Here is a 461373-nt window from a genome sequence, read left to right as displayed (position 1 = left end):
TAATCCCGCTCGGCCACTTCATAGCCCCAGTTTTTAAACGCCCCTTCGGTAAACTTCATAATGTTTCCTTTATGTACCAAGGTCACGCTTTTGCGCTTGTGGCGAATCGCATACTCGATCGCCGCTTTCACCAGACGCTCTGTCCCTTCGCTCGACACAGGTTTGATACCGATGCCAGAGGTTTCAGGGAAGCGAATCTTCTTCACGCCCATTTCCTCCTGCAGGAAACGAACCACTTTCTTCACTTCCTCCGATCCGGCTTCCCACTCAATACCGGCATAAATGTCTTCGGAGTTTTCACGGAAGATAACCATGTCCACATCTTGCGGCCGTTTCACTGGAGAAGGAACCCCTTCGAAATAACGGACGGGGCGCAAGCACACATACAGATCCAACTCTTGGCGCAAAGCCACATTCAAAGAGCGGATACCTCCGCCAACTGGCGTCGTGAGCGGCCCTTTGATCGCTACCAAATATTCGCGCACAGCTTCAAGCGTATCTTCTGGCAACCATTCGCCGAATTGGTTGTACGCTTTCTCTCCGGCAAACACTTCAAACCAGGCAATCTCTTTCTTTCCATTATATGCTTTTTCGACTGCGGAATCGAGAACCCGTTTAGCAGCACGCCAAATATCCGGACCGGTGCCATCCCCTTCAATGAATGGAATGATCGGGCGATCTGGTACGTTCAATTTGCCGCCTTCTACCGTTATTTTTTCCCCGTGTGCAGGAGCTACAAGATTTTTAAATTGCGCCATGGAATCATAACACCCCTTTTTATTTATCACGAGCCTAGATGGACAAAGGGAGCGGGATCAATCGCCCCTCTCCCCATTGTATACGATTTCACTTTCTTTGGTCGATTGGAACATATGCTTGATTCGTTTTCCCTATATACTCCGCACGCGGACGGATGAGGCGGTTGTCGGCGTATTGCTCCAACACTTGCGCGGTCCAGCCCGTCACCCGGCTCATAGCGAAAATCGGGGTGAACAGATCCCGCGGAATGCCCAAATAAGTGTACACAGAAGCGGAATAGAAATCCACGTTGGGTTTGATGCCCTTTTTATCCACAACGATTTTTTCGATTTCCACTGACATTTCGTACCAGAGTTTATTGCCCGTCTGATTTGCCAGTTGGCGGGACATTTCGCGTAAATGTTTGGCGCGTGGGTCGCCGTCTTTATATACGCGGTGCCCAAAGCCCATGATTTTTTCTTTATTGTCTAATTTTTGTTGAATGGACGAAGCGATGTTCTCCAACGAACCGATCGACTCCAGCGTCACCATCACTTGCTCGTTGGCGCCGCCATGCAATGGCCCCTTCAGTGTGCCGATCGCAGTGGTGATCGCTGAATAAATATCGGACAAGGTACCCGTGGTCACGCGGGCGGCGAATGTGGAAGCGTTTAACTCATGGTCGGCGTGCAACACGAGCGCCTTGTCAAACGCCTTGGTTGCCACATCGGAAGGTTCTTGCCCGTTCAGCATGTAGAGGAAGTTGGCCGCGAATCCGAGCTCCGGCTTTGGCGCCACTGGTTCCAGCCCTTGTCTAATGCGCGCAAAAGCGGTTACAATTGTAGGAATTTTCGCAGTTAATTTGATTGCTTTGCGCTGATTCGCCTCAAGGCTGTTGTCTTCCGCTTCCTCATCATATAGGGCCAGCGCGGATACGGCCGTTCTAAGCACAGACATCGGATGAGCATTGTTGACATTGATTTTCAACAATTGATGCAATTCATCCGGGATGTTGGCATGGCGGGCCAGCTCGCTTTTCAGTGCTTCCAATTCAGCATGGTTCGGCAAATGACCGTACCACAGCAGATGGGCGACTTCTTCAAAAGAAGCGTGATCGGCCAAATCATCGATGTTATAGCCCCGGTAGGTAAGTACTCCGTCAATAATGGAACTGACTGCGGAAGTACAAGCAACAACACCCTCTAAACCTTTAGCAATCGTCATCACTATCGCTCCTCTTATTAGATTTCTATATGAAAGGGCACAACATTAATAACAGATATTCTTTTGTAAAGCAGAGGAATGAATGAATCGTCATTCTGTGACGGGCAACACAGATGACTGGCGGCTAAAAGAACACGCTTGTTCTCACTCACACAAATTTAATTCCCGCAAATTTCCAAACGCTGTAAATATATTCACGTTTTAGTGCAAGATTAAACATGATGATGATTAGCGTATGAAGCGGGATATGTGCCCATTCTTCTTGTCGTTTTTATTTTAACATAAATTGAACAAATTCGCACATAATGTGTTTTTATTTATTTCGAACGAAGCCATTGCTTTGTTAAAGTCTGTCTAGGGCGTGTCTGATGAATAGGCCAGCGGCTCCAAAACCCTTTTCTCATTCGCTTCACTTGTGCATCGGCGCTCCTCGAGAAAAGGTTTTTCCGCCGTTTCTTCCCCACCAACTTGATTTGCCAGACACATCTTAATCAATCAATTACGGCGCCACTAAACTGAATTCGCCGTTCTCACACAGCCTGATGTGCGGCCGTCTTTTGGTTTCGCTAAAAAATGGTATAATTATTGGGAACCTAAAACGGATTTTAGCTGATGGGAGGTTATTCCATGTTATTTCCCGCCTGGTTGGGGCCTATCGCACGTGCACTGATCGTCTTAGCCTCAATTGTGGCCGCTTTTTACATATTGTCCTTTTTGCTCCCGCTCCTTTATCCGTTTGTGTTGGGCTGGCTCATCGCCCTGATGATTGAACCCATGGTGAAATGGCTTGAGCGTCGAGTACGCCTTCCGCGCTGGGCCGGCGTTACACTCATCCTATTCTTATTGCTCACTTCACTTCTGTCGCTACTGATTTTTATCATCGCGGAGTTGGTTGTAGAACTAACCCATCTGGCCGATTTTCTCCCCGCGTTTCTGAATAAGGCGGGCAATCTGTTTGTAGACACCTTCACAAAAGAAACCACCGGTGTCAGCCGCTTGATTGAGAGCGTCCAAGCATATCTGGAGAAAAATCCGGAACACCAGCAACGCATCTCCCAGAGCATCCAAGAGAACATCGGCATCATCGCTAACAAAGGGACAGAGTCGATCACCGAGATCGTAGCAGCCATCGGCCGGTTCCTCGGGGACTTGCCTTATTACATCACCGTGTTGGTCTTTATCACGTTGGCCGCTTTCTTCATCTCGCTCGATTGGCCCCGGCTAAGCCGCAATCTGTTAGTCTGGGTTCCTGAGCATTTCCAAAAAACGGCCAGCCTGATCTCAACGGATTTGAAAAAAGCGCTGTTCGGCTTTGTCAGAGCTCAGCTCACCTTGATCTCCATCACCGCTGTCATCATGTTTGCCGGGCTGATGATCTTGCAAGTGCCGTACGCATTCACCATGGCGTTCATTATCGGGTTGGTGGATCTGTTGCCCTATCTGGGCGTCGGCGCCGTGTTGGTGCCTTGGGTCATTTATCTGTTCCTGATCGGAAACATCCAATTGGCCACTGGCTTGAGCATCGTCTATGCGGTCATCATCATTATTCGCCAGTTCTTAGAGCCCAAATTGGTCGCCAGCAACGTGGGCATCGACCCATTGCTCACCCTGATCTCCTTGTTTGTCGGTCTGAAACTTTTCGGGATCATCGGATTGATCATTGGGCCGGTGACCGTGGTGTTAGGCTTGGCTCTCCATCGTACCAACGTGTTACGGGACATCTGGAGATATATTATCGGAGCACCAAAAACCAATATCCCATAGCATTGATCAAGCCGGGAATATATCAGTTGCAGCTCTTGGCACCGCTTTGGAGCGGATTTGGCCAAGAGCTGCGTTCATATTATCACCAACGTCTGATGTGCCAGTCACCACGAGCTAATTTCTTTTGAATCCATTTTTTGAGAAAGATTTTCACAAATGTACGCGTGTATGGAAAAACCAGCACAAACCCGGCGATATCCGAAAAGAACCCCGGGGTGATCAATAATACCGCCCCCGCCAAAATGCATGCTCCATCCAAGAGCGCTTCGCCCGGCAGCTCACCTTTTTGCAATTGCAATTGAGCCAACCGGTATGTTTGCCACCCTTCCCTCCTCGCCAAATAGCTACCGAGTACGCCCGTGGCAATTACCAAAAATACCGTCGGCCAAGGTCCGATCCACTGACCAACCGTTATCATCCCCCACAGTTCAATAGCTGGAACTACGATGATCAATCCCAAAATCAACCAAAACACGTACCTCATCCTCTTTCTACCGAGAAAATCTGTTCAAGCGTCCTATACAACTCTGGATACGCCTGCTTCAAATTCACTCTTTTCATCTCTTTATTCACCCATAAATGCACGGAACTCCCCTTACATAGCACCGTCTCCGTCTCCGCGTGAACCACGTCGTACTTAAACGCGATTTTCCCACCGGACAAGTCGGCAATCGAAGTACGAACAATCACTTCGTCATCATATCTGGCTGGATGCATATACTTACAGTGGATGTCTACAACGGGAAGCAACAATCCTTTTTGTTCCATTTGTTGATAGGATATCCCATATGAACGAATCCACTCCGTTCGGCCGACCTCAAACCACGTCAAATAATTGGCATGATACACGACTCCCATCTGGTCTGTTTCTTGATAACGAACCCGGATCTTGGTCTCGCTCACATTTGCATAGTTGGCCATTTCTCCTACCTCCACGCTTTGGGTCTTTTTTGGGATGGAATGCGGTGGCGAGTCTCTTCCTCAATGAAACTGGGGACAAAACGAGCGCCAGGCCGCTTGGGTTCAATGTTTAAAATTACACTTTATTAACAATCCATGACTTTTGGCTCATTGTTAAAAAAACGAGTTGTTCTTTATAATAGCAATAGCTCAGCTCGCACATATTCCGCAGTCGTTTCTCACATAATGAGAATGACTCGTTGATGGATACCATATTTCACGTGTTGATTCGCCATCGGCTAATCCCGCCGCTCAACACCGTTGAATAAAAACGATGCAACGAAAGGAGAGACAAACACATGAACCTCAGAAAAAGAAAGAAAATACGCAGAAAACTGCGTTGGTGGATTTATCCCCGACTTCGGTTACTCTAACATTCAATATACCAATAAAGCCCTGCATCTAAAAGATCCAAAGAAAAAGCGCTGGACACTTCCAGCGCTTTTTTCTTTACAGGACATTGGCTTTGCCTGCATAGATATGGCCACGATCCACATTCACCGTAATTTCTTTTTCATTGGCAAGTAGCTTACATGCGTTTTCTACGCCTACGACGACCGGCACGCCCAAACTTACGCCGACCACCGCAGCATGAGAAGTAAGCCCTCCCTCTTCCGTGATGACCGCCGCTGCCCGTTTGAAGGATTCGATCATCTCTTTATCCGAAGCTTTCACCACGATGATGCCGCCATCCACCATATTTTCGTTGATCTCAGCTGCTGTGCGCCCTGTGACGACAGGTCCGGTAACTACCTGTTTCCCTATACCTTGCCCCCGTGCCAAAAATCCGCCGATCACATGCACTTTCATCAGGTTGGTGGTACCGGATTTGCCGACAGGCACACCTGCCGTGATCACAACCAAGTCTCCTTGGTTGACAAATCCATGCTCCAGTGCGGTAGCAATCGTGGAGTGGAACATTTCATCCGTGGTGTTAGCACGCGTACCCAACAGCGGATATACTCCCCAGACGAGCGCCAATTTGCGGGCCACATCTGGATTCCGCGTAATCGCGACAATCGGGACTTGCGGACGGTACTTGGAAACCATCCGTGCTGTAAACCCGGATTCGGTCGGCGTCAGCACCGCGGCACAATTTAGCATTTGTGCAGTGTGCACCACAGCTTGGCTGAGTGATTCGGTGATGGTGTAATCGATCTCTCTCATCTTCTGCTTGAAATTCTCTTCATAGCGCAATGTCGATTCTGTCCGCACGGCGATGCGGGCCATCGTACTGACAGCCTCAACTGGATATTTCCCTGCTGCGGTTTCGCCTGAGAGCATGATCGCGTCAGTGCCATCCAGAATCGCATTAGCCACGTCACTCGCTTCGGCGCGGGTAGGACGGGGATTGCGTTGCATGGAGTCCAACATCTGCGTAGCCGTGATTACCGGTTTGCCCAATTGGTTGCACTTACGGATCGCTTCTTTTTGAACCACGGGCACCTCTTCCACCGGGATTTCCACTCCCAAATCACCGCGAGCCACCATCAAGCCATCGCTCACTTCCAAAATCCCGTCCAAATTGTCTATACCCTCTTGGTTTTCGATCTTGGAGATGATTTGAATGTCAGCGCCGTGTTCTTCCAGAATTTCTCGGATTTCCAACACGTCTTGCGGTTTGCGCACAAACGAAGCCGCGATGAAATCCACCTTTTGCTCAATACCGAAGCGGATGTCGGCGGCGTCCTTTTCAGTAATCCCGGGCAAATTGATTTTCACACCGGGCACATTAACCCCTTTGCGGCTTTTCAACGTTCCCCCGTTCAAAATGGTGCAAGTAATCTCCGTGCCCTCTACGCTCTCCACTCGCAAACCGATCAAGCCGTCATCGATCAAAATAATCGAACCGGGGTGAACATCGGCGGCCAGGCCGGCATAAGAGATGGAAATCCTTTTCGCGTCTCCCTCAATCTGCTCAGTAGTTAAAATGATCTGTTCGCCCGCAATCAATTCGACTGACGGATCTTTTAATTCGCCTGTGCGGATCTCCGGCCCTTTGGTGTCCAAGAGAATCGCCACCGTTTGCCCGAGCTCAGCAGCCGCTTGGCGAATGTTTTCGATGCGTTTGCCATGTTCTTCATACGAACCGTGCGAGAAATTGAGGCGAGCCACATTCATACCATTGGAAATTAATTCTTTCAGTGTGGCCACATCTTCACTGGCCGGACCGATTGTACATACGATTTTTGTTTTGCGGAGCATTTCTTTGTCATCTCCTCTAGCTTCTCAATTATATGGACAAAATCTTCGCCAAATCATACAATTCCATGCGCGGTTGGTGTTTTTGGGAAAGGGCTTCGTCAAAATCGATTCCGATCACGTCATTATTGCGGATGGCCACCATCATGTCTCGTTGGCCGCTCAGCAACAGTTCCACAGCTTTGGCACCCATGCGGCTGGCCAACACCCGGTCGAACGCAGTCGGAGAACCGCCGCGTTGCACATGCCCAAGCACCGTCACCCGCGTCTCCCAGCCCAATCTATCCGTAATCTTATCGGCTACATCCATGCCGCTACCAACCCCTTCGGCAACGATGATGATGCTGTGCTTTTTCCCCCGTTCCGAACTTCGCTGCAAACGCTCCACGATTTCGTCAATCTGATAAGGTGCTTCTGGAATCAAGATGGACTCAGCCCCATCAGCCAAACCGGCCCAAAGGGCGATATCTCCGGCGTCGCGACCCATCACTTCCACAATATACGTGCGTTCATGCGAAGTCGCCGTATCCCGGATTTTATCGATACATTCAACCACTGTGTTTACTGCGGTGTCAAAGCCGATCGTGAAATCGGTCGCTGGGATGTCATTATCGATTGTACCCGGAACACCGATCGTTGGGAAGCCGAGCGCAGTCAATTTTTTGGCACCTTGGAAACTCCCATCCCCACCGATGACTACCAATCCGTCGATTTGATGTTTTTTCAGTTGCTCTACCGCTTTTTGGCGCCCTTCTTCAGTTTTAAACTCTTCGCAACGCGAACTATAAAGCACTGTGCCCCCGCGATGGATAATGTCTCCCACCGTACCCAATTCCATTTTTTCAATATCCCCTTGAATGAGGCCTGTATAACCACGATAGACTCCATACACCTCTAATCCATGGTAGTACCCGCTACGCACAACGGCGCGGATAGCCGCATTCATTCCTGGGGCGTCTCCACCGCTGGTTAAGACCGCGATCCGTTTCATCCTAATCACCTCAACATGTAAAATTCCCTATCCCATAGGGACAAAAAACGTCCAGCCGGGACAAAAAGAGAAACCGTGCAGAACGGTTTCAACTTGGACAAGCATCCTAATTAACCTCCTCTGAACCTTTCCCGGTTCAGACGGTAACAAGTGATGTGAAATCACCTATGCTCGCAAACTTTTGGTAGCGATCTTCGACAAGTTCTTCCGGACTCATCGGAGACAATTCATCCAAATGGTCAATCAATGCTTGTTTAATATATTTTGATTGTAACATGGGATCTCTATGAGCTCCACCTTTTGGCTCTGGAATAATTTCATCAATCACGCCGAGCGCTTTCAAATCGTCGGAAGTGATCTTCAACGCTTCCGCCGCCTCTTGCGCTTTCGTGGCATCGCGCCATAAAATAGCCGCTGCGCCTTCTGGGGAGATGACTGAGTAATAGGCGTGTTCCAACATCAACAAGCGGTTGCCCACACCGATTCCCAGGGCGCCACCGCTTCCGCCTTCCCCTGTCACTACGCAGACAATCGGCACCTTAAAACCGGCCATTTCACGCAAGTTGCGGGCAATCGCTTCACTTTGGCCGCGCTCTTCCGCTTCAATCCCGGGATGTGCCCCTTGGGTATCGATGAAACAAATAATAGGCCGCCCAAATTTATCCGCTTGTTGCATTAAACGCAACGCTTTGCGATATCCTTCGGGATGGGGCAAGCCAAAGTTGCGGGCGATTTTGTCTTTGGTGTCGGTACCGCGCTCATGACCGATCACTGTCACCGTCCGTCCGTTCAATTTGGCAATGCCCCCGATAATCGCTGGGTCGTCGCCATAAAGTCGGTCGCCATGGAGTTCCATGAAATCGTCAAACACCGTTTTCAAATAATGCAAGGTGGTTGGCCGGCTGGCATGGCGGGCGATTTGGATTTTGTTCCATGTGCTGAGGTTGCCGTAGATCTCATTTTCCAGACGTATGGCCTTGGCTTCCAACGTGGCGATCTCTTCGGACAGATCAATGTCCTTTTCTTTAGTAAATTGTTCCAGTTCTTCAATTTTGCTTCTCAATTCCATCAACGGTTTTTCAAATGGCAAATAACCCTGCTTCATTGAAAGCTTCCTCCTTTACGCGTGAAACTCCAAGATTTTGATAAGAGTGTCACGCAATTCCCCCCGGGGGACGACCATGTCCAACTGCCCATGCTTCAACAGGAATTCAGCCGTTTGAAAATCATCCGGCAGTTTTTGCCTAACCGTCTGCTCAATCACGCGGCGCCCCGCAAAGCCGATCAACGCTCCCGGCTCGGCGATGTTGATGTCGCCCAGCGATGCAAAACTCGCCGATACGCCACCTGTGGTCGGATTGGTCAACACTGACACAAACAACACTTTCTCACGATGCATTTTTTCCAACGCGGCGCTGGTCTTAGCCATTTGCATCAACGACAAAACGCCTTCTTGCATACGTGCCCCGCCCGATGCGCAGAACAAGATAAATGGAATTCTCTTGGCCGCTGCCCGTTCCGCCGCCCGGGCGATCTTCTCACCTACGACCGAACCCATGCTACCCATGCGGAATCGGGAATCCATCACCCCGACGATGGCAGGGTATCCGCCGATTTTGCCTTCTGCCGTCACGACCGCTTCATTCAGCTTAGTCTTGTTCATGTCGGCTTGTACCTTTTTGACGTAATCCGGAAATGCTAGTGGGTCTTTGGAGATGAGCTCTTGATCGTATTCGTGGTATTCACCATTATCAACCAACGATTGCAAACGCTCGGGTGCGCTCATGGGGAGATGGTGCCCGCACGCTTTGCACACCTTTAAATTTTTCTCCAGCTCTTTAGTGATCAAAATGGTTCCGCACTTGGGGCACTTCTGCATAATCCCTTCGGGGATGTCTTTCTTCACTTGCTCAGAAGGAATCGTTGCATACTTCTTCGGTTTTCTGAACAAATCACGTAACACGATAACACCTCATCTGAGTCCTTTAAATTTTTTGCTGTCCGATATGAATATCATACCATTGTTGACCGATCAGTTATATGCGATCATGTCCAATATTTCCACCAATAACAAAGAGGCTTGCGCTTGACGACGCTCTTTGAGGGCCTCAATCAATTGTTCGTATTTTGACAACAACCGGTGCAAACAGGCCTCGTCCAATTCCCAGTCCTCTGGCACGACGGCTTGGATAAATTTGGTGATCGGCACCCAGATGCGTTTTAACAAATAATTGTCTGCCATCTGGATGATCCGCTTGTGAAACTGTTCGATATGCGCGGAGGGATTGGCATTTTGCTCAACGGCCGCTTTCATCTCGGCCAACAGCTTTTCCAACGAAGCGACCTCTTGTTCATCCCGTTTGCTAAACGCCAATCGAATAGCGCCCAACTCGAGCACTTCCCTCATCTCCAACAAGCCCTGTTTGGACTTGTCATCTTGCAAAATAAAGCGTGCCAGAAGATCAACCATATGATGAGCGTAATAAGGTTCCAAATAAGTGCCTTCGCCTCTTCTGGTGCTGATCAAGCCCAACAGTTCCAAGGATCTGAGAACTTCACGGACGGATGAACGACCCGCTCCCAACCGCTCGGACAATTCCCGTTCCGAAGGTAGCCGGTCTCCGGGGCGCAATCCGTCTTCTTCAATGATGTCATGGATTCGTTCTAATATTACTTTGAATTTGCTGTAACTCGTTTCCGCGCTTGCCACGTCTTCTTATCACCCTTATCGTACCGTTGTTGCAGATAAGCTGAGTGTTTTTGCATATACTTCTTGCGGATCTATATGGATGCGCGCTTGTCCCGTCTCCATCGCCACCCGCGACACCTCTCTGGCGACAACGGCGGCAACCCGCTTGTCAAAAGGCGAAGGGATCACATAATCAGGACGCAATTCATGTTCCTGGATCAAGCCAGCGATCGCATACGCGGCCGCTATTTTCATCTCTTCAGTAATCGCTTTCGCCCGGACGTCCAACGCGCCTCGGAAAATGCCCGGAAAGGCGAGCACATTGTTCACTTGGTTTGGATAATCAGACCGGCCGGTTCCGATCACTTTTGCCCCGGCCCGCATGGCCTCTTCTGGCATGATTTCTGGAGTGGGATTAGCCATGGCAAAAATGATAGCATCTTTGTTCATGGAGCGAACCATGGCTGGTGTTACCGCGCCGGCGACCGACACGCCGATAAACACATCCGCGCCTGAGATCACTTCTTCCAATTCACCTTGGCGTTTCTCACGGTTCGTCGCTTTGGCGATCTGTTCCTTGATCGGATTCATCCCAAACGGCCTTCCTTCATAGATCGCCCCTTTACTATCACACATAATCACGTCTTTTACTCCAAGCGACAGCAACAACTTGATGATGGCGATGCCGGCGGCTCCCGCCCCATTGGCGACGACACGGATCTCATCCATCCGCTTGCCCACCACTTTTAAGGCGTTGATCATGCCCGCCAAGGTCACAATGGCCGTGCCGTGCTGATCATCATGAAAAACAGGAATGTCCAGCTCCTGCTTCAAGCGTTCTTCGATTAGGAAGCAGTTGGGAGCAGCGATATCTTCTAGATTGATCCCGCCAAACGTGGGCGCCATCAACTTCACCGTGTCTACGATTTTATCGACATCCACCGTATCCAAGCAGATGGGAAAAGCATCCACCCCTGCAAACTCTTTAAACAACACCGCTTTCCCTTCCATAACCGGCATGGCCGCATGGGGACCGATGTTGCCCAAACCCAGCACGGCGGTTCCGTCGGACACAACGGCCACCAAATTCCCCTTCATCGTATAGTCATAGATTTTCTCTTGGTCATCGTAAATATCGCGACAGGGTTCGGCCACGCCTGGTGAATATGCAAGGCTCAAATCATGTGCGTCGTGCACCGGTACTTTGGAATGCACTGCTAACTTTCCTTGCATCTCCTGATGCAATTTCAGTGCTTCATCCCGTATTGTAGACAAAACATCTCGCTCCTTTTTTACACGCTTGGTGGTCTGACCACCGGTAAATCACATTATATCAAAACTGTAACCAAGAGAAAACGGACGACCAGGTGCGCCTAATAGAAAAAGGCTACTGTTTTCCCCTCCAGTAGCCGTTTAACACACTTTTTCGCTTGTCTGGTACGTTTATTATTTTAAGGAAACGACTTCCTTAAAACCGTTCCATTGCAATTCTACTTGCACATTTTTCTTTTCGGGATTAGCATTTGGCTGCACGACGCTTTCAATGATAGCGGTTCCCTTTTCATCCAGCATGACATTTTGATGATTGGTGGTGTTGTTGCTACTGTCTTTAATCTTGACTAACACATTCCCCACCACTAACACGTCTTTGCCTAAGTATTTCACCGTAACCTTTTCTGAACCGTCGCTTTCATCCTGATACTGATAAGCCAATGCCACTTCCCAATGTTTGCTTTTCCCCGACAATTGCCCACTTACCGATTTATTGGCGCAAGCGCTCAACAGCACCCCCATCAAGCATAAGAGAAAAGCGGAAACTCGGTACTTTTTTCCCCATTGTAACTCCATCATCCCATTTCCCCTTACTCTTTTAAAACTATGCCGCCCATGCTATCGTGGCGCAGCCGCTTCGACAACAGGCTGGCACCATCTATAATTTAACATTTATATATATCAATTAACCAATAGCACAAACTTACCAATTCCTTAATAATCCTCGTTTTTTCATTAGTAATCTTCGTGTTTTCTCTATTAATCTTACATAAATTTATTTTCTTGTTCTTTTTTGTTGTCGATTTCCCTTTTTTCCCGCACCGATTTTGGCCATGACCACAGCAATAAAAAGAAATAAAAGGAATCCTATGAGCACCAAACATTGGTACAAAAACGCCAGCAAGCGACCTCCCCCTTTCTAACGCTTCACCACAGAAAAAAAGGGCTTGCGCCCTTCTATTGAAATATGCCCACAGCTTGCTTATGCATTTGTTGCAATTCGATTTCCCGTTCGGTGTTTAATTCCAAAACCAGCCCACGCAGATAAGCTAGCAATTCCTCCGGATCAGCGGACCGCAAGCTGAGGTCTTCTCCCATCCACACCTGCCATCCCCGGCCCGTTTCGTCCAGCCGAACAATGATGTCCATCGCAAAGGTAACATCAAAAAAGCGCCATTGGGCATCAGATTTCACAATTTTGTCCAGATAATAGGGCATGTCTGACCGAAACCGGTCATAGATCGGCTCCAAGTGGCGCATCGCCTCTTCACGATCTTCACAGAGCGCCGAAGTTGTTCCCATGTCGATGAGAATATTCCCGTCTTCCAATCCCGAAACGGCTATTTCCTGATTGGTAATGGGATCCACAATGTTTCGTTTGGCATGGTTGGAAATCAACCATTTCAATGCGCTTCTCATACCCAGCTCGCTCCTTGACAATATTTTCATGTTAAATGGAAATAATAGAAATATACCAAATTTTTATCACAATTTTATTATAATCTTAACTCATGAAAAAACGAACCATCATTCACTGTTTTCACATAAAAAAAGCCCACGCCGGAAATCGTACCTGGGCGTGGGTTACTTGCCCATTGGGGAGGCACCGCACTTTCAGCCATCTACTCTATTTAAGCATCTGGTGTTTCTAGCTTCCCCAGCGGGCCAATCTCGCTTGCGCGGTCAGCCACATAGCGGCGCACATCCGGGTTCTGGTGCGCGATGCGAGCGGACGCGGCCGCCGCGATACCTGCAACGAGATCATCTAGAAAAACATGGATCTGCTCGTCGTGATTGTTCAATTTTTTCATCAGACCAATTTTGTTTTTATCCAAGTAACCGAAACTGGTCAAACCAATCGTCCCATATACGTTGGTAATGCTCAGCGCGAGAATCTCATCGATCCCGTACAATGGTTCATCCACTTCCATGATGCGCTGGAACGGTTCCGGCAACAGCTTCTTCTCCGCCAGCACATCAAGAGACACCCCTGTGATGACAGCATGTTGCACCTCGCGCTTGCGCAAGACCGCATGCACGTTGTTCACGCATTCTTCCAAAGTCAGATTTTTATTGTAAGGCGCCTGCAACTGGTACACAATATGGGAAATCCCTTCAATGGTCACACCGCGCTCATTGAGCAACTTAACGACATGATCGTAGAATATGGTTCTCACCTTCTTTGGATATCGACTCGTTCAGGCCGGTGCCGAAAAGAGCGGAGTCTTAGAAGATATGCTACCCCGCCGGCAGGTATGTCACTTTTGCGTGACGCGAAAACTGTTTGCTCCCATGATGGCTTCCACTTGTTGGCGACATGCAGGAGTCGGTGTGATCGCGTACCGTTCTTCGGAAAGCGCTAGCACTTTCTTGGTCCGTTCATAATAAAGGCAAACGGGAGTCTCCCCCCTGTGCAGCTTCAGCACCTCTTGCAAGCGCCGGAGCCGCTCCTCGGTCTCCCGCTGGGGCGGAATGCGGATATACACCTTCTGCGCCGGACCGACCGAAGGCGGCGCGGGGCGGGATGCGAACGCGGCACGGGACAGGTCGGCCACTTCCTCGGCGATGAGTTTCACCCCTTCATCTTGTAGCTGCACTTTCGCGCGGATGAACACCGGTTGTTCTGGCTGCAACAAAGTGCGAGCAGCGCGGAACACTTTGGGGAACACCACTACTTCGCAAGTACCGCCACGATCCTCAATCTGGACAAAGGCCATAGGTTCACCTTTTTTGGTCTGAATCGGTTTGACATCCGTGATCCAAGCGCCCACTTTGACCTCTTCCCGGTCCCGGCATCCCATCAAGGCATGCAAACGGTGCGTGGCCCGCTCTTGGATCACCGGAGCGTACTGGTCGAGCGGATGACCGGATAAAAATAAGCCCAATAATTCCCGTTCACGATCCAACTGGTCGCGTTCCGTCAGCGAAGCGGATGGCGCCTCTTCCAACAAACGCGCAAAATCAAACGCTTCATCGGCCAAGCCCAAGCTCAATTGCTGTTTGCCTGAACGCGTTCGGTTCGCCGCAACCCATTCCAGCACTTCGTCCAGCAAATACAAGTTTTGCGAGCGGCTGCCCGGCATAGAATCGCAGGCTCCGCACTCAATCAACGACTCCAACACACGCCTGTTGCACACCCGCAAATCCACCCTAGCGCACAGATCGGCCAAGTTTTCAAATGGGCGTCCTTGCCGCCCTTTGATCAACTCCCGAATGGCCAAGGTACCAACATTTTTGATGGCCGCCAAGCCAAACCGAATCGCTTTCCCTTCCACCGAAAAGGCCTCTTCACTTCGCTGCACATCGGGCGGCAAAACAGCGATCCCCATCCGGCGGGCTTCCTCGATGTACTCCGCCAATTTGCCTTGGCTACCCATCACCGATGTCATCAATGCCGCCATGAACTCGACCGGGTGGTTGGCCTTCAAATAAGCCGTCTGATAAGCCAAAACCCCGTATGCGGCCGAATGGCTACGGTTAAAACCGTAATCGGCAAATCGCACGATCAAATCATAAATCTCATGCCCCGTCTGTTCGTCATATCCCTTGTCCACACAGCCTCCTACAAAAGCGTTTCGTTGTTCATGCAAAAGTTCCTTCTTCTTTTTCCCGACCGCGCGCCGCAATAAATCAGCCTGCCCAAGGGAAAAGCCAGCCATCTTGGCCGCTATTTGCATGATTTGCTCCTGATACACGATAATCCCGTATGTGTTTTCCAAAATCTCTTCCAGATCGGGGTGGGGATACGTCACTTTTTCCAACCCGTGTTTCGCCCGGATATAACGCGGAATCTGCTCCATCGGCCCCGGGCGGTACAAAGCCAAAACAGCGATGATATCTTCAAAATGCGTCGGCTTCAACTCTTTGAGCACCTTGCGCATGCCCGGCGATTCCATTTGGAACACCCCGGTGGTGTCCCCTTTGGACAACAGCGCGTACGTCGCCGGATCATCGAAGCGAGCGCCGTCAAATGAAACGATGGTCCCGGAATTTTCTCTCACCAACTCACGCGTCTTCTCGATCACCGTCAAGTTGCGCAAACCTAAAAAATCCACCTTCAGCAAGCCGATATCCTCCAGCACCTCCATCGGGTACTGAGTCAATGGAATTCCGTCGTTTCCCGCCTGGAGCGGCACATGATCCGTCAGGGGTGTGCTAGCGATAACCACTCCCGCGGCATGGGTGGAAGCATGCCGGGGCATCCCCTCGATCTTGGCTACCGTCCGCATCAGTTGCGCCGTTGCCGGGTTCTTCATCAATTCCTTCAAAGCTGGCTCCTGCTGAAAAGCTTTGGCCAGGGTCATGCCGGGATTACCTGGAATTAGCTTGGCCGCGCGGTCCACTTCCCTGTACGGCAATCCCATCACCCGACCCACATCCCGCACTGCGGCCCGCGGCGCCATCGTCCCAAAGGTAATGATCTGCGCTACCCGCTCTGCCCCATACTTGTCCACCACATACCGGATCACTTCATCGCGGCGTTCATAGTTGAAATCGATGTCGATATCCGGCATGCTGATCCGCTCGGGATTGAGAAACCGTTCAAAAAAGAGCCGATACTTCAGCGGGTCGATATCGGTGATGCGAAGGACATAGGACACCAAACTCCCTGCCGCCGAACCTCGCCCCGGCCCTACCGCGATCCCCCGCTCATGGGCAAACCGGACAAAATCCCACACCACCAGAAAATAATCATTAAAGCCCATCCGGTCGATGACCGACAATTCATAGTCCAACCGCTCAACCACCTCAGGGGTCAACTGACCAAACCGCTCAATCGCCCCCTGGTAGCAAAGCTCCCGCAAATAAGCGGCGGCCTCCACACCTTCCGGCAAGGGGAATTTGGGCAACAGACGGCCACCCAAAGGGATCTCGACCTGGCAACGTTCGGCGATATCCACCGTGTGATGCAAAGCCTCAGGTACATGACCGAAGCACCGACGCATCTCTTCCGCCGATTTCAGGTAATATTCTTTGGTCGGAAAACGCAACCGCTCTTCATCGGCTAACTTGCTGCCAGTCTGGATGCAAAGAAGGCAATCATGCACTTCATGATCACCTTGGTGTGTATAATGCACATCATTGGTCGCGATCAGCTTCACTCCCAGCTCTTTCGACCAAGAAATCAGCTGGCGGTTTACCCGTTCTTGTTCCGGGAGTTGATGATCTTGCAATTCAAAAAAGAAATGATCTGGCCCAAAGATGTCTAAATACTCCATTACCAACCGTTTCGCTTCCGCCAAATCGCCCGCCAAGATCGCCTGCGGAATCTCCCCTCCCAAGCACGAACTGGTAGCGATCAGCCCTTGCCGGTGTTGGCGCAACAGCGCTTTGTCAATGCGGGGCTTATAATGGAACCCCCGCAGATGAGCCTCGCTTGTCAAACGCAACAAATTTCGATACCCTACATCCGTTTCGGCAATCAGCAACAGGTGGTAATTCTTTTGCTCTCTGAGCGGCCGTTTATCACGGAGCGACCCTGCTGTCAGATACATTTCACAACCGATGATGGGCTTGATGCCCGCTTCCCGACACGCTTTATAGAAAGGCACCACGCCGTGCATCGCGCCGTGATCCGTGATAGCGAGCGCCTTCATTCCCAGTTGTTTGGCGGTTCGCACCAGCTCTTCGATCCGGCTCGCCCCGTCCAGCAAACTAAATTCCGTATGCACATGAAGATGAACAAAGTCTTTCAACCGATCCACGCCGACCCCTCCTCTTTCCCTCTTATTATAACGAAACCGGCTTGTCCGAACATCCTTTCCCCCTACCCATTGTCCACATAATTGCTCTCGTTCCTTCATATTCTTTAGGAAAATCAGTCAATATTTACCAAAATCACACTTTTGCTAGACAAAGGCGGTTATCGGCTATGGGACAACAATTTTGGACAACGGTCATCCTCGATTTCCTGATCGCGCTCGGCGTGGTATTGGGCGGCGTGATGCTAGGCGGTGTGGGAGCATTTCTCGCCGACGATTATCCGATGTTTAAAATGCTACGCCTCGCAGAACAATTGAAGATATGGGCAATGGTGGCGGCCATCGGCGGCACATTCGACATGATCAAGAACATTGAGATCACCATTTTAGGCGGTCAGATCAATCTCGCCCTGCAACAATTGTGCTTTATCATCAGCGCGTTTTTAGGCGCCCACACCGGCACCGTCCTGATTCGCTGGATGATCCAAGGGGAATATTGACATGGTGCGCGGCGTCATTGCCGGCTTGAAAAAAAACCGGCGCGCATGGGTGATGTTCCTGCTGGGCTTTCTTTTCGGCAATGGCTTGTTTCTTCTGCTGTATGGTCAAAAAATCGACGGCCTATTATCAGAGCGCAACGCTCTGTATTACGCCAACAATCAAAAATACAAAGAAATTCTGAAGTTGCAGGAAGAGGCATTGCGGTTGGCCCGCAAAGGCGAGCGACACCAGGAAAACAAAGACCGCATCCAAAAAATCATGGTGGAAGTAGACAGCGAGCAATCCGTGATTATCGATTTGGTAAAAGAACAGCTCGAGAAAAAACTGACTCCCTTTCTCGGCAAATCGATGCAATGGATCAGCAACAATCCTGACCTAATTGAATTAATCTTGGAGAAAGAACAAATAGTGATAGATGAAGCACAAAAATTAAAAGTAGAAGTGCACCTAAAATATGTGTCTTTTTATGACGAAACATTAAAAATCTGGGTTCAAACGAAAGACGTCTCTAGTGATGATGTGTCTAATATAGTAAAATAGTTGTATGCTATTACTACTCGACACTACTAAGGGAAGGGGGAACCACCATGATCATCAATCGCAAAGAAATGGCCCGCGCCAAATTGGAAAAGCTGAAAAACGGATATTCCGCCTTTGCGGAAACACAAGAAGTTGCAGAGTTCATTGAAAAAGAATTGGAGAAGTTGGACCTTCCCGTGCATATTGACCGCACTGAACACGGATGTTGGTTCATCCCGGAACAATCTAAATCGTAAATCACGTATTTTTGAGCGCCTCCATCACTTGATCGAGGCGCTTATTTCCAGGAGGTTTTTATAAACATGCAAGCCATTGGCATTATCTTGGTTTCCGTCATCTGCGTCACCGTCTTTGGCACTTTTTTCAACAGCATGCTGGCGCGCAGAACGGACGGCCTGCCCAAACGGATCTACCAAGCGCGAATGAACATGTTTATGGGGCTGATGTTCTTGGCGATCGGGTCATTGCAATTTCTGATGCCGAGCGATTCAGCATTGCGCCTGTTCTTCATCGGTTTGATCCTCGCTGTGGGCCTATTTAATCTTTATTACGGATTCAAGCACCATCGCTTTTACAGCAATCAAGTGAAACAGCATCAAGAACGCACTTCCCCGGTTTCATGAGAAAAGCCGGTGACGTTGATGTCACCGGCTTTTCTCATGTAGTCAGCGTTCCATGGTGTAAGCAGTAACCAACGCCTTGGCCACCACTTGATTGTCGATCATCATCTCCACATCCATCTTGGCCTGCTTTCTTCCCAAGTCAAGAATGCGCGGCGAAATGTCCACAACCGTATCAATCTGAATCGGCTTTAAAAAATACAGGGTAAAGTTCTGAATCGCCAAATCCCCGCGCCGCTGCCGACGCAACATCCGCATCGCCGTTTCGGTGATCAGCGTTGTGCACACCCCTGTGCTGAGCCGGCCCAAAGCATCCGTCATCTGCGGGGTAATCCGGCCACGGAACAACGTCTGTCCCGACTTTTCCACTTCATGAAAGCCGCGAAAACTCAACTCTTGAATCGTTTCCCCGATCTGCGGCTGTTTCTGCATGTATTGCAAGGATTTGATCACATCTTGCCGGCTGATCACCCCGATCAGTTTGCGATGGTCATTTACGACGGGCAACAGCTCAATGCCTTCCCACACCATCTCATGCGCAGCCGAAGCCAAGGATGTTTTGGTTGTCGCCATGATCGGATTTTTGGTCATCGCCCGCTCGATGGGATCTTGCGGCTCATACCCCATCACATCTTTGGCCGTCACCATCCCCACCACCCGGTCATGATCATCCACCACCGGATAGCGGCTGTGTGCCGTTTCCCGCACAAACTGGTGAAAGCGGGCAATTGTGTCATTGTGGTGCAAATAGTAGGGCTTGCGGTTCTTAGGCAACACGTCCTCCACCATCAAGATCTCTTTTTTGATCAGCCGATCATAAATTGCCCGGTTGATCATGGAAGCGACAGTAAAGCTGTCATAACTGCTGGAGATCACGGGCAGTTCCAACTCATTGGCTAACTTCTTCACATTTGGCGTCGTGTCAAACCCACCTGTGATCAAGACCGCTGCCTCATTCTCCAAAGCGATACGATGCACATTATCCCTGTTTCCGACGATCAACAGGTTTCCCGGTTCTATGTATCTCATCATGGCTTCCAGCTTCATGGCCCCGATGACAAAACGATTTAGCGTCTTATGCAACCCTGCCTTCCCGCCCAACACCGTCCCATCCACAATGTTGACCACTTCAGCAAAAGTGAGCCGTTCAATATCCGAGCGTTGCTTTTTCTCCACCCTGACCGTGCCCACGCGCTCAATTGTGTGAACAAGTCCTTGCGATTCGGCCTCTTTGATCGCCCGATACGCGGTGCCGTCGCTCACATTCAAATCCCGCGCGATTTGTCGAACAGATATTTTGTGGCCGATCTCCAACTTTTCGATATACTGCAAAATCTGCTCGTGCTTCGTTGACAATGGCTTTCCTCCCATCTTCTCTGATTGTCCACTTCATTTTCATATTACAATAATTTCCGTACAAAACCTATCTCTGGCCTTAATAGAAAAACAAGCCAAAGATCCCTACACTGGGTTCTTTGGCTTGCCTAAACAAAATGAGACTGCAAAGCCGGCGCATTAAAAGGTTTAAGCCCTTTGCACTCACCAGCCTTCTGTGCAACTATCGATAGTGGATCGTCAGCCGCTGCCGCCGTCTCCACCGTTGTTCCGCTTCCAACCACTGCCGTCTGCGCTCCGCCTCTTTTCTCCGCTGTCGGATGCGGACCTGCCGCATCAGGTCGTTCAAATTGGCGATCAAAAACAAACCCATCACTGTCAACCACACCACCACAAACAGCGAAGGGAGCCCGGCTTGGAGTTGGAGGGGGAGCTTGGCCAGCCCCAAGCAGAAGCAAGCCGCCCCGCACAACAAATAAATACCCCGTTGTCGCATCGTCGTCACCCCTTCTACTCACTATGTTTATGAAAGGGTTGGACGCTTCATGTGCGAAAAAAGCGCGCCAGCGGCCGCCGATGGGACTTTAGCCCAGCACAAATGCGAAGATGATGCCAAAAAACATCAACCATATCCCCCAACCGCCGATCCCCCGAAACGACGCCGTCTCCAAAAACAAGAACATCAATCGTTTCCAGACACGGTCAACGCCCTCTCTCGTATAGACGACGATCAGGTTGTATACAGCCATGGACAAACCCACGATCATCAAGATGACGCCAGATACCAGCCACATCATACGCACCCCTCACAACTTTTTCCCAAACCGGGCGTTGCAGAAACCGCGTAGACGAAAACCTTATGCTTTTTGGGAACGGTTGCGGCGGAAGAACCAAACGGCACCCACAATCAACAGTGCGCCAACGATGACAATGACAATATCTTGGTAGACGCTCATATACTCCAGCACCTTAGACCAAGAAGCGCCAAGGGCTGCACCCAGATTTACCAGAACCATGTTCCAAATCAACGATCCGACAGTAGTGAACAACAGGAACAACGGAAAATTCATTTTCGCCATCCCCGCCGGAATCGAAATCAAGCTGCGCACGATCGGAACCATCCGGCAGAAAAACACCGTCCAGATACCATAACGGTGAAACCAAGCGTTCGCTTTATGTATGTCCTCTTTGTCGGTTCTCAGGAGATGCCCCCAACGCTCAACGATGCGTTCTAACCGCTCCACATCTAGCAACCGGCCGATATAGAACAGGATAATCGCCCCGACCACAGCTCCCAGCGTCGAAGATATCACTACTCCCGTAACCGTCAAATCAGATTGAGTCGTCATGAATCCGCCAAACGACAACACGATTTCCGATGGAATCGGCGGAAAGATGTTCTCTAGCGCAATCATCAAGAAAATTCCTAAATAACCAAACTCTTCCATAAAATCGATAATCCAACTTTCCACATTGATCCCCTCCAGATGCTCAATTCTGCCTTTGTTGAATGCTCACGAGCATTCGAATTAGCTCATATATGTCGATATTGGTGCAAAAGACGCTTCCTGTTCCCGGCTTCTGGTACGTCGCTGGGCTTTAGCGGCCCTTTGGCGCGAAACGCGATATTTTTGACACAGGCTTACAATTGATTTTGCTCGTGATTCATCCCCCATTACCTCGATGTCATTTTCTCATTGTAACAAGAATCGGCTCATTTTTGTCATGGAATCCGCCATGCTCAAAACATATTCACAAATCCTTTTTCAGGTAAATGGCAAGCTGCTTCAACCGGTCGATTTCGCGAATGCGGGCAAGTCTAATTTTTCGCATTGCTAAGCGATCCCCTCCCTGAATTCCGTTTTTATTATTCTGTCAATTACCAACCGAAATCGCTTAATAAAAAACCAATATCATTCAGATATTGGTCATCAAGAATACCTTCTATTTCTCCCTTTTACCTCAACCGGAATCACATACGGCCGGATTCTTTCCATGATCCGTTTCCCTTTCAACGGTTCATGCTGGTCATATCCGTTTACCTGGGTGTAGCAAAGCCACTCCTCCAGCTCGTCCAATGTGAGATTAGATGTGTAGATCGTGGGAAGCTGATTGGATGCTCTGCTGTGAAGCACCACCGACAGCACTCCATCCCTCAACCAAGGGGTCAAATTTTCCACGCCGATATCATCCATGACCAAAATGGGCACACTGCTCAACGCTTCAAGCTTGCTGTTAACTGAAGCTTTATTATTGGCGACCGCGTCCCTCATCTCCGAAGCGAGCGCGGACATGTGCACCATCAGCGACGAAATGCCGTGTTCGGCAAGGGTGTTTAATATGGCACTAGCGATGTAACTTTTGCCCGTCCCAAACGGTCCCCACAAGTAAATCCCTTTGGTGGGTTGCCCATTGGCCACTTTCAAACAGAACTCCAACGCCACGTCAAGCGCCTTGGCTCGGCCATTGTCCAATTCGATCGCTTCAAATGTCGCTTTCTGCACATCCAAAGAGATGTCATGGCATTGGATCAAACTCTTGCGCCATTCTTCCTCTTTCTTGGCCTTCAATTTGCTACACTCATGCATGGCCAATTCCACATATCCTCCGTACTCCCGCAAGGAAGGATAGTGCCCTTTGATCAAGTTCGGGCATGCGTTCAGACTGAAGCAATGCTTGCAATTCTCATTTTCCTGTACAAATTGGCTAAGCTGGGAATAGGAGTTTTTTAAAGATGACTGGGGAACATCATTTTCAACCATATACTTAACCACCAGCGGATGTTTCAGTAGCGTGCTTAATTGCTTTTCTATTTTGCTTGGGTCGATCCGCTCTTTCATCTTTGAGGAAATCACGTTGCCTGCCTTTTTCAACGCTCAGCTTCCTCCCCTCGTTCCCGATTATCCTACATGAAATGTATAAACAGACTCACGATGTCATTGATTTATCCAGATGATAAGCAAGACTTATCTTATCACAAAAGCAACGAGGAAGCATCAGCGAACATTTGCCGCATTTTACCTCCTCCGATATCTATCCGTTGAGGTTTTCTTCTAAGTTGCATAAATCTATCATTCAACCTAAGTCTTTGCCCCATTCCAACTCACCATCTATCCTATCAGGTTAAGAGAATTCTAGCGTAACTCACTACAACGTAAACCACTTTTTTAGAGCTATTAGCTACCACATGCCAAAAAAATGAAGCACATCGTGCTTACTCATTCCTACATTTGTTCTTTTGTGATCAGGTCTAGTTTCCGTTGCTTCACTCGCTCCAGCTCATCGAAGTCATATGGCTTAACTTCATAAAACCTCACAATGTTATCCTCAATCATTCCGATTTTAAACGGTTCATCCTCGATGTAGTACCGTTCCCATATCCAAACGCTATTTTCAACTAAGTCATTGACATGTCCATTACATCGGATCCCGGAGTAAACGAAAGATACTTTGCGTTTAAACAGTTCCTCGTATTCGTTTATGCGCTTTTCCACTTCTTCTAATCGGCGACACTCAGCAAAATATTTTGCCGCTAGTGGTGGGTAACCTAGAGTAATACCTAATAACTCGTGGAATTCCGGTGAAAGATGGTTTACAGTAGCCAGCTTCATTAAAAATTCTTCTTTCATTTGTTCAGTTTGAAAGAAAAGGAAAAAATCAGCTTCTTCGTGTAAATGAATACCTTCCGTGACACATGGGTAGTGTTTGTACAGGTGAGATACTTTTTGAAATGTAACACAATTAGAACTATCAAATAGTGCCGGTTTTAATCCCATTAAGAACGCTTCGTAATCGCGTAACGGTTTTTTCATTACATGTACCCCTTTCATGCACTTAATTAAAGTATACATTAATAACGGCGACTACCTATAAGTGGCAAATCCAACAACCACCGTCACAAAAAGGGTGGCTTGGCTATACAGGTTTTTACAAAGTCAACTACCTTCTCCATTTTAACCGCTTATTTTTCTGTACCGGTAATTATTCAGACTGGAACTTGAACAAAAAACTTTATCCTCATACCACTATTCCCGTCTACCAACCTCCTATCTATTACACTCTCCGCACTGATATTTCTTCTGAACCATCTATCATTATTTCTTTGATGGAGACAAAGACACAAAACAATTGTTGCTTAAACTGAAGCCGATACCCGTAAACTCAGTAGACGCTTGGATCTTCCTTTCCTGTGCGCCATAGCCATCAAACAGCCATTGTGCACAAAAAAAGAGACGGTTTCTGAGGTCGTGCGGCGTCCTTATAAATTTTGTGTGAACTTTCCGACGGTCTACTGACAAAAAAATAACTGTCATTTAGACAGTTTACCGAATTGATTGATTTATACCGGCACCACGCTGCTTTGTTGCATTATGTATTCGTGAAACTCTGTCAATTCACGGTAACTACCGATGGGAACCGACAAGCGCGATTCTAAACCAATACGTACAAACATGCCATCTTTTTTCGCTTCTTCGTACGGATACTTTTCTAACAGCCAAAGCGCGTTTTCTACGAAATCGTTTACGTCTGAACCGAAACTGCAACCACAATAAATCATACCGATTTTCCTGTTTTTCATCCGTTGAAATGCGTCTATGTTGCCGTTTCTTTTTTCCGTCATCATCCGAACGTAGAAATCAATTGCTTTAGGCGGAAAGCCCAGAATATCACCTAAAAGCCTGTCTATTTCTCCCTTCGTAAACGCGATATGTTCTATTTCCGTTTGAAACCGTGCGTAAACCGATTGATTTTGAAAAAACAGATAAAATGCGTTCCCATTTAGCAGGTCATACGCTTTTTCATCTACGTAAGGGTATTTCACCAGTAGTAAATCTAATTTTTCTGTTGTGAATTTGGTGTGCGGGATTTCTAAAAACGCTGGCTTGTACCCTTTTAAGAAAGCGTCAACTGTTCGCAATTTGTTCGCTCCTTCATCGTATGGCATTGGTGTTAATACATATTCAATATTATATCGTTAATTCCTTGTGTCAAAAAATAAGACTCCCGCATTTGCGGGAGTCTATTAAAACTTAACCGTCGTACTCTTCGTAATCGCAATTATCGCAAACCAAGTAGCCGTCTCTCGTTTTGGTCAATTCGCCTTCATAGCATCTCGGGCATTTTTTAGCCATACCGGTGTACCTCCTTTTTTTGAAGTCGGCAAATTCGGTAGCGCGAATATTTTTTACTATTTTCTGTATATTATTATTATAGGTTATCCGAAATCGTATATCGATATATTTTTTCATAATCTTGTAAACAATTAGTTTAAGGGATAATTCAAAGTTGGAGGGTTAACAATGACTACAGACACACCAAGTCATGAAATGCACCTTAAATAATCCACTTAAAAAAATGGGTTGGATGCAAACAAAATGATCATTACAAACCGGTATTCCGCAATAAATACTATCCGTTTACGGTAAATCCGGCGTAACGAACTACAATATAAATTATCTTTTCGCGATTAAGCGAGCATTAGGTTTAAGTTTAAAAAGCATAGACGAACTATTTATAGAAGAATAAATAGCACTCCAAAAAAAATAAAGCCGCATTCGGGCTTTTATAAAGTGGTTTCCTTTTTTGTTATGAGATCTAGTTTCCGTTGCTTCACTCGCTCCAGCTCATCGAAGTCATACGGCTTAACTTCATAAAGCCTCACAATGTTATCCTCAATCATTCCGACTTTAAACGGTTCATCCTCGATGTAGTACCGTTCCCATAACCAAACGCTATTTTCTACTAAGTCATTGACATGTCCATTACATCGGATCCCGGAGTAGTAAAAGAATACCTTTTGTTTAAACAACCGCTCATACTCGTCTATGTGCTTTTCCTCTTCCAATCGGTGGCATTCCGCAAAGAATTGTGCAGCCAGGGGAGGATAACCAAGCGTAACACCTAATAATCGATGAAATTCGGGTGAACGTGGTTTAACATCGCGTAACTTAGATAAAAACGTCTCTTTCAACTCTTCATTCTGAAAAAACAAGTAGAAATCCTCACCGTCAAATATATCGATGTTTTCCGTAACACATGGGTAATGCTCAAACAAATGAAGATTTTTCATGAATGTCGGACTACCTGTGTTTCCATACAATGCCGGTTTACGTCCTATCAGAAACGTTTGATAATCGACTAGTGGCTTTTTCACCATATGCCCCCTCTTTCACGGTATAAAGTATACGCTAAATAACAAGGAACAGCCTGCTAATTAGCAGACTGTCCCATTGAATTATCTTCGGTATGAAATATGTTTTGTAAGAACTTTCCGACGTACATAGAGAAAAAAATTACTGCCTGATGGCAGTGTCAATGGACGCTTTTTATTTCTTGTCATATCTACGATTTCTTCCGCCCACTTCCACCGGAATCACATAAGGACGAATACGTTCCATTATCCTTCTAGCGCCTACTTTATCCTCATATGTTTGCCCTTTATGGCTAATCCACGATAATGCCTGCTCCAATTCATCTAGGGTTAGATTAGAAGTGTAAATAGTAGGTAGTTGTTTTGAAACGCGATTTTGCAAAATCACGCCAAACACATTATCTCGTATCCAACTAGAATACGTTTCAGTGCCGATGTCGTCTAATATTAGTACAGGTGTAGAGCTTAATAACTCTAGTTTTTTGCTAACTGTCGCACTTAGTTTGTTTCCTCGCATAGCTTCTGCAATTGCGTCCCGCATTTCGTTAACGAGAGACGGGGTATGCACCATGAGAACAGGTATGTCGCCATCAGCCAACGTATTAGCAATAGCTCCAGCAATGTGACTTTTCCCTACACCAAATGCCCCGTGCAGATATAGCCCACCTAGTTTGCTCCCCATAATCAGTTCATTACAGAATGTAATGGCAAGGTCAATTGCTTTCAGTCGATGGTTATCCATTTCTATTGTATTAAAAGTAGCTGTTTGTACATCTTTCGGTATAGCATGGCATTGAATGAGTGTTTTTCTATTTTGTTCAGCATAATCGTTTTTCAATTTCACACATTGATTCATAGTAATATCAATGTTTCCCATATATGCTTTAAGGGACGGGTAATGGCCACGCATCAAGTTAGGACACTGTTCAAGACCAGGGCACTCATTACAATTGTCTAGCTCACGAATGTACTGATTTAATTTGGACAAAAAGGGTCTGAGCTGTGATTGAGAAATTTCACCCTCGTTTTCTATTAAAAACTTAACCACATATGGATGTTTCGTTATAGCTTCAACCCGCTTATCAATTAATTTAGTGCTAAACTTGTTTTTAGTTAAAACGTTATTGATGCGCTTCATTGGCCTACGTCCCTCCTTTTTGTTTATCGAAATGTTAGCACAAAAAAGGTGGCTTGGCTATACAGGTTTTTACCAAAACGAACCTTCGTCATTATAGCCGCTTATTTCTCTGTACCGATAATTACTCAGACAGGAACTTGAACAAAAAACTTTATCCTCATACCAGTATTCCGGTCTACCAGCCTCCCATCTTTTACACTCGTCGCATTGATATTCTTCTGGGCCATCTTTACTTTCTGTCCAAAAAGGTGCCATCCATTTCACCCCCATTTTCTTATAAGGTAAGGACTCTTTCGCTATCACTCCCTTTCCAGAAGCCACCTTACTGCTCGTACTGCCAAACACCGTTAATACACGTCATTTCCAACGCTGTATTCGCAGGCGCTTGATTCTCCTTTATCGCTGTATAATCCGCTTGAAGTGGAATGTACAACACGCCAGTTGCACCAAACCCGACAACCACCGTAACCTTTCCATTAGTACCGTGCATACAAAACACCTCTATTTTCTCTTTATTCCGAATTAAATCCAGTTACTTTCACCACGAATTTCAGCTATACGCCACATACTGATCTGAAAGCAAACACTTTCTAAAAACAACTCCATCTGATCGTTAATAGATCTGAAGAAAAACCTTTTCCTGATAAGCACCAATACACAAGTGAAGCGAAAGAGAAAACGGCTTTGGAGCCGCTACTCCATTTATCAGAAACCGCTAATCTCTGTTGTCTTTGCTAAAATGCGCCGTTTCCTTCCTTTAGACAGCGTTGCCATTAGCATGGTATACTGTTTTTGTTATTTGTTTTCTTTTGAGCCGTGTGTTAACTACATGGCTCTTTTTTATTTGGTCAACCGAAAATATCAAAGCAACGCCCCGATAATACCCGCTTTCCATCTTCCAGCTCCTCTACCACTAAATGAATCATGTGAATTGTGATTTTCTGCCCGTTTTTCGTCAGCAAATGTACAGGTGTTACCCGATTGTCTACCGCAACGTTACCGACAGTAACAGCTCTCATATCAACCCTCCAAGTAACTGCATTGTGTTTTATGGTTAAATTGTAATATAATTCAATATAGTCACTCAATACAAATTTTATTTAAGTTATTTTCTTTAAACCATTGCAATCATATGCATATTATGCTTATTTATCATTATTTTTACTGCTAATCTAATCGCATTTAAATATCCATTCTTTAAATAAACCAACACCCTAATAAAACATCTTGATAAATCATGAAATTATACAAAATAAAAGGAGAGTTTAGAGATGTCAACTATGGAGTCTTTTGTATTGCGGTATGTAATACGTAAAACAAGAAAGGAATTAGGATTACGGCAAGAAGATGTTGCTGACAAAACCATGTCCTACGGCACTATCTCCAATATTGAAAGAGGAACTATAAAAGTGGACAATGCTTTAGTTGAAAGGTACTTAAAGAAACTTGGTTTAACTAAATTAAGACTTAAACACTTGATCAAACTTGAGGAAGAAAAGATAGAAATATTAAACTATAAACTTGAAGCGGTGGAGTCTCTTCTTAATAACAAAAGATATAAAGAAGCCGAAACACTCCTTAAAAAAGTAAAAATGGAGCGTTTCCATCCATTGGCACCTTACCACGCATACTTGGAAGGTCGAATTTGTCACGGAAAGGGAGATTATAGCCGTGCTGAGAAACATTATAAATTAGCAATTAGACTTCACAGACAGTATAATTTACCAGCGCGCGGAAACATTGTTGCCACCTGTTTCAACGAGCTAGGTATTTGCAATTACGTTCAGTACCAATTAGATAAAGCAATGGACTACACAGAAAAAGGATTACAAGCATATAACGAGAATGAGGACGGGAATGATGTTTATTATCCACTAAAAAGTAACAAAGTACTTTACTTATTGACCCTTCGCCAATTCGACGCCGCTAAGCAAGTTTTAAATGAATTATGGGAATCAATATCGCAAATTAACAATACACATGTTGTATTGAACCTTTACCGTTATCACGCGCTCATTCTACAAAAAATAAAACGTTATGACGAAGCTGTTAATATTTGCAAAGAAGGTATTAAATTAGCCCGTAGAAACAGGGTTACAAGACGATATCTAGATCTGCTTAATGTATTAGGAAGCGTATATTTATTACAAAAACAATACGAAAAAGCTATACTTCAATTTGAAACTGTACTAATGCATGATGACAGTAAAACCTTTGCGAAATGCCAAATAGACGCGTTAAGCCGTTCAGCTACTTTGTATTCTGAATTAGAAGAGCATGAAAAAGCTGAAGAATTCATTAATACTGCTCTTAACCTTTCGCGCGAAGTTTCACAAAAAAACCGTCTTCCAAAAGTTCTTTATGTCGCAGGTTGTATTTTTTTTAATCAAGGAAAATATAAAAATGCTATTTTGCACCTAAAAGAATCAGTTGAACTTGCAGAAATAACACAAGACAAAGAAACACAATCTAAGTCATTATTGCTACTATCTAAAATTTTTGATAACATGGGTCTAGAAAGCGATTGGATTAAGACGGTTAGGGAACTTCACAACCTTCAATATTCATTTAATAGAGAGGACTGGTTTTATGAAGTTGTTTAATTTATATCTTCTTAATGGTGAAGATGACGGGGACACTGACCGCTAATTAACACCACCAATAAATTAAATTTTCTAAAATCAATCAAAAACGGCTTCTTTGTGTAGCCGTTTTTCTTTATTACTTGCTTTAGGCTGTACGTTTTACAACCTTTTGTTGGTAAATACAACGATACAGAACAATAATTAAAGCGGCTACCCGTAAACGCGGTAGCCGCTTATTTATATGTCGCATCTTTCTTTCCTGTACGCCACAGCCTTTTACCAGCCATTTTTGCACAAAAAAAAGAGACGGTTTCCGGGGCCGTGTGACGTCCTTTCTATAGGTATCAACACGTCAAAGCCCGCTAAATTATTACAGTTTCTGTCTGTTCCATATTCGGTCGTTACACCCCGTATTTATTTCCCTTGCCTTAACCAGTAACGCATACGCTTCCTCGTCATTCATGCCTGTCAAACCATCGGTCGAATCCCGGTCTAGTTGCCGTTTTGCACAAATTTTATTTACTTGTTTTCCACGCCACATAATCGTCTAAAAACTTGGTTACTGGTGCTTCCCACGCTTCGCTATTCGTAAAATACTTGTTTGCCTTGTCTAACACTTTTTGTACATCATCGACTTTCTCTTTTTGCGGATAATCCAGCAAGCAACCCGTTATTACTGCCTGACGTTCTTCCCTGCTCTTTTGTATAAACTCTTCGCCTTTCATCTCGCAATTTTTATTCGTTTTAGGTGCTTCCGGTTTCTTTTCAGTGGGTTTCGTGGATTCCTCCGGCTTATGTACGGCTGGTTCCGCCTTTTCCTGAGGCGCCGGCTTCGTCACCGTTGTTTCGTTTTGGTTACCGTACCCTACCCCTAATAGCAGAAATACTGATGTAGTTAAAATTCGAAAATTAAATATGTTTTGTGTAAACTTTCCGACAGTTTACTAACAAAAAAATAAAGCCGCTTACGGGCTTTTATAGAGTGGCTTCCTCTTTTGCTCTTGATATGAGTTCCAATTTACGTTGCTTCACTCGTTCTAGCTCATCGAAGTCATACGGCTTGACTTCATAATACTTCATAACGTCTCCCTCAATCATTCCGATTTTAAACGGCTCATCCTTAATGTAGTACTGTTCCCATAACCAAACGCTATTTTCTACGATGTCATTCACGTGTCCGCCGCATCTAATACCAGAATAAATGAATGATACTTTATGTCTAAGCAGTTCTTTGTAGTCATTTATACGTTTTTCCACTTCTTCTAATCGGCGACACTCTACAAAATTTTTCACTGCGAGCGGTGGGTAACCAAGTGTTATGCCTAATAGCTCGTGGAATTCAGGGGAAAGGTGTTCTACTCTAGCAAGTTTCTCTAAAAAGTCCTTTTTCATTGATTCAGTTTGAAAGAACAGAAAAAAATCTGCGTCATTATGCTGGCTTATCCCTTTTGTAACACATGGGTAGCGTTCTAATAAATGGAAGTTAGCCATGTAATTTGGTGAAGCAGTAGTACCATACAATGCAGGTTTTACACCCATTAAAAACGCTTCAAAGTCAACTAATGGCTTTTTCAATGGCTCATCCCCTTTTAACTTTTATAACATACATTATACATAATCAAGCGGTCACCCTCATAGAAGATTATTCCATCATCGCTTCTGTACAGCCTTATTGCGGGTGGTTCGATGCTTTAATAAAATGGGCTTAAAAGAATAGTGTTAATATTGTGTAAAATAGTTGTTAGACTTGCAATACGAAATAAATTTGCAAAGTGAGGATGAACTTTATGGTATTCGTTAATTGCGTTTATACTTTCACCGACGAAAACGATGACGACACGACTAACTAATTTTTAAAAGCCATTTTCAAAGTGATGGGGATGTCTTTTTCTCTTTTTGACCAAAGGATCGGTTGAACTTGCAGAAATAACACAAGCAATCTAAGTAACCATTGATAACGTCGAAATATTTTGATAATCTATATTTGGAAAACAATTAGCTTAAAGCGGCAATAAAACAACAACCCGCAATATTCATTTAACGGAAGTGAGGGGGATTTATATGTTGTTTAACTATTTTGTAGCTGTTGGCGGCGACGACGATACAGAACAATAGTTGTTTAAAATTAAAGCGGCTACCCGTAAACGCGGTAACCGCTTATTTATATGTCGCATCTTTCTTTCCTGTACACCACAGCCTTTTACCAGCCATTTTGCACAAAAAAAAGAGACGGTTTCCGGGGCCGTCTCTACCAAAGGGGGTTTTCATCCTGTAATCATTTTAGATGAAAACCATTACAACCACGTTACAGAACAGTTACAAATAGATATGTCACAATTCAAACGATTGACCTGGTGCGAGAGCATGGCCTTCGATTCCCTTCTCGGCGAGCTGCTTGATAAAGTGCTCCCCATCTTGCTCGATCAGCGGGAAGGTGTTATAGTGCATCGGAATTACCCGTTTGGCGCCGAGCCATTCCGCCGCCAAGAGGGCATCGTCTGGTCCCATGGTGAAATTGTCGCCGATGGGTAGCATAGCCAGGTCGATCGGTTTGCGGCCAATCAGCTTCATGTCGGAGAAGAGCGCGGTGTCTCCGGCATGATAGATAGTGGTGCCATCCAGGGTAAGCACGAAGCCGGCCGCGGGTCCCATATAGACGATTTGATCGTCTGCTTCATATCCTGAACCATGCAGGGCAAGCACCATTTTCACATGGCCAAACGGAAAGGCGTGCCCCCCGCCCAAAGCCATACCATGCGCTTTGACGCCCTGTTTCCCCAGCCACACCGACAGTTCGTGCGCAGCGATAACGGTAGCGCCGGTGCGCTTGGCGATGGCCACCGTGTCCCCCACATGATCGCCGTGGCCATGGGTGACGAGAATATAATCGGGGTTGAGCTCCTCCGCCTTCACTTTGGCCTGTGGATTGCCAGTGATAAACGGATCGATCAACAAACGTGTGCCACGATGTTCGATTTCAAAGCATGAATGGCCGTGAAATGTTACTTTCATGCCATCGTCCCCTCCTCTAATCTTGTTACGCTTCTTCCACAATTCTTGCACCGGTGCGATGATGTTGCGTTTGATATCCGACAGGAAGATTTGGAAACGCCGGTCCGTTTCGAGGTATGCCCTCTAGGCCGGAACTCCCTGAATCGCCAAGCCCAGTGCCTGCATCTCCTCATGTTGCTTTGCAGTAGGTTCTTGTCCCTCCAGATCGCGGTCTTCATCTCCGCTCACATCTTATGTAAGATGCTTGGCATGTCCACGCCAGCCGATGGGCACCATCGTATGGATTGACCATGGGTTTCCATCTCCCTTGCCCATCGTAACACGATTTTCGCAATGGCGCCAAGTGACAAGCCGTGATTCGCCAAACGCACAAACACGAGTTGCCAAGCCTGTTTTATTCACTCCCGCATATTGGCCTACATACCATACATTAGTTAATTCAGGCGGAAGGGGATTACCATGGGGCTGGCAAAAGTTCAAATTCAGATACTACCCAATCAGCAGTTTCCCGAACACATCAATATCATGATGAGCGATCAATTGGCTAAAAAACTAAATATCCACACCGACATGCTATGGGTCTCTTTCGGCAGCTCCGTCACCACGGGTGTTATCGGTCGGCTGAGACGCGCCAACCACAAGGTTATCTTTATCAGCAGTTATTTGGCCAACAAATTGCTCCTGCCCGCGCAGCCACACACGGTTGTGCAATTTGACTCCCGTTCTCTCCGTTTGCGCCTCGCTCCGTTGTTCGGCATCTTAATCAGCAAAATCCCCCAAACGGATAACGACGAATTGTTCGGTCCGATCACCCGTTTCCTGGACGAATGCGATGCCGCCGCATTGAACCAGGGAATCAGAGTAGCCGTTGTGTTGGCAGACATGATCGATCCGGATCGTCGTGGAATCAAAGGGTGGATTAAAGCAAACAACCGTTGGCTGGCTGCCGCACTCCCGCTGCCTGATGTCATCTACAACCGCATCACTTCACGCAAGATCGAAGAAAAGGAATCCGTTCAAGCCAAATTGGCTCGCTTGAAACACCAGTTTCACATCCCCATCTTCAACGAACGGTTTCTCAACAAACTGGAAGTGTACCAGATCCTGTCCAAAGACGAGCGCATGCACCAGTACCTGCCAGAAACCTACACCTACCACACCGACAAATGCAGAGAGTTTCTTTCTCGCCATGCCGTCGTTTACCTAAAACCGACCAATGGCAGTCTGGGGCAGGGGATCATCCGCGTGGAGCAATCCGGCGGCGGACAATGGCTCTACCAATCGGCGACACCCAACGGCACGCTTTCCAAAACGGTGCCTTCCAAAAAAGAACTACTCCACCTCCTTGACAAAAAAATAAGAAAACAACCTTACATCATGCAACAAGGACTTAACTTGGTCAAACTCGGACGGCGGCAAGTCGACTTCCGCGTCCTCGCGCAGAAAAACATTCAGGGAAAATGGCGCATCACCTCTTCTGTCGGCCGCATCGCCAATGACCAACACATCGTTTCCAACTTGGCGCGAGGCGGCACCATTCGCAAGACTGGCGAATTGCTGAATGAATTGCCTTTGACCACCAAGCCCAGCATCAACGACATTCAGCACGCCGCCTTGTCGATCATCCACTCGTTTGAAGAGTGGGTCGGCGGGCATTACGCCGAATTGGGCATCGATCTCGGTATCGACACCAAAGGGAAAATATGGCTAATTGAGATCAACTCCAAACCCTCCAAAACGGACGACACGGTCATCAATCCCACCTCGCAAACAAGGCCTTCCGTCGCCAGGCTGATCGATTATGTGCAGTATCTTGTGTTGTACCGGCGCCATGCACATGCCCCTCCTTCACATGCGCCCCACTGGACATCACGAAGGAGGAAACATTAATGATGAAACAGACGTTAGGCATCATCGTGTGCCGGGAAACGGGCGTGAAGAAAACGCCTCCGTTTTACGAAACGCCTTATTTTATGCAACTCGCGCAAGAGGCCCGCAATTGGGGGATGGATATTTTCGTGTTCGTCCCGACGGACATCAGGTGGGATGAACGAACCGCGACTGGGTGGACCGTCCGGTTGGACGACACATGGGTCAAGACGGTCAGACCGCTCCCCAACTTGATATACGACCGTTGCTATTACCACAATTTACGAGAATACCATTTTTATAAACCTTATATCAAACGTCTGTGCTCTGACCCGAAGGTCCGCTTGCTCGGCACACCGCTAAAAGGGAAATTGCAAACATACGACATACTGAAACAAAACCCGGAGCTTCATCCTTTCCTGCCTCCCACCCGTTTGTACCAATCTCCGGCGGATGTGTTCGAATGTATCGCCAAATATCGTGGGGCTGTGACGAAGCCCAACGGTGGAAGCCATGGCCGGGGTGTCGCCGCGATCATCCCCGCTCAGGAAGGATATCTGGTGCGCGGCCGCGACCAACAGAACCTGATTGTGTCCCGCTATTTCAAGAACGATAGGGAACTGTCGAGTTGGCTGGACTCCTTCATCCGGCAGTCCCGTTACATCGTTCAGCCTTATCTTTCTTTATACACTTCCGATCGCCGTCCCTTTGACATTCGCATCTTGATTCAGAAAAACGAACATATGCAGTGGGAAGTCACCGGCATGGCCGTCCGCACCGGCAAACCGAAATCAATCACTTCCAACCTCCACGGTGGCGGAGAAGCGATAAACATCCAAAGTTTCTTGAAAACCCACTATGGACAGCAAGAGATGGATTTTATTCTTGCACAGTTGTACCAGATCAGCGAGACGGTACCACACACGATTGAAGCCCACCACGGAACATTGGTCGAATTGGGCTTAGACATCGGTATCGACCGGCTAGGCCGCATTTGGATTCTGGAAGTAAACTCCAAACCGGGCCGCACCATTTTTTTGAAAACAGGCGAGTTGCAACTTCGCCAGCGAGCTGTTCAACTTCCCATCCGCTATGCACGCGCTTTACTCGAGCAGTAGGAGGGTCACCATGAATTCAATCATGTGCAACGTCAAAATCTCAACCCAAGGGCTAAATCAAGCGATCGGCCTCAGCCAATCACTCATGGAGCGATGGGGTTGTACAAACGGGCAGTCCATCAAAGTGGAATTAGGAAATCGCACCATCATCACCCAAGCGCGCCGCATTCCCCATCGGGGCGAAAAAATTTTGATTTCCAGGGAAACCGCCAAATATTTGGCCCTCCCCTATTCAAATGAGTTTCGCGCGCGATATGAAAACCGCTCCCTCAAGCTGGGGCCTGTGATCGGCATTTTTACCACCAGTTTTTCAGGAAACGCGGATCAACCTTTTGGAAAGCGTTCACCCCTGTTTAAAGAGTTTATCAAGGCAGGGTTGGAAGAACATCCGATCATCTATGCATTCACCCCTGATCTGGTGGATTGGCAAAACCGCCTCATCTACGGTTGGCATATCGTCGGAAACAAGTGGAAACAAATCAAGGCTCCCTTCCCCGATGTCATCTATGAACGGATACCTAACCGAACCATCGAAGCGCGCGGTTATGTGCAAGCATGCCTGAACCGGTTCAAGAATGAATACAACTGCCCGATCTTCAACCAGGGCTTCTTTAACAAATGGAAAATTCACCAGTGGCTAAGCAGTCATCCACATACCGCAAACCTGGTGCCTGAAACGTATCTGTCCCCATCCATCTCCACCATCAAACAGATGTTGGATCGGCACCAAATGGTGTACCTCAAGCCGAGTGGCGGGAGCTTGGGTTTAGGGATCTTTCGCATCACCTACGATCCCGAATTCGGCTACTATTGCCGCTTCCGAGAGGGAGACCGCAATGTCCTGCACCGGTTCCGTTCCTTGCACAAATTGGTGCACCATTATTTTGCTAAAGAGCCGACCCGCTTTCAAAAATACATCGTACAACAAGGAATTCGCCTGATTAAGCACAAAGACCAACGACCCGTCGATTTTCGCGTCCATCTGCACAAAGACCGGTTTGGGGAATGGACCGTGGTTGCCATCGGCTCCAAAGCGGCCGGTCCAGGCAGCGTGACCACGCATGTGCGCACCGGCGGGAAAATCATCCCTACCGACCAGATTCTACGCGATGTGTTCCACGAGTATGCGCCAACCGTCGAAGCCGGGGTTAAGCAAGCGAGCATCACCATCGCAGAAACTTTGGAACAACACGTAAACGGTCCGCTCGGGGAGTTGGGCATGGACATGGGCGTCGACAAAAGCGGCCGAGTGTGGCTGTTTGAAGTGAATTCCAAACCGGGGCGCCACATTTTCCACCATCCCAGCTTAGTGCACGCCGGCCACCGCTCGGCGAAAATGGTCACCGAATACAGCCTGAACCTGACCAATTTCATCTAAAAAGGAGGAGGTATCGTGAACCCCCCACACAAACACAAACGCAAACGCACCACTGCAACATCGAAAAAAAAGAGGTCTTCGGTCTTTCCGGGCATGCTTGACGCCACGCTCAGCTATCAGCCTTCCCCCTCCTCCTCTGTTGACGAAAGCCGGGGAGGGGCGCAATTGGAGCGACTTTACCAAAGCAAGCAATCGTTGGGCCCATTTATCGCCATCTTGACCTCTGACGGGGGCAAACCATTCCAAGGAAACCACGCCAATTTTGCCGACCTGATCCGTACCGGGCGCAAAATGGGAATCACCGTCTATGTCTTGACCCCAAGCGGGTTGGCTTCCCGAACGGAAACCACCGTGACCGGCTATCTGCTAGATCCCACAGCCCCTGGGTTGAAGTGGATTCAGGCCAAACTGCCCATTCCCAACGTAGTTTACAATCGGGTGCCCAACCGGCGCGCTGAACAAAGCCCTGACGTGCAAAAGGCGATGGAAACCATTTCCGGTATGCCCGGCGTCCACTTGTTTAACCCCCACTTTTTTGACAAGTGGACCCTCCATCAGCAACTTGCAGCGTCAGACACATTAAAAAAGCTGGTTCCCTACACCTTGAAGTGGACACCCGACTTACAACTTGACGAACTGCTAAAAAAATATCCCCGCTTGTACTTAAAACAAGTGGACGGAAAAGCGGGGATCGGCATGATGCGCATATCCCGCATAAAAAAAGGGGTTGAACTCATTTACCAAGACAAAAAAGAGAAGATGCGAAAAACATTTACCAGTGTCGATGCATTGAACCAAACCGTTCAGCAGTTGACACAACAACTTCCCTATCTGATCCAACAAGGGATCCCCTTGGCAACTTTTGAAGGACGGCCGTTTGATGTGCGCATGTTGTTGCAAAAAAACAATCAGGGAGAGTGGGGGATGACCGGAGCCGGGGTTCGGGTCGCCGGACCGACGTCGATCTCCACTCATGTCCCGATGGGAGGACGCATTGAAAGTCTGCATCGGGTAATCGGGCATACCTTTAAGGAAAAAGCCCCTGAGATATTGAGCAAAATCAAAAAAACCGGTTTGGAGCTGGCCAAATACATCGAATCCAAACAATCCTCCGCCTTAGGGGAAATGTCAATCGATTTAGGTATCGAAGAAAACGGCACCCTCTGGTTTTTCGAAGCCAACGCCAAACCGATGAAATTCGACGAACCCGACATCCGCCGACTCTCGCTGTTGCGCATACTTGAATACGCACTTTACTTGAGTGGTTACCAATTGACAGGGGAGGCCATGAAAACATGCTCATCCGAAACTTGACCCCCCGGCAGTTGGCGGCCAATCTGCCAGCCGTGTTAAACTTTATGAAACGTTATGGCGACGGGCGCATCACTCATCGCGCGCTACGGTGGCTAAAACAGCTAAACACGACGGCTCAGCCAGAAGGCACTTTTCTCGCGGTAGCGCTACACCAACGGAAACTGTCCGGGGTTATCGCCATCGGGCACTACGGCCTGCAAGAAGCCATCATCGCCGTACATCCCGACTTCCGAAAACAAGGGGTAGGCGAGTCCTTAGTGCGGCACACATTGGATCGAATAGGCAAACTTTATACTCGTGTCGCCTGTGACAACACTGCCAGTTTAAAGCTTTGCTTCCGTTGCGGGTTGGTCGCCTTCGACCTCTTCAAAGGGCCGACCGGAAAACCCACGTTATGGCTGGGTGGTGGGAACTTTGATCCGCAAGAAATAAAAAACAGCCCTTTGCCGTAAAATGGCAAAGGGCTGTTTGGCTATCCGATTTATTTGATTACGCGTTTGGCGGTAACATACGATTTTGCCAACCAATCCGTAGACAGGCTGTCGTAGCGCACGCCGCCTTTACCGTAGGTGTGGAGAATCTTGCCATCCCCGACATAGATGGCTACATGACCCACATTGGGCGCAGTATCTTTACGGGTGAAGAAGACCAGATCCCCTTTTTGTAATTGGGATTTGGATACCGTTTGACCGACTGTCGCCTGTTGGCGGGAAGAACGTGGCAAGGAAATACCGTGCTGCTTGTACACATATTGAACAAAAGAAGAACAATCAAACGTGGCGGTTTGTCCCGCTTTGGCACCAAATTCGTATGGTGTGCCCAAATACTTATGCCCTGTTTGAATGATTTTGTCTGCGAGTGCGAGTCGTTGTGCATCTTCATTTGATTGTTCTAGATTTGTTCCGGGCTTGTCCGCAGCTTGGTTGCCCGCATTGGTATGATCCACGCCAGCTGGTACGACACGCTTCGCTGAAACCAAACCCCATTCCAACCATGGAGTGGACAATGAATCAAAGCGCACGCCACCCTTACCGTAGGTGTGCAACACTTTGTTGTTACCTGCGTAAATACCCACATGGGCGATTTTTCCGCCAGAAGAACGGAGTTTAAAGAAGAGGAGATCCCCTTTTTGCAGTTGGGACTTAGCTACACTCTTGCCGACCGTTGCCTGCTGACGGGATGAACGTGGCAAAGAGACGCCGTTTTGTTTGAACACATGTTGCACAAAAGAAGAGCAGTCAAAATACCGGGTGTCACCGGAACGCGCCCCGTACTTATATGGAGTGCCCAAATATTTTTGACCAGTCTGGATAATTTTGTCACCAAAAGTTTGAACATTCTGAGTTTCGTTGCTCGCGGCATTTGCTTTTTGAATGCCAATATTCACTAAAACATTTTGCCAAAAACCTTTTTCTCCCGTTTCTGTGACGACATTAGACGCACTAAACGGAACCACAACCGAAAGCATGGTCGTTACCGCAAGTGTGCCTGTGACTTTGGTAAGATGTTTTTTGGTTAACATCGAATCCCCCTTGTCATATTTAAATTGGACAGGCTGTTACCCTGCGAACGACCTCATGTTAACACAAAAGACAATTTTAGGATTATGCAATGATTTCCTTTTCAAAACCACAAGCAAAAGAAAAAGCCCTGGAGATTCCCTCCAGAGCTTGATCACGCTTGGTTTTTACACTGGTGCCCCACTTGTCACACAAACCTGCGCGTGCATTTTTTTCCATTGTAGCAAAAGACCACTTTTCGCCCTTCAACCACTGTTTCCAAATGAACGGAACGCCCCCAGCACGCATAAACATGCGGCAAGGTGTTCTCGAGATACTTCAAATCCAATTCAACCCCTTCATACCGGTGCACCAGATACAACTCCCCGTTTTGAAGGTAGTCCCCATCCTGAACCACGATCACCGGATGCCCCCCGTTGATCCGGCTCATTACCAACTCATCCCGCACATGCTCCCAGTTTTTATCCGTGATCGTCCATTCGTTTCCTTGCCGCTGATACACGTATAAATCCAATTCTTCAACCAGTTCCTTGGTCAAATAATTGCGCAAAAAGGAGATATCCGACTCCAATTCCCGCACTTCGAACAGCTTTTCCCGCCCTTGGCCGGGCACCCTGCCTAATTCCCGCTGTTCTTCCTCCGTCGGATGGTTGTAGCGCTTCTCGATGTCCTCAAACATTTTCAAACCAAGGTAATACGGGTTGATCGACGTTTTGGACGGCATCAGGACGGAAGCGTTCAACTTGGCGAATTCAATCGTTTCCGCCTCATCCAAATCCAATTCCCGCATGATGCGGATGTGCCAATATGAGGCCCAGCCCTCGTTCATGATCTTGGTCTCCAGCTGTGGCCAAAAATACAGCATCTCCTCCCGTAGCATCGTCATGATGTCCTGTTGCCAATCTTCCAAAATGCGACTGTGATGCATTAGGAACAACAGCAAATCCTTCTCCGGCTCCTCTGGAAAACGCTTTTTGCGGGGGAGAGGACGCGTTTCCTGTTGGACGTCGCGATCTAGCTTCCACAAGTCTTCATACAGGGAGGGCGGTTTACGTTTCGGCTCCGCCTCCGTTTTTCGCTCCGACCGCCGGTGGCCCCGTCTGGCATCGAGCAGGCTGGGATTGATGTGTTCTTGGATGGCTAAGACATGATCCAAGAAATCTTCCACCACGTCTTTGCCGTATTTCAATTCATAAAACCGAATCCGCTCCGCGCTCGCTGCCATGCTTTCCACCATGTCTCGCGAGGTATTTGAAAAGCGGCAATTGTTTTTAAAGAAGTCGCAGTGAGCCAGTACATGCGCCACAATCAGCTTGTTTTGAACTAAGCTGTTTCCTTTGAGCAAAAACGCGTAACACGGATTGGAGTTAATCACCAACTCATAGATTTTACTCAGGTTTAAATCGTATTGCAGTTTCATCTTGTGAAATGCTTTCCCGAAGCTCCAGTGGGAAAACCTGGTCGGCATGCCATACGCGCCAAATGTATAGATAATGTCTGCCGGACAGATTTCATATCGCATGGGATAAAAGTCCAAGCCAAACCCTTTGGCGATCTCCGTAATCTCAGCAATCGACCGCTCCAATGCTTTTCTATCCTGCATCAACGCTCATCCCCTTTCCAACAATCATCGTCTTAGCCGCCTTACGATCCAAGACGTCGGCAATGTCCGTTCATCCCATCAATTGCAAAATACGAATCTAAAGGCGGCGCACCCTCCCCTATATGTTTCTATCTTTGCTTTTATCTATTAAATGCAATGGTGTGAGGATTGGTATATGCACTTGCTAGGGCGTGTCTGCTGAATCAAGTTGGTAGGGAAGAAGCAGCGGAAAAACCTTTTCTCGAGGAGAGCCGATGCACAAGTGAAGCGAATGAGAAAATGGTTTTGGAGCCGCTGGCCTATTCATCAGACACGCTCTAGAGTAAACCGACGATGTGATGGAAAGAGGGAGGTGGGTGGAAAACCGGAAGTGCTACGATGAGGGGTGTACGGTCGTTCAATATAATTATACAGAATTTTCTATTAAAATTCAAGCGACCGCCCTTTCTCTCGCATATCCGCGACGGACACATTTGCCTTCGCCGTCATAAAATAAATTGACAATTTGATTTCGCGGAAGTTATACTGACTACGTTGAATAACTACATCCTTTTTTCTTATCTCTATTAGGTGAGGCTCCTGATCGGAGAGACGCTACTGCCCAAAAATGTCGAGAGACACCAATGGGTCAGCAGGAAAGATCGGAACGAAGGTCTTTTCTAACGTAGCTGGCTTAGCCTATGCCGTTCAGTGCCAAAGCTCAATGAGGGAGATAAGCAAAGTGAAGCTCATTTTTGCCATGGGCTTATTTGCCTTGCACCCCTCTTCCTAATGGAGTGGGTTTTTTTATTGTTTGAAAAAGGGGGGGGACTGCATGAACAATGCCCTGCTGAGAAGCGAAATTGAACTAACGCTCAAAAGCCCGCTAGACACGGAACGCTTGCTCGATCTATTGGATCAGCTCCAACCTTTCGACCTTGCGGAAGTGTTGCGGGAGTTGGATGAAGCGGCTCGCTTGGAATTGATTACCCACTTGCCCTTAACGGACGCCGCAGAAGCCATTGAATACTTGGAGCCGGAATTGCAATACAGCCTCTTGAACCGCTTGTCCGATGACATCGCCTCGCCGCTGTTGAAACAGATGTCCAGTGACACGGTAGTAGACATGTTGCTTGCGGTGCATCCGTTGCAAGCGGAAAAAATGCTCCGCCTGCTTCCCGCCGATTATCGGGAACAGATCAACAACTTGATGAGCTACCCCGAGTACACCGCCGGAAGCTTGATGACGGTCGACTACATTTCAGCCCGTGCTTATTGGACTGGAGAACACACGATCAACCATATCCGCAAAGTCGGACACGAAGCGGAGATCGTCTCTTACATCTATGTCACTGGCACACGCGGGGAATTGATGGGCATCGTCTCCTTAAAAGAAATCATCCTTGCCCCACCACAGACGCACCTCATCGACATCGCCACCACGGAGTTTATTTCCGTGCCGGCCGAGATGGAGCAAGAAGAAGTAGCCCAAATCTTGTCACGCTATAACTTCTATGCCCTACCTGTCGTTGACCACCAACGGAGATTGATCGGTATCATCACTTACGATGACGTGGTAGATGTCATTCATGAAGAAGCCACCGAAGACATCCACAAGCTGGGCGGTAGCCAACCTTTGGATGAACCCTATTTCAAAACGTCCATTTTCAGCTTGTACAAGAAACGAATCGTCTGGCTGATGATCCTGTTTGTCGGAGGTGCTTATACCGCGACTGTGTTGGAGAGTTACCAAAGCACATTGGATCAAGTCGTCGCCCTTTCGTTTTTCATTCCATTGCTGATCGGCACCGGCGGCAACACCGGTTCTCAGATCGTGAGCACTCTGGTTCGAGCTCTTGGCATCGGCGAAGTCAAATTTGGCGACCTTTTTCGGGTGATGCGTAAGGAGATGTTGACCGGCCTGTTTTTGGGGCTTTCCCTCGGCGTGATCGGCCTCATCCGTGCCGCGATGATGGGTGTGGAAACGTCGATTGGCTATGTGGTGGCATTGTCCGCACTGTTTATCGTCTTATGGTCTTCCATCGTTTCCGCGATTTTGCCCTTGGTTCTCCACCGGCTCAAAATTGACCCGGCTGTCGTCTCGGGACCGCTGATCACCACGTTGGTTGATGGCACTGGCTTGATTATTTATCTCAGCATTGCCAAAGTGATTCTCAACATATGAAACTTAAACGAATTGAGGTTGATGAACCTTTGAGTACTGAGCAGAAGAGTAAGGCAGGTACCGCTTGACCTTTCCGATTGGACGGATAGGACGCAAGCCGTACCTGCCTTATCTGCGTTTAGGAAGCAATTTGCAAACTGTTTTACCTCTTAATTAAAAGGATAATTTTTTACTCTAAAGAAGGATTATTTAGAAATAACATAGAAATTCATTTTATATTCAGAATAATATATCACAAATAAATTCCCCTTAACACGCAATTCATCCATTCCAGAAATGACAACCGTTCGACCAACTCCCCACCGGAAAGGAGTGAATTTTCAACTTTTTGTTCATCACTTTATTACTTCAGGAGGAATCAACATGAGAAAAAAATGGCTTTCGTTGTCATTGGTGCTTGTGTTGATCGTCGCATGCGTGCCCGCGCTCGGTTTCAGCCAGAATATCGAAAACCCTTCCATTTTCGATTTGGGCATCAAGCTCTATAAAATCGACGGCGTCAGCACCAAAGAACAGCGTTCAGCGATCACCTCAACCGGTGCGGCGATTGAAGAAGTGGGCAAAGATTACGTCAAAGTGCTGGCCACACCTGCCGAAGCCAAGCAGATCAAGCAAAAAGGCTTTACCGCTACTGTAGACACCTCAGTGACCACACAAGATTTTCCCTCTTACGACTCCGGATACCATAACTACAACGAAATGGTCAACAAGATCAACACCGTCGCTTCCAATTACCCAAACATCGTCAAAAAGTTTAGCATCGGCAAATCTTATGAAGGGCGCGAACTGTGGGCTGTGAAAATCAGCGACAATGTCGGCACAGACGAAAACGAGCCAGAAGTGCTGTACACTGCCCTCCATCATGCCCGTGAACACCTCACCGTCGAAATGGCACTTTACACCCTCGATTTGTTCACGCAAAACTACAACCATGATTCTCGCATCACCAATCTGGTGAACAACCGCGAGATATATATTGTGTTTAACATCAATCCCGACGGTGGAGAATACGACATCTCCAGTGGCAGTTACAAATCTTGGCGCAAGAACCGTCAACCCAACTCCGGGTCCAGCTATGTAGGCACCGACCTCAACCGCAACTATGGTTACAAATGGGGCTGCTGCGGCGGCTCTAGCGGTAGCCCTTCCAGTGAAACCTATCGCGGGCGCTCAGCCTTCTCCGCACCGGAAACCGCCGCCATGCGTGACTTCATCAACAGCCGCGTTGTCGGTGGCAAGCAGCAGATCAAAACACTGATTACATTCCACACCTACAGCGAATTGATTTTGTATCCCTACGGCTACACCTATACCGATGTCCCGAGCGACATGACGCAAGACGACTTCAATGTATTCAAAACCATGGCCAACACGATGGCTCAGACCAACGGATACACCCCACAACAAGCGAGTGATCTCTACATCACCGATGGGGATATGACCGACTGGGCCTATGGACAGCACAAAATCTTCGCCTTCACCTTTGAAATGTACCCAACTAGTTACAATCCTGGCTTCTACCCGCCAGATGAAGTGATCGGGCGGGAAACCAGCCGCAACAAAGAGGCGGTCTTGTATGTCGCTGAAAAGGCAGACTGCCCGTACAGTGTCATCGGTAAATCCTGTAGCACCAAATGACCTTCCGACGGTCAACGCCGGGCTCCTAATGGAGTTCGGCGCATTTTTTGTGGGGAAGAAGCGGCGGAAAAATGGTTTTGGAGTCGCTGGCCTATGCATCAGACACGCCGTAGAACCTATAAAACCATATTGCATGAAGCTGGAGGCGAAATGTGTGCTATATTGAAAAAAACGGAGGAGGGATCTTCTTTGCGCGCAATGGTCATCCAACGCTTTGGTGGGCCGGACGTTTTTGAAGAAATGACGCAGGCGCGGCCCACTGTCACGCCGAATTCCGTTCTGATTCGCGTCGCCGCCACCAGCGTTAACCCTATCGACACCAAAATCCGAGCGGGCGCAGTGCCCCATCTGGCTCCGCCGTTCCCCGCGATCCTGCATGGGGATGTCGCAGGAGTGGTGGAAGAAGTGGGGCAGGGCGTCACCCATCTGCAAGTAGGTGATGAAGTCTACGCCTGTACCCGAAACGGAGCGCTGGCGGACTATCTCCTCGTCCCAGCCGCTTCCGTCGCCAAAAAACCGCCTTCCCTCTCATTTGAAGAAGCGGCCGCCTTGCCCTTGGTGACGCTCACGGCATGGGAAGCTTTGTTTGACCGATTAAACTTGCAAGCGGGCCAACGCATCCTGGTTCATGGCGGAACGGGTGGAGTCGGCCACGTCGCCGTGCAATTGGCCAAAGCGGCGGGAGCCGTGGTGCACACCACTGTCTCCACTCCCGAGAAAGCCCAAATCGCCAAGGAACTGGGTGCTGACGCAGTCATCAACTATCGCGAGGAAACGGTAGACGAATATGTCAACAAATACACAGACGGCGCCGGCTTTGACTTGGTTTTCGACACGGTGGGCGGGGACAATCTCGATCGTTCCTTTGCCGCGGTGAAAACGGGCGGTTCCGTGGCAGCCATCGCCGCGCGATCGACGCATGACTTGACCCCGCTTCATAACAAGGGCCTTACGTTGCATGTCATTTTTCTGATGTTGCCCCTCCTCTCCGGAAAGGGATTGGAGCGGCACGGACAGGTGTTGCGCGAGCTCGTCCCCTTGGTGGAACAAGGGCGGGTGAAACCTCTGCTCGATGGCACTTCCTACACATTCCGCGATGTCGCTCAGGCGCACCAGCGCTTGGCTAGCGGACAAGCATTGGGCAAAATCACGCTGGCCAATGAACGGTTTCGCGCATAAGCCACCACACACATAGACATCCCCCTATAGGTCAGGGGGATGTCTGTTTGTTTATGAGCCATGATTCACTTCACCCTGAGCACGGCCCGCACTGGACTGGCGTCCCCGTCCACAATCGGCAAGGGCAAAGCGATGAGTTCGTAATCCCCTTCAGGGACGTGGCTGAGAACGATTCCTTCCAATATGTGAATGCCTTGCTGATTTAGCGCATGATGCGCCTCCAACTCCTTGCTATCAATCGGATCGACCGAAGGAACGTCCACCCCCAGCAACCGCACACCCCATTCTTTCAAGTAAAGCGCCGCGTCGGGGCTCACATGAGGAATCACATGGGGAAACGTCTCCTTCTCCTGCCAAGCGTCCGTGCGGATGAGCAGACGCTCCACTCCCCGCAAGTCATGGGCGGACAACTCCGCTTTGCCGATGCGGGCGCAATCCGGCAGATAGATGACGCGCGCTGGCCCCATATAGACGGACAAATCGAGTTGTTGCGTTTTATTCCCAGCTTCGTCAAAATGATAAGGTGCATCGATGTGCGTGCCGGTGTGGGTACTGAGTGTCAACCTTCCGACATTGACCGATCCGCATTCATCTTTGGTCCATTGCAAGCCAAACTGATAGGGGGTGTCCCCTGGCCACACCGGCATGCCATTGACAAGGGGCGCAGAAATATCATACCAATCCATTTATGCCACGACTCCTCGCTCGTTGAGAAATTGTTCGTATGTTTTGTCTGTCATGATTCGCTTCAGCCGATTGACCGCTTCCCATACTTCCACAAAAGAGGTGTACAGGGCTGTCGGCGCCAAGCGGATCATATCAGGCGCGCGAAAATCTGGGATAACCTCCTCCTCTTTCAACGCTTTACAAATTCGGACGGCATCAGGGTGAACCAATGCAACATGACCTCCCCGCCGCTCATCCTCTCGGGGGTTGGCAATCTCAAACCCCATCCCCGCAAGCCACCCATCTACCAACGCCATCAAGTAGCCGGTGAGCCTGAGCGACTTAGCCCGAATCCGATCGATGCCTGCCTCAGCAAACAATTCGAGCGATCCCGCTATGGGCGCCATGCTCAGGATATGGGGAGTGCCGATTTGAAACGCCCCCGCATCCCCCGCCGGGATAAAGGTGTGCTCCATGTCAAATTGGCGCTCTTTGTCTGAACCAAACCAACCCGCCAACCCTGGCAATGCTGGCAAATGTTTCTCATGGACAAACAACCCGCCCACGCTGCCGGGACCGCTGTTTAAGTATTTATACGAACACCAGACTGCGAAGTCGACACCCCAGCGGTGAAACTCATGCGGCATGGCTCCGATGGAATGGCAGGCATCCCACCCGATCATGATTCCTCGCTCATGCGCCGCTTTTGTTACCCGCTCGATGTCCAAGCGCTGGCCACTCCCATACAGAACCGTGGGCAATAAGACCAGCGCCACCTCATCTGTCAGCTGGCGAACAATCTCCTCTTCATCCAACAGGCGGCCATCCCTGCTTTGGACTTGGATCAGATGCGTCTCGGGGTCCAACCCGAACAGCCGCAGTTGGCTTTGTAGTGCATAAATGTCCGAAGGGAACGTGAGGACATCGGTCACAATTTTGGTACGTTTGCCTTGTGGGCGGTAGAATGTCGCAAGCAATTGGTGAATGTTCACCGTCGTCGATCCGGTTACAATCACTTCATGCTCTTTGGCGCCGACGAGGGGAGCCAAGCCGCCCCGCAACGATTCGGCCAGGAAAAACCACGGTCGTTTTCCCTGCGTCCAACCGCCGATGCCGTAGCGTTGCCATGACTCCAACTGGGCATGCAAGGAAGCTTCCGCCCGTTTGGACAACAGCCCCAACGAGTTGCCATTCAGATAAATGGTGCCTTCTTGGATATAAAATTCTTGGCGAAAGCTGGACAGCTCGTCTGTCTGATCCATTTTCTCCGCCCATTCGCGTGTCAGCGGATCTCTTGCCATGCGATCACCCCGCTCGTTAAAATTGTGTCCGAACATCCCACAGCTCCGGGAAAATCCGTTGTTCCAGTACCCCTTTGAGATAAGGAACCCCAGATGATCCACCGGTTCCCCGTTTAAAGCCGATGATGCGCTCCACTGTCTTCATGTGGCGGAAACGCCATTGCTGCAATCCGTCTTCCACATCCATCAATTTTTCCGCCAACTCATACAGCTCCCAATACCGCTGCACATCTTGATACACGGCCATCCAGGCGGCGGCGACGCTCTGGTTTGCTTGATACGGCTGGGTGACATCCCGCTCCAACACGGCGCGGTCAATGGAAAATCCTGCTCGCGCCAAAGCCCCGATCGCCGCGTCGTAGATGGATGGGGCGTGCAAAACCTGGGTCAACCGTTCCAGCAACGCCGGGTCTTTCTCATATATCCGCAATAGTTGGGCGTTTTTGTTGCCCAAGCGAAACTCGATTTCCCTGTACTGAAAAGACTGAAATCCCGACGCTTGACCCAATTTGTCGCGAAACGCCAGATATTCGGTCGGCGTTAAGGTGGACAGCACATCCCATGCGTAGATAATTTGTGACTGGATTTTGGATACGCGACTCAACATCTTGAAAGCGGTGGCCAAGTCATCCTCATTGATCCGGGTGATTGCCGATGTCAATTCGTGCAAAAACAACTTCATCCATAATTCGCTGGTCTGATGGATAATGATGAACAGCATTTCGTCATGATGCTCCGACAACGGAGTCTGGCTAGACAGCAAACGGTCCAATTGAAGATATTCCCCATAAGTCATGCGCTCTCTGAAGTCGGTGACAATCTGTTCGTCCAACGTATGTCGCTCACTGTGTTCCATATCTTCGTCTCCCCGGTTCATCACTCAGCTTCCACTGACTCTTCGTTCTCCATCAACTACGCTATGCTAAACTCCATCCTATTTTACAATATTGGCAACATTCTCTCCAATCACAGGCGATGACACGTTAAAGCGGCAACGCTCCCCATCGCGTCACTTGATCCCCGAATCAAGCAACGTGATTTTACATTGACCGACGGGAAAAAGCTGAATCTGGAGCGTATCGGGGTCCCGAAGCGCCAAAAAACTCCCGTCATTGGAAAAGTTGACGATAAACCCTTTCACCACCGTCCCAGCATATTCGACAGACACCATATCATAAGGTTTCACTAATTCCCCCAGCGCAAACGGCTGCTTCTCCAGCGGCGTCTCCAACGCAAACTGCAACTGGTAACGCTTGTCGTACATCTCCATGCACCGCGCCAACCCTCTGATCCGGTAAAATTCTTGTGTGACGCAGGCAACGGGCAACTTAAACTTCTCCTGGTGCTTGAGGACAGTTTGGGTCTGATCTGTCACTTCGTCCAACAACACTTCCACATGTCCCGACCGCTCTTTGTAGTCATAGATCAATTGTGCAAACAAAAAAGGGATCTCCACATCCGACACAAACAACCGCCGCAACAGATACGCTTCTTTTTTCCACACAGTATCACTTCTACTTCCTGTTCGTTCTGTCTTCTCTCTCCATTATAATGAAATGCTAACCCAAGATGTCCATACTGAAGTAGCTGCCCTGCTGGTTCGCTGTCATTTCCGTTTTCCCCAAAGCCGGCTAATGACCCAGCCTCCCCCAATCACCAAAACCAGCAACAAGATCAGAAACGCGCTGAGGCGCAACAGCTTCATCACCAGCATAAGCAAGATGAGCAGAGTCACCAACGACCAAGTAAACCATCTCCGTTCCATCGCTTCCCTCTTTTCTTTCGCGAATTCCCCTCCAGATGGCGACAGCTTCCCAGTCCGCCAAAATAAATTGAATAATTTGGATATTATCACTTAAAATAGGATTAGAGAGATATCCATCCAATGTTAGGGCGGGGAGACATGAACAAACTTCTTTTATTCACTACTTGGGATTACTGGAAAAGCTGGCACGCACATGGCTCGGCCATTCCGGCCTGGACTGAGGAGCATGCCGGCCCTTACGAGGTGTCGGTTGAATTTGATGCTTCCTGCATCGGCGAAATGACTGACAAAGGCCTGTTTATCATCAGCAAAAAAAAACCGGATGCGACCAGCCAAATTCACCTTTTCACCAAATGGGATGCGTTAGACCTTTGGCGACGCGGGGAAATCCAGCGCCTGAATTGCTGGACCAAAGACCATGCAGCCCAGTTTGAAGTATTAACAAGCTTCACCTTTGATGAGATCCATGAACATACATATGGTGGCATGTTTATCGCCAAAAGACAAGAAGAAATCTTTACTTATCCCAAATTGGAAGAGGTATGATATGTTCACACATCGGTTCGAACAAGAAATCTTGCTCATCCAGCGCGATATCCAAGACTGCGAGCGGCAGATCGCCTTTCATCAGGATGAAATGCAACGCGCCCACCGGCACGGAGAAACGGAAATCGAACGTTTTCACAGGCAGGAGCAATTGCGGTGGGAACGCAAACTCCGCGAATGCACCCGCGACCTGATTCAAGCCGAACAACGCCTTGAACTGGCCAAACAAGAAGAAGCTGCTTTTCTCGCCCGTAACTCCGACGCCAGACAAGCCGGACGGAGCCGCAATACGTGGAGTTGACAAAACCCCCTTCACCTGCATGTGAAGGGGGTTTTGTCAACTGGAAGCGATTTGACCCGCTTGAGACCAGCAAATAAAACATCATAGCATTGCTTCTATATGCCTAGCTCCGTTTCGCTCATCACCGTCTCGCAAATGTAGCACAACCATTTTTCTCCCACTTTTTCTACTTGTCCACCTGGCGCATGACAACATGGACACAAGTCGACTTTTTTCTTCTTCCCCACCCCGTCGCGATCCCAAAACGCAATAACTGCCTGTATTCTCACTAAGCCTGTCATTACGTTTCCCCCTTTTCTTTTCCTGGTATAATTATAACATTCTGACAATTATGGGAACAAGTGGAAACTGTCAATTTTTGTGAGTTAATAGATTCCCGCCATCGATGACAAAACCTTACACCCACCGTCAACAGATGGGATGAAAACAGCTCAATATGAAAATTGTTGAAAGTCAACGAAATGTAGTAAGATGACTGCGAGAATCATATAAACATGATTTTAGAAAATCCCTCAAAGCGGAGGAACGGATAATGGGTATCGCTTTAATCACTGGAGCTTCAGAAGGCATCGGCAAAGAACTGGCCACACTATTTGCCGCCGCCGGACATGACGTGGTCTTGGTTGCGCGCGATCAAGCTAAATTGCACGCTGTGGCCCAATCCTTAAAAAAGAACCATGGCATCCAAGCACATGTCATTGTCCAAGATCTCGGCCAACCGCACGCAGCGGAAACGGTGTATCGAACATGCCAAACAAACGGGTGGACCATTGATTATCTGGTTAACAATGCCGGCTTTGGCTTATTAGGTCCTTTCACAACCACGAATCTGTCTGTGGAAGCCGACATGATTACAGTCAATGTGACCGCCCTAACGCAACTAACCAAACTGTTTGTGCCACATATGGTTGCATCCCGATCCGGCCGCATCCTACAAGTGGCATCGCTGGCTTCTTTCATGCCGGGGCCGCTAATGTCCGTCTATTACGCAACGAAAGCGTATGTGCTCTCTTTTTCTGAGGCGCTACAACAAGAGCTCCGCGGCACGGGCGTCACTGTAACCGCGTTGTGTCCCGGCCCCACCAATACGAAATTTAAACACCGCGCTAAGATGAACAACCCACCGCATGTGGACAAAAGCGCCCTCGATGTCCGCCGGGTGGCACAGGCGGGCTTTAACGGCATGATGAAAGGGCAAACTGTGGTCATCCCTGGGCTAGCTTACCGCTTCTTTGTCTTTGCCTGCCGGTTTCTGCCACGCTCTTGGGTCGCCCGCATTGTCCATTTTAATCAAAAGCAACGCCTGTAGAATATGTCTGATGATCTTGCAAGCTGACGCATGTGAGGAGGCAGAAACATCTTTTCCAGATCAAATCCAGCAAACAAGGAACGGGAAAACGATATTGAAACTACCAGACATATTTATCAGACACGACTTAGACCAAAGGCAGATCAGCCCCTTCCAACAAAACTATATACTTTTATTCCAAAATATTAGATAATAATTCTAGTTTGATAATTAAAAACTTTCCAGTAAACTGCACAAGGAGGGTGCTCATTTGCGAAAAATGAAGTTCAATCTTGCTCTTCTCGTTGCTTTCACACTGGTATTAACAGCTTGTAGCCAACCGGCAGCCACTTCTGCTCCAGAATCACCTGAGCAGTCGAAAGCATTGGAATTGTACAGCTGGTGGACCGAACCGCACGAAGAAGCGAGCTTAAACGCCTTGTTACAGGTGTTCAAACAGCAACATCCCAATGTCAAAGTAGTCAAGTCGGGGGTACCGGGAAGTGCGGGTACCGGTTTCCAAACGAAGATCGCTTCCCGCATAAACAGCAATCATCCTCCTGATGCTTTTCAAGTCCATGGTGGGGCGGAGCTAACCGTCAGCTTGGCGGCTACTGGCAAAATGGAGCCCCTTAACGAGCTGTTCACTCAACAGGGCTGGATTGACACATTTCCTGCTTCCCTTGTTCAAATGGTCAGCAAAGAAGGCAATATCTACGCCATTCCCGTCAATGTCCACCGCAGCAACGTGCTTTGGTACAACGCATCCCTTTTCAACCGATATGGATTGAAACCGCCAACGACATTTGACGATTTCTTCGAGGTAGCTGAGCAACTCAAGCAAAAAGGCGTGACACCGTTGGCCTTGGGTAGCAAAGAGACTTGGCCTGCCACCCAGCTATTCGAATGCGTCCTGGTGGGCACCCTGGGTCCGATTGATTACAATAAATTGTGGAGCGGTCACATTCCCCTAGATGATCCCCGTATCGAACAAGCCTTCAACACTTACAAAAAGATGCTTTCTTACGTCAATCCCGACCACGCCACCCGTGATTGGCGCGCTTCCGTACAGATGGTAGGCAAAGGGGAAGCCGCGATGACCGTCATGGGCGATTGGGCCAAAGCGTATTTATCCCACGAGCTAAAATTAAAAGTAAATGAGGAGATCGGCTTTGCCACTGCCCCCAACACCAAAGGAATCTTCGTAGCTGTCGTGGACGCTTTCGGGTTGCCCAAAGGGGCCAAACACCCCGACGCCACCAAAAAATTCCTCGAAGTGGCTGGTTCGATTGCCGGGCAAGATGCGCTCAATTTGCGCAAAGGCTCGATTCCCGCCCGTTTGGATGCCGATATGAACAAGTACGACGCCTACAGCAAACAAGCCATGGAAGATTTCAAACAGAATCATTTCTCCCCCAGCCTCGCTCACGGATCAGCCGTTCCCCCTGCGTTTTTAACTCCATTGAACCAATTGCTTCAGCGCTTTGCAGCCGACGGGGATGTGGGCGCCGCCCTCTCCGCCTTCAAACAAGCGGCGCGCGCAAACCAGATCGGCACAACGAAATAAGCGAAAGCCAAAGCGGTTCGAACCGGATCGCTTTGGCTTCTTCCTCTGTCCACTTCGTTTCCGATTTTTATTATTTTTATACATAATAATATATATTTCATAATAAAACCATTCCATTACGCTTGCATACCACTCAAACTAGAAGTATACTGGATGTACCAAAAGGGGGATTCTAATGCAAAAAATCGCAGTTGTGACGGATAGTTCGGCAGACCTATCGATAGAATTTGCAAGAAAATTCAATATTCATGTTGTTCCGTTGCGCGTCATTTACCAGCATGGTGAATACCGCGATGGGATCGACATTACTCCTGAAGATGTGGTAGAACGGTTGGACCAAGAAATCCCTACCACCTCCATGCCCTCGCCTGAAGACATGGCCCGTTTGTTCCAACAGTTGGAGCAAGACGGATTCACCCATTGTATCGTCATTCCCGTGTCCCCCAGTTTAAGCGGCACGTACAATACCTTCCGATTGATGGCTGATGATTACTCCATGAAAATCGATGTAATCGATTCCAAAGGCGTTTCCTGGATCATCGGCTTCCTCGTATTGGAAGCGGCCAAGCTCGTCCAGGAAAATCGGCATTATCAGGATATTCTGAACCGTTTGGAAGAAGTGAAGGAACGCATCAAAGGCATCTTTATCGTCGATTCACTTGAGTATCTGCAAAAAGGCGGACGCATCGGCAAAGTGGCCGCGGCGCTCGGTTCCATGCTCAACATCAAGCCGATCATCACCTTCGACCAAGAAGGGAAGCTCACCCCGCTCACCATGGCGCGCGGCAAAAAGCAAGCGTTGAAGAAAATGTTGGAGCCGATCACTGAGCAGATCAAACAGGCCAAAGCAAGCATCGCCATCGTGCACAGCAAAGCCGAACAAGAAGCGGAGGCGTTAAAAAAACAATTGCAAGAATACGAGAACATACTCCATCTGCACATCAGCTCCATCGGCCCCGCCTTGTCCGTGCATGCCGGTCCGGGATTGCTCGGCATCGTCATCAAAGGCGAAGAATAGCTGAAGCCATCTGCCTTTTGCGAACAAAAGGGATGGTCAGGCCTACCTCCGCGCAAATCGGGAGGCAGTTCGTTCATCACTTCGCTCACAAATCACATCAGACCCTTTGACAGGGTTGTTTATCGCCTGAACCATCCATCTCCGTGAGAGAAAGGATGGTTTTTGTTCGTTCACCCACCCGCTTTTCACCCGAACGTCAGCCCCATTTTTTTAGATACCGGGTTAGTGTTTGCAACGGCCAGATCAAGGGGTAACTATGGTACGTCGCATAAAATTGTCCCGCAAGCCCCGCTCCCACCGGATACCGCCACTGCCATGAGTTGGGCTGTTCTAATAGCGACAGCAAACAGGCCATCCCGCGCTCAATCGCCGGAGTCGGCTGTTCATGATACGAGATCAAGGCGTCAAGGGCCCATGCCGTTTGCACCACGGTCGATTGCGGCAACCGGATGTAAGTCCGTTTCACATCGCTTTTGCAGGATTCCCCCCAGCCACCATCTTCGTTTTGTTTGGATAACAGCCATTTGAGCGCTTTTTCAATCATCGGCTGATGACGTGGCACACCCACCGCCGACAGTCCAGTCAAAGCCGCCCAAGTGCCATACAGATAAGCAATCCCCCAACGTCCAAACCACGAGCCGTCCAACCGCTGATGGTGATACAGCCAACTCCAAGCACGACGCACTTCGGGCCGGTCAATCGTCCAACCGACATGCTCGCCCAGAAAACGCAACACCCGCCCGGTTATATCTGCACTAGAGGGGTCTCCCCACACTTGTTTCCCTTCTTTCAGCGGGATCAGAGACAACCACCGTTTATCCTTATTCTTCTCAAAAGCCGACCAACCGCCATCATCATTTTGCATCGACAAAAGCCAAGCCAAGCCGCGCTCCCACGCTTCTCCCTCGGCTCCTGTCCCTCGCAACGGAGACAAAGCGCTTAGGCTCGCCAAAGTGTCGTCAATATCGGGATTAATGGTATTACTACGGGAAAACCCCCACCCGCCCGGGCGGACACCGGGATTGTCGCGCGCCCAGTCGCCGAGGCGATCCTGTTGCATGGACAACAAAAAGCGGGCACCGCGCTGCCACGTGTCGCTACCTTGCTCAAGCCCGGCCATTCTCAGGCTTTGCAACACCAATGCCGTGTCCCACACCGTCGATGTCGCTTCTTGAATATGTGTTCCAGTCGGCGTAGGACAAGCGAATGAAGCCAATCCTCCCATTGCGCGTCGCACGACAGGGTGGTGTTTGGGATAGCCCAAGGACAACAACGCAAAAATCATCAGATAGGTGGTGGATAGGTAACTGTACAGCGTGCCGTCCCCTTCGATTCGGCTCAGCATAAAATCCCGTCCCCATCGCACCGCCTTTTCATGCAACTCCCGCCGAAGCGCCGCTTGTCGACGAATCTCTCGCATCGCCACTTCCAAACTCCACCCATCCGGTAGCAGAGATTGATCGCTTGGCAAAGACGGCGCTTGCGGCAACCATTCATCAATCTCCTGTTTCCCCGGCAACTGGACGGAAAACCGTCGATCCGCTGTCAAGATGGCCGGAGCTACATGCACCCGAGCGTAACCCACCAAATCAAAAAATTGAATCGGACTCCAGCGGGGCATCAAAAAAAATTCCACCGGCACTCTCATCCTGAATCCCCACTGTTTGTGACCAAACAAACTGAGCGTCACCTGGGTCAGACTCCCCGCACGGCTCGGCCCACCTTGCTCCAACAAAAACTGGCGCGCCCGCTTCATCCGTGGATCGCTCGGATCTTTGGCTCCTGTATAGAAAAGAGCCAAACTCGCCTCCAATGTCGCCGACACGTTACCCTCCGACTCATCAGGATAGGTTTTCCATGTTCCCTCATCGGTCTGATTGGCCAACAAGCGTTCAATCAAAGCTGGTTGCAACCCGTCTGCCTCCATCCCAAGCACCTTTAGCAGCAACAGATAATACGCATCAGTCATCGGCCCGCTTTCAAAACAAAAGTTCCAACTCCCGTCCGCGGACTGGGTGCCAAGCAATTGCCTTTTTAATCTCTCCCTTTGTTCTCTGATCCGTTCTACCACGAACCTCCCCCCTCTTCCACCATCCCTCCTCTCTAACTTATTCACAGAAAGCGAAAAAACCACTCACTCCCGCTTATAAGGGGTTCTGGGGCAAGCTTTGTTAAGGCAACCGCTTGCCCATCTTGTCACCCCGGCTTAAGAAACAGTGAGTCGTTCCAGTCCGCCCAACCACTGTTCAACCTGCTTCATCCACCGCATTTCTTCCCATAAGGTCGCCATATTCCCCCTCTCTGTCCACAGCCGCATGACTTGATCCGGGTCGACCCATTGCCACTCCACCAAATGGGGATGCTCTTCCAACCATTGTTTGCCCGTCCACGCGCGCAGATGCGGCGGAACCCATCCACCGCGGCCAACCGTGGCCGGAGGGCCGGCGAACAGCGCGGGAAGATTAGCGGAAAGCCCCATCCACCCACTCAACAACTGTAGGGACAAAGCATGCTTCTTTGGAACGGAAATAGCCACTTCCAACCATTCCCGACTCAAAGCCGGATACAAAAAACGCAAACCTTCTACCCGCCAAAACGGGGTGTAAAACAAAGCGTCCTCTTCATTCAACCAGCTTTGCATCGGCCACAGGCGCGAATGGTGCGAACGCAACTCCAGCTCACGCGCAAGCAACTGTTCCTTGGCTTTTTTGGTGAACAACGTCGATGTGGGAAACAATGCTTGCGACCACGGCTGGTTGTTTCGCCACCGTTCCCAGTGAATAAAAAGCGCAGGCCTTCTCGCCTCCGCGCTACTTGCGGCAAAAACGGCATCATAACACAACCGTGTCACCTGATCATGCACGCATTGCTCTCGCCAATAATGAAGATGTGACGCCGCGAGACGAAAAGATGGCAGCCATGTGGCCAGCGCATTTGCCTTGGGAGCGGCCTCCCATTCCAAAATAACGCAGGGCACTTCCGCCAATTGCGAAATACGCTGAGCTTGCACACAGGCAACCTGTGTGTCCCGTTCATTGATCATATAGGCAACCAACGGGCCGGAAAATGGCTTCAACAAGGAAACGGTAGCTGGCCCCTGTTCGCCGTCGCTAAGCAGTACGCCCATTTTCTCTTCCCGGCGCCCCGGTTCACGCCAGAGCAACCGTTTCACCATCGCATCGTGCAAGTAAGACATAAGATCTTCGGTACGCCATTTCATCAGGTGCGGTTGCGGAGAAGGAACGTCAAACGCACGAACCCGGATGCGTTCATTTTCATACTCAGCCAATCCCCCGGCGGGAAGGCGGTGTATATCACGGTAGAAAGAAGCCGTTTCCGGCAAGCCCCCGTGTAAATAAGAATCGAGCACCCGGTCGGAATCCACCTGCGTCAACACCGAACGCCCCGCTTCAAGCAGATCAGGCACGGCCATGGACCACAGCCATTGCCGCCCCCGCTGCCGGTAATACAAAGGGGATTTGCACAAAAAACTGCGATAGAAAAAACCTTTTCTCTGATGGCGGTCAAAATAAACCAATATGAACGGGCCATCCATTTTCTTCAAAAAACCATATCCCCGTTCCACTAATTTCGTCAATTCACGCCAAGCTTCAGCCTTGCGCCCTTCGTTTAAATATTTTAAAAATAAATGAATTTCTGGCGACTGACAGTTCCAAACCTCACCAAAAAACTGCACCTCGCTCCGGAAAAAAAAGGGGTCGACGATTCCCTTCACCACTTGCCCGTCATCCATGGCGACTCAATCCTTTCGCACGCGCTATTGCCGCACCTCTTCGCCTTGATGATATGCAAACCGCAAAAAAGCACAGCCAACTTTTGCGACTGCACCTCCCTCCTCTTTATTATACCAAATAAAAAAAGACCTATGAAAAGGTCCTCATCAATTCGCTCTATTCTATTATCTTCTCTATGTAATCAATCGGTTTTTGTCGGACCTGCTGGAGAATACGTTGCCAAGATTTATATCAAAGGATTTTTCCGTTTTGCGCTGTCATAGAAGCAACAGTGGTAAAAAGGGGAAACGTTTCAGAGATGAATGGATGAATGGCTTGTGGAGTTCGTTCTTGCGTTCCTTGCAGTTTAGTAATCAAAATGATAAAACATCAATGCCTTATTAAAAAATCAACCAAAAATATCGAATGAACGCCCAGCAAAGATTTTTACGCCGTCTTGCACTTCTGCCTCGATCAAATCCATCAGCGGCAGACGGATCACTTGCCCGTTTTCTGTTTCAAGTTGCAGGGTTTTGACGGAACGCCGCGAATGATGATGAATATAGCAGGTGACCTTGACATCCGCGCATTGGCTTTTTCCCTTGTCCATCGGCTGATTCTCCAGTAATTCAACCTGTGAACGCTGTTTTAGATCCGACAGAAACGGTTGTACTTTTTCCATTTGACCCTCTACTTGTACCTTCAACATATGAAACACCCTCCCGGTATATTCTCTCTTTGTTTTCTCACACATATCAATAAACTGTTACTGATACCAGTTTATAAATCTCTAAGACAATTTGCAAATTAATAAAAAATCACAAATGAGGGCAGGGTTTATGAAGATATTTGCCTAATTAAATAAATATCCCTCACATTGGACAAACATATGCATTGGCAAGTTGCACATTTGCATAAAAAGGAAGGGATTTTCCTCCTAATCAACAAAATAATTTTTTTTAAAAACCAGGAGGTGAAGCTTTTGTTACCGCTTGATCACGAAAACGCCGCGCGGCTGATCAAGAAAAAACGCAAAGAACTCGGGTTGCGACAAAGTGATTTGGTGGATGACTGCTTAAAACTGCATGCCATCAGAAAAGTGGAGAAAGGAGAAATTGTGAGTGAGGATGTCATTATCCGCATTTGCAACAAACTATCCCTCGATCCTGAACATCTCTCCGAATCGTATGAAGATGTACGCGATGGCGAGGAACAACTGAAGTTTAAGTTATTTGCCATCGAACATGACATAGACATGGTGGGGCCAGAAGAAGGATTGGAAGAGCTTCGCAAGCTAGAAATCGACAATGACCACCCTTTGCAGGCTTGGCATTTGTTTTTGAAAGGCAAATACAATGACCGCAAAGGGCACTGGAAGAAAGCCCAAGCCCAATACCTTAAAGCGCTCAGCATCATCAACCAACACCCCGAATTGGAAACGTCCAACCTGAAAGCTTCCACTTATAACGAGCTGGGCCGTTGCTGTTACTATCAAAACGACTTGGAGCAAGCATTGGCATACATTGAAAAAGGATTGGAAGCCTATCATCCAGACACGGACAGCGACCGCGATTATATTATATACATCCTAAAGATGTCGAAGGCCATTTATTTAGAAAAGCTAAACCGCAATGAAGAAGCCATGCGCACATTAGAAGAGATGTGGGCGGACATCGGCAAGATCGACAGCATGGAAATTCGACTGATCATGTACGAAGTGCATGCCCAGCTTCTCATCAAGCAACAATTGTATGAAAAAGCCGTCGAATATGCCACCAAAGCGATCCGCATGGCTCGTTTGGATCAAAACGTGGATCGGTCATTTGAATTATGGACAGCTCTGGGAGAAAGCTTCAAAAACGCCAATGATCCCTCCAAAGCGGAAATATGTTTTCGCACCGCTTTAAAATTAGAGAAAAAAGTCAGAAAAAAAAATATCTTGGTATCTACCTATACCAAATTGGGTGTGCTATACTTAGAGACAAAAAAAATCACCCTCGCACAACATGCTTTGGAAAAGGCTGTTCAGCTCGGGCAACGGACCAACGACGCATTGAAATACTGCACTGCACTCACTGCGTTAGGAGATTGTTATATGTCGCAGAAGCGAACGAATAAAGCGCGGGAATGCTTTCAACAAGCCCTTCATCTTGTTGAACGCCACGCGCTGAGATCCCATGAACCCGAGGTTCTGGTAAAGCTGGCCCAATGTTGCGAAGGGGAAGATCATGAAAACTATGAGAAATACAAAAATAGGGTATTTCAGTATTATGTGGAACATTATGTGAAAGGAGGGGATTCGACATGAAGCTTCGCGGCCACGGCGAACCACCTCAAGCATAAAATAGCATTTCAGAAAGAAGCAGTCATGTCCCTATGACTGCTTTTTATACATTTATAGTATAACATTACCGACCATAGAAAATGAATACATCCTCACAATCTTTTTGAAAGCATCATGCGAAGCACCCACCTGGCAAAGCCCCAACAGGCTGGTGGGTACCGCTGAGGATTATTTCCGCTCAGCCAGCTCCGTCCATTTCGTCTGCAACGCTGGTGGCTGATATTGCTCCATCAGCGCCAACAACCGAGCGGGTTCACTCTCGCAAATCACGATTTGCCCATGGTCCTTCGGAAAAAATCCCTCACTGACCGCCTTTTGGATCATGTCCAACACCGGTTCATAATAGCCGTCAATATTTAGCAAACCAATCGGCTTCTTGTGAATACCAAGCTGTCCCCAGCTCAATACCTCAAACACTTCTTCCAGTGTGCCGTAACCACCTGGCAAAGCGATGAAACCATCAGACAGCTCCATCATCTTCGCTTTTCGTTCATGCATGTCCGCCACTTCGATCAATTGGGTGAGTGACTGGTGAACCATTTCACCCCGGAACAAGGCCGTCGGCATCACGCCGATCACTCGTCCACTCCCTGCCAATGCGGCTTCGGCCACTGCCCCCATCAAACCCAAGCGCGACCCCCCATAGACCAACTCGATTCCCCGCATCGCCAAGCATTTTCCCAATTCCCGGGCCGCTTCGCGGTAAAGCGGTTTGTTGCCGGGATTAGAACCTGCATACACACATATCCGTTCCATTTGCATCCTCCTCCGATTTCCCATCATACCTTGCTGCCTCTGTACTGATTTCTAAATTCTACCAAACCACTTTCAGGTTGACAACCATAAAATGGAAAATGACTCCCGATGCTTGCACAACTAAACAAGAGGCGGAAAATTCCGCCTCATCCATGCTTCCGCACCTTTTTCGCCGCTTCTCGATACTGAGTGATATCTTTTTTTCGCAACTGCTCCAAAAACAGGGCAAGGGATGGTTTGGGAAAAGCATCTAGCAACCACACCCAGCCTTGGAAATCCACCGCAAAATCAAACCCCAGCATGCGTTGTCGGGGAAACGACGGCGACAATCTTTCTGCCGCGCGAATGGCCAGCCGAGTCATCGTGTCCGTCAAACGCTGCGCATCGGGAGAACAGATGTTAGACTCTTCCAGCGCCGTTTGAAGGCTGAAGCGGTCTTCCTTAAACTTCTTGCGCTCTGTTGCTTCTTCCGCCATCACCACGATCATCCCCAGCACTTGCCACTCTGCCTGTTTTGGTTCTATGCGGTGCGTCAGCACCCGTACCTCAAAGGGTTGTCCGCGCACTTCCGCCCGGGGGATGGCCTGTTGCAACAAATAAGGAGCTCTAGATTTATGCATCAGCCGTTGCAACCGCGGAAGCAATTCTTCCGTCGGGATGCGAACGGATTTCATGTCCATGCGCCATTCAGCCCATTGGCAGTCGAGCCTCCGCAATCGGATCTCTCTTCCGCCTTCTTTTCTGCCTGTCGGTTTCAACACCAATTCCGGATACCGCCCCCACATCCAATGAAAACTCTCCGCATTCAACAACCAGGTCTCCGGCAAATGGTCTTCCATGATCTCGTCATGAAGGAGAAGCTGATAAGCCCCATCCCATTGAACCCCGACCTTTTTCAAATGCATCCTCCCTTTTCTATTAACCTATTAATAGGATATGCATCCGTTTGCTGACGGCGACGGACAGGCTCCCAGAAACAGAACCTGATTTCTATGCGGCAGGACCACCAACTTCCAACCAGGTGAAGACAATGTCCCCAGCCTCTTTCATTTCAACGGCTGACACCAACAAAAGCTAATCTCCCAACCGCTGAATGATCGGAAGGGCCATCATCTCCAGTGTCGATAAGGACACCCGCTTGCCCGCTTTGATTGGCAGGTACACCTCATTCCTGCACTTGGGGTCTTGTCCCTTTGACGGTCCATGTTGTTCCGAAAAAGTAAGCCTCCGACTCACTTGATCCGTGCATAGGCTTGTCTCACATCGGGTCGTCACCTGAACCATGATGAAGTTTGAAAAAGCCACATGTCAAATGAGGCCGAATGATCTGACCACTTATCCTTTGGTGTAAGCCACGTTGTCAGGGAGAATGCACGGGCGGTCGAATATGCCGGTGATCCCTTCTATATTTCAATGTAGAACCTCCCCCTAACTCTATTCCCCAAAACACATGGTCGTGACACATCTTTTCTGTGAATCTGCTGCCCTCAAGAAGCGGAAACACGACGCTACCTGGTAAGCTTGTCACAGGTGGTCGGTTCCGCGTTCCCCTCGGAAAGTCAGGCGCACCGGCACCTCTTGACCGGTGATGCGGCGATAGTACTTGGCAATGAGCGAATCCAACTCGCGCTCCCGGGCCATCTGCCATACGGCCGGATTGGCAAACACCACCTCGATCTGTTGCCGCTCCACTCGCCACTCAGCTTGTCCAAACCAAGTCGCCGCGGCAGGCGTGTGCGCTTGTTCGATCCATTTTTGAATCCAAAACCGGTATTTGGCCAAGACGACCTCATGGTTTAAACGGTCATATTGAAAAAAAAAGAGACCTTCACTTCCGGTTCAAAGTGCTGTCTCACGCGCTGTTGCAATGTTTGCCATATCTCCGGTTCAAGCGGTTCCCCCGCGTGGAGGTGCACGTGCCACGTCCGCTTAGCCTGATCCACCCGTACTTCTTTGATGCGGGCATGAGCCAATTCACGTTCCAACCATTCCGGCGGCAATCCCACTTCCGTAAACAATTGTCGCAACGCTTTGCGCCCTTGGTCCATCCTCATCCCTCCATAAACGCTTCTTATCTTCATTCTAACAGATGTTCGCATGTCGAAACCAGAACACGTCGACACCCTCTACCCGGTCATGAAAAAAAAACGCCCACAAAGGGCGGAACGCTACGATCTTTTTACCCACTCGATCTCATCCACATGGCACGGGTGAAATGCATGACACTCGCTCACCCGGTAGTGCTTGTCATAAATCACAACCATCCGACCCGTCTGGCGGGCCAATTCTCCATACACGGAAACCGTGTGCGCTCCGGTTTCCGATTTCTCCCACATACAATCCATCCCTAGCTGTTTTAATGACCATTCGACATCGCTTTTCTCCCGGCCCACCGGTGCAACTCGCATCAACTTCCGGCTTTGCACTTCTTCTCTCAATCTCTCCTGCCTCTCTTGCATGAAGCTTCCCATCCTGCGTCCCTCCTTGATCTGAATCAGATGATGATGCCTGGCCATCCCTCTCATAAAAGATCAACCATTGACAAATTCATAAGATTCAGCATTATTCCGTCGTGGCATAAAGCAAATACTTTGCCAAATCATCCCAGCGCTTGTGCAAGAGCACCCAACCGTTGCAATATCAAGCGCCCACGGCGCGTCATGCGTCCCTTCAATCAAGCAATCGGTTTTAACAGCGGAATAATCAGGTATATTTATTTAAAAAAAGGAGACAGCACCCATGGTATTCAAAAAATTTATGGCCAAACTCGGCAAAGGCGGAGCCAAAGTTGATCTTATTCTCGACAAAGAAGAATATGCTTCAGGTGAAACAATCCACGGAGAATTAATGATTCTTGGTGGGGCTGTTGCGCAGGAAATCAACAAAATCGATATTGATTTTGTGGTTCAACTCCATGGCAAAGAACAAATTTTCACCCATCTGATTGAACGTTTTCCCTTTCACGAGGCGTTCACCATCCAACCTGAGGAACGAAAAGTGTTGCCTTTCACTTATTCCTTGCCCACCAATCTTTTGCTGTCGGGCCACGCCATCTCTTACACCTTTATCACCCATTTGGACATCGCTGAAGCGATTGACCATAAAGACCATGATCCCGTCATCATTCAAGCTCCTCCGCGATTGAAGCGAGTGTTTGCCGCCCTGTCTGAACTCGGGTTCACCGAAAAGTACAGCTCGCGCTCCTTCGACGGGCATTTGCAGGAGTTCGAGTTCGCACCCACCTCCCTATTTTGCGGCGACATCAAAGAGCTTGAGTTCGTCGCCAAAATAGAGGATGAGGGCATCCATATGTTGATTGAAGTAGACATCCCTTCATTTATGGGCAAAAAAGAGGTAAAACGGGAGATCTACCTGGACAATAGTCTATTGGAACAAGGTTCAGAGCTGACTGATCAGCTGAAGCAAATCATCGCCGAAATGATTTCCTCCCCTTTATCATTTGCGCATGACAAAAAAACGTTTTACCACAACTACCACCAAAAGTGGTCCCGGTCTACGGGAGCGATTGGCGGTTTTGCGGCGGGTTGGCTTGCAACCGAACTGCTGGAGGATTTGTTTGAAGACGCCTTTGCGGACGGCTCGGAAGCAGATGAAGACGGCTTGTTCGCTTTTTCAGAAGAAGAGGAAATCGATTAGAGAGAAACGCCACGGAAGCCTTGTTGCCGGCCCGATCACGGCTTCCGTTTACGGCGATTCTCCGATTGATCCAACCTCAGGCAATTCATTGGTGCGAAAAACCGGAGTTGCTACAATGACACATCCATGATGTAAACGGGTGTGGCATGTTCGCCAAGGTATCTCTGACAACGATGTCCGGCGGTCACCCGCATGCATCCCCAAAAACAACATATCTTTTATAAATTGATTAACAATGCTATAAATTCCTTCTTGTTTTTCAGAAAAACCAAAGATTCCCCTGTCACAAAGCAAACGACCATCCCCCTGCTTGGAGAACAGTCGTTTTGTGTTACACAGCCACGTCCCGCTTGGTGAAAGACACCCAAGCTACTGCATGAAACAATAGAAAATGCAGCGCCAAGATGACGACGGAAAAACCGACGCTCATCCCCGGGAACGGGATCGGCTGTCCCGCCTCATACTGACCCAGGTCTAGATTGGCCGCCAACAGGTATTTACCCCATTCCATCTCAAATGACTGGAGGATTCCCACTAAGAACATGCCAATGAATTTAAGAAATATGCTCAAGCCGATTCCCAGCGAACTGCTTCGGGAGACGGTGGAAACAGCAAAAGCCAAAGTTACCATCATCACCGTTTCAATCAGGTAATATCCATACTCAGTCAGGATCTGACCGCCGATCTGATCGAGGGGACCCCATCCGAAAAAGACCAAGCCGAACAATAAGCTCGCGACAAAAAATAAGACAAGGCAAAACATGCTGAACAACACCGCGGCCGCATACTTGGCATACAAGATTTTGGTCCGGTTGGCGGGGCGAATGAGCAATAGCTTGACCGTTCCCCAATTAAACTCACTGGAAACGATATCCCCGGCGACAATCATCGACAGAACCAACGGCAAGATAAGCAGATGACTACATTGATACGCGAACCCCCACAGGTCGGAACCGAATTGGGATGCAGAGGCCACATATGCCAAAAACAGGGCTGTCCCAAAAACCAAGGCGATCAGGATTGCCAGCAAGACTGCGGTCCGGGGTCGTACAAACACTTTGAGCCACTCATTTTTGACCAGCCGTACAAACTTACCCAACCGTCTCACCTCCCGTAATCTCCAGGAAACGGTCTTCTAGCCGTTTTTCCAGGGCCTTGATGGCATACACTTTTACACCTTTGGCCACCAGTGCGGCATTGAGATCGGCGATCTGGGCTCGTTCCAATTCTATGACAAATCCGCGCGGCGCTTCCGTCCACGGTTGTGACCAATCCAATTGGCGAAGCACATCCGCCACACGGTTCAAACGGTCCACTTCAAATTCCACCGGCATGGCGCCTGTCTGCTCCGTTCCCCACTCATCCACTGTTTTCACATCAATCAACCGGCCATGCTGAATGATCGCTACTCGATCACACATTAACTCCATTTCAGACAATAGGTGGCTGGAGACCAAGACCGCAATCCCTTCTGACTGGGTCAACCACCTCAAATAGTCGCGCAACTCGCGAATGCCGGCGGGGTCCAGCCCGTTGGTCGGTTCATCCAAAATCAACAGCGATGGCCGATGCAAAATCGCTTGCGCCACACCCAGTCGTTGCCGCATCCCCAGCGAGTACGTTTTGACTGGTTCATCAATCCGTTCCTCCAGCCTCACCAATGCGATCACTTCTTCGATCCATTCTGGGGAGACGCCTTCCACCATATTGGCAAAATGCAGGAGGTTTTGATACCCGGTCATAAACTTGTACAGCTCCGGATTCTCAACAATCGCTCCTACATGTTGAATCGCTTCTTCAAACTGTTTTTGTAGACTGACTCCGTTGATGAACACTTCCCCTTCAGTCGCGGCCATCAACCCGACAATCATTCGGATGATCGTCGTTTTTCCCGCTCCGTTGGGACCCAACAGACCAAAAACCTCACCTGGATTCACATCAAACGAAACGCGGTCGATGATGGTTCGTTTACCGATGGTTTTGGTTAAATCTCGTATGCGGAGCACCGGAGTCGTCGGCATGTTGTCACCTTTCACTTTTGTTTCCACTCCTTTGTCCACGACCTCCATCATCAACCCTACAGGAAAATAACAAATTTTATCAAGACAAATCTTTCAAAATCGGCACAATCATGTCCTATCGTGTTCAATGAGAGTGATCTTGCCGCTATCAAGTAAGCGGCTCAATCCGGTCGAACAAGTCCGCGTGGGCCTTAATCTTCCCTTCACCGCCAATGACGCAAGCCGCTCCCTCTTTTAACACCGCTTCCACTACTGGCGCCAATTCCCGTACATCATTGACATTCGTCCGCAACACCTGCGCCCATTCTTCCCGCACCATCTCCTCCGTAATCCCGCTAAAATGGCGCATCAGTGCCACCTCGCCCTTTTGGCTGGCGGAACGGGCAGGGTCAAGCTTACGGAGAGTGCCGATCAACAGGCGGTGCCATTCTTCCTGGCTGGGGTTCAACCGCCGCAAATAAGCCGGAATCTCTTGATACACCTGCAAAGTCTCTGTCAGATTCGGATCTCGATAGGAGACGAACGCAAGCGCGCCCGTGCGGCTCAAACTGCACATCGCGCCATACGCCCCTCCCCGTACCCGAATCCGGTTCCACAAATACTCCGTCTCTAACAACGTTTTTAGCACCATCCAGCGACCTTCATAGCGTCCGCCGGCCGTGAACAACCCGCCTCCCTTGGCCACATACTGCACCCGGCCAGGGCCAAAAAATGCCTCGTATTGTTTGTGGTTCACCAACCGATGCGCTTGCTGGTGCACTTGTGGAGCGTCCGCCTCCATCCCAAGGGTCGGCACCCACTGTTCCAAAAAACGCGGCAGGTGCTCTCCGGCTTCCCCTTCCGCCGCCACCCGGTGCACCGTCAACGCGTCTCGCCGGAAAATCAAGCGCGCAGTCTGTTGCAATCGCTCGGCAATTTCGTCAGCCCGTTGCGCAAACTCCCGTTCCAACCGGCTCAAAAACCGATGCAAACCGATGCCGTGCAACCGCTCATCGCACCGCCCTTTGTCCGACAGCGAGGATGCGAGGCGCATCACTGCAAATTGGTGGCCGCTACGCAAAAGTAGAGTCTCCCGTTGCGCTTTAAACTCCCTGATCAATTGCAACAAGCGTCCTTGGTCCGTAAAGCGGGTCAAACTCAAAATTTCATGTAACAAATCCGGGAGTGCCGGCCATTGGTGGGACAAGAGCTTCACATTGACGTGGAACACCGTCGCAACCTTCGGCGCCGATTGCGTTTGCTGATACGTTTGCACCTTGCATTGCAAACCGCCAGTCAACAGGTGGACGGCATTGGACAATTGACCATAAGTGTATCGCTTGGTGCCCATTTTTCCCAGCACATAAGCCAAGAGCGCGATATAGGGGAAATGCTCTTCCGGCACTGCTTTCGTGTCAAACGAGAGTTGGAGATAATGGATGCCTTTGGTGTCATGCGGCGTGAACAAAACAGGAACCCCTTGCACAGCGGTTTGCTCCAGCGGGATGGGCTCCGGATGAGCCGGGAGTTCATTCAAACTCAATAAGGGCAAGCACGCCAAGGCTTCCGCCGGATCGGCCGCCTGCTGCCTCGCTTGCAACCGCTGGGTTTGCTCGATTAGCCGCTTGATATCCGCCGCCGACAAAGTATCTTTGATCCGTGCAAGCTTCTGCCTGTGTTGCCGCTCCCTCTCTTCTGCCAGTGTCACACTGGGCTCCAACGTCAAAAACGCAGCATGATGGTTATCCAACAAGTTCTTTTGAATCCATTGTTCGCCGCCACCTTTTTGCACATGAGCACGCAAGGCCGAAAGTGTCTTATCATGGCGCAAATGGGCCAACGGATCACCGCCGTGCAACCAACTGCTCATCACTTTGAATAAATAAGTGAGTCCAGCCGGGCCGCCTTGATCCGGCTCCCTTAACGTCACTTCCAGCCAGTTGATACCCGCATGTAGCAAGTCGGGATCGATGCCGCCCTCCGCCAACCGGCGCAGTGTGTCCGTCAACACGCGGCGGAAAAGATCCAACGCCCCTGACTCCGCATGTTTTACAAACACGCTGAACATCGGCTTGCGCATGGAGGGATCGATCTGTCCGGATACCACTTTGCCCACGCCAGCATCCAACAGTGCTTGCTTCAGTGGAGACGCCGGACTGTGAAAAAGTACATACGCCATCAGGGTCAGCATCAGCATCTGGAGGGGGTCTGTCGCTTCGCCGACCGCATAGGAAGCGCTGTACATGGTTCGCCCCGCGGTGCTCGCCGCCGGATAGGCGACCGTTTTTTCCACTGGAAACGAAAAGGGCGGTTGCACCAACGAACGGTGGGTTAATACTTGTTTCCCGAAGGATACGAGCGCTTCTTCTTGCAACAGCCGCAACACTTCCTCCAGCTCACCGTCGCCGTACAAGTAAAAATAACTATTGGACGGATGGTAATGCGTGCGGTGGTACGTCAAGAACTGCGCCAATGAGAGATCGGGAATGCGGTCGGGGTTCCCTCCTGAATCAAACCCGTAAGGAGTGTCCGGGTACAAGATGGTTTTAGCCGTCCGTCCCAGCAACGAATCAGGGGAGGAATAAACCCCTTTCATCTCATTGTATACAACGCCGCTGATCGTCAGCGGATCAGACGGAGCAGATAGCGCATAATGCCATCCCTCTTGTAGGAAGATTTCCGGCGTCTTATGAATGTTCGGAAAAAACACAGCATCCACGTACACCGAAACCAAATTGAGAAAATCTCGCCAATTGCGGCTGGCCACCGGATACACTGTTTTGTCTGAGAAAGTTAAGGCATTGAGATAAGTGGACAACGATCCTTTCAACATCTCTTTGAATGGTTGCTTCACTGGATATTTGCGAGAACCGCACAAGACGGAATGCTCCAAAATGTGCGTCAACCCTGTATCGTCTTGTGGCAATGTTTTAAAACTGACCGCAAACACCTTGTTGGGATCTCTATTCGCCAATTGCAACAGCTTCGCACCCGTCTTTTCATGCTCAAACAGCCTGGCAGTGGCATCGATTGCTTCCACCCTTTGTTCATCGCGCAGGACAAAACCGTGCAAACGTGCGCCCTTCTTCCAGCTTTTCGCCGTCATAAGCCCTTCTCTCCCTTACTCTTCGTCTAGCCGGCGGATGCAATCAAAGCCTGCCATCGGCACCAACCGGCAACCGGACCCTAGAATGCGTTCCGTATCGATGGCTTTCACACAGAATAACTGCTTACCCTCATTTTTACACAGAAAGGGGCGATCTGAGTATGGGCGGTTTCAAAAAATACAGTGCGTTGCTTTTCACACCAAACCAGCGTAACCGATGGTCACAAAATAAAAAGGGCGACGTAACCATCGTTGAAAGGGGTCTCTACTTAAAAATTTTAAGTGGCGGCGCACCTCCAACTAAAAACAACAAGCATCGGGTGATATAATATGGGTGAATAGTGATCTGTGCCAATCATCTTGGAGGGTTCTTCATTGAAAAAAATATTGCTCATCTATGGCCTCATCATGTTTGCCATGTTGGCGGTGAGTCTATCCTTCGTCACCGAAAGTGAACAAAACCAGCCGTCGAGTTTGATGGCGATTTTGCTCTTCATTCTCCATTGAACCTTTGCATTTCTTCCATCCCCCACCGCGCCAAACGCAACACAGCCCCTCTGTTTCGAGAGGGGCTGTTGTTGCGTTTGGTGCTCCGCTTCCATTGGAAGCTGCCACATCGGTTATGCCATATACGCATTCAACATCCAAAGATGTTTTTCCAAGCTGGTACGAATGTGCGTCAACATGTCGGCGGTAGATTCATCACCGGCTTGATCAGCGATATCGATACCTTGTTTCAATTCATCCACCAAGGTGTTGAAGTCGGCGATCAGGTTGCTCACCATTTGCTCAGCGGTTTCATTGCCCATCCCTTCCGTGATGGAAGCTAAGCTGAGATATTCTTTCATCGTGGCGACCGGTTTTCCGCCGATAGCCAGCAAGCGCTCGGCCAACTCGTCGATGTAACCGGCGGCCTCCGTATAATACTCCTCGAACTTCTCATGCAGTTCGAAGAACTGATCCCCTTTGACAAACCAATGGTAATTGTGCAGTTTAACATAAAGCACCGACCAATTGGCCACCTGTTTGTTTAGCACTTCATATACTGCTTGCGTCGTCATTTCCATCCCTCTTTCATTGTGGCTAATTCTGACTATAGTATGCCCCATTCCGCCACAAATCTTGAGAGAAACAACAGACACATCAGCTTAACACCCGTTTCAGTGATTTTAAATAACTGCTCCGCACGATCAGGAAATATACGAACTGCAACAAGAAGAACGAGCCGATGCCGACTGTGGCCGGCCCGATCACCGGCGTTTGCAGATCTTCCTGCAAAGCCATCAACGCAACGATCGAATGCACCACAGCCACAATAAAGGGAACGAAAAACAAAAGCGCCATCTGGACGGTGTTGGCTCTTGCCAACTCACGCTCCGTCAACCCCAGCTTGTTAATGGCCTGATACCGTTTGCTGTCTTGGTCCAGGTCGGCGTAGAGACGAAAATACAAGAAACTACCTGCTGCCATGAAGAAGATAAAAACAATAAACATCCCGATAAACATGGACACACTGGTAAATTGCTTAAACGTCAGATATACTGTCGCCCGTTCCAACAATTCCCCTTTCGCCTCTACGTTGAAGGGGAACATGCTTGCCAATTTTTCACTCACCCGATGTTCCACAGAACCTGCTTTGGGTTCCCGTCCCATCCATTCGTCGACAATGTAGATAGTAAATATTTCTTGTTTGGCCGGTTTCGTCAATTTGGTAAATGTCGTGTCGGCAACCACCAAATCGCCTGGGGAGTAAGGCAGGATAGTGCCAACCATCGACCGATCAATGTGAAAGACATTGCCATTCTCTTTGAAGGTGATGCGCTTCATTTCCCCCAAATCGTTTTTTTCATCTGTTGACCGCAAAAGCCAACCCGCCTGTCCGCGCACATGTATCGGGTCCCGATCAAGCAGACGAGCCAGGCGGTTGTAGTCAGATTGGCGGATAATAGCCACTCTTTTATCGCCTTGTGTTGGCATATAATAGCGAACCGGAAGGTTAATTTTCTCTGCCTGCACCTGCTCCCGGGCCAATTCGCGGTCAATCCGGGCCAAATCGGCGTTAGCCTTTGGATTGTCGGGGCTTGATACATAAATGAAGGGATACGGATTTACTTCCAACATCATCCGGGCCTGTTGTTTGAAGTACAGGAATGTGCCTGTTGCGGTAAACGCAACAGCAGACACGATCGTCACCAAAAACAACATCCGCGCATTGTCTTTCATACGGTAAGCCAAGTCAGACAACCACAATAGATTGGTGCCCCGCTGATAAAAGCTGCGGCGACGCTTCAGCCAGCGAATGACAAATACGCTCAACTGCGTGAATAAGAAATACGTGCCGACAATGGCCAATCCCAATATCAGTAGCATCGTGTCGCTTGAAAACTTAGTGAGCGCAATACCATACGCACCAGCAAGGCAGGCAAACGCCACCAACGCCAAGAAGATGGACGCTTTCGGTTCCGGCTTCGGTTTGTTCGCGCTCTGCAATAATGCAATCACCCGCTGATTACGCACCAAAAACAGCGTCATCAGTGAAATCACCACAAACATGCACAAGAACGACAGAATGGTCAGCTTAAGCGCATCTGCCGGCCAGTAAAATGGTAGCTCCGGCATTTCCAACGCGTACGCGGCAAAAATAAAGAAAGCTTTCACCACCAGCAAGCCCAAAATCACACCCATACCGACGGATAACAGGCCAATCAGCATGTTCTCAAGAAAGACGAGTTGGTTCAGCTGCACCCGAGTCATGCCGAGCATTGCCAACAAGCCAAACTCTTTTTTGCGGGCCTTCAAAAATCCGCCCACAGAATAAAGTAAAAACAAAAATGAAAAACCGAATATGACATATTCCGCCGCCTGCATGCCGATCTTAACCATCCGGCTGACTGAGCCATCTGCCAATTGCGGATGGTAAATGAACATGGCATAAACGAAGAAAATCATCACCGCAAACGTGCTACTCAACAGATAGGCACTATACGTGCGGATATTGCGTCGGACATTGTTATACGCGAACTGATGGAATTTCATGCGCATTCCCTCCCAACAATGCCAACACATCAATAATTTGCTGATAAAACACCTTTCGATTGTTACCGCGGTGGATCTCATTGTACAGTTGGCCGTCTTTGATGAAAATAACCCGGTCGCAGTAGCTAGCCGCCATTGGATCATGTGTTACCATCATCATGGTCGCTTCTTCGTCGCGATTAAGGCGCTCCAGCGTCTCCATCACATCGCGCGACGCTTTGGAATCAAGATTACCTGTGGGTTCGTCCGCCATCACCAAGGACGGGGAGTGGATGAGCGCACGTGCGATGGCCGCTCGTTGCCGTTGGCCGCCCGACACTTCATACGTGCGCTTGTCCAGAATCGCGTCGATTCCCAACTTGGCGGCGATCTCCGCCAGCTTACGATCCATCTCAGGGACAGGACACCGATCCAAAGTTAGCGGCAAGACAATGTTTTCACCCAAGGTCAAGGTATCCAGCAGATTGAAATCCTGAAACACAAAGCCTAATTCCCGGCGCCGAAACATGGCCAATTGGTTTTTCTTCAACTGATGCGGATTCTGCCCATTGATCCAGACTTCGCCGGAACTGGGATGGTCGATGGTCGAGATCAAATTGAGTAATGTGGTCTTCCCACTGCCCGAAGGCCCCATGATCCCGAGGAATTCACCTTTGTCAATCGATAAGTTGATATCTTTCAAGGCGCGGAATGGCATGCTCCCGCCATATGTTTTGCTCAGATTTGATACTTTCACGATTTCCATTCGTTGCACAACCCCTTTCAAAAGCCGTTTGCTCTTGAAACAGAATAATGGGTTTTGCGCGGCCTTGCTATGGATCTGTCTTAATCCTATCTTACATTTGTGTAAGGTTGCCGACCAAAGGTGATCGTCACTGTCGTCCCCACGCCCACTTGAGATTGGAGCGTGACAACATGCCCCAGCTTCCGGCAGATTTCCCGGACTAGATAAAGCCCCATCCCGGTGGATTCCTTGTATTTTCTGCCGTTTTCTCCTGTGTAATACGGCTCGAACACGCGCGGCAAGTCTGCTGGCGGAATGCCTACACCCTCATCCTTGATGGTGAGTTCCCAAGCACCCCCTGCGCGATGGATTGACACGTGCAACTGCTCGCTACGGCCGCTGGAATACCGCACCGCATTGGTCAACAACTGTTGCAAGACGAAGCCTAGCCATTTCGCGTCTGACATCACCTGGGCTTCCGGCGCCAACGTCAACCGAGGGAAGACGCGCTTGCTGATGAATAGCCGTTTGTTCTCCTTAATCACTTGTTGCACCAACTCGGACAGCGGCAGGGATTCGATGCGAAAGTCTTGTTCAAACGCTTCCAAACGCGAGGTATACAAAATCATCTGAAGACCGGCACGTAAGCGATCCAACTCTTCCCGCACACTGTCCACCGCTAGCGTCTCCTCCTCTTGCAACAGCAAATCGGCAACAGACAGCGGCGTTTTCATCTGGTGAACCCACTGGTTGATAAAGGTGAGATGACGTTGTTGCCGCTGTTCATAGGCATGTAAGCGGTCTTGGTACAACCGGTATTGGTCATGAAGAAGCTGCGCAAACGCTTCCGCCGCCGGTGTGGATGGTTGATCATCGACAAGGGCATCTTCCATTGACGCAAGCGATTGGGACAAGCGCCGATACATACTACGTCGCCGCAAATAAAAGAAAGTGAGGAAAGCGGCAAACGAAACCACGCCTAACAGCCAAACATACCCCAATATGCGAATCGACCGAAAACCGGCCAGCCAAATCAACCCCAACAGTGCCACCCACTGGAACATAGTAAAGGCGATCAGCGAGCCATGCTCCCTAATGAACAGCCTCATACCCCTTCCTCCCCGGGAGGTTTCAAGCGGTAGCCCGTTCCCCGCACGGTTTCGATCAGGCCCGTGATGCCGAGTTCTTTCAGTTTGCCGCGAACACGGTTGATATACACATTCAGCGTGTTATCATCCACAAACGCTTGCTCATTCCACAGGATTTCCAACAATACATCCCTAGTCGCCACACGCCCTGGCCGCTTCAATAACGCTTCAAGCAACAAAGCCTCTTTGCCTCCCAATTCCACCTTCTTGCCCTGCCACGCCAACTCCAGACGTTCCGGGAAGAGGATCAATCCATTCACTTCCACCCGCCGTTCCGCGCCGCCCCCCGCGTATTCGCCGTAGGCGCGGCGAAGATGGCTACGAATCTTGGCGATGACCACTTCATAATGAAATGGCTTGGTTATGTAATCATCGGCGCCGTTTTCCAAGGCCATCACCTGATCCATTTGCCCCTCTCTAGCAGAGATAAACAAGATTGGGCACGTCGAGTGGCGGCGGATTTGGCGACACCAGTAATATCCGTCATACATAGGCAAGTTGACATCAAGCAACACCAATTGCGGTTGGATATCCTGAAATACATCCAGCACCGCGGTAAAATCAGTGACGCGCTCGGCTTTATATCCGTATCGGGACAGATGTTCTTGCAACAGTGTGGCAATTTTCTCGTCATCTTCCACAATCATGATGGACGTCATGCGCTTTCCCCCTCTGTGTAACCATAAAAAGCCGACCATGGATTAGGATCGGCTTTGTTTCCATTCCCTATGAATCAGCTTACCAAACCGGCACCCATTTCTCTTCGTTTTTTATGGTGAACCAAACAGTTAAGGCTCCCACGGCGATCGTGCCGGCGGGAGCCCTTGTTTGCGACAGCTTGTCGTCTTTCATTCTCTTTTTCTTACATGCCTGAGTCAACTATTGCTTTCAATGCCTCCAGCTTGACGGGATCAATCGGCGCCAATGACTTGCCGCCCACTCGCACCCCCGAGCCGAAATGGACTTCCTTCACCCCTGTTTGCGCGCTGAATGCAGGCAACGACTCGACGGTCAATCCGCTACCCGCCAGAATGGTCAGGTGGGTTCCCTCAGCCAAGCGCACCAGCTTCGCCATCTGTGGAACCGCATCAAGCGCGCTACGCTTGCCACCGGAAGTCAACACCCTCGTCACTTGCGGATAGCGGAGCAGCACCTTTAGCGCCGCTTCCTGATCGGCCACCTCGTCAAACGCGCGGTGAAAAGTGATGTCTAGCCCTTCCGCCGCCTCAAGCAAAAGCGACAGCGCCGTTTCATCAATGGTCTTCTCCTTGGTCAGCGCCCCCAAGACCACTCCTGGCGCGCCTAGGCGCTTAACGGTTTGGATATCTTTGATCATCGTGTCCAGGTCATCCCGACTGTAACAAAAAGAACGGCTGTGGGGCCGGATCATCACATAAGCCGGAATCGTGACGCGACGCACCACTTCCTCAATCAACCCGTAACTGGGAGTTAATCCCCCTTCCGCCATGCCTGTGACCAGTTCAATTCGGTCAGCTCCATGCTGATCCGCCAATTTGGCGTCAGTCAAGTCTGTTGCTATGACTTCGATTCGCATGTCCTACCCTCACTCAATCTCTTCATTTTTCCAAACGCCTCTGCTGTCGCGGACGGGCTTTCCGCCACCGTTTACGCGAAAGAGGCGCTTTCCAATATCAGTGATTTTACCATACCACCCCAGCGAATACTCAAACGAAATGCAAAAAAGCGCCCAATCCAGTTATGTTCCGCCGGATTGGGCGCCGCGTGCGTCTTAATCACTTGCGCGCATTTATCTTCGCTTGTTTGCTTCTTTTCTTCCATATCTCTTTTTCCGCGTGGGCCAGCTGCCGGTTTTCTTTGCGCTCATAATACGCCAACTCCCGAAGCAACTTCCGGTAATTAGCAAGACGTTTCGGCGCCAAGCGTCCTTCGGCCAGCGCAAGCTCCACTGCGCAACCCGGTTCACCATGGTGCTGGCAGTCGGTGAAACGGCAAGAGCGTGCCAACTGCTCAATCTCCTCAAATGTCTCTTGCACACCATGTTCCTGGTCGACAAGTTTGATCCCACGCATACCCGGCGTGTCGATCAGGCATCCCCCTTGCGGCAAGAGGAACAATTCTCGATAGGTGGTTGTATGTTTCCCTTTGTCGTCCCCAGCGCGAACCGCTTGCACTTCTTGCTGTTCCGTCCCCAAAAAGCAATTGGTTAAGGTGGATTTGCCCACCCCGGAAGAACCAAGCAAGGCCACCGTTTTGCCCGGTTGCAAATACGCCATCAACTCATCCAATCCCTCGCCGGTCAAGCCGCTTACCACATGAATCGGCACACCCAAGGCCACCGCTTCGACTTGCGCCACCTTGTCAGTCACGTCTGGGTACAAATCCGCCTTGTTCAACACAATCACCGGCTGCGCACCGCTTTCCCAGGCCAGGGTAAGATAACGCTCGATCCGCCGCACATTAAAATCTTGGTTTAACGCGTTGACCAAAAATACCGTATCGACGTTGGCGGCGACAATCTGCTCCTCCCATGTCCTGCCAGCCACTTTGCGGGAAAACCTGCTAAAACGGGGCAAAACAGCCTCAATTGAGGCTCTGCCCTCCGCCACCCGTGGTCGAATGACCACCCAATCGCCCACGGCAGGATAATCTTCTACTCTCGTTGTCTCATAGCGGAATCTGCCAGTCAATTCCGCCAATAGCTCCCCGTATTCGGTCTGCAAACGATACAAGCGTTTATGCTGAAGGGTCACGCGCCCAACCGCGAGCCCGTCCTCTTCGATCTGATCAAATGCTTCCTCCAAGGCAGGGGTCCAGCCCCATGTCCATTTATCCAATTGTGAGTCCTCCCTGTGATTCTGATCTGCGGCAGATCATGGAGAACCCCCATCCGCACCTAACAGCAAAAAGGATTCTCCACGTCTTGTCCTTTCGTGTTCTTCTGGCTGTTTATCACAATCATCGTCATCACTCCTTTTTGCAACTTGCTTTTATTATATTGCAAATGATCCGACATAAGCAACGATGCCCGCAAGGACACATATCGGTCTTTGCGGGCATCCCATCTATTCATTGGCGCTTCTTCTGAATCGGAATCCATATCTCGCTGCGAAACTTGGGCGATGAAATATCTTTGTGCTCGTTCCACAACATTTCCGGCCCCTCAGCAAGTTCATAATCGGAAGATGGGAACCATTCGGAGAAGATGCGCCCCCATGTCTCTTGCAATGTATCGGGAAAAGGACCAACAACTTCAAATACCGCCCAGGTCAGAGCGGGCACTTCCAGCTGGTCCAGATCTTCTGGGCACGCTTGCGTCGTTGCCACGCCAATGTAATGATCCAGTTCCCCTCCCTCCTTTCTCCCTTCAGAAAAATTCGTAGATGCGCTGATCAAACCGACCGGCTCGACATTGCTGAGATTCTTCAGCCGAGTGATCTTCGCCTCATCCAAGCTGGCCCACATGGAGGCGATTTCCGGATTAACCCCTTGATAAATCAGTGGAACTCTTTTTTTGATGCCGACAATGCGAAACGCGCTTTTCTCCTCAATGCGATAATTCATTTCGTTTCCCCCTTTGACAGTCAATTGAAAAGTCAGCCGCGGAAAAGCTTTCAACGGCTTTCCATTGTTTCTGGCTTCGGACGGTGTCACACCATGCATGGCTTGAAACGCCCGCGCAAACGCATCTGCTGAGCTGTAGCCGTATTTGACCGCGATATCGATGATCCGCACATCGCGATCCTTCAATTCAAATGCGGCTAGGGTGAGCCGTCTGCGCCGAATGTATTCGGACAACGTCACACCGGCAAGAAAAGAAAACATCCGTTTAAAATGGTACTCTGAGCACATCGCCCGCCGGGCCACTTCTTTAAAGTCGATGTCGCCAGCGAGATGGTCTTCAATATAGCTGAGCGCTGCATTCATATGTTGCAGCAGGTTCACAAGCACCTCACCCCCTCATCAATAGATTAACAAGATGCGGCTAACACCATCCGACATTTTCAAGCACAAAAATGAAGGGTACCAACTCCGACCAACACGAAAAAAGCCATAACCGTGGTCATGGCTTTAATATACCGCAGAAGAAGTTCATGTTTTGCCTATCCTTTTGCCGCCTGATGCACTTTGCCGCGCAACAGATCCTCCAGCGTGGTCTTTTCCAATAGATTCGCGACAGTTTCCCGGATGGACATCCACAAGGGCCTGAGCAAGCACATCGATTCCAATTCACATGACTCATAAGCAGTTACACTCACGCAGCCCATTGGTGCCAATGGCCCTTCCAACTGGCGGATGATCTCTCCGATCACAATCTGATCCGGCGGCCGGTTGATCCGGTATCCGCCACGGCTTCCGCGCCGGCTGACCACATACCCCAGATGTTTAAGCTGCAATAAGATGTGCTCTAAATAACTTGTCGGTACCAGCGTTTTGTCCGCAAGGTCGCTAATCGTCATCACTCGCGCCGGTTCTTGCCCCAAGATAATTAGCGCGCGCAGGGCGTATTCGCCCCTTGTCGATATTTTCATGCCTATCAGCCTCCGTCTTCCCCGTCGTGGGGATCGGATATGGTTAAGCGATCGTCGGTGCAAAGAAACTTGGCCCGACAACGCACCTTTTTACGATAAAATCAAGCAGAATAGTCGGTTTTATAAGCGCAAAATCTCATTTCCCTCGCTCATGGCAACAATGAGGGCAACCCCTTCCATTCTGTTAATTTAAATTTATATAATTATCTGTAATTTGTCAATCTCCCATTCCTTTGACTCGACCGGAATGCGATGCCAGCAACGCGTTCCCACGCATAAACGAGGGGAAATGGTAGAAAAATCGCATTTTTCAAAATAAAATTAGGCTCAATCCCCTTCATCAACGGGTATATAATGGGTGGCACCCACTGACCCGCCGGTTCATATTTCATGATTGGAGGGATTTACTTGACAAGACATATTATTACTCTGAGCAAAGGGCTGGATATGCAGTCTGTTCCTTACCGCCTGTATCAAAAAGCCAAACGGCTGGGCACCTGGAATCCGGAAGATATCGACCTGACACAGGATGTCAATGATTGGGTTCATTTCACTGGTGAGCAAAAAAGAGAGATCCTGGGGATGATTGTCAATTTCTTGGCTGGGGAAGAAGCGGTGACGGTCGATTTGTTGCCGCTTCTGATCGCTGTGGCCCGTGAAGGAAGATTGGAAGAAGAGATGTATCTGACCACATTTTTGTTTGAAGAAGCCAAGCATACGGAGTTCTTCCGCCTTTTCATCAACACACTTGGTGTCACTGAAGATTTGACCCCCTATCTAAATCGACGTGGCATACCCATGCTTTACTTGGATGACACAGATGCGACCCAACAGGATAGCAACACCCTCACTCGCACCATGAACCGGCTTTTGACTGACGACTCCCCCGAAGCATTCGCTGATGCTGCCGTGTTATACAACATGTTGATTGAAGGCGTTGGCGCGGAAACCGGATATTGGTTTTTTGAGCAAGCACTTGAAAAGAGGGGGCTCATGCCAGGCTTGATGGAAGGCATCCGCCTGATCAAGAAAGACGAATCCCGGCACATCAGTTACGGCACTTATCTTCTGCACCGTCTCATTCAAGAACATCCCCATCTCTATGAATATATCATGCAACGCATGGACGAATGGAACCCTGCGGAGCAGCCTATCCCCAGCATGATCGCCAATTATCCTGACGCATTTGGTGTGGGATTAGAAAGGCGCTTCGCATTTGCTCAAAAACAATTTGCCATCCGCAAACAGATCATCGCCCGCGCCAAAGATAAATCCTTGGAAGAAATCTACCGCCAATTTAATCTGGAATCACTTTGACACCCTGTCGACACATGCGCTTCCCCCCGAGCACTGGTTCATCGCCAGGCAGACCGCCCCGTATCCCCTTCACACGTCCGTGCGTTGGGCACGGACGTTTTTTGAAACCAATCCGTAATAAAACGTCCACAAGATCGTCAAGTTCGGCTTAGCAAAGTAGATAAATTTTATCTTAGATTATTTTATTATTGATATAAATAGATTTATAGGGATTGGAGATTTACCATGCAAAAAAAAATATATGGTCTTCTTGCGGCAACGCTCATGAGCAGTGCCTTGCTCAGCGGTTGCTTTAACCAACAATCCGCAGAACCCGGATGGCAAGCAGACCATTCACACCTCACCAAGCTCTCACCTATGCCTAAGCGCATCAAATTGCCGCCAGAATTGACCGCACTACAAAAAACGGTGATCAAATCCGAATCAAAACATATGCATTATCACGGTCCGCGCGGGCTGAAATGGGTCGCGTTGACATTTGACGATGGGCCAAACGATCGTTATACCAAACAAATTTTAGACATCTTAAAGCAAAACGGGATCCGCGCCACATTCTTCGTGTTGGGACAGCAAGCCAAAGCCCATCCGAACATGCTTAAACGGATATATGACGAAGGACATGTGATTGGTAGCCATACGTGGCGGCATCCATATCTCCCCAGCTTGTCCGATCAGCAGTTAGTGCAAGAAATGAATCGCACCAATGCCACCGTCAAACAAATCATCGGCAAAGACCTGCGCTTGATGCGCCCGCCATACGGAGCGGTCAAAGGCAAGATCAAACGCTTGGAACAAATGGGTTATGAAATGATCCAGTGGGATGTTGACACGCTCGACTGGAAAAAAGGAAGAACGGCAGAAGATATCGTTCAGATGGTCAAGAATCATGCCTTACCGGGGAGCATCATCTTGCAACATGATGCCGGTGGGCCGCGTGACGCAACCGTCGCATCACTCCCCCGCATCATCAAACACTTGCGACAACAAGGCTACGAATTCGTCACCATTGACCAATTGTTGCAGGTTCCTGCATATAAATAAGCAAAAGAACCCACCGCCCTTGATTGGAGGCGATGGGTTCTTTTTGATTACACTTGCGTCTGTCTCACCATTTCATCAAACTCAGCCTCAATCTCGGCCGGCGGCTTCGGCGTAAGCAGGCTCACGACGATGATAGCCAGCGTACACGCGATAAAGCCAGGAATGATCTCATACACTTCGCTAAGCGCCTCGATTTGCTCCCATACGATAACGGTAGCCGCCCCGGCGAGCATGCCCGCAAGTGCTCCCCATTTGTTCATCCGTTTCCAGAACAGGCTGATCAACACTACCGGTCCGAATGCGGCTCCAAAGCCAGCCCACGCATAACCCACCAAGTTGAGAATGGTTTCGTTGGGGTTCAAGGACAAGTACAAAGCGATCAAAGACACACCCAAGAGAGACAACCGGCCGACCAACACCAACTCCTTATCTGTGGCCGAACGGCGGAAGAACGCTTTGTAGAAGTCCTCCGTCAACGCGCTCGAGGTCACCAACAGCTGGGAAGAAATCGTACTCATGATCGCCGCCAGGATTGCCGCCAGCAAGAAACCGGTGATCAACGGATGGAACAACACATCAGACAACTTGATGAACACCGTTTCAGGATTTTCCAGTTTCATGCCGGTGTTGTTAAAGTAAGCGATTCCAAATAACCCTGTTAACATCGCACCGATGATCGAAAAGATCATCCAGCTCATACCGATGCGGCGTGCACTTTTCGCCTCTTTTACCGAGCTGAGCGCCATAAAGCGCACAATAATGTGGGGTTGTCCGAAATATCCCAATCCCCAAGCCAGCAAGGAAATGATGCCAACGACGCTTGTCCCTTTGAACACATCGAGCAAGGCCGGATCGATTCTCTTGATCTCAGCTAGCGTCGAGCCGAGGCCGCCCGCCTCCATCACCGTGACCAACGGCACCAAGATCAAAGCTACCACCATGATGGTCCCTTGAACGAAGTCCGTCCAGCTAACGGCCAAAAATCCGCCAAACAGGGTATACAGAATCACGACACCCGCACAGAGGAGAACTCCCCACAAATAATCCATCCCAAACGCGCTTTTAAACAACTCCCCGCCAGACACCATGCCCGAAGAGGTGTAGAAGGTGAAGAAAACGAAAATAACCAGTGCAGATACTACGCGCAAAATACGGGATTGGTCTTTGAAACGGTTTTCAAAGTAGACGGGAATGGTGATCGCGTTCTGCGCCACTTCCGTATACGTTCGCAAGCGCGGTGCCACATACAGCCAGTTGAGATAAGCGCCCAAACACAAGCCCAATACGATCCAGCCGCTACTGATCCCTGTTGCATACATGGCGCCGGGCAACCCCATCAGCAGCCAGCCACTCATATCAGAAGCGCCTGCACTGAGGGCTGTCACCGCGGGACCCAGATTCCGCCCGCCCAACATGTAATCAGAGAGGTCCGAAGTTCGCTTATAGGCGAAATAACCGATGATCAGCATCGCTACCATATAAATGCCGATTGAGATAATCACGCCATATTCCATCCGCCAATCCCCTTTCAAAATATTTACAAAAATTAGTTATAAATACAAAGAAAAACCTAACTTGGTAACATAGTATGACACATGAAGCAATTTTCGTCAATTTCTTGACAATCCGGAAGATACCCCAAATCTCTCTCCACCAAGACAAAAGCCCCTGCTGTCCGACCGCAGACAGCGGGGCTTTTCGGTTGGTTAACGGCGATCTGCTTGCAATTCTTTAGCAATTTGGAATAAATTACCGAAGAAGAGCGCTACTTGCTCATCTGTGACAGGACCCTGATTTTCTTCCTGCATTTTGGCGATGATCTCCCTTTCTCGTTTTTCATCGACAATCGGCAGGTTTTGCCGTTTTTTGATTTCCCCGATCTCAACGGCCACCCGCGCCCGTTCATTCAGCAGGTGTAGCATTTGTGCGTTGATGCGGTTCATCTCCTCGCGCAACGCTGACATGCTCCGCAAATTCTCAACTATCCCTTTGTCTTGACTCGCCTGTTTATTCACTGGCTCTCTCCCCTCATCTCCACTGTCTTTAACAAACGCCATCACGCTTAACCCTGTTCAAGCAGGGAGCACTCTACGCCATCAACCATCGATTTTCACATGCGTCAATGTTTCTCTTACTAGAATATTTTATTTATTTAACCACCTTTCCAACTTTTATGTCAACGGGTGATTCCTTGCCACACAAAAACCCGTTTCCCAGTCACGGGAAACGAGTCATGTTCCATGCTCCTATTCAGCCGTCAGCGCTTAGAAGGCTCGGCTACTTTCACCAATTGCTTGCCCAGGTTCTCACCGGAGAAGAGTCCCAAAAATGCTTGGATGGTGTTTTCAAATCCGTCCACGATGGTTTCCTCATACCGGAGCTTGCCTTCTTTGACCCAAAGAGCCAGCTGGCGGGTACCCTCCTCAAAGCGCTCAGCGTAATCGCTAACGATAAACCCTTTGATCAACGCCTTATTGATCAAAAGCAACGGCTGGATACGCGGCCCTATCGCCACTTTCTCCATATTGTACAATGCGATTTGACCGCACAGCGGAATTCGCGCATGTGGATTTATTAAGGTCATCACCGCATCCGAAACTTCCCCACCCACATTGTCAAAGTAAATGTCCACTCCATTGGGGCAAGCTTCTTTCAACGCCGCTCTTAAATCAGTCGCCGTTTTATAATTGATGGCTGCATCAAAGCCCAGTTGCTTGACCAAATACTCTATTTTTGCATCTGATCCGGCAATGCCCACCACACGGCAACCTTTGATTTTGGCGATTTGCCCAACCACCATGCCCACAGCTCCTGCAGCTCCGGAAATCACGACTGTCTCCCCAGGTTGGGGCTTGCCTATATCAAGCAGGCCGAAGTAAGCGGTTAGGCCAGGCATACCAACCACTCCCAAAGCAGTCGTGATCGGCGCGACGGTTGGATCAATTTTTTTCACCCCATGAGCGGAAACAGTTTGGTATTTTTTCCAATCCAGCATACCAACCACGATGTCCCCCGCTTCAAGACCCGGCGCTTTGGATTCAACCACTTCACCGACCACACCGCCGGAAATCGGTTGGTTCAGCTCAAATGGAGCCACGTAAGATTTACTATCGTTCATACGACCTCGCATGTATGGATCGACTGACAGATAGAGCGTTTTGACCAACACTTCCCCCTCACTTGGTTGGGGGATCGGAATCTCTTCCCACTTGAAGTCCGCTTCAGTCGGCATCCCTTTAGGCCGGTTAATCAGCAAGATTTGTTGGTTGCGTTTGCTCATGATGCAATTTCTCCCTTCTCGATGGAAAAGAACTTATATACACCTCTACTATTTTACTCTATTTAATTGTACTCAATCAAATTAACTACACCTCTTCTGAGTATCTCCATCAATGCAACAAAGGCGCCTTCGCTCTGTTGTAAAGCGAGTGCGCCTCTATCGGTTTATCATTTGCTAACACTGTCATGAAATTCGCACATGGCAATAAAAAGCCGTTTTTCCATCCATTGACGAGAGAAAATCATACTGAGTCCAACCAATCCCACCAGTTGAGGAGAACACTGCGAAGTGCGCATAACTCATGTAGGCCATAAAAGACATAAACAAAGCATTGGCGGCCGCAAAACCATATTCGTACATTTTCACGTCAATCCAGATATGTTTGTGGTCATCCACTTTATGTTGATAACTTTCAATCTCTTCATTGCTGAAAAAATCCACGATTTCGCAGGATATACCCATATCTGCATCGATTTTCAGCTTGTTCGCCAATTCATCGATGAAAGATTTCATCTCGCACCTCCACAATGAATGAACACAAGTCTCCAATCATTCATTATAACAAGAACAGTGTTTAATATTTAATCCTGTATCATAATTTTAAATGAAATGATTGACTGAAAAGCGCAAACCCTCTATTATGAAATCATCTTCCTAACTAATTGAACGAAAAGGGGAGCGCATCATGCTCATTCAACAAGGACTCTCCGAATTGAAACTCATCAAAAAACGTATGGCCAAAATTCAAGAAGAATTAAGCACCTACTCAGCTTGGTCCTCCAAAAAGAAACACCCTTGGGGGATCAAAGGGGCTAACCAAGAATACAGTGTCAAGCAGGCGGAAAAAGAAGTGCAAGCCAAGATTCAAGCATACCATGATCTGGCACAGCGCTTTTTCATCATCAAATCGGCAATTGATCGCACCAACTTGGAAACAAAAATCACCGTCGCCGGGAAAACGTTCTCCCTGCACGAAGCATTGCTTTACAAAAACCATCTCATCGGCATGAACCAAGACTTGGTTGAAGCCTGCAACACGGCGATTCGCCGCGCCGAAGCCGAGGTGGAGCGGTATAACAGCAAGAAAGAGCGGGACTCTGTCGACAATGCCGACTTGCTCTACCTCTTCCCACGGCAAGAAGTGGAGAAAGTCAACCAATTCAACATTGAATTCATGGAACAGGTTGATGCTGCGTTGCAGATTGCCAACGCCACAACCCATTTGATCGGTATCAACGAATAAACGGCTTTTCACGTCTGATTGCTTTCATGGCGTAGTAAACCCCAAAAAATGCCTTGAGATTAGGGTCCTTTGATATGACTATCCTTTCAAGATAGTTCCATATCATGGACTCCTCTTAAAAGATTGAGTGCTCAGTGAGCTAAGCTGCCCAGTAGGCAGTCGTTTGGCGGCCAGTGTTCACGTGCTCAGTGCTCTTCTAACCTAGTGTTTAGGGCTTAGCCTTCAGTGATCGACAAAACCCAGCTCTGACTTTCCTGACCGAGGGCAGTTCGCAGCTGTTGGGGTTTGAGGTGCTGGCTGCCATGAAAGCAAAACCTCCCAACCAAATTGGCTGGGAGGTTTTTTATGTTTTTCTTGCGGCCTGAAACGAAAAAAGACGGCCGCCCATATGGACTCCGCCATTTGTCGAAAACAGCATGGATGGGGATCGAGGTGCTCAATCTTTGCCGATGGGTACTTTTAGTGCACCAGGCCCAGTAAATAGGAGCGACGCGGCGGTGAGCAGAATCAACAAGTCATATTCATACCCGCCTGCAAATCCTTTGCTCCCGTTCACAAACAAGATCGCCCCTGCCATGATCGCAACCGCGACCCCTGCAGCGATAGAAGTGAACAGCCCAAGGATGAAAGCTACCCCGATCAACACCTCCAAGCCCGCTACCGCGTAAGCCGTGAACGAAGCCATCGGGATGCCTTCCTGGCCGAAAAATCCAATCGTCTGTTCCATGCCCATCCATTTCTGCGCACCATGAATAAGAAAAATGAGACCCAGACCAATTCGTAGGAACACAGGGCCGTAACTCGCCTGTAATTTCATGTTGTTTCCCCTTTCAATCTCTTATCCATGCCATCATAACCCTCATCTCTAAACCCCTGATAAACAGAGATTAAATCTTTCTTAAGTACATGTGTCCAAATTGCGAACGCTACTGACAACAACTAAATTCGGCTGTCACCCGCACTTCCGCCGCAAACAATGGAGCGTCATGACACTGGTGCAAAGCGACAGCATCATACCGCCATGGGTCAACCACATCACGGTTTCTGCCTGAATCGAAAAAACGGCTTGCAATCCCCGGCCGGCCGTCGCTATGGCGACATGGAGGCACAATCCCGCCAAGATGCTTAAGCTAGCTTCCCGCTTGCCCATACGCTCTTCCTCCAGCCATTTGCCCAACAAGCACACATAATAAACGGAACCCATCCCTCCAAGCAAAGTAAGCACCGACGAAACCAACCACACCGTCCACACCTCTCCTACCGCTTCAACTGATGCACTTGCATCCGTTTGAACAAATGCAACCGGTCATCCCCATGGCAGGGAGCAACCGCCTCTTCCAACTCCCTGATTCCATAAGCCGACAAAAACCGGATCATCGGCTGCAACTTATGTATCACGCGCATCTCTCCCGTGGGGCAATGACGGATCACCAACCGCTCCCGCGACCGATCATACCAAAAACAGATCTCAGCCATCCTCATCCTCTCCTGTTGCGCGATGTTCCAAAAATGTCATATGACCATCCGCAGAATAAATGTTTTCCTTCTTCCCATTCCACCTGCATCACATCCATCAGTGGGATAGGCACCACTGCGCCTGATTCGGTATGAAGCCGAATCACCTGCACACGCTTGCGCGGCTGGTGATCGACCGTTAATGACAGCTGCACCATCTCCCCCTCTTTCTCCATCTCAGCATCAACGACTGTCACATGTGGCTTTTGTTGCAACTCCCCTACAAACGGCAAAACGCGGTCCTTTTCTCCCCGCAAGTGCATCACAAACACTTTTTATTCCTCCTTAAAATGACAAAGTTGATCATTACAATAACAAGGATACATCGCGAAAAATTGCGTTTCGCACTTGAATTATAATTCAGAAATCATCATTTTTCAAATATTTTCCATCAAACCCAATTGAAGGAACATCTGTAGCGCGCCTGCTCCGCTCCTTACAAAAAAGCCAACTTACACTTCTGCCAGATAACTTGTACACATATATTAGAACAAATCTCTCCGTAAGGTTGGTATGCCATGGGTAAAACAATGACGAGAAGCCTCTCATATATCTGCGGCTTAATTATCAAATCGCTCGGCATTTCCTTGATCTTGCGCTCTGAATTGGGTGCTGACGCGTGGAATGGGTTCTTTGTGGCGATGTCGGAATGGATCGGCTTCACCGTCGGGTCCTGGCTCATCACCTGCGGGGTGCTGATTACGTTGCTAAACGCGTTTCTGTCCAAAAAAACGCCCAATCCACTGTCCTTGCTAACTATTGTTGTTTTGGGCTTTTGCATTGACTTTTGGTTGGACACATTAGATTTTCATCCCGTCCAACTTTTCTACCAAGTGCTCATTTTTTGGGGAGGTTTTTTGCTCGCAACTATCGGCATATCCATCTATGTGCAAAGCAAATACGCCTTGACCCCCGCTGATCAGTTGATGTATATACTGACTGAACGATATGCGATGAGCCTCACCGCCTCCAAAACAGTGATCGACGGCAGTGCCTTGTTGTTCGCCTTGGTGTTGCATGGTCCACTCGGCTTGGGAACATTTATTTACACCTTCTTGTGCGGGCCCTTCATCCAATTTTTCATCCCCAAGATCGAACGGCTCCTCTTCACCGACTCTCCAACCACCCGTTCTTAAAGCGCATGGGAACCTTGCTCCTTCTCCATACTACGAATATCCACGCATGAAGAAGGAGACTGACAACAATGAACCATCACCTTAAGCCCCCACCAACCCCTCCCCAACCTTGGCTCATTGCCCAGACGTTAGCTGATGTCTGGTTCTTTCATTGGCCTATCCCCGCCGCCGCCCTGCAACTGCACATCCCTGCTCCACTTTCATTGGATTGCCGTGACGGCACCGCATGGATCAGCATCGTGGCCTTTCGGGTACAACATGAGCGGTTGCGGTTTCTACCGCCCATGCCAGGCCTCTCTTCGTATCTGCAACTCAATTTGCGTACATATGTGACGTATGACGGAGAACCCGGCGTCTTCTTTTTGAGTTGCGATGTCAGCAGCTGGTTGCACGCCCTGGCCGCCCGGATGATGTGGCGCCTGCCCTACCTTCCGTCTCGCTTACGTTTCACCGCGCATGGCCAACACACTTCCCTCATCTGTGAACGGCCAAACCTGTTCACACCGGCGGCCCGATTTGCGGCGCAAATGCACCAATCCCCCAGACCCGCGCCCATCCAACCGGGATCACTGGCCGATTGGCTGACTGCGCGTTACTCGCAATACCTAATCATCCGTGGCGCCCTCCACCGCGGGGATATTCGCCATGCCCCTTGGCCTTTGCAGCCAGCGGAAGGGGTTATTCACGCCAACACTTTGCCAACCTCCATCCAGCTTCCCGCCTTAGACGAAAAACCCCTATGCCATTATGCTTCCAGCGTAACCGCCCATGTGTGGCCATTTGTGCGGTTGGGCACCGGCAAACATCAATAAACCCCGCAACCGGTTGGGGAGAGAAAATTTCTCTCGCATCAAGCAACCGGGGCGGGGCACCTTCATTGCGCAAAAGCAAGATCTTTGACAGAGATAAAAGATTGATTATTCAAATAACAATTGAAAGAATATATAATCAGTATATAACCTGTGAAACGGAGCCGATCACTTTGAGCCTAATCGTGATTTGGGGAGATGAAAGCAGTCAGAATGCTCACAAATACATGGTGTTGGGCACTATTTGGCAACGCGCGGACACGTACAAAGCGTTAGAGGCGGATGTTGCTCGCATGCGGCGGCAACTTGGATTTAACCGCGAGTTTCACTGGAATGAAATGAAAAAATACCATCGAGATGCATATATCGCATTCATCAATCTGTTTATCAAGCACATGAGGCAAGGAAACTTAAAGTTTCGAGCCCTCATCGTAGACATGTCGGACAAAAAAAACGTAAAAGCTGGCGATAACAAAGAAACGCATTTTTACAAAATGTTTTTCTGGTTGATCTATAAATGGTTGGCTCCTGAGCATCATTATGACATCTTTTTGGATCGCAAAAGCAACTCCGTACCCGGAAGGTTGCAGGATTTGGAATATTATTTGAACCGGAAAATGGCCGCCGACTATATCCAGCTCATTCGGCAGCTCCCCTCAGGGGCCAAGCAACCCATTGCCTATCCCTTGATTGTGGTACGCCGCGTCGAATCGCGAGACGGCACCCAAACACCTTTACAAATGGCGGATGTCCTGGCCGGGGCGATTGCCTATGTCCGCAACGGACACTACGAAAAAGCCGTCACCAACCGTTCGCACAATCCCAAACGGGCCGTGGTAGACCATCTCGAGGCACAGCTCGGCTTTTCGCTCAAGGACTGTCATGCTCGCAATGAGCATCAAGGGTTTAACCTTTTTTGCTTCAAAAGATAAATAGCGGCGCCCCATTCCCTATCCTGTGCCAGGGTGTTGGACCCGCACATCGATTTCCGCACGACCGAAAAGTCATGGTTTCGGGAGATGGTGGCGCCGACGCTCCAGTATATGCACTCAGTAATTTTATTATACGTCAATTCCAAACCGTTTCAAAACGATTTTTCTAAACGGGTGCATTTACTTCGCCCCAAACTGTCCCGTTGCGCTCCACACTTCGTCTAATGCGGAGCGAAATAGCTCGTCCAATTGCGCCGTCGACACCCCTTCGGCCACCGGCATTTCCCCGGCCAGTTTTTCAAGATGCGCGATCTGTTCCTCCAGAAAAGCGTGAATGCTTTCCACCCGCGCCCCTACGTCCAACTCGTCACCCGCTTTTTTGCGGACCAACAAGGCGTCAATGTCGGCACGAAGCCGGCTCCCCTCCGGAATCAGTTCCTCCACCAACTGCTCAAATACAAGCGGCGGCATCGTCTGGTGCTTCTGAATCCATAAACAGCCCAATACCGGGCGCAGTACATAAAAATATTTTTTGATTTTCACGCGTTCCCCTGTCAGATACCCACGAAAATTGCCCTTGGCCATATGTAGGTAGTGATAAATGGCAGCACGTGGGGAAAACGCCTTTTGCGCAAGCTGCCGCAAGCGCTCTGCTACGGTGTACGCTTCGTGGTATTGGATCGGGGAGTAAAGCCACTCCAGCAACGGGGGATTGGACTTTTTAAACAGCTTCAGCGCTTTGCGCAACTCCCAACCGTTGATGTCGAGCATGTCGTGAATAGGGCATTCGATCACATCCCGTTTCTCCTCGATGGATAAATACCAAGCAACGGGATGGACATAGAGAAAACGCACATCATAGTCGCTATTCTGAGATGGGAAACCCCACGCCCGACTGCCCGATTCACAGGCATACAAAATCTTGACCCCGTGTTTTTCCTCTATGTGCCGCAACTCGTCCAATATCTGACGTTGATGTCCTGTCATTTGTGAATCCCCCCTTTCAACCAAAACCTGACAACCAACAAATCGTTGACATTTACATATAATCATTTTACTATGGCATAAGGAAATCGACACGCAGTTCGTATGCATGTAAAAACGGAATAAGTAAGATCGTCTTCTTATCAAGAGAGGCGGAGGGACTGGCCCTGGGAAACCTCGGCAACGGACTCTTCTCATGGAGAGTGCTGTGCCAAATCCAGCAAGCGATTAGCTTGGCAGATAAGAAGAGTGTGCTTATAACCATAAGACCTCTTCTTCCTGTTGTGTGTAGAAGGGGTCTTTTCAGTTTTCCGTTTCCAACCACAGAAAGGGGTTATAAGCATGAAACAAGCCAATCCATGGGCATTGTTGCCCTTTGCCATATTTCTGGCCTTGTTCGCCGGCGCCGGGCTAGTGACCGGGGACTTCACCAAATTCCCCGTGTTGGTCGCCGTCCTGATCGCGTCCGGTGTGGCATTTCTGATGAACCGTTCCTTATCCTTAAACGAAAAAACGGCGCTTTTCTGCCGTGGAGCTGGACACGACAACATCATCTTGATGGTGATTATTTTTCTGCTCTCCGGCGCTTTTTCTTCAGTAGCCAAAGGGATGGGAGCTGTCGACGCCACCGTCAACTTAGCTCTTTCCATTCTACCGCAAAACCTGCTGATCGTCGGTATGTTTGTGATTGCCTGCTTCATCTCCCTGTCGATGGGGACTTCCATGGGGACGATTGTAGCTCTGGCGCCCATCGGCGTCGGCATCAGCGGGCAGACAGACATTCCGGTGGCCTTGGCCATTGCGGCCGTGATCGGTGGTGCTATGTTCGGGGATAATTTGTCTGTCATTTCCGACACGACGATCGCCGCGGTCAACTCGCAAAACGTCAATATGAAAGATAAGTTCAAAGTGAACTTTTTCATCGTGTTGCCCGCCGCCCTGGTTACTGTAGCCATCCTCACCTTCTTAACGCTGGGTGGACAAAGCCATGTCGCCACCGACCAAGTGGCATGGGTTAAAACATTGCCTTACTTGGCTGTATTGATCGCGGCGTTGGCCGGCGTCAATGTGCTACTCGTATTGACGGGCGGAATTGCGTTTGCCGGAGCCATCGGCCTGTTGGACGGTTCATACACCCTGATGAGCTTCATCAAAGAGATCGGCACCGGCTTTGCCGGAATGCAAGAACTCTCCATATTGGTTCTCCTGATCGGGGGCATGGTGGAATTAATCCGTCACCATGGTGGTATTGACTTCTTGTTGCAGGCGATCACCCGCAACATCCGTTCGAAAAAAGGCGCTGAATTCGGCATTGCCGGCTTGGTTTCGGCCACCAATCTGGCCATCGCCAACAACACCATCTCCATCATCATTGCCGGGCCGCTGGCCAAAGAAATCGCCGAACGGTATGAGATCGACCGCCGCAAATCAGCCAGCTTGCTGGATATTTTCTCCTGTTGCATCCAGGGCTTGATCCCGTACGGCCCGCAACTGCTCGTGGCCGCGGGTGTGGCTTCGATCTCCCCGCTGTCCATCATGCAGTACAATGTTTATCCGCTGTTGATCGGCATCTGCGCAGCAATCTCCATTTTGGTCGGCTATCCACGGGCCAAGGGAGTCCAACCCGCTGTACAAAAAACAACATTGCCGGCCAACCAATAATATTTACCCCACCTCATGACAAAGGTGGGGTTTTCTTTTGGTTTGAGCCTTCCTCAATCACCAAAGAAACGCGGCAAATAAGCCCGATGCGCCTCCAACAACTCATCCAAGATCTGCTTGGCGACCGCATCCGAAGGCACCAACGGATTGATGACCATCGCCAACAACGCTGTGCGATAATCTCCTGACACAGCGGCGTCGACAGTGACGCGCTCAAACGATTTGATCTGTTGCACCAATCCGCGGACGGCAACCGGCAACTCACCCATCACGAGTGGGCGTGGACCTTCTCTGGTGATGACGCAACTCACTTCCACCGCTGACTCATCAGGGATGCCGGCAATCGCACCCTGATTGCGGGTGTTAACCACCTGAATGTCCCGCTTATCGGTGTAGATGGAACGCATCAACTGCACCGCCGCTTCACTATAATAGGCACCGCCACGCCCCTCCAATTGCTTCGGTTTGACGTTCAGATTAGAATCTTGGTACAACGCAAACAGTTCGTCCTCCAGCCGTTTGACCACCTCCGCCCGGGTGCCGGTTTGTGCCGCTTCTCGCTTCATCGCGGCCAGCATGGTGCGCGGTTGATAATAATATCGATGATAACCGCAAGGAATCACCCCTAGCGCTTCCACAAACTCCGGCACCCACTCGACACCAGTCAATTGCCGGATCGTCTGTCCATCTTCGCCGCGCCCGGCCAGCATAGCAATCACCCGTCTAGAAATGTCCTCTCCATCAAGGGTGGTCTTCAAACCGTAGGACATGTGATTCAAACCGGCGAAGTCGATGCGCACCCGTGCTGGCTCCACATTGAGCGCCATGGCGATCCCCCTGCTGATGCTGATCGGGCCGTTGCACAAGCCGATCACTTTGTTGATCCGGCTATGCCGCAACACCGCTTCTGTCACAATCCCCGCCGGATTGGTAAAGTTGATCAGCCAAGCCTCCGGGCACAATACCTCCATCTCTTCGCAAATGTCCAGGATCACCGGAATGGTGCGCAAGGCTTTAAACAGACCGCCGGGCCCATTGGTCTCTTGTCCGATTACATCATATTTTAAAGGAATCGTTTCATCTTTGATCCGTGCCGCCAACCCGCCCACCCGAAACTGGGTGATGACGAAAGCAGCGTCTTTGAGCGCCGCTTGGCGATCCAATGTCCAATGAATCGTTATCGGCGCTCCCGCCTTGTACACCATGCGCTGGGCAAGACGCCCAATGATCGCAAGCTTTTCTTTCCCTTCTTCCACATCCACCAGCCAGACCTCTTTCACCGGCAATTCATGCTGCCCCTTGATGAGCCCATCGATCAGCTCCGGCGTGTAGCTTGAGCCCCCGCCGATCACCGCAATCTTCAACCCATTACGCATACAGCATCCCCTTTCACCCGCTTCATTTCTCTTCCCGGAGTCATCCCCCTTGCCCTTGGCCAATAACTGCGACTTCTAGGCCTTTTCCTTACCGAACCACAGCCCACTGCCGGTGTGCAACCAACTAAATTAATCAATCTTATGATCCGTTCAAATAATAGATGAATTAAATTATTTGATATAAAATTAAATATATTACGTCATTAGCATATATTTTCGGGGGTGAAAAGCCGAGGTTTCAACGCACCCAACAACACCGCTATGCCCGCAGGCTACAGGCATTTGTGATTAGAGTGTGTCTGATGAATAGGCCAGCGGCTCCAAAACCATTTTCTTTCACGCGTGGCAAGGCGCTCCTCGAGAAAAGGTTTTTCCGCCGCTTCTTCCCTACCAACTTGATTTGCCAGACACCCCTAGTGTTTCATCACCCGTGAATCCACATCAGAGAGAGGGAACATCATGAGAAAAAATAGGTTCAAATGGCTGTCGCTGTCGACCGCCGTCTTGCTGTGCACGTCCGTCCTCACCATCATGGGTGGCGGCCAATCTTCTGTTGCGGCGAATGAATCACAACCACACCAAAAACGGGTTGTTGTCAAACTCAAAGATCACCTCGTCCCATCCTACCAAGATGGCGTGGAAAAAACGATCCGTGCGAAAGACAAAACCGCTTCCCTGCCCAACTTAAAGATGGAGCGCTTGTTCCGTTCCATCGAGCCGAACCGCTTGCACAACATGATCCATGCCAAACAGGCAAGTCCCGATCTGATGCAATATTATGCGGTAACGGTTCCCAAAGGAATGGATGCCGAGCAATTAGCCAAGCAGTATGAACGTTCTTCCTTGGTGGAATTGGCTTATGTCGAAGGCACTCCAGTGCAACCACCAGCAGTCACTCCCCAAGATGACCCTCGCTCGGGAAACCAAGGATATCTGAAGCCGGCCCCAGAAGGGATAGACGCCCATTTTGCTTGGACCAAAGCCGGCGGGGACGGCAGTGGCATCACTTTTGTCGATTTGGAGCAAGGGTGGGAATTGAACCACGAAGATCTGGCAGCCAAAAGAATCCAGCTGATCTCCGGGGTGAACAAAGCGTACCACAGCCATGGCACTGCCGTGCTGGGTGAAGTGGTGGCGGTGGATAATACCCTCGGCGATATCGGCATCACCCCCAACGCCACGGCCAAAGTCGTGTCACAGTGGCGCACCCAATCCACATACAGCACTGCGGACGCTATTTTGAGCGCGGTCAATACCATGAAGCCAGGCGATGTGCTGCTGTTGGAAGCTCAAACAACCGCGCCGGGCTACAATACGTATTTGCCCGTGGAAGTGGAGCCGGCTGTCTTTGACGCCATTCGCACGGGAACGGATCGAGGCATCACGATCGTAGAAGCGGCCGGCAACGGCGCCAACGACTTGGATGCATATAAGGATAGTCAGGGCAAATACGTGTTAAACCGCAACAGTCCCGATTTCCGTGATTCGGGAGCGATCATGGTGGGCGCCGCCAGTTCCGGCACCGTGCATAAACGCTTGTCATTCTCCAACTACGGCAGCCGCATTGATTGCTACGGTTGGGGAGAAAACATTGACACCACTTATGGCAACTTGGGTGAGACCAATCGTTATACCACCAGTTTCAATGGAACTTCCGGTGCTTCACCCATTGTGGCCGGTGCAGCTGTCGCCGTACAAGGGGCCGCTTACGCCAAATATCAGAGCCATTACTCTCCGGCCACCTTGCGGAGCATCCTGAGCAATCCTCAGTTTGGAACCCCATCAGCCAATCCGTCTACTGATAAGATCGGCGTAATGCCTGACTTGAAAAAAATCTTATACTCTTTCTAACACAATGAATAAGACCCCTTAACAAGGGGTGAGCTTGATGACAAACCCCTGGATCTTTTCGTGAGAAAAGGGCCAGGGGTTGTATTGATCTTTATTTCAATTCAATACGACAAAAAAGCTGTTGACCGGTTGACGGATTTGCCTGATGGTTGTAATCCGTTGATAGGCAATTATTCCTTTTTGGCCACCCAAATCGTCCAATAATCTTGTTCGACAATTTCCTGTGTGCTGCGATTGCACAAGCGTTCGCTTATATACTGAACGAGATATTCCAATTCCGGATCTGACAGTTCGTGCAAAATGGACCGACCTGTTCTCGCTAATAGATCCTTCTTGAGTTCTTCAAGACCGGTGTAAGTTTTTCTTGTCTCACATAATGGATGTTCGTCAACGGATCGAAAACCCACCTTTAGTAAGGCTTCCTTAACTGTTTTGCCATCATGCCTTCGTTCGACTTCTATGTCGATAAGTCTTGGGTATACTTCGAAGAAATACCCTCGAATATGATTCTCACTCGGTGGTTGCAAAGTATCCTCGATGGTGCGGTTCTGCACGATGAAAATGCCGCCGGGTTTCAATAACCTGTAAGTCTCACGGAAACACGATTCCAAGTCCGACAGATGGTGAATGAGTGCCCTTGCTAGGATCACATCATACGTTGAACTTGGCAGGTTCGTATCAAGTACATCCCCTACGACAAAGGTGATTTGGGGATAGTCCTTACAGTTTTCTGCGGCGCCTTTGATCATCTCCCTAGAAAAATCGATTCCGGTAACATGTTTTGCTCCCATCTGGGCAAACGCCTTGCAGTAAATCCCACCACCGCACCCCATATCCAAAACGCGTTTGCCTTTCACATCCACGATATTTCGGATGGTGGATATCCAAGATAAGTAAGCCTGACGTGCAGCATATGTGAAACGGTTGTTCTTAGAATGAAAGTCAATCGGCATGAAACACTCCTCCTCGTGCGGCACAGTATGAAAACACTGACGTAACAGAGATTATAAGGCTCGCGTTCTCCATTTTTTGCGAAAAAAAACAGTTTTCTGACCTTTAAAATACGTTCGTGGTCAAACATGCTCATTCCTTCGGGGTAATGGGAAGCTTTGTATTGCAATTATTTTTGGAGTAATCTATGGAGTGATCTATTTCATTGTCAGGTTTTTGCCTCTTCCCAGCTGATGTGAATTTATGGTTTCTATTTCTATCCATTTAATGTTTCGCCCCTTCGTCCTTTGCCCTTGATGTTATCTTCTTATTTCGACAAAAAAACCGCTGACTTTTCTACCTTTGTCAGCAGTCTCACCCCTTAACAAGGGGTCATTTTTTCTTTCCAAGCGGCGCAATCTCACTTCTAACAAACTTCCCGTCTACCAACACATGACTAATATGCTCCTCAAACCCTTCCCCCGTCCGCACCCGCTCGAGCAACGCTGGCGCATGCTCTGGACTCACATCACGAAACCACGTCCCTTGGGGATAAGCGATGACGACACAAGCGTCTTGGCAACGCCCATTGCATCTCGTCCGTGACGTGTGTATTTGTCGATCTAGGCCCAAGAGGGAGATTTCCGCACGGATTGCCTGCGTCACCTCTTCCCCTTGCCGTTTCATACAACTTCCACCATTGCAGATCAGGAGATGATGTTGCAACTCCGAAAAATCCCATGTGCTCACTTAATCACCTTTTTGCACCGGCTTAATAAGAATGATTATGATTTAACCAATAACCTCTATCTTTCTTTATATTGCAATTACATTATAACTTTGTAGTTCATTCTATTTCAACAAAACAGGATCAATTATTATTTACATAGATATCAGAACAAGTTATGATAGACCTAATTTGACGCGAGTGAAGGCGTGTCAGGCAAATCACGTAGACACATGCGAAGCGGCCGACATTGAAGCCGCCCAGCATATTGAAGAACACACCCTAATCACGTGTCTCGTCTTGGTTGAGGTGAAATAGAACATGACCACAAAGCCAGTAGAAATCTATATTTTAAGCGGGTTTCTGGGGAGCGGCAAAACCACGCTCCTAACCCAGCTGTTGGCCTGGGAAAAAGAGCGTGGCCGCCAAGTGGCCGTATTGATGAACGAGATTGGCAATATCTCCGTCGATTCGCGCCTCCTGCCACCGGACACCCCATTGAAGGAGTTGTTAAACGGCTGCATCTGTTGCACGATCCAAGCACAGCTGTCGCATCAACTGCTGAGTTTGTGCCAACAGCATACGCCTGACGCCATCTATATCGAAGCGACCGGAGCAGCCCATCCTATCGAAGTGCTGGACGCTTGCATCACGCCGCTGATGGCTAAACAGATCAAAACGTGCAAAATCGTCACCACCTTGGACTTGCCCCGCTGGCGTGACCGGGATCGGCTCAGCGTGCGGGTGAGACGCCTGATGGAGGAGCAGGTGCGGTTTACTGATTTTTTGATCATCAACAAAGCCAGTGATGTCGCCGAGAGTGAACGCGAGCGCCTGATCGCTGACCTCGTCCATATCAACAGCACCGCGCCTCAAATCGTAACCGATTTTGCGCGATTTGACTTACCTCTCCTTTATGATGCAGTCGGCACACACACCTCGTTTTACCGCACAGAAACACACCAACCGGCACATGCCGCGGAACACTTGCGCGTGCGCGCCTTTTCCTACACATGGGACAAGCCGATCGACCGCAACATGTTTGAAGCGTGGCTCCGCACAACGCCAGATACGCTATACCGGGCAAAAGGGTATCTGCGCTTTCACGATCAGCCCCAGCAAACCATGCTGTTTCAATACGCTTACGGCATGCCGATGTTCACGGAAGAGCCTTTTCCCTATCCCAGCACCGTGGTTTTCATCGGCGAAGACTTGCCTGAAGCTGAATTAAAAGCGCAATTGGCCAAACTTTGAAGGATGGCGCCCATATCCGCACAACGCACAAAGGCAGGGCGGGAGTTCTTTCCCGTCCTGCCTTTGTTTTCTTACACGCTTGCACTAGGTAAACAGTGACTCCAACCGCGCAACCTTCTGGCGAGCCCGGTCCACCCACTGCGGTGCGATATCAGCGGTTTCTGTGGGAAGCGGCTTGCTAAACTGATTGACAAGCGCACTAACCACGCCGCTATCACCGACCGGATCATTGCCGGTGCGAAATTCATGCTTGATGACAAATGGCTTGCCCAAGTCCACCACGGTGTCCTCGCGCCCCATCTCAATGACGCCCGACACGGCGTACACTGGCACGCGCAAGTAATAACGGTGGCCATGTTCCGCTTCCTCATCTAAGGCATAGTCAAAATAGCCATGGTCATATTGATGCCCGCCACCGAGCACAAACCCTTCCGGAGCTAAAATCTGCTCCACCTTCCCCAGCGTCAGCCGGATGCCCTCAATGGTTGAATCAATCGGTATCATGGATGAGTCTCCTATCTGCGCATATTTCTCATCCTAGTATGCGCGGAAACCGCACGCCTCATCCTCCCGTCAAAGGAGACGTACCGTTTCAGCTGAAATGTTCTTCTTTGTCAAAGAAACGGTCCAACGCCCATCGGCCGCCCCCAGTGAGAAGCAGGGACACCGAGATCGCCAACAGCGCCAGATCAAACTCATATCCGGCCACTTCCTCATTTCCCATGAACCCAACAGACCATTTAACCGTCACAATCGCACCCACCATCACGCAGGCAAACAAAAACGCGACCACCCGCGTACCCAGGCCGAGAATCATCGCCGCGCCGCCCACCAACTCAATCACGGACACCGCGTACCCCAGGAACCCGGGAAGACCCATCCCTGCAAACATCCCTGCCACGGCATCCAACCCCATGGTGAACTTCATGATCCCGTGCACCAGAAACGTCACACCGAGCACAAGCCTCAAGATCAACACACTTACTGCCGTATTCAAACGCATGTGATACACCCTTTCTCGTATGGATATAGGAAATGAAATAATTTCAATTAAATTACTTAATGTAAGTTAGTATAAAATAGTAATAAGGGATTGTCAAGCAAATGGGTTAAACCATCCGCCTGTGGAGGGATGATCGATTAATGTCTGAATGCATGCTGGCAAAAAACGTCACCTACAGAAACTTCCTCTCCTTATTGTGAGATAATTCTGATAGTTGTGGTTGGATTTATTTTGCAAAGATCGCCGCGGGATGATATTTTACTTCTCTTGGTTTGATATAAGTAAACATCAAATTGATTCGTAAGTGGTTAGGGAACAGGAATGTTTTGATGCAATTATGGTTTCAACTAAACTCAAAATTCGCCGATATGTTGGCCTTCCACCAATGTTTCAATGCCACAATGGTTTCAACTAAACGCTACATCATCAACAACGGAAGACGGTTACATGGTGTTTCAATACTACTATGGTTTCAACTAAATTGGGACAAAGAATTGAAAATGTTCCTGGAACATGTGTTTCAATACCACTATGGTTTCAACTAAACGCAAATTGAGCAACCTCAATATAAGTGTCAACAGGTTTCAATACCACTATGGTTTCAACTAAACTCCGCCCGTTTGATGTGCGAGTTGCCGTATGGCAAAGTTTCAATACCACTATGGTTTCAACTAAACACGAGTGTCTCTTCGCCGCTCGTCCTTAAACACACGTTTCAATACCACTATGGTTTCAACTAAACAGAGACAGAAAAAAATGCCATAACTTTCATCAGCTAGTTTCAATACCACTATGGTTTCAACTAAACCAATGAGCTTTCAGAGAACTTGGGCGGTTTCCGGGGTTTCAATACCACTATGGTTTCAACTAAACCCGTATGTGAACGCCAGTCATCTCAAGCATTTTCATTATAGCAAAAGCCGAAATAGTCTGTGAACCTCTGATAATGCAAAAACTCCGGGAGGTTCACAGACTTTTTAGAGAGTGAAAGCGTCTCGAAGCAACAGCTCAAAACCATATTATTCTCATTCGCTTCACTTACACATCAGCGCTCCTTGAGAAAAGGTTTTCCGCCGCTTTACTTCTTTCACAAAATCACCATTACAAATCAATGGAAGCAAAAGCATTGTATTTAATGGCTGAATGTTATGATAAGATGAAAGAAGAAAAAGAATTTACTGATTCGACCAATCTTTTGTTCTTCCTGTTGAAAGAACTAAACTTTAAGGAGGACGAGGATGACATCTTTGACGTTTGCTGAATTTTTTAACAGCAGGTATGGTGATGATGATACAGATACAGATTAAGCGAACCTGCACCAAGCAAGGGCTTGGTGCTTTTTATGTATAAAACTTGATCCAACCCCACCTATTCACAATGCACACCCAAAAAGAGACCATTTTACGCTCAATATATAATTTCTTGCACCAAACCAACGAAATATAGGTTACAAAACGCACATTTTGTTACGTTGATAAATATAATCTTACATAACACCCATTCAATCACCTCATTAATGACATCCAAACCCCGCGAATCGATGGTCATCCAACTGACTATCAAAAAAAGATTACAGAACATGAGAAAGGTTTTTATAAACCTAAAGAAGAATAGTCCATATGTGCAGACGGCCATCGGCGGAAACTCCTTTTCCCTACAAGTGAAGAGAATGGATAACAGCTTTGGTGCGCAGGCCCTTCAGAAGGCGGGTTGGCTTCTTCTCTTGCAACCACCTGCACGATGAGATGTCATCCGCCAGAGGAATGGTTTGACATCAAAATTTAAAAACGGCACAAAGGAGCCAGGTCTTTTATGAATGAATACACACGACAGCTCTACGATTATCATACCTGGGCTAATGCAAAGATGTTCGAACGTTTGAAAGAGTTGCCCGCTGATCTCTATCGCCGGGAGTTTGAGACTGGATTCTCTTCACTGTCAAAGGTGTTGGCACACATGTATGCGGCTGATCAGTTTTGGTTTGACATCATGTCTGGCGGCGACATAATGTCAGCACTGGCGATGGGGGAAACTTTTCAAGAGCAGGCTGAAGCGGCCAGCATGGCAGAACTGGAAACGATGTTTGTGGCGTTGAGCCAACAGTATCGTGCGTTTTTTGAACGCCAAGGCGATCTAACTCAATCCATCTTGCTTGAACACGCTCATATCGGGAGGATGGAAACCCCACTCTATGAATTAGTGCAACATGTCGTCAATCACGGCACCTATCACCGCGGCAACATCATGACCATGTTGCAACAATTGGGCCATACATTCACTTCGACGGACTATATTTATTATCTGCATGCCAAAGCAACAAACGGATAGCGGCTTCTCGCCACTATCCGTTTGTTTCACATCCAGGTGAATTTGTTTGGGCCCACTTGGGCCAAAAACGGGGAAACTTCTCCCTGCACATAGAGGAATAGCCGGTGCATGGCCCGTGTGCAAGCCGTGTACAAACGTTTCCGGTCGCTTACTCTGCTGTAATTCTCCTGCGAAAAGTTGTAAATCACCACCGCGTCGAATTCAATGCCTTTGGCTAGGTACACCGGAAGGATCACCACACCGGATGCCAACTCCTGGTCTTCTTTATCAACCAAAGTGATCGGCACGTGCCCTTGCAATTGCGCATACGTTTGCAGGCATTCTTGATGGCTTTTGCAAATGACGGCCAGCGATTCATATCCCTCAGCACGGATGGCCGCGATATCTTCATGCAGTTTGCGCGCCAAGTCCTCCGGTGCCGCCAACTTCCGCACCACCGGCAACGGCCCTTCCCGATTAAACGGCGTCACGGATTTAGCATCAGTCAACAATTCACGGGTGAACGCGACAATTTGCGAAGTGGACCGATAGCTGCGGTTCATCTCGTATTGCTGGACTTCCCCTTCTGCAAATAAGCCTGTCATCTGCTCCAATCCTGATTGACGCGTTTGGTGCGGCAGGATGGCTTGGTTCCAATCCCCCAAGACCGTCAGCTTGGCCATCGGGAACAGGGTTCGCATCACTTGCAATTGAAACGGCGAATAGTCTTGCGCCTCATCGATTAGCACATACCGGATATCCATATACCGGCGGACGCCGTAAATCAATTCCTGCAAATACAGGAGTGGTGTGATATCCTCATACGGAATGGTGCCTTCTTGAAAGCGGCGTCGCGTATATGCGCAAATGTTCGGCCAATCCGTGGGGATATCCTCCCTTTTCGCAAAGCGCTCCACCATGCCTTCTACAAAGAGCTGTTGGTACACTCCATATACATCGACAAACGCGAGTTGCTTTACCTGTTTGCGAACTGGCGCAAACCGCTGACGAACCACTTTCTTGCGCAAGGTCGATTCTGCCTTGTGGTGCTCTCCCGGATCAGGGTCGCCCCAGATGCTGGACTTGTACGCTTGATAATAATCTTCCTTTTCGAGGAATTCGACTTCCTCTCCTACCCAATCGTCCCAGATGAATTGTTCCGCCAGCCGCTCCAATTCATCTAACAACCAGGCGCGCATCATCTGCACCCGGCTGGCTAATTTGGCATCGGGGGCATGCGTGTAAAATCGCTCTTCCATCTGTTCACGGGATACCAGCACCCGACCATTCAGCACGATATCCCGAAATTGCATACCGCCTTGCTCCAACCATTGTTTGTACCCTTGCAACAAGTGGAAAAAGCGAATAGAAGACTTATACCAAATCCCACTCATGCGGGTGGGTAGTGATGGATCGGATTCATGGGTGAGCACATGTTCCAGCTGGTCAAATGCGTCTTCGATGCGAAACGCATTCCCCAACCGGTGTTCTGCATACTTTTGAAACGTCGTCTGCTTGATATTTTCTTCTCCCAACTCCGGCAAAACATTGGAGACATAGCTCATAAAGACCGGATTGGGTGAAAACAGAAGCACTTGCGAGTGGGATAGCCAAGAGCGGTGCTTATAAAGCAAATAAGCGATCCGTTGTAGGGCAACTGATGTTTTGCCGCTTCCCGCAGCCCCTTGCACAAACACCGCCTTACTGCGGTCGTCGCGGATGATGCGGTTCTGCTCCGCTTGGATCGTCGCGACGATATTTTTCATCTGTGTGTCGGATCGTTGACCTAACACTTCTTTGAGAATGGTATCGCCGATAACCGCATCCATGTCAAATGCCGACAACAGCTTGCCGTCTTTGATCAGGTATTGCCGTTTTAAGTGCATCGTTCCCTGAACTGTCCCCATCGGCGTCTCATATTCGACCGGCCCCGGCATCCCGTCATAATACATGTTGGCAATCGGGGCCCGCCAATCGTAAACTAAATGGGCATCCGTCTTTTCATCAAAATACGAAGCGATGCCGATATAAATCTCTTCCTTGTCGGTCTCTCCCGCTTCGGTGAAATCCACCCGTCCAAAATATGGAGATTTCACCATGCGCTTCAGCACATGGAAGCGGCGGCGATCCCGCTCTTGTCTTCGTTCTTGTTCGGACATCACCTGCGCTTGCTGAGTGATACTCGCCACCGTTTCCAAGGCGTCCTCCGCAGTGGCCATGTTCACGGTTACATCTTCCCAAAATTCCCCACGCCAGATGCGCAAATCTTCGCCTTGGGTAGAAAGCTGCTTGCTCAGCTCGGAAATCGCCTCATTCATTTCTGTGAGCACATGCTGCAAACGCCGCTCTTCCAGTTGCCATTCCTCTTTGCCAATGGACATCCTTTCCACCGCCTGTGTTCGCCGGGGCGCATCTCTTCTCAACTCGCTTTGCCAGACGCACCCCGGTCTCAATCTACAAAGGTTTTCACAACAAGTTCGCTAAAAACCATACGCTTCCTTCTAGGTTACCCGTTTCTCCGCATTCACAGCACAAAATGGATATGCCGAATGGGGTAGTTTCATTCCCCACATCCGTTACAGGGCCGGCCCTTGTGGCAACGAGATGCACTTGTCCGGTCAAAATCAGCGATTCTTGATATGAGTCTGATAAAGCGACTCCCATTTTGGGTAAGATGACATGAGAGCAACGCATTTGACATCCATTCTGGCAAACACGGAGGCGTTCGCATGAATAACCGCTATGATGTGATTATTGTGGGTGCTGGGCCCGCCGGAATCTTCACTTGCTATGAGTTGACGTTGCGGTGCCCGGAAGCCAAGGTCTTGCTAATCGACAAAGGGCACGACATCCGCCGTCGCAATTGCCCTATTTTGCAGAAAAAAATTCAGAAGTGCCCGCCCGCCGCCGGAAAAAAAGATTTCGCCGGTTGCGTGCCGGCTTGCTCCATCACCAACGGTTTTGGCGGTGCAGGGGCCTACTCCGACGGAAAGTTCAACATCACCAGCGAATTCGGCGGCTGGATGACGGACTATCTGGATGCTGAAACGGTGGTTGATTTGATCAAATATGTGGATCAAATCAATCTGAAACACGGGGCCAGCGATGTGCTGACTGATCCTCTGACTGAACGGGTGCGCGAGATCGAAAAGCGCGCATATTCCGCTGGGCTCAAATTGCTCCGCGCCCAAGTACGGCATTTGGGCACGGAACAAAACCTCAAGATTTTGACCAGCATCTATGAATACCTACAGGATAAAATTGAGATGCGATATCAAACAGAAGTGTCCGATCTGGTCACGGAGAAAATCGAGGGCGTGCATCATGCGTGCGGGGTCGAGCTTAAGGACGGCACCACCCTACTCGCTGATAAGGTGGTTATCGTCCCCGGGCGAGACGGCTCGCATTGGCTAGGCAACCTGCTTAAGAAACGGCGCATCAAAATGAGTGCCAACCAAGTTGATATCGGGGTTCGGGTGGAAACCTCCAACCTGGTGATGGAAGAGATCAACGAACATCTGTATGAGGGCAAATTTATCTTCAACACTTCTGTCGGCACCAGAGTGCGCACTTTTTGCTCCAATCCGTCCGGCCACGTAGTGGTTGAGAACCATTCAGGGATCATGCTGGCCAACGGACATGCTTACAAAAACCCCGAACTCGGCAGTAACAACACCAACTTCGCGCTGTTAGTCTCGCATCAGTTTGCCGATCCATTCGACCAACCGACCGAGTACGCCCACGCCATTTCCCGTTTGGCTAACCAATTGTCCAACGGCGGGGTGATCGTACAAAAATATGGCGACATCAAAAAAGGGCGCCGCTCTACCCCCAAACGGATCAAAGAAGGGTTTATCTCCCCGACATTGAAGGAAGCGGTGCCCGGTGACTTGGGACTGGTCCTACCCTACAACACCATGATAAGTTTGATCGAAATGCTGGAAGCCTTGGATAAAGTCACTCCTGGCATCGCCGCTGAACACACCCTCTTCTACGGAGTCGAAGCGAAATTTTACTCCGCCCGCCCCAAACTAAACCGCCATTTCGAGTCGGAGATTGCCGGCTTGTATTTGGGCGGTGACGGAGCGGGCGTCACGCGAGGATTGGCCCAGGCTGGAGCGTGCGGGGTTTGGATCGCACGCGACATCGCCAGTAAACTAGGGTGAGACAACGTTTTTTAGACCAATATACAAAAGGCCCCGATGAAGGGGCTTTTGTTTTTAAACTCAGCCCCCCGATTGCCCTGCTGGCTGGGGAGCACCCCACCACTGCCGGATCACCCGCTCCCATGCGGGGGTGTACACTACATCAATGGTGCGGCAAAATTGTACATCTCGCACGGGTTTGGTCACCAACGCAGGCATATGCAAGTGCTCGGCCATCATTCGCGGCACAAACGAAATGCCGATGCCCCGCGCCACATACATGGGGATGGACTCATTCGCATCCAGCTCTAGCACCGTCTTTGGCGGAATTCCCCACCGCTCGCAACATCTGAGCCATGATTCCCGCATGTCGCACGGTTCTTTGTACACCACCAACGGCTCCGTCAAAAAATCTTGCGGCGCAAGCGACGGCAACTGAGCCAAGGGATGCGCAACAGGCAATACGGCGACATAAGGCTCTTCCAACAGGCGCCGGGACAACATCCCCGAACCGCCGGCAAAGTCCTGCACAAACACTACATCACACATTCCATCCCGCCACTTGGCAATCAACTGGTCGGTGGTATCCGCCACGGTCATCTCCACTGCTTGGCCGCGGGTATGGAGCTCATGGATAAACGAAGGGAGAAAATAGCTGACCAGGCTGGGCAGTCCTCCCATCCGTAGCGGCGCCTCCTCGGCAAACTGCCTCATTTCCCGCTCGATTTGTTCAATTTCCGCCAAAATGGCACGCGCCCGGCTATAAAAGTGCCGGCCCGCCTCTGTCAAGACCACTCCCGTCGTTTTCCGGATTAACAATCGGCATTGCAACTGTTCTTCCAATTGGCTCATCTGCTTGGTGAGAGCCGGTTGGGAAACGAATAACGCGTCGGCCGCTTTGTTCAAACTCCCTTTTTCCACCACGGTGGCAAAGGCATGCAATTGTCGCAACGTAAACACGATTCGCTCTCTCCTGCCTTGCATGAGTGAAGACAACAAAATCCTGATTGGACACGGTTGTCTTATGCACGGGATATAACTTGAGGTTATAACGGTATCTCTTTTTGATCATACCATGGGTTCCCGCTTCCTGATATCCTATTCCTCATCAACACACGAAAGCGGGGATCATCATGACTTGGATCACTTGGCTCGGCTACGCACTTATGTGCATCATTTACGGTACTTCCTTTCTAGCTATTAAACTGGGGCTTGGTGACGGCATGCCCCCCTTCTTGGCGGCCGGCCTGCGCTTTGCCATCGCTGGCGGCTTGCTCTGCCTATTCCTCGGTCTATCCAAACGCTGGCAATCCCTTAACTGGCGAACTTATTTGGAGTTAGCGTGGATCGGTTTCTGCATGACAACGGTTCCCTTCGCCGCGCTGTACTGGGCGGAGCAACACATTGATTCAGGGGAAGCCGCTCTATTGGTGGCGACGTCTCCCCTCTTCAGCGCCATCCTCGCCCTGCTCTTCAGGCAACTCACTTTCACTTGGACGCTGGTGGTAGGCTTGCTTTTGAGCGGAGGCGGGATGGTGTTCGTCATCGGCGAGACCCCCTCGGCTTTCCAACTCGGTTCTCTCCCGTTTTATGGAAAATTGGCCATCGTCCTGTCCGAATTCATTCACGGACTCGGCGCCATTCACGCCAAACGGCTCATGAATAAGGTGTCACCCGCCACACTTAACGGATGGCAAATGGTCTTCGCCAGTTTCGGACTGTTCGCGCTTTCATTGCTGATAGAAAAAAACGCGCAAGTCGATTTCACGCCGGTCACTCTCTTGTCCCTGCTCCACTTGAGCATCGTGGTCTCCATTGTCGCCTCTGGCCTGTTTTATTGGTTGATGCGAGAAACCAATCCGCTGTTCCCTGTCACGTGGACCTATGTGTCTCCGGTGATCGCTGTGGCTGTGGGGGCTTTGTTCCTGAATGAACGCGTCACGCTCGCCCACATTATCGGCGGCGCGTGCGTCCTGATCGGTATCATCGTGATGAATCTCAAAACCAAACAATCCGCATCTGACTCCTCAACCACATCTCTGTCAAACGCAAACAAGCCGACCAGCGTCTAGGTCGGCTTGTTTTTGCAATGCAGGGCGAAACACGATTTTAATGCCGCCGGGCATTGGCGCTTACATGCTGACAACAGCAGTGCCACGCTTTGCTTACAACTCCGGCTTGGCCGATGGGCGGGGTGCATGTTTTCGGTGGGACAGATAACTATGGAAAATCATGCCAACCACTACCAGACCCATGCCCGCCCAAGACCACAGTGACGGCAGTTCCGCTTGCAACCAAACCACTTCCATCAACACGGCAAACAGCACCTCAGCTGATTGCGTCGCCTCGACAGCGGCCAATTGTTGCATATCTCCCTTCACCATATCCGTTGCCTGGAAAAACAGCACCGTGGCCACCACTCCCGAGCACAGCGCTACCAATAGCGACTGGAAAAGTTGGCTTTCGCTCGGCGCTCCAACCGTCAGCCCACCATAAATGGACAGCACCAACCAAAACGGGAGACTCGCCAGCGTCATGCCCAACACCCGCTGATATGCGTCCAATTTCCCTTCGCAGACCTCCATCATTTTCCGATTGCCAAGTGGATAAGCGAATGAGGCCACCAGCACTGGGAGGATTCCCCCGACGATCTCTGTGAGGGAGAGTTGGCGGGCATGCTCCAACTGCATCAGCGCGATCCCCACGACGATCAACATGGAGACACCCAGAGCTAGCCATGGAATCGATTGGCGGACTTTTCGCACGCCCGTCGGCGTCTGCACTTTCTCCCAAAAGAAGGGCGCCAACAAGGTACCAGATATAATCGTCACCTGCCATGTACCGGCGATCAACCAGCCGGGGCCGTATGCCGCCGCAAAGCACATCGGGGCGTAAAACAGACCGAACCCAACCACGCTCCATCCCAGCCAAGGGAGGGGATGAGCCCGCATATGGACGAAGAGCGGCTTCACATTTCGGCGCAAACCCACGATCAGGAACAAAAAGGGCACCATAAACCAATATCGCAACGACGCACTCCAAATCCAGCTACCTCCGGACAATTCCATCGCCCGATTCAACACAAAAGTAAACGCAAAAAAGAATGCCGCGATCACACCTAACAGTATCGGCCGCATCTTGCCATCCTCTCCCATCCAAACAAGGTCGCGATCTATTAAAACTAAATGATATAACTCTTTTTACACAAAAACATTCTACCACACACCTGTGGTAGAATGCCCTATTAAAAAACATTTATAGAAGAAACTGATATAAGAGGACTTAGCTTGATGTCGACGTCGTCGGCAACGGTTGCCGTTTCAAGGCGCCATGTAACAAAAACACCAGCCCGAAGCTAGGAATCGTCAACGCCGCCATCAGCAAGAAAGGCAATTGCGGCGACACAGCGTAGGCATATCCGCACAAGATCGTCAATAGCCCCGTGCCAAGCCCCATCGCCAAGGAAGCGTATGCTCCCTGCGCGGAAGGGATGTATGCATTGGGTACCCATTGGTTGACGAATCTCATATAAGCAAAATGAGTCAAGCCGAACGTAATTGCATGCAACACTTGCGTGATGATGAACACCGTTGCATCGGGAAACAGGTAAATCGCTCCCCAACGAACGACGGACGATACCGCAGCAATGAAAAACATCACCGCAATCGGCACGTTCGCCATAAACCGGTCAGCCACATAGAAGAACCCGATCTCAGCGACAACCGCCACAATCATGATCAAGCCGATCTGGGAGTTATCAATCCCCATCTTTTGCAGATAAACGACGCCATAGCTGTTATATGCGGCATGTGCCCCTTGCAACAAAATGCACACGAACAGGCACCAAATGAAAGCGCGTGACTTGAACAGCTTGCGCATGGACACGTTGGCAGCGGTTGACGCTTTCGTGGCGAACTGGTTGGACACTCCGACAAAAGAGTGTAGATATACAACGATCAGTCCGATAAACAAGACATATAGGGTGCTAGCATCCCCCAGCCGCGACGTAATCCAGCCCGTCACATACAGGCCGACGATGTATCCCACCGAGCCCCACAAACGGCTACGGCCATAATCAATCTGTTTCTCTTTGGCCAACATGTTGGCGATCGTTTCATTCATCGGTAGCAACACCGGATACGTCCAAGCGAACAACACCGTCAAAACCAAGATGGGCACAAAGCCTTGAAATGGAATAAATCCGAGCAAGATGACCGCCGACAAGAAAGGAAGCCATCGCGCTAGCTGAGACAAAGGGGCCACGCGGCATAAGGCCGGATAACCATACAACGTGGACGCGGACCGCACAATGAGACTGAGAGAGACAAACCAACCGGCTTCTTCAATCGAAAAACCTTTCGTCTTAAGCCAGGCTGTCCAATATGGAATAAAGACGCCCCAGGTGAAAAAAAACAAATAAAATTGCACTGACATGCCTGCTTGTTTATTCATTCCTCCAACTCCCCAAACAGATCAAGCCGACCCAACACATTGGGTCGGTTGTTTTGTATGATGATCTGTCATCAGACCACACATGTTATTTTGGTAATACCGAATAATACTCTTCCAAGACAATGCCCCTGCTCTTGATCTCTTGGGCTATTTCCTTGCCGACATAGCGAATGTGCCAAGGTTCGTATCCATAGCCGGTCACATCTTCTTTCCCTTTAGCATAGCGAATGATAAAACCAAATTCGTGCGCATGGTCCGCCAACCAACGTCCTTCCGCTGTTGCGGCGAACGACTCGACCAAGCGGAGTCCCACACTTCGGGCCGACACGTCCATCGCCAAGCCAGTTTGGTGCTCGCTATGACCAGGCACAGCGTTATATTTGGCTGTGCTCTCTTTCCCTTTTCTCCTTAACGCCGACTCATAAGTCGCTTGTTGCCTTTCATAAGAACGGTACCCTGATACGGCAACCAACTCAATCCCTTGTTTTTTTGCCGCGGCGAACAATTGCTCCAGCGCTTGGGCCGCCTCTTTGCGCATCAACTTCTTCTCATCCTTGCCCCATGAGGAAAACGGCACATCGGGCTGCATCAAGTCGGCGGGCTTATACTCCGACGGCAAAGCGCGTTGTTTGTTAACCAACACCGCCAGCGAAGCCGGGTCAGACGGAATCGCAATCACCTGTTTGGCTGGCGGTTTGGACACAGGTTGATCATCCGGTTTGGCTTGTTTGGTTGCCGTCTCTTTGGAAGGGGTTGGCGTCGAATCGTTGGCAGCCAGAGACCCCCCGCAACCGCCCAAGAGAAGAGCCGCTCCTAACATCAAAGTAGCCAGGTGAATCGATTTTTTAGTCTTGCGCACTCTCTCCCCTCCTACGTAACGCATGATTATCTCAATCAATGTAAACCTCTCTTACCTCTCTCTGGAGAACATGGCTAAGGTAGAGCAGTTTGAAAAAACAATATGGTTCGAAGCTATTTCAAAACCATCTTATGGACGAAAATAACGAATGGATCGTGCCCCAACACGTTTCCCCATTCGCTTCCTTGTCCATCGACGATCGAGACGACTTTTGAAAAAACTTGACGCAAAACAAGCCTTTGATTCTCCAATATTAAATAATAACTTAAAATGAGCAGAGATATAAGGGGCAATCCCCAACGTTAGCAAAATAACCATATCTTCGGAAAAGTGAGGGCTACTTTGTTTGCCCATTGAGATTCTAAAAAGATCTCGAAGCAATCAGGAATATTTGCCAACGGTTGGAGAAGACCTATCCCGATCATCAGGACATGTTCTTATTCATCATTTATTTGGTTCATTTCGACATATAAACCCAATCAAACCTTTTTATAACAAATTCATGCTTAAGGGACCAAATGCCCATACTTATGAAGAAAGAAAAAATATTTTGTCCACCCGGCATAAACACAATGAAAAAAATATGTTAAAGTAATGATGTAAACCGCGTCATGACAGCGCTTGCATGCGATTCATTTGTCCACTTGTAAAGGACAAATGTTTACGAACAAAAGAATACCCGGGACTTTGGAGGGATTTTATCGTGTCAAGCAAGGTATTATCACAATTCTTACAGGAAAATTTACAAGAACTGAAAGAAAAAGGGCTTTATAATGTGATCGATCCTCTTGAAAGCGCCAACGGACCCGTGATCAAGATTGATGGACGGGAATTGATCAATCTCTCTTCCAACAACTATCTGGGTCTGGCCACCGATCCGCGGCTCAAAGAAGCGGCCATCAACGCGATCGAAACATACGGGGTCGGTGCTGGTGCCGTTCGAACCATCAATGGTACCCTCCAACTCCACGTCGAGCTGGAAGAAACCCTTGCTGCATTCAAAAAGACGGAAGCGGCCATTGCCTACCAATCTGGTTTCAACTGCAACATGGCAGCAATTTCAGCCGTAATGGATAAAAACGACGCCATTCTGTCTGACGAGTTGAACCACGCTTCGATCATTGATGGTTGTCGCCTCTCCAAAGCGAAAATCATCCGTTTCAACCACTCCGACATGGATGACCTGCGCCAAAAAGCGAAAGAAGCGAAAGAATCCGGCCTTTACAACAAAATCATGGTCATTACCGACGGTGTCTTTTCGATGGATGGGGATATCGCCAAACTGCCGGAAATCGTGGAGATTGCCGAAGAATACGATCTCATCACCTATGTGGATGACGCGCACGGCTCAGGCGTGTTGGGTGGTGGCGCTGGCACAGTCAAACACTTCGGCCTGTCTGACAAAGTGGATTTCCAAATCGGCACCTTGTCCAAAGCGATCGGCGTAGTCGGGGGATATGTGGCTGGGAAACGAGAACTGATCGATTGGCTCAAGGTACGCAGCCGTCCGTTCCTGTTCTCCACTGCCTTGACGCCGGGTGATGTAGCTGCGGCGAAAAAAGCGATTGAAATCCTGATGGACAGCACCGAACTGCAACAAAAACTTTGGGATAACGCCAATTACCTGAAGCAAGGCCTGAAGGAGTTGGGCTTTAACATCGGCGACAGCGAAACGCCGATCACGCCTTGCATCATCGGGGGCGAAGTGGAAACGCAGGCATTTAGCAAACGCCTGAACGAAGAAGGCGTTTACGCTAAAGCAATCGTGTTCCCAACCGTGCCACGCGGAACCGGACGGGTGCGCAACATGCCCACCGCCGCCCACACCAAAGAGATGCTGGACCGCGTCTTGGAGATCTACGCCAAAGTGGGTAAAGAAATGGGAATCATTTAATGGTTCCACAACGCGGCAATCCTTAACACTTCATTGGGCGCAAGTCGCCTGAAGACAAATCGTTCCATTTGATGTTGGAGGAAGACTTATGAAGAGAATCCTTGTTACTGGAGCCTTGGGGCAAATCGGATCAGAACTCGTCATGCGCTTGCGGGAAATCTATGGCGCAAGCCATGTCATCGCCACTGACATCCGGCGGACGGATAGTCCCGTTGTGGAGTCAGGCCCCTTTGAGATATTGGATGTCACTGATGCCGAAGCGATGTACGCCGTCGCCAAAAAACGGCAGGTGGACACCATCATCCATCTGGCAGCATTGCTGTCAGCAACCGCCGAAGCCAAACCCCTCTTGGCTTGGAATCTAAACATGGGCGGATTGGTCAACGCCCTCGAAGTAGCTCGTGAGCTGGATTGCCAATTTTTTACCCCCAGCTCGATCGGCGCCTTTGGCCCTTCCACGCCCAAAGACAACACTCCGCAGGACACCATTCAGCGTCCTACCACCATGTATGGGGTCAACAAAGTATCTGGCGAATTGTTGTGTGACTATTACTACCATAAATTCGGGGTGGATACCCGTGGCCTCCGCTTTCCGGGACTGATATCTTATGTGGCTCCCCCCGGCGGCGGCACCACCGATTATGCGGTGGAAATCTATTATGAAGCGATCAAGCAGGGCCGGTACACGTCTTACATCGCACAAGGCACATACATGGACATGATGTATATGCCTGACGCCTTGAACGCGATCATCACCTTGATGGAAGCCGACGCTGCCAAGCTGAAACACCGCAACGCCTTCAATGTGACGGCGATGTCCTTTGAACCGGAAGAGATTGCCGCGGCCATCCGCAAGCATATCCCCTCCTTCACCTTGGACTATGACGTCGATCCAGTGCGCCAAGGAATCGCCGAAAGCTGGCCCAATTCCATCGACGCCACGGCGGCCAAGGAGGAATGGGGCTTCAAAGCAGCTTATGATTTGGACAAAATGACAGCGGACATGTTGCAAAAGCTGAGTGAAAAACTCACTCCCGCCAACTTGCACCCGTCACGGTGACATCAGAAACAGCAAAAAACGTCTCCCCAGATAGATGGGGAGACGTTTTTGTTATGATTGCATTCCCAGCGGAATGATATAAGCGACCATCATGGCAAAGTGGACACCGGAACCGGCAGAGATAAACAGATGGAAAATCTCATGAAACCCAAATTTTTGGGGAAAGAAGTCAAATATCTTGGTGGCATAAATGATAGAGCCGATGGTGTACAACACACCGCCCACGATCATCAAGATGATTGCCCCTAGCGGTAGCACTTCCACCAGTTTAACAAAAGGGATCACCGCGATCCACCCAAGTGTGACATAAAACGCAGTCGACACGTAACGCGGAAGGTGGATGAAGGTAATTTTCAAGACAATGCCTATGACGCACATCACCCAGATCACCGTTAACATGACCGTTCGCCACAGCCCGTCCAACCCATGGTAAAACACCGGAGTGTAGGAACCGGCAATCAGCAGGTAAATGGCGCAGTGGTCGATCTTCTTCAGGATCAGTTCCTTTTTCGGCGTCGTTTTCACCCAATGATAAATCGAACTGGCAGCATACAGCAAAATGAGGCTAACTCCGTAGATGGTCATGGTGATCAAGGTGGAGATGTTTTCCCGGCTCAACAAGATCAGGTAAACCAAGCCGACAACCGCCGCCAGACAAGTAACAAAGTGGGTCCAGGTATTGACGGGTTCTTTCATTTTCAACGCATTCCACATATTCGAATCTCTCCTTGTAAAGGACGTGCCTGGCAACTCAGGTTGACTGGTAGAGGTAGCAGAAAAACCACGTCCTGATACGCGGCCGCCACTACCAGTCCCTTTTCTTTTGGCGCGCCGACAAGAAACGATAGCCGGAGACGGCCGTTTCCAACGCGAGGCGCCGGGCAGGTGCTTCCCAATCATCCCCCAGCATGGCAGCGATTTGTTCCAGGCGGTAGTACAAGGTTTGCCTGTGGATGAACAAAGATTTGGCCGTCTGCTGTTTTTGCAGGCCAGTTTGAAAGTACACTTCCAAGGTGCGCACTAAGTTCGTCTTATTTCTAGCGTCGTATTGCAACAACGGGCCCAAGTGAAGGTCGACAAAAGATTGCACCGCCGCCGTGTCCATATGCAAAAACAGTTGCCACGCCCGCAACTTCTCATAATGGATCAGCGTATGCGTACCCATGACGGCGCTCCCTTCCTCATCACCCTGGAGATCATCTTGAGGCACTTCGTCCATGGACAAAGCCAAACAGGCCTCTTCCCACGCCTTAGCCATCCGGTCAAGATGGTCAAGCCGATGGCTGACCCCCACTTTCCATCGGGTCGTCAAACGCGGATGAAGTCGACGGAATTGTGCGAACAGCATGTCAAACCCTTTGTCAACACGAGCGATAAAGGGATCAGCAGCAAATGTTTGCTGTTCGGCGAGAATGATCGCCAAGCGGTTCTCCACTGGAGCCACCCAGACTTTGATCCCTTTCTGCTCAAACACATGCTGCATCATGCGGATCAGCTGCACCAAAAACACTCGCCCTAGTCCGCTCTCATCCGCAAACGTCCACTCGTCTTGGCTCAGCGCGCACAGTACGCAATTTTTCCGTTTCTCAAACACCCCGAGCAGGCTCGACGGCACCTCGCCCCGCTTGCCGCCTACCAAATCGACCATCCACCGCTTGCCTTCTTCCAGCTCCCACTCTTCAGACAAAAATTGGCGCAAATACTCTTGGGCGATGGCGATCATCACGCGATCTATGATCAGATTCAAATACTCCGTCAGCTTGCGGGTGGTTTTGATGTAAAGCTCGCCGATGTTCACTTCTAACACCGTGATCGGGCGGCGAAGCGTGTTCTTCTTTAGCGGCGTTTCCGTCTCGGGGTAGATGAACGTCTTGCCCAGATAATCTTCAATCCAGACCACAAAGCCGGTTTCCTTGTGTAAGAGTTGCAGGATTTTTCTCAACCCCTGCGGTTGCAAAGTTAATTGCAAAAATTGGGTCGAGATGCGCTCCAGCGACAACAGCTGGTCTTGATGCCGCGCGATCAGCCAAGTGTGGATGTCCTGCGTGATCTCCACAAATGAGACCGGCTCCTCAAAAATGATGATGGGAAACTGGCGCTCATCGGCAAAGCGCTTGACCGCCTCCGGAATGACGACGAATTGGTGTACCATCTCAATCGACAATGCGGCCACTTTGCTTTCAACGAGCTCACGGACATAATCTAGCTTCAGCTCTTTCTCCTCGCCTAGCCCCACCCCGGTCATCAGCACCAACTCCCCGCCTTTGACATAGGAAGAGCCGTCAAGGATCTCCAGCACATGAACCCAGCGAACGGCGCGGTTCAGCCCACCTTGCCCGGCAATGACCTTTGCCTTTTGAAACAAGGGGCGTTTTAACATTTCTGCTACGGTAAAAGTATCAAGGATATTCATCTTATCTCACCCCCTTGCCACTTGATTATTTCCGTCATAAACCCAATAACCCTATTGTAAAGAACTTTGCTGTGAAATGATAGTGATGACCGGCAACTCCATCACCTTTTCCCATCGCTTCTCGCATGGCAGAGGCGCACACCGGCAAATCACAAAAAAACAAGAGAGGCGGCATGTTCGCCACCTCTCTTGTTTATCTGCATGTGGTGTTTTAGGAGTGAATCGATTTTCATTAATGCAATACGGATTCTTTGCGCAGGACTTCTGCCAACTCTTGGAAAGACAGTCCATGGGCTTCCGCTACCGCACGACAAGTCAACACGCCGTCCAGTGTGTTTACCCCTTTGGCGAGGGCTTTGTTTTCGGAAACCGCCTGTACTACCCCTTTATTAGCGAGCTGCAATCCGTATGGTACCGTTACGTTGGACAGGGCCAGCGTAGAAGTGCGGGCGACCGATCCCGGAATATTGGCCACCGCATAATGCAAGACGCCGTGTTTCACATAAGTTGGGTTGCTGTGTGTGGTGATGCGGTCAACCGTTTCAATAGAACCACCTTGGTCAATGGCCACGTCCACGATTACCGATCCTTCTTCCATGCTTTTCACCATGTCTTCCGTCACCAACCGCGGTGCGCGCGCACCAGGGATCAGCACGGCGCCGATCAGCAGATCCGCTTTTTTGACTGCATTGGCCAAGTTGTAAGGATTGGACATCAACGTTTTGACACGTCCTTGGAACAGATCGTCCAATTGGCGCAGACGCTCAGCGCTGATATCGAGGATGGTTACGCTTGCGCCGAGGCCCACTGCCATTTTCGCAGCGTTGGTACCTACAATACCGCCACCAACAATCACTACTTCCGCAGGCAACACGCCGGGCACGCCGCCGAGCAGAACTCCTTTGCCGCCTTTCGCTTTCTCCAAGAATTGGGCACCGATTTGGATCGACATCCGTCCTGCCACTTCACTCATCGGAGTCAACAGCGGCAATGAACCGTTGTCCAGCTGGATCGTTTCATAAGCGATCGCCGCCACTTTGTTGTCGATCAGCGCTTTCGTCAACTCCGGTTCCGCCGCCAGGTGCAGGTAGGTGTAAAGAATGAGGCCTTCACGGAAATAACCGTACTCTTCCTTCAACGGCTCTTTCACTTTCATCACCATTTCAGCCGACCATGCCTCTTTGGCGCTGGAAACGATTTTCGCACCCGCTTCCTTGTACGCTTCATCGCTGAATCCGCTTCCCAGACCAGCGCCTGTTTCCACCCACACTTCATGACCTTGGCCGATAAAGGCTGCTACGCCGCCCGGGGTCAAACCAACCCGGTTTTCGTTGTTTTTTATTTCTTTAGGTACACCAATGATCATCGCCATCACCTTTACATTCAGTATGATAAAATAAAGTATAAAACCAAAGGAAAACGATTACATTAGACAACATGTATAAACTCAAGCCATTTTCCTTCAACATCCTGCCAACGTCACCCATTTGACGCGCAAACCTGCTATGATAGAGTTGATTTATTCATACGAACCAATGTCCATTCCATTTCTATCAATGCACCCGCGCTGTCCGAACGGTGACTAGGGCGTGTCTGATGAATTGGGCAACGGCTCCAAAAACCATTTTCTTATTCGCTTCACTTGTTCTCGAGAAAAGGTTTTTCCGCCACTTCTTTCCCACCAACTTGATTTGCCAGACACATCCTAGCCAGTGGCCGCGCTTGGAATGGGCATCGACTCTTGTAACACGCACCATAGGTCATTATCATCGTTGTTACGCATCTTAGGAGGAGACCTACATGAAGGTACTAGGTGTTGTCTTTAAAGATCGGATCGATCTGAAACTCTTTTTCGTCGTCATGGAAAACCAAGTTCATCTGGAAGTGTGGGACATTCTACACAACTATCACTTTGAGGCGTTGGATGTCTGCCATACCCTGCATGAACCCCTGACGTTTGATCAAATGCACGAGATGTTGCAGGACATGTCGCACAAATTTGATGAACTTTATCCCGACTATCTTGAAAAATTGGCGGCGTTGTAGTAGCGAGAATAAGAGAGGCTAGCTTTTGGGGTGAAGAGCGGGGGTCGGGCATCAAAAACCTTTTCCCAGCCGCTCACGGAGAGGTTATCCATCAAAAAACCGGCTCGCAAGACAAACGTCCAAAAGCCGGTCAGTTACAAACGGATTCTTATTTTTTGAACATCGATTTCAACACAAACGCGACATTGGCCGGACGCTCGGCCAAGCGGCGCATGAAGTAGCCGTACCAGTCGTTGCCATAAGGCACATACACCCGCATCGTGTATCCTTCTTTAGCGAGTTCCAGCTGTCTTTGCACCCGGATGCCATACAGCATTTGGAATTCAAACTGCGAGAAGGGTATATTGTGCTCTTTCACAAACTTTTTGACGTGTTCAATCACGTTATCATCATGAGTGGCGATAGCTGCGTAATTCCCGTAAAGAAGGTGTTTCTCGATGATCTTGATGAAATTGCGATCCACATCTTCTTTGGCCGGGAAAGCCACTTCTGGAGATTCTTTGTACGCACCTTTCACCAAGCGCAGGTTTGGCTTAAACTTGTTCAACTCATCGATGTCCTGCTCTACTTTGTACAAATATGCTTGCACGACCAAGCCCACGGTTTCACCGTATTCTTCCCGCAACTCACTAAAAATGTCCATGGTGATTTGATTGTGTTCGTAATCTTCCATGTCGATCCGCACAAAGTTGTTGAGGCGTTTGGCGCAATCAAGAATGCGGCGCATGTTTTTCATGCACAGTTCTTTGGAAATGTCCAAACCCAACTGTGTCATTTTTAATGACAGATTGGACTTTACACCCGCTTCTGCAATCGCTTCCAAAGTACGGATACAATAATCAGCCGATTCGATTGCTTCTTCTTCACTAAATACAAATTCGCCCAAATGGTCCAATGTCGCAACAATGCCTTTTTCATTTAGCTCTTTGACCGTGGAGATCGCCGCTTTGATGGTTTCACCGGCCACGAATCGGTTCGCCCCAAACCGAAGCCCCCATTTTTTTGCCGCTTTATTGGCTACTTTGTTTTTTGACAAGAATAAAAACATATCCCGCATCAATTGTTCCATCGTAATCTCCCCTTGTGCCTTTTCTGTTTTAGTAATAAACAATCTAGCAAGAATCATACCAACTCATTTTCACAGAATTTGTTGGCCATTTATTCACTAAATGTACACAAAGGTGTTCAATCACTTGCACATTTATGTTCAATCGATTACACTTTTGTTCACGATTATCAACCCGGCACTGGGTAGGAGGAAACGCCATTGTTACACGCGGAAACGATTTTAAACACCTTGTTGGACATGGTCAGCGAAGCGATCACCATTGTCGACCCCGACGGGACGGTACTTCACTGGAACAAAGCCGCAGAACAGCTGTATAACATTCCCGCGGCGAAGATCGTCGGCAAAAACATATCGGACTTCAGCTGGAATTCCCTCATGATCTCACGCATGCTGGAAGATGGGCAACCGATTCAGGAGGCCTACCATGAACCACGCCCCGGCGTGTACGTCTTGGTGAATACATCCCCTATTTTCCGAAACGGCACCATGATCGGAGCCATTTCTTGCGAACAGGACGTGACCAAATTGGTCCGCTTGGGGAATGAATTGTTTTCCACCACTTCCCAGCTCCATACTCTGGAAGAAAAAATCAGTCAACTGGCCTCTGCCCCGGACCCTTTCCACCGCATCAAAGGAAGCGGCCCGGCCATTTTGCAAGCGGTGCAAGTGGCCCGCCGCGTCGCGCCAACTGACGCGACCGTGCTCATCACCGGCGAATCGGGGGTCGGTAAAGAATTGTTTGCACATGCCATCCATCATGGTAGCCAACGGGCCAAACACCCCTTTGTCGCCATCAATTGCGGGGCGATCCCGGCTTCCCTTTTTGAAAGCGAGCTGTTCGGCTACCAGGGGGGCGCCTTCACAGGCGCGGATCGGACAGGAAAAGCGGGCAAGCTGGAGTTGGCGCATAAAGGAACCCTTTTTTTGGATGAAATCGGCGAACTTCCCTTGGACATGCAAGTAAAATTGTTGCGCGTGCTACAAGAGAAACAATTTTACCGCGTGGGAGGAACCGAACCGGTCAAAGTGGACATCCGCATCATCGCCGCCACCAACCGGAACTTAGAAGAGCGCGTCACCGCGGGCGCTTTTCGCGAGGATCTCTTCTACCGCCTCAATGTGGTGTCAATCGAAGTGCCTCCCCTCCGCGATCGGATCGAGGACATTCCCGAATTAATCCAATTGTTCGCCAGGGAAATCGCTGTGCAATACGGCAAGCCCAATCCTGAATTCAGTCCGGAAGTACTGGTCACCTTGATGAACTACAATTGGCCCGGAAATATCCGTGAGCTCCGTAATATCATCGAACGGCTGGTAATCCTGACCGAGGATGGACCGATCAGCCGTGAGCATTTGCCAACCGCCGTGCAAGTGCCCCGGCTGCACGCTGAAGCACCGCTCCCCCCCACTCTCCCCAGCGGCACGGGGGAAGCAACCTCCGAATATCACGCGATACAAAATGCACTGCGCACCACGTACGGAAACAAAGCGGCTGCCGCCAAGTTGTTAGGCATTTCCCGGGGAACACTCTACAACAAAATGAAAAAATACGGATTACGATGATGCTTGCCCATCACCGCACAAAAACCAGCCTCCCGCTTCATTCCGGACGGCTGGTTGTCTTTTGTCAAAATGAAAGAGACATATCCATAGAAATATCGAATATATAGAAAGAAATATCGGTGCTTAGAGGTGAGTTCACTTACATGATCCAATCGACCAACCAAAGGCGTCAGTCAGGGCAAGCCAGTTGGACAGCCGAATTTGCCGCTTGGTTCCGCGCATTGGAAAAAAGCTACCCTAAAGAGCGCCGGCTGTTTGAAGACCCTTTTGCTGTCCGGTTCATTTGCACCCCTTTGCAAGCGGCCACCCAGTTCGCTCGCCTACCCTTTATTGGCAGAATCGTGCCGATGTTGTTGGATCGCTTTGGCCCCGGCGCCCGAACATCAGGGGTAGCTCGCACCCGCTTGATCGATGATCACCTGACCCATGCCTTGGAACAGGGCATAAGCCAAGTGGTGATCTTAGGTTCTGGCTTCGACAGCCGTGCTTACCGCATCCCGCGCATGCGAAACGTGCGGGTGTTTGAAGTGGATCAACCGCACACGCTCTCCGCCAAGCGAAAAAAGCTAGCCGGCTTGCTCGGCGAATTGCCCACAAGCGTGACGTTTGTCGAAACCGACCTCAATGTGCAGCAATTGGAACGAACCTTGAGCGCCGCCGGCTTTGATCCTTCCCAACCCGCTTTTTTCATCTGGGAAGGCGTGACCCAATACCTGACTGAACAAGCGGTTGACAGCACCCTGCGCTTTATCAGCACCACCGCGCCCGGCAGTTTTCTGCTGTTCACCTATGTGCACCAACATGCTATCAAGCAGTTGGCGGCAGACAAAAAAACACGGCGCATCCACCGGTTGTTGGAACGCATCCGGGAACCGTGGACATTTGGGATGCTCCCCGAACAGTTGCCTGCTTATCTGGAGGCGCGCGGATTGGTTTTGGTAGAGGATGTCAACGCCGTCACCTACCGGCGGAGATACCTAAACCCCGAAGGCCCCCATCTGGCGGGCTACCCATTTTACCGCGCTGCCTTGGTACAAGTGAAGCAACGGGAAGCAGAACCGCAGATCCGTTTTTTCCGCACCTATTTCTCTTAGCTCCTCACACCCGGCATCACCCTTATTACTTCCACTTCCGCCTGCGCCAATCTCTCCTGCCACTCCTCGGGCACATCGTCAGCAATCAGGACATCGATTTGTTCCAATGCGCACACTTTGAAAAATAGTTTTTTGTTAAACTTGGTGCGATCCACCAACACAATCACTTGTTCTGCCTGGGCGATCATTTGCCGCACCACTTGCCCATCATCTTCACTCGGAAAATAAATGCCGTCCTCGGCCACTCCGCCCCCTCCCATAAAACACTTGTCAACATGGTATTCCTGCAACTTTTTCACCGTGCCCACCCCGTACAAATACCGGCTGTGCGCATGGAACACGCCCCCGAGCAAATGAACGGTCACCCGCTCTTTCGTCGATAGAATATCGGCGATGTCAATGGAATTGGTCACCACGGTCACCTCTTCCGCCTGCAATGCTTGAGCGGCGTGTTGGACGGTGGTGGAAGTATCCATCAGCACCAAATCTCCCTGTTTGATGTGGCGGGCCGCTTCCGCGCCGATCCGGCTCTTCACTTCACTCTTTAAATCGAGCCGTTCCTTATAGCTTTCGATCTCCTTTTGTACCACGGGTAACACTGCTCCACCCCGTGTCCTAATGATGGCGTTTTGCTCGCTTAATTTCACCAAATCGCGGCGGGCCGTATCGCGCGACACACCAAACCGTTCACAAATCTCCTGCACACTCATGCGCTGATGTTCTTTGAGATACCGCATGATGGCGACCAATCTTTCTTCTTGGTACATGAAACCCTCCCGCTCAATCAGTATTCTTACGTAAATATAAGCATATTTAAGTTATATGGTCAAATACATTATAATTTCACTTACAATTACTTATAAAGCGTTTTGCTTGACCGCTTCCGCTCGGGGTATAGTGGTACAAAGAGAGAGACCGAAATTGATGAACGGGGCGATAGCGTTACTCCAGCATGCGGGAGGCGTGATATCGCCGCCGTTCATCCCTTGTCATCTGCTGTGGCGCCTGACTTATTGCGCGTTCAGCGGATTTTTTATTGGGAGAGCTTGATGAGCCGTGCCAATTCGGCATAAATGGCCACGATCTCATCCAACTTCATGCGGACCAACCCGCTGGAAGAAGGGGCCACAAACTCCTGCACCCCTGGAATGACGGATGATTCCTGCAATCCCCATGCGGCGCTTTTCTTGCCGCTATATTGGAGGTACACGCCTTTGCCCACGAAGCAGACCACCCGGGGGCGCAAATCCGCAATCTTCTGCATCAGCCGAAGTCGCCCGACGCGGTATTCCTCTTTCGTAATCTGGTCCGCACGCTGGGTCGGACGCTCAACGATGTTGGTAAAGCCATAACCCAGCTTCAACAACTCCCTGTCTTCTTCCGCACGGTACAACCGCGGGGTTAATCCCGACAAGTGCAAGATTTTCCAAAATCGGTTGTGCGGATTCGCATAATGATGCCCGGTTTCCCCCGATTTAAGACTGGGGTTGAACCCGACGAACAAAATATCCAAATCGGGAGCCAAGTGGTCAGGAATAGCGGTTGGCAATCCCGCTCACCTCCGTTAGCGTGGTTCTTCGCGCTTGGCTCAGCTGTTTTTAGCGAACTGGCTCCCGCGCGCACTCATATTATGGCACAACCGTCAGTCACCGACAAAAACCCCGCCGCGGCGCAATGGAAAGGTGATACACCGAAACGAACCACCCGATTTCGTAATTTCCGTGATGTCGATTTCATACACTTCCAACCCCGCTTTCCCCAACTCTTCATTGACACGTCTGTTTTGCGGCAAGCTGATGATACGTCCCTCACCTAGCGACAGCACATTGGTCGCCAGCCGAAACTGCTCTTCTTCAGTCACCTCGATCAATCGATAAAACCGGCGCAACGTTGCCAAGGATTCGATATCAAAGGCATCCACATACGCCAATGCCACCCCTGGCGCAACCACATTCAAAATGCAGTCCAAATGCAGATACCGTGGTCGCACGGCAATGGCCGAAACCTGATGGCTGGGAAACAATGCCCGCAACTCGTCTACCACCTCAGGGGACGTGCGATTGCCAACGCCAACCCAGATCTGGTGGCCGTCTATTATCATGTCTCCCCCTTCCAAGCTTCCACTCTGTACTTTGGTGAATGGGATGACCTGTTTGCGAAGCCAAGCTTCTAACGCTTTCTCCTCCCCCCGCCGAATGGAGTGCTCCATGCTTGACAAGATGAGGCGATTCGCAATCACCACGCCGATGTCCCGAGTAAACACTTGTTCAGGAAGGGTGGGCGCAGGCGGCAACAGTTCCACCCGGATGGACATATTAACCAAAAATTCAATAAATTCGTTAAATTGTTTAGTTGCGCGCGCCACATCAATGTTTTCCCGGAAATAATGTTGTTGCGTATGGTTGATCACTTCTTTAATGGTCATATAAGCAGGCGGGCACATCAACACTTCCTGCAATCGGTCATACTCGCTTTCACAATATACAGACCGCTCGATAAAATCACCATCACGTTGTCTGCTTCCTATGGTCGCCATCGGCAGCGTTCACTCCTTTCCGCTTCTTTGAACATCCAACAATCCATCCCACCTGCCGCTTGCTTAACAGACGCACAACCGCATCGGCTGAACCTCTGTACTAGGTTCAGTTCCCACTTCATTTGCCTTTCAAACAGCTAGTCCCGTGTGATAGGTGCAAGGAGCGGTACCCTGCGCCAAACAACCCTTGCACCGGCATCCATGCCAAACGCAAGGGTTGTTTTGGTCAGACGTTCAAACGGTAACCGGCTCCCCACACGGTTTCAATCAACTGCGGGCGGGAAGGGTTGGCTTCAATTTTTTCACGCAATCGGCGGACGTGCACCGTCACGGTGGACAGATCAGCGGTCGCATCCACGCCCCACAGCCGGTCGAACAAATTCTCTTTGCTAAACACATGGTTGGGATGGTTGGCAAAGAAGCACAATAGCTCAAATTCTTTGCTCGTCAGAAACACTTCCCGCCCCCTGACATGGACGCGGTGTGACGATTGGTTGATGACCACATCGCGCAGGTGAATTTCCTGCTGCTGTTCTTCCCGTTTGGCCAAAAGGCGTTCATAACGCGCCAGATGCGCTTTCACCCTGGCGACGAACTCACCGGGGCTAAACGGCTTAGTAATATAATCGTCGGCACCGAGGCTAAAGCCTTTAATCTTGTCGATATCCTCATTGCGAGCGGTCACCAACAAGATGCAAACGTCTTTTTCCGCCCGAATCCGACGGCACACTTCGAACCCGTCGATGTTGGGCAACATCAGATCCAGCACAATCAAGTCATAATCGGCGCCCAGTGCGGCCTGCAACCCCTTGTGACCCGAATGCTCCACCTCCACCAGAAAGCCATTCACCTCTAAATAATCTTTTTGCAATTGCGCAATGCTGGTGTCATCTTCAATGATTAACACTCGTTTCACCATGTTCACCTGCCATCGGTAGGGTGAAGAAAATGCTTGTTCCCTTGGATTTTTCACTCACAGCCCAAATCCGGCCGCCATGTCCCTCCACGATCTGTTTGGCGATAGCCAATCCCAATCCGCTTCCCCCGGTCTGAGAGCTACGGGAAGGCTCAGCGCGATAAAAGCGCTCAAACACCCGAGACAGACTAGGCAGCTCGATGCCCGCGCCATTGTCCTTCATTTCGATGGTTGCCATGTCGTCACCACAAGTGATGTTGACGGCCAACCACTTCTCTTCTTTGTCCCCATACTTCACGCTGTTGTCCAGCACATTGCCCAACACCCGGGCTAGCTTTTCCGGATCGGCCCACACGTAGATTGGTTCCGACGGCCAGTCATGGCGCACGACAAACCCCGCTTTGGCCAAATCAACCGCCCGTTCTTCTAGCACATCCCGTAAATACGCTTGCAGATGAATCGATTGAAACGAAAACGGGGCTTGCTTCAAATCCAATTTGGAAAACAACGCCAATTCATCAATCATGCGATCCATATAGCGCGCCTTGGAGGCGATCGTCGCCAAATATTGTTCCACTTTGTCGGGCGTGTTGGCCACTCCGTCTCGAATGCCTTCTACATAACCGATGATGGAAGTGATGGGGGTTTTCAGATCGTGGGAAATGGAAGAAACCATTTCCTTACGGCTTTGTTCAGTCTGCACTTGTTGTTCGACTGAATCTTTGAGTTTGGATCTCATCTCTTCAAAAGCGCTGGCCACCCTGCCAATCTCGTCCCGGGCCATGGGCGCGATACGAAAGTCCAATTCTCCTTCTTTGATCCGGTTGGCAACCCGCTCCAAGTGATTGAGCGGACGGATGACACTGCGGGAGACCAGGTAATACACATACCCATTGCTACCGACAAATAAAATCAGCAACATCACCAAAAAGAAAGGCAGGCATTTGCGAACCAACTCGGTGAAGGGATTAACCTTTTTCAGTAGATACAAACTGCCGTCGCCTTGATCGGGACAATCATAATCAAATTTGACAAATGAATAATATTGCCCGTTCACTTCCAAGGTGTCGCGCACCTTGAGATTGGCCGGTTCGTATGGCGGCAAGACCTGGGCGACCTGTTTGTCTTTCAGTGTGGGCGACTGGTACAAAACAGTTTGCCCTTTGCGTACAACCAAGGCCATCTTCACCGTAGCCAGCCGTTTTTTCTCCAAATTGTGCCATACCTGCTTTTTTTCGAGCAGATCTGGCTGTTTCTTGGCCATGTATTTTAAGTCGAGATACAGATTTTCCTCTTGAGCGCTGAGCGGTTTTTGCGCGATGTAGTGGGTGTAAAAATGGCTCACACCGGTGATGTCCCCGGCCAGCGCCACCATGCTCACCAAGACACCGGACACGAGTAGCACCAGGGAAAGGATGAATATGGATGTGAAAGTGAGCAAAAACCGGAGGCGCAGTGAGGTGTTCTTCAACTTCCCCTTCCCCCTTTTGCGACGGACAAGCGTCTTTATCCGCGACTTTGTTATTTCCCTGCCATCATACCCGCGCACGTATAAAAAACAACAGAAAAAATTGTACAAATGCCCATATCATTGTGGCGAATTGATGAACAAATGAGGTTGCCAGATGGTACGGCCCAGTCACGTAACCATCGGCTTCATTGACTATCCCAAAGCGAATCTCTAAAATAGCCAGTGAGAGTATTCGTGTTAGCCGGAAGCTGAGCCTAGCGCACACATCAGCCAATATGACGCATGACCAAGCGAAACCCTACCACAGCCATGCTGCCAGGGAGTCGCTTTCGTCTACAAATTTATCATTATATCGCACGCACAGATTGGTGGGAAGTGAAATGAAAGTGAAAACAGACAAATACACCCCCTGGATTGTCGGCATTACCATCCTGCTCAATTCCGTCATTGCCCTGCTTTTTTTTATGCCTAAGTATGAAGGGCTCTCCCATTTGGATTTGACGTTTTTGCCCGCGCTCAACGCCGTCTTTAACAGCTTCACCACGTTGTTTCTGTTGGGGGCGCTGATCTTCATCAAACGGAAAAACATCACCATGCATCGTCGCTTCATCTTCGCGGCCTTCACCAGCACTTTCTTGTTTTTGATCACCTATGTGTTTTATCATCTCAACGCCGAATCGACCCCCTTTGGTGGCGAAGGCGTAATCAAGGTGATCTACTACATCGTGCTGATCAGCCATATCGTGCTGGCCGCGCCGACGGTATTCTTGGCGCTATACACGGCGGTGTTCGGATATAAGATGGATGTAGAAAGACACCGCAAAATCGCCCGCTACACTATGCCGATTTGGTTATATGTGAGCATCACCGGCGTGCTCGTCTATCTGTTGATCTCTCCATATTATTGATGCAAATAAGCCCGCCTTCCCATCTCGTCGGAAGGCGGGCTTTACTTATTCCATCCCCGTCGGTACAAGCCACTGTTCCATGTCATCCCAAACGCGCTCCGGCGACGGCCCCACAGCCAAAGCGATGTGCCCATCGGGGCGGATCAACAGCGCACCCCCTTGCTCTAGTCCGGCCATGGCGTGGATCACGCCTCCGCCATCATGTACGGTGCATGAGCTTGAGCCATCCCAGCCAATCACCTGCACACGAACCTTGTCCCCATAGCAGTCCACTATGTTTCTCTCCAATTCCACCCACTGCTTCTCCAGCACGTCCCCCGATTGATTCCCCGCAAACAAGAGAAGGGTGTAACCGGTATCATGCAAGAGATCCCAGAGGCGCACCTGCACGCCATTCGCGTTCAGCCACCCGGCAGGCAAGCGATCTCCAGCCCTCAGGCTGCCATCGCTTCGGTCTGGCCGTCGGTCGCGCACGATCGGGCTGTTTCGGTAAGAGTGGGAAAGTTGCGCCAGCCCGTTTGCCATCTTCTCTTGCCGCTTTTGACTGGCAGCTGCAAGCGGTACCAACCGGTCGCGTATCCCCCTGGCCACGGGGTTTTGAACAAGCATCGCGCGCGTCGCTAGCGCCGTCAACTGCACAATCCGTTTGCCGATCGGCTCCCGCTCCGCCTCATAACTGTCCAATAATGACACTGGTGCCTCTTTCTTCACCACCATCGCCAGTTTCCAAGCCAAATTGAAGGCGTCTTGGATGCCCGTATTCATTCCTTGCCCACCGATGGGCGAGTGGATGTGGGCCGCATCCCCGGCCAAAAACACCCGTCCTTGGCGATAATGTTTGGTTTTCCGTTGATTGATGCTAAACCGCGACAGCCATGTGGGTTCAAACACTCGCGCCCGCCCGAGGCCACATCGCGCTAAAGCATGTTCCACTTCCGATAAGGTCACCTCTTCCTCCGCTGACGGCAGGTCGAACACCAAGCGGTACCGACTCTCCTCTCTCATCGGGAAAATGCCGACAAATCCCCCTTGCACCCAAAAAGCGTTTAATTCATCCCGGGGCAGATCAACGTCCAGACCGACATCGGCCAAGGCGAACCTCCTCGCAAAAGCACTCCCATCAAACGACATACCTAACTGGTGGCGCACCGTACTATGCGCACCATCACAACCGATCACCCAATTGGCGATCACTCGCTCCTCCTTACCGTTTCCCGATCGCAACGTGGCCTCCACGTGCTCTCCTTTCGCGGCCAACGCCACCAACTCGACTCCGCGCTCTACCTTGACTCCCCACCGGGCCAACCGCTCCAACAGTGCGATTTCTGTCACCGACTGCGGCACAATCAACAGAAACGGGTATTCACTGTGAAAAAGCGGCGCCAACTCCAGATGAACAAGACGTTTTTCCCGACTATATAGATTTACCCCTCTTACTTTGTTCCCTTGGTCCACAAGCGATTGGCTTATGCCAAACTTCTCAAGTATCTCCAACGTCCTGGGCACCACACCCAGCGCTTTGGAATGAATGGAAGGCGCCAGGGCGCGATCAATGATCCGGCAATGCACCCCTTGCCGAGCCAGTTCATTGGCTAACGTCAAACCAGTAGGGCCAGCACCGACAACCAGTACCTCAGTGACATGTGCGGATACCGCTTCTGCCATTCCCCTCATCCTCTCTTTGGGTGAAAATGGATCAGACGGCAGCGTTTTTTCCCTTCAGACACATTCTACCGCCATCGCTTTCATCGCCAAATCGACAACCGCTTCGATCTGCTGCGGTGACGGGGCCTGCGGCTGGGTAGCAGGCGAGAACAGCCCATCAAGCAACACATACGTAAGTATAGGACCAACAAACATCCGCGCCGCACTCTCTGCATCAGGGAAGTGAGCCAAGCCCCGCTCCTGCGCTTGCCGCATCAAGCTAGAAATCCGTTTCAACATCTGCTCAGGTACCGTGGTTCGAAACAGTTGGCCCAAACGCGGAAACCGTGGGGATTCGGAAATGATCACCCGCACCAGCGCCAAATACTCAACCTGCATCAGACTGGTCACCACTGCTTCGGCGATCTGTTTCAATGCTTCCCGAAGTTGCGTACGATCAGCCAATGGCACTGGCGGCGCAAAGAATCGCTCCTGTGCCAGATTTTGAATGAGTTGCTCTAGCACATCGACGAGCAATGCCTCTTTGCCGTCATAATAACCGTAAAGCGTCTGCTTAGAGACACCCGCTTCTCTGCTGACGGCATCCATGCTTGTAGCGGCGAAGCCTAACTCCAAAAACAGTTTTTTGGCCGCTTCACAAATCTGATTTTTCTTTGCTTGGGCGCGCGGACTGAGTGGACGTTCCATGAGGCACCCCTCCAATCAAACTAGACTGTACAGTTTTATTATACGATAATTCTCAACATTACGCACCTCTGTAGCATCATCCGCGACCGCATCATTGACAACGACCGATTTACGTAATAAAATATTTTTACGTAATACAATTGTTTTGAGATGGTGATCATTTGAAACAACAAATTCGCGAAACCTATGTAGTTGAATCTCCTGAGCAAGCCTCCGCCCTGATGAACCCGCTGCGAGCCGAAATCCTGTCTCACCTGAAGGAACCAGCATCCGCGACAGAGGTGGCAAAGCTTCTCCGCGAAACCCCGCAACGCATCAACTACCACTTGAAAGCACTAGAAAAAGTCGGTTTGGTTCAACGCATGGGCACCCGGCAGGTGCGCAATTTGGTGGAAGTGCTTTATCAAAGCGTGGCCCGCACCTTTTTGCTTTCCGAAGCATTGTCCTATGGAAAAAACACCCTAAAAAAAATGAAAGACCAAGGTTCCCTGCTTCATTTGATCCACACATCGGAGCGCATCAAAAAAGATGCTTTGGCCTTGATGGAACAAGTTGACCAAGATGAAACCGTCCCCAGCGCCTCGATGCACATGCAAGTCTATTTGCAAGACGAAGCGGAACGCCAACAGTTTGTGCAAGATTATGTGGAGCTGGTCAAGCAATTGATCAGCAAATACCAGACCAAAGCGTCGGGTTCCCACCCTTACCAAGTGTTGCTAGCGGTGTACCCCGACCTTGACCCCGGGAGTGATGAAAGTGAATAAAGCACAGGAGCAAAAATCTCCGCTCCAAGCGGAAGAAAAGAGCGACGCAACCATCGTTTGGGAACATCGCGCAACCGGCTCCAACGAGCAACAAGTCGTCCCCTTTCCCATCCAAAGAGAAGTGCTCCACGAAGAGCAAACCATTCGGCAAGCAGATGCTGTCGCTACTATCCGCATCGTCTCTTCTGGGTTTGGGGGCGTGCGTGCTTCCGCCTCCCCCCGCGCGATGCTGTCCGCAGCTTGAAGCGCCACTGTGCCGACAAGCTCCGCATGGGAATCATTCCATGCCATCCCCATGTTTAGAAAGGCGGAAAAATCATGCACATTCCATATGTGGTTGAACAGACGAATGTAGGAGAGCGGTCTTATGACATTTATTCGCGGATGTTAAAAGACCGGATTGTATTCATCGGGTCAGTCATTGATGATTCATTGGCCAATGCCGTCATTGCCCAATTGCTGTTTCTAGCCGCCGAAGACCCCGACAAAGACATCCACATGTATATCAACTCCCCCGGCGGTTCCGTCTCGGCCGGCCTCGCTATCTTTGACACGATGCAATACATCAAACCGGATGTATCCACCATCGCCATCGGATTCGCCGCCTCGATGGGCACAACCATTTTGGTCGGCGGGGCGCCGGGGAAACGGATGGCTTTGCCTCACACCGAAATCATGATCCATCAGCCTTGGGTGCAACAGATTCAAGGGCCAGCATCAGACATTGAGATTCGGGCCAAACACATCTTGCACAGTCGGGCTGTGCTCAACGGAATTTACGCCGAGCGTTGCGGCAAGTCACTTGAAGAAATCGAACGGGACACCGATCGCGACAACTACATGACCGCAGATGAAGCCTTGCAGTATGGAATCATTGACAAAGTGATTCAACCAGGGAGCATGAAGTCGATTTGATCCTGCGCAACCAAAAAACCCCGCGGCCACCTATGCCGCAGGGTTTTTCTCATCGTTGCCCCAAAAAGCAACATCATCTCGCTCCGCCCTCAATTTGCGGACAGGATGGGAGCGGCATCGCTAACCACATTTGGCGCCCGCCCAGCTCTCTCTCCCATCAGCAATGTGCCAGAAGAAGCTTCACAGAGATACACCTTCTCCGTATAACAGCGCAAATGCGAACGCCAATGGGCCAAGGATTGCTCCCAAGCGCGCTGCGCAGACGGATCATCGGCCATGAGCGTAAGCGGAATGCATAAGTTCAGCAGGCGCCCTTCGACCAAGAAGCGGGTAACCCCGGCCGGATACACTTCTCCATGCATCACCGTTTTCATCACTTCTTCCAGATCACAGACGACATGCCGTATACAAACCATCTTTTCATCTGGATGCATCCCCGTCCCGTAAGGCAAACGGATCACTTTAAATCGACGGCTGTAATTTTCTACCAAACTCCGCCACAGGGACAAGCGCTTCCCCGCCGAATCCTCACCCTCAGGTAACAGCAGGGCATAAGGCTTGCGCTGGCGAATCAGCGTGACCACCACTTCCTCGGTGGCCGCCTCCGCTTCCGGCACGCATCGCACCTTGGCCTTCTTCATCCAGTGATCGAGCCATTCCCCGTCAGGTACCACATGATCCCATGCAGAAAGGGAGAGATGTTCTTGCTCGATGATTTGCACCGGTGCATAAACACATCCGAGCCGGCGCAAGGAAGCCAAGCGGTGCGCCCCGTCCAAGACCAGGTACCCCCCGTCCATCGGAGTGGCCAGAATAGGATGGCGCAGCATCCCTTCTTGGCGGATGCTGTCGCATGTCTTTTGTAACCGACCCGGTTCATGTGCTTCATGAAGGTGCAAATCCTGGATAGGAATGCGCTCTAACGCAGCTATGATGTCCATGCTTCCCCCACCTTTCCCGTCACGCTCCACTCGTTCACTGACGGACGAACCCAGACATGAGCGGGATGGGGATGGCTGAGGAAATCGTGGTGGGAAATCGACCAACTATAAGCGCCCGTATATTGAAACGCGATCCAATCCCCAATCCGGATGCGGCTCACTGGCACTTTTCTGGCCATCACATCTTTAGGCGTGCACAATTGGCCTACAACCGTCACATCCACCGCTTCCCACTCCTTTCTGGCAAATGGGTATGCCCACTGCTCCACAGGCACGATCTCAAAGGGATGGTTATGCTGCCATGACGAAGGCAAACGGAAGTGATGCGTCCCCCCGCGGACGACAGCGTAACGTTCGCCATGGTTTTCTTTCAGATCCAGCACTTCCGTCACATAATAACCACAGGAAGCCGTCAAAAATCGCCCGCACTCAAACATCAACTTCCAATTTTCCGGCACTTCGCGCTCCACGAACTCTGCCAATAGCGACACGAACAAAGACCAATCGAATTGCTCTTCCAGCGTTTGGTAGTTGACCCCGATACCGCCACCCACATTCAGCCTCGTGATCTCCAGTCCGTATTCGTCTGCCCACTGTTTGGCCTTTTGCACATAGATGCGCAACAGGGAGATATGATTCGATTCATGCAAATGATTGGAGATGGAATGGAAGTGGAACCCTTCCAGCCGCACATGCTTACACCGGGCCAACAGCTTCATGATCTCCGGCACTTCACGCTCATTGATCCCAAATTGGGTAGGGCGGCCAGCCATATGCAATGTGGCCGCGTCTGGAAACGGGCCCGCCAAGTTGATCCGTAATAAGATGGACACCATCGCATTCAACTGTCCCGCCAGATGTTCCAAACGCATCAGCTCATGCATGCTCTCCACATGGATCAACTTCACGCCAGCTCGTATCGCCTCCACCAACTCTGTGTCCGTCTTGCCCGGCCCGCCGAAGATGATCGGAATCTGGCCGTCCACTTGTCGTGCCTTTTTCACTTCACCTGCGGATGCTACTTCAAACCCCCGTACCAATGGCGCCAACTCCTCCAAAATAGGGCGTTCAGAATTGGCTTTCATCGCATAATACATCTCACACCGTTCAGGGAGTTGCGACACCACCCCGCTTACATGCGCCCGCAAATGATCCAAGTCATACAAATACGCGCACACCGGTTGCCCACTGGTCTCTTTTAGCTGCGTGAGAATCGCTTCCATCTGATTATTCATTGCTTTTCCACCTGCACTTGATCAACATATTCACTGAGCTGCGATTTCAAGGCCCGGTAAAAGATCCCCCGGTCGTCGCCCACTACGAACACGCGAACCCCTTTGTCCCACCATACCTGCCGGTCGGCCTTGTTCCTTGGTATGGTGCCATATGGAACCCCGTGGTGAACAGCCCGTTCATGCAATGTCCGCAATGCTTCTTTAACCTCTGGATGCTGGGTTTGCCACGGCACTCCCAAAGAACCCGACAAATCGGCGGCTCCTTCCAGCACGAAGTCGATGCCTTCCACCGATAAGATCTCATCCAAGTGCTCCAAAGCTTCCTTGTCTTCAATCATTGGGACGAACATCACTTCCCGGTTGGCTCGCTCCATCACCTCACGCAAATCGTCCGCGCCAAAGCGCGCATTTCTGCCTCCGTTTAAACTGCGCTTGCCTTTGGGCGTGTAGTAACAGGCTTCCATCGCCTCCATCAAGTCCGCCCGGTTTCTGACATGGGGAACGACCACGCCTTGGGCGCCAGCGTCAAGCACTTGCAGGATGGCACCTGGCGAACGCTCAGGAACGCGCACCAACGGCGTAATCTCAAACACCTCCGCAGCGCGGATCATATGTTGAATCGTCTCCGGATTAGTCAAGGTATGCTCCATGTCAATGATCACAAAATCATATCCTGCCGCCGCGATCATCTCCACAGTCAGCGGGGAAGGATTGGAACAAAACAAGCCGTACACGGGCTCGCCACGAGCGATTTTCTGTTTGGTGCGGTTAATGAATCGCATGGTTTTCCTCCTGTCGGCGAATGTCCGCCAGTGGATTGGGCACAGCGTGGACACGCAATTCTGTGTCAGGATAAAGCCGTCTTTTGGTCAACTGCTCCACTTCAATCGTCTCTGTGTAAAGATCAAACAAGCGGTATCGCTCTGCTTGGTCGGGAAACGCCTGCATATACGCTTGAATGGTCTGGTGAACCAAGCTCCAGAACGCTTCCTCCGCCAACCCGTAATATTTGTCTAGGAACAGGGCCAGCTCACCTAAGTTGATGAAGAAAAAGGCATCCAGCATAAAATCTCGTACCTGCAACACATCATCGGTTTCGATGAAAGAATTGCGGTTGACGCGAGCATGGTATTCAGGCGTTCCTTGCAATGCGGGACAACGCTCGGGCTCGGTCAAATGCTGGCGCGAAAAGCGAAGGCCATCATGGAAATCCTTTAAGGCCAACCGCTCCGGCATACCATCTTTTAAGACCAGCACCATGTTTTGCGCGTGGGATTCCATCGCAATTCCATGGGCATACAACAGGTGGATCAGCGGCAACACACTGGTGTGGAGTAGTTTTGTCACCCACGCTTCCAGTCCGGACAGCTGAATATAGGTATCGATAAACGGTTTGCCGTCCACATCCAACGCCGTCAACGCGTTGAACGGAATGGCCCGTTCACCCGGGAGGAGTTTGGACTCCAAGCTCTCTCGCCAAATGCAACCGATCACGCCGTAGGTGTCAGCCTGCAACAATTCCGGCGCAGGTGGATGATAAGAGAGCCCCGCTACTTCCTTTAGCAAGATCAAGCGGTGTTCATCACGCAAATAAGGATCTTGGGTGACAATCCCTTCCAGCCACAAGGAGATCGGCGCAGCGTTTTGCACCGTGTGTGGGGCCAAAATTCGCCCGGTGGAGGTGTTTACGATGCTGAGCGCCAACTTGACATATGGTTTCTCCGGATGCGTCCGATTGGCCAGGGTGCGGATGGACTGTTGCGCCCCGTATTCTTCCGCCGATTCGCCCAAATACAGAATGGACCCGGCCGTGAGATAATCTTGAAGATGGTGCACGATGTGCTTCTCCCATTGCCACGGATGCACAGGCACCATGATGTAATCCTCGGGTCGCCGTACTTTGGCCCGGATCTGTGCCTGCATCTCCGCAAAACGCTCTTCTCCCACCTGTTCCATCATAAATTGGTCTGGATCTGCCTCTCCAAATGACAGAAGCGCCTCCTCCCGCTTCACGGCCAGCCACACCAGGCGGATGCCTTCTGCGAACTCCGGCCCGTACCGCATGTTCTCTTCAAAGTCAAACCCGATGCGCGACTTGTAGGACGGGTGATACGGGTGGCCATCCATGATCCGGTGTTCCAAGAGATTGTAATCCGACCCTGCCAAAACCAGCCCATCCCGGTGCCGGACGAATTGGGCCACACTGTCCTTCAGCCACGTCTGTTCTAATTCACGGATGAATTGCACCAGTTTGCTTTCGTCTACTTCTTTCAAGATCGGGCGCAAATCAAGCAAAAACTGGCGCAAGGAAACCGCTTCCCCTTCCTCTTCACCTAGACGGCGACGCACAGAGCCAGATGTCATACGGATGCGCCCAAATGTTTTTGTCCGCACACCCCGGAACCGATAGCTCACCTCTTGCCCGTCTTTCTGCTTTGTCTCAATCACATATAACCGTTCTTCTCCTTGGAGCCGTTCGCTACGGCAGGGAATCACCTTTTCATAGACCAGCGACTCCACCAGCTGCCGGAAGATGCGGCGGCGTACCTCAGTGGCTAGCGGCGATTGCAACGCTTCGTCCAACCAGGCATAGGATACATTTTTCATTTCGCCTTCACCTCGCTGTGCATGGGGTTGATCAAATCCAGATAAACGGCCGAGTCGGACCGGTTTTGGAACCGGCTGAGCAGATTCGCTTTGGCCCGAATAACAGGCGCTCCCAACAATCTCTCCAGCACTTGGCGCATTTGCGAAGAAGCAACCGCTTTCTCCCGTTCCAGGCGATCGCGCACCACCGCCCATGCTTCTCGTTCACACCAGCGTCCATAGTACGCGATGACATGCAAAAGATGGCCCAAGTGATTGGTGATCAGATAATATTGCAGTCGCTCCCATGCCTGCTCCCCGGAGTAGAGAACGGGGCTGTCTGGGGTGATCGCGCCATCGTAATACCCTTTGGCCTCAGCCAAGTCCCGGTTGATGCTGATCCCTTCCATATCCCGCACATAAAAATGCTCCGGCCATCCCTGTTCCAAATGAAGCAATGAATTCTGCACGTGGGCTTCCAGGCTAACCCCTTCATTGGCAAACAGATCTAGCGCCGGAAGGAACACCACTTCCACATACTTGCACAGCCAGGTTGCCAGGTGCTCCGACGGGATCGGCCCTTCCGGCACCCCAACCGCCTGCCGAATCGCCTGCAAGAGCGGGGGTTCACTTTGGTTGGGCCAACATTCCAGCAGGGAAGCCACCACCAACGGCGTGCGCCCTTTGGCCAAATCAGGATTTTCCCGCAATAGCACATTGAAGCTGGCTGGCGAATACTCTCCACCCAAGTCTGCCGGAGGGTTGAACCGAAGCGCACCCGCCTCAGCCAACACGGACATGGACGCATGCGGCCACGCCTGACGCAACACGGCCATCACGCGACTAGCATCAAGGGACCGCTTCACTTGTTCTGCCGTGTTTTCCCTCACAAAATGGGTGATGCGCACATGAAGCGGCAATTTGAACGAATAGGGATAGCGGGCGTTCCACACCGTTCGAACTGACGAGGTAGGATACACCTCCGGCCCTAGCTGGCCTAAATCGATAATAAAACCTTGCTCCAATCCCGTGCGCCAAGCTAAAAACCGCCGCACATATGCCGCCTGCCATGGATGCATCGGCAACAGACGGTAGCCCTCCGGAATGGCACGAGCGGTGCGCTCAGCCACGTCCGGCGGCAAGATGGACGCCTTGGCCGGAGCTGTTCCCTCCGTCCACTCTTCATCGATCCAGTCCGGGTGGAGCGCGAAAAAGTGCAACGGAAAGGACGCTTGCAATTCAGGGGCGAATCGCCGCAAATCTTCCGTACTGAACCCCTCTGAACTTTTGGGCGTGGGGTGGAACGGATGTCCGCTCAACAGGCGCTGTTCCATCCATTTCAGCCTTTCTTCCGGGTGCAAATCCCACCCATCCCGCACCCCATGCGCCAACGCGTGTTCAAGATAGAGAGCCGTTTTTTCGATGCTGTTTTGAATCTGAGCCAACAGTTCGGCGACAGGCTCCGCCTCATCCTCCCCGGCCAGCTCCTCCACCATCCAAGTGATCAATTGGGTGGCGGATGGCACGGGGGTCACGCGCTGATCTGCGTCCGCAATCCAAAACTGCTTCCCATACCGGTGGTGGCCAAACACCGATGAATATGTAACGATTCCCAACAGTTTCGCCCGCCGTTTCGGCAGAGGCAAACTCAGCCACGTCGCTCCCGGCTCCTGTGAGTTCATCCAACGAACAAGTGCGTCATCGCTCTCAGCGAAAAGGGCCGCATCGCCCCGTTCTCGGATGAAGGCGTTCAAAATGCGTTCCACTGTTTGATGTTCTGCGATCTGATACAGATTTGGTTCCATCTCCGTCTACCTTTCTATTGATGATGCGATCAGCTCACCTGATCATTGCGCGATACAAAGGGCAGATGGAAAGTCCGATCCGAGTTAGTTGGTCTGCCGCCTGCAACCACGCACGCGCCCAACACGAACAGGCTTCCCATACAAAAAAGCACCGTCGGCAAAGACAGAAATCCAGTTAGCCCGGCTCCGGCCAAAGAGCCCATGACTTGCCCTCCGACCAAGCAGCTGTTCGTCAATCCGATGTTCATCCCTTGGTCTTGGCGTCGGGATGAACGGCTCACTTGAAAATATACGGAAGGAAGCAGTGCCGCAAAGCAGAGCCCCTGCACCATCCTGAGTGGGATCAACCACGCCGCAGAAGTGGGTAGCAGTTGGAGCCAAATGCTGATCCCGCAACCCAACGCAGCGACAAAGAAGTTGAGCCGCACTGGTTTGTGATCGTTTTGTTTCCCCCACCACGGTGAGGCTACCATCGTCGCCAACCACATAACCGCCTGCAACACGCCCACCCATGTCGCGGCTCGCTCTCCTCCATCGGTCATGCTTTGCACATAAGGCGCAAAGATCACCGTCAAACCGTAGATGCCGGATTGCACGCAAATCCCGGCCACAATAAAGGCTCGCGTTTCTTTCTTCTGCACAAGCGACCGCAATGCGGCGAAGAGAGGGAGACGGGGCTCCGCTTGACTGGCGGTAGACGCGCCCTTGCTCTCGTGCAAGAGCCAAGCCGCTACCAGAGCGCTGACACCGGTCAAAGCAGCCATCGCTACAAACAGGGTCCGATAACCGAACGTATCGGCTAAAATCCCTCCCAACAGCGGGCCCAGAAAGGAGCCGGCCGCGGTCGCCCCCTGCAAGCTTCCCAACGTCTTCCCGTTATTTCCTTGCGGCGCCTCTGCACTGGCAAAAGCTGCCGAAGCGTCCACTACGCCGCCAAACGCTCCTTGCAACAGCCGACATAAAAAGAGTTGCAAAGGCGTCTGCGCAAACCCCATGAGCAGAAGACTGAAAGCCAGTCCCATCAAAGCCCGGACCACCATCATTTTGCGGCCGATCCGATCGCCGATCCGCCCCCAAAGCGGGGAGAAGATAAACATGGTAAGCGCCGGCGCCGCCAAGCACAGCCCCATCCAACCATGCTGGGCGCCGGTTTGCCCTCCTAGTTCCCCCAGATAAAAGGGGAGCAGGGGCACCATCACCGTCAAGCCAGCGGTGGAGACGAACTGTCCGGTCCACAGCGTGACAAAGTTGCGCTTCCAGGCAAGTCCGTTCATTCCATCAACCCTCCCACCGCAATGGGTTGGCAATGCTCCCTTGGCCTGACGGCATGCTTCCGCCGCCGGAGCCCTCCCGGCGCAACAGGGGAGCGATAATCTCCTTGACCGGCCAATGTTCGGCTTCCAACAACACCTCAGCCATCTCCGCCATCACCCCGGCCGGCGCTTCCTGTTTGATGGCCCGCTCCAATTCCTGCCGGATCACAAGCCACCCTTCATCCTCGGACAGCCATCCGCACGCGGCAAATGCCTGCAAGATCGACGCCAGATTTACTTGGATGCCCAACGTCTGCAAATAGGATACAAAGTCGGCCGCTGTACCTAGGATCAGCGTGTTTCGCGTATTGGGCTTCACCGTGTATGGAACGGGCGGCAGACCGGCGCGCTCCATCCATTCGGGATAGACGCGTACCGTGTCATGATCCCGCAACAACAGTTGCTTAAGCTGTCCCCGTTCAAACAGGAGAACGACATTTTGCCCGTGCATCTCCGGCAGGACGCCCACCTTGGCAAACCACACTGCGCGCCCGATGAACGCTTGACAGATGTCACGGAACAAGGCTCGCCCGTCCGTCTCTTGCCGTTGATGCAATAAATGCTCGATCAGTGGAGCCTCTCCCCGCTTCGTGAACACCGCGAGTGCAGACATCGGACAAACCACATCCGCTTCCAACATCGTTTGCGGATACCGCCGCACCAAACAGCCGAGATGACCCGGCTTGTCAGCGAACGGATCTTCACCGGGGGCGGTGTATGCCACCCAGCTTTCCTCATCGCAGACAGCCACGGAAGGGGCTGCTTGCGCATCGCCCGCGCAAAGCCGCTCCACCATTTTCTGCCCTTTCACCCCGTTTTCCAAATAGCGTGGCGGCATGATCCGAATGGCACCCAACGCATACACACCTAACGGTACTTTGACGTGCACAGTCGGATTGTGTAGCGGGATCAAGCTACGCACCGAAGAACTCGGCGTAAACTGCCCTAGCCCAGACGCCACTGGAATAATGACCTGCTCCGCCAGCTCCTGTTCAAACACGCTAGGAAGCACATGCTTCATCTGCCAAGGGTGGACGGGCATCAAACAATAGTCCGCGGGGGACAGCCCTTTCGCTTGGAGGGAACGAAGCAAACGCTCTTGTTCGTCCGCAGTCAACAGCTCGGTGTAAAGCGGGGCTTTCCCTCCATCCCCCCGGCGCACCCGGTCGTTGCGAACAGCGACCCAGTCCAACCCGAACACCTGCCCAAACTCCGACCCATACAGGGAATAATCATCTTTGTCCCACCCGTTTTTCACTCGGGAAGTAGGGTGGAAAGGGCGATCCCGCAAAGAAGCGTAACGTTCAGACTCCCGCAAGCTCACGATTCCCCTAGTAGTCTCCAGTGCCGTTGAAGCTTGTGAAGAAAGGATAGTCTGCTCAACTGCCAATTTCAATTCGTCACAAAATCCAGCCAGATTGGGGAAGGGGCCATCCTCCGCTTCCTCGGCCAAAAGCCGCACGTATTCATCCATTTCTAGCAAGCGAACGCCGGTTTCCCCTTCTTCCGGCCCCGCCAACAGAATGGGGGGACGGCTGAAACGGTAAGATTGAAAACGGCTGTCTGAAATTACGCGAAAATGCAAGGTTCGGCCATCTCGAAGCGGAAACGCAAGCAAGCCCTCCGCTTCAGCTAAAGTCATACCAGCCTGATCCAGCACTTCCTGTGGATCGCGAAGTAGCACGCTTCGACTCCTCATCCCCATGAAATCCTCATAGATCAGGGCATTCACCAAGTCGGTTAACACTTGTTTCTCGGCGTCGGCTTTTCGTGCAGCATGGGGGGTATCTGAAAGCTTCATTGCCTCTACGTCCTTTCCCGTCCAATCATGTTGTCATTTCGTTTGCTATCCTAAAAACGTCCCCGGTCGCGTTCAAATCCACTCGTCAACCGGGGAAACGGCGAGAAATCTCTCTTTGATGAGCGTCTAGTAAAGGCTCAATTTGGTACCGATCTGCTTTTTGACTGCCTCATGATAAATGTGTTCCGCGCAGGCGATATCCTCAATGGCCATCCCCATCGGATTGAGCAGGATGATCTCATCGTCGCGCTCCCGTCCGGGTTTTCTCCCCACCACGATTTCACCCAATTCTGCATGCAACTGTTCACGAGAGAAGCGCCCTTCCAACACGAGCTGATTGATCACTTTTTTCTCTCGGTTGCTTTGCTCCCAATCGTCCACAACCACTTTGTCCGCTTGCAAATAAACTTCTTTATGCACATCCATGATGGAGACGTTGCTGATAAACGCCCCTTTTTGAATCCAAGCAAACGGAATGTAAGGCTTGTCCGCCACGGTGCAAGTGATCACCACTTCCCCTTGCTTGACCGCCGCTTCCACCGTGTCGCAACATTCGACTTCCACTTGCGGTGCTTTCTGCCGAATCGCCTCGGACAACTTAACCGCGGCCTCTGGGAATACATCATAAAGATGGATGGTTTTGATTTGGGGGAACTGTTCGATCATCGAGAACAATTGCATTTTTGCGATGACGCCGCATCCAATGCTCGTCACATGGGTAAAGCCTGGCTTGGCCAAATGTTTAGAAGCAACAACTGTCACGGCCGCCGTTCTCATCCCGCTAATCAGGCTTCCCTCCATCACGGCGATGGGGTAGTTGGTTTCGGGATCATTGAGGATCACCAACGCACTGGCCCGTTCCAAGCCGCGTTTTTTGGGGTTGTCGTGCTTGCTTCCAACCCACTTCAACCCGGAGATACCCGGATTTCCGATGTGCGCCGGCATGGCGATGATACGGTCAGCGATATGCCCGTCAGCACCCTGTGAGCGAAGATATGGCTTTAGCGGTTGCACGAAGTTCTTTTCCGCATGCAGGGTGAGAGCCCGTTCAATCGCCTCTACATACAGATTGGAATGGTCTCCGCCCAGCTCTACAATGTCTCTCTTGGACAGATACAGCAATTCAGGATGTTGCGCATGTGTCATGTTGAAACACCTCTTATGTTTTATTGGTTAAGTGGTTGGCAAACGATCAACCCAGTCCTCGTCGTACACCATGTCCAGATACCGGTCTCCCCGGTCGGGCAAAATCGTGCAGATGCGGTACGGTTTGGGCACAGTGGGAATCAGCTTCTTAATCGCGGCGATCACCGAGCCAGAAGATCCCCCTGCAAAAATGCCTTCATGGTACAACAAGTCCCGGCACCCCTCGACCGACTCCCGGTCATTGACATGGATCACGTCGTCAATTTCTTCCCTGACCAGTATCTCAGGAACGCGGCTGGAGCCGATGCCCGGTAGCTCGCGGCGCTTGGGCGGCGTACCGAAGATGACTGAACCAACTGCGTCCACAGCGATCACTTTGACATGGGGATACGTTTCTCTCAGCCGTCTAGCGCACCCCAAGATGCTACCGCTCGTGCTCACCGCCGCAATCAGGCAGTCCGGCGCTTGGGGCAGCTGTTCCGCCATCTCGCTTCCCGTTCCATAATAATGGGCCTGCCAATTCCGTTCATTGGCATACTGATTCATCCATACCGCATTCGGAATACTATGTAACAACTCTTGCACGCGACGGATTCGCGTCTTGAGATAACCGCCCTGATCATCAGCCTCTGTCACCATCTCGATCTTGGCGCCCAACTGACTTAAGATTTTGAGATTGCTTGGCGCCGTTTTGGGATCGACGACACAAGTGAATGGCAAACCGTATACGCGAGCCACCATCGCAATCGCCACGCCCAGATTGCCTGAACTGCTTTCGATGATGTGCGAATCGGCGGTGATGGTGCCGTCGCGCAACCCTTGTTCAATCATGAAGCGGGCGGGACGGTCTTTCATACTTCCTCCCGGATTCATGTATTCCAGTTTGGCAAATACCTCCACACCGGTTCCCGCAAACAGCCGCCGCAAACTAACCAACGGCGTATTCCCCACGCACTCGATGATTGACGAAGGGAGAGCCTTGTTCTCATCCTGTTTATGGATGGAGACGGGCATGTGTCTCACCCTTTCTGAGATGATAATGATTTTCAATAACAATACTAAATGATAATCATTATCAGGTCAATCCATTTTGTAAGAATTAATCGCATTATTTTATATTCCTGGCAACAACCCAGTTGGCGCCGCTTTCCTCCGCTTCCATACATACGACCGGCGCCCGTATATGCATCGGACGCCGGTTGTTATACCGCGCTTACTCCTCTATCAGTTCGGCCACCCCATTCACATTGAGGTAGACCTCTTGCGCAAAATCTTTCCGTACCTGCCGCATCAAGTCCAGCAAGCCCGGAATTTGAGTGAGCGAGCGGAGCGCCACGGTGAATTTTTCATTTTCATCTTGGTAAAGACGGTTCTCTCCACCGCCATATTGGTTAAAACCGATGACCTTCTGAACAAAAGTCTGCGCAATCTGCGGCATAAGCCGCTCTTTTTTGTTGTTAAGCGTGAAGTAGGAGAACAAGCGACCATATCGAAGTTGTAATATAGCATGTATGCGATAAATTGTATGACTAATTATGGCGCAAGTGAGGTATACTATGAATAAGGAGTATCAGATCAAGTTTCATTACGTCGAACATCCAGACGGTTCGGTGCCGACCGTTCAACTGATTCGGGACATCGTCCATTTAGGGAAAGAAGACCCCTTGTTTGCTCGGTTAGCCAGACATTTCCGGTATGCGCTATCCACGATCGAACTACGCGGGGTGCCCGATTGGAACATCCAAAACTTTTCCTATGAGTGGACGATCCCAACAAAGAATGGTTGGACGGTTCGAGTGGATCCCTTAGTCAAACGCTTGAACCATGCGTACCCACTCTATGAACTCAGAATCAATGAGTGGCGGCACCGAGGACAGGAAATCCAAATGGGATATGGTCTTCGCTTAATATTCTTCACCCATTATCAAGGCCTTATCCAACACATTTATTTCGTGAATGGCATGATTAAACGAGAAAAGTCACCGGCGCGATTCGAGGAGCTGATCGCAGAAGCGTTACAAATATATGAGTCATTTAAAACCAATTGGATTAAGGGGGAATAAGCATGAAAGTCAGTGACATGAAACATGAAGACCTGATGCGGGAACTGGATGAAGTACCTGGCGTGAAAGAGTTCATGGAGAGTTTCCCTGTATTAATAGCCCACCAAATCATAGCCCGCCGCATCGACTTAGGCTGGACACAAGAAGAATTGGCCAAACAGGTGAAGATAGTAACAGGTGATTCCATGCCGCAATCTACCATCTCCAGAGTAGAAGGAGCATCTCCTGGTATCAAAGCGGAAACGTATGAAAAAATCTTACGTACCTTGGGGATGAAAAAACTAATGATCGAGTTTGAAGATTGCCCGGATGCAGCCCAAAATGAAATTCATATCCGGTCTGGCTCATTTGCATAGCGCGCATACGACTTTTTTTGTATGTAAAAAACGGCCTTTATGTGGGCCGTTTTGTCTTCTACTATTCAATCCTTTAACCCCAACTTTTTTAACAACAATTCATGTTCATTAGGGTATTTTGCTTTGATAAATTCGGTTAACAATTCATCCCACCGATGACGGGCACAATCCTCAGAGCAGGTACGCCCCATCATCGTCGCTTCTATATCCGGAAAAGAAGTGAACCTATAATATCCGGCTTCTTCTTTACTGGACACCTTTTTATTGCACCAGTCACATTTTTAAATGACCATTCTTCTTTTCGATCTAAGCCAAATTCCGTGTAGTGGTAAACAAGCGAACCGTGCCGATTATAACGGTTACTAAAATCGAATCCGTCATATGAGAAATCTAGAACTAAATTATGCTGACTAATGATCTCGTCTACATCGTCCAGCTCATAGAACTCAAGTAATTTCTGAATGATCTCTAGTGCCTGCTCTTTTCTGATAATGTAGCGTCGATCAGTCATGAAAACGTCTGAACCCTTTATCTCAATAAAAATGGGCCTCTCTGGTTGCTTCCACTTCTGCGACAAATAATCACCCCCATTTGATTTAATTAGAAACATACGACAAAATCACGTGACAATTAGGAAAATAGAATGAAGGTATGTGCTACATGCAACTTTGCACTAGTTCGTTTTTTGTGCGTCCTTATGCTTGTGTTTTCTCAGTCCAATATTCCATTAGCCCTTTCATAACAAGATTGACATACACCCTTGAAAGTGGAGCATCGACAAAAGAAACGTCATCCGATCTTAAAGGGAGCAACATTTCATATGAGCTAACAAAAGTAAAAGAACCGTCGCAAAGACCGTTCTTTTACTTTTGTTTTCTTCGATTGTTCCTGGTTGCACCACTGTCCCAAATAGCTGGCTCGCTCAGCTGATCGGCACCAAGTGCCACGTCAACGGCTCTGTTGACAGATGAACCCATTTCCTGTGCGAATGGGGTGGTTGGAGCCAATTCCAATATCCCAAACAGCCTGAAATGACGTACAGATTGTCCCCTTTCTGCTCAAAATGCCAAACCGTTGACTCCCGTTCCCTGTCAAGAACCAACCAACGCTTCAATCCCCTGACCCAAGTCACCGACTCTTCCTTATCCAACATTAGCGCTTGGATGCGATATCTGGTATCATCAAACCGATGAAGCCTGATGGGCGTCCCCCCCAACGGATCAGACGCGTAATTCAGCAACACCGCTTGCTCCCAGCCAGACATTCTTTCAAAAGTCAACGGCCTTTGGCCATTGTTTCCAGGGACCAATTTATACATTTTGCTTGTGTCAATCCCATTCGACGACCCATTCATTTGTTTGTTCTCCACTAATTGCAATGACATTGGTCAACTCACCTCAAATTCCATTAATACAGATAAGTTCTTCATCATCCCAATATATCATCCATCTTTTTCCATTAATTTGTTACCAATTTATTTCATTTCTGGTTTGTGACACGATCTGGATCGGGGCTTAGATCCGAAAGTAAGGGACACCCATGACAAACGCTTTCATATCAGCCAGGCGCATGCCGACACTAATAATGGAAGTCTGTGCAGCAAACAAATTTACATTTCAAATAAAAATGCACGTTTTAACTCCAGCAAACATGCGATTCGCAACGTCATGTAAGTCAATGGCAATGAAATCAGCCTTTCCCCTTTTATTCATCTCAACGTTAGGCGTATAATATTTACAAATAGTATGATAAAATTTGAAAGGAGGAAGGGAAGTGACGATTCGAGCCAAACATCGGAAACGGTATAGACTCGTCCCGTGTGCGCTGGCCCCCGATGGGCAAATCATCTCGCCCGAAGAAGCGGTGCGCGGCAACCTGCACTGGTGCCCCGAATGCAAAAACGCATTGAGCCTGCGCTTAAGCAAATTGCAGAACCCCTATTTCGCGCACACGAACAAAATCAAGTGCAAACTGGAGCATTCGTCAGTCGTCCTGGCCAAACATGTTCTCCATTTGGTGTTGACCCGTTGGATGAAGGGAAGCGGTGATCCGGTAGAAGTGCAACCCTTCTGCGAAAAACGCTACGAACTCCCACGGGAAGAGATCCATCAAATCAAACTGAATCACGGCATTCGCATCCACCCCAAACGGACGCTCCACTCCCATCTCTCCCTGCTTGATCAGCACGGTTATCCCATCTTGCACATCGAAATCCGGGATAAGCCCAGAACCCGGCACATCAAACATCCCTCTTGGCTGGAAGTCTCCGCCGAAGAAGTCTTATCTAATCCCTACCTACTTTCATCACTCAACCCACATATGAACTTTTCAACATCCATTCCAACCCAATTGAACCTATTTGATTTTGCTCCACCCTATCCTTCATTGTCTAGCCACCACTAAACACGACTTTGCCTTTCAGTTAGAGGAGTGCCGTGTCATCAGCTCATTATTTTGATCAATTCTGGTGAAGGAGGTGATGTAGCAAAAACAGGTGAACCCAACGAGCGATTTCACAAGTCATCAGCAAATAAAACATCCTTTCCCAATGGGCAATCGTTGTCGTGCGCATAACACGGTTGGGAGGGCTTGCATGGAAGAAATCAGCAAACGAACCAATGCATCGTTAAAAAAACATGGCTTCATGCCATAACGAATGGGGAGATTTTCATGAATAGAAAAATGAAATCATTTGCAATCACAACAGCGGCAGCCATCATTTTCTCTGTTGGCATGTGTCACACTGATACTGTCTTGGCATCCGCAAGCAAAACAAGCAACGAACGGCAAACGCAAGCCCTTAATCAAGTAGAAGTAAGTGCTTATTACGAATCGGTCTGGATTGCTGGTGGCAAGCTTCTCCGTTTTACTGGCAATCCAGACAGCCGGATTGACGGCACACTTTATTTGATTGACAACCCTGACCTTCCACAACAGCCAGGCGGCAAATATATCGCTGTTCAGTTTTATGACAAAACCGGTAAGCTGGCGTACGAATTCAGACATGATGTGACTGACATTCCCAACACCGGGAAGGAGCGGTATGTCCACTATTACGAAAAAGTGAAAGGCAACTACAAAGTGAAGGTTGTCGCGCACAACTTGGGCTTTGACGGTGTGCTCGCCCATTAAGTTCCGCTACACTGAAACAGCAGAAACAAAAACCCTTAAAAGCATTCACTCCCTTGCTTTTAAGGGTTTTATTATGCCCGCGGCTACATTGGGCGCTTGCTTTGCCGCGGATTAACTTCTTTTCTGCTGATGCTTTTCAACGATCTGCACCGATTTCGCATAAAAAGCCTGACATGGGCAAAGCCTGCTATTATGCGCTCTGGTCGCACTACGTTAAAGGATGGGGGATGGCATGCAAATCCGTGTTTATAAGTTGGATGGAAGACTCTGCACTAATCGAAGAACTCAGCCAAATCGGCGTTCTGATTGTAGTGCCCTGGTCGGCCTAAAAACCAGCATCGGCAAAGGGAACCGGGAGTCGCGATGAACTCATTTTGACCGCCGCAACCCCCTAGCAGTCGGCACAGGGATGATGAAATCGGCACTCCAGCGCGGATCATTTATCTCCAGCGGCAAGACGGGTGCCAAGGATTTTCACGGCAGAAGCGGCGGCGGTCGCGGCGGCAAGACGGATGCCAGGGGTTTTCACGACAGAAGCGACGACTGTCACGACGATCGCGGCGGCAGGACGGATGCCAAGGGTTTTCACGACAGAAGCGACGACGGTCACGGCGGCAAGACGGATGCCAGGGATTTTGGCGGCAGAACCAGTTTTGGTATTGATCAATGTTTGCTTCCTCTTCCAACATCGCTTCTAACTCTTCCCATTCGCCCATCTCTTCGTCATGAAGCATATCTGGATAGAAATCCAACAAATCCATGTTTTATCCCTCACTTTTGTTTTTGTGTTCTTGTCATGAAAAATATATGTGGCACTTTCCTATTCCGCTCTGGGTGAATCAACCATTTACTCTATATTCAGGCCGATGCCCTACCGAACCCACATGTTCCGGAAACATTCACAGTCCTCGTCCGATTCACCCGCATCCATTGCATATGATGAGATTGGAACACGTTCATGATCAAAGGAAGTGGCAACCCAACATGGAATATGAAACGCTTTATGAAACTTACAAACCCTTGCTGATCTCAGTCGCTTACCGGATGGTCGGCACGCTCGCGGACGCCGAAGATTTGGTTCATGATGTGTTTGTGAACATCCAGCGCAACGATGTCGGACTGATCCGCCATCGCAGGCTTATCTCATCAAGTTGATCACCAACCGCTGTTTGAACTTCTTAACATCCGCGCGCCAAAAAAGGGAGACCTATGTAGGGCCATGGTTACCTGAACCCCTGCAAAGCACAGGCGACCACGCAGACCCAGCGACGGAAGTGATCCAGCAGGAAACCATGGCCTACGGCTTGCTGGTGATGATGGAGCGACTCTCGCCCGTAGAACGAGCCGTGTTCGTGTTACGGGAAGCGCTTGGTTATACTCATGCCGAAATCGCCCGTGTCTTGGGCAAATCAGAAGACAATTGCCGCAAAATATACAGCCGCGCTAAAACCAAATTGCAAACGTCCTCCGGCCTCCCCTCTTGCAAATCGGCTCAGGCCGAGGCACTGGCGCAAGCATTTCAGCAAGCGGTTCATACCGGAAAGTTTGACCGTTTTATCGACTTGTTGACCGAACATGCCGTCTTGTTGTCTGATGGTGGCGGAAAAGTCCGCGCCGCCATTCAACCGATCATCGGCCGCGAACGCATCCGTGCCTTCTTGGAAGGCATCACCAGAAAAGGGGCTTTCCATGGCGTTCTATACCAAGTGACCCTGAATGGGCAACCCGGGCTGTTGTTGATTAAAAATGGACAACAGGCTGTCAGCATGGCTATCACCTTCGCCCCGCATGAGAACAGGACGCAAGCGACGCACATCTTTCTCGTCAACAATCCCGATAAATTGCAGCACCTCAGCCATCCCGCGAAACCGCCCCGGGAATGAACAAAAATAATTGCCGCCGCAATGTCACATTTCCCCGTTGTCCATTGTCTATTACTATGCATTACCCAATCCAAGGACAAACGGAGGAGATACGATGAAAACGCGAATGAATTACCGCCAAGCCAACCCCGGTGCGTTGGCGACGATGTTTCAGTTAGAGAAGTTCATCAATAGCTCAGGACTCGATAAAACATTAATTGAACTCATCAAGCTCCGCGTTTCGCAATTGAACGGCTGCGCGTATTGTGTGGCCATGCATGCCAAGGACTTGCGCAAATTGGGGGTGGAGGAAGAGCGCATTGATCTGCTCCCGGTATGGCGCGAGGCCCCCGTGTACACAGAAGCAGAACAGGCGGCACTGGCCTTGGCAGAAGCGGTCACGCACATCTCCGAGGCTGGAGTACCTGATGATCTGTATGATCAAGTTCGAGTCCACTACGACGAGACGCAGTTCGTAACACTCATCATGGTGATTAACACCATCAACAGCTGGAATCGCATCGCCATCTCTACCGGCATGTTTCCCGGATGTGATCGAGATTGGTAAAAAAAGAGCGGGATGGGGTACCACACCCCATCTCGCTTTCTTCTGCACACCGCCTCGATCCCATGCCACGGCAGACCTGCTTAGTAGTTTGATAATTAGACGTATGATGTATGACCTCACTATCCCCTCTTGTCCCGAAACAAAAGATACGCTGGACACGGCCGAGCTGCTCCTTGCACACCTCCAAGGCTTGTATTGCGAACCAAATGTATCACGATCTTCAAGCGTTTCTAAATCCCATTCTTACGCTAAGGGTTATTCGTCGCCGCCCTCCACCCGGTACCAACTCTTAATCTCTTTCGTCACATCCATGTCCGCCAACGCCAGCAAAACCTGCCGCAAATCATGTTTGGTAATCTCATGCGTCACCAACACAATCTCCGCTTCTTCGCTTTCTGGAAGCGGCTGTTGGATCACTTGGCCGAGAGAGATGTTATTGTCAGCAAATAACTGGGTGATACGAGCCAGCACCCCGCGCTGATCCGTCACCACCATGCGCAAAAAGTACTTGGACAGCTTTTCCGTTTCTTCTTTCATCCGTTTTTCTTTGTATGGAGCAACCATCCCCTGCCCATTGACATGTAGCTTCATATTTTTAACCACCATCACTAAATCTGATACGACCGAAGTAGCCGTGGGCAATTCGCCCGCACCTGGTCCGTAAAACATCGTTTCGCCTACTGCTTCGCCATACACATACACGGCATTAAACACCCCGTTGACAGAAGCCAGGGGATGGGAGTGATGAACCATCGTCGGCTCGACACTCACCTCGATCTTGTCATCGTCGCGCTGGGCGAGTCCCATCAGCTTAATTTCATAGCCTAGCTTTTTCCCAAACGCGATATCATCTTGAGTTACTCCGCGGATTCCTTTCACAACCACTTCTTCCAGCGCCACCGGTACCCGGAACCCCAGTGTGGACAAAATGGTCATTTTGCGCGCAGCATCGATCCCGTCAACATCGGAAGAGGGGTCAGCCTCCGCAAATCCCAGAGCCTGCGCCTCCTTCAGCACTTCCTCATAGGAGGCCCCATCTTGGCTCATCTTGCTCAAAATGTAGTTGGTAGTGCCATTGACAATCCCCATGATTTTGGTGATGCGGTCAGAGGAGAAACTTTCTTCCAGCGCCCGCAGAATCGGCACGCCTCCAGCCACACTGGCTTCATAAAAAACGTCACTCCCCCGCTCTTTGGCCAAAGTTAAAATCTCCGCTCCATAAAGCGCCATCAGATCTTTATTTGCCGTGACGACATGTTTGCCCCGCTCTAACGCGGCACAGATGTATTCTTTGGCCGGATGGATGCCCCCCATCACCTCAATCACCACATCAATGGCGGGATCTTGCAAAATCTCTTCCGCCCGATCGGTAACAAGATGCTCCATGCCGGGAACGCTCCGCGGCTTGTCCCGATCGCGAACGAGGATCTTATGGATGTTCACACCCATTCCCGTTTGTTTGACCAAATCTTCCTGATGGGCTGAAATAATCCGCACCACGCCTGTCCCTACTGTTCCAAAACCCAACAAGCCGACATTGACTGATGTCCGTTGCATCTTGAACCTCCTCTGTCAAAGTGGAAGAATGATAAACTACCCAAACCGAATGTCTCTATACAATGGACAAATGTTTACTGGATGCGAATAGTATAACGGAGTCGGGTGTCTATGACAATACCTAAAAATCAAATTGTTTTGTAAATGTTTCATAAAGCTCACTCCTCGCCCAATCCAGCTCGCCGATCAAGCGGTTGGCCCCTTGCATGCGGGGTACCTTAGCCCATCGCAAAAACCCACCCTTCCGCTCAGGAAAAGGTGGTTTTTTGTATTCGGCGTCCCTGATAAGTAGTCCTTTGCCTTTAATCCTCATCAAAAGGCGATAATCGAAAGAACTTACATGCTTGCTCTCCTAGCCGACATGGGCTGTTTGTCCCACTGCTTGTTCGGCTATGGCCTCGGCATGGATAGTTGTCGTGTCAAACAACGGCAACGCGCAATCGCTCTGTTGAACCAGCATGGTCAATCCGTCCCGCTGATTTTCGTCATCCCTTCGCACCAATTTCCCATGGGTGGCACGTTGTCCATTCAACGGCGGGTGAAGCTAATTGAATACGCCCGCCTTCATGACTCCTATATTGTCGAAGATGATTATGACAGCGAGTTTTGTTTTGAAGGAACTCCGGTTCCTTCTTTGCAGGGCATGGCCCCGGAACGAGTGATCTATGTTGGCACATTTAGCAAAATCCTATCCCCTGCGATCCGGATCGGCTATCTGATCCTGCCGCCACCGCTCGTATCCCAGTTCCGCAAGCACAAATGGTATTTGGATCGCCACTCTCCTTTGATGGATCAAATGATTTTGTCCCGTTTTATCCAAGAAGGGCATTTGGACCGCCACATACGCAACATGAAAAAGGTGTATCACAAAAAGCGCAATCATTTGATCAAAGCGCTCACCCACCACTTCCCCCAAGTCAACATCTTGGGGCGCAAAGCGGGGATGCATTTGGTGGCGGAGTTCCCCGGCTTGCCGAATCCGTGGAACATTACGCCTTACAAAAAGGCCGGCACCGCCATCAAATCGTGTTGGGATTCGGCGGGCTGTCCGAGGAGGAGATCGACAAGGGGATCGCTGTGATCAAAAAAGCGGTGGATCACAAGAGATAGAAATATGCCCAACGGCTCTGGGGCTTGTGCGGACAAGCGCAAAAGGGGTAGGCCAATGACCTACCCCTCTTTCTATGGGTATGCGTGTGCAACTTCTAGCGAGGCACTGAAAAGGTGCGTTTGGATGGCCCGCCCAAATCCGGGAAACTGAGCCGTGTTCACGCCCTATTTAGTCACGAAGCTTAGCAGAGAGGACATTCATCTCCGGTGACGACAGATTGGTGATTTGCACCTCATGGATGCCTGTTTTCGCGCCTTCCAAATAACACTCTCCCGTGGTTTGGAAGTTGTAGTTGTCCCCCAGACAGGAATCAACTACTTGGCCTCGGCGGTTCAGCAGCTTAATCTCATAGGAACCTTGCCAAGGATCTTCCCCATCCCGCCCGGAAGCGATTTGCGTGATCTCGAGTACTTTGGTTCCTTTTGGCAAAAACACTTTTCCGGAATGGATCGACTCGCCCGGATACAATACGCCGGCACCGGACCAGTATACATGGCCGGTTACGGCCGCTCCGGCTACGGACGGAAATGCAAACCCGGACAAGAGCATCGCCGTAACCAATGCGTAAGTGCAGCCTTTCCCTTTTTTCACCATGAAAACCATTCCTTTCAATGAAAATAGTCCTTCTTGTTAATTGTATATTAAAACAAAAGTGTTTCGCCACAATTATTAATTATTTCATATTTGTAAATAAACGGAACAAAAGATATATATTCCCCATCAAGTCATTTGCAGACCTCCCCATACGGCTAACGCCAGCAGCGCCTGCGCCAAAAAATACAGCGCCATCAGCACCAGTTCCGCCCATGGGAACGGACGCACAAACCGGTTCCACGCCAATACTGCATCCGACCAATAGAATGCGCCGGCACCGGCGATGAGGAGAGGGGAACGGGTCTGCACCGCCATCACCAACATCCAAGTGATCACGGCGATGTAGCAACCGACCGCCACCATCAGGCGGTTTCCTCCCTCCCGGACGACGCCCGCGCGCAACACCAACATATACCCTACGCCTACGCACACCAATGCAGCCAACAACCCTCTCGGCATTGGCGTATCACCTCCCACCGTGGAAAACGCGGCCACATAACAAAGATGCGCCAAGAAAAATGCACCCAATCCCTCCAAAAAACGCTCCTTCGGCAACATCAGGCAGATATCCCCGATCAAGGAGCAACATAAGCCGATCAGGATTAGCCAATCAGCCCGATCACCCCCATCCAAACCGGCCACCGCCATGGCGATGATTAGCCCCATTGTACCGGGCTTGAGCACATATTTCCCCGTCTGGTACCGCTTGGCCAACACCGCTAGATACGCCAAGCTGGACAGCATGATAACCCCCAACCAACTGTACGGCATCGCCTTTTTCCTCCTCTTCTTTTTCAACGCAAGCCAAATAAAGTACGCAAATAATCATTCAAGAATACCCCGTGCGGGTCCAGCTCCGCCCGAACCCTTAAGAAATCGGCCCACTTGGGATAGCTTGCGGCCTCAGCTACCGCAACATCGGCGATGAGCCGAATATGCGCGATGGAGTCCACCATCAATGTGATCGGTACCCCTTTCTTTAACCATGAAACCGCTTGGGCGATTTCCTTCCGATCACAGGTGGGGTATGCGACTAACAGATCAATAAACCCCTGCTCCGCCAAGAACCGCGCTTCGGCCAAGGTATAACACATCACCCCTTGAAAGCGATTACTTTTCTCCGTAATATAGCGCAAGATCTCAACCGAGCGAACCGCCTTGCTAGCGATGCGGATCTGTTTATGGCCGCTATGTCTAAGCACGGCTTCAATATTGGCATCAAGCCGATCCATGTCAAGAAACGCAAAAGGCTTAGGTACATCGGCAAACAGCGTATGGTACGATTCATACGCAGATGCTGATTGCACCTACTCTTGCCGCGCATGTTGTTCCAGATCACGAACGGTATCGCTTCGCCCCACTTCCTTTTCGCTTTTAAACGTTCCCAACAGCAAGTCAAACGCCGGGCTGGTGACCCCATACCAGTAATGCTCATTTTTGAAGTGATGGCGCAAGTGGAGTTTTTTCATCCAACGCCCCCAGGGAGTGAGCGGGATGATGGGGCGGTGAGCGACATAATGGCACCATTCATAATAAAGCAGAAAACCGATCACGCCTGTCACATAAGACACCGTCCACGACAGACTGGATGTGATCAAATAGACCGTCCCCGCGGCCACCGCGATCAACGGCAAGCTGTACCAAGCGGGCAAAAACAACAAATCCAGCTTATGAGGGTCCGCATGATGGTCATAATGAAGCCGTTTGAGCCATTTCAACAATACTGGATGTTTGGGGGGCGGCAGATGGAAAAGAAAGCGGTGAATAAAATATTCGCTCGCCGCATAAGTGAGCATCCCAATCCCCAATGGTACCCACCCTTTAACCGAAGTCAACTGCGGCGCTGTCACGACCAAGCCGCTCACAAAGAGCACACCCATCAGCAAAATATCGGGAAACAGCCAAAACTCTTTCACTGTCTTCGCATTCATCGTCTCTCCCCCGCTATGGCGTTTTGCCATTCCTCTAAGCTTTGAGTCATCATTGCGCGTGCCAGCTGTTCCGCAGACGTCGCCTCTTGCGCCAAAGCCGCCTCCAACAAATCATGATAATAACGCCGCGATGCCTCCCGGCGCGCTGACTCGGCAAAATAAAGGCGAGCCATCTTCAGGTATACCTGCTCGAAGCTGTTCAAAATCAGCACATAAATGGGATTGGGCGACAGATTGGCCATGCTCTTCTGCAAATGCCAATCAAACGCCGCAAATGCATCCGCACGATCTTCCAACTGCTCCAGTGTGGACAAGAGCGCAACCACTTTGGGGCGCTGATTCGCCACTGCATCCCTAACATATGCCGGAGTCAGGGAGATCCGCAATTCCAGCAAGTGGGTGATGACTTCACCCGTTATTTTCTCACTATTGCGTACAATGTTGACAAGCGTATTGAGTGTCCCGTGTTGCCAGAAATCCTTTACGATAGCGGGTTGCCCTTTGCGCACTGCCAACCATCCATCCCGCTCCAAGCGCTGAATCACTTCCCTGACGATGGGTCGTCCCACACCAAGGCGACTCGCCAGTTCCCGTTCCGACGGCAATGGGCTACCAGCTGGATACTCCGCCTCCAAAATCGCTTTGATCAGTTGCCTCTCCACCCGGTCCGACGAACGTTGGGGCTGATCAATCTGTTTTACCAGTTCCTGCACGCTCCTGCCTCCCATCATGGTCTTACCAGTATGCACTTGCGGTATTACTACTATTTTATTTAATATTCTAATTATTATCTATATAAATCACATAATATTTGTATCTCCTTCTTTCATCAACCCTTATGGTAAACTATCCCTGTGCAACTGAAAAATGGAGAACCAGAACTCCTTTTATATATATGTAGAAAATTGTTCACAAACGGGTAAATAGATGATGAAGAAACAAAAAGCGAACACGGGAGCGGCTTCACCCTTTCATCGGGCTGGCAAGCAAGCGACAAGGCCCGGACGCGCCGCTTCTCCGCACATGCGAAAGGCGTTGCTTTAAGCCTTCTACGATATGAAACAGAGAATGGGGGAGTAACTATGGTCTTATATCGTCCGCTTGCCAGTTTGGGAATCGGTGCCGCAACGGTTGATACGCAATTGGCGGATAGCCAAGCCAGCGCCGGAGGAGAAGTAAAGGGGAAAATCGTGATCAAAGGGGGCAATGTTCCCCAACAAATCGATCATATCTATCTCTATCTCGTCATTCAGTATCTAAAAAACGGCAAAAAAACATCCCATACCTTGGAAAAGTACCAACTCGCTCAGCCGTTTGTCATCGAACCAAACGAGAAAAGAGAAATTCCATTCCAAATCAGACTGCCACTGTCGACCCCGCTGTCGACGGGAAGCTATCCCATCTACTTGAAAACGGGACTGGATATCAAACACGCCATCGATCCTAGCGACACAGATAAAATTGAAGTGTTTCCCCACCCGCTAGTTCAGAAATTGCTAAAACAGATCGAAGATGCCCAATTTATTCTGTATCGCATCTATAATGAATACGACCCAACCCTTAAAGCGCAACCCTTCGCTCAAATATACGAATTCCGACCAACCGGCAAATACCATGGTTATTTGGATGCGCTGAAGGTGAACTTTCATATGAATGAAACACACCTGGTCATGAACATTGAACTCATTCGTTCGACGCAGTCGTACATGACCACTATGGAATGGCAGTATCAAGGCACCCACCAGGCCGTTTACGTAGACAATCATCAAACGTTGACAGACCCGATGGACAAGGTGCAACAGATACTGACCCAACGCCTTGACAATCAACCAATGAGAGGACTGCTGCCATGAACTTGTTACTATTGGGCGCCACCGGGCGGGTAGGTGGGCATGTGCTCCGCCTCGCCTTGCAAGACGGACATCATGTCACCGTACTTGTACGCAATCCGGATCGCATCCCTTGCTCACACCCAAACCTGACCCTCCTGCATGGGGATGCACGGCGTCCGGAAGACATCAGCCGAGCCGTCACTGGGGTAGAGGTGGTCATCAGCGCCCTTGGCACAGACGGGACAACCACCCTGACCGATAGTGTACGCGCGCTCGTGCCGGCAATGGAACAGGAACGCATCAAACGGATTATCACAGTGGGAACGGCCGGCATTCTGCAAAGCCGAGTCGCCCCCGCCCTGTTGCGTTACCAATCATCCGAATCCAGGCGCCGCATCACCACCGCCGCCGAGGAACATCACCGCGCCTATCAACTCCTTTGCCAAACAGCGTTGTCATGGACGATCGTGTGCCCAACCGCTTTGAAAGAAGGGCCCTCGCCAGCACCTGTTCGGGCGCAACGCGATTATTTGCCTGAAAACGGCACTTGGATTTCCTTTGCTGACACCGGCGCCTTCGTCTATAGTCAAATCAACGATCTCACCTACGTCCAAGCCCGAGTAGGCATCGCTTACTAGCAGACAGCTCCAAAACCATCGACAACTTGCCAGATACGCCTCAACCCGCCTCAGGTACCTGCATGCCCAGTGGCGGGTTTCATTGTGCCTGCGCCATCCACCCGCCATCAAAAAAGGATCATCCCCTGCGCTACGTGCACAGAAGGGATGATCCCCGTCCAGTGTTAAGCTTCGCCTGTGATCCTGGCATCAATGGGCGGTAGGCGCGGATAACCCGACGCGGTTCACCCGCGCCCGACTTCACATTGATCATCGATTGTCCGATCATCGCGCAACCGGCCATGCCCCCAAAGAATCCGCTGACGACATTGGTCAGGCCCTGCCCCCGGATTTCCTTGTTTTTATCACTATCCGTGTCGGTCAACTCATCCAGCAATTTGGCGGTGAGCAAGGATTCCAAAATGCCGACCAACGCCAAGGCGAAAGAGGTTGGGAAATAATCCGGAACGTGTCAAAAGTGAACGGAATGTCCGGCCATGCGAACTCCGGCAACGCTCGCTTACTCTCCCCCATATCTCCGACCGTTTTTAAATCTAAGCCCAAGCTGATGCTGATCACAGTCATCAGAATAATCGCTACCAACGGAGCGGGCACTACGGTCGTTCAGACTCTTGGAAGCGCTATTAAGCTGGCAGCTGAACACGAAAAAGGGAAGCTGTCAGGGTCATGACAACTTCCGCTTTTTCACGTTCTTTCCCTATGCCTTATACCGATCCACATCGCTATCTTCGTTTCCCCGGTGCGGTTTCCACGGTTTGATTTGCGCCAAATAGCTTCGTGTATTGCTTTTGTGCTCTAAATACTGAGCCAAGGTGATAAAATGCGTATTATTTGTGCGCAAAAATTCATTCAGCAAGGCTTGATGGACTAAACGCATCGCCTCTTCATCAAAATAAATTTTATTCGCTTGTAGCCCATGCTTGAGAAAGTATTCGTTCACGTACATTTGCTGCAAACCCATCTCTCTCACCAAAGAATCCATAAAAGTGGTTCGCCGGTTATAATCTAACGCGTTCATATTCTTTCCTCCCTATCTATTACATTTGTTCCAGTTCTTTCTTTTGCTTGTCGGTTCCTTTCTCTGGTTTTGACAAGTTTTGACGAAACATCGTCAGCCGGCGAACCGTTCCAAAAAGAGTTTTACACTGCGGCTGTTTTCTCCACCACTGGCATCATCGACATGAGCAAAGTGAAAACCAAATCGTTTGAGTTTAAAATCTGGATCGACGAAAAAAGCTTCAATTATGTCAAAAGCACTCTGAAAATCAAATATGACGCCGACTTGAGCACCAATGGCAAAACAAATCAGCATCTGGTCGACGACCAATACGAGTTCATCTACAGCGGCCCGTTTACGCAAACCATCCAAGTGCCCGACGAAGTGAAAGAAAAAGCAATTGACATGTAAGGAGTCGCTTGGCCTCTCGTGCGTCACAAAGCAAAAACGGCACCTGTCCACAGAGACAGGACCGTTTTTTTATCTCCTCATATTAAGATGGCTGGTTGATTTGTGTTCGTCTCACTGCGCGGCTTTCCACCATCACTGCCAAGGCCAGCCCGATGGCGGCGCCAACCAATGCCGGAACTGTCCACCCCAATCCTTCCTCATAAAGAGGCAATAGGCTGAGCCATCCCACCAGGTGGCCGTTGAAAAGATCCGCCTGCACACAAGCGTCAACAACACTGACAACTCCGGCACATACCATCGCTCCTACGTACACCATCCGCCGGCCATGAATCCAACGGTCGGTTAAAGCCAGCGCGATGAGCGTGATCGCCATCGGATAAACAGCGGACAGAATCGGTACAGACACCGCCAAAATCCCATCCAAGCCCAAGTTGGCAAACAGCATGCTGACGCTGGAGAGAATCGCCACCCATCCCTTGTATGAGATGTGGGGCGTCAACGAGCTAAAATACTGACTGCAAGAGGTGATCAAGCCGACTGACGTAGACAAGCAAGCTAGCGTAAACACGAGACCCAACAGTACAATCCCTGGAGTGCCAAATAGATGCAAGACCACATGCGTCAACGTATCAGCCCCATTGGACGCTCCAGCTGCCAAGCTGGCACCCGAGGCCCCCAAATACCCCAACAACACATAGATGCCCGCCAGCAAAACTCCCGCAAACACTCCAGCATATATCGCATAGGTGATCAGCGCTTTTTCACCCTTAACTCCCTTCTGCTTCAAAGCCATCACGATGACAATGCCAAAGTTCAGGGCCGCAATCGTATCCATCGTCATATACCCTTCTAAAAACCCTTTGAAAAACGGGCCCGTTACATATCCGCCTACCGGTGAGCCAAACGAACCCAGTGGATTGACCAGACTGCACGCGAAGATCACACCCAATAGCAACAATAAGAGCGGAGTGAGCAACTTCCCAAGCCTGTCGCTCAATTTGGCCGGGGATAAACACAGCCAAAACGCAACGGCAAAATACACCAATGAATAAATAAACAAGGCCATCCCGCTTTCTAGCCACGCCGAGGGCAGGTAGGGAGAAATCCCCATTTCAAATGCTAACCCTCCGTTACGCGGAATCCCCAACAACGGCCCGATCGACAGATAGACCAGCAAAGTGAAGACCACAGCGAAGACAGGATGAACGCGTTTGGCCAAGGACTGCAATCCACCCGACTTGGCTACTGCCACGACACCCAAGATCGGCAAACCCACAGCCGACACAATGAACCCCCCCAAAGCTGGCCATAATTGCGTTCCCGCCGTTTGTCCCAGAAACGGAGGAAAGATCAGATTGCCGGCTCCAAAAAACAAAGAGAAAACCATCAAGCTTACCCATAAGCATTCTTTTTTCGTCAATCGCTCCATCGTGTAACCTCCCCAATCCATTTTGTACTTTTTCCTATTAAACTCATTGGTTTACACAGTTTTAACATTGAGACAGAGCTCCCAACGCTATCATTCACCGCATAAACCAACCGGGCCATAAAAAATTCTCCCGCCCCAACGATCGATCATGCCGATCGCTGGGGCGGGAGAATCGCGGTACCACCCAGCTTTCCCATCCCCCTCACGGGAAACGGGCTCTGTGAGTCCATGGTCGGACTCCGGTTTGATAACGGGACCCTCCGTCACCCGCTACTGCATATTCAGCCTGTTCGCGGGTGAAGCTCCAAGGTGATCTTCAACGATCGGTCGCCACCGCCCTTCCAGCCTTGGGGCGGCTCTCTGTCGACTCCCTTGATCGCCTACTCTCCTTGTCATCGCTAACCTATCAAATGAACTTTTTACCATCATAAAAAATTCTCACGCCCCAACGATCGAACTCTTGTCAATCGCTGGGGCGTGAGAACGCGCGGTACCACCCAGTTTCCCCGTCTTCCTCACGGAAAGCGGGCTTTGTGAGTCCATGGTCGGACTCCGGTCTGATAACGGGACCCTCCGTCACCCGCTACTGCACATCAGCCTGTTCACGGGTGAAGCTCCAAGGTGATCTTCAACGATCGGTCATCACCGCCCTTCCAGCCTTGGGGCAGCTCTCTGTCGACTCCCTTGATCGCCTACTCTCCTTGTCATCGCCAGCATTAGATGAATCATCCGGGAATTTGTTATACGAATTATAATCCCATTCTTTTTTATCGTCAATATATTTTTCAAAATAAAAATGTGACAAGAAAAACCATCTCCGGAGAGATGGTCCCTTTGTTGATCCAGTGACCGAAAAACCATTGTTGTCGGGAGATAAGCCCACTTCCAAACGGCCGCACTCCATACCGTTATCCCTCATTGGTCTCCTAGGGTGTGTCTGGCAAATCAAGTTGGTGGGGAAGAAGCGGCGGAAAAACCTTTTCGCGAGGAGCGCCGATGCACAAGTAAAGCGAATGAGAAAATGGTTTTGGGCCGCTGGCCTATTCATCAGACATGCCTTAGTCATGGTTGGCTTTCCTCATCGTCAACGGGATGAAGATTGTACGCTTCCTGAATACCGGCCGTGATATGCGTGTCAGGATCATGATCGGCGGGATAATCGGCCAATTCCCCATCCGTCCATTCCGCTTGAGCCTGCAAGTCTTTTTCCTTATCCATCCAATCCCTCTTTTCCGCTGGAATGATGTTGACCATCGCTTTCAAACCCATTCTTAGCTTTTGATCCAGCGAACAAAATATGCAAGGCCTTCGAGATAGGCGGTGAAAGCCCGATCTCATCGTCCCCATTTAGCCTGATCAGGTGTGGAACACAGCCATCTTTCGTGAGATGATAGAGAGAGGCAGGCAGATCTACCGCCGATAGCAGGAGGGAGAAAAACCATTGAAGCAACCATACTTAATTGCGATCGACTTAGATGGAACCACATTGAAAAATGACAAAACCGTTTCCGCCAGAACGAAACAAACACTGCGCCGCGCCGCCAAAGAGGGACACAAAGTTTGCATCGCTACCGGCCGGCCGCATCATCTTAGCAAAGCGTATTATGAAGAGTTGGAGCTCGACACTCCCTTGGTCAATTTCAACGGGGCATATGTGCACCATCCGCACGATCCCAACTTCGGCCCTTATCATACAACGTTGCCTTTGACCACTGTCAAAGAAGTGATTGCCATCTGTGAACGTTTCAACGTACGCCATATCATGGTTGAATTGTTAGACAACGTGTACATCCGCGAGAAAGACATCATCATGGACCACTCGTTTTTCATTGCGGATCGTCCCTTCCATCAAGGCGATTTAAGTCAATTGTTGACGGAAGATTGCACTTCCATCCTAATTCAACCGCAAGAATCCAACATGAACGACTTGTTCCGCCAATTGCAAAACGCACACGCCGAAGTGATTGAACAGCGCAGTTGGGGGGCGCCGTGGCATATGATCGAAATCATCCGGCACGGCGTCAACAAATGGGTTGGCGTGGAACGGATCGCCGCCTATTACGGCATTCCTCGCGACCGCATCATTGCATTCGGCGACGAGGACAATGATCTGGAAATGATTCAGCATGCAGGCCAAGGCGTCGCCATGGGAAATGCCATTGACGCTTTGAAAGAAGTGGCCTACGCCGTCACATCGAGTAACGAAGAAGACGGGATCGCCCAGTATTTAGAAAAAGTGTTGTGGTAGTGGCGCTTCCCTTTTGTAGAAAATGATCGATGGCTGACCAATCCATCGGTATGAGATCGATACCAAGAAACACCTCGCTTTACAGATTAAAAGCTCGGCTCTTCAGACTGGCTTTTTATTGCTTGCGCCAGAAACCACCCAAAGCACGAATCCCTCTGCCAACTTGTGACATAGAGTGTGAATGTAAACAACATTCTCATGCAATGACAGTTTGCTCATCAAAAACGGAGGTGATCTAGTGTTCAGTTACGCCACCCACTTGTCATGCTCCAAGTGCGGAGGCACAAGCGAAATTAACCGGATCATGCAACAATGTAGTTGTGGAGCTCCGCTGCTCGTCCAATATGATTTGGCGAAATTGCGCAACAGATTGAAGCCGGAAGACTTGCGCAATCGGGTTAACAGTATGTGGAGATACCATGAATTGTTGCCTGTACAGGATCACGCGCACATCGTTTCGGCCGGCGAAGGGATGACACCTTTGCTCCCCTTGCCCCGACTCGCCGATGACATGGGCATCTTCCGTTTGCTTATGAAAGATGAAGGCATAAGCCCTGGCGGCACCTTTAAAGTTCGGGGCGCAACGGTCGGCGTGTCCCGAGCCAAAGAACTGGGTGTCAAAGAGCTGTCCATGCCGACAAACGGCAATGCTGGAGCGGCTTGGGCACTTTATGCGGCCAAAGCCGGCATTCAGTGCCATATCGTAATGCCGCTGGACGCGCCCCTGACGGCAAAGGTCGAGTGTGTGATCGCCGGTGCCCATCTGGCCTTGGTCAACGGACTCATCAGCGATGCGGGCAACACGATCGCCCAAAGCATTAAGGAACATGGGTGGTATGACGCGTCCACTCTCAAAGAACCTTATCGTATCGAAGGCAAAAAAACGATGGGCTTCGAAATCGTGGAACAACTGGAATGGCAACTTCCGGACGTGATCTTGTATCCGACCGGTGGCGGCGTGGGATTGATCGGCATCTACAAAGCCTTGCAGGAATTGCGTGAACTGGGATGGATAGGAGATCGGCTCCCGCGCTTGGTCGCGGTGCAAGCAGAAGGATGTGCACCCATTGTCAAAGCATGGTCTGAACAGAAGCAGACCTCCACTTTTTGGAGCGGTGCATCCACTGTCGCGTTTGGGATCAACGTCCCCAAAGCGCTCGGCGATTTCTTGGTGCTGGAAGCGATTCACCAAACAGCGGGATGCGCATTGGCTGTGGAAGATGATACCATCCTGCAAGAACAAAAGCGGATAGCCCGACTAGAAGGTGCCTATGTGTGCCCTGAAGGAGCGGCCGCATTTGCGGCAGCGCGACGATTGCGGGACAGCGGATGGATTAGCGTCGATGAGACAGTCGTTGTGCTCAACACAGGAGCTGGCATCAAATATCCAGACAGCGTCCAACTCAACGTGCCAATATTGCAACCCGGCCAACCCCTCCCTTCCTCGCACCTCACCGACCATAAGGATTAACTGAACCATCGAATACAGGGGCGGAAGAAACAACGACTCTTTTACTGCCATGGCCTAGCATTAGAAAAATGACTTGAGAACCGTATGGGAACTCAAGTCATTTTGTGTTTATACAGGAAGCTCAAGAATAACCTCTCGAATGCGTTCTGATCATCAGTAATATGAATAAACTCTTCTGGTTCATACAATTGAATTGGATTTCCCCAACTCACCCATTCTAGGCAAATAATCTTTATACCACTTAAGCAGCTTATCACCTGGATGCAATAACATTTGAATCTCATTAATGACATGTTCAACTGATGGTCCAACTGAAAAACCACATTCTGTCATGACCTTATTCCACTTGTGTAAAACTTTTTCCATTGACTTTTTATACCATCCTTAAAATAATGTTAATGGTCTTTTGTTGCAAATTAGTAACAGACTTAGGTAAATAGCAACTAAAAACAACACACAGCGAATCATTTTTTAACCTGCCTAAAGTTTTGCACCAAGCAACCCTTTCAAGAAATAAACACCATCTGTTTACAATGATGTTTGCAGTTTGGTTTCAAAAAAAGTCTGTGGCGCCCAGTATACAGAAGGGGTCACAGACTTTTTTACTATTATAGAAATTAGATAGTCCAATCTATTTAAGGAAACCTCCAACTACGTCCATCGTTGCGCTTACAACCTGACCTAACGCAGCGCTTCCGGCGACAATTCCACCTAATTCAACAAGTGTATTGTTTAACCGATTCAACACCCTAGGAGTGCAATTACCCTTTTCCACTAAAGACTTTGGCCCATATAAAATGGACAAGAACTCCTGTTTTGTATCTTGATCAATCTCAGTTGTTGTCTCCAAAGCCTGTATCAACTCAGCCAACTTTTGCTTCAATTCACCATATTCATCATGCTTTCCGATGTAATTAACATTTTGCACAACGGAATTGTTTCTACCTTGGTTCATAATTACCTGACCTGGGTTGTTGTTAATGTAAATCCCATCGTTTGCCATTCCTAACCCTCCCTACTAATATTAGTTACATTTTGAGTCACTGTTAGATTACCTGAATCTCTGTTCAAAATGATCTGTCCTTTATTTTCGTATACATGAACTATTTGTTGTATAATTTGATGCTCCCCTTTATCCCAATCTTCGGACTTCATCGTTCTCTTTATCGCCATCTTACCAAAAAGCTCCCCTGTCCATTCCTCCTTCTTCTGTTCCCACACTTTCGTATCATTTTCATTGCTTTCTTCAATATACTTCCTCAAAAAGTGAGAAGGCGTTCCCTTTACTTTTCCAAACTGATTCCAATTCGCAAAGATAATAAAACTATCTTTTGCTCTGGATACCGCCACATTCAGCATATTAACACCCTTGTCATAGAAGGCTTCGCTTCTAGTCGGAGTATCGGTGGCGGAAAACAGAATAATATCACGTTCTGCTCCTTGCAAGGCATGAAGCGTGCCCACTGTAATATCATCCATATCAAATTCTTTTAAATACGCTCGAATCAGTGTCTCCTGAAATTTAAATGGAGTCACAATCCCTATGACATCCTTAAGTTCTCTCTTATGTTTTTTTCCTCGATTTGCCCTGTCCAAGATTATTTTCTTATTCTTATCTAACCAGACCACTATGGCTTCTGCTTCAATGACATTAAATTTACTTTTCCCTTTTTTTTCTAATTCACCTTCAATATTTGCATATCCCATATGTGGCAACATCTCATAATTCTTCTCATATGGACGTCGTGAAGGAATAAGTTTTCCGTTATACGCCAGTAAATTGCAATACTCAATAATCTCATCAACACATCGCCGATGCTCAGCTAGGAATAGACCACCCGCCAATTCATTTTTTTGATATTTGCATCTCCTTTGAGCAATTTTCATTACATTTCCTTTTGCAACTGTCGCTCCTGTTTCTTCTATATCCTTTTGTTGATCAAACCGTTGGATTACTTTGAATGCCTTAAGATTCCCCAAATCAACCGAAGGTGTCAAATTCGTGATGGGCTCTAATTGCAATGTATCGCCAATCACCAAAGCTTTTTTTGCAAAAGCAAATGCGGGGGCAGCTATGTGGGGAGCAATCTGTCCGGCTTCATCTAAAATCAAAAGGTCAATACATTCATATAACCAAGCTGTTTCATTTTCTTGTTTTCTTTGATTTGACTGTAAATACCCTTGATTTACCTGCAAGATCTGGGGCAACATATGCAACGTAAACACAAAGCACGGAGTTAGTTTCGCATAACGCCGATAGCTTACCATTTTCTGTTCCACTGCAGATAAGGGCTTTTCCGTTCTTACTTTGTATTTCCTTTTATCTTCCATTTCTTCTAGCCATTTAGCTTCCCAATAGTGAGTTGCCAATAGAAACGCCTGATAACGCAAAGTGGTATCTAAGTCTTGAAGTACTCTACGAAAATCCGGCTGATCATCATTGTATTCGATTCCAAATCGCTCACACCACCTTTTATATTCTTTCTTTCCCTCATACAAATCTTGGATCAAAGCTTCTGCCTGAACTAATTGATCATTGATGCGCTTATATTCATCTGTCAATTGCCCATAGTGAGATTCAATTTTATTCATGATCTCTGCCATACTTAGAGAAGTGATCCTAAATGGCAATTGTTTTTTAATTACTCGAAGAAACGTTTGATTCCTTTCTTCTCTTTTCCGTTCTACATAAGACGTTGAAAATAAGCCATACAGCTTCCAAATCCGTGGTTCATTGACCCTATGGTTCTTACAGATTTGCATCAATTTCTCCGCTTCTTCCACTGAGTCACGTCTAATTTCCAACTCTTCTTCCCATTCTCTTCGACTACTACTCAACACCTCATCGGAGCCGGCAAATCGTTTTCTCAACAAATCAGCAGAGCGCTCCAGCTTTTTCGCCAAGGATAATGCATCCAGTATGTCTTGATATGTAGAACATAGCTCCCCATAAATACGTTCCTTGACTTCCCAAACAGAATTGACCGACTCGCCCGCATACCGATTATAATGTTCTACAAACTTCTTTTTCAGAGTAGTGAACTTATTTGATTGACATATGTTTTCAAGATCATCCATGAAATGCTCAGCATTCCAACGTACGACTTGGTAGTTATGACCATTCTGCGATAACTTATTCATTTCCTCACTTGAAGGGAAAAATAGCCCATAACTTTTTAGACCTTCTATCCATCTTCCTTGTAGCTTTTTAATCTTCTTTGTCCAATTCGTTTCCTTCGTTTTATTTTCCCAAACTTCCTTCTCAAAAGAATCCAGAACATTTTTCACAGCTTGGTTATTAGTTGAAGCCGTAACGATAATGGGAGGTTCTTGTTGTTGGACTGCAGCCTCCACCCACAAGGAAGCAACGATGTTTTGTATCAATGTTGTCTTTCCAGTTCCTGGCGGACCATTTACAGCAAGTATCTCTCCATGTTCAATGGATAGTAAATGTTGCAACGACTCTCGTTGTCCTTCCGAGAGAGGAAAACTACCATTCATTTGTCCCAAGTGCCTGTCCATGTACATAGCTCTTGACAATAGTGGAACTTTAACTTGTTCATCTAAAGATAAATAATTCTGTAATAAAAGAGGAAAACGTTTTTTCGATAATAAATCTTGATACAGAGCCAACATAGACTTACTGATATTTTTTTCTTTAATCGGAAATATCCAAGAACGCTCATTACGCTTGTAATGCTTCTCTTGAAATGTACCTATTGTTTTTCCTGTTATCTCTTTAAACAATGATTCTGCATAATTCCAAGTTGTATTCCAGTCACACTCCCCAGAATATGGATGCATCTGCGTATATTTATCGACTTGATCCACTGTCCCGATAGTTGGTTTATTTTTTGAGTTTGGCTCCAAATGATCACGTGCAATGTATGGAGGGCGATGTGGGATTGGCATTAATTTTCCATCGTTTATTTTTGCGGGGATAAACAGAGGAAGTATACGATTATAGGAATCTTGTTCGTGTTGCAACACAATAGGGCAAACATGATATTCCTTTTCACCTTCTAATAATTGGGCTAGCTGATTTACCTTTTCCATTGCTTTAATAGAAAGCTGACCCTTTTTCAGCTCCTCAAATCCCACACCAACACCTTCACCCAATTTAAAACTCTGTAAGTTTTCATCACGAAAACTTCGCCAATAATACCGCAATAAATTTGCTTTTTTCAACATATCCTACCTCACTATTAAAATGTTGTTAAAGAAAGCACCCCACAAAATAAATTGACATGTTTAAATTCAACGAATAAAAACAATAAAGCACACCCAAAAAATATACAGATGCTTCATAATTAAGAGATTATTACAACTCGTATTAAAAGTAAAGAAATTTTAAAATGGCGATAAGCTGAAGAAATTTCTCTATACCCCTGAGCGCATCTGCGGCAACATAGCCTTCCCACCAGTCTTCATGCACCCATTGTTTCATCTCTGAAACAACTCGAAGCCAGTTTTTTCCTTGTTCAGAAATGACAAGGGAACCAATGGAGCGGTCACGCCAGCCAAACACGGGATCTCCCTGTAAGGTAACATGGAAATATGAAGCTGCTTTCCTTAATGATTTAACCATGAACGCTTGATGGTCTTCCCACTCATCCATAGTTAGTCCTCCTCCAAAATGTGACGCAAATAAAAGGATGGATCATTTAGATAACGCCGCCAATGATCAACTAAATCAAGTTCCTTCCATGATACCATGCGAATGCCATGAGACCCAAATTCAAAGATCTCCGCACCAGGAAGTGCTGTCAACAAAGGAGAGTGTGTGGCGCAAATCACTTGGCCACCTGTGGTAGCTATCCGATTCATGAGAGCTACCAAACGCAAGCATGATGAAAAGGACAAGGGTGCCTCAGGTTCATCCATGAAATATAAACCAGGATCATCAAACATGGTATTAAGGACGGTTAAGAAGCCCTCACCATGACTCATTTCCGTTATGTTTTCCTCCCAATACCTATACATCCCTGAGACAAACGACATAAACCCAAAAGCAGTCTCAGCCCGCAAAAAATACCCTTTTCTGCGCCGGAATGAGGCGGAATATTTAGAACACTTCGGTGTATAGTCTAGCTGCATCACTTCTCCAAGCGGCGTTTTCGGTCGATCATTCACGTATTTGCGTCCCGCTCGACCTCCTCTTGCATCTAATCCGTATGCCTCAGCCAACGCTTCAATAACAGTTGACTTTCCTGATCCATTCTCACCCACTAGGAAAGTAATTGGTACAGTGAACGTAAGCCCCTCTTCTAATAATTGGGCAACAGCTGGTACATTAAACGGCCATTGGTTTGGATTTGTTGAAGCGACTTGACATACAGCCCTTTCAATAATCAATTTCTTCACCTGTTTCTTAAGTGTTAATAGCTTGGCCAACAACGTCTGCTCGGAGCGCAAGGATTACAAGCAGGTGAGCATCGCGGTGGGCACTGCGGCTCACATCTCCCATAAGTTGGACCGCATGACTCTTTATCATCATCTTTATCATCTTCATCAGAACCCATACTGATGAAATATTCTTTAAGTTGTTTGCGCGCACTTGCAAGCACTTGCATTTCTATCAACTCGGGGAACGATCGATCCAATAGATTACCCAACGGCTTCCATCTGGAAAAAACACAAGGCCAAACTTCGCCTGACGGTGACACCGCCAACCCCCCATCGCCCACAAACCGGTTGAGCATCTCGGACACCTCTACCAACCTGCCGTAGGTTATCATATCCTATTTTATTTTCGTTCACATCCAAGTCAATAAACATCTGTTTCGCTTGCTCAACCCGTTGATCCTCTACCATACTGATAATTCCAACTCGAATTGGAATTCGCCGCCGCACGGCTTCTGTAATCCCATCCTTCGTTAATTGGAAACTCTGCCGATTTGTAACAGCCGCATGTTTACTTTCATTATCAGAATAAAACAAACATTTTCTTCCACTCTCTTTTCTTTTTCTGTGACTCCTCTTACCCGTTTTCTATAACACTATGGTCTCAACTAAACCTACAAAACCTTTCAACCTAATCAATAACCAAAATATTATCAGACAAGTATATCAATTCGATAACCTGTCGATGATAAGGGTTAAAAGGAGGTGAGTATAATGAACACGAAATGGTCTAAGAGAATAAAGAAAAGAGATGGTTATCGATGCGTCGTTTGCGGTAGTAAACAACATCCGTCCGCTCATCATTTGTTTTCTAAAAGCGCTTATCCAGCTTTGAAGAACCACAAGGACAATGGAATCACGCTATGTCGCTTCGGTTGTCACCAGCAATTTCATGATGAATATGGTTCAATCAATACACCTGTGCAATTTATGAATTGGTATGTTGATCAATTGCTTGCTGATAAGGTGATCAATGAGACTCAACTAATTACAGTAATCGAACGCTGTCATCTTGCATGCAAAGCATACGAATCACTCTGTCTACAGGAGGAGTCCATGAAAGAAGCGGCTTTTGCGAAGGAGATGGCCCTTATTGGCAATTGATCAACATATCAACGAAAGGTTAAAAGAAACGCATGACGAGGCGCTCATCGGAAAAGGTTTTTCCGCCGCTTCCACTCACCAACTTGTTGTGCCAGTCGTACTTAAGCTGGTAGTCCTCTACCCTCACCGAGTTGTCCCCCTGCGACAAAGCCGTTAGTTGTTCAATAAAAGTAGAGAAGCTTTCTTCCAAACATTACTCTTTCATTCAGAAGAAAAATAATATATTATATCAAATTAAAACCATACCATTGTTACCAAGTCATTTTAAGACAAAGGAGCACGCATGATGAAGAAGGCATTTACTCATTGCAATATCTTCACACTGGATGAACAAGGCACCCAATATGAAAACGGCTGCATCATCGTCAACGACGGCACTATCGAATATGTCGGTGAATACCACGATGCCTTCGTTCAAGCATGCGATGAACAAATCGATTGGACAGGCAAGTGGGTGATGCCCGGCTTGGTGAACAGCCACGTGCACATCGTCATGAACGTTCTCCGCGGCGCGGCGGAGGATTTGAGCTTGCATCGTTGGCTCAACGAAAAGATCTGGCCGCTGGAATCCAAATTCACCGACGAGATCGCTGAAGTGAGTGCCCAAGCGGCCCTGATTGAAATGATCAAGTCCGGCACCACCACCTTTAATGATATGTACAATCCGATCGGCCTGGATTGCACGCGCCTGTATGAAACCGTCAAACAAGCGGGATTGCGAGGATATTTTTCTTACACACTGTTCACGCCCCCCGACGGGAGCAGTGAAGCCGACACCTTGGCCAGAGCCAGAGACGTCGCCAACTACATTCGGCGGGACAACTCGCTGGTCTCCACAATGATCGCACCACATAGTCCTTACGCTTGTTCGACCGGGCTCTTACAAAAATCGGCCGAGCTGGCGGCGGAGTTGGGTTTGCGCCTGCATATTCACGTATCGGAAACGGAACATGAAGTGGATCTCATCCGTTCACAACATGGACTAACCCCGGTGCAATATCTGCGGGAAATCGGTTTCTTCCAAGCCCCGGCCGTCTTCGCGCACGGTGTGGTGCTAGATGAGCAGGATAAAGAAATCCTGCGCGAGACAAACACCACCATCGCCCACAATCCCGTCTCCAACTTGAAGTTGGGATCAGGAATCGCCGATGTTGCCGCATTGCTCGAGGAGGGAATCCATGTTGGCATCGCCACGGATAGCGTCGCATCCAACAACAATCTGGACATGTTTGAAGAGCTACGGATTGCGGCCTTATTACAGAAAGGAACGCATCGCAATCCAGAATTGATCCCAGTTGACACCATTTTGCGTATGGCTACGCACCAGGGGGCCAAAGGGTTGGGCCTAGCGAAAACAGGCATGCTCAAACCAGGATTTGCTGCCGATTTCATCACCATCCATCCCGCCGGCAAAATCCACCTCACCCCCTCCAACCACGCGTTGTCGCATCTGGTATACGCCACCAACGGCAGAGATGTGGAAGACAATGTGGTAAATGGGCAGTTTCTCATGAAAGACAAGCAATTGCTAACATTGGATGAAGAACGCGTCAGCCAGACACTCAACCGACTCTATGCGGAGCATCTGCAATAAAAACAAGGCCACCCCCGCCTTTTGGTAGGGGTGGCCTTTCACGCATAGAGAGAGCAATGCCTAGGTGCAGGGGCGACCATCATATCAAATCAAGGTGTAACCCCGCTTCCGACATCTACAGTTCGATTCCGGCAGGTTCCGAAACGGTGCTCTTTTTCACCTTGGGCTGAGCCAGCCGCTCGGCGAGCGCAATAACCGCCGGAATGAAGAGTGGCAAAATCCATGCGGATAACAAAATCAGCGCCAGGATGACCACGGTAGCGATTTGCAACAGAGTGACCACCCCAGACGGAAGCATGGCCGCAAAGGTGCCACACAGGATAACGGCGGCGGAGATGACCACACTGCCGGTGTGTTTCATCGCTTCCTTGATCGCGATAGTGGGTCGATGCAGCCCATACTCCTTATACCGCATCAATACAAAGATGCTATAATCAACACCCAAAGCGATGATCATGATGAAAGAGAAAAACGGCACCGTCCACGACAGGCCCGGGTATTGGAACAAGTGACTAAACCCGAATTCGGTCACTGCCAGCGAACTAAAGTAAGCCAAGACCAAGGCCGCGATCACGCTAAGGGACAACCAGAAGGAGCGGAACAGCACGATCAGCATCAGGCCGATTCCGACCAACATCAAGATCACGGTGCGGCTGAAATCCTCGGCGGACATCCCTTGCAAGTCGCGGTTGATGGAGGAAACCCCGCCGACACCAAATTCCGCTTGTTCATATGGCGAATGTTTCAATGTCGCGCGTACGGTCTCTTCAATTGATTTCGCCACTTGCATCGCCTCTTCGCCATAAGGGTCCTCGGCCAGCGCCACCGTCCATTTGGCCGATTGGCGATCTTTGGACATGTACATATCGAGCGCTTTCTGGAAGTCTTTGTTTTTGCGGGCCTCTTCTGGCACAAAGAAGGTACGCGTCGCGCCGGAACCGGTCACTTGGCCCAGATATTTGTTTGCTTCAGACAGCCCAGCAGAGATTTTTTCTACCCCTTTGGCGCTGGAAGACAAGCCCGACTGCAATTGCTTGATGCTGGCGGCAAATTGCCCCAACCCTTGATCCAAGCGTTTCTGGCCTTGATTGATTGCGTTGAGGCCATCTTCGATTTGATCCACTGCGTCAACGGCTTGAGCCTGCCCGCTGGCCAATCGTTTCGCCCCTTGCGTCATTTGGTTTGCCGCATAACTCATCTGTTTTTGGGCGACGGCAATCTCTGCCAAACCGCCATTGGCCGCTTTCAAGCCTTGCGCTGCGCGGGACAGGGAACCTTGCAATTGGTTCATACCGGCTTCTACGCCGCCCGCCTGCGCTAACAAGAGATTGGCTTTCTCTTTGATCTCTTGCACATTGGGATCATTGGAATCCAATTTATCCGCGGCTTGGTTGATCTGGGCGGCCAATGCTTTGATCCCGGCCACCTGCTGCCGCAACCCGTCCGCCCCAGCGGCCAACTGATCCAACCCGCCGGAGATTTTCATGTATTCACCCACCAACTTTTCATTGCTGGATGAGATTTGCTTCAGTCCACTCTCCAGTTGCGCCAATCCTTTAGCCAATCCTGGTTGCTTAGCGCTCCCTTGGCCCAATCCGGATTGAATCTGCTTCATCGCTTGTTGCACTTGATTAAGCCCATCCCGCGCCGCTTTTGTGCCGTCCACCAATTTGCCAACTTGATTCAAGTCACCTGTGGTGGCAGCACCCATTTTTTCTGAAGCTTGGGACAGACCGGCCGAAATGGCATCCAGCCCATCGGTCGATTTGCCAATCCCGTTTTCCACCCCTTTGGCTTGATCGTTGAGGTAGAACTGGTCGATCGGCTCCCCACCAGGCTGCGTCGGGCCATACACCGTCTTCACTCCGGGCAGGCGGCTCAGCTTCTGATGGAGCTGGTCAAGAAAAGCGAGTGCTTCCGGCGAGTCCAGCCGTTCATCGTTCTTTATAACCACCGTTGTCGGCAAGGTCTGACCCGGGCCAAACTGATCGGCCACGATGCGGAAGCCGCGCACCGAATCATAATTCGGGTTTACTTCCTGCAGGCTGTCAAATGACAGGCGCCCTTCATGGAAAAACCATGAGCCGGCCAAGATCCCGACCAACACAATGGAAATGACGGGGCGTTTGACAGAGAAATGGCCCAGCTTGCGCCACAGCCCATTCTCCCCGTGACTGTCCAGCTTCCGTGAGGGCCAAAAAATGGCGCGGCCCATGACAGCCATGAAGAAAGGAACCACCGTGTATAGAGCCAGCAACAGGAAGGCGATTCCGATGGCCACCGCCACCCCTGACTGGTAAACGCTAAACTGGGAAAAACCGAGCATGCTAAACCCGATCAGCACAGCCAGCCCGCTGAAAAACACCGTTTTGCCCGCGGTTTGATAAGTGGCGATGATCGCTTCCGCCACATCGTTCCGCTTGGCTAGTTCTTCCTTGAACCGCATAAACAACAAAATGTTATAATCCGTGCCGATGCCGAACAGCACCAAGATCAAAAAGGTTTGCGTCGTATTGGCAAACGGGAAGTCGACTGCCTCCACCAAGTGGGAAACCGTTGCCATCGACACGAGGTACGTCAACCCCACGGTAAGCAGTGAAATGAGGGGCGTCACCGGAGAGCGGAAAATGATGACCAATACTGTGATGATGAACAGCACGGTCAACAATTCCGTTTTCTTCACTCCGTCCAAAGACGTTTGGGCAAAATCCTCGTTAATAAACTCATTGCCCGTCAAATAGGTGCGAACGCCTTCGACTTGCACCGCCTTGGCGAGTTGCTCCCGCAATTCGGCCACTGTGCGCCCGCCCTGTTCAATCTCCGCGATGGCCATTACCGTCGTCTTGTCTTTGGAAATCAACTGCTCCTCCGACTCTTTGTTACCAAAGGGCTGCAACATGGAAGTGACCCGCAGTTGTTTGCTCTTTTCCAGCGCAACGAGCTTCCGCTCAATCTCCTTCATTTGCGGCGAAGCCAGTTTTTTGTCCGCATGGAATACAATCAACGCTTGCACGTTTTGAGCGTCATTGTCCTCGCCATCCATCTCTGCGAGCAATTTGGCGGCCTTGCTTGACATGAATTCATCCGCAATTTGCGGTTGCCCTTTTTCGCGAACCAATTTTTCAGTGGAGGGCATCGTCACAAACAGAACGGCGGCGGCCACCACCCATAACGCAAAGAACAGCCACTTGCGTTTGAGAACCCACTTCAATCCTTTCCTCTCTCCTTCCTGAATTGACTCACTGGTCACACTTTAGCAAGGAAAAATAAATCAAATCTAAATCAAATATGAAAAAAGATAAAAAAAGTAGGTCAATCCGATGACTGGGCGATCGGGATAGCAAATCTGACCGCCAACCCACCCAAACGGGCAGGAAAAGCCTCCATCTCTCCGCCATGCCGCTCCACGATCGTGCGGCAAATCGCCAACCCCAAACCGGTGCCGCCGTTTTCGGCCTGCCTTGCCCGATCGACGGTGTGAAATTTGTTGAACAGATGCGGCAACTCCGCTTGCGGCACACCCACGCCGTTGTCTTCGATCAGAAACTGGGCCATCTCCGCATCAATATAGCCCGTAAAATGGATCATCAAATCTTCCGTTTGCGCATAACGGACAGCATTGCTGATCAAATTGGCCACCACCCGGCGTAGCCATTCTGGGTTGGCGTCGAGGCGCGTTTCCTCCGTAAACAAGTGATGAGCGCGAAATCCGATACCCAACCCGGCGCACTCGGCTTCATATTCAGTAGCGATCGAGTTAAAAAAAGCATCGGCACGGATCAACGAAGTCTGCATCTCGATCAGGTCTACTTCATGTTTGCCATAGGCTGAAAACTCTGCCACCAAGTTTTGCATGCTGGCGGCTTTGGTCTGCAACAGCCGGATGGTCTCCTCCTGTTTATTCGGATCTTTGATCACCCCCGACGCCAACAATTCCAAAAACCCCTGAATGGTGGTCAGGGGTGTTTTCAAATCATGCGCAATAGAGGTGATCATGTGCAACTGTTCTCCATAAGCGCGATCCAACCGTTGTTCCATGGCGTAGACATGGCGGTACAAGTCACCGATTTCATTGTTTTGCCGATAATGGATAGGTTGGGGGCGCCGCCGCAACCGGATTTGGGACAGGCGCTTGTTCAGATTCTGAATCGGTTTGGTGATAAAATGATGGAAATGGATAGTCATACCGATGAGAAAAATGACCAATATGAAAACAAACGCAAACACCGTCCAATTGATTAACCGCCCCACCCCAAACTCAACCAATCGCGGTTGGCGGATGATCTTCAACTCCCCCACTTTTCGCTGGCCGTCATTCACGGGCAATGATAAAGCCACGGTAAACCGGTTGGGCGCAAGGGTTCCTTCTGCGAAACGACCCACTTCGCCACGGTATTCCAACCGTATGCCCTCCTCGGCGGCCATCTGCCGCAACGCTTGCTTCAAAGCCTCCGGTTGGCGGTGAAGCTCTTCCACTTGCCTCACCATTGCGATATTTTCCTGAACATCCTCTTCCGTCCGGTCAGCCACTTGTTGGATAAACACATGATGCACATAAAAAACTAAAAAGCCCAGTACCCATAAAAAAACCACCACGGCCAACACCAAAAAGAGACAAGGAATCTTATACTTCAGTTTCATTTGTCCTCACCATGCAACAGCAGCTTGTAGCCCACGCCCCAGATGGTTTTGATTATCGCATTGCCTGCGCCCAACTTCTTGCGGATGTTTTTGATGTGCACTGTGACCGTATTCATGTCACCCTCGTCGTCTCCCCAGACGCGCTGGTAGATTTGTTCGCGCGACAAAACCTGATTTTGATGCTGAAAAAGAAAATAGAGAATCTGAAACTCCTTGGTAGACAAATCCAATTTCTGCCCATCCAAGTATGCCTCATAGGTGTTTTCATTCATGGATAGTCCGCTTAGAGACGGCACCTTCGTGGCACTCACATCGCCTTGAAGTTGGCTAAGCCGCTCCGAGCGGCGGAAGTGGGCTTTGATCCGTGCCACCAACTCCTGCACCCCAAACGGTTTGGCGACATAGTCATCGGCACCGATCTCCAGACCGATCACTTTGTCGATCTCCCGATCGCGCGCGCTCAACAGAATGATCGGCATGTGATATTTCCGTCGCAACTGGCGGATCGCTTCTAAGCCATCCATCTCCGGCATCATGATGTCCATCACGATCAAGTCGATGGGTTGCTGTTCTACCAATTCCAGCGCCTGTCTGCCGTTACTGGCAGCGAACACGAGGAATTGTTCATAGGTGAGGGCTTCGGTCAATAGTTGAACAATGCCCTGGTCATCATCCACGATCAGGATACTTTTTGCCGACATCGATTGCCTCCTGTCTTTTGTGTTTGTGATAAGGGTCTCGTGTGTACCAAGAACCGGCAACCCCTTTCTAAGAGTAACACATCCCGCTTCCCTTCCTACTGCCAAACAGCCGGGGGTCACGAAGCGCATTCCTCTTCCGCATCGGCCAACGGAAATCGCATGACAAACGTGGTTCCCCGCCCCAACTGGCTCTCCACCTCAATCGATCCCCCGTGCAACTCCACCAGGTGTTTGACTATCGGCAATCCCAAGCCCGTACCACCATGCTTGCGCGAACGTGACTTTTCTACACGGTAAAACCGTTCCCAGATCCGGTTCACTTCCACTTCGGAAATACCGATACCTTCATCAATCACTTTAATCACCGCTTCCCCCCTCTGTCTGAACAGTTCGACCAACACCTTGCCTTGTGGCTTGGAGTAACGTAGCGCATTGTCCACCAAATTCATGATGATTTGCCGAAAGCGGTTCACATCAGCCTGAATGCGGACGGATGGCACAAGGTTTCGTTCCAAGCGAATTCCCCACTCAGCGGTGAAGGGCTCCATCTCCTCCAGCGTTTTATGGATCACCGGCGCAATGTCAACCCTTTGCTTGCTTAGCGCGAACTTTCCTTCATCCAATCGGCTCAATACGATCAAATCCTCAACAAGACATTCCAACCAATCCGATTGGTCATAGATAATCCCCATCAAACGGCGGGCATCCTCCGCGGGAAGGTCCGCGCGCCGCAACAGAGCGGCATACCCTTTGACATAAGTGAGCGGCGTGCGCAACTCATGGGCAACATGGGTCAAAAATTCCTTGCGGGAGGACTGGTAATACAACAAACTCTCCGCCAGCAAATTCATTTGTCTGCCCAATGCGGCCACTTCATCCTGCCCTTTGATCGGGACGCGCACGTGGTAATTGCCTTTAGCTAATTGCTCCGCGATTCTACCCATCTCGATGATCGGACGGCTGATCCGCCACGACAGGACCATGCCCACTCCCATGACGATGACCAAGACGCCAGCGACAGCCAGCACAATCATGAATTTGAAAGAGTGAAGCGTGCTCTCCAGCAAGGTCAACTCAGCGCCCATGGCCACCATCCCCGACAGGGTTTGACCCTTGATGATGGGGCTTGATGCCATCATGTACACCCGCCCGTCCACCTCCAACAAACGAACGAGCGATCGTTCTTCCGAACGCGCTCTTTTTCGCTCGGCCTTCGCGAAGGCGAGCAACCGCTCCCGCATCGCAACGGGGGCGCTGACCCAACTTCTCCCGTCAGTGGTTAAGACACACAGGCCGGTGGTCGGGCCATTTTCCATCCCCAGCACATGCCAGAGCGCGTCTCGGCTAAAGTCATGTGCCAGAAAAACGGCATAAGAGCGGGAACGATCCCGCAAAAAAGATTTCATGTATAACTTGTACTCTTCCTTGATGATCAAAAAACACAAAAACCCCAACAACCCGAGGCCAGTGATCATAATGACCAGAATCATCGCCATCCATTTGGTCGTGACATGCTTCATCTTCACATCGCACCCCACTTATAACCAAATCCCCAGACTGTCTGTATCACTTCCTCCTGGAGCCCCGCTTGGCGCAATTTGGTGCGCAAGTTCTTGATATGGGTGTCTACTGTGCGGGCGTCGCCGTAATAGTCGAACCCCCACACTTTCTCCAACAATTGCTCCCGGGAAAAGGCCTGTTTGGGATGCTGAGCCAGTGTGCGCAACAAATGAAACTCGATCGGGGTCAATTTGATCTCTTCCCCGTCATACCAAACTTCCCTTCTCGCCCAGTCGATCTGCAATCCCTTTGCCAGCCCTTCTTGTTTCTGGCTGCGCTTTCGCGTCCGCCTCAACACCGTGTGGATGCGGGCCACCAACTCCATGGGTTCAAAGGGCTTCGTGATATAATCATCCGCCCCCAACTCCAATCCCTCCACCCGGTCCTCCAAATCGGAACGGGCGGAAAGAAAGATGACGGGCAAATCCGTTTGCTCTTTCCGCAATTGGCGCAACAACTCTCTTCCCTCCATGCCCGGCATCATGATATCCAGCAGGCACAAGTCAAAGGAGTTACTCCGAGACAAGCGCAAAGCCTCCCGGCCGCAACTGGTCACGGTCACGCTGAATTCCGGCTTCAAAATCATGGACAGCAATTCCAGCATGCGCGTCTCATCATCAACAATCAGCACAGACGCTTTCATTCACCACACCCACCCAACCACTTGACGGACTATCTACCAATTCCACTCAACTCCTTCATCGTTTCTTCAAGATTTTCCATTACCCTATGTTAATGACGGGAGCGAAAAGCCAAAGCCCTTTCGCCTGTAAGCCCGCAAATCGCCACGATAATCGACCGAATAATCAAAATGGTTTGATGTGATGGTATCACAGACCTCTTTTTTTGTCGAAACAGCGACAATCCCACCAATCACTATGTTTGCACTATAAAATACTACTGTGCACCGAATGATTATTTCATGAAGGAGGAATAACAATGTTCAAAGATGGAAGATTTCATGCTTACACGATCCAATCTTTTCACAAAGATGTCATGGCCGGCATTGTTGTCGGCGTTGTCGCACTCCCATTGGCATTGGCATTTGCCATCGCCTCGGGCGTCCGTCCCGAATACGGCTTGTACACTACCATCATCGCCGGTTTCATCATTTCGCTGTTAGGCGGTTCCAAATATCAAATCGGAGGACCGACCGGCGCGTTTGTGCCACTACTGTTGGGCATCGTGGTCACGCATGGATACGAGAGCCTGTTGATCGCCGGATTTATGGCTGGGGTGATACTCACATGCATGGGGATTTTCAAACTGGGCAATCTCATCCATTACATGCCCCGCCCAGTAACCATCGGCTTCACCACGGGCATTGCCGTCATCATCTTTTCCGGGCAGATCGCCGCATTCTTAGGCCTGCATCAATTGAAAAAGGAATCAACCTTTCTGTTGCAAATGAAAGAGCTCATCAATAACCTCATCCATGTCAACCCATACAGCATCATCACCGCCATCATCTGTTTGATCACGATACTGATCACCACCAAGTGGTTTCCCAAGCTACCCGGTGCGTTAGTAGGGTTAATCCTATCCACCTTGGTTGCCACCCTGTTTTTCCCGGGAAAAGTGGCCACCATTGGCACCGTGTATGGCGGCATTCCCAATGAGTGGCCTACTTTCTCCTTTCCCGCATTCACTTTGGAAAAAGGGATTGAACTCTTCATTCCGGCGGTGGCCATCGCGATGTTAGGTGGAATTGAATCATTGCTGTCCGCGCTGGTCGCCGACAACATGGGAAACACCAAGCACCACAGCAATCGGGAATTGATCGGTCAGGGGATCGCCAACATGGTCACTCCTTTGTTCGGGGGCATTCCAGCCACCGGAGCCATCGCGCGCACCGCAACTAACATTAAAAATGGCGCCCAATCCCCCGTCTCAGGCATCGTACATAGCCTGTTTGTCTTGCTCGTCTTGCTTGCGTTCGCGCCGCTCGCCTCTCAAATCCCACTGTCCAGCATGGCACCTGTCTTGATGTTCGTCGCTTGGAATATGTCCGAACGAAACGAATTCGTCCATATCCTTAAAAGCAAATCTGGGGATGCCGCCGTTCTTCTGCTCACCTTCACGCTAACCGTGTTGACGGATTTGACCCTCGGTGTGTTAGGCGGCATCGGCTTGTCCGTCATCCTGTTTGTCATCAAAATGAGCAAAGCCTTAATCATCCAACCGCAGGTCGCCTCCGATACCGCAACGTTGAAAGTGAAATCGTCCCCTCACTCGCACGTGCGTGTGGTACATGTCGAAGGACCTCTTTTCTTCGGCTCGGCAAAACGGTTCATGTCATCCATCCAAGACCTCCCCGACCGTCAAACATTGGTCTTGTGCATGAACCATGTTCCCTATCTGGACGCGACTGGAGAAGCGATATTCGCCAAACTAGTCGAGAAATGCCATAAGCAAGGCAACACACTGCTTATCAGCGGCCTCAATGACCAACCCCGACAAGTGCTACAACGCGCCGGTTGGATGCGCAAAATCGGTTCGGAGCACTTTTTCAGCCAATTGGATGACGCACTTCGGTTTGCTGAGCAACAAGCCGACATCCCTCAGCGAGCGGCTAGATGAGTACCAAGCCCCGCAATCTCTCGATCCGAACAAGGTGGCCATCGCGTACATGGTGGGTAAAAAAAATCACAATCATTTAAGGTAGGAGCTATGACATCCTCCTTAAATGATTGTGATCTTAAATAAAAAAGGGACTGTCTCCTTGCAACGGTAACCCGAAGTTTAAGCCCCATGCACACTCCGGGTTCCTTAGCAACAACAACTCCCTGCAAATCCTCTCTCACATGCATGGGGTAATGGTTCAAGAAAAGAACTTCTTATGTTTGACTTTCCATTTCCTTTTCTCATTCGCTTTGTTCACCGACAGGCCGTCGCCTGGCAACGGTTCGGCCCCAAAGAACTCAATCACTTGCTCCATCATCACTTTCCGGGTCAAAATGCCCAAGAAACGCCCTTTGACATCGATGATGGGCGTGTAAGAATGATTGAGCAACACTTCAAACGCAAACGAGAAGATGGAGTTGGCCAAGATCCCCAGACAAGTTTTGTTCATCGCTTCTTTCACCGCATGTTCTTTTAATCCGGAGAAATCGCCTTCGCGCTGGTTTAATTGTTGGACAAAATCCAAGATGTTGGTTTTGCTGATGACTCCCTCCACCTCGCCCGCATCATTGATGACCGGAACGGAGCTCAGCTTTTCCTTTGTCAACACCCGCAGCGCTTGATCCAGTGACAACTCAGGATGAACGGTGGTCACACATTCTTTGGGAATGATCAACGATTCAATTCCTTGTGAAAATAGGTAAGCGTTTTTGGCAAACATATCGGTAACCCCTTTTGCGAGATAGTGTAAAAAGGCGTTCTCTTTTGAATATGAAAAAACCGCAGGATCATGGTCTGCGGGCTTTTGTCGCTCTCCCGTCCCTTCTTCTGCCAAGCTGGTGGGATGGGTTGCTCGCACATACTTCCCAGACAGCCTAGGCGCAAGCTGTCCACCTCTGCTCGCGACGGGGGAAGATTTAGCAAATAGCGACATATATATTTAACGCAAATCATACCTTTATGAATGTATCTTTGCAAGACTTTTTTTGCGTCGATGCGTTTCCGTCTGTAGAGTTAAGCGCAACCATCCCAAAGGGACGGCCCGCGCCGGAGTGCCGGAGCGGGCCGTCCCTTTACTCTTGATAACGAAGCCTTTACCCTTTTGGTTTCACAAACAACGCGGCAAAAAATGCAAAAAAAATCGCCGCCGTGATCCCCGCGCTGGTGATCTTGAAAATACCAGTGATTGCGCCTGTCCATCCATCCAACTTCATCTGCTGAATGGCCCCGTGCACCAATGAATTGCCAAAACTGGTGATCGGCACGGTTGCCCCTGCACCAGCAAATTTGATCAACGGTTCATACAAGCCGAGACCGTCGACAATCGCGCCCGCAACCACCAATGTCGCCATGGTATGGGCTGGCGTCAACTTAGCCACGTCAAACAAAAGCTGCCCCACTACACAGATGGCTCCACCAACTAGAAAAGCCCACAGATATTGCATCATCCGCTTATGTTCCCCCTTTCTATTGAAACAGCATGCGCAATGCAGGGAATGGTCTCCCCTTGCTGATAAGACAGCGGAGACAGCAGTGCCCCAGTCGCCACAACCAAGATGCGGTTAAATTCTCCCTTTTTCATGCGGTTCAGCAAATGGCCGTATGTGACCACCGCGCAACAAGCGCACCCGCTCCCTCCCGCTTGCACCATTTGCTTGTCATAGTCGTATATCATCATGCCACAATCCCAGTATTTCGCCAGATCGACTGGAATCCGGTGTTTCTCAAGCAAATCGCAGACAATGCCATGCCCCACCTTTGATAAGTCGCCGGTCACAATCAAGTCATAATGGTCTGGCGTAATCTGCAAATCGCGAAAATGCGCTTGGATGGTATCGACGGCTGCCGGCGCCATGGCCGCACCCATATTGAACGGATCGGTCACCCCCATATCAACCACGCGGCCAATCGTGGCCGAGGTGACGATCGGGCCTTCCCCCTGCTCGGAGATGACTGCCGCCCCCGCGCCCGTCACTGTGTATTGGGCGGTCGGCGGCTTTTGAGAACCATATTCTGTGGGGTAACGGAATTGCTTTTCCACTGCCGAGTTGTGGCTACATGTCCCTACCAGCACGTCGGTGGCCGCCCCCGCATTCACCAGTAGCGAACCCAGTGCCAAGCTCTCCATCGAGGTAGAACATGCCCCAAAAACCCCCAAGTAAGGCATCCCCAAAGTTCTCGCCGCAAAGCTGGTGCTGACAATCTGGTTCATCAAATCTCCGGCGATGAAAAACTGAATCTGCTCTTTTGTGAGCCCTGATTTGTCAATAGCCAGTTGTGCCGCTTCCTCAATCAGCATTTTCTCCGCTTTTTCCCAACTGTCTTGGTTTAGCGTGGACTCACCATGGATCACGTCAAAATCTTCGCCCAATGGCCCCCTCCCTTCAAAGGGGCCAACAACTGTGGCCGTCGACTGGATGACCGGCTTTCTTTCAAACACCCAACTCTGATGACCTTTTCGCATGTTATGAACCCCCACCTGCAATATTGGGATTGAATAACAAATGCAACAACGCAATAATCACGGCGGCAACCGTTCCAAACACGATGACTGATCCCGCCAATTTGAACATTTTTCCTCCAACCCCCAAAACCATCCCTTCACTGCGATGTTCAATCGCAGCCGAAGCCATGGAATTGGCAAAGCCCGTCACGGGTACCGCTGAGCCCGCTCCAGCCCATTGGCCGAATTTATCATATACTCCCAAGCTGGTGAAAATCACGGACAACAAGATCAGCGACGCCACCGTCGCGGTGGACGCTTGGTCTTCGGGAAGGCCAACCCATTTCATGTACATATCTTGCAACAATTGCCCTACGATGCACACACCTCCCCCGGCGATAAAGGCACGCAGGCAATTTTTGCCGACAGGGCGCGGGGGTTCATGTTTTTTAGCCAGCTTTTGATATTCTTGTTGCACAGGTGTCAGTTTCTTTTTTTGATCGTTTGCCATTGTTTCTCTCCCTAACTGATTAACTGTGGTTTGATTTCCTTGATCACTTTTTGCAATTGATGCGAGCTTTGCTCATACAGCTTTTTGGCTTGCTCATCGTCCGTCGACAGGCTAAACATCTCCAGGTCGGCCTCACATTTTTTCAGTGTGGCCAGCAACTTCGCTTTTTCTTGCGGCGGCTGGATCTGGATTTGATCATCATACAGATCGGTGTACAGCTGGCCGTCTGAGTCGACTTGGCCGATGAACACATTTTCCAATGCCACCCCTTGCTTCTCCAGCTCCGTTTGCAACCATCCGCGATTTAAACCCCGGGTGGCCAATTCTTCATCCAAGATCGCGCCGTCCTCGATTACCACATGGGGTTCGTCCTCATGACCGACCTGAAGCCCCAACATCTTGGCCGTGACTGGCCGCCTGTCCTTATACGGCAATACGTTGATATTTCCATTGGCTTCCATCACGGCAAATTCAACATCACTCACATTGAAAATGTTTTTGTTCCGCAATTGTGCCATCATCTCTTCAATAGTGATCCGTTCTTTTTTCAGGTTATCTTCCAGCACTTTTCCGTTTTTGATTAAGATGGTGGCTTTGCCATCAAGCCATTCCCTCGCTTTTTTGCTTTTCAATTGAAGGAGTTCAATTCCGAACGCTACCGTTGCCCAAATGGCTAATGAAACAATACCCAAGTGCCATTTTTCGCCCATTTCCAGAGGAATATAGGCCGCCAAGCTGCCAATGGTGATGCCGGTTATGTATTCAAAGAGTGACAGTTGGTTCACTTGCCTTTTTCCTAGCAACTTGGTTAGCACGAAAAGAATGATGATCGCCACCAACGTCCTTAGCGCCACTGCAATCCAATCCGGCATGAAGCCCGCCTCCCCTTGATTGGTGAAATCATTATTGCTTAGTATGATCTCTTTCCAGACGGATATGCATTTTTTTGGCATCATAATCAGATGTTAAATTGCGCAGATTAAGCCTATGACAATAATGAAAAGGAGGTTTTCCTATGACGATTGCATCCGATGTCAAAACCTGTGTCGCCTCGCTTAAAAGCGCCCAAGCCAGCTTAGAGCAATTCGCACTTAGCACCGAAAACAAACAAGCCAAACAGCTTTACACGCAAGCCGCGCAACAGACCCAACAAATCATCGATCAAATCACACCTCGCGTACAACAATTGGAAAACGAAGAACCCCAATACAAAGGGTTTTAAGCGCGGTAAAAAACCCGCTCCCAGAACTAAAAAGCTGGGAGCGGGTTTTTTTATTGCTTCAGTTGATAAGGAACAATAGTGACAATGACGCTTTTCATTTTGAGGAGATAGGCTAAAATGAGAAAACCGGACTGGTTGTGGAGAAAGCTGTGCCACCATTTTCTAGTGATAAATTGCGGCATGACCACGGTCACTCTGGTGTTCGTTTGCGCGGCCTTCTTTTTCATTAAGTCGATGAATTCACTCAGCGGCCCCAATACACTACGGTAGAGAGAATGCAAGGTCACCAGCCTCACTCCCGTCTGCCATTCGTTCCATTCCTTTTCCATGCGGTCGATAGCTTCCGGACTGGACCCCACATACACGGCCACCACATTGTCGGACAAGGATTTGGCATAATGGAGTGTTTGTTTGACCACAGTGGTGACACCAGCGACAGGCACAATCACCATGTTGTCCATGTTATCCAGATCTGTGATTTTTTGCGCCAGATTTACCCGTAGCTGTTCTCCCACCGCTTGATAGTGCTGATAGATTTTGTGGAAGACATACACACAGGCCGGAATAAAGACCAGCGTCATCCACACTTGGCCGAACTTGGTGATATAGAATATGGCTAAGATCAGATAACAAATCAGCGCACCCGACAAATTCACCAACAGCTTGCCGATCCATCCCGGTGGCTTTTCCCGCACCCATTTGACGATCATCCCGGTTTGGGACAAGGAAAATGGGATGAACACCCCGACCGCATAAAGGGGGATCAGGCTTTCCGTATGCCCGTTAAACACGATGATCAGGAGGATCGAAGCCAACCCCAAGGTAATGATCCCATTGGAGTAGCCCAGTCGGTCTCCCCGCACCATAAACGCCCGCGGCATATATTTGTCTTTAGCCAAGCTGTACGCCAACAACGGAAAGGCAGAAAATCCGGTATTAGCCGCCAGCACCAAAATCAACGCCGTCGTCCCTTGTAGAAAATAATAAAGGAGATTACGGCCGAAAATAGATGTGCCCAACTGCGACAAAACGGTTTCTGTTTTTGAAGGAACAATTCCGTACCAATAAGCTAAAAAAACGATGCCGGCAAAGAGCGTTGCCAGAATCCCCCCCATGAGCGCCAACGTGAAAGCGGCATTTTTCGGAGCCGGGTCCCTAAAATTGGGGATGGCATTGGAAATCGCTTCAACTCCGGTTAACGCGGAACACCCAGAGGAGAAAGCTTTCAGGATGAGGAACATGCTGACACCCATCACCGGCGTCCCCAACGGTGGTCGTGCATCGGCTGGAGCTTGACCGGTCAACACCTGATACAAACCCATGCCGATCATAATCATCAGAGACAGCACAAACAAATAGACAGGATAAGCTAGAACCGAAGCCGATTCAGTCAATCCCCTCAGATTCAACAACGTGAGCAACGCCACCAAGCCAACGGCAATCACCACATTATGGGGGTGTAGCGCCGGAAAAGCGGATGTGATAGCATCAGTGCCCGCTGACACGCTAACGGACACAGTCAAAATATAATCGATCAGCAAAGAGCCTCCAGCCACCAAACCATAGTGTTTCCCCAGATTCTCTTTAGCCACCATGTAGGCGCCTCCACCTTGGGGATAAGCGTAAATGATTTGCCGATAGGACAAGATCAAGGCACCCAACAGAACTAACACCCCGACTGCGATTGGCAAGGAATACCAGTAAGCCAGCATGCCGACCGCCGCCAAAACGATCAAAATTTGCTCCGGACCATAGGCGACCGATGACAAGGCATCAGACGAAAGAATGGCCAATGCCTTCACATTGCTTAATTTTTGACTATGCAACTCATTGGACCTGAGTGGTTTTCCAATTAATATGCGTTTAAACTGACTTACCATGCGGCTATTTCCTCCATTCACATGAAAACAAATCCTCTAACTCGACTCAGCATTAACCTGCCCCTGGCAAAAAGAAAAAACCACGAAAAAGAGAAACTCTTTTTCGTGGCTTGAATGCACGAAGTTTCCCTCCTCTCATTTGCGCTTACGAGGTTAGCTGACGGATTCGGGTCATGAGAGTAACCCTACCCAAGCATTGCCTGGGATTCACCCCTGTAGATTGGTTCCCCCGCTCACTAGGATTCAGCGACGATGAGTCTATTATGGAATTAATCGTATATTACTCCCATCAACTAGCGTTGTAAAGAGGCAAGTTAGTTAGTGCCATAGCGATCTCTGCCCTTTCATCCCCTAGGACATCTAGTCTTGGCGATCGGTGCCAAAAAGAAAAGGCCCGCTTGGGCCTGAGAGGCTGGTTACCTATGATTTTTTGGCGACTCTCAACACCAGTGAGACAGGCGGTAAGCCATTCAAGTGGCCATTCCAATCACATATAGCCGACCGTTCAAGGCAAACGAAGCGCGTCCGGTTTCTTCGGACACCACAATCACAATCGCATCGCTCAATTCGCTCAATCCCAAGGCGGCCCGATGCCGGGTGCCCAATTTTTGGTCATCCTCTACCTCTTTGTTTGACAAAGGTAGCACGTGAGCAGCGGAAACGATCTTGTCATCTTGAAACAACACCGCGCCATCATGCAAGGGGCTGCCCGGATAAAAAATCGACTCCAAAAGCGAGCTGGAAAACTTCGCCTGGATCATCGTCCCATGGGCAAGCAATGAAGATAACGGGTCTTGGCGTTGCACCACGATCAACGCTCCGTGCTTCCGCTCCGACAGATGGGCGATACTTTGTAGCAAGCCTACATATTGGTTGGTGAAAGGCGATAGATAGCATTGCAAGTAAAAAGATGAAGCCAACGCTTCACTCATCACGATTTGATTTCTTATGCTTCTAAACTCGCCCAGCAAGCATTTGTCCTCATCATCTACCACTTCCAAAAAGCGGTTGATCTGATCGGCAACAGCCAACAAATTTTGGACAAGCTGCTTTTTCAAAACCGACGTATCGCAATCGTTCACACTCATGTCTACACCTCAAACATCACAGATGGGAGGGGATGCACCTGATCCACTCATCAACCAGCGTTCCCCCGCTCCTCCCACCTTATCCACGAGTGGCAGATCTTCACCGCGACTAAGCTTCTGACAGGGTCTTAACCATCAGCACATGGGGAATACCGTCTTCCATGAACACGGCTGACGCAGTAGTGTAGCCCAACTTTTTGTAAAAGCCTTCCGCATGCGTTTGCGCATGCAATTTGGCTGAGGTGGCGCCTTGTTCCCGCGCCACTTCCTCCAACGCGCGGATGATCACTTTGCCCAATCCGTGTTTGCGGTACGCGGGCAAAATGCAGATACGTTCCAGCTTGGCAACGCCTTCCACCATTCGCACCCTACCCGTTCCAACCGGTTGCCCCTCGGCATGCACGAGGATGTGCACGGCTTGTTCCTCATGCTCATCAAATTCGTCTTCCAACAGCACGCCTTGCTCTTCAACAAACACGGTCCGCCTAATCCGAAATGCCGCCTCCAATTCCTCTTTTCCGACTACCCGTTTCGCTTCCATCATTGCACCATCCCTTTCTGCCATAGGCATGCCCGCAACTTACCACTTCAGTATAATCCATACCCATATTTTTGAGAACGTGACTGCCAGCTGCTCGCCAACCTTTGACACGTATAAAACGCGCCTGCATCGAGCGGGCGCGTTTCACCTAACCATTCCTTTATACTTTAGTGGGGCTCTCATTGTTCGCATGGGCGCGCAACACATACTTCAACACCTTGCCCATGCTGTTTTTTGGCAACTCATTGATAAATTCCACATCGATCAACTTATAATCGGCCAGATGGCGCCGCGCATGGGCCATAACATCATCCTCTGTCAACGTAGCACCGTCGGCTTTAACCACATATGCCCGGGGAAGCTCACCCCACACAGGGTCTTTTACCCCTACCACAGCCACTTCCGCAACGCCGTCCAGTTGCTGGATCACGTCTTCCACTTGGGCGGGGAACACTTTCTCTCCCCCGCAGATCACCATGTCCCGCAGGCGGTCGATCACATACAGGTAGCCGTCTTCATCCAATTTCCCCACATCTTTGGTATAATACCAGCCGTTTTTCAGCACCTTGTCCGTTTCCTCTTGATTATTCCAATAACCTGCGAACACCGAGTCGCCGCGCACCACAATCTCCCCGATCTCCCCTGTCGGGCATTCTTGCCCTGTCAGCGGATCAAGGATTTTGATTTGAGTTAGATACAGCCCCTTGCCGGCCGAATGGCATCGATTCAAGTCCATCTCCGGCAAGAAGTACGTAATCGCGCCCGTGTATTCTGTCGCACCGTACACTTGGATGATAGAGAAGCCGAGATCGTCAAACTCCCTGATGAATCGTTCGGGAACCCGGGACCCGCCACAGACGATTCCCCGCAGGCTGAACAAGTCCTTGTCGATCGTCTTCAACATTTCCAACATAAACGGCAACATCGCCGGCACCGACATCATGTTGTTGATCTTCTCTTCGTCAATCAGCTCCCACAATTGGGAAGGGGTGAAGTTGGGCGCCATTACCAACGTAATACCGCGAATTAAAGCGTTGACGATAAACACCATCCCACTGACGTGAAACAGTGGCGTCACAAACAAAAAGCGATCAGCAAAACGCAAATCAAGCGTGTTGACATTGGCTACTCCCGCCGCGTACACATTGGCATGGGTACACATCACGCCTTTGGGCTGGCCGGTGGTACCAGATGTATAAATGATCATGGCAGTATCCCATTCAGTGACCGTCGCGGCCGGCTCCTTAGTGGAGGCGATTTCAAAGATGCTCTTGAAATGCTCGTCCATCTCTTCTCCCACCGCTGCGCGGATCACTTTTTCGACACATGGAGGAAGCGAGGTCAGTGCCTCCCTGAACTCTTCATCGTAAAACAGGATTTTCGCTTGGCAGTCCTCAACGATGTATCGAACCTCGGCCGGTTTCAACCGTGTGTTGATCGGCACGGCAATGGCACCGATCTTGGCTGCAGCCAAATATATGATAGGAAAAGCGTATGTATTCTTGCAAATAAATGCAACGCGGTCGCCAGGTTCCACGTGCAAATCCAATAGATAGTTAGCCAATTGATTAACCTTTTCTTTATATTCTTGGAACGTTATCCGTTCACCATGACTCACCAAGGCTTCTAGTCCTGGTGATAATGCGGCACGCGCATCCAACAGTTTGCCAATCGTTGTCATGTTGTTAACCTCCCCCAAGATGCATGTCCGATATAAATGATAATAATACCTATCCAAATAATATACAAACCAGAATCTTTCCGTTCGATGGACTGAAATCTATCACGATCATCTATACATACAAAAAAGTCCTTTTTCCGAAACTTCTCGAAAAAAGGGCTTTTCGTTTAGGACATATTTGATAAAAACGTTTTTCCATTTATTTCACGTCTGATGAAGCACGCGCCCACTTGTTTTGCCAGACAGTCCTAGGGGCTTCCTTGGTAATGAGGTGATGCTCCCTAGAATTGCAAACACAAATAGCTCAATGTTCCCAAGTCATAACTACGGTGTAGCACTTTAGCTTCCGCCTGCGGACTTCCGCTACCCATGGTGATGAAAAGCGGGACAAAGTGTTCTGGTGTGGGGACAGCCATGTCGGCATAAGGGGCCAACTCTGCGTAACGAAACAAGTTGTCCCAATCCTTGGTTCGCACCTTTTCCACTAGCCAATCGTCAAAGGCGACAGCCCAAGGCTCAGGGGTGGTCTGTTCCCACTTGAGCGCCCGCAAATTATGGACTGTCACACCGCTTCCGATAACCAAGATCCCTTCGGCTCCGATTCCGCGCAAGCATGCCCCTATATTAAACTGAGTCTCAGGAGGCAAAAAAGAATTGACAGAAAGCTGGATCACTGGTATATCGGCTTGGGGGTACATGCGATGCAACAGCGTCCATGAACCATGATCCAATCCCCGTGAGCGATCTTTACGAACCTCGATCCCACCATCCGTAAACATCTCAGCCAATCGCTCAGCTAACTGCACCGACCCTTTGGCCGGGTAGCGAAGGGCGTATAGCTCTTCTGGAAAACCATAAAAATCGTGAATCGTTTCATACACGCCATCAGTGAAGGAAATGCTTTGCACTTCACTCTCCCAATGCGCTGAAAAAATGACAATCGCTTTCGGTTTGAGCGTTTGGCCGAGTCGCTCAAGAAACTGCGTGTAATCTGTCTGTTCGATAGCCAACATCGGCGATCCATGCGCCAAAAATAAGGCGGGAAGCATGAAAACCCCTCCGAACGTACGATGAGTTTTAAATTACTTTATGTTAGTTACTTTATATAAATAAATCGTCTACGTCAAGAAAGAGCGCTTCTCAGCTTCCCTCTATTATGCCCAAAACGAAACAGAGATGAGCAAAAGGATTCTCCCGATCGACCCAATCATGACTGGATAGCGCCACAGGCAACCCGTTTTCCGGAATCCCCCGCAGGGTCTGTTTTCAAATCATCTTGTCCTTCATGGATAACCAAGGACGTACCCCCGCTTTTAAACAACGAATGCGGTTGGCCTTTGGCCAGGGTGACTCCCTTCGCCACTTGCTCGCTGTGCGCATTGCCATTTGCATCAGCGACGATATTATCCAAATCGCCGGCATGGGCACCGTTGGAGTTCAACTTTCCATGCGCTTTGTGATGAGGATTAAAATGTCCGCCCGCCGATTTGAAATCAGGCGCCGTGCATTGACCCGTTTCATGGATGTGGAAACCATGTGGCCCTGGTGAAAGCTTGCTCGCCTTGAGCTGGATTTTCACCCCTTCTCCGGCCTTCTCTTCTGTTAACACCGCGGTGCCGATCTTAACCCCTTGCGAATTCAACAGGTTGACAGTGACAGACGTCTGGTTATCGCTAACGGGTGCATTGCTGGCACAACCCGTCACGGCTAAACAAGCCCAAACGAGACATCCCCATTTGAAATACAAACTTCCCAACTCCCCTCAACTTTTCCATTTATTCATTATTTTAACAACATTGATCACGTGTCAAGCGGGCGATGGGAAATCGACCCACTGCAAAGCAGCTGTCCAGGCATTTTACCAAGATTATTTTCTATAAAATAATATTTCTAAAATTGACAAGCCACGTCATTTCTCATTTTCGTATAATAAAAAGAGAAGCTACAAAGGAGGCGCCGCATGGATCTGCACATCATTTTTTGGGGGTGCCTAGCCGGCGGATTCCTGTTCGCCATTGTCATGCTTTTGATTGGAGACGGCCTCATGGATGTCGACATCGGCATCCCAGCTATTCATCCGGTCACCCTGATTGGGGCGATCACCGTGTTCGGCGGAGCTGGATTAATTCTAAGCCAAGCCACCTCACTCTCCAGCATTGCCAGTCTAGCCGGGGCGCTTATCTTAGCCGTGATTTCCTCCATTCTCTTGTACATCGGTATTGTGCGGCCAAGTAAATTTGCGGAAAATTCCACTGGGTTTCGCTTGGCCGATTTGCGGGGTAAAAAAGGAGAAGTGACAGTCACAATTCCCAGCCATGGTTTTGGAGAAGTCATGATTCTTACCGCCGCTGGCCAAACCAATCAAATTGCCGCAAGCTACGAGCAAACAGAAATTCCCATGGGTTCCACCGTAATCGTCATCGACGTGAAAGACCAAGTTTTATATGTATCTTCACGCTAGCTATCGAAATTGAAAGGAGATTGATGCATTTGGCAACATTCGAAATTATTTTGGTCGTATTCGCTGCATTGGTTTTTCTTGGGATAGCCTTTTGGGCCCGTTACAAAACCGTAGGCGCAGATGAAGCCATGATTGTCACCGGAAGCATGTTGGGAAGCAAAAATGTATTGACCGATGACGCTAACAAGAAAATCAAAATCATTCGCGGCGGTGGCGCTTTTATCGTTCCCATCTTCCAACGGGCCGAAAAATTGAGCCTACTGTCCCATAAGTTGACTGTTTCCACCCCTGAAGTCTACACCGAACAAGGCGTGCCGATCATGGTGGACGGCGTCGCCATCATCAAGATCGGCGGGGCTTTGGAAGATGTGGCGACAGCAGCTGAGCAGTTCATGGGCAAAAGTGATGACGTATTGAACGACGAAGCCCGTGAAGTGCTGGAAGGGCATCTGCGCGCCATTCTTGGCACGATGACAGTAGAAGAAGTGTACAAAAACCGGGAGAAATTCGCCCAAGAAGTGCAAACCGTCGCCGCACGCGACCTGAAGAAAATGGGCTTGCAGATCGTGTCGTTCACCATCAAAGACGTGCGCGACAAAAACGGCTACCTCGAAGCACTCGGCCGGCCCCGCATCGCCATGGTGCGCCGCGACGCCGACATCGCCGAAGCCAACGCCATCCGCGACACAGAAATCCAAACCGCCAAAGCGCGTGAAGAAGGAACCAAAGCTTCCCTCATTTCTGAAACCAACATCGCTGAAGCGCAAAAGAACAAAGAACTGCGCATCTCCGAATTTAAAATCGAACAGGATATGAAACGGGCGGAAGCAGACCAAGCTTACCATTTGCAAGAGAACCGTTTTAAACAACAAGTGGTTCGCGAACAGATGGAAATCGAACTGGTCAAAAAGCAAAAAATGATCGAATTGGAAGAAAAAGAAATTACACGCCGTGAAAAACAATACGATGCCGAAGTACGCAAAAAAGCAGACGCCGACCGCTACGCCAAAGAACAGGAAGCCAAGGCTCTCCGCTTTGAACAGGAAGCCCGCGCCCTAGCAGAAGCCTCTACGATCAAGGCCAAAGGGAATGCCGAAGCGGAAGCAGTCAAAGCCAAAGGATTGGCTAAAGCGGAAGTAGAGAAATTGGAAGGGATTGCCCAAGCAGAAGTCATCCGTGCCAAAGGGTTGGCAGAAGCAGAAGCCAAACAAAAGCTGGCGGAAGCGTTTGAAAGTTACGGGCAAGCCGCTGTGCTTGATCTCATCGCCAAAATGCTGCCTGAACTAGCTAAACAAGTCGCTCAACCGCTGAGCAACATCGATAAGTTGACCGTGGTTGACGCTTCTGGCGAAAACGGCCAAGGTGCCGCCAAAGTGAGCAATTATGTCACCAATTTGATGGCGCAAACTCCGGAAATGCTAAAAAGCGTCTCCGGCATCGACTTGAATCAAATCATCCAAGGGTTGACCCAAACCAACCATATTCCGGTCAAATCGGCGGAACCGACTGCGAAATTAACAGAGAAAGAATAACAAAAAACTCCAGGCACGCTACAGTGCCTGGAGTTTTTTCATCTATTGTTCGGCTTAAGCGGCTTGTTTGTCTTCCCGTTGCTCACTTAAGCGGATTCGTTTTAAAAACAGTGTGAACACAGCTCCTACCACAACAAAGATCAATCCATACAAAAACACTTGATGAAGAGAAGAGACAAGGGCGTCCTTAAGAATGGGGACGATCATGTCTGCCACCTGCGCCGGCATTTGCCGCAACATGTCAGGGTTTAACAAGCCAGAGTACAACCCTTGCGGGTCCGTCTCCACCATCTTTTTGAAGTGAGCCGTCAACTGGTTTGCCTCCGCCGGCAACTTCTCCAAATGGGGCAACAACTGGTCACTCAGAGTTTTAGTAGAGTGATGGTTCATAATCGCCCCCAACACCGTCATGCCAAAGGTGCCGCCAATCTGACGGAAAAACTGGCTAGACGAGGTGACTACCCCCAACTGGTTTTTGGGAAAGCTCTCTTGCAACGCCAGGGTAATGGTTGGCATGACTAGACCCATCCCCAATCCCACCACCATCATGTACAAAGTGGCCACCAGCTGAGTGGTAGTTTCGGTCATGGTCGTCATGAAACCAAAGCCTATGGCGATGATAATCATGCCCGCGACGATCTGCGCCTTGACGCCGATTTTATAAACAATGCGGCCGCCAATAATGCTGGACACAATCATCGTAATCATCATGGGTGTCATGATCGTTCCTGATTCGGTCGCGCTCACACCCACCACGCCTTGCATGAATAACGGAACAAACATGATGGCCCCAAACATGCCCACGCTCATGAAAAAGCCGATGCCGTTGAGCAAGGTGAAAAGCTTGTTTTTAAACAAGTGCATCGGCAAGATTGGCTCTTCTACTTTTGTTTCGATCATCACAAATGCACTGAGGGAAACAAACGCCACAGCGAACATCCCTAGAATTTGCCAAGAATCCCAATCGTAATCGACTCCACCCAGCGTCAGAGCCAACAACAAGCTGACTACCCCGATCACCATGGTGAAGATACCGCCCACATCGATCTTGACTGGGCCAGTTGCCTTATGCGATTTCAAACCCTTGGCGATCAAGATTGTCGCCACAATGCCGACAGGCAAATTAATATAAAACACCCAATGCCAATCCCAATAATCCACAATCCAACCGCCCACTTGCGGCCCGATCACGGAAGAAATCCCATACAGCGCGCCAAAAACACCCTGCCATTTGGCGCGTTCTTTACCGACAAATAGATCCCCGATGATAATCATGGCCATGGGCATCATGATACCGCCGCCAAGGCCTTGGAACGCACGAAAAACAATCAGCTGCGTCATATCCTGCGCCAGTCCGCACAAAGCGGAGCCGATCATAAATACCACCAAACCGGTGACATAAATCGCTTTTCTCCCCATCAAATCCGCCAATTTACCGGTGATGGGCACAACCGTGGTCGATGTCAGCATATAAGCGGTGGTCAGCCAGGTCATCAAGCTCAGTCCGCCCAGATCTCCGACGATCCGCGGCATCGCCGTTCCCACAATCGTGCCTTCCAATGCTGCAAACAGCATGGCGATGATCAGTCCCGCAATCAACCAACCGCGGTTAGTCTCTTTCGATTGCGGCGACTCAATCGTGGCTTGTTGCTGAGAAATTTCTGCCATATGAGTACCTCATTTCAAATATATAATTTTAACAAGCGATGATTTCTAATCGTTCGCGGATGAGAAAAAACATCTTGTTCTGTTCTTCCTCTTGCGAACTCCTTTCTATTCAGGCGTAATGCCCGCGATTTTTTCACACAAGTCCGTAAGCATCCGAATCTCGGCCTCGGACAGATGCGTCAACTGCTCTTTGAGAATGTTTAAACGCTTGCTCTTGATCCCTTCCAATCGTTCCTTTCCACCCTCGGTCAAACGAAGGCGGACAATTCTGCGATCCGCCTCGTCATGTTCCCGTGAGACAAACCCATGGTGTACTAGCCGGTCGATAATCGTCGTCACCGCACTGGGTTTCACCTCCATCCACTTGGCCAAGTCGGACACTTTGCTTCCCCCATTCTTCAGCAGATAGAGCAAAATGTAAAATTGGGTTGAAGTTACTCCTTCCTCTTCCAAGCTCTTTTTCAACCCAGGCTTCATCTGCTCCATCGCCAGCATGATTGCACGGAACAATCGGTTGATGTAGGAGTCCATATTTTGAATGATCATCACCCCAAATATTAAACCGCACAATTAATTATATGACATGAATATAACACAAACCTAAATATTAATGTCAGTTAACCTTTTTGTCAAGAAAATAACTTCTCTCCACACAGAAAAACCCCGCGCGGCAAAAGCCAGCACGGGGAGTGCTCATCGATTAGGGGGATTTTTGCAATAGATGCCAGATGATCCCAGAGAAAACGGCGAATGGAATCAATTTGAGAACCACTTTGACAACAAACACTAATTTGAGATCCAATAACACCCGATAGACGATGTCCACCACCGCCACCTGCCGCCTGAAAGTATATTTCCGATAACCCATGGCGTAAAACCACAAGATCAGGATGGAAATGACCGCGGTGATGTTCCACATGGTCAAGCCATCGAACCGTTTCAAGAGCCACCCGCCAAGAATCGGGCCCACGCACAAACCAAGCTGTGCGAAATTGGCCGCCCCATAATAAGCGCCGCGGTATTTCTCATCTGCCAATTGATCCGTCAGTTGGTTGGTGACGGGAAAGATAAACATCTCGCCAAAGGTGAGAAGCGACATGCCTACTATAAACATGAGTGGATTTTCATTCACTGAAAAACAGTAAAAGCCCAACGTATACAAACAAGAGCCCAACACGATGCTACTGAGCGGATGTTTCTTCTCTGCCCATTTGGAAATCAGCCGTTGCACTAAAATCACCAGGCCCGCGTTAATCACAAGCAAGATGGGATAAATCTTGCTACCGTCCGGAATTTCATTGGACAAGTAGATGGGCAAATTGGATTCCATCTGGGCGTAAACCATAAAAAACAACATGCCCCCCAAGATATAATAACCCAATGCCCGATCTCGGGTGATAACCCGCAGGCAGTTGACCAAATGCGCCCGCCGTTTGGTCGGAGGCTTGTTCAACCGGTGACGGTAGCGGGAAAGCCGAGAACGAAGCATCACGCTATATAAGGCAAAAATGGCTCCCGCAACGGCAAAGGTCTGAATGCCGAGCCAGTGAAACAAATACGCCCCCAGCATGGGACCCGTCACCATTCCCACATTCAGAGCCACATAACGGTAACTAAATACCTGCAACCGCTTTTCTTCTGACGTCAAATCTGACATACATGCTTGAGAAATCGGGTCAAAAAATGACCGAAACAATCCATGCAAAAAACTCAACACAATAAAATGCACATACTCCGACGCAAACAAATACATGAAAAAAATGCTTGTCCAACCGATCATGGTCAAGTTTAATATACGCCTACGCCCGAACAGATCGGACAATCCTCCGCCGATGATCCCCCCGATCGCCCCTCCAAGGCCGGACATACCGATGACAACCCCTGTTTGAAAGGAGTTAAAATGGAATGTCGACGTCAAGTAAAAGGCTAAAAACGGCAAACTCATAAAAGCGGCAACGCGGATGAGCGCCGTTCCAAAAAGGAGAAAGATAACAAGCGGATGCAAGTGTTTTTGTAAATATCTGTCTGCGCGCGATGGGTATGATTTCGTTTCAATCATTACAAATATCACCCCGCAGCCCCTATTTCAATTTTAAAGTTTCAATAAAAAATTTCGCCGATGATTTTTTCATTATTTGTGAACAGTAAAATAAAATTCGATGACAGAGAAACTTTTTCCCCCTTTTCTCACAGCGAAAAATCCGCACTTCGTCCAAAACTCTTCTATTGTCCTGTATTCCAATCCATTCCTTTGGTGTCAATAAACTGAAAAGAACACCCAACCGCCAGGGGATTGGATGTTCTTTTCGGTTCATTTTGAATCCAGCATGCGGTCGATGTAGCGGATGACCGCATCGGGGTTTCCCAATACAGAACGTGCACGCTCTTCATCTTTTGCCAATTTGTCTAACGCTTTTTGCAATACCTCCTCTTCTAACGCGCGCGGAATCACGATCACCCCATCCGCGTCACCCACGATCATGTCCCCCGGATGGATCGGAGCCCCTCCGCAGGAAATGGGCACACCCGTTTGTCCCGCCCCCGCTTTGCCGCTGGCGGCCACAGTCGTCCCCCGACAAAAGACGGGGAACCCCAACGCCTTGATGTCGACCGAATCCCGAATGACACCATCCACAACCAGCCCGCCCAATCCCATCGTTTGGGCCATGCCCACCACAAAATCACCGGCTATGGCATTATTCACGTAGCCTTTGGCATCAATGACCACAATATCCCCAGGCTTTGCCTCTTTGATCGCCTTCAGAACGGCCAAGTTGTCGTTCGCCGGCAGATTGACCGTATACGCCCGGCCTGCGATCTTATACTTCTCTTGCAGCGGCTTGATGGCAGGATCAAGGCTGTTCATCCCTTTCATCGCATCGGAGATGCAAGTGGTGGGAATTTCTTTGAATTGGTTGACGATCGGCTCCATCTCGCTTCCTCCTAGTCTAGCTCATAATGAGAAGTCGGTTGATCACAACCGAAACCGTTTCCCTATTATAACATTTTTTTCAGAAAATATATTTTATTTCGCCTGGTATGACTTTATTGATGTCAAAAGAAAATTCACCGATCAAGGTGTCAATTTGCGGTAGACTACGATACGTACCCTATTTGCAAACTGGTCTATGTATATATGAAATATTTTTCAGCAAAGGAATGAAACCATGCGAGTGTTGATAGCGGATGACGAAAAGCCGATGCAATTGATTTTAAAGGCTTATTTTGAAAAAGAAGGATTTGAGGTGATGACAGCGGGAGACGGCGAGACCGCCATGAACCTGTTTTATGGCAAGCCGATCGACCTGGCCATTCTGGATTGGATGATGCCCAACGGCACTGGAATTCAGGTGTGCCAGGAAATGAAAAAAATCAGGGAAACCAAAGTGCTGCTGTTGACCGCCAAGAGTGAAGTGGAAGATGAACTGTTAGCCTTGGAAGCGGGGGCGGATGATTACCTTCGCAAACCCTTTGATCCACGCATCTTGTTGGCTAGGGCCAAACGGCTTCTCGGCGCCGATCAGCGATTATGCTATGGAGCGCTCATGATCGATTTGGGGGCAAATAAAATTTACCGCGACGGGGTTGACGTGATGGCGACCAAAACCGAATTTGAACTGGTAAAATGCTTGGCCACCCATCCGGGACAAATCTTCGGGCGCAAGCAACTGCTGGACACGGTGTGGGGACTTGATTACATCGGGGAAGAGCGAACCGTAGACACGCACATCCGCCGTATCCGCGAAAAGATCGGAGCAGGCTGGATCAAAACACATCGCGGCTTGGGATATAGTTGGGAAACGGCAAATGAATAAGCTGGGTGCAAAGATCGCCATCAGCGTGTCAGCGGTCATCTTAAGTTTGCTGGTGTGCTTGTTGCTGGTCTCCCATTTCTTCCTTCGTCCCTATTACCTACATCAGACCAAACAACGATTATTGCAAATCTCGCAAGAACTAGCAGATACGTCCACAGAAAATCTGCCCCGCAAAATCGAATCGCTCAACCAACAAAGTGACGTGGCCATCGTCGTCGTTCCCCGATCACAGTCACTTGACGCATTAAATGAATATGCGTCCCACTTGCTCGCACGGCAGGGAGTTTCCCTCAATCGGTTTTGGATCACGGCCGAAGTGATCAGGCAACTTGATTCAAGACACTCCGTCAACAAAATTTATGACCAAATGAAGCAAAAATCCAGCTTTTATGTGCGATATATAACAAAAGGAAATGACATCATCTTGATCGGCATTTCCTTGGCCCACATGAATGAAATCATTCAGATGGTAAATCAATTCAACGGGTTGTTGTTCACCTTGGCGCTTGTCATCGCGTTGATTTGGGTGTGGGCCTTCTCTCGGCGCATCACCAAGCCGTTGGATCAGCTTAAACGGGCAGCGCAGGAGATCGCGGACCTGAAATTCCAACAAGTGGCCATTCAAACCAACGATGAAGTCGAAGAGTTAGCCCGCTCCATCAATCAGATGAGCCAGAAGCTACAACAGGCGCATCAGGAGTTGACCCAGAAAAACCAAGACTTGAAGCGCCTGACAGCGGATGTGACGCATGAATTGAAGACCCCCTTGGCTTTGATCCAAGCCTACTCCATGGGCATCAAAGATGATCTGGATGACGGCACCTATCTTGACACGATCATTTCCCAGGCCGAACGGATGTCCAGCTTAATCGATCAGTTATTAAGCTATGCGAAGTTGGAGCAAGACCCGCTTCACTTGACCCTTTGTCACCCGGTGGCGCTATGGGAATCCTGCCTGGCTCAGCATCGGGTCATCTTCGAAACAGAGAAAATCACCTGCCGTTATGCTGAGCCGCCTCAGCCGGACCAATGGCAAATTCGGGCCGACCCGGAAAAATTGAAAATGGTTTTTCACAACTTGCTTCGCAACGCAACAAAATACACGGATAACGGACAGATTAAGATTCACTGGTCTGCCGGAGAACAGCACCTTTTCCTGCATATTACCAATGGTCTGGCACGGGAAACGAAACACTTGAACCACATTTGGAAACCGTTTTTCGTCTTAGACGAAGCAAGGGACAAAGGACGCTCCGGATCCGGTCTCGGCCTAGCAGTAGTGAAAACCATCTTGGAACGCCATGGCTATAGCTACAACGTCAAGCAACACGGTGGTTGGATCACGTTTACAATCGGCATGACCCTGGTGCCTCTCACTGACCAAAATTGATCCGGCGAATGTCAAACTGATGTAACATTCACCGCTTAAAGTGGTCTGGCAGGAGGTGCTGAAATGAAAAAGTTGATTTCCGCATGTCTGAGTGGTGCGCTGGTTACAGCCCTGCTCAGCGGATGCCAGAGCGTTGACACGATCAATCCAAAAACAGAGGTACATGATTACGATTTTACATTTCAGGTTCAGCCTGAAACCTTTGACATCACACTCACCCGGAACGGCGTGAAAGAAAAAGTGTCCAAGCCACTCACCCCGATGCGCGTTACCCGGTTTGAACAGAACCAGACGCAGGCATCTTGGGAATACCCTGATCAAAAAATCCGCGTAAATCTGACCAAGCAAAAGACTTATTTAGATGTACGCATTCAATCAACCGGCGCGTCAAAATTTGAATGGCCCGTGTTGAGCGGGAAAAGCTACACCCTCCCTTTGTGGGAAGGGAAACAAATTCCCAGCCGAGACCCCCATTGGCAGGCGTACCTCGGTGGCGAAACCTATCACTTCAGCGAAGATTTCTCCATGCGGTTTTTGGCGGCCAATCTAAACCGACATGCCGTTGTGTTCATCGCTGATGACATTTTCAACGATCAAGTGACGTTCCAAAACAACCCGAACCTAGAACTTCATTTTTCACATGAGTTTCCGACCATCAACAAGAAAAAGACGTATGGTTTCCGCCTATATCTGACAGATCAAGACCCGACTCAAATCGCCAAAATCTATCGCCGGCACATTCAGGAACTTGGCGAGTTCAAAAGCCTTGCCCAAAAAGCAAAAGAAAACCGCAACGTGGCGAAGCTATTTGGCGCTCCCCACATCTATCTGTGGAACGATGGGATACTGACCGACTCCGATTTGCGCTGGCAGAAACTCGATCCGCTCTTGAAAGGCCCCACCTTCGGCCGGATGGTGGAAGTGTTGAATGCTAACGCTTCTGACAGCGGACAAGAACTGGCCCAAGTTATAAAAAGTCATACCCCAGGGGCTTGGGATCGTTACCAAAAGCAAGTCATCGTGAGAGCGTTAAACACCGCCCTGAAACTGAAGACATTATACGAACCCAAACACTTCCCACATCCCGATAAAGAGGCCCGCGCCCTTTTGTCCAAAGGGATCGACAAGTTAAGCGAGCAAGAGCTGTATACGTTAAACAAGCACTTGCTAAAAAGCGCTTTGGGGGAAAGTGTGACAGATGTCCAGACATGGGGGGAAGGCATTTCTAATCTCATTCGTGAGATGTCCCGCTCGGGGCTGAACCGGGCATGGATCGGGCTGCCCAACTGGGCTGACGGGCTCATGAATCCGGTTGCCGTGAACACCGCCAATAAAACAGGTTATCTAATTGGCCCTTACGATTCTTACCATTCGATTCATAAAGAGCAGAACATGGATTGGAACACAGCCAGTTTCAAAGACCCCACTCTGTATGAGCGAGCTACCATCACGGATGTAAACGGTCAAAAAGTGAAAGGGTTCCTTGGCCGGGGTCGCAAGTTGAACCCCACCCTCTCCCTGCCCGCCGTAAACCAACGCGTCCGTGACATCCTCAAAAACGGCATCACCTTCAACTCTTGGTTTGTGGATTGTGACGCCACTGGTGAGATATATGATGATTACACACCCGAACATCTCACCACACAAGCGCAAGATCTACAGGCAAGATTGAAGCGGATGAATGTCATCGCCACACGCTATCACATGGTGGTTGGTTCGGAAGGTGGAAACGACTTCGCCAGCCGGGTCATCGCCTTCGCGCATGGAATCGAAACACCCGTGATCGCCTGGAGTGACAAAGATATGCGCCAACACAAACAAAGCCCGTATTATATCGGCGCATATTGGTCTCAGCAAGGCGGAACCCCCGATCGGTTCGGCAAATCCGTTCCCATCAAGGAACGTTATCAACACATCTACCTTGATCCCGTCTACTCCATTCCACTGTATAAGTTGGTATACAACGACTCCGTGATCACGACGCACCATTGGGAATGGGGAAGCCTGAAGATTAAAGGAGAAGTCTCTGACCGCATGTTAAAGGAACTACTCTACAATGTCCCGCCCCTTTATCATGTGGATGAACGATCTTGGCAGAAAGACAAAGAGCTGATTAGCGCCTTCATCAAAGTGTGGTCTCCCTTTCACCGAGAAGCCGTGCAACGCGAGTTGACCTCTTTCAACACATTGAGCCCGGACCGTCTCGTACAAGAAACTCGCTTCGGCAAGGACATGCGAGTCATCGCCAATTTTTCCACCCATGCCTACTCTTATCAGGGTGAAACCATCCCTGCCAAATCGGCAGTGATTTACACCGGAACACAAAAACAAATCTTCAACGCCGCCCAATTTGACAACTGATAATCTTCACCCCCATGGTCCATGTCGATCATGGGGGTTTTCACATGGCAATGCAACCGTTTTTTCTCTTGATCTTGTTTATACCGACCATTACAATCATATATGAACATATGCTCATATATTAAAATATAGGAGATGAAGGAGTGTGCATCATGAAAAAAGAGGAGCATAAGACGCTGGCAGCACGATCGGTGGAAGACGCTGTCATGATCTTTAAAGCGCTTGCAGATCCCACTCGCATCCGGATCTTGCATCTACTGTCCGAAGAGGAGTGCTCCGTCAGCCACATCGCCGAAGTGTTAGGTCTTTCCCACTCAGCCATCTCCCATCAACTCAGCTTCTTGCGTTCCTTGCGCTTGGTCAAAACACGCCGCGAAGGACGCATCATTTTCTACAGTTGTGACGATGAGCATGTGGTTGACCTGTTGCGGCAAACGATTAGCCATGTTGAACATTTATAAAGGAGAGATGGCCGATGCACCACCATCACCACCATCACCACCATCATCACCATGCCCACGGGCACGATCACGGTCATACCCACACCCGCAATGCCAATCGAAAAGGGCTGACCATCGCCTTGGCCATTACAGCCGGCATCATGCTGTTGGAGTTTGTTGGCGGACTGTGGACCAACAGCTTGGCTCTCTTGTCCGATTCAGGGCACATGTTGAGCGACGCCGGCTCACTCGCCCTCAGTCTTGCCGCCATGTGGTTCGCCGTTCGCCCTCCTTCCGCCCGCAAAACATACGGCTATTACCGCTTTGAAATTTTGGCCGCCCTCTTCAACGGCCTATCACTGTTTGCCATTGCCGGAGTGATCATGTGGGAAGCATTCCACCGCCTGCTGGAGCCTCCGCGCGTGGCCAGTGGCTCCATGATGGCTATCGCCGCCGTCGGTTTGATCGCTAACTTGCTGAGCGCCTGGGCCTTAATGAAGGGAGACACGGAGGGCAATGTCAACGTGCGCAGCGCTTACCTCCACGTACTCGGCGATGCCTTGGGCTCGGTCGGAGCCATCCTCGCCGGCTTGTTGATGCACTACTTTTCTTGGTATATGGCCGATCCGCTGATTAGCGCGGTGGTGGCCGTCTTAATTTTGAAAGGAGCCTGGGGTGTGATCGCCCACTCTGTGCACATCCTGATGGAAGGCACGCCCATCACCGTAGATCGCAAAAAAGTAGAAGAGATCTTGATGCGCATTCCCGGAGTGGTCAATGTCCATGATTTGCACATCTGGACTATCACTTCCGGCTTTGATTCCCTGTCTTGCCATCTGCTCATCCAAGACACCGCCGACAGTCAAGCCGTTTTGCGGCAAGCCATCCAACAAATCGAAACGCATTTCCTCATCCGACACACCACCATCCAAGTAGAAACTTCCGACTTCCACCAAGCGTGCCAACATGACGTTTGCGGACAACGCGCGAGCACCTGACTGCTTCGCGCCAACAAGCCCACTTTCCTTTAAGGCGAAAGTGGGCTTGTTGCGTTGTAGCCATTTTAGCTTACATGCTCGTCCACAAATAAAAAAACGCCAACCGGGCAACGATAAAGGATGATCATGCGTCGCGAGGGGGTGACCGGCATCCGAAGACCGAGAAAAAACAAACAGGAAACGGCTGAACCGCCATCCACATGGGCTGAACCTTTTTGGGAACGCGGTGATTTCACCCATACCCATCATGCGAATACAACCCATCCGTACTGGATTACACACATCACCTCGTTGGTGGACACGGAAGTGTTGCATCGGGACATCTTGCCTTACTTAAACAAACTATCTTTTCCGACCTTGCAAGAAGTCGAATCCGTGCTTCCCATCGAGGAGAAAGAGATCACCGATGATCCTGAAAAGATCAAAGACTTGTTGTTGCGCGGGTACGTATGGATTCGACTTAGTGACCGGGTTCTGGAAGGAGTGTTGGCGCGCGCTGCATTGGACAAATCGCGGGCCGTCTCCATACCTCAAGAAGAATTTTCCGTTGTCGGACCGAAGGAGTCGTTTGTCGAGTCATTGACAACCAATTTGAATATGGTTCGCAAACGCTTGCCCATCAAAGAGTTGCAGTTACAAGAGTTCACCGTCGGCACTTATTCCAAAACCAAAGTGGCGGTTTTATATATCGACGGAGTGGCCAATGAAGAAAATGTCAACACGGTATTGCAACGGATCAAAGCGATCGAGTTCTACCAAATCCTTGACAGCTCCTACATTTCCCAACTTATCACGGACAACAGCAACTCTATTTTTCCACAGATGTTGGACACTGAACGGCCTGAACGCGTGGCCGCCGTTTTGGCCGAAGGGAGCATCGTCATCATGGTGGAAGGTTCCCCCCATGCCCTGATCGCTCCTACCACGCTGGTCGAATTTTTCTCAGCATTTGAAGATTACTTCATTAATTGGCAAATGGCGTCCTTCTTCCGGATTGTCCGTTTGTTTTCCGTCTTGTTTTCCATCCTGATCACCCCCATTTATGTAGCGGTGGTCACTTACCATTACGCACTGATTCCAACTGACTTAATGGTCACCTTAGTGACGTCGCGAAGCATCGTTCCGTTTCCCCCGATATTGGAAGCGGTGATATTGGAATTGACGATCGAATTGCTGCGTGAAGCAGGGGCCCGCTTGCCGACGAAAGTAGGCCAAACCATTGGTATCGTCGGCGGGATCGTCATCGGAACCGCCTCCGTCCAAGCGGGCCTCACCAGCAACGTGCTGTTAATCTTCGTCGCGCTGGCAGCGTTGGCATCCTTCACCACACCGGTTTATCGCATGGGCAACGCCATTCGCCTGCTCCGATTTCCGTTTCTTTTGTTTGCCCAGTTATGGGGATTGATAGGGGTGGCGATTGCGTTCATCTTTGTGATGGGTCATCTGCTGAGGCTGACTTCTTTGGGGCGCCCCTATCTGGAGCCCATCTATCCTCTACGCTTGAAAGACTTGCGCGATTCTTTCATCCGGTTACCTTTCAGTACGCAATCTCATCGTCTCCAGACACAGGACAAACAGCGCTTTACACCCCCATGGAGGCAGAAACCGCGGGACATAGATGAATGATTCCGCAAAAAAGGAAGGCTGATCCTATGCAAGCGCATGTGAATCGACAATATCGCGTTTCACCCTACCTAGCGTTTTTTTTGATATACAAAACGCAATTCGGCGTGGGGGTGTTGGGATTCCAACGCTATATCGCAAAAACCTCCGGTCATGACGCATGGATCGCCGTCATCCTGTCGGGGCTCATCATCCATTTGCTTTTATGGATGATGTACCAAATGCTAAACAAAGAACAAAACGACTTGATCTCCATTCATCAAACCGTCTTTGGCAAATGGACCGGCAACCTGCTTAGCTTTCTGTTTATCCTCCAAGTGTTTATCTCCGGGACGACGGTGTTACGGACTTTCATTGAAGTAATTCAGGTGTGGGTGTTCCCCCTGTTCAAAACATGGCCGTTCTCCCTGGTGTTTTTGACCTCTGTGTACTATATCGTGAGCAACGGATTTCGCACCGTTACGGGAGTTTGCTATTTTGGGGCCATCATTCCGCTCATTCTAATACCCACTTTTTTGGCCCCTTTGGAATTCGCCAATTTCCGGAATTTGCTACCGATTATGGATCACTCCGTCACAGACTTGATTAAGTCCGTGGAAGAAATGACTTTCACCATTTTGGGCTTCGAGTTGTTGCTACTCTATTACCCTTATTTCATCGAACCAGAGAAATCGCAAAAATGGACGCATTACGGCAATCTGTTCACTACGTTGATCTATGCGGGAATCGCCATCGTCACCTTCGCCTATTACGCCGAAGATCATTTGCAAGTTGAAATATGGCCCACCCTGACCATGTGGAAAGTGATTAAGTTGCCGGTGATCGAGCGGATTGAGTATGTCGTCATTTCCGCGTGGACCATCATCATCCTACCCAATATTTGTACCTCGTTTTGGGCTGCCAGCCGCGGGGTGAAACGGATTTTCCAAATCACTCAACGCAGGGCCCTGCTCATTTTGCTTGCAGGGAGCTTCATCATCACCTGCCTGTTGAACAACCGGATGCAGATTGACCATCTCAATTCCTTCGTCTCCATGATCGGCATCTATCTTTTGTACGCTTACATTCCCATTCTGTTTATCATCTACCACATCCGACACAAAATGAGGAAGAGATCATGAAGCAGTGGATCAAATGGATGAAACCCATCACATTGGTTGTCATCTCGATCTGTATTATCATTTTTGGAAATGTGACAAAAAACGTATTGGATGAGATTCAATTGGTCACCGCCGTCGGCTACGATTATATCGATGAACAAACGTCAACAGTCACCGAAGTAACACCCATCTTTAGATCCGACGCCTCGATCGAAAACAAAACGCTTTCCATCACCGCCAACTTAGGCAAAGAAGCCTTGATCGCATTGAACAGACAAAGCAGCGCCAACCTGGCCAACGCAAAATTGGAAGTCGCCCTGTTCAACAAGGAAATGGCCAAGCGCGGGATCCTCCACATGATCGACATCTTGCATCGCGATCCCAACATCGGAACTAGCCTCAGCTTGGCCGTGACGGATGGAGCCACCAAAAAAATACTGAACCAATCGTTCGGCACGCGCGACACGGGCCATTACATCGCGTCCTTGCTTGAACACAACACCCAAAACGGCTCGATCCCCAACAACAGTCTGCATTATTTCTTGTCTGCGTATTACACCAAGGGCAAGGACCCCTTCTTGCCGTTATTGAAATTAACTGATGGGGAAATCACGCTGACAGGGTTGGCCTTATTTAAAAAAGACCGCATGGTCTTCCAACTGGACCGTAGTCACCTGTTCACCTTCAACACCCTTTACGGTAAAAATCGCTTTCCCGGAATGAAAGTGCAAATCGGGGATAAATTCGTCGCGATGCGGGTGATTACCTCAAACCGAAGGATCTCCATCCGCAACACGCAAACCACTCCCGAAATCACCATCTACTTAAACATCAGAGCTTCAATCAGCGAGTTTTCCGGGAAACACTTGAAACCCCAACATGTGAGCCAGACGGAACATGCATTGAAAAAGCAGGTTTCACAACAAGGACACCAGCTGATCCGCAAGTTTCAACAATTGGGGATCGATCCCCTGGGACTCGGGGATCACGTGCGTAGCCACACCCGAAATTGGGACTTCAAAACATGGCAAAAACAGTATCCGCGAGTCAAAGTGCGAATTGTTCCCCGGGTGAACATCGTTGAGATCGGGGTGGTCGACGGATTGGATTAACCCAAAAATACGACAAATCGCCTGTTCAAGTCTTCACTTGAACAGGCGATGCTTATGAACCTGTTCCCAGATGGGAAGGGAAAAGAGCTCGTTGTGTTAGTGAATATCTTTCTTTTTAAATCTTCCGCCTTGCACATCATGAATATGGCCGATCGCCAGAAAGGCTTGGGGATCCACATCTTCTACAATCAACTTCAGTTTGGCTTCTTCCAAACGGGTCACGACGCAAAAAATCACTTTTTTGGAGTCACCGGTGTAAGCACCTTCACCATTTAAGTAAGTAACGCCCCGACCCAGACGTTGCAATATGCAATTCCCCAGCTCTTCCGGTTTGTCACTGATGATCCATACGGATTTCGTTTCATCAAAGCCCTCGATCACTACATCGATCATTTTAAAAGCGATAAAATAAGCCATCAAGGAATACATGGCCCGATCCCAACCAAACACAAACCCTGCACTACCAAGGATGAACAGGTTGAAAATCATCACTGTTTGACCCACGGAAAGCGGCAATTTTTTGTTAAACAGAATGGCCAAAATCTCCGTTCCATCCAAGGAACCACCGTTGCGGATAACCAAGCCGACGCCAATCCCCAAAATGATTCCTCCGAATACCGCCGCCAACAAAGGATCATCTGTTAAACCCGGTACCGAGTGGAGCAAGTTGGTACCAACAGACATGACAATAACGCCCAGCAGAGTGGACAGGGCGAAGGTTTTCCCGATTTGTTTATATCCGATAAAGAAGAAGGGAAGGTTGAGTACAAATAATAAGACCCCTAAGTTTAAACCGGAAAGGTGGGAAACAATGATGGAAACGCCCACAATCCCTCCGTCAATTACATCATTGGGGACCAAAAAAATCTCCAGTGCCACGGCTACAAGAATCGCACCCAGCAAAATGAAGGTGATCCGCTTCAAGCTTTTGAGCCATGCCAACTTCTTGCGATCTTCTTCTTTGATTCCTTCATTTCTTTTTTCAGCAACAGCAATCAAATGCCATTCCTCCTTTGACTAGTGGTTTGGTTAGGTTTGGGGCGGACGGCACCACCCATATTTTGCCATCACATGTCGACAGTACATCCATCGGATGCAGGCCGCATGGGAATCCCCGAAGGGGTACCGTCAGCACACCTTTCGTATCCAAAAACACTTAACATATTACTTTCTTTTGTTTTAGTTTAACACAAATTTGCACTTGACGCTGGCTACACCCTGTCCAACATGGTTCGCGATCCCTTGTCCGACCGTGCCACAGACCTACAAAAAAGTCTTTGATTACACGGATTTTCGCTCTGGAGAAGGTACCTTATTAATAAAGAAATTTTTTAACCTCCACTATCCACAGTTGTCCCAGCATTGTCACCAATTCACCCTCCTTCACTGCTATGATTCTCTTAATTACGGATGATATAATGTTTTATATAAATAAAAATGCCTATAGTCCGATGTATTGCTTTATTCCGCAAGCAGGAGAGTGAAATATGAAAACATTCACACGCATCTTACGGGTGAACTCCCTTGGTTGTAGCCGCGCGGTGCAACGACTCTTTGCCCGTGCCTCGCTCACATTGTCTTCTACTGCCTTCTTGCTGTCATTGTTCGCCTTGCGGCAAATTCTTAAAAAATTCAGCTAGCGCCATTATGCCTGATTAAGCCACAAAGTTATCTAGGAAACACTCGGTTTCGATGGATAGACAATGCAATCAGACATGAAACCGCCCGCCTTCTATCATCTGATGTGGAGGCGGGCGGTTTTTAACTGGTTAACGGCATCTCTTGCGCCAAGCGGCGTCAATCTTGGTTAAACAACTTGGACAACGCTTCTTTCAAAGCAGGATGCCCTTCTTCTTGTTGCTTATTTTGCTGTTTGATATAGTTGGCAATCTCCCGTCGCGACACCTTGCCTTTTTTCTCTTTCTCCTTGCGTTGTTGGAATGCTGCGTACTTCTCGCGGTGGCCGCAGGTGCAGACGAAGATCCGGCCCTCCCCTTCTCCGCGCAGTTCCAGCTTCTTCTTGCATTCAGGGCACCGAGCATTGGTGACGATAGAGACGCTCTTGCGGTACCCGCATTCCCGATCCTGGCAAACCAGCATCTGCCCTTTTTTGCCCTTCACTTCCAACAACCGTTTGCCGCAGTCTGGGCATTTTTTGGTCGACAGATTATCATGCCGAAACGTTTTCTCGCTTTCTTTGATCTCGTTGACCACGGCCTTGGCATAACCCCTCATCTCCGAGACAAAAGCGGCTTTGTTCAGCTTCCCTTTGGCAATTGCACTCAGCTTTTGCTCCCATTTGGCCGTCAATGCCGGCGACTTCAGTTCTTCCGGCACCAAATCGAGGAGCTGCTTTCCTTTGGAAGTGATACGGATATGCTTGCCGTTTTTTTCGATCAGGAAGCTGTCAAACAATTTTTCAATGATGTCGGCACGGGTAGCCACTGTGCCCAACCCACCGGTTTCTCCCAATGTTTTAATCAAATCTTTCCGCTCATTGCCCATGAACTTGGCTGGATTCTCCATTGCCGCGAGCAGACTGCCCTCCGTAAACAGTTCCGGCGGCTTGGTTTCCCCTTGGGTCGGGTTGATCGCGCGGATGGCGAGTCGTTGTCCTTCAGTCAGCTTCGGCAATATTTGCTCTTTGATGCCTTCCTTTTCTTCTTCCTCTTCCACCAAATCGCCATAAACCTGTTTCCAACCCTGCGCCAAGATCACTTTCCCTTTGGCGACAAACGTCTCGCCGCCAATGTCCGCCCGCACCGTGGTTTGCTCATATTCAAACGGTGGGTACATCACCGCCAAAAACCGTTTGACGACAAGGTCATAGATCTTCCGCTCCTTAACGCTCAACTTGTCCAGAAACACCGGTTCTTCCGTGGGAATGATCGCGTGGTGATCCGATACTTTGCTATCATCCACAACATGTTTACCCGGTTTCAGATGGAGGCGGGCCTGCTGGGCCAGCTGGACATACGGCCCGACCCGGCAAGCCTCGATACGATCCTTCAAGGTGCTCACGATGTCGGAAGAGAGATACCTAGAATCAGTACGGGGATACGTGACCACTTTATGATATTCGTACAGCGATTGCAGTGTGGACAGCGTTTCCTTTGCGGAATAGCCAAACCGCTGGTTGGCTTCCCTTTGCAATTCGGTCAGATCATAAAGCGATGGGGCAAAACGCTTCTTTTTGGTCTTCCGCACTTCGGTAACAACCGCTTCCCGGTTGCCCAACATGGAAAGCAACCGATCGCGCTTTTCTTGCGAGAAGATGCGCCAATCCTTCGATTTGCCATCCTGCCAGACCAACTTGAGACCATTTTCGGCCTCCGCTTCCATCCCGTAGAAAGCTTTTGGCTTAAAGTTCTTGATCTCCGCTTCGCGTTGGGCGATCATCGCCAACGTAGGCGTCTGCACCCGTCCGCAAGACAGCTGGGCGTTATGCTTGCAGGTCAGGGCCCGCGTTGCGTTAATTCCCACCAACCAATCGGCCTCCGCCCGCGCCGCAGCTGAATGATATAGGTTCTCGTACTCTTTGCCGTCCCTAAGGCGCTGAAATCCTTCCTTGATCGCCTTATCCGTCACGGATGAGATCCACAGGCGCTTAATCGGCTTTTTAACATGCGCTTTCTCAATCACCCAGCGCGCCACCAATTCCCCTTCGCGCCCTGCGTCGGTGGCGATGACGATCTCTTTCACATCTGGTCTGGACATCAATTGCTTCACCTGTTGGAATTGCCTACCTGTCTTCTTGATCACCACCAATTTCAAGCGGTCAGGAAGCAAGGGCAAGTCCTCCAAGCGCCATTTCTTATATTGCTCACCGTACGCTTCCGGGTCAGCGTGGGTAACCAAATGGCCAAAGGCCCAGGTCACCACATACCGGTCCCCCTCGAAATACCCATTACCTTGTTTATGGCAGCGCAACACCTTCGCTATGTCTTTACCAACGGAAGGCTTTTCAGCCAACACCACTGTTTTGCTCATCTTTAACATCCTTTCATGCATCCGCGCCTGCTGTTTCTACCATCTTGTGAAGTCATCAACAATCAACATTGTATAACAAAGAAAAGACGGAAACCAAACCCCATCTCCCCTTTTCCCAAAGCAAACACCAAACAGGTAAAAGGAACATTAGTCAAACATTAGGAGCACATGCGGCAAAGACGGCTCCCTCTGTCCTTTGCGGATGGCGGTTGATTTTCACGCATTTATAAAAATTCAATCCCTTTCTGTTACTCCCTTTATGATCCCTTCACCTGTGCTTTCCGTCGATTTAGCGTGGGGTATTAAATAATAACATACTTCTGATTAAACTTATTTTTATAGAAAATATAAACGCATCCCTTTGCCATTGATTCCGTTTGGAGGCGCACATCACCTCGGGAATGGAAATCGACGAGCAAACAGACAAACACCACCTGTCGAAACAAGTGGTGTTTGTCTGGCGCAATGTAATCCATTGCTTCGGTGGCTGGAAGCGCGTGGGCTCCCTACTTCTAACACAATGCCCGTAGCACACGGCTATAAAAAAAGCCCTTCCCTGATTGGCGACAATCAGGGAAGGAAATCATTTTTGTATGGAATTATCTGTTTTTCCAAGTGTTCAGATTATTAAACACCTCTTGAGTAATACGGGTTCCCCGATTGTAAGGGTTGCCGCCATATACGCCATTGGTGTGGATAGCGATGCTGCAAGTGCCGCAACTGCTGGAGTTGTAAACCGGCGAGCCACTTTGTCCGCCGTAGGTATCATTGGCATAGTGCACTTTATATGTGTAAGTTTCACGAACTTGGTCGGCATCCTCCCACTGGGTGCCGTAGGTTTTGTCACCGGGATAACCGCTGATGTTTTGCGCCATCCCATTCAACGAACCGGATACCACGCGCAAACCAAACCATCCCGTGCTGTCGCCGATGGGCTTATCCAATTTGATCGCACCATAATCATAGTTGGTGTCGCCATTTTGCGTCCAGCCCGTGACAGAGAAGAAATTGACCGCATTGGCATAGCCATACGGAGCAGTGCTTCCATTGCGCCCGGGGTATACTCTAGCCCAAGAAGCCCATTTGCCGGAACCAGGATCATAAATGCAGTGACCTGCCGTCGCCACAGTGTCAGCGTCAATCATCCAACCGGTACAACCACCGATATCGCTTTCAATATGAGCGATAGCTCGGTAGGGATATGTAGTCGTATTGGTCACCCGGGTGCGCTCATCCGTGCCGATCACGGATTCGGTGCTCACGTCGCCCTCGTTATCCTCTGCGGAACGGACAGGCGCCACTTTGCCACCTTTGATCTTTACTGGGGACTTTTTGCCTGTTCCTTCATACCCTTTCACATAGGAACCATTGGCCTCGGTCACAACGCCGCTAAAGGTCTTCGCCGCTTCAAAAATGGTGCCGTCACTGGACACAGGGGTATGTGGTGAAAGCTTGCCCGATGTCGCACTTGCGGTTGGTGTGCCCACTGCAAGCGGCAAAGCGAGAACAGCCGAAAGGGACAGAGAAACAATCGACAGCCCTATGCGCTTCTTTTTGGTCAATATATTCACACCTTTCTAAAATGTTAGACTCAACATCCAAAAATATTATTAATCATATAACTATTATTGTCAAGATATATTCTATAAATTCTAAATGAATTAACTGTTATAATAATAAATTAAGCTAAAAAACAAACATCTCCTTTGTACTTTTGGTATTTTATAATGAAATATATGGATAAAAACATTGAATATTTAGCTTGATCCACCTTTTTTTGTTGACTGGTTTATGCTCCCCCAACTACAACCAGCGGCCCAATCCCTTGCTTTGGAATTGGGCCGCTGGTTGAGCACCGATATTTATCTGTGTCCCCAGATCGATCCGTGAACCCAAGGCTCTACCCCGGATGCGGAACGAACGGAGGGCGCGGATTTGAGAGATTTGGTTTGGTTGTCAATATATGAAGGCATGTGCGTCTCATCAATAAATAAAATTCCGTCATACTGTTCGCGTGGTACCAACTTCTCATCCCACATCCCCCAGTCTAGGGCTTGGCGTTCCGTGTACATCCATTTGGTACCTGGTTTGTTGCCTTGACGCAACAAATCCACAAACAAATTGGTGTGTCCGGCTTTCTCCAGAATGGACTCCAAATTGCCTTCCGGATGAGGATAGCGCACCGGCGCAGGCTCCCTGTTGTTAAGCGCGGAAACCCCACGATTCATGTACAGACCCACCACATACGATTTGTTTTTCAGGCGGTGTGGCAACAGCTGACCCATGGTGGGTACGGAAGCTCTGTATGGGTTAACGGTCTTGGTGTTAGCTTTTCGAATATGAATATTATGCGCCCACACAATGATCTTTTTATTAGGATACAGTTTTTCGGCCAACCAAGTGAGGTGCTTCGCCATCGCTTGATCCCGCAACACGGAGGCTTCATCCAACGCTTTTTGAGCTTCTTCGTATTTCTCCTCTTGCATATACTTGCTGAACAGGATATATTTCTCCAAAATGTGATCGATGGTGTGAATGCGGTCTTGCAGAGCATATTCAGTAATTGCGATCAACTTGGGATGTTTCGGGTAACGGCTGGACAATGCTCGCTTGTTGTCCCGAACAAACTTCAGCAGCTCCTTATAATCATTGATCAATGACCCTTTTTCAGCGCGGAACCGCTCCACATCGGTTTCAGTGGCATAGGTTAGCAGAAAACGACTTTCCGTTTGATACGCTTTTTCCGCCATGGCCGGATCGACAGACTCGAACCATTTCTTCAAAAATTCTTGATAGTTGCCTTGAGGTTGCATGTCAAACCCAGCAAGCGTGAGCGGATCTTTGCTGTATTTCTCCTTTTTCAAATATTCGAAGAGCGGGAGCGTTTCTTTTGTGTGCCATATGCCATAAATGGCGTTCTGCATTGTATATAGCGGAGTCGCTTGTCCTGCATGCAAATCGGCGGCTGCCGTTTCAACCAGACCCGATTCAAAAGCGATGACATCATAATCCAGCTCTTCATGCAAATACTGGATCAATCTCGCTTTAGCGGAGTTGAACTCAGCGGCACCATGTGAGCTTTCCCCCAACATGACGACTCGTTTGCCTTTCAGGACCTTTTTCAAAAAGCGTAAATCGCGAAAGGTGTCCCCTTGGCTGGGAGCCAGCTTTTCCACAGCATGAGAACGCTTTTGCAACCAAGTTGTCCATGCAGGATCTTCTGTCGAAGCAGTCGTTGCGGCAAAACTGACGTTACTTGACAAGATCGTTGTTACAGACAAGCAAGCTGCCATGGCAAGAGCAAATCTTTTTCTCTTGTTGTTCATGAAAGCACCCCTTTCCGTATCCTTTATTACCCGAATTTCCTTAACATTAAATAAACAATAGTTGAACAAATAGTGAACTTGCGCAGAATTGCTACAAGGCGATACAAAACGAGCAGGCCGTGGGCATTTCTATTCGTGAATACCCACGGCCTGACTATTTCATTTTACAGATGTCAAGCGGTTAAATCACATCATACCCTTGCTCTTCAATTGCCGCTTTGATTTGTTCGATATTGGCCCGACTCTCATCGTATGCCACAGTAACCGTGCCGGCTTTTAAATCAACCGTCGCTTCCGCTGCCAAGTCCTTAAGCGCCCCGGTGACAGCATTGGCGCAATGGTTACAAGACATGCCTTCCACCCGCAAGGTTTCTTTGATCATGCGCATGCGGAATCCGCCTCTTTTCTTCATTATTTTCAATAGGAGCTCAACCTCTCATCGCTCACTCTGCCGCATATATAGTAGATCGCATCCGAGTGACACATCAGCTCCTTTTCACCCATGGTACTATACCCCACCATAGTATGTAAAGAATGTTTTTAGGCAATTGCCGACGAAAGGCGACGTTGGAACGGTTTTATGTTATAACAAATCAAAAGGCACGTAAGATAGAAGTCATGTATTGGAGGGTTTTATGGAAAACTCATTGGCGTACCTATTCTCCGAGCTTGGATATTGGGCGATTCCCGCCAGCTTATTGCTCAATGGCATCATTCATGTCCTCGGTTTTATCCCTTCGGTGTTTCTCACCACCGTCAATGTGCTGATTTGGGGGCCTTGGCTTGGCGGGTTAATATCCTGGCTGGGGGAAGTGATCGGCTCGGTCGCCGCTTTTCTCCTTTACCGCAAAGGAATTCAACTAGCAAAGGTGGAGCAGCATACGCATTGGCGATGGATGCAGACCTTAAATAATCTATCACCCCTAAGACAATGGCTCGCGCTAATCCTGGCCCGGCTCACCCCGTTCATTCCCGCTGGGGCCGTCAACCTCGTCGGCGCGTTGACCACTGTTCCCTTGTCGGTGTTTTTCTTGTCCACCGCCATCGGCAAGCTCCCCTCAATGGCTTTAGAAGTGTGGTTTAGTCACGGTCTCATCCACATCGAGCAAAATGTGGTGCAAGTCACACTCACACTGATTGCCGTCGCAGTGGGATACTTGGTGTTAAAAAAGCGCGCCAAAGCCAACGACGGACAGTGAAAGAAATGCGGGCTCCGCTCCATCTACTCGCAACATCAGCGAGACGATGGACAGGCCGATGCCCGCCCCTTGATCCACAGTCTCTCCTGATACCCATGCCCCGGTCACTTCGTATTATGAAACAACACAAAATCCATTTAAAGGCTTTGTTAACTAATTTCATTATTAAGAAAACATAATTGATATTATGTTTCGTATTACATTAAAGGTAATAGCTGGGCGAGCGATTTTCTATTAACAACTGGAAAGAACTAACTACATAAATTAAAATGGACTTTGTCTTAGGACTGAGCCCATTTTTAATGAGGTGAATAAAAGTGAAAAAGAATATTCAATTGCAACCTAAGCCCTCACAAGAGTTAAGCAATTGGAAATGGATTGTTCCCGTAAGTTTTATCTTAACATGGAGCAGTGGAGCAATCTTTGTCAAACTGGGTTTAGAGTATGCCAATCCTTTTACGTTCGTATTTCTTCGTTTTCTATTGTCAACAGTATTACTCTGGGGGATTTGTCTGACAATCCGAAACACTTACCCGAAAACAGTGAAAGAGTGGGGGTACATTGTACTTACGGGTCTTCTATTGCAAGCTGGATACCAAATTTTTTATTTCTCCGCACTAGATCAACACATGTCGCCTGGAATCTTAGCCATCATCTTAGGTGCACAACCGATTATTACGACTTTTTTTGGAGAAACCAAAACTAGATACTATCAGTGGTTTGGGCTTTTCTTAGGGTTAAGTGGACTAATCCTAGTCGTTGCCGATAATATCACAAAACCAAACTTTACACTATACAGCTTAATAAGTGCAATATTATGTTTGGTCTGTATAACGATTGGTACGTTTATGCAAAAGAAAATCCAGATTAGTCAGCCAATCAACATGGCCATTCAATATTCTGGAGGCCTCTTGGTGATCCTCATGCTTCTTCCGTTTTTTGGAGGATGGCACGTTCAATGGAATTCCACTTTCCTCCTTAGTTTGTTTTGGATGGCTTTTGTTATTTCGGTAGGAGCTTCAATGATATTGTATTTTATGATCCGAAAAGGGAATCTGACAAACGTCACTAGTTTGTTGTATGGCGTCCCACCTGTCACTGCACTAATGGATTACATAATTTTTAAAAATCAACTGTCGTTAGTGGCTTGCTTAGGAATGGCGTTTATTATTGTCGGTCTATTCCTAATTAATAGACAAGGAAAGGTCCTATAATTTGTTTGCGAATTTATGTTTTTTTTACATTTTATGTCATCTACTTTACCCCTGGTTGATTACTGATGTCACGGAGGTAAAAGAGACTGTTAGACTGGAAGATGTCATCAGACTTCAACAAATTTAATTCTCAGGAGCTTGTTAAAAAAGCTATTCAGCAACATAGCCTTAAACCAGGAGTAGGTTGGGGAGAAGGTTATCACTACACTTCTTAAAGATAAGGATAAGATTTTTGTTGCTATTTCCGGGTTAAACACCAGGACTACGATATTAAGTGAGTAAATTCTTAACACCCTTAGCAAACTGCTAAGGGGATACTTTTTTACACGTTTTTATGTTGGAACTTTTCTACATATATGCCAAAAGAATTTACCCTTAGCGTAATTGTCTCCAAACCATAGGGTGGATTGTGCGATCCCACAAAGGTTCGAACCTGTACAACCACGATACGTCCTTGATTCGTTTCTCGAATAGAGAGTATTTTAGCATCATCTGTTCTAAACTGATGAAATAAATCCCCGTAATATCCGGCAATCGCATTACTAATTGAAGGATAAAAGGTAACTAACAAAGTCTCTTTCAACGCTTCTATTGAAGGGTTCCTAGGAGAAGCAAAGCTAGGTGTACCTAAAGATAAAAAACAAAGGCAGACAATTGTACCTAAAATCAATCTTTTTTGTTTCATTTAATAACCTCTTCACAATTTTGTCAGGAATATTGTTTCCAGCCATAAAGAGGTTCATTCCAATGAACTAGGGGTATTTTGAGTTCCTTAGCGTACGCTTTTTATAAAATGCTGGCGGTACCCCAGATAGGCAACTGAAAAGCATGCGTTGCAACTACAATTTAAGGATATACACTTTTATTAATATTGAACAATTATATTTATTATCGCTTTAATCAACTGTATATCGCTGATATTCACCGATAAACACATGATTATATCCAACATCAATATAAAAAGGGACTTCGGTAACTATCCGAATTCCCTTTGATATGAATATCACTTAATCTTCATCCGGTGGCTCACTTATAAAAAGTTGCGTTTTGTTTTGTTTCACTCTCTTTCTACCTCCCTCTTCGATCTCGTAATGATAGCGCAGACTGCCTGATAAAAATTGTTCATTTCCGTTAATTTAGTATTTTCTAATAAAATTAAGCCTCAACGTGTCCATTCATGGATTTGTATCAACCGACAATCTGCCAGGGCTATTAAGACTTTGACTAGAGCGTATCTAATGAATAGGCCAGCGGCTCCAAAACCATTTTCTCATTCGCTTCACTTGTGCATTGACGCTCCTTGAGAAAAGGTTTTTCCGGCTTCTTCCCCACCTACTTGATTTGCCAGACACACCCTAATCAATAGCTATCTTTATGTTTTTTTCTTGTCTGACCGCCTCTTCTAAAGCAATGTGAGCGAGTTCATTTGCCCTTAATCTAAGTATAGCAAACCTGATTGGGTATAGGTGGTGATTGCGATTTGTATGTGCTGTTTGAAAGCAAAAAAGAATGGCCAAAAGGCCAACTTTTTAGTCTATAAGTTTAGCTAGATTTAGTTACGTTTAGCTGATCAGACAGCTTATTTCGTACTTCTCCGACTACTTCTTTCAACTTTTCATAGTCACGAAAACCGGTGTAAAGCAATTCAGAACCGACGCCGATCCGTGCTTCTTCCTTCACTTCATATTTATCCCACATGTGGACAATAATGTGGTGAAGGTCATTCACATGAGCTACAAAGCGGTAGCCGGCATAGCCAACATTCACACAATATTGATACAGTGCCTCGTTGTCTCGTCTGGCTAAATAAAATGTTACCGCTTCTGGTGGATAACCTAACGTTAGTCCCAATATCCGATGGTGTTTCGCTGAACCCCATTCCACATTGGCCATTGATGCCAAATAGTTGTCCATCAGCTCTTGATTTTGAAAAAAAAGGTAAGAGCCATCGGCGTCGATCATATGGGGATACTTCCCCAATTGCGGCATCAGCTTTTCCAACTGTGGAATCATCCGTCTACAAAGTGCAGGCTTGATTCCAATCAAAAATGCTTCATGATCTACCATGATTCGTATTTCTTCCATGTCATCACCTTTTGTACGGCTCGCCGTTCGCCTTAAAGTATTTACCACATACTTGACACCCATCATGTCCACCAGCAGGTACGACTACAGTCCAATTATAGAAGCTATTTACCAAATATTCAAACAAAAATAATTATACCCTAGCGAAATTCGGTTTAAGCTGTATTATTAATATAAAAAGGGAATTCGGCAATTATCCGAATTCCCTTTTATATGAATATCACTTAATCTTCATCCGGCGGCTCATTTATAAAAAGTTGCGTTTTGATTTGTTTCATTCTCTTTCTACCTCCCCTTCTATCTCGTAATGATAGCGCAGACTGTCTAAATTCGTCTATATATTTTTGATAGGTGGGAAGATTATTTCTTTCAGCTATTTCTGTAATTTCTAATAAAACATCGAATCGCAACGTGTTAAATGAGTGTTTTTCAGTTAATTTGAGCGCTTCTTGATAATGTTCTAGTGCTTTCATATCATGCCTTTGCATCAATCGACAATCTGCCAGGGCTATTAAAGCTTTGACTAATCGATAGCTATCTTTATGTTTCTTTCCCTGTCTGACTGCCTCTTCTAAAGCAGTGTGAGCGAGTTCCATCTGCCCTTGATCTAAGTATAACAAACCTAATTGGGTATAGGTGGTGATTGCAATTTGTTTATCCTTGATTTTTGGCTCTAATTTTAGTGCTGTTTGATAGCACAATTCTGCATTCGCCAGTTGACCAATACTCGCATAACTTTCTCCCAAAGAAGTCCAAAGTTCAAAACAACGGTCATATAAGCGATTTAAACGGGCATCATGCAGATCCGCGAGTGCATATTCTATCGCTTCATCATACCGCTTCAGTTTGTTAAGCAATTCTATCCGGATCTGAGTGATATTTAGACGAGCAGAACCGCTTTTTAACTGATCTTTCTCATTCCATATTTCTTCGATAATTTTAAGTGCTTCTCCATCGCGATCCTGCTTTTCCAAGACACTTGCTTTGGTAATTTGTAAATGAGCGCGAATATGGGATCGAGCACCACCATCAACAAACGAGTCCAATCCTTTCTGGATATAATAAAGAGCCTGATCCAAGTGGTTCATTCTGTTGCATACACGCCCCAGCGCATTATAACTGGCAGCCTTGATGTTGGTTGGCAATAGTTCGGGATGTAGATCCACATATTTCACTGCGAGCTCATAATGTTCAAGTGCGTCATTCCATTCCTTTTTCCGTTCATAATATTTCCCTTTCAAATGATACGTGACAGCACGCGTTGCATCAAAACTTGTATCTTTGCCTTCATTTTTGATTTTTTGCTCTTCTTCAAATTCACGTAGTTGCGTAAGTCCACCTTCTTTATCCACCAGCAGGACGTGTTCAATTGCAACCAATTGCAATCCCGAATCAAGTTGATCTCTATATTTACGCACACGATAGTTTTCTAAATCGCTCACTTGCAGGCCGTAAAATCGACATAGCTTTTCTAACCGACTCGGTTCTGCTTGGTAAGCGCCACGCTCAATATTAGAGATAATCCCTTGGTGCACACCAATTTCAGCCGACAGTTCGAGCTGGCTTAATCCTCTCTCTTTTCTTGCGCTACGAAAAAACTCCCCCAGCTCCGTCGAAACAAAAATCCGATTTTTCCCCATTTCGTCTCTCCCTCTTCAAATCTTTTTCCAAAAAAATTTTGTGCATTATATTTGGAATTTAACGGTGTTATATGAAAATCCTGCAACAAAAGGTTAGTCTATCTCCAATAAAATGAGCTTACTCTCAATTTATCGATGATAATAAAACGCAATTGAAATAATCATTCATCCCTTCAAGGTTTTTGATCAACTTTTCTGAATATGCGAAGATGAGGACAAGAACAAGAGGCACGATTGGAGGGGGCATGATGGGTTCGATCACTAGGCAGATCACCTTGGAACTCACAAACGAATCAAAAAGGGCACTTGTGAAATCGCTTGAACAACAAATTCAACATGGCAATGATATCACCACCAATCATCATCACACCCTGTTATACACCCAATTGATCAATCAGATTAAATCACAGTGGAATGCGTGGTTGCCTACAGCAACAGAAGAATCCCTAAGGGCTGAGTAGCATGAACCGCATTGTTTCATATGAATATACCTTTTGGAGAAAAGATGGTCACAATCCCCAGGGGAAAACATTCAAATTTTATACGGCACGCGGTTTGCAGTGGTCTTATATTTTGTTTTGCGAATGCTTGCGAAATTATCGTATCCCAATAAACCGCACTGAATTCCGCGTTGTAATGGTAAACGATGTCTTTTGGATCTTAAGAGAAGGTTATTTTAACAAGAATAAAAAGCTCATTTATCTATCATTTGAAGAAACACGCCAACGCCTGTTAGATATCGGCATCCAACCAGATATTCCTCCGTGGATCATCAAGGATGACATAGAAACTCAGTGAAAGGAGGTGAAAGAGTATGGTGAAACGTTACAAAGGGGAGCCACCCCAAGCGTAAGATCCTTATGTTTTAAAATCAATCAGGCATGTGACACGACTGCTAATTAGACCAGGTTCGATCAATCACACCAATACAACCAACGCCCTGTCCGTTGCTTCGCGCTTCGGGTGGGGCGTTTTAACCTGTGTGATCTCTTATCAAAAGGTATTGTGCTTATTCTTGATTCATTTTAAGTAGTCATCTCAATGCGCAAATAAAAAACCCGCTTTTCAACGAAGCGGGTTAAACCATGGTTGGCAATGCTCTTGCTTGATGAAAGGGTCTTTCTCTCCATGGCGGTGTGAGCATCAAGGCTTATTTTTGCAAAATGACATTGCCCGAATCTGTTTTCACATGCAACTTGGCGCTATTGTCGGATTGCTCCCCGATATATCCCTTCAACCCTGCATGTACTTCAACCAATTCTTTTTTGCCACTCGTCACAGCAGTCACGGGAAAGTCGGTGTCAATGCTGCCCAAGTTGGTTGCCAAATCGACGTACAGCGATTTTGGAAGCGATTGGAGTTGCACAGTCACATCACCGAGATTGCTTTGAATGCGGTTATCCTTTTTGGCGTTGAGAAGCGGGCGGACTTCGATATCGCCACTGTCTGCTCTCACATCGACCGTCGCATCGATCTGGCGCAACTCGATGTCGCCGAGATGGGAGCGGACGTTCAGTTGGTCGCCACGGTAGCCAGAAAGCGAAATATTGCCTGATGCGGTATTTACGGTCAGTGTTTTGGCCAACAATGCTTGATTCGCATGGATATCGCCAAGGCGAGTCTTTACATGCAGGGACTCATACATTTTTTCGGGAATGTAGACATTGAGCACAGGTGGCTCACTGATTTTTCCAAATGAGAAGTCAAGCAAACGCTTCTCTCTCTGCTCCATGGTAACCGTGATTTTATGATTACTTTCAAATACCTCAAACTTCACTTCAGTACCTTGCGGCACCTTGCCCGTCATTTCTGCCAACACTTCATCCCGCTCGCTAAGATGCAGGTTGATGTCTCCAACATTGGAGTTGATCTCTATCTGCGTAGCATTCTTCGCTTCAACCGTTTTATGCAAATTCACGTTTTTAACGTCTTCCAAAAAGAAGTTATATCCCAAGAAGAACACCATGCTAACTACACCGATGATGCCGACAGCCATGGTGATGGCCCCGATACGAACGATTTTGTTCATACTCATTTTTCCCCTTTGATTATTTTCAGGTTGGCTTGCAGATAACGGGTAAACCATCGAATCACTGCTTTGGAAGCGCGATTCATGCCTGCATATAGCATCATCCCCGCGCCTGCTAGAATCAGTGTCACAAACAGATTAAAAATTGCTTTGGCAACCGAGCTTTCCCAGGCGAAAGCGGCGACCGCCACCAGCGGTGTCAATACAAAGGCTCCCGACAAGACATACAACGAAAAAATGAAACCGACAACGGCAACAAAAGGCGCAAGCACCAAAATGAGATTAAACAGCCCCAATCCCAGCGAAGCGAATACTGCGCGCGTCAGGCTGGGCAGTGAATGGTTGGCCTTCGCTTCTCCCAGATGGTAGTCGGCGGTAAACTCCTTAGCAATCGTTTTGGGATTGCCGAGCCTTTTGATCACTTCTTCATCCGTTCGGCCTTTTTCCTTAGCATGGCGGAAGTGCTCTTCATAATCTGAGATGATTTCTTCCCGTTCAGCCGCTGGAAGATCCTTTAGTTGGGCGCGGAGTTGGTTGATGAACTCATTCTTTTTCAAGTTGGAGCCCCTCCTCTATGATTTGGTCGACAGCACGGGAAAACATCTTCCACTCCTCAACCAATTCCATCAAATATTTATTGCCGGCCTCCGTCAGCTGATAATATTTGCGCGGAGGACCTTCTTGAGACTCGACCAAATAAGTAGTGAAATACCCTTCTTTGGTCAACCGTCTCAGTAGCGGATAGATGGTTCCTTCCGCAATCATGAATTTCTCGGAAATCCGGTCTACCAATTCATATCCATACCGGTCTTTACTGGAAGTAAGCACCATCACGCATAACGTGAGGACTCCCTTTTTAAATTGCACATTCACATGATCACCCAACTTCCCCGAGGTATTAAACAATAACAGGTACTGATCTTGCCTAGATTGTATCATCAGCTATTAAACAATGCAAGGTACTATAGAAAAATTTTTACCCCTAACCCATTCACCTTGCAACAACAGCCGACAGGCCCGCTTATCAGCTGGACCCATCGGCTGTTGCAGTCTGCGCTTTTGGCGCGGCACCTTTTTGATTACGATGAAAATGTTCCTCAATACCTATACATAACGATATCAACAGATGGATAGCATCAGCGCAACATCCTTTGGGCTTCAGATGTCCCTAGCCGCGAACGAGCGAATCGCCAAACCTAAAGCAATGAGGCCGTATAAGCAAGCGTAAGTGATCATCAAATCATTGGGCACAGACATGCTGCCCAACAATCCTTGGGAGGCAAAGGATATCGGATTATCCGCGGAGTCAAACAGGCAGGTCATCATTTTGCGAAACACAGAGTCCAAGGGAAAGATCAAACTGGTCACAATGCCGGTATCAATCAACACCTGTTTTTTCAGTACCGCACCAAATTGCTCAATAAACCCGCCGATCATGCTGATAATGTACAACATGATCATGATGATGCCACTGTTCAACGTCGATATCCGCGCACTAAACGCCAGCGAAACGGCCGCTAAGATCAGAACTCGCAGAAGAAACAAGCCGGATGCCTGCATGAGTTGGCCAAATTCCAATTCAACGCGCAATTGGCCTCCAAACCATTGATTGATGATTAGGACGCCGGCAAACAAAAACGCGGCGAACAACAGAAGAATGCCACCCAATCCAATCAGTTTCCCCAACACAAACGAGTGGCGAGGAAGGGCACGGCACAAGACCGATTCAATTTGGCGGCTCTCTATTTCCCTGGATAGGCTGCCTACACTACTGAAAATCGCAAGCAAGGATGTGATAAACGCGGCAAAATACAACCCAATGCCCAAAAATTGCGTCGCGAAAAAATTGTTGGCTAACACATTCTGGACGGCCCCCATTCCGGGAGACACCATTTCTTTCCCCGCATAATGCGTTCCAATGCCATAAAAACAAAGAAATGCAAAAGACATCAAAAAGATCACGATAAAAATACGTTTATACAAGATTTCCTTCACCGATATTTTAGCGATTGTCCACATGTTCCGCGCCTTCTTTCTTGTTGATCCAATACATGAAAAGCTCTTCGAGGTTTTGTTGTTTCGGGGTGACTTGGTACACATCCATTTGCCGGGATGTCAAGGCCGCAACAAGTGCCGGGATCTGGGAGGCCTCAGACAGGGTCAACAACCACGCACTTTTGCCATCCCAACGGCCTAACCGCTTCCACCCGGTAACCAAGTCGGACAAGGAGGCCCACCACTCGTCCTCTACATCGGAGATCGTCACTTCCACCTGCGCTTGCACGGTACGAAGCTCCCGCCAATCCCCTTGGACGACTAACCGCCCTTTGTTGATGATGGCAACATGGTCGCACACATTCTCCACTTCGCTCAACAAGTGGCTATTTAGAAAGACTGTCTTCCCCTCTGCCCTGAGATCGCTGATCAACTCACGCACCTCTTTGCGGCCGATAGGATCGAGCGCCGAAGTCGGTTCGTCTAGAAACACAAGCGCCGGGTCCGAGATCAGGGCGCAGGCTAAGCCGATCCGCTGTTGCATGCCTTTGGAATAGCCACGAATCTTCTCCTCCCCACGTTGATGAAGACCCACCCGCTCCAACAAGTGATAGATTCTTGCTTTTTGTTCGGTGCGCGGCACCTTGCACAAGTCGGCGTGGAACTTCAGCAGCTGCATTCCCGTCATCCAATCCGGATAACGAAACAGCTCCGGCAAATATCCGACTTGCTGCCGGGATGCGACAGATGAAATGGGATGTCCCAATACCGAAGCCGTTCCGCTGGTCGGCCGGATCAACCCCAATAAGGTGCGCACAAATGTACTTTTCCCCGCTCCGTTCGGCCCCAGAAACCCATACACCACCCCGCGAGGCACGTGAAGAGTGATCTCGCGGCAACCTTTGTCGCCAGCATATAACTTGGTCAAATCTTGGGTTTTAATCACATAATCGCTCATGAGCATTCTTCCTCCTGAAACAGCAAGCAGAGCCACCCCGTTTTCGGAGTCACTCTGCTAGCATGCGTTCATAAATTGTGCGTATCTGATGGGCTTCCATCCATAATCCAGGTACACCCTAGTTCATTTGTTGCGCAAGACGCACCAATTGTTCGGCGTCAACATCAGCTTGATAACTGGTTAAGACGCGGAGTTTCCCGTCTTTTTCCCAGAACACGGAGCTCCCCATTTGATCCGATTGTACCATACCCTTGGCACCATTGATTTTCACTTCTTTGATTTTTCCTCCTCTATCAAAGACGGGAACAGGTAGCGTGCTATCAAAATCATTAATATCAATCAACTGTTTTTTGATGTTTTCAGGAAGGAAGGGGAGCGAAAGCAACGCTTGGCGCAACTCCGCAAGATCGACGCCTTTGTCCGCTCTCAGATTCACCGGGTTGATCTCCGTAAATTCGATATGTGCACCACGCTCATCTTTGATCAGCATCTGCACTTGCTTCGGCACATCCAGTGCAAATACTTTTCCGTTCAGCTTCGCGTCGATGCTGACACCTGTTTGCAATTGGCGCAACATCTTATTCACTTCATCGGTGTTCAGTTTGAAATTCACCGTGACAGGCTGTTGCACGTTTACCTCAATTACTGTGTGGTCTTGAGGCAGGCTTGGCAAGGCATGGCCCGCTTTCATCGCTTGCTCGGCCGTTTGATAAGTTTGGTTTCGATCTTGTTTTGCATCACCCGCATCCGTCCACACTTTCCCTAACCCTTTCAAGTCCAGCGTGCCGGCCTTCCGTTCATCAAGCCAGCTTGCCATTTGGCTTAAATCGCTTTCCGTCAACTTGACGAACTCCACTTGTTTCACGCGAAAAATAGATAAGAATTCACTGGCGGCCGCTTGCACTTGTGGAATGCTGAAGCTCCCCACGATGATACCTGCTGCGGCAATACCGGAAATCCACCGTTTTGTCCCTTGTTTCATGTTTTTCCATCCCCATTTCATTTTTTTGTGTGTATGTGTTGTGTGCGGCGACGGCTTCTTCGTCCCTGATTCTTGCAGATGGCGGTTGAACCGTTCCCAAGCTTGATCAGTTTGAATGGTCAGCGGTTGGGATGGAAGCGCAAAGCTTCCATCCAGGCGAAGCCGCACCCAATCATCCAACGTTTTCATTTCCTTCAGCAATGTTTGACACTGCCGACAATGCTCCAGGTGGACGGCGATCTCTTTCCGCTCTTTGCGTGAGACCTCTCCATCCAGATAAGCTTGCAATCGCCCTTGATCCAAGCATTTCATCCCCCATCCCCCCTCACTTGTTGAAACAACTTGCGAAATCTGCTCTTCGCCCGAGACAAAAGGGTTCCCACATACCCTTTTTTTATTTGCATCACCTGTGCCAACTCTTCATAACTAAAGCCGGCGTACTTCATCAGCAAAAGGGTTCGCTCCCGATCATCCATCTGAAGCAGCGCGCGGCGTACCATCACCACATCTTCCCGACTCAGCCATTCGCTTTCTGTTGAAGGCAACGAATCCAGCAAATAAAGTGATTCCTTTTTCACCCGAGCCAGATGCCTTTTTTCTGAGCGCAAATGATTATACGTGGCGTGGATCGTCGCTTTGGCCAACCAAGCAGGGATATTCTCAATCACGGTACGGTCGGTATGATAAAATTGGACAAACACCTCTTGGGCGATATCCTCAGCGATCGATGGCGACGGCAGGATTCGCATCACTTGCCGCACCACAAAGGGATAATAAGTCCGAAACAATTCTTCAAATTCGTCATGCTCATCCATGACTTGATCCGTTTCTGAAGGAGATGGCTTTCCCATAGTTGGAACCTCCTTTCTACCGTCTTCATTTTATAGAAACCACCAAGCGATTTTTTATGACACACTCAGCCAAATCATTTTTCCCAACCCCTCTTCAACCTATTGCACGCGTTCAATACAGCGTAACAAATAGCCTTCTTTAAAAACAGCAAAAAGACTTGAGCGCACTCACTCAAGCCACGGGGATCAATCCGTCTCCATTTGTCTCCACCCATATCTTAACCTAGGATCGCCCTTTGCTACGGACAGCATAAAAAATCCTCCTTGTCGCCAAGGAGGATAGTGAGGATATGGGTCATTATTTCAGGCCTTGCTCAATTTCCCGTACCATCTCAGCGACAGAGGCGAGCCCCCTCCGGAGAGATACCAATAGTTCGGATCGAGGTAGACGATGTGACCTTCTTTAAATGCGGTCGTCTTTTTCACCAATTCATACTCAATCACTTGCTTCGCGCCGGATTGTCCACCCACGACCGCGCTCCGGTCAATGACGAATAGATAGTCCGGATTTTTGTCCACGATATATTCAAAAGAAATGCTTTGTCCATGTGTTGAGGCCTTAATGTTGCTGTCCACCGGTTTCACTCCGAACACATCATGGATGAGCCCGAAACGGGAACCTGGGCCGTATGCACTAACTTTGCCTTCATTGGCCAACACGATCAAGGCCTGCTTGTCGCTGGCGGTAGCCTTTTTATTGAGATTCTTAATCGCGCTATCAATCTTAGCGAGCTCTTGTTTCACAATAGCTTCTTTGCCAAAAATCTTACCAAGGGTAATCATGTTCTCTTTGAATGAATCCATGTAGCGAGTGGAGTCCACTCCCAGATAAATCGTTGGCGCAATCTCGGAGAACTCCTTGTACGACTCCGCTTGCCTTGCGGAAATCACAATCAAATCAGGAGCAATTGCATTGATTTTTTCAAAATCGGGTTCCTTCAAGCCGCCCACATTTTCAACTTTGGCGTCTTTTGAGAGAAAAAAATCCCCTCTGAATATTATAAATCAATTTACTATATGCATTTTATCATTTATAATACAAGTGTCCAAACACTAGCTTTCAAATCTGCAGACGCGTCAATCCGTTCAAGTCAAAACACCGCAACCCAATCAACCAAATCATCTCAGCTTCTCACGCAGCCACAATCAACATAAGTCATCAACCTACTACTCCTAAAGGAACCAACATTTCTGCTGACGTTGAGAGAATCGTTGATACTCTCCAACGCCTTGTCCAAGACACTGCCAAAGCCGAAAAGGATATGCAAAAAGCCGATCACGATATGAAGTACACCAAATGGAATTGGATGATCGCCGTCTTTACCGTATTGATCGCGTTTATCTCGGCCATCAACCTCAACATCTACTACCATGGCACCTAGCCCAAGGTCTTTGGACAGAGAAACAACTGAATCACCAACAGCATCAAGCTGTGATTCTGTTGAAATGCGCACGTTCCTTCAGTGAGTATGAAGATGTAGCAAATCGTTTCGGCAATCGTTTCTTGTTTTTTTTCAGCAAACAAACATAACAAAAAACAAAAAAAGTGCCTGCGGTGGAACATTCGATAAAAAGAATGGACTGCTTGCAGGCCAAACTTATGCCTTCTTCCCGAAACCCAGCTCAATTTCGCGCCATTCCTTAGGAACCGCGCTCCTTACTCATTAATTTAAACATTTTTCCTTTCAATCAGGCATTCCATTAACCCTAATGGTTGCCGGTCTTCAGAAATACCCAAGCAAAGCTTATCACTAGAGCGTGTCCGATGAATAGGCCAACGGCTCCAAAACCATTTTCTCATTCGTTTCACTTGTGCATCGGCTCTCCTCGAGAAAAGGTTTTTCCGCCGCTCCTACCCTACCAACTTGATTCACCAGACACGCCCTAGTACTACATATGGAAAAAGTGGTAAAACCGTATGGCATTCTCCAAAAATCCTTTGGCCGATCCAGTGTTGGTCACCACCCCTTACAAAAAGGGACAAACCCTCAGCAGAGGCGAGGTTCGCGCTTTGTTCGCCCATTAAGGTACACGCCAAAAAACGATTGACCCATCCCCGCTTTTTAAAGATTTATCGCGATCTGCTTTCCAGCTACGGGGATCTCATCTTCAAAACGGATCATATCGGCTTTTATGGCTTCTCCTTGGAAGCGTTCGCCGAGTCAGGCTGGGAAGTGTTAGAACAGACGGATGATCTTCTTCACAGCGAGTGGCACGATCCCGATGTGACGTCAGAGTGGGAAGAGATCTCCATTGACACGGGTTGTAACATCTTTTACGCCCGGGTTGTTCCTCCGCGATAAAAATCCATCCCACCCCGCTATCGTCCCCAAGAAAAAACCACCCTTCTCCCAATGGGAAAAGGATGGTTTCAGTTGAACAATCCTGCTCAACTTACCACGCAACCCGGATGATCAACCCTTTTGGATCGCCAACTTCCAGATACGCAGCTTGATTGTTCACATCGTCATAGGGGAATCCGTAAGCCAATCGATCGATGCTGTGATTATGCCAAAAAGCCGCGTAATGGTTAGCGGGAGCGGGATTTGTGGGGTTCTGCGGCCCGTTCCACTGGTCATCGTATCCATTGCGGTTCAGATTGGCGCAAGTCCGAGGATCGGCGGCTGCACCTATGCAGCGGAAAATGTCCTGTGTCGGTATAGAAGTGACACTGGCAAAGTAATTGCTATGTTCGCGGCCAGGAGCAAAAGGTCCGTAAATGGGGGCAACAATGCGGTAAGGAGCTTGCAACGTGGCTAACGATTTAAATTCAGAAGGCACTTCATTCACATATTTGCTAAATAAGCCCGCACGGGTCTCCGACTCAAGTTCACCGACTATTCTGTCATAATTTCCTGCTTTATTCACCAATCTGTGTTGAATGGGGAATCCAAATCCGTCCACACGAGTGGTATTGCCATGATAACCAGCATTATCCACTGTAAACTCTACAAAATCCAAGAACACATCTAAGTTGGGATCAGTGGGGTTGTTGAAGTCCGGTCCAGCAAAGCCGTTGTCATAAGTTTTGATGTAACACGGCGATCCTACGCAAAGAAACATTCTACCAGAAGTGATTTTCGGCAGGCTGACCCACTCTGCATCACTCACTCTGTGATAAATGTTGGCATAGTTCACGCCATTTTTCGTCAAATGTCCAGGGGCATCGTTCAACGCAGTGGAGATCGGATGCAGGTTGCCATACAAGTCCAAATAGCTCCAGCGGCCTGTGGTTGGATCAATGCCAATGACACCCCAATAAATTTGATCGTCCCTATAAGCACCATTGGTTCCATTCATCACTTTCACCGTCATGACGCCATTGCCAGTCGGAGCAGGAATGGAAGACGCCGGAATCGATCCGACTGAAGGGGATGCAGCTGACGCAGTGGAAGTGATGGACAAACTCATTCCTAGCACAGCGAGACCCAAACAGAGCGAGCGGAATCTCTTTTTGAACATCCACTTAACCTCCTTGTGATTCTCCTTGAAGAAATGCTTCATGACCATGAACAAACGCATGTAATGCAAATGGTCACGGATCAGTAAAAAAATAATATGATATTTCGAATAGTTAGTCAATAATTTCTTTTTAAATATAAATAAAAAAGTAATCGTTTTACAATTTTTGCCGACCATCGTCTGCATTTTTTTGTCATTCTCGCCAATTATGCCAAAGCGCCATTTTAATTTTTAATGATGCACAAAACGGAAGCATCATCCTCATGCATGATGCCGGAGGCGACCGTACAAGCACTGTACAATCCTTGCGTCCCCTCATTTCCCAGCTCAAAAGCCAAGGATATGAACTTGTCACCGTAAACCAATTACTGGGCAAACCGGCTTACAAATAAAAAAGAGTTTTCTCATAACGCACTAAGGGGTGCACTAGGGCACCTTCATTGAAAACAAAACCCACCTCTTTCGCATAAGCGACAACGAGGTGGGTTTTGGCGTTTATCCGGTCAAGGTTGTAACTTTTGGATCAATTCAATCAGATCGTTCAATCCGCTGATCATGGCAGAAATGGTGACCGCGACAGCAGCGATGTGTCCATAGTTGATCTGGAATTCACCTAATTTTTTATTAAGCTTGACCAATTGGTCCTTATCGATTTTTCCATGCTTCAACTGCTGTTCGACCTGTTCGGACAAATGGTGAAGTTCTTTGATCGCTCCCCTTGCCTTGGGCCGAAGGGCTACGGACGATGGATGCTCAACCATGCGAGCCCGTTTAAACATCATAACCGGACGATTTTGGAAAAACACGCGTGCCTGAACCGGTTCATCGGCTTGGCTATCCTCATTCAGAGTGTGAAAAACTAATTGATCTACCACATCTACCGACTCGTTTTGTTCATGCATTCTTTTATCTTTTTTTAACGCGCATTCAATTGATCTATTATCTTCCTCTTTTATGTATGCTGAGATTTGCTCCAGTTCCACACGAAACTGCGCCAGCCGCTCACTCCAAGCCAATCCCTGATCAAGATCAATGGTAATGCTACTCATGTTGCACACCCCGTTCATCTATCTATATATAGTAAACAGCCCGTTTACATTATATCAGAAGAATATTCTTATTCGGATAGTTTTACAGCCTGCCCCATTCCTAAACAGATGAATCGGTGGCAATATCGGGTCAATTTCTACACCTTGCAACTTTTACTTTAATTTGCCCAATTCCTCCAACCAATCCTCTACCAGTTCGGCAACGAACACTTCCTGAAACAATTTATGTCCCTTTTGCTCCATCACGTTAGTTAATGAAGCATCCCAAGGTATCTCCATTCTTTGCAAACGATCTATTTCCTCTCGCGAAAAAGCCGGGCCTTTCCCAGACCAGACATTATATGTTTTAGCATCCATCCGCCAAGGAGCAAAAGCCGTCGCAAATCGTTTAGCCATTGCTTGTGCCATCTGAAGACCCGCCACATCAAAATCCCCTGAATAATGGAGCCGAACCTCAGAGTTTGCCTTTTCCAACAAAAGCTCAATCAATTGTAGTGTGGCCACACTGGGTTGTCCATTGGTGCAAAGCAAGATGGGACATGCCTTCTCCTGCCAACCATGAGCTACCTTCTTCAGCTTGCGAAATTGTTGCGTAACATCCAGTAGTGTAGAGAACACGGACGGATTTTCAACAACATATAAACTAGCAAATATGTTCAGCTCAGGTTGTTGATTGACTTGACGCAGAGTCCATACTGTTGGTTGAATATCAAACCGGAGGTCGGGGATACAAAACAACACTTGTGATGACAGATCATCATCCCCGATCCCAGCTTTCCGGTATCCTTCTCTAATCATGAATGGATCAAGCGCTAAATCTTGATCATCTCCCCATACCACCCTTTCGTCATGTGAATCACGCCACATCTCTCTTATTCCATACCACAAAAGTCGCCCAGCTGGCTCCTTCCAGTCAAATGCATGTGAATCTCCTGTAATTTTAGCTGCTAACACAGGCAAACGTACCGTGTCCAATTGAACTTCACCATCATATGAGCTGTAAAAAGCATCACCCGAACGCAAGTGGATTAAAGCATTCACCACTTGAAGAACTATTCTCTTGGCTTCTTTTGGATGAGACCGATATACTCTCCGAATGGTGTGATAACCAGGCGTTTCCCCAGTGTATAAACGATTAAGCCATTGCTTAAGTTCGTCTACATTCTCCACTTCACTACTAATGCTACGGAACATGTCTTTCCACTTATCTTCTTGTTGCAACAAAGACTCTGACCGTGTGAGGAGCGGTTTCCCCATCAGGGTCAGATACAACTCAGGGATTGTAGAAGGAAAAGGAGAATTTTGCAACTCTTCTTCAAAACGTGTCAACAAAACCTCTACTTTTTCTCCACTTTGCTTGAACAAACCAAAAAATCCGTTAATCGCCTCGCATTCTTCATCAGATAGCCTATCCAACACAACTTTGCCGCCGACACGTCCCAAAGAGGTATATTTTTTCCAAATCTCTTGTAGTAAGCGTGTAAAGCCCGGTTGCATAAAATATTGTTTGGTTCTTTCTTTCTTTTCAAAAGAGCTCATCGACCATTCTCCTGTTGCTAATCATTAATCAAACGGGATCGGACTCTTCCACATACGTCCGCTGATGACCATTCCAGTGATATCGTATTAGGGTAATAACATTCGCATCTTTAGGGCGATAAATTTCATAGATTGCCAGATTAGGTACAACATCATAGCATCCCCACAACACCTGTGACGTCATCATATAGTCAAATCCCATCTCTGTTAATAATTGAAACATATCACGCATATTCTCTTCGTCTACCCCCGCAAAGGCTTCATCAAGTGAAATGATTTTGGGTGCCTCTTCCTTCGCATCCATGTAACGCGAAGAAATCGCCGCAAACAAAGGAATATACATAGCCATCGCTTTTTCGCCGCCGCTTAGTACATTAAACTTGGAGTCAGTCAACTCGCGATACCCCACTTGATCTCCTTTACGATGGTACAATACAAATTGGAACCAGTTTCGATAGTCTAACACCTCATAAATATATTTACGCAGTGACTCACGTTCTGTTTGCGCTTCTTGTTTGGCATATCCGATATAGGAGCGAAAATGTGAGACGATCTGTTCAGTTTCCTCCTCAAGCAAGCGGTGGGCATCGCGCTTTAACAGGTGTACCAACCGTTCAGTATTTAGTTGACTCTCATTCTGTGGCAGTTTAGGAACCCACTCTAACTTTAGTTGCAATCCACTTGATGTATTTCGCTCTGCCATTAGCCGGTTCATCTTAGCTACCCACCTTTCCGCACGCTGAATGCGTTGACGGATGGCTTTACCCACACTTCGCAAAATAATTTCTTCATATAACTCGCGATCTTTTTCACTCAATAAACTCCGTTGCTCTGCTTCCCAAAGATTCAATTCTTCCAACAACACACCAGGGGGTTGTGGGTTTGAACGATCTCTCATCGAAAAAATAAGTAAGCGGTCTGAGTCCTTTTCCTCAATCAAGGTTAAAGCATAGTCCGCCAAATCATGACGTACCGCATTAAATCCTTCCAACAATGAGTTGGCCACTGACTCCCGTGTCCGATTGCCGAGTGTACTCCCATACGACCGTTCCACCTCTTTGCACAGTCGTACAATCTCTTCGATTTTTGCGTTTTGTTTGTACACTTTCTGCCAATCTTGTACCAAGTTTCTTTGCATCTCATGATTCCATTGACACAACGTTTGTTCTAATTCTCCACTTCGCCGTTCCAATTCAATCTGTTGCAGCCGAAGCCGCTCAGATAACTTCGTTGCTTGCTCATACGCTCTTCTTTCTTCCTCCTGAAACCCTTTACTCTCTTTTCTCAAACGCTCCTTTTCCTCTTTTAATTGCTCTATTTGGGTAATGACATCACTAATCCCCAGTTCCTCCATCAAACTACGCAAGCGTTTGGTTTGCGCTTTAAGGCTCCGAACACGCTCTTCCTGCTCTTCCAACACTTCTTCATCTTGCTCCAGATCTTCTTGTGCTACCTGCACTGCTTCCTTCCAACGAATTTGGTCTTGCTCCGCATCTTGATAGCGGCGCCAAGCAGCGTGTAGCAAAGAGAGCAAACCCTCATAGTCGCGGCAGCGCTGAACAGCTTGGTGCAATTCCTCTTCCTGTTTAAGCCGTGACCAACCAGATGTTTGTTCTACTAATTCCTGCTGCAAACGCCGCCAATCTCCTCGCACTTTTTTGAAACGAGCTTGTGCTTCTTCCTCCTGTGACAAAGCAGCTCGCAGATGATAAATCGTTTGATTCAATTCTTCCCATGCTTTCTGTATTAACCGATCAGCCGGAAAGCGATTCAACTCCTCACTCAGTTCAGCTTCTTCCCTACGACAAACTGCCAATTGATCATCCAACATAACAAGCTCTTTATCGTAGTTAGCAATTTTGGTCGCCAGCTGCTGAATCTGCAACTCTCTTGTTCGGCGTCTAGTTTCTTTGCCAATGTACTCAGCCCGTTCTTTTGGTGCTCCCTTCCCAAGCAAAGGTCCGATTCGAAACGAACCTGACGACCCAAAGACAGACTCCTTTATAGCAGTATCCTTTGGGAGCTGATCGGTTTCCTCCCACAAGAACGTGCGAAGAACTACGTCGATCGTCTCTGCATCTAGGCCACTCATGGCTGATGGTGTGGGCTTAAGTATATCTGCCAAAGTATAACCCAATTCTACTGGTGCCGGCACGATCCATACTTCTTCTTCATCCTCAGTCACTTGACCAACCTGACCATCTGGCGCAATCCAAGCATCCAATAACCCAGCTTTCTCCAATGCATCTTCTACACGCGCTTTCATCTCATCATCAAGTCCCGGTACAAACTCGCACACTTCATATAACGGGGCCCCCGATCCGCTTGGCCGGGAAGAGCGAGCCTTTTTTCGGGCTTCTGACCGCGCAGGCTCCGGCTCACGACTTGACTCCCAAGTTGCTTTCTCTTGGATTAACTTCTCACGCTCTGTTTCCATTTGTTTTCGTTTTTGCACAAGATCCAAGCGACGTTCGACCAGTTCTTGTTGCTGAAGAGTAAAGATGTTAACAACATGCTGTTTCACCGTAGAAAACTCTCTCTGCTCCCTATCTAACTCGTCCAATGCTTCAAGCATTTGGTGTAATGTCTCATCTGGCACACGTAACAACCGGACACTTTGCTTCCATTGAACCAATTGTTCGCGTAGGGCTTCTCTTTCTGTTTCGACGCGCTGTTCACATTGGAGGCGGTGATGCTCAATCTGGTCTCGCTTTTTGCGGGCCTCGCTTAACTGCTGTTCCGCGTCCAGAACCCGCTGGCTCCATTCGCGCTCTTTTTGGGCAATTTTCCACACTCTCTCAAGCCTGTTTCGATGATTCACCACATCCCGGAGCCATGTCTTCAGCCAACGATCATCTTCCGGAATAGCCCTGTGCCACATTCGATGATATAAATCATGCTCAATCAATTCTGTTTCCCTGGCTATCTCTTCAAGTCTTTCCAATTGCTCATGCTGTTCATTTTGGCTGTGCTCCATCTGCTGTATGGCTCGATCAAGGCTTTGTTGCGCTTTCAGAATACGCTTTTGCAGATGTGAAATGCGGTTGGCTGTTCGCTTCCTATTCTCATCCGCTTCCTTTAAACTAGATTGGATGGTAGCTAACTCTTGTTGTTTTCCAATCGCTTCACTTTTATAGATAACTTCCAGCTCTGCATCAATTTCTTGCAATCGATGCCCCATTTCCTTTCGTTGTTGCTCTTTAGATGCTTGCTCTTCTACTGCTTGTTCGAGTTTTTCGTTTAATTCAGAGACATTCTTCTGCATCTCTTGAACAGCGTGGTAACAGCGAAGCAAGCGGCGGGAATGCTCCATAAGCAAAAACCGATTATACTTGTCATACACCGTTTGAAGCTTCTGCATCTCTTGACGATGGCGGGAAATTTCGTCCAAATGATCTGCAATTTGATCCATATCTTCCAGTACCTCTGACAAGGGACGCAGTTCATCTTCCATTAAAGGAGGCAACGCTTGAGTAAGTATTTCGTAGATGGAAGAAGGCTTAAAATCCTTGGAAAGCTTCGGACTGCGAAGCTGAATCATCAGTTGAAGCAGGTCTTGATAGGCTTCAGCGTCACGAAAGCCGAATAAAGATTTATTCACCAAATCTCGATAAGCTGCTTGTTCCTGCACCACTTTCCCACCAGAACCAATATTCTCTTCCAATTTGCGTCGATCAAGTACTTGTTTAACTTGTTGCGCCAACCACAAAGACCTATCATACAGCCAAAAATCCTTATTTACCCGTCGCCCATCATCGAGCAAAAATCCCCAAAAATGGATGCGCGATGTACCGCGGCGAGCTTTTATACCAATGCCAATTGTCTTATAAAGCCTCTTCTCAGGATGCACAAACTCCATCCAAATATATCCTGTTCGTTCTACTGTATCGCTATCAGCATCCCCCAACAGATAATACTCAATCTTGCGATCCCTAGACCCAAACGGATCCAATCGATTCGGACGCTTATCCCCATCCAGCACAAGCGGCAAAAAACTTTGCATCGTCACAGATTTCCCAGAGCCATTGGCTCCCCGCAGAATTAAACGTCCCTCTTCTAATTGAAATTCTTGATCTTCGTAATGCCAAAAATTAAACAAACCAGCCCGATTCATCTGCCAACGGCGTACTGTCAATTTCTAATCACGTCCCTTTCACTCGACAAATTGACTTATCTGGTATGAGGCCTCCCACCGGCCCAAAACAGGATAGATCAGAAAAAGTTGTTCATCTTCCCATTCGCCTAAGCTCCAATCACACAAATGGGAAATTACCTTATCCGCCAACACTTGCGAAGAAGCTTCTCTAAGCTCCTTACTCCAATAATCTTTATGTTTCTCCCTTATTTGAAGCAAAAGTGATTCCAGTTCATTGCGAGTGACACAAATGGTTCCATCAGCCTCGACAGAGAACGCCCCTTCTCCGGCATGGAGTTGCTGCCTAATCTCTCCCGCTACCAGCAAAACCAAATCAGATATAGCTTGTGGAGTGGGAAACAATTGCGCTTCTCCTGTCAAATCAGGGTGAAAAAATAACAACCCTTCGCGGTAACGATGGCCTTCAAATCCTAACATGTTATTCATCTGTTCAATCAGTGAACTTCGCTGGGTTGTGACATAGTACTTATCTTCCTCGCTCCATTGCCGATCAAGGACAACTGGTTCCATTAAAAAGCGTCGATATACTCGATGACGGCGGCGCAAGGATGCTCCATCCGGCGTGTCCGGATAATGAATGGGGTCACTCAATTCTTCCATGCATTGATAAGAAGACAAATCTTGCGGAAAGCGGCGCAAAACATACCGAGCGTGCGGCGAACACTCATAAAGCACATTGCCCGCTTCGGCATCCCTGACCCAGCTGTCTTCATCTCCGTCTACGACATGCAACACTCCCAAGGAATTCAACTTTTTCAAAGCACGAACCATCGATTGGCGATGACTGTATACTGTCCAGTTAACAGTCATCTCCTGGCTCATCATATGCTCTTTGATTTGCTCAACCATTTCTTGCAAAGTGAATTGATCCATTTCAGTTCTTCCTTCAAGAAACCACAGCCCATAAGTGAAAAAAACATAATCCATCGGATCTCGGAATTCAGCGAACCCCATCCATGGGTGGGCAATTACAGGCACTTTGTCCAATTTGACAAGTGTTCTGGTGCTAATCAATGAAAGGCCCGCTTGTTCCATGAACCAATCTTTGAGCTGCTCAAATCGCTCTTTTACCTGATAATACATTTCTGGATCTTGCTCTTTGGCGATCCACGGTCGATTAAGTAATGCATGGACACATTCCCTCAATCGCTCTTCTAGCACGGCAGCGTTTGTCATCTTTGCCGAACGACGCTTTCTCCATGCGTTTCCCATCCTGTTTCTCCTCTTTTCTCACTCATTTTCCGCAGTTACGGCCGCTTCCTTGAAAGCAAAGAGGCTGGACTCCATCACAAACCTAAGTTCGTAATTCGGCAAAGTCAAAACTCCATCTTCACAGCGAAGCACCGCCTCTTGTTTGGGTGAAGGGAATTTCAAACTAACAATCATCCCTTCCGGGGTGCGAAAAGACTTAGAGGAAGTAGCCATGCATCTTCCAATCCACTGTAACAAACGCAAACGGTTTTTGGCTGTCATCATCCCCAGCCCGTCTATGCGCACTCGCCCTAGTCTCAACATCTCTTCTAACAAAGCTCGCTCTTCCTGTTGCTGTGCGAGAATCTCCTGTTTCAGCATTTGGCGCCGCTCGCGCTGATCCCGAACATACTCTCTTTTGTGGCCACTAATACGTTTGCGGCTTCGGGAGCGGATCGATCGGGTGGTCGGTATTTCTTCCCACATTGACATGTCAGATCGATCAGATTCGCGCCGATCCTCTCCTTGCAAGTGCCGTGTCGCAAACAACCCATATGTATAGGCAGCCAAGCGATGTGCTTCATCCATATCATCGATGCTGTAAAACCACTTTGCCAAGTAATCTAATTCTTGACGACGACTTAACCCCTGCCGCTTTCGCTCTTGGATTCTGCGCGCACAATGCACAATTCGCGCAATAGCCTCCTTGGTAGCTTGATCCAACAACATTGATTCGCTTGGTTCATCCCCTGCTCCGACAAACCAGCGGTGAAGATTCTCCCACCCTCGTTCATATTCCTCTATCAATTCCTCTTTGGAAGGCATCTCTTCTATGCGCGGTTTATTAATTGCGTCTTCGGCTACACATGCTAAAAACCGCTTTCTCATCTGTCTGGAAATATGCAATAGCGAATCTTCGATTTTGTAAGACCGGTGTTGCAACGCCTGCATGAAATTCTGCAAGTAATCCCTCAGTCGCTCTTTGAAAACAAGGAACTCCTCCGTCATCATCATTGTTTCAGCATGGACGGTTTGCAAACTAGCAATATAGTCAGCCGAATTTTCGTGCAACCTCACAAAAGACTGATAAAGCCTCTCCCACAGCTCTAACGCTTCACCTGGCTCAAACATATCTACTTTGTTTCTTACTTCAAAAAGATCTTCTGCAATAGTGTCAAACAATGTCGGCTCCAGCGATCCACCGTATCCAGTAACACTTTCCAACGTCTCCAGCAATCGTTCAATTTCAATGGAGTATGGAGTTAGGGAATATTGATACTTTTTACGCATGTACTCTTCAATTGTAGTTGCACGTCCCCCGTCATGTCTAACTGTGAGGTTTTTCCACTCTACCAATTTATCCAAATCAGCATGGCACTGTTCCAAGGTATACCCTTGCAAAACACCCAATAAGCGGACGCCTTCATACACTTCTGCTGGTTTCATCCAATAGCGCAATCGCTGGTATTCTTGATAGAAAAAACGCATAATCGCACGATATCGAGCAACATTTTCGGCATTGACATAACTTAGTTCAGGGACCTTCCGCAACGATTGCATTATGAGCCGATGATTCATGGAACCCCCCTTCAAATCTTTAAACCAAAAAGGAGATTAACACATTCATTCAAGCTTTTTATTAATATACGATTCTATATAAAACTTCCTTAACCTCCATAATTTAAATTATATAAATAATCATAATATCATTCTCGAAAGCTGACAACTAACTGCACTTGTTCATCGTCGTTCAGAGGGAAAGGTTTTTTTACCGATTCTCCACTTCAACTCATACGCCAGAATCTCTGGTCACAGATCATTTATCCAGGCCGGAGATTCAACACACTTGAACAAATGATTTTATAACACGCGACGAATTGTCATCTCCAAATTGGGTCACAATTTATTATATACGATGTTTCGAACGCAAATGGGGAGCGACAATGAGATCCATATTTAGAGGAAGAAAAAAACGAAAAAGCGAGCCAACTACCAAAGTGGGGGACACTACCACGCGCGTGTCTTCTTCTTTGCAGGAAAATATCGATAACATAAATGAAAAACTTTGCCGTTCGCAGGATTTGGTTTTCCGTTCCATCGAGTTCAATGGCAAAAAAGGCGTACTTGTGTTCATTGAACCCTTAACGGATCAAAATCAGGTGCTAAAAGCGATCATTCAGCCCCTGTTAAAAGTCCGGGAAGGCAAGCTGGAAGAAGTGATCATCGCGAACTATCTGCGGCAGACTGAGAGCTTTGATGAAATCATTGAACATTTGGTGCGCGGAGACAGCATCTTATTGTTTAGCCGATCCGAACAAGCCTTCATCGTCGGAACGGAAGCCACTGAAAAAAGAAACCTGACTGAACCCGACAACGAAGCCGTGGTTCGCGGACCGCACGACGGATTGGTGGAAAACATCAAGGTGAATTTGTACAATATCCGCCACCGAATCCAAAACCCAAATCTCACGGTGAAATTTTTCCACGTAGGAGCGGAGACCAGATCAAAACTGGCCATGCTCTATATACGCAATCTGGCCCACCCTGATTTGGTTAAAGAGGTCGAAAAGAGGATCAACGCGATTCGGACTGACACCATCATGTCACCCGGTTTTGTGACGGAATTTATGGAGGACTGCCCGGCGTCCCCCTTCCCTCAGGCATTGTATACGGAAAGGCCCGACCGAGTCGTCTCCAATCTGATGGAAGGGCGCATTGTCATGTTGGGAGAAGGAGATCCCACAGCGGTCGTAGTTCCCGTAACATTATTCGCCTTTTACCAAACACCGGACGATTATCACAGCCGGTGGATGATCGGATCATTTGTCCGATTTGTAAGGCTGATGAGTTTTTTGATCGCTTTTTTGCTTCCTTCCTTGTATATCGCCATTGTGGAGTTTCATCCCGAAGTTCTCCCTATCTCATTGATTTATAGCCTAAAAAGCTCGATTGATACAATTCCGTTTCCCGCCATCATCGAAGCTTTATTGATGGAGTTGACCATTGAATTGATTCGGGAAGCGGGAATCCGGCTCCCCAGCCGCGTCGGGCAAACGATTGGTATTGTCGGCGGTCTAGTAATTGGGGACGCGGTTGTCCGAGCGGGCTTAGTTTCCAATACCATGTTAATTGTTGTCGCAATCACGGCGATCTCTTCGTTCGTGGTGCCATCCCACGAATTGAGCACGGCCATCCGGGTGATGCGGTTTCCGCTAATGGTTGCTGCATTCTCCTTCGGCTTTTTCGGCATTGTGGTGGGGCTGATCATTATTTTCATGCACCTGGTTAAGCTTGAGTCTTTTGGCACGCCGTACTTAGCACCCTTTGCACCGCTTCGCGTCAAAGACCTGAAGGATACCTTTATCCGGCTACCTATTTGGAAACTGAACCAACGCCCGCATGATCCCCATCCCCAACGCATGAAGCAAGAGGAGCCATCGAGAGGATGGAAAAAAGATGAAGATAGCTGATAACACCATTACACAAGGCCAATTTATGTTTTTGATTTTGCAAACCCAGATTGGGGTAGGTGTGTTATCCCTGCCCCATCAAGTTCAATCTTCAGCAAAAGGTGCTGGCTGGATTTCTGTTTTAATCGCCGGGTTGGCCAGCCAACTGATCATTTTGTTCCTCTGGGCATTAAATAAGCGCTTTCCTTCCTCAACAATCTACGAATTCCTAACGCAACTGTTTGGAAAGTTCACAGGCACCATTCTGGGATTGGCATATGTATCGTACGCCATCTTCACCTCTGCTGATATCCTCGTCTTGTTCAGCGACATTGTCAGCCGTTGGATATTGCCTGCAACCCCGAGATGGGTAGTCATATTGATCGTAATCGTCACGTGCATGTACATGGCTGTGGAAAACCTGCGCAACATCGCCCGCTTTTTGGTGGCAACCAGTATTTTGATCCCCGTGTTCTTGGCATTGGCCATTTATTCAATGATGGTAAACATGAATGTGGATTACATCTTCCCGCTGACAGAAGCAGGGTGGCTCGATATTATCAAAGGCTCGCAAAAAGCGCTTTTTTCCATGGTGGGATTTGAGCTAATCCTATTGGCTTATCCATTAGTCGAGGGGAATAGTGGCGGGAAACTGAAAGCCATTTCCTTGGCTAACTTGTTGGTCACTCTCTTGTACAGCTTCTTGACGTTCACCTGCTTAGTCATCTTCAGTCCCAGGGAGATTGAAGTGATTCCTGAACCTCTTTTGTACATGTTAAAGAGCTTCACTTTCAATGTCATTGAGCGCATTGATTTGATCTTTTTGTCCATCTGGAGCGTGAGCGTATTCACCACGTTCATCTCTTACATTTTTATGGGCATGATGGGCCTGGGACAATATTTTCACAAAGGGAATCATAAAAAAGCGGCGTGGTGGGCGGGGATTATTTGTTTCGTACTTGCCGTGTGGGCCGGGCAACCTGAGAAGATTCGGTTGTACGACAAAATCTTCTCGATTGGAAGTTTCATCATGATTATGGTGGTGCCACTTTTGCTACTGGGATGGTCTTATCTGTTCAAAGTGAAAGGGGAGACAAGTACATGAAGCAAATCATGTTGTTTCTGGCCGGCGTCAGTCTCCTGCTTTTGCCCGGATGTTGGGATCAATCCTCTTTGCGGGACGCCCGTTTAATCTATGGGATGGCGTTTGACCAGGCGCCGCAAGGAAAAGTGAAAACAACCATCGTAATCCGTAACATGCCCGCTGGAGATCGCAAAAATCCTTCCAATGAAGTTCACAGCGTGATTGGAAACACGGCACGCCAGACGCGAGATCTGCTGGACAGCAATATCTCTGAAAAACTTGAAACTTATAAGGTGAGGGCGTTATTGTTTGGAAAAGAGGTCGCCAAAAAAGGGATTTATCCCCACTTGGATGTGTTTTACCGTGATCCCCGCGCCTCCCTCAACTCCCGGATAGCCGTTGTTGACGGAGAAGCTAGCCAAGTATTCTACTTGCGTCGCGTGGGTGATACCTTGATTGCCGAGCATGTGGACGAAGTGTTGGAAAGCGAAGAAGACGCCGGCGTCCTACCCGAAACCAATGTGCAAAGCATTTGTTCCCTGCTTCTGGAACCGGGGCAAGACTTCTTGATCCCGCTGTTGAGAAAAACAGAGAGTGAGGAAGTGGCCGCAGTGGGAACGGCGCTATTCCACGGGCAGAAATGGACAGGCGAGTTTAACCGGAAAGAATCGGTTTTGTATTTGATGCTGACCAATGAAATAGAAAAGAAGGCGCAACTGACGATAAAAATCCACCCCCAACACGGGGAAAACCCCACCAGTTACATCACGATCGACATGCTCAAGCCCCGACTGAAGAGAGAAGTGAAAATCTCCTCTAGCGGAGGGGTCGATGTCATTTTTTCTGGCACAGTCTATGCGAAAGTGGTCGAATTTCCGGAAAACAATTTAACTGATTCGGACCGTCTGGAACAGATTAACCATGAATTGTCCCGCGCATTGACCCTTGAAGTCAAGAACATGTTGGACAAAATGCAGCAGGCAAATTGTGATGCCTTGAGCATCGGGCGTCATCTCGCTGCATTTCATCCCGAATTCTGGAAGAAACAAGATTGGGAAAAAGATTATGCCAAGGTTCGTTTCCATCCTCAAATAAAAGTCAAAATCCTGGAAACAGGGATCATTTTTTAGCTGCTTAAATCAGGCGGCTGTTTTTTTTGCTAAAGACTTGCTCTCCCCGTTTGATTCCGCTAGGAGATTTCTGATCGACGATGAAACGACAATCATCGCTAGGATGGCCGGTTATGCTGGCATCAACCTTCCATCTCGGGCGTTTCCCCTTTTTGACTTAATGCCTCAATCCAGGCCAATTCCTGTTCAACCTGGGACTTTTGAAAACGAACCACTTCAATCACAAAAGGCTTTTTAGGATGAATAGCTTCGATATGGTGGTAGAAGTTAAGCTTTTTCTGTAGCACTTCTTGTCTCCTCATAAGAATCTCCTGTTGCACATCTTGTTCCAATCGGTCAAACAATGCCACCCGCACCAGAAATTCAGATTGGCTGGCGGCCAATTTGCTTGGGAAATCCCGGATCATTTCATTAAATATCTCTTCCCCGACATCGGTTAAAAAGTAGACATGCCGATTCGGTTTGCCTTCAACCTTGACAACTTCTTTGGAGATGGCGCCCATCTCCAGAAAACGGCGCAAAGTGGGGTACAACAGATTATTATTGATTTCAAATTCCTCACCGAGCGCCTCTTGAATGTTTTTCTTTATCTCATAACCGTGTTTGGGGCCTGTCAGGAGTTGTCCCAAGATTAAAATCTCCGCATACACTGTCATCACCCATTCTGAATTCTTTGTGAAAATGGTGTCAAGCACTTATTTACTATGTTAAATTAACATAGGTAAGCATATGTATAGTTAACATAGGTTATTTTAACACAAGGAGGGATTGTGATGCGTTCAACGAGTAAAACCATCCTTTTGCATGAAATATCCAAACTCAAATCAAAGCAAGACCAATGGAACCCTTTTGCCTGGTATAAACAAATGAGAGAAAATAACCCAGTGTTTTATGATGCCGAACAAGACGTCTGGAATGTGTTTTTGTATGATCATGCCAAACGCGTACTTTTTGATCACCAACTATTCTCCAACAAGAAAGAGCGCAGTTTAATTCCCGTTCCCAGAGTTAATAACCGAAGCAATGTTAATTTTTCCGATCCACCGGAACACCGGCATCGCCGAGCCCTCCTCGCCCAAGCGTTTACCCCTCGAAGCCTGAAAGAATGGGAACCGCGGATCCAAGCCATTGCTGACGAGTTGGTCGCAGATATGGAAGGTCAGACGACGGTGGACATTGTGCAACAGCTGGCTATTCCCCTGCCGGTGATTGTCATCGCTAAATTGTTGGGTGTCCCTTCCCAAGACAGAGAGAAGATCAAAGCCTGGTCAGACATTCTCTTTTACCCCTATGAGAGAGAAACGTTTGGTGACATCGCCGACCAGAAAGCGCGAGCCATGAAAGAATTTCAAGAGTACTTATACCCTATCGTGCAAGAAAAACGGAAACATCCCGCCGATGACATCCTCTCTGACTTAACCAAAGCCAATTTGGAAGGCGAACAACTGACTGATATGGAAGTGGTGATGTCCGGCATAGGACTCTTAGGCGCGGGAAATGAAACCACAACCATGCTGATATCTAATATGTTTTACTCCATGCTGTTTGACCAACCAGGTATCTATCAGGAGATGCGAGCCGATTCAACAGCGATGCCCAAGCTGGTTGAAGAAGTGTTGCGCTTCCGGTTTCCGGTTGCCATAGATCGCCAAGTGGCTCAAGATACCACCGTCTTTGGGCACAAGATGAAAAAAGGACAGATCATCATCGCGTGGATGGGTTCCGCAAACCGAGATGAATCGCAATTTGCTAATGCAGAAACATTCGATATTCACCGCCATAACAATCAAACTCATCTAACCTTTGGCGCCGGCCCGCATTTCTGCTTAGGAGCTCCGCTGGCTCGTATGGAAGCAAACATCGCTTTGTCCACCTTTGTAAAACGGTTTGCCGACATTCGCCCTGTGGAAGGGTTTGAGGTGACCGAACACCTGATTCAGTCGGCAACAGGCCAATCCCTGAAGAGTTTGCCTATCCGCGTAGAAACGGCTTAACGCACGGGGCAAATGACAAAACGCTTGTTTGCCCGTGTAACAACCGCTAGTCAACTACTCCAAGCCACTTTGTGAACAAGTTTAACCAACAAGCTAGACGCTTGTTGGTTGCTTTATAACTTCATTCTTTGCAACCGCAATGCATTTAACACAACCGAGACAGAACTAAGCGCCATGGCGGCACCGGCAACCCAAGGTGCGAGGAACCCGAACGCGGCCACAGGGATGCCGATCACATTGTAAGCAAAGGCCCAGAATAGGTTTTGTTTAATGTTTCTCATCGTTTTCCTGCTCATTAACATGGCGTCAGCAACACTGTTTAAATCTCCGCGAATCAGCGTGATGTCAGCTGCTTCCATGGCCACATCTGTGCCTGTACCCATCGCCATGCCGATATCTGCCACAGCAAGAGCCGGTGCATCATTAATCCCATCTCCCACCATGGCCACTTTCCTTCCGCTTTGTTGCAACTTTTTCACTTCTTCCGCTTTCCCCTCAGGCAACACCTCAGCCAAGACCCGGTCAACCCCTACTTCCTCACCAATGGCTTGCGCCGTCCGCTGGTTGTCCCCAGTGATCATGATCACTTCGGCTCCCAAGTCTTTTAAGCGGCGAATAGCTTCTTTGGAGGTCGCTTTCACCGTGTCAGCGACAGCCAACAAACCGGCATACTGCTTGTCAACTGCGACCAACATAGCTGTTTTTCCGGCGGTTTCAAGCTGAGACATCCGGGGTGAAATCTCTTCTATATCTACTTGATGTTTTGCCATCAACTTCCTTGTCCCAATCAAAACTTCCTTGCCTTGAACTGTTGCGCGCACCCCAAAGCCGGGGAGCGCTTCAAATGCTTCCGCATGTGTAATAGCGATTCCCTTCTCTTGAATCCCTTCTACAATCGCCTCCGCCAGTGGATGCTCTGAATGTTTCTCTGTGGCCCCAACCAAGGTTAGAAATTCCGTTTCGTCCATTCCTTCAGCCAGAATCACATCCGTCAGTTGCGGCTTGCCCATCGTGATCGTCCCTGTTTTATCAAGAACAACTGTATCGATTTGCTGGGTCATTTCGAGATGTTCCCCGCCTTTGAACAAAACACCTAGCTCCGCTGCCCGTCCGGAACCTGACATGATCGAGGTAGGCGTGGCCAAGCCCAAGGCGCAGGGGCAAGCGATCACCAGCACTGCAATCGCTTTTTCAAGAGCAGTTGCGAATTGCCCCGGATCGACAAGCAAAAACCACACCAGAAACGCAACGGTAGCTATCGCAACCACAATCGGCACAAACACCCCCGAAATCCGGTCCGCCACCCGTTGGATCGGCGCTTTTGATCCTTGTGCTTCTTCTACCACTCTGATGATTTGCGCTAATGACGTGTCCTTCCCCACCCGGGTCGCCTTCACGACCAAGCGCCCATGCTTGTTGATCGTGGCACCGATCACGGAATCTCCGGTTCGTTTTTCAACCGGTATGCTTTCCCCTGTCAACATGGATTCGTCAACGGCTGATAAACCATCAACTACTTCCCCATCAACCGGAATTTTCTCTCCCGGCCTGACAATCAGCAGCTCACCGACTCTCACTTGTTCTATCGGAACGCTTTCCTCTTTGCCATCACGGATCACTAGCGCCGTTTTCGCTTGCAATCCCATGAGCTTCTTGATCGCTTCGGAAGACCGTCCTTTGGCCCGCGCTTCAAACAGTTTGCCAAGGATGATCAGCGTGATGAGGATCGCACTGGTTTCATAGTACAATTCCATCTGATGAATGCTGTGCCCTATCGATTGAACCGTTAGATAAATACTGTAAAAATAAGCAGCCGATGTGCCGAGCACCACCAACACGTCCATGTTGGCGCTTTTGTTTCGCAACGCTTTATACGCACCGACATAGAAATGTCCACCGATAATAAATTGTACCGGTGTGGCTAAAGCAAGCTGAAACCATGGATTCATGAACAGATCGGGCAACCAAATCCAAGAAGTAAACGTAAAGTGGCTCACCATCGCCCACAATAACGGAAAAGAAAGAATGACTGAGAATAAAAACTTTCGTTGCTGTTTTTGGATTTCTTTCTGCCGCTGATCCTCTTGATTGCCTTCATCTTTGACCTTTGCTCGGTAACCCAATTGTTCTACTTTATTGATGAAGTCTTGCACATTCGCTTCATCGGGTTGATACTCGATTCTAGCCGTTTCCAAAGCGAAATTCACCGTTGCTTTGGTTACGCCAGGCACTTTGTTTAATCCCTTTTCTATCCGATTCGCACAAGCGGCGCACGTCATGCCGCTTAACTCGAGTTCAGCCGTTTCTTTCACTGTCTCAAAACCCAGGGACGCGATCTTCTCTTCCAGTGCCAAGAGGCTGACCAGCTCCGGATCATAAGATACAGAAGCCTTCTCCAACGTAAAATTCACATTGGCTTCAGTCACCCCATCCATTCGTTTCAGAACTTTTTCGATCCGATTAGCACAAGCAGCGCACGTCATGCCAGATATCCGTATGTTCGCTTGTCTAGTGGACATGCTCCAATCCCCTTTCGCGGCTCCAACATACCGCTATGGGGTATATCGGAGCCTAAAAAAATGAACCATTCAAAAAGAGGCGTTACATCACATCGTATCCTTGCTCCTCAATCGCCTCTTTAATCCGCTCCACGCTTAGGTCATTCTCATCAAATTCCACAGTTACGATCTTGCTGGCCAGATCAACCACGGCATGCGCATGCAGTTTCTTCAATGCGCCTTCAATCGCATTGACGCAATGGCCGCAAGACATGCCTTCTACCTGTAATTCAACTTTTTTCATTTTGCGTCTCTCCTTTTATCTCATCGATAACATTAGTGTCTCCATCCTACCGGTCGACTACGCAACTTTATACATGAATTGAAGTAGCATGCTCCCTACACTAGGCCAAATCAGGTACGATTCATTGTGTGTCCTCTGCTCACCTTCAATATACTATACCCCCATAAGGTATGTAAAGGCGTGTTGTTCAATTTGTATTTTGTCCATTCCCTTCCTGATTGCAACCAGCAGGCTTCTCCTTGCTTAACATAATTACCACACGCGTTCCTTCATTTAGGTTACTTTGGATTTCTACCGTTCCTTCATGCGCTTCGACCAGCTTTTTCACAATCGTAAGCCCAAGCCCGCTACCACCCGACTTTCGGCTACGCGACTTGTCCACGCGATAAAATCGCTCAAACACTTTTGCCGTCTCTGAAGAGGGCATTCCCACACCTGTGTCTTTCACAATGATGCATGCTTTGTCATCCTCTTCTTTCACCTCGATGGATACCGTTCCGCCCGGTGGTGTAAATTTCAAAGCATTGGACAACAGGTTGATCAATATTTGCATGATCCGGTTCCGGTCGACGCATACAGGTATCTTAGTCGAAACCAACTTCTTCAATTGGATGTTCTTTGTCCGAAATGCGGTTTCCATCGCTTTCACACTTTGCTCGACAATCTCTCCCAAGCACTCTCTTTTTTTGCGCAATGTGAATCCGGGTGATTCCACATTGGTTAATTGCTCCAAATCCCCAACCAGATGAATCAATCGCTCCAATTCTTCGTGGCAAGACCGGATTCGTTCCGGCGTCGGTTCCCAGATGCCGTCTTCAAATGCTTCCATGTGGCTCTTTAGGGTCGCAAGTGGCGTTCGCAGCTCATGCGCGATGTCCGAGGTCAGCATGCGCCTTAATGCTTCTTGTTTTTTCAGTTCCGCCGTCAAATGATTCAATGCTTGTCCCAGCTCAGACAATTCGTCTTTGCCTTCCAAATGGACCCGCATCTCCAAGTTCCCTTGGGTAATTTTCTCCGCCACCTTTCTCATTTCAATCAAGGGGGAAGCAATCTTTTGGGCGACATAAAAACTGATCACTACGGCCAAGATGATCGTGCCCACCGACGTCCACACAATTGATTGAATCAAGGCCTGTTCGAAGTGATGGCTTAAATTGATCACTTGCGGATTGGGCAACGGAATCTCTTTTAAAAACATGGACAAATGATAATGCATGCCCATGATGAATATAGCAGCGGACAAACAGATCATTCCTGACGCCACCCAAACAAAGGCCCACGCCAAACGCTTTTTCACACTTATTCACTCCTTCGACGTAAACCGGTAACCAAAGCCATACACCGTCATGATATACTGTGGCTTTTTAGGGTTGGGTTCAATTTTTTGCCTCAGATTTTTGATATGCTGATCAATGATGCGATCATCGCCCATATAACTCATGCCAAACGCTTTTTCAATCAACTCCTCACGGGAAAAGGAGCGATCGGGATGACGGGCAAGGATCAATAACAGCTTAAACTCGGCAGGTGTTAGGGAAACCGCCTCTCCTCTTATTAACACTTCTTTCCTGTCCGTGTCTATCATCAACTCTCCGTCCCGGTAAGAGATGCGGGACGCCAACAAGTCCTGATTCGAACGGCGCAAGATGGCTTTTAGGCGGGCCACCACTTCCCGGGGACTAAACGGCTTAATCACGTAATCATCAGCACCTAAAGCAAATCCCTCAATCCTGCTCCCTTCCGAGATTTTCGCCGTCAACATCAAGATCGGAACAGGCGATTGTCCGCGGATGCGCTGGCAGACCGTTTCCCCTGAAACATCCGGCAACATCAGGTCCAGAATCACAAAATCTGGCGCTTCTTCATTAAACAACTTTAGCGCCTCTGTCCCGTTTGCCGCCTCCAGCGTCGCGTAACCTTCCTTCTCTAGGTAGGAAACCAACACTTTGCGTATTTTTTCCTCATCATCCACAATCAAAATTTTTCTCATTTCTGATTCCCCATCTCTTTTTTGCATTCGGTAGCTGAACGGCTTCTCGCAAAAACGGCCCTGGAGCGAAAGGGATTCTACCATCAGCTCCGGGCCACTGTCTTAAATAAACGCTTCTTCATTTCATCCACTGACTTCAGTGATGGCCGCCATGGCCACCTCCGTCCTCAGATGTAATTTCAAGCATTTGATCAATCATTCCTTGTGTGACAAAAGGAATCGTTTTGCCCGTACCAATCACGTAGCCATGGTTGTACGGACCCACGGTGGGATCATCCTTAAATTTGGGTTGCAGCCGCATGAGATATTCGTGTAGTTTATTTGAAAGACCTTCTCCATCCAATATCAGCATCGGAGCATGTTTCCCCAGATGGGCAAAAGCAGCTGTGGGAATGGCCGCATCCACACGGTTAGCTCGATTAAAGGTGAATCCATGACCAGGCTCCGTCACACCCCAACCAAAGCCCGTGTCCTGGTCTTTATATTGGGCAAACGCAATCGCATTCTCTTCCGGGTTAGCCCCGCTGATACGAATCACTTTTCCGTATTCTTTTAATTGCTCTTCCACCGCTTTGGATATGACTTGTTCTGGCCCCAATATGTAAATGTTAGCTTTCCCCGCTCTTTTCTTCAATGCATCGACCGTCGGATTGGGAATGCTGTCTTTCTTTACATAAAGGAGGGGTTCCGGCATGTGTGCGATCCAGTTGGCCGCGGGCAAGGTGTATTGCGGTGCGTCCAATGATCCGACAATCACTCCTTCAGGGAGCTTGCCGCCACTTGCTTTGGCGTAATATGCATCCAATTTGTTCGCCATTTGCGCTGGCTCCTTGCCGGGAATGCTGTCCACCTTAAACCCTTTTTCCTCCAACTGCCGCTTTACATTGGTAGCGAAATCACCAATCAATATCACCTGAACGCCGCCATTTGCTAGGCTTCCCAACGGCTTTAGTCTTTGAATCTCTTTCATCGTATCGGCCGGAATGCGGTCTTTCTCAGCATAGAGCAAAGGGCCGTTGTTAGGATGATGGATCAAGGTGACAGAAGGCAAATTCACTTTCCAGTCCCCTTTCAATCCCAAAATCACAGTGTTCGGCCGATTCTGATCCATGGTCGCCGGCCAAACGGTTTGCGAGGTTGTTATAGCCACTTTGACAGGATCGTCATGGTTGACCCGTGTTACATTTTTCGTGTTTAGCGTAAGGAGGTTTTGCGTTACTTGCTCCGTCGCTCCGCTACTTCCATGACCCATCTTGCTGTGATCCATTCCTTGCATGTTGTTAGTATGGTTTCCATTATTGCAAGCCGTCAAAACGACAGCCATGCCCATCAGCAATTGAACGGACATGAGAGTGAGTCGTTTCATCTGACAGTTCCTCCTTTGGCATCATTACCACCACTGTGTATATTCATGAAAACATCTTAAAACAAAAATATGAGATTCTTATGAAGATGAAACGCAAAGAAACCGACTAACCTGTAAGACAGGAGTCGGTTTCTTTGCATCTGTACATATTAATAAATCAATTTTCTCCTGATTGTCCATTCAGCAATGAGCAAATTGACCATCCAACTCAGCCAAACGGCAATAGAATAAGCCAACCCATATTCAAGCTTAAAACCATGATGCGTGACGGCCACAATCATATAAATGGTCATATTGGCGAAGGAAAGAAATAAGCTGCGAATGATCCACTTGGTGTGTTGAACCATGTTCTTCTTTTTGATTGATGTGTATCCAAACACAGTGCTTACTATCCAGAGAGTGTTTAGCAATAGAAAGCCGATCGTGCTGGGCATGCCACCAGAAGCAAAGAAAGACACATATAAGCTTGGAAAGAAATTCAACAGAATGGATAAGACATAGATTCTCCCGCTCCATTTGTGAACGGGCGCAAATCTGACACGAATCCGTTTGCTCAACCCGATCGGCCCCGCAATCAAGGCTACCAGAGCGAGCAGGATATGAGCCCGGATCATCAAGATCCAGATTTCTTGATTGGTCAATGCGACATCTTTTTTAGTTAAGAAAGAATCAAACGATGGGTCAACCATGAAATTTTTGGACAGAGTATGAAGTACCCACATCATTGCAATGAAACACAAGATGGCTATAAACAGTTTGCGCTTCATAAACACGACTCCTTATGCAAATGGGATTCATCATGATCAAGGCAACGCCATATCAGGACATCATACTCAATGATAAAGAAAATTAAATGGTTGAGAAAGTGTTATGTGACATCAAAGCATATACCGCTTATACAGCATGCCTATTAATTTCTCCACCAAAAATGGGTAAAAAATGCTGTTTTGGATGTATGCAATCATCCAAATAGGTGAATAACCTCAAAAAAGCGCCTTCTTATGTTTAAGAAGGCGCTTGCGTTGGTGGACAAAATGGTCGAAGCCGATTTTTAAATCTGTGTTTTTGGAAAGGGCGAACCCTTCGTTTATTTTCATCTAGAGGCGAGGCTTTGACATCGTTACTCCTATTGCACAATACTTCATTATCGGTTTGGTGTTGTCTGGTGTGTACGCTTTTTCATCTGTTTTTCTTTTTGAATGAGACGATCCTGCCACCCGCTCAAAAATACTAAAACAAATGTAGAGCCCAACATGGCAGAGATGATGTCCCAATGCGAATCCCACTGGTCCCCTTGCGTTCCCAAAAAGTCTTCCATATTTTCGCCCATCAACCGTCCATAGAGAAATTCGAATATCTCATATCCTGCACTAAAAAACGTACTGATGCTGATTACAAAAAACCAGACCCAACTCCTGTGAACCAGGTTTCTTCTAATCAGGATTTCCCTGAAGAAAAGGGAGGGCAATACCCCTTGCAAGAAATGCCCCACCCGATCAAAATGATTCCTCGAAAAACCACAGGCATTTTTCAACATGTCAAACAAAGGCATGCCACCATATGTATAATGCGCCCCGATCAGCATCACGATCATGCCGACCCAAGCGAAAAAATAAGTTAATGGAGTAAAGGGGAATGATCGATAAGTCAAAATGAGTGCCAACAGCAACAACACAGCTGGAATCATTTCATAAAACCATAGCTTGCGATCAGCCGGTTGAATCGCAGACCAAATCCACACCCCCACTACGGAGATCATCATCAAAATATAAAAAACACGCTCTCTCATCCAGCCATCCTCTTTTATCCTCAGATTCATTATTATCTTGGGCAAAAAAGCAATGAATCATACAATTTTCCCTTCACGGCATTCAGGTCATTTGCGTTTTTCGAAAGATGCCAACAAACCGAAGCATGACAGCCCGACAACCGGGGAAAACCATCGTCATTTGATGCTGTTAATCTCAATAATCCAGCAGACACAAAAATAGAAAGCCTACAAAGCAGTAGACTTTCCTAATCAAATCGCTATGCTATGTCTTAGTAACAATAAATGTTATCTTCTAATTTGCCTCGCGTGACGCACTCTGATCTACACTGGTTATGTTGGTTTCCCTTCTCTTTGGTTTGAGCGTATATCGATAAATCCTTTCCGCTTCTGCCAGGGGGATGTGACGCAATCCCATGCTCACCTTCATTTTCCCAGAGGCCACCGCGACCCGCACAGATGCCAAGTGTTTTTTTGCTTGTAGCGATGTTTGGCGCAGGGATGCCCATTGTACGCGCCCCCGTTTAATCAACGCCGTTTTGCGGGTCACCTTTCCATATTGCAAGGTTAAAAAGTTCTCACTTTGATTCCAACCGATCTTCCGGTATTCCATCCACCCTAGGAAGAACAATCCCAGGGGGATTAGCGGAGCCGCATAATGATACAGGCCTGGTACATACAACCAGACTGGGATGGAAAGAAGGCATCCCAGGATAAATGGAATCCCCATGTAAGCAAACTTCGCTTTCTTTGTGAGACGGTGCAAGTGACTATCCATCTGATATCCCGTTAAGGGTTCTAGCATAGACAGAGCCGTCTCCTTTTGAACAAAGGGAAGGAGAGTAATGTTTTTATGCGTTTCTTTATCATGTCCATTGCGAATAACAACGGCTTCGATTGACACATACCCCAAGAGGCGAGGCAATGGCCGCTCAATGATCCACAGGGCCTGAATACGGTCTTGGGCAATCGTCCGCTTTTTCTTTTCAAACAGCCCTTGCGTGATTTCAAGCTCGCCTTTGTCATTCTTATGCAACATGAATTCATAATCACTTGTAAAAGTCGTCAGCAAAGAAATGGCGATTGATAAAAACAACAGAATGACAAGTGTCAGGATGATCCAGTTTTCACCAAACCAACTAGATAAATAATGAATCAAAAGGTTGCGATCCGCTTCTTCCGTCACATCCAAATACTTGAAAAACCCGACGGATAGGAGTGTAAACACAGCCCCGAATCGAGGGGAGAGAAGGCTGTGCAAAATCAGGTCATTCTTAGACAGCCGAATCACGGACTCCCCAAACGGATCAGCGGGCTTGTCACCGGCTTGCGCCCCCAAAACCCCACGGATGCGCTTTTCTTCTTCGCTGGAGATGCAACTGAGAGTGATGCTGGACTCCTCTCCTCCGGCGAGTTCAATGGTTAAGGTTCGCGTGGAAAAGAAATGGTCATACACGCGAACGGTAGAATCGATCGATTGAATACGATCTGGCGTCACCCATCTTTTCTTCGTTACAAACAACCCCGATTCAATATATATCGCCTGTTCATGAATTTCGTAAGTAAATGATCGCCATCTTAAAACAACAACAATTAAAAACAACATCAGCAGGACCACAACGGAAACGATCCCGATGGTGAATGGGGAAATTTGCTCACTGATGTGTTGGTGCACATAAAGAACGATTAGCGGAAACAGCCAAATAAATGAGAATGACTCCTTCACAACAGTAACCATAAAATAGAGCATAGAAACAGGATGGAGACGGTGCTTCACTAACTTTTCAGACTTGTTCATCGTCTAACCTCGCATGCTTTTCGATCTCTTTACGGATAGAATCGGCGGTTTCTTCCGCTAGTCCCGGAATTTCATGACTGCCTGCGGCTGTCGATAAGATCACGGTGGACAAGCCATACTTTTTTAAAATAGGCCCTTGTTTTGCATCGACATGTTGAATTTTCCCCATGGGAATTAATATTTTCCGTTTAAAAAAGATTCCTTTTTCGATTTGGATACTTGTTTCGCTGATGCAGTACCTCCAACGCTGATATGTCCACCTCGGCACAAAATAAATATCAAACGGTGCAGAAACGATGGACAAACATGTTGCAACAACGAAAATCCACATCGGCCAATTCCACTGGAACGTGCAATAAAGCAATGCAAGGCAAATCAATCCATATACAAACAAAGAGACGACTCCTTCTTGCTTTTTAGCCGCCACCATTTTGGGGTCCAATCGCTTAAATTGATCGTTACTCACTTAACCCTCTCCTCGTTAGGCATTCTTGTTGCATGATTGAAGGTTTTCGGCATTTACAACATGCTTTTCCCTGTTGTTTGCAATCCTGGTTTACCACCTCGATGATTCCACTTTGTTTGCCATATTCCCGATAAAAGCAGTTGCATAACCACTTTCAAAAAGAATATCAATTTATAAATACATAAATATTATAAAAATCTATTTTTCCGCCGTCTCCAAAAACAAATGAAACTTCCCTCTCATCACTTGAGATAACCATATTACCCCGCACAACATCGACACCGCTCCGCTGATAGCTCCAACAATGGGAACGCCATAATGTTCATAAGCGTATCCACTTCCTATATATGAAACTTGCATCACACCCGTATAGGAAGAGTCATAGACGGCGAAAACCCGGCCGCGGATCTCATCGGTGGTAGCCAGCTGAACCAAATAAGTACTTATGGGAATAATGACTCCACCACAAACTCTCATTAAAATAAACATAGAGCTCCATAATAAAAATCGGTGGTTTGTGTTAACAACACAAAAAAATGGATTGGAATGCATAGGCTACACCAAAACTGGTTAAGGCCCGATTGATATATATTTTTTTACAAAATAGGTCCCCAACAAAATCCCCAGCCCGTCAATCGCATATAGCGCCCCAATTCCCAGTCCGCCCATATGCTCAATGCCGTTTGCGTGATCGCCACTTGATTAAACCAATCCCCCAAAAAACTGCCTGACTGTGCAAACCATAAATAACGAAAATACAGATTTCGTCGTAGCAACCCACTCTTCACCCCATGCACCTCTTTCCAATGATTCGCTTAATTTTAGAAAGGCTATCTTTTGGTATGGTCTGAAATTCTATTTTCTAAATATATCCCCCAAATCCTTTCAACAAGCTTTTAGGGTGCAACATAACCTGAGAGAGATCTCTTAATTCCTTGGAGCCCAGAGTATAACGCTCACACCGATTAAACAAATGGTTGCTCCTATCCAATCATAGAGATCAGGTGTTTTCTTATCGATCCCCCAACCCCATAAAACTGAGAGCAGAATAAAAACGCCACCATAAGCTGCATATACTCGACCAAAAGACGGAAAGGATTGGAGAGTGGCAATTACGCCATATAACGCAAGAGCTACTCCTCCAAAAACACCCCAATACAATGGTTTGCCTTCTCTTAACCATAGCCATATAAGATATCCTCCACCAATTTCCGCCAAACCCGCAAAAAGAAACAATATCAAGGCTTTTAACATGCTTATCTTTCCCTTCCCCTATATTGGTTCGAAATAGACTAAAACCTCCTCAAAAATTCAGAGGAGGTCTCCTTGTCAGACTAACGTTTTGGATCTAAGCGATGCAAGCCTGAGCGGGTACTCAACTTTTCATTTAGGTTTCTTGCAAACGCCCATTGATATTTTGGTGATATTGAAGAAGTGAGCTATGTGTCGGTATCATATAAAATATAAAAAATTCCTAAAGGAACGTGGTTCAATGATCAAACATATACTAAGTAAGTTTATTCTCAGCTCTGTTTCTCTTGTTGCCCTCTCTGTCCTTGTAGGCATAGTGATTGGACAAATCCATCTAGGTCCTACAGAAAATCCATCTCAAACGCTACCCGTCTATTTGGAGAATTATTTAGTTAATTACCTTGTCGCTTTGATTATTTTTTTACTCCCACTTATTATCGTTAAATATATATTCAAATTAAGTGATTGGGTAATTATCATAACTTTCCATATGAGTTTCATCCTATTCTTTTGGGTTGTAGGTATCCCTTGTTTAGCTACCACTGCGTGCCACTATGTTATGGAAGAGCAAAACATTGTGAGTAGCGTTGTTATTCTTTTGAGTGATTTGTTCGGCAACATCCTCTAAACAAATTGGGTAATTTTCACTAATTCCAAAATCCCCGCCTAAAAAAGGCGGGGTCTCATTTCTTGTTACACTTCTCTCTTCTCAAAGAAACGCTTCATCGCCTTATACACTTGCGATTTTTCCTTGATCACAAAGAGAGTAAACTGGTCTTCGTTTATATACCAGAAGGTGTATTGTAATGGTCTAATTTTACGGGATTTATACCCATCATTGAACTAATTTATTGTAAGGATTCTATGTTACAAAAGTCCATTTTCTTCCATTCGCCTTTTCTTCTTAATGAACACTGTATACATATAATCACCACGTCTACGATCTGAGCTAGCTACGATTTCCGAAAAAGGAGAAACATCCATATCATCAGGAGTTGTTACAATTGGCATGCTGTAATAAACATATTGGGGATCATTTAAAACAACGTTCCATTTTCCTTTTAATTGTTTAACATAGACTTGCCCTACATATCGTAAAATACTATCAAGAATTTCTGCTTTTTCGTCTTTTATAAGAGACTGTGGGGAAGGATGCTTTTCTAAAATCCATTGTTCTAATCTGATCAACGATTCAGGTGAAAAATCCAAGTTTAAGTAGTCGAACTCATTAACAAAATTTTCAACAACGTCTGATTGAAAAAACAACCACTCTTCGAATTGTTCTCTTGAAGAAAAAAACTTGTTTCTTGACATAAACTAATCACCATCATTCACAAATTTAATTTTTATTCCATTCTCCGTTAGCGCTTTCTTAAGCGGCTTGCTTGCATTAGCATTTTCAAATACCCAAGTAATATCCCAATCTTCTTCCTTTACTAGATATGCGTCTTTAGCAACTTCTTCTCGTATCCTATCATTAAGTGAAAAATAACCAACAGTACCTTCTTTGGTCGTGGTTTTATGTTCAATTGCTTTTTTCATTTCCTCATTCGCAATATCCAATAAACGCCTACCATAAGGAGTTTTCACTGAAACTTGCATAGATCCTTTCCAAGGAAGTGTGTTCCTATACTCATCTACTATTTGATGGGATTTCGTTGGCTTTACCATATTTCCATCATACAACTTGCTCCAATGGCTGTAACTCATTTCCCCACCGTTCTCTTGATACTCTTTCCACCTCTGATCTTTGTGTTCAGGACTTCCCGGGACTAAATCATCTCTCTTAACCTTTTTACTACCGCCGGCCTTATCCCCTATTACAGCAGAAAACTTCTGCAACCATAAGCCAAAAGCAGTATCTCCTATCGTTTTGGGCGCAGAAACGGTTCCATCTTTGAAAACCGAAACAGTAGTTATTGGAATGCTGTTGATCTTGGATACAATTGTTTGACTATGATGAGCAAGAACAACTCCGCCAAATCCAAAGGTGAGTCCAACCAGTGCTGCAATACCAGCTTTCTTGATACTCGGTCACTTTCCTTTAAGCCAATCAAAGATCATGCTATCGGCAAAGGCTGCGACTCCGCCGGCAATACCTGTATTCATTAATCTTTGTGCAAACGGTGAAAAAGCTCTTCCTATCCATCCAGCGATCCAACCCCTGGCCAGCTATGTACTTATGCCACGAAAAACAGCCCACCCGGCGATTCCACTGAGTCCTCCAGCAAACATGCTCCCAGATGCCGCCCCACCAATCAGGCCAGCCAACCCGATTTCTGGTTGCAATAGAGACAAAAGAATAAATCCCGCAGTTGCCAAAGAATCGATAGGATGTTCTGTGATATATTTTGTTACGCTTCCAAGCAGATCAAATCCACTCGCCTGCTTCATCAACTCATTCGCCATGATCAACGGATGAAGCCAAGTCAACAGATCCTTTAACTTTTGGAATGGACTTTTCTCTTCATCCATCAACCATGCAAGTGATTCGCCCTTCATCTTTTCCCAAGCTTCACTTAAACCATCGTTCACTCTCTTCTCAAGGAACCGGTAACCGGATAGAAGGTCTTCCATCCACTTGGGCCTGTCAAACAAATCATCTTTTCGTTCCTCAAAGGTTTGTTCCCTCGATTCGAGGTAGGGCTTGATGCAAAATAAAAATGCCTATTGAAGAGCATTAATCAAGGTAGGTTAGATGAGAATTTGTTCTTACTACGATTCGCCAGGCAGAACATTAAAAATGGATTTAAAAGCAAATCTACCCCAACATTATTTTAGGTTCATTTTAGGTTTTCTTTTGATCCGCTTAGGAGTGCTCTCATATCCTTTCAATATCGAAAGGAGTGAAGCACATGAGTGATTGGGTTATTCACACAAATCTATTAACGAAAAAATACAGAAAACAATACTCCGTAAAAAATTTGAATCTTCAAGTGGCTAGAGGGGGAGTATACGGATTTTTGGGACATAACGGCGCGGGGAAAACAACTACCATTAAAATGCTTCTCGGTATGGTAAAACAGACAAGCGGAAATATCTGCATTTTTGATCGAAACATTAAACGGGACAGGAAAACGATTTTGCAGAAAATAGGTTCCTTGGTAGAATCTCCAACATATTATGGACACTTGACTGGCCACGAAAATTTGCGGGTCATCACCCGAGTGCTTGGATTATCCGAAAAACATATCCAAGACGCGCTCAGCCTGGTCCGCTTGACAAAAGACGCCCATCGTCTGGTGAAAAATTACTCACTCGGGATGAAGCAACGGTTGGGGATTGCAGCTGCACTCATAGGCAATCCAGAGCTTCTTATTTTGGACGAACCTACAAACGGTCTAGATCCAGCGGGCATTTTGGAAATCCGTGATCTAATCACACGGTTGCCAAAGGAAAGAGGCGTTACTATTCTCATCTCCAGCCATTTGCTGTCTGAAATCGAACAAACAGCCAATTACATCGGCATTATCAATAAAGGAGAATTGGTATATCAAGACACCCTTGATGCACTAAAAAAACAAGTCAAAGGAAGAATCGAGCTGGAAGTCAATCAGCCGATGGAAGCCGCGCACTATCTAAATAGGTTCGGTTGGCATGCCTATATAGACGAAAATAAACTTTGTCTGGATGTTACCGACAAGGAGAAAGTGGCCCAAACAATCAGATCGTTGGTACAGGGTTCATTCGATATTTTTGATTTTAGAAGAATGGAACCCTCATTGGAAAACATTTTCATAGAATTAACAGGAAAGGAACAGAGTTTATGATTGGATTCCTTTTATCTGATTTCCAAAAAATCAGAAGAACTTGGATTCCGTGGCTCATTTTCTTGGCTCCTGTGGCCTTTACATGTTTGCTTGTGGTCGTTTATATCACACGGATAGAAATGCTTCAATCTTATGGTTGGATGGGACTGATGGCTTGGGCGAACTACTTTTGGCCGATTACACTAATTCTAGGGATCACCATTTTGTCATCTATGTTTTCTGGCATGGAACATGACGCAAAAGCGTGGAAGCTCATTTTTTCCCTGCCTGTCGCACGTCATTATTCCTACATCAGCAAGTTCATTATCATACTCGCTTGCTTGTTGATTACCCTTTCACTTACTTTCGTGGGTTTGATCCTGATCGGAAACCTATTTGCACTCGGAGAAACCCAATGGTCGCTGGTCGCACAGCAAATTTTTTACCCATTCTTCTCTGCTTTCCCCGTTATTTCCTTGCAATTGTGGTTGGCCATGACCATTCGAAACCAAGCGATTCCACTGACTAGCGGAATCATAGGTGCCATGCTGAGTTTATTTTTAGCATATTCTCCTAGTCAAATACTCCATTATCTTCCATGGGCCTATGTGGCTCTCGCCTCACCTGTGAACAAGGTTGGGTTCGAACAATGGACTTGGATTGGGATTTTTTTGGGGAGCATCATTTTCTTTGTGGGGGGACTTCATTTTTCCAAACGCGAACTAAAGTAGGAGTGTAAAGGATGAAAAAAAACTTATATTACCGTTATTTTGCCTCTGAATTATTGAAAATGCGATGGTCGATCCTTACCTTTGTCGTTCTGATTGGCCCTGCCATATCCCTTTGGATTGGATTTGGTGTACCTACCAAAATAGAAGAAGATTTTAATCCTTGGTTATGGTTTTTCAGCCTTTCAGCGCACAAGTACACCCTGTTTTTCTATCCTCTGATGATCGGGGTATTCGCAGCCTTTGTGTGCCGATATGAACACATCGGAAATGGCTGGAACCGATTGTTTTCCTTACCAATCTCACGTTTGCAGATCTATTTGACCAAGCTAGCAGTGGTAGCCTTACTTGCCCTTGCGACACAAGTGTGCTTTCTCATCGGCTTTTTAAGTGTCGGATCCTTGCAGGAATTGACCGGACCCATTCCTTGGGGAATCTTGGCTACTAAAACAATTGGGGGTTGGATTGCCTCATTTCCATTAATGGCACTTACATTGGGATGTTCATTGTTTTGGAAAAATTTTGCCGCCACGTTTGCCTTTAATGTTATTTTTACCATTCCGTCCATTGTTGTCACAGGCGCCTCTTTGATTGGCGTATGGTATCCTTGGTCCCAACCTTTTTTGGCAATCATGCCCGAACACAAATGGAGCGCCGAAGTAGACCCGTTATTCCTGACTGTTGGTGTCTTGACCACCTTTCTTATCTTCATCGCCTCGACAAGTTGGGCATTTGTGAAGCGCGATTGGTGAGGAAAAACGGATGATGCCAAAGCCACAATGCGGTTTTAGATCATAAAAACAAAAAACTAAGGCGTGTCTAACATATGTTTTCAATCATGATAGACACGCCTTAGTTTTGGAGCTCAGGACGATTGGTAACAGATAAGATTATTGCGGAGGTTCCTCTCTAAAAATAAGATTAAATTAAACCGGATTGTGTGAAAAAACTCCCATTTATTTTAGTGTTGAAAGAAATCCTGTCGATCAAAAAGGGGCGGGTTATAGAATATCAAGCAAACTGACATACAATTGATTGCATTTATGCCCACCAACCTTAAAGGGAGAATTCGATCAATGGAAAACACAAAAATCTTGCTGGTAGATGATGAGCCAGATATTTTAGCATTACTGTCAAAAACGTTGAAAAGTGAAGAATTCTGTCATATACTCACTGCTTCCACCGGAGCAGAAGCGATTCAAATTTGCATGGAAAAACAGCCAGATCTGATTGTCTTGGATGTGATGCTTCCCGATTTGGAAGGGTATGAAGTTTGCAGAAAGTTACGATCCATCACGGAATCACCCATTTTTTTCCTTACCGCTCGTACCACAGACCTCGACAAACTGACAGGATATAGCATGGGAGGTGATGATTACATCGAAAAACCGTTTAATCCGCTGATTATCGTTGCCAAAATAAAAGCGCTATTAAAAAGAAAACACTCCCATCATAAGTCATTTCCTGAGCATTCAGCCATTTATGAGGATGACCGAATCAATCAAACTGATTGAAAAAAGTGGTCAATTGTTTGTTGAAGGAAGAGAAGTAGCTTGTACCGCCAAGGAATTTAAGCTTCTTGCTTTTCTATGCAAAAACCCTTACCAAATTTTCAGCATGGGACAACTGTATCATCATGTGTGGGGGGAAGAAAGTTTTGGCTATGAAAACACCGTGATGGTGCACATCGGCCAATTACGCAAAAAAATCGAGCCCTGTCCCAGAAAACCCACATATATTATCACGATTCGCGGCCTGGGTTATAAATTCATGGGAAATAACAAGGTGGGTTCCCAATGAAATTGGAAAAGAGATTAATGGTCAAATTTTTGGCTGGTGTGTTTTTTCTAGCTTTTTTCTTAGCCACTTCATTTGTCACTTTTTACTACTTTGCCTCTTTGCTGAAAGAAGAGCAACGAAGTGACCTTTTCCCTGAAGAAATTCTGCAAAGAATGGTGGCAGCCACAGATATTGAACAGGGGAAACCCGTATTACCACCATCTTGGGAGAAGAAACTGAAGAAACGAAACGAATGGGTGCAAATTTTAAATAAAGATGGAGTGGAAGTCTTCCATTACAACACCCCCGACTCTATTCCAAAACACTATACTCCAAATCAATTAGCCCATTACATTAGAAATTCAGAATCGATTGGATATGATATCCATACCTGGTACCAATCGATCGACAATCATACTTATACATGGATTTTAGGCCGAAAAAACAAGAACGAGTTGCTATTAAAAATAAAAAAACACACCATCCGCCACAATCAGACCATCACCATTCCCCATCCTTTGCTGGAGGAAGTGAAGAAGCGTAAAGGTTGGGTTCAAATTATTGACAAGAATGGAGCCGAGATTTATCAATATCGCAGACCCAAAAATATTCCAACCAAATATACACCTGGCGAATATGTTCACGCAAAGCGCAGTGGTTCTGATCTTCATTTCACGTCAGGCCGATTAAGCGGACAAGAAGTTACTTGGATTATGAAAGAAGATATCCTTCCTGTTCATGAGATGGAACAAAACAAAATCATTGCATTGCTTTTTTTTGCGTCACTTGTGTTGATCCCACTGGCTTTTTGGCTGTTTTCTTACCGCTTTGGACAAAAATTGGGTTCTCCTTTATTGTTTTTGATGGATTGGCTTGAAAATTTGTCCCATGGAATTTACAAGGAACCGACTCGGAAGTCAGGTCCGATTAAAGACCCTCAGACAGGACATTTAAAAAAGCCCTATGTTCTTTATCAAGAGGTTTTCAAAGTAGTTGAGCAACTAAGCTTTCGCTTGCAAGAAGTACAAACCGAACGTGAACGGCTTGATCATACCAGAGAAGAATGGATCGCAGGCGTCTCTCATGATTTAAAAACACCTTTGTCTACAATCAAGGGATATGCCGAGCTTTACAAAAGCCCCTCATATCAATGGTCAGAACAAGAAATGGAAGAGTATCTCGATTTGGTAATCCGCAAAGCAGAGGACATCCAGCATTTAATTGACGACTTGAACTTAACATTTCGAATCAAGAACAACGCGTTACCCCTTGAGCTCACTTACTTAGACATGAAAGAATTTCTCCGTTTGCTGGTTGCTGATGTATTGAACACGATCGCCACGGAAGAAGTGAATATCCATTTAGAGCTCCCACATGATACAACAGTGATGTATCCGATCGATCCCCAATGGTTTAAAAGAGCTCTAATGAACCTGATTACAAATGCAATCTTCCACAATGATCCAAATACTCCCATCACCGTCAGGCTTCAAGAAACGACCTCACCCACACCAAACACTACATCTGCCTTAAAAATCGAGTTGATCGACCAAGGGTGCGGCATGGACGAACAAACTGTTTCACGATTATTTCAGCGCTATTATCAAGGAACACGCACGAAGCGCTCCAACCGGGGAACCGGACTGGGCATGGCCATTGCCAAACAATTAATTGAATTACATGGGGGGAAAATTGAGATTAGTAGCCAAGTGAATCGCGGAACCCATGTAACGATCACCTTGCCGCCAAAAAGAAAGGAGACGCCAGAGATTGTTACATAACAAAAACCCGCCTCCTAAGCTTCTCTGCTTAGAGAGGCGGGTTCAGGTTCTCATTCCTGTTATATTTCCTTCTTCCCATAGAAATACTTCAACGCCTCATATCTTGCACTTTTTCCTTAATCAAAAAGTAAGAGAACCGATCTCCTTTCATAAGCCAGTAGACACTCATCATAAGCATCTTTCACCTTAGTCTAACCTCTGAACTTGCAAAACTATATAGTCTCTATACTTAACATAAATAATGCCGTTTGCAACGTATCCCAGGATTTCGATCTTGATATTTATAGGTAGACTTATAATACTTTTATCAATCCTGTTGTAAAGATAAATTACCGCAGATTATTCCCTTTCAAGACCCAATCTAAATACCAAATTTCTTGCTTATAAAGCTCTACCCAACTTTCACCCTGATCATGATGACATCCACATGGTACAAATTTCATATAACCCGGATAGGTTTCATCTACATAATCTGGATCTTGTTCATCCTTTTCAGGAGGGCCTGTGATTTTCCCATCCACCAAACGGAGCGGGAATGCCCAACAAGCTAATGGTTTGAATTTCCACGGATGATAGTCCAAGTCTGTGGCTACTTTTTGCAACGAGCACAAACCATTCTCATCTGTAAACACACATCGTGTTGGCTCGAAATGAATAGGATAAGAATCGGTTTGGTATTGGTGTGGACGAACTGCCGTTTTCCGCCCTACCATGAGATCACGCCAATTACCGTCTACTACAAATTCTTCTGGGAGATGTGTAAAGTATGCGGGATAGTTCTTGACCGTTTCTTTTAATTTTTCTTCTTCCCCATCCAATAAATAAACTCCATCGTAGCAGCAGAGAGCTTCACACTTCATTAAGCATCGTTTAATTTTGGGTTCTGTGCCAAATCTTGCTTTTAGGGTTTGAACGAGTTCAGCTTTATACTCTTCAATCGGCTTAACGTATTTTTTCTCCCAAGTCTTAAAGCACTCTAATAACTCTGGACAAATATCCATTCTTGCACCCAATCTGAATACAGCCTCTGATATGATTTGCGGACACCCTCGCACGCCTTCACATTCCAAAGCAGATCGAATCATTTCTTCAATCAATGAGGAATTTTTAGACGCTTCTTCTTCCTGTGTTAACAAATACGCAGCAACCGCTTGGGCATACAGTCCTGGTGTGGACTTCCTGTGCACCGATCTCAACATTTCTTCCGTTTTATGAGTGACAAATCTCAATCTATAAGAAGCGATCAAAAAAAAGGTAGCAGACAATGAAGACAAATAAGAGTACCCTTTTTTATCGCTCTCTGTTTTAAGATGAATTAACTTGTCTATCGAGGACGGATCCCCAAACGAAGATAAACAAAAACTTCGCCAAATTAGACCATACAAAGCATCCCAATTGTGGTTAATCTGCTTGGAAATGCTAATGCCTTCTTCATAGTAGATAAACGCTTCCGACAATCGATCCTGCATAAACAAAACATTTCCCAAGCAAATCGCCGCGATGTTATGGGCATGCTTCCAATTACTTGATTTTGATTCCTCATACACCCTTCTCATTTCTTGTTCCGCTTCTGTCAAACGACCCATAGCCATATAAGCATCCGCTAGATTGACACAAGAAATCATGTAATGATAGCGGTCGGCAAACGTTAGATAACCCTCTTTACAGGATAAATTCCTAGAAATCGCCTCTTTATTGGCGTCAATATTATGACAAAGCAACGCGATGTTATGATCAAAATTTACCTTCAGCCGTTCATGCTCATTTAAGAAATCAACAAATTTTCGTTCCAATTGCCTTACAGTATCTAATCCCTTTTGATTCAATCCCGCATAAAAGTATGACAGTACCAATTGCTCGTAACACTTATAACTCATGATGTCTATCTGATCGTCGGGAACAAGAGAAACCGCTTTTTCTGCAAATCGCATAGCTTCATCCATATGGTTACATCGAAGAGCGTACTTAGATTTGTATAGATAACTTTGAATGTCCACTTTATTTTCAGGACCAGTAGTATCAAGCTGAGAGTATCTTTCAATATACTTTCCTTCCAAATCCGTATCCCCTATGCCAAATGAAGCCTCAATTAAGACACCTAGCAATCGCTTTTGTTCTTCTACACTCCATTGCTTTATGTTGGAATAAAATAAGCTTTCTCCCGTTTCTAAACACCGCTTGAATAGACCTTCTTGAAGATACAGTTCTAGTAATTTTAGTTCTGACAATAAACTCAACTCCAACAACCCTGAATTGGACTTTCCATACATCTCAACTAAATATCTGAACTCCTCGTATATTGAAATTTGCTCACTATAATCTAAGCGATTGATTTGATCTAATATAATCACGTTTCTGTAAAATTCAATAAGCAGTAACGCTATTTCCTCTTTTTGCGGCATATCCTCCAAAATCTCTCTTGCCACTTCATAATACAACCTTCTCCTAAACTCAGCCGTTTCCGTGAAAATGTGATGCGGTTCAACTTTTGTGATATTATATGGATCATCCAACTTATAAAAATCGTTAATATCCACTTCAAACTGATCTTTAAATGTGTCTACACACTGTTCTATAAACACCTTGGAAAATCTAATCCCTTGTACACTTCCCCAAGACAATAAACAAGCGAAACTAAAACCTAACTCCAAAATCTTATCCCGAGCCAATTCTTTTTTTCTATTGGATCGAAAATTCAACTTCTTGAGGGGAATTACCAACCTTCCATCTTTACTCAAGTAGCCCGGAGTGTTCTTAAGCCGTTTTATATAGTCCCACAACAGTTCTAAATCTCCGCCACAGTTAGATACAATGAATTCTTTTGCCTCTTCTTGCAACCCTTTGAGTTCCATGCTGACTATCTTCTTGATATCGTTATGATCTAATTTTTTCAAGTCTATAACCTCAGTATCAACCAGATCCTGACTATACAAATAAAGTTGGCCAAACGAACCCAATCCTTCTTCCCACTCTTTATTAACTGTTTGCTCCTTCAAACTGGATTCCCAACAGGTAGCAAGGATAAGTAATGGCCAACTATAAACCTTGCCAGCATCGATTATCCTCTTCAAAAATTCAATGGTCAAAAAATCCGCCCATTGAGCATCATCAATGACCAAAATCAATGGAACGCTCTCTTGCCCACTTTTTTTGTTTAAAATGGCAGAAAAAATATCGATCGTTTGGTCCACTAAAGATGTATATTCTTGCTTGTTCACAATAACATTCTGATCTCTTTCACTTACTCTGCTAGATCGCCAATGACTCCATAACTGTTTAACTGAATCTACCGTGCTAATACCTTGATCAAGCCCTTGCAAAAGAGTGGAGACAATACTAATAATAGAACCACTTCCCGGGAATGCATAGTTAGCCAACAATGCAATGAGCCCTTTAATGGAATTGATATTCTGTACATTTCTTCTTTTTTTTTCAATAATTCCACCCAAATGGAGTCGGACTTGCTTTCTAATTTGGCTAAGCGCAGTCCCATGTCGATAGCTATTCCTCTCATCTTGATTTTGACATCGCAAGGCAATCCATAACCACGGCATTTTTAACTGTTTTTCAGTTTCTAACGAATCAAACTCTGGAACTATCGTCATTGTATGTTTGGTATCCTCTAAATTATCAGGCCAATAATTATTTTCATCATCTGCAATAGTAAGGTAATGATATAACTCTTGAATGAGACGTGTTTTGCCGATACCTGTATCTGCTTTTAATATCACAAATTTAGTTTCGTTTTGTCTAACTTTCTCATAAATCTCAATTAATTGGGCCAGTTCTTTTTCTCTACTTATAAAATCATTTGATTTAAATTCTATTTTCACAACGATACCCCCAACATCCCCGCTAATAAAAACAATATTCAGTTACTTATGATTCTGTAAATTTGTTCGCATGCTAATTTTTAAAAGCTAATTTTTAAAAAAGGACACTAGTACTACAGTTGATATTTAAATAGATGTATTGGTATTCATTTATTAATTTTATTTATAGCTGAGCATGTAATTTAACAGTTAAAAATGAGCCATTTTCCATATCTTTCTTGTGTTCTAATTCAACTGTAATTCTAGTTAGTAATCACCCAAACACTCCTACTAACTCAACCTTTTCTATTATTTTATTATATCGTATTGTAAGGTGAGAATGGAGTCACTTTGAAGAACACCTTTCTTATTATAAGCGTAACAAAATGTATCACCATATAATTCTATTCATAAACGCAAACCTTACAGCCTATATACCTAAAAGTAATGTAACGGTAAAAACAAAAATGCCATAGGAAAACACATATGTTTGGCAAAGTTAATACTGCAATTAATTAACCCCTATATGAAGATCCCATGATAAATATATACTTCTGGCTATTTTTATTGGATACTGGGGGTTTATCCTCAGTTTGAATAACGACTACTCCATCTTTAAAAGCGAATTTATGAAGGTGTTACACAATAAACTCAGTCAAAACAAAGGGAATCAGGTCAGTATAAGCGAATTAGGGGATCATAAAGAGATTGTTGCTACCAAATTGCCTTCAGTAGCCAATGACAGGCTAAAAGCGTTGACTTGCAAGTTTGCCTTGGTTCATAACAATGGTGAAACTTACATATGTGTCCATAAAAGCGATAGAAACAATCCTTCTCTCAAACAGTTACTTCAAAAAGAGAAACCACGCGAATTCAAGGAAAAGATCCGAGATGATGAATTCCAAATCTGATCAATCTATTTAAGTGAATGCTACCTGAATGAGAAAGTGGTTGTGCGCGGTTAAGTCGTCGTATTGAAAAATGCAACGCTATAAAATGTGAAGGGGGGACATTTATAATGAACTACATGGTATGTGAATGGGAACACGATAATCCTCAGCATCCCGTTCTTATTTATTCGGAGTTAGATGAAGAACGATATGAAACTCGCAAAATTGAGATTTTTCGGGACGGCAGAATTGGTTATGCCACAACAGAACTGATGGATAATGGAGCAACTGGCTTGAGTGAAGGGCCGATTCCGAGTGTTGAAGAGATCAATGCAAATCCGGTATTACATGCCCGGGAAATCTCCAAAGAAGAGTTTGAACAAGTATGGGCGGAAAAGGTTGAAAAGAATCAGGAATAAACTCAATTCATCATTAAACCGACGAATCAACTTGATAAAAGGATGATGTTATACATGCAACGGATAATGCTGGTGGGAATCATTTTGCTCGTAACGATTGGCGCAGGTTTGTATCTTTATAGCTATTCATCTCCCGATGCAGGCCGGCAAACGATGGTGGAAGAACCTAAGCCAACGATGAAACCAAAACCACAAATGTCTGAATCGATTATAGGAATACCTTCACCTTCAATTGTCTGGAAAATCTCAGCACATTGCAACTGAGGATATAGCTTGATCAATCTCTTCCCACATCCAATAAATTATGTTCTGGCCGTCGTATTCATTGGAGGCTGATCCGCTTCTTCCAAGCCTGGATCATCCATGAAGCCATACTCCACAAGCACTGCCAGCATCTTCGTTACTCGACACTAAAAAAACCACCTCTCTAATATTTTGCCAGAGAGGTGGAGTCCTTCCAGTTTACGCTTCCTTCTTCCCAAAGAAATGCTTCAATGCCTCATACACTTGCGCTTTTTCTCTGATCACAAAATAAGAGAACCGATCTTCTTTTACATGCCGGTAAGCGCTCATCAAGGTGCTGTTGCGGTTGTACTGGTTTACTTCTCCGTAGCCGAAGAGATTGGATCGTTTAAGGATTTCCTTGACTAGTCCGACACACCGTTCGTTGTCGGAGCTGAGGTTATCCCCGTCGGAGAAGTGAAAGGGATAGATGTTGTAGCGGTCTGGGGGATAGTGGCTGTCGATAACTTCGAGGGCTTTGCGGTAAGCGGAGGAACAGATGGTTCCCCCGCTTTCCCCTTTGGTAAAAAAGGATTCTTCGCTCACGATTTTGGCTTCGGTGTGGTGTGCGATGAAGACGATCTCGACGTTTTCGTATTTGGTGCGGAGGAAACGAACCATCCAGAAAAAGAAGCTGCGGGCAATGTATTTTTCAAAGACGCCCATGGAGCCGGATGTGTCCATCATGGCGATGACGACAGCATTGGAGTGGGGTACGACGACGTCATCCCACGTTTTGAACCGCAGGTCGTCGTCATGGATGCGGATTTTTTTGCGACCCGTTATAGCATTTCGCTTGATGGCGGAGAGTAAGGTGCGGCGCTTGTCGATGTTGCCCATCAGGCCTTTTTTGCGGACGTCGTTGAACCGGATATCGTCGGTGGTGATTTCTAGCTGTTCTTTGCGCTCGAGGTGGGGCAGCTCCATTTCGGCGAAGAGCATCCCTTCCAGCTCAGCAATGGAGATTTCTGCTTCATAATAATCCATGCCCGCTTGGTCACCAGCGCCTTGACCTTTGCCTGGCCCGGCTTGGCCCGACGACGAATCTTTGCCCAATACATCACCAACTTTGCTGTCGCCATTGCCTTGGCCGACGTGTTTACCTTTGTTGTAGTTGTAGCGAAAGCGATATTCTTCCATGGAGCGGATGGGGATTTTGATAATTTGTTGCCCGTCGGACATGATGATGCTTTCTTCACTGACCAGGTCAGGCAGATTTTTACGGATGGCTTCTTTCACCTTCTCTTGGTGGCGGCGTTGGTCTTCATAACCCTTGCGGTGAAGCGACCAGTCTTCCTCTGACACGCTGAAATGGGGGTGTGACATATCTTTCACCTCCCGGATGGAGTCTGGGTGACTAACAAGGGAGCCACTTGCAACACCAGCTTAGCGATTCAACAGGCTGCCTACATAGCGAAGCAGTTCATTGGCGCTGGCCGGGGTGTACCCGTAATCTTCGACGAGGCGCTTGATCACCTCATTGATTTTTTTCAATTGGTTTTCGTCTGGCGTCTTGGTGGTGGTGGTAATTTTTACTACGTCTTTCAAGTCGGCAAACAGCTTTTTCTGGATCGCTTCCCGCAGGCGAGGGTGGGTGTTGTAGTCAAAACGCTTGCCTTTGCGGGCATAAGCGGAAATGCGGATGAGAATCTCTTCGCGGAATGCTTTTTTGGCGTTTTCAGAAATGCCGATTTGCTCTTCGATCGAGCGCATCAGCTTTTCATCTGGCTCCAGCTCCTCTCCAGTGATCGGATCGCGGATCTTTTGCCAGTTGCAATACGCTTCAACATTGTCGAGATAATTGTCCATCAAGGTTTTGGCCGATTCTTCATAGGAGTAGACAAAGGCTTTTTGCACTTCTTTTTTGGCGATTTCATCATATTCTTTGCGGGCGATGGAAATGAAGTTGAGGAATTTTTCGCGTTGTTCGGGGGTGATGGACGGGTGTTGATCTAGCCCTTCCTTGAGGGAGCGCAAGATATCTAATGCTCCGACAAAGTTGGCTTCTGTCTTGATCAATGCGCTGGAGATGCGGTTGATCACATAGCGAGGGTCGATTCCGTCCATGCCTTCGTCGAGATGCTCATTGCGCAGTTCCTCGATATCGATATCGGCCATACCTTCGACCGATTCGCCATCATAGAGGCGCATCTTTTTGAGCAGGTCAACGCCTTGCTTCTTGGATTCTTTCAGGCGGGTCAGGACGGAGAAGATAGCGGCAGCTCTAAGCGAATGTGGGGCGATGTGAATGTGGGCCAGATCGCTTTGCTGGATCAGTTTTTTGTAGATGTTCTCTTCTTGAGTGACACTTAAGTTATACGGCACCGGCATCACGATGATCCGTGATTGGAGCGCTTCGTTCTTTTTGTTGGCGATGAAGGCTTTGTACTCCGTCTCATTGGTATGGGCCACAATCACTTCATCGGCGGAGATCAAGGCGAAGCGGCCTGCTTTGAAGTTCCCTTCTTGGGTCAGTGAAAGCAAATTCCACAAAAACTTCTCATCGCACTTCAACATCTCCTGGAACTCCATCAGTCCGCGGTTGGCTTTGTTCAACTCTCCATCAAACCGGTAGGCGCGCGGGTCGGATTCGGAACCATACTCGGTGATGGTGGAGAAATCGATGCTACCGGTCAAGTCGGCGATGTCTTGCGATTTTGGGTCGGAGGGACTAAATGTGCCGATGCCGACGCGCTCATCTTCGGACAAGAGTACCCGCTCAATGATCACATCTTCGATGCGGCCTCCATATTCCTCTTGCAACCGGAAGCGGCAAGAAGGGCACAGATTGCCTTCAATGCGGACGCCAAACTCTTGTTCAAATTCCGGACGAAGTTCACGCGGTATCAGGTTGAGCGGTTCTTCATGCATCGGGCATCCCTTAATGCCGTAAAGGGCGCCCTCATCGGTGCGCGAGTATTCTTCCAACCCCTTTTTGAGCAAAGTGACAATGGTAGACTTTCCGCCGCTGACAGGCCCCATCAACAGCAGAATCCGTTTGCGCACGTCTAAGCGGCGCGCGGCCGAGTGGAAATATTCTTCGACGAGGCGCTCAATGGCACGCTCCAGTCCGAATAATTCCTTGCTGAAGAAAAGGTATTTTTTATTCCCTTGCGAGTCGGTTTCAATACCGGCTTTGGCGATCATGTTATAAACGCGGGAATGCGCGGTTTGAGCTACTCGGGGATTTTTCTTTATGATATCCAGGTACTCGGCGAAGGTTCCTTCCCATTGAAGTTCTTTCTCACGGTTTCGATACTCGGCAATGCGCTTGAGAATGTCCATGGAAAGCCTCCTCTCCTTCGGTCAAGCGACCAAACAAGGTGTTTGATTTTTCTGATAAAAATGCTCAAAAGTTTTTATTTCGATATAGAATGAATGATAGAGAGTGAACGAGTAGATTTATAGCATATATATGCTACAGATAGAAAGTTGTTACTTCTATTTTATCAAAAAATAAAGGAAAAAGATAGAAAAACCTTGGTGCAAAAACCAAGGTTTTTCCACACTCACTCAGGGTTATCTCACCTTCATTGCCTCCGCGGCAAACAACCCTTTGCCCTCGCGAATCGCCGACAACAGCTCGGCAGCGGTTCCTTCCATATCAAAAGGGTAAACGGGCTGGCCACGGTCGATGCGGTGTTGCCGTAGATAAAAGGTTTTCATCCCCACCATGGAAGCGACCATGTCCTCTTGCATGTCATTGCCGATCATGACGCATTCTTCCGGTTTTACACCCAAGCCATTAGCCACTTCCAGATAATAGTAGGGTTGTGGTTTGCAAAAGTGCATCTCTTCGTACACCGTCACAAGCGAAAACGGCAAATCATCTACCCCAGCCCAGCGCATTCGTTCCCAAATTGCTTCTTTGGGAAAGACCGGGTTAGTAGCCACAGCCACTTTGCATCCCCGTTCCAATGCAGCCTGCACCACTTCGCGCATGAGCGGTTCCCGGCCGACATGGGTTTGTAGTTTTGGGAATTCCTCACGGTAAAACCGGTCAAACACAGGCCAAATCTCTTCTTTGCTCACCCCGGACACTTCCAGAAAAGCTCGCTCGAATACTTGCTCATTGGTCAGTTGTTCATCGGTGTTTTTAATCATTTCTTCTGTGGCGTGCCAAATCATTTTCACCAACTTGTCCGGTGGAATGACATGGGCTACTTGCGGGGCCAAGGCACCCAAATACACTTTCACAAACGCTTCCGTATCCATGGGAAGCAGTGTTCCATCCAGATCGAATAAGCACGCTTTAATCATGCCTGTTCCCCTTCTCTCTACATTTATACTGATCGGTCAATTATAGCCGCACCCCTCCCCAGAAGGGGCGGCGACGCTCTTATTCAAGACCCGGGAAGCCGATTTGGCGCATTGCTTCATATACGACAATGGCGGCGGAGTTCGACAAGTTCAATGAACGGGTCTGCGGCTTCATCGGTATCCGAATCAACGTCTCCGCATGGGCGGACAAGATGTCCGGGGCTAGTCCTTTCGTCTCTTTGCCAAACACAAAGAAGTCCCCCGGTTGGTACTGATGTTCGGTATACGTTTTTTTCGCCTTGGTCGTTGCGCAAAAAAAACGCCCGTCCGGGTATTTTTCTTTCAGTTGGGCAAATGAATCGTGATGTTGGATATTCAAGTCATGCCAATAATCCAACCCGGCCCGCTTCAGTTTGGCATCATCAATCTTAAACCCCAATGGGTGCACCAAATGCAGTTGCACCCCCGTCACGGAACAGGTCCGGGCGATATTTCCTGTGTTTTGTGGAATTTCCGGTTCTACCAGCACAATATGAAACGGCACAGCGACATCCCTTCCATCTATCTATGACTCGATCACGTTCTTATTTTACCGCAACCTATTCAATATGTAAAAAAGCGTAGCGCGTCTGCGGAGTCCACGCATAAGACGCCTTGTAATCCCATGGGAAATGCTGCCTGCTAATGGTGCGGGCATTTACCAACGGACTACCGTCTTCGGCAAACGCGGTGATGATGGTGTTGTGATTCCACCGGCCATCTCCTTCCCAGTCGTAACAGATTACGTCCCCCAATTGCAACTGGCCGACATCCCCTACCTCCCGCGTCCTCCCCGTCGGTCCGCCACGCTTCAAGAAGAGGCACAACGAATGGGCCACCGCCCACGAGTGACTCCAACTCGCCTGTCCGTTCCGCCCCCGCCGATACCACCAACCGCGGGCCATGGGTAACCCTCCAGCTCGCAGGCATTGTGACACGAAATTGGTGCAATCGTCCGCAAACGCCTTGTAGTAAGGGTTGGGCCGACTCCAAAACGTTTCTGCATACTTCACCGCGCGTGCCCGATCATAAGCCATGTTCCCACTCCTCCCATACATTACTAAACTCTTATGAGAAGGAGTGCACATCTATTACAAAAAGAAAAAGCAGCCTACGCTGCTCCACTTCAGTCCCTTTCGTTCGGCTTAAGCCAGCCTTCTAAAGTAAGCAAATATTCCTTGATATGGAGTCCACCACCATACCCTACCAGTGACCCGTTAGAACCGATCACCCGATGGCAAGGTATCACGATGGAAACGGGATTTTTATTGTTAGCCCCACCCACCGCGCGCACCGCCTTGGGAGCGCCAATGCCCTGGGCCACCTCTTTGTAACTGCGAACTTCCCCGTAAGGAATGGTGCGCAAATAACGCCAGACCAACTTTTGAAATGGCGTTCCGTATAAATCAATCGGCAGGTCGAACTCGCGCCGTTCCCGTCTGAAATATTCCTCCAACTGGATGATGTACGGTTGCAACTCGTGATCGTTCCGTTCCAATCTCGGATTAGGAAACCAATTGTTCAACCACATCTGCAAGCCTCTTGTTGGCGAGTTCTTGCGGCTGAACATGATATGACACAAGCCGTGGTGACTGGCTACCAAGGTTAGCGGCCCGATCGGACTGTCAATTTGACTCCAGACTATGCTCTGTGACCCAGGGGTCATCAAAGGAACCCTCCCTATTTGCAAGTCTTTGTTATTTTACAATGAAATTATGGCTTTCGCGAGACAAAATCCCACTGCAATCTACTGATTCCAATTAAATTAGACGTTACCAATGCATAGGAAGTTTCATTTTTTTCAAAACATGAACAGTCAAGCTCCTTCTCTCTCCTCCCATCTATCTTACCTCTTTTCACCCCGAATTGGCACATGAATTCCCTAACGGAAGAAATTCTCATCCATACTGCTGGTACGTAAGCACTAATGAGGCAACTTGTCATTCCAGATGCTGACGCATCAAATGTTCACTCCGTCGCAAGGAGCCCATTTTCTACTGTTATCTGAATTTTTTTCCGTTTATCAACTCCTTGCTCTTTTAATCAGCCTTGTTGTGCTGTGCGTGTTCCCCCATAAATCCACTATAATGAAAGAAAATGTTTCCCTTACATCAAGAGAACCGCATCCCGCCGTACAGGAAACCTTCTCTCACACGGTTGATGAGACCATTACTGGAAAAAAGGTGATCGCATGGCAAATAAGGCCTTTTTCACATTTGACCGGCAAAGCTTTCAACAGTGGTTGCCCGCATATACGGCATCCTCCCATTTGCCATCCGCTCCGCTCTCTCTGCTGGTTTCTGATGAAGAAATGGCCGAGGTGTATCTTCCTCTCTCCCAATTGTTGTATCTCCAACTCTCTCAAACGAGATCATCGCAACATATGTGGGAGAACTTCTTCCAGCGCCCTTGGCCCAACATCCCTTTTCTGATCGGCATCACGGGCAGCAGTGCTTCGGGCAAAAGCTCCTTTGCCCAAGTGTTGAAAGAGTTGTTCCACCGTTTTCCCGAACAACCCCGTGTGGAGATTGTTTCGACGGACAGCTTTTTATTGCCCAACCGCATATTACATGAGCGGGGCATCTTGGAGAAGAAAGGATTTCCTGAAAGTTACGACTGGAAGCGGTTCCTCCAATTCATGTTGGATATGAAGACCGGCGCAGATGAAGTGGAAATTCCCGTCTATTCGCACCTTTTGTATGATCTTGTTCCCGATCAGGCGCAATCCATTGCTGCACCAGACATTTTGCTGATTGAAGGCGTCAACTTGCTTCATCCGCAAACAACTTTATCCGCTACGCCGATCCAAGGTTTGTTTGATTTGCTCATCTATCTCGACGCTGAGACGGAGCACTTGTTTCACTGGTTTATGAAACGGTTTCAAGAGTTTCGGAATCTGGCGCGCAATGCGCCGCAATCATATTATTACGATTTGGCCCAGTTGCCTGATGAAGAAGCCATGTCTATCGCCAAGCAAGCTTGGCAGGAGATTAATCTGCCCAACTTACAAACCTACATCTATCCCCAGCGTCATCGGGCCAAACTCATCATAAAAAAAGGTGCCAACCATCAAGTGGAAAAAATCTATTGGCGGACGTGGTGAAGAAGCATCCGTCTGCCACATGAAACGGCGACAGATGCTATCTACACAACACCCCCCCGCGGTCACATTGACATCCCGCGGGGGGGTGAGTTCCTTTATGCGTTTTGCGCCATGTCCAATGCCTTGCCGATCTCATGCAGAACCTCCTGGTTCACTTCTTTTTCTTGGGCTTTTTGCAATGCTTCCAGCACTTCTTTTCCCCCGATTTTCCCCAAAGCCCATGCGGCAGTACCCCGAATCACCGGGCGCGGGTCTTCTGCCAATAGCCGCACCAGATCGGGAATCGCCGTTTGATCCTTGAAATGGGCCAACGCGATGATAGCGTTTCGTTGAATCGGCTTTTTGCCACGCCATGCCCCTGACATCCGTCCAAATCTCTCTTTAAACTCCCGATTGCTCATCTGTAGCAACGGCTTTAACAGCGGCTTCACCATTTCGGGGTCCGGCTGAAACGCAGTGTGATGGTCAAAGTGGCGCTTACGATTCTTCGGACATACCGTTTGGCAGGTGTCACACCCGTACAAACGATTGCCCAGCTTACTCCGATATTCTTCCCCCAGAAAATCCTTTGTTTGGGTCAAATAGGCAATGCAGGCTTGCGCGTTCAACTGCCCCGCCTGCACAATTGCCCCAGTGGGGCAGGCATCGATGCAGATTGTGCAATCCCCACATTCATCCGTGGCCGGCGTGTCAGGTGGAAAGTACACATCCGTAATCATTTCCCCCAGATACACCCAAGATCCGAACTCCTTCGTGATGATGGATGTATTCTTTCCGCTCCATCCAATGCCAGCCCGCTCAGCGACCGCGCGATCTGACAAGGCTCCCGTATCCACCATCACTTGAGTTCGCGCATCAGGCACCAACTCTTGGAGATAAGTGGACAACAAGGTCAGCTTCTCCCGCAGAACATGATGGTAATCCTCCCCCCACGAGGCGCGGCAGAAGATGCCTCGATACGCACCCGCTTCCGAGCGGGGTGGATTCTTCAGCTTGGAGGGGTAGGCCAGTGCGATGGCGATGATCGATTTAGCCTCGGGCAACGACAGCTCAGGTCTAACCCGTTTCTCGATGTCCGGCTCTTCAAATCCTGATGCGTATCCCTTCTCCTGACTCTCTTTCAGCCGCTCCCGCAACGCGATAAATGGGTCAGCGGTGGTGAATCCGATTTTGTCGATGCCGATTTCTTTTGCTTTGCTGATGAGTTTCTGTTTCAAATCTGCACTGTTCACACGGTTCCCCTCCTTTTCCTTAGATGTTGTTCCGCTTGGCGGCACCTGCCCCTTCCGTCGACAATTCGAGATGTTATTATACCATGGCGATCTCCCTACGCTCCTGCCAGTTTCTCCCCTATCTCGGCACGGCCGCGCGGGCCAATTCATCACAGCGGTTGTTCAATTCGACGTCGCTATGCCCTTTCACTTTGATAAACTCCACTTCATGCTCCTCGCACAAGGCCAGCAACTCCTGCCACAGATCCTTATTTTCAACTGGCTTTTTGCCTGCGGTCATCCAACCGTTCTTAATCCATTTGACATACCATTTTTGCTGAAAACAATTCACGATATAAGCACTGTCTGAATGCAATTTGACCCGGCATGGTTCCTTTAGCAGCTTGAGGGATTCAATGACGGCCATCAACTCCATCCGGTTGTTCGTCGTCTCCCGTTCCCCTCCGGAAATCTCCCGGCGGTGCTGCCCATACAAGAGCACCGCCGCCCATCCGCCCGGCCCCGGATTGTGTGAGCAGGCGCCGTCGGTATAGATGATCACTTCCTTCATCCTTTGTCCCCTCCTTTCACGCGCAGAGAGCGCAAGCGATTGATTGCCTGGGCGATCTCATACTTACGCGGCAGGGCCAGATCACCCGGATGCTTCCCTCGGAATGGCGAAAGCACATCCAATCCGTGTGCTTCCACCTCTTTCAAGCCAGCTTCAATCAGTTGCCGCAAACTAGCTCGTCCATCTGCACGTTCGCCGATCCAACACATCATCAGCGCAATCGCTCTGGTCTGGCTGGTGTCAACCAATTGCTCACTGGCAGACAAGTCAACCGCTTGCGTACCGTAAAGAATGGCATGAAGGCCTTTCGCTTCCGCTTTTTCCCGTCCTTTGCGGTTCGCTTCCAGCCCTTTGGCCAGCGGTGAACGGGCGGTGATCTCCCCGAAAGTCGCACCGCCTTCCCGCACACGTCCGCTCTGTTGGTTGCCGGCGATCTCTTTCGCCTTAGCGGTCACATCATGAGGAAGGTATTGATCCATCATGATAACAAGATCAGCCACATCAAAGTAATCTCCTGATCCACCGATGACTAGCACGCTGGACACGCCTTTTTCTTCATACAGCTGACGCACTTTGTCGATGAATGGAGTAATTGGTTCCTTGCCTTTGGCTACCAAGGCCTGCATCCGGGCGTCGCGGATCATAAAGTTGGTGGCGCTGGTGTCCTCGTCTATCAGCAGGCAACGACACCCCATTTCCAAACTCTCCATGATGTTGGCAGCCTGCGAAGTGCTTCCACTCGCATCCTCTGTGGAAAAACGTGCAGTGTCACGCATCAGAGGCAATTGATTGATGAAGGGTGAGATATTTACCCGCTCTACTCGGCGCCCATCCTCTGCCCGAACCTTGACCGTGTCGGGATCGGTCAGCACATATTCCCGCCCATCTCCTTCAATATGGTTGTAAACACCCCGTTCCATCGCTTGCAACAAGGTGCTTTTGCCGTGATACCCCCCGCCGACGATCAATGTGATTCCGCGGGGAATCGCCATCCCGCTGATGGATTCCCCATGTGGAACCGGCACCGTTTGTCGCAGGGACGGGGGAGCGGCAAACGGAATGACCTGCTCTCCGCGCAAGGGCCGGTCACTGATGCCGCTTTCGCGTGGCAAGATTGCCCCATCTGCCACAAACGCCACCCATCCCCGTTCGCGCATCGCTTGGCGAATCGCTTGCTGATTGTCCACCAAGCACATCCGCTGCTCGATGGCCCGCAGATCCGCTTCACTCAGGGTCGCCACTTGCTGGACACACTGAGGCAACACGGTACACAACATCTCAGTAGCGGCTTTGCCCATCACCGTCCGTCCCCGCGCCGGTAACCCGATGTGGAGACGCGCTTCCAACCACTCCGGTGTAACGACGACTGCCGTACGCTGTAAAATCGCTTGCCCGGGACGGTCGATGGCGATCAGGCCGCTTTTGCCTGTGCCTGAAACGCGGGGTGCCGATCGGTCAAGCTGTCGTACCCATTTGCGGACAAACCAGTCTTCTAGGGCCGTCCTGCGGAAAGTGCTAGCCATCCATTCCGGTTTCCAAGAGATGCGCGCACTGGGAATGCGTACGCGTATGCGGGACGGCGAGGCAAAAGGGTCTCCTTGCACATAGTCGACAAACAATTGGAAGTGGGGAAACCGATATTCTCCTGTCAAATCTTTATACGCTTTGTATCCTTTCCCATCGATGCGGGTCAGGATGCTCCGCAATCGTTCCATCGTCTGATCACCTGCTTCCTTTATTCTGCATCTAGGGCATTTCTCATTGAGCGCCTCCGTCACGTGTGATCCTGTTCACCTATGCACCAGACACGTCTTAATCAACTGTTCATACCGGCCAACACTTCTTTGTATGCGTCACGAATCTGCTGAAAATCCGCCCAGGCCTCCCGTTTGGCTTCCGGATTGCGCAACAGGTAGGCCGGATGAAACGTCGGCATAAACCGCACACCTTTCTTCTCCACCCATTGACCGCGGACACGGGTGATTCTCGCCTGCGGATCGATCAATGCCCGGGTGGGGGCCGAGCCCAATGTCACAATGATTTTGGGACGGATCACGAGAAACTGCCGCCGCAAAATGGCGATGCATGTGTTCATTTCATCCTCGGTCGGTGTCCGGTTGCCTGGCGGACGGCATTTCACAATATTGGTTATGTAAATCTGTTCCCGCGGTATTTCCGCCGCCGCTAACATTTTGTTCAACAACTGCCCGGCTTTCCCTACGAAGGGGCGCCCTTGGATATCCTCGTCCGCTCCCGGCCCTTCACCTACAAACATCAACGGGGAATGGGGATTGCCTTCTCCTAGGACCACTTGTGTGCGCCGCTCATGCAATCTGCACATCGTGCAATGCTGCACCCGATGAAATAATTCATCCAATCCCATCTGCATCCTCTCTATCTCCTCTCTATTTGTCCCATGTTTATTCACTGGCGGCGGAAGATGTTGTCAAGACCTTTTCATTGTACGATGTGCGGCCGCCGATGGAAAGGGCGGCGATGAGAGCGTTCGGCATGGTATACTTGGTTGGCGAGCTTCATCAAAAATGAATCATTTCTCAATCTCCGCTTGACCTTGCACCCGTACACTAAAAGAGATAAAGGAGTGGATTGTGATGAGTTTGTTGCCTTATCCCTTGTTGGTATCTGATGTCGACGGCACTTTGCTCGGCGCCGGCAACCGGATTTCATCGGAAAACAAACGTAGCATCGCACGGTTTCGGGAGCACGGAGGCATCTTCACCCTGGCCACCGGTCGCACTTATATGGAAGCAAAACGCTTCATTGACGAATTACGCCTAGATGTTCCGGTCATTCTCTGCAACGGAGCGCTACTATTTGATCCTGCAAGCGGACACTTGTCGCCTGTGGCCACATTGCCAGCCGACATGATCAGACAGTTGGCGGCCAACGCCTTAGAACGCTTATCCTGTCCGAAGGACTTGATCATCTATGGCATCGACGTTATCTACATCACCCAGCTGCGCCCCTCTACAGAAGCCGCCCTGACCGCTGAAAAAACGGAAGACCTGAAAGTGGTGTCTCTGCCTTCGTTTAATGATCTGCCTGATGTCCCGTATCTCAAACTGGTGGTCATCGCTGATCCGCAGGAAATGCACCAAGTGATCGCATGGTCGGACACACTGACCGCCTTCCCAATTGACGCCACTCTGTCTTACGATAATTATTTTGAAATATTGCCGCGCGGCATGTCCAAGGGAGCGGCCGCCGCTAAGCTCATGGAGCGACTAGGGATGGAGCCGAAACAACTGGCAGCAATCGGCGATCACTGCAACGACTTGGACATGTTGAAGTTGGCCGGTCTGGGGGCCGCAGTCGGCAATGCACATCCCGAGGTCTTAAAGCAGGCAGATGTGATCGTGGCGCGCCATGATGAACATGCCGTCTCCCATCTCATCGAACACCACTTATTGTCAACCGCATCTGAAAAAACGGCAAAATAAAAAGGAGGCCCCTAGATGGCCTCCTTTTTGTGTGGTCGGGATGACAGGATTCGAACCTGCGACCCCCTGGTCCCAAACCAGGTGCTCTACCAAGCTGAGCCACATCCCGATAAATATATGTTTCATCGCGCTACGGCGTTAAACAAAGAGAAAATGGTCGGGATGACAGGATTCGAACCTGCGACCCCCTGGTCCCAAACCAGGTGCTCTACCAAGCTGAGCCACATCCCGATGGATATATGTTTCATCGCATCACGGCGTTAAACAAAGAAAATGGTCGGGATGACAGGATTCGAACCTGCGACCCCCTGGTCCCAAACCAGGTGCTCTACCAAGCTGAGCCACATCCCGACAAACTTATTCACAGTCATGGTTTAAGCGACAAGATATAATTTAACACGCATCATAGATAAAGTCAACAACTTTACATGCATTTTTTCACATGGCGCGCGATCAAGCATACCTCGCAAAAAGTAAAAAAACCAGAGAATCTTCTCTAGTTTAAAATGTGGTGCCGAAGGTGGGACTCGAACCCACACTCCTTGAGGGAACACGATTTTGAGTCGTGCGCGTCTGCCAATTCCGCCACTTCGGCTCGTTTATGAAATTTCATTATGTCGTAGCGACATTTATAAATTTATCATGTGTCTAAGATAATGTCAACAGGTACTTTCAATTTTTTTGCCCACATTATTTTTCCCATAAAATCAGCAACCGCCGCAACGTGATGCGGCGGTTAGCTCTTATTTCATCCGATTGATATTGGCCTTGATTTTGGCTAGTGGCAGAATAACCTGCACAAATTCCCCTTCTCCCACCACGGCCCGGTCGTGTTCGGCTTTGACTTGGCACACCACTTTGTTGTCGGTCCGCTCAATGACCGTCGCGGTGAAATCCACCCGCTTGCCGATGGGGGCGGGGGCGATGTGACGGATGTGAATGGTAGCCCCGACCCCTTCCTCTCCTTCTTCCAAAAACGGCAGAATCACTTTGCGGCCAGCCCACTCCATGTAGTACACCATATGCACCGTGGACAAGACCGGATGCACCATTTGACCTGCGAAAGAGGCGGCCATCTCCTCGGTTACGACAATGGAGATGGTTTCTTGATGTCCTAGTTCCAGTCCCTGCTTCATGCTCTTCCTCCTATAGGCCAAAGGGGTTGAGCGGTTTTGGCCCGACATAAGAGAGCACGCTTTTGGTTTCCATGTACAAGTCCAGCGATTCCAGCGCTAGTTCCCGGCCAAACCCGGATTGCTTATATCCGCCAAACGGCAAGCCTGGGAAAGTGGAGAATGGATTGTTCACCATGATGACACCCGCCTTCAATTGTCCGGTCACCCGGTGGGCCAACGCGTGGTCGCGCGTCCAAACGGCCGCCGCCAATCCGTACACGGTGTCGTTGGCCAAACGAATCGCTTCTTGCTCATCCTTGAATTTGATTGCCACGACCACCGGCCCGAAAATTTCTTCTTGCGCAACCCGCATGTCATTGGTCACATCGCCAATCAAAGTAGGCAGATACCAATGCCCCCGCTCAAACTCTTTCCCTTCGGGCCGCTTACCGCCGCAAAGAACCCGCGCTCCTTCCGCTTCCGCCGCTTGCACATAGCTATGGATCGTATCCCATTGCGCTTGCGAAATCACCGCTCCCACATGGGTCTCTTCGCTGAACGGATCACCTAGTCGCAATTGTTTTGTTTTCTCAATGAACCGTTCGATAAACGCGTCATAAATATCCTCGTGGATCAACAGGCGGGATCGCGCCTCACAGGATTGCCCGGTGTTGTAATAGATCCCGAAGACAGCGCCGTTGACCGCCGCTTCCAAATCAGCGTCAGCAAAGATGATGTTCGGTGATTTTCCTCCCAACTCCAGCGTGACCCGCTTCAATGTTTCAGATGCTTTAGCCATGATGTCTTTACCAGTCGTCGTCTCCCCGGTAAACGCCACTTTGTCCACCCCGGGATGTTCCACCAGGTACGATCCCACGTCCGAGCCGCTGCCCGTGATGACGTTGATCACCCCATTGGGCACCCCTGCCTCATTGCAAATGTCGGCCAAAGCGAGCGCGGTCAAAGGCGTCAAACTCGCCGGTTTTAAGACGATCGTGCATCCTGCGGCCAGAGCGGGAGCCACTTTCCATGCTGCCATCATCAATGGATAGTTCCAAGGGATAATTTGCGCGCACACACCGACCGGCTCTTTGACCGAATAATGGAAAAACCCATTTGGCACCGGCTTGGTGTGACCTTGGATGGTGGAGACTGCCCCCGCATAAAGCTCAAAATCTTCAATCGCCTGCATCACTTGCCCTTTAGCCGCGGAAAGCGCTTTCCCCGTATTCAACACTTCTAACTCCACCAATTCTTTAAAACGGCTCCGCATGATGGAAGCAATCTTGTTCAAGATTTGCCCTCTGCGCGAAGCGGGCCAGCGCGCCCATTTCCCTTGCGTCAAAGCTGCACGAGCCGCTTCCACGGCACGGTCCACATCCGCACGGGTCGCTTTCGCCACTTCCGTAATCGCTTCTCCAGTGGCCGGATTGTAGACGGTGAACGTCTCGCCGGAGCTACCTGGCACAGCTTCCCCATTGATCAGCAAATCGTATTTTTCTTTTAAAAAAGCCACTTTCTCCATATGCATGTCACACGCTCCTTTGGTTGATAAGATGCTTCAAATGCGTTCAATCACCGTAGCGATCCCCTGGCCCACACCAATACACATGGTCGCTAAACCGTATCGCCCTTCTCGGCGTACCAACTCGTGCACCAATGTCGTCATGATTCGTGCTCCGCTGGCCCCAAGTGGATGTCCGAGCGCAATCGCGCCGCCATTGACATTCACTTTGTCCGGGTCCAACGCCAATGCTTGCATGCAAGCGAGGGCTTGAGCGGCAAATGCTTCATTCAGTTCGATCAAATCCAGATCGTCCACCGTAAGCCCCTCCCGCGCTAACACTTTGCGCACGGCGGGCACCGGTCCCAGACCCATGGTCAGCGGGTTGGTTCCAGCCACGGCAAATGCCACCACGCGGGCCAACGGACGGCAACCCAAGCGAATGGCCGTTTCACGTTCCATCAACAATAGTGCCGACGCTCCGTCATTGATACCCGCCGAATTGCCAGCTGTCACCGTGCCGTTTGGCCGAAACACTGGTGGAAGCTGGCTGAGCTTGGCGAGAGTCGTCTGAGGCCGGGGATGTTCATCCGCAGACACCCAGACGGTTTCCCCCTTTTCCTCAGCCACCGGCACAGGCACCAGCTCCGCCTGAAACGCGCCTCGCACGCGAGCTTGTTCGGCCCGTTGTTGGCTTTGATAGGCAAATGCATCTTGCTCCTCGCGGGTGATGCCGCATTTTTCGGCTACATTTTCCGCGGTTTCTCCCATGCTGATCGGTTCATAGCGCACAGCCAACCGGGGATTAATGAACCGCCAACCCAAGGTGGTATCCACCAACGCCTGATCACCACGGGCCCATCCTTGCTCCGGCTTCAACATGACCAGCGGCGCCCTGGTCATACTCTCCACTCCCCCAGCAATCATCACATCGCCGCTACCGATCTGGATTGCCGCCGCAGCTTGATTGATCGCTTCTAATCCCGAACCGCACAAGCGGTTTACCGTGACTCCACCGATTTCTTCTGACAATCCGGCCAACAATAGCGCCATCCGAGCCACATTGCGGTTGTCTTCCCCCGCTTGGTTGGCGCATCCAAACACGACATCTTCGATCTCTACTTCATCCAGTTGCGAATTGCGCTCAACCAAAGCCCGGATGACATGAGCCGCCAGATCATCGGGGCGCACCCGACTCAAGCCCCCCCGATATCGGCCGATCGGGGTGCGCACGGCATCCACTATCACCACTTCGCGACGCCTCATCCCTCTGCTCCCTTCCGCACCGACTGCTCATCATAACAGTAGAAGCCGCGGCCGCTTGCCCGGCCCAGATACCCGGCGTAAACCATCTTGCGCAACAGCGGCGCCGGGCGGTAACGCTCTTCTCCCAGCTCCCTCTCCAATCCGGTCAATATGGCGACAATCTGGTCGATGCCGATGCGGTCTGCCCATTCCAGCGGACCGTACGGCCAATTGGTTCCTTTACGCATCGCCAAGTCGATATCTACTTTGTCAGCAATTTTTTCCGCCAGTGCAAAAGCCGCCTCATTTACCAATAGCGCCAAGGTACGCGGAAACACCAACCCCGGCTCATCTCCCACTTCTTCTACCTCTTTCCCCAAGCCAGCAAGCACTTGCAGATGTTCTGTCCAGCTGGCATCCTCTTCCGCTTGTAGGGGGCGACACACTTCCACCACCGGCATGTCCGCAAACTGCACGGGTGAAAACCCCACCACGCGCTCGGGATGGGCCAACCAAGAGGCGATCTCGGTCGCCGTCCGGTGCAAGACAGAGGTGAAAATGGGCGTCCGCTCGGAAACTACACGCTCCGCAGAGACCAGCCAATCGCGTTTGCCCCCATCACACCCGGTTTGCACATCAATCACTGCCAACACGTCACGGCCGTCCGCCTGCTCCGGCGACATGCAAGCTACTCGCTGTGACGCGAGAAATGTTGCCAACGGCTCCCGGAAAGGGCCATCCCCCAAAATCACCACCTTATCCGCCATACTCGTAATGCCCCTTTCCCGTCTTGCGTCCTAGCGCCTTTTGCTCCACCATCCGCTGTTGGTGATAATGCGGGCGGAACCGCGCTTCATGAAAAGTCGCTTCATATACGGAAACAGAAGCTGCCAAATTGACATCAATCCCGATCAGATCTTGCAGGGCAAAAGGCCCCATCGGAAAGCCAGCCCCCTCCAAAATGCGATCCACCTGCTCTTTGCGAGCTGACTGCTGGGCAACTAGCTTGACCGCCTCGGTATGGTACGAGCGAGCCACCCGGTTCACTAGAAAGCCGGGAGCGTCTGCTACCCGTACCGGCACTTTGCCCAAGCCGGATAACCACCCATAGACTTGTTTAAGCACGCGGGGCGCCGTCTGCGCACCTTGCACGACCTCGACCAAGGGCATGCGAGGCGCTGGATTGAAAAAATGCATGCCCAACACCCGCTCAGGTCGCTTGGTGACGCCGGCGATCGCAGTGATCGACAGCGAAGAGGTGTTGGAAGCAAGGACTGCTGTGGGGGACACAAGCTCATCCAACTGCGCGAACAGGGATTGCTTTGCTTCCAGTCGCTCCACGATCGCTTCAATCACCAGCTCGCATTTCGCCAACTCATCAAGACTCGCCACCGGTTGGATGCGTTCAAACATTCCCTCCGCTTTTTCGGCGGACAGACGTCCTTTGGCTACCCGCGCCGCCAAACGCTCCTTCAATTGTTTGCGGGCACGATCCATCACCGCGGGCGACATGTCCCATACCAACACCGGATAACCGGCCGCCGCCAGCACCTCCGCAATGCCCATCCCCATCGTACCGGCACCAACCACTGCTGGCGTTGTCAGCCACGACCCGCTCACTCAGCTTCCGCCTCTTCCCCGATGATCATGGTGATCAGCTTTCCAGCGAAGGACATCACATCTTTGGCAGCCGCCTTACCCTCAGGGGATTTCATTGCCGCCTGGAGAGCCTCCTCCGACTCAAAGTACATGTCGGCCTGCAAATAAAACGGCGACTCGGTTCCCATCGGGGTGCTTGAAAACTTGGTTACTTTCGTTTTGATCAATCCGGGCATTTTTTCGGTCAATGGCAGGTGAACCTCAAAATAATGCTTATCAAACGCCTGCTTGTCTTCCGGTTGTTTGTACAGAGCGACCAATTTTACCATGCTGATCATCCTCCCAAACTGGATAGTTTAATAAACTCGCCGTACGAACCTTTACCTCCGATCCAGAATGCGGACGGCCTTTCCTTCACTACGTGGCAATGATCCTGGCATCGTCACGCGCACACGGACAGAGACACCTAAATTTTCTTTCAGCGCCCCCTCCAACCGTTTGGTCAACGCTGAAAAATCGACGAGATTAAAAGAAGATTCCAACACTTCCACTTCAACCGTCAACCGATCCATCGATCCTTCTTTTTCTACAACAAGCTGATAATGAGGGCTTAATTCGGGCTGGGCCATCACGATGGGTTCAATCTCCATCGGAAACACATTTACTCCACGGATGATCAACATGTCGTCGATCCGCCCTTTGACGCGGGACATCCGGCGGTGTGTCCGCCCGCAACGGCAGGGTTCGCTCGTGACACTAGCCAAATCCCCCGTCCGGTAACGGAGGACAGGAAGCGCTTCTTTGGTCAATGTGGTGAACACCAGCTCACCCACCTCGCCCTCCGGCAGAACTTCTTCGGTGTGCGGATCAATCACTTCCACCAAGAAATGGTCTTCGGCGATGTGCAAGCCCTCTTTTGCCTGCCAGCACTCAATGGCCACTCCCGGTCCGACCACTTCTGACAAGCCATAAATGTCCACCGCATGAATGCCCCACAACGCCTCCAATTCCTGCCGCATCTCTTCCGACCACGGTTCGGCACCGAAAATCCCCACTTTGACTGAGCTGTTGCGGGGATGTTTGCCCGCTTGTATCATCGCTTCGCCCAGGCTCAAAATAAATGAGGGCGTTCCCGCGATCACGCGGGGGCTAAAATCTTCAATCAACGTCCACTGTCGCATGCGCCCGCCGCCAGAAACCGGCACCGTGACCATGCCTAACCGTTCGGCGCCGGCATGCATCCCTAATCCTCCCGTAAACAAGCCATACCCATAAGCATTGTGAAATACATCTCCTGGCTGGCCTCCAGCCGTCACCAGCGCCCGCGCACACACTTCACTCCACAAGCGCAAATCGCGTTCAGTGTAACCGACTACCGTCGGCTTCCCTTTCGTTCCCGATGAAGCGTGAAGGCGGCGCACGTCGGCGAGCGGCGTGGCGAACAATCCAAACGGATATTGGTCACGCAAATCCGATTTGCGGGTAAACGGCAACCGCGTGAGCTCGGCCAAACCGCGAAATGACTCGGGGTCAATGCCGGCTTGTTGCAGCTTCGACCGATAAAATGGCACATGTGCATACACGCGACGCACCGTTTCCAACAAGCGCCGTTCCTGCAACTGAGCCAACTCTCGCCTCTCCATCGCCTCCACTGCGGGTTGGTACATGGCGCCAACTCCTTTGATCACACTTTTTTCATGCCTTCAAACGGTTGCCGACAACGCGTGCAATAATAGATTGCGCGGCAGGCCGTCGGACCGAACAAATTCTCCACCTGCCCCTTTTCCTCCCCACAATATGGGCAAGATGGCAGCTCATCCACCTGCGAACCAGGTGGTGCGATCCCAAACTCCTTCAGCTTCCGCGCGCCCTCCGCAGTGATGCGTTCACTCGTCCATGGGGGGTCGAAGACAAAGTCAACTTCTACTTCAACGGAAGCGTCCGGCTCAGACAATTGGCGAACCACTTGCTTGCGGATCAAGTCCAGCGCTGGGCATCCCACAAAGGTTGGCATCATCTCGACATGCACCCGCCCCGGCATCACCTCCACCCGCTTGACCATCCCCATCTCTACCACACTCACTGTGGGAATCTCCGGGTCTTTCACTTCTTGCAACCGTTTCCAACATTCCGCTTCCGTCACCATTTCCTTCACCACCTCGCTACGGGGTCAAGGCGGTATACTTCTGTCATCGTCTCCAGCAACTGGGCCAATGCGGGGTCATGCTGCCCCAGCCGGCCATCGCGCCCACTAAGTGGAATCTCCCCCGGCCAGAGAAGGCCCGCTTGTCCGAAAATGACTTTCACCTGTTCTTCCCAGCGCTTCTGGCATTCGGCGGAGCCAAATGCGATGATCCCAAACCGCAACAGCGTTTCCTCATCCGCATCCCCAAAGGAAAAGAGGTCATCCAATTGCGGCCATAGGCGCACTGCCGCTTCCTCTAGGTATTGTCTCGCTTCACCGCCCGCTTTGCCCATGCGGACCACCCATGTCTTCATATGCAACAAATGGTACGCCTCTTCCCGCTGGATCTTCGCCACCCCGTGCCTGAGCGGCAGGTAACTGGATTGGCGCATCGCTTCCAGTCGGATCCCATCAAAAATGTCGTAGAGGGTGTGGCGGAGAATGGAGTATGCCCAATCGCCATTTTCCTGTTCCACCAGCTTGGCGTTGCGCCGTTCGTGGGTCTTTCGGGCAAAGGCCAGCCTATCAGGATCAGGTTCACCCAATTCATGCAAGAGCTCAAAGTAGAAGGCGGCATGTCCCACTTCATCTTGCGCAATCGAACTAAATGCGACATCTCCTTCAATGTCAGGGCACAGTCCCAGCCACTCCGAGTCCCGATGGCCCAATGTCAATTCATCGTCGGCCAACTGAGTTATCCACCGGACCAATGCCTGGTGATAAGTTGGATGCTCACGAGCCTGATGGGCGTCTTTGATGTCCATTCCTTCTCCCTCCTTCGCTCCGCCGCTCCACATAAGCCACGATCTCCTCCAATGTTAGCGCTTTCTCTTTAAACATACGCCACAGCCGTCCGTTTTCGGTGTACCCGGACACTTCACGATAACTCCGATCCAATTCGCGTCCCAACCACTCTCCATGTTCAGAAACAGCGGTGATCTGGTCCCGGGGAACCACCCACAGGCTGACCACTTTCTCCCGCCGCAAGAAGTTTTCCCGCGCCATCTGCGCTGCCACATCGGCGGAAGGGGCCAGCAAGTTGCCCACATGGACATGATGATCTAGATGCGTCCGCTGCACAAATACCTCGAAGACGCCATATTCCATTTTTTCAGTCATTTGATCCCACCTCACACCGCATGCATCAAAGCCCGGGAGCGAATCATCGCTTCACGCACCCAGAGTTGACCTTCGTGGGCGCGACGGCGCAACGCCATCCGCTCCTGCGATTTGGGACCCATACAGTCGCGCACAATCCGGCCAAATTTCTCCCAATCGGGCTCCGAATAGCGCCAGCACTTCTCTGTCTCGTCATAACGCAACTGCGGATCGGGCACCGTCAAGCCCAGCGACCAGATGCGCGGGACATACTTGTCCAAAAACTTTTGCCGCAACTCCTCATTCGTCTTAATGCGTATGCGGTAATGAAGCATACGCTCAGCCGCCGGGGTGACCTCTTTGGGGCCGAAAAAGAACAGCAACGATTCCCACCAGTAATTAACGGCCTCTTGCAACATCTCCCGTTGCGCTTCTGTTCCCATGGCCAGCGCCAAAATGATGTTCTCTCCATGTTGCATGTGAAAGCTCTCTTCGGCACAGATCCGCTTCAACACCCGGGCGTAAGGAGCGTAGGAGGTTTCTAGGAGCGCTGCTTGGTTAATGATGGCTGCCCCGTCGACCAACCAACCGATCACACCCGCATCTGCCCAAGTACGAGCTTCCATGTGAAAGACATTGTGAAATTTCACCCGTTGCCTGTAAATGTCGGAAATAAGCTCTTCACGCGTTTTGCCCCACGGGGCGCACAAATCCTCGGCGACGCGCAACAGCAACTGCCCATGGCCCATCTCATCTTGCACCTTGGCCATGATCGCCAGTTTGCGCCGCAAGCTGGGAGCCTTGGGAACCCACTCTTTCTCCGGATATGCACCCATGATCTCACTTACTGCATGCATGTGGATCAATTTGACTAGAAGTTTGCGGTATTCATCCGGCATCCATTCAGTCGCCTCGATCTTCTCTCCGCGTTCGATTCGCTCCATGAACGAACAGTAATCTTGTTCTTGCAAGCCTCTCCCTCCCATCCCTATCTCACAAATCCGTGCAGCATCAACGCTACAAACCGATCTGCGATTTCTTCGGCACTCAACCCGCCATCTGGGCGGTACCATTGGTAAATCCAGTTGCCCACCGATAAAATCAACAGACGGGCGAATTTCTCATCTTGCAATTGGAAGATCCCTTCTTGCACACCCTCCGCCAAAATGGCCGACCACATGCCTTCATATTGGTCCCGCTTTTCCTGAATCTGCTCAAACCGCTCACCCGTCAATGCCTTCCATTCATGGAAAAACACCGTGGCCGCTTCAAGATTGGCTTCCACCACTTGGATGTGCGCGCGAACGGCTTGCTTCAGCTTCTGCTTGGCCGTGACCCGGCTCTCCACGATCGGGGCCAACGATTGCAAGAAAGCATCCGCCCCCCGATTGGTGATCTCAAACAACAAATCTTCCTTGGTATTGATATGAGCATACAAGCTGCCCGCCAAAATTCCACAAGCTTCGGAAATATCACGAATCGTGGTGCCATGGTATCCTTTTTGGCTGAACAAGCGACAAGCGATGGCTAGGATTTCTTCTCTTCTCCCTTTTTTTGGCATAGCTAAATCCTTTCTTTAAAACAAGCGCTTGTTTGTTTTTATCGTAATAGAATATTCAGAGTTTTGTCAAGGTTTTATGAGAATTTGATCATAACTTCCCTACAAAACGGGTATTAATCTATTACAGCATTAACATACGCCAGCCGATCCCTTCCATCCACCGCAGGCTTAACCGATACCATCGGCCTAGACAAGTTGTGACTTACATGCGTTTTAATGAATGATTTTCCCATCTATTCAAACCAGCTCTCTTGGCCGAATTTCAATCAAAAAGAGTGCACCCCACAACGGAATGACGTGAAAAACTACTCTTATTAATGTATAAAAATATTCGCATAAATTGGGTTATTTATGGTAATATGAATATACAACCCCATTTTTTTCAACGATTTAACCCATCTTTTGGATGGAGAGATATGGATGGTGGGGTGCACCGAGTAACCCCTTTGCACCTGGGCTCACCGCCCTCCCAAGATCGGTTTTTCACCTATCGACACGGATGCAAACAAGATTGGCAGGCTTCCAACTTGACCAAATACAGAAAGGAGTGGCTTTCATGCATAGCCACAGGCCATTTGACACACCACTCCCTTCCAAAAATTGGCTTAATGAGTTAAAGCGAAATCCTTTAAGTTATCAGGTCTTAAATAGTAAGACGTTTATTAATAAAAAAATTAAACTTGCCGATTGGACATGCTTTCTTCATCACGACCATTATCTCAGCAAACATGAACTGATGCGCGTGGTGAAACGGCAACGCCGCCACACGCCGCGCACACGCATTTCCACCGCATCCATGGAATTGACCGTTCACATTGACAGCCACGCGTATGAACGTTGGACAGAACGGATCAGTCCTTGCCCAAGCCTCTCCCTGCTGCGAATCAGATTACAACAGCTCTTGCATTTGGGCCGCATTACCTTGTCACCAAAAGGATGGGGCTTCATCGACCAAGACATTTTGTTTGGTTATAAAATCATCGATCAAAAATTGATCATCCAAACATTCCTCGGCCGCGTTTCCCTTGTTCCCGCCCTCAACAACTACAAAGCGGTTCGCCGCTTCATCTCAACCCAACACGACCGGCTCGATTTGACGATCGCGCCCCATGTCCTACAACAACAACATCCGCCATTGATCCCCAAAGAACGCGTACAATTCAGCGGCAACCGCAATCGCTATGTGCTGGAAGAATATGCGTTCACCTTGCCCAATGGGCGCTTGAGCACCCTCTTTTTACTGGAAACGATCAAAGAGTACAATTCCAGCTTCCAACTCATCGACCCCACCAACCCCCACGGCCCCAAACTATTTCGCAGCGTATTATATTTCCTCCTTGAACAAGGCTATCAGGAATTCGTTTTAGAACATGTGCTCTTTCATAAGCAGGAAGCATTTTTGACGGCGTTCAACAAACGATTAGCAGAAGGGGAATTGAAACACATTGTATAAATAAAAGCGATGTCCCGCTGACGACATCGCTTTTTCCCGTGTCAATAGCAACTATCTTCTTTCCGGGTGTGGTGCCAAGGTCGGCGTGTTTGGTCATCAATACACCAAGTCGATAAATTCCTCTTTGGTGATGTCACCAAAATAATGCTTCACATCCACATCTGCCAACGCTTTCTCGATGGCATCCCGGTCATACCGAACCCCTGCCAAGCGCTGTTCAATATCGGCCACATCCCCCACACCAAAGAAGTCCCCATAGATTTTGCACTGGCGGATAACGCCTTTTTCCCCGACATCGAGGCGGATGTCAATCGATCCGATCGGGAACCGCTTGCTGTGTTGGACATTAAATTCCGGCGACTCGCCGAAATTCCAATCCCAATTCCGGTAACGCTGGTCGGCGATTTTTTCAATCTCGGCCCAATCTGCGGCGGTCAGTTCAACCTGCGGGATCGGTTGCTTTCCAGCGAAGATGTGCGTCAATAGCACCTGCCGAAAGTCCTGGATGGACATTGGTTCCACCAAGTAATCCACCAGGTTAGCAACCCGGCTCCGCACTGATTTGATCCCTTTGGATTCGATTTTTTCTTTCTTCACTTGCAGTGCTTTAACCACTTCTTCGATATTGACGTTAAACATCAGCGTGCCATGGCTGAACATGCGTCCCCTCGTTGAAAATTGGGCGTTGCCGGACACTTTCTTCCCATCGACCAAAATATCATTCCGCCCGCTCAATTCGGCTTTGATGTTCAAACTCTCCAGTGCGGAGATGACCGGTTCTGTAAACTTGCGGAAATTAGCAAAGCTCTTGCCATCGTCTTTGGTGATAAAGCTGAAGTTGAGATTGCCCAGATCATGGTACACCGCTCCACCACCGGACAGCCGGCGCACCACGTGAATGCCTTTTTCCCGCACATAATCGACATTGATTTCTTCCACTGTGTTTTGATGTTTGCCGATAATGATGGAAGGTTCATTGATATAAAACAGGAGATACGTCTCCTCAATATCCAAATGCTTGAGTGCATACTCTTCTATCGCCAAGTTGATCCGCGGATCAGTGATGTTCCGATTGTCGATGAATAACATGTTTCGTTCCTCCACTCTTGTTGCGTTCATTGTATAGGATAACCTTGGACGCCCTCCGCTTACAAGGGAACCGGAATGATAGCGCGCTTCCTGGGGAATTCCTTCATGTCAACATCAGAAAAATCATGTAAAATGATTGCATATCATGTCGAGCTATGCTTTGTAAGTGGGTGAATCGAGTGTCAATCGAACAAGCGGAACTACTCCTGCAAAAATTTTACGGTTACGCTACATTCCGTCCGGGGCAACGCAAAATCATCCAGAGCATCTTGGCCGGGCATAACACGATGGGCATTATGCCGACTGGCGGGGGCAAATCCATCTGCTACCAAATTCCGGCGTTGATGTTTCCAGGGATTACCATCGTGATTTCCCCCTTGATCTCCTTGATGAAGGATCAAGTGGACGGCTTAAAGCAACTAGGCATTTCCGCCACATACATCAACAGCACGCTACAACCCCATGAGATCGACCAGCGCATTGAAGCGCTCCGATCCGGCGAAGTCAAATTGCTCTACATCGCACCTGAGCGCTTGGAATCTGAGCGCTTCCAAACCATTTTCGAGACATTGCCCATCTATTTGGTTACCATTGACGAAGCGCACTGTATCTCGACGTGGGGACATGACTTTCGCCCTAGCTACCGCTCCATGGCCGAACGCTTGCTGACATTGCCGCGCAGGCCATTGATCGCCGCCTTGACCGCGACAGCCACGGTGGATGTGCGCGACGATATCGCCAATTTGTTGCAAATCTCGCCAAAGCATATTTTCTCGACTAAGCTGGAACGGGACAATCTTTCCTTTTATGTCCACCGCGACGGGCAAAAGCGTGAATTCATCACGCAATATCTGCGCGATCACCCAGGGCAGACCGGCATCCTATATTGCTCCACCCGCAAAGAAGTGGATCAGTTGCATCGCTATTTGCAAGAAGAAGGCTTTCCTGTCGCCAAATATCATGCAGGCATGAGCGATCTGGAGCGCAATCGGGCCCAAGAAGCGTTTTCCTATGACCGGATTCAAACCATCATCGCTACTAACGCGTTTGGCATGGGGATCGACAAATCCAATGTCCGATTTGTAATCCATTATAATCTGCCCCGCAACCTGGAATGTTACTATCAGGAAGCGGGACGAGCTGGCAGGGATGGCGACCGAAGCGAGTGTATCCTGCTGTTCTCGCCGACGGATATCCAAACGCAAAAATACCTGATCGACCATTCCGAGATGACTCCGGAGCGCAAAACGTTGGAACTTAGCAAATTACGGTGCATGGTGGATTATTGCTTTACTGATGAGTGTTACCAGCAAGCATTTATCCGGTATTTTGGCAATGATCATCCCTACACTTGCGGCACCTGTGGCAATTGCCGCAAAAAGCTGGGCGAAGCAGAAGACCGCACCATTGATGCGCAAAAAATCTTCTCCTGCATCAAACGCATGAATGAACGCTTCGGCTTCACCGTGGTGTCCAAGGTGTTGCGCGGGTCCAAAAACAAGCGCATTCTCAGCTGGGGGTTGGATCGCCTCTCCACCTATGGCATCATGAAAGACCACACCGAAAAAGAAATCATCCAGCTTTGCCACCAGTTGGTGAGCAACCATTACCTCACCCTGGACTTGTCACACCCCAGCGTGCCCGTTGCCAAGCTGACGCCACTGGCGATTGAGGTCTTAAAAGGTTCCCGGCGCGTACTGCTCCACCGCGAAGAAATACGCACGCCGATGGTTGAGCCTAGCCGAGGTTCTCTGCTGTTCGAAGAACTGAAAGCACTCAGGAAATCGATTTCCGAGCGAGAACAATTGCCGCCATACATCATTTTCCAAGACAGCACGCTCAAAGAGATGTGCCGACGCTTGCCGATCACCGAACAGGAGATGCGAGCCATCCCCGGTGTGGGTGAGCTGAAATACGCCAAACACGGTCATGCTTTTCTAGCCTTGATTCAAAAATACGTGGACAAGCATGGGCGCAGGCGAACAGCTTCCGCTCCCGAACAGTCGGAAAAAGAACAGAGTCACCTGCACACCTACCGTTTATTCCAAGAAGGGAAAACGATCGATGAGATCGCCAAACTGCGGCAATTGACGCGGGGAACGATTGAAGACCATCTCATCCGCGCCGGCCTAGACGGCCATCCGCTGGATTGGGACGCCTTCATCCCTGCCCGCTGGGAAGCACTGATCATGCGCAAAATCGACGAATTAGGCGCGCACAAACTCCGTCCGCTCAAAGACGCGTTGCCAGACGAGGTAGACTACATGGCTATCAAAGCAGCCATCTTAAAAAAAGAGCTGGCCGAACTGCAAACGCAGTGATCCGTCCCATTGCACCCAACACGAAGGCGTGTTTCTGGGAAACGGTATTTCCAACGCTTCCCCGGAACACGCCTTAGATACACCAAAGCAGGCGTTATGACAGGCTGACTTTATCCTTGACCAGCACATAAACCTCCCCATGTTTCGTGATAACGATCCGATCCCGTTGTTCCCCACTGGCAGCAAGCAACCGCTCCAATGGCTCATGCAAAGGCTCCTGCGACAACTTGATCGTATCCCAATGAATCGGCACCAACACATTGGCTCCTGTATCGAGAAACATCTGCCACGCCTGTTCGGGGGTGCAATGTGCCCATTGGTATTTGTCCGGACTGTATGCACCGATGGGCATGAAACACAGATCGATCTCCCCCCGTTCGCGTAGACGGTAAAAATCCGGGGTGTAGGCGGTGTCACCCGGAAAGAAGATCCGCGTGTCCCGCTTTTCAATTAAATACCCGGTATACCCATAATCCACATTCCATGGATACCGATTTCCCCAATGCTTCACCGGCACCGCTTTAATGGTTAGGCCGCATTCGCTGAGCTGAACTTCCTCTTCTCCACTCAATTCCACAATTCGCCGGCATGGCATACCCTTTAACAGCTTGGACGTGTTTTTGGGCACGACCATCAACACATCAGGGTGCGCCAGCCGCTTTAACGTGGGGATATCAAAATGGTCAAAATGGGCGTGGGACAACAGGATCACATCTACTCGTCCCAAGTCATCGTAAGTGACCGCTGGTTCAACATGACGGCGAGGACCGATCTGCCAATCGCCGATCCCCAGCTGCTGCCCAACACGTCTTCCTAGCACCGGATCTGTGATCACTTTTACCCCGTATATATTCATCAGTACGGTCGAGTGACCGATCCAGCCAACCGTCACTTCTTCCGCAGACCACTCGGCCGGCTTGAGCGACCGGTCTGGCTTCACCAACCGCGTCCGCCGCTTGACCCGGCGAACCGACAGCACCGCAACCAATGTCGCTATGAGCATAAACCACAGAAAAAGGCTCATGTTCCCATCCCCTGCTTTTTATATTTTTTTAACCATAACCCATTTCGATTAACCCATTATGCATATAAAATGAAACATTCATATAAATAAGGCAAGTCTCTTGGATGATGTGTTTATCCACTTATTTATGTTAACCTAAACAGAGATGCATCTATTATCTCAACAGAAAGAGTGTCATCCATTATGATCCGTTTATTTGTGAGTGACTTAGACAACACCTTATTCAATGACGAAAAAACTGTGAATCCGGAGGACAAAGAAGCCTTAATGGCACTTGTCGACGCTGGGGTGCAAGTCTGCCTCGCCTCCGGGCGCATGGATAAAGAATTGGTTAGCGTGATGAACGAACTGCAAGGAGAGTTCCACCGCATCAGCCAAAATGGCGCGTTCATCTATGATACGAATAATCAACGCCTGTATTCCGCCCACTTCGACGGGGATACGGCCCGCGAGTTGTTCCAGATCGCCGAACCATATCAGCTTGTTGGCTTCATTAGCCAGGAAGATGGCATGTTTGTGCCGCGCAAAAGTGAGTTGGTTCAACAGATCGAAACACAGATGCGCATGCCGATCGAAGAACGGGCCGATGTGCTCGACTGCCTAGGCACCTCCATTTTCGCCAGCAAGCTATGCTACATCGGCGACATGGACGAAATCAAAAAGTTGGAAGCCACAGTGAAAGAACATTTCGCCGACAGGGTTGACTCCTTCATTTCCGACCGGCATTGCATCGATTTCATGCCGCCTGGCGTCTCCAAAGGGGTTGGTCTTAAACGGCTGATCGATCACTTAGGCATGAAGGAAGAGGAAGTGGCCTGCATCGGCGATTCCTACAATGACATCTCCATGCTCCGACTGACGAAGCACAGCTTTGCGATGGCGGTCGCCGATGCCGCAGTGAAACAGGAAGCAACCCACACCGTAGCCTCTGTAGCGGAAGCGGCCCGCTGGGTATTGGCGTACAATAGCCAAATCTCAGCGAAATGACCCCCTTGCCTCATCGGTCTAAACATTCCTGTTGAAAGGAGGGATTGTGCGATGGAACTTCTGTTTTTGGGCACTGGCGCTGGCATCCCGTCCAAACAGCGAAATGTTTCATCCCTCGCTCTCATCATGCCGGAGTACAAAGGAGACACCTGGCTGTTTGATTGCGGTGAAGCCACCCAGCATCAAATACTTGAACATCCTGTCCGCTTAGGAAAAGTAAGCCGGATATTCATCACCCACCTCCATGGGGATCATATCTATGGGCTTCCGGGCGTATTGGGAAGCCGGAGTTTTCAAGGAGCCGAAACGCCATTAACCGTTTACGGCCCCAAAGGTTTGCGTTCCTTTATTGAAGTGGCGATGCAAACGAGTTGCACCTACTTGCGTTATCCCCTCACCATTCATGAAGTGGAAGAAGGGGACACATTGAAGGAAGGCCCCTTTACAGTGACGGTGGGAAAATTGGACCACGGTATTCCCTGCTTCGGCTACCGATTGCAAGAAGATGAGCAACCCGGTGCCTTGGATATCGAGAAACTGAAAGCCGAAGGCATCCCGCCTGGCCCCCACTATCAAGAGATTAAACAGGGGAAAACGGTGACTCTCCCCGATGGGCGCGTCATCAATGGACAAGATTACATCCACCCCCCCAAACCGGGGCGCATCTTGGCCATCCTCGGAGACACCCGGCCAACTCCTTCCGCAGAAGCCTTGGCGCAACACGCTGATGTGTTGGTTCATGAGTCCACCTACGGGGCGGGTCAGGAAGGGTTGGCCACCGCCCACCATCACTCCACATGTGTCCAAGCGGCCACTGTGGCCAAAAATGCCAACGCCAAAGCGCTGATTCTAACCCACATCAGTTCACGATTCATGGAAGAGGATCATGCGCAATTGTTGAAAGAAGCGCAAACTGTCTTCACTGCCGTCCAGATCGCGCATGACGGGTTCCGGTATCAATTATGAGTGTTTCGTTGCCAGGCCATTCATCAACTACCCGGCGAAGACAGGCGCCTATCGATGAGGCGCCTGTTTTTTTACAGGAGCGGCTTTTGTCTTAACCACAAATGTTTTGGTAAAATATATCAATAAGGCATCCATCACACAAAGGAGGAGAATGCCCCATGCGCCGCCATCCCTTCGGGGTATCCTTGTTTAGCCTGCTTCTGGCCTGCTTGATGCCGGTTCCCGTTCTCGCCGCTTACGCTCCTTTATCAGAGAAAGAAAGCAAGCCACTCCCGTCCGCCAAGCGCGTGAATGACGCCCTCCCGGCGAGCTGGGATTTCCCCCTCCCCACTAGCCCGATCTTACGTGCGGGCCCGCCATCAGCAGCAGGAATGCGAAACGAACCGCTACGAGCGTTAGACACCGCCCTGAACCGGGCCATCGAACAAAACCATATGCCCGGTGCGGTGATGTTGGTCGCCCGCCGCGGTGTCATCGTCAAGCACCAAGCGTACGGCTATGCCGCCAAGTACCGCGATGCCTCACGAACCCCTCTCGCCCAACCCGTTCCCATGACCAAACATACCCTGTTTGACGTGGCTTCCATCAGTAAAATCTTTACCGCCATCGCCGTGATGAAACTCTATGAACAAGGCAAGTTCTCACTCGATGATCCCGTAAGCCGCTACATTCCCGAATTCGCGGCAAACGGCAAAGCGACCGTCACTATCAAGCAATTACTGACGCACACATCTGGATTCCGCCCCGGCCTTCCCTTATATCAGATGGGCGGCAACCGGGATGACCGCCTGCAAGAAGTGTTCCGTTGCCCGCTCGACCATGCCCCCGGAAGCACCTATGTATACAGCGACCTCAACATGATCACGTTGGGTGCTCTGGTGGAACGCCTCACCGGCAAGCGACTGGATCAATATGTGAAAGAAACGATCACAGGGCCCTTGGGAATGGTTGATACAATGTACAATCCACCCGCATCTCTCAAGCACCGCATCGCCGCTACCGAATACCAGTCCAATCCCGACCGCGGGCTGGTTTGGGGTCAAGTGCATGACGAAAACGCCGCTTCCTTGGATGGCGTGGCGGGCCATGCCGGTGTATTCTCTACAGCCACCGACTTGGCCAAGTTGGCCCATCTCTTCCTATTACGCGGCCGATACGGCACCACCCGCATCTTGGATGAACAGACCGTGGCCTTAATGGAACACAACTTCAACACCGACTTTCCCGGTGATGACCACGGCCTTGGTTGGGAGCTGAATCAAGGATGGTACATGGACGCCCTCGCTAGTCCCCATACCGTTGGCCATACTGGTTTTACTGGTACTTCCCTCGTCGTCAACCGGGAGCAAGCCACCATCGCCATTCTGTTGACCAATCGGGTACATCCCACCCGACAAACGCCTTCACTCAACCCGGTTCGGAGGGAAGCGGCGCGGTTGGCCGCTGACGCCATTCCAGTCGCCATGCGGAGGCCGGCTTGGTTCGCAGGCTACGGCGATGGGTTGAACCGCACGCTGACAGCCCATCTGCCAGCCTCGGCCGCCAAAAAAACATTATCCTTCGCCACTTGGCATCATCTCGAAACCAATGCCGATTTTGGCATTGTCGAAACATCTGCGGACGGTAAGACTTGGCAACCCTTGCATTCGGTCACTGGAAGGAGTGCAGGCTGGAAGCGGGTCAGCTTGCCCCTGCCTACCAACGCCCGCTACCTCCGCTTCCGCTATCAGACGGATGTCTCGATCAACGGGCGGGGGTGGTATGTCGACCAACCCACTGTCAAGCTAGAAAACGGCGAGATACGCCCTTTGCAAATGACAGGAATGGAATGGCAACGAAGAGAACATTAAACAAAGCCCCTTCTGCGACCGCAAGAAGGGGCCACTCCAGTTAGCCAATCTGCTTTTCCTGTACAGGTAGGGAGGAGGATTCGGAGGCCTCCGCGTGCCGGTATACGAGTGCCAGTAGCACAAAGGCGGCCAGAGAAGCGGAAATCAGGTAAAACAGGGCATGTCCTCCCCACCCTTTGATGAGCAGTCCACCCGTATAGGGCCCTAGCATGCTCCCTAAGCTGAAATGAACGGAGGCGATCATATTCGCTGTAGGGAGGTAACGGGAAGGCAACAGATCTGTCACATAAGCCAGCCCCAAGGAAAAAATGGAACCGATCAATCCACCGATGAGGGAGAAAGCAACAAACAAAGCCCAGGCGTTGGGCATCAGATGAGGGATGAGGAACATGCCTACGGCCCCCAAGGCACACACGGCCATGAGCAACCGTTTGCGGCCGATTTTATCGCCCAAGATGCCAAGCGGAATCTGGAAGACCAAACTTCCCCACACAAAGGCGGAAATCAACACGGAAATCCATCCTTTGGAAATGCCCTCGCGCAGTCCGATCACTGGGAAGTTGCCCGCCAGCGACGCTTCCAAAAAACCGTACAACATTGCTGGACACAAAGCGACCAAGCCGATCCGGTACACCACGGCGACATGATGTTTGGCCGCCTTCTCTTCCCTTTTTTCGCTGGTGACCTTCTCTTGGTCTTCTTTCAATTGCATCGCCAAGCCAATCGTAACGACCAAAAGCGCAAACATCGTCCACACAGGGACATTTTCGCCTAGCGACAGCAAATTCAGACCCAACGGGCCGATCCCAAACCCCAACCCGTAGAAGAACCCGTATTGGGAAATACGCTTTCCTCGTTCATTCGGCAGTGCGGTTGAGGTAATCCACAATTGGGTAGCATAATGTAGAAAACTGTCTCCAATCCCCACCGTGAACCGCAAAGCGCTCCACACCCAGATATTGGTGAATAAGGGGATCAATCCAACCGCCACGGTGGTGATGCTAAGGCCCAACAAGATCATCTTTTTGTAGCCGTAACGCCCAACCATCCACGCGCACAGCGGTGAGGCAATCATGATGCCCACGTACAGCGCGGCTGCGCTCAGTCCGTTAACATCCGCGCTGACGCCCCGCTCCTCCAAGAACGTCGTCAGCAAAGGAATCAGCAAGCCTTGTGTCGACCCGGTAATACATACGACAAAAACCAATATGTAAAACCGTTTCATTGACCATGTTTGACTCATATCAACATCAGCCACCTTTTCATCATCTCCGCAAAGGATTATAGTGCTTGACAGGAAAATTAGCAATACGAAATAAAATAAGACAGGAGGAACCCCATTGTTTACAACTTTTTCAGCCAATGGCCTATTCAGCGGCGTCTTTGGTTCAATCATCAAAGCGATGATCATCCTGGTCTTGGCCGGCATCGCCTACGCCGTCCTTAAACAAGTGATCATTCGCGCAACCGTGTCTAGCAAACACTTGAACAAAGGCACCCAGCAACGCATTCAAACCATTCAAAGCCTCTTGGTAAACATCGCTTCCTATGTGATTTTCTTCATCGCTTTGGTTTCCATCTTGCCTGAATTCGGCATCAATATATCCGCTCTGCTCGCCAGTGCTGGCGTTTTGGGACTGGCCATCGGGTTCGGAGCCAAAGACTTGGTCAGCGACATCGTCACCGGTTTCTTCATGTTGATGGAAGACCAAGTGCATGTGGGGGAAGAGATTACGGTAAACGGTTTTAGCGGCACCGTGGAGCATGTGGGCCTGCGGACGCTCAAACTTCGTTCAGCCAACGGTGACCTCCATTTCCTGCTCAACCGCGACATCAAATCGCTCACCAACCACTCCCGTGGCGTGATGCAAGCCACCGTCGATCTCCCCTTGCCCGCTGACATCGATGTGGAAAAAATGATCGCATACTTAGAAGAGACGTGCCGCAAAATGAAACACCACATCCCGGCAATTGTTGAGGGGCCCACCGTGTTGGGAGTGGAAAATATCAACACAACCGAAACCGTGATTCGCGTCTACGCCCGCACGGAAAACGGAGAACAGGCGCGCGTGGAGCGGGAAATGCGCAAAGAACTGAAGATGGCGCTGGACCAAAGTGAATTCGCTAAAGTCAGCGCAACCTAGGCCGCACGCAAAAGGCATGTATCGGCAAACGTCTCCTCTTTTCTGCGGATATTGGCTATAATAAGACTATTACCAATTGTGTTGCGGAAAGGAGAGGGGTTTATGTATCATATGACCGTGTATAGTGAGAATGGGGAAGTATTGATTGACCAAGCCGTGGAAGCCGCGACAGATGCCGCTGCCAAACAGGAAGCACACCGACTCTTGCAAGAAAAAGGTTACGAGACAAAACCACATCGCGTCTTCCATCGCACAGGTCGCCTAGTCATGTTTAAGCCGCACCAATTCGACACCAAAACAAGCAAAGCCACAATCTGATCCAATCCGTCCAAAATCCCCGCTCTTGCCGGGGATTTTGACTTTGGTTGGAGCTAAACTAGGGCGTGTCTGATGAATAGGCCAGCGGCTCCAAAACCATTTTCTCATTCGCTTCACTTGCGCATCGGCGCTCCTCGAAAAAAGGTTTTTCCGCCGCTTCTTCCCCACCCACTTGATTTGCCAGACACACCCTAGATTGCCGCTTTGACAAACCCGTTTCCATTCTCACTCCATAGGTCACAAAAACGTAAACAATTAGCAGAACATTCGGATTGTATATATTTACCATATTCCCTATAATATTCATATCGTTAATTCATTCCCTACTCACCGTCTCCGCCCCCATGACCCAATTCCCTTAAAGGAGTGATTCATTCATGTTGCACAAGAAACAGCTGTTTGCGTTAGCTGCCTCCTTGTCATTCGTTTGCGCCATCGTCTTTTCATCCAGCGGCTCTGCCGTTTATGCGACGGTTACAGAAGCCCCATCCCCCCACACCCCCGTTTCCAACAAAGGCGCCACCATTCAGCCCGTCCCATACGGCAAAGACACAGTCAAACAACGCTTCGGGGCTTACACCAAAGGGCACAAGGGCACCCAAGAACGGCGCGATCTCACAGCCTCCCCATCTGAAACCAAACCAGACGGCGGCGCTGGTACAGAATCGATCATCGGCGCAGACAACCGCACCCGAGTCACCAACACAGCCGTCTACCCCTATAGCGCCATTGTACATATCGTCAGCGACATCGGTGGATGTACTGGTTGGATGATCGGTCCGGACACCGTGGCCACCGCCGGCCATTGCTTGTATGATCCCAACGAAGACAAATGGGCCTCCTTTGCTACCGTTTATCCGGGAAGAGACGGCGACCACCTTCCCTATGGCTCCGCCGATGGCGTGGAATTCTTCTCCGTGATCGGCTGGGTACATGACGGCAACACCAACTATGATTATGGTGCGATCAAGCTGGACAAACGCATCGGCGACTCCACCGGTTGGTTCGGATACCGATACCAATCCGGCTCCATGAACGGGACGGCTGAAAACATCAGCGGCTATCCCGGCGACAAGCCATACGGAACCCAATGGCAACACGCCGATCGTATTCGCGAAACACACAAACACAAGCTGTTATACGCCAACGACACCTATGGCGGCCAAAGCGGCTCTCCTGTTTACCAAAACAGCTATGCCTATTGCGGCGTCTGCTCCATCGCGATCCATACCAACGGTGTGTACGGCGGCTCCAGCTATAACCGCGGCACGAGAATCACAAAAGAGGTTTTCGAAAATTTGAACACCTGGAAAGCGCAATGACGTCTATAAGATAGGGTGGGAGTTTCCCCTCTATCTTTTTTTGTTAAAGGAGGATCATGATCATGAACCTTACACGCTTCTCCAGCTTCTTCCTCTCCCTGCTTTCAATCAGCATGCTGGTCAGCGCTGGATGCAACAATCTCAGCGGAGACGCGCCCAATCCCCAGCCGGGACAACGCATCACTGTCACGGGCACTGTCGTGGACACAGACGGACATCCGATCGCCCAAGTCCTTGTCATGCCTGAACCCGCCGACGACAAAAGCGGACCCATTCCCGAAATCGCCGTCTACACTGACGCGGAAGGCCGTTTCTCCTGGACGGTTCCTCCTGGCACGTATGACTTTGTCTTTCGCAAGCCAGGATACGCCCTTCACAAGGAGCGGGTACAAGCCATACCTGGCAAACAAGCGCCCCACCTGCGGGTGCAACTCAAACCGAATTGATCCGCAAAAATTCCCCGTTTTCTAGAGCCAGAAAACGGGGAACTGCTTTTATCGTGAGCAAAAGTAGGATGTATCGTGTTTACATCTTAAGGAAACTCAGATAACGTTGAACATATTGCTCCTCTCCGTTAGGCCTTTTCCATCCATGATTCCAAACCACTTCATCTTGAAAGGAGATAGAACAATGATGCGCACACCTACACCGCTCATCCTGCTCCTCTGCTGCCTGCTCAGCGCTTGCGGGGGAACGGCGGAAACGGCAAACCCGCACCCATCTGCCATGCCAGAGCAAGCCTCGCCCCCGAAAGCACTAACCGATGTATCTGGGCAAGTCTTGGACCAGCTGGGCAACCCTCTCCCCGGTGTCATCGTCACCCCCATTCCCACCGGATCGCACCCTGTCGCCTTGCCGCGCATCGTGCGTTATACCGACGCCAATGGCAAATTTACTTGGCCGGTGCCACCCGGTACCTACGATTTCACCTTCCAGTGCAACGGATACTTAGGGCAACGCATCTCCGTCGACACCACCAAGACAAAGGCGCCAATCACCGTACGCTTGATGCCGGCCAAATAACTAACAGCCCCCTCCACATGGGGGGCTTTGTTGCGCCTATGGTGTGGTTGGGTAATCAAAAGTTTTCAAGCCAAACGAAATATAATAGCCACGATTGTTTATTTTCGTTCCTTTTTATCTGTAATGATATTCATCTTCGGACGTTCTCCTATATGAAAGAAAAGAGGTGTCCCATCAGGATACTTACTTAACTCTTTTTGTAACCATTTCTCAGCCTGTTCATTCTTTTCACCCTCAATATACTCAACATAAGCACCAGCCCCGCCTTCTTTGCAAATGGCAAGAGGCCACTGCACACGATCAAATCCATCCTTTGGTGGATGATTCTTTAACGCTTCTTTGTTTCTAGCTCCTTCATTTTTACGATCCAACGTACAAGTAGTGATTTTCGTTACTCTGAAAGCTTTTCGAAAGAACGAAACTCTTTCAGGAAACTACTGATCCGAAATGAAAAAGGCTCGATCATCGACTTTTACTATATTGATTTTCTTTGATTCTTCATGCATCGTACACCCTGCCAAAACGAAAATAGAACAGAAAATGATGATCAAATTACGCATTAACTACCTTCCACCTCCATTGAATACGACGAAAATAACAAAAAAATTTGCGGAATCAAAAAATAACGAGCTATATGCACAGCCCGCTTGATCCAGATGTGGCCCAAGCTTGCTTATCTGTTTGATACGAGGCCTTGTTGACAACAATCCTATGTAAACCATGTTAACCACTCATTCATTTTGGTCTTTCTTCACTTGTGATCCGTTCAGCCCACCAACCTTTGGGTAGTGGGCTTAATTTTGCTTTTATGTTCACCACGTAAAACGAATGGCGTTTCGAGCCTGATTAAGTATGGTCTGGGCCAATGGAATATTATTGCCGTCGCAACTAACCATGATTATTTCCCACCATCTATTAGGTGTTGGATGGGAAAGATGAGCAATGGAAACGTAACATCCGTCTTTATGACCTGAAATTTCCCAATTGGTCACACGTACATTATTAAATCCTCGTCTCGTCAATTCTCTTGAAATTTCTTGTTTTTGTTGTTGCAACCGGTTAAAGTCTCCATATAGAACACCTTCATTACCCAAATTGGTGCCCCAAAATAATGTTGCCAAGAGGGCTCCTCCTTTCATATGGTGATTCTGCTGATTGATCTTATGTCTAAACGGAACACATCGTTCCTGTTAGGAAGATAAATAGGCTCATAAAGGAATCGATGGTTTAAAGGAAAAGCATCTGATGAGTTAAGGCTTGTCTGAAGAATAGGCCAGCGCCTTCAATTTCATTTTTCTATTCGCTTCACTTGTTCATCGGCACTCATCAGGAAAAAAGGGTGTCCGCTACTACTACTATCCCGATTCCTTAATGCTTTTTCAGATAGCTTTACTTTCCCTTAAGACCCTAACAATGATCTATCCCCAATAAACAAACTAAACCGGCCCTCTAATGAGATGCCGGTTAATTTAACACGATAGAAGATGTAAATATGTTAAATCCCTTTTAGGATGGTTTTATCCTTTTAACAGATCCGCTTGCTAATTTCATCCTTCTCTTAATGTCTAAAACCCATACCTTTGTATTATCAACAAGCTGTTTACTTACAGTAGCGTTTTCATAAGCTCAGCCAATTTTCTAACTTTATTTTTGGCTTGCAAATCGATCTTTAGCAATTTCATCTTTAATCCTTTCACTGAGTGAAACCTAACATTCTACACTTTCTTCGTCTGAAATCATTGATGCAATCAATTTGAACCATTCATAAATTTCACCATCAGGATCCCTTTCCCTTAAACGCTCGAGTGTCATTTTTGATGCAACCACATTGTTCAACTTGTTCTTTATCTTATCTTTATTGTGTTCTTTAGCTCCTTCTAATATCAAAGCATTATGAACTATATTCACGACATCATCCTCGTCAGTAAAATTGACTCGCACACCAAACACTTCATAAATAGCATCGGGGTGAAGATAGTTTTCCATCTCTCTTTTTCTTGTAAGAAAAGCCTTAGATCCATCTTCTCTTTTATTTTCTTTTTCTGCGGCTTTAAGATATTTAGGATTATTTCCATTATCGCTGTCATATATATGTACTTCTGGTATTCCAAATGCACTTAAATAACGCTTATTAACCCATTTACTTAAAATACTTCCTCCTAGAGGAAACACAACAACTCTCGGATCACCCTTCAACTCATTTCCAGCAATATCCCCTAAAACAGGAATTCCATTATCTTGAGTGTGTAACAAACGACTAATATGTTCAAGAAAACTTACATCATGAGGTCCTTCTACACAGACAAATAACTTAACTCGTCTATCTGGCAATACACCCAACTGATCAGCAATTTCAGCATAAACCTCACTGTCACCTTCACGAACCCTTCGTTCCCCATCTTTATCCACATCAATATATCTTAATGTCTCAATAGGTAACAAACCTGCCAAACTCGGGACATGCGTTGTAATGATAACCTGACAGTTGCTCTGTTGTGCCAAAGATTTCAGTGCATCGACAAGCACTTTTTGGTACTCGGGATGCTGCGCTGTCTCTGGCTCCTCAATAGCATAAATAATACCAGATCCCCCTTCCTCTTGTTGCCTTCGCTCAGCTTCTGCACGGAAAAAACTTAGTAATATGATACGCCTTGCTCCACTGCCACGTTTATTGATGGGAATGTCGTTATCACCAACCAAACAAAGCTTAAAAACACTTTCCCATTTTGGTTCTTTAAAATTAGGAACTAATTCTTTTGCAAGATCAGGATTCATTTCCTGTAACATTTTCAACGTCCTATTAGCAACATCTTCTGCTTGTTTCTTTACAATCTCTTTAACTTCAGATAACTTATCTTGTACAGACTTAATTGCCTCACTAATTGCCACTTTCATTGGGTCTTGTACTTCGGAGTCACCATCTTTACTGGTACGGTCTGCCTGAAACAAAGCAAAGTGGGGTAAAACTTTAGCAATGCTGTCCCAAATATGTTTATTTAGTTGAACCTTTGTTTTTTGTATATTCAATTCACCTATATTATTTCTAATTGCAAAACGGAGCGCCGAATTAGACCTCTGATCAATCTCGCTTAAGTCAATACCCATATCTTTGGCACGGGTTTTCAATTCTGAATTGGACAATTCCAATAGATCTTTGACTTCATCACGTGTTGGATGATTGGCAACAACAAATACGTTTTCTCTAGGTGTTTTCAAAGTGCAATCAAACACCTTATGAATTTCCAAATCTCCATCTTCATTTAAGAGATATTCTTCTTCCAATGTTGTTTGTGATAATGTATCAAGCACGATCTTTTTCGGAAGATCAGTAAACACACACCCAATTACCACTTTCTTTTCTTCACTATTCACATTGGCATCTAATCTGTCAAATTTCACAATACCATTTGTTCCATTAAAAAAAATATCCAATGCCTCTAAGATCGTTGACTTTCCCACATCATTTTTTCCTATAAATGCAGTAAAATCACTGATGTTAACCCGAATCTCTTTCTTGTATGCTCTAAAATTCTTAAGTACAACCGTTTTAAGTTTCAAATTCCATCCCCCCATCAGAAATTTCATTTTGGAGTCTATAGCATAATTCAGAGAACACATTACAAACTTTAAAAACTAAATTTAGTTTATTTCACTATTTTACAATAATCAATATAGAAATATTTATAATAATTTTTTTATAAACGTATATGATATAAATTTCAATCAATTAAAAGATATAAACTACTCATTAGGTTAACATCCAATCTAGCACCGGCAGACTAATTTATATCAAAACAACTTAATCACTATCACCCTATTGACGTCGTTATATTAAACCCTCGATTAATCTACAATTCATATAAAGAGTCCGCTAATAGTTCCCGCACATCAAACAACCCGATGACAGACTCGCATCGGGTTGGTCGCTTGCTTATTTGTACAAAATGTCATCTCTTAAAGTAGCCACTTTATTCAATGCGGTGTCGATATCCGACTCAGGCACACCGAAGTGCGCGAGGGCATCATGCAAGTGCTTCACAATCGCGTCAAAATGCTCTGGTTGCAGGTTCATGCCTTCATGCGCTTTCGCCATGGACAGACCGCTGTATTGGTTTGGGCCGCCCAATGCGAAACTGATAAATTTGGTCTGATGGCGGCGCTGTTTCTCCATGTCGGTGTTCTCAAAAAAATGGTTTACTGTATCATCAGCTAATACCAATTCATAAAAGTAGTCAACTACTTTGGCGATGGTTTCTTCTCCGCCAAGCTTTTCGTAGAGTGTGCTTGTTTGAGGCATAACCCTGTTCCCTCCACTTTTTTCTGTTGCAATTCCCCTTGTATTATTAACACACGAATTGGTTTTATGCAAAGAAAAAAGCGGAAGGGCGTTTACTTCATTGGGTCATAACCTGCAAAAAGTCCCGCATGAATGCCTTCTTCTGCATGCTGATGGCGATCCGGTGTATGATTTTTCCTGGTACGCTAGGGGTGGGGATTTCTCTGAAATCGGCCACACTTACTCCTCTGGTCACCGATGTAGCAGATTGCACGACTGCCACGGAACGATCAACAAAAGTTTTCTGGGAGTGTTTCCGAAGCTGGCGACAACCCCCAATACGCGGATGCGGGGATGCAAAAGGGCATAGATCAATACGACTGCATCATCTATGCCGACATCGGCAAACAACAGCACTTTTTTTCTTATCCATATTCACCCTTCCTTCGATCAGCTGTGTTTACTCTCTTGTCCGAACAAGCTCGTTAAGTTATGCGCCAAACATGCCAATGCCATCATGGCGGTACAGGGCGATGGATGTATTTTGAAATGAATAACATATGACCGCCTATGTCTGTTTCACCCGTCAAAATTTCGGTTGATGCGTCCGTTTCAGCGTTGCTCCCGTACACGGCACCCGTCCATTTATCGACAATTCAGTGAACTACGTGCCAGGAAAAGGTAAAAGATGCAACCAAACGATCTTCTAGGGCGTGTCTGATGAATAGGCCAGTGACTCTCTCATTCGCTTCACTTGTGCATCGGCGCTCCTCGAGAAAAGGTTTTTCCGCCGCTTCTTCCCCACCAACTCGATTTGCCAGACACATCCTAGCAACTGCTCACTCAGCCATGAAAATCGCGGTCATGACTTAGCCCAAGAAAATTACCAATTCAGCCCTAATTAAAGGAAAAGTCTGTTTTCCATCGGTTAAGCGCTTTAATTCATCTTGAAATATCAGAAATCACTCTTCTTTTATTAGAAAAAACAGTGTAATCTATAGATTGATGGGATAAAAAATATGATCCAACCTATCATTTTCTTCACAAAGGAGGGATTTGCCATGAAGATGAAGTTCTCTTTTCTGTTTCGGAACCATGAAGAAACAAGAGATACTGACCGATACACCTTATTCTTACAAAACAACATCATTCCCAACATCTTAGAAGTTGATGGAGTCTCTCACGTCGAGCTTTGCCATTTGGCCCCGTTTACCTTTGCGATGACACAGGATGGCGCCCAAACGGAGCCACAACATGTGCTGCAAATGGACATTTATTATGATAGTGTCATCGACTTCCAGCAAGCGATGAATTCCTTCAATAACGCTTATCTTGTGGATGAAATCGTGAAAGCGTCCGAATACACCGATTTGTATATTTCCTGCATTGTTGACTATACGCCGGAAAACGTTTAATACCTATGACTGAAAGCCATACCTTGGTTCCGCACTTATTTCTTACAAATAGAACAATGGTCTGATCTATATCATATTGAGCAACCTTCGCATACGGCGGCGAAGGTTGCTTCTTTTTGCGCTTTTCTCCCCATTTCCAATCTCACCCATTCATAGAATTTATTAATTAATTACAATAAACAAATCCAAAAAATATTAATTTGAATTTATAATTATATGTATTTCTGATTAAAAAATTGGCTTACTTACGTTCTAAAATAGTATAATTAAAATATTCAATACCTATACATAGAGGTGAGCATTCATCGTGAAGCCGAGTTCTATTGCTATTGTCGGAATTGGAAGTCATTATCCAGGAGCATCCGATTTAAAAGAACTTTGGGAAAACATCCTATCCCGACGCAGGCAATTTCGTGAAATGCCTAAACAACGGTTGCCGCTCGATGAGTATTATGATCAACGAGCTGACGCCCCTGACAAAACATACGGCCGTTTTGCCGCAGTGATTGACGGCTTTTCATTTGATTGGGCTCAGCGACGCATTCCTAAGACCACTTACGAAGGTTCCGATATTGTCCATTGGCTGGCATTAGAGGTAGCCTCACAGGCATTGGCCGACGCAGGGTACACCCGAGACAAGATCCCCAAAGACAAGACGGGGGTCATCGTGGGCAACACCTTGACCGGCGAGTTCACCCGCGCCAACACCTTGCGGCTCCGCTGGCCGTATGTCCGCAAGACCCTTCGGGCTGCCGGCAAGTCCCAAGGTTTATCCGACGCGATGATTAAACAATTGGAACAACAGATGGAGAGCATCTATAAGTCGGCTTTCCCGCCGGTCACGGAAGATACACTGGCTGGCGGATTGTCCAACACCATCGCCGGAAGAATATGCAACTATTACGATCTGCACGGCGGCGGTTATGTCGTTGACGGCGCATGCTCCTCTTCCTTGCTGGCTGTGGCCACGGCTGCCGGAAAATTGGCGAACGGCGAGCTGGATCTGGCATTGGCCGGCGGCGTGGACATCAGCCTTGACCCATTGGAAGTGGTAGGTTTCGCCAAAGCCGGCGCATTGACCAAAAACGATATGAATGTGTATGACCGCCGATCCAGCGGTTTCGTTCCGGGTGAAGGCTGTGGCTTCATCATGATGAAACGGTTGGAAGACGCCAAGCGGGATGGCGATTATATTTACGCGGTCATCCAAGGGTGGGGCATCTCTTCCGACGGCAAAGGCGGCATCACTGCCCCCAAAGTGGAAGGACAAGCTCTAGCTCTGATTCGCGCATACGAGATGGCCGGTTATTCTCCGCATGAACTGGATTTCGTGGAAGGACACGGCACCGGTACCGTACTTGGCGACCGCATTGAATTGCAAGCAATCAACCAGGCACGAGAAGCATATGGAGAACCACAGGCGCGCTCTTGTGGTGTCACCTCCTTCAAATCTTTGATCGGCCACACCAAAGCGGCTGCCGGCATCGGCGGACTGATTAAGGCCGTTTTGTGCGTGAACCAACGCGTACTCGCACCGACGGCCGCTTGCCATGAACCAAATGACATTTTCCAAACCTCTGCGCAGAGTATCTATCCGATCCTGCAGGGGGAAATCCGCGCGCCAGAAGAACGCCTTCGCGCCGGGGTTTCAGCGATGGGCTTTGGCGGCATCAATTGCCATGTCACATTGGAGTCGGCCGATTTGCCCAAGCCAGAGCTCAAACCGGAGCTTGACGAGAGAGCATTGCTCGTTTCCAATCAGGACACGGAGCTGTTTGTATTTGCCGCTGACGACAAAGAGGACTTGCTGGCTCAAATCAAAGAGGCCCAACAGCTTGCGGCTGGCATCAGTATCGCAGAGTTGGCCGATTTGGCCCATCTGCTCGCCGAGCGGGTCAAGCCGAATGCGAAGGTTCGTGCTGCATTGATCGCCGACCATCCCGACCGTTTAGCAGAACAACTGGCCTTTGTGTCGGATAAGCTGGAACACGCTTTCCCGGCAAAAGGGGAAGTGTTCACTGACATGGATAAACAGGTCTGGATCAGCAATCAAGTAAGTCGGCACCGCGTCGGATTCTTGTTCCCTGGCCAGGGTTCGCAAAAATTGAACATGGCCCGACTGCTGGTAGAACGCTTCCCTTGGGCGCGAGAAATCGCCGAGCGGGCGTGGGAAGCCGCTCCAAAGGCGCAGAAAAAGATGTTCCGTCCCCTCGACCGGGCGCGGGATCGCGAGGAACTGAACACATGGTTCAAAGAACTAAGCCAGACAGAAGTGGCTCAACCAGCCATTTGCTTGGCATCTACACTGTGGCGTGCATTTTTGGAGAAGTTGGGCATCCAGCCCCAATTCACTGCCGGACACAGCTTAGGCGAACTGACAGCCTTAAACACTGCAGGAGCTTATGATGAAGCGACGCTGTTCCGCCTAGCGGCAACCCGGGGCAAAGCGATGTCCGCTCCAGCGGAAGAGGCAGGAACGATGGCCAGCCTGCGTTGTGATCGGCAAGAAGCGGAGGCGCTGTTGGCCGATGTGCCGGGTTACGTGGTGATCGCCAACCTCAACAGCCCATCGCAAACCGTGATATCCGGTGAAAAAGAAGCTGTCGCCGAAGTGGTGGCTCGGGCGCAAGCACGCCAGATTCAAGCGATCCCACTGTCCGTATCCAATGCTTTCCATTCCAAATTGGTCGGACAAGCGTCTCTCTCGTTGCGTAAACAAGCTCCGTTGCCTGCCGATCCGGTGGCATTGTCTGTTCCATTCATTTCTGGCATTGACGGCGAGCGGATGGACACGCTTGCGGACGGAAACGATTATTTCGCCAAGCAGATCGTGGAAAAAGTGAATTTTGTCTCCCTGCTTTCTGCAGTTAAAAACCAATGCGATTTGTTGGTGGAAGTGGGTCCCGGACGGGTACTGACGGGATTGGTGGCTGAGAGTTCCATCAACCTGCCCTGCTTCCCTGTCGAATCAGCGCCGGGCAAACTGCAAGATCTGCATCGCTTTTTGGCGGCGTATTTTACACACGGCGGAGACGTGCAATGGGCATGGTTATATGCAAATCGCCTGATCCGTCCGTTTGTACCAGCTGCTGAAAAAGCATTTATTGTGAACCCTTGTGAAAATCCATTAACCATTCCCGAGTCCCCATTCAGCGGAACGGCTACCGTATCTCTGCCGGAGCCATCCGACCTGCCGCCAGGGGTGTGGGAAAGATATCTGGAAGAGCGAGGGGCCTTTTTGTACGATGTGATTCAAGCCGATCTCAAACATATGCGCATGATGCCCTCTTCTGGGCAACAAACCGGGCATGCGCCGACGCCGTCCATCGTTCGGCCGAATCCATCATCCGCACAGCCCGCGGCTCCATCGACAAACACCCCATCTGTCACTCAAGCGGCAATCCAATTGGCCGCAAAACAAACGGGGTATCCGGCCGCATCGATCACGCTCAATCATCGGCTGTTGGATGATTTGAACCTAGATTCGATCAAATCAGCGGAATTCGTCTCTTCCCTGGCGCAACAGTTTGCGGTCGCTGACAAAATCGATCCCGGCGATTTCGCCAATGCCACCTTGGCGGAAGTGTGCCAAGCGCTGGAAACGCACATCGCCCCAGCCGCGAACCGAACCGGGCTACCGGACGTATCCCAAACCTTGTTGCAGTTGGCCGCCCAACTGACCGGTTATCCGGCTGATTCGATTCGCATGGACATGCGTTTGTTGGATGATTTGAACCTGGATTCGATCAAGTCGGCGGAGCTCGTCTCTTCCTTAGCACAACAATTTGCGGTCGCTGACAAAATCGATCCTAGCGATTTCGCCAATGCCACCTTGGCAGAAGTGTGCCAAGCGCTGGAGACGCACATCGCCCCAGCCACAAACCGAACCGGGCAGCCGGACGTCTCGCAAACCGTGTTGCAATTGGCCGCCCAACTGACTGGATATCCGGCTGATTCGATTCACATGGACATGCGCTTGCTGGATGATTTGAACTTGGATTCGATCAAGTCGGCGGAGCTCGTCTCCTCCCTAGCACAACAATTTGCGGTCGCCGACAAACTGGATCCCAGCGATTTTGCCAATGCCACCTTGGTGGAAGTGTGCCAAGCACTGGAACCACATGTCGCGCCGAGTGGCCAAGATACCGGGAAGCTTGACGCCGCCCATTCTTTATTGCACTGGGCTGCCCAACTAACCGGATACCCGGCTGATTCGATTCACATGGATATGCGCTTGTTGGATGATTTGAATTTAGACTCCATCAAATCGGCCGAATTAGTGAGCCATGTGGCTAAAGAAATGGGCGTAGAGGAAAAAGTGGACCCGAGCGATTTCGCTAACGCTACCTTGAGAGAGATTGAACAAGCTCTCACTCCGGCGCCAGTTCAGCAACCTGTTGCTTCCCCTGTCCCGGCACCGGTTCAATCAGAGCATGGGGAGCGCGCTTGGGTGCGCAACTTTGTTATCAATTATGTCGAAGCACCGCGCCACAACTCAGCTCCTCTCTCCTTCTCGGAGACGACACGCTTCTTGATTGTCGCAGAAGCATCGGAGCAAGCTTGGGCACAAGCACTGGCCGCGGAATTGTCCAGCCACCAGGTGCCAGTAGAGCTGTCCACCTTGGCAGAATTGTCCGCGCAAAAGCAAGCGCGGCAGGAAGAAATCAGCCATGCCGTGGTCATTTTGCCGCAAGCGGATGACACAGAAGAATTGACGGAGATGGTCAAACGGTTGCAATGCGTGATCACCCCTGGCAACGGACTAAGTTACCGGACGTCGATCAGCTATATCCAATACGGCGGTGGCCTGTTTGGAAGCGGCACGGAACCGATTCAGCTGGCTACCTGCACCGCTAACTCTTTTGCCGCCAGCCTTCACATGGAACGCCCACACGCCGCCATTCGAGTGATTGACTTGAGCCCTGCGTTATCTCCTGTGACCATGGCGAAACCGATTTTGGAAGAAATCATGGCAGCTGAAACGTTTGTTTCCGTCGGTTATGATCAAAACGGAATCAGACGCGTTCCGCAATCTGTCGTTCAACAGCCTCAAACCTACCCTGCCCGCGCTATCACCTGGACTGGTGAGGATGTGGTGCTGGTAACCGGTGGGGCCAAAGGAATTACGGCGGAGTGTGCATTGGCGGTAGCCCGGGCAACCGGCGTGAAGATGGCATTGGTGGGCCGTTCGGGCGCAGACCATCCGGATGTGCGGCGGACCCTGGCGCGATTCCAGGAAGCAGGGTTGATTTGCCGGTATTATGCGTGCGACATGGCCGATCAAGCCGCAGTCGAGCTACTGATCAACCGCGTGCGCGAAGAGCTGGGGCAAGTGACGGGCGTCATCCATGGGGCTGCCTTAATGAAACCGCGACGGGCTGAACAAATCACTCTGGCTGGATTCATGGAAGAGATCGGCCCCAAAGTGTTGGGCGCGTTGCACCTGGTGAAAGCACTCCAAGATCAACCGCCCAAGCTATTTGTAGGCATCTCCTCCTTAGCGGGTGTCACCGGTATGGCCGGAAACACTTCCTATGGATTCTCCAACGAAGCGTTGCAATTGATCTTGCGCCGATTTGGCATGGAGCATCCAGAAACCGAAGTGTTATCCGTGGCTTTCAGCGTGTGGGATGAAGTCGGTATGGGTGTGCGGGCCGGTAGCATCGACTTCTTGGAGAAGAAGGGAACCTACGCCATTCCTGTCGCGGAAGGGGTGGGTCGGTTTGTCCATTTGTTCTTGCACGATCCATCCGCCAAACAAGTGATCATCACAGCCAAGCTGGGCGGGTTGGACACTTGGCATCCTCGTCCCGTGCCAAGAGAGCGCTCCTACCGATACATCGGGGACATTCTTTACGATCATCCCGAAGTGGAGCTCATCACCCGGGTTCGCTTAACGTTGGAGCAAGACCCGTATGTGAAAGATCACGTGTACAACGGCACCTATCTGTTCCCTGCCGTATTCGGCCTGGAAGCGATGGCTCAAGCCGTCTCTTATGTCACTGGCATCGTTGATTTCAGCCATGCCCAAATTGAGGACATTCGCTTCTCCTTGCCGATCACGCTCGATCCGCACACTGGGGCGCTGATAGAAATCCGCGCGGAAGTATTGGAAGACGGGCGGGTTAAAACGGAAATTCGTACGGAAAAGAATGGGTTTGCTAAACCTTACTTCACGGCGACATTTGCGTTCCCTGCTGAGCGCGAGGCGATCACGGAACCCATCACCTTCCCAGCACAGGCATTGCCCATCGATCCAAAAACCGATCTATACGGGCCGCTCCTGTTCCAAGGTCCATCCTTCCATCGGTTGGCGGATGTATACGAAGCGGCGCACGATCCGGAGCAAAAAACCGGTCATTGCTTGTTCACCGCTCAAACTAGCGACGGGGAATATGTGCTCGGTGATCCTTACTTCCACGATGCCTTGTTGCAATCTGCGCGAATCATCACGCCGCAAGACTTGTGCTTGCCTGTGAAAATCGATTCCTTCCAACACCTGGGACAGAGTCTGGCCGGGTCAGGAATACGACGCGCGGTAACAAAGCTACAACAGCAAACAGACACTTCCTACACCTACATGGTAGATGTATTGGATGAACACAACCGAGTCATCCAGCGCCTGAACGGCTACCAAGTGCACTTGATGGAGCGCTTCCCAGAACTGCCGACGGCAAATGAGCTTTGCTCACCGGCTTACATCGATGAACAGCGGTTAGCGAAGGCGATTCAGTCTCATGCGGACACGCTGGAGGTGGATGTTCCGGTCATCACGCTCACCCATTGTCCCGGCATTCATCAACAACCGCGCGAAATGCGCCATGAGAAGCTCCTGCCGTTGTATAAACGAGCAATCGCCTTGGCCGGTGGAGACGAAGCATATCCGCTTACTTGGGATGAAAACGGCAAACCTCATGTGACAGGGCAAAACGGGTCAGCTGTCCGTTTCCATGTTTCGTTCTCCCATGACGACGAAATCTCCATCTGCACCGTCGGTCAAGGGGAGCAAGGTTGTGACATTCTGCCGATCGACGACAAACGGGGCGAAGAAGAATGGCACCGCCTGCTGACAAGCAATCACCATCCGCTATTACAAGCGCTGGTAGCGCACGGTGATTCAGTCTCACTGGCTGGCAGCCGCATCTGGAGCGCCCGGGAGGCGGCCGAAAAGGCCAGCGGGGAAAAAGTGCGGCATGTTGAAATCGGACAGCGAGCCGACGAAGCGGTATTGCTGCGCGCGATCACAGACACCGCCGAGCTGACTGTCCTCACTTTGCCGGTCCAATTGTCACTACCGGCGAAGCGAATGGTGGCCGTCGTCATCGTCTGTCAGCGTGAGGAAAAAGACACCGCACCATCCTTCGGTGAGTTTCATCCCGAACATGGCTTTGTCTATCGATTCCCGCTCACATTCAAAGATGCGGCCACGTTGAGCCGGAAAGTGAGCCTCACCCGCTTCGCCGAATGGATGGGTAAAGTCAGGGAGTTATCCCTCTCTTCCGTCCAGAGTCGGATCACGGAGCAGTTTGCTTCCGGTAAATGGGGCATGGTGACCAATTTCGCCCAAACAGAAATTATGGGCGAGGCCTCATCCGATGATGTGCTGGAAGTTCACTTGCAAATCGATCATATCCAGGACAACCAGTACATGGAGTTGGTGTACTACTGGTACAAAGTGTCTCCGAATGGAGCATTAGAACTGATCGCGACCAGCCGACAAGGGTTGACGTGGGTGGAAATCATCGGCCACGGCGTGGTTCGCCCCGCTCCGTTCCCTGACTACTACGCGCAATTCTTGCGGGAGAAATTGACGGTCATGGGGCATAACGGCCCAGCCACCCGTACAGAAACGCTTTTGTCCAAGGAATTGTTGGGACCAGTAGTGTTCACCGCTCAGTCAGGGCCGGCTAATCGCTGGGTGTTGCAAACGGGCACCTTTGAAACTTGCTTAGAAGAGTCCAATCTTGTCGGCAATGTGTACTTCTCCAACTATACCGTGTGGCAAAACCGGGTGCGCGACCGCTTCTTCCACTCCCTAGCACCGGAATTATTCCAAGGGACGGGAGAACATGGAGAGTGGGTGCCGCTGAACAACAAAGTGCACCACTTGCGGGAAGCGATGCCGTTTGACACGATTGAAGTGCACATGTCCTTGGTCAAACGATATCAATCGGGATTGAGCCTGTTTTTTGAATACTACAGGCTAGACGAAAACGGCCAAAGACATAAGCTGGCATACGGAGAGCAAGAAATTGCTTGGATGATGCGGGATGAACAGGGCAAACCGCAACCGGCCCCCATTCCCGAAGCATTTGATGAAGCCCTGTCGCAAAAACCTGTAGGGATCCTGTCCTAACGGGCATCCATCATTAACAAGGGGTTGGCATCTGGCCAACCCCTTTTGTTGTTGCCCCTAGCAAGCTCGGCAGTTATGATGCATCTATTCTTTTGACATCCGCCGAACGATGCTAGATAATTAGAAGAAACATAAAAGCCGATGAGGAGGTGAATGCGGATGTGGTTTGAGTTCCACGAGATGATCCCGATGCTGGTATCCATCAGCGTCATCTTGACCCTTTTATGCGCATTCAAACTGATCCGGGCTGGCCGGGACCAAATGGTGAAGCGAATCCTCTTCACCGCGCCGGCGCCCCCACGCGAAACAAAGCGAAAACGGCAATGGCTGACGCGTAGCATAAAAAGGCGAGAAGGGCCTGAAGATGATGAGGATCATGTTCCCCCCGTTTTCAGCATGACCATGCTATATGAAAACCGAGGGGGAACACCTTATGAAAAAAACATCTGCATTCACGTTCATCAGGCGCTTTGGCGCCATGCTACTCCTAGCCGCGGCGCTGCTGTTGTTGGGCGGATGCCAAGCGCCTGACGCCCACGAGCCGGGTTGGTTCGCGGGCCTCTTGGCCGGGCCTTTTTCCGACTTGATCAAGATGGTTGCCGGGTTGTTTGGTGACAATTACGGCTTGTCCATCATCGTGCTCACTCTCTTGATCAGACTGGCGCTGTTGCCAATCATGCTGAAACAGCGCCGCGACCAGCTAGCGATGAACGAAAAGATGCGTCTCATACAACCTGAACTGCAAAAGCTTCAGGAAAAGTACGGTGACAAGCCACACGATGCCAAAGCGCAACAACAGATGCAACAGGAAATGATGCAACTGTACAAAAAGCACGATTTCAATCCCGTGGCGGCGTTTGGCTGTTTGCCCATCCTTGTCCAATTGCCTATTCTGATGGGTTTTTACTATGCGATCATCGGCTCACCTGACATCGCTACACATTCCTTTCTTTGGTTCAACTTGGGACAAAGCGATACCGTCATGCCGATCATTGCCATACTGGTCTCCTTATTGAACGTCAAGGTATCTGAGATCGGCTCATTGCCTCGTCAGCAAAAGACGTTGACCATGCTGAGTTATCTCTCTCCTGTATTCATCGGGCTAATCTCCTTTAACGCCCCGGCGGTATTGCCTTTGTACTGGTCCGTGAGCGGGTTGTTTCTGATCTTTCAACACCTTCTTGCGCAGCGAATGTACAAAGCAAACAGCGCTACGACGGTCGTAAGCGAATGATCATATCTAGCACGCCCCCTCAATGTAGGGGGCTTCTTTGTTGCCCTCCTTTCATCCACATCAGCTAAACACAAATAACATTTGACAGAATGTAGAATGATTTATATAAACGAAATAGCTATCCTATCATCGACCATGACGAGGTGGAAAGGGTATTGAATTTGGATAATCATCTGTGTTTCACCATTTATGCCTGTTTTCGCGAGATCAGCCGATTGTACCGCCACATTCTCGATCCCTTGGGCATCACATACACTCAGTATTTGGCGTTGCTGGTTTTATGGGAACAAGACGGATTAACGCTGAAAGAGCTGGGGCAGCGGTTGTACCTCGATTCCGGCACCTTAACCCCGCTCATGAAAAAGTTGGAGACCATGGGATTGGTCACACGAAAACGTTCAACTGAAGATGAGCGGAAAGTGTTGATCCACCTGACCGATGCGGGGAGGAAACTCAAAGAAGACGCCTGCCGGATTCCAGAACAGCTTGTCCAACAAAACGAAATCTCTCCTGAAGAACTGTCCCAATTGATGCAGGAAGCACGACATTTATTCGACCGCTTGCAGAAAGTCACCCGGGGGTTACATCACGACTCCTGAGGCAGGTTCATTCGTATACCTTGGCGCACGATAGCATGAAGCTCCCGACCGCAACCCGATTTCCCCTCAACATACACAAGCGCGTCCCAGCATGCATCTGGGACGCGCTTGTGTGTTCATTTATTCACTTAGCGATTGGCCGCCCCTTTGGTTGGGGTTGCGTCTTGGGTTGCGGCCCAATCCCCACCATCCGGCGAGCGGTACCATGAGCGATCATAACCGGTGGAACCATAGTGGTACCGATCGATGATTGCCCCATTGGGTGCTCTCAACGTAACATCATCTCCACCGCTATTGTTGAAGTAGTTATTTGTTTCCCATACAAAATAACCTTTGGCGGGAATGGACGTGCCACTCGGGATCACATACGGAGCTCCACCGCCGTCAACCACATCGTCAATCACATAACCGGACAGGTCGATTGTAGAAGAAGTGGGATTGTATATCTCCACAAACTCGTTGGTAAATGTGCTGGAAGGAGCAGGCAACACTTCGTTGATAACTAAGTTGCCCGCAGGTGTCCCTCCGTTGTTCGACTTGGTGTAACCCGCTGCTTTCGCATCCGCTTCACTGAAGAAAAACACCCGCTTCTCAATGGGCACTTGCTTATAGTCGGCCGGCGCTACATACTTCTTCGTGCTGTAATCACCCACAAACTTGTCTTGAGGTTGCCCTGAGATCCGATCGCGGAATTCAAACGGCAGTTCCTTAATCGGGTTGGCGGTGCTCCACATCCCGCGCCCATTCTGCTTCGCTTCGAGATACGCATTTTGGTATTCGCTGAAGTGCAACAGGTTGGGCCAAATATAATAAGTAACGGCATGTCCTTGACGCACCATCTCTTTGTTCACGTCTAAGCTACCTTTGTGGAGATGGGCCAACAAGCGCCCATAAGCATCTGTTTCTTCCACGTCCGTCTCCACTGTCACTTTGGTTCCGCTGGGAAGGAGTTGGGCCAAGTAATTCTTGGCGTTGGTGCCCCAGGGTTCTTGGGAAGCGCCTTGATAGTTGGTTTCCGGGGTATCGATGGACAACATGCGCACCTTATTCGTGCCCTTGATGGTCTCTTTCAAATAAACCGTATCCCCATCCACCACACGGTCCACTGTCGCAGTGTACGTGGCCGCCTTCGATGAGGGGGCAAAGACTGAAATACTCGCTCCAATAGCAATCGCAATGATACCGAAAAGCACGGGCAAGCGCTTTTTCATGATGTGAACCTCCTCTTAGAAGTTAAGCACTTACTTTTTCATTTATACCACAAATATATTTCGTTTTTTATAAATATTCTTTGCTGTTATTATACGTTTCTACTAATTTGACAAAAGCACGCCCTTGGCATCACTTGTTGCCCTTCAAGCTGGTTTAGGCTAAGCCCGAGCACCCCCAATTTCATATAAAGTGCCGACAACTTCCTCACTCCAAAAAGTAAGGCTGTCGACCCGGTTCAGAGTCAACAGCCTTTTTTCGATTTCTTCTTCCTAAGGCAAATCTAATCAGTCAATCAAGCTTTTCAGATACGATTCCACCGTGGCATTCACCGTTGTGGTGTTGCCGATCAAGTAGAACACATCACGCTTGGTGATGCTTGGCACCGTCTTCTCCAGGTACGATTTCACCATGGGGTCCAATTTGTCCCGGTAGGTGAGCAACATCGGGGAATAGATGCTAGCCGCCATCGGGCTTCCAGAGATGGCATCTGGGAAATCCAGTCCGGTGGCAAAGACGATGTTGCTGGGGTCCATCAAGCCATATTGTTCATCATAGAAGTAGTTGGCGATGTTCACACCCACTTCAAAACGGTTGGCTCCGCTGATGCGATCAACCACGCCGCCGAAGGACTTGAGCTTGTTCTTCACTGTGTCGGACACAGTACTCGGTCCGCCTACAATGATGAAGTTTTTAATGCCGTTGGCTTTGATGTAAGTCTCGATGGAAGCCGGAATGGAGTTGGTCGACACTTCCAAGATCGGCAGAGGAATTTGGCCTGCTGGGCTGGATGCGGACAAGGCGTCAGGATAGTTCAACCCGCTGGCAATGATTGCGGTGTCGGTTTCAAAGCCATCTGCTTTGATCCGGGACGCGATGTTGGCGGAAACCACGAAGCGGTCTGCACCAGCGATCCGTTCTACAGTCATACCCATGTTTCTCAATGTGTTTTCCACTGCAGTGGACACCGACCCGGTTCCGCCCAAGATGATGGCGCGGGACGGTTGCAACCGTTTGATCTCCGCAGTAATTGGCGCAGGCAAAGCATCTGTGGTGGTAAGGAGCATCGGCGCAAAGTTCAACGCCGCCAGCGGCCCACCTGCCAAGGCATCCGTGTACAAGTCCCCACGCGCGAGCACAATCGTATCCGCACCATAAGGGAATGCCTCCTTGCTCACGTTAGCCGACACCGCATAGCGATCAGCACCGGCAATGCGTTTCAACCCTGGAGCAGTCACCGTATGGCTTTGCACCACCATGTTGCCTGTCGCCGTGGTTGCCCCCAAATCCACCCCGTGGTAACCGGTGGAAACCGTAATTTGCTTGTTGAAGCTGGTGCTGTTGAACGAGATGTCATCCGAACCATCTAGCGCATAGAACGTGTTGCTGGCACCCGTAGCGCTTCCGCTCAGTGTCAAAGCCGTGGTATTCTTCGGCAAACGATGATCGATGGTTTTTGGGCTGGTCACATTCAGCGTTGGCAACTGGGTGTCCATCTCCATGGTCACACCGCTGACGCTCAAGCTGTAGCTGACCGGCGCATCGGACATGCTGAAGACTACAAAGTGGTAGGTGCCCGCCGTCAATGTATCTCCAGAGAAGTATTCATTGCCGGTCTCTTCGTTCACGACAACATATCCGTAATCATCCGATGCCGGCTCGGTGACGTTTAAGGTACCTCCTTTCGTCACCTGCATTTTGTAAGAGTGAAAATTGCTCGGCTTCAGGGTGTTAGCCACCGTGACTTGCGTTACGGCCGTCATGGCGCGCACGGTTTTCTGAGAGAAAGAACTCGTTTTTTCCTGTTTATAAGTTTCTAGTTTATGAATGGTTTTGAGACGCAACGAATTTACCATTTCATCAGCCAAGTTCACCTTTTTGCTTGGCGCGGCATCAGTCAACGCCGGTTGCACAAGCAAGGAACCGATTACAGCTGTGGCTAGGACGCCTGTGAAAAACTTTTTCTTCAAGCGAAAATCCCCTTTCCAGTCAATCATAAACTGCATCCACTATATTCATTCGCATGTTCTTTTCAATTTGGGACGCCTTTCACCAAAAATTTGTGACAAATTATAGCGGGATCGAAACTGATAAAACACGCCGTTTTTCGCACCTTTCAGCTCTCTGACCACTGAACAATAATAGTTATTTAACGATAATAATTATAATTTGATATTGACAATAATTATCATTGTTTGTTATCTTGATGTTACACCGGTAAACAAGGAGGCATCGCCATGATTCAACGGCAAGTGGGACTCCCCGCACCATCATTCACACTAGGGTGTGTCTGGCAAATCAAGTTGGTAGGGAAGAAGCGGCGGAAAAACCTTTTCTCGAGGAGCGCCGATGCACAGGGTAAAGCGAAGGAGAAAATGGTTTTTGGAGCCGCTGGCCTATTCATCAGACACGCTCTAGAAAGCAACGCGGTTTGTTCATTATCGACCCAGATGGGCTTATTCGTTTTCAGATGACCACTGACGGGGATGTCGGTCGCAATGCGGAAGAAGTGTTGCGTGTCCTACAAGCGTTGCAATCAGGCGGGCAATGTGCGGCTAATTGGAAACCAAACAAAAAATGAGGAGGATGACAAACATGCAAAGAAAAACAAATGTGACTGACCAAGTGAAAATCAAATTGGACAATGGAAAATTGGTATTTTCCCTCGGGAGCCAAGTGATCGGCGAAATGCGTGTTTCAGGTGAAAGGCTTGCGCTCTCGCCAACGTACCAACTGGAAAACGGACAGCTGTATCAATTATCAACCAAGCCAGCTACTTCCACCGCTGATTCATATGTCGAGCATTGCGATCTAGGCTGGTGCTAATCGTCAGTACCCCATTTCCTACAGGTCCGCCCTTGTGGCGGGCTTTTTTGCTTTCATATGTAAAAAACATTTGACATCGAGTCGACGAGGCGGTACACTCGAAATGTAAAATATATTTTACATAATTGAAACAGAGGAAGCCTATGGAAAATCAAATCAAAGCTTTGCGAAAAATACATGGCCTGTCGCAAGATGAGTTGGCCAAAGCATGCAATGTCTCACGCCAAACCATTAATGCGATTGAAAACAACAAGTATGACCCCAGCTTGGCCTTGGCGTTCCAATTGGCGGCCGTGCTAGGTGTGACTGTGGACCAATTATTCCAGTTCAAAAAAAGTTGACATCTTGGAGGGATAAGATGAAAAAGCGATTATCACGTTCGCCCATTCTCATCACATTGGTAGGGTTGTTATGTCTGTTGGTCATCGGATTGAACACGGTTGAATATTTGCGTGGCGAACCGTTTGATCAAGGGGATGTCATGACACTCGTCATGCTATTTGTGCTGGCGCTGCACCTGTTCACTTGGGGAACCGATTTCAAAATGGCAAAAGATGAGATGGGGAAACAAATCACCCATCACAGCGCCACCATCAGTTACCATATTTCCGCTCTCGGTTTGTTTGTCTTTTGGATTGTCGATCGGATTGTGTTTCTACGAAAAGGGGATTTCGGCAACATCACTTTGTTTGCAGCCTTATGTTTCGTACTGGTTCTACACCCTTTGGTCCAATTTTTTGTGGCGCGTAGATACAGATAATCCCCACCTTCTAAACAACCAATCCCGCTTTCAACCGAAGGCGGGGTTCGTCGCGTTGGCCGTCTAAAGCACAAAACAGCGATGATGCTCAGGCACCATATACGCAAAAAAGCCCCCTCTTCAAGAGAAGGGGGCTTTATCTTTTCATTTAAAACAACGCCAATTGATTGCTTTGCGGCAAACCTTCCAGACACCCCAAGCGATCAAGCACTTCTATCACGGTACTGGACAGGCGCGCCCGCTTTTGCAAGTCATCTTTTGAGAGGAACTCGCCCTCTTTGCGCGCTTCCACGATATTTTGTGCGGCGCTCTCGCCCACGCCGGAAATTGAAGCGAAGGGCGGCACAAGCTCTCCATCGATCACCGTAAATTTCTCCGCTGGCGAACGATAGAGATCCACCGATTTGATCTTGACGCCACGCGCATACATTTCCTGCACCAATTCCAACACCGTCAAGAAAGCCTTCTCCTTGGCTGACGCTTGGAATCCTTTCTCATTGATCTCTTTGATCAAGCGAGACACATGATTATATCCTTTGAGCACCTCTTCGATGTCAAAGTCTTTCGTTTTGGTGGAGAACAAAGCCGCATAAAACTCTGCTGGATAATACACCTTGTACCAACCAATCCGCACCGCCGCAGTCACATAAGCGGCAGCGTGAGCCCGCGGAAACATGTACTTGATCTTCTGGCAGGAACCGATGTACCACTCCGGTACATTGTGTTGCCGCATCAAGTCCGCTTCTTCCTCTGTCACGCCTTTCCCTTTACGCACCTTCTCCATGATTTTGAAGGCCGCTTTGGCTGGCAGTCCCATGCGGATCAGATACAACATGATATCGTCGCGGCAACAGATCGCTTCTGACAGGGTACAGACACCCTCATTGATCAAATCCTGCACGTTTCCTTGCCATACGTCCGTTCCGTGTGACAGCCCGGAAATGCGCACCAGTTCACTAAAGCGTTTGGGTTTGGCATCTTTGAGAATCCCGCGGGCAAAGTAAGTGCCAAACTCGGGAATGCCAAGGGTACCGTGTTCAATGCCATTAATGTCTTCAGGACTGATCCCCAAACTTTTGGTGCTACGGAACAGTTCGATCACCTTGGGATCACCGAGCGGCACTTTGGTCGGGTCGATTCCCGTCATTTCGTGCAGATAACGCTGGATCGTCGGACCGGTATGCCCCAACAGGTCCAACTTTAAGATTTTCCCGCTGATCGCGTTGTAATCAAAGTGCGTCGTGATCGTGCCCGACTTCATATCATCGGCTGGATGCTGAATCGGGGTAAAGTCGAAGACTTCTTTGTTTTGGGGCACAACCATCAGTCCCCCTGGATGTTGACCCGACGAACGTTTGACCCCAACGCATCCTTGCGCCAGCCGATCCAGCTCCGCTTGCCGCAATGTGATCTCTTTTTGCTCCGCGTATTTTTTGGCGTACCCATATCCGGTCTTTTCTTGGACGGTGCCCACCGTCCCCGCGCGGTAAATATAGGCTTTGCCGAACAATTCCTCGGTGTATTGGTGAGCTCGGAGTTGATACTCGCCGTCAAAGTTGAGATCGATATCGGGCGCCTTGTCCCCTTCAAAGCCCAGGAAGGTTTCAAAGGGAATGTCGTGTCCGTCTTTCCACAGGTCAGTCCCGCATTTCGGACATTTCTTGTCAGGCAAGTCAAATCCGCTCTCATAAGAGCCATCGGTGATAAACTCACTGTACTGGCAACTCTCGCAACGATAGTGCGGAGGCAACGGATTCACTTCTGAAATGAAGCTCAAGGCCGCGACCAATGAAGAGCCAACCGATCCCCGCGAGCCGACCAAAAACCCGTCTTGGAGCGATTTGTACACGATTTTTTGCGAAATCATGTACAACACGCTAAACCCGTGTTTAATGATCGAACCCAGCTCCCGCTCCAACCGGCTTTTGACGATTTCTGGCAACGGGTCCCCATACCATTCTTTGGCGGTGCGGTAACAAATCTCCGTTAATTCTTCTTCTGCCCCTTCCAACTCAGGGGTAAATGTTTCATCTGGGAACGGCTTGATACCATCGTCGATCTGATCAGCGATTAGCTGGGTGTTGGTGACCACCACTTCCTTCGCTTTCTCCGCCCCCAGATAGGAAAACTCCTCCAACATCTCATCGGTCGTCCGCAAATGCGCCTTTGGCAACGGTAATTGCGGCTTAGCACCGGTCTGGTTCATCGCGATGATCTCACGGAAGATGGCTTCATGCTCGTCCAAGTAATGGCTGTTGGAAGTGGCGACAACGGGCTTGCCCAACCGCTCCCCAATTTCGACCAACAGCCGGTTGGCTTCACGGAGGCGCTCCGGGCTTTCCACCAACCCTTTCTCAACCAGATGCATGTTGTATTCGACTGGTTGGATTTCAAGGTAATCATAAAAGCGGGCGATCTCTTCGACCTCGCTTGGCGCCTTGTTAAGCGCCGCTTCATACAATTCTCCTCGCTCACAGCCGGAACCGATGATCAGCCCTTCCCGGTGTTTCACCAATTCGCTACGCGGAATGCGTGGCACCCGGTAGAAATACTTCAAATGCGACATCGAGATCAGTTTGTACAAATTTTTCATGCCTTCCTGGTTTTTCACCAACAAGATGGCATGAAATGGCCTCATCCGCGTATAATCGGTATCGTTTCGTTGCTCATTCAATTCAGCCAGATTGGTAATGCCTTTTTCTTTGGCCATGAGAAGCATCTTCCACAAGATGTGCCCCGTCGCCTCCGCATCGTAGATGGCCCGGTGGTGTTGCTCCAACTTGACTCCCAGCTTATCAGCCAATGTGTTTAAGCGATGGTTACGCAAGGTCGGAAACAGAAAACGAGCCAACTCAAGCGTGTCCAAAACCGGGTTGGTTACCGGCTTTTCACCGATGCGTTTCACTGCTTCTTGCAAAAAGCCCATGTCAAAGCGAGCATTGTGAGCGACTAAGACACTATCTTCGATAAAGGACAGAAAACGGGCAATCACATCATCGATCTCTGGGGCGTCTGTCAGCATATCATCCGTGATGTGGGTCAGCTCGATAATCTGTTGCGATAGTTTTCTGTGGGGATTGGCGAATTCGGAGAACGTGTCGATAATCTCCCCATTCTTTAACTTGACAGCAGCCAATTCGATAATGACGTCATGCACCGCCGACAACCCGGTGGTCTCCACGTCAAACACCACATAGGTGTCGTCAGCGAGCACCCGGTCGGCCGCATTCATCACCATCGGCACCCCGTCGTCGACCACATTGGCTTCCAATCCGTACAACACTTTAACCCCGTGTTTTTTGCTGGCGTCATAGGCGTCAGGAAACGCTTGTGCCCCACCATGGTCGGTGACTGCCACCGCGCGGTGTCCCCACTTCGCCACACGCTCAATCACCTTGCCTACGTCGGTGATGCCGTCCATGGTGGACATGGAGGTGTGCAAGTGCAACTCCACCCGCTTTTCTTCAGCCGTATCCATCCGCTCAGGGACATGAACCTCCATCAGATCGCTAACCATCATGACCAACTCACGGGAAAACGTGTCAAACTGAACCGAACCGCGCACCTTCAGCCAGTCCCCGTCCTTGATCATGGCAATGATCTGTTCTTGCTCTTTTTCACGGGGAGAAGCGAAGAATTTACAAGCGATGGAATTGGTGTAGTCGGTGATGTTAAACGTCAACAGCTTCCTTCCGCTCTTCAATTCCTTGACTTCCGCTTTGAACACTTTCCCTTTGATCGTCACTTTCCGCTCTTCTTCAGTAATGGAAGCGATCGAAACCGGTTCATCCTGGATCGCATAACCGATCTTCTTCTCCAGCACTGGGCCAGGTACGTCAGGCTTTTCTCCCGATTTGGCCTTCTCCGCCCTTTCTTTCTGTTCAGCCAGCGCTTGCGCCACTAGCTGCCGCTCTTCTTGTTGCTTCTTCTCCTGAAAATAGGCGGCTGGCGAAACCTCTAACTCGGGCTTTTCACATACGAAACGCACCCGCAACTCCGCTCCAGTGATCCGCTGGTAACAACGGGCGATGTGCCGTTCCAACCCACGTTGCTCCGCCATTTGCAGTGTGGCCGGGTTGGGGAAATCGATGCGGATCACCCCATCTTGAATCCGCCACTCTGTCTGCCCAAACCAAGTGGAAGCGGCCGGGGCAACTCTCTCCTGAATCCACCGCTGGATAAAACCCTTGTACATGTTCAATACGGTGTCATGATCTATGTGATCATAGTCAAACAACACGTTGACTTGGATGTGTGGTTGAAAATGTTTTTTAATCCGAACTTGGAACTCCTGCCAGATCCCCGCATCTATCGGTTCTGGCAAGCGGATTCGGATTTTCCAGGCTTGTGCAGCCCGGTCGACCAGGACTTCAGTAATCGTTCCTTCTTTGAATTGTTGGTCTAACCATTCTGTCGGCAATTGGACTTCCTTAAACAAATTCACTAACGCCTCTTGCCCCGTCATCCCCTCACCCCTGATCTTTTCGTTACAAAGACGAGTTTACCAAAAAGTTGAAGTCCCGACTATATCAAAAAACGCTAGAGGCAAATGAAAAAACAGGATATGAGGCAAAGATTTTCCGCCGCCGTGAGTGAACCTGAAGGATGGGCTTACCACCAACCCATCCACTCTCTCCATCTATTAGCAAGCATCAATTCGACGATTGACTGCCCGAAGGTCATTTCCAAATGCGGGTAATCCTTAAATCCCTTCCAATCCCCGCCCCATGCAAAGCCCAGCGCTTTGGCTTCTTGCACGACTTCTTCCCAATCGGGCACCCCGTTCCCATTGCCGTCTTTCTCTACATCCCAACTTAGACGCTTCCGCTTGGGATCATATAACGCAAAATCCACTGCCAGTCCGTAATTGTGGTAGGACTCGCCCCCTTGAGCGTAGGTCACTACCCGCCCCGGCTCCGTCCGGCCTTTGGCATAAAGTTGATCTTGTTTCGCAAATGAGCGGAACCCTTCTGTGATCTGGATGTGAATCCCTCGCTTCCTGCAATTCTCGATCAATTGCTCCTTGGCCTGGGCCACTTGGGGATGCAAACCAGCCACCGAGTACTGTGCCGTCAGCACCCGCCAACAAACGACAATCAAAACCACTCCGACTACAACAGCCGCTGTGCCCAGCCAGATGCGCAAACTTCTCTTTTTCATTTGCGCCGCTCCCTCTCATTTCTATAAAAAATTGAACACATCTCGCATCCTTTTCCCAATTTTAACTGAGCCCAATCCTCTCAACAATCGCTTCCCATCAAGGCTCGCTATCGAAAAAACCGACACAAACGAAAACCCGCTGATGATTGCCACTCGCCACCTGCTAGTTTAATATATATTGTGTGAAATCTGAATTTTTATCAGACTGGGGTGATTGCATGTATCCAGTGGGGGAATTTCTTAGAAGAAGGGCAGACTTTTCACCCAATCTTGAGGCATTGGTTTCCAATGAAACCCGCATCACCTACCGTGAATATAACCACCGTGTCAATCAAGTGGCCCACTACCTGTTGTCGGAAGGAGTGGAAAAAGGAGAGCGCATCGCCGTGTTATGCGCGACTGACCACCCTTTTTGCACCCTGTTTTACGCGATAGCCAAAGTGGGGGCCATCCTCGTTCCAATCAACTATCGGTTAACGTCGACTGAAATCGATTGGATGGTGGAATCTAGCAAGCCCCGTTTCCTGTTCTATGACGAGGCGTTCTCCAACATCGTTGATTCACTGTCCACCGATATAGAAAAGAAAATCAAAGTCAGCATCGGCGATGAACTCGATCCTTCGTTTGGGCAAATCTTCACCTTTTATCCTGACACAGAGCCTTACATAGAGATAGATATGGAAGAAACTTGTGTGATCACGTTTACTTCCGGCACAACTGGCAAACCGAAAGGGGTATGTACCACCCACGCCAATCTGTACCACGCCACGATAGCCTCCATGTTGGCTACGCAACCCGCTTATGGCAACCGTCAATTGGCCTCGGCCCCTTTGTTTCACATCAGCGGGGTGTGCACAATTTCAGCGGCACCGCTATTCGCCTCCACGCTGGTCTTCATCCCCCACATCCATCCGGCCTATATCTTGGATATGGTGGAAAAAGAAAACATCAACACGCTGTTCGCAGCACCTTCCCTGCTTCACCTGATGTTGCCTCGCTTGCTGAAGTCCGGCCAGGATTTCCCCTCATTGAAAGAAATATACAGCGGCGGCTCTCCCGTTCCCGAATCGCTGATCAAACAATTTGACGCCTTGGGTTATCCGCTCAATGTGGGATATGGAGCAACCGAATGCACCGGGGGTGTGACTTTCTGGCAATCACGCGACATGGATCACATCGGTTCGGTCGGCAAACTTCTCGTGGGCGAAATCAAAATCATCGATCCCGAAACAAACCAAGAGCTGCCACCAGGGCTAATCGGTGAGATCGTGGTGAAAGGACCTTTTGTGTTCAAAGGATATTGGAACGACTTTGAAGCAACCCGCAACGTGCTAAAAAAAGGATGGTTTCACACCGGAGACGCCGGCAAGATCGATGAGGAAGGATATTTGTACATTGTTGATCGGTATAAGGACATGATCGCGACGAGCGGCGAAAAGGTGTTTCCCGCGGAAGTGGAAGCTGTGATCAATCAGCTCGACGGCGTGGTAGAAGCGGCAGTGATCGGGGTGCCAGACCCGGTTTGGAGCGAGCTCGCTCGGGCTTATGTGGTAAAAGCGCCCGAGTCGGATCTCACCGAAACGGATGTCCTCGAGCATTGCCACTCCCGTTTGGCCAAGTATAAACTCACCCAAGTGCAATTTATTGATCAATTACCCAAAAACGGCATGGGTAAAGTATTGAAATATGCGTTGCGCAAACAAGCACGGCAAGAATAAAGCATAGCCGAAAAAGGAGACCTTTTCTCCTCTTTCGGCTATTTCATCTTCCGGTCTTATCATTCGGGTAAACATGGCTGCAAAACATTCTTCACTTACCATCATGACAAAAAAAGCGCCTTTATCGGCGCGCACTACAAACCTCTTGAAAATTGCACCATAGACATTTCCGCTCGTCAGAAGTGGCAGGGAATGCCTCCTCCGGCAAAGGGGCGTTCCGCTCTGGATCGGCTAGCAACTCTCTCATCTCTCGCACACTGGCATGCATCCGCCCTAAGGCCTCATCCATATCCTGTTCAGTGACGCCAAACTGTTCGCACTCCCCCGTCAACAAGTATTCAGCGCGTAATTCTATCTGTGACAAAGGAACATGGTAGCATTGGTGTAGATACAACCCATACCACTTGAGTTGCGTAGCATGGGCCTCCTCTTTTTCGCCCGTCTTCCAATCGACGACCACCCATTTCTCCCCAACCCGATAAATCCAATCCACTTTGACGTACACCTTCGTCTCTTCCAAAAACCACTTGCTCAAATGTTCTGCCTCTACCGTTTCCGCGGTAGCAGAACCGCAGCGCTCACGCAGGCTGGTGCTTTGCAAAAGATGGCGGATGCACAACGGCAACCTCTCTTTCAATTCGGCAACCAATTCCGCCGGGAGCGTCCCTCCATAATAAAGTTCATGCAACATGGTCCGCCGCGTTGGCGTTTCCCACCATTCCACTGGGTCCCGCGAATCCCGCACGGCTTGGTTTAACAACATGCGCGCGATATGTTGCAATTCCTCTTCCCCCGGCAAAGCGCGTTCCCGCTCCCAACGCTGCAAGGCCACATGAGCAAGGCGGTGCATCACTTCACCAAACACAAGGTTCAACGTACGCAACTGTTTCAGCCGATACAAACGTTTCGCTTCATCGGAGGCCTCCGCCAGCCAACCCGGATAGGAACCGTAGTAGTGGTAATAATACTTACGCTTGCATTCCGTCAACAGATGGTGCCGTGATTGCGACCAAGACCATTCTGGATATGCCGGAATCTGTCCCATCGTCATCCGTCCGCTCCCCGTTTCTTTGTTTATATCACACTGCTAATGCTACATCTTGACGTTTGACCGGGTCAATGGCAAACGGACGGGAATGAAAAAACCGCCACCCGTTTGGGGCGGCGGTTTCTTCACACATCAACACGATGGTTTTTACCCTTTTTTTTGTTGGCTACAAACGTCTTACCTTTACCGGCAGAGCGGTCATGGCGGCGGGGTTTGTCTTTGCTCCAGTCACCGCCACGCGAGCCGCCTTTGCCTCTGATCCCTTTCTTATTAGGGAAGAAGCCGCCACCATCCTCCGAGATTTGCACAGGCGTGGTGTTGGGCTCTTTGGTTAGCAGTTTCAATGCCGCGGCAACGACAGTCACGGGGTCGTGCTTATCAAGCAAGTGGTTGGCCCATGTAGCATAATCGCTGTCGGTTTGCCCATCGACCACTTTTGCTAACTGCTCGACAGCGATGCGCTGCTGTTCCCGCAACGCGTCTTTGATGGTCGGAATTTCCGCCCGTGTCATTTTGCGGCGGATCACCTGTTCGATCATCCGCAGATGATCCATTTCACGGCGGGTGACAAAGGTGGTCGCCACACCCGATTTCCCTGCTCTGCCGGTGCGGCCGATCCGGTGTACATAGTTTTCCGCTTCCTGTGGGATGTCAAAGTTGTAAACATGGGTCACACCGCTGATATCCAATCCGCGAGCCGCCACATCCGTAGCCACAAGAATGGAGATCATCCCTTGTTTAAACCGTTGCATGACGGCCGTCCGACGCGCTTGCGAAAGGTCACCGTGCAATCCTTCAGCATGGTATCCCCGCTTGTTTAGCCCTTCCGCAACCTCATCCACCCGTTTTTTGGTGCGCGCGAAGATCATCGCCAATTCCGGTGCTTGCGTTTCGATCAACCGGCAAAGGGCGTCAAACTTCTGTTTCGGGTGCAATTCAATGTAATATTGTTCAATGCTAGGAATCGTCTCTTCTTTGGCTTTTACTTTAACATGAACTGGTTGGGTCATAAATTTCTCAGCCAACGTTTTGATCGCTGGTGGCATTGTCGCCGAGAACAACAGCGTTTGCCTGATGTCAGGCGCTTGTGCCAAAATCGCTTCAATCTCCTCGATAAAGCCCATCTGCAACATTTCGTCGGCTTCATCAATCGCCACCATCCGAAGATCGTTCAAGCGGATGGTTCGCCGGCGCAAATGATCCTGCAATCGTCCTGGCGTGCCCACGACAATATGCGGGCGTTTCTTCAATGAGCGGATTTGCTTGTCAATCTCCTGGCCTCCGTACACCGCCAATGTCCGCACCCGCTTGACCTTGCCCAACCGGTGCAACGCCGCAGCCACTTGCATCGCCAACTCTCGGGTCGGCGTGATGACCAGACCTTGAATCCCGTCCGAATCGAGGGAAACCTTTTCCACGAGCGGGATGCCGAATGCCGCTGTCTTCCCCGTCCCGGTCTGCGCCTGGCCCAATACATCTTGGCCATCCAATGCGAGAGGAATCGTTTTTTCTTGGATCGGAGTCGGCTGGTCAAAGCCCATCCCCTCGACCGCTTTTAACACATCCGGGCTAAGCCCGAAGTCATGAAATGTTTTCAATATCAATAAAGCCCCTTTCAGCTTCCATCACCGAAATCATCCACCCCATTCGATTGATGGAGCTGATGTCTCATTAGCGTGATTTCCAAATAAAATCTTGATAACCCATCCCTGACTTCCTCATTCAGCGGATGAGCCGTTTGAAGAAATGTAAGATTGAATACTCATCATATCATACTGCAAGGAAAATGTATTCCATTTTTCCCATAGAAAAAACCAACCCATTTATTGTCAAGGGTTGGCGTGATATTAGCGGATTATTCACCAATCGGTTTTTTTGTATCTGTGCCGCGCACATCTTTGTGGAACGCGTTCCAAGAATCATTAAATTTCTTCAGATCGCTTTCCAATTGGGTCTGCAATTTCTTGCTTTCGCCTTCCAATTGCTCATAGTTGTCTTCGGCAGGTTCTTTGCCTTGGCCGATCGCCTCATAGTACTTCAGGTTCAGCTCAAACATTTCGATCTCGATGTCTTTCATTTTGAGCTCGTTCTCTGTCAAGGTTTGCAAATCAGCCAATGTTTGGTCAGCCATTTTTTTGCGGTTCTCAGACAAGTTGGCTGTTTTGGCTTGAACTGCCGGAATTTGCGCCTTGATCTCCTGCAAACCTTTGCGCTCCTTTTCGGAGCTTTCCTTTTGTTTTTTCAGCAACTCCAATACCTTATTCAGCGCCTCTTTATCCACATTTCCCTTTTGCAAACTGATATTCAACGTGTTGACCGCCGTGTCCATCGCTACATTGTCAACAGAGGCGGACAAGCGATTGCTGAGAGCATTACCTTTATCAACGAGCTTGCTGATTTCCAGCACCACTTTTTCAGCGTCAGCTTGGTCCATGATTGAACAACCTACCAGTGACAATATACTAATAACAAGAACAATGGCTATTCTTTTCATGTTATGAACCCCTTCGCTATATGTGTACAACAAGAAATATCATATCTCTCATCATTAAAATATTCAATATATCTTTTATATATTGGATTAGTTTTATCTTCTAGATTGTTGATCTCGTCCACTTCCCAGCTTGATGGCTGTAGCCACCCGCCACACTGCCTTTTCTAATAACGGTTCAGCTTGGTCGAGCGCCTCTGCCAACGACATGGTCTTATCCACTATGGGTACCAACAATGAGATACCCACATCCGGCAGAGTCACCTGCTCCCCTTCGATTCGGCCAGCAAAGGCGATAACAGGCACGTCCAGCCGTTTAGCCATTCGCCCAATGCTGACGGGCACTTTGCCATAGAAGGATTGGCTGTCAAAACACCCTTCCCCGGTGAAAACCAGATCCACCTCGGCCATTTTCTCCATAAGCCCGCCCTGCGAAGCAATCAAATCAAACCCGCTTTCCCTCCGGCATCCCAAACAAGACAACAAACCGAATCCAATCCCACCAGCCGCTCCACTCCCCGGTGCGCGCCGCTCATCCCTGCCCGTCACCCGCCGCATCACTTCGGCGTAGCGGTTCATCCCCGCTTCATAAGCAGGGATGTCCCTGCTTTGTATTCCCTTTTGGGGCCCAAAGACTGACACCGCTCCCTCGGGGCCAAGCAACGGATTTTCCACATCGGTCGCCAAAATCACATCGACTCGTCTGAGCCGGGGATCAAGTCCTGTCAAATCCGCCTGTGCCACCCGCAACAGCGAAGCACCGTCACCCCTGAGCTCTTCTCCCTTCGAGTCGGTGAAACGCGCCCCCAACGCCCTCATTAACCCCATTCCCCCGTCCACGGTAGCACTGCCGCCCAAGCCTAGGATCAGCGTATCTGCGCCCTGATCCAACGCATGTCGAATCAACAATCCCGTCCCGTAACTCGACGCTCGCGCCGGATCACGCTCCTGTTCGGCAAGAAGCGGCAAGCCAGAGGCAGACGCGGTCTCGATGACAGCCAACCGCTGTTGGGCCACCCACAGATACGAAGCCCGCCGCTTTCGGCCCAGGGGATCGGTGACAGAGACATTGATATCCTGTCCGCCAATGATCTCCCGCAGCGCTCGAGCCGTCCCTTCTCCTCCGTCCGCCATGGGAAAAGGCACCGTTTCCACATCGGGAAAAACATGCCGCAACCCCCTGTCCATCACCCGTACCGCTTCCACACTTGCCAAGGAACCTTTGAACGAATCAGGGGCAAGTAAAACTCTCATCACGAAATCTCTCCTATCTGAATAATTGATCTGCCGACTCATACATATGAAACAAGAAATGTTTGCGGCGAAAGGAGTTTTTATCATGCAAATCCATGTCGTGGCCAGGGGGCAAACACTGCCTGACATCGCCGAAGCTTATTCCCTTTCGGCGGATGTGATCGAACAGGCCAATCGCTTGCCCAATCCGCAAGATCTGGTGCCCGGGCAAGCGATGGTTATTCCCATTTCAGGGCAATATTATTGGGTACAGCGCGGGGACACCCTTTACAAGATCGGCAGGCGCTTCGGTGTGCCCCCATTCAGGCTAGCCCAAATCAACCGTTTGTCCCCGCAAACCCCCTTGCGTATCGGTATGCGGCTTTACATCCCTCCAGCAGCAAAGCGGCCAGCCGAAATAAACGCTTATATTGAGCCAGACACCCAATTGAGCGAAGCACTCCGCCGGGAGACGGAACAAGCCTCTCCATACCTGACCTACCTTTCTGTCGCCAGTTACCGCGTTCGGCGGGATGGCTCGCTACAAGCCCCAGGAACAAACCAACTGCCTGCCATCGCCCGCCGCAACCGAGTCGCATTGGCGATGGTGATCAGCAACCAAGAAGAAGATCAATTCAGTGAGGAGATCGGGCATATCATCATGAACAACACCGAGGTGCAGGATCAGTTATTGGCCAACATCATCGAAACAGCTAACCGCGTGGGATACAGTGACATCCACTTCGACTTTGAATTTCTTCCTCCCCCAGATCGCGAGCCATACAACCGCTTTCTCGAAAAAGCAGTCAACCGCCTGCGCCCGCTGGGCTTTACGGTTTCGACGGCTCTCGCTCCCAAGACCAGCAGAGGTCAACGCGGGCAATGGTATGAAGCCCATGATTATCGCTTTCATGGCCGCGTTGCCGACTTTGTGGTGCTGATGACCTACGAATGGGGATACAGTGGTGGCCCTCCCATGGCGGTTTCCCCCATCAATGAAGTGCGCAGGGTGGTTGATTACGCTTTAAGCGAAATGCCTGCTAACAAAATCTCTTTGGGTCAAAATCTATACGGCTATGATTGGACCTTGCCATATCGCCCAGGCAATCCGCCTGCCAGGGGCTTGAGCCCACAACAAGCCATCGCCATCGCCGCCAGGGAAAACGTAGAGATTCAGTATGACCCTGTCGCACAAGCACCCCACTTCAATTATGTCGACGATGCTGGCAACCGGCATACCGTCTGGTTTGAAGACGCCCGCTCCATCCAGGCCAAAATCAATTTGGTCAAAGAGCTCGGGCTACGAGGAATAAGCTATTGGCGGCTCGGTCTCGCCTTTCCCCAAAACTGGCTCTTGATCGGCGATCAGTTCCAAGTGGTCAAAAAGCGATAAGCATGCCGCCTTCGCGCCCTAAACGCCATAAAGCCCTGACCTGCACTTATCCGAATATTATCTCTTGATTCAATAGTATTTCTTCGTTATCTATAGCAGGAATGTCCTCCTTAGTGCCGTATAGGATAATAGGTCGCTAAAGTAATCGGGAATAAGGAGGAAGCCATGAGACATAGAAGAGAATTCACTGTTAAAGGCTGGCTGTTTGACCATATCACCCTGACATGGCGCGAAGGCGAGCTGTTCGCGGATCGGCCGGACATTTTGGAAGTAATCAAAAACCGGGTAAAGCAATTGGAAGACTTGCGTGCGTTCATCTTATGCCCGGAGACCCGCCGTTTCTATATGGAAAATTACCTCGCAGAGCCCTTGTCCGCTTACCTTGTGCTAAAACATATTCTTGACTCGATTTACGAAGGCCCAGACAAAAACGAGTTGTTGCGCATGACTGGTTCTTCCTATTATGTCGCCTCACTCACTTGACATCATCAAAAACGCCTCGACAGTTTCGGGGCGTTTTTGCCTTTTGATCCACCAAAAATGAAAAAAGCCTTGACCTGCAACAGGTCAAGGCTTGGTTGGTGCTGAGGGTCGGACTCGAACCGACACGGTGGTCACCCACCGCAGGATTTTAAGTCCTGTGCGTCTGCCTATTCCGCCACCCCAGCATGATATCAGCAGGTTGATGAAATTCAATCTAACACGCGTTTGCGGCTAAGTCAAGAACGAATGGGATAACGGTTTTGAGGCGCTGTAAAAAATAAAAACCACATATCCCAATGAATATGTGGTGAGTTTTCGGTATGTAAGATGGTGCCGAAGGTGGGACTCGAACCCACACTCCTTGCGGGAACACGATTTTGAGTCGTGCGCGTCTGCCAATTCCGCCACTTCGGCAACTCGTAACAACGAAATTAAATATATCACAGCTTTACCCGATTGACAACCCTTTTTATAAAAAATTTTTTTACATGTCGGGCTGGGCATCCTTTGTTGCTTGCCACACCGCTTTCGCCATCTTCTGCCGCGAAAGGGCCAATTCAAACAAAAGACTGTCTGTCGTTAAAAAAAGGTGTTTTGAGCCCCTTTCGCCGCAGGTGGGACATTGGACGATGTCCGACTGACTTCCTTGCAACACACCAAAACCCTTGCCGCATTTGGGACACTCACATCGGTCAAGCAGTCGGGCGAACCCCGGCAAATAATTATTCATTAGCTTGCCTCCTGAACAAATCATTCAAATCCGCCTCCGCAAAACATGGCGAATGTCGCTTTCTCCCCCTTCCATCCATGTTTAAAAAGGCATAAGAAAGATTCGCCCATCCGCTTCTAATCTCCTCTTCAAAAAAGAGGATCCGTCGTTTTAAAAAAAGGGTAGGATATAATATAATGAAATAGTTTATCTCTGACAAAATAGCAAAAGATGGCGGAAACCCGCCACTCACACACAACCACCATCCTCGGTGGCCCGGGGAATCGAGCCCCCGTCAAAAACGAATACACACATTAACTAAAATGAGCCTATTAAGCGTAGAATCCGTTTACCGCACTTCTCAGAAAGGGTGACCCCGATCGATGCTGGAACAACTGGCACACAATTTTCCTCTCTGGACATCACTTATCGCCATCACACTGGCCCAACTGCTGAAGGTTCCTTGGAATTACACCATCACCCGCCAGTGGGACTGGAATTGGTCATATAGTTCGGGCGGCATGCCCAGCGGCCATACCTCCGCCGTCACTTCCTTGGCCACTTCCATCGGGTTGACCTCAGGCTGGAACTCACCTGCATTCGCCATTGCCACGATCTTCGGCATCATTGTCATGTATGATGCGACTGGAGTGAGAAGACAAGCCGGCATGCACGCTCAAGTATTGAACCAACTGGCAGAAGACTTCTCGCTTTTGCTCCGCGAGATTCGCCATCTAAATGAAAAACCGTCCTCGGAAACCCGAATCAAATTGAAAGAGATTCTGGGCCACAAACCAATTGAAGTATTCACTGGCGCCTGGTTTGGCACGCTGGTTGCCATTTTGATGTATTTCATTTGGTATTAACAGCCCAACTCAAGAGGAGGCATAGGGAATGAAACGCATCATATCGATCTGTCCGAGTAACACCGAAATGCTTCACTTCTTGGGCTTGCGTGAAGAAGTATGCGGCCTAGACGACTTTTCCGACTGGCCGCATACATGGCAGCATCTGCCCCGGGTGGGACCAGATCTGGACATAGACATTGACAAAGTCAAGGCGTTGCGTCCAGATTTGGTCATCGCCTCCCTCAGCGTACCGGGAATGGAGAAAAACATCGCGCAACTTAAACAAGCAGAAATTCCCACCTTGGTTCTCAATCCCAAGACCCTAAAAGATATTGCAGAAGATTTCGTCTATCTTGGCGACGCCCTCGGCATCCCCTCGCAAGGGCGAGCTGCCAAACAACGCTTTTTGCAGGAGATATCCCTCATACAAGCCGCCATTCCACGTCAAACAACCACACCGCGGCTCTATTTTGAGTGGTGGCCCAAACCCGTGTTCACTCCCGGCAGGAAAAGTTGGCTCACGGAACTTTGCCAACTCGTTGGCGCAACCAACATTTATGCCGATCACGACGCCGAAAGCGTGCAAACGGACTGGGGCGACGTGGCCGCACGGCAACCTGACTATGTGTTAGTCACATGGACGGGCGTTCCGCGAGAGCGAATCAAGACCACCTTCTTCACCTCCCGTCCCGCTTGGCAGGGAACCCCCCTGATCGAAAAGGGCAACATACATATCCTGGAAGAAGGATGGTTTTGCCGGCCATCTCCGCGCCTATTGCTCGGCGGCAAACAAGTGGCGCACCTGCTTTATCCTGATCGCTTTCGCGCGCCTGAAGAAGGGGACCCGTATCAAGACACGCGGCTTCGCCCATGAGCGACTGAAGCGCAAAAAAAATCCGAAACCTTGGGTTCCGGATCACTTCGTGCACCAGATCAAAACATGCGATACCCTTTTTGGCGCAACGTCTTGATCGTCCATATGCCACCGATCGCGCCCGCCAAACCCGAGAAAAAGAGAACCGCGTTGACCACTGTAAATATTTGGTTGACATCTTTACCCACATAAAAGGCGACTCCGAAAAAGATGATCAGTGGAAGCCATGTGGTCTTTAAGATCATGTTTAAAATAAATCCGATTCCAAAAAACAGCACAAAGAGCAGCGGAATGGAAATAATTAACTGGGCGAGATACAAGTTAACCGCCTCCGTCATCATTAAAAATCCTCACTCATTGTACTGAAAATAACCCATTTGGTCAATGCGACCGGAAAATGATGGCGATTTGTTGAAGCCGTTTGCTTCTTTCTCTCTTCTTTCGCTACAATAGGGGTTGGATAAAGCAAAAGGAGGACTTTCATTATGCGTCCACAAGGCAGACCTTCCTTCTCAGGAAGACCAGGGGCACAAACCGGTGAAGAAGCGCCGAAACGCCCAAATCTCCCAACCCAATTTGTCAACTTTACATTCTTCAAAGTAGATCCAGCATGGCGCCGCCTCAGCGACGCAGAACAACAAAAAGGCAAAGAAGAGTTTGCCGCGGTTGTGAAAGAGTTCCAAAACAAACCAGGCATGTTTGTTCTGTCCTATTCGTTGGTGGGAATTCGAGCTGATGCCGAATTCATGCTCTGGCGGATCGCCAACGAATTGGAAACGTTCCAAGAAATGACCAGCCAACTTATGCGAACCGGCTTGGGCAAATACCTAACCATCACATATTCTTATCTCTCCATGACGAAGCGTAGCGTCTACGTAGACAAAATGGACCCTGAACATCAAAATCCCCGCACCCACATCATTCCGGGTCGAAGCAAATATCTGTTCATCTATCCTTTTGTCAAAACGCGCGACTGGTACCAGCTCTCCTTCCCTGCACGTCAAGGGATGATGGACGAGCACATCCAAGTGGGAAGCAAATATCCATCCGTCAAGTTGAACACCACTTACAGCTTCGGTATTGACGACCAAGAGTTTGTGGTCGCGTTTGAAGCGGATGACGCCAAAGACTTCTTAAACCTCGTGCAAGAATTGCGCGAAACCGAAGCAAGCCGTTACACATTGCGTGACGTGCCCATGTTCACCTGTATTAACCACGCAGACATCATCGATGCGCTAAACACACTATAAAGCAAAAAGTCCCGGGCTACGGGACTGGACATAATTTATATAAAATTGAGAAATTTCTGTATATTATATGTTAACGCGATTTTTTATTACCGCTCCCTTTGCAGGCATAACACGTCTCCGAACCACCTAGGAGCAAGGTGACATAACCGTTTCCCTCACAGTATTTGCAAGTGTCTTTCCTGCCTTTATTCGATCTCAGCATGATCCATCCCCCTTTTTTACTCTATTTTCCGAATATTATATATGATAATAATAAATAAATAAACACGCAAATGAATTGGTAACCTCTTAAAAACATGGATGTAAGCGATAACAACAAGTAGTTTCTCATTTTTTCAAATAAATACATCAACAAACAAAAAAGAAACCGACCCTTTCAGTTGAAGGGCCGGTGACTGATTACAGCTTTCCTTTGCGCAATACCAATGACAAACCACCCAAAAGATAAAACCAACGCAAATCGATCAGCTTTTTCATGAATGCTGCTGATCCACCCATCAATTTCTTGTTGCCAACCACACCGATCGCTTCTTTGCGGCCAAGAGAGGCAACGGTACCTTTTGGCATATATTTGAACGGCTTCATTTCTCCGCCGCGCAACTTCACAGCCAAGTTTTTGCCCAAGTATTGTCCTTGTTGGGTAGAGATTTGCGCCGTCGGTGGGTATGGGCGCTCATCTTCATTGAACACCAAAGAGCTGTCCCCAATAATGAAGACATTGTCATAACCAGGCGCGCGCAGGTTTTCGTCTACCTTGACGCGGCCGCGCATGGTCTCGATACCCGATTCCTCAACCAATTTGTTACCGCGCACACCTCCGGTCCATACCACGGTGGCCGCTTTGATCTCTTGTCCCCCCTTCAAAATGACACCCTCTTCGGTGCATTCTTCGATAGGGGTGCTGATCAAGAATTCGACGCCTTTGCTTTCTAAGTATTTCACTGCATATTCAACCAGTTCTTTGTCGAATCCAGGCAACACGGTCGGCGCAGCTTCCACGTTGACAATACGAACTTTCTCCAACGGAATATCGTATTCACGGCACAGTTCAGGCATCCGGTCAACCAATTCTCCTACATACTCGATCCCTGTGAAGCCAGCGCCACCCACCACGATGGTGATCAGCTCTTCCTTCTTCTCGAGCGCATACCGCGCAAACATGTATTCCATATGCTCGCGGATCGCGCGCACGCTGGCAATGTTGCGGATGAAGAATGCGTTCTCCATCAGACCTTTGATACCGAAAGTCTCTGGTGCGCTACCCAAGCCCACGACCAAATAATCGTATTTGAGCGGCTCGTTGCTTTCCAATTGGACTTCCTTCTCTTCCAACTTGATCGCCGTCACGCGGTCTTGAATGAAGTTAATCCGTTTCGTATTGATCACGGATGGAATCGAAAGACGCGCATGGTCATGATGGGAAGTACCGGCTGCCGGCTTATGAAGCTCCGTCGTCACATAATGGTAAGAGTTTTGGTTCACCAACGTGATCTCTGCTTCGTTGCTTTTCAATTCTTTCGCCAAGCCTTTTGCTGTCATGAGACCGCCATAGCCTGCACCCAGAATAACAATTTTAGGTACACTCATCATTGATCACATCCATCTACTTGTTATGATTAATTCCTCACAAACTGGGGAAGTCTTACCTTATCGTCCTTATTGAATCATGCCATTGTTTATGATATGATTTTCACGTTCTTTTGGCAAGAGCTTTTTGTTTTCATTCTGTCACACAACCCTCACCATTATCCTCTGTGTATCTGGCTTGGTAATTTTTTATCAATTCGTATAGTCCCCTTCTTTTGGTTTAAGGTATTATATATAGAAACGCATAGAGATTTAATTGCCATATTAAGAATATTGCGGAGGTGTTCACATGACACAACCACACATGGATGCGCAGGTGACTGATATCGCTATTATCGGAGCCGGTCCCGCGGGTTTGTTTGCGGCATTTTACGCCGGAATGCGCCACGCTTCGGTCAAAGTGATTGAGAGCATGCCCCAAGTGGGCGGCCAGCTCTCCGCACTGTATCCCGAAAAATACATTTATGACGTAGCAGGCTTTCCCCGCGTGATGGCCCAAGAATTGGTCAACAATCTGGTTGAGCAGGCCAAACACTTCAATCCTATTTATTGCTTAGATGAGAAAGTGTTGGAAGTAAATAAAAAAGAGGAACGCTTGTTTGAGATTGTCACGCACAAACAAATTCACCGCGCCAAGTCTGTGATCATCACCGCGGGTTGCGGCGCTTTTGAGCCCCGCAAACTAGGGTTAGCCGGGTCCGAACGATTTGAAAACGCTAACCTCTTCTATTTTGTCAAAGACAAGCAGCAATTCGCCGGTAAAAACGTCTTGATTGCAGGGGGCGGTGATTCCGCAGTAGACTGGGCCCTCATGCTGGAACCAATCGCCAACAGCGTCACCGTGGTGCATCGTCGCGACAAATTCCGTGCCCACGAGCACAGTGTGGAACAGATGAGAAACTCCAGCATCCGCGTCATCACCCCGCGTGAAATCGAAGCCCTGCACGGGGATGACCGCATTGAGCGTGTCACTCTGGTCGACAAAAAGAACGGGGTGACCGAAACATTGGAGACGGATGCGTTAATCGTAAGCTACGGATTTGTCTCTTCCCTGGGGCCGATTGCGCAGTGGGGCTTGGAAATCGAAAACGGTGCTATCAAAGTCAACTCCCGCATGGAGACCAACATCCCGGGCATCTATGCCGCCGGTGACATCGCCACCTATCCTGGCAAAGTGAAATTGATTGCCGTGGGCTTTGGTGAAGCGCCCACCGCCGTAAACAACGCCAAACAATACTTAGACCCCGAAGCAAGACTACAACCCGGCCATAGCTCCAACTTGAAATTATAACAAAACTCCCGCGCGCCAGCGGGAGTTTTGCGCTTTATCACTGTCAAGAACAGACTTTTGTGCGTAATGTTCCGTGGTCGCTGATGCGGGATACGGGGAAGTGCATCCGCATCCATATTCTTTCCGAAAACACTTATTTGAGCCCGTCTCGCCCGTTTGGCCACAAGTTGCATGTTTTTCCCACCTAGAGGCAAATTAAATGGCAAAGGAGGATGACCATGCATCCCAAGTCGACATTGTCTTGTCCCGTTTGCAACGGATTCAGCCCTTTTGCCGCCTCATGCCCCACCTGTGGGCAACCACTAGTGGACAACGGCCGATACATGGATCTATTTGGGGATTACAGCCCATATCGTCCCATCGACGACGCCAAACTGACTGATGGGCTCATCGATGCCCGCACCCATCAGTGCCCACACTATACCACTTGCCGACATTGCGGTTATGAAGGAGTCCAACTCATTCAAGAACAGAAGTACTAGCCATGTCTGGCATCAAGTAAGTGTGAAGTAGCGGCGGAAAAAACCTCTTCTCTATTGACGCGTGAAACGCATGGAAAATGGTTTTTCTGCCGTTTGCTTTTTCATCAGACACACACTAAAGAGTGAAGCAAATAAAAAAACGGCGGAACATTGCCATGATCACCGCCGTGGGCTTTATTCCACCTTTAGGCAATTAACGACGCATACAATGACCATACCGATAGGGCGAAGCAGACCAGTATGGCGATCATCACCAAACGCCCTCTTCGCTTCAACCTGTTTTCCCAGTCCTCTTCTTTTTGCGCTAACTTCGTAGCCAAATCGTCCAGCGCTTGTTCCTTTTTCTGTTGCTCGCGAAGTTGATCTTGCAACGATTGCATCGTCGACTCGAGTTGGTTCTGTTTTTCTTCCAGGCGGCTCATGCGTTCTTGCCATTCCGCTTCCACCCCCGCCCTCCACTCAGCTTGCGTCTCATCGATCCACTTCTGCAACTCCGCTTTCAATGCGGCCACTTCGGTTGCAAGAGCTTCCTTTGATTCGACAATCGTCTGATTGGCCAACGATTCCATTTGGTGAACTTGTTGCACGACAAACCGTCTCGTTTCCCTGTCATCTGTCCGGATCGCTTCACTGATCAGTTGCACATCCCGGTAGACTTCATTCAGTTTGTCCGAAACTGCTTTGGCCGAATGCCTTACAAACTCAGCTTCCCGCAACTGCTCATCCACATCCCGTAGCCGAGCCCATTCGCGTTCACAAGCTTCCAGCCGGTTATGTAACTGTACCATTTCCTCATAGACCTCTTGCAGCTCATCCACCGCATCCCTGCCCTGTTTGCCAAACCGCTCAAACAGTCGCATCCTTCTCTCCCCTTTTTGCAAAGTGATATCCATCATGATACCAGCGAAAGGCGGTCGTTTTACCCGCAAAAAGTGACCGCGCCATGACACCTGCCCTGGGAAAACAACCCTGCATGCAGTAAAGCTGGCTTTACACATGAATGAAGCCCGCCCCCACCGCGTCGCAGCTTTGCGAAGCAGATGGGGGCGAGCCCATGGTTACAGCGTTATTCTTATGCGATCCTCACAACTGCCGTCAGCAATCACTCGGTTTACCTGCATCGGTCGCAGTACGGAATGAAGAGCCGCAGCCACAGGTGGCGGTAGCATTGGGATTGTCAATGCTAAACCCGCCTCCGATCATGGATTCTTTGTAATCAATCACGGTGCCCTTCAGCAAGGGTTGGCTGTCTTTGTCGACCAGTATACGCACCCCATGCTGTTCCAGCAACGCATCACCGTCTTGTTTATCTTCATCAAACCCCAGCCCGTAAGAAAATCCGCTACATCCGCCATGTTGCACACTTACGCGCAGAAACAGGGATTCAGGGTTCTCTTGATCTTGCATCATCTCTTTTACCTTGAAAGCGGCTTGCTCAGTCAACGTAATCATCGGGTGTCCCCTCCTTCTGATACCAGTATACTAAGGAATCACCCCGACGCACAACCAAGCGACTCGCTACATGACCTTATATCTTATATGCTCGTTCGCTTCTTTGGATTGCACCATACTTGACCGAATATGGTACACATTCTCCCTTTTTCGACCGGAACACGACTTTTCCCACATATTGTGCAGGTGATCCAATTCTTGACTGAGTTGATACACCTGCGGATGTCCCAATCCCAAGTCTAGCGCAGCCTTTTCCATCCGCTTACGGACACATTCCATGCGCTCAGCGAGCGAACCACAAAACTCCACGCTAAGCCCTCCTCCCCTTAATCTGACCCAACCCTCTCTAACCTCGAAAAAACAATTTCTCTTTTATAGCGACTGACAAAAAGCAGAACATTAGATGTTCATTTTACAAATTGTTTGATTAAACTTACCATTTAGACAACATGTTGTCAAGGAGACCGACAGGGCAAAACGGTATTTTTACCAATTTGTAAAAAAATGTCAACATTTAATCGCTCTTTGTCGCGGTCAGGGGCTTGCGCACCCCATCCCTTGCTTCTACTCTCATCCACAAACTGGCATGCTCGACAATCAAATGAGTGGAATTTCGACATGATGACCGATTTCTTCCGCTTATTTTCAGCACAAAGTCTTTGTGTTAGAATGAATGGGGAAATTGCAATCAATTATTTAGGCAATCGAAATAAAGGGGACGGGAGTTGCCAAGCGCATGTGAAGCTTTACGCATTCATGTGCAATTTTTCACAGCTGAGGGTTGCCCATTTCGGTTGCATTTCGGCTCATGACATGCGCTAGACAGACGCCCGTGCAAAAAAGTCGCATAGAACGCGATAGCAGCATGCCTTCCATATGTCGATATGATAAGGTGGAATCATCCTGATTGAATGGAACAATAAAAACTTAAATCAAAAAGATGCGGTTTCGGAAGGAGGACATTGCATGTCACTCATGATCACCCCTACGGACAAAAACTTGATTCCCATCGTGGAAAAGGTACAGCATGGAGAGCGCCTGACCCTCGAAGACGGGTTGACACTGTACCAATCCCCCGATTTGCTCACCATCGGCCAATTGGCTAATGAAGTGAATTTAAAACGGAATGGCGACAAAGTGTACTTTATTCAAAATATGTACATCAACCCAACCAATGTCTGCGAAGCCAAATGTGCATTTTGCGGCTTTCGGCGCGATCCCGGCGCTGAGGGCGCCTACACCATGTCTGCTGATGAAATCTTGGAATACGTAGGCACCCGCTACTCACAAGGGATTCGCGAATTCCATATTGTCGGCGGTCACAATCACACCGTTCCGTTTGACTATTACTTGGAAACCATCTCCATTTTGAAAAAACACTATCCTCATGTCACGATCAAAGCATACACCTCTGCCGAAATCGAGTTTTTCTCACGTCTGACTGGCCGCTCTTACGAAGATGTGCTCAAAGAGTTGATCGATGCCGGATTGGACACCATGCCGGGAGGCGGCGCCGAAATCTTGACTGAGCGCTATCGGCTCAAAATGAGCCCGGACAAAGCCAGCACCGACCAATGGCTGGAAATCCACGGTATCGCCCACCGCTTGGGGTTGAAAACCCACGCCACGATGCTGTACGGCTCGATTGAAACCTTGGAGGAGCGCCTGATTCACATGCTGCGCGTCCGGGAACTGCAAGATCAGACCGGCGGATTTATGGTCTTTATTCCGTTGGCCATGCAACCTCGCAGTGTAAACGCATCGATCAAGCGGCGCACTTCCGCCATGGACGACATGCGCACTATCGCCATCAGCCGTTTGATGCTGGACAACTTCCCGCATATCAAAGCGTACTTCATCAACATCGGCACCCAATTGGCTCAGTTGGCAATGCATTTCGGCTCTTCCGATTTGCACGGCACGCTGGTAGAAGAACGCATCAGCCATGCGGCGGGGGCACTGACACAACAAGCGCTTACCCGCGATGAACTCGTCTGGCTCATCCAAGGAGCAAATCGCACCGCCGTGGAACGCGATACGTTCTACAATGAAATCAAAGTCTATGAATGACGCAAAAAGGGCACGGAGCGTTTAAACTCCGTGCCCTTTTGCGCTTTTGCGTTTAATAACGTACTTCCATTTCATCGATGGCTTCTTTGATCTTACGGTACAGGTCATCTCCCGTCCCAGCCGCAACCACTTCCCCATTCACCAAGGCATAAGGCCCTTGCGCGCAAATGCCGCAATTCCCCAAACAACCGTATTCTAGCACATCGATGCCTGGGTCTTGCTCCAATTTATTCTTCACTTCCAGCACTTCCGGCGTGAGGTTGTTTACACAAAACTCCACTAAAGGAATCATCTATCTTCACTCCAATAATATGCTTCACTACATATAAAACATTATACACGTCTTCCTTCGCTTTCCCAACAATCTCGCGTGAAAGGGCAGATAACAAGAAGCTCCCGAGTACTTAGTACCCGAGAGCTTCTTGTTACGGCTGGTTCGATTGTGTGCCAGCCGGCGCCTTGGCAGGCTGCTGGCCAGGAGGGGTCACTCCGGACTTCGCGTCTTCCTTAATCAGTTTCACACCAAGATCCTTCATCACCTGAATTGTCTTTGCATTGCTCCATTGTCGCTCTTCAGTAATCTCGTTCGTGAATACCAACGTCGCCAAGTCATCCAAGATGTCATGCCCCAACCGCTTGCCGATGTGCTTGCGCGACTCCGTCAGATCAGCCTGCAATGATTGTAAAAATGCTTGGTGCGCGGTGTCCCCTTTATACATCGGCTTGTTGAGAATCGCTTGGATCTTGTTGAATTCACGAGCGGGGTTGGCCAATCTTTCCCCCCATTCCGGACCGAAGACATGATAATGGGAGTGTTCATGCAACAATTCCAGCGATGTAGCGATTTGGTCAAAATCTTGCTTTAAAAAAACCCCGTCATTTTGATTCTTGTTAAGTAGCGTTCCTTTAACCAACTCTTGTCGATAGCGATCAATCGCCTGTTTCTCTTCTGCACTTAGCACCTCGACCCGCCGAAAATCAATCAAAATGTACATGATGAACCCAATCACAAGAAATGGGGTGAGAATGCTGATTAACCGTTTCATCTTCCGTCATGCCTCCACAAAAATCCATTAGTCTGAGAAGCGGAACGCTCCATCACGCCGGCTATCAAATCCTCCTTCGATCGTGTTTTGACTCCGGTTCACCCGAATCCCCTGCACGCCGCCGTAGAACAGGCTAGCCGGTTTCAACACGATCGTGTACCCTTTTCGTTTCAATTCCGTCTCTACTTCCGGCGGCAAGGCTCTCTCCACATAGATGACGTTTCCTTCAACGATGAAACGCGGTTGGTTGATTGCCGTTTGCATCGGCATATCATACTCTAACAGCCGCAAAATCACTTCCGTCAATACCGGTGTGATTCTTCTCCCCCCGGCGCTACCGATCCCCAGCACTGGCCGATCGTTCTTGGTGAAGATGGTCGGCGCCGTATAACTGATCGGCTTTTTGCCCAATTGAGCCCGGTTGGGCGAACCTGACAGGATACTGAAGTTTTTCAGCTGATTGTTAAGGAAAAAGCCGTCCACATAAATACCCGAACCGAAGAAGTTACTAAGCGTATTGGTGACCGAGACCATCATCCCTTTTTTATCAACAACCACAAAATGGGTCGTGTTGTCATGATCCTCTTTATCAGCCATCGAGTCGACCACTTGTTTGTATTGGAGGGAGATGCGTTCATTGTTGATGTCGGAGGACAAGCGTTTAATATAATCTTTGCTCAACATATCTTCCACCGGGACATTGATAAAATTGGGATCACCAATGTTTCTCATGCGCGCCCCTTGTACGCGCTTTTCCGTTTCACCGAGCAAATGGATAAAATCAGCTGACAGGTCTTTGGTCTTTTCGACATTGATCTGATCGGCGATGAACAGGGATTCCGCCAACATCAGCCCTCCGCTCGGCGGTGGGGTTGTCACCATTTCAAAATCATTATACTTCACTTTCAACGGTTCTTTTTTGGTCGCTTGGTAACGTTTTAAGTCACTTGCCTTGACACCCTTCGACGCTAGTTCAATATCCTTGGCGATAATGCCGCTGTAAAAAGCATTGGCACCGTTTGTTTGAATCGCTTTTAATGTCGCAGCTAACTCTTTTTGTTGCAACAATTGCTTAGGTTGAATCGGTTTGCCGTCCGGATAAAAGTGGGGCATCTGTTTCACATTCATGCGAAATTGGGCATCCCGCAACCGACCGCTTAACAACGCCGTCACCTCAAACCCGCGTTCAGCCAGTTCGACGGAAGGCTGGATCAAGCGATCCATCGGCATCGACCCGTACTCTTTATGCGCCAGCTCCATCCCTTTGACAAACCCGGGCACGCCTACACCATTAGCAGGAATCAACCCGGTGAACGGGGCGGTTTCCCGGTAATCGATCACGATCGGCTTCTGTTTCTTGCTGTACGGATGAATCAACATCGTGCCGCCCCCGCCGATGCCGGAACCAAACGGCTCCACCACGCCCAACGCGTAGCCGACGGCGATGGCAGCGTCAACGGCGTTACCCCCTTGTTCAAGCACTTTCATCCCCACATTCACCGCTTCAGGATGGGCAGCGGCGACGCCATACTTATAATTTTTTTTAGCGGGGATCGTTTGTTCAAACACCTTGGGGTTATATTTATTTCCTTCATACACATAAGCAAATATCATTCCTACCACAACTAGGATGGAAAGAAGGATATGCATGTTTTTATTGCTCACGTTTCTCTCCCTTCCCCTCTTTTCCTGCTGCCTCATTTGCCTGCAGGCTGTCTTCCCTTACCAGACAGCGGAATGATCCGGGATATGTAATCCCCTTCGCGTGTCCATGTCTGGTTCCATTTATCACTGTACATGAATTCCTCTGTCAATTGGTTGAAGATTTTCTCACGCCGGTACACATTCGACCAACTCGTTAGCGGACGGGGCTGCCCTTCGCGAATCACCATGGGGTGAAGTTCCAACTTGGCTTTTTTCCCGCCTTGCAAGATTTTGTATTGAACCAGCACGCTTTCTCGGGTGCGGGACCAACCTTGGTCAAACACAAAATTGCCGAGACTGTACAAAATCACGCCTTGTTTATACACTTCCACCGGTTCCAACACATGCGGGTGGTGCCCGATCACCACATCTGCGCCGGCATCCACCAAAGCGCGGGCCAAGCCTTGTTGACGCGGATGATAGCCGCTGTCATATTCCAAGCCCCAATGCATGTGCACCAAAACAAGGTCCGCATTGCTTTTCGCCTTGGCCACCAGAGGGAAGAACACATCTGGGTCCGCCGGCGCAATGCCCGAACGGTCTTTTCGCGCCCGATAATCCCTAGGAATGATATCGGAAAAACCCAATACGGCCACTTTGATGCCATTGACGGTTTGATACGAAATGCGGCTCGCTTCTTTCAAGTCACGTCCAGCGCCTACCGTGTCAATATCTTGCCCGTCAAACGCTCTTAACGTATCCAACAACCCCTGTTTTCCATAATCCTTGATGTGGTTGTTGGCCAAACTGACTGAAGAAAATTTGGCTTTTTTCAATGCGTTGACCGCTTCTGGCTTCGTGTTGAGATGAATCTGCACATCCGCTTCCGGATATCCTTCGCGGTTGGTGATGGGGTTTTCAAAATTCCCTGTCACATAATCAGATGCCGCAAAATATGGCTTCACGTATTTGAGCAGATGATCATAACCAAACCGCGGAACGATGGCATAGCCGACATACCGGCCAAACATGATATCACCAACCATGGAGATGGTCAGTACGCTATTGGGATCTTTTTTCACTGACACTTCTTGAGGCCGGTCGGTAGCATTCAATACGCTGATCAACACCACCGTGAAGACCGTAGCGATCACGGTGTGAACGGTGGCTTTTTTCTTTTGTTTCTTGATGTATCGTTGCAGTTTTTGCCTCCAGGTCAACATTTCTTTCACTTCCTAGAACAATTGATAAACAAACATGATCAGGAACGTGCATCCACTGAGTAGCAACGTGCTGCCCACTGTCGGAACCAATCCCTGCCTTTGGATGGTATTGGCGATCAGCCCCGGAACAATGATTCCAATCCCGCGAAACTCTTGCATTTCAAAAGGCACATAAGGAACAACCATCGGAGCGAACAAGTCAAAAATCAGTTTCAACCCGATCCCTACCATGAGCATCGCAGCAAATTTGCGGCGGCCATATAAGATGGTGAACCGCGCCACCACTTTCGTCACAATCAAATACGTCAAAAAGCTGATAAGCAATACCGTTCCAACGAAGATGGGCTGATCGAACACGAGGCCCATGTACCCCGGAACGATCAAGCCCGCAGGCACGACGCCCACTTTTTCTGCATATAGCAGGCTGAGAACAACGCCGATAATCAAAGAAATGTATAAGTCTGAACCGAACAACGAAATCTTCCTCCTAGCTGACAATTTGCGCAACTTTGACCTTTTTCCCGGGGGATTCTTTCTTTTTGTAAGCCCGGTTTCGCTCTTCTTTCGCTTGCTGATTCATGTGCTCAAAAATCTCGCACAGCGGTTCGGCGGAACCGTGGATATTGCCAACTCCGTACACCATCCGATTTTGTAGCTTCGGCTTGATGGCCTTCATGATCGCTTCCGTCGGTTGGTCTTCCAAATCCAACAATGTGTTGCATTTAATGAGACCCGCCTGATATGCCTCCACGATCGGTTGCGTCGTTTGGCCAATCACCACCAACGTATCTATCTGCATGTGCGGCAACACATCCCTAGCAAACTGTTCTGTGCGATCCACCCGGTCCGGACGGCAATTCATCACCACAATGGGATCTTGCGTCGGATAGCCCAGCATTTTGACCCGCTCCCAAATATTCAAGGTGGAAGCCGCGTCATTAGCCGCGAATCCATTCACAAAGTAAGAGGGTGTGTCACTATGTTCCAATGGCAGAATCCGCATAGCACCCGGGTCGGGATGCGCGTTGAGCATGCCACGGAATGCCGTTTCTTCATCAATCCCCACCGCCTCTGCAACCGCTAGCGCCAAAGCGGCGTTCTCAGGAAAGACCATGTAATCAAATTGACGTAAAAATTTCTCGGAAATACGGGAGTTATCGGCAACATGTACTTGTGTTTTACGTTGCCTTGCCACGCGTTTGAAAAAAGGAACATATGGCCCGTCCGACACGATCAAGTGGCCGTTGTATGGGATGGTGGCTGTAAAGGCGTCAGCCACTTCGCGCAGGGTAGGCCCCATCACATCCATGTGGTCCTCCAGCACATTCACGATCACCCCAACATTGGCTTGTAACATCTCTTCTTGGAAAATGATCTGATAGTCAGGATTTACCGCCATACATTCACTCACCAGACAGTTGGCTCCCATCCGGGCCGTTTCAGCCACCACCACTTTTTGTTCGCGGATGTTGGGGCCTTCCAACCGTCTTTTGATCGGTTTCTCTTCATCCTTGTACCAATAAATCATGCGCGCCGCCGTTCCTGTCGTCTTGCCGACTGCGCGGTATCCTGCCTCCACCATCACCCCGGTGATCAAGCGCGTAACCGTCGATTTACCGCGAATCCCGTTGATGTTGATACGCAACGGAATCGAATCAATATTCTTCTGGTGTTTCCGCTTTTCCCAAATTCCTAAAAATAAAAGAATGCCCATAAAGATGGGGATGAGCCACATTCTTCTCATCTCCTATTCAAGAGTTAATCAATCCGTATTACACCACAACATCTTATATAATAAAGAATTCTAAAAGAGTTGCTACATCTAAAATTTGTCTACATCATGAATCTCCTGCTATATAAAGGAATAACAACCTATCCTACCTGTATTTCTTTATTCGAAGCAATAATAGATTTTGAATCCATCAATATTTACCATTAAAAAATATAATCAATCGAGGCCAATGGTTAAGCATGTGTTCATTCAGCGTTTTGCAAAGAGGAGATCGCCTCCAACTATGGTTGACAATAAAAAAGCTCTGGCCTGATGCCAGAACTTTTTCTCCGGGTTCAACCTAATTGCTTAACCCCCACACGCTCGATTTTTTGACAGATTTCTTTCAATTTGGGGTTTCCTTCCGCTACAATCTCTCCTTCGATGACAACCACCGGATACCAGAGATCTTCATCCAGCACCCGCTTGGCGAACGCCACCGTTTCCGCCGAGCCAACCGGTTCATGGATATCCACGTAGCGCACATCCACTTGTTCACCGTATTTCCTTTTTAATGCCGCTTCCAGCCAAGACGATGTCTCTTTGGCTGAAGGGAAATTGACGCAACTGGGGCAAATCTGCTCAGCGCCATACACAAATACGGTTATCGTTTTCATTGATGTCAACTCTTTCCCCTGGAAGATTAGGATAAAGCCTGTTCCAAATCCATCAACAAATCTTCTCCGTCTTCCACACCCACAGAGATGCGGATCAATCCATCGGTGATCCCCAGCTCACGTCGCCGTTCAGCAGGAATGGAAGCATGCGTCATCCGCGCGGGCACGGAAATCAAACTCTCGATCGCTCCCAAGCTTTCAGCTAACACAAAATAACGCGCTTTTTCCATGACTTGGTCAGCCAGTTCCGCACTGCCGACGTCAAAGGAGACGATCCCTCCGAACCCTCGGGCCTGTTTAGCCGCCACTTCATGTCCTGGATGCTGAGCGAGGCCGGGATAGTACACTTTTTGCACCCGGTCATGCTCGCTTAACCATGTCGCCAGCATGTGGGCGTTTCGTTCATGCTGCTTCATCCGCAAGCCAAGGGTGCGAATCCCACGCATCAATAGCCATGAATCTTGCGGGCCGAGAATGCCGCCGATCGAATTTTGCAGAAAATGCAGCTCTTCCCCCAATTGTGCGTCTTTGGTCACAATGATGCCAGCTACCACATCGCTGTGGCCACCCAAATACTTGGTGGCACTGTGTATCACCACGTCAGCCCCCAGGTCAAGCGGGTTTTGCCAGTAGGGGGTGAGGAACGTGTTGTCCACGGCCAACAAAGCGCCCGCTTCCCGCGCAATGTGCGACAACGCTTCAATATCGCTCACTTTAAGGAGCGGATTACTGGGGGTTTCCATATAAATCGCCTTCGTATTGGGCTTTAGCGCCGCGCGCACTGCATCCGGATCACTGGTGTCCACGAAGGTAACATTGAGACCCATCCGGTTGAAGACACGGCTGATCACCCGGTACGTTCCCCCGTACACATCGTCACCCACAATCAAGTGGTCGCCGGTGTTAAAGAGAGACAGGAAAGTGGAGATCGCCGCCATGCCCGACGAGAAAGCCAAGCCTCTCGCTCCGTTTTCCAGATCAGCGATCAACGTCTCCAAAGCAGCTCGAGTGGGGTTTCCTGTGCGCGAGTACTCATAACCCGCATGTTCTCCTACTCTTTTTTGTTTGTAGGTCGACACTTGATAGATCGGCACACTAACCGCGCCTGTGTGAGGGTCGCCAAAGACGCCGCCATGAATCATTTTTGTATCCAACTTCATCTCATACACCACCTTGGTAAATTTTTTTGCTAAGATAGCGTTCACTGCTGTCAGGAAAGACCGTGACGATCCGAGCCCCTTCCGGTGCCTTTGCCGCCAAACTTAACGCCGCATGGCAAGCCGCACCGGAAGAGCTGCCAACCAGCAATCCCTCTTTCGCGGCCAATTCCTTCACCAGCCGAAACGCGTCTTCGTCTGATACAGTGACCACTTCATCTATCATATTCCAATCGAAATACTCAGGAAACATCTCCATCCCAATCCCTTCGGTTTTATGCGGGCCAGGCTCCCCACCAGCGATGATTGAACCCTCCGGCTCCACAATCACCGTTTTAATGTCCGGGTTTTTCTCCTTCAGATAGCGTGCCACCCCCATAAACGTACCCGAAGAACCAGCCCCGGCGACGAAGATGTCGATTTTGCCGTCCATCTGCTCCCAGATCTCCGGCCCTGTCGTTTCATAATGCGTCTGTGGGTTGGCAGGGTTGGTAAATTGTTGAGGGCAATAAGCCCCGGGAATCTCTTTCGTTAATTCCAGTGCTTTGTTCATCGCTCCGATCATGCCCTCAGCGGTCGGCGTGTTGACCACTTCCGCACCCAGCGCGCGCATCAGCTCCTGCTTCTCCTCCGAAAACTTCTCCGGCACGACAAAAATCACGCGATAACCAGTGCCAACTGCTGCCAAGGCCAAGCCGATGCCTGTGTTTCCCGCTGTCGGCTCAACGATCGTACCGCCCGGCTTAAGCCGTCCGCTCCGTTCCCCATCCCGGATCAGGCCCATGCCCAAGCGGTCTTTGACACTGCCTCCAGGATTGAAATACTCCAGTTTGGCATACAGCTCGACCCCTTCGGCCAACCCCATGCGATGCAAACGGATCATCGGTGTGTGGCCAATCAACTCTCTAATATCGTCAACAATCTTTTTTTTCATAGGAGTTGCCCCTTTAACCAAATGATACAGAAAGATGGTGGATCGATTTATCACGACACGCGGTCCAACCTAGGCATGGGGAGCGTTTCAGCTGTTAAGCCGAAGCTAGGCTGCAAGCGCGCCGGTCAATCCCCTTCTTCCATACATTGTCATCCTCATAATATATAGGACGATATACTCATCTTAACAAGAAACATGTCAACTAAAAAGATCGACTTCGGAACATCCCGTTTCGCCCCGACTGACAAAGGCATGCCAAATGGACATTGATTTTGTTAAGAAAGTAACCTACAATGAATGTGATTCACCTGCTTTATTGAGTGAACCCATCTATATGGGAAAGGGGTTGTTTGTTTACCATGAACGTACAAGAGCGTGTACAAGAAGTATTAGATAAATTGCGTCCGTACATTCAGCGCGACGGCGGTGACGTAGAATTGGTGGAAATTTCCGATGATGGCATCGTCCGCGTTCGTCTGCTTGGCGCTTGTGGCAGCTGCCCAAGCTCGACAATCACGCTGAAAGCCGGCATTGAGCGCGCGTTGATGGAAGAAATTCCAGAAGTGCGCGAAGTAGAACAAGTTCTCTAAGACCAAAAACCCTCTACGCGTTAGAGGGGTTTTTCTTATTTTACATAAAAAGGAAAATAATTGATAGGTATCATTTTAAATCGTGCGTTTTTTCCGAATAGTGCGTTTAACAGTGGGTGCCCGTTTGCTACAATGAGATAAAAGTCCCTGTGAACGGCAAAATTGTCGGTCACATTTTTCCACAACTCAGATCATTAGGAGGGACATGCCATGCATGCACCACTTCCCCCTTCCTCATTGAAGGAGAAACTGCCCCTACTCGGTCCCGGACTGATTGCGGCCGCCACCGGTGTAGGCGCGGGCGACCTGATCGCCGCTCTCGTTGCCGGAACGAATTATGGCGTTGCCTTCATCTGGGCAATTCTGCTAGGTTCTCTGTTGAAATACACGCTGAATGAAGGGGTTGGTCGCTACCATTTGGTCTCAGGGCAAACGCTTTTGCAGGGTTGGCGCACCCTTGGCCGCTGGACGCTCGTATATTTCGGTGCTTACCTCATGATATGGGGCTTCATCTATGGCGCTGCTGGCCCCACCTCCACCGCTCTGGCTGCGACGGCGATGTTTCCACAACTATCGCTCAACACATGGGCCATCGTGCACAGCTTGCTTGCGTTCGTCCTCATCTTTCTAGGCCGTTATCAATTGTTTGAACGAGTGATGACCGCTTTGACTGGGTTGATGTTTGTAACCGTGGTTGGATCGGCAGTGCTGATCTTCCCCGATTGGACGAAAATCTTTTCAGGTCTCATTCCTAACGCTCCCGATGGTTCTTTTATCTTTGTACTCGGTCTGATCGGCGGGGTGGGCGGTTCCATCACCATGGCCTCTTATGGCTACTGGATCAAAGAAAAACGCTGGTCCAGCCCGGCTTGGCTGTCAGTCATGCGTCTCGATTCGGGCTTAGCCTATGCGTTGACGGCCATTTTCACCTTGTCGTTACTTATTGTGGGTGCAGAATTCCTCTATGGCTCCGGCATCGTCATCCAAGATGAAAAAGGGCTGATCACCTTGGCCCAGATGTTGGGCGACAAGTTTGGCACTCCCGTTCGCTGGTTATTCCTGCTCGGCTTTTGGTCCGCTTCTTTCACATCCGTGCTAGGGGTGTGGAATGGCGTCTCCTACCTTTTCGCCGACTGGATGCGCCAAATTAAACGTGAACCAGACACCACCCCGATTAGCACCACCTCACCCACTTACCGCTTTTATGTCGCTTGGCTCACCTTTCCGCCTATGCTCCTACTATTCTGGGGAAAACCCGTCAGTCTCGTCATTCTGTATGGTGTGCTAGGGGCACTGTTCATGCCTTTTCTAGCCATCACGCTCTTATTCCTGCTCAACGCCAAGCAACTGGACGCGGCTTATCGCAACCGGTGGTTAACCAATCTGATGTTGTTGGCTGGTGTGCTTCTGTTTGTGTTGCTAGCTGCGCAAGAAATTTGGCGCATTTTCTCAAGCTCATAAAATGAAACAGCCCGGACCTCTAACTGTCCGGGCTTCAATAGATCATTCGTTATATAAATGGCATGCGACAAAGTGGTTAGGTTTCGCTTCTTTCCACTCTGGTACCGCCGTGGCGCAGATGTCCATCGCTTTGGGACAACGTGTACGGAAGCGGCAACCGCTCGGCGGGTTGATGGGGCTTGGTACATCCCCTTCCAAAATAATGCGTTCCCGCGTTTTGGCCACTTCTGGATCGGGAATCGGCACCGCCGACAACAATGCCTCGGTGTAAGGGTGCAACGGTTCATCATAGAGTGCGTCACTATCCGCCAATTCAACCATGCTACCCAAGTACATCACGCCGACGCGGTCTGAAATGTATTTCACCATTGACAAATCATGCGCGATAAAGAGGTAGGTTAACCCTTTTTCTTTTTGCAGACGGCGCATCAGATTGACCACTTGCGCTTGGATCGACACATCCAACGCGGAGATCGGTTCGTCGGCGATGATGAAGTCTGGTTCCACCGCCAACGCACGGGCGATCCCGATCCGCTGGCGCTGGCCGCCGCTAAACTCATGCGGAAACCGTTCGGCATGATCGGCATTCAAACCGACTGTTTCCAACAGCTCTACAACCCGTTTGCGGCGCTCTTCCCCTGTCGCCAAACCATGGATGTCGATACCCTCGGCGATGATGTCCAACACGTTCATCCGCGGGTTGAGGGACGCGTATGGATCTTGGAAAATCATCTGCATTTCGCGGTTGAATTTCTTCAGCTCCGGGCCTTTTAAGTCATTCACATTGACACCTTTGAAAGTGACGCTACCAGACGTCGGATTGTACAATCTGATCAAGGTTCGGCCGATGGTCGATTTGCCGCACCCCGATTCACCCACCAAGCCGAGTGTTTCGCCACGGTAGATATCAAAGCTGACCCCGTCGACCGCTTTGACGATTTGGCCGCCGCCCACATCAAAATGCTTTTTGAGTTCTTTAACGGACAAGATCACTTCTTTGTTTTTACTCATCTTACTCCCCTCCTACTGCAGCCGTTGGCGGTTTGACTTCAGGCGCCATCGGATGTTGTAACCAACATGCCACCTGGTGTGTGGAAGACACCTCATCCAGCTCGGGCATTTCTTGCGTACAAATACTCATCGCATGTTGGCACCGGGCCGCAAAAGGGCATCCTTTGGGTGGATCGAGCAAGTTTGGCGGCGTCCCCATAATCGGTAGCAATTCTTGGTCGCGGGACAAGTCCAAACGCGGCATGGAACCCAACAATCCCCATGTGTACGGATGTTTAGGTTGGTAGAAAATCTCTTCCAGTTTGCCGCTTTCCACTACTTTGCCAGCATACATGACAACAACGCGGTCGGCGATATCAGCCACCACCCCGAGATCATGGGTGATCAGGATAATGGAAGTACCCGTTTTCTCTTGCAGAGCTTTCATCAAGTCAATGATTTGCGCTTGAATCGTCACATCCAGCGCCGTTGTTGGTTCGTCCGCGATCAACACCTTCGGTTGGCAAGCCAACGCAATCGCGATCATAGCCCGTTGCCTCATCCCACCGGAAAATTGGTGTGGGTATTGGTCCAATCGTGATTCAGGCGAAGGGATTCCTACCAGGCGCAACATTTCAATCGCTTTTTCCCGCGCCGTCTTTTTGTCTAGCTTCTGGTGTTTGATCAACCCTTCCATGATCTGCGTGCCAATCGTCAACGTCGGGTTTAAGGAGGTCATCGGATCTTGGAAAATCATCGAAATCTCCGAACCCCGGATTTTCTCCATCTGCTTTTCTGACGCTTTGGTCAAATCAGTGCCTTCAAAAATGATTTCCCCCTGTTTGATCACCCCTGGCGGATTGGGGATTAGCCGCATAATCGTCTGCGACGTCACACTCTTCCCGCAACCTGACTCACCTACAATCGCGATGGTTTCCCCTTTGTTCAAATGGAAATCAACGCCGCGAACTGCTTTGACTTCCCCTTTATATGTTTTAAAAGACACATGCAAGTCTTTGACTTCCAAAATTTTGCTCATCATCGATTCCCCCCTATTTCCGCATTCTTGGATCTAGTGCGTCTCTCAATCCATCACCCAATAGATTAAACGACAAAATGATGATGGACAGAACCACCGACGGGTAGATCAATTGATATGGGAAAATCTGTAGATAGGTAGACGCATCGTTAATCAGTACACCCAAACTCGCTTCTGGTGGGCGAATCCCCAATCCGATAAAGGCCAAAAAGGCTTCAAAGAAAATCGCGGATGGAATCGCAAAGGTAACAGCGATAATGATGGGGCCCATCACGTTGGGAATCAGGTGTTTCAGCAAGATGCGCGCATGGCTCGCTCCCAAGGTGCGCGCCGCCAACACGTATTCTTGTGATTTCAGTTTCATCACCTGCGCCCGCACCACGCGTGCCATCGGCACCCAACCGGTAATCGCCATCGCGATCGCCACGGGGATAATGCCCGGATCAAAAATTAATAACATCAGAATGATCACAATCAGGTTTGGAATGGAGTACATGACTTCAAGAATCCGCTGCATGACCATATCTACGCGGCCACCAAAGTAACCAGATATTCCTCCAAATGTGACCCCGATCACCACATCCAAAAATGCCGCTAGGAAAGCAATGGTCAAAGAAATTTTCGCCCCGTACCATACGCGTTGCCACAGGTCGCGGCCTAAGTGGTCCGTTCCAAAATAATGGTCCGAAAAACTCTCTTTGTTCGCGACATCCAGCATTTGCGTTTGCCAGTCATAGTTGTTGGCCAATGGACCAAAAATAGCTAATAACAGGGTAAGGACAATCAAGGACAATCCCAGCACCGCACCGAGGTTGGAGCGGAAGCGGCCCCATACATCTTGCCAATAGCCGACCGACTTTCTCGATAAGGCGTCTTGTTCTTTTTTTTCAATCTGCGCCGGTTTAAATAAATCAGGACTTAAATTTTTTGCCTTTTCCATCTTCCAATCACTCCTTTGCCCCAGAAATGCGAATGCGCGGATCGATCAATCCGTACAGCAGGTCCACCAAGAAAATAACAATGATGATGAGTGCACTATAGAAAACGGTCACACCCATGATCATGGTATAGTCATTTTGCTGAATCGATTGCACAAAGAATTTGCCCAGGCCTGGCAAGGCGAAGATTTGCTCGATGACGAGGGACCCGGTGATGATGTTCACCGCAAGCGGTCCGAGTACGGTCACCGCAGGAATCAACGCGTTGCGCAATGCATGGCGGATAATGACGGTCGAACGGTTCAGCCCTTTCGCTTTCGCCGTTTTCATGTAGTCCTGATCCAGCACTTCCACCATCTCCGTGCGGACATAACGGGAGATCTGGGCGATGACCCCAAATGATAGCGCTAACGACGGGAGGATAGACGATTCATATGATTCCCATAAGCCAGTCGGCAACCACTGCAACTTCACACCGACAAAGTAAGATAAAAATCCACCCATAACAAAGCTGGGGACGGACACACCGAGTACGGCAACAATAATAGCCGCGTTGTCAACCAGCTTACCTCGGTTCAGTCCGGCAATCGTGCCAAGCAACAAGCCGATCAACGTGCCGAAAATCACCGCTTGTGTTCCCACAAATGCGGATACAGGAAACCCTTCCACAATAAAATCGGCCACATTACGGCCATCAAGCGTCATCGATTTGCCCAAATCCCCTTGAAGGAGATTGCCCATAAACTTTACATATTGCACAGGCAGTGGATCTTTTAGCCCGTATTGTTCCAAGATTTGCTCCCTGACTTGCGGCGGGATTTTCTCTTCATTTTTTAGGGGAGTTCCCGGCAACAGATGCATGATAAAGAAGGTGATGGTAATGATTAACCACAACGTGACAACCATGTAACCTAAGCGTTTTAACGTATACCTTAGCACGCAACTCACATCCTTTCGTCAATCTCCAATAAGCAAGGATGAAGGTATATGTCCGCATGCGGACATATACCTTCGTTCATTCAAACCTTTAGCGCGCAATTATTTCTTGCCCTCAATGGACACCTCTTTGAGGCTGTATTGAGCACCAATGACGCGCCATGGCCAGTTTTTCACATAATCTTTTTTCAATCCCAATTGGTTACGGAAGTACAACATCGCAATACCCGTTTCATCCATCAGGATTTTTTCCGCTTGCTTCAGTTGTTCCAAGCGCTCTTCGTAGTTTTCATTAACTGTGGCCGCTCTGATCAATTTGTCATACTCATCGTTTTTCCATTTACCACGGTTGTAGCTTTCATCCGATTTCATGATGGTCAGGTAAGTGAGCGGATCGTTGTAGTCCGCGCTCCAACCACCAATCACGATGTCAAACTTACCGTTTTTACCGCGGTTTAAGCGCTCTTTGAAGGTAACGGAAGCGATTTCCACATTTACACCCAAGTTCACACGGAACTGCTCTTTAAAGAACTCGGCTTGGCGTTTTGCCTTGGTGGTGTCATCCGTCAGCAATTCAACCGTTGGAGCTTTGTCCATACCGATTTCTTTTAATCCCTCGGCCAAGAGTTGTTTTGCTTTTGCCGGATCAAACGGGAAGTCGTATTTCACAATGTCACGGTATTTTTTATCCGGAGTGGCGTAAATTGCAGAATGTACAAAGCCACTTGGCAAAGTAGAACCGTTTTTCAAGACGCTGTCAATCAGTTTTTGACGATCAATTGCTAAGCTGAACGCTTGGCGAATTTTTTGGTTTTTGAAGAACTCTTTTTCTCTTTGGTTGAACTCAAGATACCAAACGCTAGACTCTTCAATAACAAATTTTTCTTTGCTACTTTTGTACTTATCTAAGAATTCTGCACCCAAGTAGGCGAAGTCCGTTTTGCCTGTTTCATACAAGTTGATCGCTTGCGCGCTGTCTTTCACGATGTTGACGTTAACGGTGTTCAACTTCACATTTGCTTTGTCCCAATACAAATCGTTTTTCTTGTATTGGAAGCTCTTTTCGTGTTTCCAATCAGACAGGACAAAGGCGCCGTTGTACACCATGTTCTTCGCTTCCAACGCATATTTGTCGCCATACTTCTCAACGATGTCTTGGCGTTGCGGCAAGAAAGTTGGGAATGTTAAGAGAGCTTTAAAGTACGGGATCGCCGTTTTCAGCTTCACTTCCAGTGTTTTGTCGTCGAGGGCTTTCACGCCGACATCTTCCACTTTCGCTTTGCCGGTGTTGTATTCTTCAGCGTTTTCAAGCACGTACATCATTTGCACATACTCGGAAGCCGTTTTGGGATCCAGCACACGCTTCCAAGAATATTCGAAGTCCTTGGCAGTGACTGGCTTGCCATCGCTCCACTTCGCATCGCGGATCTTGAAGGTCCAAGTTTTTTGGTCATCGCTTACTTTCGGTTCTTCGGCAGCCATAGCTAACACCGGCTGATCCTTGCCATCTGCACGGTACAAACCTTCCAAGACGTTATCCAAAATGGTAAAGGATACGGAGTCAGTCGCTTTTGCACTGTCCAAGCTTGGCGGCTCTTGCAATTCGATCAAGTTAAGCGTTTGCCCGTCATCTGATCCGCTATTGCTTCCAAAGTTACAAGCAGATAAGACCAATGATAGCGCGAGCAACACTGCGAATACCGACGAGAACTTAAATCCCTTGCTCATTCGATTGCCCCCTTTTTTTATGATTAAAAAAATATATAGTTTAGACCAAAGCGGTCTTAAACCCTAAATTTGGAAAAAAGTAAAAAAAATAAAAAGGTTTCACATAATTCGTCAGTGAGAGTCGCTCATCTATGTAGATTGCGCCACAGTCACGAACATAAGTACCCTTAAATTTCGAACAATTTGATCTCCTGCATTAACTTGCGAATCCACCACATAATTATATTTAACTCATAATTCATGTATTTGTAAAGAGTTATGTTTTGGAAAAATACATGGAAGCATGTCAATAGCAAAAGGCGGATTCTCTTAAGAGAATCCGCCTTTTGCTATTGACAAAACCGAAAAACACTAGTAAAACGTGCCTATTTCTTGTCTTTAACAATATACGCCCATTTCAATGTATAACTTGCGCCAGTCGCGTGACGATATAAGTCTTTCACCTTAGGCTTCTGGATATATGCCTTTGATGAATAAAACAGAGGAACAAATCCCGCTTGCCCTTCACCTTGCACATCTGTAAGAATTTTTTCAGCCTCAAGTAAGATTTTAAATTGCTGCTTGGCGTCCGTCGTATTCTTGGCCTGCTCAATCAACTGGTCATATTTCGCGTTTTTAAATCCAGAAAAGTTCATTGGATTATTTGACTGCCAAATCTCAAAATGGCTGATCGGATCATCATAATCCGCAGTCCAAGTCAGCATCCCCATATCATAATCGCCACGGCTTAAGCGATCTACATGGATTTTCCACGTGGGAGCGTCCAGTTTGATGTCCCAGCCCAATTTTTTTCTGAGCTGATCTTTGATATTCACGGCAACATCCCGTTTGGCAGTCGAATCATAACTAACCATGACCACATTGTTCGGCGGAGCGGAAAGATTCAATTCGCTCAGCCCTTGTTTAAACAGCTCCTTTGCTTTTGCCACATCCGGTTTGACGATTTCCCCGTTGACGCGGAATGAATTGATACCTTCACCCGACAACGTAGGAGGAATCAACGCTCCAGCCGGTAATGAACCGTCTTTCATGATTTGCACCATTTCTTCGCGGTCCAGTGCGAGCGTAATCGCTTTGCGGATCTTTTCATTTCGGAAAAAAGGATGCTTTTGGTTCAGCATGATAAATACGGTCGAAGCCTCTTTAACTTCTAAGTAGTCAGGCGTTTGCTTGAAGGCGTCCACAAAAGCCTGGTTCAATAAAGCAGTGTCCAATTGGTTGGAATTGTACAAGTTGATGCCTTGTGCCACATCTTTGATGATGTGGATGTCCACTTTAGTCAAGCTGACAGCGTTCTTATCCAAGTATTTCTCATTTTTGACCAACTCAACTTTTTGCTGAGTCCAACTGGATACGACAAACGGCCCGTTATAAACCATGTATTCCGGTTTGAGACCGTAATTCTCTTTATATTTTTCAACAATGTCTTTTCGCTGAGGCAGGTATTCCACATGTGTTGTCATATTGATAAAGTTAAGCGTGGGTTTTTCGAGTGTAACGACCAGTGTGCGATCATCTTTCGCTTTCACGCCCACTTCATCAGCACTTGCTTGTCCACTGTTAAAACGCGCGGCATTTTTGATCGGGAACAAGATATATGCGTATTCCGATTTGGTTTTCGGATCCAGGGCCCGCTTCCACCCATATTCAAAGTCATACGCTGTAACGGGCTTGCCGTCGCTCCACTTGGCATCTTCATGAAGATAAAACGTGTACACCTTCTTGTCTTCACTGATGTCGTAGCTGGTTGCCATTCCCTCTTCCGGTTTTTTCTCTTTGCCCAAACGCATGAGTCCTTCTTGTACATTGTTCAACACGCTCATGGTTGGTACGTCTTTCGCTTGCGTGTTGTCCAGCGTGGTCAGCTCACCGGTGTCACTCATGCGCAAGATCTGATTATCACTTAGTGAAGAACCTTCTTGTTGATTATTGCTCACACCGCATCCGGCAAAGATCACACTGGCGGAGAGGATCATCCCCACAATCCCATTCCATTTTTTCCACATCAGCGCTAAGCCCCCCTTTATCAAACGAGGGCATGTCTGGTGAATAGGCTAGTAGCTCCAAAACTGTTTTCTCGCTTCGCGCGTGACCAGACACGCACCTGGTCCATCGCTTCTACCCACCAACTTCTATTGCCAAACATGCCCTAGCTGGTTGAATCTTGTCAGATTATTACGTTAACTAATGGAATAACTCGTTTTTGACTTGTATATTATAAATGAATCAGTTGTAATAGGAAAGATTATATTCTAATAATAAATGTTAAGCGTCATATGTTTCACAGTTCATTCATACTTCAGCGATGACAAAGGAGAATCACATTGCGAGTAAATAACCCATTTATCCTAACACTGATCGGGATTGTCCTGGGCTTGGGATTGCTGAGATTCACAGCACAAGCGGAGCGTATGGCCTGGATTGACCACGCCTTCTTGCTGGGCGTCGGCTGGCTCATCGTGTCCGCTTCGCTGTTCGTGGTGCGTGGAGGTTTTTTTCAATCGTTTGCGGCCAATTTCAAAAAGTTCAACAGCTGGCTCTTTCCAGCCGGCTCTAGTGACATAAATCGCGAAAAAGAGATCACGGTTGGCCAGAACAAAACCCATGCCTGGATGCCGATCGTGATCGCCGTATCCATGATGCTCGGGATCTTTTTTATCGGGCTCTCCCTGCTTTTGCTTTATACTGTCTAATCCTGATCAGAGATCCGATCCATGATTTTGGCAAGCAATTCCTCTGACGTGGCGCCTTCCACCACTTCTTTGTTCACCAAAGCGAAGAAAGTGTTGGCGCATCGGCCGCAATATCCCAAACAAGCTTCGGCGCGCATGGTCATGTTGGGATATTGCCGGCCTTTTAATTGATTGTACGCATCAATGGCCCCGTCAAGCAAGCTGGCTGTACAAAATGCGACGGTCACGGTTTTCATCTGATTCCCTCTTTTCTTTGGGTCGAAAAACCCTTTTCTTTTGACCATGTTTAACCCAACGCACCTAGTCGAATACACCTATTTTTCGAATGATTTAATAATTATTGATTTTATATTTTAATTTTAGTCGGCTTGAATAAATATACAAACATCTTAAGCCGGGGCGAGGAGTGATAACTTCTCTTTTTGGCAATTACGTGAACAAAGAAGCATGCTTTTTTAGAACGTTGGTCACCCTTATGCTTTCACCAGATGAAGTTTTCTACTTAGATTGGCACGTCGAACCAGGGCATGTCCTGCAGTGGAAAGACCTCGTTCCTCGGTGTTTATCGAGAGAGGCACCGCCTTATATGTGTTAACACAAAAGCACAGACACGCCCCAAGAGACCTGTCCAAAGTCAAGCCGGCTCCTCTTCCCTAGGGCGTGTCTGGCGAATCAAGTTGGTAGGGAAGAAGCGCCGGAAAAACCTTTTCTCGAGGAGCGCCGATGCACAAGTGAAGCGAATGAGAAAATAGTTTTGGAGCCGCTGGCCTATTCATCAGACACGCTCTAGTAGAAATGGAAAACTGATTGCGAAGATTTAGACAGCTATGGGCCATTTGAGAGGAAATCTGAGCTTACTTTTGAGCAACCAAAGAAAATTTGCCTGGATTGACTGTTTTCCCTTCAACCACAAAAGCCATCATTCCGTCATCTGATCCCACTTCATGCCACTCGCCTTCTTCCCAATAAATTACATCCCCCATCTCTACAAAGACGGGGGCTGAGGCGTCGCTTCGCACCCACCCTTTTCCTTGGACAACGATGAACAATCGATTCGCCACCGCGGGGTGCAATCCGATCAAGCCGGACGGTTGCACAAAAAAACACCCGACTTGGACAAAACCGTTGGTGCTCAAAACAGGATTGACAAACGCATTATGGCTATCGAATTTATCTATACGCTGCACTAAATGGGTATTAAATCGAAAAATCCGCACAACCTACTTCTCCTTTACCCTTGATGTCCTAATACTTTATATTATAGGAATTTAAAACTGAAAAGAAAACAACCCATTTAAATGGGTTAGATTTCATTTCTTATCCAATCTAATTGCGGGATGGTGAATCCCATTTTTTCTTTTACAACAGAATGATACATCTGCATCAGGCCCAATTTCTTTTCCTCCATCTGCAACAAGGGTTGCACGCGTTGAGCGGCATCCTCCATGGACAGGGTCTGATTCAGGTAAGTGTTCTCCAATAAGTGAATTAACCGCTCAGGATATAAGAGCCTCGCGTAAATCAACGCAAATTCTTCTTGCGAGCACTTGCTCACCGTTTGATACCCTTCTAACACCGCTTCCACGATTTCCCGACTTCCCGTGCGGCCATATGCGTAAAGGAGAAGTTGAGCCACATCTGTCGCCCTGATGTCCAATGCCATTTCATTCCAATCAATTAGGTGCAGCGTACCTTTGGCGGTTTCTAAGATGTTGGCCTGGCGCAACCGTTTGTGGCATATCTTCCCTTGCGCGCTCGATTCGGCCGCCAACTTGTCGCCGCCAATCTTATCATAATACTGCAACAAATTTTCCATCATCCCGATCGTGTATCGGGAAATGTCGAGCCAAACCCGGTCTAACTCATTGGGTTGCACCGTCCACTTGGCCGCAGTCTGAAAGATGTTCAGATGTTGCAAATCCTTCTCCCACCGGTCTTGCCACTGGCCGATCCACTCATAATCCTCGTGTTTCCCGGTCGGGTTGAAGCCTTTCGACGCCTGGTGCACCCGGCTCACATGCCGGGCCACCCGCATCCAGTCTTCCTTGTCACGCAATCGGGCGGCATCCCCGTCAATCCAAGGTAGCAAGACATAGCGAAAGCGATAGCCATCAATCTGCAACCGCCCCTTTTTTGTGCGAACTGGCTTAGCCAGAATAGCCACATCCCTGTCAACTTTCTTCAGATAGGCGGCCGCCTCATCCACCAACTCCCACCGGTCTTGCTCCTTCATACGCACCCGTTTCAACACATACGCGCCACGGTCGGTCACCAGTTTCAATACCCCACCCACAGGATGGGCTCGCGTTACTTTCAGATCATAATGATGGTTCAATAGGTCGAGCAATCTCTCTTCACCAGTCAATTCTGCCAGTTTTGTGATCCAGTTTGCAGACACACTCCCTCACCTCTCGTCAATCCATGATATGTGCCCGGTGTGGGAATGTTGCCTAGGGCATCGGTATCTTATGTAACTTGGACAGATAGGAATCTGCCAAAGACAATTGCCCATCCGACGTTTATGGCTGGTTGCGTTTAGAAACAGGATGAATTACATCCAGCCCGCCCGTCACTTGGATCATGTTGCCAGTCACAAAGTCAGACGATTCTTGGAGCAAGAATTGGACAGCCTTGGCCACATCTTCGCCGGAGCCCGGCCGCCCTCGCGGTGTTTCCTTATCAGTAAGCGCAGCCGCTTCGATGATGGTCATCTCTTTCTTCTCACCGACGATGTCGCCCGGACAAATCATATTGACAGTAATGCCAAACGGCGCTTCCTCAACAGCCAAAGATTTGGTAAAGGATACTAATCCCGTTTTGGCGGCGGCATAGACAGAGCGATCCGGCCAAGCCGGCGCTTCCATCGCGCGTCCAAACCCAAACAATATGATGCGCCCCCATCCGGCCTGGCGCATATGCGGCAAAACGGCTCTTGTCGACCACATGGCGCTCAACAAGTTGCCCCCGATCAGGTCCTCGATCTCCTCCGGGGAGTGTTCCACAAACCATTTCCGCTCACGGATGAAGGGGCCCACGGTGTGTATTAGGGCATCCACTCGCCCAAACCGCGCCATCGTCTCCTCCACCACCCGCTCGATCTCGGTCCGGTTCTTCACATCACCCGCGCTGATAAACGCCCGGACGCCATACGCCTCGCATTCCGCCCGCAGTTTGCTGATTTTATCCCCTTCGCGGCGGCTGTTTAGGCACAGATGCCACCCCGCCGCCGCCAGTGTGCGGGCGATCATGCTTCCTAATCCGCTTGAACTCCCCGCGATAAGGGCAACTCTCTCTTCACTCATCAGGACTCATCCTTTCTCTTTATACAACATAATTATTTCTTGTATGGTTAAGAATAAACAAAAGTTCGATGTTTTCTTGTTGTATATAACACTTTTTATATAAATGATGGTTTGGAAGGTGAACTTGCCATGAGAAAAAACACCGCGCAGCCCTGTTCAGAAAAAGAGATTTACGACTTTACCCTGAACCTGATCAAAGAGCGAGGGGTTGAGTTGGAAGAGATAGCGGAACTGACTATGTATCTGCAAAAAGATTACTATCCAGACATCACCCTGGAGGAGTGCCTTAGTCATATCCAACAGGTGCTACACAAACGCGAAGTCCAAAACGCCGTGATGACGGGAATCCAGCTCGATGTACTGGCCGAAAAAAATTTGTTGGAAGGCCCTTTGCAAAAATTGATCTTGCACGATGAAAGCTTGTACGGAGTGGACGAGATTTTATCGGTCGCTATATTAAATGTATATGGAAGCATCGGCTTAACCAATTACGGGTTTATTGACCGCGTGAAACCGGGAGTTCTCGCCCGGCTCAACAATAAGCAAAGCGGGAAAATCCACACCTTCCTTGATGACCTCGTCGGGGCGATCGCCGCTTCCGCAGCCGCCCGCCTGGCCCACAATCGAAAATGCGCACAAGAAAAATAAAGACCTGATCGGATCAGGTCTTTTCTTTGCAATAAGCAATTAACCCGCTTATGCGGCACACGCCATATAATAGGCGATCCCGTCTCGTTCCTCAACCGAGAGTTCACCCCGGATTCGCAAATACTCCAAATGCGCCAACGTCTCCGACAGAGCGAACCGGAGGTTGTGAATGTTATGGTTGGAGCCAAACTGATGTTGGCACACCTCAAACGCCGTGGCACCCGCCTTTTCCACCACAAACGCTTTCATTTCGCGCAAGCGGTCAGCATGATGCTTCTCCAACATTTCGATCCGTTCGACGTAATGATCAAACACCGGCCCGTGCGAAGGAAACACCCTGCTTACTTCCAGCTCTTTCATCCGCGCGAGCGTGGTCAGATAATTGTCGAGGGGATTGGGATGGCATTCCGGCCACAAGCTGATGTTGGGGGTGATCTTCGGCAACAAGAAATCTCCACCGATCAGCCATTTCCGATTAGGGTCATAGAAGCTGAGATGGCCGTCGGCATGACCTGGCGTATGCAGAACCTCATATTCCACATCCCCCATGCGGATCGTTTCTCCCGGTTCCAGCAAAGTCACCTGCGGATGGGGCTCCACCCATGGATGGAAACTGCGCAGATGCGCTGGGATCTGGGCAACCCATGCATCCGGCAACCCATGAAACGCGAAAAACGATTTCATCGTTTCCGGCATTTGGCTCTTTCTTCCAAAGAAAAGTTGCGCTTGCTCATGGTCGATCCGGGACAGATAGACAGGGGCCCCCGTCCACTGTTGCAATGTCCCCGCTAACCCATAATGATCAGGGTGGTAATGGGTCAAGACAATTTTCTCCACATCCGCCCACTTCCAATCGGCTGCGGCTTGCGCCTCTTGCCAAGCCTGCACATCCATGTCGATATTTAAGCCAGCGTCTACTAAAGCCACCCCAGACGATCCTTTGATGACATACGCATTAATCATTCGCAAAGCAAATGGCAGCGGCAACGTAACCTGATAGATGTCTCCCCATTGATGATTCATCCCTTACTCCCCTTTTTCATGTTTATGTTTTGATCCATTCGCGAAGATCTGTCACTTCAAAAGTAGCCCGCACCGACGAATTCTGCGCCATCTCCCGGGTAGTAATACCTGTATACACCAACAGTGTGTCAATTCCACTTCGTGCACCCGCCAAGATATCGGTTTCTAGGTTGTCACCAACCATCAACACCCGTTCTGGTGGCACACCAAGCGCTTGCAAAGCGTACCGCATAATGATCGGTTCCGGTTTGCCGATGAATGTCGGCTCAATCCCCGTCGCATAACCAATCGCCATCGCCAGCGATCCGCTACCTGGGAACAGGCCCGCTTCCGTCGGCAAAGCCCGGTCGGCATTTGTCCCGATGAAAGCCGCTCCAGCACGAATGCTCAAACATGCGGTTTTCATCTTGTCATATGTAAACGACCGATCCAATCCCGAAACCACCGCCGCGGGACGCTCGGCAGTCAACTCAATGCCCTGATCCTGAAAAGCTTGCAACAGTCCCTCCTCGCCAATCACAAACGCCGACGACACCTTCAGCTCCTCTTTGACATATTGAGCCGCGGCCATGGCCGAAGTGTACACTTGCGCCGCCGTCGCCGGAAATCCAAACTTCCGAAGCTTTTCAGCCACTTGCTCGGGAGTGCGCGTCGAATTGTTCGTCAGGTACAGGTATGGTATGCCTTGTTTGTTAAGCCACTCCATAAATTCAAGGGCACCCTCGATCAATTCGGTGCCACGGAACAGCGTTCCGTCCAGATCTATCAAATAACCTTGGTAATCTCTCATTTGTCCACACAACCCACCAGTATCATTCGTTCACTATCCTTAGCATACGGATCACCAGCAAAATTGCCATACGCCTTTTGCACATGTAAGCCAGCTTGCTCCATCCATTGCCGGAGCCGTGAATATTCGATCATTTTCACGCGCTCCTCATACTCTCTCGTTCCCCGTTCGTCGGTGATGGTGATATGTTTGCACACAAACTCTCCGTCAATCCATCGCTCTTCCCGAATGGAGATATTTTCTTCTTCCCTGACGCTGAGCGGCACCAACGAGCGTTCCACCGCAAACCGATTCAAAAAATCGATCACAAAATGCCCTTGCGACTTCAAGATGCGATGGATTTCTCCCAACACCTGAAGATTATCCTCATCTTCTTCAAAATAACCAAATGAAGTGAACAGGTTCAGAACCACATCAAACTGATTATCGACAAAAGGCAAATTTCTCATATCCCCTCGGATAAAGGGAATGGCCAAACCTTCCGATTCCCTAACAGCATGGGACAATAGCGTCGACGACAGATCCAGCCCCACCACAGAGAATCCTTTACGCGCCAAAGCGATGGTGTGCCGCCCCATCCCGCAACACAAATCAAGGATCAACTGTTTTTTTCGCAACGGAAGCCATTCTTCAAGCTTCGCCACTTCTCGGGAGGCATCTTGTCTGCTGCGATGTTTATAAACCGTCAAATAGTCCTCGCCAAAACTCTTCTCATACCAATTCGACATGATGTCCCCTCCTGATCATTTCTCATTGATTGTACCATTTGCTACATGAAAAGAAAAACGACACGCAAGTCGCGTGTCGCAAGCTTGGTACCCAAGCGAATCCGGAGCGATGTTTGGATCTGTTGTTTTGCGGCCGCAGAAAACAAAAAAAGCGGCTCCGCTGCCGAATGTAGGACAGCGGGCCTCACCGATGAGCTTGAGGGCATGGCCGCTTGGCCCTCCTCACCGCTTTTAATCATTGGGCTAGCAAACATCTCGCTACTATCAAGATTTGTACGCCATCCGTCGCAAACCCCGCACCTCAAACCTCTAATGCCTAATTGAACGCAGGAAGGCAATCACGAAAGGGTAGCGTTTTCGCTCCGCTCTTTCTGTTTGATTCGGAAAACGCAATGTTGCCCGCCTTTTGCTTGACACTCCGGCCGTTCCACCCGGGCGTCCAGCATGCGTTCGAACCAGTTGAGCTCGCATTGGCATGCATGGTTGTATTGGTTGGCCACTTGAAAAATAGGGCAATTGTATTCAATCAGCTCATAACTGCCGTCAGGCAGCTCTTCCACTTTCACCATATATCCTTTTTGATCTTGAATCTCGGCCAGTGTGCGCACTCTTTCACTAAAATCTTTCCCAGCGAAATCCATTTGATGCGCCTCAGCCAAACGCTCTTCGCGATTGTTGAATAGCTGGTCGACCAGCTCCGACCCAAAATTTTTTTCTAAATCGTGCAATAAATCGATGGTAAAGTTCGAATAACTCTTTGGGAAGTGTTCATCCGACTTTTCAGTCAGAAAGTATTGGCTGGTTGGTCGGCCCATAGCTTGTCTCAATAGCCGTGCTTGGATTAGCCCATCCCGTTCCAAAGTATTGATGTGGCGCCGCACGGCCATTTCTGTCACCCCTAGACGCTCGGCCATTTCCCCGACGGTCAGCGGTCCTTCCATTTTCAACATCAACAAGATTTGCTTTCTGGTTGAACCCGCCTCGCTCACCTGCATCACCTTCCTTTCTCCTCGTTCTCTCTCTTCTGAGATTTATGCCAAACAATCGGCTCCCAATTCTCGTTTCAAATAAGATTCTACTTGCGCGCTGAATGAAGTGTACCAATCCACATCTTCCAGCACTGGGCGCACTTCTGTCCAAGTGACCTTATCATAATAACGCACAAGTCGCTCACGAAGTTGCACATGATTTTTCAACTTATTTGCCACATTTGTTGAGATGACCGTTTCGTCCAATAAAATATCTACAATATCCAAATATCCGCCTGGGTCCCGCATAATAAATCCATCTATCATCACGCTACCAATGTCGATCATGCACTCCACCGCCAGGTGCAGGGCGCGCTCAACCGCGAATTTTTCTGTAAGGCCGGTCGATTCCGGATGGATGCGTCGCAAAACTTCTTGGCATTGTGCCAAATAATTAAGTTGATTCTTTATTTGCTTTACATTTACATCATACACCATTTATTTGATCCCCCTAATTTGGAAAATGCCGTTTTCTTGACATTCATATAGAATTATAAGCCATGCCCGGAACAAATGAAAACCATTACATCAGGGCGGCACGCCGGCCTCTAACAGGCTTCCCCGTCGAAAGGGCCAAAGCTGGACAACCTGTGACATCATCATGACAGGCTGGCGATGAAAAATATTTGACCCACGGTGACAACATCGCCGTGAATGAATCGAGTAGTTTAAACAACGTGTACCAAGCCCAGCGCGGCTTGTTACACGTGATAAACCAGAAAAGATGGTACCGGCTATCCCCATTCCCCCTCAGTTGCGTGTCGTCGACGGTCATGTTTATTTATCAGGCAACAACACTAGTTTTGTCATCTCATGACTTCCTTTGTCTTAGTTGAAGGAAATGGCTGGAAATGGGCGAAATCGTAGGAAAACACTAATTCATGGGAGGGTAAAAGATGGCACAAGCGGGGTGTATCTCTACTAAAGAAGCGGCTGAGCGCTTGAAAATACACGCTCGCACCGTCCGCAATTGGATTGATACCTTTCAAGAATATATCGGTCCCAATTGGAACGAGCGAGGACACTATGTTTTATCCGAAGAAAGCTTTGCCCGTTTGCTTGATATTAAACAGCGGTTAAATGATTCCAATAAAACCTTAAAGCAAGTCCGGGAAGAATTGATCCTTGAAGGGAAAATCTCGCTCCCCCAGCCAGCCGCACCGGCGGCTTCCCCTAGCCCCAATTCGGAAACCACGGAAAAAATGTTTCAACACCTGCTGGAAACCATTGACAACGTGGGAGGGTTGGTTGAGGAATTGTATGAGCGAATGGAACGCATGGAAAACCACATGACCGACTTGTTTGAATCCTTAGAGGGCATGGAGCAGAAAGTGTTGACCGTCAGCTATGATTCCATCTCGGCCAACGAAGTACAACAAATGTTTGACGAAGTCCGCAAAAAACAGGATCAATTGCGGATTGAACTACGCAATGTCTCGTTCACCCAACGCCTGACTGCCGCGACGAGCGAGTATGGCTTATTGCCACGCCGGCAGAAAAAATCGCGTTTTTTCGGTCTCTTATAAATGATTCTTGTGGTTGATTAAAAATGTTTTTCGAGTGAAAAAGGCGCGGCGTCAAAGCCCCAAGCCATTTTCCTTGCCGCATCCGGGTGCCTTCGCTAGACACCCGCGCTTTCAGGTCGTAGCGACAGCCGCTATAATGGAGGAAAATGCTTCTAAAGGGGTTTATCGCAATGTCTAATGATTGGATGTTTTTATATGATGACACCAAAGAAACCCGAACCCGGTTTGTCAGCTTCATGGGAGAGACAAGCCGGTTTGATTTGGCGATCACAATGACCGACCGTTTTTACGGCAAGTTACTCGTGCTCAACCTATTGTCAAACCGCTTTGCCATCATCGGCCAAGATGACTTGGATGAGCCCGGCTATCTTGAGCACGCCTACCAATTGTCCGAAGAAGAAGCCAATGAGCTTCGGCAGTTCTTAGCAACCATGATTTAACAAGCATATCCTCCCCCAAACCATCTTATCTTAAAGTCAAGGGGGAGAGCATTGATGACATCCTCAACCGAAAGAATCCAACCCGAAGAATTTCCGGACGGCCCCTACGGCGCAGCACACAATCAAAAGTTGGGCAAATCAACGCCATGGGAACCGGGACAACAAATCCACTCCGCCTTCACATATGAAATGCGGGAGTTTCACGAAGGCTTGGAAAGAGACTACCCGGGCAGCCATCCCCGTCATGATGAACCAGAAGAGCCAGCTCAATCGTAGAGCTGGCTCTTCCCTCACTTCGTTTCGTTCTTATCCGCCATGCGCTTCAACACAAAATAGGCACATCCGAAATTGCAAAATTCATTAAGATATTCCTGAAGATAGCTGATCCGCGTCTCCGTCGTAGCCTTTGCATGCTGATCAGAAAAAAACCCCTTCAACCTCAACTGCCCATAGCCCCAATCTCCCACCACATAATCATATTTGCTCAAAATGTCGCTATATCTCCGCCGAAAAGCCTCCGCGTTCCAACCTTCGCGATGATTGGTCAACAATACATATTCCAAACCATATATCTGAATACGTTCCATGAAGATCAACCTTTTCTATTCCATTTCTCCATTATATGTTACCACATCCTGTAACAGGCAAAAACCTTCTGCATCATGAAAATGGATTTGGGCACCTTAGCAAGTAGGAGGTGAAGAAAATGAAACGCTGGGTATACATTATTCTCGCTTGCCTTCTTTTTATTCCTGCTTGTGCCAAAAACAACGGAAATCAACAGGGAATGGGTAACGAAAACGCGGGAGGCGGCGCTTTGAACATCAGCACCCCGGAACCGCTCTATCGTGAAGAAGGCCAAGAGACCCGGATCGGTCGCGTACGGAACGACACGATTAACGGAGAGGAAAACGCCGGGGGCGGCGGACAAAATGAAGTGGGATATTTTCGATATAATCCAGAACATTATCACAACAAGGCCGGTGCGACAACAAGCGTCTTCATAGACCGAGACTTGCTTGCCCGCCACATCTCGGAATTGGTCGCTTACCTTCCCAATGTCAAAACCGCCACCACTCTCGTCACCGATGACCATGTGTTCGTGGGAATCAGCACCAAAAACGGCAAAATGGACCGCAAAACAGTCAAAGAGGCTAGACGGACGGCCGAAAGTGTCACTCCCCGCTATTATCGGGTTCACATCACCACCAACCGCAAATTGGAGTCGCAAATGAACGACATCGGCATGCGCATGGTGGGCAATCACGACGTAGAAGGGGTCAAGGGCGATCTGGAACAACTCTTGCGCAAAATGGGAGACGAAACACCGCCCGACGTGAACGAATCCTTGTATCCGAACTCCTATCGCCAAATCAATCCGCAAATGAAGTAGTTTGGAAAAAGGACGACCCTTGTCACAAGAGCCGTCCTTTTTCTTTCGTTATTGCGCCAGCTTTTGTTGGTCATTTTCTTGCGCAGATTGCACTTGCTCATGGGCATGGTAAGAACTACGCACCAACGGCCCGGATTCCACATGCGAGAAGCCCATCTCAAGGCCGATTTCTTTCCACTGCGCAAATTCGTCCGGTGTCACATAGCGCTCAATCTTCAAGTGTTTTTTGGTGGGTTGCAGGTATTGGCCAATCGTGACGATGTTCACGTCATTCGCGCGCAAATCCCGCATCGCTTCAACCACCTCATCAAAGGTTTCCCCTACGCCCACCATGATGCTGGACTTCGTCGGAACATCTGGCTGCATCTCTTTAGCCCGTTTCAACAGCTCCAATGAGCGGTCGTATTTCGCTTTGGAACGAACCCGGTCAGACCGGCGGCGCACGGTTTCAATGTTGTGATTGAGGATGTCTGGTTTGGCATCCATCACCACTTTCAGCGCCTCCCAATTCCCCAGAAAATCGGGAATCAGCACTTCCACGCTAGTCAGTGGGTTCCGTTTGCGAACCGCTTTGATCGTCGCAGCAAAAATAGCCGCGCCTCCATCATTCAAATCATCACGGGCCACAGAGGTGACTACGACGTGCCGCACGCCCATCTGTTCCACCGCTTCAGCCACCCGCTCTGGCTCCGCCCAATCCAATTCCGTCGGTAGTCCAGTTTTTACCGCGCAGAATCGGCAAGCGCGTGTGCAAATATCACCCAAAATCATGAAAGTAGCCGTACGGTTAGCCCAACATTCGAAGATGTTCGGGCAACGCGCCTCTTCACACACGGTATGCAAGGTCTTGCTCCGCATCATCTTCTTCAATTCTTGGAAATTGTCGTTTGTGTTCAATCTGACTTTCAGCCATTCCGGCTTGCGTTCACGGGTCACATTGTTCTCTGACACTTCAATCCCCCCAGGTTCAAACCACATCCGCCTATCTATATGACAAGTGATTCTCTGATTTTCAAATGTCCTCTTTATATTACCACAAAGATTAAAAACTAAGCCTATCCTCTTACGTCCGATTTCGGCTTTGGATGAGCAGATATATAAAATAGGGGGCTCCGATCACAGCTGTGAACACGCCAGCGGGAATTTCATGAGCCGCGTACAGCGTTCTTCCTAGCAAATCAGCCAGCATAACATAGATGCTTCCCAACAAGGCCGACGCGGGCAACAACGCGCCATAGGATGAACCTACCAACTTCCGGGCCGCATGGGGAGCAAGCAAACCGACGAAGCTGATCCCCCCTGCAAAAGCGACGGAAGCGCCTGTCAATGCGGTGCTTAAAAACAGGAAGAGCACCCGGTCACGATGAACACTCCCCCCCAGTCCCGTCGCCACCTGATCTCCCAGCTGTTGCACATTCAGGTGCCGGGCAAAAAAGAAGATCAACGGCAAAAAAATCGCCATCCACGGCAAAATGATCATCACCTGCTCCCAATTACTGCCATAGACGCTCCCCGTGATCCATGTTTTCGACTGCACAGCGCGAATTTCTGGCCCCAATAAAATGACCAAGTTGGTGAAAGCCTGCATAGCGGTGTAGAACCCGATCCCCAACAATATCAGGCGGAACGGAGTAATTCCTTGCCGCAATGACAACAAATACATAAGCAGAGCGACCACCATCGCGCCACCAAAAGCGGCTAGCGGAACCCAGTACAGCGGCACAACCAGGGAAGTCGCCCCGTCGCTGAAGAAGGTCAACACCGCAACAGCGGCAACGGTCGCTCCGCCAGTGATGCCGATCAAGTCAGGCGAAGCCAACGGATTGCGAATCACCGCCTGCAAAATGGCTCCAGACACCGCCAAGCCAGCACCGGATAAAAGTGCGATGAGCACACGTGGCAAGCGTAGCGTTTCCACTACCAACGTATGATAAGCATTCCCCCAACCCAAAAATACTTTCAACACATCTTGGGGAGCGATATACATGTCGCCGACCCCCACACTGACGCACACCACCAATAGCGCAATCGCGGCCAGGATGATCAGCGTCCACAGCGCCTTCGCTTCAACCAGCATGGAGAAACCCTTCACACGCCAAGACCACATCTTTTTCACGCCCGCTCACCTCCATTCCGCATAGCTAGGTAAATAAAGAACGGCGTCCCGATCAACGCGGTCATCACACCAACGGGGATCTCCTGCTGATTCATGATCAGGCGCCCGCTGATATCCGCCACCAGCAACATCGCTGCGCCATACACCAAACAATAAGGAAATACCCACCGATGATCTGTGCCGACGGCCCAACGAACCATGTGTGGTACCACCAAGCCCACAAACACGATAGGACCAGCGACAGCCACCGCTCCGCCCGCCAGCAACACGATCACCACCGAGCCCATCAATTTGATGAACCCTGTCTTCACTCCCAAACCGACGGCGACATCGTCCCCCATCATCAAAATGTTCACTGCGCGGGAGAGCAAAAAGGCTAGAATAAATCCGGCAACCATAAATGGAAACACCGGCATCGCCAATTCCAAGCTACGTCCTTCCACTGATCCGGTTAACCAAAACAACAACTCTTCCAAACCTTTCTCATTCATGATGAGCAAGCCCTGGGTCAGCGAAGAAAACAACGCCCAAATGGCTGACCCGGCGAGTGTCAACTTGATCGGCGTCAATCCGCCCCGACCAGCCGACCCCAGAAAATACACAGCGAATGAAGCGATGGCCGCTCCTACAAATCCCAAACTCACCAATGAAGAAATCCCAGTCATGCCCCAAAAAGAGACGCCGATCACAATAAACAGGCTGGCGCCCGCATTGACGCCCAACGTTGCCGGAGAGGCCAATGGATTGCGTGTCAACGCTTGCATCATCGCGCCAGCGATAGCCAAGCTCCCCCCTGTCATCACCGCGATCAAGGTTCTCGGCACCCGGGTGGTCTGAATAATCAGATGTTGATTAGAACCATTAAAATTAGTAAACGAGTCGATAACCACATCAAAAGGAATCCGCATAATACCGACACTGACACTCACAACCATCAACAGTCCAACAAGAAGGACACCACCAATGAGACCCGTCCACTTCCATCCCGGTGAATAGGCAATTTCTTTCAAGTCAAGTCACCTTCGTTCCGTCATCAGTTCTTAAAATCAACTTTAGTCTATGGGAAGCATGAAAGCGTGTCAACGATGGTGAAAATCATTATCAAAAAGTGATTGACAATCCATGAACTGAAACGCTATAGTATAAGCAACGAAATAATGATAATCATTATCAATTACTCAGATCGAAAGGAGTATCATTCTCATGTCCGGACTGAAGCAACGTTTGATCCGATCTCTGCTGATCGTAAGCGCGATGATGATCGCTCTTGTGGGCTGTTCATCCTCTCCCGCCCCCAACAGTGAGAAAACGGGGCAAACCCATACCATCAAACATGCCATGGGCACCACGAAAGTGCCGACCGAACCCAAGCGCGTAGTCGTTTTGACCAACGAAGGACTTGAAGCCCTGCTCGCTTTGGGCGTCAAGCCTGTCGGCGCAGTGGAATCATTTACCGAAAAACCCTTCTACAAACATCTGTTGCCTGAAACCAAAGGCGTCAAAACCGTTGGAACAGAGCATGAACCCAATCTGGAAACCATCGCTAGCTTGAAACCCGATCTGATTATCGGTAACAAAATGCGCCAAGAAAAAGTGTACAACCAGCTAAATGCCATCGCACCGACCGTATTCGCGGAAGAGCTGCGTGGTGACTGGAAAACCAACTTCAACCTGTACGCCCAAGCGGTAAACAAAGTAGAAGAAGGCAAAAAAGTGTTGGCTGATTACGATAAAAAAGTGCAAGAAGTGAAGCAAAACGCGGGTGACCTGTTGCAACAAAAAGTGTCCGTCGTTCGCTTCATGGCAGGTAAAACGCGCATCTACCAACAGTTGAGCTTCACCGGTGTCTTGCTGAAAGACGTGGGCTTCGCTCGCACCGAATTGGGGCAAAAGGAAGAATTTGCTCAAGAAATCTCCAAAGAGCAACTGCCGGATGCCGATGGAGACATCATCTTCTACTTCACTTATGATGTGGGCGATAAAAAAGGCGACGCTCAAGAGCAAGAAATGACAAACGATCCACTGTGGAAAAACCTGACTGCGGTCAAAAACAACCGCGCCTTCAAAGTGGACGATGTCATCTGGAACACAGCCGGCGGTGTGAAAGCCGCAATGCTGATGCTGGATCAGTTGAACAACATCGTGAATCAAATCAAAGTAGCAAAATAAGGTTGGTATGAAAAGCGGGTCCCGCACAAGATGGGGCCCGCTTCTTTTTATGCAGAAAATCCTTGCCCATCATCTTCCATCATGAAACGTCAATGAAAAAGAAAAACTATCTTTAAAAACTGACCCGTGGTGATAAATATGAAGAAGCAATGGATTATTCTCATCTGCGTGATTCTCATCGGTAGCGGAATACCCGAGCTCGCCGCGGCCGCGTCACCAACGCCAAAGGTCGACCCGTCGGTGCAAGCGCGGGCAAAGGAACGGCAAATCCTATATGAAACGATGCAAACCTTGACCGGAGTCCCATGGCCTTATCTAGCCGCGATGGATCAATATGAACAAAACTTGCGCCAAGAGTCAAAGAATGCAGGCCCACCGCCGCTCATCTCCATACAAGTCCCCCCATCCACATGGGCTGGACTGATCAATCCCGACCAAGGAGATAAGCTGCCAGATTCGATTTCCTTCTTTGGGGGCATCGGCAAAGATGGGGATGGAGACGGCGTCGCGGATCGGCGCAACCCGATCGACGTATTGTACAGTGTCGCTTCCTACTTGGCGGAGAAAGGACACAAAGAAGAGCAAATCCGCGAACGGATCTGGGATTACTACCGCCATCCCACCACGGTGGATGTCATTACCCACATTGCCCGCATCTACAACAAGTTTCAAACCGTCCAACTCTACGACCGCTCTTTCCCCATCCCCCTGCGTTACAATTACACCTACCACAACACATGGGGAGATCGCCGCGGCTGGGGTGGATTGCGCATTCATGAAGGTGCGGACATTTTCGCCGATTATGGAACACCTGTGCTTAGTACCAGTTATGGTTATGTGGAATTGAAAGGCTGGAACCGCTATGGCGGGTGGCGGATTGGCATCCGTGACATTTACAATCGTTATCATTACTTTGCTCATTTGAGCAGTTTCAATAAAGGCTTGAAAAAAGGAAGCATTGTCAAACCTGGGGATGTGATCGGCTATGTCGGCTCATCCGGCTACGGTCCACCCGGCACCTCCGGAAAATTCCCTCCGCATCTGCATTACGGCATATACCGTTTCAACGGCCGCAACACTTACTCATTTGACCCTTATCCCCTCCTGCGCCGTTGGGAACGCGAAGCCTACAAAAAGCGAAAGGAACGCAAAAAGCGACAAAGCCGCCAAACCTCTTCGACCACAACTTTGCAGTGGATCGATTAACGTATGCTGTTGCAACAGCGACTTTCCATGCAAATCGGCTCCCATGTCGGGAGCCATTTTTTGACGAGCAAACTTTCTTTTTATTTATATCCTCCAGAACGACGATTCACGTCATCATCAAAAAAAGCCAACCGCCTAAATCGCAGTTGGCCATTGTTCCGGGGTACTATATTATTCGTTCCGACCTCCCCATTTATGGTCCCGAACCGGCCAAATAGATTTCTTGCTAACACGTGAATCGAATAAAAAATTTTTTTTGCTCCAAACAGCCCCATGCGTATTGACCCTCACCCAAGAGGAGCCTTTAGAATCGCAAGTGAGGTGGAACGCATGCTGTATACGGTAAAAGAGATCGCCCAATTAGCAAATGTGACGGTCAAGACGCTTCATCATTATCACAAAATCGGCCTGTTGATTCCGCGCAAAATAAGCGAATCCGGTTATCGCCTGTACGGGCAACAAGAACTGGAACGATTGCAACAAATTCTTTTTTACCGCGAGCTGGATTTCCCCCTCAAAGAAATCACTAACATCTTGGCTGGTGAATCAGATCGGCTGTCCATTTTGCAGAACCAAAAACAATTGCTCATGGCGCGGTTGCACCGATTGACGCGCTTGGTTCAGACATTGGACGAATCGATTGATCACGCCTTGAAAGGAGAACCGATGGAACAATCAGCGCTGTTCAAAGGATTTCGAAGTGAAGAAGAGTGGGAAATGGCACTGGCGGAGCAAAACGAACATATCAAAGAAACATACGATTATGATTTGCTGGCCAGCAAGCCGATTGAAGTGGAGGCAATGAACGAGATGGCGCTGGAGTCTGAGCACTTTATGAACGGTATGGCTTGTGCGTTGAGAGAGGGGCGCAAATATGACGACAGCCAAGTGAAAAAGCTCATCCGCCAACACATCGATTTCTTGAATGACCACGGGACGGCCCTGACCGACGCCGACTTTGCGTCCCAAGCTCGTTTCTTTGTGCAGGACGATTTCCATCGCCACATGCTGGAGGAAGTGCAAACCGGCCTTTCTTATTATCTCTGCTTTGCCGCCGAAGCCTTTGCCTCTGATCAGCGATGAGCTAACCTATTGAAAAAAAGCTGTTGCCCGCCAAGGCAACAGCTTTTTTCGTCACTTCTTCTTGTTCAGCTCCGAGTTGCGATACCCATACACGAAATAGATAATTAAGCCCACCAGCAACCAGATCAAGAAACGCATCCATGAGGTACCCGGCAATTTAATCATCAAAAATCCGCAGAACAGAATGGCCAGAATCGGCACCAACGGCACCAACGGCGTCCGGAACGACCGTGGCAAATCGGGTTGCGTCTTGCGCAGGATCATCACGCAGATCGACACCAGCACAAACGCCGCCAATGTCCCCAAGTTCACCAGCTCGGACAATTCCTTCAACGATACGAACCCGCCCAAGCATGCAGCAACCAAACCGAAAATCCATGTGTTGATGAATGGTGTGCGCGTTTTGATGTTCACTTTGGAAAACACTTTTGGCAACAGACCGTCACGAGACATGGAGTAACCGATCCGCACTTGTCCGTACAGCATCACCAGCATCACCGTCAACATCCCCACTGTTGCCCCCACACTGACCAGGCCACGCAGCCAGTCTTGCCCAGTCACTGAGATGGCGAAAGCGACAGGACTTTTCTCATGACCGGCAAATAGTTTGTATTCGACCAACCCAGTCATCACCATCGTGGTGACCACATACAAAATGGTGCAGATGGCCAGCGACCACAAAATGCCTTTGGGCAAATCCTTTTGCGGATTTCGCGTTTCCTCCGCGGCCGTGCTAACGGCGTCAAACCCGAGGAAGGCGAAGAATATGACGGCTGCCGCTTGAAATACCCCTTCAAATCCGAACGGCATGAACGGCGTCCAGTTGTCCGGCTTGACATAGAAGAAGCCGACCAAGATGAACAACACAACTACCAACAGCTTGAGGGCCACGATCAGGTTATTCACCCATTTGGACTCCTTCACCCCGATCGACACCAGCAACGTAATGAGCAAGACGATCAGGAACGCGGGGAGATTCATAATCCCGCCCTCAATTGGGGTCATCAACAGCGATTGGGGAATTTGGATGCCCAAGCCCATGACCAAGTCCGCAAAATAACCCGACCAACCAACCGACACGGAACTTACAGCTAACAAATATTCCAAGATCAAGTCCCAACCGATAATCCAAGCCATGAATTCTCCAATGGTGACATAACTGTAAGTGTAAGCGGAACCAGATACGGGAACGATGGAGGCGAATTCAGCATACGTCAGCCCGGCGAACAGACAGGCCAGTCCGGCAATGATAAAGGAAAGAGTAAGTGCTGGACCCGCAGTCAACGAACCAAGACCCGTCAAAACGAAAATTCCTGTACCAATGATTGCACCAATGCCAAGCAGTGTAAGATCCCACGCCCCGAGCTCCCGTCGCAGTTGCGACCCTTTGCTCATTTCTAAGGCAAAATCCACACTCTTTTTGCGAAAGAGTTCCACAATGTTGCCCCCTTTTGAAATAATTAAAAAATTAAAATAATGCGGCAACTACATCGAATCCAATCATTTAGAATTAATGGATTGTTTATTTATTATATATGAATCATGTATGAAAATAAATAATAAATCCTACCAATTCCGGTAGGATTCTTCAAAAGTTAATCATTTTCTTCTTTTAAAGCTTTTAAAATGGCATCCGGTTGCAAGCCATGAATTGCTTGCCCATTCACTACAGTGACCGGCACCCCCAAAAACCCCATTTGTTTCACTTCTTCCATATATTGTGGATTTTCGCTACAATCTCTCGTTTCATAAGGAATTTGGTAATCATTTAAAAACCGCTTGAGGACATTGCACTCAATGCAATGCGGCCGCGAATACACAATCACTGCCATCATCTGTTCACTCCTTTGCTTTTACTATACTATGTAATCTCCGCCCGCTCTATATTTTTGCGCATCTTCTTCGGTATAATAGGCCTAAGCAACCATTTGGCAATAGGGATGGCCACGTGGATGTGTTCATCTATGCTGCCAATTTAGGAGAGATGTTTTGTGCACAAGAATTTACGCACGTTCATAGAGCAATTGCGCAATGAAAACGATATCGTAGAAATAGACGTTCCGGTTGATCCCCATCTAGAATTGGCGGAGATTCACCGGCGTGTCATCTCCGAGGAAGGCCCGGCGCTTCTTTTCACCAATGTAAAAGGAAGCGCCTTCCCTGTGGTCACCAATCTGTTCGGCACCTCCCGGCGGGTCGACCTCGCCTTTGGGCCGCGGCCGGAAACACTGATGCGACAAGCAGTGGACATGGTGCATAAGCTGATGCCACCCACACCGAAAGCAATCTGGGGAGAACGGCAGCTACTCTTGGAGTTGCTCAAGGTCGGCTTAAAATCCGTTCCCGCCTCGCAAGCACCCGTGTTGGAAGCGCAACAGCCGCAGCCGGACTTAACCCAGCTCCCGGTGATCACTTCGTGGCAAGAAGACGGTGGGCCATTTGTCACCCTGCCTTTGGTCTATACGGAACATCCAGAAACCGGCCAGCACAACTTAGGCATGTACCGCATGCAAATCTTTGACGCGAACACGACTGGCATGCACTGGCAAATCCACAAAGGGGGCGGGTTCCACCATTTCGCCGCGGAAGAGAAGAACCAAGCGCTCCCGGTACGCGTCCATCTCGGCGGCCCACCTGCACTCATCGCGTCAGCCATCGCGCCAGCTCCCGAATTTCTGCCGGAGCTCTTGCTGGCTTCTCTAATTATCGGCGAGAAGTTGCCCGTTGTCCGTCCCACCGATGGCGGTTATCCGTATATCGCAGAAGCGGAGTTTGTCCTGTCGGGGCATGTGCCGCCTCATGTGCGCCGCTTAGAAGGGCCGTTTGGCGACCATTACGGCTATTATTCACTGGCCCATGACTTCCCCGTCTTCAACGTCGACAGCGTCCATCACCGCAAAGACGCGATTTATCCGGCGACCGTGGTCGGCAAACCGCGCCAAGAAGATTATTATATGGGGGAATTTTTGCAGCGTCTCCTATCACCAGCATTCCCGATGGTGATGCCTGGGGTGAAAGCATTGTGGACATACGCCGAAACCGGGTTCCACTCCCTGGCCGCGGCCGTCGTCAGAGAGAGCTACAGCCGGGAAGCGTTGGCAAACGCCTTCCGCATCTTGGGCGAAGGTCAGTTGACCTTAACCAAATTCCTCATGCTGACGGATCGCCCTGTCTCATTGGAGAATTTCCCCGAGCTCATGGAAACGATACTGGAGCGGTTTGATCCGGCGTGCGACCTATTTATCTTCAGCAACACCTCTATGGACACGCTGGATTATACGGGACGCCGCCTCAATCATGGTAGCAAAGCCGTGATGATCGGCACGGGCAAAGCCAAACGCAGCCTACCTGGCGAATTCCACGGTCCCGATATGCACGGTGTGAAGCAAGCCGCCGTCTACTGCCGCGGGGCGCTGGTGCTAGAAACCGATTCGTTTGTTGACACGCCCGACTTGGCAGAGCGCTTATTGGCGCATCATCGCGAAGAGTTGAAATCATGGCCCATGATCTTCCTGGTCGATGACATCTCCGCCGCCTCCGGCCAATCTGCATTCCTGTGGACCATCTTCACCCGCTTTGACCCAGCACATGACATCTACGCGCAAGCGGAATGGTCTCGCCACCACGCCCGTTATCAATTCCCGATCATCGTCGATGCGCGGATGAAGCCGGGCTATCCTGATGAGTTGGAAGTGGATCCGGCGATTAAGCAACTGGTCGACGAGCGCTGGAAAGAGTATTTCCGCTCATAAGACGAGCAAAAGTCCCCCTGAACCAAGGGGGACTTCACTTTTTGCGCTACTCTTTTATTCGGAACAAGGAGATGTCATTCGTCACATTGGCTTCAAACTCGGCGCGACTCGGGTCGATGAAATCGATCTCCTTCACATGGTCGGCCGCCAGCAAGAATCCTTCCATATCTTCAATCGCGCCTTCTTTGATCTTCATGGACAACTGTTGCGCGATATAGCGAGCCAAGGAGCTTTCCGAACCTTCCCCGCCGATCTCCATGCCTGTCTCCTCTAAAAAGCCTGGATATCGCTTGCCTATCGCGATCGCGATCTGATATGCCGTAAACAGCGGCCGGCCGAAATGATGCGATTCTCCGCGATCATTCTCCACCGCTTGCAATACTTCCCTAATCTTGGCCTCCATCTCCCATTGATCCCATCTGCTCATGATGCCCTCTCCTTTTATGTATTTTTAATATTATTTTATCAAGAAATAATTATGATTTATATAACAAAAACGACACGGTGTTGTACAGCGGCTCCAAAACCGTTTTCCCATTCGCTTCACACGTGGCGAGGCTCTTCGGGAAAAGGTTTTCCACCGCTTATTTTTCAAACTTGATTTACCAGACTTAGGAATGGTGAATAAATAGGACAGCGGCTTCAAAACCGTTTTCCCATTCGCTTCACTTGTGCATCGGCGCTCTTTGGGAAAAGGTTTTTCCGCCGCTTATTTTTAACTTGTTTTACTAGATAGGCTCATTCTACGCAGTAACTAATGATCTAATTCTTAAAGTCAAGCACTTTATATAATAGTTAATAATATTTTATTATATAAAATATTGCATTATTTTTATTTTAGTGGTAACCTCTCTATTACATGGCATTTCAATACAAAACAAACTAAAAAACATTTTTTGTTCACTATGCAAACCATTTAATGGTGAAACCAGTTTAATGCAAAGGAGGCAGTAAAATGTTTGTCATTTCCTTTATATTGATGCTTTTTGCCTTGGTCGGTATCATTTACCCAACACCGTTACATAAAAAAATCAAATTCAAGCAAGTCGATCTAGGAAAACGTTTATGGAATGTTATCTTATTCATCCTCTGCATCATTCTTCTCTCTATCTTTGCGCCCAATCAATCTCAGCCTGCTGATGACATAGACAAAAAAGTCAAAGTGGAAACCGACAAAACCAATAAACAACCGAAACAACCAAGCACTGATCAGCAAAATAACGAGCAAGATGCTGACGAAAAAGCAAAAGCACAAGAAGAACAAAGCAAGAAAAACGCTGACGAGGCTACCAAAGATGACGAAGAAAAAAGCAGTGAATCCCAAAAATCCCAAACGACCACTGAGCCATCCAAACCCACTCCCAATGAGACCGACGAGTCTAGCAACGTCTATTACGCAAACTGCAAGGAAGCGCGCGCAGCAGGGGCAGCACCGCTCTATAAAGGAGAACCTGGGTACGCCAGCAAACTCGACCGCGATGGGGATGGCGTCGCTTGTGAGTAGATGATTTCAAAAAAATCCCCCCAAGGATTATTCCATTGGGGGGATTGTTCCTTTTTCTAGCCACTCAAAGCCGCAAAAAACCCTGTTTGATAACGTGGGCCATTTTCTTTCTCCGTTCTTCCAAAAAGCGTGAGTACTCAAGGCTGGTCCAATTGTCAGGAAGGGCGTGCATCTCCATCATCTCCGACAATTCAGCGGAAGGAAATCTGGAAGCATATTTGGGGAAATATTCCTCGGGAGACTCATCTGATATTCTGACGTTATCCCCCCATTCAACTAATGCGAAATTAGCCACTTGGTTGATTAGCTTGCTTTCATTGATACCAATGGACTTCAAGTATTTTTTAGGAAATAAATGATGAATCTCAATCGCATTCCGGTTGGCATGGAGCATTGGATCGAGCAACTCAGACACTTTCATGCTGGAAAACAGCACGTTGGCGCCAAGAATATTTAAAGCTGCATAGTAAGCGTGCAACGCCGGATTTCTCGAGGTGGAAGATTCAAGTTTATTAACCAAGGTGATAGCCCAAAAATCATTGGTCAATGAATCATTAATGATTTTTTCCAATGTCCCCACAAACTCATCTTGATTCCTAACCCCGCGCAACCGTGCCAAATCGGCTTCCATCACCGTTTCCGGGGAACTGGTGTACCGGCCTGTCAGCACCAGCATAAAGTACCATTTGGCGATGAGTTGTCGTAGCCGATAAGCGTCTACGCGAAAATCTTCTTTCCCAATTAAATACATGATATAGGCATAAATAATATTGATCTTCGAACTAACCATCGCCTTACTTCTGAAACCAGCCTTAATCAAGGCTTTTAAGAAATCATGCCAATTTTGCATGTTGAGCGCGCTGGCTTGCGCATGTTTCAACACTTCAAATTGCTGATCTCGCCTATCCGGAGACACCTCACCTGTTTCCAAGTCCTTCCCGCGCAAAATGGAGTAGACGTTTTTCAGACGGGCCCTTTTAAATCCAAGACCCACTGCCACGCGCAACATTTGGTCTGGATCAGGGTGAATGAAGTGGTTAAACGCACTCGCCCGCTCCCCACCCGCTTGACGCGAATCCCTAGCGAAAGCCTCCAATTCTTTCCTTCCTTGATCCCAAAACACAGATAACAAGGTCAAAATGAAATCAGACTGATTCAATTTCTTTCCTTGACTGTTGATACGCACGAAAATATCGGATACCTGCTCCTCATCCACGGTGGAAGATATCTCCATCGCGGTAAATTGATATTCTTGCAATTTGTACAGGCGATCGATATTTTCACTGATCACGTTCACTTCTTCATCGGTAACATCTCGGTGGTTACACAAATTCTCAATGAATTGGCGAATGAATCGAAAACTGGATGCACCTTGTTTCCAAAGCTCTGAGATATCGTAAATATACTCAGGATCGCGCTCAATCGCCGCATCTGCCACATCAAATTGGCCATCGATGGGGCGAAAAGAAATCTTTATGGAGGTCTCCTTAAAATCCTTATTTAACACCCTGCGCCCTTTTAGCACCGCATACAGGGAGGTGAGCCGTTGCTGACCATCCACGATTAACAACCTCGGCACCTTGGCTTGTTTCTGTTCTACACCAATCTGTTTGGTATCAGTCAGATGCTCGTTGGCCCAGAACAAAAAGTAGCCAACGGGAAAGCCTCGGTACATGGAATCAAATAAATCTCTCACTTTGGCCGCTGGCCACACAAACGGCCGTTGCAAATCAGGCAAAGCAATATCTCCATGCTCAATATCATGCAGGAGCTTGGACAGACTGTAATCCACTCTCTTGTACAGCATAGTGCTCATCGTTGTTCTATCCCCTTTCCATTCAATCCAAGCTGTGCTACTTCCGTCCATCCCCTTGGCTTTCCCCTCTCATCAGGAAAGAGGTAAGCGGTCCGTACGAAGTGATGTACACCTGCTCGCGGGCGCGGGTCATAGCTACGTACAGCAGAGAACGCTGTTCATTCAGGTACGCCGCTTCTTCGTCGGGGTCTTCCCGTTTCTGCCGCAACACCCAAGCATTAGGGAGATTATCTTCATTTGCCTCGGCGATGAACACCACGCGGAATTCCAAGCCTTTGCTGTTGTGCATGGTGCCACTGTCACGCATCAGCCAGCTACTCTCGTCTAGGTGTGTTGGAATCAATGCGCAAAGCCTTGCAAACAAACCTCCATGTCACTAATAAATCTAGTGAGAAGTGAGTGTAGCATAAAACAACTTGGAAGTAACTGACTCAAGCAGATTATGAAATAATTTGAGTTACCGGCATGAATAAGTAACTATAAACAAATCCATGTATGTATAAGCAAAATAAATCTGAAAGTATAACTGGGCTCCAATCGTTCTCCAAAGCGTTTTCCCCGTAGTTTTCACTCATGTCAGAATTTTTTCGCATACGCATCCTGTTGATTACTTTGTCATTTCAACCATTTCAAATCAGTATACACCAATGCATGTGTACTCAACGATTGCGATTTCTCCCATAGATGCTCCATGTACTCCACCTCAAAGTGTGGGCTTTTAAAGATATAATCATAGCGGTATGGCTTTGACTTTTTTGGTGATTTATATGTCATCGCTAATGGTCCTTGCGGACTTTTCTTCACAATTTCTTGTTTAAGATCAGATCTTTGATCCAAGTAGTCACGGTATGCGTCTTTGAATAAGGTGGCATCTCCGTGGATGAGGGCTTTCCCTCCCTCTGTATCCACATCTCCCCAAAACTGCACCTTTGATAAGTCTGGATGGTCTACTTCGGGTCCGGTGTATTTGATGCCTCCCAAAGTCGGCATCTCTTTTCTCTCTTTCACCCAACGCATTAAAGCAAATAGGGCTAAAGCCTTCTGCTCTTTATATTCGCTTCCATTTGGGATGTCCACCGATGCCACCACAAAAACACGGTCATCTTTCATGACCTCGGCCGCAATAGCTTTTGCATTAGGAGGCATATCCGAAATGAGGCAAACATGTTTTATGGTATATGGATGCTTCACAAATATTGCTACGCCATGCTCTTTCGCCGCATACTCTTCATTGGTCAAGTCAAATGAAAAACGCCCTTGGTCAAATCGTTTACTTTCAGTAATTCTGTCAAATCCTGCTTGTTTCAATCCCTGGACAGCTAGAATATCCGGAATCACCTGCTGAATAAGATCCAAATGCCCATGGTTTAATCTACGCCGGTCTACATACCATGTTGCCACTCTCATAGGGAATCTCTCCTTACTAAATTCAAAATCTACTATTACTCTAATATATTAATATTTATTATTTTATTTGTTTTCCAACTAAATTCCAACTCATAACGCGTATTATTGAACAGGAAATTTTCTTATTAACAAAGCAAAAAAACTTATCCTTTCTCCCCCCACTACTTTAACCAAATATTATTAATACAAAATCTACATTAATCGATTATTAATGATCATCAATTCTCATTGATGATTCATGCAAATACCGTCAATGTCTCTCCTCCTCCATCCCTTCGCCACACACAGGACTAAAACCCCATTTACATTCCCATTATCAGTCTTATGAGTTAATTAATTTATTAAAATTTTGTATTGTTATTTACTTCTATACATACATTGTCCTATTATTCATTTTATAAATCTAATTATTATAATTCGATAGATAATTAGATTTACTAATCTTTCACAAAAGGAGTTGAAAGGGATGGGAGCTAAGAAATTTACTGCTTTCGCAGTGGTTTCGACCATGGTGTTCACTCTAACCACCGCGAATGTGTCCGCGGCACCAAGTGAACAACCGCCAAAGGCGAAGAAAATGGCCGTGTTGGAGAAATTATCAAAACAATCCAAAGGGAAAGAAAAAGTCACATGGAACAAGGAAAAAGGGGTTCCCACGTTTGTGACAGGCAAGCTTTCGGACAAACAGGCCAAAACCCCGGCTGATGTGAAGAAGATCGTGGAGGAAAACAAAGCGCTCTTCAACATGGATTCAGCCTCTTCCGAACTATCCCTCATTTCACAAGAGAAAGATTCCTTGGGCTTTACGATGTATAAATACCAACAAGTGTATCAAGGGGTACCGGTATTTGGCAACGAACTGATCGTCCATACTGACAAAAACGGCACTACCACTTCCATCAATGGTTATTATGATCCCGAGGTGAAAACCGCCGGGCTAAACACCAAAGCGACGCTGTCATTGGCGCAAGCACTCAACAAAGCGAAGGCGTCCGAGGGCGTGGCCAATGTTAGCAAATTCGACATCCAAAAAGGCAAATTGCATGTATATGAAACCGAAAAAGGCGACTACCGCTTGGTTTATGTAATTACGCTGTCCACCCTGGAAGGCAAACAGCCAGTCTATGCCGATCTATTCGTGGATGCACACAATGGTGCCATCGTACACAAAATCGATAAAGTGAATCATGCAGCGGCCACTGGTACAGGCACGGGCGTGCTTGGCGACACGAAGACGCTGAACACCGATTCTTACAGCAGTGGCTACTATCTGCGTGACATCACCAAACCGATGTATTCCACTGGTGGCAAAATTGAAACCTACACTGCCAACTATGGCACAGCCTTGCCAGGCACGCTATTAACTGACGCCGACAACGTGTGGACTGACCGCGCAGCTGTGGACGCCCACTACTATGCTGGCAAAACCTACGACTACTACTACAACAAGCTGGGCCGCAACTCCTTTGACAACAGAGGAGCCACGATGAAGTCCACCGTACACTACAGCAGAAATTACAATAACGCCTTCTGGAACGGAACGCAAATGGTCTACGGAGATGGCGACGGCAGACAATTCACCTCTCTGTCTGGTGCACTGGACGTGGTGGCCCATGAGATCACCCACGCTGTCACCGAGCGTACAGCTGGCCTTGTTTACGAATACCAACCCGGTGCATTGAATGAGTCCTTCTCTGATGTGCTCGGCAACTTGGTGGAAAATAAAAACGACCCGAAATGGCTGCTCGGTGAAGACGTCACCACACCTGGCATCGCTGGCGACGCATTGCGTTCGATGTCCAACCCGAACGAGTATGACCAACCAGATCACATGAATGAATATCGTAACCTGCCCAACACCAGAGAAGGAGACTGGGGCGGCGTTCACATCAACTCCGGTATTCCGAACAAAGCATTCTACAACTTCGTCACCACTCCCGGCATAACCAAAGACAACGCCGGCAAGATTTGGTACCGTGCGCTGACGCAATACCTGACGTCCTACTCCCAATTCGTAGATGCGCGCAACGCCACCATCCAAGCGGCAACCGATCTATTTGGCGCCAACTCGCTGGAAGCGACTGCCGTAGCCAATGCTTGGGCTAGCGTGGGCGTAGGTTCCAGCGGAAACAACGGCGGAAGCGGCGATGCTTACGAGCCAAACGACAGCATGTCCGCAGCCAAAGCCATGAGCTCCGGTACTACCTACAATGGTCTGATCAGCAGCGCGACCGATGAGGACTGGTTCAAATTTACGCCCAGCACATCAACCTACCTTTCGCTCAGCTTGACCAATCTGCCAGCAGACTACGATCTGTATCTGTACAACTCGGCTGGCACTTTGTTGGCTAGATCGGAATACGCCGGCACCTCTTCGGAATCAATTGCGGGCACCATCCAAGGCGGCGCCACTTATTATGTGAAAGTGGTCGGATACAACGGCGCTATGAGCACAACCAAGCCATACGCGCTAAAAGCGACTTATTAAGCAACACCCCGGCATCATCTTTCATTCGACTAAACGAAAAAGACTTGCCTTCCTCAAACAGGAAGAGGGCGAGTCTTTTTCTTTTTCTATGCACTTATGAAGATGTTTCTTTGTCTCTTTCTCCAACGCAGATCCGCAATCCCTCGCTCCTAAAATGAAGCAATCACATCCTGTTAAAACCAATTTCATTTCCAATATTGGGCTTATGAGTTAATTAATTTATTAAAATTTTGATTTGTTATTTACTTTTCTAATCAAAATATCTTATTATTCCTTTTATAAATGTAATTATTACAATTGGATAGACAATTTGATTTACCACATTTGCAAAGGAGTTGGGATACATGGGTTTCAAGAAGTTCACCGCTTTTGCAGTGGTTTCGACGATGGTATTTACGCTGGCGACAGCCAACGCATCCGCAGCACCGGGTGAGCAACCACCCCAAGCAAAGCCGGAGAAGAAGGCGGCATTAGAAAGGCTATCTAAAAATTCCAAAGGAAAAGAAAAGGTTACATGGAACAAGGAAAAAGGGGCAGCCACATTTGTAGCGGGCAAGCTTTCAGACAAACAGGCCAAAACCCCGGCTGATGTAAAGCGGATCATCGAAGAGAACAAAGCGCTCTTCAACTTGGGATCAGCCAACTCCGAATTATCCCTGATTTCACAAGAGAAAGATTCCTTAGGCTTTACGATGTATAAATACCAACAAGTGTATCAAGGGGTACCGGTATTCGGCAACGAACTGATCGTCCATACTGACAAAAACGGCACTACCACTTCCATCAACGGTTATTATGATCCCGAGGTGAAAACCGCAGGGCTAAATACCAAAGCGACGTTGTCATTGGCGCAAGCACTCAACAAAGCGAAGGTGTCCGAGGGCGTGGCCAATGTTAGCAAATTCGACATCCAAAAAGGCAAATTGCATGTATATGAAACCGAAAAAGGCGACTACCGCTTGGTTTATGTAATTACGCTGTCCACCCTGGAAGGCAAACAGCCAGTCTATACCGATCTATTCGTGGATGCACACAATGGTGCCATCGTGCACAAAATCGATAAAGTGAATCATGCGGCGGCCACTGGTACAGGCACGGGCGTGCTTGGCGACACGAAGACGCTAAACACCGATTCTTACAGCAGTGGCTACTATCTGCGTGACATCACCAAACCGATGTATTCCACTGGTGGCAAAATAGAAACCTACACTGCCAACTATGGCACAGCCTTGCCAGGCACGCTGTTAACTGACGCCGACAACGTGTGGACTGACCGCGCAGCTGTGGATGCCCACTACTATGCTGGCAAAACCTACGACTACTACTACAACAAGCTGGGCCGCAACTCCTTTGACAACAGAGGAGCCACGATGAAGTCCACCGTACACTACAGCAGAAATTACAATAACGCCTTCTGGAACGGAACGCAAATGGTCTACGGAGATGGCGACGGCAGACAATTCACCTCTCTGTCTGGTGCACTGGACGTGGTGGCCCATGAGATCACCCACGCTGTCACCGAGCGTACAGCTGGCCTTGTTTACGAATATCAACCCGGTGCATTGAATGAGTCCTTCTCTGATGTGCTCGGCAACTTGGTGGAAAATAAAAACGACCCGAAATGGCTCCTCGGTGAAGACGTCACCACACCTGGCATCGCTGGCGACGCATTGCGTTCGATGTCCAACCCGAACGAGTATGACCAACCAGATCACATGAATGAATATCGTAACCTGCCCAACACCAGAGAAGGAGACTGGGGCGGCGTTCACATCAACTCCGGTATTCCGAACAAAGCATTCTACAACTTCGTCACCACTCCCGGCATAACCAAAGACAACGCCGGCAAGATTTGGTACCGTGCGCTGACGCAATACCTGACGTCCTACTCCCAATTCGTAGATGCGCGCAACGCCACCATCCAAGCGGCAACCGATCTATTTGGCGCCAACTCCACTGAAGCAACCGCAGTCGCCAATGCTTGGACCAGCGTCGGTGTCGTTGCCAACAAATAAATGCACAAAAGAGGCGTGAGCTCCTCGCTGGGGAGCTCACGCCTTTTACATCTCATCCATGTCTCAGCGGCCTCCCTGTCAAAGCCCGCCGCGCAGTCAACTTAATCCCCGTCAAAGAAGTCTCCCAAGCTTCCCAAAATGCTCCCTTCTTCTTTGCGTCCGACGGCCGGCGCCGCGGCGAAGATCCGACTGGCCAGGCGGCTGAACGGCAGGCTTTGTATCCAGACTTTCCCCGGGCCTCGCAAGGTGGTAAAGAAGAGACCCTCTCCCCCGAACAAAGCAGTTTTGATCCCGCCGACAAATTGAATGTCGTATTCGATCGAGGCGGTCATCGCTACCAGACACCCGGTATCGAGCCGAATCATCTCCCCTTCGCGCAACTCTTTTTCAACGATGGTACCGCCCGCATGGACAAATGTCAGGCCATCCCCCTCCAGCTTTTGCATGATAAATCCTTCGCCGCCGAAGAAGCCAGCCCCGATCTTGCGTTGCAATTCAATGCCTACCGACACGCCTTTAGCGGCGCAGAGAAAAGAGTCTTTTTGGCAAATGATTTTCCCATTGTATTGTTTCAAGTCAAGAGGGATGATCTTGCCCGGATAAGGCGCCGCGAACGAAACGTTTTTGCGGGTGGAGCCTTCGTTGGTGAACACGGTCATAAACAAGCTCTCACCGGTAATGAGGCGTTTCCCCGCGCTGAACAGTTTGCCCATCAATCCCTTGCTATCTTTGCTACCGTCACCAAAGATGGTTTCCATCTGAATGGTGTCGTCCATCATCAACAAGCTGCCCGCTTCTGCAATCACGCTTTCCTGGGGGTCGAGCTCAATCTCCACCAATTGCATGTCATCGCCGTAGATGCGAAAGTCGATCTCATGTGCCAATTCCATCTGATCCGCTCCCTCTGTCATCATTGTGGTGTGTCATCCACACCGTTCTTTTTACTCATTTCTCTTTCTTATGTTCCCGCAATTGGCATCAACCTATCACTTTTGCAAAAAAAAGATCCGGCTTTTTCGCCGGATCTGCGAGCTTGTCTGCTGATATCGAAAAGATTCGGCTGGTGCCAAGCCTTTCCCACACGGAAAGTCATTGCTTCATGCGCGGGTCAAAGATGTCCCGCAATCCGTCGCCAAGCAGGTTAAAGCCCAAGACAGTAATCATGATGGCCACGCCAGGAAACACCATCGTCCAAGGAGCCAATTGCAGATAGTCACGGGCGTCCGACAGCATGGTTCCCCACTCTGGATCAGGTGGTTGCGCCCCCAAGCCCAAGAAGCCGAGCGCGGCCACCTCAATTACCGCAGTCGCAAAGCTTAAGGTGCCTTGCACCATGATCGGCGTCCAACAGTTGGGCAAGATGTGGTGCCAGAGAATCCGACTGTTCTTCATCCCAATCGCCCGCGCCGCCAAGACGAAGTCTTCTGCTTTCACACTGAGCACGCGCGATCGCATCAGCCGACCAAACGTGGGGATGTTGATGATCGCGATGGCAATCAGGGCGTTATTCAGGCCCGGACCCAACATAGCCACAATCGCAATTGCCAACAAAATGCTGGGAAAGGCCAGCATGATGTCAAACAGGCGGGAAATCAACGTATCTTGCCATTTCCCGTAATAGCCAGCAAGCAAGCCGAGCAGGCTACCCACCACAATAGAGCCAGCGATGCTGATAAAGCCCACCCATAAGGAGATGCGGGAACCGTACACGATCCGGGTGAAGATGTCCCGGCCTAGGTCGTCCGTACCAAACCAATGCTCAGCCGAAGGGGCGGCCAAGGCATCCGCGCTCGGTTCTGTGTAATCATAGGGTGTGATAACCGGGGCCAAGATTGCCAAAATAATAAAGATCAGCACCAACACACTGCCGATGACGGCCGAACGGTGCCGGAAAAACGCGCGCACAAAATCCTGTGCCGGATTATCCGGTTGGGCGGAGTGGGACACGGCACCTGCTTCGGGAAGATTGGTCACTGGTGGTTGAACGTTGTCTGTTTGCATCCCGCCTCACTCCTTTCCATATTGGATGCGCGGATCGATCCAGACGTAAAGTAAGTCGACAATGAGATTGATCATGACGAAAATGAAGGCCAGCACGAGAATGCCGGATTGGATGACCGGATAGTCGCGTGAATTGATCGCGTCATATATATATCGCCCAACCCCAGGCCAGCTGAAGATGGTCTCCGTCAAAACCGCACCGCCGAGTAGCAAGCCTAGTTGCAAACCGACCACCGTCAAAATGGGAATCATGGCATTTTTCAGCGTGTGTTTATAAATAACCAAGAACTCGGATATTCCCTTGGCCCTAGCTGTGCGGACATAATCTGAGCGCATCACTTCTAACATGCTGGACCGGGTCATACGGGCGATGATCGCCATTGGAATGGTGCCAAGCGCGATCGCTGGCAACAAGATATGCTTTAGCACATCCCCCAACATGGCCATATCGCCAAACAGCAGAGCGTCAATGATGTAGAAATACGTGATTGGCTCGTATTCCATCCGCGGGTCCAACCGCCCGTTGGAAGGAAACCACCCCAGCTCTTGCGCAAACAGCCATTGCTCCATCAAACCAAGCCAGAAAATGGGGATAGACACACCAATGAGGGCAATGAACATCGAGCCATAATCGAGCCATGAGTTTTGACGCCAAGCCGATAAAATGCCGAGATTGATGCCAAAAAAGAGGGCAATGGCGATGGCGACAAAGGACAATTCCGCAGTTGCCGCCAAGAAGGGACCGATCTCTTCCGAAATTTTGGTCTTATTGACCAGCGATGTCCCCAGATCGCCTTGCAACAATGCTTGCAAATATTTGAAATACTGGATGTAGACCGGCTGATCCAAGCCCAGATTTTGCCTGATCTCTTGCAGTTGCTCCGGTGTGGCTTTGTCACCCGCGATGGTCTTGGCTGGATCGCCCGGTATAGCGTGGACGACCGCAAACACAATCAGCGACATTCCGAGCAGCACCGGGATCAACATCAATAACCGTCGTGCAGTATATGCCAGCATTTGATTTCACCACCTCATCCCTATCGATCATCATGGATGCAGAAAGGGTCCACCATCGCCTAAGCCATGGTGGGCCCTCCGCCAATTATTGCGCGAAGTCGACTTTTTCCAGCGACAGCTCCGTCGTGGGGTGTGTTTTGAATCCGATCACTTCTTTTTTAGCGGCATAGGGGACGGTGGCATGGGCAATCGGCACCCATGGCGCGTCTCGCTTAATGATTTCCTGCGCTTTCATGTACAGTTCTGCCCGTTGCTTTTCATCGCTCAACTCTTGCGCTCTAATGAGCAGGTCATGCAATTCATCATTTTTATAGAGGGCGATATTCGCAGCGTCCGGCATACGGGTGTTATCCTTGTCTAAGAGCACGTACAGGAAGTTGTCTGGGTCACCGTTATCCCCGTTCCAGCCGAACAAGGCCATCTGGTGCTCGCCTTTACCCGTTTTATCCAAGTAGATTTGCCAGTCATGGGTAACGATTTTCGCCTTCACTCCGATTTTGGCCAGATCGGCTTGGATGTACTCGGCGATCTTCTTGCCGTCCGGCATATAAGGCCGGGGAGCGGTCATCGCGAAGAATTCCACTTCCATTCCGTCAGCGTAACCAGCTTCCGCAAGCAATTGCTTCGCTTTGTCGAGATTAAATTCATAATCTTTCACATCTTTGTTGTAACCCAACATAAATTCCGGCATGGGGTTGATAGCCGGTTTGGCCAATCCAGAGTAGAAATTTTTGATCAACGCTTCTTTGTTGACCGCATGGTTGAACGCTTGACGCACTTTGGGATTATCAAATGGTTTCTTTTCCGTGTTGAAGGCCAGGTAACCCACGTTCATACCTACTTGTTTGAAGACCTGCAATTTGCTGTCTTTCTCCGCCGGGGCGACATCGGTCGGATTCAATCCGTCAATGATATCCACATCCCCCGACTTGAGCGCAGTGAAGCGCGCGGAGTTGTCGGGAATCACTTTGAAGATCACTTTATCTAGTTTGGGCTCCCCTTTTCTCCAGAAACTTCCATTTTTCACTAGGGTGATCGTGTCGTTTTTCTTCCATTCTTTCAACTTGAACGGCCCCGTTCCCACTGGGTTACGCGTAAATGCGATCGGGTCTTTCTTCACCGCGGTGGGCGAGGCGATTCCAAACGCGGACATTGCCAAGTTTTGCAAGAATGGCGCCTGTGGGCTGGTCAATTCAAACTTGACCGTAAATTCATCGACAGCAGTGACGCTTTTGATCTTATGTCCCGGGTCCCCTTTATAGCCGCCAAACATGTATGCGTAGTAAGGGAAGTCCCCTCCTTTGTGCTGGGGATGGTTCTTGTCAGCCCACCGCTCGAAGTTAAACACCACGGCTTCGGCGTTAAACGGGGTTCCATCGTGAAACTTCACGTCTTTGCGCAATTTGAAGGTCCATACTTTGGCGTCTTCACTGGCCTCCCAGCTTTCAGCCAAACTGGGTACCACATCTGTGCTGCCATCGGCGTATTCAACCAAATTGTCAAAGATCTGGTCTGTCACCTTAGTAGACTCCCCATCAGTGACGAGACTTGGATCAAGCAACTTGGCGTCTTCCCCGCGCCCGTAGATCAATGTTTTGTCATTCTTGCCAGTGCCCGCGCTTTTCTTCTCCACACAACCAACCAAAACAGATGAAAAAATGAAGATTGCTATGAGTGATACCAGCCATAACCGTTTTTTCATTCCCTTTCCTCCTTTTCATGGCTCTTAATTCAAAACCTGCTTCGGTGTTGCTTTTCCCTCACCCCCTTTGGTGAGAAAACCGAGAGTGTCACTCACGCCTTTGCGTTATGCAAATGGCAAGCCACAAAATGGCCACCGCCGGCATCATCAAAGATAGGACGTGTTTCTCTGCACACATCCATCACATGGGGACAACGTGGATGGAAAGCACATCCTTGCGGTGGGTTATCTGGGCTCGGCACGTCTCCGGACAAGATGATGCGTTCTTTTTTGGCATCGGGATCGGGCACCGGCACAGCAGACAGAAGTGCTTCCGTGTAGGGGTGAAGCGGCTTTTTGTACAGCTCATCGCGGGGAGCCAGCTCAACCAAGCGACCCAAGTACATCACGCCGACCCGATCGCTGATGTGCTTCACCACGCTGAGATCGTGTGCGATGAAGATGTAAGTCAGCTCAAATTGCTCCTGCAAATCCATCATCAAGTTCAGTACTTGGGATTGGATGGAAACGTCTAGTGCCGACACCGGTTCATCCGCGATAATCAGCTTAGGACGGGTAGACAGGGCTCGAGCGATCCCGATCCGTTGCCGTTGGCCGCCACTAAATTGGTGCGGATACCGGCCGGCGTGGCTCTCATTCATGCCGACGACATGAAGCAATTCCCGCACTTGCTCTTTGCGCTCCTGTGCGTCGCCCAAACCATGCACGATCAGCGGCTCTTCGAGAATGGCGGATATTTTTTGGCGCGGATTGAGCGATGCGAAAGGATCTTGAAACACCATCTGCAAGTCCCGCCGTACCTGCCTCAATTCTTCTGCCTTGAGCTGAAACAGTTTCTTGCCGGCAAACTCCACTTCCCCCGCTGTCGGCTCATACAAGCGCATGATGGTGCGACCTGTTGTTGATTTACCGCAACCACTTTCTCCAACGAGCCCCAACGTCTCTCCGGGTTCCACAGAGAAGCTCACGTCATCGACGGCTACCACTTCTCCCACTTTTCTGCCCAACACCCCGCCGTGGATGGGAAACGTTTTCTTCAGATTGCGAACATCAATCAGTGCCATGATGCGATTCCTCCTTTTGATGCAAGAAACAACGGCTCACATGCCCTTGTTCCACCGGCGCCAGCGGCGGCACTGCTTCTCTGCAGACATCCATCACCTGCGCGCACCGCGGAGCGAACCGGCATCCCGCCGGCATCTGATACGGATTGGGCACTTGCCCCGGAATGGCATACAACCGTTCCTTTTGCTCATCCAATTTGGGAATCGATTGCAACAACCCTTGGGTATAAGGGTGCCGGGGCTGTCTGAACAAGCGGTATCGATCGGTTTCCTCCACCACTTGCCCGGCGTACATGACCACAATCCGGTCGCACATCTCGGCCACGACGCCCAGGTCATGCGTGATCAAGAGGATCGCCGTGCCAAACTCTTCGTTCAAGCGCTTCATCAACTCCAGAATCTGCGCTTGAATTGTGACGTCCAGTGCAGTCGTCGGCTCATCGGCGATCAACAGGCGAGGGTTCAAGATCATGGCCATGGCGATCATAACCCGTTGCCTCATCCCACCGGACAGCTGATGCGGATACTCATCCAAAACGCCTTTCCGGGCTATTCCGACTTTTTCCAGCATCTCCCGTGCCAACTCCCGAGCTTCCGCCTTGCTACACGACCGGTGAGCACGAACCGCTTCAATCAATTGGTTGCCGATGGTAAATAGCGGATTGAGCGAAGTCATTGGCTCTTGAAAGATCATAGCCATGTCTTTGCCGCGAATCTGCCGCAGTTCCCGCTGACTCGCTTTAGTCAAGTCGGTGCCATGAAACCGGATCGATCCGTCCACGATCTTGCCAGGAGGTTGGGGCACCAAGCCCATCACGGCCAAAGAAGTTACGCTCTTGCCGCAGCCGGACTCACCGACCAAGCCCACGATCTCCCCTTCGCGAATGGTGAGATCCAGCCCATCCACCGCTTTCACCACACCTTTATCTGTAAAAAAATGCAACTTCAAGTGCTGAATCTCCAACACAGGTTGGGTCATTGGATCACCTCAGGGATACACCGTAGTGTGTGAATTGGGAATGTACAGAATGATTACCTGTTTTTTATTAGATTAAAAATATTTTTAACTCAATATATTCTACCAATTCGTAAGTTAATCCTTCAACATTTAATTTATATATCCCAAAACTAAGCATTTTGATTTACCAGATTTCGGTTATCGATCAGAGTAAGCTCTTCTCTGCGCGCGTATGAAGGCGCTTCGCCCGCCACACTTTGTTCCTCTCCCGTACACTGCAATAAAAAACGCCCCTTGTGATAAGGAGCGTTGTTATCTATGTCAAAATGTGACTTAGTTTTTCCCATATATCCGTTGCGCCGCATGTAGGGTGGGACCGACATACTGGTTCAGCGGGAACGAATGGCGAATCGCCTCAGTGATGAAAGCTTTGGCCGTCGCAATCGCCTCCCGCACCGGCCGGCCCTTGGCCAATTCCGCCGCGATGGCCGCTGAGTACGTGCATCCGGCCCCATGCGTGTAGGTGGTTTCAATCCGTTCGCTTTCCATCACTTCAAACGACTGCCCGTCATATAGGACATCGACTGCTGCTTCGTGTTGCAATTTGCCGCCGCCTTTGACCACGACGATTTGCGCTCCCAAGCCATGGATAATGCCAGCAGCTTCTTTCATTTGCTCAACAGTGGTGATCGAACCAAGCTTGCTCAATTGTCCTGCTTCAAAGAGGTTGGGTGTAACCACAGTCGCCTTGGGCACTAGCACTTCGCGCAAAGCGTCTGCCAGTTCGGGGTGCAAAACCTCATCCGTCCCTTTGCATACCATGACCGGATCGATCACGGCTGGCACGCCCGCTTTGTCAATCGTGTCGGCCGCCAGCTCAATCAATTCCACTGAGCCGAGCATGCCTGTTTTCAAGGCATGAATGCCAACGCCGTCCACAATCGTTTTCAATTGTTCACGAACGACATTCATGTCTACGGGGAATACCAAGTGATTCCAGCGATTGTCCGGGTCCATGGCCACGATTGTGGTCAGCGCGGTCATGCCGTACACACAAAGCTCCTGGAATGTTTTCAGATCGGCCTGGATGCCCGCCCCCCCGCTGCTGTCGGATCCGGCTATGGTTAAAGCTTTATATATTGCCATAAAAATCCCCCCATCGCATTCTTCTAACAAATATTACTCTACGATTCATCATACCTTAATTTGCCAAGGGGAAAAACCCCTTCCCTCTCCAGCCACAGTTTGCGCTCGGCTTCCCGGCACTGGATGAACATGGTTGCAATCACCATGCCTACAGGCGGACAAATTTTGTTAGAATGGAATGATGAATGCAGGAGGGATGAATGAGATGAACACTGAGCACAAGGTTGATCTAACCCGTTATGTGTCCAATTTGGACCGGAATGTCTACACCATTTTCAACTTACCGGAAGAAGTGATTGCGGTAATCTTCGCCTATGTGAGCCGCAGTTCGCTCAGTTTTCGCGACAATCTGGCGAAGTTGCTTGCCGACGACGAGCTGGCAGTAAACGAGCAAAGCGGCGGACTGGCCACCTCTTATTCAGAAAAAGCGGCGCGTTTCCATGAAAAATGGGTGGTTGGCTATGGGCATTCCAGCGTCGCCGAACATGCTGTCGCCCATATCGGCATCGAGAAAATCAGCCGCCTCGCTTCCGCCGAACTGGAATTAGCTAATTCATTCAACAGCTTCACAGAGTATAGCCAGCGGTACCAACGGCCTGCGCGCGGGGACGTTTACATCCCTGAAAAGCTGGAACAACAACCAGAATTGAAGGAAGACTACTTGGCGTTACAAGACAAAGCGTACGATACATACGAAGCTTTGATGGCAGGTCTCATCCCTTACCTCAAGCAGTCCATTCCACAAAACGAAGGGGAATCGCCTCGCGCTTACCAATCAAGAGTGGAAAAAATCGCGTTTGAAGATGCCCGCTACGTACTCACCCTGGCTACGCTGACCAACTTGGGCATGACTGGGAACGGCCGCGCCCTGCGCGACACACTGGTCGCCCTCTTGACTAGCGAACAGGCCGAATGCCGGCAGTTGGCGCGTGACATGGAACGGGAGATTAGCCAAGTGATCCCCACCTTGCTCAAATACGTTGAACCCAACGCCTATGTAGCCGAAGCGCGGCGCAAGCTAAGCAATCGGTTCGGTACAATCCAGCCAACCGCCCAGACCATCAAGGGCCCCCACGCGCGGTTTACCCGCCTACCGGAATACCGCGACGCCCTGATCCTGTTGGCCACCCAGATGTTGGTCACCTACGCCGGACTCTCTTACGATGCGGCGCAATCCCACGCCGAGACCTTGCCGCTTGTCGAGCTGGAACAGCTAGCCCTAGACGCTTTGTCGGACTTGCGCTTCTTTGACAATCCGCTTCCGGAACTGCAACATCTCCATTACCAAATGGAGTTGGTCATCTCGGAGGCCAATTGGCATCAACTGTTGCGCCACAACCGACGTGCTCACTTCAGTTTCGGCCAACCGACAGTCCGCCTCGGCTATACGACTCCGCCGCATGTGGAAGCCGCCGGACTGGCTGAACGGTATCAGTCTTTCATTCACGAAGCCGAAACGGTGGTACGGAAATTGGCAGATTGGAACCCCTCCATCGCCCAATACGCAGTGACCAACGCCCATCACCGCCAAGTCACAATGACGGCCAGCTTATGGGAACTATACCATCTGATCAATCTGCGCACCTCTCCCGAAGCACAATGGGATATTCGCGACACGTTTCAACAACTGCATGATCAACTGCAAGCAGCACACCCAGCATTGGCGAGACACGCCAAGCGTCGACTGGGCTGATCAGAAGGGCTCCCTCGAAAGGGGAAGCCCTTTTTTCTTATGCCATGCGTCTCCTTTCACGCAGATTCGATGTATAATGAGAATAGGAGTTTTCTACACTAGGAGGTGCCTGGAATAAAATTCAGCACGAATGCATTTCAGGTACAAGGAACAGGATGATCAGACGAGAGGAGACTGTCTCGCATGTCTAAAGCATTTGCCCGTGAAGAACTGATCTCCGCCAATGAATTGAAAGAGATCAGCAAAGACCAATTATTTGAAGAGAAACTGCACGCTTTTCAAAAGTTGGGGTTGGTGCACAATAACGAGCTTCGCGCCGTCATTTTAGATATTAAAGCGTATGAGCGGCTGTTGGACCGTTTAGAAGAATTGGAGAATATGCATGAAGACTTGCGCCTGGCCGACGAAATGGCTGAACGCCTCCAAATTGCCAGCACCGAATGGATCGAAAAATCCCCCAATCAAACCCGACTCCAGTTTCTATCACAACTAGCCGAAACCAAAAGGACCCCTTGACGATGAAAGAGGTTTACCATCCATGCTTCCGCGATGATCTCGCTTTTCTGCACGCGGTGCTGGGAAAAAAGAAGTTTAAAGAATGCCTAATACAAATCGACCGTGCCGTTGAACAGGTCCTGCGCAACCCAACCAAGGCTGCTTTGCTCAAATACCCCCCACTCACCGGATTCCGCAAGAAAAAATTTTTTTCCATCGGCCGACCGCGCAAACGGCAACGCCCCAACATGCGCTTGCTATACCGCTATGTGCCCGCTGAACAAACCCTCTACTTCCTGTCTGTCGGATTGCGCATCGCGGAGCGCCCCCGCAATCCCAACGATGTCTATTCGCGTGCCCGGGAACGTGATTTTTCCCGCTGGGAATAGGCGGAATATTGCAACACTACTCACCTCCAACCGGCAGAGGATGTTGGCCCATCGCTCACACGATTAGTTGGCCGACATCCTCCGTTCATGGCCTTCCTCGAAAAATCCCCTGCCCCGCTTCACATCAAACAGAAAATGGCCTGACAGCCACAAGTTGTTGTAGAATATCAGTTAGCTTGTAAAATTAATCCAATGACTAAGTAAAACATTTATGATATAAAAGAATTTGGCAAGGTTGTGTCTTTTTTATGAAAAGAGGTGACGAGATCGTGGAAATGCTAGGGCAATTGATTACACAGATTAATGACTTTTTATGGACTTATATCATCATTACCTTGTTGGTCGTCTTGGGATTGTACTTTACATTTCGTTTAAAATTCGCTCAATTCCGCTTTGTCGGTGAAATGATTCGTCTGTTGGGCGAAGGGCGCGGCAATAACAAGAACGGCATCTCTTCCTTCCAAGCGTTTTGTATCAGCACCGCCGCGCGCGTCGGTGTAGGTAACATCGCGGGTGTAGCGACGGCGATTGCCTTGGGCGGCCCGGGCGCAGTCTTCTGGATGTGGCTGATCGCCCTGGTCGGAGCGGCTTCGGCGTTTGTGGAAGCGACGCTCGCCCAGATCTATAAAATCAAGGACGGAGACGCATTCCGGGGCGGACCGGCCTACTATATGGAAAAAGCCCTCGGACAACGTTGGATGGGGATCTTGTTCGCCGTTTTGATCACCATTTGCTTCGGTTTGGTTTTCAACGCCGTGCAAGCCAACACGATCACGGTGGCCTTTGAATCCAACTACGGATTTGACCGTTTGACCTTTGGTTTGGTTATCGCCGGCACATTTGCTTTCATCATCTTCGGCGGGGTGAAACGGATCGCTAAAGCGTCTGAGCTGATCGTTCCGGTCATGGCCGTCGCTTATATCCTGCTAGCGCTGTATGTTGTTGTAACGAACCTGTCTGCGATTCCCACGGTCTTCAAACATATTTTCATGGGTGCCTTTGGTTTGGAGCAAGTGGTGGGCGGCGGTATCGGCGCCGCGATGATGCAAGGAATCAAACGCGGTCTTTTCTCCAACGAAGCGGGAATGGGGAGCGCACCCAACGCTTCGGCCACAGCGGATGTAACCCATCCGGTAAAACAAGGATTTATCCAGTCATTGGGCGTGTTTGTAGACACCTTGCTCATCTGTAGCTCCAGCGCCTTAATCGTATTGATCTCCGGAGAATTCACCAATAGCGAACTGCCGGGCATCGTCATCGCCCAAAACGCCCTGAGCGCGGAAGTTGGCGCGTGGGCTGGACATTTCTTGGCCTTTGCTATCTTGTTCTTCGCCTACTCCAGCTTGATCGGTAACTACTACTATGGCGAAACCAACATCGAGTTTATCCGCAATAGCAAAGTATGGCTGACCATTTACCGCTTGGCTGTCGTCGGCATGGTCATCTGGGGTTCGGTCAGCAAGGTGCAAATCGTGTGGGATATGGCCGACTTATTTATGGGACTGATGGCGATCACCAACATGGTAGCAATCGGCTTGTTGGGCGGCATCGCCTTTAAAGCGCTCAACCACTATATCGAACAAAAAAGAGCAGGTCTTGACCCCGTCTTCTATTCCGATAGTCTCCCCGGCTTGAAAGGGATTGAAGTGTGGGAAAAGAAATCCGACAAAAAAGCGAGCTAAACCCACCTGTAAAAAACACCCGCCAGTGCAAACCTATTGGCGGGTGTTTTTCTTTGTTATTTCAATGAATCGAGCGTATTGCGAACTGGGTTGGAAAACGCATGGCCGGAAGCGGCGTCCCAATTGATCGACCAAGTCATTACACCGCGGAAACCGGGGTAACCACCCGTTTTGACCAGCTTGTACGCCCCACCATATGCTTGGCCTTTCACCAGGTACTTCAACGCCTTATCAATGTTGTCCGGAGTGGTGTAACCACCCGAAGCCGCTGACGGGCTTGCCGGCAAGCCGATCGCTACCTGATCTTCTCTCAATCCCGGGAACACGTTGTTCGGATTGTTACCCACCGGGAACCCTTGCAACAGCATCTCAGCCATGGCCACTTGGAAATCAGCCGTCCCTTGTGTATAACTCTTACCGTCTAAGCCGACCATCGAACCAGAGTTATAATGTTGCACATGAATGAAGGTCAACTTGTCCCGAAGCGCATGAATCACTGGCAAGTAAGCGCCCCAGGGACCACCGTAGGACAGGTATCCCCCTTGCACATAAGCCGTTTCTGGCGCCATCGTCAACATGAAATCACTGCCGAACGAGTCACAAATGGATTTAATGGCGTCAATCATGTTCACAATGATGGGAGTGGTTGGATGCTTAAAGTCCGTATCCCCGGCCCCGACTGCAAGGGAGCTGCCTTCCAAATCGATGTCTATTCCGTTGAAACCATAGGTCTGGATGATGTTTTTCATTGAATTGATAAAGTTTTGTTTGGCGGTCGCATCATGGAGTTGAATATGTCCATTAGCCCCACCAATCGAGATCAGCACTTTCTTGCCCATCTGTTTGAGACGAGCGATGTCGGCTTTAAATTGTTCCGGTGTCGCATTATAAGGGGTGAATTGCATATGACCAGGAGCTTGTCCACTTGGTTCAGCGAACGCCACTTGAATCACGTCATATTTGCTTGACACCTCCCCCAACTTGAGCGTGGTGGAGCCATTGTCAAAATTATGCCAGTATCCGATCAACAATTTGTCGCCCGCTGGTGCGCCACCCCCGTCATTAGCTGGATCAGTGGTCACCGTCACACTATTGCTCGCACCTGACCGATTGCCAGCCGCGTCCTTTGCTTTGACGGTAAAGGTATAAGATGTATTGGCACTGAGCCCCGTCACCGTATACTGCGTCTGGTTGCTGATACCCGCCAAGTTGGCGCCGTTGTACACTTCATAGGCGACCACTCCGACATTATCCGTGGAAGCTGTCCAAGACAAGCTGACACTACTTGCTGATTTGCTCGTCACTTTCAAACTAGTCGGAACACTTGGCGCCGTAGTGTCATCAGAGCCGGAAGAGACCAGCTTCCACAGCGCAGGCACATTTGGCGGTTCCCAGCCGGGCAACGATGTATGCGATTGCAAGCAGGAGTATACATTCCCTTGGTATGTCACCTGGTCCCCCTGCTGATAATTAACATGGGGCGCCCATTCGCTAGCGGCGAAAACGCCAACGGGAAGGAGCGCGGCCAATAGCAGGATGACAACCGACAATGCGCTTAAACGGCGTTTGTTCATTTCCATCCCCCTGTTCATCGCCAAGATTTGAATAATCTTTTCAGCATTTCGATAAATCTTTCTATTTTTATTTAATCATATCCCTATTCAGAAAACAATAATTTATCTTATCATCTAGTTGTCATAACAACTATCCAAATAAAAAAGCCACTCTTATAAAAGAGTAGCTTCTTTACCGGCAATCATGATTTGCCTCATTGCAGATTTACCATCTGCATTGCGTCCCGAACTGGCTTGTAGTAATCGCGGTCAGTGCGCACATAGCTGCTGACCCCCAGCTCTTCCAACGCCTCCGGTTCTTTGTCATCGGCCAAAGTTAACGCCTCTGCCAATTTTTCTTTCAATACGGCGTCAAGTTGCGGATGAACAGCGATCGGAGCCCCTGGAATCAAGCTGGACCGCCAAAGAATGCGCATCTCGTTTGGATTGATCTTACCTTCATTAACCAGCTTGCGGTAGGTTATGTCATCCATCGCCCCCGCGTCCACTTGCTTGCCGTACACCATCCGTCCCACCACATCATGGCCGCCAGCGTAGGTGACTTGGCCGAAGAAGCGAGCCGGATCAATGTGCATGCGTTTTAAATGCGCAGTCTGCATCAAATACCCCGACGTGGAACCCGGATCGACAAAGGCGAACGACTTGCCTTTAAGCGCTTGCAAAGAAGTGAGACCGCTGTCTTTGTGGGTGATAATGAGGCTGCGATACCCATTTCCTTGATCCTCAAAATGTTCAGCCACAATCGGCACCGCCCCCACTTCTTTCTCTGCCTTCAGGTAGCTGAGCGGATCGAACATGGCAAAGTCAACCTTGCGCTCGCGCATCGCTTCGACAACGCCATCATAATCAGGAGCGACATAGATTTTCACACGCACATTTAATTCTGTCTCCAGATAATTGACCAATTCTTCATACTTGTCTTCCATCTCTTCGCGATTTTCGTGCGGGATCACGCCCAGGCGCAATACTTTGTCGCTTCCGGCAACACCGAGCATCGACTGGCACCCGACCAACACCGCAACCGAAACCAAACAGGAAAAAACAATCATTCCTAACCGTTGCTTCATGAAAAAGGCCTCCGCTGTATGATTCCTTCGCGCCAACACAGGTTGGCACACAGCTTGATTATATCAGATTATGATAGTTTCATTTACAATAAGAATGACAAAGACATTGAAAAAGATGCGAATAATCGTGCGCGATGTCAACGCATCGCTACACACCCAGCGGTTCCCGCCTTTATCAAGCATCCGGTTGCGCACTGCCAGCCTTTTTCTCACATCCGCCGTGTTGGCATCCGCTCTTCATAACATGTCCATTCTCGCCACGCCCGCTCTTCAGCCGGAATCCGCACCCCAAAGAGGATGAGCGCATTGAACACCGACACTACCACCATGGTCACAAACGCCCCCAACATCAAAGGCAAACAGATTAATTCGATGATCACCACCAGATAATTGGGATGCCGTAGATATTTGTACGGCCCTTTTACCCGCGGCTCTTGCCCTGGGACGAGCAGGATGCGCGTATTCCAGCACCGTCCCAACGAACGGATACACCAGATGCGTGCCGCTTGCGCCAACACAAAAATGATGAACGGCACCATCCACCATGACGGCGGTTGCGCCCCATATCCCAAGCACTCCACAATTAAGCCCACAAACAGCAAGACGTGAACCGAGACCAGCAACGGATAATGCTCCCGCCCGATTTCAACCGCGCCCTTAACTGTCATCCATCGGGCATTTTTTTCCGCCATCCAACACTCACCGAAGCGTTGCAGGATCACAAACAACAACAGCCCCCATTCCCATTGATTCATCCCTCTCACCCCTTCGCTTGCAATAAAACCATCTCCAAACTGAATCCTGGACCCAAAGCGGCCAGCAATCCCCGCTCCCCCGGAAGCAACGGTTGGTGCATGTCTTGTTCCAACACAAACAAGACCGTGGCCGAGGACATATTGCCGTATTGCTTCAACACCTGGTAGGCACTCGCCAACTTGTCGGGGGACATACCTAGCGCTTCCTCATAAGCCTCCAGCACCTTCTTCCCGCCCGGATGCATATATAAGCGGTCAAGCCGGGGGACGGTCAACTGATGGGTAGCCAAAAACGGCTCTAACACCCCTTTAACTTCTTGCTTGATCAAAGTGGGAATATCCCTAGAAAAAATCACCTTCATCCCATCGTCCATAAAATCCCAGCCCATGACATCTAGCGAGTCTGGCCAACAATAGCTGTCAGAGGCAGTAATTTCCCAGTGAGCCCCGTCGGATCGGGCTTCTCCTACCCCATCCGTAACCAGAACGGCAGCTGCTCCATCCCCAAACAGCGACGTGGCTACAAGGTTGCTTTTGCTACGGTCTTGGCGACGGAAAGTCAAGCTACAACATTCTATCGCCACCAACAGCACGCGGTCGCCGGGGCAAGCTTTGGCAAACGCCGCAGCCCGTGCCAATCCCGCCGCTCCCCCGGCACAACCCAGCCCCCAGATCGGCGTGCGCTTCACGTCGTTACGCAAGCCCAAGTAATTAATCAGCCTAGCGTCTAAACTGGGGGTGGCCATGCCCGTCGTGGAGACGACCAGCAGATGGTCAATCTCATCCAGCGCGATATCGGTTTGTGCTAAACAACGCTGAATCGCTTCAGCGCCCAGCCGACAAGCTGTTTCTACATACGCTTCATTCTTCTCTTGAAACGAATGGTCCCGCTCAAACCATTCAAGCGGTTTGCTCACATATCGTGTGGCTATGGCCGTGTTTTCAAAGATCTTTAACAGCCTTTCAATACCTGGAAAAGTCTCTCCAAACAGGCGCTTCGCAAATTGTCTGGCTTCAATCTGGCGGAGTTCGTAGGGTGGAACGGCGGTTCCCACTGCAATGATTCGCGGCATAATCTAGCCTCCGATTTTCCTTTGTTTTCCATTAGCATCCCCTGATTGGGCCAAGCTATGCAAAAACTCCCCCAGATTAGGGGAGTTTCGTACGTAAAGGTAAGATGAACCTGTTTATTAGAGACTGCCTAGAGTTAGTTGTTGCACTTCTGCCCATGATCTCGTGAGGAAAGCGTTTTTTGCATCGGCGCCAATGCGCTCACAGGGAGACTAACGTTTGTACCTCACCCAGCTCAGGGAAGTTGAAGTTCGCCTTGGCCGTCCATTTGCCGCCCGTAGTGTCGCAAGACCGCTTGTGCCATCTGGATGATTTTCGTTCTTAGTGCGGCTGGGGCGCGCACCCGTATCTGATCGGCAAAACCCAACACATACTCTGCCGCCTCTTGTTCTACATCAAACCACAGGGTGGCAGGAATCCAGCCATCCGGCAAGGGGGCGTCCGTTTGAATCTCTTTAACGATGCGTCCGCCAAACCGAAGCCGCTCTACAATCGCTGGGGACAACTCCACTTCAATCCGATATTGCGGAAGGTTTTCAACAAAAGCTTGTTTCGACTCGTGCCAATAACCGGCCAGCCGAAACGAGGCAGGGCGAATGAAGGTTTCCTCCAACCGATCCACCGCTTGTATGCGGCTCATTCGATAGGTGCGCATGCCTTCTCCAGTCCGCGCAACGACATACCACTTGCTTCCCATCGCCACCAAGCCCAGCGGATCGATCTTCCGCTCCACGATGTGCCCGTCTGCGCGTTCGTATCGAATGCGCACCCGCTGCTCACGCCACACCGCCTGTTGCATCTCCCTAAAAAACCGGCCCCTGTCCGTGGTCTGCCTCCATGTGCTGGTATCGACATAGATGCGTTCCCATATCTGCTCTGCCGCCTGACGATAAGCGCTCGGCATAGCGGCCATCAATTTCTGCCGCGCCAGCCGCGCCTGCCCAGCTATCCCCAAATCTTGCAACACATGCAGCGAAGGCGCAACAAACAAAGACGAAATTTCCTCCCGGTTGAGCACCGTCAACTTCGCGCGAAAATCATCCAAGAGGCGCCAACCCCCTGCTTTTCCCCGTTCGGCCACGACCGGGATACCAACCGCGCTCAAAGCATCCATGTCACGGTGAATCGTGCGCACGGAAACTTCCAAGGCTTGAGCCAGCTCTTTGGTGGTCATTTTCCCGCGTTGCTGTAGAAACAATAAAATGGAAAGCAAACGGTCCGCCCGCATGTTCCCACCTCCTGTCAGTCACATCAAGTGCACGTCGCCGGACTTCCCCTGTTTAAACAGAAAAGCCAGTCTGTTCCCTGATGGCGCACTTATCCTCAATCCTACAGATCATGTTGCCCCACACACCCCTCACTCCAAACAAAATAGCACCCAAACCCCATCGGTTGGATGCCATCACCTTTAAAAAGACAAAAGGAAACTGTAATATATCGTCACAAAAAGCATAAGCAAAAACACCATGCTGTAAAACTGCGTGAAGATGCGCAAAGCCGGCGACTGCACCCGCTCTTTAACCAGGGCAAGAATTTTGCGAGCGAGCCACACAAACGGCGGTACCAAGAAACCCAAAATGAACGCGTGCACCCATCCGACATACAACGTGCGTTGCCACTGGGTCGCTTGCTCCATCGAAAAGCCGAGCCACATGAGCATCCCCCACCGGCCAGCCAGAAACACCGCAATCAAGATGACGTAATATACCATCCACTTCCGTTGCACAGACCAACCCTCCATCTGCGAATTCATCTTTGTCAGTATAACAGATGGAGCGCCATAGGTGTATGAGTCGCCGAAACACAGCATACGGCTGAAGGTGGATGTTGAGCCTGCACTTTTGGACGCTTCAACGGAAAATGGCTTCGTTGCTGAACTTTGGGTGCGGGCAACCATCGCATCTGTGGACGCGATCACCTCATTGCCCGCTTTCGGCTCAGCCGCACTGCTTTATTCCATGCTCCCTTTCCTGCTACTTTTGAAACCTTCAAGAAACACGCCAGAAAGCTTATATTTGGTTAGGTCATTTTTTGATATACGCCATCAATTTCCAGACAACCAAGCGCAACAAGCCCATGATGACAGCGGCCACCGCGCTCGTCAGGATGTTTTGGTCCATATAAAAGTGAAACATAGAGAACCCAAGTACCACCCAGGCAATGGAAATACTAAGTGTGGCCGACCAGAACAGTAAGCCGCATAACACGGCAAACGAAATCACCATAAACGAGGTGGATTGGATGGAACTTCCCACCACATAAGAAATGAACGCGACTTCCACAAATAGGATGACCGACCGGAACAACTGGAATATCGCCTTAAACATATTGAACATCGTCTTCGCCTCCACCCCTCGGTCTCTTGGTAGCAAACCGATCCCGGCAGGCGCGGGATCGGTTGTCTCTTTTAATTCGCTGATTCGGAGCGTTTGTCAAAATAGAGGGACTGGTTCATATATTCGGCGATTTCGTGATCCACTTCTTCGATCGGGCGAACTTCGGATGACTCTTTCATGATCTCCAAACCCCACTCCAGTCCCCACTGCAAGGCATCATCTTTCTCCTTGGTGCGGTGATCTGCCACTTTCCCATCGGGCCGGTAGACCACCGGCGGTTCATTTTGCACGACACAGGTGGTCACATCACTGCGTTGGCGCCGCTTTGAGCGGATGTATACGGCGGCGTGCCGTTCTGGCAACTTCTCCAAAAAGCTGGACGTGACGTGTTTACGCGTAATGCTTTCCACTTCGTCCGACCCTTCTGTTTGTCCGCAACTCAACACCATCCCGATATTGGACCGGATGGCTTGCATCAATTCCTCGTTGTTGAAATGGTCGATTTCTCGCGTGATCAATCCCATGCCAAACGGATACTTGCGGTCTTCTTGCAGGATTTCCGTCAGTAGCGGAATTTGCACCAAGTGCACTTCATCCACCATCATCAAATGGAATTTGGAGCCTGTGGTTCGTTTGCGGGCCACTTGGTAATATTGGTTGATCAGCTGCCCGATAGTTACCAGGATGTCATAATCTTTGAGCCCGTAAGTGTCAAACATCACCAGATGACCTTCATCCATGTATTTACTGATGTCCAAACTCATCTCTTTCTGGCAGAACAACCGGCGCATGGTCGGACTTTGCAGCAAACGGTCAATCCGGTGCAATACCCGCTCCGCCTCCCGCTTCAATTCCGCTTCGTCGACATTGGCCCAGAAGCGCTTGACATAAGGGTCCTGCACATTTTGGATCACTTTGTTGCGAAACGCGTTGTTGCGGAAAATATCATCAATACCCAAGATGGTATGCGTTTCACTATCTTCCAACAAACTTTGGATTGCCATCGCCATGAGGCGTTTGGAGCGGGACAGCGCCTCATCCGCTTCCTCAAACGTCACCAGCACCGTCGCCAGCTGTTCAGCCAGCTGGTTGGTCGACATCCCTTCAACTTTGTGCAACAAGTTTAATGACGGAACATGGGTCGCATCGTGAGTAAGGTTGAAATGGTGAATCTTCTCTTTTGGTACATTCACCCCCACCTTCTCGGCGATGCGCAGACGGTTCTCGATGATGGGAATGATCTCCCGCGCCGGGTCGATGATGGTGAAGCCCGGTGCTTCATCGGGGTTATCGAACCACTCATCCAGAATGGATTGAATCATTTCTACGGCCAGGCTTGATTTTCCCATGCCGCTGGCCCCGGTCAAGATGAAGTGTTTGCTGAGCTGTTCGTAATGAACGCGCACTTCCCGCTGTTCGAGCGGATGGTGGATTTTCCCGATCAAGACGCCATCGGTCCATTCATCCGGCTTCAAAGAGCGTTGGTTGTCTTCCAAGTGCACGATATAGCCGCGCGTGTCAGGGCCTTCCTCCTTCGCTTCCTGGTAAATGTAGTGGTTAGATGGCGGAATGTGCAAAAGGTTGGCAATCTCATCCCCCGTCCAAGTCATGATCGTCCAGGGATATGGAATCGGAACCAAATTGTTGTCTCTCAATGGATTCCACCAGTCATGGCGGATGAATTGGATCGCTCCATCGTATTTGAGCGCCGTTTCCACCGATTCGGCGGTAGAGCGCACGACAGAGACGGAGTTTTCAGAATTGGACCAGACCGACAACCGCACATGAAAGCTCAGTTCCCGCCCGGTGAAGCGTTGCACCAAGCTGACACGGCGGGAGCGCTCTTCCGGGTCCATATCTTTCGTTTTTTTCCGCTTCAAGTCATCGACAGCGTCTTCCGTCCGCTCCTCCACCTCTTTCCAGCTGACAGGAGAGAATTGAAGATCCAGATACGTTCCCGGCCGCAAACAGTTCAATATGCTACCCAAATGACTCTGTTTCTTCTGACTCAACGAAGCGAGCGGCAACCCTTTGTTCTGACCGATCTTAAAGATGAAATGCCCGCCCGAACCACCTTTGTCCGGCCCCGGGAACTGCTCCTCAGGAATGTCATGTAGCTCTGCCGCGGGATAAACGCTACGTAGCGTGTCTTTCACACTGTTTTCCTTATCCCCCGGATAAGCGAGATAAATGCCAATCTCCTTGCTGTTTGCCGGCAGAGCAAACCGGAGTCGAAACCATGGGCGGCCGTACCGCAGGCGCATCCGGATAGGACGAACCATGCCGCCAAACGTTCTCGTCAATTCTTCTATTTTATCCAGGTCCAATTCGATGCGATTAGACGGCAGAATCCGCAAGTAACGCACTTGCTCCTCCGCCCGTTTCCGATAATGGGACTTGGTCATCAGCTGAGTGCCGATGATCCCTCCAATAATGATGATCGCTAAGAGGATGACGAGCGGAATCCAAGATGACAATTGGCCGCCAAGCCATTGAAAAGTGTTACTCACCGCTTCCGTCGCTTCTTCGGCCTTTCCTTGCTCACCGAACAGTCCCTCCAGGAACCGCCAAGCGTACAAGACGCCGATCAACAGGCCTAAGCCGAGAACGCCAAAGAAAAAATATCTTGCGACAAGGCTGAGCTGGTCATCGCCGCCTTTTGGAACTTTATTCCACTCACCGAACAACATACTCCCACCTTTCTCGCCGAAATGCCCACTTCATTTTCACATTTTCGACAAACATATCCTCTTACAAATTCGCCATCTAGCGCGGGACAACCTCTACTCCATCTGACCCGCTCACTGCTTCACCACTAAGCTAGGGTCAATCAGTTGCCCGTTCTTCCGCACCTCAAAATGCAAGTGCGGGCCGGTGCTCCATCCGTTTGATCCCACCAAGGCGATCACTTGCCCCTTGGAGACTTTTTGGCCGACGCGGACTTTGACGTCTTCAGGGTACATATGCGCATACAACGTGCGAAACCCATTGCCGTGGTCGATGACCAACATCCACCCGTAACCGCTGGCTTCACGCGACTCCGCCACCACGCCTCCGTCGCTGGCCAAGATCGGGCTGCCCGCTCGGTTGGCGATATCTAATCCCTCATGATAGGTGTATACTTTCTTCACTGGATGAAAACGCATGCCGAAGGGCGATGTGATGCGTCCCCCTTGCACGGGCCAGACAAATTGGCCAGTTGAAATCCCGGTTCCCCCCGCCGTCAGCACAGGATGGGCAAACGAATCAGCATACCGCTTAACCTTCAACACATAATTCTCATAATCGTGGTTGTAGCGCCAGATGGGCCCCTTCCTGCCAAACCAATCTTCGCCTTGGCTGTGGTTGGCCGCCAGATAATTGGCCGTGGCGTAAATGGCATCGACAGGATCATACGGATCAGCCTTGCCATCCCCGTTGCCATCCACCCCGTAACCGCCGTATTTGGCAATGAGACTCGGGTTGGTGATGTCCACGGAATCAGGCAAATCCCCGAGCGCTGTTCCCCCTGGGTAAGACCAGCCGACCCACGTTTTATCCATAAACTGGGTGTGGCCCTTCGCCCCCACCGAACTCACACTCAAATCTTGGCCGAAGTTGGTTTCTACCTTGTGGATGGCGGCTAAAATGTGCCATGGTACCCCATACTTCTTGGCAGCTGCCTGATAAATAGGTAGGTATTTTTGCGCCACCTGCGGGAAGCCTTCGGCCACTTCCCATTGTTCCACTTCGCTCCCCGTTTGTCCCTCGGTGAAGAGATTCAAGAAGAGAAGCCCTAGTAGCGCGCAGACAAACAGAAAGAAAATCCCCCCACCAGCCAGGATGGAAAGAAACAACACTTTCGCTTCACGGCCGGTTTTTTCTTTTCTTCCTTGAATGATGTACGGCTTCTTGATCGTGACGGTCGCAGGTCTACTCGAGGTTGCCACGTGCTTGCGCCTCCTCCACTACCCAGCGCTCCCCGTCAGCATTTAAGAGCAGCTGGTAAATCCGCTCCACCGGCAGGGACTCCTTCGGCCCTTTTTCCATCACGATCACTTCCGCGAGGCAGGAAACGCGCGACGCCACCGCCTCACAATCCATTCTGCCTTGTTTGGAGAATGCTGTGGACACCGTGTCTTCTGGCGAACGGGCCTGGGTCGCCTCTTGCTCCAACACCGCATAGTGGGAAGGCGTAGTCAGGCTTTTCAGTGACGCCAGCCAAGCGTCTCGTTGTTTAAAATCCACCGTCGTATAAGCTTGAATAAACTGTTCGGCGACCCGTTTCGCCTGTGCCACCTCTTCAGGCGTCACCGAAGTAGACTCCGTGTCAGACCCAACTGCGGCCACCGGCCCCTGAATTGGGCGGGAGGTCTGATCGGCGCCTCCCACCCAACCGAGCCAGATGAGCAGATACTTAACTGAAAATCCGACGATGAGAAACACGCCGAGCACCAACGCAAACAATTTGCGGCGACCACTGGGCAAATCTGTATTAAACATGGGTTGCGCCCTCCTCTTTCCCTATTTGCGCAACTTGATTTTCCCCGCGCGCGCGGCCAGATTTTCCGTATATTTCGTAACATAATTGATCGGCATCTCAATATTGAGTTCGCCTTTGAAGTTATCCATTTTGCCCATCGGCGCCTTCATGATGCTGAACAGTTCATTCCGCTTCCAAATCACGCCGACCACCAAGATCAATTGCATGGCGATGGTCCAGATGTACCCCACCTTGTCAGGAGGGTTCATAGCGTAGAGAAATTGGGAGATGGTAAGCAGCATGCTGAAAAAAACGCCGACGATCAATTTAATCACTTGATACCCGATAAACCGTTTGAACCAGTTTGTTGCCACCGACGACCAATTGGGATTAAGCGCCATCAAGAACGCAAACGGAGCGAACAAAGCGATCAGCACAAACATGAATTGGTAGACAATCATCGCCCCGGCGATGATGAAGAAAAGCAAGCCTAAGATCAAATGGGATATGCAGAGTAGCAACAACAGAGTCAACCGCTCAAATACACCCATCGTCGTCACCATCGGATTGGGTTCGATGCCCCGCTCACTGCTTCCCTTCTTCTCATCGATCACCGCTTGTTTTCGGGCACTACTACCCACTTTGTGATTCAAGATCTTGTTAATCCGTTCTGGCGTAATCTCTTTGTCAATCGACGTTTTGCCGTATTGCAGCATGATATACGGCTCGTAAACCATCATGTTGTACAACTTGTCAGCGATGATCAGCGAGGAAACGTCAGCGGGATAAGTCACTTCATCATCACTCAACTCCGCTTGGAAATCGATTCCTACACCCATCACCTCTTGGCTAAGGCCGCTACTGATGTCATTGAAATAACGCATAACCCCGCCCGCATTGGCGAAGAAGGCCATTCCCAAGATCAGGATCACCACGCTGGTAATCATCGATGACAAGGCGTCTTGCGTCTTCTTCTTGATGATCCCTTGATAAGCGATAACCGCCCCGGCAATAATGATCATCATCAACAGAAAATTGCCCATCAAACCGGTCTGGCCGAACCCACTTCCGTTGAATCCGGCCAGTTGCTGCACCGCTTTTTCCACCGCATCTGCAAACTCGTCGACAATATCGAGGGAAAAAGCGTTTTCTACGATCAAGATGACAGTGAAGTTCCATGAGAGCAACGCTTGCCACACCAAATTGTTTACATGGTGCATCATCATATAGCCCGAATCGGCGGCCAAATCATACAATTCCCAAGCTTGCCGTTCCTCCAGGGTCATCTCCAGCGAATAGCGACTCGGCTTGTACTTGGCGAACTTCGTCTCATATCCTTTGGCTTTGGCGCGATCAATCTTCTCTTCTGGGAAAATCGTGAGCAAGTCACTGACCAAGTTGAAACCTTCTGATTCTTGCTTCGTCTCCTCCGCATAGACCACGCTTCCGCTTCCTGCACTGCCTCCCATGATTAAGAGAGTAAGAAGGAAGACAGCGATCCATTTTCTCCCCATCATTGCGTCTGGTCCCCTTCGTTTCAAGCTATCCAACCACAACCCTCTTCATTGGCGCACCGCTTCCAACCCTGGCTGTTTGCGTGAGCCTGGACGGGTGTCAAACGCCGTGAACAGGCGTTCTTCCAATACGCGAATCTCCACTTCATTGACGCGCTTCTCCAGATCGGACATCAGGCACATCCCTGTAGGTAAGTTGCGGATGGTCTCAATGTTGTTTTCATCCGCTTCAATCCCCAAGATTTGACATGCCGCTTCCGCTTCTTTGGTGTCACGGCAACGGAAAACAAACCGGCACCCCAGATTGGATCGAATCTCTTCACCCAGCATATCTTTGGCGTTTTGACTGATCAGGTAGATGGCCGCGTTTTTGCTCCGCCCGGTGCGCACCAGCTCCTCTAGGATCGCTCGGCCTTCCCGCACTTTGGCCAACCGCCAAGATTCATCGAACAACACCAGCTTGAACTCACTGGACGGCTGGTTGGAGAAACGGCGGGAAAAGTCCGAAATGGCCATCAAAAGAGCAATTGCCATACGCCCAAAGTCGGTTTGGCTCTCTTCCGGCAATTTCAAATCCTCCACCTGTAAGATGGTAAGCGGCAACGACAAATCAATTGCCTTCTGCGTTCCATCGCCAAACAGCAACTGTCCTTGCCCTGAGGTGGCCAGGTAACTCAGCACATCGACAATCTCTTCCAACGAGTCCTGCCGCTTTTCTGGAGCTTCACGCAATCCCGCTTTTAGCGTATCAATCACTTTCATCATGGACGGCCGCTCCGCATGTTGCACCACATGGTCCACGGCTTTGCCGATCACAATCGCTTCATAGGTGCCATCTGCGGCGCGAGCGAGGAATTGAAGAATGCGTTTGGCCGTTTCCGTTGCGGCGGCCCGATCTTGAATGCTGTGCGCGCCCACCAACGGGTCCAGCTTGCCACGGTCCTCCGCACTGGCCCGCAAAGTGACCACGCGGGAGATGTCCTTCAATTCTGGCAAATATTCAGGCCAATGCGCCCGTTCATCTTTCGGGTCAAAGATCAACACTTTAGCCCCCGACAGCAGGGCTTGGTATGCTAGAAGATTAGCCCCCAACGACTTACCTGCACCCAGCGATCCGATGAACGCGGCAGAAGCTGTCGTGCTCAACTTCTTATCTTTGGGTCCACGGTCATGCTGGAAGAAAACGGGCAAATTCTGCGACATGCCGATGAAGTACCCTTGCCCGTCACCCAGTTGCCGTGTCGCCCCAATCATGCTGGCGCCGACCGCGGCCGGGTCCATGAAGTGAACATAATCCGTGATGTACCGTTTGGCGCCGGGTATGAATTCATTGAAAGCGCGCCACTGGTCTCCGTACGGCACCTCTACTTGGATCATCATGTCGCTGTACATGTCACGCACGGTTTGGATGCGCAAGTTCAGTTGCTCTTGGTTGGACGCGGACACGCAAAGCACAATCGACGTATTGATCAACGGAAATTTGTCGGTGCGTAGGTTACTCTCCAGTTCGTTGGCCTCTTGGCGGCTATTCAAAATGTGGTAGGAGGTTTCTTCCCCGCTTTCAACCGCATGTTCATCTTCTGCTTTCAGCTCTTTTTTCTTGTTCAGCACTTGTGACAGTGCCTTCCCATACTCAATCGTCTCTGTCCTGACCGAAGCCTCCACCGGAAACGATAACCGCTGCAAGCAATACAGCCATTCTAAACCGGGAAACGGAGCCTTGTCGGGAATATGAGACAAGGTGAGGAAGGCCATGTACCCTTGTTTTGCCTGGTTGCCAATGAATTGTTCCACCACCAGTTGCCGGCCATGGGAGTCATCGAACCGGCCTTCTGCCAATGTGAGGATATCGCGCCCTGGCCGTTTGGCCTTCTTGCCTTTCACCTCTACCGGCACCGCTTGCGGCACCCAATCTTTCCGCCGCGGTGTGTCGGCAATTCCCCTGTAAAACCCACGCCGGATCAACCACTCCAAATCCGCTGGATCGACCCGGCGCGCACGCAAAAAGCTGTTAACCCGGGAGTAGATCAGCTCTTCCTGCACTTGGTAAGCTTCAATCTCCTCTTGGAAAACCTCCGGCATATCCGTTCCTGCTTGGTTGTTGAGGTACCGTCTGAAATCTTTCCAAATGTAGTTGAGCTCGCCGAAGAACGACAACCCCTTGACAGTGGTCGGTTTCAACTTCACCCCGATGAAAAAGCGGTGTTGATGGATGTCTTTGCCGCGCAAGTGGTCGATGGCCGTCTGAATGTGACGCTTGCCAGCCTCCCGCAACCCTTCACACAGACGCTCCTCCATCGCTTGGCGATGCTCTTCCAGGCTCTGGTATTCGGGTACGACCAGCGCATGCGTGTCAGCATGAATGTTCCAATAAAAAGCCTCCAGATTTCCATGGAGGCTTAGTTTATCGTCGTTGGAACGATAATCGTAGTTAAACGGCTGCAGTTCATAGTAAGCGTAGACAGAGCCTTCCGTGCCAAACACCAGGTTTTGTTCAAAATATTTAACGGGAAATTGGATGCGCGTCATTCTTGATCCCCCCTGGTTGTATTGCGATAAGGTACTACACCTTCATATTGGTAATATTTTTGCTTCGGCCGCTCAATCTCTTGGTAACGCGCAAAATGGTGAGGGGCGAAAAAATGCTCCACCACTCGCAGGAGAAAGCGGTGTGGTGCTTTGCCATCCAATGTCTTACGAGTGAAAAACCAGGCCACTAAGGCTGGAATCCCGATAAACTTAACTAGAAAGTAGTCAACCCAACTGATGGGAGGAACACGGTTGAGGATAACCATGATAATCAAGGTTCCGACGAAAAACGCCATCTGCCGGTATGACACCGGCAGCGGCAAATGGACTCCCTGAATGGAGTATACGGTTTTTTCAATGCGAAAAACCTGGTTGTAGACGCGAATTTGCTTCATTTGAGGACAGCCTCAAACAACCAGCGGAATCCGTCGGAACCCAGCGAAGAAACCATTTCCGGCTGGAAGATAAACACACTCACCAGCATCGCGAACAAAGCAAAGCCGATGAAAGCAGTGAACGCCCTCTTCCAGAACAGCGTCAAACTGATGAAAATCACAGCCAAAAAGAAGATCGAACCAATCTCCCCACCCAGCGTCTCCTGCAGTTTTTTCCCCGGAGTATCAGCCAACAACATCATTGTGCTTAAATTCATCATGCTAGATCTCCCCTTGTCCCATTCTCACAACATACCAACGGTCGCCTTCCCGGACGAGGTCGAAGGTGTAATGGTAAGCCATCTCTGCTCCCGAAGACAGATCCTTCAACTGCACGTCACAGGTGACGGCGTAAACATCGCCTTGTTTGCGGACGGATAAGTTTTTCAAATCCATGAATTGCAAGATATCCTTCAATCCGGCGGTGGGCGTACTATTTTTTTGGAAATAAGCAATTTCCTGCGGTTCGCCCGTGGTGTACACTTTCCAGAAGGACTTCATGAATGTTTCCACCTGGGAACGAATCTCTTCATTAACCGCCTCCCCTTGTTCCTTCTCATCCTGCCCTTCCGGTAGTTGGCGAGAGGAGGGCACCGGTGGAGCCACCAAATAAGGCGTGTCCGCAACCAGATAAGAGTTGCCCACTTTCTTGATCGAAACCACCATGTAACGGTCAACCCGTTTCTGCATTTTGGCATTGCCGACTTTGGTCAAAATCGTTTCGGCGAACACCGTCACATCTATCACACCAGAGCGATCGGGCCGCTCTTTGATATCCCAAGCCGCAACATAGCGGGCATATGATTCCCAGTCAGCTTGTTTGAAATCGAGTCCCGCTTGCACATCCATGTTGTTGTGCAAAAACGGACTTAAGCGCTCCGCGCGGGAACTCTCTTTGCCTTTAGTCCAAAAGAAATATTCGCGGACAAACTGCTCGGCAAACGCTCGTTCTGAGAAGTGAGCTTCTAACCCTTTTTGTGCGGCTTGGTTGTCCGCAGCGGCAATTTTCCGAGGCGGAACCGGGATCAATCCGAATTGGACTCCCAAGACGGCCGTCGCGCTAACCGCCGTGTAGAGTATCAATGCCCAGAACAAAAAACGTATGAAAGTACGACGAATCATCGGCCGTTCCATGTTCATCCTCCTTGTTCATCCGGAGCTGATTCATCCAGCTTCTGTTTTAATTCAGATTGAATGATGTAGCGTTCTGGAGCCGGCCCGACAAATGTGAATGGATAACATGTCGTCAACGTGAGCACGGGTTTCCCATGGGGGACGATTACTGTACGGTCATCCGGTTTTGTAACCCACGTCTTGGTAATAACGTAAACAAAGGTCCCCTGTTTGGTACGAACTCGGAGCTCATCTCCTTTTTTCAGTTGGCCAATTTTGCGGAAAACCGTGTCGCGATGGCCGGACAAAACCGCGTTGTCCGGCTCGCCAGGCAATACGCTTCCAGCGTAATGCCCCACCCCGCTCGCCAATTCGTCTTCATGCGTCCCCTCGATGATCGGCATGCGCGCGTCCAACTTGGGGATGAGCAAATCGGCGAAGTGTTCCCCACGCTTTGGACGCTCCTCTTTTGGCACCACCACCCACTGGTCAGCATCTTTGCGCGGTGGCGCTGACTTAAGCTGAGGCGCCTCTTGCCCCGAGCCGGCCGCCGTCGTCACCACCTGCAGTTTTTCGATATAATTCACCGCAGAATAACTGGCGTAAGCGACGCCAGCCGTGACCAAAGCGAGCGCGATGGCGCGGTCCCACTTCAAGAACGCTTCACCCGGCTCCGTCTGAACGCGTAAAGCGAACCGATTAGCGCTGTGGCGCCTCCGATCAACACCCCGTTCAAATCATTGCCAGCGGTGTTTGGCAATTGCCCCCCGTCCATCGTTTTGGGCAACTCGGTTGAGCGGGTGTCGGCAGTCGTCTTAATGGCGTCCTGTTTGGTTCCGGCATCCTTTTTCTCCGTTGAGAAAGCCTCCAGCGACACTTCCCCTTCGACCACCCGCACAGGTTCTTCAATGTGTTGGTTGGTGGATGGGTGTTGCTTGGATTCCTTCTGCGGCTTCATCGTTTGTTCCGACTGATTGAGCTTAGGTGAATGATGACTGGATAAATGATTGTTAGTGATTTGATCTTTGCGGGCAGGCTGTTCAGACTCGGATGTTGGTTGCGATTTTTCTTTTTCTGCGACCACTTCACGAGGCTTTTCTTCGCTAGGAGGCAATTCTGGGGATGTGGATTTCACTTCATCCGGTTGATGTTGTTGTACTTGTGGTTTTTTAGGGATTTCGACCTCTTGCGGACGACGGTCTTCAATGCGGCGTTCCAAACCCACATTTTTTCGCTCTGGAGCTGGTTGTTCCTGGGTGACTGAAGCTTTGCTCGGCGGCAAGTCAACAGGCTGGTTTGTGTCGGGGCCCACCTCGTTTTCGGCAAAGGCGGAACCGACGCCCATCGTTAACCCTGTGACGAGGCAAAGTGATAAAGCAGCAGCAGTATGATTGGGGTTTCTTGCGGCGAATGATTTAGGTCTGCGACGGTTTCCTTTTTGATTAGGATATTCCAGGTCAAACTGCCTCAACAGGTTGGAATAGATGTTACGGGAATGAACATCCGTACGCCAAGAATCCAAGATTTGTTTGGGATCTTTCATAAAACCCCCTCCTCTTATATTGAAGAAACACTTATCAACTGCTATTGGTTATCGATGCCGACCGTATCCGCGCCGAAAACCGGGAATAATTGCCGTATCATTTCACATTTTACTCATATTAACAATATTTTGACATGGCTCCCCAGTATATCGGTCGTTCTCCCATTCTTTTTCCTATAATATTACACAAATCATCACGTTTTCAACACAATTTTGTAAAATCTGTACCAAGGATTATTCCCTTCGTGATCGAAATGATATCCTGCATTTTTTTCTTTATCCGCTTTTTTCTTCGTTACATCGATAACCATAATAAACCATTTACATCTGCTTATAAATACGGTTTTTGTCAAATATTAAAAAAATTATTATAATTAATATTCTAGCCCTGCCCTGTTCCCTTGCCTCCTCTTATACGATAAGACAAGGGAATAAACCGGAAAATGGCTAAACTTCTATTTTCAGCATCGGCAAAAACCGTCCGGGAATCGCCCCCGAAGGAACTTTCCCGATCTTGACAGCGCCCATCTTCAAATAAAATCCTTCTGCATGGGGATCACTATCTATCTTCAAACAGGTGAAACCGTGTGCACGAGCAGCATTCTTCGCATGTTCCAACAACATGCGGCCCACTTGTCTCCCCATCACAGCTGGTTCGACAAACAAAGCCTGCAACTCTCCAACAGGCGGTTGTCCCTGGATGATATAAAATCCAAGCAAGCGCCCCGCTCGCTCCGCCACCACCACATCGCACCGGCGCACCATTTCTGGCGTCACCGTCAGCTCATCAGCCACCTGTCGCATAAACGCTTCGTCATAGCCCCAATGAGCCTTTGAACGGAGCGCCAGCTCTGTGATGGAAGCCGCCTCATGAGCCCGGTCCCGGCGAATAACCACCGCTACCATCCTTTTCACCACCATTTACGTCCCTGATCCCATCCTGTCAGCGCCCTAAGAGATGGGTAAGCGCCGGAGCCAACTCCGGATAACGGAATACATACCCGGTTTGCAATAAGACGCGCGGCAAAACACGACATCCCCCAAGTAACAACTCTTTCCCCATCTGTCCCAATGCCAGTCGGACCAAGGGTGCCGGCACATGAAACTTGGCTGGCTTGCCCAGCGCATCAGCCACGGCCTTGGCAAAATCACAGTTGGTGACTGCGGCGGGGCTCACCACATTGACGGGGCCCGCACACACTTCCTTCTCCAAGAGATGCGACACCACATGCGGAATTTCATCCAGCAATACCCAGCTCACTGGCTGTCTTCCGGAGCCCAGCTTGCCACCCAATCCCCATTTGAAAGGGTACAGCATTTTTGGGAAAGCTCCCCCTTGATTGCTAAGCACCATGCCAAACCGCATGTTCACTACCCGGATGCCACTTGCTCGTGCATCCTCTGCTGCCGCCTCCCATGCTTCCGCCACCTCGGCCAAAAAGCCCCTTCCTTTTGGGCTATTTTCATCCACTTCTTCAGTGGCTGGGCGATCACCGTAGTAGCCGATAGCCGAGGCGCTCAACAACACCTTTGGGGGGCGTGCCATTGCAGCTAACGCTTGGCACAGGAAGCGCGTGCTTTGCACCCTGCTTTTTAAGATGCGCTTCTTCTTCTCCCTGGTCCAGCGCAAACCGGCAATGCTTTCACCGGCCAGGTGGATGACCGCGTCCATGCCTTCCAGCTTGCCCACTTCCAACTCTCGGTGCGAAGGATTCCAGTAGATATGGGGCTCCTCGCAAAGCGCCGTCCGAACCAGCGGAACCACTTCATGCCCTTGGCTACACAAATGCTTCACTACTGCCCCGCCGATCAGGCCTGTCGCTCCGGTCACCGCGATTTTCAACAGATCGTTCCTCCCCCATCGCGTCATCCCGCTATCATTTCCATTGTTTCATCCTCTTTTGAAGGTCGCCAGTGAACAGCTCCAACACCAATCCATCCGGATCAGTGAATTGCACAGACCAGCCGCCCCCACGTTCAATCGGCTCCCGCACCAAGGGAACCCCCTTCTCCCGCAGTGTGTTCACCGCCGCAAAAAATGCTTCTTCCGAAATGGAAAACGCCACATGATCCATGCCCAGTCCCTGTGGCGGCCCCGCTTCCTCCGGTTTCTCCAGCAGGCAGATCCAAGCATCACCCCAAGTCAAATACACATCGGTTCTTCCTCGATGAACCAAGGTCATCCCCAGCACATCGCAATAAAAAGGCAAACTCTTTGCCAACTGCTTCACGCGCAATGTGAGATGATTAAATCCAAGAACATCCAACCGCTTCCTCTCCTCCGTCCCTTGTCACAAACGAGGGCTTGCCTGGCAACCCGTAATGCACGAGACAGCCGGCTGTTTCAACTCCGGCTATCTGCCACTGCCTTGCCGGCCTGACTTGCCACACTCCCCCTAAAACCGACGATCATTGTTACATGATCCTTTGGCGCAAAGCTTCTATCACTATTGTAGACCATTATGTTTGAAAAAACAAAATACATTGGAAACTGTCACGAAACGGCAAATATCTGGGAACCCAACAGCGGCTTCGACTTCAGCACCTGTGTCCACCCTCTCCTTTCTTCTGCCGAACCGCCATTTTTTCATCTTATACCATCACGGTGAAACGGTACACGTCCCGTCCGACCAACCGGCGATAACCATCAAACACCTGGTACGGAATTTCCACCGTAAACGATTGTTTGAACAGATTGGGGATAAGTCGTAGGTGATACCGCCCTTCCCAAACCCATTGATATCGCTCTCCTTGATACAAAATCCCATCTTTAAACCATGGATGGTTCGGTTCTTCCCCCGGTTCATTAAAACAGAGAGCCAGCGACAAATCGTCGCAAAAACGGAGCAACCGGAAGTTGGCCGTGATATTCTCCTCTTCCTCTTCGGTAAACAGGGGGCGGAGTTTGTTTTGGCGGCTATACTCTTGCTCACGAAACTTACGGGCCACCGGATCGTCAATATTTGTAAAAAAAGATGCGTAATGTTTGCTGCATAAGAACCCCGCATAGGGATCATGCGCTACTACTTTGGCGATGCCATCCGTGTACGCTTCTAGCTTGGGTAGCATCGGATAATCTTCAAAAGAGTAGGGCTCGTTGGTCTCTTCATTCCACAGCGGCGACTGGTCTAAGCTCTCCCATCCCCAATCATGGTGCGAGATGGCGTACAGTGTTTTGGCGAGTGGGCGGATCGGTTGCGTCATTTGCGCCGCCAACTCACCTGAGAGCAAACCATGATCGTGCTGTTTAATAAAAACATAGTAGTACCCTTTCTTTCTAACAATCATCGCAGTCCCTCCCCCTTTCGCTCATTATACAAAAAGCCCCGGCCAAGCGGTAGATTACGGCGACCGGGACTTTCCGCATTTTTTCCTTTTATCTGCAAAATTAGGTACTCTTGGTGCATCCACTGCATTAGAAATGCCAGCTACGTTTCGTTGCTGGCTTACCGCTTTTTGCTGGCGGGGATGATCCGCTCCCTACAACGCATCATCCATAAACCGGGCGGGGCTGGGTTCTTTCTCCTGCGCCGCTTGGCTACGATGCTGTTTTTCATGTTGCAAGGCCTGCTCCATCAGTTGAATGATTCCCTCATTAAAACTGAGGTTCCGTTTACGGCAATAATGGGCGAATTCTTTATCTAATTCTTTTTTTAACAAAATCATGCGCTCCACTTTGCTGTCTTGTGAGCGATCTACATTTTCCTCAACAAATTTCATGAACAAGTCCACATGAAAACCCTCCCCATAACCGCTCTTTGCTCAGTGTCATTCCATCCAATCCTGTAGCTGCGCGCCCCTAAGATGACAACTTCACCATCGCGCCAGAACCCGTGACTAGGGCGTGTCTGATGAATAGGCCAGCAGCTTCAAAATCGTTTTCCCATCCACTTGATATTGGCCAGACACGGCCTAGTCCTCCTCTGTAGTTTGAAAAGATGACAACCGTTGCCCCCAGGCATTTTCAAACACCAAATCACCCAACGCCAATCGCTTTTTCCAACCCAACTCTTCCAGCATCGGCTTGTCTCCGAACCGCTCCGGATATCCGACGCACAGGTAAGCAACGAGTTCCACCCCTTCCGGAAGTTGAAGCAACTTTTCCACAAAAGGCTTGTCCAAAATGCTCACCCAGCCGATACCGATCCCTTCCACCCGGGCCGCTAGCCACATGTTCTGAATAGCAAGGCAGGTGCTGTACAAATCGGTTTCCGGCATCGGCCCTCGTCCCAACACAAACGGCGCGTCCCGGCGCCGGTCACAAGTTACCGCCACATTGACCGGAGCCTCCATAATCCCTTCCAGTTTTAGCGACCGATACAGCTCTTTCCGCTCCTTCTCCGTCAACTGCGCCAACTGCTGGCGATTGGTTCGCTCAAACGAATCTTTGATCTGACGGCGGATGTCTCTTGAAGTGACCATGATGAAATTCCAAGGTTGCATAAAACCGACGGAAGGGGCATGATGCGCCGCCTCCAAAATACGGTGCATCGCCTCTTCGGGTACCGGTCGGCTTGAAAAATGGCGAATATCCCGCCGGGCCTTTATCACTCGATGCACCGCATCCCGCTCACTCGCTGTAAACAAGTCACTCACCCTTGTCCCCCTCCTCTTTTATCTCTATCTTATCTGATATTGCATTCTGTTCACACTATCCAGACCCATTCTAACCGTACGTTTTTTACCCGGCATCAGTGTGTTTATCATTGATGTTACATACTGATGACACATACGCCTCACACCTCGCACGAAGCATCATCCGTTCGGAGGTGCCACTCAGTTTTCGGTTATGTTACAAACTGTTACAAACCAGCTGCCCCTTCCAGATTTCCCAGTGGTTCCAAGCATCTCTGCCCCATTTGGCGTAAAGGTTCCGTCTTTTTTTTGACCATAAGTTACCCCAACATTACATGTGGTTTACAGTTGCGTAAAATCCGGGACAAACCGACAACCCGCCCTATATAATGATCACAGATAAGCAAAACGGAGGTGCGACGTAATGAACAACGCATCGATCGGATTATTCAACGCAACTTTGATCAGCATTCCCTGTTGGGCAATGATCTACTTCACTTGGCAAGCACTGATTGGTTAATCATTGATATATACATCGGTATTACGAATAAAACGGATTCGATTTTCGGTTCACATACACATTAACATCACGGGAGGAGATCCTTATGAACAACGCATCGATCGGATTATTCAACGCTACCTTGATCAGCATTCCTTGCTGGGCAATGATCTACTTCGCTTGGCAAGCATTGATCGGTTAATTTCACTATCATCGTCAATCACCTAGGCAACCCGCATCCGGTTTTCGGTGCCACTCATCACATGGACATCACGGGAGGAGATCTGTATGAACAACGCATCGGTCGGATTATTCAACGCCACCTTGATCAGCATTCCTTGCTGGGCAATGATCTACTTCGCTTGGCAAGCATTGATCGGTTAATTTCACTGTCATCGTCAATCACCTAGGCAACCCGCATCCGGTTTTCGGTTCCACTCATCGCATGGACATCACGGGAGGAGATCTGTATGAACAACGCATCGGTCGGATTATTCAACGCCACCTTGATCAGCATTCCCTGCTGGGCACTCATCCTGTACGGCATGAACTTGTTCTTCTAATCCTACATCCATTATATCTCAACGAATGCGAACCTCTCCCGGATGAGAGGTCTTTTCTATTTCATTGCAAGCTTGTCACCGTATGATTGCCTTCGATATAATGAATCGTTGAAAACAAGCAGGAAACGAGGTGGTAACGGATGACGGGACCCATTTGGTTGCAATGGTTTTATGTTCTTTTTTGGATTGCATTGATCAGCTTGATGGCCATCGGTGGGTACTTTATGTTTCGCAAATTCCTTAAAGCGTTGCCAAAAGCGGACGGCAAGTCGATTCTCGATTGGCAGGAATACTACATAAAGGAAACACTCCATTTGTGGACCGATGAGCACAAGGCGTTACTTAATGATTTGGTCTCTCCCGTGCCCGAACTCTTCCGCGACGTGGCCAAACAAACCATCGCCGGCAAAATCGGGGAGCTGGTGGTGAAAGAGGAAGCGAAGCAATTGTCGCAGGATCACATTATCCGCGGCTACATCCTTGCTACTCCCAAACGGGATCACAAGTTTTTGATAAAAAAACTAAAAGAGCGCAACATTGACATTTCACCTTACCAAGAGTTGCTCAAGTGAGGCCCCCATGGCAATCTTCCTTGCATCAACGGTTTGATCATGATATGATTGGATTGAGCGTTAAAAGTGGGTGCTTCAATCAAGTTTCATCTTGCGGCCTCTTTGTTTCAAAGTAACAAAAGGTTCCAAGTGCTTGAGGAATTACCGCTTTTGAATTGCCGCTTTTCTTAAATGTAAGGAGGCCCAAAAGATGAAGGGTAAAGTAAAATGGTTTAATGCTGAAAAAGGTTATGGATTCATCGAGCGTGAAGATGGTGGCGACGTATTCGTTCACTACTCCGCTATCCAAACCGAAGGCTTCAAAACCCTTGAAGAAGGCGAGCCAATCGAATTCGATATCGTTCAAGGCGATCGTGGTCCTCAAGCAGCCAACGTTATTCGCGTAAACGCAAGATAAGGATGACCAATCCAAGCACTTCCTTCACGGGAAGTGCTTTTCTTGTACCCATCAACAGAGTGGGAGAAAATAAACACTGGGGAACAGCTGACAAGTCATCCCCACATCATATTCATATATAGGAAAGATGGCCGAGCAAATGAAACAATCACCTTCCCACAACAAATGGATTACCTACACCATTACTGAAGCGTGGGCCAATCGCACGGTTGAAGAAGTGCTGAAAGGTCCGCTTCTCATCTCTGGGCGTATGCTAAACCGCCTGACACGCAGCAAAGGCATTCTGCTCAATGGGCGCGCGCCCTACCTTAAGAAAAAAGTGAAAACAGGGGACCGCTTGAAAGTCGCCGTCCGCCCCCAAGAACAATCGGAGCTGACTCCGGAGCCGGTGCCGTTTGGGCTTATCTATGAAGACGCCGATCTCATGGTTGTCGACAAACCGGCTGGTGTGGCCGTCCATCCGGTGCGCCCCTCTGATCGAGGTACCTTGGTGCACGGCATTTTACACCACTTAACAAAGCAGGGCGGGGGCGGAATCGTCCGGCCTGTCCATCGTTTGGACCGAGACACCTCCGGGCTGATCCTCATCGCCAAAAACGCCTACATGCATCAGCTGTTGGATCGTCAATTACGCGAGAAAAAGCTGGAGCGTATCTATCTCGCCCTCAGCAGTGCCCCGCTTCCACAAGCTTCTGGCACCATCGTCGCCCCGATTGGTCGTGATCCGCACCACCCCACTCGGCGGAAGGTAACGGAGCGCGGTGAACCCGCAGTAACCCATTACCGCGTGTTAAACCACAATGACCAGGCTACCCTTGCCCGCGTGGAATTGGAGACTGGCCGCACGCACCAAATCCGGGTTCATTTCGCCCATATCGGCGCCCCCTTGATCGGGGATCGGCTCTACGGCGGATCGTGCGCTCATATGAAACGACAAGCGCTACACTCCGCTGAGATGGCCTTCATTCACCCACTCAGTGGCGAACTGATGCGATTCACTTCACCATTCCCCGCCGACATGGCCGCAGCCAAACAACAATTGGGTTTGTAAACCACATTTGCCTTGGCTTCATAGGCGCTTGTGGACAAATGCAAGCGCCTTCGGTTTCTTCTCCAAAGGCGCTTTGTTTTTCAGATCATTTTCAGCAACGCTTCTCTCCCCGTCATGCCCGCTCTGATGCCATGCTCCTCGGCCGTGTGCGTAACCATGGTCAATGGCGCGTCCATCAGCTGTTCCAAAGAGCGAACTCCTTCCGCACGCGCCGCGATAATCTCCCGCTCTCGCAACCGTTCATTCAACAACCCCACATCCAGTGCACCGCACATGATATAACCCTTTTCCGTGGTGATAACCAAGAGCGTCGTTTTCGGCAATGCCACTTCGATCCCCAACACGGTATGGCCGTCCACCTCAATCGGTTTCATCGCAATCATTTGGTTCCCTCCTCCAGATGATTCCTTATCAAGGTATGTGCCAACACCCAAAAAAGTGAGACCAATCACATCGCGGCAAAATCAAAAAAGCGGGCACCCCATAGGGTATGCCCGCTTATTAGAGCCCAAGCGCCCAGGCTATCAATGCACTTGTGAAGAGGTCGGTGTCCCGCGAAACGATGGGAGCTTCCCATCTTGCATCATTTTCATCTTTAACATTTCCACCAAGTAAACGCCGACCATCTGAACCACTTCGTCATCGGTCATCTGCTCAATCATCTGTAACACATGCTCCCGGGATTGTTCTTCCAAGATGCTGAGCACAATGGCCACCGCATCATCTTCGTCATCATTTAACTGGTCTCGGTACAACGAGTAAACTTCATCCACAAAACTCATCGCGGCTATCCTCCTTATCCCTATTGTAGCGGAGTTCATACCATATTTCGAGGACACCATAGGCAACCATTATCTTCCTCTCATATCCGGTGCCATCGTTTAACTTCGCACCGCGCCAAAGCGGCGGGCGCCTGCAATTGTTTCGCCAACAAATCCCGTAAGAACTCTGGCAAATAATATTTTTGTACTTTTCCCTCTTTCAAACCCATGTATCCGATGCCAAAGGTAAACATGTCAATCGTGGCCAAACGGACCAGCTGCTCTTCCTCTAGTCGGGAACCGTTTATCCTGATTTCCTTGATCCGTTGAAAAGGCGGCGCCTCCGGGTCATAAAACACTTCCATTCCCGATACGCTGACAGTCCCCAACACTTCCCCCCGAAAGCCGAAACCACGAATCGGTAAGGTCACAAACTCATCAAGCAACGCCTCTTCCAGCGTCCGGCGAATTTCTTTCCCCTCGATCGTCATCAACACGGGATTGATGGGATGAGGGCACACCGCGTGCAACTGTTGTCTGGTCACTGAGCCCGCAGGAATCTCTGCTAAAAGCTGGCCATTGTTCACCAAGGCAGCTTCGGCGCCAACCCAGTCGCACAGTGCATCCGCCAACAGATTGGGCAATGAGCTTTCTCCATACCAGTCTACCTCCAGCGGGCGGGACAACTGGTGAATCGGTTGCGCCATGTTTTCCAAGGCTTCTCCACGATAATGGGCGATCAGCTCCTGCATCTCCCGCTCCTCAGCTCGTCCGGCAAGCGGATAAACCCGTCCTCGGATCGTACGCACACGGCCTGCGTCGATATCTACCTCGATTTCGATATGGCCGAGGTGCTGTCCGTGTTTGCCCGCTCCCGCCAGCCAAGTCTCTCCCACCCGCTCCAACTCTTCCAGCAAATGATGCGTGTGGGCCCCGATGATCAAGTCAATCCCCGGCACTTCCTTCGCCAGCATCCGATCATTCATCAACCCCAGATGGGACAATACCACGATCAAGTCCACTTCCCCGCGCAAGCGGCGCACATGCTCAGCCAAGGTGGATACAGGGTCCCGCACATCCCAACCCATCAGCTCATAAACAGTTTGATACGGAATGGTCGCTGCCAACATGCCGATCCGTACCGAACCCAGTGTGACATGGGAACAAGGGCGAATCCAAGCCGGTTGCCCCGTGCGCTTCACTTCGTACACATTGCTGCTTAGCACCTGATACGGCGCATCCCGGTACACCGCCGCCAGCTGATCTTGGGAAAAGGTAAGCAACTCATTGTTGCCCAATGTCACGAAATCATAACCCATCCGTTCCAAGATGGTGCCGTTCACCCGCCCATCGGTCCCTTCAGTTTCCATCCGCACCCGATCCATATGGTCCCCGATGTCCAACAGCAAAGACCGCTCATTTCGCGCTTGCCACTGGGCGCGCAACTCTTCGATCAACGGCGCCATCTTGGAAGTTTGATCCAAATGGCTGTGCAAATCATTGGTATGTAATAAATGAATGCGATCGACTCGCGTCACACGCGCCCCTCCTTCAAACCAAATTGAGCCCGTCCAAGATCATGCGCACGGCTGTCACAATAATCGCGATGCGCAACAAATTCAACAGGGTGCGACCGCTCAACTTCGCCGAAATCCAAGCTCCGGCCCTGCCGCCCATCCACGCCCCCGGTGCCAGCACCAACGCCGAAAGCCAGTGAATATTGCCTTGAACCACGTGCATCACGCTGGCTGCAATCGAGGAAAGGCAGATGATCAGCATGGAGGTGGCGGTAGCCACATGCGGCGGAAACCGGAATAACATGATCATCATCGGCACCAACAGCGAACCGCCTCCGATGCCAAACAGTCCAGATATCACGCCTACCAGGAAAGAGAGACCCAAAGCAGTCAACCGATGATAGCCATACTCATACTCTGTTCCGGCTGGGTCAGTGTATGTCTTGGTCACATCCAACCGCATGGGTCGGGCCGTCCCTTTCTCTTTGACGCGCAACAACCATGATACCAATAACATCAAGCAGCCAAAAGCAGCGAAAAACGTGTCGGATTGAAACAGGCGGGTTATCCACGCGCCCACCATCGCACCCGGGCCGCAAGCCAAAAAAAACACAAACCCGCTTTTCACATCCACCCGCCCCTGCTTGAGAAAAGACAAAGTGGAACTCAGCGCGGTCAAGACAATCAACAACAAGGAAGTCCCTACAGCCACAGACGGAGTGATCCCTTGGAAAGCAGGATGAATCCCCGCCAGATAAATGAGCGCCGGCACGATCACGATGCCACCGCCCAATCCGACCAGACTTCCCAATGTGCCGGCTAGAAGACCGACCACAAACAACAGCATCCATTCCATATTGCGTCATCATCCCATCTGCACTCTTCGGACGCGCCCAGCCGACAGCCCACTGGGGCCGTCTACCCCCTCGGCTTAAAAAATACCCAGCTGGCGCGGGGCCAAGCCCGCAAACTCTACTCCAAGTAGCCGCATCATCAGATTGGCGCTGTCGACCGCATCCCCTTGAGAGTTATTATTGAATAACAACGTGATCCGCTTCACCCTCTGTTCCAATTGCCGCACATAACCTACCCACTCTGCCAGCTCAGCTTCCTCATAACGGTAAGCATAGCGAACATCTCGCCAATTGGGTTGGCCGGTGTTGTTCCAACCAGCAACATTGCGCCCATGAAAACGGACAATCGCCTGCTCCGGCACCGTCGCTGCCACCACCAAGGGCACCGATCCTTCCCCCGCTTGGGGCTCATCACAAATGACATGAATGCATTGTTCCTGTTCCAACAACCGAAGGGTCTTGTCGTGAAAGTCAGGGTAAAACCAGCTTTGGTTGCGGAATTCCACCGCCACCGGCACATCCCGGAATGCTTCCCGCACCCGTCGGATATACTTCACATGTTTTTGCGAACAATCATACCACGGCGGAAATTGAAACAGCACCGCTTCCAGCTTGCCGGCGCGCAACATCGGTTCAAGCGATACCCGCATATCCTCGACCAGCTCCCGCCAAGGGCGCACCGGTGCCTTCTCCAACCGTCCGTGCCCAGTCAACTCCCGATACGCCTTCACCACAAATCGAAAACTCTCCGGCGTCTCATTCACCCATCGCTCCATCCGTTCCACTGGCGCAATCGCATAAAAGGTGCTGTCCACTTCTACCACCGGGAAATGCCCGGCATAGATCGCTAACTTCTCCCTAGCCTGCGTCCCTGGCGGATAGAGGTCATGATCTCCCCAGCCGCACACCCCGATTTGAATAGGATTGATGACGGAACTCATCTGTATGTTCAACCTTTCCGACTTGGGTTATGAATTTTATTTTATCATTTGTTAAGGTTTAAAAAAACGGATCATAAAAAGGATTAATTCTTCCTGATCCCGCTTCACCCCTTACAGCTATAATTATCCACAACAATAAGATAACCCCCGTTCCCCCGTTATAGAAAAAACCGGACATCAAGCAAAACATACAATAGTCATAAAACATAAAAGCCGCCTTTCATTGATTGGCGGCTTAAGCTCTATTCTGAATGAGGCAGAATTGAACTGTAATTACCAAATTCGATATTTCTAAAATGACTTGTCACATCTTTTTTTGTAAATGAGGTACTAACTAATTTACTATTTTCATCAAATACATCAATTCGATAATCTCCATTTGCTTCAAATAGAAAGGTAATTAGCTGACCATCTTTCCATATTTTCCTGTTCTTTAAAAAAGCATATTACCCTCTTTGATAAATGAGTCGGATACCTTTCCTTGTGCATCATAATACAATACTCCACAGAAATAAATATTAAAAAAAACTTCAACTACATACTTAATCACTTCTTTGTCTTTGATCACGACTACATAATGCTTTCCATCTTCATGCAATTCTTTAGCCTCATCTTCTGTAATAGAAAATCGAGGTTTTTCATAATGCCTATTCCATTTCTTGTAATACTCTAGATTCAATTATTTTCAACTCCTCATTCAAGCGGATTAAGAATACGCCCTTTTTCGTCTCTGATAATGACATCCCTTTCAGAAGCAAAATCAAGTATTTGCTGTGGTACAGGTGTTCGTTGAATAGGTACCTCTAATATCAGATCTCCTTCTAAATTTTCATCTGACAATTCAGAATTATTATGGCCTGAACCAACTCTTTGGGAAACGGTTGCCAAATGACGAGCCAACGTTATGTAAAAGCGTTGAAAGAGGCTGGAATTAAGCAAGAAAGAACGGGTTACAACAATCCTGACGCCGATGCTTACATTGAGCGTTGGTTTCGTACGCTAAAAGAGGATACGGTTTGGCTCCAAGAATATGGATCGTTCTTGGAAGCTAAACAGAACATTGATCATTACATAGCCTTTTACAATGATGAAAGGCCTCACTCTGCGCTTGGATATCTGTCGCCGCGAGAATTCCGTCAATCTGTAACTTCAAACGTTGCATAATTGTCTGGACATATGGGGTTCATTAAGGCGATTGTAACCGGCTTTTTAAGTGGAGGAAGAGTTTTAGTTTCTTATAATATTTATCCTATTCTTTTGGGTTGTAGGTGTCCCTTGTTTAGCTATGAATTCGTGCGGCTATGTTATGGAAGAGCAAAATATTTTGAGCAGCGTTGTTATTCTCTTGAGTGATTTGTTCGGCAAAATCTTCTAAAACAATTAAGTAACTTAATCCCTATTTCCTCTCATAAAAGCCCCACCTCCCCAAGCTTCTACCCGGAGAGGTGGGTTTCTCTTTCCCCTTTACACTTCCCTCTTCCCAAAGAAATGCTTCAACGCCTCATATACTTGCGCTTTCTCCTTGATCACGAAATAGGAAAACCTATCTTCTTTTAAATGTCTGTATGCCGACATCAAAGTGGAATTTCTTTGGTACTGATTCAACTGCACAAGCTCTATACATTATTTAACCACCTGTTTACTTTACAGGTGGTTTCCCTCTATCAGTAGGCCTATTACCCTTATAACTCAATCATTATTATCCCCGAATATATCCCCAACCCACATGTAAATGTGTAAGTTCCCGGCTTGTCTGGTTTAAATTCAACGGTCGTTTCTCTGTTTAAGCCCCTGTTGAATATTGAAATCCTTCATGATAAAGTAGGCCAAGCACCCGCCAGGATAATTCTTTTGAAGCCGAAGCTTCGTTAGCAACAGCTTTCAACTTCACTTCTTCCTGCTCACACCAGCCAGAATTTCTTCTCCCAAGGGCGGAACGAAACACAATACGATCCCGATGATGACAACCGCTGCAAAGGCCAAGTATTCTTTGTATTTGACGATCCAATCCCATGCGGCGGACATCCCATCAACGACGACTTTGACGATTTTGTCACATACCTTACAAATCCAGTCCCATGCTTCTGAACAAACTTCCTTTGTTTTATTCCATGCACTGGAGACAGTTTACTTTGTCCAATACTATGCTTTCGTAAACCAATTCCCATCTTCCTCCTTTTTTCTTTTTGGATAGTTGGTGTGACTGATGTTTCCTTCAATGGAGCCGGGCCCTGTTGAACCTTTTCAAAGTGATCATTTACTCGAAGCACGTTAAAGCTGCTCCCAATGGCAAAATCTGAGCCACTCCCCAAAATGCCCACGCCAACAAATGCGAAGAGAAAAGCGATGAAGAGTTGAAAAAGTCTACCATCAAGTCGCTTTAAATTCCCCACACCGTCCTCTTATGTAATTTTTACAGCAATATATTATGTCAATCGGGAATTTATAGAAAGCAGGGTTCATTGCTTATCACAAAAAGTTCTAAACCAATAATTAATCTCCAGTTCGGTGAAGGAATTTCATGTTTGCGAGCTCCATTTTTATCCGTAATCAAACAAACCCACGCTCCTTTAAGTCGTGGGTTTGCTCATATCGGACATTTTTATCAGCATTAATTCCCTGCCAATAATACTGAGAACTTATAACTGATTTAGCTAAAATCATGTCTCTCTTAAAAAATCGATTCCATTCGATTTCTGGCTTCGCGTTTCAAAGTGGTTATCATTCTTTGTAGCTTGATATCTTTTTCCTGTCTCTTCATTCGATCCGCCATGCGTTTAATAGAATCTACTGATGTCAGACAGAAAAGAGGGGGGACCAAAACCGTAACATTTTGGCCGGATTTGGGAACATGGAGCGGGAATAGCACTTCATCCTTTACTTGACGTAGCACATCTCCAGGCATCTCAGCAATATGGATTCCTTCTGTGCGTTCTTCAACCAAAGAAATCACATCGCGAAGGATTGAGCCGAACCGTGCCTTGCTTCCCGCGATTTTCGCTCTTTCTTCCAACAAATGATGACCGGTCAAGAAATTCATCATTTCTTGAATCATTGCGGCGCGAGTGTTTTCGGCCTCGATTCGTTTCACCGCTGCAGTAAACGTGAACTCATCGAGTGCTTGACCGTACAATTGCTGACGAAGAGGTTCAATTTCAGGATCGTTAAGAGTCTCTCCTTCAGCAAGACGAATTCCTTTCAAATCATCCCATTTTTTGATAAACCGCACTTCGCGGCTTCCATCTTCCTTTTTGCATAAAACCGCATACCCAACCATCTCTACATGAGGAAGATCGGGGATGTCTACTGAGATTCTCCTGACGCAACTAGGAAGCTTCATCTTCTCTGTTTTACGAAGGATCGCATCGAAATACGGGTCGCCATATGAAGCAAAATGCACACGGGTTTTACCATCAGGGAGACCCGACTCATAGAGTTCCCTCGATACCGTTAAAACAGACCCATCGGGTACTCCATCCACATGATTAATCTCAAGGATGAGGTTATTTTCATCAAAGATCTTACATCCCAATTCCTGAAGATATCGGGATTCGGTTAACGTTGACCAAATGGACTGAAGATTGACCGGAGCTTGCCAACGCTGATGGAAGCCGTTCATATTTTTATAAATCTCATACAAGTCTTTGGGATTGATCTCCATATAGGCCAGATGTTTACGTTGCTCTTCAATCCGCTCTCGAATACGGGATTCCAGCTCTTCCGGTGTCAACGTACCTTGAGCCAGTTCCTGAAAATCCTGTGGATCTACCGGAAGCAAGGCAAGCTGCTGCGTACCAACGATCAGGTTAGCATCCTTCAACCGCTGAAGCAAGCGTCCATAAACGATGGATTCCACACTGTCTACATAACACAGATTCAGCACATAAACAACTTCGTGCTTCTGTCCAATTCGGTCGATCCGTCCGATTCGCTGCTCAATCTTCATCGGATTCCAGCCGAGATCATAGTTGATGAGCAAATCGGCTGTCTGAAGGTTCAACCCCTCCGCAGCGGCATCCGTACAAACAAGGATATCGATTTCACCGCGCAAGAATCGTTCCTTGACCTCTTCCCGCTCCGTGTCCACCCATGTTTGGGCTTGATAATCATAATAACCCGCTCCCTTTCCGGAGTATGTCCCGATTCGCATTTCAGGATCGGCTCTTTTGAGCCGCTGAACGATATCCACCAGCGTATCGTAGAATCTGGTGAAAATGACCGTTTGGCGAATCCTCCTCGTATGACGGTTCCTACGATTATCCAGCTCTCTAAGCAAGAACAGCATCTTGGAAGATTGACCGTGTAACTCTTCCATGTCTTTGAGCATTTTTTTGAGCCGTTCCTGCTCCCACCGAAGGTCAGCAGGCGTCCGATTTTTCAACAGTTTGTCAGTGATTCCCGGGTCTTCCTCCTCCACCTCATCATTAAAGACAAGATCTTCTATTCCACTTCCGTCATATTCTTCTCCATTGGTTTTGTACTGATGCCGAAGCGTCTCTTCCACTCTCTTGAGACGCCGTTCGATTGTTTTCTGAAATGCATATAAACTGGAGGCAAATCGAAGCCTCAGGAAGCTGAGGAGGAAACTGATCATCTGCTTGTTCTCTTCTTGGGGGCCGATCTGTACCACCAGACCTTTGCAGTACTCTTCCAACTGATCATAGATCTTCCGCTCCAGTGCATTAAAACGGATTTGAGGAAGATCACGGATTTCCCTCTTAGCTAGGTTCTGTTGCAGTTCACCGTTTTCCCGATAAATCTCAAGCAATTGACGGGTATGGCGGAGCATGACCCGGGACAGGGGTGAGGCACTGAAGATTAGACGTGACATCAGTTGTTGGTTTCTGGTACCGCGTGGAACCCGGTTAAATTCCAACCACTGGCGAGCATCGCTTCGAATCCGACCGCTGATAACCACGTCGGTCAAAAACTCCCAATATTTATGATCCTGACGCTGGGTTCCCAAAATGGATCGCCGCAGGAAATCCCAATCAGCCGAACCAATTTTCTCGCCTTGTAGCAGCCTGCCGAGAATATCGTAATATTTCATGGTCAATGTAGGATCGTACTGAAATGCTCCCACCCGATTCGTCAAAGCGATCAAATCGCTAACCTCCACCGGGTGAATCTGCATCGGTGTAGCGGTGGCCAGCCACAAACTGCGCGTCCGCCCCCGTAAGTGATCCCGGATCGTCGTATAAAGATGACCGAACTGAGGATTGGCCTCTGCTCCCTTGGAAGGGTTTTTCCGCCGGGCCATATGGGCCTCATCCACCAAAACGATGTCAAATTCTTCAGCCATTTCCAGTTGCTTGATCCTCTCCCGCCGCGACATAAGGCCGGTTGACACAATGACGAGATTCGGCTCATAAAACGAACCAGAAGTGAAGTCCTCCTCAACAGGCAAGATATAGTGATGCCGTATTCCCGGTGTCATCACCCGGCCAAAAGACAACAATAATTTGGAGGCAAGCTGACGCTGCCATTGGGTGGTTAAACTTGCAGGGGCAGCAATTAAAATCCGTTTGGCCCATCCCGCCAAATGCAAACAACGAATGGCCAGTCCCGCTTCGATCGTTTTACCTAAACCCACCTCATCACACAGCAGATAAGAATACGGCCAGTTCTCCACTAATCGACGGACAACCATGATCTGATGGGGCCACGGTTCAACCGGTGCCGTTTCCAACCCAACATAACGCCCACCCGGCATTTTGGGTGCATCCCGTAACACGGCGAACTTCAGCCGCTCAAGCGCGGAAGGAATTCCATCCGGCTGAACCTTTTCCGCTTTTGTCGAGGGCTCGGGAATCTCGCTGGTTCCGTCGGTTTCCAGCGGCCTTTTCACGTCTTGAGCAAACCGAACCAGCCGGCGCCGAACCGCTTCCGGGAGAGTCAGCACGCGTATATGACGAACTTTCCCTTCCCAGAGCGTTTCAAATGATTCAGCCGCTTCATCGACTCTTTTCCGATCCGTTTCTCCCCACCAGTCACAATGGATATCAATATTCTCCGCATTCAGATGCAGTGCGGTTTTGGACTCATTGAGCGATCCGGCTCCATACATCCGGTTCCCATATTCGTCGGTAAACACAAACCACTTCTCGTGAACATAACCATCTTCCATCGAATCAAAGGAAATCGGCTCTCCGGTATCTTTGTGCAGCCGAAAAGCCACCCGAACTTCCAGATATCCTTTCTCCACCATCCAGGCCAACAATGTCACACCGTTACGAACACCTTCCGGCCAAGAGTCCGCCTGTTCCAATTCTTCAGTCAGCTTTTCCGAAAGTCTTTTTGCATCTCCTTGTAAGATCGCTTTTACATCGTTCGGTTCCAGATCAGCACCAACGATCAGGCGCATTTTTCCACCTTGATTGGCAAAAGCAGAAAATCCTTGGGAAGCGGCTGCCAGAGAAGTGGAACGGAAATACCCGGCCACGCGGTCATAGCGAACCGCGCGGCTGAGTGCCGGAATGTAAAAGTCATGTAACATATTGACTGGCCTGTCTCCGATCATGGTGGAGGAGGTCTTGTAAGAGAGAAGCCACTCGCGTGATCTCAGTCCTTGGTTGTTCCTACTCTCTCTTATCTCGGTCATGATGTTCCTCCTATCTATGATCCGCCGGTGATTCTTATCTCAAGCCGAACAGGATAGCTTCTCCTTCCCGCCGAAGCTCTTCCTCTGTCATCTCCGCTGTCCAGACGGCTAAAAGGTCCAATACGGTCTGCCCTTTCTCCTTCGCATGTTGTGCCAAGTATGCACGAGCGACTGGAACATCACCTTCCCGGTAGGCAAGAATCAGGCCATGCAGCAGATCCCACTCTGTCTGGGGATGAGCCAGACGCTTCGGATGACGCTCTTCCGGTTTCAGCAATCGCAGTTTGGAACCCTTACGTACCAACGGCGCATGGAACCCTATATCATCCGCATCTGTACCACGGGTGCTGCGGCCCCGGTTGGCGTCGTTGATTCCAAGCATCCGATTCTGAACACTGTATCCCGCCGGACGCATTTCCAGCGCGATGTTCAGCGAACGCGACAAGTTCAATGCCTCGTCATAAGGGAATTCATTAAGCCCAAAAATACCGTAAAGCGTTAACGACATCGCCGCTTCCGGGTTCAGGTCTTCTACCTTGAGACGCCCTCGTGTCAAGCGGCTGATCTGGTGCTCTGCTACGACCGCACTGGCCTCGTTCATGGCCCGGATCGGGCTGACAAGTTCATCTCCATCCAATACCGGCCAATGCTCTGACAGCACCTGCAGCGCCCGTCCATAACACGCCACCATCTCATCCACGGGATTCAGCTTCAGCGGCTCAAACTCTTTCAGTCCTTCACGAACAGCCGTACGAATACGCTGCGCCACACCGGTGCCACCAAACCCGGTCCAGGTCGCCGGGGCTTGGTTGCCCTGCTCCCTTTTACGACAGGTAAGGAAAATAGAGCTGGCAGCTGCGGCCATCCCTTTTTGGTGCATGGATGCTGAAGACTCAGATTCCACTGGCATCGATGAGGTAATTTTCCACCCCTGTTCAATTAAGGAACGCGTCAACGCTTCCCATGCTTCTTGTGTTTTGTGGGTGAACATGATCGTCAAGATGCCCTCATCTTTCAGTACACGGCGACAATCGGCGAAAATTTCCCCCATCAGTTCCTCATAACGTTGAGCGGCATTTGAAGTGGAACCATCCCGGGCCGGATTAGCCACAGCTTCGTCCGTTTTGTTGGTCAACCGTCGCTTGAATAAATCAGGGTAAAGGTCCGATAAAGTCCGCTTCTGCCAGACATAGAAATAGTCCGACAGCTCGGCATACTGGACATTGTTGTAATAAGGCGGGTCCACACAGATCAAATCTACGGAACGATCGGGCACTCCAGTATGCGCCGCTGTACCATGTAGAATCGTAACCGGCGGCGCGACTCCTTGTAATTTCTCATGAAGTGGAGCCACCAATTCTGCTATACCCTGATAAGCATCTAAAATCTGTGATAAGGCCCAAGCCGGACCAGAATAAGGACCTGTATAAATCATCTCTCCAAAGGTCCATTTAAGAGAATAGTCATGTCGGCCAAATGTTCCTTTTATAACCCCTCGAGTGAACTCCCAACGGGTTTGCCTACTGTTATAATCAAGTAATTTATCAATCACAAATTGCAAGTAGGTGACAACCGCCTTGCCTTTCTCCTGACCCAGCTCTTCGATAATCTGTGGTTTGAGACGGTTCAGTTCCTCAACCAGAGTTAATTGCCCCAATAGCTGCCGCGGCGTAAACATATCGCACCAGCGATTCATTCCATAGTTTATTGGACGCATATCATTTCCTTGTGGGAACCTTTCGGTCGGAATCAATCCCTCCTGATCCCATTCATCCCAGCGCTGTTTCAGTTGAAACTCGGCTTCTTCCAAAGCCTTTAGATCTTGCTCATTGGGAGCATGGAAGAACGTGATTTTCTCTGTCTTGATTTCCCCAGCTTTTACACCGCTTTTATACCGTTGGGGTTGTCCGTCCTTGTCCAGTTTGGGCTGATAGCGTACTGCCACGACACAGTACAGCCGATCCTTCCATGTTCCACGCGGAGACTCCCCACGTGCCTGTGCTTTGATTTCATCCGATGGAATCGCCTGACGGCAGTGAACGCAAAGCCCAACTCCTTTGTTTACGGTGGCAAAATCAGGGTCCTCTCCATTCGGACCTTTCTTTCCTTGAAGACGGTAAGGTTCAAATTTTACTGTCCCCCCTTTTTTCTTGCCATCCGTAACAATACGAACTGCCCATTTCTCTCCCTCTTTGGATAGCCAAGAGGTATTTAGGAGAGGAGCTTCCCCTTCACAATGTGGACAGGTGACTTGGCGTGCAAATAAATAGGTGGTCGTCTCTTCCTGATCATATTCTGATACAAGTTCAGGAAATTGCTTCAAATGAGCTCTCAAAAACATTCGTTCGGATTCTGGCAAAGGAAATACACGCGGGAATACCTCATTCAACCGATTATCCAAAACTGAAATCAGTTTTTGACCCCAATTTCCAATTTCCATTTTGAGATTTTTCCCGAAGCGAGCAGGATAATCCAACGTAGCGTATTGGATAACCGTTGCAACAGGATTCAAATCATTAGCAATTGCTCGGTATCCAAGCCTTAACGCTTCAAAGGGAATAGAGCCGCCTCCCGCAGTAGGATCCATTACAGTAATATTTGAATCGCCCCACTCAGGTTGACGGGTATATGCCCTCGAATATCCATACATATTAGGAACACGGACTCCAATATTTTTAGCAATCTCCATCAACTCTTTGAACCAGGCCGGGTCCGCTGCTACTCTTTCAACTCTCAACCTGGTACCCTCTACCGGAAAGGGTTCCGGGAGCGGTTGACTCAGAGTTTGCCATTTTTGAATTGCAGAGTATTCCTGCACATGAGGGGACTGATCTACAATCTGAGCGATCAATTTCCTATGTTCAGCCCTTGTCGCTTTTTCTCGCTGAAGTGCTCGATAAACAACCGCATCTAAATCCAATGTTTCTTGACCAAATTCATCTCTCGCTACACGTTCTATTAATTTATCATCAAGTATCCACGGCACACCATTCACAATCGCTTGCACCTTTTCTATCCCAAGTTGGCGCAGGAACCAGTCCGGATCAGTTCCGGCTGGTAATAGTGATCCCAAGATCGCAGCCCGACTAGGAGTCAAAGGGCGCCGTGCCCACCAGACATGAAGAAAATAGAGTGGCGGAAGCGCCGAACTAGCTCCTCTCTCTCGCTGAGTCTCCGCCCCCACCTGGTGACAGGGAAAACCCGCTTCAATAAATCGGACTTCCGCTCTTGTTTGGTTCTGAGTTGTCATTTTCTCCTCTCCCATTTCTCTATTTACGGAGTTTTTGCAGCATATGTTGGATTTCTTCGTCTCCCGGTTGGCCGCCAAGCATAATCCTCATACCGGCCAGTGCCCAGCGGCTAGCAGCCTCACCGTACTGGGTCGCACGAGTAAACCAATAGACAGCCTCTTCCCTGCTGAATCGTTCCACTCGCCATGCGATCAGTTCAACGCGGTCCAGATCGGCGACCCTCTCCTGTAATTTGAAAATGAGCGCCAGCTTGGCTCCGGATTCTTCATCCAGAGGCAAGTTGCCGCGGTATTGAATTCGGTCTTTGTTAAAAAATCGCTGAAGTTCCAAGGGAATTCCTGCAACATCATTTACCCTGCTGAGAATCTTTCTGAGAGCTGGCAAACAGCGGCGCAGGGGCTGACCATACAGCAGCCCCTGGTCTTTAAGCATCGATTTGCCTTCAGCCTGTTCGCCCCCATAAAGACTGTCACCTGTGTAAATCCGTTTCTTAATAACCAAAACAGGAGCTGGTTTGTCCTTGTACTCCGTCAGTCGGAGAACCCAAGGAGCATGATCCAACTCCGGGAGGATACGGTGCTGAAAGTCCCGTTCCAGTTCCCAGTCCTGTG

The 461373-nt window shown here is 49.2% G+C and carries 433 protein-coding genes, 6 tRNA genes, 6 pseudogenes, 1 CRISPR repeat array, 3 riboswitches and 2 other annotated features (2 of these 451 running past the window's edge); of the genes and pseudogenes, 144 read left to right on the top strand and 301 right to left on the bottom strand.

All coding sequences use genetic code 11. From position 1 onward, the window contains the following. Both icd and citZ read right to left on the bottom strand, forming a co-directional pair. Positions 1-758, bottom strand: partial view of an NADP-dependent isocitrate dehydrogenase gene (icd, locus tag QQZ12_RS02510; RefSeq protein WP_284723916.1) — the 5' portion only. The gene continues 538 nt to the left of window position 1, outside the view; only the first 758 of its 1296 coding nucleotides appear in the window; it begins with the start codon at positions 756-758; its stop codon lies off the left edge, out of view. Positions 759-846: 88 nt separating this feature from the next. After that, positions 847-1962 carry a citrate synthase gene (gene citZ / locus QQZ12_RS02505; RefSeq protein ID WP_102991867.1) on the bottom strand — a complete coding sequence of 372 codons (1116 nt, stop codon included), beginning with the start codon at positions 1960-1962 and terminating at the stop codon, positions 847-849. A gap of 627 nt (positions 1963-2589) precedes the next feature. On the opposite strand from citZ, the gene ytvI reads away from it, so the two are divergent. Then, on the top strand, positions 2590-3726 hold the full coding sequence (gene ytvI / locus QQZ12_RS02500; RefSeq protein ID WP_189318987.1) for a sporulation integral membrane protein YtvI: 1137 nt from the start codon (positions 2590-2592) through the stop codon (positions 3724-3726). Positions 3727-3808: 82 nt separating this feature from the next. Here ytvI and QQZ12_RS02495 read toward each other — a convergent pair whose 3' ends face one another. The 12 genes from QQZ12_RS02495 to QQZ12_RS02440 form a co-directional block, all read right to left on the bottom strand. Continuing rightward, complete coding sequence (locus tag QQZ12_RS02495) at positions 3809-4201, bottom strand: FxsA family protein (protein WP_431606287.1); 393 nt, start codon at positions 4199-4201, stop codon at positions 3809-3811. A 5-nt stretch (positions 4202-4206) separates the two neighbouring features. Continuing rightward, positions 4207-4647, bottom strand: coding sequence for an acyl-CoA thioesterase (locus QQZ12_RS02490; RefSeq protein ID WP_284723914.1), 441 nt, complete (start codon positions 4645-4647; stop codon positions 4207-4209). Between the two features lie 489 nt (positions 4648-5136). Further along, positions 5137-6891, bottom strand: coding sequence for a pyruvate kinase (pyk, locus tag QQZ12_RS02485; protein WP_284723913.1), 1755 nt, complete (start codon positions 6889-6891; stop codon positions 5137-5139). Positions 6892-6919: 28 nt separating this feature from the next. After that, positions 6920-7879, bottom strand: coding sequence for a 6-phosphofructokinase (pfkA, locus tag QQZ12_RS02480; protein WP_102991862.1), 960 nt, complete (start codon positions 7877-7879; stop codon positions 6920-6922). Positions 7880-8015: 136 nt separating this feature from the next. After that, positions 8016-8984 (bottom strand): acetyl-CoA carboxylase carboxyltransferase subunit alpha, encoded by a 969-nt coding sequence (locus QQZ12_RS02475; protein WP_102991861.1) that lies wholly within the window; start codon positions 8982-8984, stop codon positions 8016-8018. A 15-nt stretch (positions 8985-8999) separates the two neighbouring features. Beyond that, positions 9000-9842 carry an acetyl-CoA carboxylase, carboxyltransferase subunit beta gene (gene accD, locus QQZ12_RS02470; RefSeq protein ID WP_102991860.1) on the bottom strand — a complete coding sequence of 281 codons (843 nt, stop codon included), beginning with the start codon at positions 9840-9842 and terminating at the stop codon, positions 9000-9002. Between the two features lie 69 nt (positions 9843-9911). Then, positions 9912-10589, bottom strand: a complete 678-nt coding sequence (locus QQZ12_RS02465) for a FadR/GntR family transcriptional regulator (RefSeq protein ID WP_102991859.1) — start codon at positions 10587-10589, stop codon at positions 9912-9914. A 15-nt stretch (positions 10590-10604) separates the two neighbouring features. Further along, positions 10605-11843, bottom strand: coding sequence for an NADP-dependent malic enzyme (ystJ, locus tag QQZ12_RS02460; protein WP_102991858.1), 1239 nt, complete (start codon positions 11841-11843; stop codon positions 10605-10607). A gap of 171 nt (positions 11844-12014) precedes the next feature. Next, the gene (locus tag QQZ12_RS02455; RefSeq protein ID WP_102991857.1) at positions 12015-12419 is read right to left on the bottom strand and encodes a hypothetical protein; all 405 of its coding nucleotides are present in this window, start codon (positions 12417-12419) and stop codon (positions 12015-12017) included. A gap of 378 nt (positions 12420-12797) precedes the next feature. Beyond that, the gene (locus tag QQZ12_RS02450; RefSeq protein ID WP_102991856.1) at positions 12798-13259 is read right to left on the bottom strand and encodes a hypothetical protein; all 462 of its coding nucleotides are present in this window, start codon (positions 13257-13259) and stop codon (positions 12798-12800) included. 212 nt (positions 13260-13471) lie between these two features. After that, the gene (locus QQZ12_RS02445) at positions 13472-14008 is read right to left on the bottom strand and encodes a phosphatidylglycerophosphatase A family protein (RefSeq protein WP_102993781.1); all 537 of its coding nucleotides are present in this window, start codon (positions 14006-14008) and stop codon (positions 13472-13474) included. Positions 14009-14098: 90 nt separating this feature from the next. Continuing rightward, on the bottom strand, positions 14099-17536 hold the full coding sequence (locus QQZ12_RS02440; protein WP_102993780.1) for a DNA polymerase III subunit alpha: 3438 nt from the start codon (positions 17534-17536) through the stop codon (positions 14099-14101). A 176-nt stretch (positions 17537-17712) separates the two neighbouring features. On the opposite strand from QQZ12_RS02440, the gene QQZ12_RS02435 reads away from it, so the two are divergent. The 4 genes from QQZ12_RS02435 to QQZ12_RS02420 all read left to right on the top strand — a co-directional run bounded on the left by QQZ12_RS02435 (position 17713) and on the right by QQZ12_RS02420 (position 19206). Beyond that, a complete protein-coding gene (locus tag QQZ12_RS02435; protein WP_022735822.1) occupies positions 17713-18042 on the top strand; it encodes a YtrH family sporulation protein in 330 nt (109 codons plus the stop codon). Position 18043: 1 nt separating this feature from the next. After that, entirely contained in the window at positions 18044-18583 is a 540-nt protein-coding gene (locus tag QQZ12_RS02430; RefSeq protein ID WP_102991855.1) for a hypothetical protein, read from the top strand. A gap of 47 nt (positions 18584-18630) precedes the next feature. After that, positions 18631-18819 (top strand): YtzJ family protein, encoded by a 189-nt coding sequence (locus QQZ12_RS02425; RefSeq protein WP_022735820.1) that lies wholly within the window; start codon positions 18631-18633, stop codon positions 18817-18819. 66 nt (positions 18820-18885) lie between these two features. Further along, positions 18886-19206, top strand: coding sequence for a YtpI family protein (locus QQZ12_RS02420; protein WP_022735819.1), 321 nt, complete (start codon positions 18886-18888; stop codon positions 19204-19206). Between the two features lie 42 nt (positions 19207-19248). Here QQZ12_RS02420 and QQZ12_RS02415 read toward each other — a convergent pair whose 3' ends face one another. From QQZ12_RS02415 to QQZ12_RS02365, 11 genes are all read right to left on the bottom strand, one after another. After that, positions 19249-20559 (bottom strand): DRTGG domain-containing protein, encoded by a 1311-nt coding sequence (locus tag QQZ12_RS02415; RefSeq protein WP_223248048.1) that lies wholly within the window; start codon positions 20557-20559, stop codon positions 19249-19251. 202 nt (positions 20560-20761) lie between these two features. Continuing rightward, on the bottom strand, positions 20762-21034 hold the full coding sequence (locus QQZ12_RS02410; protein WP_102991853.1) for a hypothetical protein: 273 nt from the start codon (positions 21032-21034) through the stop codon (positions 20762-20764). Positions 21035-21122: 88 nt separating this feature from the next. Next, the gene (locus QQZ12_RS02405) at positions 21123-21332 is read right to left on the bottom strand and encodes a hypothetical protein (RefSeq protein WP_102991852.1); all 210 of its coding nucleotides are present in this window, start codon (positions 21330-21332) and stop codon (positions 21123-21125) included. Between the two features lie 63 nt (positions 21333-21395). Then, positions 21396-22010, bottom strand: coding sequence for a DedA family protein (locus tag QQZ12_RS02400; protein WP_102991851.1), 615 nt, complete (start codon positions 22008-22010; stop codon positions 21396-21398). 459 nt (positions 22011-22469) lie between these two features. Next, positions 22470-23411 carry a primosomal protein DnaI gene (gene dnaI, locus QQZ12_RS02395; RefSeq protein ID WP_102991850.1) on the bottom strand — a complete coding sequence of 314 codons (942 nt, stop codon included), beginning with the start codon at positions 23409-23411 and terminating at the stop codon, positions 22470-22472. 351 nt (positions 23412-23762) lie between these two features. Next, the gene (locus QQZ12_RS02390) at positions 23763-24350 is read right to left on the bottom strand and encodes a hypothetical protein (protein ID WP_102991849.1); all 588 of its coding nucleotides are present in this window, start codon (positions 24348-24350) and stop codon (positions 23763-23765) included. A 527-nt stretch (positions 24351-24877) separates the two neighbouring features. After that, a complete protein-coding gene (locus tag QQZ12_RS02385) occupies positions 24878-25456 on the bottom strand; it encodes a hypothetical protein (protein WP_154986922.1) in 579 nt (192 codons plus the stop codon). 645 nt (positions 25457-26101) lie between these two features. After that, positions 26102-26692: a hypothetical protein gene (locus tag QQZ12_RS02380; RefSeq protein WP_284723912.1), complete on the bottom strand. Its 591-nt coding sequence runs from the start codon at positions 26690-26692 to the stop codon at positions 26102-26104. Between the two features lie 172 nt (positions 26693-26864). Continuing rightward, the gene (gene dnaI / locus QQZ12_RS02375) at positions 26865-27827 is read right to left on the bottom strand and encodes a primosomal protein DnaI (RefSeq protein WP_102991846.1); all 963 of its coding nucleotides are present in this window, start codon (positions 27825-27827) and stop codon (positions 26865-26867) included. 322 nt (positions 27828-28149) lie between these two features. Further along, positions 28150-28317, bottom strand: a complete 168-nt coding sequence (locus tag QQZ12_RS02370; RefSeq protein ID WP_154986924.1) for a hypothetical protein — start codon at positions 28315-28317, stop codon at positions 28150-28152. 358 nt (positions 28318-28675) lie between these two features. Continuing rightward, the gene (locus tag QQZ12_RS02365; protein ID WP_154986925.1) at positions 28676-28846 is read right to left on the bottom strand and encodes a hypothetical protein; all 171 of its coding nucleotides are present in this window, start codon (positions 28844-28846) and stop codon (positions 28676-28678) included. Positions 28847-29098: 252 nt separating this feature from the next. On the opposite strand from QQZ12_RS02365, the gene QQZ12_RS02360 reads away from it, so the two are divergent. Beyond that, positions 29099-30430, top strand: a complete 1332-nt coding sequence (locus tag QQZ12_RS02360; protein ID WP_102991845.1) for a helix-turn-helix domain-containing protein — start codon at positions 29099-29101, stop codon at positions 30428-30430. 497 nt (positions 30431-30927) lie between these two features. Here QQZ12_RS02360 and QQZ12_RS02355 read toward each other — a convergent pair whose 3' ends face one another. The 3 genes from QQZ12_RS02355 to QQZ12_RS02345 all read right to left on the bottom strand — a co-directional run bounded on the left by QQZ12_RS02355 (position 30928) and on the right by QQZ12_RS02345 (position 33424). Continuing rightward, positions 30928-31251: a hypothetical protein gene (locus QQZ12_RS02355; RefSeq protein WP_154986926.1), complete on the bottom strand. Its 324-nt coding sequence runs from the start codon at positions 31249-31251 to the stop codon at positions 30928-30930. A gap of 136 nt (positions 31252-31387) precedes the next feature. Beyond that, entirely contained in the window at positions 31388-31987 is a 600-nt protein-coding gene (locus tag QQZ12_RS02350; RefSeq protein ID WP_154986927.1) for a hypothetical protein, read from the bottom strand. A gap of 756 nt (positions 31988-32743) precedes the next feature. Continuing rightward, positions 32744-33424, bottom strand: coding sequence for a metal-dependent hydrolase (locus QQZ12_RS02345; protein ID WP_284723911.1), 681 nt, complete (start codon positions 33422-33424; stop codon positions 32744-32746). A 459-nt stretch (positions 33425-33883) separates the two neighbouring features. Here QQZ12_RS02345 and QQZ12_RS02340 point away from each other — a divergent pair, with 459 nt between their 5' ends. From QQZ12_RS02340 to QQZ12_RS02320, 5 genes are read left to right on the top strand one after another with little or no spacing between them, the layout of a single operon-like run. Beyond that, positions 33884-35314, top strand: a complete 1431-nt coding sequence (locus QQZ12_RS02340) for a YheC/YheD family endospore coat-associated protein (protein WP_102991843.1) — start codon at positions 33884-33886, stop codon at positions 35312-35314. Continuing rightward, positions 35314-36411, top strand: coding sequence for a YheC/YheD family endospore coat-associated protein (locus QQZ12_RS02335; protein ID WP_284723910.1), 1098 nt, complete (start codon positions 35314-35316; stop codon positions 36409-36411). Before QQZ12_RS02340 ends, QQZ12_RS02335 begins: the two co-directional genes overlap by 1 nt. A gap of 10 nt (positions 36412-36421) precedes the next feature. After that, on the top strand, positions 36422-37789 hold the full coding sequence (locus tag QQZ12_RS02330) for a YheC/YheD family endospore coat-associated protein (protein ID WP_181353093.1): 1368 nt from the start codon (positions 36422-36424) through the stop codon (positions 37787-37789). A gap of 15 nt (positions 37790-37804) precedes the next feature. Then, positions 37805-39103: a YheC/YheD family endospore coat-associated protein gene (locus tag QQZ12_RS02325; protein WP_284723909.1), complete on the top strand. Its 1299-nt coding sequence runs from the start codon at positions 37805-37807 to the stop codon at positions 39101-39103. Continuing rightward, the gene (locus QQZ12_RS02320; protein ID WP_154987965.1) at positions 39085-39555 is read left to right on the top strand and encodes a GNAT family N-acetyltransferase; all 471 of its coding nucleotides are present in this window, start codon (positions 39085-39087) and stop codon (positions 39553-39555) included. The genes QQZ12_RS02325 and QQZ12_RS02320 overlap by 19 nt, the downstream gene beginning before the upstream one ends. A gap of 29 nt (positions 39556-39584) precedes the next feature. On the opposite strand, the gene QQZ12_RS02315 is transcribed toward QQZ12_RS02320, so the two are convergent. Both QQZ12_RS02315 and QQZ12_RS02310 read right to left on the bottom strand, forming a co-directional pair. Then, positions 39585-40625 (bottom strand): C40 family peptidase, encoded by a 1041-nt coding sequence (locus QQZ12_RS02315; protein ID WP_284723908.1) that lies wholly within the window; start codon positions 40623-40625, stop codon positions 39585-39587. A 185-nt stretch (positions 40626-40810) separates the two neighbouring features. Then, a complete protein-coding gene (locus QQZ12_RS02310) occupies positions 40811-42226 on the bottom strand; it encodes a SpoVR family protein (protein ID WP_054096094.1) in 1416 nt (471 codons plus the stop codon). A 555-nt stretch (positions 42227-42781) separates the two neighbouring features. Beyond that, a riboswitch (M-box (ykoK) riboswitch) is annotated at positions 42782-42944 on the top strand. Between the two features lie 96 nt (positions 42945-43040). Here QQZ12_RS02310 and mgtE point away from each other — a divergent pair. From mgtE to QQZ12_RS02295, 3 genes are all read left to right on the top strand, one after another. Next, positions 43041-44390 carry a magnesium transporter gene (gene mgtE, locus QQZ12_RS02305; protein ID WP_102991838.1) on the top strand — a complete coding sequence of 450 codons (1350 nt, stop codon included), beginning with the start codon at positions 43041-43043 and terminating at the stop codon, positions 44388-44390. A 363-nt stretch (positions 44391-44753) separates the two neighbouring features. Then, positions 44754-46028: a M14 family metallopeptidase gene (locus QQZ12_RS02300; RefSeq protein WP_284723907.1), complete on the top strand. Its 1275-nt coding sequence runs from the start codon at positions 44754-44756 to the stop codon at positions 46026-46028. A 189-nt stretch (positions 46029-46217) separates the two neighbouring features. Next, a complete protein-coding gene (locus QQZ12_RS02295) occupies positions 46218-47207 on the top strand; it encodes a zinc-dependent alcohol dehydrogenase family protein (protein ID WP_154987666.1) in 990 nt (329 codons plus the stop codon). A gap of 65 nt (positions 47208-47272) precedes the next feature. Here QQZ12_RS02295 and kynB read toward each other — a convergent pair whose 3' ends face one another. The 5 genes from kynB to QQZ12_RS02270 form a co-directional block, all read right to left on the bottom strand. Next, on the bottom strand, positions 47273-47893 hold the full coding sequence (gene kynB / locus QQZ12_RS02290; protein ID WP_284723906.1) for an arylformamidase: 621 nt from the start codon (positions 47891-47893) through the stop codon (positions 47273-47275). Then, a complete protein-coding gene (gene kynU / locus QQZ12_RS02285) occupies positions 47894-49210 on the bottom strand; it encodes a kynureninase (RefSeq protein WP_284723905.1) in 1317 nt (438 codons plus the stop codon). Further along, positions 49191-50030: a tryptophan 2,3-dioxygenase gene (gene kynA / locus QQZ12_RS02280; RefSeq protein ID WP_054096098.1), complete on the bottom strand. Its 840-nt coding sequence runs from the start codon at positions 50028-50030 to the stop codon at positions 49191-49193. The genes kynU and kynA overlap by 20 nt, the downstream gene beginning before the upstream one ends. Before the next feature lie 153 nt (positions 50031-50183). After that, positions 50184-50678 carry a hypothetical protein gene (locus QQZ12_RS02275; RefSeq protein WP_284723904.1) on the bottom strand — a complete coding sequence of 165 codons (495 nt, stop codon included), beginning with the start codon at positions 50676-50678 and terminating at the stop codon, positions 50184-50186. Positions 50679-50780: 102 nt separating this feature from the next. Then, complete coding sequence (locus tag QQZ12_RS02270; RefSeq protein WP_284723903.1) at positions 50781-50939, bottom strand: hypothetical protein; 159 nt, start codon at positions 50937-50939, stop codon at positions 50781-50783. 138 nt (positions 50940-51077) lie between these two features. Here QQZ12_RS02270 and QQZ12_RS02265 point away from each other — a divergent pair, with 138 nt between their 5' ends. Next, positions 51078-51485, top strand: coding sequence for a hypothetical protein (locus tag QQZ12_RS02265; RefSeq protein ID WP_123827413.1), 408 nt, complete (start codon positions 51078-51080; stop codon positions 51483-51485). 1 nt (position 51486) lies between these two features. Then, positions 51487-51786: a hypothetical protein gene (locus QQZ12_RS02260; protein WP_102991832.1), complete on the top strand. Its 300-nt coding sequence runs from the start codon at positions 51487-51489 to the stop codon at positions 51784-51786. Positions 51787-51881: 95 nt separating this feature from the next. On the opposite strand, the gene QQZ12_RS02255 is transcribed toward QQZ12_RS02260, so the two are convergent. Then, entirely contained in the window at positions 51882-52067 is a 186-nt protein-coding gene (locus QQZ12_RS02255; RefSeq protein WP_102991831.1) for a hypothetical protein, read from the bottom strand. 251 nt (positions 52068-52318) lie between these two features. Between QQZ12_RS02255 and QQZ12_RS02250 the strand changes: the two genes are divergently transcribed. From QQZ12_RS02250 to QQZ12_RS02240, 3 genes are all read left to right on the top strand, one after another. Next, positions 52319-53095 carry an SDR family NAD(P)-dependent oxidoreductase gene (locus QQZ12_RS02250; protein ID WP_284723902.1) on the top strand — a complete coding sequence of 259 codons (777 nt, stop codon included), beginning with the start codon at positions 52319-52321 and terminating at the stop codon, positions 53093-53095. Positions 53096-53354: 259 nt separating this feature from the next. Beyond that, positions 53355-54641 carry an ABC transporter substrate-binding protein gene (locus tag QQZ12_RS02245; protein WP_284723993.1) on the top strand — a complete coding sequence of 429 codons (1287 nt, stop codon included), beginning with the start codon at positions 53355-53357 and terminating at the stop codon, positions 54639-54641. 175 nt (positions 54642-54816) lie between these two features. Then, positions 54817-55659 carry a DegV family protein gene (locus QQZ12_RS02240; RefSeq protein ID WP_102991828.1) on the top strand — a complete coding sequence of 281 codons (843 nt, stop codon included), beginning with the start codon at positions 54817-54819 and terminating at the stop codon, positions 55657-55659. Between the two features lie 196 nt (positions 55660-55855). On the opposite strand, the gene QQZ12_RS02235 is transcribed toward QQZ12_RS02240, so the two are convergent. The 3 genes from QQZ12_RS02235 to QQZ12_RS02225 all read right to left on the bottom strand — a co-directional run bounded on the left by QQZ12_RS02235 (position 55856) and on the right by QQZ12_RS02225 (position 60102). Further along, positions 55856-57730 (bottom strand): terpene cyclase/mutase family protein, encoded by a 1875-nt coding sequence (locus tag QQZ12_RS02235; RefSeq protein ID WP_189318985.1) that lies wholly within the window; start codon positions 57728-57730, stop codon positions 55856-55858. A 135-nt stretch (positions 57731-57865) separates the two neighbouring features. Beyond that, on the bottom strand, positions 57866-59413 hold the full coding sequence (locus QQZ12_RS02230; RefSeq protein WP_284723901.1) for an asparagine synthetase B family protein: 1548 nt from the start codon (positions 59411-59413) through the stop codon (positions 57866-57868). 389 nt (positions 59414-59802) lie between these two features. Beyond that, complete coding sequence (locus QQZ12_RS02225; protein WP_102991825.1) at positions 59803-60102, bottom strand: hypothetical protein; 300 nt, start codon at positions 60100-60102, stop codon at positions 59803-59805. 273 nt (positions 60103-60375) lie between these two features. Here QQZ12_RS02225 and QQZ12_RS02220 point away from each other — a divergent pair, with 273 nt between their 5' ends. After that, entirely contained in the window at positions 60376-61701 is a 1326-nt protein-coding gene (locus tag QQZ12_RS02220; protein ID WP_189318984.1) for a helix-turn-helix domain-containing protein, read from the top strand. Between the two features lie 204 nt (positions 61702-61905). Here QQZ12_RS02220 and QQZ12_RS02215 read toward each other — a convergent pair whose 3' ends face one another. The 5 genes from QQZ12_RS02215 to QQZ12_RS02195 form a co-directional block, all read right to left on the bottom strand. Beyond that, a complete protein-coding gene (locus QQZ12_RS02215; RefSeq protein ID WP_284723900.1) occupies positions 61906-62493 on the bottom strand; it encodes an LOG family protein in 588 nt (195 codons plus the stop codon). 146 nt (positions 62494-62639) lie between these two features. Further along, complete coding sequence (locus QQZ12_RS02210) at positions 62640-63398, bottom strand: YheC/YheD family protein (protein WP_284723899.1); 759 nt, start codon at positions 63396-63398, stop codon at positions 62640-62642. Positions 63399-64017: 619 nt separating this feature from the next. Further along, complete coding sequence (locus tag QQZ12_RS02205) at positions 64018-64275, bottom strand: hypothetical protein (RefSeq protein WP_102991821.1); 258 nt, start codon at positions 64273-64275, stop codon at positions 64018-64020. 14 nt (positions 64276-64289) lie between these two features. After that, positions 64290-64541, bottom strand: a complete 252-nt coding sequence (locus QQZ12_RS02200) for a PolC-type DNA polymerase III N-terminal domain-containing protein (RefSeq protein ID WP_189318983.1) — start codon at positions 64539-64541, stop codon at positions 64290-64292. A 120-nt stretch (positions 64542-64661) separates the two neighbouring features. Further along, positions 64662-64964 carry a hypothetical protein gene (locus QQZ12_RS02195; RefSeq protein WP_102991819.1) on the bottom strand — a complete coding sequence of 101 codons (303 nt, stop codon included), beginning with the start codon at positions 64962-64964 and terminating at the stop codon, positions 64662-64664. Positions 64965-65232: 268 nt separating this feature from the next. Between QQZ12_RS02195 and QQZ12_RS02190 the strand changes: the two genes are divergently transcribed. Then, positions 65233-66150, top strand: coding sequence for a sporulation protein (locus QQZ12_RS02190; RefSeq protein WP_102991818.1), 918 nt, complete (start codon positions 65233-65235; stop codon positions 66148-66150). 331 nt (positions 66151-66481) lie between these two features. Here QQZ12_RS02190 and QQZ12_RS02185 read toward each other — a convergent pair whose 3' ends face one another. The 3 genes from QQZ12_RS02185 to QQZ12_RS02175 all read right to left on the bottom strand — a co-directional run bounded on the left by QQZ12_RS02185 (position 66482) and on the right by QQZ12_RS02175 (position 71256). Continuing rightward, positions 66482-67249 (bottom strand): ABC transporter permease, encoded by a 768-nt coding sequence (locus tag QQZ12_RS02185; protein ID WP_189318982.1) that lies wholly within the window; start codon positions 67247-67249, stop codon positions 66482-66484. After that, positions 67242-68171, bottom strand: a complete 930-nt coding sequence (locus tag QQZ12_RS02180; protein ID WP_102993777.1) for an ABC transporter ATP-binding protein — start codon at positions 68169-68171, stop codon at positions 67242-67244. Before QQZ12_RS02180 ends, QQZ12_RS02185 begins: the two co-directional genes overlap by 8 nt. Before the next feature lie 148 nt (positions 68172-68319). Beyond that, the gene (locus QQZ12_RS02175; RefSeq protein ID WP_284723898.1) at positions 68320-71256 is read right to left on the bottom strand and encodes an insulinase family protein; all 2937 of its coding nucleotides are present in this window, start codon (positions 71254-71256) and stop codon (positions 68320-68322) included. Between the two features lie 161 nt (positions 71257-71417). Between QQZ12_RS02175 and QQZ12_RS02170 the strand changes: the two genes are divergently transcribed. Both QQZ12_RS02170 and QQZ12_RS02165 read left to right on the top strand, forming a co-directional pair. Then, on the top strand, positions 71418-71585 hold the full coding sequence (locus tag QQZ12_RS02170) for a hypothetical protein (protein WP_189318981.1): 168 nt from the start codon (positions 71418-71420) through the stop codon (positions 71583-71585). Between the two features lie 46 nt (positions 71586-71631). Continuing rightward, positions 71632-71763, top strand: a complete 132-nt coding sequence (locus QQZ12_RS02165; RefSeq protein ID WP_262983050.1) for a hypothetical protein — start codon at positions 71632-71634, stop codon at positions 71761-71763. 113 nt (positions 71764-71876) lie between these two features. On the opposite strand, the gene QQZ12_RS02160 is transcribed toward QQZ12_RS02165, so the two are convergent. The 10 genes from QQZ12_RS02160 to QQZ12_RS02115 all read right to left on the bottom strand — a co-directional run bounded on the left by QQZ12_RS02160 (position 71877) and on the right by QQZ12_RS02115 (position 80675). Beyond that, complete coding sequence (locus QQZ12_RS02160; RefSeq protein WP_102991814.1) at positions 71877-72317, bottom strand: Dps family protein; 441 nt, start codon at positions 72315-72317, stop codon at positions 71877-71879. Positions 72318-72399: 82 nt separating this feature from the next. After that, positions 72400-74292, bottom strand: coding sequence for an FtsX-like permease family protein (locus tag QQZ12_RS02155; RefSeq protein ID WP_284723897.1), 1893 nt, complete (start codon positions 74290-74292; stop codon positions 72400-72402). Continuing rightward, positions 74267-75037 carry an ABC transporter ATP-binding protein gene (locus QQZ12_RS02150; RefSeq protein WP_284723896.1) on the bottom strand — a complete coding sequence of 257 codons (771 nt, stop codon included), beginning with the start codon at positions 75035-75037 and terminating at the stop codon, positions 74267-74269. The genes QQZ12_RS02155 and QQZ12_RS02150 overlap by 26 nt, the downstream gene beginning before the upstream one ends. 86 nt (positions 75038-75123) lie before the next feature. After that, complete coding sequence (locus tag QQZ12_RS02145; protein WP_284723895.1) at positions 75124-76125, bottom strand: sensor histidine kinase; 1002 nt, start codon at positions 76123-76125, stop codon at positions 75124-75126. Next, positions 76122-76823, bottom strand: a complete 702-nt coding sequence (locus QQZ12_RS02140) for a response regulator transcription factor (RefSeq protein ID WP_284723894.1) — start codon at positions 76821-76823, stop codon at positions 76122-76124. The genes QQZ12_RS02145 and QQZ12_RS02140 overlap by 4 nt, the downstream gene beginning before the upstream one ends. A gap of 203 nt (positions 76824-77026) precedes the next feature. After that, entirely contained in the window at positions 77027-77719 is a 693-nt protein-coding gene (locus tag QQZ12_RS02135) for a copper homeostasis protein CutC (RefSeq protein ID WP_284723893.1), read from the bottom strand. Positions 77720-77918: 199 nt separating this feature from the next. After that, positions 77919-78980, bottom strand: a complete 1062-nt coding sequence (rsgA, locus tag QQZ12_RS02130; protein WP_284723892.1) for a ribosome small subunit-dependent GTPase A — start codon at positions 78978-78980, stop codon at positions 77919-77921. A gap of 59 nt (positions 78981-79039) precedes the next feature. Then, on the bottom strand, positions 79040-79216 hold the full coding sequence (locus tag QQZ12_RS02125; protein WP_284723891.1) for a hypothetical protein: 177 nt from the start codon (positions 79214-79216) through the stop codon (positions 79040-79042). Then, positions 79213-80088 (bottom strand): AraC family transcriptional regulator, encoded by an 876-nt coding sequence (locus tag QQZ12_RS02120; protein ID WP_284723890.1) that lies wholly within the window; start codon positions 80086-80088, stop codon positions 79213-79215. The genes QQZ12_RS02125 and QQZ12_RS02120 overlap by 4 nt, the downstream gene beginning before the upstream one ends. A gap of 158 nt (positions 80089-80246) precedes the next feature. Continuing rightward, positions 80247-80675 carry an RrF2 family transcriptional regulator gene (locus QQZ12_RS02115; RefSeq protein ID WP_022735762.1) on the bottom strand — a complete coding sequence of 143 codons (429 nt, stop codon included), beginning with the start codon at positions 80673-80675 and terminating at the stop codon, positions 80247-80249. A 408-nt stretch (positions 80676-81083) separates the two neighbouring features. Here QQZ12_RS02115 and QQZ12_RS02110 point away from each other — a divergent pair, with 408 nt between their 5' ends. After that, positions 81084-81992: a R2-like ligand-binding oxidase gene (locus tag QQZ12_RS02110; protein WP_223248046.1), complete on the top strand. Its 909-nt coding sequence runs from the start codon at positions 81084-81086 to the stop codon at positions 81990-81992. A gap of 225 nt (positions 81993-82217) precedes the next feature. Continuing rightward, positions 82218-83033, top strand: coding sequence for a polysaccharide deacetylase family protein (locus tag QQZ12_RS02105; RefSeq protein ID WP_223248045.1), 816 nt, complete (start codon positions 82218-82220; stop codon positions 83031-83033). 47 nt (positions 83034-83080) lie between these two features. Here the strand turns inward: QQZ12_RS02105 and putP are convergent, their stop codons facing one another. The 4 genes from putP to QQZ12_RS02085 form a co-directional block, all read right to left on the bottom strand. After that, positions 83081-84547, bottom strand: coding sequence for a sodium/proline symporter PutP (gene putP / locus QQZ12_RS02100; RefSeq protein ID WP_102991804.1), 1467 nt, complete (start codon positions 84545-84547; stop codon positions 83081-83083). A 192-nt stretch (positions 84548-84739) separates the two neighbouring features. Further along, positions 84740-85090: a chorismate mutase gene (locus QQZ12_RS02095; protein ID WP_102991803.1), complete on the bottom strand. Its 351-nt coding sequence runs from the start codon at positions 85088-85090 to the stop codon at positions 84740-84742. A 200-nt stretch (positions 85091-85290) separates the two neighbouring features. Then, positions 85291-86313, bottom strand: coding sequence for an NADP-dependent oxidoreductase (locus QQZ12_RS02090; RefSeq protein ID WP_102991802.1), 1023 nt, complete (start codon positions 86311-86313; stop codon positions 85291-85293). 183 nt (positions 86314-86496) lie between these two features. Beyond that, on the bottom strand, positions 86497-86826 hold the full coding sequence (locus QQZ12_RS02085; protein ID WP_102991801.1) for a hypothetical protein: 330 nt from the start codon (positions 86824-86826) through the stop codon (positions 86497-86499). Between the two features lie 172 nt (positions 86827-86998). Between QQZ12_RS02085 and QQZ12_RS02080 the strand changes: the two genes are divergently transcribed. Further along, positions 86999-87556, top strand: a complete 558-nt coding sequence (locus tag QQZ12_RS02080; protein ID WP_102991800.1) for a hypothetical protein — start codon at positions 86999-87001, stop codon at positions 87554-87556. A gap of 436 nt (positions 87557-87992) precedes the next feature. Here QQZ12_RS02080 and QQZ12_RS02075 read toward each other — a convergent pair whose 3' ends face one another. The 4 genes from QQZ12_RS02075 to QQZ12_RS02060 all read right to left on the bottom strand — a co-directional run bounded on the left by QQZ12_RS02075 (position 87993) and on the right by QQZ12_RS02060 (position 89343). Further along, the gene (locus tag QQZ12_RS02075) at positions 87993-88373 is read right to left on the bottom strand and encodes a DoxX family protein (protein ID WP_284723889.1); all 381 of its coding nucleotides are present in this window, start codon (positions 88371-88373) and stop codon (positions 87993-87995) included. 135 nt (positions 88374-88508) lie between these two features. After that, a complete protein-coding gene (locus tag QQZ12_RS02070; protein WP_284723888.1) occupies positions 88509-88799 on the bottom strand; it encodes a hypothetical protein in 291 nt (96 codons plus the stop codon). Positions 88800-88813: 14 nt separating this feature from the next. Further along, entirely contained in the window at positions 88814-89032 is a 219-nt protein-coding gene (locus tag QQZ12_RS02065) for a hypothetical protein (RefSeq protein ID WP_102991797.1), read from the bottom strand. Positions 89033-89034: 2 nt separating this feature from the next. Beyond that, on the bottom strand, positions 89035-89343 hold the full coding sequence (locus QQZ12_RS02060) for a hypothetical protein (protein ID WP_022738384.1): 309 nt from the start codon (positions 89341-89343) through the stop codon (positions 89035-89037). A 246-nt stretch (positions 89344-89589) separates the two neighbouring features. Here QQZ12_RS02060 and QQZ12_RS02055 point away from each other — a divergent pair, with 246 nt between their 5' ends. The 3 genes from QQZ12_RS02055 (at position 89590) to QQZ12_RS02045 (ending at position 91948) form a co-directional block, all read left to right on the top strand. Then, positions 89590-90207 (top strand): YczE/YyaS/YitT family protein, encoded by a 618-nt coding sequence (locus tag QQZ12_RS02055; protein WP_284723887.1) that lies wholly within the window; start codon positions 89590-89592, stop codon positions 90205-90207. A gap of 68 nt (positions 90208-90275) precedes the next feature. Continuing rightward, positions 90276-91019, top strand: coding sequence for a YqjF family protein (locus QQZ12_RS02050; protein WP_284723886.1), 744 nt, complete (start codon positions 90276-90278; stop codon positions 91017-91019). A 170-nt stretch (positions 91020-91189) separates the two neighbouring features. After that, on the top strand, positions 91190-91948 hold the full coding sequence (locus QQZ12_RS02045; RefSeq protein ID WP_102991793.1) for a DUF3800 domain-containing protein: 759 nt from the start codon (positions 91190-91192) through the stop codon (positions 91946-91948). A gap of 180 nt (positions 91949-92128) precedes the next feature. Here the strand turns inward: QQZ12_RS02045 and QQZ12_RS02040 are convergent, their stop codons facing one another. Continuing rightward, positions 92129-92935: a nucleotidyltransferase domain-containing protein gene (locus QQZ12_RS02040; RefSeq protein WP_284723885.1), complete on the bottom strand. Its 807-nt coding sequence runs from the start codon at positions 92933-92935 to the stop codon at positions 92129-92131. Positions 92936-93069: 134 nt separating this feature from the next. After that, positions 93070-93179: riboswitch (SAM riboswitch) on the top strand. Between the two features lie 95 nt (positions 93180-93274). Between QQZ12_RS02040 and QQZ12_RS02035 the strand changes: the two genes are divergently transcribed. After that, entirely contained in the window at positions 93275-94594 is a 1320-nt protein-coding gene (locus QQZ12_RS02035) for a Na+/H+ antiporter NhaC family protein (RefSeq protein ID WP_154986774.1), read from the top strand. Positions 94595-94647: 53 nt separating this feature from the next. On the opposite strand, the gene QQZ12_RS02030 is transcribed toward QQZ12_RS02035, so the two are convergent. Further along, positions 94648-95970 (bottom strand): 6-phospho-beta-glucosidase, encoded by a 1323-nt coding sequence (locus tag QQZ12_RS02030; protein WP_284723884.1) that lies wholly within the window; start codon positions 95968-95970, stop codon positions 94648-94650. Between the two features lie 888 nt (positions 95971-96858). Here QQZ12_RS02030 and QQZ12_RS02025 point away from each other — a divergent pair. Next, a pseudogene (locus QQZ12_RS02025) lies at positions 96859-97809 on the top strand (S8 family peptidase); the annotation flags it as partial. Positions 97810-97991: 182 nt separating this feature from the next. Here QQZ12_RS02025 and QQZ12_RS02020 read toward each other — a convergent pair. Together QQZ12_RS02020 and QQZ12_RS02015 are read right to left on the bottom strand one after the other, a co-directional pair. Next, positions 97992-98774, bottom strand: a complete 783-nt coding sequence (locus QQZ12_RS02020; RefSeq protein WP_102991788.1) for a class I SAM-dependent methyltransferase — start codon at positions 98772-98774, stop codon at positions 97992-97994. A gap of 370 nt (positions 98775-99144) precedes the next feature. After that, a complete protein-coding gene (locus QQZ12_RS02015; protein ID WP_431606286.1) occupies positions 99145-99438 on the bottom strand; it encodes a (2Fe-2S) ferredoxin domain-containing protein in 294 nt (97 codons plus the stop codon). A gap of 361 nt (positions 99439-99799) precedes the next feature. On the opposite strand from QQZ12_RS02015, the gene QQZ12_RS02010 reads away from it, so the two are divergent. Further along, on the top strand, positions 99800-100732 hold the full coding sequence (locus QQZ12_RS02010; protein WP_102991786.1) for a CobW family GTP-binding protein: 933 nt from the start codon (positions 99800-99802) through the stop codon (positions 100730-100732). 84 nt (positions 100733-100816) lie between these two features. On the opposite strand, the gene QQZ12_RS02005 is transcribed toward QQZ12_RS02010, so the two are convergent. Then, complete coding sequence (locus QQZ12_RS02005; RefSeq protein ID WP_102991785.1) at positions 100817-101236, bottom strand: YugN family protein; 420 nt, start codon at positions 101234-101236, stop codon at positions 100817-100819. An 88-nt stretch (positions 101237-101324) separates the two neighbouring features. Beyond that, positions 101325-101735, bottom strand: a complete 411-nt coding sequence (locus QQZ12_RS02000; RefSeq protein WP_102991784.1) for a DoxX family protein — start codon at positions 101733-101735, stop codon at positions 101325-101327. Positions 101736-102058: 323 nt separating this feature from the next. Beyond that, positions 102059-102608: direct repeats of the CRISPR family, unit length 30 nt; unit sequence GTTTCAATACCACTATGGTTTCAACTAAAC. A 939-nt stretch (positions 102609-103547) separates the two neighbouring features. Between QQZ12_RS02000 and QQZ12_RS01995 the strand changes: the two genes are divergently transcribed. Next, positions 103548-104063, top strand: a complete 516-nt coding sequence (locus QQZ12_RS01995) for a DinB family protein (protein ID WP_284723882.1) — start codon at positions 103548-103550, stop codon at positions 104061-104063. Between the two features lie 26 nt (positions 104064-104089). Here the strand turns inward: QQZ12_RS01995 and helD are convergent, their stop codons facing one another. After that, positions 104090-106423 (bottom strand): RNA polymerase recycling motor HelD, encoded by a 2334-nt coding sequence (gene helD / locus QQZ12_RS01990; protein ID WP_284723881.1) that lies wholly within the window; start codon positions 106421-106423, stop codon positions 104090-104092. Between the two features lie 348 nt (positions 106424-106771). Here helD and QQZ12_RS01985 point away from each other — a divergent pair, with 348 nt between their 5' ends. Beyond that, positions 106772-108208: an NAD(P)/FAD-dependent oxidoreductase gene (locus QQZ12_RS01985; RefSeq protein WP_102991780.1), complete on the top strand. Its 1437-nt coding sequence runs from the start codon at positions 106772-106774 to the stop codon at positions 108206-108208. 60 nt (positions 108209-108268) lie between these two features. Here QQZ12_RS01985 and QQZ12_RS01980 read toward each other — a convergent pair whose 3' ends face one another. After that, positions 108269-109147: a LysR family transcriptional regulator gene (locus QQZ12_RS01980; RefSeq protein ID WP_284723880.1), complete on the bottom strand. Its 879-nt coding sequence runs from the start codon at positions 109145-109147 to the stop codon at positions 108269-108271. 173 nt (positions 109148-109320) lie between these two features. Between QQZ12_RS01980 and QQZ12_RS01975 the strand changes: the two genes are divergently transcribed. After that, positions 109321-110259, top strand: a complete 939-nt coding sequence (locus QQZ12_RS01975; RefSeq protein ID WP_102991778.1) for a DMT family transporter — start codon at positions 109321-109323, stop codon at positions 110257-110259. Between the two features lie 93 nt (positions 110260-110352). Here QQZ12_RS01975 and QQZ12_RS01970 read toward each other — a convergent pair whose 3' ends face one another. The 3 genes from QQZ12_RS01970 to QQZ12_RS01960 all read right to left on the bottom strand — a co-directional run bounded on the left by QQZ12_RS01970 (position 110353) and on the right by QQZ12_RS01960 (position 113459). Then, positions 110353-111324: a DMT family transporter gene (locus QQZ12_RS01970; protein WP_102991777.1), complete on the bottom strand. Its 972-nt coding sequence runs from the start codon at positions 111322-111324 to the stop codon at positions 110353-110355. 145 nt (positions 111325-111469) lie between these two features. After that, positions 111470-112639, bottom strand: coding sequence for an MFS transporter (locus QQZ12_RS01965; protein WP_102991776.1), 1170 nt, complete (start codon positions 112637-112639; stop codon positions 111470-111472). An 85-nt stretch (positions 112640-112724) separates the two neighbouring features. Beyond that, the gene (locus QQZ12_RS01960; protein ID WP_431606291.1) at positions 112725-113459 is read right to left on the bottom strand and encodes a M15 family metallopeptidase; all 735 of its coding nucleotides are present in this window, start codon (positions 113457-113459) and stop codon (positions 112725-112727) included. Positions 113460-114201: 742 nt separating this feature from the next. Here QQZ12_RS01960 and QQZ12_RS01955 point away from each other — a divergent pair. After that, on the top strand, positions 114202-115392 hold the full coding sequence (locus QQZ12_RS01955; protein WP_022738349.1) for a glycine C-acetyltransferase: 1191 nt from the start codon (positions 114202-114204) through the stop codon (positions 115390-115392). 88 nt (positions 115393-115480) lie between these two features. Beyond that, positions 115481-116452: an L-threonine 3-dehydrogenase gene (locus tag QQZ12_RS01950; RefSeq protein WP_102991775.1), complete on the top strand. Its 972-nt coding sequence runs from the start codon at positions 115481-115483 to the stop codon at positions 116450-116452. Positions 116453-116503: 51 nt separating this feature from the next. Here the strand turns inward: QQZ12_RS01950 and trhA are convergent, their stop codons facing one another. The 3 genes from trhA to ald all read right to left on the bottom strand — a co-directional run bounded on the left by trhA (position 116504) and on the right by ald (position 120231). After that, on the bottom strand, positions 116504-117166 hold the full coding sequence (trhA, locus tag QQZ12_RS01945) for a PAQR family membrane homeostasis protein TrhA (protein ID WP_245888390.1): 663 nt from the start codon (positions 117164-117166) through the stop codon (positions 116504-116506). Positions 117167-117257: 91 nt separating this feature from the next. Continuing rightward, the gene (locus tag QQZ12_RS01940; protein ID WP_284723879.1) at positions 117258-118865 is read right to left on the bottom strand and encodes a PucR family transcriptional regulator; all 1608 of its coding nucleotides are present in this window, start codon (positions 118863-118865) and stop codon (positions 117258-117260) included. Positions 118866-119097: 232 nt separating this feature from the next. Next, entirely contained in the window at positions 119098-120231 is a 1134-nt protein-coding gene (ald, locus tag QQZ12_RS01935) for an alanine dehydrogenase (RefSeq protein WP_102991773.1), read from the bottom strand. A gap of 434 nt (positions 120232-120665) precedes the next feature. On the opposite strand from ald, the gene QQZ12_RS01930 reads away from it, so the two are divergent. Continuing rightward, positions 120666-120911: a hypothetical protein gene (locus tag QQZ12_RS01930; RefSeq protein ID WP_106343259.1), complete on the top strand. Its 246-nt coding sequence runs from the start codon at positions 120666-120668 to the stop codon at positions 120909-120911. Positions 120912-121059: 148 nt separating this feature from the next. On the opposite strand, the gene QQZ12_RS01925 is transcribed toward QQZ12_RS01930, so the two are convergent. Continuing rightward, positions 121060-121980, bottom strand: coding sequence for a proline dehydrogenase family protein (locus tag QQZ12_RS01925; RefSeq protein ID WP_102991771.1), 921 nt, complete (start codon positions 121978-121980; stop codon positions 121060-121062). A 198-nt stretch (positions 121981-122178) separates the two neighbouring features. Here QQZ12_RS01925 and QQZ12_RS01920 point away from each other — a divergent pair, with 198 nt between their 5' ends. Then, complete coding sequence (locus QQZ12_RS01920; RefSeq protein WP_223248042.1) at positions 122179-123543, top strand: sigma-54 interaction domain-containing protein; 1365 nt, start codon at positions 122179-122181, stop codon at positions 123541-123543. Positions 123544-123686: 143 nt separating this feature from the next. Further along, a complete protein-coding gene (locus QQZ12_RS01915) occupies positions 123687-124637 on the top strand; it encodes a class I SAM-dependent methyltransferase (RefSeq protein ID WP_284723878.1) in 951 nt (316 codons plus the stop codon). Here the strand turns inward: QQZ12_RS01915 and QQZ12_RS01910 are convergent. The 5 genes from QQZ12_RS01910 to QQZ12_RS01890 all read right to left on the bottom strand — a co-directional run bounded on the left by QQZ12_RS01910 (position 124634) and on the right by QQZ12_RS01890 (position 129560). Beyond that, positions 124634-125404: a DeoR/GlpR family DNA-binding transcription regulator gene (locus QQZ12_RS01910; protein ID WP_102991769.1), complete on the bottom strand. Its 771-nt coding sequence runs from the start codon at positions 125402-125404 to the stop codon at positions 124634-124636. The genes QQZ12_RS01915 and QQZ12_RS01910 overlap by 4 nt on opposite strands. A 266-nt stretch (positions 125405-125670) precedes the next feature. Beyond that, the gene (locus QQZ12_RS01905) at positions 125671-126186 is read right to left on the bottom strand and encodes a mismatch-specific DNA-glycosylase (RefSeq protein ID WP_102991768.1); all 516 of its coding nucleotides are present in this window, start codon (positions 126184-126186) and stop codon (positions 125671-125673) included. Between the two features lie 93 nt (positions 126187-126279). Beyond that, positions 126280-127173, bottom strand: a complete 894-nt coding sequence (locus QQZ12_RS01900) for a dimethylarginine dimethylaminohydrolase family protein (RefSeq protein ID WP_102991767.1) — start codon at positions 127171-127173, stop codon at positions 126280-126282. A gap of 226 nt (positions 127174-127399) precedes the next feature. Then, complete coding sequence (locus tag QQZ12_RS01895; RefSeq protein WP_102991766.1) at positions 127400-128092, bottom strand: response regulator transcription factor; 693 nt, start codon at positions 128090-128092, stop codon at positions 127400-127402. After that, complete coding sequence (locus QQZ12_RS01890; RefSeq protein WP_284723877.1) at positions 128067-129560, bottom strand: sensor histidine kinase; 1494 nt, start codon at positions 129558-129560, stop codon at positions 128067-128069. Before QQZ12_RS01890 ends, QQZ12_RS01895 begins: the two co-directional genes overlap by 26 nt. 380 nt (positions 129561-129940) lie before the next feature. Here QQZ12_RS01890 and QQZ12_RS01885 point away from each other — a divergent pair, with 380 nt between their 5' ends. Next, a complete protein-coding gene (locus QQZ12_RS01885) occupies positions 129941-130468 on the top strand; it encodes a DUF420 domain-containing protein (RefSeq protein ID WP_102991764.1) in 528 nt (175 codons plus the stop codon). A 45-nt stretch (positions 130469-130513) separates the two neighbouring features. On the opposite strand, the gene QQZ12_RS01880 is transcribed toward QQZ12_RS01885, so the two are convergent. Together QQZ12_RS01880 and QQZ12_RS01875 are read right to left on the bottom strand one after the other, a co-directional pair. Next, positions 130514-132133, bottom strand: coding sequence for an FAD-dependent monooxygenase (locus QQZ12_RS01880; protein WP_284723876.1), 1620 nt, complete (start codon positions 132131-132133; stop codon positions 130514-130516). A gap of 54 nt (positions 132134-132187) precedes the next feature. Next, complete coding sequence (locus QQZ12_RS01875) at positions 132188-132820, bottom strand: TetR/AcrR family transcriptional regulator (protein ID WP_102991762.1); 633 nt, start codon at positions 132818-132820, stop codon at positions 132188-132190. Between the two features lie 161 nt (positions 132821-132981). On the opposite strand from QQZ12_RS01875, the gene QQZ12_RS01870 reads away from it, so the two are divergent. The 3 genes from QQZ12_RS01870 to QQZ12_RS01860 all read left to right on the top strand — a co-directional run bounded on the left by QQZ12_RS01870 (position 132982) and on the right by QQZ12_RS01860 (position 134499). Beyond that, positions 132982-133584 (top strand): ArsR/SmtB family transcription factor, encoded by a 603-nt coding sequence (locus QQZ12_RS01870; protein ID WP_102991761.1) that lies wholly within the window; start codon positions 132982-132984, stop codon positions 133582-133584. Then, positions 133577-133828: a hypothetical protein gene (locus QQZ12_RS01865; RefSeq protein ID WP_284723875.1), complete on the top strand. Its 252-nt coding sequence runs from the start codon at positions 133577-133579 to the stop codon at positions 133826-133828. Before QQZ12_RS01870 ends, QQZ12_RS01865 begins: the two co-directional genes overlap by 8 nt. Before the next feature lie 74 nt (positions 133829-133902). Further along, the gene (locus QQZ12_RS01860; protein WP_102991759.1) at positions 133903-134499 is read left to right on the top strand and encodes an ATP-dependent Clp protease proteolytic subunit; all 597 of its coding nucleotides are present in this window, start codon (positions 133903-133905) and stop codon (positions 134497-134499) included. An 89-nt stretch (positions 134500-134588) separates the two neighbouring features. Here QQZ12_RS01860 and QQZ12_RS01855 read toward each other — a convergent pair whose 3' ends face one another. The 10 genes from QQZ12_RS01855 to QQZ12_RS01810 all read right to left on the bottom strand — a co-directional run bounded on the left by QQZ12_RS01855 (position 134589) and on the right by QQZ12_RS01810 (position 146764). Beyond that, on the bottom strand, positions 134589-135440 hold the full coding sequence (locus QQZ12_RS01855; protein ID WP_284723874.1) for a ParB N-terminal domain-containing protein: 852 nt from the start codon (positions 135438-135440) through the stop codon (positions 134589-134591). Then, positions 135428-136663: a type III PLP-dependent enzyme gene (locus QQZ12_RS01850; RefSeq protein WP_102993772.1), complete on the bottom strand. Its 1236-nt coding sequence runs from the start codon at positions 136661-136663 to the stop codon at positions 135428-135430. The genes QQZ12_RS01855 and QQZ12_RS01850 overlap by 13 nt, the downstream gene beginning before the upstream one ends. A gap of 8 nt (positions 136664-136671) precedes the next feature. Continuing rightward, positions 136672-137457 carry an HpcH/HpaI aldolase family protein gene (locus QQZ12_RS01845; protein ID WP_102991757.1) on the bottom strand — a complete coding sequence of 262 codons (786 nt, stop codon included), beginning with the start codon at positions 137455-137457 and terminating at the stop codon, positions 136672-136674. Then, positions 137444-139282 (bottom strand): IucA/IucC family protein, encoded by a 1839-nt coding sequence (locus tag QQZ12_RS01840; RefSeq protein ID WP_284723872.1) that lies wholly within the window; start codon positions 139280-139282, stop codon positions 137444-137446. Before QQZ12_RS01840 ends, QQZ12_RS01845 begins: the two co-directional genes overlap by 14 nt. Continuing rightward, positions 139279-141066: an IucA/IucC family protein gene (locus QQZ12_RS01835; RefSeq protein ID WP_284723871.1), complete on the bottom strand. Its 1788-nt coding sequence runs from the start codon at positions 141064-141066 to the stop codon at positions 139279-139281. Before QQZ12_RS01835 ends, QQZ12_RS01840 begins: the two co-directional genes overlap by 4 nt. 29 nt (positions 141067-141095) lie before the next feature. Further along, positions 141096-142340 carry an MFS transporter gene (locus QQZ12_RS01830; RefSeq protein ID WP_284723870.1) on the bottom strand — a complete coding sequence of 415 codons (1245 nt, stop codon included), beginning with the start codon at positions 142338-142340 and terminating at the stop codon, positions 141096-141098. A 4-nt stretch (positions 142341-142344) separates the two neighbouring features. Further along, complete coding sequence (locus tag QQZ12_RS01825; protein WP_102991753.1) at positions 142345-144180, bottom strand: IucA/IucC family protein; 1836 nt, start codon at positions 144178-144180, stop codon at positions 142345-142347. Positions 144181-144306: 126 nt separating this feature from the next. Next, a complete protein-coding gene (sbnB, locus tag QQZ12_RS01820) occupies positions 144307-145326 on the bottom strand; it encodes a 2,3-diaminopropionate biosynthesis protein SbnB (protein ID WP_102991752.1) in 1020 nt (339 codons plus the stop codon). A gap of 27 nt (positions 145327-145353) precedes the next feature. Next, entirely contained in the window at positions 145354-146340 is a 987-nt protein-coding gene (gene sbnA, locus QQZ12_RS01815) for a 2,3-diaminopropionate biosynthesis protein SbnA (RefSeq protein WP_102991751.1), read from the bottom strand. A 199-nt stretch (positions 146341-146539) separates the two neighbouring features. Then, positions 146540-146764: a hypothetical protein gene (locus QQZ12_RS01810; RefSeq protein WP_102991750.1), complete on the bottom strand. Its 225-nt coding sequence runs from the start codon at positions 146762-146764 to the stop codon at positions 146540-146542. Positions 146765-146882: 118 nt separating this feature from the next. On the opposite strand from QQZ12_RS01810, the gene QQZ12_RS01805 reads away from it, so the two are divergent. Both QQZ12_RS01805 and QQZ12_RS01800 read left to right on the top strand, forming a co-directional pair. Beyond that, positions 146883-147389 (top strand): hypothetical protein, encoded by a 507-nt coding sequence (locus tag QQZ12_RS01805; protein WP_284723869.1) that lies wholly within the window; start codon positions 146883-146885, stop codon positions 147387-147389. Between the two features lie 2 nt (positions 147390-147391). After that, positions 147392-147745, top strand: coding sequence for a helix-turn-helix domain-containing protein (locus QQZ12_RS01800; RefSeq protein WP_102991748.1), 354 nt, complete (start codon positions 147392-147394; stop codon positions 147743-147745). Positions 147746-147810: 65 nt separating this feature from the next. On the opposite strand, the gene QQZ12_RS01795 is transcribed toward QQZ12_RS01800, so the two are convergent. After that, positions 147811-148002, bottom strand: a complete 192-nt coding sequence (locus QQZ12_RS01795; protein WP_123827408.1) for a hypothetical protein — start codon at positions 148000-148002, stop codon at positions 147811-147813. Positions 148003-148667: 665 nt separating this feature from the next. Then, entirely contained in the window at positions 148668-149129 is a 462-nt protein-coding gene (locus QQZ12_RS01790; protein ID WP_102991746.1) for a hypothetical protein, read from the bottom strand. A gap of 389 nt (positions 149130-149518) precedes the next feature. On the opposite strand from QQZ12_RS01790, the gene QQZ12_RS01785 reads away from it, so the two are divergent. The 6 genes from QQZ12_RS01785 to QQZ12_RS01760 all read left to right on the top strand — a co-directional run bounded on the left by QQZ12_RS01785 (position 149519) and on the right by QQZ12_RS01760 (position 153307). Next, positions 149519-150148, top strand: coding sequence for a competence protein CoiA family protein (locus QQZ12_RS01785; protein ID WP_154988110.1), 630 nt, complete (start codon positions 149519-149521; stop codon positions 150146-150148). Positions 150149-150415: 267 nt separating this feature from the next. After that, on the top strand, positions 150416-150877 hold the full coding sequence (locus QQZ12_RS01780) for a hypothetical protein (protein ID WP_102991744.1): 462 nt from the start codon (positions 150416-150418) through the stop codon (positions 150875-150877). Between the two features lie 461 nt (positions 150878-151338). Then, positions 151339-151575 (top strand): hypothetical protein, encoded by a 237-nt coding sequence (locus QQZ12_RS01775; RefSeq protein ID WP_123827407.1) that lies wholly within the window; start codon positions 151339-151341, stop codon positions 151573-151575. 286 nt (positions 151576-151861) lie between these two features. Beyond that, positions 151862-152032 carry a sigma factor gene (locus tag QQZ12_RS01770; RefSeq protein WP_284723868.1) on the top strand — a complete coding sequence of 57 codons (171 nt, stop codon included), beginning with the start codon at positions 151862-151864 and terminating at the stop codon, positions 152030-152032. Beyond that, complete coding sequence (locus QQZ12_RS01765; protein WP_284723867.1) at positions 152029-152760, top strand: sigma factor-like helix-turn-helix DNA-binding protein; 732 nt, start codon at positions 152029-152031, stop codon at positions 152758-152760. Before QQZ12_RS01770 ends, QQZ12_RS01765 begins: the two co-directional genes overlap by 4 nt. A gap of 94 nt (positions 152761-152854) precedes the next feature. After that, positions 152855-153307: a carboxymuconolactone decarboxylase family protein gene (locus tag QQZ12_RS01760; protein ID WP_102991741.1), complete on the top strand. Its 453-nt coding sequence runs from the start codon at positions 152855-152857 to the stop codon at positions 153305-153307. Positions 153308-153562: 255 nt separating this feature from the next. Here the strand turns inward: QQZ12_RS01760 and QQZ12_RS01755 are convergent, their stop codons facing one another. Further along, positions 153563-154864, bottom strand: a complete 1302-nt coding sequence (locus tag QQZ12_RS01755) for a homoserine dehydrogenase (protein WP_284723866.1) — start codon at positions 154862-154864, stop codon at positions 153563-153565. A gap of 340 nt (positions 154865-155204) precedes the next feature. On the opposite strand from QQZ12_RS01755, the gene QQZ12_RS01750 reads away from it, so the two are divergent. Next, the gene (locus QQZ12_RS01750) at positions 155205-155945 is read left to right on the top strand and encodes an aminotransferase-like domain-containing protein (RefSeq protein WP_154987900.1); all 741 of its coding nucleotides are present in this window, start codon (positions 155205-155207) and stop codon (positions 155943-155945) included. Between the two features lie 198 nt (positions 155946-156143). On the opposite strand, the gene QQZ12_RS01745 is transcribed toward QQZ12_RS01750, so the two are convergent. The 5 genes from QQZ12_RS01745 to QQZ12_RS01725 form a co-directional block, all read right to left on the bottom strand. Next, positions 156144-156569, bottom strand: a complete 426-nt coding sequence (locus QQZ12_RS01745) for a hypothetical protein (RefSeq protein ID WP_123827406.1) — start codon at positions 156567-156569, stop codon at positions 156144-156146. A 126-nt stretch (positions 156570-156695) separates the two neighbouring features. Further along, entirely contained in the window at positions 156696-157340 is a 645-nt protein-coding gene (locus tag QQZ12_RS01740; RefSeq protein WP_284723865.1) for a lysoplasmalogenase, read from the bottom strand. Positions 157341-157363: 23 nt separating this feature from the next. Next, the gene (locus tag QQZ12_RS01735; RefSeq protein ID WP_102991735.1) at positions 157364-157876 is read right to left on the bottom strand and encodes a D-arabinono-1,4-lactone oxidase; all 513 of its coding nucleotides are present in this window, start codon (positions 157874-157876) and stop codon (positions 157364-157366) included. Continuing rightward, on the bottom strand, positions 157877-158500 hold the full coding sequence (locus tag QQZ12_RS01730; RefSeq protein ID WP_102991734.1) for a sterol desaturase family protein: 624 nt from the start codon (positions 158498-158500) through the stop codon (positions 157877-157879). Next, entirely contained in the window at positions 158497-159213 is a 717-nt protein-coding gene (locus QQZ12_RS01725) for a GntR family transcriptional regulator (RefSeq protein WP_431606285.1), read from the bottom strand. Before QQZ12_RS01725 ends, QQZ12_RS01730 begins: the two co-directional genes overlap by 4 nt. Positions 159214-159582: 369 nt before the next feature. Here QQZ12_RS01725 and QQZ12_RS01720 point away from each other — a divergent pair, with 369 nt between their 5' ends. Next, positions 159583-160353: a sporulation protein gene (locus QQZ12_RS01720; RefSeq protein ID WP_102991732.1), complete on the top strand. Its 771-nt coding sequence runs from the start codon at positions 159583-159585 to the stop codon at positions 160351-160353. Next, positions 160350-160970 carry an NAD(P)-dependent oxidoreductase gene (locus tag QQZ12_RS01715; RefSeq protein WP_102991731.1) on the top strand — a complete coding sequence of 207 codons (621 nt, stop codon included), beginning with the start codon at positions 160350-160352 and terminating at the stop codon, positions 160968-160970. Before QQZ12_RS01720 ends, QQZ12_RS01715 begins: the two co-directional genes overlap by 4 nt. A 232-nt stretch (positions 160971-161202) precedes the next feature. Here the strand turns inward: QQZ12_RS01715 and QQZ12_RS01710 are convergent. Further along, a pseudogene (locus QQZ12_RS01710) lies at positions 161203-161573 on the bottom strand (SulP family inorganic anion transporter); the annotation flags it as partial. A 94-nt stretch (positions 161574-161667) separates the two neighbouring features. Next, positions 161668-161988: a hypothetical protein gene (locus QQZ12_RS01705; protein ID WP_102991730.1), complete on the bottom strand. Its 321-nt coding sequence runs from the start codon at positions 161986-161988 to the stop codon at positions 161668-161670. Positions 161989-162057: 69 nt separating this feature from the next. Between QQZ12_RS01705 and QQZ12_RS01700 the strand changes: the two genes are divergently transcribed. After that, a complete protein-coding gene (locus QQZ12_RS01700; RefSeq protein ID WP_102991729.1) occupies positions 162058-162378 on the top strand; it encodes a hypothetical protein in 321 nt (106 codons plus the stop codon). 82 nt (positions 162379-162460) lie between these two features. Here the strand turns inward: QQZ12_RS01700 and brnQ are convergent, their stop codons facing one another. Then, a complete protein-coding gene (brnQ, locus tag QQZ12_RS01695) occupies positions 162461-163807 on the bottom strand; it encodes a branched-chain amino acid transport system II carrier protein (protein WP_102991728.1) in 1347 nt (448 codons plus the stop codon). A 156-nt stretch (positions 163808-163963) separates the two neighbouring features. Then, positions 163964-164212 (bottom strand) — a binding site (T-box leader). A 63-nt stretch (positions 164213-164275) separates the two neighbouring features. Then, positions 164276-164524 (bottom strand) — a binding site (T-box leader). Between the two features lie 345 nt (positions 164525-164869). After that, positions 164870-165025 carry a hypothetical protein gene (locus QQZ12_RS01690; RefSeq protein ID WP_181353076.1) on the bottom strand — a complete coding sequence of 52 codons (156 nt, stop codon included), beginning with the start codon at positions 165023-165025 and terminating at the stop codon, positions 164870-164872. 223 nt (positions 165026-165248) lie between these two features. On the opposite strand from QQZ12_RS01690, the gene QQZ12_RS01685 reads away from it, so the two are divergent. Both QQZ12_RS01685 and QQZ12_RS01680 read left to right on the top strand, forming a co-directional pair. Continuing rightward, positions 165249-166055: a Cof-type HAD-IIB family hydrolase gene (locus QQZ12_RS01685; RefSeq protein ID WP_102991725.1), complete on the top strand. Its 807-nt coding sequence runs from the start codon at positions 165249-165251 to the stop codon at positions 166053-166055. A 238-nt stretch (positions 166056-166293) separates the two neighbouring features. Then, positions 166294-167526 (top strand): threonine synthase, encoded by a 1233-nt coding sequence (locus QQZ12_RS01680; RefSeq protein WP_223248040.1) that lies wholly within the window; start codon positions 166294-166296, stop codon positions 167524-167526. Positions 167527-167706: 180 nt separating this feature from the next. Here the strand turns inward: QQZ12_RS01680 and QQZ12_RS01675 are convergent, their stop codons facing one another. From QQZ12_RS01675 to QQZ12_RS01650, 7 genes are all read right to left on the bottom strand, one after another. After that, positions 167707-167892, bottom strand: a complete 186-nt coding sequence (locus tag QQZ12_RS01675) for a hypothetical protein (RefSeq protein WP_102991724.1) — start codon at positions 167890-167892, stop codon at positions 167707-167709. A 265-nt stretch (positions 167893-168157) separates the two neighbouring features. Further along, a complete protein-coding gene (locus tag QQZ12_RS01670; RefSeq protein ID WP_102991723.1) occupies positions 168158-168529 on the bottom strand; it encodes a hypothetical protein in 372 nt (123 codons plus the stop codon). Between the two features lie 2 nt (positions 168530-168531). Next, the gene (locus tag QQZ12_RS01665) at positions 168532-171717 is read right to left on the bottom strand and encodes a DEAD/DEAH box helicase (RefSeq protein ID WP_102991722.1); all 3186 of its coding nucleotides are present in this window, start codon (positions 171715-171717) and stop codon (positions 168532-168534) included. A 142-nt stretch (positions 171718-171859) separates the two neighbouring features. Then, positions 171860-172144 (bottom strand): hypothetical protein, encoded by a 285-nt coding sequence (locus tag QQZ12_RS01660; RefSeq protein WP_102991721.1) that lies wholly within the window; start codon positions 172142-172144, stop codon positions 171860-171862. A 2-nt stretch (positions 172145-172146) separates the two neighbouring features. Then, a complete protein-coding gene (locus QQZ12_RS01655) occupies positions 172147-172920 on the bottom strand; it encodes an AAA family ATPase (RefSeq protein ID WP_223248039.1) in 774 nt (257 codons plus the stop codon). Further along, positions 172905-173228, bottom strand: coding sequence for an SPASM domain-containing protein (locus QQZ12_RS17040; RefSeq protein ID WP_416332402.1), 324 nt, complete (start codon positions 173226-173228; stop codon positions 172905-172907). Before QQZ12_RS17040 ends, QQZ12_RS01655 begins: the two co-directional genes overlap by 16 nt. Further along, positions 173134-173466: a hypothetical protein gene (locus QQZ12_RS01650; RefSeq protein ID WP_102991720.1), complete on the bottom strand. Its 333-nt coding sequence runs from the start codon at positions 173464-173466 to the stop codon at positions 173134-173136. Before QQZ12_RS01650 ends, QQZ12_RS17040 begins: the two co-directional genes overlap by 95 nt. Before the next feature lie 177 nt (positions 173467-173643). On the opposite strand from QQZ12_RS01650, the gene QQZ12_RS01645 reads away from it, so the two are divergent. After that, positions 173644-174033, top strand: a complete 390-nt coding sequence (locus QQZ12_RS01645; protein WP_102991719.1) for an HNH endonuclease — start codon at positions 173644-173646, stop codon at positions 174031-174033. A 286-nt stretch (positions 174034-174319) separates the two neighbouring features. Beyond that, positions 174320-175627, top strand: coding sequence for an amidohydrolase (locus QQZ12_RS01640; RefSeq protein WP_154986296.1), 1308 nt, complete (start codon positions 174320-174322; stop codon positions 175625-175627). 115 nt (positions 175628-175742) lie between these two features. Here QQZ12_RS01640 and QQZ12_RS01635 read toward each other — a convergent pair whose 3' ends face one another. The 5 genes from QQZ12_RS01635 to QQZ12_RS01615 all read right to left on the bottom strand — a co-directional run bounded on the left by QQZ12_RS01635 (position 175743) and on the right by QQZ12_RS01615 (position 183172). Further along, positions 175743-178838, bottom strand: coding sequence for an MMPL family transporter (locus QQZ12_RS01635; protein WP_284723864.1), 3096 nt, complete (start codon positions 178836-178838; stop codon positions 175743-175745). Positions 178839-178939: 101 nt separating this feature from the next. Next, on the bottom strand, positions 178940-180268 hold the full coding sequence (locus QQZ12_RS01630; RefSeq protein ID WP_102991716.1) for a sensor histidine kinase: 1329 nt from the start codon (positions 180266-180268) through the stop codon (positions 178940-178942). After that, on the bottom strand, positions 180265-180969 hold the full coding sequence (locus QQZ12_RS01625) for a response regulator transcription factor (RefSeq protein ID WP_284723863.1): 705 nt from the start codon (positions 180967-180969) through the stop codon (positions 180265-180267). Before QQZ12_RS01625 ends, QQZ12_RS01630 begins: the two co-directional genes overlap by 4 nt. Positions 180970-181085: 116 nt before the next feature. Beyond that, on the bottom strand, positions 181086-182489 hold the full coding sequence (locus QQZ12_RS01620) for a sensor histidine kinase (protein ID WP_146130646.1): 1404 nt from the start codon (positions 182487-182489) through the stop codon (positions 181086-181088). 2 nt (positions 182490-182491) lie between these two features. After that, positions 182492-183172: a response regulator transcription factor gene (locus tag QQZ12_RS01615; protein ID WP_102991713.1), complete on the bottom strand. Its 681-nt coding sequence runs from the start codon at positions 183170-183172 to the stop codon at positions 182492-182494. A gap of 296 nt (positions 183173-183468) precedes the next feature. On the opposite strand from QQZ12_RS01615, the gene QQZ12_RS01610 reads away from it, so the two are divergent. Next, complete coding sequence (locus QQZ12_RS01610; protein WP_102991712.1) at positions 183469-185109, top strand: SulP family inorganic anion transporter; 1641 nt, start codon at positions 183469-183471, stop codon at positions 185107-185109. Positions 185110-185350: 241 nt separating this feature from the next. Here the strand turns inward: QQZ12_RS01610 and QQZ12_RS01605 are convergent, their stop codons facing one another. The 5 genes from QQZ12_RS01605 to QQZ12_RS01585 all read right to left on the bottom strand — a co-directional run bounded on the left by QQZ12_RS01605 (position 185351) and on the right by QQZ12_RS01585 (position 188977). Further along, a complete protein-coding gene (locus QQZ12_RS01605) occupies positions 185351-185872 on the bottom strand; it encodes a CBS domain-containing protein (protein ID WP_189318976.1) in 522 nt (173 codons plus the stop codon). 373 nt (positions 185873-186245) lie between these two features. Continuing rightward, positions 186246-186596, bottom strand: a complete 351-nt coding sequence (gene spoVAE / locus QQZ12_RS01600) for a stage V sporulation protein AE (protein ID WP_029071947.1) — start codon at positions 186594-186596, stop codon at positions 186246-186248. After that, the gene (spoVAD, locus tag QQZ12_RS01595) at positions 186596-187615 is read right to left on the bottom strand and encodes a stage V sporulation protein AD (RefSeq protein ID WP_102991710.1); all 1020 of its coding nucleotides are present in this window, start codon (positions 187613-187615) and stop codon (positions 186596-186598) included. The genes spoVAE and spoVAD overlap by 1 nt, the downstream gene beginning before the upstream one ends. A 1-nt stretch (position 187616) precedes the next feature. Then, on the bottom strand, positions 187617-188105 hold the full coding sequence (gene spoVAC, locus QQZ12_RS01590) for a stage V sporulation protein AC (protein WP_102991709.1): 489 nt from the start codon (positions 188103-188105) through the stop codon (positions 187617-187619). Positions 188106-188116: 11 nt separating this feature from the next. Continuing rightward, on the bottom strand, positions 188117-188977 hold the full coding sequence (locus QQZ12_RS01585) for a DUF421 domain-containing protein (protein ID WP_102991708.1): 861 nt from the start codon (positions 188975-188977) through the stop codon (positions 188117-188119). Positions 188978-189120: 143 nt separating this feature from the next. Between QQZ12_RS01585 and QQZ12_RS01580 the strand changes: the two genes are divergently transcribed. Continuing rightward, positions 189121-189327: a DUF1657 domain-containing protein gene (locus QQZ12_RS01580; RefSeq protein WP_022737225.1), complete on the top strand. Its 207-nt coding sequence runs from the start codon at positions 189121-189123 to the stop codon at positions 189325-189327. A 50-nt stretch (positions 189328-189377) separates the two neighbouring features. Here the strand turns inward: QQZ12_RS01580 and QQZ12_RS01575 are convergent, their stop codons facing one another. From QQZ12_RS01575 to QQZ12_RS01550, 6 genes are all read right to left on the bottom strand, one after another. Next, the gene (locus QQZ12_RS01575; protein ID WP_102991707.1) at positions 189378-191207 is read right to left on the bottom strand and encodes an APC family permease; all 1830 of its coding nucleotides are present in this window, start codon (positions 191205-191207) and stop codon (positions 189378-189380) included. A 127-nt stretch (positions 191208-191334) separates the two neighbouring features. Further along, positions 191335-191466: riboswitch (cyclic di-AMP (ydaO/yuaA leader) on the bottom strand. Positions 191467-191677: 211 nt separating this feature from the next. Further along, complete coding sequence (gene cdaS, locus QQZ12_RS01570) at positions 191678-192295, bottom strand: sporulation-specific diadenylate cyclase CdaS (protein ID WP_154986291.1); 618 nt, start codon at positions 192293-192295, stop codon at positions 191678-191680. Positions 192296-192404: 109 nt separating this feature from the next. Further along, positions 192405-192836, bottom strand: coding sequence for a GNAT family N-acetyltransferase (locus QQZ12_RS01565; RefSeq protein WP_106343105.1), 432 nt, complete (start codon positions 192834-192836; stop codon positions 192405-192407). Between the two features lie 160 nt (positions 192837-192996). Then, a complete protein-coding gene (locus QQZ12_RS01560) occupies positions 192997-194517 on the bottom strand; it encodes a class I adenylate-forming enzyme family protein (protein WP_102991704.1) in 1521 nt (506 codons plus the stop codon). Between the two features lie 281 nt (positions 194518-194798). Then, entirely contained in the window at positions 194799-195566 is a 768-nt protein-coding gene (locus QQZ12_RS01555) for a dioxygenase family protein (RefSeq protein ID WP_284723862.1), read from the bottom strand. 158 nt (positions 195567-195724) lie between these two features. Next, complete coding sequence (locus tag QQZ12_RS01550) at positions 195725-196264, bottom strand: superoxide dismutase family protein (protein ID WP_223248038.1); 540 nt, start codon at positions 196262-196264, stop codon at positions 195725-195727. 213 nt (positions 196265-196477) lie between these two features. Between QQZ12_RS01550 and QQZ12_RS01545 the strand changes: the two genes are divergently transcribed. Together QQZ12_RS01545 and floT are read left to right on the top strand one after the other, a co-directional pair. After that, on the top strand, positions 196478-196978 hold the full coding sequence (locus tag QQZ12_RS01545) for an NfeD family membrane protein (protein ID WP_102991701.1): 501 nt from the start codon (positions 196478-196480) through the stop codon (positions 196976-196978). 23 nt (positions 196979-197001) lie between these two features. Then, on the top strand, positions 197002-198510 hold the full coding sequence (gene floT, locus QQZ12_RS01540; protein WP_102991700.1) for a flotillin lipid rafts scaffold protein FloT: 1509 nt from the start codon (positions 197002-197004) through the stop codon (positions 198508-198510). 54 nt (positions 198511-198564) lie between these two features. Here floT and QQZ12_RS01535 read toward each other — a convergent pair whose 3' ends face one another. The 4 genes from QQZ12_RS01535 to QQZ12_RS01520 all read right to left on the bottom strand — a co-directional run bounded on the left by QQZ12_RS01535 (position 198565) and on the right by QQZ12_RS01520 (position 203110). Beyond that, on the bottom strand, positions 198565-200178 hold the full coding sequence (locus QQZ12_RS01535) for an MDR family MFS transporter (protein WP_154986290.1): 1614 nt from the start codon (positions 200176-200178) through the stop codon (positions 198565-198567). A 105-nt stretch (positions 200179-200283) separates the two neighbouring features. Next, the gene (locus QQZ12_RS01530) at positions 200284-200724 is read right to left on the bottom strand and encodes a MarR family winged helix-turn-helix transcriptional regulator (protein ID WP_102991698.1); all 441 of its coding nucleotides are present in this window, start codon (positions 200722-200724) and stop codon (positions 200284-200286) included. A 154-nt stretch (positions 200725-200878) separates the two neighbouring features. Then, entirely contained in the window at positions 200879-202237 is a 1359-nt protein-coding gene (locus QQZ12_RS01525; RefSeq protein ID WP_102991697.1) for an MDR family MFS transporter, read from the bottom strand. A 252-nt stretch (positions 202238-202489) separates the two neighbouring features. Then, the gene (locus tag QQZ12_RS01520; protein ID WP_102991696.1) at positions 202490-203110 is read right to left on the bottom strand and encodes an RraA family protein; all 621 of its coding nucleotides are present in this window, start codon (positions 203108-203110) and stop codon (positions 202490-202492) included. A gap of 235 nt (positions 203111-203345) precedes the next feature. Here QQZ12_RS01520 and QQZ12_RS01515 point away from each other — a divergent pair, with 235 nt between their 5' ends. The 8 genes from QQZ12_RS01515 (at position 203346) to QQZ12_RS01480 (ending at position 213017) form a co-directional block, all read left to right on the top strand. After that, on the top strand, positions 203346-203993 hold the full coding sequence (locus QQZ12_RS01515) for a response regulator transcription factor (RefSeq protein WP_102991695.1): 648 nt from the start codon (positions 203346-203348) through the stop codon (positions 203991-203993). Next, the gene (locus QQZ12_RS01510; protein ID WP_102991694.1) at positions 203986-205383 is read left to right on the top strand and encodes a sensor histidine kinase; all 1398 of its coding nucleotides are present in this window, start codon (positions 203986-203988) and stop codon (positions 205381-205383) included. Before QQZ12_RS01515 ends, QQZ12_RS01510 begins: the two co-directional genes overlap by 8 nt. A 63-nt stretch (positions 205384-205446) precedes the next feature. Beyond that, entirely contained in the window at positions 205447-207744 is a 2298-nt protein-coding gene (locus tag QQZ12_RS01505; RefSeq protein WP_284723861.1) for a glycoside hydrolase, read from the top strand. Between the two features lie 152 nt (positions 207745-207896). Next, positions 207897-208205, top strand: a complete 309-nt coding sequence (locus QQZ12_RS01500) for an ArsR/SmtB family transcription factor (RefSeq protein WP_102991692.1) — start codon at positions 207897-207899, stop codon at positions 208203-208205. Positions 208206-208219: 14 nt separating this feature from the next. Next, complete coding sequence (locus QQZ12_RS01495; protein WP_102991691.1) at positions 208220-209182, top strand: cation diffusion facilitator family transporter; 963 nt, start codon at positions 208220-208222, stop codon at positions 209180-209182. 126 nt (positions 209183-209308) lie between these two features. After that, complete coding sequence (locus QQZ12_RS01490) at positions 209309-210808, top strand: spore germination protein (RefSeq protein WP_102991690.1); 1500 nt, start codon at positions 209309-209311, stop codon at positions 210806-210808. Positions 210809-210834: 26 nt separating this feature from the next. Next, positions 210835-211926 carry a GerAB/ArcD/ProY family transporter gene (locus tag QQZ12_RS01485; protein WP_189318975.1) on the top strand — a complete coding sequence of 364 codons (1092 nt, stop codon included), beginning with the start codon at positions 210835-210837 and terminating at the stop codon, positions 211924-211926. Continuing rightward, positions 211923-213017, top strand: a complete 1095-nt coding sequence (locus QQZ12_RS01480; RefSeq protein WP_102991688.1) for a Ger(x)C family spore germination protein — start codon at positions 211923-211925, stop codon at positions 213015-213017. The genes QQZ12_RS01485 and QQZ12_RS01480 overlap by 4 nt, the downstream gene beginning before the upstream one ends. Positions 213018-213113: 96 nt before the next feature. Here QQZ12_RS01480 and QQZ12_RS01475 read toward each other — a convergent pair whose 3' ends face one another. After that, entirely contained in the window at positions 213114-213983 is an 870-nt protein-coding gene (locus QQZ12_RS01475) for a YitT family protein (protein WP_102993769.1), read from the bottom strand. 521 nt (positions 213984-214504) lie between these two features. Here QQZ12_RS01475 and QQZ12_RS01470 point away from each other — a divergent pair. Further along, positions 214505-214657 (top strand): hypothetical protein, encoded by a 153-nt coding sequence (locus QQZ12_RS01470; protein ID WP_284723860.1) that lies wholly within the window; start codon positions 214505-214507, stop codon positions 214655-214657. Positions 214658-214814: 157 nt separating this feature from the next. On the opposite strand, the gene QQZ12_RS01465 is transcribed toward QQZ12_RS01470, so the two are convergent. The 4 genes from QQZ12_RS01465 to QQZ12_RS01450 form a co-directional block, all read right to left on the bottom strand. Then, on the bottom strand, positions 214815-217007 hold the full coding sequence (locus tag QQZ12_RS01465; protein ID WP_284723859.1) for a DNA topoisomerase III: 2193 nt from the start codon (positions 217005-217007) through the stop codon (positions 214815-214817). A gap of 599 nt (positions 217008-217606) precedes the next feature. Further along, positions 217607-218569 (bottom strand): trypsin-like serine peptidase, encoded by a 963-nt coding sequence (locus QQZ12_RS01460; protein ID WP_284723858.1) that lies wholly within the window; start codon positions 218567-218569, stop codon positions 217607-217609. Between the two features lie 300 nt (positions 218570-218869). Continuing rightward, entirely contained in the window at positions 218870-220333 is a 1464-nt protein-coding gene (locus tag QQZ12_RS01455) for an erythromycin esterase family protein (protein WP_102991685.1), read from the bottom strand. Positions 220334-220514: 181 nt separating this feature from the next. Next, positions 220515-220715: a cation transporter gene (locus QQZ12_RS01450; RefSeq protein ID WP_102993767.1), complete on the bottom strand. Its 201-nt coding sequence runs from the start codon at positions 220713-220715 to the stop codon at positions 220515-220517. A gap of 253 nt (positions 220716-220968) precedes the next feature. Here QQZ12_RS01450 and QQZ12_RS01445 point away from each other — a divergent pair, with 253 nt between their 5' ends. Next, the gene (locus tag QQZ12_RS01445; protein ID WP_284723857.1) at positions 220969-221532 is read left to right on the top strand and encodes a TVP38/TMEM64 family protein; all 564 of its coding nucleotides are present in this window, start codon (positions 220969-220971) and stop codon (positions 221530-221532) included. 317 nt (positions 221533-221849) lie between these two features. Beyond that, positions 221850-222746 carry a DMT family transporter gene (locus QQZ12_RS01440; RefSeq protein ID WP_102991683.1) on the top strand — a complete coding sequence of 299 codons (897 nt, stop codon included), beginning with the start codon at positions 221850-221852 and terminating at the stop codon, positions 222744-222746. 322 nt (positions 222747-223068) lie between these two features. On the opposite strand, the gene QQZ12_RS01435 is transcribed toward QQZ12_RS01440, so the two are convergent. The 3 genes from QQZ12_RS01435 to QQZ12_RS01425 form a co-directional block, all read right to left on the bottom strand. Then, a complete protein-coding gene (locus QQZ12_RS01435) occupies positions 223069-223431 on the bottom strand; it encodes a DUF3888 domain-containing protein (RefSeq protein ID WP_102991682.1) in 363 nt (120 codons plus the stop codon). A gap of 857 nt (positions 223432-224288) precedes the next feature. Then, positions 224289-224831: a hypothetical protein gene (locus QQZ12_RS01430; protein WP_145958360.1), complete on the bottom strand. Its 543-nt coding sequence runs from the start codon at positions 224829-224831 to the stop codon at positions 224289-224291. 224 nt (positions 224832-225055) lie between these two features. Next, positions 225056-226471 (bottom strand): helix-turn-helix domain-containing protein, encoded by a 1416-nt coding sequence (locus QQZ12_RS01425; RefSeq protein WP_102991680.1) that lies wholly within the window; start codon positions 226469-226471, stop codon positions 225056-225058. A gap of 248 nt (positions 226472-226719) precedes the next feature. Between QQZ12_RS01425 and QQZ12_RS01420 the strand changes: the two genes are divergently transcribed. Together QQZ12_RS01420 and QQZ12_RS01415 are read left to right on the top strand one after the other, a co-directional pair. Then, entirely contained in the window at positions 226720-226932 is a 213-nt protein-coding gene (locus QQZ12_RS01420) for a hypothetical protein (protein ID WP_102991679.1), read from the top strand. A 1-nt stretch (position 226933) separates the two neighbouring features. After that, the gene (locus tag QQZ12_RS01415) at positions 226934-227269 is read left to right on the top strand and encodes a hypothetical protein (RefSeq protein ID WP_102991678.1); all 336 of its coding nucleotides are present in this window, start codon (positions 226934-226936) and stop codon (positions 227267-227269) included. 352 nt (positions 227270-227621) lie between these two features. On the opposite strand, the gene QQZ12_RS01410 is transcribed toward QQZ12_RS01415, so the two are convergent. From QQZ12_RS01410 to QQZ12_RS01375, 8 genes and pseudogenes are all read right to left on the bottom strand, one after another. Continuing rightward, positions 227622-228500: a DUF4097 family beta strand repeat-containing protein gene (locus QQZ12_RS01410; protein WP_189318973.1), complete on the bottom strand. Its 879-nt coding sequence runs from the start codon at positions 228498-228500 to the stop codon at positions 227622-227624. A 2-nt stretch (positions 228501-228502) separates the two neighbouring features. After that, complete coding sequence (locus QQZ12_RS01405) at positions 228503-229057, bottom strand: DUF1700 domain-containing protein (protein ID WP_102991676.1); 555 nt, start codon at positions 229055-229057, stop codon at positions 228503-228505. After that, entirely contained in the window at positions 229044-229373 is a 330-nt protein-coding gene (locus QQZ12_RS01400) for a PadR family transcriptional regulator (protein ID WP_102991675.1), read from the bottom strand. Before QQZ12_RS01400 ends, QQZ12_RS01405 begins: the two co-directional genes overlap by 14 nt. Positions 229374-229658: 285 nt before the next feature. Continuing rightward, positions 229659-230519, bottom strand: coding sequence for an ABC transporter permease subunit (locus QQZ12_RS01395; RefSeq protein ID WP_102991674.1), 861 nt, complete (start codon positions 230517-230519; stop codon positions 229659-229661). Beyond that, positions 230503-231453 (bottom strand): ABC transporter ATP-binding protein, encoded by a 951-nt coding sequence (locus QQZ12_RS01390; protein WP_102991673.1) that lies wholly within the window; start codon positions 231451-231453, stop codon positions 230503-230505. The genes QQZ12_RS01395 and QQZ12_RS01390 overlap by 17 nt, the downstream gene beginning before the upstream one ends. Positions 231454-231571: 118 nt before the next feature. Continuing rightward, on the bottom strand, positions 231572-232747 hold the full coding sequence (locus QQZ12_RS01385; RefSeq protein WP_102991672.1) for an anti-sigma factor family protein: 1176 nt from the start codon (positions 232745-232747) through the stop codon (positions 231572-231574). Further along, the gene (locus QQZ12_RS01380) at positions 232744-233286 is read right to left on the bottom strand and encodes an RNA polymerase sigma factor SigX (protein ID WP_223248034.1); all 543 of its coding nucleotides are present in this window, start codon (positions 233284-233286) and stop codon (positions 232744-232746) included. Before QQZ12_RS01380 ends, QQZ12_RS01385 begins: the two co-directional genes overlap by 4 nt. Before the next feature lie 298 nt (positions 233287-233584). Further along, positions 233585-234258, bottom strand: a pseudogene (locus QQZ12_RS01375) (siderophore ABC transporter substrate-binding protein); the annotation flags it as partial. An 893-nt stretch (positions 234259-235151) separates the two neighbouring features. Between QQZ12_RS01375 and QQZ12_RS01370 the strand changes: the two are divergent. Next, the gene (locus tag QQZ12_RS01370) at positions 235152-235589 is read left to right on the top strand and encodes a class I SAM-dependent methyltransferase (protein WP_223248033.1); all 438 of its coding nucleotides are present in this window, start codon (positions 235152-235154) and stop codon (positions 235587-235589) included. 91 nt (positions 235590-235680) lie between these two features. On the opposite strand, the gene QQZ12_RS01365 is transcribed toward QQZ12_RS01370, so the two are convergent. The 6 genes from QQZ12_RS01365 to QQZ12_RS01340 all read right to left on the bottom strand — a co-directional run bounded on the left by QQZ12_RS01365 (position 235681) and on the right by QQZ12_RS01340 (position 246261). Beyond that, positions 235681-236748, bottom strand: coding sequence for a glycoside hydrolase family 64 protein (locus QQZ12_RS01365; RefSeq protein WP_223248032.1), 1068 nt, complete (start codon positions 236746-236748; stop codon positions 235681-235683). Positions 236749-237251: 503 nt separating this feature from the next. Continuing rightward, positions 237252-237797 carry a hypothetical protein gene (locus QQZ12_RS01360; RefSeq protein ID WP_284723856.1) on the bottom strand — a complete coding sequence of 182 codons (546 nt, stop codon included), beginning with the start codon at positions 237795-237797 and terminating at the stop codon, positions 237252-237254. Between the two features lie 153 nt (positions 237798-237950). Then, entirely contained in the window at positions 237951-239336 is a 1386-nt protein-coding gene (locus tag QQZ12_RS01355; RefSeq protein ID WP_284723855.1) for a TIGR02679 domain-containing protein, read from the bottom strand. A 28-nt stretch (positions 239337-239364) separates the two neighbouring features. Next, positions 239365-243471, bottom strand: coding sequence for a TIGR02680 family protein (locus QQZ12_RS01350; RefSeq protein ID WP_284723854.1), 4107 nt, complete (start codon positions 243469-243471; stop codon positions 239365-239367). A gap of 18 nt (positions 243472-243489) precedes the next feature. Beyond that, a complete protein-coding gene (locus QQZ12_RS01345; protein WP_189318972.1) occupies positions 243490-244704 on the bottom strand; it encodes a TIGR02678 family protein in 1215 nt (404 codons plus the stop codon). Positions 244705-244722: 18 nt separating this feature from the next. Then, positions 244723-246261 carry a TIGR02677 family protein gene (locus QQZ12_RS01340; protein WP_102991665.1) on the bottom strand — a complete coding sequence of 513 codons (1539 nt, stop codon included), beginning with the start codon at positions 246259-246261 and terminating at the stop codon, positions 244723-244725. Positions 246262-246626: 365 nt separating this feature from the next. On the opposite strand from QQZ12_RS01340, the gene QQZ12_RS01335 reads away from it, so the two are divergent. The 3 genes from QQZ12_RS01335 to QQZ12_RS01325 are packed head-to-tail and all read left to right on the top strand — an operon-like array spanning position 246627 to position 250346. Continuing rightward, the gene (locus tag QQZ12_RS01335; RefSeq protein WP_102991664.1) at positions 246627-248153 is read left to right on the top strand and encodes a spore germination protein; all 1527 of its coding nucleotides are present in this window, start codon (positions 246627-246629) and stop codon (positions 248151-248153) included. Continuing rightward, positions 248140-249237 carry a GerAB/ArcD/ProY family transporter gene (locus tag QQZ12_RS01330; RefSeq protein WP_102991663.1) on the top strand — a complete coding sequence of 366 codons (1098 nt, stop codon included), beginning with the start codon at positions 248140-248142 and terminating at the stop codon, positions 249235-249237. Before QQZ12_RS01335 ends, QQZ12_RS01330 begins: the two co-directional genes overlap by 14 nt. Then, positions 249234-250346 (top strand): Ger(x)C family spore germination protein, encoded by a 1113-nt coding sequence (locus QQZ12_RS01325; protein WP_189318971.1) that lies wholly within the window; start codon positions 249234-249236, stop codon positions 250344-250346. The genes QQZ12_RS01330 and QQZ12_RS01325 overlap by 4 nt, the downstream gene beginning before the upstream one ends. A 122-nt stretch (positions 250347-250468) precedes the next feature. Here the strand turns inward: QQZ12_RS01325 and QQZ12_RS01320 are convergent, their stop codons facing one another. After that, positions 250469-250996 (bottom strand): PadR family transcriptional regulator, encoded by a 528-nt coding sequence (locus tag QQZ12_RS01320; RefSeq protein WP_102991661.1) that lies wholly within the window; start codon positions 250994-250996, stop codon positions 250469-250471. Between the two features lie 123 nt (positions 250997-251119). On the opposite strand from QQZ12_RS01320, the gene QQZ12_RS01315 reads away from it, so the two are divergent. After that, positions 251120-252340, top strand: a complete 1221-nt coding sequence (locus QQZ12_RS01315) for a cytochrome P450 (protein WP_102991660.1) — start codon at positions 251120-251122, stop codon at positions 252338-252340. 113 nt (positions 252341-252453) lie between these two features. On the opposite strand, the gene QQZ12_RS01310 is transcribed toward QQZ12_RS01315, so the two are convergent. The 15 genes from QQZ12_RS01310 to QQZ12_RS01240 form a co-directional block, all read right to left on the bottom strand. Beyond that, positions 252454-254859, bottom strand: coding sequence for a heavy metal translocating P-type ATPase (locus QQZ12_RS01310; protein WP_102991659.1), 2406 nt, complete (start codon positions 254857-254859; stop codon positions 252454-252456). Positions 254860-254941: 82 nt separating this feature from the next. After that, positions 254942-255142 carry a copper ion binding protein gene (locus tag QQZ12_RS01305; protein ID WP_102991658.1) on the bottom strand — a complete coding sequence of 67 codons (201 nt, stop codon included), beginning with the start codon at positions 255140-255142 and terminating at the stop codon, positions 254942-254944. A gap of 187 nt (positions 255143-255329) precedes the next feature. Then, on the bottom strand, positions 255330-256439 hold the full coding sequence (locus tag QQZ12_RS01300) for a sensor histidine kinase (protein WP_223248030.1): 1110 nt from the start codon (positions 256437-256439) through the stop codon (positions 255330-255332). A gap of 6 nt (positions 256440-256445) precedes the next feature. Next, positions 256446-257132 (bottom strand): response regulator transcription factor, encoded by a 687-nt coding sequence (locus QQZ12_RS01295; protein WP_102991657.1) that lies wholly within the window; start codon positions 257130-257132, stop codon positions 256446-256448. A 136-nt stretch (positions 257133-257268) separates the two neighbouring features. Then, positions 257269-258498: a cell wall-binding repeat-containing protein gene (locus QQZ12_RS01290; protein WP_102991656.1), complete on the bottom strand. Its 1230-nt coding sequence runs from the start codon at positions 258496-258498 to the stop codon at positions 257269-257271. Between the two features lie 149 nt (positions 258499-258647). Continuing rightward, entirely contained in the window at positions 258648-259265 is a 618-nt protein-coding gene (locus QQZ12_RS01285) for a DUF2306 domain-containing protein (protein WP_284723853.1), read from the bottom strand. Between the two features lie 377 nt (positions 259266-259642). Further along, positions 259643-260287: a DUF2238 domain-containing protein gene (locus QQZ12_RS01280; RefSeq protein ID WP_194830582.1), complete on the bottom strand. Its 645-nt coding sequence runs from the start codon at positions 260285-260287 to the stop codon at positions 259643-259645. A 274-nt stretch (positions 260288-260561) separates the two neighbouring features. Next, positions 260562-262064 (bottom strand): PH domain-containing protein, encoded by a 1503-nt coding sequence (locus QQZ12_RS01275; protein ID WP_102991653.1) that lies wholly within the window; start codon positions 262062-262064, stop codon positions 260562-260564. Further along, positions 262051-262530: a PH domain-containing protein gene (locus QQZ12_RS01270; RefSeq protein ID WP_102991652.1), complete on the bottom strand. Its 480-nt coding sequence runs from the start codon at positions 262528-262530 to the stop codon at positions 262051-262053. The genes QQZ12_RS01275 and QQZ12_RS01270 overlap by 14 nt, the downstream gene beginning before the upstream one ends. Before the next feature lie 198 nt (positions 262531-262728). Beyond that, positions 262729-263007 carry a hypothetical protein gene (locus QQZ12_RS01265; RefSeq protein WP_284723852.1) on the bottom strand — a complete coding sequence of 93 codons (279 nt, stop codon included), beginning with the start codon at positions 263005-263007 and terminating at the stop codon, positions 262729-262731. 119 nt (positions 263008-263126) lie between these two features. Beyond that, positions 263127-263318, bottom strand: a complete 192-nt coding sequence (locus QQZ12_RS01260) for a hypothetical protein (protein ID WP_102991650.1) — start codon at positions 263316-263318, stop codon at positions 263127-263129. A gap of 139 nt (positions 263319-263457) precedes the next feature. Further along, positions 263458-263784 carry a YnfA family protein gene (locus tag QQZ12_RS01255; protein WP_102991649.1) on the bottom strand — a complete coding sequence of 109 codons (327 nt, stop codon included), beginning with the start codon at positions 263782-263784 and terminating at the stop codon, positions 263458-263460. An 864-nt stretch (positions 263785-264648) separates the two neighbouring features. After that, positions 264649-265095: a hypothetical protein gene (locus QQZ12_RS01250; protein ID WP_284723851.1), complete on the bottom strand. Its 447-nt coding sequence runs from the start codon at positions 265093-265095 to the stop codon at positions 264649-264651. A 3-nt stretch (positions 265096-265098) separates the two neighbouring features. After that, entirely contained in the window at positions 265099-265491 is a 393-nt protein-coding gene (locus tag QQZ12_RS01245) for a hypothetical protein (protein ID WP_284723850.1), read from the bottom strand. Between the two features lie 462 nt (positions 265492-265953). Continuing rightward, positions 265954-266358: a hypothetical protein gene (locus tag QQZ12_RS01240; protein WP_284723849.1), complete on the bottom strand. Its 405-nt coding sequence runs from the start codon at positions 266356-266358 to the stop codon at positions 265954-265956. Between the two features lie 278 nt (positions 266359-266636). Here QQZ12_RS01240 and QQZ12_RS01235 point away from each other — a divergent pair, with 278 nt between their 5' ends. From QQZ12_RS01235 to QQZ12_RS01215, 6 genes are all read left to right on the top strand, one after another. Continuing rightward, positions 266637-267551 carry an ABC transporter ATP-binding protein gene (locus QQZ12_RS01235; protein WP_284723848.1) on the top strand — a complete coding sequence of 305 codons (915 nt, stop codon included), beginning with the start codon at positions 266637-266639 and terminating at the stop codon, positions 267549-267551. Further along, complete coding sequence (locus QQZ12_RS01230) at positions 267548-268261, top strand: ABC transporter permease (RefSeq protein ID WP_284723847.1); 714 nt, start codon at positions 267548-267550, stop codon at positions 268259-268261. The genes QQZ12_RS01235 and QQZ12_RS01230 overlap by 4 nt, the downstream gene beginning before the upstream one ends. A gap of 11 nt (positions 268262-268272) precedes the next feature. Then, positions 268273-269010: an ABC transporter permease gene (locus QQZ12_RS01225; protein WP_284723846.1), complete on the top strand. Its 738-nt coding sequence runs from the start codon at positions 268273-268275 to the stop codon at positions 269008-269010. A gap of 324 nt (positions 269011-269334) precedes the next feature. Beyond that, complete coding sequence (locus QQZ12_RS17145) at positions 269335-269772, top strand: response regulator transcription factor (RefSeq protein WP_348651537.1); 438 nt, start codon at positions 269335-269337, stop codon at positions 269770-269772. Next, complete coding sequence (locus QQZ12_RS17140; RefSeq protein WP_348651536.1) at positions 269747-270058, top strand: winged helix-turn-helix domain-containing protein; 312 nt, start codon at positions 269747-269749, stop codon at positions 270056-270058. The genes QQZ12_RS17145 and QQZ12_RS17140 overlap by 26 nt, the downstream gene beginning before the upstream one ends. After that, complete coding sequence (locus QQZ12_RS01215; protein ID WP_284723845.1) at positions 270055-271818, top strand: sensor histidine kinase; 1764 nt, start codon at positions 270055-270057, stop codon at positions 271816-271818. The genes QQZ12_RS17140 and QQZ12_RS01215 overlap by 4 nt, the downstream gene beginning before the upstream one ends. 329 nt (positions 271819-272147) lie before the next feature. On the opposite strand, the gene QQZ12_RS01210 is transcribed toward QQZ12_RS01215, so the two are convergent. Continuing rightward, positions 272148-275651 carry a tetratricopeptide repeat protein gene (locus QQZ12_RS01210; protein WP_284723844.1) on the bottom strand — a complete coding sequence of 1168 codons (3504 nt, stop codon included), beginning with the start codon at positions 275649-275651 and terminating at the stop codon, positions 272148-272150. A gap of 572 nt (positions 275652-276223) precedes the next feature. On the opposite strand from QQZ12_RS01210, the gene QQZ12_RS01205 reads away from it, so the two are divergent. The 3 genes from QQZ12_RS01205 (at position 276224) to QQZ12_RS01195 (ending at position 277203) form a co-directional block, all read left to right on the top strand. Further along, a complete protein-coding gene (locus QQZ12_RS01205; protein ID WP_284723843.1) occupies positions 276224-276541 on the top strand; it encodes a hypothetical protein in 318 nt (105 codons plus the stop codon). Between the two features lie 107 nt (positions 276542-276648). Further along, positions 276649-276939, top strand: a complete 291-nt coding sequence (locus tag QQZ12_RS01200; RefSeq protein WP_284723842.1) for a DUF6881 domain-containing protein — start codon at positions 276649-276651, stop codon at positions 276937-276939. Positions 276940-276993: 54 nt separating this feature from the next. Next, a complete protein-coding gene (locus tag QQZ12_RS01195) occupies positions 276994-277203 on the top strand; it encodes a hypothetical protein (protein ID WP_284723841.1) in 210 nt (69 codons plus the stop codon). Between the two features lie 198 nt (positions 277204-277401). Here QQZ12_RS01195 and yhbH read toward each other — a convergent pair whose 3' ends face one another. The 6 genes from yhbH to QQZ12_RS01165 all read right to left on the bottom strand — a co-directional run bounded on the left by yhbH (position 277402) and on the right by QQZ12_RS01165 (position 283186). Next, on the bottom strand, positions 277402-278547 hold the full coding sequence (yhbH, locus tag QQZ12_RS01190; RefSeq protein WP_284723840.1) for a sporulation protein YhbH: 1146 nt from the start codon (positions 278545-278547) through the stop codon (positions 277402-277404). Positions 278548-278607: 60 nt separating this feature from the next. Beyond that, positions 278608-280506, bottom strand: coding sequence for a PrkA family serine protein kinase (locus QQZ12_RS01185; protein ID WP_102991642.1), 1899 nt, complete (start codon positions 280504-280506; stop codon positions 278608-278610). Positions 280507-280740: 234 nt separating this feature from the next. Further along, positions 280741-281481: an HAD family hydrolase gene (locus QQZ12_RS01180; RefSeq protein ID WP_284723839.1), complete on the bottom strand. Its 741-nt coding sequence runs from the start codon at positions 281479-281481 to the stop codon at positions 280741-280743. Between the two features lie 79 nt (positions 281482-281560). Then, a complete protein-coding gene (locus tag QQZ12_RS01175) occupies positions 281561-282025 on the bottom strand; it encodes a tRNA (cytidine(34)-2'-O)-methyltransferase (protein ID WP_022737884.1) in 465 nt (154 codons plus the stop codon). 55 nt (positions 282026-282080) lie between these two features. Continuing rightward, positions 282081-282557 carry an amidase domain-containing protein gene (locus QQZ12_RS01170; protein WP_189318969.1) on the bottom strand — a complete coding sequence of 159 codons (477 nt, stop codon included), beginning with the start codon at positions 282555-282557 and terminating at the stop codon, positions 282081-282083. A gap of 89 nt (positions 282558-282646) precedes the next feature. Next, entirely contained in the window at positions 282647-283186 is a 540-nt protein-coding gene (locus QQZ12_RS01165; protein ID WP_102991639.1) for a methylated-DNA--[protein]-cysteine S-methyltransferase, read from the bottom strand. A 525-nt stretch (positions 283187-283711) separates the two neighbouring features. On the opposite strand from QQZ12_RS01165, the gene coaA reads away from it, so the two are divergent. Then, entirely contained in the window at positions 283712-284623 is a 912-nt protein-coding gene (gene coaA / locus QQZ12_RS01160) for a type I pantothenate kinase (RefSeq protein ID WP_284723838.1), read from the top strand. A 95-nt stretch (positions 284624-284718) separates the two neighbouring features. Here the strand turns inward: coaA and queG are convergent, their stop codons facing one another. The 4 genes from queG to QQZ12_RS01140 form a co-directional block, all read right to left on the bottom strand. Next, a complete protein-coding gene (gene queG, locus QQZ12_RS01155) occupies positions 284719-285855 on the bottom strand; it encodes a tRNA epoxyqueuosine(34) reductase QueG (RefSeq protein ID WP_284723837.1) in 1137 nt (378 codons plus the stop codon). Between the two features lie 118 nt (positions 285856-285973). Further along, on the bottom strand, positions 285974-286405 hold the full coding sequence (gene rnhA, locus QQZ12_RS01150; protein ID WP_022737879.1) for a ribonuclease HI: 432 nt from the start codon (positions 286403-286405) through the stop codon (positions 285974-285976). Then, on the bottom strand, positions 286402-288120 hold the full coding sequence (locus QQZ12_RS01145; RefSeq protein ID WP_284723836.1) for an ABC-ATPase domain-containing protein: 1719 nt from the start codon (positions 288118-288120) through the stop codon (positions 286402-286404). The genes rnhA and QQZ12_RS01145 overlap by 4 nt, the downstream gene beginning before the upstream one ends. A gap of 101 nt (positions 288121-288221) precedes the next feature. Further along, positions 288222-288794 carry a uracil-DNA glycosylase gene (locus tag QQZ12_RS01140; protein ID WP_102991635.1) on the bottom strand — a complete coding sequence of 191 codons (573 nt, stop codon included), beginning with the start codon at positions 288792-288794 and terminating at the stop codon, positions 288222-288224. Between the two features lie 223 nt (positions 288795-289017). Here QQZ12_RS01140 and QQZ12_RS01135 point away from each other — a divergent pair, with 223 nt between their 5' ends. Continuing rightward, complete coding sequence (locus QQZ12_RS01135; protein WP_284723835.1) at positions 289018-289866, top strand: HAD family hydrolase; 849 nt, start codon at positions 289018-289020, stop codon at positions 289864-289866. Between the two features lie 32 nt (positions 289867-289898). Here QQZ12_RS01135 and QQZ12_RS01130 read toward each other — a convergent pair. The 16 genes from QQZ12_RS01130 to QQZ12_RS01055 all read right to left on the bottom strand — a co-directional run bounded on the left by QQZ12_RS01130 (position 289899) and on the right by QQZ12_RS01055 (position 300173). Further along, positions 289899-289975: transfer RNA gene (locus tag QQZ12_RS01130), tRNA-Pro, on the bottom strand. Positions 289976-290020: 45 nt separating this feature from the next. Further along, a tRNA-Pro gene (locus QQZ12_RS01125) sits at positions 290021-290097 on the bottom strand. A gap of 43 nt (positions 290098-290140) precedes the next feature. Continuing rightward, positions 290141-290217 (bottom strand) — tRNA-Pro (locus QQZ12_RS01120). 158 nt (positions 290218-290375) lie between these two features. Beyond that, positions 290376-290461: transfer RNA gene (locus QQZ12_RS01115), tRNA-Leu, on the bottom strand. A gap of 148 nt (positions 290462-290609) precedes the next feature. Continuing rightward, complete coding sequence (locus tag QQZ12_RS01110) at positions 290610-291002, bottom strand: thioesterase family protein (RefSeq protein ID WP_284723834.1); 393 nt, start codon at positions 291000-291002, stop codon at positions 290610-290612. A gap of 10 nt (positions 291003-291012) precedes the next feature. Continuing rightward, the gene (locus tag QQZ12_RS01105; RefSeq protein ID WP_431606290.1) at positions 291013-292506 is read right to left on the bottom strand and encodes an aldehyde dehydrogenase family protein; all 1494 of its coding nucleotides are present in this window, start codon (positions 292504-292506) and stop codon (positions 291013-291015) included. Between the two features lie 36 nt (positions 292507-292542). Then, positions 292543-293751 carry a thiolase family protein gene (locus QQZ12_RS01100; RefSeq protein ID WP_284723832.1) on the bottom strand — a complete coding sequence of 403 codons (1209 nt, stop codon included), beginning with the start codon at positions 293749-293751 and terminating at the stop codon, positions 292543-292545. Next, a complete protein-coding gene (locus QQZ12_RS01095; RefSeq protein WP_284723831.1) occupies positions 293748-294497 on the bottom strand; it encodes a 3-hydroxyacyl-CoA dehydrogenase family protein in 750 nt (249 codons plus the stop codon). The genes QQZ12_RS01100 and QQZ12_RS01095 overlap by 4 nt, the downstream gene beginning before the upstream one ends. Continuing rightward, positions 294487-295350: a 3-hydroxyacyl-CoA dehydrogenase family protein gene (locus QQZ12_RS01090; protein WP_284723830.1), complete on the bottom strand. Its 864-nt coding sequence runs from the start codon at positions 295348-295350 to the stop codon at positions 294487-294489. Before QQZ12_RS01090 ends, QQZ12_RS01095 begins: the two co-directional genes overlap by 11 nt. Then, positions 295347-295658: an EthD family reductase gene (locus QQZ12_RS01085; RefSeq protein ID WP_022737872.1), complete on the bottom strand. Its 312-nt coding sequence runs from the start codon at positions 295656-295658 to the stop codon at positions 295347-295349. Before QQZ12_RS01085 ends, QQZ12_RS01090 begins: the two co-directional genes overlap by 4 nt. Positions 295659-295709: 51 nt before the next feature. Continuing rightward, a complete protein-coding gene (locus tag QQZ12_RS01080; protein WP_102991629.1) occupies positions 295710-296996 on the bottom strand; it encodes a phenylacetate--CoA ligase family protein in 1287 nt (428 codons plus the stop codon). Positions 296997-297013: 17 nt separating this feature from the next. Next, the gene (gene paaD / locus QQZ12_RS01075; RefSeq protein WP_154986529.1) at positions 297014-297475 is read right to left on the bottom strand and encodes a 1,2-phenylacetyl-CoA epoxidase subunit PaaD; all 462 of its coding nucleotides are present in this window, start codon (positions 297473-297475) and stop codon (positions 297014-297016) included. A 5-nt stretch (positions 297476-297480) separates the two neighbouring features. Further along, entirely contained in the window at positions 297481-298278 is a 798-nt protein-coding gene (gene paaC, locus QQZ12_RS01070; RefSeq protein ID WP_284723829.1) for a 1,2-phenylacetyl-CoA epoxidase subunit PaaC, read from the bottom strand. Continuing rightward, the gene (locus QQZ12_RS01065; RefSeq protein ID WP_022737868.1) at positions 298247-298633 is read right to left on the bottom strand and encodes a phenylacetic acid degradation protein; all 387 of its coding nucleotides are present in this window, start codon (positions 298631-298633) and stop codon (positions 298247-298249) included. Before QQZ12_RS01065 ends, paaC begins: the two co-directional genes overlap by 32 nt. An 11-nt stretch (positions 298634-298644) precedes the next feature. Beyond that, a complete protein-coding gene (paaA, locus tag QQZ12_RS01060) occupies positions 298645-299598 on the bottom strand; it encodes a 1,2-phenylacetyl-CoA epoxidase subunit PaaA (RefSeq protein ID WP_106342540.1) in 954 nt (317 codons plus the stop codon). A gap of 2 nt (positions 299599-299600) precedes the next feature. Beyond that, on the bottom strand, positions 299601-300173 hold the full coding sequence (locus tag QQZ12_RS01055) for a TetR/AcrR family transcriptional regulator (RefSeq protein WP_102991625.1): 573 nt from the start codon (positions 300171-300173) through the stop codon (positions 299601-299603). Between the two features lie 556 nt (positions 300174-300729). Here QQZ12_RS01055 and QQZ12_RS01050 point away from each other — a divergent pair. Beyond that, entirely contained in the window at positions 300730-301626 is an 897-nt protein-coding gene (locus QQZ12_RS01050) for a hypothetical protein (protein WP_102991624.1), read from the top strand. Between the two features lie 96 nt (positions 301627-301722). On the opposite strand, the gene lplA is transcribed toward QQZ12_RS01050, so the two are convergent. Then, on the bottom strand, positions 301723-302715 hold the full coding sequence (lplA, locus tag QQZ12_RS01045) for a lipoate--protein ligase (protein ID WP_102991623.1): 993 nt from the start codon (positions 302713-302715) through the stop codon (positions 301723-301725). Positions 302716-302894: 179 nt separating this feature from the next. Here lplA and recQ point away from each other — a divergent pair, with 179 nt between their 5' ends. Further along, on the top strand, positions 302895-305036 hold the full coding sequence (gene recQ / locus QQZ12_RS01040) for a DNA helicase RecQ (protein WP_284723828.1): 2142 nt from the start codon (positions 302895-302897) through the stop codon (positions 305034-305036). A 94-nt stretch (positions 305037-305130) separates the two neighbouring features. Here the strand turns inward: recQ and QQZ12_RS01035 are convergent, their stop codons facing one another. Beyond that, the gene (locus QQZ12_RS01035) at positions 305131-306060 is read right to left on the bottom strand and encodes an MBL fold metallo-hydrolase (RefSeq protein WP_284723827.1); all 930 of its coding nucleotides are present in this window, start codon (positions 306058-306060) and stop codon (positions 305131-305133) included. A gap of 183 nt (positions 306061-306243) precedes the next feature. On the opposite strand from QQZ12_RS01035, the gene QQZ12_RS01030 reads away from it, so the two are divergent. From QQZ12_RS01030 to QQZ12_RS01020, 3 genes are all read left to right on the top strand, one after another. Beyond that, on the top strand, positions 306244-307047 hold the full coding sequence (locus QQZ12_RS01030) for an HAD family hydrolase (RefSeq protein ID WP_102991620.1): 804 nt from the start codon (positions 306244-306246) through the stop codon (positions 307045-307047). 51 nt (positions 307048-307098) lie between these two features. After that, positions 307099-308013 (top strand): ribonuclease Z, encoded by a 915-nt coding sequence (gene rnz, locus QQZ12_RS01025; RefSeq protein ID WP_284723826.1) that lies wholly within the window; start codon positions 307099-307101, stop codon positions 308011-308013. A 158-nt stretch (positions 308014-308171) separates the two neighbouring features. Beyond that, complete coding sequence (locus QQZ12_RS01020; protein WP_284723825.1) at positions 308172-309863, top strand: serine hydrolase domain-containing protein; 1692 nt, start codon at positions 308172-308174, stop codon at positions 309861-309863. Positions 309864-309903: 40 nt separating this feature from the next. On the opposite strand, the gene QQZ12_RS01015 is transcribed toward QQZ12_RS01020, so the two are convergent. Beyond that, positions 309904-311259, bottom strand: a complete 1356-nt coding sequence (locus QQZ12_RS01015) for an MFS transporter (RefSeq protein ID WP_284723824.1) — start codon at positions 311257-311259, stop codon at positions 309904-309906. On the opposite strand from QQZ12_RS01015, the gene QQZ12_RS01010 reads away from it, so the two are divergent. After that, a complete protein-coding gene (locus QQZ12_RS01010; RefSeq protein WP_284723823.1) occupies positions 311204-312007 on the top strand; it encodes a mechanosensitive ion channel family protein in 804 nt (267 codons plus the stop codon). The two genes, QQZ12_RS01015 and QQZ12_RS01010, sit on opposite strands and share 56 nt — an antisense overlap. A gap of 102 nt (positions 312008-312109) precedes the next feature. Then, positions 312110-312325 (top strand): YhzD family protein, encoded by a 216-nt coding sequence (locus QQZ12_RS01005; protein WP_102991616.1) that lies wholly within the window; start codon positions 312110-312112, stop codon positions 312323-312325. Positions 312326-312383: 58 nt separating this feature from the next. Here the strand turns inward: QQZ12_RS01005 and QQZ12_RS01000 are convergent, their stop codons facing one another. Continuing rightward, positions 312384-312548 carry a hypothetical protein gene (locus QQZ12_RS01000; RefSeq protein ID WP_154986540.1) on the bottom strand — a complete coding sequence of 55 codons (165 nt, stop codon included), beginning with the start codon at positions 312546-312548 and terminating at the stop codon, positions 312384-312386. A gap of 154 nt (positions 312549-312702) precedes the next feature. Here QQZ12_RS01000 and QQZ12_RS00995 point away from each other — a divergent pair, with 154 nt between their 5' ends. The 3 genes from QQZ12_RS00995 (at position 312703) to QQZ12_RS00985 (ending at position 314670) form a co-directional block, all read left to right on the top strand. Next, positions 312703-313647 (top strand): trypsin-like serine peptidase, encoded by a 945-nt coding sequence (locus tag QQZ12_RS00995; RefSeq protein WP_102991615.1) that lies wholly within the window; start codon positions 312703-312705, stop codon positions 313645-313647. 62 nt (positions 313648-313709) lie between these two features. After that, the gene (locus QQZ12_RS00990; protein ID WP_181352962.1) at positions 313710-314093 is read left to right on the top strand and encodes a carboxypeptidase-like regulatory domain-containing protein; all 384 of its coding nucleotides are present in this window, start codon (positions 313710-313712) and stop codon (positions 314091-314093) included. Positions 314094-314277: 184 nt separating this feature from the next. After that, the gene (locus QQZ12_RS00985) at positions 314278-314670 is read left to right on the top strand and encodes a carboxypeptidase-like regulatory domain-containing protein (protein ID WP_189318967.1); all 393 of its coding nucleotides are present in this window, start codon (positions 314278-314280) and stop codon (positions 314668-314670) included. A gap of 98 nt (positions 314671-314768) precedes the next feature. Here QQZ12_RS00985 and QQZ12_RS00980 read toward each other — a convergent pair whose 3' ends face one another. From QQZ12_RS00980 to QQZ12_RS00965, 4 genes are all read right to left on the bottom strand, one after another. Next, positions 314769-315041, bottom strand: a complete 273-nt coding sequence (locus tag QQZ12_RS00980; RefSeq protein ID WP_123827402.1) for a hypothetical protein — start codon at positions 315039-315041, stop codon at positions 314769-314771. A 441-nt stretch (positions 315042-315482) separates the two neighbouring features. Further along, a complete protein-coding gene (locus QQZ12_RS00975; RefSeq protein ID WP_102991611.1) occupies positions 315483-315791 on the bottom strand; it encodes a hypothetical protein in 309 nt (102 codons plus the stop codon). A gap of 586 nt (positions 315792-316377) precedes the next feature. Continuing rightward, on the bottom strand, positions 316378-318228 hold the full coding sequence (locus QQZ12_RS00970; RefSeq protein WP_284723822.1) for an ATP-binding protein: 1851 nt from the start codon (positions 318226-318228) through the stop codon (positions 316378-316380). 373 nt (positions 318229-318601) lie between these two features. Continuing rightward, positions 318602-318967, bottom strand: a complete 366-nt coding sequence (locus QQZ12_RS00965; protein ID WP_102991609.1) for a group I truncated hemoglobin — start codon at positions 318965-318967, stop codon at positions 318602-318604. Positions 318968-320007: 1040 nt separating this feature from the next. Here QQZ12_RS00965 and QQZ12_RS00960 point away from each other — a divergent pair. The 5 genes from QQZ12_RS00960 to QQZ12_RS00940 all read left to right on the top strand — a co-directional run bounded on the left by QQZ12_RS00960 (position 320008) and on the right by QQZ12_RS00940 (position 330550). Beyond that, positions 320008-320361: a hypothetical protein gene (locus tag QQZ12_RS00960; RefSeq protein ID WP_102991607.1), complete on the top strand. Its 354-nt coding sequence runs from the start codon at positions 320008-320010 to the stop codon at positions 320359-320361. A gap of 307 nt (positions 320362-320668) precedes the next feature. Then, positions 320669-328717, top strand: coding sequence for a type I polyketide synthase (locus tag QQZ12_RS00955; RefSeq protein WP_284723821.1), 8049 nt, complete (start codon positions 320669-320671; stop codon positions 328715-328717). A 159-nt stretch (positions 328718-328876) separates the two neighbouring features. Continuing rightward, the gene (locus QQZ12_RS00950) at positions 328877-329248 is read left to right on the top strand and encodes a hypothetical protein (protein ID WP_189318966.1); all 372 of its coding nucleotides are present in this window, start codon (positions 328877-328879) and stop codon (positions 329246-329248) included. Then, a complete protein-coding gene (yidC, locus tag QQZ12_RS00945) occupies positions 329151-329951 on the top strand; it encodes a membrane protein insertase YidC (RefSeq protein WP_102991604.1) in 801 nt (266 codons plus the stop codon). The genes QQZ12_RS00950 and yidC overlap by 98 nt, the downstream gene beginning before the upstream one ends. 143 nt (positions 329952-330094) lie before the next feature. Beyond that, the gene (locus QQZ12_RS00940; RefSeq protein ID WP_102991603.1) at positions 330095-330550 is read left to right on the top strand and encodes a MarR family winged helix-turn-helix transcriptional regulator; all 456 of its coding nucleotides are present in this window, start codon (positions 330095-330097) and stop codon (positions 330548-330550) included. Between the two features lie 128 nt (positions 330551-330678). Here QQZ12_RS00940 and QQZ12_RS00935 read toward each other — a convergent pair whose 3' ends face one another. Both QQZ12_RS00935 and QQZ12_RS00930 read right to left on the bottom strand, forming a co-directional pair. Next, positions 330679-331761 (bottom strand): lamin tail domain-containing protein, encoded by a 1083-nt coding sequence (locus QQZ12_RS00935; RefSeq protein ID WP_106342557.1) that lies wholly within the window; start codon positions 331759-331761, stop codon positions 330679-330681. A 285-nt stretch (positions 331762-332046) separates the two neighbouring features. After that, the gene (locus tag QQZ12_RS00930; protein ID WP_284723820.1) at positions 332047-333756 is read right to left on the bottom strand and encodes a cell wall-binding repeat-containing protein; all 1710 of its coding nucleotides are present in this window, start codon (positions 333754-333756) and stop codon (positions 332047-332049) included. Between the two features lie 428 nt (positions 333757-334184). On the opposite strand from QQZ12_RS00930, the pseudogene QQZ12_RS00925 reads away from it, so the two are divergent. From QQZ12_RS00925 to QQZ12_RS00910, 4 genes and pseudogenes are all read left to right on the top strand, one after another. Continuing rightward, positions 334185-334340 (top strand): annotated as a pseudogene (locus QQZ12_RS00925) (peroxiredoxin); the annotation flags it as partial. Between the two features lie 14 nt (positions 334341-334354). Then, positions 334355-334585, top strand: a complete 231-nt coding sequence (locus QQZ12_RS00920) for a DUF2553 family protein (protein WP_189318964.1) — start codon at positions 334355-334357, stop codon at positions 334583-334585. A 143-nt stretch (positions 334586-334728) separates the two neighbouring features. Then, positions 334729-334926 (top strand): helix-turn-helix transcriptional regulator, encoded by a 198-nt coding sequence (locus tag QQZ12_RS00915; protein WP_102991599.1) that lies wholly within the window; start codon positions 334729-334731, stop codon positions 334924-334926. A 17-nt stretch (positions 334927-334943) separates the two neighbouring features. Further along, entirely contained in the window at positions 334944-335345 is a 402-nt protein-coding gene (locus QQZ12_RS00910) for a hypothetical protein (RefSeq protein WP_102991598.1), read from the top strand. Between the two features lie 148 nt (positions 335346-335493). Here the strand turns inward: QQZ12_RS00910 and QQZ12_RS00905 are convergent, their stop codons facing one another. Continuing rightward, positions 335494-339810: a PolC-type DNA polymerase III gene (locus tag QQZ12_RS00905; RefSeq protein ID WP_284723819.1), complete on the bottom strand. Its 4317-nt coding sequence runs from the start codon at positions 339808-339810 to the stop codon at positions 335494-335496. 146 nt (positions 339811-339956) lie between these two features. Then, positions 339957-340505: a M15 family metallopeptidase gene (locus tag QQZ12_RS00900; RefSeq protein WP_284723818.1), complete on the bottom strand. Its 549-nt coding sequence runs from the start codon at positions 340503-340505 to the stop codon at positions 339957-339959. Positions 340506-340723: 218 nt separating this feature from the next. On the opposite strand from QQZ12_RS00900, the gene QQZ12_RS00895 reads away from it, so the two are divergent. Continuing rightward, positions 340724-342223 carry a class I adenylate-forming enzyme family protein gene (locus tag QQZ12_RS00895; RefSeq protein ID WP_102991595.1) on the top strand — a complete coding sequence of 500 codons (1500 nt, stop codon included), beginning with the start codon at positions 340724-340726 and terminating at the stop codon, positions 342221-342223. Between the two features lie 121 nt (positions 342224-342344). Here the strand turns inward: QQZ12_RS00895 and QQZ12_RS00890 are convergent, their stop codons facing one another. The 4 genes from QQZ12_RS00890 to QQZ12_RS00875 all read right to left on the bottom strand — a co-directional run bounded on the left by QQZ12_RS00890 (position 342345) and on the right by QQZ12_RS00875 (position 347016). Further along, a complete protein-coding gene (locus QQZ12_RS00890) occupies positions 342345-343274 on the bottom strand; it encodes a PD-(D/E)XK nuclease family protein (protein ID WP_102991594.1) in 930 nt (309 codons plus the stop codon). Positions 343275-343396: 122 nt separating this feature from the next. Next, complete coding sequence (cshA, locus tag QQZ12_RS00885; RefSeq protein ID WP_102991593.1) at positions 343397-344869, bottom strand: degradosome RNA helicase CshA; 1473 nt, start codon at positions 344867-344869, stop codon at positions 343397-343399. A gap of 257 nt (positions 344870-345126) precedes the next feature. Beyond that, positions 345127-345705 carry a hypothetical protein gene (locus QQZ12_RS00880; RefSeq protein WP_102991592.1) on the bottom strand — a complete coding sequence of 193 codons (579 nt, stop codon included), beginning with the start codon at positions 345703-345705 and terminating at the stop codon, positions 345127-345129. A 153-nt stretch (positions 345706-345858) separates the two neighbouring features. Continuing rightward, positions 345859-347016 carry a glycerate kinase gene (locus QQZ12_RS00875; protein ID WP_284723817.1) on the bottom strand — a complete coding sequence of 386 codons (1158 nt, stop codon included), beginning with the start codon at positions 347014-347016 and terminating at the stop codon, positions 345859-345861. An 85-nt stretch (positions 347017-347101) separates the two neighbouring features. Between QQZ12_RS00875 and QQZ12_RS00870 the strand changes: the two genes are divergently transcribed. Both QQZ12_RS00870 and QQZ12_RS00865 read left to right on the top strand, forming a co-directional pair. Then, entirely contained in the window at positions 347102-348388 is a 1287-nt protein-coding gene (locus QQZ12_RS00870; protein WP_102991590.1) for a glycoside hydrolase family 18 protein, read from the top strand. A gap of 165 nt (positions 348389-348553) precedes the next feature. Further along, positions 348554-348871, top strand: coding sequence for a hypothetical protein (locus QQZ12_RS00865; RefSeq protein WP_102991589.1), 318 nt, complete (start codon positions 348554-348556; stop codon positions 348869-348871). 96 nt (positions 348872-348967) lie between these two features. On the opposite strand, the gene QQZ12_RS00860 is transcribed toward QQZ12_RS00865, so the two are convergent. From QQZ12_RS00860 to QQZ12_RS00850, 3 genes are all read right to left on the bottom strand, one after another. After that, positions 348968-349056 (bottom strand) — tRNA-Leu (locus QQZ12_RS00860). Between the two features lie 143 nt (positions 349057-349199). After that, a tRNA-Leu gene (locus QQZ12_RS00855) sits at positions 349200-349285 on the bottom strand. A 70-nt stretch (positions 349286-349355) separates the two neighbouring features. Then, positions 349356-349601 carry an FmdB family zinc ribbon protein gene (locus QQZ12_RS00850; RefSeq protein ID WP_102991588.1) on the bottom strand — a complete coding sequence of 82 codons (246 nt, stop codon included), beginning with the start codon at positions 349599-349601 and terminating at the stop codon, positions 349356-349358. Between the two features lie 362 nt (positions 349602-349963). Here QQZ12_RS00850 and QQZ12_RS00845 point away from each other — a divergent pair, with 362 nt between their 5' ends. Together QQZ12_RS00845 and QQZ12_RS00840 are read left to right on the top strand one after the other, a co-directional pair. Beyond that, positions 349964-350446, top strand: a complete 483-nt coding sequence (locus QQZ12_RS00845; protein ID WP_102991587.1) for a divergent PAP2 family protein — start codon at positions 349964-349966, stop codon at positions 350444-350446. 28 nt (positions 350447-350474) lie between these two features. Next, positions 350475-351302 carry a cobalamin-binding protein gene (locus QQZ12_RS00840; protein ID WP_102991586.1) on the top strand — a complete coding sequence of 276 codons (828 nt, stop codon included), beginning with the start codon at positions 350475-350477 and terminating at the stop codon, positions 351300-351302. A gap of 59 nt (positions 351303-351361) precedes the next feature. Here QQZ12_RS00840 and QQZ12_RS00835 read toward each other — a convergent pair whose 3' ends face one another. Beyond that, a complete protein-coding gene (locus QQZ12_RS00835) occupies positions 351362-351640 on the bottom strand; it encodes a YuiB family protein (protein ID WP_228502927.1) in 279 nt (92 codons plus the stop codon). A gap of 147 nt (positions 351641-351787) precedes the next feature. Between QQZ12_RS00835 and QQZ12_RS00830 the strand changes: the two genes are divergently transcribed. Continuing rightward, entirely contained in the window at positions 351788-352552 is a 765-nt protein-coding gene (locus QQZ12_RS00830; RefSeq protein WP_102991585.1) for a chlorite dismutase family protein, read from the top strand. 70 nt (positions 352553-352622) lie between these two features. Here the strand turns inward: QQZ12_RS00830 and QQZ12_RS00825 are convergent, their stop codons facing one another. Both QQZ12_RS00825 and QQZ12_RS00820 read right to left on the bottom strand, forming a co-directional pair. Continuing rightward, the gene (locus QQZ12_RS00825) at positions 352623-352754 is read right to left on the bottom strand and encodes a YuiA family protein (RefSeq protein ID WP_181352968.1); all 132 of its coding nucleotides are present in this window, start codon (positions 352752-352754) and stop codon (positions 352623-352625) included. A 197-nt stretch (positions 352755-352951) separates the two neighbouring features. Next, a complete protein-coding gene (locus QQZ12_RS00820) occupies positions 352952-354139 on the bottom strand; it encodes an NAD(P)/FAD-dependent oxidoreductase (RefSeq protein WP_181352969.1) in 1188 nt (395 codons plus the stop codon). Between the two features lie 304 nt (positions 354140-354443). Here QQZ12_RS00820 and QQZ12_RS00815 point away from each other — a divergent pair, with 304 nt between their 5' ends. Next, positions 354444-355430, top strand: coding sequence for an NAD(P)/FAD-dependent oxidoreductase (locus QQZ12_RS00815; protein ID WP_102993760.1), 987 nt, complete (start codon positions 354444-354446; stop codon positions 355428-355430). 218 nt (positions 355431-355648) lie between these two features. Further along, entirely contained in the window at positions 355649-355912 is a 264-nt protein-coding gene (locus tag QQZ12_RS00810) for a hypothetical protein (protein ID WP_102991583.1), read from the top strand. Between the two features lie 185 nt (positions 355913-356097). Here the strand turns inward: QQZ12_RS00810 and QQZ12_RS00805 are convergent, their stop codons facing one another. The 3 genes from QQZ12_RS00805 to QQZ12_RS00795 form a co-directional block, all read right to left on the bottom strand. Then, complete coding sequence (locus QQZ12_RS00805) at positions 356098-356772, bottom strand: coiled-coil domain-containing protein (RefSeq protein WP_102991582.1); 675 nt, start codon at positions 356770-356772, stop codon at positions 356098-356100. A gap of 235 nt (positions 356773-357007) precedes the next feature. Further along, on the bottom strand, positions 357008-357364 hold the full coding sequence (gene erpA / locus QQZ12_RS00800) for an iron-sulfur cluster insertion protein ErpA (protein ID WP_102991581.1): 357 nt from the start codon (positions 357362-357364) through the stop codon (positions 357008-357010). A 66-nt stretch (positions 357365-357430) separates the two neighbouring features. Then, on the bottom strand, positions 357431-357673 hold the full coding sequence (locus tag QQZ12_RS00795; protein WP_022737816.1) for an aspartyl-phosphate phosphatase Spo0E family protein: 243 nt from the start codon (positions 357671-357673) through the stop codon (positions 357431-357433). Positions 357674-358330: 657 nt separating this feature from the next. Between QQZ12_RS00795 and mqnE the strand changes: the two genes are divergently transcribed. Further along, positions 358331-359434 (top strand): aminofutalosine synthase MqnE, encoded by a 1104-nt coding sequence (gene mqnE, locus QQZ12_RS00790; protein ID WP_102991580.1) that lies wholly within the window; start codon positions 358331-358333, stop codon positions 359432-359434. Between the two features lie 52 nt (positions 359435-359486). Here mqnE and QQZ12_RS00785 read toward each other — a convergent pair whose 3' ends face one another. From QQZ12_RS00785 to cysK, 9 genes and pseudogenes are all read right to left on the bottom strand, one after another. Beyond that, entirely contained in the window at positions 359487-359726 is a 240-nt protein-coding gene (locus QQZ12_RS00785) for a YuzB family protein (protein ID WP_102991579.1), read from the bottom strand. A gap of 133 nt (positions 359727-359859) precedes the next feature. After that, positions 359860-360480 carry a hypothetical protein gene (locus QQZ12_RS00780; protein WP_284723816.1) on the bottom strand — a complete coding sequence of 207 codons (621 nt, stop codon included), beginning with the start codon at positions 360478-360480 and terminating at the stop codon, positions 359860-359862. A gap of 27 nt (positions 360481-360507) precedes the next feature. After that, positions 360508-362145 (bottom strand): gamma-glutamyltransferase, encoded by a 1638-nt coding sequence (gene ggt / locus QQZ12_RS00775; protein WP_284723815.1) that lies wholly within the window; start codon positions 362143-362145, stop codon positions 360508-360510. Positions 362146-362177: 32 nt separating this feature from the next. Then, positions 362178-363347, bottom strand: a complete 1170-nt coding sequence (locus QQZ12_RS00770) for a CapA family protein (RefSeq protein ID WP_102991576.1) — start codon at positions 363345-363347, stop codon at positions 362178-362180. Positions 363348-363359: 12 nt separating this feature from the next. Then, positions 363360-363821: a poly-gamma-glutamate biosynthesis protein PgsC gene (gene pgsC, locus QQZ12_RS00765; protein ID WP_022737811.1), complete on the bottom strand. Its 462-nt coding sequence runs from the start codon at positions 363819-363821 to the stop codon at positions 363360-363362. A gap of 118 nt (positions 363822-363939) precedes the next feature. After that, positions 363940-365082 (bottom strand): annotated as a pseudogene (gene pgsB, locus QQZ12_RS00760) (poly-gamma-glutamate synthase PgsB); the annotation flags it as partial. Positions 365083-365414: 332 nt separating this feature from the next. Beyond that, positions 365415-365735: a YuzD family protein gene (locus tag QQZ12_RS00755; protein ID WP_102991574.1), complete on the bottom strand. Its 321-nt coding sequence runs from the start codon at positions 365733-365735 to the stop codon at positions 365415-365417. A 26-nt stretch (positions 365736-365761) separates the two neighbouring features. After that, positions 365762-366895, bottom strand: coding sequence for a bifunctional cystathionine gamma-lyase/homocysteine desulfhydrase (locus QQZ12_RS00750; protein ID WP_022737808.1), 1134 nt, complete (start codon positions 366893-366895; stop codon positions 365762-365764). Position 366896: 1 nt separating this feature from the next. Continuing rightward, positions 366897-367826: a cysteine synthase A gene (cysK, locus tag QQZ12_RS00745; protein ID WP_284723814.1), complete on the bottom strand. Its 930-nt coding sequence runs from the start codon at positions 367824-367826 to the stop codon at positions 366897-366899. 359 nt (positions 367827-368185) lie between these two features. Here cysK and QQZ12_RS00740 point away from each other — a divergent pair, with 359 nt between their 5' ends. Further along, positions 368186-368416: a NifU family protein gene (locus tag QQZ12_RS00740; RefSeq protein WP_022737806.1), complete on the top strand. Its 231-nt coding sequence runs from the start codon at positions 368186-368188 to the stop codon at positions 368414-368416. Between the two features lie 210 nt (positions 368417-368626). Next, positions 368627-369877: an Nramp family divalent metal transporter gene (locus QQZ12_RS00735; protein WP_102991572.1), complete on the top strand. Its 1251-nt coding sequence runs from the start codon at positions 368627-368629 to the stop codon at positions 369875-369877. Positions 369878-369919: 42 nt separating this feature from the next. Here QQZ12_RS00735 and QQZ12_RS00730 read toward each other — a convergent pair whose 3' ends face one another. The 6 genes from QQZ12_RS00730 to QQZ12_RS00705 form a co-directional block, all read right to left on the bottom strand. Then, positions 369920-370888: an ABC transporter ATP-binding protein gene (locus QQZ12_RS00730; RefSeq protein ID WP_102991571.1), complete on the bottom strand. Its 969-nt coding sequence runs from the start codon at positions 370886-370888 to the stop codon at positions 369920-369922. Position 370889: 1 nt separating this feature from the next. Then, positions 370890-371906, bottom strand: coding sequence for an ABC transporter ATP-binding protein (locus tag QQZ12_RS00725; RefSeq protein WP_284723813.1), 1017 nt, complete (start codon positions 371904-371906; stop codon positions 370890-370892). A gap of 13 nt (positions 371907-371919) precedes the next feature. Then, complete coding sequence (locus tag QQZ12_RS00720) at positions 371920-372846, bottom strand: ABC transporter permease (RefSeq protein ID WP_102991570.1); 927 nt, start codon at positions 372844-372846, stop codon at positions 371920-371922. Positions 372847-372853: 7 nt separating this feature from the next. Further along, positions 372854-373783: an ABC transporter permease gene (locus QQZ12_RS00715; protein ID WP_284723812.1), complete on the bottom strand. Its 930-nt coding sequence runs from the start codon at positions 373781-373783 to the stop codon at positions 372854-372856. 99 nt (positions 373784-373882) lie between these two features. Then, positions 373883-375508, bottom strand: a complete 1626-nt coding sequence (locus QQZ12_RS00710) for a peptide ABC transporter substrate-binding protein (RefSeq protein ID WP_102991568.1) — start codon at positions 375506-375508, stop codon at positions 373883-373885. Between the two features lie 365 nt (positions 375509-375873). Further along, positions 375874-377514 carry a peptide ABC transporter substrate-binding protein gene (locus QQZ12_RS00705; RefSeq protein WP_102991567.1) on the bottom strand — a complete coding sequence of 547 codons (1641 nt, stop codon included), beginning with the start codon at positions 377512-377514 and terminating at the stop codon, positions 375874-375876. A 318-nt stretch (positions 377515-377832) separates the two neighbouring features. On the opposite strand from QQZ12_RS00705, the gene QQZ12_RS00700 reads away from it, so the two are divergent. Beyond that, the gene (locus QQZ12_RS00700; protein WP_102991566.1) at positions 377833-378201 is read left to right on the top strand and encodes a DUF3899 domain-containing protein; all 369 of its coding nucleotides are present in this window, start codon (positions 377833-377835) and stop codon (positions 378199-378201) included. Here QQZ12_RS00700 and QQZ12_RS00695 read toward each other — a convergent pair. The 4 genes from QQZ12_RS00695 to QQZ12_RS00680 all read right to left on the bottom strand — a co-directional run bounded on the left by QQZ12_RS00695 (position 378198) and on the right by QQZ12_RS00680 (position 381503). Continuing rightward, positions 378198-378437 (bottom strand): YuzB family protein, encoded by a 240-nt coding sequence (locus QQZ12_RS00695; RefSeq protein WP_181352972.1) that lies wholly within the window; start codon positions 378435-378437, stop codon positions 378198-378200. The genes QQZ12_RS00700 and QQZ12_RS00695 overlap by 4 nt on opposite strands. 618 nt (positions 378438-379055) lie before the next feature. Continuing rightward, positions 379056-379418 carry a cupin domain-containing protein gene (locus tag QQZ12_RS00690; protein ID WP_102991564.1) on the bottom strand — a complete coding sequence of 121 codons (363 nt, stop codon included), beginning with the start codon at positions 379416-379418 and terminating at the stop codon, positions 379056-379058. Positions 379419-379504: 86 nt separating this feature from the next. Continuing rightward, a complete protein-coding gene (locus tag QQZ12_RS00685; protein WP_284723811.1) occupies positions 379505-380599 on the bottom strand; it encodes a phosphotransferase in 1095 nt (364 codons plus the stop codon). Positions 380600-380720: 121 nt separating this feature from the next. Beyond that, positions 380721-381503 carry an SDR family oxidoreductase gene (locus tag QQZ12_RS00680; RefSeq protein ID WP_284723810.1) on the bottom strand — a complete coding sequence of 261 codons (783 nt, stop codon included), beginning with the start codon at positions 381501-381503 and terminating at the stop codon, positions 380721-380723. A gap of 129 nt (positions 381504-381632) precedes the next feature. On the opposite strand from QQZ12_RS00680, the gene QQZ12_RS00675 reads away from it, so the two are divergent. Next, positions 381633-382151: a phosphatidylglycerophosphatase A family protein gene (locus tag QQZ12_RS00675; protein WP_022737792.1), complete on the top strand. Its 519-nt coding sequence runs from the start codon at positions 381633-381635 to the stop codon at positions 382149-382151. 48 nt (positions 382152-382199) lie between these two features. Here the strand turns inward: QQZ12_RS00675 and QQZ12_RS00670 are convergent, their stop codons facing one another. The 5 genes from QQZ12_RS00670 to QQZ12_RS00650 all read right to left on the bottom strand — a co-directional run bounded on the left by QQZ12_RS00670 (position 382200) and on the right by QQZ12_RS00650 (position 386158). Continuing rightward, complete coding sequence (locus QQZ12_RS00670) at positions 382200-383174, bottom strand: MBL fold metallo-hydrolase (RefSeq protein ID WP_284723809.1); 975 nt, start codon at positions 383172-383174, stop codon at positions 382200-382202. 22 nt (positions 383175-383196) lie between these two features. Further along, positions 383197-383964, bottom strand: coding sequence for a TIGR01457 family HAD-type hydrolase (locus QQZ12_RS00665; RefSeq protein WP_102991561.1), 768 nt, complete (start codon positions 383962-383964; stop codon positions 383197-383199). After that, positions 383961-384692, bottom strand: a complete 732-nt coding sequence (locus tag QQZ12_RS00660; RefSeq protein ID WP_284723808.1) for a class I SAM-dependent methyltransferase — start codon at positions 384690-384692, stop codon at positions 383961-383963. Before QQZ12_RS00660 ends, QQZ12_RS00665 begins: the two co-directional genes overlap by 4 nt. A gap of 338 nt (positions 384693-385030) precedes the next feature. After that, the gene (locus tag QQZ12_RS00655) at positions 385031-385687 is read right to left on the bottom strand and encodes a helix-turn-helix transcriptional regulator (RefSeq protein ID WP_284723990.1); all 657 of its coding nucleotides are present in this window, start codon (positions 385685-385687) and stop codon (positions 385031-385033) included. Positions 385688-385723: 36 nt separating this feature from the next. After that, positions 385724-386158, bottom strand: coding sequence for a DUF86 domain-containing protein (locus tag QQZ12_RS00650; protein ID WP_022737787.1), 435 nt, complete (start codon positions 386156-386158; stop codon positions 385724-385726). A gap of 458 nt (positions 386159-386616) precedes the next feature. On the opposite strand from QQZ12_RS00650, the gene QQZ12_RS00645 reads away from it, so the two are divergent. The 3 genes from QQZ12_RS00645 (at position 386617) to QQZ12_RS00635 (ending at position 387962) form a co-directional block, all read left to right on the top strand. Further along, the gene (locus QQZ12_RS00645) at positions 386617-387246 is read left to right on the top strand and encodes a MerR family transcriptional regulator (RefSeq protein ID WP_102991558.1); all 630 of its coding nucleotides are present in this window, start codon (positions 386617-386619) and stop codon (positions 387244-387246) included. Positions 387247-387416: 170 nt separating this feature from the next. Then, complete coding sequence (locus tag QQZ12_RS00640; protein WP_022737785.1) at positions 387417-387686, top strand: DUF3055 domain-containing protein; 270 nt, start codon at positions 387417-387419, stop codon at positions 387684-387686. A 54-nt stretch (positions 387687-387740) separates the two neighbouring features. Further along, on the top strand, positions 387741-387962 hold the full coding sequence (locus QQZ12_RS00635) for a hypothetical protein (RefSeq protein WP_022737784.1): 222 nt from the start codon (positions 387741-387743) through the stop codon (positions 387960-387962). 14 nt (positions 387963-387976) lie between these two features. Here the strand turns inward: QQZ12_RS00635 and QQZ12_RS00630 are convergent, their stop codons facing one another. Continuing rightward, the gene (locus QQZ12_RS00630) at positions 387977-388273 is read right to left on the bottom strand and encodes a YutD family protein (protein WP_054096468.1); all 297 of its coding nucleotides are present in this window, start codon (positions 388271-388273) and stop codon (positions 387977-387979) included. Between the two features lie 119 nt (positions 388274-388392). Here QQZ12_RS00630 and QQZ12_RS00625 point away from each other — a divergent pair, with 119 nt between their 5' ends. Then, positions 388393-389079, top strand: a complete 687-nt coding sequence (locus tag QQZ12_RS00625; protein ID WP_284723807.1) for a YhcN/YlaJ family sporulation lipoprotein — start codon at positions 388393-388395, stop codon at positions 389077-389079. Between the two features lie 48 nt (positions 389080-389127). Here QQZ12_RS00625 and lipA read toward each other — a convergent pair whose 3' ends face one another. The 3 genes from lipA to QQZ12_RS00610 form a co-directional block, all read right to left on the bottom strand. Further along, positions 389128-390030, bottom strand: coding sequence for a lipoyl synthase (gene lipA / locus QQZ12_RS00620; protein ID WP_223248021.1), 903 nt, complete (start codon positions 390028-390030; stop codon positions 389128-389130). A 112-nt stretch (positions 390031-390142) separates the two neighbouring features. Then, a complete protein-coding gene (locus QQZ12_RS00615) occupies positions 390143-391186 on the bottom strand; it encodes a FecCD family ABC transporter permease (protein ID WP_154987104.1) in 1044 nt (347 codons plus the stop codon). Between the two features lie 5 nt (positions 391187-391191). Next, complete coding sequence (locus QQZ12_RS00610; RefSeq protein ID WP_223248020.1) at positions 391192-392205, bottom strand: FecCD family ABC transporter permease; 1014 nt, start codon at positions 392203-392205, stop codon at positions 391192-391194. 193 nt (positions 392206-392398) lie between these two features. On the opposite strand from QQZ12_RS00610, the gene QQZ12_RS00605 reads away from it, so the two are divergent. The 3 genes from QQZ12_RS00605 to QQZ12_RS00595 all read left to right on the top strand — a co-directional run bounded on the left by QQZ12_RS00605 (position 392399) and on the right by QQZ12_RS00595 (position 395653). After that, on the top strand, positions 392399-393364 hold the full coding sequence (locus tag QQZ12_RS00605) for an ABC transporter substrate-binding protein (RefSeq protein WP_284723805.1): 966 nt from the start codon (positions 392399-392401) through the stop codon (positions 393362-393364). Between the two features lie 138 nt (positions 393365-393502). Continuing rightward, complete coding sequence (locus QQZ12_RS00600) at positions 393503-394570, top strand: M23 family metallopeptidase (protein ID WP_102991554.1); 1068 nt, start codon at positions 393503-393505, stop codon at positions 394568-394570. A gap of 330 nt (positions 394571-394900) precedes the next feature. Then, positions 394901-395653: a MerR family transcriptional regulator gene (locus QQZ12_RS00595; protein WP_102991553.1), complete on the top strand. Its 753-nt coding sequence runs from the start codon at positions 394901-394903 to the stop codon at positions 395651-395653. Positions 395654-395704: 51 nt separating this feature from the next. On the opposite strand, the gene bcaP is transcribed toward QQZ12_RS00595, so the two are convergent. Beyond that, positions 395705-397090: a branched-chain amino acid transporter BcaP gene (gene bcaP, locus QQZ12_RS00590; RefSeq protein ID WP_489477124.1), complete on the bottom strand. Its 1386-nt coding sequence runs from the start codon at positions 397088-397090 to the stop codon at positions 395705-395707. A 158-nt stretch (positions 397091-397248) separates the two neighbouring features. Then, on the bottom strand, positions 397249-397485 hold the full coding sequence (locus tag QQZ12_RS00585; RefSeq protein WP_102993756.1) for a glutaredoxin family protein: 237 nt from the start codon (positions 397483-397485) through the stop codon (positions 397249-397251). Between the two features lie 159 nt (positions 397486-397644). Here QQZ12_RS00585 and QQZ12_RS00580 point away from each other — a divergent pair, with 159 nt between their 5' ends. Then, a complete protein-coding gene (locus tag QQZ12_RS00580; protein WP_102991552.1) occupies positions 397645-399405 on the top strand; it encodes a UbiD family decarboxylase in 1761 nt (586 codons plus the stop codon). 46 nt (positions 399406-399451) lie between these two features. Here QQZ12_RS00580 and QQZ12_RS00575 read toward each other — a convergent pair whose 3' ends face one another. Next, complete coding sequence (locus QQZ12_RS00575; protein WP_102991551.1) at positions 399452-399832, bottom strand: hypothetical protein; 381 nt, start codon at positions 399830-399832, stop codon at positions 399452-399454. Between the two features lie 528 nt (positions 399833-400360). Between QQZ12_RS00575 and QQZ12_RS00570 the strand changes: the two genes are divergently transcribed. Further along, positions 400361-400909 carry an excalibur calcium-binding domain-containing protein gene (locus QQZ12_RS00570; RefSeq protein WP_102991550.1) on the top strand — a complete coding sequence of 183 codons (549 nt, stop codon included), beginning with the start codon at positions 400361-400363 and terminating at the stop codon, positions 400907-400909. Between the two features lie 64 nt (positions 400910-400973). Here the strand turns inward: QQZ12_RS00570 and QQZ12_RS00565 are convergent, their stop codons facing one another. The 3 genes from QQZ12_RS00565 to QQZ12_RS00555 all read right to left on the bottom strand — a co-directional run bounded on the left by QQZ12_RS00565 (position 400974) and on the right by QQZ12_RS00555 (position 404126). Continuing rightward, entirely contained in the window at positions 400974-402725 is a 1752-nt protein-coding gene (locus QQZ12_RS00565) for a GmrSD restriction endonuclease domain-containing protein (RefSeq protein ID WP_102993755.1), read from the bottom strand. 37 nt (positions 402726-402762) lie between these two features. Next, a complete protein-coding gene (locus tag QQZ12_RS00560) occupies positions 402763-403032 on the bottom strand; it encodes a 3'-5' exonuclease (RefSeq protein ID WP_106342595.1) in 270 nt (89 codons plus the stop codon). Between the two features lie 308 nt (positions 403033-403340). Continuing rightward, positions 403341-404126 (bottom strand): endonuclease/exonuclease/phosphatase family protein, encoded by a 786-nt coding sequence (locus QQZ12_RS00555; RefSeq protein WP_284723804.1) that lies wholly within the window; start codon positions 404124-404126, stop codon positions 403341-403343. Between the two features lie 472 nt (positions 404127-404598). Between QQZ12_RS00555 and QQZ12_RS00550 the strand changes: the two genes are divergently transcribed. Then, positions 404599-406620 carry a M4 family metallopeptidase gene (locus QQZ12_RS00550; protein WP_102991547.1) on the top strand — a complete coding sequence of 674 codons (2022 nt, stop codon included), beginning with the start codon at positions 404599-404601 and terminating at the stop codon, positions 406618-406620. 344 nt (positions 406621-406964) lie between these two features. Then, complete coding sequence (locus QQZ12_RS00545; protein ID WP_102991546.1) at positions 406965-408635, top strand: M4 family metallopeptidase; 1671 nt, start codon at positions 406965-406967, stop codon at positions 408633-408635. Between the two features lie 101 nt (positions 408636-408736). On the opposite strand, the gene QQZ12_RS00540 is transcribed toward QQZ12_RS00545, so the two are convergent. From QQZ12_RS00540 to pdxK, 7 genes are all read right to left on the bottom strand, one after another. Continuing rightward, the gene (locus tag QQZ12_RS00540; protein ID WP_284723803.1) at positions 408737-409525 is read right to left on the bottom strand and encodes a TIGR00266 family protein; all 789 of its coding nucleotides are present in this window, start codon (positions 409523-409525) and stop codon (positions 408737-408739) included. 199 nt (positions 409526-409724) lie between these two features. Beyond that, a complete protein-coding gene (locus tag QQZ12_RS00535; RefSeq protein ID WP_102991545.1) occupies positions 409725-410636 on the bottom strand; it encodes an ABC transporter permease in 912 nt (303 codons plus the stop codon). A 6-nt stretch (positions 410637-410642) separates the two neighbouring features. Further along, a complete protein-coding gene (locus QQZ12_RS00530; protein ID WP_102991544.1) occupies positions 410643-411653 on the bottom strand; it encodes an ABC transporter permease in 1011 nt (336 codons plus the stop codon). A gap of 85 nt (positions 411654-411738) precedes the next feature. Further along, the gene (locus QQZ12_RS00525; RefSeq protein WP_102991543.1) at positions 411739-413355 is read right to left on the bottom strand and encodes an ABC transporter substrate-binding protein; all 1617 of its coding nucleotides are present in this window, start codon (positions 413353-413355) and stop codon (positions 411739-411741) included. A gap of 92 nt (positions 413356-413447) precedes the next feature. Further along, complete coding sequence (locus tag QQZ12_RS00520; protein WP_102993753.1) at positions 413448-414419, bottom strand: ABC transporter ATP-binding protein; 972 nt, start codon at positions 414417-414419, stop codon at positions 413448-413450. Next, positions 414406-415398, bottom strand: coding sequence for an ABC transporter ATP-binding protein (locus QQZ12_RS00515; RefSeq protein WP_102991542.1), 993 nt, complete (start codon positions 415396-415398; stop codon positions 414406-414408). The genes QQZ12_RS00520 and QQZ12_RS00515 overlap by 14 nt, the downstream gene beginning before the upstream one ends. A 312-nt stretch (positions 415399-415710) precedes the next feature. Continuing rightward, the gene (pdxK, locus tag QQZ12_RS00510) at positions 415711-416523 is read right to left on the bottom strand and encodes a pyridoxine/pyridoxal/pyridoxamine kinase (RefSeq protein ID WP_102991541.1); all 813 of its coding nucleotides are present in this window, start codon (positions 416521-416523) and stop codon (positions 415711-415713) included. 205 nt (positions 416524-416728) lie between these two features. Between pdxK and QQZ12_RS00505 the strand changes: the two genes are divergently transcribed. The 4 genes from QQZ12_RS00505 to QQZ12_RS00490 all read left to right on the top strand — a co-directional run bounded on the left by QQZ12_RS00505 (position 416729) and on the right by QQZ12_RS00490 (position 420782). Beyond that, entirely contained in the window at positions 416729-418216 is a 1488-nt protein-coding gene (locus QQZ12_RS00505; RefSeq protein ID WP_223248017.1) for an FAD-dependent thymidylate synthase, read from the top strand. Positions 418217-418399: 183 nt separating this feature from the next. Then, the gene (locus QQZ12_RS00500) at positions 418400-418732 is read left to right on the top strand and encodes a hypothetical protein (RefSeq protein WP_102991539.1); all 333 of its coding nucleotides are present in this window, start codon (positions 418400-418402) and stop codon (positions 418730-418732) included. 2 nt (positions 418733-418734) lie between these two features. Then, positions 418735-419100, top strand: a complete 366-nt coding sequence (locus QQZ12_RS00495; RefSeq protein WP_102991538.1) for a hypothetical protein — start codon at positions 418735-418737, stop codon at positions 419098-419100. A gap of 269 nt (positions 419101-419369) precedes the next feature. Continuing rightward, positions 419370-420782, top strand: coding sequence for an alanine/glycine:cation symporter family protein (locus QQZ12_RS00490; protein ID WP_145958374.1), 1413 nt, complete (start codon positions 419370-419372; stop codon positions 420780-420782). A 56-nt stretch (positions 420783-420838) separates the two neighbouring features. On the opposite strand, the gene QQZ12_RS00485 is transcribed toward QQZ12_RS00490, so the two are convergent. The 23 genes from QQZ12_RS00485 to bluB form a co-directional block, all read right to left on the bottom strand. Then, positions 420839-422356: a chitinase gene (locus tag QQZ12_RS00485; protein WP_102991536.1), complete on the bottom strand. Its 1518-nt coding sequence runs from the start codon at positions 422354-422356 to the stop codon at positions 420839-420841. A gap of 194 nt (positions 422357-422550) precedes the next feature. After that, positions 422551-423423 (bottom strand): phosphate/phosphite/phosphonate ABC transporter substrate-binding protein, encoded by an 873-nt coding sequence (locus QQZ12_RS00480; RefSeq protein WP_102991535.1) that lies wholly within the window; start codon positions 423421-423423, stop codon positions 422551-422553. A 209-nt stretch (positions 423424-423632) separates the two neighbouring features. Beyond that, positions 423633-424178, bottom strand: a complete 546-nt coding sequence (locus QQZ12_RS00475; RefSeq protein ID WP_102991534.1) for an isoprenylcysteine carboxyl methyltransferase family protein — start codon at positions 424176-424178, stop codon at positions 423633-423635. Between the two features lie 5 nt (positions 424179-424183). Then, entirely contained in the window at positions 424184-425251 is a 1068-nt protein-coding gene (locus QQZ12_RS00470; protein ID WP_102991533.1) for a type III polyketide synthase, read from the bottom strand. A 233-nt stretch (positions 425252-425484) separates the two neighbouring features. Further along, positions 425485-426477 (bottom strand): helix-turn-helix transcriptional regulator, encoded by a 993-nt coding sequence (locus QQZ12_RS00465; RefSeq protein ID WP_102991532.1) that lies wholly within the window; start codon positions 426475-426477, stop codon positions 425485-425487. A 180-nt stretch (positions 426478-426657) separates the two neighbouring features. Then, positions 426658-426975: a hypothetical protein gene (locus tag QQZ12_RS00460; protein ID WP_102991531.1), complete on the bottom strand. Its 318-nt coding sequence runs from the start codon at positions 426973-426975 to the stop codon at positions 426658-426660. Between the two features lie 298 nt (positions 426976-427273). After that, entirely contained in the window at positions 427274-427585 is a 312-nt protein-coding gene (locus QQZ12_RS00455; RefSeq protein WP_102991530.1) for a hypothetical protein, read from the bottom strand. 71 nt (positions 427586-427656) lie between these two features. After that, positions 427657-430272: a type IV secretory system conjugative DNA transfer family protein gene (locus QQZ12_RS00450; protein ID WP_123827400.1), complete on the bottom strand. Its 2616-nt coding sequence runs from the start codon at positions 430270-430272 to the stop codon at positions 427657-427659. Between the two features lie 114 nt (positions 430273-430386). Beyond that, positions 430387-431514: a peptidoglycan DD-metalloendopeptidase family protein gene (locus QQZ12_RS00445; RefSeq protein ID WP_102991528.1), complete on the bottom strand. Its 1128-nt coding sequence runs from the start codon at positions 431512-431514 to the stop codon at positions 430387-430389. Then, entirely contained in the window at positions 431498-432067 is a 570-nt protein-coding gene (locus QQZ12_RS00440) for a hypothetical protein (RefSeq protein WP_102991527.1), read from the bottom strand. Before QQZ12_RS00440 ends, QQZ12_RS00445 begins: the two co-directional genes overlap by 17 nt. Before the next feature lie 21 nt (positions 432068-432088). Continuing rightward, complete coding sequence (locus QQZ12_RS00435) at positions 432089-433564, bottom strand: CD3337/EF1877 family mobilome membrane protein (RefSeq protein WP_102991526.1); 1476 nt, start codon at positions 433562-433564, stop codon at positions 432089-432091. 45 nt (positions 433565-433609) lie between these two features. After that, on the bottom strand, positions 433610-436090 hold the full coding sequence (locus tag QQZ12_RS00430) for an ATP-binding protein (protein WP_102991525.1): 2481 nt from the start codon (positions 436088-436090) through the stop codon (positions 433610-433612). Continuing rightward, positions 436087-436485: a TcpE family conjugal transfer membrane protein gene (locus QQZ12_RS00425; RefSeq protein ID WP_022737745.1), complete on the bottom strand. Its 399-nt coding sequence runs from the start codon at positions 436483-436485 to the stop codon at positions 436087-436089. The genes QQZ12_RS00430 and QQZ12_RS00425 overlap by 4 nt, the downstream gene beginning before the upstream one ends. After that, on the bottom strand, positions 436482-436742 hold the full coding sequence (locus tag QQZ12_RS00420) for a hypothetical protein (protein ID WP_146130625.1): 261 nt from the start codon (positions 436740-436742) through the stop codon (positions 436482-436484). The genes QQZ12_RS00425 and QQZ12_RS00420 overlap by 4 nt, the downstream gene beginning before the upstream one ends. A gap of 4 nt (positions 436743-436746) precedes the next feature. Next, positions 436747-437658: a conjugal transfer protein gene (locus QQZ12_RS00415; RefSeq protein WP_189318963.1), complete on the bottom strand. Its 912-nt coding sequence runs from the start codon at positions 437656-437658 to the stop codon at positions 436747-436749. Positions 437659-437660: 2 nt separating this feature from the next. Continuing rightward, on the bottom strand, positions 437661-438293 hold the full coding sequence (locus QQZ12_RS00410) for a class D sortase (protein WP_223248016.1): 633 nt from the start codon (positions 438291-438293) through the stop codon (positions 437661-437663). Then, positions 438290-439180, bottom strand: a complete 891-nt coding sequence (locus QQZ12_RS00405) for a hypothetical protein (RefSeq protein ID WP_102991522.1) — start codon at positions 439178-439180, stop codon at positions 438290-438292. The genes QQZ12_RS00410 and QQZ12_RS00405 overlap by 4 nt, the downstream gene beginning before the upstream one ends. Positions 439181-439627: 447 nt before the next feature. After that, the gene (locus QQZ12_RS00400; RefSeq protein ID WP_102991521.1) at positions 439628-440086 is read right to left on the bottom strand and encodes a GNAT family N-acetyltransferase; all 459 of its coding nucleotides are present in this window, start codon (positions 440084-440086) and stop codon (positions 439628-439630) included. A gap of 37 nt (positions 440087-440123) precedes the next feature. After that, positions 440124-441023 (bottom strand): TIGR01777 family oxidoreductase, encoded by a 900-nt coding sequence (locus tag QQZ12_RS00395; RefSeq protein WP_223248015.1) that lies wholly within the window; start codon positions 441021-441023, stop codon positions 440124-440126. A gap of 34 nt (positions 441024-441057) precedes the next feature. Then, the gene (locus QQZ12_RS00390; protein ID WP_022737739.1) at positions 441058-441447 is read right to left on the bottom strand and encodes a VOC family protein; all 390 of its coding nucleotides are present in this window, start codon (positions 441445-441447) and stop codon (positions 441058-441060) included. A gap of 325 nt (positions 441448-441772) precedes the next feature. After that, positions 441773-442468 (bottom strand): DUF3891 family protein, encoded by a 696-nt coding sequence (locus QQZ12_RS00385; protein ID WP_102991519.1) that lies wholly within the window; start codon positions 442466-442468, stop codon positions 441773-441775. A 192-nt stretch (positions 442469-442660) separates the two neighbouring features. Beyond that, on the bottom strand, positions 442661-442912 hold the full coding sequence (locus QQZ12_RS00380) for a hypothetical protein (RefSeq protein WP_102991518.1): 252 nt from the start codon (positions 442910-442912) through the stop codon (positions 442661-442663). Between the two features lie 180 nt (positions 442913-443092). Then, positions 443093-443776 (bottom strand): 5,6-dimethylbenzimidazole synthase, encoded by a 684-nt coding sequence (gene bluB / locus QQZ12_RS00375; RefSeq protein WP_102991517.1) that lies wholly within the window; start codon positions 443774-443776, stop codon positions 443093-443095. Positions 443777-444957: 1181 nt separating this feature from the next. On the opposite strand from bluB, the gene QQZ12_RS00370 reads away from it, so the two are divergent. From QQZ12_RS00370 to QQZ12_RS00360, 3 genes are all read left to right on the top strand, one after another. After that, complete coding sequence (locus QQZ12_RS00370; protein ID WP_102991516.1) at positions 444958-445389, top strand: DUF2621 family protein; 432 nt, start codon at positions 444958-444960, stop codon at positions 445387-445389. 190 nt (positions 445390-445579) lie between these two features. After that, positions 445580-445786 carry a cold shock domain-containing protein gene (locus QQZ12_RS00365; protein WP_102991515.1) on the top strand — a complete coding sequence of 69 codons (207 nt, stop codon included), beginning with the start codon at positions 445580-445582 and terminating at the stop codon, positions 445784-445786. Between the two features lie 139 nt (positions 445787-445925). Then, complete coding sequence (locus tag QQZ12_RS00360) at positions 445926-446837, top strand: RluA family pseudouridine synthase (protein WP_102991514.1); 912 nt, start codon at positions 445926-445928, stop codon at positions 446835-446837. Positions 446838-446917: 80 nt separating this feature from the next. On the opposite strand, the gene QQZ12_RS00355 is transcribed toward QQZ12_RS00360, so the two are convergent. The 6 genes from QQZ12_RS00355 to QQZ12_RS00330 form a co-directional block, all read right to left on the bottom strand. Continuing rightward, on the bottom strand, positions 446918-447220 hold the full coding sequence (locus QQZ12_RS00355; protein ID WP_102991513.1) for a YunC family protein: 303 nt from the start codon (positions 447218-447220) through the stop codon (positions 446918-446920). 141 nt (positions 447221-447361) lie between these two features. Further along, on the bottom strand, positions 447362-447619 hold the full coding sequence (locus QQZ12_RS00350; RefSeq protein WP_102991512.1) for a DUF6154 family protein: 258 nt from the start codon (positions 447617-447619) through the stop codon (positions 447362-447364). An 80-nt stretch (positions 447620-447699) separates the two neighbouring features. Then, entirely contained in the window at positions 447700-449136 is a 1437-nt protein-coding gene (locus QQZ12_RS00345; protein WP_284723802.1) for a bifunctional metallophosphatase/5'-nucleotidase, read from the bottom strand. Positions 449137-449149: 13 nt separating this feature from the next. Next, positions 449150-449971 (bottom strand): sulfite exporter TauE/SafE family protein, encoded by an 822-nt coding sequence (locus QQZ12_RS00340; protein ID WP_102991510.1) that lies wholly within the window; start codon positions 449969-449971, stop codon positions 449150-449152. A gap of 75 nt (positions 449972-450046) precedes the next feature. Continuing rightward, complete coding sequence (locus tag QQZ12_RS00335) at positions 450047-450910, bottom strand: DUF72 domain-containing protein (protein ID WP_102991509.1); 864 nt, start codon at positions 450908-450910, stop codon at positions 450047-450049. A 433-nt stretch (positions 450911-451343) separates the two neighbouring features. After that, a complete protein-coding gene (locus tag QQZ12_RS00330; RefSeq protein WP_102991508.1) occupies positions 451344-451589 on the bottom strand; it encodes a hypothetical protein in 246 nt (81 codons plus the stop codon). 209 nt (positions 451590-451798) lie between these two features. On the opposite strand from QQZ12_RS00330, the gene QQZ12_RS00325 reads away from it, so the two are divergent. Beyond that, positions 451799-452074 carry an integrase core domain-containing protein gene (locus QQZ12_RS00325; RefSeq protein WP_102991507.1) on the top strand — a complete coding sequence of 92 codons (276 nt, stop codon included), beginning with the start codon at positions 451799-451801 and terminating at the stop codon, positions 452072-452074. 300 nt (positions 452075-452374) lie between these two features. On the opposite strand, the pseudogene QQZ12_RS00320 reads toward QQZ12_RS00325, so the two are convergent. The 5 genes and pseudogenes from QQZ12_RS00320 to QQZ12_RS00300 all read right to left on the bottom strand — a co-directional run. Next, positions 452375-452518, bottom strand: a pseudogene (locus QQZ12_RS00320) (sporulation protein YhbH); the annotation flags it as partial. A 175-nt stretch (positions 452519-452693) separates the two neighbouring features. Further along, positions 452694-452924, bottom strand: a complete 231-nt coding sequence (locus tag QQZ12_RS00315; protein WP_284723801.1) for a hypothetical protein — start codon at positions 452922-452924, stop codon at positions 452694-452696. Positions 452925-453581: 657 nt separating this feature from the next. Continuing rightward, positions 453582-457511 carry a helicase-related protein gene (locus tag QQZ12_RS00310; protein WP_102991505.1) on the bottom strand — a complete coding sequence of 1310 codons (3930 nt, stop codon included), beginning with the start codon at positions 457509-457511 and terminating at the stop codon, positions 453582-453584. Positions 457512-457545: 34 nt separating this feature from the next. Further along, the gene (locus QQZ12_RS00305) at positions 457546-460761 is read right to left on the bottom strand and encodes a DUF1156 domain-containing protein (protein ID WP_102991504.1); all 3216 of its coding nucleotides are present in this window, start codon (positions 460759-460761) and stop codon (positions 457546-457548) included. Between the two features lie 19 nt (positions 460762-460780). After that, positions 460781-461373 carry the 3' portion of a DUF7680 family protein gene (locus tag QQZ12_RS00300; protein ID WP_102991503.1) on the bottom strand. It continues 19 nt past the right edge of the window, so 593 of the gene's 612 nt are visible here — the last part of the coding sequence; its start codon lies beyond the right edge, outside the window — the gene reads right to left on this strand; it ends in the stop codon at positions 460781-460783.

The sequence above is a fragment of the Laceyella tengchongensis genome (assembly GCF_900182735.1).
Taxonomy (GTDB): Bacteria; Bacillota; Bacilli; order Thermoactinomycetales; family Thermoactinomycetaceae; genus Laceyella; species Laceyella tengchongensis.
Note: the sequence above shows the minus strand (reverse complement) of the source record. Positions and strands in the feature narration are given on the sequence as shown.

Excerpts from the sequence above, each read along its gene's own strand:
- spoVAC (WP_102991709.1), bottom strand. The coding sequence starts at position 188,105 with ATGGCAAACGATCAAAAAAAGAAACTGACACCTGTGCAACAAGAATAT.
- QQZ12_RS01390 (WP_102991673.1), bottom strand. The coding sequence starts at position 231,453 with ATGAGCGATTATGTGATTAAAACCCAAGATTTGACCAAGTTATATGCT.
- QQZ12_RS00720 (WP_102991570.1), bottom strand. The coding sequence starts at position 372,846 with ATGGAAAAGGCAAAAAATTTAAGTCCTGATTTATTTAAACCGGCGCAG.
- QQZ12_RS01720 (WP_102991732.1), top strand. The coding sequence starts at position 159,583 with ATGGTCTTATATCGTCCGCTTGCCAGTTTGGGAATCGGTGCCGCAACG.
- QQZ12_RS01755 (WP_284723866.1), bottom strand. The coding sequence starts at position 154,864 with ATGCAACGGACATCAGTCAATGTCGGCTTGTTGGGTTTTGGAACAGTA.
- QQZ12_RS02150 (WP_284723896.1), bottom strand. The coding sequence starts at position 75,037 with ATGGAAATCGTGAAAGTATCAAATCTGAGCAAAACATATGGCGGGAGC.
- QQZ12_RS01535 (WP_154986290.1), bottom strand. The coding sequence starts at position 200,178 with ATGGCAGAAATTTCTCAGCAACAAGCCACGATTGAGTCGCCGCAATCG.
- QQZ12_RS01325 (WP_189318971.1), top strand. The coding sequence starts at position 249,234 with ATGAAGCAAATCATGTTGTTTCTGGCCGGCGTCAGTCTCCTGCTTTTG.
- QQZ12_RS01490 (WP_102991690.1), top strand. The coding sequence starts at position 209,309 with ATGCGTCGCGAGGGGGTGACCGGCATCCGAAGACCGAGAAAAAACAAA.
- QQZ12_RS02055 (WP_284723887.1), top strand. The coding sequence starts at position 89,590 with ATGGGTAAAACAATGACGAGAAGCCTCTCATATATCTGCGGCTTAATT.
- QQZ12_RS00310 (WP_102991505.1), bottom strand. The coding sequence starts at position 457,511 with ATGACCGAGATAAGAGAGAGTAGGAACAACCAAGGACTGAGATCACGC.
- QQZ12_RS00755 (WP_102991574.1), bottom strand. The coding sequence starts at position 365,735 with ATGAAAACGATAACCGTATTTGTGTATGGCGCTGAGCAGATTTGCCCC.
- QQZ12_RS00670 (WP_284723809.1), bottom strand. The coding sequence starts at position 383,174 with ATGAATCATCAATGGGGAGACATCTATCAGGTTACGTTGCCGCTGCCA.
- QQZ12_RS01855 (WP_284723874.1), bottom strand. The coding sequence starts at position 135,440 with ATGGACATCATAGCTGCGTTAGAGCGCATTCCTATCCAGGATTTGCAC.
- QQZ12_RS02475 (WP_102991861.1), bottom strand. The coding sequence starts at position 8,984 with ATGAAGCAGGGTTATTTGCCATTTGAAAAACCGTTGATGGAATTGAGA.
- QQZ12_RS00880 (WP_102991592.1), bottom strand. The coding sequence starts at position 345,705 with ATGGACCAAGCTGACGCTGAAAAAGTGGTGCTGGAAATCAGCAAGCTC.
- QQZ12_RS01640 (WP_154986296.1), top strand. The coding sequence starts at position 174,320 with ATGAAGAAGGCATTTACTCATTGCAATATCTTCACACTGGATGAACAA.
- QQZ12_RS01625 (WP_284723863.1), bottom strand. The coding sequence starts at position 180,969 with ATGTCGGCAAAAAGTATCCTGATCGTGGATGATGACCAGGGCATTGTT.
- QQZ12_RS00630 (WP_054096468.1), bottom strand. The coding sequence starts at position 388,273 with ATGGAACGTATTCAGATATATGGTTTGGAATATGTATTGTTGACCAAT.
- QQZ12_RS01230 (WP_284723847.1), top strand. The coding sequence starts at position 267,548 with ATGATTGGATTCCTTTTATCTGATTTCCAAAAAATCAGAAGAACTTGG.
- QQZ12_RS00550 (WP_102991547.1), top strand. The coding sequence starts at position 404,599 with ATGGGAGCTAAGAAATTTACTGCTTTCGCAGTGGTTTCGACCATGGTG.
- QQZ12_RS02435 (WP_022735822.1), top strand. The coding sequence starts at position 17,713 with ATGGGACAACAATTTTGGACAACGGTCATCCTCGATTTCCTGATCGCG.
- QQZ12_RS02140 (WP_284723894.1), bottom strand. The coding sequence starts at position 76,823 with ATGACGTCCATCATGATTGTGGAAGATGACGAGAAAATTGCCACACTG.
- QQZ12_RS02315 (WP_284723908.1), bottom strand. The coding sequence starts at position 40,625 with ATGTTAACCAAAAAACATCTTACCAAAGTCACAGGCACACTTGCGGTA.
- QQZ12_RS01840 (WP_284723872.1), bottom strand. The coding sequence starts at position 139,282 with ATGAAAAATGTATCCTATGCCTGGTTGGACGAAGCGTTGCAATCGCCG.
- rnhA (WP_022737879.1), bottom strand. The coding sequence starts at position 286,405 with ATGAAGGAAGTGATCATCTATACCGACGGCGCCTGCTCACACAATCCG.
- dnaI (WP_102991846.1), bottom strand. The coding sequence starts at position 27,827 with ATGAAGCGCATCAATAACGTTTTAACTAAAAACAAGTTTAGCACTAAA.
- QQZ12_RS00935 (WP_106342557.1), bottom strand. The coding sequence starts at position 331,761 with ATGAAAAAGCGCTTGCCCGTGCTTTTCGGTATCATTGCGATTGCTATT.
- QQZ12_RS02330 (WP_181353093.1), top strand. The coding sequence starts at position 36,422 with ATGAATTCAATCATGTGCAACGTCAAAATCTCAACCCAAGGGCTAAAT.
- QQZ12_RS00335 (WP_102991509.1), bottom strand. The coding sequence starts at position 450,910 with ATGAGTTCCGTCATCAATCCTATTCAAATCGGGGTGTGCGGCTGGGGA.
- QQZ12_RS01515 (WP_102991695.1), top strand. The coding sequence starts at position 203,346 with ATGCGAGTGTTGATAGCGGATGACGAAAAGCCGATGCAATTGATTTTA.
- QQZ12_RS01895 (WP_102991766.1), bottom strand. The coding sequence starts at position 128,092 with ATGGTGAAACGAGTGTTAATCATTGAAGATGACACCAGCATTGCGCAA.
- sbnB (WP_102991752.1), bottom strand. The coding sequence starts at position 145,326 with ATGACACATGCGCAACATCCTGAATTGCTGTATCTGTCCAAGAGAGAC.
- QQZ12_RS00870 (WP_102991590.1), top strand. The coding sequence starts at position 347,102 with ATGCAAATCCATGTCGTGGCCAGGGGGCAAACACTGCCTGACATCGCC.
- QQZ12_RS02215 (WP_284723900.1), bottom strand. The coding sequence starts at position 62,493 with ATGGAACGGATATGTGTGTATGCAGGTTCTAATCCCGGCAACAAACCG.
- QQZ12_RS00355 (WP_102991513.1), bottom strand. The coding sequence starts at position 447,220 with ATGATTGCGATGAAACCGATTGAGGTGGACGGCCATACCGTGTTGGGG.
- QQZ12_RS01225 (WP_284723846.1), top strand. The coding sequence starts at position 268,273 with ATGAAAAAAAACTTATATTACCGTTATTTTGCCTCTGAATTATTGAAA.
- QQZ12_RS01330 (WP_102991663.1), top strand. The coding sequence starts at position 248,140 with ATGAAGATAGCTGATAACACCATTACACAAGGCCAATTTATGTTTTTG.
- QQZ12_RS02180 (WP_102993777.1), bottom strand. The coding sequence starts at position 68,171 with ATGCCGACGACTCCGGTGCTCCGCATACGAGATTTAACCAAAACCATC.
- QQZ12_RS00370 (WP_102991516.1), top strand. The coding sequence starts at position 444,958 with ATGACGGGACCCATTTGGTTGCAATGGTTTTATGTTCTTTTTTGGATT.
- QQZ12_RS01555 (WP_284723862.1), bottom strand. The coding sequence starts at position 195,566 with ATGCTTCCCGCCTTATTTTTGGCGCATGGATCGCCGATGTTGGCTATC.
- QQZ12_RS02320 (WP_154987965.1), top strand. The coding sequence starts at position 39,085 with ATGCTCATCCGAAACTTGACCCCCCGGCAGTTGGCGGCCAATCTGCCA.
- sbnA (WP_102991751.1), bottom strand. The coding sequence starts at position 146,340 with ATGCCCGTCTCCATCCATAAACAGGATGAGAACAAGGCTCTCCCTTCG.
- coaA (WP_284723838.1), top strand. The coding sequence starts at position 283,712 with ATGGCAAATAAGGCCTTTTTCACATTTGACCGGCAAAGCTTTCAACAG.
- QQZ12_RS00850 (WP_102991588.1), bottom strand. The coding sequence starts at position 349,601 with ATGAATAATTATTTGCCGGGGTTCGCCCGACTGCTTGACCGATGTGAG.
- QQZ12_RS00960 (WP_102991607.1), top strand. The coding sequence starts at position 320,008 with ATGAAGATGAAGTTCTCTTTTCTGTTTCGGAACCATGAAGAAACAAGA.
- QQZ12_RS00315 (WP_284723801.1), bottom strand. The coding sequence starts at position 452,924 with ATGGGATTGGATCGTCAAATACAAAGAATACTTGGCCTTTGCAGCGGT.
- QQZ12_RS02455 (WP_102991857.1), bottom strand. The coding sequence starts at position 12,419 with ATGATGGAGTTACAATGGGGAAAAAAGTACCGAGTTTCCGCTTTTCTC.
- lplA (WP_102991623.1), bottom strand. The coding sequence starts at position 302,715 with ATGTTATTCATCGACAATCGGAACATCACTGATCCGCGGATCAACTTG.
- ytvI (WP_189318987.1), top strand. The coding sequence starts at position 2,590 with ATGTTATTTCCCGCCTGGTTGGGGCCTATCGCACGTGCACTGATCGTC.
- QQZ12_RS00915 (WP_102991599.1), top strand. The coding sequence starts at position 334,729 with ATGGAAAATCAAATCAAAGCTTTGCGAAAAATACATGGCCTGTCGCAA.
- QQZ12_RS17145 (WP_348651537.1), top strand. The coding sequence starts at position 269,335 with ATGGAAAACACAAAAATCTTGCTGGTAGATGATGAGCCAGATATTTTA.
- QQZ12_RS02260 (WP_102991832.1), top strand. The coding sequence starts at position 51,487 with ATGTTCACACATCGGTTCGAACAAGAAATCTTGCTCATCCAGCGCGAT.
- QQZ12_RS00825 (WP_181352968.1), bottom strand. The coding sequence starts at position 352,754 with ATGCTGAGATCGAATAAAGGCAGGAAAGACACTTGCAAATACTGTGAG.
- QQZ12_RS00730 (WP_102991571.1), bottom strand. The coding sequence starts at position 370,888 with ATGAGTAAAAACAAAGAAGTGATCTTGTCCGTTAAAGAACTCAAAAAG.
- QQZ12_RS00930 (WP_284723820.1), bottom strand. The coding sequence starts at position 333,756 with ATGATTGACTGGAAAGGGGATTTTCGCTTGAAGAAAAAGTTTTTCACA.
- QQZ12_RS00910 (WP_102991598.1), top strand. The coding sequence starts at position 334,944 with ATGAAAAAGCGATTATCACGTTCGCCCATTCTCATCACATTGGTAGGG.
- QQZ12_RS01805 (WP_284723869.1), top strand. The coding sequence starts at position 146,883 with ATGAATAAGGAGTATCAGATCAAGTTTCATTACGTCGAACATCCAGAC.
- QQZ12_RS01780 (WP_102991744.1), top strand. The coding sequence starts at position 150,416 with ATGAATAGAAAAATGAAATCATTTGCAATCACAACAGCGGCAGCCATC.
- QQZ12_RS01365 (WP_223248032.1), bottom strand. The coding sequence starts at position 236,748 with ATGTTCAAAAAGAGATTCCGCTCGCTCTGTTTGGGTCTCGCTGTGCTA.
- QQZ12_RS00365 (WP_102991515.1), top strand. The coding sequence starts at position 445,580 with ATGAAGGGTAAAGTAAAATGGTTTAATGCTGAAAAAGGTTATGGATTC.
- QQZ12_RS01565 (WP_106343105.1), bottom strand. The coding sequence starts at position 192,836 with ATGGAAGCGAAACGGGTAGTCGGAAAAGAGGAATTGGAGGCGGCATTT.
- QQZ12_RS00645 (WP_102991558.1), top strand. The coding sequence starts at position 386,617 with ATGGCACAAGCGGGGTGTATCTCTACTAAAGAAGCGGCTGAGCGCTTG.
- QQZ12_RS02005 (WP_102991785.1), bottom strand. The coding sequence starts at position 101,236 with ATGATACCGATTGATTCAACCATTGAGGGCATCCGGCTGACGCTGGGG.
- QQZ12_RS01470 (WP_284723860.1), top strand. The coding sequence starts at position 214,505 with ATGAAAACATTCACACGCATCTTACGGGTGAACTCCCTTGGTTGTAGC.
- QQZ12_RS01690 (WP_181353076.1), bottom strand. The coding sequence starts at position 165,025 with ATGGATAAGGAAAAAGACTTGCAGGCTCAAGCGGAATGGACGGATGGG.
- QQZ12_RS00735 (WP_102991572.1), top strand. The coding sequence starts at position 368,627 with ATGCATGCACCACTTCCCCCTTCCTCATTGAAGGAGAAACTGCCCCTA.
- QQZ12_RS01315 (WP_102991660.1), top strand. The coding sequence starts at position 251,120 with ATGCGTTCAACGAGTAAAACCATCCTTTTGCATGAAATATCCAAACTC.
- mgtE (WP_102991838.1), top strand. The coding sequence starts at position 43,041 with ATGAACAATGCCCTGCTGAGAAGCGAAATTGAACTAACGCTCAAAAGC.
- QQZ12_RS01385 (WP_102991672.1), bottom strand. The coding sequence starts at position 232,747 with ATGAAATGCTTGGATCAAGGGCGATTGCAAGCTTATCTGGATGGAGAG.
- QQZ12_RS02000 (WP_102991784.1), bottom strand. The coding sequence starts at position 101,735 with ATGCGTTTGAATACGGCAGTAAGTGTGTTGATCTTGAGGCTTGTGCTC.
- QQZ12_RS01915 (WP_284723878.1), top strand. The coding sequence starts at position 123,687 with ATGATCCAATCGACCAACCAAAGGCGTCAGTCAGGGCAAGCCAGTTGG.
- QQZ12_RS01760 (WP_102991741.1), top strand. The coding sequence starts at position 152,855 with ATGAAAACGCGAATGAATTACCGCCAAGCCAACCCCGGTGCGTTGGCG.
- QQZ12_RS02430 (WP_102991855.1), top strand. The coding sequence starts at position 18,044 with ATGGTGCGCGGCGTCATTGCCGGCTTGAAAAAAAACCGGCGCGCATGG.
- QQZ12_RS00435 (WP_102991526.1), bottom strand. The coding sequence starts at position 433,564 with ATGATGGGGAGAAAATGGATCGCTGTCTTCCTTCTTACTCTCTTAATC.
- QQZ12_RS00360 (WP_102991514.1), top strand. The coding sequence starts at position 445,926 with ATGAAACAATCACCTTCCCACAACAAATGGATTACCTACACCATTACT.
- QQZ12_RS01660 (WP_102991721.1), bottom strand. The coding sequence starts at position 172,144 with ATGGATGAGTGGGAAGACCATCAAGCGTTCATGGTTAAATCATTAAGG.
- QQZ12_RS02035 (WP_154986774.1), top strand. The coding sequence starts at position 93,275 with ATGAAACAAGCCAATCCATGGGCATTGTTGCCCTTTGCCATATTTCTG.
- QQZ12_RS00660 (WP_284723808.1), bottom strand. The coding sequence starts at position 384,692 with ATGTCGAATTGGTATGAGAAGAGTTTTGGCGAGGACTATTTGACGGTT.
- QQZ12_RS00565 (WP_102993755.1), bottom strand. The coding sequence starts at position 402,725 with ATGAGCACTATGCTGTACAAGAGAGTGGATTACAGTCTGTCCAAGCTC.
- QQZ12_RS00595 (WP_102991553.1), top strand. The coding sequence starts at position 394,901 with ATGCTGTATACGGTAAAAGAGATCGCCCAATTAGCAAATGTGACGGTC.
- QQZ12_RS00990 (WP_181352962.1), top strand. The coding sequence starts at position 313,710 with ATGAACCTTACACGCTTCTCCAGCTTCTTCCTCTCCCTGCTTTCAATC.
- QQZ12_RS01445 (WP_284723857.1), top strand. The coding sequence starts at position 220,969 with ATGGAAAACTCATTGGCGTACCTATTCTCCGAGCTTGGATATTGGGCG.
- QQZ12_RS00920 (WP_189318964.1), top strand. The coding sequence starts at position 334,355 with ATGCAAAGAAAAACAAATGTGACTGACCAAGTGAAAATCAAATTGGAC.
- kynB (WP_284723906.1), bottom strand. The coding sequence starts at position 47,893 with ATGGATTGGTATGATATTTCTGCGCCCCTTGTCAATGGCATGCCGGTG.
- QQZ12_RS00480 (WP_102991535.1), bottom strand. The coding sequence starts at position 423,423 with ATGAAGCAACGGTTAGGAATGATTGTTTTTTCCTGTTTGGTTTCGGTT.
- QQZ12_RS00840 (WP_102991586.1), top strand. The coding sequence starts at position 350,475 with ATGAAACGCATCATATCGATCTGTCCGAGTAACACCGAAATGCTTCAC.
- kynA (WP_054096098.1), bottom strand. The coding sequence starts at position 50,030 with ATGGAACACAGTGAGCGACATACGTTGGACGAACAGATTGTCACCGAC.
- cdaS (WP_154986291.1), bottom strand. The coding sequence starts at position 192,295 with ATGAGTGTGAACGATTGCGATACGTCGGTTTTGAAAAAGCAGCTTGTC.
- QQZ12_RS01305 (WP_102991658.1), bottom strand. The coding sequence starts at position 255,142 with ATGAAAAAAGTTGAATTACAGGTAGAAGGCATGTCTTGCGGCCATTGC.
- QQZ12_RS01985 (WP_102991780.1), top strand. The coding sequence starts at position 106,772 with ATGAATAACCGCTATGATGTGATTATTGTGGGTGCTGGGCCCGCCGGA.
- QQZ12_RS01885 (WP_102991764.1), top strand. The coding sequence starts at position 129,941 with ATGAAAGTGAAAACAGACAAATACACCCCCTGGATTGTCGGCATTACC.
- QQZ12_RS01930 (WP_106343259.1), top strand. The coding sequence starts at position 120,666 with ATGAAGGTACTAGGTGTTGTCTTTAAAGATCGGATCGATCTGAAACTC.
- QQZ12_RS00805 (WP_102991582.1), bottom strand. The coding sequence starts at position 356,772 with ATGCGACTGTTTGAGCGGTTTGGCAAACAGGGCAGGGATGCGGTGGAT.
- QQZ12_RS01415 (WP_102991678.1), top strand. The coding sequence starts at position 226,934 with ATGAACCGCATTGTTTCATATGAATATACCTTTTGGAGAAAAGATGGT.
- QQZ12_RS02080 (WP_102991800.1), top strand. The coding sequence starts at position 86,999 with ATGCTCATTCAACAAGGACTCTCCGAATTGAAACTCATCAAAAAACGT.
- QQZ12_RS02245 (WP_284723993.1), top strand. The coding sequence starts at position 53,355 with ATGAAGTTCAATCTTGCTCTTCTCGTTGCTTTCACACTGGTATTAACA.
- QQZ12_RS00830 (WP_102991585.1), top strand. The coding sequence starts at position 351,788 with ATGCGTCCACAAGGCAGACCTTCCTTCTCAGGAAGACCAGGGGCACAA.
- QQZ12_RS02135 (WP_284723893.1), bottom strand. The coding sequence starts at position 77,719 with ATGCGAATCGAAGTCATAGCAACAGACTTGACTGACGCCAAATTGGCG.
- QQZ12_RS00785 (WP_102991579.1), bottom strand. The coding sequence starts at position 359,726 with ATGATTCCTTTAGTGGAGTTTTGTGTAAACAACCTCACGCCGGAAGTG.
- QQZ12_RS01580 (WP_022737225.1), top strand. The coding sequence starts at position 189,121 with ATGACGATTGCATCCGATGTCAAAACCTGTGTCGCCTCGCTTAAAAGC.
- QQZ12_RS01355 (WP_284723855.1), bottom strand. The coding sequence starts at position 239,336 with ATGAGCTCTTTTGAAAAGAAAGAAAGAACCAAACAATATTTTATGCAA.
- QQZ12_RS00560 (WP_106342595.1), bottom strand. The coding sequence starts at position 403,032 with ATGCGTGACAGTGGCACCATGCACAACAGCAAAGGCTTGGAATTCCGC.
- QQZ12_RS01505 (WP_284723861.1), top strand. The coding sequence starts at position 205,447 with ATGAAAAAGTTGATTTCCGCATGTCTGAGTGGTGCGCTGGTTACAGCC.
- QQZ12_RS01250 (WP_284723851.1), bottom strand. The coding sequence starts at position 265,095 with ATGTCAAGAAACAAGTTTTTTTCTTCAAGAGAACAATTCGAAGAGTGG.
- pdxK (WP_102991541.1), bottom strand. The coding sequence starts at position 416,523 with ATGGCAATATATAAAGCTTTAACCATAGCCGGATCCGACAGCAGCGGG.
- QQZ12_RS01015 (WP_284723824.1), bottom strand. The coding sequence starts at position 311,259 with ATGATTGAACCAAAGACGCCGCTGAATAGGCCATTGGCTGAAAAAGTT.
- QQZ12_RS01170 (WP_189318969.1), bottom strand. The coding sequence starts at position 282,557 with ATGGCTTATGATCGGGCACGCGCGGTGAAGTATGCAGAAACGTTTTGG.
- QQZ12_RS01065 (WP_022737868.1), bottom strand. The coding sequence starts at position 298,633 with ATGACTGAAAAAATGGAATATGGCGTCTTCGAGGTATTTGTGCAGCGG.
- QQZ12_RS01665 (WP_102991722.1), bottom strand. The coding sequence starts at position 171,717 with ATGTTGAAAAAAGCAAATTTATTGCGGTATTATTGGCGAAGTTTTCGT.
- QQZ12_RS02075 (WP_284723889.1), bottom strand. The coding sequence starts at position 88,373 with ATGAAATTACAGGCGAGTTACGGCCCTGTGTTCCTACGAATTGGTCTG.
- QQZ12_RS01485 (WP_189318975.1), top strand. The coding sequence starts at position 210,835 with ATGCAAGCGCATGTGAATCGACAATATCGCGTTTCACCCTACCTAGCG.
- QQZ12_RS02490 (WP_284723914.1), bottom strand. The coding sequence starts at position 4,647 with ATGGCCAACTATGCAAATGTGAGCGAGACCAAGATCCGGGTTCGTTAT.
- QQZ12_RS01095 (WP_284723831.1), bottom strand. The coding sequence starts at position 294,497 with ATGGCGGATAAGGTGGTGATTTTGGGGGATGGCCCTTTCCGGGAGCCG.
- QQZ12_RS01615 (WP_102991713.1), bottom strand. The coding sequence starts at position 183,172 with ATGAAAGCGTCTGTGCTGATTGTTGATGATGAGACGCGCATGCTGGAA.
- QQZ12_RS00780 (WP_284723816.1), bottom strand. The coding sequence starts at position 360,480 with ATGAAACGGTTAATCAGCATTCTCACCCCATTTCTTGTGATTGGGTTC.
- QQZ12_RS01360 (WP_284723856.1), bottom strand. The coding sequence starts at position 237,797 with ATGAGTAGCATTACCATTGATCTTGATCAGGGATTGGCTTGGAGTGAG.
- QQZ12_RS02340 (WP_102991843.1), top strand. The coding sequence starts at position 33,884 with ATGGGGCTGGCAAAAGTTCAAATTCAGATACTACCCAATCAGCAGTTT.
- QQZ12_RS02125 (WP_284723891.1), bottom strand. The coding sequence starts at position 79,216 with ATGAATAGATGGGATGCCCGCAAAGACCGATATGTGTCCTTGCGGGCA.
- mqnE (WP_102991580.1), top strand. The coding sequence starts at position 358,331 with ATGTCACTCATGATCACCCCTACGGACAAAAACTTGATTCCCATCGTG.
- floT (WP_102991700.1), top strand. The coding sequence starts at position 197,002 with ATGCATTTGGCAACATTCGAAATTATTTTGGTCGTATTCGCTGCATTG.
- QQZ12_RS01925 (WP_102991771.1), bottom strand. The coding sequence starts at position 121,980 with ATGGAACAATTGATGCGGGATATGTTTTTATTCTTGTCAAAAAACAAA.
- QQZ12_RS01285 (WP_284723853.1), bottom strand. The coding sequence starts at position 259,265 with ATGAAGCGCAAACTGTTTATAGCCATCTTGTGTTTCATTGCAATGATG.
- QQZ12_RS00505 (WP_223248017.1), top strand. The coding sequence starts at position 416,729 with ATGAACACTGAGCACAAGGTTGATCTAACCCGTTATGTGTCCAATTTG.
- QQZ12_RS00415 (WP_189318963.1), bottom strand. The coding sequence starts at position 437,658 with ATGGAACGGCCGATGATTCGTCGTACTTTCATACGTTTTTTGTTCTGG.
- QQZ12_RS01235 (WP_284723848.1), top strand. The coding sequence starts at position 266,637 with ATGAGTGATTGGGTTATTCACACAAATCTATTAACGAAAAAATACAGA.
- QQZ12_RS00710 (WP_102991568.1), bottom strand. The coding sequence starts at position 375,508 with ATGAGCAAGGGATTTAAGTTCTCGTCGGTATTCGCAGTGTTGCTCGCG.
- QQZ12_RS01790 (WP_102991746.1), bottom strand. The coding sequence starts at position 149,129 with ATGTCATTGCAATTAGTGGAGAACAAACAAATGAATGGGTCGTCGAAT.
- QQZ12_RS01000 (WP_154986540.1), bottom strand. The coding sequence starts at position 312,548 with ATGGAAACGGGTTTGTCAAAGCGGCAATCTAGGGTGTGTCTGGCAAAT.
- QQZ12_RS02360 (WP_102991845.1), top strand. The coding sequence starts at position 29,099 with ATGTCAACTATGGAGTCTTTTGTATTGCGGTATGTAATACGTAAAACA.
- QQZ12_RS01745 (WP_123827406.1), bottom strand. The coding sequence starts at position 156,569 with ATGGTGAAAAAAGGGAAAGGCTGCACTTACGCATTGGTTACGGCGATG.
- QQZ12_RS01740 (WP_284723865.1), bottom strand. The coding sequence starts at position 157,340 with ATGCCGTACAGTTGGTTGGGGGTTATCATGCTGTCCAGCTTGGCGTAT.
- QQZ12_RS01500 (WP_102991692.1), top strand. The coding sequence starts at position 207,897 with ATGAAAAAAGAGGAGCATAAGACGCTGGCAGCACGATCGGTGGAAGAC.
- QQZ12_RS01800 (WP_102991748.1), top strand. The coding sequence starts at position 147,392 with ATGAAAGTCAGTGACATGAAACATGAAGACCTGATGCGGGAACTGGAT.
- QQZ12_RS01970 (WP_102991777.1), bottom strand. The coding sequence starts at position 111,324 with ATGCGGCCGATACTGTTAGGTGTGATCGCGGCATTCTTTTTTGCGTTT.
- QQZ12_RS01675 (WP_102991724.1), bottom strand. The coding sequence starts at position 167,892 with ATGGAAAAAGTTTTACACAAGTGGAATAAGGTCATGACAGAATGTGGT.
- QQZ12_RS00470 (WP_102991533.1), bottom strand. The coding sequence starts at position 425,251 with ATGCCGCGAATCATTGCAGTGGGAACCGCCGTTCCACCCTACGAACTC.
- QQZ12_RS01105 (WP_431606290.1), bottom strand. The coding sequence starts at position 292,506 with ATGGAGAAAGTGGCTTTTTTAAAAGAAAAATACGATTTGCTGATCAAT.
- QQZ12_RS00325 (WP_102991507.1), top strand. The coding sequence starts at position 451,799 with ATGACGAGCCAACGTTATGTAAAAGCGTTGAAAGAGGCTGGAATTAAG.
- QQZ12_RS00385 (WP_102991519.1), bottom strand. The coding sequence starts at position 442,468 with ATGATTGTTAGAAAGAAAGGGTACTACTATGTTTTTATTAAACAGCAC.
- putP (WP_102991804.1), bottom strand. The coding sequence starts at position 84,547 with ATGGAATATGGCGTGATTATCTCAATCGGCATTTATATGGTAGCGATG.
- QQZ12_RS00350 (WP_102991512.1), bottom strand. The coding sequence starts at position 447,619 with ATGAGTTTTGTGGATGAAGTTTACTCGTTGTACCGAGACCAGTTAAAT.
- QQZ12_RS02050 (WP_284723886.1), top strand. The coding sequence starts at position 90,276 with ATGAACCATCACCTTAAGCCCCCACCAACCCCTCCCCAACCTTGGCTC.
- pfkA (WP_102991862.1), bottom strand. The coding sequence starts at position 7,879 with ATGAAACGGATCGCGGTCTTAACCAGCGGTGGAGACGCCCCAGGAATG.
- QQZ12_RS01860 (WP_102991759.1), top strand. The coding sequence starts at position 133,903 with ATGCACATTCCATATGTGGTTGAACAGACGAATGTAGGAGAGCGGTCT.
- QQZ12_RS02250 (WP_284723902.1), top strand. The coding sequence starts at position 52,319 with ATGGGTATCGCTTTAATCACTGGAGCTTCAGAAGGCATCGGCAAAGAA.
- QQZ12_RS01605 (WP_189318976.1), bottom strand. The coding sequence starts at position 185,872 with ATGTTTGCCAAAAACGCTTACCTATTTTCACAAGGAATTGAATCGTTG.
- QQZ12_RS00820 (WP_181352969.1), bottom strand. The coding sequence starts at position 354,139 with ATGAGTGTACCTAAAATTGTTATTCTGGGTGCAGGCTATGGCGGTCTC.
- QQZ12_RS01810 (WP_102991750.1), bottom strand. The coding sequence starts at position 146,764 with ATGCCGCAGATTGCGCAGACTTTTGTTCAGAAGGTCATCGGTTTTAAC.
- QQZ12_RS01195 (WP_284723841.1), top strand. The coding sequence starts at position 276,994 with ATGCAACGGATAATGCTGGTGGGAATCATTTTGCTCGTAACGATTGGC.
- QQZ12_RS01290 (WP_102991656.1), bottom strand. The coding sequence starts at position 258,498 with ATGAAACGACTCACTCTCATGTCCGTTCAATTGCTGATGGGCATGGCT.
- QQZ12_RS01910 (WP_102991769.1), bottom strand. The coding sequence starts at position 125,404 with ATGTACCAAGAAGAAAGATTGGTCGCCATCATGCGGTATCTCAAAGAA.
- QQZ12_RS01035 (WP_284723827.1), bottom strand. The coding sequence starts at position 306,060 with ATGAGCCTTTTTCTGTGGTTTATGCTCATAGCGACATTGGTTGCGGTG.
- QQZ12_RS00430 (WP_102991525.1), bottom strand. The coding sequence starts at position 436,090 with ATGACGCGCATCCAATTTCCCGTTAAATATTTTGAACAAAACCTGGTG.
- QQZ12_RS02270 (WP_284723903.1), bottom strand. The coding sequence starts at position 50,939 with ATGGAACGGAGATGGTTTACTTGGTCGTTGGTGACTCTGCTCATCTTG.
- QQZ12_RS00340 (WP_102991510.1), bottom strand. The coding sequence starts at position 449,971 with ATGGAATGGATGCTGTTGTTTGTGGTCGGTCTTCTAGCCGGCACATTG.
- QQZ12_RS00835 (WP_228502927.1), bottom strand. The coding sequence starts at position 351,640 with ATGACGGAGGCGGTTAACTTGTATCTCGCCCAGTTAATTATTTCCATT.
- QQZ12_RS01435 (WP_102991682.1), bottom strand. The coding sequence starts at position 223,431 with ATGAAACAAAAAAGATTGATTTTAGGTACAATTGTCTGCCTTTGTTTT.
- QQZ12_RS01455 (WP_102991685.1), bottom strand. The coding sequence starts at position 220,333 with ATGAACAACAAGAGAAAAAGATTTGCTCTTGCCATGGCAGCTTGCTTG.
- QQZ12_RS01380 (WP_223248034.1), bottom strand. The coding sequence starts at position 233,286 with ATGGGAAAGCCATCTCCTTCAGAAACGGATCAAGTCATGGATGAGCAT.
- QQZ12_RS01670 (WP_102991723.1), bottom strand. The coding sequence starts at position 168,529 with ATGGCAAACGATGGGATTTACATTAACAACAACCCAGGTCAGGTAATT.
- QQZ12_RS01730 (WP_102991734.1), bottom strand. The coding sequence starts at position 158,500 with ATGAATGCGAAGACAGTGAAAGAGTTTTGGCTGTTTCCCGATATTTTG.
- QQZ12_RS00305 (WP_102991504.1), bottom strand. The coding sequence starts at position 460,761 with ATGACAACTCAGAACCAAACAAGAGCGGAAGTCCGATTTATTGAAGCG.
- QQZ12_RS00515 (WP_102991542.1), bottom strand. The coding sequence starts at position 415,398 with ATGACCCAACCTGTGTTGGAGATTCAGCACTTGAAGTTGCATTTTTTT.
- QQZ12_RS01180 (WP_284723839.1), bottom strand. The coding sequence starts at position 281,481 with ATGATTAAAGCGTGCTTATTCGATCTGGATGGAACACTGCTTCCCATG.
- QQZ12_RS02450 (WP_102991856.1), bottom strand. The coding sequence starts at position 13,259 with ATGAGAAGCGCATTGAAATGGTTGATTTCCAACCATGCCAAACGAAAC.
- QQZ12_RS01055 (WP_102991625.1), bottom strand. The coding sequence starts at position 300,173 with ATGCCAAAAAAAGGGAGAAGAGAAGAAATCCTAGCCATCGCTTGTCGC.
- QQZ12_RS01480 (WP_102991688.1), top strand. The coding sequence starts at position 211,923 with ATGAAGCAGTGGATCAAATGGATGAAACCCATCACATTGGTTGTCATC.
- QQZ12_RS02390 (WP_102991849.1), bottom strand. The coding sequence starts at position 24,350 with ATGAAAAAACCGTTACGCGATTACGAAGCGTTCTTAATGGGATTAAAA.
- QQZ12_RS00475 (WP_102991534.1), bottom strand. The coding sequence starts at position 424,178 with ATGAATCAATGGGAATGGGGGCTGTTGTTGTTTGTGATCCTGCAACGC.
- QQZ12_RS01450 (WP_102993767.1), bottom strand. The coding sequence starts at position 220,715 with ATGATCAAAGAAACCTTGCGGGTGGAAGGCATGTCTTGTAACCATTGC.
- QQZ12_RS01835 (WP_284723871.1), bottom strand. The coding sequence starts at position 141,066 with ATGGAACCAAATCTGTATCAGATCGCAGAACATCAAACAGTGGAACGC.
- QQZ12_RS02410 (WP_102991853.1), bottom strand. The coding sequence starts at position 21,034 with ATGCGACAACGGGGTATTTATTTGTTGTGCGGGGCGGCTTGCTTCTGC.
- QQZ12_RS00615 (WP_154987104.1), bottom strand. The coding sequence starts at position 391,186 with ATGTGGTCTTGGCGTGTGAAGGGTTTCTCCATGCTGGTTGAAGCGAAG.
- QQZ12_RS02425 (WP_022735820.1), top strand. The coding sequence starts at position 18,631 with ATGATCATCAATCGCAAAGAAATGGCCCGCGCCAAATTGGAAAAGCTG.
- QQZ12_RS00890 (WP_102991594.1), bottom strand. The coding sequence starts at position 343,274 with ATGACGATGGGACAGATTCCGGCATATCCAGAATGGTCTTGGTCGCAA.
- QQZ12_RS17140 (WP_348651536.1), top strand. The coding sequence starts at position 269,747 with ATGACCGAATCAATCAAACTGATTGAAAAAAGTGGTCAATTGTTTGTT.
- QQZ12_RS02240 (WP_102991828.1), top strand. The coding sequence starts at position 54,817 with ATGCAAAAAATCGCAGTTGTGACGGATAGTTCGGCAGACCTATCGATA.
- QQZ12_RS01335 (WP_102991664.1), top strand. The coding sequence starts at position 246,627 with ATGAGATCCATATTTAGAGGAAGAAAAAAACGAAAAAGCGAGCCAACT.
- QQZ12_RS02300 (WP_284723907.1), top strand. The coding sequence starts at position 44,754 with ATGAGAAAAAAATGGCTTTCGTTGTCATTGGTGCTTGTGTTGATCGTC.
- QQZ12_RS00900 (WP_284723818.1), bottom strand. The coding sequence starts at position 340,505 with ATGAAAAAGAGAAGTTTGCGCATCTGGCTGGGCACAGCGGCTGTTGTA.
- QQZ12_RS01245 (WP_284723850.1), bottom strand. The coding sequence starts at position 265,491 with ATGAGTTACAGCCATTGGAGCAAGTTGTATGATGGAAATATGGTAAAG.
- spoVAD (WP_102991710.1), bottom strand. The coding sequence starts at position 187,615 with ATGCGAAAAGGTCATCAGAGTTGGGTGTTTGAAAGAAAGCCGGTCATC.
- QQZ12_RS00655 (WP_284723990.1), bottom strand. The coding sequence starts at position 385,687 with ATGCAGGTGAGCGAGGCGGGTTCAACCAGAAAGCAAATCTTGTTGATG.
- QQZ12_RS01085 (WP_022737872.1), bottom strand. The coding sequence starts at position 295,658 with ATGGTAAAATTGGTCGCTCTGTACAAACAACCGGAAGACAAGCAGGCG.
- QQZ12_RS01770 (WP_284723868.1), top strand. The coding sequence starts at position 151,862 with ATGGAATATGAAACGCTTTATGAAACTTACAAACCCTTGCTGATCTCA.
- helD (WP_284723881.1), bottom strand. The coding sequence starts at position 106,423 with ATGTCCATTGGCAAAGAGGAATGGCAACTGGAAGAGCGGCGTTTGCAG.
- QQZ12_RS01005 (WP_102991616.1), top strand. The coding sequence starts at position 312,110 with ATGTATCATATGACCGTGTATAGTGAGAATGGGGAAGTATTGATTGAC.
- rnz (WP_284723826.1), top strand. The coding sequence starts at position 307,099 with ATGGAACTTCTGTTTTTGGGCACTGGCGCTGGCATCCCGTCCAAACAG.
- QQZ12_RS00540 (WP_284723803.1), bottom strand. The coding sequence starts at position 409,525 with ATGGAATTGGCACATGAGATCGACTTTCGCATCTACGGCGATGACATG.
- QQZ12_RS00695 (WP_181352972.1), bottom strand. The coding sequence starts at position 378,437 with ATGAAAACCGTGACCGTCGCATTTTGTACAGCCAGCTTGCTTGACGGG.
- QQZ12_RS02230 (WP_284723901.1), bottom strand. The coding sequence starts at position 59,413 with ATGGATGACGGGCAAGTGGTGAAGGGAATCGTCGACCCCTTTTTTTTC.
- QQZ12_RS01575 (WP_102991707.1), bottom strand. The coding sequence starts at position 191,207 with ATGGTAAGTCAGTTTAAACGCATATTAATTGGAAAACCACTCAGGTCC.
- QQZ12_RS01295 (WP_102991657.1), bottom strand. The coding sequence starts at position 257,132 with ATGAGAAAAATTTTGATTGTGGATGATGAGGAAAAAATACGCAAAGTG.
- QQZ12_RS02145 (WP_284723895.1), bottom strand. The coding sequence starts at position 76,125 with ATGAGGCTGTTCATTAGGGAGCATGGCTCGCTGATCGCCTTTACTATG.
- QQZ12_RS00905 (WP_284723819.1), bottom strand. The coding sequence starts at position 339,810 with ATGACGGGGCAAGAGGCGTTAGTGAATTTGTTTAAGGAAGTCCAATTG.
- QQZ12_RS00485 (WP_102991536.1), bottom strand. The coding sequence starts at position 422,356 with ATGAACAAACGCCGTTTAAGCGCATTGTCGGTTGTCATCCTGCTATTG.
- QQZ12_RS00520 (WP_102993753.1), bottom strand. The coding sequence starts at position 414,419 with ATGGCACTGATTGATGTTCGCAATCTGAAGAAAACGTTTCCCATCCAC.
- QQZ12_RS00845 (WP_102991587.1), top strand. The coding sequence starts at position 349,964 with ATGCTGGAACAACTGGCACACAATTTTCCTCTCTGGACATCACTTATC.
- QQZ12_RS00525 (WP_102991543.1), bottom strand. The coding sequence starts at position 413,355 with ATGAAAAAACGGTTATGGCTGGTATCACTCATAGCAATCTTCATTTTT.
- QQZ12_RS00400 (WP_102991521.1), bottom strand. The coding sequence starts at position 440,086 with ATGGTAGCGGTGGTTATTCGCCGGGACCGGGCTCATGAGGCGGCTTCC.
- QQZ12_RS00815 (WP_102993760.1), top strand. The coding sequence starts at position 354,444 with ATGGATGCGCAGGTGACTGATATCGCTATTATCGGAGCCGGTCCCGCG.
- QQZ12_RS00455 (WP_102991530.1), bottom strand. The coding sequence starts at position 427,585 with ATGTTCAATATGTTTAAGGCGATATTCCAGTTGTTCCGGTCGGTCATC.
- QQZ12_RS02365 (WP_154986925.1), bottom strand. The coding sequence starts at position 28,846 with ATGAGAGCTGTTACTGTCGGTAACGTTGCGGTAGACAATCGGGTAACA.
- QQZ12_RS00570 (WP_102991550.1), top strand. The coding sequence starts at position 400,361 with ATGTTTGTCATTTCCTTTATATTGATGCTTTTTGCCTTGGTCGGTATC.
- QQZ12_RS02370 (WP_154986924.1), bottom strand. The coding sequence starts at position 28,317 with ATGCACGGTACTAATGGAAAGGTTACGGTGGTTGTCGGGTTTGGTGCA.
- QQZ12_RS01975 (WP_102991778.1), top strand. The coding sequence starts at position 109,321 with ATGACTTGGATCACTTGGCTCGGCTACGCACTTATGTGCATCATTTAC.
- QQZ12_RS01185 (WP_102991642.1), bottom strand. The coding sequence starts at position 280,506 with ATGGACATTCTCAAGCGCATTGCCGAGTATCGAAACCGTGAGAAAGAA.
- QQZ12_RS01995 (WP_284723882.1), top strand. The coding sequence starts at position 103,548 with ATGAATGAATACACACGACAGCTCTACGATTATCATACCTGGGCTAAT.
- QQZ12_RS02010 (WP_102991786.1), top strand. The coding sequence starts at position 99,800 with ATGACCACAAAGCCAGTAGAAATCTATATTTTAAGCGGGTTTCTGGGG.
- QQZ12_RS01630 (WP_102991716.1), bottom strand. The coding sequence starts at position 180,268 with ATGAAACTGAAGTATAAGATTCCTTGTCTCTTTTTGGTGTTGGCCGTG.
- QQZ12_RS01145 (WP_284723836.1), bottom strand. The coding sequence starts at position 288,120 with ATGGAACGATTGCGGAGCATCCTGACCCGCATCGATGGGAAAGGATAC.
- QQZ12_RS01610 (WP_102991712.1), top strand. The coding sequence starts at position 183,469 with ATGTTCAAAGATGGAAGATTTCATGCTTACACGATCCAATCTTTTCAC.
- QQZ12_RS01280 (WP_194830582.1), bottom strand. The coding sequence starts at position 260,287 with ATGAGAGAGCGTGTTTTTTATATTTTGATGATGATCTCCGTAGTGGGG.
- QQZ12_RS00500 (WP_102991539.1), top strand. The coding sequence starts at position 418,400 with ATGTCTAAAGCATTTGCCCGTGAAGAACTGATCTCCGCCAATGAATTG.
- QQZ12_RS01165 (WP_102991639.1), bottom strand. The coding sequence starts at position 283,186 with ATGACCCCTGGGTCACAGAGCATAGTCTGGAGTCAAATTGACAGTCCG.
- QQZ12_RS01715 (WP_102991731.1), top strand. The coding sequence starts at position 160,350 with ATGAACTTGTTACTATTGGGCGCCACCGGGCGGGTAGGTGGGCATGTG.
- paaA (WP_106342540.1), bottom strand. The coding sequence starts at position 299,598 with ATGGGAGGGAGAGGCTTGCAAGAACAAGATTACTGTTCGTTCATGGAG.
- QQZ12_RS01620 (WP_146130646.1), bottom strand. The coding sequence starts at position 182,489 with ATGAAGCATGTCACGACCAAATGGATGGCGATGATTCTGGTCATTATG.
- QQZ12_RS00575 (WP_102991551.1), bottom strand. The coding sequence starts at position 399,832 with ATGAGCAGATGGGATCAATGGGAGATGGAGGCCAAGATTAGGGAAGTA.
- QQZ12_RS01340 (WP_102991665.1), bottom strand. The coding sequence starts at position 246,261 with ATGAATCATCGGCTCATAATGCAATCGTTGCGGAAGGTCCCTGAACTA.
- QQZ12_RS02255 (WP_102991831.1), bottom strand. The coding sequence starts at position 52,067 with ATGACAGGCTTAGTGAGAATACAGGCAGTTATTGCGTTTTGGGATCGC.
- trhA (WP_245888390.1), bottom strand. The coding sequence starts at position 117,166 with ATGTGGAATGCGTTGAAAATGAAAGAACCCGTCAATACCTGGACCCAC.
- QQZ12_RS01465 (WP_284723859.1), bottom strand. The coding sequence starts at position 217,007 with ATGAGCAAAACAGTGGTGTTGGCTGAAAAGCCTTCCGTTGGTAAAGAC.
- QQZ12_RS00530 (WP_102991544.1), bottom strand. The coding sequence starts at position 411,653 with ATGCTGGCATATACTGCACGACGGTTATTGATGTTGATCCCGGTGCTG.
- QQZ12_RS01255 (WP_102991649.1), bottom strand. The coding sequence starts at position 263,784 with ATGTTAAAAGCCTTGATATTGTTTCTTTTTGCGGGTTTGGCGGAAATT.
- QQZ12_RS01345 (WP_189318972.1), bottom strand. The coding sequence starts at position 244,704 with ATGGGAAACGCATGGAGAAAGCGTCGTTCGGCAAAGATGACAAACGCT.
- QQZ12_RS01645 (WP_102991719.1), top strand. The coding sequence starts at position 173,644 with ATGAACACGAAATGGTCTAAGAGAATAAAGAAAAGAGATGGTTATCGA.
- QQZ12_RS00865 (WP_102991589.1), top strand. The coding sequence starts at position 348,554 with ATGAGACATAGAAGAGAATTCACTGTTAAAGGCTGGCTGTTTGACCAT.
- QQZ12_RS01140 (WP_102991635.1), bottom strand. The coding sequence starts at position 288,794 with ATGCAGATGGGATTGGATGAATTATTTCATCGGGTGCAGCATTGCACG.
- erpA (WP_102991581.1), bottom strand. The coding sequence starts at position 357,364 with ATGATTACGTTGACTGAGCAAGCCGCTTTCAAGGTAAAAGAGATGATG.
- QQZ12_RS02015 (WP_431606286.1), bottom strand. The coding sequence starts at position 99,438 with ATGAAACGGCAAGGGGAAGAGGTGACGCAGGCAATCCGTGCGGAAATC.
- QQZ12_RS01050 (WP_102991624.1), top strand. The coding sequence starts at position 300,730 with ATGCATAGCCACAGGCCATTTGACACACCACTCCCTTCCAAAAATTGG.
- QQZ12_RS01545 (WP_102991701.1), top strand. The coding sequence starts at position 196,478 with ATGGATCTGCACATCATTTTTTGGGGGTGCCTAGCCGGCGGATTCCTG.
- spoVAE (WP_029071947.1), bottom strand. The coding sequence starts at position 186,596 with ATGCAATATCTGTGGGCTTTTCTAGTTGGTGGAGCCATCTGTGTAGTG.
- QQZ12_RS02195 (WP_102991819.1), bottom strand. The coding sequence starts at position 64,964 with ATGGGAAGCTTCATGCAAGAGAGGCAGGAGAGATTGAGAGAAGAAGTG.
- QQZ12_RS02310 (WP_054096094.1), bottom strand. The coding sequence starts at position 42,226 with ATGCAGGATAGAAAAGCATTGGAGCGGTCGATTGCTGAGATTACGGAG.
- QQZ12_RS00750 (WP_022737808.1), bottom strand. The coding sequence starts at position 366,895 with ATGAAGTTGGATACAAAAATGATTCATGGCGGCGTCTTTGGCGACCCT.
- QQZ12_RS01135 (WP_284723835.1), top strand. The coding sequence starts at position 289,018 with ATGAGTTTGTTGCCTTATCCCTTGTTGGTATCTGATGTCGACGGCACT.
- QQZ12_RS00495 (WP_102991538.1), top strand. The coding sequence starts at position 418,735 with ATGAAAGAGGTTTACCATCCATGCTTCCGCGATGATCTCGCTTTTCTG.
- QQZ12_RS01420 (WP_102991679.1), top strand. The coding sequence starts at position 226,720 with ATGGGTTCGATCACTAGGCAGATCACCTTGGAACTCACAAACGAATCA.
- QQZ12_RS02090 (WP_102991802.1), bottom strand. The coding sequence starts at position 86,313 with ATGAGCAAACGCAACCAACAAATCTTGCTGATTAACCGGCCTAAAGGG.
- QQZ12_RS02225 (WP_102991825.1), bottom strand. The coding sequence starts at position 60,102 with ATGTTGAAGGTACAAGTAGAGGGTCAAATGGAAAAAGTACAACCGTTT.
- QQZ12_RS01880 (WP_284723876.1), bottom strand. The coding sequence starts at position 132,133 with ATGGCAGAAGCGGTATCCGCACATGTCACTGAGGTACTGGTTGTCGGT.
- QQZ12_RS00440 (WP_102991527.1), bottom strand. The coding sequence starts at position 432,067 with ATGTTTAATACAGATTTGCCCAGTGGTCGCCGCAAATTGTTTGCGTTG.
- QQZ12_RS01510 (WP_102991694.1), top strand. The coding sequence starts at position 203,986 with ATGAATAAGCTGGGTGCAAAGATCGCCATCAGCGTGTCAGCGGTCATC.
- QQZ12_RS01265 (WP_284723852.1), bottom strand. The coding sequence starts at position 263,007 with ATGAGAGTTTGTGGTGGAGTCATTATTCCCATAAGTACTTATTTGGTT.
- QQZ12_RS02345 (WP_284723911.1), bottom strand. The coding sequence starts at position 33,424 with ATGAAAGTAACATTTCACGGCCATTCATGCTTTGAAATCGAACATCGT.
- QQZ12_RS01560 (WP_102991704.1), bottom strand. The coding sequence starts at position 194,517 with ATGACAACGATTGGCAAACTGTTGGATGCGCGTGCCGCATTATCACCA.
- QQZ12_RS00995 (WP_102991615.1), top strand. The coding sequence starts at position 312,703 with ATGTTGCACAAGAAACAGCTGTTTGCGTTAGCTGCCTCCTTGTCATTC.
- QQZ12_RS00585 (WP_102993756.1), bottom strand. The coding sequence starts at position 397,485 with ATGGCAGTGATTGTGTATTCGCGGCCGCATTGCATTGAGTGCAATGTC.
- kynU (WP_284723905.1), bottom strand. The coding sequence starts at position 49,210 with ATGTTCGGACACAATTTTAACGAGCGGGGTGATCGCATGGCAAGAGAT.
- QQZ12_RS00875 (WP_284723817.1), bottom strand. The coding sequence starts at position 347,016 with ATGAGAGTTTTACTTGCCCCTGATTCGTTCAAAGGTTCCTTGGCAAGT.
- QQZ12_RS02170 (WP_189318981.1), top strand. The coding sequence starts at position 71,418 with ATGGGCGGTTTCAAAAAATACAGTGCGTTGCTTTTCACACCAAACCAG.
- QQZ12_RS02105 (WP_223248045.1), top strand. The coding sequence starts at position 82,218 with ATGCAAAAAAAAATATATGGTCTTCTTGCGGCAACGCTCATGAGCAGT.
- QQZ12_RS01940 (WP_284723879.1), bottom strand. The coding sequence starts at position 118,865 with ATGAATATCCTTGATACTTTTACCGTAGCAGAAATGTTAAAACGCCCC.
- QQZ12_RS01240 (WP_284723849.1), bottom strand. The coding sequence starts at position 266,358 with ATGGAAGACCTTCTATCCGGTTACCGGTTCCTTGAGAAGAGAGTGAAC.
- QQZ12_RS00640 (WP_022737785.1), top strand. The coding sequence starts at position 387,417 with ATGTCTAATGATTGGATGTTTTTATATGATGACACCAAAGAAACCCGA.
- QQZ12_RS00675 (WP_022737792.1), top strand. The coding sequence starts at position 381,633 with ATGAGAAAAAACACCGCGCAGCCCTGTTCAGAAAAAGAGATTTACGAC.
- QQZ12_RS01030 (WP_102991620.1), top strand. The coding sequence starts at position 306,244 with ATGATCCGTTTATTTGTGAGTGACTTAGACAACACCTTATTCAATGAC.
- QQZ12_RS01110 (WP_284723834.1), bottom strand. The coding sequence starts at position 291,002 with ATGAAGCAGGGACTGGAACTAGGACATCAAGAAACCATCTCCATTGTC.
- ald (WP_102991773.1), bottom strand. The coding sequence starts at position 120,231 with ATGATCATTGGTGTACCTAAAGAAATAAAAAACAACGAAAACCGGGTT.
- QQZ12_RS01530 (WP_102991698.1), bottom strand. The coding sequence starts at position 200,724 with ATGATCATTCAAAATATGGACTCCTACATCAACCGATTGTTCCGTGCA.
- QQZ12_RS02190 (WP_102991818.1), top strand. The coding sequence starts at position 65,233 with ATGGTATTCAAAAAATTTATGGCCAAACTCGGCAAAGGCGGAGCCAAA.
- QQZ12_RS01020 (WP_284723825.1), top strand. The coding sequence starts at position 308,172 with ATGCGCCGCCATCCCTTCGGGGTATCCTTGTTTAGCCTGCTTCTGGCC.
- QQZ12_RS01100 (WP_284723832.1), bottom strand. The coding sequence starts at position 293,751 with ATGAGGCGTCGCGAAGTGGTGATAGTGGATGCCGTGCGCACCCCGATC.
- cysK (WP_284723814.1), bottom strand. The coding sequence starts at position 367,826 with ATGAAAAAAAAGATTGTTGACGATATTAGAGAGTTGATTGGCCACACA.
- QQZ12_RS01705 (WP_102991730.1), bottom strand. The coding sequence starts at position 161,988 with ATGAACGCGTTAGATTATAACCGGCGAACCACTTTTATGGATTCTTTG.
- QQZ12_RS00605 (WP_284723805.1), top strand. The coding sequence starts at position 392,399 with ATGTCCGGACTGAAGCAACGTTTGATCCGATCTCTGCTGATCGTAAGC.
- QQZ12_RS01950 (WP_102991775.1), top strand. The coding sequence starts at position 115,481 with ATGAAGAGAATCCTTGTTACTGGAGCCTTGGGGCAAATCGGATCAGAA.
- QQZ12_RS17040 (WP_416332402.1), bottom strand. The coding sequence starts at position 173,228 with ATGCTCAACCGGTTTGTGGGCGATGGGGGGTTGGCGGTGTCACCGTCA.
- QQZ12_RS01430 (WP_145958360.1), bottom strand. The coding sequence starts at position 224,831 with ATGGAAGAAATACGAATCATGGTAGATCATGAAGCATTTTTGATTGGA.
- QQZ12_RS01410 (WP_189318973.1), bottom strand. The coding sequence starts at position 228,500 with ATGAACAAAATCGTTCGTATCGGGGCCATCACCATGGCTGTCGGCATC.
- QQZ12_RS01395 (WP_102991674.1), bottom strand. The coding sequence starts at position 230,519 with ATGTGGACAATCGCTAAAATATCGGTGAAGGAAATCTTGTATAAACGT.
- QQZ12_RS02040 (WP_284723885.1), bottom strand. The coding sequence starts at position 92,935 with ATGACAGGACATCAACGTCAGATATTGGACGAGTTGCGGCACATAGAG.
- QQZ12_RS00665 (WP_102991561.1), bottom strand. The coding sequence starts at position 383,964 with ATGAGAGATTACCAAGGTTATTTGATAGATCTGGACGGAACGCTGTTC.
- QQZ12_RS00680 (WP_284723810.1), bottom strand. The coding sequence starts at position 381,503 with ATGAGTGAAGAGAGAGTTGCCCTTATCGCGGGGAGTTCAAGCGGATTA.
- QQZ12_RS02405 (WP_102991852.1), bottom strand. The coding sequence starts at position 21,332 with ATGTGGCTGGTATCTGGCGTCATCTTGATGATCGTGGGTTTGTCCATG.
- paaC (WP_284723829.1), bottom strand. The coding sequence starts at position 298,278 with ATGGACATCAAAGACGCCCATCAGGCTCGTGAGCATCCAACTTATCAC.
- QQZ12_RS02065 (WP_102991797.1), bottom strand. The coding sequence starts at position 89,032 with ATGGCTGAGATCTGTTTTTGGTATGATCGGTCGCGGGAGCGGTTGGTG.
- QQZ12_RS01900 (WP_102991767.1), bottom strand. The coding sequence starts at position 127,173 with ATGGCGACCATAGGAAGCAGACAACGTGATGGTGATTTTATCGAGCGG.
- QQZ12_RS02095 (WP_102991803.1), bottom strand. The coding sequence starts at position 85,090 with ATGGCGTTTGTTAAAGACAGTGGAGATGAGGGGAGAGAGCCAGTGAAT.
- QQZ12_RS00625 (WP_284723807.1), top strand. The coding sequence starts at position 388,393 with ATGAAACGCTGGGTATACATTATTCTCGCTTGCCTTCTTTTTATTCCT.
- QQZ12_RS02200 (WP_189318983.1), bottom strand. The coding sequence starts at position 64,541 with ATGGACCAAGGGCGCAAAGCGTTGCGACAATTGTTTACGGAAGTGGGA.
- citZ (WP_102991867.1), bottom strand. The coding sequence starts at position 1,962 with ATGACGATTGCTAAAGGTTTAGAGGGTGTTGTTGCTTGTACTTCCGCA.
- QQZ12_RS02210 (WP_284723899.1), bottom strand. The coding sequence starts at position 63,398 with ATGCATTTGAAAAAGGTCGGGGTTCAATGGGATGGGGCTTATCAGCTT.
- QQZ12_RS00635 (WP_022737784.1), top strand. The coding sequence starts at position 387,741 with ATGACATCCTCAACCGAAAGAATCCAACCCGAAGAATTTCCGGACGGC.
- QQZ12_RS00535 (WP_102991545.1), bottom strand. The coding sequence starts at position 410,636 with ATGCAAACAGACAACGTTCAACCACCAGTGACCAATCTTCCCGAAGCA.
- QQZ12_RS01215 (WP_284723845.1), top strand. The coding sequence starts at position 270,055 with ATGAAATTGGAAAAGAGATTAATGGTCAAATTTTTGGCTGGTGTGTTT.
- QQZ12_RS00740 (WP_022737806.1), top strand. The coding sequence starts at position 368,186 with ATGAACGTACAAGAGCGTGTACAAGAAGTATTAGATAAATTGCGTCCG.
- yhbH (WP_284723840.1), bottom strand. The coding sequence starts at position 278,547 with ATGTCACACCCCCATTTCAGCGTGTCAGAGGAAGACTGGTCGCTTCAC.
- QQZ12_RS00600 (WP_102991554.1), top strand. The coding sequence starts at position 393,503 with ATGAAGAAGCAATGGATTATTCTCATCTGCGTGATTCTCATCGGTAGC.
- QQZ12_RS00705 (WP_102991567.1), bottom strand. The coding sequence starts at position 377,514 with ATGTGGAAAAAATGGAATGGGATTGTGGGGATGATCCTCTCCGCCAGT.
- QQZ12_RS01200 (WP_284723842.1), top strand. The coding sequence starts at position 276,649 with ATGAACTACATGGTATGTGAATGGGAACACGATAATCCTCAGCATCCC.
- QQZ12_RS01585 (WP_102991708.1), bottom strand. The coding sequence starts at position 188,977 with ATGCCGGATTGGATTGCAGTGGCGCTAAGGACGTTGGTGGCGATCATC.
- QQZ12_RS01750 (WP_154987900.1), top strand. The coding sequence starts at position 155,205 with ATGCTTGCTCTCCTAGCCGACATGGGCTGTTTGTCCCACTGCTTGTTC.
- QQZ12_RS00770 (WP_102991576.1), bottom strand. The coding sequence starts at position 363,347 with ATGTTGACCTGGAGGCAAAAACTGCAACGATACATCAAGAAACAAAAG.
- QQZ12_RS01080 (WP_102991629.1), bottom strand. The coding sequence starts at position 296,996 with ATGTACCAACCCGCAGTGGAGGCGATGGAGAGGCGAGAGTTGGCTCAG.
- QQZ12_RS00650 (WP_022737787.1), bottom strand. The coding sequence starts at position 386,158 with ATGGTGTATGATGTAAATGTAAAGCAAATAAAGAATCAACTTAATTAT.
- QQZ12_RS02030 (WP_284723884.1), bottom strand. The coding sequence starts at position 95,970 with ATGCGTAATGGGTTGAAGATTGCGGTGATCGGCGGGGGCTCAAGCTAC.
- QQZ12_RS01275 (WP_102991653.1), bottom strand. The coding sequence starts at position 262,064 with ATGAACAAGTCTGAAAAGTTAGTGAAGCACCGTCTCCATCCTGTTTCT.
- QQZ12_RS01875 (WP_102991762.1), bottom strand. The coding sequence starts at position 132,820 with ATGGAACGTCCACTCAGTCCGCGCGCCCAAGCAAAGAAAAATCAGATT.
- QQZ12_RS01310 (WP_102991659.1), bottom strand. The coding sequence starts at position 254,859 with ATGTCCACTAGACAAGCGAACATACGGATATCTGGCATGACGTGCGCT.
- QQZ12_RS02160 (WP_102991814.1), bottom strand. The coding sequence starts at position 72,317 with ATGACGACGCAAGCAGTATATGAAGTGCTAAACAAACAGGTGGCCAAT.
- brnQ (WP_102991728.1), bottom strand. The coding sequence starts at position 163,807 with ATGGAGCGATTGACGAAAAAAGAATGCTTATGGGTAAGCTTGATGGTT.
- QQZ12_RS00985 (WP_189318967.1), top strand. The coding sequence starts at position 314,278 with ATGATGCGCACACCTACACCGCTCATCCTGCTCCTCTGCTGCCTGCTC.
- QQZ12_RS02175 (WP_284723898.1), bottom strand. The coding sequence starts at position 71,256 with ATGACGGCGAAAAGCTGGAAGAAGGGCGCACGTTTGCACGGTTTTGTC.
- QQZ12_RS00405 (WP_102991522.1), bottom strand. The coding sequence starts at position 439,180 with ATGAAAGATCCCAAACAAATCTTGGATTCTTGGCGTACGGATGTTCAT.
- QQZ12_RS00810 (WP_102991583.1), top strand. The coding sequence starts at position 355,649 with ATGCATCCCAAGTCGACATTGTCTTGTCCCGTTTGCAACGGATTCAGC.
- QQZ12_RS00545 (WP_102991546.1), top strand. The coding sequence starts at position 406,965 with ATGGGTTTCAAGAAGTTCACCGCTTTTGCAGTGGTTTCGACGATGGTA.
- QQZ12_RS01965 (WP_102991776.1), bottom strand. The coding sequence starts at position 112,639 with ATGAATAAACAAGCAGGCATGTCAGTGCAATTTTATTTGTTTTTTTTC.
- QQZ12_RS02155 (WP_284723897.1), bottom strand. The coding sequence starts at position 74,292 with ATGAAATTCCATCAGTTCGCGTATAACAATGTCCGACGCAATATCCGC.
- QQZ12_RS01960 (WP_431606291.1), bottom strand. The coding sequence starts at position 113,459 with ATGTTAGGAGCGGCTCTTCTCTTGGGCGGTTGCGGGGGGTCTCTGGCT.
- QQZ12_RS01495 (WP_102991691.1), top strand. The coding sequence starts at position 208,220 with ATGCACCACCATCACCACCATCACCACCATCATCACCATGCCCACGGG.
- QQZ12_RS00950 (WP_189318966.1), top strand. The coding sequence starts at position 328,877 with ATGTGGTTTGAGTTCCACGAGATGATCCCGATGCTGGTATCCATCAGC.
- QQZ12_RS01850 (WP_102993772.1), bottom strand. The coding sequence starts at position 136,663 with ATGGAAGCGATTCTCACGCAGCTAAAAGAGACCAGTGGGCAACCGGTG.
- QQZ12_RS01425 (WP_102991680.1), bottom strand. The coding sequence starts at position 226,471 with ATGGGGAAAAATCGGATTTTTGTTTCGACGGAGCTGGGGGAGTTTTTT.
- QQZ12_RS00425 (WP_022737745.1), bottom strand. The coding sequence starts at position 436,485 with ATGAAGCAAATTCGCGTCTACAACCAGGTTTTTCGCATTGAAAAAACC.
- QQZ12_RS00465 (WP_102991532.1), bottom strand. The coding sequence starts at position 426,477 with ATGCGGGCGGACCGTTTGCTTTCCATTTTATTGTTTCTACAGCAACGC.
- QQZ12_RS00965 (WP_102991609.1), bottom strand. The coding sequence starts at position 318,967 with ATGCCTCAAACAAGCACACTCTACGAAAAGCTTGGCGGAGAAGAAACC.
- QQZ12_RS00725 (WP_284723813.1), bottom strand. The coding sequence starts at position 371,906 with ATGAGCAAAATTTTGGAAGTCAAAGACTTGCATGTGTCTTTTAAAACA.
- paaD (WP_154986529.1), bottom strand. The coding sequence starts at position 297,475 with ATGGTGACGGAAGCGGAATGTTGGAAACGGTTGCAAGAAGTGAAAGAC.
- yidC (WP_102991604.1), top strand. The coding sequence starts at position 329,151 with ATGAAAAAAACATCTGCATTCACGTTCATCAGGCGCTTTGGCGCCATG.
- QQZ12_RS00895 (WP_102991595.1), top strand. The coding sequence starts at position 340,724 with ATGTATCCAGTGGGGGAATTTCTTAGAAGAAGGGCAGACTTTTCACCC.
- QQZ12_RS02265 (WP_123827413.1), top strand. The coding sequence starts at position 51,078 with ATGAACAAACTTCTTTTATTCACTACTTGGGATTACTGGAAAAGCTGG.
- QQZ12_RS02085 (WP_102991801.1), bottom strand. The coding sequence starts at position 86,826 with ATGAAATCTTTCATCGATGAATTGGCGAACAAGCTGAAAATCGATGCA.
- QQZ12_RS02335 (WP_284723910.1), top strand. The coding sequence starts at position 35,314 with ATGATGAAACAGACGTTAGGCATCATCGTGTGCCGGGAAACGGGCGTG.
- pyk (WP_284723913.1), bottom strand. The coding sequence starts at position 6,891 with ATGCTCCGCAAAACAAAAATCGTATGTACAATCGGTCCGGCCAGTGAA.
- QQZ12_RS01830 (WP_284723870.1), bottom strand. The coding sequence starts at position 142,340 with ATGAACGGACTTGCCTGGAAGCGCAACTTTGTCACGCTGTGGACCGGA.
- QQZ12_RS02420 (WP_022735819.1), top strand. The coding sequence starts at position 18,886 with ATGCAAGCCATTGGCATTATCTTGGTTTCCGTCATCTGCGTCACCGTC.
- QQZ12_RS00420 (WP_146130625.1), bottom strand. The coding sequence starts at position 436,742 with ATGAATTTAAGCACAATGATGTTGTTGGCTGATACTCCGGGGAAAAAA.
- QQZ12_RS01845 (WP_102991757.1), bottom strand. The coding sequence starts at position 137,457 with ATGCGATTCATTAACCGCACCAAACAGAAAATCGCTCGTGGCGAGCCC.
- QQZ12_RS01520 (WP_102991696.1), bottom strand. The coding sequence starts at position 203,110 with ATGGAGCCGATCGTCAACCAATTCAAAGAAATTCCCACCACTTGCATC.
- QQZ12_RS01525 (WP_102991697.1), bottom strand. The coding sequence starts at position 202,237 with ATGATTGAAACGAAATCATACCCATCGCGCGCAGACAGATATTTACAA.
- QQZ12_RS02020 (WP_102991788.1), bottom strand. The coding sequence starts at position 98,774 with ATGCCGATTGACTTTCATTCTAAGAACAACCGTTTCACATATGCTGCA.
- QQZ12_RS01825 (WP_102991753.1), bottom strand. The coding sequence starts at position 144,180 with ATGAAGCTTTCAGATACCCCCCATGCTGCACGAAAAGCCGACGCCGAG.
- QQZ12_RS02115 (WP_022735762.1), bottom strand. The coding sequence starts at position 80,675 with ATGAAAATATCGACAAGGGGCGAATACGCCCTGCGCGCGCTAATTATC.